Source organism: Pseudomonas sp. CCI3.1 (assembly GCF_034313985.1).
Taxonomy (GTDB): domain Bacteria; phylum Pseudomonadota; class Gammaproteobacteria; order Pseudomonadales; family Pseudomonadaceae; genus Aquipseudomonas; species Aquipseudomonas psychrophila.
Window position 1 is genome coordinate 517711 of the sequence record NZ_JAVIWO010000001.1, and the last position, 461373, is coordinate 979083.

The following is a 461373-nucleotide window of genomic DNA, read 5'->3' on the forward strand; positions in this document are numbered from 1 at the left end:
GGTCATGGGCCCAGGACTAAAGGTCATGGTGGCGCAGAAAATGAGAAAATAAGAAAAGGAAACCAGGGTGAGTTGTGTGGCCATTTTGATCGTTACATCCCGCAATCAACGCTCGAACCTATGCGAGCGACACCGCAGTCTAAGCAGTACCCCAGACAATAGGCAGATGAACCACCCACAAACTTTACCGATCTTTACTGGTAACATCACCGGCAAAGTATGAGGCCTCCATGCATCTACCTATCGTTTCGTTCCAGCCTGGTCTATCCAAGGTCCAGCAGATCGTCGATGCCCTGAGCACGGCTATCGACAGCGGCTTGCTCAGCCCCGGCAGCAAGCTGCCTTCTGCACGGGTGATGACCGGACACTGGGGCGTGAGCAAATTCACCCTGATTGAAGCCCTTGATCGCCTGCGCGGGCAAGGCCGTATTACGTCCAGTCAGGGGCTGGGTTACTTTGTTGCGACCAAAGCGGTGCAGCCACGGGTGCCCGGACTTGATCTATTGCCCCAGGATTTGACCAGTCTGTTACGCCGCTCACTGATCAACGCCAGCAGCGCATTGCGCCCGGGTGGCGGTCACTTGCCCGAAAGCTGGCTGGAGACCAGTACCATGGGCGCCTGCGTGCGCAAGATCAGCCGCTCGCCCGCCCTGCAACTGGCCAGTTATGGCGATCCCGCGGGCTATATGCCGTTGCGCCTGGCCTTGCAGCAAAAGCTCTCGGGGCAAGGCATCGAGGTGCCGGTCGAACAGATCATCACCACTGCCAATACCGTACAGGGCCTGGACATGCTGCTGCGCTTGCGTATTAGGCCTGGCGACACGGTGCTGCTCGATGCTCCCTGCTACTTCAACTTTCACGCAAACCTGAGCCTGCACGGTGCCCGCATTGTCACCATAGACCGCAGCGCACAGGGGCTGGACCTGCAAGCGCTGGAACAGATTTTGATCGAGCAGCGCCCTAGCCTGTATGTAACCACCAGCCTGCTGCACAACCCCACCGGCCACTCCTTTTCCCCAGCGCAGGCTTATGGCTTGCTGGAACTGGCCAAGCGCTATAACTGCCATATCATCGAAGACGATCTCTACGGCGATTTGCACCCCAGCCCGCCGCCTCGACTGGTTGCTTTGGCCGGGGTGCAACACGTGACGTACCTCAGTGGTTTCTCGAAAACCCTGAGCGCAAATTTGCGCGTCAGTTTTGTGGTCGCCGCCCCGCAGGTGGCAGCCAACCTCACACAAATGAAGCTGATGTGTGGGGGCATCACCGCTCAAATGCTTGAGCAGGTGGTGGCTGCGATGCTCAACGATGGCAGTTACCACAAACACCGCAAGCGCACGGTCCAGGGCCTGCAGGCCTGCGGCGCTAAGGTTGGCGAGTGGTTGCAGCACCTCGGCTTTAGCCTGAACACCCCTTATGAAGGCGGCTTGTTTATGTGGGCGACCTTGCCACCGGGTTTTGATGCACAAACCCTCGCCCGGCAAGGATTGGCCCGGGGCGTGGTACTGGCTCCGGGCAGCCTGTTCGGTCACGATCCGGCATTGCACCGGTTACTACGCTTTAACGTTGCCCACTCCTATCGGCCCGAAGTCATGGCCGCCGTTGAGGCCTTGCTGGCTAACGCAACTTGAGCGGATCGACCAGCCCGGCCGCAATGGCCATGCCCACCAGATCCGGCAAGTGCCGGGCCTGCATGCGCTTCATCACCCGGGAGCGATACAGGTCGATGGTCTTGACGCTTACCGCCAGTTGCTCGGCAATTTCACGGGTGGTGTAGCCCTTGACCAAGGGCAGGAACACATCCCGCTCACGGGGCGTCAGGCTGCTCAGTCGCGCCTCCAGCTGTGCCTGCTCCCGGGTTGCCGTTTGCAGTGCATTGCCGCCGCTGAGCGCCTGCTGCACGCTGTCCAGCAGCAACTGCTGGTTATAGGGTTTTTCGATAAAGTCATGAGCGCCCGCCTTGAAGGCACGTACCACGATCGGCACATCGGCATGACCGCTGACGAATATCACCGGCATCTTGATGCCGCGCTCCTGCAACGCCTGTTGCACGTTAAGACCGCCCATTGCCGGCATACGGACATCCAGCACCACGCAGGCACTGAGCGCAGGATCGCACGCCTGCAGAAAGGCCTGCCCACTGGTAAAGGCCAGCGCATGCAGGCCAACGGATTCCAGCAGCCAGACGGTCGAGTCGAGCATGCCCTGATCATCATCCACCACGTACACCACAGACCGGGTTTGGGTTGTCATGTTGACTCTCTTGTTGGTTTGACTGAGGCCATCAACGGCAAATTGCAGCACATCAATAATCCTTCGGGTTGTGGTCGGGCATCGAGCTCACCGCCGAAGCCTTCAATGATGCTGCGACTCATCGACAAACCCAGCCCCAACCCATCGACTTTGCTGGTGTAGAACGGTGTAAACAGTTGCTCAAGCTGACCGGCACTGACACCCGGCCCCTGATCCTGCACGCGGATTTGCAGTACTCCACCCGCCAACGTTTGCGCCAGCAGGGTAATGCGCGAAGCCTGCCCCGGATGTTGCTCGCTGTTGGCGTCAATGGCATTGCGCAACAGGTTGAGCAGCACCTGCTCCAGAAGCACCCGATCAACGTATACCCGCCCGAGGTTATCCGGTAATTGCTGCTCGATAACCACATGGCGCTCCCGGGCTTCCCAGGCACACAAACTTACCGCCTGCCGCGCCACCTCGCTGACATCCAGCGCCTGCAGGTTGCGTCGCCCCTTGCGTAAAAAACCGCGCAGTCGTTTGATCACTTCAGAAGCGTGGTTGGCATGCAGGTTGATCCTCTCCAGCCCCTGGGCCACACGTTCTACGGCCTCTGGATTGCTGCCCAGGGTCTGCAGGTAACGCTGGCTGGCGTTAGCGTAATTGACCACGGCCGCCAGCGGCTGATTGATTTCATGGGCGATCCCGGATGCCAGCTCACCAAGGGTGATCAGCCGTGTGGTGTGCGCCATTTCATCCTGATGATGACGCTGCTGGGCTTCACGCAATTCGCGCTCGCGCATGTCCCGGGCAACCAGCGAGAAAAACCGCTCGCCGGCAGTTGAACGATGGGCCAGCAGCAGCAATGACACAGGCACCGAAGGCTCGCCACTCAATGGCTGCAGACGGGTTTCAGTACTCCACAAGCCGTGCTGCTCGGCACCGCTCCAGCCACTGGACTCCAGCATCGCCAGAGTGTGGGCGGCCAAAAACGCAGACAATGGAGGCATGCCCTGTGCCGGCAGAATGCCGAGGATGCGCCGCGCCGCCGGATTGAGATAAGACACGCCGCCAGCCGGGTCGATAAACAGCACAGGATCAGGATTGGCCTCGACCACCTCCGCCAGCCGCCGCTTGTTTTCTTCGGCCTGGATGCGCGCGGTGATGTCCCGCGACACACTCACCACTTCAACCACAGCGCCGGTGTAGGTTTCACGTATTGCCCGGCTCGCGGTTTCAAACCACAGGTAATGCCCCTCGTGGTGGCGAATGCGGTACGTCATGGTGTGATAGCCATCGGCTTGCAGTGCATCCCGTGCCTGACGCAGCGCCAGCTTTAGGTCGTGAGCATGAAACAAGCGCTGAGCCCGGGTGCCACGCAGTGTCTCGGGCCAGTACCCGAGCAAGGTCCAGGACGCCGGGGATGCATCCAGGAAACGCCCGTCCGGGGTATGACGCGAGATCAGATCAGTGGTGTTTTCGGTAATCAGCCGGTAAAGGCGCCGCGCCTTGGCCGCCTCACGCTCCGCCAGCAGCTCCGTACTCGCTTCGCGACCCCGAGCCACCACACAGTGGTTGTCGGGGTCGGGTATCAACGTCCAGAGCCACACGTGTTGATCGCATTGCGCCTCCACCTGCTCGATGGCTCTGACCTGTTGCAGGCAAGCGCGGACCAGCTCCGGCAAATTGCCAGGCAACAAGGTACTCACGTGACTCAGCATCTTTCCCTTCAAAAGACCGGTCAAAGCCCGGTTCGCCGTCAGCGGCAAGCCGTGTGCATCAAGCACCACAGTGGGCTGAGGATCATGGAGCAGCAGGGAAACGGGCATTCGGCATCCTGACGTCTGGGCAGATTTTATCGATATAGTACAACTACTATAGTGCTTAGGTATTACTTCCATATCAAACCCAGAGTGGGCTATAAGTCAGACCGGACATAAAACTGACCCGCTGGCCATTGGCACGGCGGGCAGCCATAGAGCTAACAATCAGCCACCGGAATGACCCTCATGTCGATTTTTGAGCACGGCCTTGAGCCGACTGCCGTAAACCATATGGCACTCACCCCTCTGAGCTTCATCGAACGCACCGCCAACGTCTACCCTGACTACCCTGCCGTGATTCACGGCTCCATTCGCCGCACCTGGGCGCAGACCTACAGCCGCTGCCGACGACTGGCCTGTGCGCTTGCAGGACGCGGGGTTGGCCAGGGCGATACGGTGGCGGTGATGCTGCCCAACATCCCGGCCATGCTTGAAGCGCATTTTGCGGTGCCCATGATCGGCGCAGTGCTCAATGCCCTGAACGTACGCCTGGACGCTGAAGCCATTGCCTTCATGCTGGCCCACGGTGAGGCCAAGGTGTTAATTGCCGACCGCGAATTCCATGACGTGGTCCATGCCGCCGTCGCTATGCTGGACCATCCGCCACTGATCATCGATGTCGATGATCCCGAGTACGGCGAAGGCCAGCCTGTCAGCGCACTGGACTATGAAGCGCTACTGGCTGAAGGCGACCCCGAGTACGAGTGGCAATGGCCCGCGGATGAGTGGCAGGCCATAGCGCTCAACTACACCTCTGGCACCACCGGCAACCCGAAGGGCGTGGTGTATCACCATCGCGGCGCTTACCTCAACTCCCTGGGCAATCAGATGGTCTGGTCCATCGGCAACCATCCGGTGTATCTGTGGACCTTGCCGATGTTCCACTGCAACGGCTGGTGCTACCCGTGGATCATTACGGCATTGGCCGGTGTGCATGTGTTCTTGCGCCGGGTCGATCCGCAAAAAATCCTCAATTTGATTCGTGAGCATCAGGTCACTCATCTGTGCGGTGCGCCGATCGTGCTCAATGCGCTGGTCAATATGCCCGAGTCAGCCAAGGCCGCAATTGACCATCCGGTGCATGCAATGGTTGCAGGCGCGGCCCCACCGGCCAAAGTGATTGGTGCCGTAGAAGAGATGGGCATCAAGGTGACCCACGTTTACGGCCTGACCGAAGTGTATGGTCCCGTGACGATCTGTGCCTGGCATGACAAGTGGGATGAGCAGCCCTTGGCCGAGCGTGCGCAGATCAAATCCCGTCAAGGCGTGCGTTACCCCACGCTGGAAGGCGTGATGGTGGCCGACCCTAAAACCCTCATTCCAACCCCCCGTGACGGCGAAACCATGGGCGAGATATTCATGCGTGGCAACACCGTGATGAAGGGGTACTTGAAGAACCCCAGCGCTACAGCCGAAGCCTTCGAAGGTGGTTGGTTTCATACCGGCGACCTGGCGGTATGCCATCCGGACGGTTATGTCGAAATTCGTGACCGTCTCAAGGACATCATCATTTCCGGGGGCGAGAATATTTCCACGATCGAAGTCGAAGGCGTGCTGTACCGCCATCCCGCCGTGATGGAAGCCGCGGTGGTTGCGCGCCCGGATGAAAAGTGGGGCGAAACCCCCTGCGCCTTCATCACCCTGAAGGCTGATCACCCACGGGTGCGCGAGGCAGAGATCATCGCCTTTTGTCGCGATCACCTGGCCGGCTTCAAGGTGCCACGTACGGTGGTGTTTACCCTGTTGCCCAAGACCTCGACAGGGAAAATCCAGAAGTACGTACTGCGCGACATGGCCAAAGCGCTGTAATCCCCCCACGGGATATCCACTGCCAACACAAGAGAGTCTCAATGCCTGAATTCAATGCTCCGCTTCGCGACATGCGTTTTGTCTTGCACGAAGTCTTCGAGGCCCCTGCGCTCTGGGCCAGACTTCCCGCCCTGGCCGATCATGTGGATGCCGACACCTGCGACGCGATTCTCGAAGAAGCCGCCAAAGTCACCGCTCAGTTGATTGCTCCACTCAACCGCAGTGGCGACGAGGAAGGCGCCCAGTGGCATTCGGGCCAAGTAACGACCCCCAGGGGGTTCAAGTCCGCTTATAACACCTATATCGAAGGCGGCTGGGTCGGGTTGTCGGGCAACCCTGAGTTCGGTGGGCTTGGCATGCCGAAAATGCTCGCGGTGCAATTCGAAGAAATGCTCTACGGCGCCAACTCAAGTTTTGCCCTGTACTCCGCGCTGACCAGTGGCGCCTGCCTGGCCATTGATGCCCATGCCAGCGAAGAACTCAAAAGCCTTTACTTGCCCCCGATGTATGAAGGTCGCTGGGCCGGTTCAATGTGTTTGACCGAAGCCCACAGCGGCACAGACCTGGGCATCATCCGTACCCGCGCCGAGCCACAGCCGGACGGCAGTTTCAGCATCAGCGGCAGCAAGATGTTCATCACCGGGGGCGACCAGGACCTGACCGAGAACATCATTCACCTGGTGCTGGCCAAACTGCCGGACGCGCCACCCGGCCCCCGGGGCATTTCGTTGTTCCTGGTGCCCAAGGTACTGATCAAGGACGATGGCTCCCTGGGTCAAGGGAATGCCGTTAGCTGTGGCTCCATCGAACACAAAATGGGGATCAAGGCCTCGGCCACCTGCGTGATCAATTTTGACGGTGCACAGGGCTGGCTGATTGGCGAAGCCAACAAGGGACTGGCAGCCATGTTCACCATGATGAACTACGAACGCTTGTCCATCGGCATTCAAGGCATTGGGTGCGCCGAAGCCTCCTATCAGAGTGCCCGTGCCTATGCCTGCGAGCGCCTGCAAGGCCGTGCACCGACTGGAGCCGTCGCCCCTGACAAAATGGCCGACCCGATCATTGTTCATCCCGATGTGCGCCGCATGTTGCTGAGCATGAAGGCCATGACCGAAGGCGGCCGGGCGTTCGCCAGCTACGTGGGTCAACAACTGGACCTCGCCAAGTTCTCGACCGAGCCACGGGAGCAAGAGGACGCCAGCGCGCTGGTGGCCTTGCTCACGCCAGTCGCCAAAGCCTTTTTCACCGATAACGGGTTCGACAGCTGCGTGCTGGGTCAGCAAGTATTGGGTGGCCACGGTTACGTCCGTGAATGGGGCCAGGAGCAGTTGGTCCGTGACGTACGTATCGCGCAGATCTATGAAGGGACCAACGGGATTCAGGCACTGGATTTACTGGGCCGTAAAGTGATCGCCAACGGCGGTGCAAGCCTGCGCATGTTTACTGCTCAGGTCCGCGATTTTGCCTCCAGCCCCGGCAAACCTTACGCCAGCGAGTTGCTCGACGCGGTGCGGCGTCTTGAAGACGTCAGTGACTGGTTGCAGGCACGGGCCAAGGTCAACCCCAACGAAACCGGCGCCGCATGCGTCGAGTATCTGCACCTGTTCGGCTATGTGGCGTACGCCTGGCTATGGGCACGCATGGCCGATGTGGCACAGCGCTCGATGGAGGCCGAGCCGGCGTTTTACAGCGCCAAGCTTGCCACCGCGAAGTTTTACTTCAGCCGATTGCTGCCGCGCACGTTGAGCCTTGAGCACACCATCCGGGCAGGCAGCGAATCGCTGTACGAACTGGATGCGGCGAGCTTTTAAACCCGCCAAATAAAACGGCGGCCCCGTCAAGGACCGCCGCAGGGTGTTGCTCTATTGAACTGGGCCTTAGATGCTCAGCTCGTCCAGCAGCAACACTTCACGGTGGGCCAGCAAATCACCCACCGCGTGGGTCATCGCCTGATAGTGCGGGGTGGTTTTGTGGTGCTCGATAGCCTCCATGTCCGCCCAGCCTTCAACAAATACAAAGCACTCCGGATCGGTACGATCCACGTGCAAGTCATAGAAATGACAGCCCGGCTCGGCTCGTGAGCCTTCGACACAGGCACGCAGTGCCTGCTCGACCGTTCTGCCATGCCCTGGCTTGGCTCGCAATGTAGCTACAATTTTGATGATTTGAGACATGTCTACTTCCCGCAACTTACGGTGACTTAAGCGCTCAAGATTTGCGCGATTTTATCCTTGATCAGGAGCCGTTGCTCCTTGAGCTTGCGCAACACATCGTCGGCAACCCCTATTGCATCGTTGGCTTCAGCTTCAACGACTTCGGCATCTTTTTCGCCGTACTGCACAAACAACTGATTCAGATGAGGGTTTTCGCTGCGGAACTTGCTGATGGCTTCCTTGGTGAGCCCCAAGTCCTGTAACAAGTCGTGCTTGACTGGCATAGATACACCTCATGGACATTTCAGTGACGGGGTCAGGCTCTGAGGGAGAGCCTGATCGAAAGTATTCGGTTCGCCATGAACCCACCTAAGCAATAGCACGCAATAGGCCTATCAGAAAGCCAGGTAGCCACTTTAGTCCCCCTCATTTGCAGCCGTCTCAGGCACTTTACACCCCCATACGCACCAGGCATTCCCTGCAGGCCTTGCATATCAAGCCCTAAGGTCGTGGTGCCAATTTAATGACTATCATCACACAAGCGGTATTTTTTTGACTTATTTCCACTGTAAATCATGGGCTTGATAATTTTACGGTGATAAGCTGCTCACTTTCCGACACAAAATGAGCGGTAGTACTACGCTTGTGAAGAACGATACAGACAGCACGAACATAAAAATAAACGGCCAGAAACACTTGGTTGCATGTTGACAGTCATTCTATTGGCGCCATAAAAGGTTAGCCCAACAGGCGATAGTGATTGTTCTGCATGGCTGACAGTGCCAGACGCCTCAATAAATGCTTTTCCCTGGGGGGACTTTACGCTTGGTTCATATCAGTTTGGCCATCAGCGGATTGCTGGATCAACAGATTGTTTTGCGTGCAGGCGGCTTGTATTGGGTCACGGTCGATCACTCGACTGACGCAAAACTGCTGGTAAGGCAATTTCTTGAAGCTTTACCCGAAAGCGTGCCAGCCACGCTGATTGCTGGCGCCGGTTCGGTGCAAGACATCATCAGCGATCTGGCGCCCGACCGAGGTCCGGACAAACTCAAACTCTTCGAAATTGCCCAGCGCGTGATTGAACCCGGACTGGCCACGCTGACCCGCGATCTCGGTCGTGCCGGCATTCTCCCTTCAAGCCAGATCCTGTTGGTGCTGCCTTCAAACAGCTGGACCGAATCGACTACGGCTACTCAGTTGCAACGCTGGCTCGAACGCGTACGTGGGTGGCTTCTTGAGCGCAACGCAACGCTGCTGGTGATCACCCACGGCGAAGCCGCGTTGTTACATGCACAATTGCTGCAACTCAATCAGACTCTGTCCGGTCTGAGCCGTCTTTATCATTTCAACGGCGACCTGCGCTACCAATTGCACTTCTGGCACAACGATCTGGGCGTCACCGCAGGCCAGGAGTTCAAACTCTCCGATAAAAACAATGCCCTGACGCTTATCCCGCAAACGGCTGTCGATACTCAGCCACGGGTGGCTGACGATCAGCACGTATACCTCGCCGAGCGCTCCGTTCTTGAAGGCGCGCCGTCAATGTCAAAACACTGGTATCTGTTCGAAAGCCGTGAGGCATTGCTTGAGGCCGCCGATACTGCCCGTGCGGCCACCGTCATCGTGGGCATCGACAATAGCTATCAGTTACTCGACCTGGCTCAACAGCTGCACGATTTACGGGAACATTGCGGTCCTGAATTGAAGATCGTCGTGCGTGAAATGGAGCCTTCGGTGCGCTATCGCGATGAACGCCTGCTGCTGGCGTGCGGCGCCAACCTGATTGTGCCTGACGGCACACTGCTTTCACGGTTTCTGAGCATGATCGAAAGTATCCAGGGCCAACGCTGGCAATACACCCAGAGTATCGACTTCAACACATTGCTTGAGCGTCAGCGCCCTCCGCAGATACGCGGACTGGTGAGCCCCCGTGAATTTTATGAGGCCGTGTCGCAGATCTATAGGGACAGCTCCGGCGAAGTGACCCATCAGTTGATGAAGTTCGAGCCGGTACCGGGTCTGGGCGAAGAGTTGTTTTTGAACCAGATGTGCCTTCGCCGCTTTGGCGACTTTGCCTGCTTACTGGACGGTGAGCTGTACCTGTTTCTGTTTGCCTGCCGCGCTGACGGGCTGGAGCCAGCACTGGGCAACATCTGTCGCCTGCCCTGGCGTGACCTGTTTACCCAGCGCCGCATGCTGAGCGGGCTTTCCGATCTGAACGCTCAGACCTTTACAAAAGCACCGGCGGTACCGACGCATCTGCATATTCCCATCGAGGCTCCAGCCATTATGCCGACACCGGGCGTCAGTGAACGCACGCCGTTAAATCCTCAAAGATTCACGCTTCCTATCAGTGAGCCGCAGTCATGACGTTCCTTGAGCTGATCGATGTCATTGCCCTGACCTGTGTGGTCACCGTACTGCTGACGCTGTTTTGGCAGCGCATTCGAAGGTTCTTGAAAAATCATTTCGAGCAGTACCTGTCACCTCGTTATATGAAATCGTGCGGTGTTCGACGTCGCACGCCTGCCAGCCCTGCTCAGAGAACGCCTGATGAGTCTGTATAAGTCTGACGCTGCGGCGCAAAAAATTGCCGGCCCCTGGCGCGGCCTGGGAGCCTGGAACCTCTATTTCCTGGCCAAGTTCCTGTTGGCCTGGACAGGGCATCTGAATATCCAGATTTTGCCCAACCTGATCTTTGCAGCGGTGCTGCTGATTCCGATCGCCAACCCTGTGTTGCGCCGTGTGCGCACCCTGATTGCCATCCCGGTGGCCGTAGCGCTGTTGTATCAGGACACCTGGTTCCCGCCATTCACCCGTTTGCTGGCGCAGCCCGGCGTACTGGATTTCTCCTTTGACTACGTTGTCGAGCTGCTGGGACGCTTTATCGACTGGCAAGTGTGCGCCATGTTGCTGCTGCTGGTCGTTGGCTACCTGTTCCTCAATCAGTGGTTGCGCCTGACAACCTTCACCCTGTTGGGTTTTGCCTGGCTGGGCATGGGCAACCTGCAGTGGCTGCTGCCGCCTTCGGTGGCGCCACAAATGGCCGGTACCCAAACCGTCACAGGCGGACAAACCAGCAGCGTGGGCGAACCGGACGACGCGACGCTCAATGGTTATCTGGACAAGTTTTACCTCAACGAGTCGACCCGCAAGGTCGACTTCAAGGAGCCTGCAGTCAAGCCGCCACCGTTTGACCTGCTGGTCATCAATATTTGCTCCATGGCCTGGGACGATCTGGAAGCGGTGGGCTTGCGTGATAACACGCTGTTCAGCCAGATGGACGTGATTTTCGATAACTTCAACTCGGCCACTGCCTACAGTGGCCCGGCAGCCATTCGTTTGATGCGCGCCAGTTGCGGCCAGACCTCCCATGCGCAGCTCTACAAGCAACCGGCGGATCAGTGCCTGTTGTTCGATGACTTGCGCAAGCTGGGTTTCTCCGACGAGCTGATGCTCAATCACACCGGCGCATTCGACGGATTCCTCCAGGAAGTTCGCGAACAGGGCCAACTGCCGCCTCCGGCACTGGGCGTTGTTCCTGCAGGGCTGCCACGGACCTACGTCGGTTTTGACGGTTCGCCCATCTGGCGTGACCGCGATGTATTGAGCAAATGGTGGCAGCACCGTATGGCTGAAGACACGCCTAATATGGCGCTGTTTTACAACACCACCAGCCTGCATGACGGCAACCGGCAAGTGCAGGCGGATGGCGGCACCCAGCCAGCTGACTACAGCAGCCGGGCACAGGTGCTGCTCGACGACCTCAATGCCTTCCTCAAGGAACTGCAAAAAAGTGGACGTCGTGTCGTTGTCGCCATCGTGCCCGAGCACGGTGCGGCGTTGCACGGTGACCGCATGCAGATTGCCGGGATGCGCGAAATCCCGAGCGACTCCATCACTCACGTACCGGTTGGCATCAAACTGATAAACATGGGCGACAACGGTCAATCCTCGCCTGTCCATATCAGCGAGCCCAGCAGCTACCTGGCGGTCGCTGAAATCATTGCCCGCCTGTATGCCGACCCGGCACTGAGCAATGGCCAGACCGTGGACTGGTCCAGGCTGCTGACTGATCTTCCAAGAACCCCGAAAGTATCTGAAAACTCAGGGACCGTTGTGCTCGATTACAACGGCAAGCCCTATGTGCGAATCAAGGAGAACGGCGGATGGCTGCCTTACCCACAGCGGTTCAAATAAGCGCCGATGTCCTTTCGCGCAAAGAGCGTGCTGATGATATTGCACGGCTCAAGTCGATGATGGAGTTGCACGCCCTGGAATATATCGACGTGTCAGCGCACATGGAGCTATTGCAGGCATTCGAGCGCTGGCCGTTGCTGGCCTATCTGGAGGCACACCACAACACGCCCCTTGATCTGCAAAAAGACGCGGAGCAGACCCCATGATCGCCATGAGTTTGCGTGGCGTGCGGGGTGGCGTGGGCACCAGCTCGATCCTGGCTGCAGTGGGTCATGCGTTGCATGAGCTGGGCCAGAAAGTGCTGTTGGTGGACATGTGCCCGGAAAACTCACTTGGCTTGCACTTCAACATGGACCTGGCACCTCGCGAAGGTTGGGCCCGGGCGACGCTGGACCAGCAACCCTGGCATGAGCATGCCTGGAGTGTTGAACCCGGCCTCTGCGTGTTGCCTTACGGGCAACTGCAGCCGGACGAATTCATCCGGCTCGATGGCCTGCTACTTGAGCAGCCCCAACTCTGGAGTCAACGCCAGGCCGCGCTGGCTGACGCTTTTGACTGGATACTGTTCGATCTGCCACAGCGCTTGCCTGGCCACATGGCCAACCCGCAGTGCAGTATTTCAATCATGGTGCTCAATGCCGACGCTGCTTGCCACGTACTGTTGCAGCCGCAATTGGCGCAAACGCCGCTGTTTCTGGTCAATCGGTTCGATGCCGCCAGCCAGTTGCAACGTGACCTGCTGCTGATCTGGCAACACCGCTATACCCAATCACTGGTGCCTGTGAACTTGCACGCCGACGAAGCCATGGGTGAAGCCCTGGCCAGAAGCGAGCCCGCTGGGCGTTATGCGCCCACCAGCCTGATTGCCCTTGATGTGATCAGCTTGGCCAGTTGGTGCCTCTTACGCGGCAGGAGGGCTGAATGATTGCCCATTGGTTTCCCTATACACGCTTGCGGCGTGAGCAGAACTGCACCCGGTTCACAGCTTTTAGCCTGGCGCTGATACAAGGCCTGGGCTGGATCTTTCTGCGCCTGGAATCGCCCAGTTGGAAAGCCTTGCGTGAGCAGCACAGGCGCCTGTATCCACACCTGGCCGAGAAGCGGTCTTCCATTGGCGACCCGCTGCGTTACGTCGTGCAAACCTTGTGGCTGTTGCTGATACGCACGCCTAACCTGGATCAGATCGGGCGTCAGCGTTTCCGCCAGCGTCTGGGCGGCTACCTGTCGGCCGTACTGATGATCGTGCAGCGGCCATGGAACCTGCTGTCCAACACCTTTGCCGATCTGCCTTCGACCATCAGGCCGCAAGTGAGCAAAGGCTCGCATTGGTGGGACAGCATGCGCTGGCCAATGCGCAAGGTGCTGTATATCGCTATCGGCATACTGGCACTGGCGTTGATTGTGCTGTGTATCACCGAGCCCTTCGGTTATCTGGCGCAGTTGGTGTTTGTTATTTTGCTGTGGGTACTGGCCATGCTGGTACGCCGTATGCCGGGGCGCTTTCCGACGTTGTTGCTGATCGTGCTGTCCATTATCGTCTCGTGCCGCTACCTGTGGTGGCGCTATACCTCGACGTTGAACTGGAACGACAATCTGGACCTGATCTGCGGTTTGATTTTGCTGATCGCCGAGACCTACTCCTGGCTGATCCTGTTGCTGGGCTATGTGCAGACCTCCTGGCCGCTCAATCGCCAACCGGCGCAATTGCCTGCGGACATCAACGAATGGCCTGTGGTTGACTTGTTGATTCCGACATACAACGAAGAGCTGTCCGTCACCCGTGGCACGGTGTACGCGGCACTGGGCATCGACTGGCCGAAAGATAAGCTGCGCATTCACCTGCTCGATGACGGCAACCGCCCCAGCTTCAAGACATTCGCCGATGAGGTGGGCATCAACTACATCGCCCGCACTGACAACCGACACGCCAAGGCCGGCAACCTCAATCACGCACTGACTTTACTCGACGGCGAACTGGTGGCGATCTTTGACTGCGACCACATGCCCGCCCGCTCCTTCCTGCAACTGACGGTAGGCTGGTTTCTGCGCGACCCGACGCTGGCGCTGGTACAAACCCCGCACCACTTCCTGTCACCTGATCCGTTCGAACGTAACCTGGGCACCTTCCGTAACCGTCCCAACGAAGGCGAGTTGTTCTACGGTTTGATCCAGGACGGCAACGACATGTGGAACGCCGCGTTTTTCTGTGGCTCCTGCGCCATCGTGCGGCGTACGGCAATTGACTCCATTGGCGGGTTCGCGGTCGAAACCGTGACCGAAGATGCCCACACCGCCCTGCGCTTGCACCGCAACGGTTGGACCTCGGCTTATCTGCGTATCCCGCAGGCAGCCGGCCTGGCGACCGAGAGCCTGTCAGCCCATATCGGTCAGCGCATCCGCTGGGCACGGGGCATGGTGCAGATCTTTCGCACCGACAACCCGTTGCTGGGCAAGGGCCTGACGATCTTCCAGCGCATCTGCTACACCAACGCCATGATGCACTTCCTGGTGGGTTTGCCCCGGCTGGTATTCCTGACTGCGCCCCTGGCCTTTCTTTTGTTTCACGCCTACATCATCTATGCCCCGGCCGTGATGATCCTGCTCTACGTGTTGCCGCACATGATCCACGCCAGCCTGACCAACTCACGGATGCAAGGCGCTTATCGCCAGACATTCTGGGGCGAGGTGTACGAAACCGTACTTGCCTGGTACATCGCACGACCTACCACCGTGGCCTTGTTCAGCCCGTCGCGGGGCAAGTTCAACGTGACCGCCAAGGGCGGCATGATGGAAGAAAACCAGTTCGACTGGCAAACCGCCAAACCGTACCTGGTGCTGTCGGTGCTCAATGTGGTCGGTCTGGGGTTTGCGGTCTGGCGCCTGTTTACCGGGCCAAAGGATGAGATCTTCACTGTCCTCGTCAGTGTGCTGTGGGTGGTTTACAACCTGCTGATCATCGGTGCCGCCGTAGCCGTTGCCGCCGAGGTGCGCCAGGTGCGTACCACGCACCGCGTACTTGCCCGGTTGCCCGGTGCCATTAAATTGGCCGACGGTCACAGCTACCCTTGTGAGCTGGTGGACTACTCGGACGGTGGTGTCGGCGTGCAAGTGAGCCAGGCCCTGCAACTGCCTGTCGGTACGCAGGTATCGCTGATTCTCCAGCGGGGTAATCGTGAATTTGTGTTCACCGGTACCCTGACCCGTTCCAGCGAGCGATTCATCGGTTTGAGCTTTGCCCAGTTGCCGCCCGAACAAAAGATTGAGTTTGTGCAGTGCACCTTTGGTCGCGCTGATGCCTGGCTTGACCATAACAGTGGGTTTGAAGCCGACAAACCGATCCAGAGCCTCAAGGAAATTCTGGCCCTGGGCGTCAAAGGCTATTACCGCCTCTATGAATACCTGCCGACGTGGATACGCGTCTTGGCAAAACCGTTTTTGCGCATTTTTCAGTGGCTGGGCAGCTTTTTGCCGCGCATGCCCAAAGCAGCTACTCCCCTTATCTCCCGGCCAGTGAGCAGATCATGAGTCGTCTATCTAAAAAAGCTATTTTCGCCAGCCTCGCGCTGATGACCTTCGCCTCACAGCTGATGTCGGCTCCCTTGCCTTTACCTGGCAATTCACCTGTGCCCGCCCCTCTGCCCAAGCCTGCGTTTGCGCAGACGGATCAGGTGCTGCCAAGTTGGCCGGTGACCTACTCGTTTGAGCAATTGGGCCGTGCCACTGACACCTTGCTGCTGGGTATCAACAGCTCCGACGTGGTGGAATTCAGCCTGCGCCGCGACCGGATTGCCAGTGATGCCAGCCTGCAGCTTGAGTACACGCCCTCGCCTGCATTGATCCCGACGCTTTCACACATACGGGTGTACCTCAACGATGTGCTGATGGGCGTGCTGCCAATCGAGAAAGACCATCTGGGGCGTAAAACCACGCAAAAGATGGCCCTCGATCCGCGACTGGTTTCGGACTTCAACCGCGTACGGCTGGAGTTTGTCGGCCATTACACCGACATCTGCGAAGATCCGGCCAACAATACCTTGTGGGTCAATATCAGCCGCGGTAGCGGTATCACCCTGCAAGAGCAGGCCCTGAGCCTGCAGAACGATCTGGCATTTTTCCCGCTGCCATTCTTTGATCCACGCAACAACAGCAAACTCGAACTGCCATTTGTGTTCGCCGCCAACCCTACCCTGGGCGAGCAGAAAGCGGCCGCGATCCTGGCCTCCTACTTCGGCAGTCAGTCCAACTGGCGCGGAGCCAGCTTCCCGGTGTCGTTCGATTCCCTGCCAGGGGTACAGAACAAAGATGCGGTCCAGCCAACCGTGGTGTTTGCCACCAATGATCACCGCCCTGCTTTCATGAGCGATCTGGAGAAATTCCCGGCCGTGACCGCGCCTGTGGTTGAAATGATCAATCATCCGGATGCGCCTTACAGCAAGATCCTGCTGGTCATGGGCCGTAACGAAGAAGACCTGACCACTGCTGCCAAGGCACTGGCCCTGGGCGGTAATCTGCTGCGCGGTTCGCGCGTCACCATCGACAAGGTTCAGGAACTGCAGCCGCGCAAACCTTACGATGCACCGGCCTGGATGCGTACCGACCGGCCAGTGCGTTTTGCCGAGCTGATTACCTACCCGCAACAATTGCAGGTCAGCGGGTTGCAGCCGCGCCCCATCACCCTGGATGTGAATCTGCCACCCGATCTTTTCGTGTGGCGTAACCAGGGTATCCCGCTGCGAACGCAATACCGCTACACCGCGCCATCGGCCAATGATGACTCACGTCTGAATATCAGCCTCAACGACCAGTTCATCACCAGCCTGCCGTTGTTGCGCAAGGACACCAGCAACCTTGAAGAGCTGCGTCTGGCTGTCTTGTCCAACGACACGGCCAACGTCAATGACAAGTTGATCGTGCCGTCGCTGAAAATCGGCGACCGCAACCGCCTGCGTTTTGACTTCAACTTCGCCAGCACCGTTGGCAGCTCCCAGCGTGATCGCTGCCAGACCATCCTGCCGGCCAATACCCAGGCAATCATCGATGAAGATTCCACCATCGACATGTCCGGTTATCACCACTACATCAGCATGCCGGACCTCAAGGCATTCGTGCGCAGTGGCTTCCCGTTCAGCCGCATGGCCGACATGTCGGAATCCATCGTGGTCGTGCCTAGCAACCCTACTCCGACACAAATCAGCACACTGCTAGAAGCTGTCTCGGGTATTTCTGCCCGCTCCGGTTACCCGGCCTTCGGTGTGCGCCTGAGCAATGACTGGGCGGCAGCCTCCAAGGAAGACGTCGACCTGCTGTTACTGGGAGAAATGGCCCCCGAGTTGCGCGACAATCCAGACCTGAGCGTACTGTTGCAACGTCAGCATGACATGTTGGTGCAGCCCTATGGCACCACTGGCATTGACGCCAACAACCGCCGCGGCCCCTCAACTGACGGGCGCAATATACCGGCCAACAGAACCGAAGTGACCGCCCAGGCACCTATTGCAGCCATGCTGGGCATGCAGTCCCCCACCCACAATCAGCGCAGCATCGTCGCGCTGCTGGGCAATGAAGATGCGGACTACAACCTGCTGCGTGAAGCCATGGGCGACAGTGGCAAGCTGGACGCAGTTGCAGGCTCCGTTGCACTGGTTCGCAGCAGCGGCGTATACAGCCAACTGGTCGGTGATCAGTACTTTGTCGGTAACCTGCCGTGGTACCTGCTGTTGTGGTACCAGCTGTCCGAGCACCCGGTACTGCTGGCCGTACTGGCCGTGGTCAGTGTTCTGCTCAGCGCCTTCCTGCTGTGGCGTGCCCTGAGCTGGGCGGCCAACCGTCGTCTGCACAAGGATGACTAAGGCCATGAAACGATTTGCCGCACTCGCCCTGACGTCCACCTTGGGTTATCTGCCTCTGGTGGCGAGTGCGGCGTCCTGTGACTGGCCCGCCTGGGACAGTTACAAGAAAACCATGATGAGCAGCGACGGGCGCATCATTGATGGCTCGTCGGCACAATTGATCACGACCTCGGAAGGGCAAAGTTACGGGCTGTTTTTTGCCTTGCTCGGCAACGACAAGAAAAGCTTCGCGACTATTCTCGAATGGACCCGCAACAACCTTGCAGATGGCAGCCTGGAGAAGAATCTGCCCGCCTGGCAATGGGGCCGCGACAAAAGCGGCCAGTGGCACATCCTGGACAGTAACAATGCCAGCGATGCAGATCTGTGGATCGCCTACAGCCTGCTTGAAGCCGGACGACTGTGGCAATGGCCCGAGTACGTGGCGCTGGGGCAAAACATGCTCTGGCGCAGTGCGGCCCAAAGCCTGCGCAAGATGCCCGGGCTGGGCCTGATGTTGTTGCCCGGTGATGTGGGTTTTGACAGCCCCAAAGGCTGGCGCCTGAACCCCAGTTACTTGCCACCGCAACTGTTGGCACGCTTTGCCCGTATCTCACCGATCTGGGCTGAACTGGCGAACAATCAGCAACGCATGCTGATCGAGGGCTCTCCCAAGGGCTTTGCCCCTGACTGGCTGCTGTGGAAAGCCGGGGGTGGCTGGGCACCCGACACCAAGGACGGTTCGCAGGGCGACTACGATGCAATTCGCGTCTACCTGTGGGTCGGGATGCTGGCTCAGGACGCGCCCGAGCGGCAGACCCTGCAACAGCACTTTGCACCCATGGCCAACCTCACTCAAACCCTGGGCCATCCACCAGAAAGCGTGAATGCAGTGACCGGCAAGTACACCGGAACGGGGCCGGTGGGGTTTTCCGCCGCCATGCTGCCATTACTGGCAAGCCTGGATTCCCCCGCGCTGGGCGTACAACAGGCACGAATACAGCAACAGCCGCCTGCGGCCGATGCCTATTACAACCAGTCGTTGCTGCTGTTCGGCCAGGGCTGGGATGAAGAACGCTATCGCTTTGACAAGGATGGGCAGCTTTTACCTGGGTGGATCAACACATGCCAAAAATAACAACATGGGCGTTCCTGCTCGGTGGACTGTCCACTGCAGCCGTTGCACAGCCGACTACCGTGCAGGAACAACAGCAGTGGCTACTGGAGCAGGTACGTATCGGTGAAGCCATGTACCGCGAAGATCTGGTACGCGACTCATTGGCACGTCTGCAATTGATCTCCCCCAATAACCCGCAGGCGCTGGTCGCTTCGATTCGCCAGGCATTGCTGGACAAAAATCCGGAATTGGCCCGCCAGCGACTGGCGCAGTTGCAAAATGTAGCCCCTGACTCTTCGGCACTGCGTCAGGCCCAGAGCCTGATGAAACTGCAAGACCCGCAAAGCCAGAAAGACCTGCAGCAGGCGCGCCTGTTTGCTGCCGCCGGCAGGCCAGAAGAAGCCGTTGCCATCTTTGAGCGACTCTTTGGCAATGCCCCGCCCGATTTCGCCACGGCACTGGAATACCTGCGCATTCGCAGTAATATCCCGGGCCAGCATCCTCAGGTTATCGATCAGCTGCGCGCACTGGACAAACAGTACCCGGGCAACGCAGGCCTGCGCCAAACCCTGGCCGACTTGTTGTTCCGGGAAAAACGCGCGCCAGAAGCCCTGGCCGTGTTGCAACAACTGTCCAGCGATCCGATTGCCAGTAACGCTGCGGCCGAGCGTGAATACACCTACCTCGGCACACTGCCCATCGACCGTACATCGGCCCAGGCCTGGCAGGGGTTTATCGCCCGCTACCCCAATTCCCCACTGATCGGTGAGGCCAACAAGAACCTGCAACAACAGCAGCGTTTGCTGGGCGACCCGGCGTGGAACGCGGGCACCCAAGGCAAGCAGATGATTGATCAGTCGCGCAATCCGGTGGCCGCTGAAGGGCAATTGCGCCGCGCCCTCAAGCAATACCCGGACGATCCGACCCTCTACGGTGCCCTGGGCATGGCGCTGTTTCGTCAGGGCCGCTATGCCGAAGCCAACACCAGCTTTTCCACAGCGCGAACCAAGGAGCAAGATACCTCCAACATCAGCAAGTGGCAGGACCTGATGGACGCCAGTCGGTACCGCATGTTGCTCAGCCAGGGCGACAAGGCTCTTGAGCAGAAGAACCTGCCAGCGGCACGTAACGCATTTTCACAGGCCCGCAAGGCCAAGCCCGCCGACGCCGACCCACTCATTGGCCTGGCCAGCGTTGCCCAAGCCGAGCATGACGATATTCAGGCTGAAGCCCTGCTGTTACAGGCCCGTCGCCTGGAGCCAGGTAATGGCAGCGCCGTACGTGGCCTGGTTCGCCTGTACAGTGCCCAGGACCCGCAAAAGGCCAAGGTGTTCCTCAATGGCCTGCCCGCCTCCAGCCAGAAGGAATTCTCCGGGTTGCGCCAGAGCATGGAGCTGGACGAACTGAATCAGCAAGCCGATGCAGCTACTGAGCGCAAGGACTGGCCGCAAGTGGCGGGGTTGCTGAGCAAGATACGTAACGTGAACCCCGATGAACCCTGGGTGACTTACCGCCTGGCCAACGCCCAGCGCGAAATCAAACAGCCTGGTGCAGCCGACGACAGCTTCAAACAGTTGATGACCCGTCAGGGCCGTAACCCTGAAGCCGTGTACGCGTACGCGCTCTATCTTTCAAACACCGACCGCGACGCCAGTGCCTTGAGCGCCCTGGAGACATTGCCCAAGGCGCAGTGGAACGACTCCATGCGTGAACTGGACTCCCGTCTGCAGCGCAACGTACTGGTTGCTCGTGCCGAAAGCCTGCGCGCAGCTGGCCAAGAGCCACAAGCCATTGCGCTGTTGATGCAAACGGGCGACAGCGACGACCTGATGACTGTCGCAGGCTGGGCCCAGGAACGCGGCGACTACGTGCAAGCACAAAGCCTTTATCTCCAGGTGCTCAAGACGGACCCTGGCAATACCGGGGCACGACTGGGGCAAATCGAAACCCTGATTGCCGGCCAGCAACTGCCTGCAGCTCGCCAGCAGCTAGCACAGTTCAATCCAGCCCCGGGCACTGTGCTGACGCCTTCCGAGCAACGTCGAGTGGCCAGTGCATGGGTCGCTGTGGGTGAGCCCGACAAAGCACAGGCCATCTATGCGCAGTTGCTGAAATCGCCTCAGCCCGATCCATTGGTTTATCGCGATGCGGCACGGCTGATGTCGGCCAAGGAACCGCAACAGGCGCTGGATTACTACGCCAGCAGCATGGCGGCGGCGGGCCTGATTACTCCTGAGCAGGCCAACCCCCGGGACAACCGCGCCATGACCATGGCCAGTCGCGAGAAAGACGATGACCAGTGGCTGGCAAGCAGCTTGCGCAGCGACGTGGACGAGCTGTACCAACGGCAAAACCCTACGGTCCACCTGTACACCGATTACGGATGGCGCTCGGATGATGCCTCCAAAGGCACTTCCGATACCGTCACTCAGTCCACCATCCTGCAACTGGATTTACCCGTCTATGACGGAAAAGGCTTTGTAAGAGCTGAGCAATTGAGCCTGAATGCCGGCGATTTTGACGTTAACGATGAGGGCCGAGTTACCGAGGCATATGGCACGTGCCAGGTGGGACAAACTCGCTCAGGCAATGAGGGGTGTGAGGACAGTTCACAATCGGCCAGGGGGACGATGATGGCGGTGGGCTGGAAAAATCCGAACTGGGAAGTCGATTTTGGTCGTACCCCGGACACCTTCAAAGTACCCAACTGGCTGGGCGGCATTGCGTACAGCAACAAGATCGGCTCCGTAGGCTGGACACTGACCGGTTCCCGTCGGCCCATGAGCAACTCCATCCTGTCTTATGCCGGTGCAAAGGATCCGCTTACGGGCATCACGTGGGGCGGCGTGACGACCAACGGGCTGACCTTGGGCCTGAGCCACGACGAAGGCGGCAAGGATGGGGTCTGGGCCAGTTTTGGACAGCATTGGCTACGCGGTAAAAACGTCGAGGACAATCACAAGAGCACGGCCATGGCCGGGTATTACTACCGTTTGGTCGAGCGGGCTGACGAGCGTCTGCGCACCGGTCTTACCGTCATGTACTGGGGATATGACAAGGATCTGAGCGAGTACACCCTCGGCCAGGGCGGCTATTACAGCCCGCAGAAGTATTACTCGATCGGTGTTCCGCTCAACTATGCCTGGCGTAATGCCAACTGGTCGGTATCCCTGGAAAGCTCGGTGAGCTGGTCCAAATCCAAAACCAGCAGCAGCGACCTCTACCCGTTGGACAACTCGGTGAGCCAACTGACTGACGTGTTGAATCAGGGGGGCTATGACATCGTCAGCGACCCCTCATTGACCAAGAGCGGCAGTAGCAGCAGTGGCATTGGCTATCGCTTGCAAGCCCTGGCGGAACGCAGGCTGTCAGACAACCTGGTGCTGGGTGGCGGCGTGCTTTATCAGCACAGTGATGACTATGCACCCAGCCGGGCGATGCTCTATCTGCGTTATACCTTCGACGTCTGGCAGGGGAACTTGCCATTGCCGGTACAGCCGTTGGTGCCGTATGCCGACTTCAGGTAACAGCGCAAACCGGTGAAGGTCTCGTGGGAGCGAGCCTGCTCGCGAAATGTTCTTCGCGAGCAGGCTCGCTCCCACGGCTGAACTTACTCTGACAGCGTTACAGAGCTATACGGTTCAGCGCTTGACCGGCGTACGCATGGTCACAAACTCTTCGGCGGCCGTCGGGTGTACCCCGATGGTTTCGTCGAAGTGCTGCTTGGTCGCCCCCGCCTTCAAGGCAATCGCCAGGCCCTGCACGATCTCCCCCGCCTCCGGGCCGACCATATGGCAACCCAGCACCTTGTCGGTGTCGGCGTCGACCACCAGTTTCATCAGCGTACGTTCCTGGCACTCGGTCAGTGTCAGTTTCATCGGCCGGAAGCTGCTCTCGAAAATCTGCACCTTGTGCCCGGCTTCAATGGCCTGCTCTTCGCTCAGGCCCACTGTGCCGATGTTGGGCAGGCTGAACACTGCTGTCGGGATCATTTGGTAATCGACCGGGCGATATTGCTCAGGCTTGAACAGGCGGCGTGCTACGGCCATGCCTTCAGCCAGCGCCACCGGAGTCAACTGCACGCGACCGATTACATCGCCGATGGCCAGAATCGACGGCTCGGCACTTTGGTACAGATCGTCCACTTCCACAAAGCCGCGCTCGTCGAGTTTGACCCCGGTGTGCTCCAGGCCCAGGTTATCGAGCATCGGGCGTCGACCCGTGGCATAGAACACGCAATCGGCAATCAGCTCACGACCGTCTTTAAGCGTGGCTTTCAGGCTGCCGTCAGGCTGTTTGTCGATGCGCTCGATATCGGCGTTGAACTGAACATCCATGCCGCGCTTGGTCAGCTCTTCGTGCAAATGCTTACGCACCGCACCGTCAAAACCGCGCAGGAACATTTCACCGCGGTACAGCAAGGAGGTTTGTGCACCAAGGCCATGGAAAATCCCGGCAAACTCAACGGCGATGTAACCACCGCCCACCACCAGTACACGCTTGGGCAAAGTGTTGAGGAAGAACGCTTCGTTGGAGCTGATCGCGTGCTCATGGCCCGGGATCTCGGGGATCTGTGGCCAGCCACCGGTGGCGATCAGAATGTGCTTGGCGGTGTGGCGCTGACCGTTGACCTCAACTTCATGAGGCCCGGTCAGTTTGGCGTGACCTTCCATTAAGGTAACGCCGCTGTTCACCAGCAGATTGCGATAAATGCCGTTCAGGCGATGGATTTCGCGATCCTTGTTGGCGATCAGAGTCGCCCAGTCAAAGTTCGCCTCTCCAAGACTCCAGCCAAAACCTGAAGCCTGTTCAAAGTCTTCGGCGAAATGCGCGCCGTACACCAGCAGCTTTTTAGGGACACAACCCACGTTGACGCATGTCCCCCCCAAGTAGCGGCTTTCGGCTACGGCCACTTTTGCGCCGAAACCTGCAGCAAAACGGGCAGCACGCACACCGCCAGAACCCGCACCAATTACAAACAGATCAAATTCGTAGGCCATTTCTATCTCCTAGGCAGGCCATCAGCATAATCACTTCGGCGCGATTGGCCAGCGCCGCAGGTTAGCGAAGGCAAAAAAACGAAAAAGCCACCCGAGGGTGGCTTTCTTTTGAAGCTCTCTACAACTCGGCGCTATTAGTAAGCCTTGCCGGTTTTGTAGAAGTTTTCGAAGCAGAAGTTGGTTGCTTCGATGTAGCCTTCAGCGCCGCCGCAGTCAAAGCGTTGGCCTTTGAATTTGTACGCGATCACGCAACCGTTTTGTGCCTGTTTCATCAGGGCGTCGGTGATCTGGATCTCACCGCCTTTGCCAGGCTCGGTCTGTTTGATCAGATCGAAGATGTCCGGGGTCAGGATGTAGCGACCGATGATGGCCAGGTTCGACGGAGCATCTTCAGGTGCCGGTTTTTCAACCATGTTACGCACGCGGTACAGGTCATCACCGATCATTTCGCCAGCGATCACGCCGTACTTGTTGGTTTCGGCAGGATCAACTTCCTGGATCGCGATGATAGTGCAGCGGTACTGGTTGTACAGCTTGACCATCTGCGTCAGGACGCCGTCGCCATCCAGGTTGACGCACAAGTCGTCCGCCAGCACTACGGCAAAAGGTTCGTCGCCGATCAGTGGGCGGCCGGTCAGGATTGCGTGACCCAAGCCTTTCATTTCGGTTTGACGGGTGTAAGAGAACGAACATTCGCTCAGCAGGCGACGGATACCCACCAGGTACTTTTCTTTGTCAGTACCCTTGATCTGGTTTTCCAGCTCGTAGCTGATGTCAAAGTGGTCTTCCAGAGCGCGCTTGCCACGGCCCGTTACGATGGAAATTTCAGTCAAGCCAGCGTCCAGTGCTTCTTCAACCCCGTACTGGATCAGTGGCTTGTTCACCACCGGCAGCATTTCTTTAGGCATGGCCTTTGTCGCTGGCAAAAAGCGAGTGCCGTAACCGGCTGCTGGGAACAAGCATTTCTTGATCATATGAGTCCTTTAAAGGGCTGTACGTTCCAATTTTGGCGCAGTCTAATCAGGCGGCATCGACGTTACAATGCCTCTCGATAGCAAACTGATGCCAACCTAGATAAATATTTTGAGCGTTAGTTCCTTTACGATTGATTTTGATTGTTGGCCCATCGTGTTTAGCAACACCCCTGTTGCTCTTGCGCTATCATCAGGCCATTAATCCAGCCAATCAGGCAGCTCTTCGATGTCCGCAACAATCAGCGTCAACGGTTATGAAATCAAACCCAATGAAAAGGGCGAGTGGTGCGTGTTTGATGCGTCCGGTGAAAACGTTGCAGGTCCTTTCGATTCGCAACAGGTTGCCGCAGAGGTTGCCTCGGTTTTCCAGGACCAGCCTGCCCCTCCCGCTCGTCGACGCAGCAAATAAAATTAAACCTACCTACGTGATAACACTACCTCGATGAAAAACATTCTGACATTACTCGTACTGGCCACACTGGGCGGTTGTGCAACCGCGTCCAGTACCTATCTGGCCGACGGCAAGCAAGGCTTGAGCATAGACTGCTCTGGCGAAGCCATGTCGTGGGCCAAGTGCTACGAAAAAGCTGAAGCCTCCTGTGCCGGTACGGGCTACACCATCATGGGCACTGATGGCTCGCCTGCGGTCAAAGAACGCGACAAGACACTGGGCGTAGACGTAGGCAATTTCAACAGCCGAAACATCGTGGTGGCTTGCAAATAGCTTGCCCACGGGCGTCAGCGGATGCCGCTAAAGTGCAAGGCTTTAGCGGCACCCGGGCTTACTTGACGCCTTGCCCGATCAACACGCCATCAATGGTTTGACCATAAGCATTGACTCCGTCATTGGCGTGAAACTTGACCCGGGTTTTTTCCACTGATCCTTCGACCAAACGCGGGTCCTGCGGCCGTTCGTGGGTGTTTACATAGGCCGCCACGTCCCAGGCTTGCTCGTCACTCAAACTGTTGGCCTTGCCCAGGGGCATGTTGTGCTTGATGAACGAGGCAGCGGTATTGATCCGATGCATCCCGGCACCCCAGTTGTAAGAGTCCTTGCCCCATAACGGCGGCATTACGTAGTCCTCTCCAACTTTTTGCCCCTGCCCGTTGTCACCATGGCAAATGGCACACTGAGCCTGGTACACCGCTGCACCGCGCGCCAGGTTGTAACCCCCTGAGGGCTCGGGAACGTCCGGGTATCCGCGACCAGGCAACTCAACCCCCGTAGGCGCCTTGGTCGATAGCCAGTAGGCGTAGGTCGACAACGCAGTAATCTCTCGACTGTCGGCCGCAGGAGGTGTGCCGCCATTCATGCTGAATTGAAAACAACCCTGCAAGCGCTCGGCAAACGTATTGACCTTGTCGTTTTTCTTACGGTAGGCCGGGTACATGGGGTACGCGCCCCACAGAGGTGCCGAATTGGCCATCCGGCCCTGATCCAGGTGGCAATTGGTGCAGTTAAGTCCGTTACCCACAAATTTCGGAGCCTGGCGTTTGGTATCGACAAACAGGGCATAGCCGTCCAGCACCATTTTGCCGTAAGCGTTGTCCGGCAATTCGCTCTGCAGTGGCGGCTGAAAGTAAACCGTGCCGTGATCGACTGCTGCAGGTGTTTTGATCTGGGACTGATCCTCCATCGCAATGGTCGCGGCATAAGCCCCGGAGCTCAGGAGGATTGAAACTGCACAGACTGGCGTCAGCATGTTCATGGGGTGACCTCCTTGTGACCCACGTTGGCGAAATACTCGGCAACCGCCTTGATTTCATCCTCGGTCATGGCCTTGGCGATATGGCCCATCAAGTCATTGGGATCATTGTGTCGAGACCCGTCTCGCCACGCATTCAACTGCGCCGTCAGGTACATCGCAGGTTGATTGGCCAGTGGCGGAAAAGCGCTCCCCACCCCTACACCGCCGGGCCCATGACAACTGACGCACTCGGGGATCTGTCGATCCCAGGCGCCGCGCAGGGCCAGTTTTTCGCCCAGGCTTGCGGGCATGCTGCTGCGATTGATGGCAGGCACTTCAGGTGCTGGCATCGCGGCGATGGCGGTGGTGACAGCGGTTATTTCCTGGTCGGTCAGCGACTTGGCCAATGGCTGCATTACTGGACTGACCCGTTTTCCGCTTTGGAAATCGTGCAACTGCTTACTCAGGTAATCGGCAGAAATACCGGCTAATCGCGGAAAACCGGCTGGTGCCAATCCCATGCCATCTGCACCGTGGCAAGCCACACAGGCGGTAGCACCCGGCTGGGCTCCACCCTGCAGATAGAGGTTGGGGGACGGCTGGGCCTGAACGTTGGTGAAGGCGAGTAACATCACGCTGCTCAGTAGCGTTGGTTTAAGTGGAATCATGGCCACTCCATTATTGTTATATGCTTAGGCCTACAAAATATAAGCATATAGATCCTAGGAGATTTCCCAGGGGCTCACAACATTGGAGTGGGCCTGAACCAGGCCCGAGGCGAAAAAAAACCTGACACCGCGCAAGGCAGTTGTCAGGTTCGGGGGCTGCAGAGCGTTAACCGAAGCGGCAGCTCAGTCGCCAGAAATACAGTGTGTTGCGGCTTTGCGGATGTCGCCCGGACGAACCGGCACATTGGACATGCTTTCGAAGACCTTGATGCTGCTGCCACCGGAGCGTTCTTCGATATCAATCACCGCTGTAGGATTGGACGTCAACTTTTGAGGGACGATGATCCGAAATCCTTCTTTGTGCGGCTCAATCTGTGGCGCCTTGCGCGTCATGGACAGTTGCTGCACCACACACTGAGCGTAGGCATTCGGCTTCTTGCCTGAAATCACATTCATGGTGGGCAGAGTCTGCTCAATATCCGTGACGGATGCACAACCACCCAAAGCCAGCACCGCCGCTAGTACGCCCCACTTCATAAACTTTCTCCGTTAAAGACCCTACGACAGCAGAAATTCAGGATTTCTCCATGGGCATAGTGAATAAATACTCAATAGTGGCGGATTATCCACGTTTTACGTCAAACTCACCTGCATCACGGCATAATACTCGCCTTTAGCCACCTGACTGGTCTAAAGCACATGCTATCGTGCTGATTTTTAAGCAGATTCCCATTCTGGAGCGCAAATGAAATTTATTCACCAACGTGAGCACCTCAACGAGGATGACATTGTTGTCATCGAGTGCTCCCAACCTTGCAACATCCGCCTGATGAGCGATGCGCACTTTCGCAGCTTCAAAAACGGTGGGCGTCACTCCTATCACGGCGGCGCATTCAAAGATTTCCCGGCGAGAATCACCGCGCCGAGCACCGGTTTCTGGAACATCACCATTGACACCGTCACCAGCCGGGCGATCAGCGTAACCCGCAAGCCGAGCTTCCAGCCGACCATTAAAATCGTGCGCCGCTCCAGCTCTAAACTTCGCTAAACCAAGGCAGGAATTACCGTGCAAACCACCAAGTACGTCATCAAGTACAAGCTCAACGGCGAACGCCGCTTTGAGTTCGCCCAGCTTCAGACTGGCTCGCAAACGGAAGCCCGCGAAGCACTTGAGAAGATCCACAGCGATGCTGACGATGTGATCACCGATATCAAGGCAAGCAAGGCACTTTAAGCATCATGTCTCTGGACCTGTTTGCCGAGCAGGACCTGCAACAGCCCGCCCGTGTCGAGCGCATCAGCGACCAGGCGTTTGTGCTGCGCGGGTTTGCCCTGCCCCGGATCAAAGAGCTGCTGGCGGCCCTCGATACTGTTTTGCTCCAGTCTCCCTTACGACAGATGCAGACGCCTGGCGGCTTCACCATGTCCGCCCGTTTGAGCAGTTGCGGCGATTGGGGTTGGACAACTGACCTCGACGGGTATCGTTACAGCCCTGTCGACCCGTTGAACGCACGTCCCTGGCCAGCGATGCCGGATGTCTTCCTGACACTGGCCGAGGCTGCAGCCAGCGTAGCAGGGTTCGAGAATTTCGTGCCCGATGCCTGCCTTATCAACTCATATGCCCCGGGCGCCAAAATGTCGCTCCATCAGGACAAAAACGAGCGTTCATTTATTGCCCCCATCGTGTCGGTATCTTTGGGACTCCCTGCGGTTTTTCAGTTCGGTGGGTTCGAACGCAGCGATCCGAGTCAGCGTATTTCACTGTTCCATGGCGACATCGTGGTCTGGGGTGGCGTTGATCGCTTGCGGTTTCACGGCGTGATGCCCATCAAACCCGGACACCACTCACTGTTGGGCCAACAGCGGATCAATATCACCCTGCGCCAGGCCGACTGAGCTCCATTTAATACCCCGCCTCCCTCCCATTTCAGTACGGCTGTACAAAGCGCTGTATAAATTTTTATATAGCGGATATCGTTCCAGCGCCCAATACAATTTGATAACCATGGGCTGCCCTCGCCTCTCAATGGAGTTTTGCCATGAATGTTCGTGCCCGCCCCTATATCCCTGAAGCGTTAGCCGCATTGCTCGGGTGTCTTGCATTCACCTCGGCCCAGGCAGATGAGGTGCAGGTTGCAGTGGCAGCCAACTTCACGGCACCGATCCAGGCCATTGCCAGCGACTTTGAAAAAGACACCGGGCACAGGTTGAATGCAGCGTATGGCGCCACGGGACAGTTCTATACCCAGATCAAAAATGGAGCGCCATTTGAGGTGTTTCTGGCCGCCGACGACACCACGCCCCAGAAGCTGGAAAAGGAAGGCGATATCGTCCCCGGATCGCGCTTTACCTATGCGATTGGCACCCTGGCGCTGTGGTCCGCCAAAGACAGCTACATTGATGGCACTGACAAGGCGCTGATCGACAATCAGTTCAAGCACTTGTCCATCGCCAACCCAAAGGCTGCACCCTACGGGCTGGCGGCCACTCAAGTACTGGCCAAACTGGGACTGACTGACAAGGTCAAAAACAAGATCGTTGAGGGCCAGAACATCACCCAAGCCTATCAATTTGTTTCCACGGGCAATGCTGAGCTGGGCTTTGTAGCCTTGTCGCAGATCTACAAAGACGGCAAGGTCAGCAATGGCTCTGCCTGGATTGTCCCTGAGGTGATGCATGATCCGATCAGACAAGATGCTGTCATCCTCAAAAAAGGCGAGAGCAACCCTGCCGCCAAGGCGCTTGCCGACTACCTGAAAGGTCCAAAGGCCACAGCCATTATCAAATCCTATGGTTACCATCTTTAAATGCCGCTAACGAGTGCTGACTTTGCTGCGATCTGGCTGACCCTGCAACTGGCGTCATTGACCACTGTCATCTTGCTGATTGTCGGCACTCCAATCGCCCTGTGGCTGGCGCATACCCGGTCACGGTTGCGTGGCCCCATCGGGGCGATCGTGGCATTGCCTCTGGTGTTGCCGCCCACCGTCATTGGCTTTTATCTGCTGCTGGCGATGGGACCACACGGCTATGTCGGGCAGTTCACCCAGTTTCTGGGACTGGGCACCCTGACCTTCAGCTTTGCCGGGCTGGTGATCGGATCGGTGATTTACTCCATGCCTTTTGTCGTACAGCCTTTGCAGAACGCATTCACGGCCATTGGCCCCAGGCCGCTTGAAGTGGCTGCCACCCTGCGGGCAAACCGGTGGGATACCTTTTTCACCGTTATCTTGCCCCTGGCAAGGCCCGGCTTTATCACCGCCGCGATTTTGAGCTTTGCCCATACCGTCGGTGAATTTGGTGTGGTGCTGATGATTGGCGGCAACATCCCGGAAAAAACCCGGGTGGTCTCGGTGCAGATCTACGACCACGTCGAGGCACTGGAATACGCACAGGCACACTGGCTGGCAGGAGCAATGGTGGTGTTTTCCTTCCTGGTGCTACTGGCGCTGTATTCAAGCCGCAAATCTCAAACCGGCTGGAGCTGAGCATGTCCTCGATCAACCTTCGGCTGCAGCACGGCTATCCCGGCTTTGCCCTGGACCTGGACCTGCAACTGCCGGGCAAGGGTGTGACCGCGCTCTATGGTCACTCAGGTTCTGGTAAAACCACCTGCCTGCGTTGTATCGCAGGACTAGAGCGTGCCAGCAAAGCCTATGTGCAGATCAACGATGAGGTTTGGCAAGACAGCCATAACGATCTCTTTGTCCCGGTGCACAAGCGAGCGCTTGGATACATCTTTCAAGAGGCCAGCCTGTTCCCCCACCTCTCGGTGCGAGCCAACCTGGAGTTCGGATTGCGCCGGATTGCGCTCAAGGAGCGGCGGGTTGATATGGCTCACGCCACGCAGTTGCTAGGTATCAGCCACCTGCTGGAGCGCGCACCGAAAAACTTGTCGGGGGGCGAACGCCAGCGGGTGGGCATCGCCCGAGCGCTGCTGACAAGCCCAAGGCTGCTGCTGATGGACGAACCATTGGCCGCGCTGGACAGCCAGCGCAAGCGTGAAATCATGCCGTACCTGGAGCGCCTGCACGCCGAACTGGACATCCCGGTGCTGTACGTCAGTCACTCCCAGGATGAAGTTGCGCGCCTGGCCGACCATATCGTGCTGCTCAGCGAAGGCAAGGTACTTGCCAGCGGCCCCATTGGCGAAACCCTGGCCAGGCTGGACCTGCCACTGGCACGGGGTGATGACGCCGGGGTCGTGGTTGAAGGCCAGGTCACGGATTACAACCTCCACTATCAGCTACTGACTCTGCAATTGCCCGGCAGCAGCCAGCATCTGAGAGTCGCCCACGCCTCAATGGCCGTCGGCCAGACGTTACGCGTCAAGGTCCAGGCGCGGGACATCAGCCTGAGCCTCAGCCCTGGCGAGCACAGCAGCATTCTAAATAGCCTGCATGTGACGGTGGTGGGCGAGACCGCAGCCGACAACCAGGCCCATGTCCTGGTGCGTCTGGATGCCGGCGGCACCGCCTTGCTGGCGCGGATCACGCGTTATTCACGTGACCAGTTGGGGCTGTACGTCGGGCAGTCGCTCTGGGCACAGATCAAATCTGTAGCAGTATTAGCCTAGGGTCTGTTCGCGGCGGATCTTCATGAAGCTGCGAAACGTCGCAATCATCAGGCCCAACATCAGGCCCATTAACACGCCAAGCGAGACTATGAGTGCTTTTTTGGGCTTGATCGGATCAGACGGCGTCTGGGCCATGCGGTCAACGCTGACCAAACCCAGATTGCTCATGTCAGTTTGTAAATTCCCCAAACGGTAGACCTCGGCCCGTAAAGGCTCGATATCCTTGAGAAACAAGTCTTCATTTGAGCGCTTACCGAGCATCTCGACCTGGCGATTGACATCAAGCAGTTGCATATCTTTGCGGATCTGCGAAATGCGCATATCCGTAAAGTCGTCCGTTGTGCGCTTGAGCAACACTGCCCGTTCAGCCTCAAGGGCGTCGTAGCCCATAAAGTACTGCGGTATGTCTTGGGACGTGATTTCAGTGCGCACCAGCCTGGAAGAAGAACCTTGCGCCGCATCAGCCATCGCTGATGGCGTGGTCGGATGTTTAATACCCAGTGACTTGGCGATGGATATGGCTTCATTCAGCTGATTGATGCGCGCATCTCGCTCTATTTTGAGTTGCATGCGCAAGGCACTCAATTCATCCCCTAACGTTGCACGCTTCAAAATGTCTGATTCGACTAAAGCGGCAATTTTCCCTTCTTTTTCAGTACGATAGCTTGAGCGGGCAGAATTTATTTTTGTTTCCAACTCTCTAAGCCGGTTATTAATAATGACCTTCAGATCCGCACTGATTTGTTCTCGCTGGCTATTGATTGCGTATTCAACAAAACCATTGAGGATTTCAACACCATTGAGATTTTCCGGATAAGTAAGCTCCAGCTTTATAAAAGAGCTCAATGCATTGGCCTTGTTTGGGTCGGGCCGGGTCAACGTAATTGCATCACGGTTGAATGTTTCAAAACTTTGCTCAAGGGTCTTTCCCTGTTTTTCCAGCGGCTTGAACAAGTCTTGGTGAGACTTGAAATAATTCAGCCGGTTTTCATACGACTCAAGCGCCGCACCCACTTTAAGCAACGCGTCTGCAGCCGGCAGTGTGTAGACCTCAGAGCGATTCAGGGCATCAAGCTCATTGATGGCTGCGGGGCGCAATAAACTACTGGTCTGGTAGACCTCTTGCGCAAATAAAACATAGCCAAGGGCCATCACCCCGGCTATTGCTGTAGTAGCACCGATTAACTTTTTTTGCTGCCAAAAAGAATGAAGCAAGTCAAAAAAGTCTATTTCACCGTGAATCTTTTTGATGGGCTGATCCTGACGAACGTTCAAATATCTGCACCTTGTAATTGTAGCTCTGTCAAGCTGGTTGCTGGGTGCGTACCTACAACGGAATATGGCCCGTGTCTAACAGGTTATTCCAAGGAAAAAACCGCGTTCTTGTAAATGACGGTCATGGAACGATAAAAATCGCTCGCTACAAAACAATATCCGACAACTTTATTAAAGTTAAATGGATTCCTACTCATTTATCAGAGTTTGCTTACAAAAGATAAAGAAAACAGCTGCATAGACTGACGATGTCTTCGACAAATACCTATTTCACGAAGGCATACGTCCGTAGTCTGTGTAATTATTGCCGCCACGAAAAAACACGCTTACGTGTGGGGTAATAATCAGGATGGATATTTTTCAGGCAATGCGAGTGTTCGTGCGCGTCGTCGAAACGGGCAGCTTTACCGCTGCGGCGCAAGCGTTGGGATATTCCACGGCGCAAACCTCGCGCTTGCTGTCTGAGCTGGAGTCTTCACTGCAAGCCCGACTGTTGCAACGCAGCACGCGACGCCTGGCGCTGACGGAGGTCGGGGCGCGCTATCTGGAACGCTGCCGAATGATCCTGGGAGAAATCGAAGACGCCAATGCCGAGGCGGCAGGAGCGCACTTGATCCCACGCGGGCATCTAAGGGTTCAGTCCACTACCGGTTTGGGCATCCAGTTGCTGGCACCGCTGGTGGCTCGTTACACAGAGCTTTACCCGCAGGTCAACGTTGATTTGACCCTGTCTCAACGCCAACCGGACTTGCTGGAAGAAGGCCATGATGTGGTCATTACGCTATCTGCCAATCTGCCGGATTCAGAACTGATCGGCCAACCGCTGGGCAGTATCTTCAGCGTGATCAGTGCCGCGCCTTCCTACCTGAAAGGACGGGAAGTTCCGAAAAACCCGGACGATCTGCATGAACACCGCTGTCTGCACCTGGTTGACCCGCTGTTTACCGACAGCTGGACCTTTCGCGACGCTCAAGGCGAGCAAGTGATCCGCCCCGGCAACGTATTCCAGGTGAACGTGGCTGAAGCGATGGCGCAAGCAGCCGAGGCAGGCCTTGGAGTGTGCCTGCTGCCCGACTATGTGGCCGTTGGCTCTTATCAGCGTGGCTCTTTGGTACGCCTGCTGCCCCGGTATCGACTGCATGAAAAAAATATCTACGCCCTCTACCCGTCCCGGCGTTTTCTGGATGCCAAGGTCAAAACCTGGGTCGAGTTTCTCAAGCAGGAAATACCGAAAGTGCTTGAAGGGCACCAGGCCATCGTCGATGACCCGGAGCATTGGGCTTAAACAGCGTTAAGCGCTGTACGCAGCTGCTCACGCAAGCTAACGGCAGTGCGATCAAACTCCAGTGGCGTGACTGAAATCCCGCCCTGGGTGACTACCTGGGTTTCAGTGTCGACCGCTTCCGGGTGTTGATGGCGAGTGATACTGAGCCAGTAATACTTGGCCTCACGAAAATCGGTGCGCTCGATTGCCTCCACACCGTCCATGCGACCGGCGCCCTGGCGAGTGATTTGTATCGGCCCGGCTTCATCCGCCGGAACGTCCGGAAAATTGATATTCAGGCACGCCGATTGCTCCCAGCCCTTGCCCAGCAACTGACGGATCACACCGGGGGCCAGAGCGCGAGCCGTATCCCAGCGCACAAAGCTGCGACGGGTAAAGTACTGGCTCAAGGCTATGGACGGCACCCCCATCAGCAAACCGGTCATGGCAGCCCCTACGGTGCCGGAAAACAGCGTTTCAACTCCCAGGTTGGCGCCTTTGTTGATACCGGAGAGCAGCAACTGTGGTGGTTTGTCCATCAACTGCTGCAAGGCCATTGCGACACAGTCTGCAGGTGTGCCGGACACTGAAAACCGCCGTTCACCGCGCTTGGTTACGCGCAATGGGTGATGAATGCTGATAGCCGTGGAAATGCCGCTTTGGTCATGATCCGGTGCTACCACCCAGACTTCGTCCGCCAACTCGTGGGCCACTGCCTCCAGCACTGCAAGGCCCGGAGCGTCGATGCCGTCGTCGTTGGTGATCAGGATGCGTTCGAGTCGAGCGTCTGGCATGGGTAAATTCCTTTTGTGGGGTTAGTCCAGAGCAAAAGCGTTCACTCTGGACTTGCCGCATGCAGCTTAGATCCCCTGCAAGGCCAGATCCATTGCAAAGTAGGTCAAGATCATGTCGGCACCGGCGCGCTTGATCGAACCCAGGCTTTCACGCACCACACGTGCTTCGTCGATGGCACCAGCCTGGGCGCCAAACTTGATCATTGCGTACTCACCGCTGACTTGATAAGCCGCCAAAGGCAGGTGCGAGGCCTGGCGGATATCGCGAATGATGTCCAGGTAAGCACCGGCGGGCTTGACCATCAGCACGTCCGCGCCCTCTTGCTCGTCCAGCAAGGACTCACGAATGGCTTCACGACGGTTCATGGGGTTCATCTGATACGACTTGCGATCACCTTTGAGGGCGCTGCCACCGGCCTCACGGAAGGGACCGTAGAGTGCCGACGCGAATTTGGTGGAGTACGCCATGATCGAGGTGTCGATAAACCCGGCACCGTCCAGCGCACTGCGAATGGCCTGCACCTGACCGTCCATAGCGGCGGATGGCGAGATAAAGTCCGCACCTGCAGCGGCAGCCGCTACAGCCTGTTTACCAAGGTTGATCAGGGTCGCGTCATTATCGACACCATGGTCGTGCATCACGCCGCAATGCCCGTGGGAGGTGTACTCGCAGAAGCAGGTGTCGCTCATGACGACCATATCGGGGGCAGCATCCTTGCTGATGCGCACCATACGCGACACCAGCCCGTCTTCACGCATGGCATCGCTGCCGGTTGCGTCCAGATGGTGGGAAACACCGAACAGCATCACCGACTTGATACCCGCACGGGCATAACGCTCGATTTCACCGGCCAGTTTCGACTCAGGTATCCGCATCACGCCCGGCATGCTGGTGATGGGCACGAAGTCGTCGATCTCTTCTTCGACGAAAATCGGCAGCACCAGATCGTTCAGGCTGAATTCGGTTTCCTGGAACATGTCTCGAAGGGTCTGGGAGCGGCGCAGGCGGCGCGGACGTACGGCGGGGAACTGGTTAGGCATCATGGTTCCTGATGGGCAGATTCAAAAAACAGACGAGCCTGGGCTCAATGGCGCAACAAATACAGGATTGATCCCGCAATTGCAAAACATCCGCCCTACGTGCGGCCGGTTGTCGCGGGGCGTGTTTACAGGGGAACGGGGCCTAATTACCACGGTGTTTCAGGTAAACCCCATTGCCTGAATCGCGAGCAAACCCGCTCCCACAGTTCACCTGTCAGGTTGAGCATTAGTGAACAACACGGCGCTGTGGGAGCCGGGCTTGCCCGCGATGGCATAACGCCGGTTGAACATTTCGGAAAAAAGCGTAATATCGCCCCCCATGATTCTTGAACAGCTCAAAGCCCTGGGTAATGACACTCGCATGCAAATGATGGAGTGGCTCAAAGACCCGCTCAGTAATTTTCCGCCTCAGGATCACGGTGATCCTGCAATTGGCGTGTGCGTTACCCATTTGCAACACAAGGCCGGGCTGTCCCCTTCTACAGCTTCAGCACACCTGGCCATTTTGCAACGCGCCGGTTTTGTCCTGACCACACGCATCGGTAAGTGGACCTACTATCGGCGCAATGAACAGGCGATCGATGACTTTGCAGCTAGGCTAAAAATCGAGTTGTAATTTTTACCCTTACATTTCGTTATTTCGCGCAATGTAAAAACATGAGGAAGCCCCATGAGCACTAAAACTATCTTCGTCCAACCTGGCGGCGGTTATCACAATGTAGTCGTTGGCAGCAGCGAAGTCAGTGCGCCGGCCCGTGGTGAAATCACTGTAGGTTTACGCGCTAATTCATTGAATTATCATGATTACGCAGTTGTAAGCGGTATGTGGGGACCCAGCGAAAAGCGTATCCCCATGGCCGATGGCGCAGGTGAAGTGATTGCCGTAGGCGCAGATGTCAGCGAGTTCAAAGTTGGCGATTCGGTGGTCAGCACCTTCTTCCCGGAATGGATCGACGGCACGCCGCTGGTTGAAGGTTTCGTCACCGTACCCGGCGATGGCATCGACGGTTATGCCCGCGAGCAAGTGACCGCCAAAGCCACATCGTTCACGCTGGCACCCACCGGCTGGAGCCACGCAGAGGCGGCGACCCTGACCACGGCAGGCCTGACAGCGTGGCGCGCGCTGATGGCCGATGACTCCCTCAAGCCAGGTGACACGGTACTGATACAAGGCACAGGTGGCGTTTCGATTTTTGCCCTGCAATTCGCCAAAATGGCCGGTGCCACGGTGATCGCGACCTCCTCCAGCGACGAGAAACTGGAACGCCTCAAGGCCATGGGCGCAGACCATGTCATCAACTACCGCAAAGACCCGCTCTGGGGCGAAACGGCCCTGGGTCTCACCGACGGCCGTGGTGTTGATCACATCATTGAAGTCGGCGGCCCGGCGACCCTGGAACAGTCAATGATTGCCATTCGGGTCGGCGGGCATATCTCGATCATTGGCATCCTCAGCGGTGTCAGCGGCGCGATGAACTTTGTGCCGATGCTGATCAAGCAAGTACGCCTGCAAGGTGTATTGGTAGGCAGTCGCAGCCAGCAGCAGGATATGGTTCGCGCAATCAATGCCAACGGTATGCGCCCGGTTATTGATCGTCATTTCCCCCTGACCGACATGGTTGAGGCGTTCAAATACCAGGAAACCAACCAGCATTTCGGCAAGATCATTCTGGATATTTAACCGTTTCATCACCGGTGGCGCATTGACAGTGCGTCATCGGCTTCTCTAGATTCAGGCTTTTGCCTAAAGAGCCGAGCCTGATGAGCCTTGAATCCGTACGCGCATTTTTTCACGCCAACGCCCCCGACCTGCACATCATCGAATTGGCCACGAGCACGGCCACCGTCGCACTGGCCGCCGAGGCCCACGGTGTTGAGCCCGGTCAAATTGCCAAAACACTGGCCTTTCGGGTCGGCGAACGCAATGTATTGCTGGTGGCCAGGGGCGATGCCCGCATCGACAATAAAAAAATAAAGGACGCATTGGGCAGCAAAGCCAAAATGCTGGATGCCGAAACGGTCGTGGCACTCACCAGTCACCCCGTGGGTGGCGTCTGCCCTTTTGGTCTGGCCACTGAGCTACCTGTTTACTGTGACATTTCCCTGCAAAGTTTTACCGAAGTCATGCCCGCAGCAGGGGCCACTCACACCGCCGTCAAAATCTGCCCAACGCGCATGGCTGAACTGGTCAACGCGCAATGGGTCGATGTCTGCCAGCCCCTTCCCGCCGCCTGAAACGCAGGTGCGATGCTCTAGCGCGGGCCTTTCAGCGCGGCTAATTGTTCGACAATGTAGAAAATACAGTTGCGATCGATTATCATCCGCCGTTCGCGCAGCACCCTCCAACTCCATATCAAGATAAATAAAACGTCGCAGGGTGCTGTTTTTAAGGGAATAACCTGAGGCGCTCATGCACCGCTTTACTTTCAGCAAATCATTGATTTGCGCAACATTGGGGATCATCAGCCTGCCGTCTTTTGCGGCATTGCAACCAGAGTCAGAGGCAGCCTTGGCGGGTGAAACGCAGAGAACCTGCCATTTCAACAAAGACACCAGCACCGATTGCACCACGACCTACCGTTACACCATCCTCACCAACAACGGTAGGGAGATGCTGTCTCGCATCGACTTCAGCTTCCCAGAAACGGATCAACTGGAGATCATCGACGCTCAATCGACACAACCCGGCGCCAAGCCGGTGGCACTGGCCCAATCGCAAATTGACACGCGCATGGCGCCTAACCCGGATAAAGGTTTCTTGCGGGCCAGTCAGACCTCGATTGCATTCCCGAACCTGCGCATCGGCACCCGGCTCACTTACACCGTACGCGAGCATACGATGGCAAAACCCCTGATGGAGCACTTCCATTACCTCATGACGTTCGGCCCGTCCCCTGCCCGCTCGGACGCTTTCAAAACGACGTTTACCGCTGAGCAGCCGATTGTGTGGCGCAGCGAACTGATGGAAAACTTCACATTCACCCCGTCAGCCGACAACAAGACCCTGGTGATCGAGCAGAAAAAGCCGCTCTTCGTGAACTACATCAATGAAGCCGGAAACGCCTACATCCGCCAGATACCACGGGTTGAAATCGGCAGTTCCAGCCAGGTGCAGGATCACTTTGGCAGCCTCGCCAAACGCTACAACGACATTGTGTCAGCCAGGCTGCCGGCGAGCGCCGCCAAAACCGTGTCAGGGCTCAAGAATTTGCCGCCTGCCCAGCAAGTATCCGGGTTGATGCAGTACATTCATGATCAGTACCGCTACATGGGCGACTGGCGGGCCACTGATCGCGGTTATGTGCCGTTCACCCTGAGTGAAATCGAAGACCGCGGCTACGGCGACTGCAAGGACCTGTCTGTTCTGCTGACGGCCATGTTGAAGGCCAGCGGCATCAATGCCCACACCTCCTGGGTCAGCCGGGGCACCAACCCGATGGGCCTGTTATTGCCGGGTACCAGCGCTGCAAATCACGCAATCGTTCGGGCCGAAGTCGATGGTCAGGTCTGGTGGCTTGATCCGACCAACCCTGTGTTCTTGCCGGGCCGCAGCATGCCAGACATCCAGAATCGCTGGGCGTTGGTCATCGGGGCCGATGGCAAGGTGAGTGAGGATCACATCCCTGAAGAGCAACCGAGCCTGAGCATGGAGGTGAAGAAGTACGAACACTTCAATCGTGAGGGCCAGGCACGCACAACCGCTGAAATCGCAATGGGCCAGATGACGCTGATGCAACTCAGTTACGCCGACACTGATTCGGGGGTTTCCGCCACCGATTTGAACCTGTGCAATCACTTCGGCAAGGAAATCAGCGACTGCAAGATCACCCGTGAGAACACCGGCTTTGTGGTACCTGAGCGTTACAGGGTCCACGCCACGCTGACGAACCTGCGCTCACTGGAAAACCTGTCCGGGCAGCACATCTACAAGCCAGCCTTCATGAGCGATCGCTGGGATACCCTGATGAACTATCGCCGCACCGGGCAACTGGCTGATTTGTATATGGCGGATCCGGAGAAAATGACCTACGACATCACGTTGTCGGGCGCCAGGGTCGGCAAGGACATCAAAACCTGCAAGGTAAACTCACCGTGGTTTGACATGGAGCTGAGTGGAAAACGCAGCAAGAATGAATACCGCTACCTGTACTCCGTCACGCAAAAACACAGCTGGTTGAGTCATGACGAGATCATGAGCGCGCCGTTCGAAGCCATGCTCCAGCAGGCCCGTGACTGCAACGAAAACATGCAACAAGTGGTGCAACTCAACGCGAAGGCCTGATAGCTGTCAGCGCTCCATAAATCAGCCTGACCCCATTGCGGGGTCAGGCTTTTTTTGGCGGGTGTTACGCGATGGCGGTGTCTACCAGCACTTGAGCTTCCTCAACCAGACGGCTCAGATGCTCGTCGCCGATAAAGCTTTCGGCGTAGATTTTGTAGATGTCTTCAGTGCCCGAGGGGCGAGCAGCGAACCAGCCGTTTTCGGTCATTACCTTCAGTCCGCCGATTGCCTGATTGTTGCCCGGGGCATGGCTGAGAATTTGAGTAATGGCTTCGCCGGCCAGGCTTGTCGACTTGACTTGCTCGGGGGACAACTTGCCCAGCAGCGCTTTTTGCTGAGGGGTTGCCTTGGCATCGACACGGGTCGAGAACGGAAGGCCGAGGTCTTCGGTCATTTTCTGGTACAGCTGGGACGGATCGCGACCCGTTCGAGCGGTCATTTCTGCGGCCAGTAGCGATGGGATCAGACCGTCCTTGTCAGTCGACCAGACGCTGCCGTCCAGTCGCAGGAACGAGGCACCGGCACTTTCTTCGCCGCCAAAACCCAGCGACCCTTCGAACAGGCCATCGGCAAACCACTTGAAGCCCACCGGGACTTCGTACAAACGACGATCCAGGCGTGCAGCCACGCGGTCAATCAGGCCACTGCTGACCACGGTCTTGCCAACCGCGGCATCAGAACGCCATTGCGGGCGGTTCTGGAACAGATAGTCGATGGACACCGCAAGGTAGTTGTTGGGCGCCAACAGGCCGCCTGATGGCGTAACAATTCCGTGGCGGTCGTGATCCGGGTCACAGGCGAAAGCCACATCGAAACGCTCTTTAAGCCCGATCAGCCCCTGCATGGCATAGCTGGAAGACGGGTCCATGCGGATCCGGCCATCCCAGTCGACGCACATGAAGCGGAAGGTCGGATCGACTGTGGTGTTCACTACTTCCAGGTTCAGGCCGTAGTGTTCGCCGATCGCGGACCAGTAATGGACACCGGCGCCACCCAATGGGTCAACGCCCAGGCGCAAGTTGGCGCCGCGCAGGATGTCCATGTCGATCACATTTTTCAGATCGGCCACATAGGTGTTCAGGTAATCATGACGGTGGGTGGTGCTGGCGTTGAGGGCCTGCTCGTAGCTGACGCGCTTGACCCCGGCCAACTTGGCCGCGAGCAGTTCGTTGGCCTTGGCTTCGATCCATTTGGTGACATCGGTATCGGCCGGGCCACCGTTAGGCGGGTTGTACTTGAAACCACCGCTTTCAGGCGGGTTGTGCGAAGGCGTAATCACCACACCATCTGCCAGCCCGGTGGAGCGGCCGCGGTTGTAACAGATAATGGCGTGAGAGATGGCCGGCGTCGGCGTGTACTCATCGTCAGCGGCGATCATGGTTTCGACGCCATTGGCGGCAAACACTTCGAGGGCACTGGCGCCTGCGGGGGTCGACAGCGCGTGAGTGTCGATGCCGACAAACAACGGACCATTAATGCCCTTCATCTGACGGTAGAGGCAAATGGCCTGGCTGATGGCCAATACATGCCACTCATTGAAGCTCAGCTCGAACGAGCTGCCGCGGTGACCGGATGTACCAAAGGCGACACGCTGGGTGGCGATCGCTGCATCGGGTTGACCGGTGTAATAAGCGGTCACCAGTCGCGGAATATCGACCAGCAACTGAGCCGGAGCCGGTTTGCCCGCAAGAGGACTGAGTGTCATGCAAAACCTCGGGAAATTAATGATTCGGAGGAAAAAAGGCAGTTTACTGGCAGTTCGACATTGGCGCGAAGTAATCTATCCACGCCAAGTGGTCTGTTTTGCACTTTAATGCACTATTCGTTGTCTGAGCTTGATCCAGACACGTTGTTTAACTCTACTGGATGTACATATTCAGCTTTGAATTAAGGAAAGCACCATGAAACCACTGGTGATCAGCGCAGCCGTTTTAATCTCCCTGAGTACGCTGTGCAGCGTGGCCAACGCCGCCAAACTGGAAGACGTCGCCCCCTACCCTAAAGCCGAAGCGGGTTTTACCCGCCAGGTCATTAATCTGCCAAAGCAGAAAAATGAAGACGATTACAAAGTACAAATCATTGCTGGCAAGACATTGCAGGTCGACTGCAACCAGCAACGTCTGGGCGGCAAGCTGGAGGAAAAAACCCTCAAGGGTTGGGGCTACCCGATGTATCGCCTGAACAAGGTGACCGGCCCCATGAGCACAATGATGGCCTGCCCTGAAGGCAAGGCGCATCCCGAGTTTGTCCCGGTGGTCGGTGATGGCTTTATGCTGCGCTACAACAGCAAACTGCCTATCGTGGTCTACGTCCCCATGGATATCGAAGTGCGTTACCGGATCTGGTCAGCATCCAAGCAAATCAAGCAGGCGGTTGCCGAGTAAAACAGAGGTTTTTTGGCGAGGGAGCAGGCTTGCCCGCTCCCACACAATAACAGCCTGGGATTATTGCAACCCAACCCGATACAGCACGCCATCGTCCTCATCGGTCAACACATACAGGTAACCATCCGGACCTTGGCGAACGTCGCGGATTCGGGCCTTGAGATCGCCAAGCAGGCGTTCCTCATGCACCACCTTGCCGTCACTGAGTTGCAGTCGAATCAGGTCTTTATCAGCAAGCGCGCCAATAAACAGGTTGTGCTGCCAGGGCTTGAAACGATCCGAGTCGTAGAAAGCCATGCCACTGATGCCGGGGGATTTCTCCCAGACATGATGCGGCACCACCGTGCCTTCGAGGGTTTTACCCTGAGCTTCGGAGATAGGTTTTGACGAGTAGTCAATGCCGTGGGTTGCCAGCGGCCAGCCGTAGTTCTTGCCACGCTCAATCAGGTTGATCTCGTCACCTCCTTTGGGGCCGTGTTCATGGGTCCACAACGTGCCCGTCCAGGGGTTCAGCGTTGCGCCTTGTTGATTGCGATGGCCGTATGACCAGATTTCCGGTCTCACATTCTTCTGCCCCACAAAAGGGTTATCGCTGGGAATACGCCCGTCAGGGTAAATCCGCGCAATTTTGCCCTGTAGCTTGTCCAGATCCTGTGACGTCGGACGCTGGTTGTTTTCCCCAAGGGCAATAAACAGATAGCCGTCGCGGTCGAATACCAGACGCGAACCAAAGTGATTGCCGGTTGAGAGTTTGGGTTCCTGGCGAAAGATCACTTCAAAGTTGCTCAATCGGGTCAAATCATCCGACAAGCGTCCACGGCCGACGGCGGTTCCCGCTTTGCCGTCTTCACCGCCTTCTGCATAAGACAAATACACCAAACGGTCTTCGGCAAAGCTGGGCGACAACACCACATCTAACAAGCCGCCCTGCCCTTTGGCCCACACCTGCGGCACTCCCGAAATCGGCGCGGACAACTTGCCATCAGGGCTCACGACACGAAGATTGCCAGGCCGTTCGGTGATGAGCATGCCCTGTCTATCAGGCAAAAAAGCCAACGCCCAAGGATGATCAAGCCCCTCTACGACAGGGGTTGCGGTGACTGTTCCAGACTCGGAGGTAAACGTCTTCTGCGCATCGGCATGGGCCATGAACGCAATATTGAGTAGCGAAGTGGCACACAGCGTGGCCAGCAAGGTTTTTCTCAACATTAGCTAATCCTTGTTCTATTAAGGTTTGTCTCTGGGCTGTAATGACGGTGCTGTGGGTTTGACTGTTTTGGGAGGTGTCTGGCTACGTGGATAGCCATTCCCTATTTTGCCGTTATCTATTGAAGGGGTTCGCAGCACGGGTGTTGTCGAGGGGCCAGTTGCGCCAGGCACAGAAGGTCCCGTGCCCTGGCGGCTGTTGGGGTTAATGCGACGGATGGGATTGTTGGCGGGCGGCGTATTGGCGGGCGTGGTGTTTTGAGCCATCAACTCAGCATGGGCCGGGAGCGTTGAGCGGTCCGCTGTGCTCGAAAGCGTTTGAGCCTGCGCCTGAAAGGCAAGCACGCCCCCCATCAATAGAAATAACAGACTGGATCTGACACCTTTCATCACGTCCTCCGCTTTTGCGCGACCTGAAGCTTTGATGGCCATACGCGTAACAGGTTCGGTTTCAAAGTTAACAAAACGTGTCAGGCATCGATTTCAGGGCCAATCTCGATCACCGTGGACTCCCTCGCTTGTGCCAGAAGTGCTTCGCGGCAAACTTGGTAGCAATCCTCGATATGGCCATTACCGACCAGCTTCATCACACCAAAACTGATGGTTGCAGCCACGGCCTGCCCGACAAACGGGACAAAGCGAATCACTGATTTGGTGGCCACTTTTGCACCCATCTTGCGCACCAGTGACATGACCAGGGTTCGACTGATGAATTTACCGATGACTTCACTGCCAATACCGGTGACCGCTACGACGATCAAGCGCTTGGACCGTGAGTCCATCTGCTCGATCTGGTGTGGAGTCAGGCCGAATTTGCTGTTGATCGCCGGCAGCATTTCAACCAGCAGGGCGACATCGGTACCGATATCGAGTCCGGGTATCGGGATTGCAGCCACACCTGCAGAAACTGCCGAGCGCTTGGTGACCATGGACCTGCATTCATCACGAATACGATCAAGCTCGGCTAATGACTTGATTAACATAGGGTTCCCCACAGATATAGATAAACCAGCGTAGTCTACTACGCCCTTCCGACCAGCAAGGCAGGCCTGTCTTTATGTAGAGGGTTTACGGCGCAGGAAATTCACAAAGGCGGGGATGTTTTTGGCCACATTAGTGCCCGACATGCAGAAAAGTAGCCTGTACTCTTGTGAAGTACAGGCCGGGCGCGGGTTACACGTCTTTTTTGACTTTGTCCCACTCAGACTTGAGTTTGGAGACGAAGGAGTCTTTCGGGGTTTCCTTGCAGGCGGTCACGACCAGAGGCGTGATTTTTGCGATACCGTCCACGTCCAGTACCGCATCTTCAACTTTGCCCTTCTTGTTGATGGCTTCACCCAGACCAACCGCGGTCGGCTGGAAGCTTTCATCCACGGCCAGGAAATCCGCGCACGTCCATTGTGCGACGGGCTGTTTGGTTTCGGCCTGTGCCAAGGTTGACAGTGCAGCCAGACCCAAAGCGCCCACTAACAGAATGTGCTTCTTCATATGCAAATATCCCTATTGTCAAAGATTCAATAACATGTGTTGTGCCGCAGAAAACATAGTAGTGGATGTTATGCCTGTCAAAAAAACAGCAGACTGATCGACATGAAAACATCATTTAATACACCGCGCTTTATGGCCCGGGTAAAACACCAGGCGTAGTAATGCCCGCGTCATTTAATCTATAAATCCGCTACTGATGTGAAGCCTCTCGTAACCGCTTCGATTACATCGAAGCGATTACGGTGCCAGCCTATTGAGAAAGAATGACCTTCATGGCCTTCTCTTTTGCCGCGTTCCCGAAAACCTCATAAGCCTGGAGAATGTCGGACAGCGCAAAACGGTGAGTAATCAACTGTCCGGCATCGATTTTTCCGGATTGAACGGTTTTCATCAGCATGGGGGTGGTATTGGTATTGACCAGCCCGGTCGAGATTGTAACGTTCTGGATCCATAGTTTTTCGAGATGCAGTTCAACGCTTTTGCCATGAACCCCCACGTTTGCGATGCTGCCGCCAGGGGCGATAACCGATTGGCACGTATCGAAAGAGGCCGGAATACCCACTGCTTCGATTGCGACATCTACCCCTACACCATGGGTCAGCTCGAAAATGCGCTCCACCGCGTTTTGGGTTGTGATATCGATCACATCCGTCGCGCCAAAGCGCTGTGCAACCTCAAGTCGGTTGGTATCACCATCCACCATGATCAACTGGGCCGGAGAGTAAAACTGCGCCGTCAGCAGTGCCGCCATACCTACCGGCCCCGCACCGACAATCACAACGCTGTCACCCGGTTTGACCTTGCCAGCGAGCACGCCAATTTCGAACCCGGTTGGCAAAATATCGCTGAGCATCACCAGCGCTTCTTCGTCCGCCCCCTTAGGCACCGGATAAAGGCTGTTGTCAGCATGGGGGATGCGCACATATTCAGCCTGGGTTCCGTCAATCGTGTGACCCAGAATCCAGCCTCCATCGGCGCAATGGGAATACATCTGACGACGACAATTTGCACAACTGCCACATGAGGTGATGCAGGAAATCAGGACATGATCACCCGGCTTGAAATTGCGTATGGCGGGACCTACCGCTTCAACTACACCCACTCCTTCATGACCCAGAACAGTGCCATGGGTCACTTCAGGCACATCGCCCTTGAGGATGTGCAAGTCAGTTCCGCAGATGGTGGTGTGAAGTATTCGCACAATGGCGTCGGTCGGTTTATCGATGACCGGTTGAGGAATGTCAGCCCAGGCTTTTTTGCCAGGCCCCAGATAAGTGAGCGCTTTCATGATGGCCTTCCTTTACCTGATCAAAAATCATCAGCAACGGCCACTCAGGTGCACCCTGCGTGGCCGCCCCTAAAACACTGAACCAGTTAAGCAGCCTTTTTCCATCGCGCCCTTGCCGCAGGTCACATAAAGCTTTTTTGGACTAACGGTGCGGGTGAACCGTGAGCGACACCAACCTCATGACAATCGGCCGCACCACGAGAATGCACAGGAAAGCGACAGGCATTGCCAGTTGATAAGCATGCAGCACATTGCTTAGGTAATCGCTCTCAATACCCGAATTCGCAGCGGTAATCACCAACGACATCAGGAAGGCCATGATCGTCGACATGTAAAAAGCGAAAACGTAAGGCGTAGCGCGAGCAGTGAGCTTTAAGCGTTTAAAAATCGGGGGATTAGCAGAGACTTTTGATGTCATAAGGAACCTTGTCCGGCTTCATTTTCAGGAGTCATGCACCTTAACAAGTTCAAAAACAGGCAACTAGACGCCAGTCCACAGTTACTTTATAAATAAAAACTTACGAATAGCTTGAGTGGGATTACCCTACGTGAATCTGTTAGCCGCAATTACCAGTTTTATCAAAGTGGTGGAAACAGGCTCCATCGTGGGTGCAGCCAAACATCTGGGACTCAGTGCAGCCGCTGTTAGCCAGACCATCAATCGCCTTGAAGAACATCTGGGCGCACGCCTGCTGCAACGCACCACGCGCAGCATGGCGCTCACCGAGCACGGCACGATTTATTACGAAAGAGTTCGACATATCGCGTCTGACCTTGAGTCGGCACACATGGCCATCAGCACTGGAGAAACTGAACTTCAAGGGCGGCTTTGCATTGCGTCGACCTCCGCGTTCGGGCGGCATGTGCTGGCCCCGCTAATCGCAGGTTTTGCCAACCGTTACCCGCGTTTGACCCTTGAACTGTGCACCACCGACGGCAAGATCAATCATATCCAGGACGGTATCGACCTGAGCCTGCGGATCAAGCCGCAACTGGAGGAAGGCATCGTCGCGCGCAAGATCGCTTCAATCCCTTTTATTATCTGCGCCTCCCCCGCCTATCTGGCCCGAGCCGGTTCCCCGCGCACCCCGGAAGAGCTCCAGAAGCATGCCTGTCTGGCCTTTCGCTACCCGCTGGACGGACGTTTTCTACGCTGGGGGTTTATCCGGGAGGGCCAACACTATTACGCGGCGTTGAACTTCACCGCGATCAGCGATGATATCGATGCACTCACCCAAATGGCGATCCACGGCGCCGGGATCGCGCGCCTTGCCGAGTTCGTAGCGGCTCCCTTTATTGAGTCAGGCCGACTGATGACGCTGCTGGAAAGCAGCCACGAATCGACGGAGTCCTACGCTGAACCACTGGATATCTATGCGTGTGTCCAGAATCGCGCAGCCATGACACCAAAAGTCAAAGCGTTTATTGGCTATTTGACAGAGCATTTGGAACAACGCTGGATTAAAGACAATATGATGACAGAGCCACTCACCGGCTCTTTAACGCACTAAATAAGTGCAACGCTAATTTGGACTATGTTTATATCTTAATCCCCTAAAAACAAACCACAAAAGTTGCACTTTGGTTATCTGTCGGCTACGCATTTAAAAAATTCGCACAGCATCGTTATATTTTTTATTGTACTGTTACACTCCGTTTCAAATGCCATTCAAGGAAGATGCATATGAGCGCCACAACTAAACGTGGATGGAAATGGGCCTACCGCAAGCTGCGCGATCTGCACTGCGAGCGCCCTTCTGCTTTTTACAGGGCAACCCTGTATTTTCTCCGAGGCGACACCGGCACTTTTGTCTGTGATGTCACACACAAGAAAATCCGTATTAGCCGCTGACGCTGTCCAGCACCACTATTTGGCCCAAGCGTGCCTGTCAGCATTTAAAAGTGCTGGCGCCCAATCCGCTGCAGAGCCCGTCACGCCGTCAAGCAGTTTGAGAGACTGTGGTCGCCTTATCAGAAAGTGCGTGAATGTTATCTATCCTCTTCAACCCATGAGTTCATCAAGGTTCAGCCGTAGATTGCACTCAAGTCCTGTGACCACGCGAGCAAGCCAGTACAATTGCCTGCATCCATTTGAACCCCTGGCCTGACAACGGGGGATGAAATCACCTAGTGGCTGTTGGATCGATGAGCCATGCCAGGCGGCGAGGCTCATCGATCAGGCACCGAAGAAGTCTTGAGAATGCCAAAGAAGAAACAACCCGCCGAGAACCCGGCTGTCACGGCAGCAGACATAGAACGGTCAATTCAGGCCCTGAACAAAATGGCTGAGCGCCTTTGGGGGGAGGATCGAGTGGCGGAAGCAAAAGCCCTGATCGATGCCCTGGATGCTCTAAACCGTGCACTGGACAGGATCAGGATTGGCGAAAGTCGCCGGGCGGTCACTCTCCACTGAATGTGTGCTCGCTCCCACCCTGTACTCCTTAGACCTTTCAGAGGGAGCAGGCACCCGCACCATGCTTTTCCAGGTACCGCTGCTGGTCTTCATCCGCCCGTTGAAACTCACCCAGTGGAAGAATGACCGTGGCCACCGATTTCCCCAAGCGGCCGCTGGCTTCCAGTTGCTGGATACCGGCCAGGGCTAGCCGGCCTTGTTGATCGGAGTTGATAAACAAGGCCGAACGGTACTTCACCCCGACATCCGCCCCCTGGCGATCGATTGATGTCGGATCATGCAGCGTCCAGAAATGCTCGATCAGGCGACTGTAGGAAATCACCCGCGCATCAAAGTCGACTTGCACCACTTCAATCAGCGCCGACTCATCTTTCGACGACCGGGCAAAACCGACGCGACTGTCGAGCACACCCGGCAACACTCTGAACCCGGCTTCAGCCCCCCAAAAACAGCCCGCGCCGAAAGTAGCCTGCTCAACATTCACGTCTTCTCGAAAATCAGTCATGGGCTGACCACCTCTTTTTGTGGCAGCAGATGCGTGTGCAACTGCGCGATATGTTCAGGTCCGATGCCACAGCACCCTCCAACAATACTGGCACCTGCCGCTACCCAGGACCTTGACCAGTGCAGGTATGACTCAGGCCCCAGATCGCTGCGAATCTCCAGCAACGTGCTGTTTGCTTTTGCCTGGGTGTTTACGGGAGGGAATGCGTTGGCGTACACCCCAAGCTCAATGGTTTGATCAACGCTACGAATTACGTCTCGTGCGCTGCTGAGTGCCGCAGCCATGACTTCGGGCTGGCTGCAATTGAAGAGCACCGCTCTCGCCCCCAGCTCGATCGCTACGCGCACAGCATCGACCACCGTCTCTGAAGAGCGCAGTCGTGGCGGCTCATCAGCTTCATCAAGCAGGGTAAACGACACCCAGAGTGGCTTGGGCTCAACGCCGAGCGCCTCCACCACCGCCCGTACCTCCGCGATAGAGCTCTGGGTTTCCGCCAACCAGACATCGACATGAGCCCGCAGTCCGGCGATCAACTCGCGATGAATAGCGACCGAGCGTTGATGATCAAACAGATCCGGTCGATAAGACCCCAGTGCTGGCGGTAGAGAGCCGGCCACCGTGACCGGCTCGATGCTGCCGGATGCCGCCTGGCGAGCCAGGTTTGCGGCCCGTTCGGCCAGCGCTCGCCCATCCCTGGCAAAGCGCTCATCACCAATATGAAAGGGCACCACCGCGTAGCTGTTGGTGGTGATGATTCGTGCACCAGCCTCAATGAACGCTTGATGGGCCTGGAGCACAAACTCTGGGGCCTCGATCAGCGCAAGCGCTGACCATTCAGGCTGGCGAAACGGCGCTCCGATCCGCTGCAGCTCTCGACCCATGCCGCCGTCGAGCAAACGCAAGGACGCCTGGCTCATTGGATTGCACTCACTTTCGGCGCCGCTGCAGCGAGCCATTGATCAACGATGGCACTGTTCGCCTGGACCCACTCCTTGGCCGCGACATCAGCTGGCAGCTTTTCCTTTTCGATCTTCAGGATCAGATCATTGAGTTGCGCAGGCTCGATAGCGACATTGCGCAGGAACTCGGCAATTTTCGGTGCGCGCTTTTGCAAGGCAGTGGACGCCAGGACATGCACCTTGGCATCCGGGAAGGCGCAGGTGATCTGACTCTTGTTCAACCAGTCCGGATCAACGGTGGGGCTGATGAATTTCCAGCAGCCATCGGCCTTGTACAGCGGGTCTTCTTTTTTGTTGTCCTGGGCATAGCCGTCAAAGGCGGGCTCTTCCAGGCGACGCAGGTCAAACGCCGAGAAGATCCAGTCCGGCGTGTAGGCATAAAACACCACGCCACGCTGCCCCTTGTAAGCTGAAGCCAGTTTGGCGTAGGTCACCGACGCCTCTGTCGATACCGACTCGAACTTATCGGCAAACCCGTAATCCTTGGCCTTGATCTGGCCAATATACGTCGACTCCCATCCGGCAGGTCCCACCAGCAGTTCAGCCTTGCCGCCGCCCAGTGGCTCGAAGAGCTTGGCCACTTCCGGTTTTTTCAAGTCATAGATGGATTTGACCCCGTACTTGTCTTGCACATAACCGGGGATATAAAAGCCCTGTTCCCCGGCATACGGATGAGTGTTCGCCACCAATGAACGGGTACCTCCCGTGACGTATTTCGCCCAGGCTGCCGACTGGTTCGGCAGCCAGATATCCGTCAGTACGTCCACTGAGCCATCGCCTTTCGCCGCGGCACTGAACAGCACCGGTACATCCCCCGCAAGATACGAAACATCCCCATCAAGACGGGTTTTGATCACTTCCCCGAGGATGTGCTGAATAGCGATGGCTCCCGTCCAGTTTTGCTCGCCAATCACTATTTTGTCCTTCGCCAGGACGGTTGCCGGAAGAATCAGGGCGCTCAGCAGTGCAGCAGCGCCCATAGTGCGCAATACGTGTGTCTTCACAATAAGTCTCACCGTTTAGTTGTGCAGATGATCTTGCTTGCGCAAGCTCGATTGAATGATTCGATCAGGGATCAGCGCACACAGAACGATCGCCACCCCAGCCAGCACGCCCTCGCCGCCCTTGATATTGCGCAACGCCGTCATGACGTCATAACCCAGGCCGCCAGCACCAATCAGTGCCGCCACCACGACCATCGACAAACTCATGACGATGGTTTGATTGATGCCCAGCAGCAGCGATCGTCGAGCCAGAGGCAGTTGCACTTTGATCAAGGTTTGCCACGGGCTGGCACCATGTGCGACCGCCGCTTCGACGGCATCCTTGGGAACCTGCTGAATACCCAGCGATGTCAGGCGAATCATCGGCGCCAGGGCGAATATCACCGTTGCGATCACGGCGGGGGTCTTGCCGACAGAAAAGAACGCGACGGCAGGGATCAGGTACACAAACGTTGGCAGGGTTTGCATGACATCCAGCAAAGGCGTGATCACCTTCCTTACGAGCGGCCGCCTGGCAAGCAGGATGCCGGCAGGCACGCCAATGACCAGGGCAATCAATACTGACGAGCCGACCAGCGCCAGCGTGGCGATGGTTCGCTCCCAAAAGCCGAACAGACCGATGTACAACAACGCCGCGCCACTGGTCAGCGCCAACGCCAGGCCCGCCGAACGCCACGCCAACAGCACCAGTGCCAGGGCCGAAACGGGCCACGGCAACCAGCCCAACACGCTTTCGATGCCTTCGATGACGCTCCTGACAGCAACGATCACACCCACGAATGCTGTCTCGAACGTCACTTGGGACCAACTGATAAAATCATCAATGCTCTGCGCCGTCAGTAACAGCGCCTGGCGATTGCTGGGGAACTGCAGCAACACATTGGTCGTGTCAGGGGTGAGGACCCGCCAGATCACCAATGCCTGACTGACCAGTAACACGGCCAAAGGCAGCGCCCAACCCGATGCGTTGCTGCGCACAGGATGGCGACTCAAGGATAAGGCGGTATAACGACTGGCCGCTAACACCGCTACGGCCACCAGAATCGCCAGCCAAGAGGCACTGGCTATGCCTTGCCCGACTAGAGCCAAGGCGCCGAGCTCTGCAACGAACGTGAGCCAGAAAGCACCGCCCTTGCCCTGCGCGGCCAAGGCGGCGGGGCCCAGCAACAGTGCTTGCCAGCCGCTTAAGCCAGCGCTGGATGCTTGTTCACGACGCGTGTTTTCAGGGGCGCTGTCGATGCTCTGCAGCACTGACGGGGTTGGGGTGCAGTCCCGAAAAAAATCCGCGACTTCAGCGTCCACCGGATGCTCCAGCAACTCTTCGGGTGTACCCAGTTGCACCAGCCGCCCACGGCGCAGCACTGCAATGCGGTCAGAAAGACGTATGGCTTCGGCTGGGTCGTGGGTGACCAGCAATGTACTGATACCGCGTTCACGCACCAGCGCGAGAAAGTGACGTTGCAGATCCCGTCGGATGGTTGGATCAAGTGCGCTGAATGGCTCGTCCATCAGCAAGATGTCGGGCTCGGTCACCAATGCCCGTGCCAGGCCAACACGTTGCTGCATGCCTCCGGAAAGCTCATGGGGATAATGATCGCCCCACCCTTCCAGGCCGACCGCCTGCAACTGCAGGCTTGCCGCCGCATGACGAATCGGCTCGGGCTCCCCGCGCAACTCGAGGGGCAGTGCAACGTTGTCCAGCACCGTGCGATGAGGCAGCAGGCCAAAATGTTGAAACACCATGCCGATGCGCCGGGATCTTAAATCGCGCAAGGCCCCAGGGCTCAAGCCACTGATGGCCCGGCCTTCGATCAGGACTTCGCCACTGGTGGGCTCGATCAAGCGATTGATGTGGCGCAGCAGCGTGGACTTTCCGCTGCCGGATGTTCCCATCAGGCACAGCACCTCTCCACGACGAACCTTCAAGCTGACTTCGCTGACGGCAGGCAACGCAGAAGCGTTTTTGCGCTGATACGTTTTGGTGACGTTTCGTAACTCAAGCACTACGTCATCCTCCCTTGCGCGATTGCTGGAGGGATGCGCGAGCAATTGAGATGGCTCGATCCGGGCTGCTGAAAAAGAGGTTTGAGTAAGTGTCACAGTAGCTCCGAGCAAGCGCCCCCTGGAGGCGGACTTGCCGCTCGCTCCAGAGTAGGAAATTTGGCTGCGCCTCAGGCCATGCGCCGAATACGGTACGCCTGATGCAAAAAAAAGCGCCGCGGTTGAGGGCGGCGCCTTGCAGAGGCATAAAGCTAAACGATCTTAAAAACTACAAATAAATACTGTTTTGGAATTAGCTTAGGTCTATATCAGCCCTTCCGACGGCTTGGGTTCAGGCGTAGGTAAACCAGCGGAGCGGGCGGCGCAGCCATATGCCAAGCGGTTGCGGTTATAAACGCACCCTGATCAGGTCAAACCGCCAGGTATCGCGACTGAATAATGGGCCAGCAGCCCCTCGCCCATCATCACTCTGCAAAGTGTCTAGAAACTCTCAAGGCTGACTTTGATCCCGGCACGCCCCGCCAACTCAATAATCACGGGTACCCGATCAGCATCAACAATGAAACCGTCGTAATTATCCCCTCCTGAATCCAGGTGAAGATAACGCTTACCTAACCGGGCCAACCACTGATCAAGGTTGCCGAGAACCTCGGGCATGGATGAGGTGCCTTCATGGACATAGACGTAGGGTTCGTTCAAACCACTGGCGTTCACCAAATAGGGCGCCTGATACTCGAAAACGTCATACCCCCTCCAGTCCACGCTAAGCAGAACGAGGGTTTCAAGTTTTTGTCCCTTGGGGTCATTCAAGAACCCCTCTGTGAGAGCGCTGGGTGCGTCATCTCCCATCGCGTATCGACGCATCACACGCCGCACAAGCCTGGCACCTTCCTTTTGTGGAATGAGGGCTACCAGCTCATTAGCAAAAGCCTCAAGTGCTTTTTTCTGGGCGGGATCGTGCCCCTCGGGTCGCAGTTCTTTCATGATTTTTGAAGCGCTGAGGTTGGTTTCCTCGGGTGGAGGCATGGTGAAGCGTCCACCAAACAGCCGATCTAAAAAGCCCATGTCACTCCCTGTTTCACATTGAGGATAACCATCACGTCCACGTCTGGGTGCCGTACCGCGTATGAGCTTACGGGCGCAAGGTGATAATTGTCGATCAACTGCCTTGCTGATAGCTTCCCGACCATTTCAGGCCAAGGTCCAATGGCCAGTTGACATCTGCGCGGCAAACTTCTAAAAAAGGGGTCATTGATTGAAGGCGAACCCCCTGATGTTGCTAATCACCGACCTTTTGCTGCGCAATATCGGCTTAAATGCTGATGCGTCGGGTCGTGCCTGCTTCGCCTCCAAATCCAAGAAACAGTCGCTCATTTGACCGGGGCGCGCTGTCCCGTCAGATGGGCTGACAGGACATGAGCGCTACGGACTTCCTCCCTTGCTTTGTTCCCTTCTGCACTTCTGGCGGTGACTAAATCGGTCAACCCTCAGGAGAAAGTACATGTCATCGTTTCAAGGGATCTGGATTCCACTCGTTACACCTTTCCATAACGGCGCGATCGACTTTGTCGCACTTCGGCGGCTGGTCAGTCATCTGCTGGAAAGTGGAATCGACGGTATTGTGGTCTGTGGTACCACGGGCGAAGCAGCTGCGCTGAGCAAACGTGAGCAGTTGGATGTGCTTGATGCGGTGCTCGAACAGGTACCAGCAGCGCAGGTGGTCATGGGGCTGGCCGGCAATAACCTGGCCGAATTGCTGTGTTTTCAGAGTGAAATCCTCAAGCGCTCCGTGGCAGGTTTACTGGTTCCGCCGCCGTACTACATCCGCCCGTCCCAAGCGGGGCTTGAAGGTTTTTTCAATACCGTCGCCGATGCCTCAAGCGTTCCGATCATTCTCTATGACATCCCCTATCGCACCGGCGTGACCTTCGAACAAACGACCTTGCTCAACATTGTCGAGCATGAGCAGATTGTCGCTATCAAGGATTGCGGCGGCAATCAGGCCAACACACTGGCGCTTCTGGCCAGTAAAAAAGTGGATGTGTTATGCGGCGAAGACAACCAGATATTCAGTGCATTGTGCCTCGGGGCATCTGGCGCAATTGCCGCCTCTGCACACGTCCATCCAGAGCTGTTCGTGGCCCTGTATCAGCAAATTCGCGATAACCAGCTGGCCGAGGGCCGTGCGACGTTTTTTCGATTAGTACCGTTGATTCACAGCCTGTTCATCGAACCCAATCCTGCTCCGGTGAAATCCGCCCTGGCGCTTGCTGGCCTGATCAATGACGAGTTGCGAGCGCCGATGCAACGTAGCAGTGAAGCCATGAAGCTGCGTTTGCAGGGCATAGTGAACGTCCTGAAAAACAGCGACTGTTAGATTGCCAAGGACCCAGGCACAGTCATGGCCGCCCGGCACATGGGCGGTCTTCAGGCCGTTGGAGTGTTATCAGGAAGATCGAAAGCCCCAGACGATTTCGACAACACGCATCGAGATCACCACGTAAATCAGGATGAGGGATGCCTGGAGGAGCAAGTGGTAGCGAAGAGTGGCGAGCCGGCGAATGCCGTCACTCACATTCAGTACCAGAAGGATTGTCGATAATGCAACAAGGCCCCACCCTGCCATGCTGGATGCCAGGAGCCCCATGAACAGATCATGTGTGCCTCTCAGGGCATCGGTCCCCGCTGCAAAAAGAAGTGCGCACACGACCAGGTTTTTAACGTTGTCGAAGATCTGCGTACTGAGATCGTTCTCCAGCAACTGCTGATAGCGCTTCCAAAGTCTTTGCATGGACGAACACCTCAACAATGAAGCCTCGATAACTGACGTGAGCTGTATCTCGGTTGAATTCATATACTGGTTATTCGTGCAGGGCATCCCACGCCTGTTCGCCGACAGCCCCTGCATTCCTCAACCCCATTCTGTTAGCACGCTTCACAATCGAGGGTTGAGTGTCAGAGACTTATTTGAGCCGTCAGGCACTGCAGATCATTAGCGTAGCAGTTGAACGTACGCCTATAGCGGGCCCGTACACTTTGCGTGAAGGGCTAGCCTCGCAACGACGAACAAAGCGCTGTGTGCAGCGCCTCAACTGGCATTGGAGAGCTGAACACAGATACAAAAGCTTCCTAGGACCAGCCAAAAAACCATAAATAACCAGGGCGTTCTCATGGAGAACATCAGAGACTTTCTATACCCCTTGTGACTGGACTCAGTCTCGTTGAACAAAGGGGAATCATCGTAGGCATTTCCCATCACAGGATCACTTTTGAGCAAATGGCTTTGCTTGAAATGCCAATGATCAATAATGACATTCGACGCTTTAAATCCTGGCCAGGCATTCAGTGAACTCACAACGCCCAGAACCGCCATCAAGGTGGGCACTATCAGAGTGAACAACTCACCCCACGCAGGATTCAGGTTGGCCATTGAGGAAGCGAACGCGATGACCAGAAACGACTGAGCCGTCAAATAGGCGTTCGTACGATTGGACAGCAAGGTGGTTTCGTACTGGATCTCTCGTCGATAGAAATCCAGACGGTCTTTCGGAGTACCAAATAGAAATACGTCCTCGGCAGACTCCCTTGGAACGTGAACATCCTCGGTAATGATCTTGGACACAGTAAATTTCCGTGGGATTGAATTTACTTAGAGTCCAATTCCCTCAGGGGTTCATTTGATTTATCCCGCGAGCGTTCCACAAACACCTGAAGTGGCGCTGTTGTCAGGTGTCCTGCCCTTTTACCTGGCAGATCCCATTAGCCCTGGCCTTACCTGTATATGAAACACTTGCAGAGCCGTCTGGATTGATCATCAACGAAATCGTAATACCGCTGCCCTTGGCCTCGAAATAGGTTTCACTGAACTTCTTCAGCGTGGCCTCTTTGCCATTGATATAAATGGGACCACCCTGATCGGCGTGGACCTCAGTGCCTCCTGGACAGGTTGCGTTAACTAACGGAACCCCGGCATGTACAAGGCCAGCACTCGAAGCCAGCAGAACACCTAACAGTAACTGTTTCATATAAAAACCTCCTGAATAGGTCGATAGCCTAAAGCACTGCTTTAGCTCACTTCAACACATCACGCTTCGGTGCGAGGTGTCTGCCATGGGGTTGCAAGCGTATTTTCACTGAGCAATAACAGGCGTCACACACAACAATTACGCGATTAAACGACTGCAATGACGGCCTGAATCTGAGCCGATTTTTTTGCGTTCAACCCCGTGAAATATCCCAGCAGTACAGCTGCGATTTGTCTTCTACACTCTTTTTGGCCAGTTTTGGGTCATGCCTATGAAGGCGCACTATAAGAGGGAGTATTGAAGATGGTTCGCAAAATTTTGGCGGTTGCGGCATTGGTGCTGTTGTCAGGTTGCGCCACTAACAGGGCAGAAGTGAATGTGGATGTTTTGCCACCAGGCAATACTGAGACACCGGCCCCCAGCAATGGCAAAAAGGTTTACATCAGTACCGTTGATAGTCGTGTCTTTGAGATCAAGCCTTCCAGATTCGATATACCGTCACTGAAGTACGACGACATCGACGACACGTCGATAACCGAGCGGGCGATTGCGCGCAAACGCAATAACTTCAATATGGCCATCGGCGACGTGCTGTTGCCACAGGGCCGTACAGTTTCAGGGTTGGTAGGCGATGCCGTTGCCACCGCTTACCGCCAGGCAGGCTATGAGGTGGTCAGCGCTCCCGGAGCCCTTGATGTCAGACAAGTGAACGTAAACATCGTTGAATTCTGGTCATGGTACACGGCTGAAGGCGTGCTCGATAAGGTGCTACGCAACAAGTCCTTTTTGCAGATAAAAACCCCAGGCAAGCCTGAGCACTTCGTGAAAACGCTGGTCAGCGAGAACTTGAAAGTGCCGACAGATACCGACTGGAAGAAAATCACCGAAGCCGGTCTTGAAGCCATTACCCAGGAAACCCTGAAACAGCTTTAAGCGACTTGCGGGACACAACAGGTCAGTGACCGTCTATTTCAAGTACCAGCTCACGGCTGTTCATGGATGTATTCGGTCACTGCCCGGATGGATAACGAGTGCAAAACGGGGCGCAAAGCCCCATTAAATGCGTGACGCGACCCTCTGACGGGCTCAAACCCTGGAAGCCGACCATCAGCGCCTTGAAGATACGGTACAGACCACCGTACAACTGCCGGCACACCTATGAGACAATACGCAATATGTCTGGCATGAACCCCCGCATTTATTTCCCAGCAGCTCGGCCATAACGTGCAGATGCTGCTGTCGACTTATGCGCGATGGATCAACTCAAGCTCAGATCGGAGTGAGCTTGAAGAGCTCCCAAAGGGGTCAAAAATTGGTCCCGGTCCAAATTCGCGCTTTCTAAGCTATTGATAGGTAAAGTAATTGATCTCCACAGCAAATATCACGATGCAGTTCGGCGCAAAGCCGCTATTCGAGAACGTTTCAGTAAAATTTGGTGCAGGTAACCGTTACGGTTTGATCGGCGCCAACGGTTGCGGCAAGTCCACCTTCATGAAAATCCTCGGTGATGATCTTGAGCCATCTGGCGGCCAGGTCATGCTGGAGCCGAACGTGCGTCTGGGTAAATTGCGCCAGGACCAGTTCGCTTACGAAGAATTCACCGTAATCGACACCGTGATCATGGGTCACGAAGAGCTGTGGAAGGTCAAGGCCGAGCGCGATCGCATCTATTCGCTGCCTGAAATGACTGAAGATGACGGCATGGCCGTTGCCGAGCTCGAAACCGAGTTCGCAGAAATGGACGGTTATACCGCTGAATCCCGTGCCGGCGAATTGCTCCTGGGCCTGGGTATCGGCATCGAACAGCACAACGGCCCGATGAGCGAAGTATCGCCGGGCTGGAAGCTGCGTGTTCTTCTTGCCCAGGCACTGTTTTCGGATCCTGAAGTACTGCTGCTCGACGAACCAACCAACCACCTGGATATCAACACCATCCGCTGGCTGGAAAACATTCTGACCCAGCGCAACAGCCTGATGATCATCATCTCTCACGATAGGCACTTCCTGAACAGTGTCTGCACCCACATGGCTGACCTGGACTACGGCGAATTGCGTCTGTTCCCGGGCAACTATGACGAGTACATGACCGTCGCGACCCAGTCGCGCGAGCAACTGCTCTCCGAAAACGCCAAGAAGAAAGCGCAGATCAACGAACTGCAAGCGTTCGTCAGCCGCTTCTCGGCCAACGCCTCGAAATCCAAGCAGGCCAGCTCCCGCGCCAAGGCGATCGACAAGATCACCCTGGCCGAGGTCAAGCCTTCGAGCCGTGTCAGCCCGTTCATTCGCTTTGAACAGAACAAAAAGCTGCACCGCCAGGCCGTTATGGTCGAGCAAATGGCTAAAGGCTTTGATGGCAAGATTCTGTTCAAGGACTTCAGCTTCACCGTTGAAGCCGGCGAGCGCGTTGCAATCATTGGCCCGAACGGTATCGGTAAAACCACCCTGCTGCGCACCCTGGTCAACGAACTGACCCCGGATGCCGGTACTGTGAAGTGGACAGATGCCGCTGAACTGGGCTACTACGCCCAGGACCATGCCCACGACTTCGAAGACGACATGACCCTGTTCGACTGGATGGGCCAGTGGACTCAAGGCGAGCAAATGGTACGCGGCACTTTAGGCCGCATGCTGTTCTCCAACGATGACATCCTCAAGTCGGTCAAGGTTATTTCCGGTGGTGAGCAAGGTCGCATGCTGTTCGGCAAGCTGATCCTGCAAAAAGCCAACGTACTGATCATGGACGAACCGACCAACCACTTGGACATGGAATCCATCGAGGCGCTGAACCTGGCACTCGAGAACTACCCGGGTACTCTGGTATTCGTCAGCCATGACCGTGAGTTCGTATCGTCGCTGGCCACTCGTATTATCGAGCTGAGCCCAAGTGGCGTGATCGACTTCAGCGGCACATACGATGACTACCTGCGTAGCCAGGGCGTTGTGTTCTGATTAAAGACACCCCGCGTCGTCGCGCAATACCCCATGCTGGCCAGAGCATGTGAAAACATAGCCTGATCAGGATCGAAAACAAATGCCCCGACGTGTCGGGGCATTTGTTTTTCTGGAATCTAAAACTCAAGGGGCTATGAACACATCCCCCTGCTTCCATTGGGCTATCGCTCCTTTGACCACCCTTTTCGTCCAGCTAATCCAGAGTGAATGGGCATAGAGGACAAGCGCATTAACCTCAAGTGCAAATACAAATCCAGCGCATCTGATAACAATTGCTATTTACAGATGAGAATAAGTCTTTAGTATCGACGCAATAGCGTAGTCCGTTGTCAGACAACGAGCTTCAGTCACTGCGATTTGTCTGAAAAGCCGATACGAATCTTTTCTTCTGCAGGATCTGTGTGATGCCCCTTCCCTTTACCTCTTCGTTGACCGGTGCCCTGGCGCTGGGTTTTTCTGCTGCAACCCTGGCTGCCACCACCAGTCCAGGTCCGCTGAACCTCGGTGAGGTGAACATCAATGCCCAAAGCGTGATAACCGATAACGCCACCACCGAAGGCAGCGGCTCCTACACCACCGGTGCCATGAGCACGGCTGTCGGCCTGCCGTTATCGATCCGGGAAACACCGCAATCGGTCAGCGTCATTACCCGTCAGCGCATGGATGATCAGGGCATGAATGACCTCAACGACGTGGTCAAATACGCACCGGGCATCACCCTTCGCAAGTTCGGTGGGGATCGCCAACAGTTCCTCGCACGCGGTTTTATCATTGACAACTTGATGTACGACGGCCTGCCCACCAGTCTCAGTACGTTCACCCTGGACACCATCGCCGGGGCGGATCTGGCCATGTATGACCGCGTAGAGGTCGTACGCGGCGCCACGGGCCTGATGAGCGGTGCCGGCAGCCCGTCAGCCACCCTGAATCTGGTGCGCAAGCGCCCTACCGCTACGCCGCAGGTCAGTATCACCACCAGCGCCGGGAGCTGGGATCGTTACCGCACTGAGGTGGACGCGTCGAACAAGCTCAATGAAGCGGGAACCCTGCGCGGCCGCGTGGTGGCGGCCTATGAAGATGACAAGAGCTACATCGACGAACGCGATAAACAGCGTCAGACGTTCTACGGCGTGATTGAAGCAGACTTGAGCGATGCCACCACCTGGACCCTCGGCGCCTCCAAGCAACGCGACGACGCCACCTCGGACTGGGGCAGCCTGCCAGCAGGTCCAAATGGCGAAGACCTGCACTTGTCGCGTTCAACATTCTTGAGCAACGACTGGGCCTATTGGGATCGGGACAACGTCAGCCTGTTCACCGACCTCACCACCCGCTTCGACAACGGCTGGACCTCCAGGCTGGCCTTCGCCAAGATCTGGGCCGAGTCCAACACGTTCTCCAGCTATTTGAGCGCAGCCAAGGGCGGCGGGTTTACCCAGTCCTCCGGCCAGTATGACACCACCGATGTACAGACCAACCTCGATGGCTCGCTCTCGGGCCCATTCCGCTTGTTTGGCCGCGAACATGAGCTGACGGTGGGTGCAAGCCGTCGTCAGGAAAAATTCGACCAGAAAGGCGGCTTCTGGGCCAAGGCCACGCCGATCGATATCTACAATTTCGACCCGGGCGTGATTCCCAAGCCGGACATTGCTGACCGTACCCCGTACCAGAGCCAAAACACCGCGACAGAAGAAGGCGTCTATGCCGCCGCTCGCTTCAACCCGTTCGACCCGCTGCACGTGATCATCGGCTCCCGGTTGAGCTGGTACGAATACGACAACCGCTCGGGCACCGGCGATTACAAGGTCACTCAGCAAGTCACGCCGTATGCGGGCGTGGTCTACGACATCAACGACACTTACTCGGTCTATGCCAGTTACACCGAAATTTTCAAGCCGCAAACCCAACAGGATGTCGCAGGTTCGGTGCTCAAACCGATGACCGGTGAAAGCTATGAAGTCGGGATCAAGGGCGAGTACTTCAACGGTGAACTGAACGTATCCTTGGCTCTGTTCGACATGACCCAGGAAAACCGTGCTTATGCGCTCGATACTCAGCCCTCCAGTTGCCTTGCCACCAACCGCACTTGCTATGAAGCCGCAGGTGAAGTCCGCAGCCGTGGCCTGGACGCGGAAATCAGCGGTGCCATCACCCCTGACTGGCAGGCTTCCGCCGCCTATACCCTGGTGCTGAGCCAGTTCGTCAAGGACAAGGCTTTTGACAAAGGCAACCTGTTCGCACCCAACCAGCCCAAGCATCTGTTCAAAGCTGCAACCACCTATCACTTGCAAGGCGATCTGCAAAAAGTCCGAATTGGCGCTGACGTGCTGGCGCAAAGCGCAACCTATGGCCGGGTCGGCAACGGTCATGCCGAGCAAGACCCTTATGCCGTGGTTGGCTTGATGGCTGGCTATCGCCTGGATGAGCACTGGGATGCACGGGTTAACTTGAACAACGTGCTGGATCAAAAATACTGGCAGGGCATCCCTACCGCCAGCGGTTCAGGGACTTACGGCGATCCGCGCAACCTGATGTTTTCGCTGAAGTGGACGCTGTAACACCTGACAGCTGATGCGCTGCACCGGCTCAAGGGTGGCAGGCGGTACCGATACGCCGCACGCCACCCTAATTCGCTCAAAGGTTGATAAACAACTTGCCAGCCAAGGCGGCGTTGATCTTGCCCCGGTAAACCTCAATCACATCGGTGCTGTTTCTCGCTTTCATGTACAGCGCTCGCTCACTCATCGTACGTTGCTCCAGGGTTTTCAAATGCGCTGCGGTGTAGGACTGCGGTGCGGCATCCTGGGTGTCGTAATGAAAGTGTGCATACCAGAGCACAGCGCCCGACTTGTCCTTGATTTCATATTCCTGGAGATAGTCCCTGCGCACCCCTTTGGACAGCGATCGTCTGGGCCCAAGCTTCGATGTTCCGATTTCGCCCTGGGTCATCAGGTAGTCCACCCGCTCCTCAGTGGGATACTGCTCCTTGATCATCTCGATCCGGATCTGCCGGCCTTCCTGCTTCAACCGCTCGGCGTTCAATTCCAGTTCGGCAATCGTCCCCCTGACAGCGCTGGCCCTGACGTCAGAAATGTGACCCTCGGCCACATCTGCGCCCGTCAATATGTCCTGCATACTCCGTGCGGTATCCGCTAACGCCTGGGACTTGCGAACCAGGATATCTTCGATTTCCAGCGGGATTTTCGCGGTTTTGGCTTGGGACTTGACCAGCTGGACAGTGCTTTCCACTTGCTCCAACTGCTCGCTCGCCTGGGATTCCAGCCGGGACAAAGCCCGCCTCTGGTTAGCGCGCCTGGGCGCAATCGGAGTTGGCTTCTCAACTTCAATCCAGCTCTCTCCTCCCGTATTCCTGTAGCTGCTGACCTTCATATTGCTCATCGAATCGATGACATCAACCACCTCTGCTGTCTCTCCGGCAACGGGGTCGCGCACCACCCCGACCAACACTTGCTGCTTGTCGGTCTTGAATACCTTCTTGGGTCTGGTCGAAGAATGCGGTCTGCTCTCGGCTCTGGCGGCCTGCTGGCTTGAAGAGGGAGCGGGTTCCTCCACTTCAACGTTTTCGATGGCCTTGATAGCGTTGCTGAAAATGACCTCTGCAAAATGGCTTAGCCGCTCAAGCATCCGATCCAGTGAGATGACGTATTCATTTCGAAAAGCATTGGATTGCAGGGCCAAAAGGCCACGGCATTGCAACCTTGCCACCTCGTACGCATGCAGCGCGCTATCAAAGAACGTTATACGTTCAGCCGTTGAAATCCTGCCATCCAGCACAATACTGGCTTGGGACATGGCCACGGTTGCCAACCTCGAATTATCAAAGTAATTGATGCAGTCCAGCTCAAGGGGTGTCAACTCACTGACTTCATGCTTTACCAACAATTCAAGCAACGTCTTTACATACACAACATTCCAGTAACGCCAGGCCGGGTCCAGATCCGCAATCTCGGTAATACGCTTCAAGTTGCTGTCATTGCCTGCATCCACGTTGCCGATTTCCTGCAAAGCATCGAAGGCTAATTCGGAAGTCCTCACCAGCCTTTTTTCCCATGACTCGGTGACTTTCAGGTCGGCAATCATTTTCTCATAGGGCCCACTTTCCCCACCTGCCAGGGATTCCAGGGCCTGAAACTTCACGTTGGAAAATCCGACTGACTGGGAGCTACCTTTTAGCTGGCGATATTCGCCTTCAATTAATACTTGCACATCAAACGCAAACTTCAGCACTGCCGCCAAACCATAGAGCTGTTCAGTTTCATAATTGGCAATGCGGCTGAAGGTATTCATTTGATGAAGCAATTTAAGTAACTCGGCCTGTTTTTTGTACCAACGCTCAAACTCAAGCTCCAGCCGCCCGATTAATTCGACACGCCTTGAAGTGGCCGATTTTAATAGCGTCAATGTCAGTTCCATCACACCTTGTATTGTTTGTTTTTGGGCGATCAGGGCGACCCGTTGAGTGTTGAATTCACTGATTTGTTTTTCTTTCGCTGCGCGCCGGGCTTGCACGGTTTTTTTGGGTCCGCCACCGCGCAGGCGAAGGCGCAAATCAAAGTCCCAACTCCCCTGTCCATCGGTCATCAGCCAGGGCCCCAGGCGCAGGATATTTCTGTCGTCCTGGATCACCAGACCGTCCTGCTCCCGGCTGACCCGATACACAGCATCCTTGATCTTGACCCAGTACTTGCCTTGATAGGTGTAAGTCCCTTTGAAGGGCCCGACCTCTATTTTCGTGGCCTTGCTCAGGTCTACAGCAACCTTGAAGGTTGCAATAGCCACGCTCTGGTTGGCCGTCATTTGAGGGCTGGCACCAAACCATGAGAAATCCAGCGGCGAGTAATCCTCTCGGGCATGGGCTGGCACCGTGCCGGGAGTTCTGGGCTGAAGCCTTACCGGTGCGGTACGGGGTTTTATCGGCTCAGGGACGCTGAACAACGGCTCGTCCACCGCCTTTTTGAGTCGCGCCTTTTGAGTCCGTTCAGATTGAAACGTGAGCCCGCGGTGCAACAGGGTCAGGCTGATGATAAACAACAGATCAAGCACCGATTGCGAAGCCGCAGCTTTGTCGCGTTCGATGCGCGCCTGCAGCCCCGTATCGATACTGAGCAGTACCTGAAAAAGCCAGGCGGCTTTGGCGAGGGGGCCACTGACGAAAAACGTGAGGCCGTTGAATAACGTCCAGGCGCATTGCTTGAAGAAGATCCAGCGCCTTTCCGAAACGCTGACTGACTGTCGATCAGCCAGCGCAATCAATGCGCCCGTGTTGGCATCGAACAGAAACTCAAAATGATCACCTTCCAACACCCGCTCACTTAACGTTGCCGGGCGGCGTGGCAACACTGCGAGCTCACCTTCCAACAGCACACTCTCAAGGTGGGGCCTGTCAAAACCGCCCTCCACATAGTACCCACGGCTTTTTTGCGGCATCCATTCCAGGACCTGGTCGTTCAAGGGTCCTGCTTGCTTGATCGCCGTCAACAGCGCTTGCCAACTGATGAATTCGCGCAGTACCTCGCTATTGAAAGGGCTGTACAGCACGAAAGGCCCTACTGATTTTTGCCTTGGGCCAAAGATGAACATATTGAGCACGGTATCCACCTTAGCCCCTTCATAGGGTGACAACTCAAGCGGCCTGATCACCACACTGTCATGGGCTGTGAGCCGGTCCTGGTGCATCAATTGCTGAATGATTTCGACACCGCGCGAGGTGATCGCTGACTCGCCTTTGATCTTCTTTTCCAGCGCGAGCATGGGCAGTTGATTCCTCAATTGAGCCTTGAACAATCCACGCCGGGTTCTGGCCACCTGTTCATCTTCAATCAGAAGACGCCTGAGCAGGGCAATGTAAGAACTGCCCACGTCCAGTTCCTGCACCAGTTGCTTGACGTAGCCTGCATTCATCCACTGCGGCAGGGTCACGCCATTACGCCCCCTGACAGACAGGAACCCGGGCGGTTTGCCACCGATGTAAGTCAGCGACAGGTCGACCAGAGACATGACGTCATCGGTCATCCAGGCCATTTGCAAGTTCTCGATACTTAAATCATGCACTTCAATATCGTCCACATTCACTGAGGTGGCGTGCGGGTGATCCTGAAGAATGCGTGAGCGCAGTTGATGGCTGGCGTAATCGGGCAACGGGGCCACATCGTCCAGAAAGGAATGGCCTCGCGCTTCACTTTGTCGGGTGATCTCAGCAGCCAGCAAGGCACTGTAGGCCAACTGATCATCGGCACTCCCCTCCTCAAGCCAGGCCGGGAATTGATCGGCCACCTGTTCAAACTGACTGCGTTCTCGGGCACTGAACACATCAGGCATTTGGGTGAGGTTGAGCAGCCCGTGCTCCAGTCGTTCGGCACTCCATCGCTGCACCCGGGCAGTCGCAAACATGGCATCAATGTCCTCAAGCTGCTTATCCAGCAGGGTATGTGCAAGGGCGACAAAAAACTCGTCTTCCGGCTCGTCCAGACTCCAGCTGGCATGCTCGGACAGAGGCGGCTCCAGCCCGCTGGCGAGGGTCTCACCGAAGGCCTGCAGCGAGTCAAACGCTTCGATCCCCCCCGCAAGCGACCAGGCCAGAAGAGTGGTTTGCTGGTCTTCAGAACGCTCAAGAACAGCCACCCCGGGCAGTCGAAAATAACGGGGTTCTCCCAGGCGGGTGGTATCTATATTGACGACATAGGCGCGATTGCCCCCCTCGCCCGGTGATCGCAAACGGTGCTGCTTGTGACTCGCCAGCGTGACCTCGGTCGCCAGGCTGACCTGCTCTTGAGTCAAGGCAGGTGCGCGCTGGGTATTCAAGGCAGCACTGTAAAGGCCGGCCTTCAAGGTACGGGCCAGCCAGCTCAAGGGGCTGTGGCCTGCACCGGATACTTGCCCCCAGAAGCACGCGAGTGCCTGTTTGAACAGTGTCGGGATCTGGGGGCTCCACTCACTGGCAATCACTTCAATATCACGCATGTTCACAGTCAGCAGGCTAAGCGCCTCAATATTGTCTTCGGTACTCAACCAGTGAACACCTTGCCTCAGGGTTCTCTCGGACAGCCCGGTAAAGCGTTCGATCATCAGTTGTGCCGGGGTCATAAAGTGAAAGCGCCGGGCCGGATCAACGGGCAATTGCGCAATGCGCAACGGCACTGCAACCTTGAGGGTCGCGCCCGGATGAATGCCCAGACTTGGGCGCTGCTCATTGAGCACTTCTACAAAGGTCCGCGAAACCACTGCTTCAAGGGTCGGTAAAGCAGAAAACTCAGTGTGCTTGAAGCTGCTGAGCACATCGAATCGGCTGAGATAATCAGGGGGCAATCGGGTCGAATTCATGGGGCAGATCCGTCTTCGTCAAAGGAGGCATGCCTGAAAAACCTGTGCATGCACAAAGACGGGATTTGAAACAATTTAATGCCGCTCCATGCCCTATATAAATAGGCTGGGTGATGGCTGCATGCCGCATCTGTTCACTGAATTATCTGAGCTTTGAGCCTTGCGGTACGGGTGCCGCCGATCAAACTTGGCGTTCTGCTCTTTCGATCTGCGGTCAGTGAAGGCACAATGCGCATCCTTTTTTGGCTGGCCATGCCGCAGGCGCCTCGAAATGATCAAAACCCCGTACTACCTGATTGATAAACAAAAGCTGCTGGCGAACATGCAGAAGATCGCCTATGTACGCGAGCAGTCCGGGGCCAAGGCCCTGCTGGCACTCAAGTGCTTCGCCACCTGGTCGGTGTTCGACCTGATGCAGCAATACATGGACGGCACCACGTCGTCGTCGCTGTATGAACTCAAACTCGGTCGACAAAAGTTCGCCGGCGAGACTCACGCCTACAGCGTGGCCTGGGCCGACGACGAGATCGAGGAGATGCTCGAGAACAGCGACAAGATCATCTTCAACTCCATCGGTCAGTTGCAGCGTTATGCCCAGGCTTCTGCCGGCAAAGTGCGCGGTCTGCGGGTCAACCCGCAGGTGAGCAGCTCCGACTACCTGCTGGCCGACCCCGCACGTCCGTTTAGCCGTCTGGGCGAATGGGACCCGGTGAAGATCGAACAGGTCATCGACCAGATCTCCGGTTTCATGTTCCACAACAACTGCGAGAACGGTGACTTCAGCCTGTTCGACCAGATGTTGTGCACCATTGAAGAACGCTTCGGCGAACTGCTGCACAAGGTTGAATGGGTCAGCCTGGGCGGCGGTATCCACTTCACTGGTGAAGACTATGCACTGGATGCTTTCTGCGCACGCCTGAAGGCCTTCTCGCAAAAATACGCGGTGCAGGTTTATCTGGAACCAGGCGAAGCTGCCATCACCCAGAGCGCCTCGCTGGAAGTGACCGTGCTCGACACGCTCTACAACGGCAAGCACCTGGCGGTCGTAGACAGCTCCATCGAAGCCCACATGCTCGATCTGCTGATCTACCGCCTGAATGCCAAACTGGCCCCGAGCGAAGGCGAACACACCTACATGGTGTGCGGCAAGTCGTGCCTGGCCGGGGACATTTTCGGCGAGTATCAATTTGATCGTCCGCTGGCCATCGGCGATCGGCTGTCGTTTATCGACGCAGCGGGTTACACCATGGTCAAGAAAAACTGGTTCAACGGTCTGAAAATGCCGTCCATCGTAGTGAAACAACTCGACGGTACAGTCGAAGTGGTTCGCGAGTTTGATTTCAACGACTACCTGTCCAGCCTCTCGTAATCTGGCAGAAGGGAGATTTAAACAAATTGAAGAAAAACGTTCTTATCATTGGTGCAGGAGGTGTCGCCAAGGTGGTGGCCCACAAGTGCGCGCAGCACAACGATGAACTTGGTCGTATCGCTATCGCGTCGCGCAACATCTCCAAATGCCAGGCCATCATCGACAGCGTCATCGCCAAGGGCAGCCTCAAGCAGCCCGCCGACATCAAAGCCTTCTCGCTGAACGCTCTGGATGTCGAAGCGACCAAGGCGCTGATTCTTGAAACCGAATCGCAGATCGTCATCAACGTCGGCTCTGCCTTCCTCAACATGTCGGTGCTGCGTGCCTGCATCGATACCGGCGTGGCTTACCTTGACACCGCCATTCACGAAGAGCCGGGCAAGGTTTGCGAAACGCCGCCCTGGTATGGCAACTACGAGTGGAACCACATCGAGGAGTGCAAAGAGAAAAACATCACCGCCATTCAGGGAAGGATTTGAAGGAAGAGCACAGGGTGGTTAGTGGGTATAGATGATTGCAAGATTCATTGATATTTTGATACATGCTATTTTATAGTATTTTGTACACCACCATAAAATCATCTTCAAAGAGCTGAAGGTTTGAGGAAGAAGTCAGTAGAAATTATGCAGATAAAAAAAGTCTTAGGAAGTTGAAGTGCAGCTTCTTTCCAGGAATGTGCAGCATGTTTGTAGGAAAGGTATATATACCCAAATTATCAATTTGAAGAATGAGTCAGTTAGTATCCTTGATGCCTATGGCAGCTGGAGAGCTGGGAAAATGGCATTTACAGCCAGCGTCTGCAGAATCACTGCTTTCTGATGGTTGTTTTTCACTATGCCTGAAATGAGTAAGAACAGGTTAGCTGTGGTGGCTCACTTGAATCCCAGCTCAGGTCTTAAGGCATGGCATATCAGGATTTGAGTTCAGTGCACAGGATGAAGAAAGCAGAGATGGTTATCAGACACAATGTCACAGATCACTTGAGATGCCTGGAAGAGAGCCTAGGAAGCAAATAGCTTGAGAATGCAAAGTACAGTTTGGGGAGTTGCTGTTAATGCCACAGCAGACAGATGAACAGGAGGACCAGGCAGAATGCAGTGGAGGCTGCCCTCTTGGGCAGGCGGGATAAGGTGAGCAGGAGCTGGCCTGGTTCTGCTCAAGGAGGAGAACAAGACGTCCCCACCAAGCTGATGATAGCACAGAGTTGCTGCAGCCAGCTGCCTGACAGGGTCTCAGCTAGTCTTTGCCTTTGACAAACAGAATAGTTTGGGTCAATTGGTGCCAGGCACAAAGTCAGCAGTGTTCAGCATTGTCAGTTGGATTATTTAGTTGTGCTTAGCAGAATCTTCTTGTGAGCTCCTTGTTGTTACTTTTAAATTTTTTGAGGACAAGTGAGATTTAGCTGTAGTGATTTGGATGAAGCAGATAGAAGAAGAAGGGAACAAAGACGATGTCAAGCTTTAAAGGGGAATGAAGAATAAGGCTCGTGGCAGGCTTCCCACAGAATTCTGCTGAGTGCCTCAGCTGGCATTTAGAGAGCTGACAAGCTGCCAGGCCGTGCCGGGATTCCATCGCCAGCAGCGGCCGTAGCCTATATGCAGCAATGCAGACTGCGCTGTCATGATTTTAGCATTTGATTGTAAGATTTTCCCCCTGCAATGCTCTAGCTGAGATCAGCTGAGACCAACAAGCCAGATCATGCCTCTGGGTCAGGCCCCCAGCCACACTGCTCCCATGAGAAGAATTGATTAGGTCTGGCAGGTGCCGATATCGCTGGCGCCGCCAGGTAGAAGGATCGATCGGGGCCGAGCTGCCCGCGCCGAAATGGCCGGGCACGGGCGAGAGCCCGGTGCCATGTCATTCGCCCAACTCGAGATCATGGCACCGTCTCTTGGTCCGCAAGCACGATCATGGCTCCTTGGCACTAAAATGACCTCTGCCTCCCAGGTTCAAGCGGTAATGCCATTCCAGTCTCCCGAATTACCCCAGGTGGGACTGAGGCCGCCCATGGCTGCGCCGGCTGGCCTGTTACCGAAGAAGTGACCCAGCGCCTGATTTTGCCCACAGACCGCTGCTGGCGAAGGCGGCGGTGATTGCCCTACACCGAAACCCGGCCCAACGCCAGGCGAATTCTCCAGGCGACCGGAAGTCGTTCGACCGGCTTGTCGGCCACCAGGTCACCACGTTGGTGGAGGAAATGAAGAAGAAGGCCTGGCCGGGCGAGCTGGCGCCGGCGGGGGCCACGACCGGGCGCTACGCCACCGGTCGATCAAGCGCAACAGCGCGAGTCGACGGCGGGTTACCTGCACCAGCGCCGGGTGAAGAACGGCCAAGAAGGCGGCGACCATGCTCGGCATCCCGCCAGCACCGCAGGACTACAGCAGTTCCAGGAGGCCAGCCGAGGCCTGCGCGGCCTGCTGGAAAACCAGGCCCGCTTGCAACGGATCGAGGACCTCGCAACGCCTCCCTGCGTCCGCATGCCGTGAAGAACATCGCCCTTCGTGGCCAGCGCCGCGAACACAGCGAATTCGAACGGCCTGACCAGGTCAACCGCAGCGAGCGCCAAGAAGGTGTTCGGCATCAGTTGCAGAACAACGTCTTCGTCGCCGACAGCACAGGAGACGAAGAGCAGCGCGACGACCTGCTGGAGCGAGCGACGAAGACCAGGTCCACAGAGTTTGCTCTGTTTGTGTTTAAATGCAGATCCATGACAGTATGTTTGTCAGATTGGCACAGTTCTGTTTAGCTTTTGGGAAGACAATTCGATACGAAAGCCTGAAAGCGAAATATCCACTTGGAAAAGATTCTGGAGATTCTACAACATGCTGTTTCAAACACAGTCGATTGAATTCAACACTGTTAAAGGCACAGATGATTTCTCAGAAGTTAGCAGTGCTTCTGCTTCTGTGTATAGGTTTACTGGCGTTTCCTAGCATAGGCCTCAAACCCAGCACATCCAGATGCTGTTTCAAAATGCCATCAGAAAGCTCTGTCAAGAAAGTTATCTGTGAATGGGAACGAAAGCAGAGGAAAATTACTGCGTCATTCTGTCTAGATTTTATACGAAGCGCTTGATTCCAACGAAGGCCATACGAAGTCCAAATATCAATTATAAAGACTTTACAAGAAGGATTCTCAGACATGCTCTATGAAACAGAGAAACGATGCTCCACTGTGAGTTGAAAGCACACACAACAACACAGCAGTAGTTTCTGAGAATGCTTCTGTGTCTAGTTCTAGATGTGAAGATATTTCCTTTTCCAAAGGCCTGACTTGAAATCCTAGATGAAATATCACCAATTCAAGTTTACAAGAGTGCCACAATCAAACAGAGTCACAGAACTGAGATGCAGTTTAGCTTAGAAGAATTCAGATGTCACAGAATGCTGCTTTTAGTTTATCCCGCACATGTACCCGTGATTGCTTCTGCTTCTGTCTACCCTCATACGAAGAAAAACACAAGAAATAAACCCGCTTGATTATCAAAGGCCACAAAGGAGTTCACATCACTTGCAGACTTTACAGAGTGTTTCAAGCTAGGATTTGTTCAACACTGAGTTGAATGCACACACAGCCTCAGAAAATCAGTTACTGGGAACGAAAGGCCTCACGAAAGGTCAAAAAAAGGCCTGACTAGCCCTGAGCTAGCCGACAAAGGAAGCAAACATACAAATACACAGCCAAGAAGGTCAGAAATCGTTTGCAGGTCACATGAGCTGGTGAAACTACCAGTTCTGTAGCTGTGTTGCTGGAGTTATTGAAGGAACACTGCTATAACATCACGGAGAGCTGATTTCAAACTGCTGAGATCAGGTGCCTGCGTTTTGTTTGTTGCCAGTAATTAATTAATGTACAAGATGCTGTCCCAGAGTGTTGCCCAACGATAGTGCTGTCGAGCAGTGATCCTGCTGAGTAACTACCAAAGGACTATAGAGGAGAGCCACCGCGCCAGGCCTGATTAAATGTTGTTTGCCGTGGAGAAACAGTCCATCCAGGCAGGAGCTCAAGCGAGTGATCTGAAGGCCTCCCGAGTACTGGGATCAGGCGTGAGCCCTGTGCCGAGCCTGTTAGTGGAGGTTTGAGGTTGCAGTGGCACGATGGCTCACAGCCTTGAGGGCCCAGGCCTGATATCAAGCGATTTTTGGCCTACGATTACCCGGCATGGTCTGTTTTTCATTATTTTTTCACCATATGTTTGCCCTCCAGGCTGGAATGCAGTTCACCGCTGTGTTCGGCTCTCGCAACCAGCTGTCATTTTTGTATTGTTTTTTTTTTTACCGCAGTGGCTCAGCTCATAGCCTCTGCTGCTGGGTACGTGATTGAGATGCGGTGTCATCACCCACGAACTAGTGCTAGTAGCGCAGGATCTTGCTGCAGCTCAGTGGCTGAGCTACTGCGAGCTATCTGTCGACCTCCCAGCATAGCTGGGACTAAAGCGCGAGCCCCGCGCCGACTAATTTTTGTAGTAGTACTTTTAGTACAGCAGTGGTGGAGGATGAGGGTGAGGATGGAAGAGAGCAATTCTTCACGTTGTGTAAGAACATCAGATGCATTCACTTGAATTGATCGCTTCCTGTGTCATTTCCAGTTCTTTCACGTACGTTACTGTACTGTAAGTGTTTGACGTTCTGTTCTATGTCACGTCTAATTTTTACATTGTTGTGTGAATGGGCAGCCGTTGCAGCATGCCGTGTGGGTTATTATCGTCAGTTTGTCCTTGCAGAGTGCATAAATCACATCTCACTGATTTGCATGGAGCCGTGCTGCAGCAGTGTCTGTTCACCACTTGATACCTGATGATTTAATCATAATTAAAGAATCATAGCCAATAGTACCTGGCGGGTTTTCTTGGTATCTCCAGTCGGTCAGCCTTCAGTGAGCACCAGTGTCGCTTCCCTAAAGGCTTTCAGGTAGTTTTACCATCTGTTGTATTTTGTTTTAAAGGATTATTCATTCTGTTTCAATCTATTCAATTTTAAAGCAACTTGATAGTAATTCAATACTTTGTGTCTCGTATCTGAATGGTTTTTTTAATACAGAGTTTTTAATAAACTTGTTTCATATCTATAGCTGAGTTTATCTTCATAGCAGAGTCACACATTTATTTATGTGCATTTAATTTTTTGAGGGTTTATGTAGCTATGAAGTCTAGCTGTTAGTCATGATGGGTGTAGCATGAATCATATGCTTTATATGGCCTGTGTAAATGAGACATGCTGACTGATGGGTAGTGTTTTTGTTGAGGCTGGAGTGGTGAATCTGTGATTTGTTCTTCAGTTGATTTTTCTGGTTTGACTTCGAACTGTATTCTTCTTCAATGGTTGATCACTTTAATAGGCCCTTAGCACGTAGTTGAATGAATGGTCTTTAGACTTTGTTTTGTTCTGAAACTGTAAATTTCAACAGATTGCAGTTTTTTAGATTATTGAGTTTTGAAAATGTTAATTTATATAAATTTTTTATTTCCAGATTTTAGCAATGCCATAGAGCACAATGAAAACGAAGTACTGTTGCCACCGTTATTCCCGCTTCAGAGTGTTGGACTGCTCATTATCGAAGCTGTGAGAGACATCCGCTTCACCAATAGGGAAACGGACATTATCGGAGCTACCGGAAGGAAAGCAAAAGTGATACCACTCCAATTTATGATATTGCTCACGAAATTGCCTGCGCTGCTCTGGAGTTATCTTGACACCTTGCACAATTCCGATAGCAGAAACAAAATTCGGGTACCCAAGTGCCTTGCAGGTAAAAAAAATAAAATCCAAACTCCGCGAACCAATTTCTCTTACTTTCGGATTCCCCCTTAGACGCAAACCGTTAACTTTAACCTCCAGCCCTCTAATGAAAAGCTCAAATATTGAATCAGTCAAATCAATACAGGACATTTGGTTTACATATAAAAACCTAACCAAATGACTCAAATGAAAAGCATATTGTCGCAACGTCCCGCCGTTATTTTTCAGGGATAGGTTTTTCTTGATACATAACCATTGGAGATAAGCGGTTACCTGAAAGCAAAATTTTCCATCTGGGTAGTAAAAGCATGGCAGGCCACCTACTGATCTAAAAATCAGTTCGCCGTCCATCTGCAATAAAACTGGTAGCACAGCAAAATGATCTAGCGGACGGTGCAATTGTAATTTATTCATGGGACATCCGCCCATGATAATACAATACGGCATGAATGAATTTTATTTCCTTTTCATAATAAGTGATGCGATTTGGTAAGTCAGCAACGGCTAACTTCCAAGCCAGATCCATGAGACGTTGAATAACAAGTACTTGCTCATGAAGTGCTATATCCTGCAATTTTAGAAGCCTACTCAACTCCTGTTTATCGGTGGTAAGACACCGCCTGCTTTCCTTATGTGCGCGGATGGGCGCTTTCTTGGCAAGGAGAATCTTTAATTCACTGCGTAATCCGTCAACACCTTTGAATCCGCCTGCCAAAGTATTCGAATGCTTTATAAATGTATTTAGAGACATACCCAAAATCCCGCGACTCGTATCAGCATATGATGCGAGTGTACCTTGGCTGGAAATTGAGGCGACAAACTTTGAATCTCCAATCCAATGTTCTGGATTGGCTATAGCCTGTATAAGAAGTTTTTGTACATTCAAGACAGACCCACGCAGTTTGTCCTTCATACTAAGTCACCTCGTAAACTTTAACACTAGATGCATACTGACTTGATCATTTCCCTCTGTAGTAGTAGAGGTCAATACTTCTGGAGCAAGGTCAATTACTTTATCTTTAAGAAGACCTAGCACCTGATCGAATAGAACGGGGCTGCATGCAGACGAAAAACAACTCACATTTACCGAAATCAGTCCTCTTTCAACCTGGTAACTGTAATTTTCATAAACATCAGACGCGGTATCAATAAAAATATCTGCCACTCCTAGCCTTGTCATCAACACATCTTTTAGAGCATCAAGATTCTCGATATCAGTAAAACCATTGAGGAGTGACGTGCAGATTTTCTCAGCTTTGACGACCCGCAACATTGAACCCGGAGTAACTTTAGTTATGTATCTCACCAAATGCTTAAAGTTAGCGTGTCCCAAAACTGCACGCAACGAGTCAAGTCCGTAAAAACCCGCACTCCAGAAAAAGGCGGTAGCAAAAAAACCTCGTAACTGATGCTGCCGGATATAAAATCGCAGCGATACTCCATCAGACCCAGCGATAGTTGGAGTTTCGATAAGATCACATGCCCTATCTAGATAACTATTATACATATATGGCGACAACTCGTAAACTTTACTCCCCCAAGGCGAAACGGCTAAAAATAACGAACAGCTTGAGCCTATCAGACCTAATAATTGACACTTAAGATGAAAGCTTCGCAACTTCCATATAATTTTCGCGATCATCTTTGGCACTGGAACTCTCAACTCATGTTTACCGTTGGGATTTCCTGTTTTGCCAGCACTGAAGTCTATTGAGTACATTTCGCTATCACCAACATCACTATAAGGATCAATTAGCGGGTATAAACACTCTGTTGATAAATTTAATAACTCTTCTTGACGTCTAGCCGCGAAGAGCCCAATCAAAATTAGGCAACACCCCATCAGGCCGCAGTAAGTCTGATATAGAGCTTTGCATTTTCGCATTTCTTTAAATAACAATCCGGTAGTGACACTACGCACGCCACTAGGTGCCAATGTCCACAGTTCAAATCCATTAAAGCCTGGGTTGTCATTCGCAAAATACCCGCTAATATTACAGCTCTGCTGAAAGCCAACACTGTGTTCCATAGCGAATACAATTAGCACTTCTTCAACGGCTTCAAGTACACGTGCAGTATGACACTCTTGAAATTCATAGCTTTTTTTTATGGCATAAAAAACAATCTCATAAGGCAGCAAGCGATATCTATCGTTACTTTTTTCTTGTATGTGGGGTCGTACAGCCCCCGCAGAAAGTCCAGCAATCTCTTCCGAGTCAATACCAGTTTTTATATATGAATCCACGATGGTTAAATATTTAATAACGCGGATATGATCACGGATCACTTGACTAGTAAGACCTGGACGGGACGGATTTCTTACCGGAATCATCGCATACTCCCTACTTCTTACACACCCCCATGTAAGTTCACTCGGTATTTTAAAATTCATGGTAATGCCCAACAAAGTGTTCCTGTATTCTTCAGATATAAAGATTTTTGAATTAAATCTAACGCCTCCATTATGTGACACATACATGTTTGTCTTAAGTATGAACACCCTCGCCTTGACAATCTCCGCGTCAGTCAAATCGAGTTCTCGCTCCTCCGGATCTGGTAACTCCGATAGCCCAGGCCATTTTAACTCTGCGGTCGATATATCTTCCGCAGTAACCGTCAGGATTTTTGGTTTAAGCCAGTCAGAAAGATGTTTTGAAAGACGGTAAAGATTTTCCGTAACCGGAGGCGAGGTACACTTAACCAAATAAAGATTTATGCTATCTGCACTCAGCAAAGCAAACCCATTATTTACCACATCAAAAACATTATCATGTATTAACACCCAGTCCACGAACAAAAGAGCCTTAGCAATGTAATCACTTTGAGTAATACCACCCACATCTAATCTTTTCAGAAACTTTGGGTGCACCTGCAAAATTATAAAAAGCTTTATCACCCACAATAAATGATCGTTTTTTGCATCTGTAAGCAAACTCCCATCGGAAAGAAAGATATTAAAATTTATCACTCTACCAAAACACGATCTAGCCTTTGAAAACTTACAGAGCCACACAGTGCGCCTCGCGGTCGTATCACCACCCATCCACTTCGGCTTATCGATTTCAATCTCCCCCGTCCAGCCCTCTTTGCTTTTCTGGACAAGAAAAAGGCGCTTCTCAAAGCAATTCATTTTGTACAAATTACGCCACAGCTCCGCATCCTCACTTGACAGTATTCCAGGGTTGCCGTGCGTGGGGGTTGGCTGGTTTCGTCTTGTTCCCGGTTGGCACAACCCCCACACAAACAGCTAACAAACAGAATCACTTCGACTCTGCACAACCAATTGTCGCAACTTCGTTGCGAGCTCGGGTAGGTGCTTAGCTGCTCGTAAATGTAGACAACAACGTCATTAGAACATATGGCGATCTGACCAGAGTCATGCAAGTTCACCACTGCCCTCATCAAACTTGCAGCATGGAACCAGTGTAGCGCGGCATCTTTAATAGTCTCTCCACGAGCCTGACACTCTTCAAACACGTCAGCTAGAGTTATAAGCGTGGTGCAAAGTGCCGGCGAGACCGGAATTACGGCCCGTGACGAATTTGCCGGCGCACTTTCAGAATAGTATTCCTGTATAAATGCGCGCAAACTTACACTGTCCGGCATCGGCTTCAAACGATAGTGTTTCAAAAACGCATCAAGCTCCTCAAGTGTATTAAAGTCCAAGGCATTAACTAGATATACACTGTCTTGCATGGACTCAAAAATCAACGCATTATCAAAAAAACGAGTCCGCCGACTTGAAAAATATTGCCTAATTTCCAAAGGCAAATACTCTTTCAAATCATCTTCACCCGCCCCTGTATGTCCAAGATCCTCAGCCATGGCGTAGGCATCTCCACTTTCAAAAAAACGCATAACTGCTACATTTACTCTAAAAGGGCGCAATCCAATTCGACTGAGCACCACTCTTGTATCGCTTTCACAAAACTTCTTTAATGCGATCGTCAATGGGCAGGTGACATGCATATTTTCGCTGAACTTATCAAGTTTGTTAATTCGACCAGGGTAAGAGAACCCTCTATGTCTACCAAGTAATAGGTAACGCCAGCTATCATCACCTATCGATTTAAGGTATGCTCTTGCCTGCTTAGTCAACTCTTGAATATCTCTAAATAGTGATTTGCTTTTCGGGTTTAGGTTAATGACTTGTTGGGCGTTTAAAAATCCCATTCGAGATTTTTCGCTCACGACAAATGATCCATCGTCTCGAACGCCGTATTCTTGACCGTTACTACCCGTCATCTCAAACTTTATTAGCCAACTTGGTGTAATTTGGGGATGCTGGTATACAAGTAAATACAGCAGTGGAATCAAAGTCGTTCCTGTCAGAAGGCCCAGCTTCGACGCCAAATCTGATTCCTGCTCATAGAGCGTATATTTATTGCGCTTGCCTAACCTAGAATAATTGTATATTTCCCAGTTGTAACAGTATCGCGCGAACCTTTCATCATCTTTACTCTCGAAACCTGTTTTCAAATTATCCCGATATGAATTTGCGGCTTTTTTCCTGCTATTAACTAACGCAAGGGTTTGCTGCCTCACCTGCTCGCAGACATTAGCGATATTTAATGTATCTTCTGTTATATCGCGACAGACTTGAGCAGCAACTTTATCGCTGCTGATGTGTAAAGGCATTAGTGTAATCATCGCCACAAGTTGCTGCTTAGTTGGCTGCGCAAGCTCTGGCCCGCTCACAAAAATAACTTTAGACAAATCATATGCTGGAGCGGCAAACACTTTGTACGTAACAAAAAACTCATAAACAACCAGCACGATTTGCGCCCATCTTTTTTTAAATGCGGGAAGATTGTTTCCTAGACTCCTTACGCGAAGCTCCTCGACTTCCTTAATGTGATCAAAGAAAGCGTTCACCTCTCCACTATCAAGAAGAAGATCAAGAGCCTCTTGAGCAGGAAGAAAATGAAACATATAATCAGAAATAAACTTTATATTTGACAGCTTGTACAAGGCTGTGCTTTTTTTGAATTTTCTTAGATACCTAAATATCTTATTTGAAAAATCATCAGCATACTTTGCTCCATACTGTTTCCTAGCCAATTCTAAATCTATAAGCATCTCATGGCCGTCGCTAGAAACCGCCGTCCATCCTTCATAATAGTCCAGCGCCTGCTGGCTTCTCCTACCGGCCAAATATACTCTTATGCTTTCATCAGCAGAACCAATTAAACTCACCTCAATCACCGTAGCCTCATCGAATCCTATACCTTTAAGCCACGGCTTTGCGACTCTAAATATGACCTCTGTATAGTTTACATTCGCATCGGTTTCGACAAGTAAAAACCCTCTAAACTGCATGAGTGTTGTTTTCGATAGTCTTATCACCTGTGCAGATTTTGAAACCTCATCAGTCACGCTTAAAAAGGCATCAAATAAATGAGCACACAACTCTAACGTTGTGAACATTTTTATCTGATGCGGCTGATCGCGAATTTGATCTAGCAATTCGCTTCCAAGATTTGGCATACCGAAAAATTTTATTGATCTCAGTTTTATCATTCCCTATTACCCCTAGGAATCGGTGGCGTACTTTCTAGCAAATCATCACCCAAAGATTTGACAAAATATATCACGCAGATATTATGGCGCTCTGTTCAGCACTTGCCTGCAAATCATAAATTGAAACTAGAAAACTTATGTTGTACGAAACCCAGGACTCAATAAGTTCGACACAGATTGTACGCACCTTGCCGAAGGGATATTCAGCTGTTCGCGGCGGAACCCGTAATGTAAGGGCGCCACACAGAGCATAACGACAAGCCACCGTCATCACTTCATTAGCCACCATTAGTCGGAAATTCAAATTATCTGATCCTTAGATCATTAGATCTCGTTCATCCCTAGATACCGATCTATACGGACACCTAAATAAACCTCATTCACGCTCACAAAAGTGACTGCTAATCGCTAATTGCGATCCTCACTTATGAGCTAGTTTAAAAGGTTTTCGGCAGGCAGGGACACCACTGCTGGCTAAGTTTCTCTCCAATAAAAAATAGGGTGTGACTTTGTGAGCGGTAATCAGCTTAATTGGGGACATCTCTTCCTCAATGAGTCCTCGCTCCAAGTTTTTCATGATGAAGCTGTTCTCTAGAGTTTGAGTACACCTTACGGCGAAGCGCTGCTTGGTTCCCTGTGACATCGCCTTAAGGTTTGGACTTTTCAAACGCAAGCAGCAAATTACTACCCGATAGATAGCACCTTCAATTTCTACGAGATCACATTCTTGATTCAGCAAATGTGAAAAGATCATATCGGCTTCTCTCTTGAGTGGTATCAGTAATGAATACAACAGGAGGGGTTTAGTCAAGGTGAGATGACTAGTGGTAGGCAATTTTCCGACGGAATATCAGTATGTTAAAAGTATACTCATTGACTGTAACCGGCTAACGAAAAGGAGATTTTTCCGATAGCTCAGTACGAAACGGAGCATTGGGAAGACTTGCTGATTGACTCGCCTGACGGCTTGAGACGCGCCTACCTGCCCGAATAGAAAGTTTCTAAATCTAGGTTAATGCATCTAGTTATCATCCAATTGATCTGTGGACGCCGCCCAGATCAATACCTACAAAACCTCCATCGTTTCTCTGGTATCAGTTGCCGGTCATATCACCTGCGGCAGAAGGCGTGCCGGTGAGATAATCAAATCCTGTCGCAGCGAATGCCGCCTAAGTCATCCAACGTTGCTCAGGCGGACGCTTGCAATCTCTGTTGGAAATTTTGGGTCTTGGGGTCGATCATCATCTGCGTCACACGTATCAGTCGACCAATCGCTTCAGGGAGGCTGCGAGTCAGTAGAGGCACGAAGATCTGCTGGGGCATTAGGGTTGTCAAACATTGCCCCTTAACGGCAATAACTCGCTTCGGAAAGCCGGCCAGAGTTAATGAGTATACTGTTAACATACTGATTCTTCGTCGGAAAATTGCCTACTACTAGTCACCTCACCTTGACCAAACCTCTCCTGTTGTCTTCATTGACTGTTACCACTCAGGAGAGAAGCCCATATGTCCTTTTCAGACATTTTTCACCCTGAAAGCGATCCTGTAGAGCCACATGACGCGCCCAATCATGTGGTGTTTAGCTGCTTGCAGTGGAAAACCCCAAACCTTGAAATCATGCCACGGGCAGCCAAGCAGAGCTTTGCAGTTATGTATGGTGACACGTTAAATCCGTATGTAACCGCAGCCTTGGAGCGCGCCTACATCCTAGGCGCGATGTCGGCTGTGAAGCTGATCGCCGTACACGAAGACCAGCTCTATCTCTTTCTGGACAGTGAGGTGTCGAGCACCACCTTCCGAGAGATTGAGACTCTGTGGACAAACGTCATCGGCATGGGTCGTATCCTGCTGGCAGTAGATTTTGCGAGCGTTAGCGAGGTCTACTCAGGACGCTCCGTCTACCTCTTTTGGCAAGATGCGAAAAAGGTTCTGGAATCCTATACCTTGGATATTGAGCAATATGAACTTCTGGCTCTCGATGATTTCTCGGATGATGGATTCATCGATGAAGATATGTGGTTTCGCTTTTCACCAGAGCACAGTGGTCAGCCCCAGGGTATTCCTCACTGTCCGGTCGAAATACCAAATTTCGCAGACATGATGGGGCATTCCAAATGTCCTACCTCGCCTTATTACATCCCCCTACATTATCGGAAGCCTGACGTTTGATATGTTAGCCCGAAGTGTCATGCCCCATGACAGCGCTGGCCCTACTCCACATCGGCTGTCATAACCGTAGCTTGGCCAAGGATGCGTATCATGATCTATTCCCGACTGCTTTATACCGAGGATGAGCATTCTCACAATGATGATCGTGAGGGCGCGTACATGATTTTTTCTACACAGCAGTTGTTCGGTGCTGACTGCATGCCACTTGATGCTGTGTGCATTCAGAAATTCGCTGTGCTGTGGGAACGTCAACCCGACACCAGGGTGATCGAGCAGTCGATTGTCTTGGCCATTCTCTCTCTAGTGAAGCTGTTGCATGCCTCCAAAGGGATGCTTGTCGTCGTGTATGACTCCACATTTATCGGCGAGAATTATGAGTTGTTTCACCTCGCTTGGGCGAAAATCGCTACCAGTGCGATGTATGACGAATGGATTGTACTGCTTATCAAAGATACCGATGCAGGGCGCGGCTTTGACGGCCCTTTAGCATCCTTTCAGAACTACAAAATAAAGGTGTCCTACGAAGTTCGACTTACTGGCACCACGGGCCCCATGTCGGTGGGTTTTCAATGATATCAATTGATGTGCTGAGCTCATCCTGCATGCGCTCAAAGACTCTGTTGAGAGCCCGGTGGGCATTTGACTCTCTCAGTGTGCTCACAAGCTGCAGCAGATCCCGGCCTTGAGCCAAGGGCATTTGAACGTTGCAATAGACTGTGTCGTCATCGTCTGTCTTACCCATCTGTCTCTCCACGTAAATTGTGGTTGTTTCGTGCCCTTCGGGAGCGGCTGTTGTGAACCGAGTCTACGTCTCGGCCCTGCGGGCTTCCATCCTCACGCCTGCGCGCTCCGCTTGCCGCTTGAGTCAGAAACCACATCGCCGCCTGAATTCCTTGAAGAGCTCGTAAGGCTGGACTTAGACGGCTTCGACGTTGGAAAATAGCCTTAAGCCATTACTCTCGCAAACAGAGCAATGCTTAACCCAAACCACCACTTCAAGGACTTCGCAGTGATCAGAGCAATGATTTCCCTGGACATCAAAAATGCTTCGACGACCCAAAGGAACGACTTCGACGCCAGCCTCGAGGAAGGAGGGTGGCTCAAACTTTCACAGGTCGACACCGTTTGGTGCAAGCGATTCACAGGGATTGAAGATACCGAGGAAGGAGCCAACGACGTTCGAAATCGCATCATTCGAAGGGTTAAAAAAGCAGCTGAAAGCGGCGCGATTGAGCGAGTCACGTACGTAGCCCAAATTTCAAACCGTGACGCGATCGGACGGATCGTTTGGTTAAAATCTGGCGAATACGTTCATCGCCATTACGACCCCTACCCCACCGAAGTCGAGTAGTCAGTGAAACCAGCCCATGAGAGTGGAAGAGATGGCTTCGCATGTGACCGAGGATCCTACCCGTCACCACTTCGACCAATTATTTCCCAGAGGCGGCATGAAAGCTTTTGAGAAGTATGCTGAGCGTATCAAGCTCGATGATCTGGAATCTGTGAAGCGTCGGCGGATGTGGCCAGCGATGGTGAAGCGGATTCAGGCTGTGTTCGACGAGATTGAGCACTCACCGCTAGCTGGCCATTTTGGATCTTCCTACCTTCATCCCGTCGTTCCAGACGCTTACCGGCATCTGCCAGAGGGCCAATACCTTGCCCAGTTGCAGTTGACATGTGGTCTCCGGATGCCTGGCCTCGATAACTTGGAAAAAAGCGAAAAACACCCTCAAGGCGTCGCCAAAACCCTCTTCGAAAAAGATGCTGCACTGTGGCTCAACCAATCTCCTTCGGGGGCTGTCACAGTATTTATGTCGCCGTACAGCTCTGCAGTGCTGAAGATGACCGAAGATAACATCATCCTGGGAATGTACTCGAGCCCAGAAAAATTGACTGACAAGGTGATCAGGCAACTGTTCTCCACGTTCTTCAAGTACCTCTCGATAACGAGCGCCCACCACCAGCAAAGTGTGAGGGATTACGCCTGGCGGTTGTGGCTGATGTACAAGGATGCCAGGACGAAAAAACACGAAGGCTTCATCAAAATGGTGGAGAGGCTGCTTCTTGCTGCTGGTGCCGTAGCCTGCATCTGGGTGATTATCCCTTCCGCTGCGAGCCCTGGGGCTAATGCACAAGCACTGCAGCAACCGGTAAACGCGGGTCTTCAAGGCGCTCAAGCATCAACTCAGCTTGAACGCCTCTGCGCGAATAAATGGTTGGCACTTGCGCGGCCTCGGCAGGAGGATGCCTCTCGCTGCCCCCCCTCTACGCCCGCTCAGATTCCCTACCGATGAACTCATCTCGATAGGGCCCGACCTGACTGTCAGTTGGGACTTTTATAGCCCGGCGCAAGCTTGGCGCTTTTAACACCATAGAGAGCCAAGGGGTCGCTCAACCAGAGCCGATAGGCCTCGTCGGCAATGCTGTGATCGGTCGAGCAGTCCACGTGGTACTGCTGCAGCACATACCCAGCCATCGCGGCGCGCACCCGCAGCCTAAGCACGCCGTCAGGCATCTCGTAGTCCCGCATCATGATTTGAGCGCAGTTTTTATCTGGGTGCGGGACTAGGGGTAGATCCAGCATCCGATTCCACTGGTCATCATTCTTTAGAGTCTCTTTCTCCAAGGGCTTCTGCCCCTGCTGAATCTGAGCAGCGCCGACTCGGGCTAGAACAAAGTCCACGAAATCTTCGCGCTTTCTATCGTAAGCCCGGACATGCCAGCGAAGGCCATCACAGCTAATGGCAAAGGGCACAATTTCACGCTCAGATTCACCCGAGGCCGACGTATAGCTGACTTTCACCACCTGGTTCAGGCTAATCGCGCGCGAGATCGGCGCAAGGATCTCCACCTTAGGCTGGCTGAGCAGCGAAACGGATTCGTTGAGAATGAGCGGCTTCTCAGCATCCAGGCTGTACCCGTATCCCTGAGTTAGAGCAGTTAGCACTCGCTCAGGCGGATGCGCTACCAGCGGAGAAAATGTTTCCCTGATCACGTAAAGCTTGCTGACGGTGTCGAGTTCAGTGTTGCCTGGAGCAATTTCACGATACTGAGCAAAATCTCGAGTAGCAGCCGCAGCGCCCAAACCGAATCGATCCATCAGATCATTACGCGAGACCACACCCGTGAAATACAGGCGAAAATCGATATAAACCAGGCGCTCACGCTGGGCCTGGCTGTATTCGCTCAATTTACTCATATCCACTCCGTCTTGCCTTTTCACCGTCTTACCTGTCTCGCTGTCCGACCAAAAGCATGGCCGGTCATTTTATGAGGTCGCATCGTAGCACACGATCGCTTGACCTAATCAAATTGATGATGATAGGCTTTGCACATGGATTCGGTAGACCCTTATCTACAGCACCTGACGTGAATCGGAAGGGGCATGGATGGAGGCAATCAGCCAGAAACGAAAAAGCCGATCAAGTTCGCACCTTGACCGGCTTTAGGAAAAAGATATCTGAACTGGTTCCAGATATCTCTCGCGCTTTTGTTCAGAAAGCTCTGCGATGGTAGCCCTTGTGGGCTGCTGACGCAAGGGTAGCGAGTTCTGTGTTCGAGCCGCCTCGATAGGAGACAAGCCATGTCTCAGCTCGAAATGTTCGACAAGCCCGAAGTCGAAGGCGAGGTCATCTACCGCATGACCATCCGCACTCGCAACGGCAAGGTGATACGTCGCGCCAACGGCCAGCCGTTTCGCATCGTAATTCGCCCTAAAGCGGCCAATTAATTTTGATCGCTTAACAGAGCTCAGGGCACATCGGTGCCCTGTCCTCCTCTCGGATGGAGAGTTTTCATGTCATTGAATTTCTACGATCGAGCCGGTGCCCCCATCGCGTATACCGATGATGGTGAGCACATATTCACAATCCGCGGTCGCCCCGTAGCCTACCTATATGATGGCTCCGTTTACTCCTACCAGGGACATCACCTAGGCCTCATGGCTGACGGAGTCATACGCGACAACAGTGGCCATGTCGCCTTTTTCACCGATGGTGCAAGACTTGGGGTAACGAGGCCGATGCTTCGACTGATGCCACTTAAGGGGTTGAAGCAACTGAAGCCTCTTAAGCAGTTGCGACAACTCAGGCCGTTGAAATCGTTGAATCGGAGCACCTGGTCTCAGCTCTCCGGTCAGCAATTTTTCTTCTAATCACCAATCAGATAACTCCCTCACACATGGACGTGTTTGGGTGAGTAACCTTTCAATACCCTTGCTTGGTCATTGAGCGCAATTCCGGGATTCCACCAGTTGGTGGCTTATTTAGAGGTACGTAATGGAAGACCTGGCCACAGAAATAATCCCGCTGGTTCAGACGCTGATCCCGGGCTTTCTTACCGCCATGATTTTCTACTGGCTGGCAGATGTGAAAAAACCTGGCCAGTTCGAACGCACCGTTCAAGCACTGATCGGCACCGGCCTGATCACCATGATGGTCGCAGGCATCAAGGCAGGCCTGAGCTGGGTTGGTGAGCACTACTTCACGTTGGGTGAATGGACGATCCAAGTAGAGGGTGTCTGGGGTATCGGCCTGGCGGTGGTGCTGGGCTTGCTTTTAGCCTTCGCGTCGAATCATGACTACCTATATAGGTTCGCCAGATGGCTGACCCTCACCTCCCGCTCCTCGTACCCAGAGTGGATATATGCATTTCGTAAACGGGAAGGTATGACCGTCGTGCTGACCTTGCTCGATGGTCGCCGGCTGTTCGGGTATCCCGCCGTATGGCCGACCGATCCCAAGGAAGGTCATTTCCTGATCACCCAGCCGTGCTGGATGGACGAAAACAATCAGTGGATAGAGACGCCTGGGATCGAGAGCTATCTCATCGCCAACTGCGACGTCTACCTGATCGAATTCTTAGAGGAGGTAACCTAAAGTGAGCAACGAGAACCAGCCTAGGCAGCATGTACTAGAGCAGCGGACTGCCAACGATGGCATGAACGTCAGCCCTCCGGCACCAACCAATATCCGCCCTAAAGCACCACCACCAGCGCCGCCAAAGGCTCCAAAAAAATAAGAGGTTGATCATGTACGAAGAAAGAGGCATATCGCCCCAACCACGCCGGCCCAGCGTTGGACAATCAAGTCCGTCTAAGCCATTTTCCCAGCGTCCAGCTACGCCTCCCAAGGCGCCACCACCTCCAAGCAAAAGGTGATCAGCATGACCAATCAAACTGGTGGCAAGATTCACGTTAATGACGGCATAAGCAAGCAAACAACAAGTCAGCGCCCGGCTGCTCCACCAGCTGCTCCGCCACCAGCTCCTCCAAAGCGGTAAGACTGTAAAGAGAGGGTGCGGACGTGTTTGGAATTGGCGGCATGCGGCTAAGGATTGGCTAGCTTTCATGATGCTAACATCAGGTCTTGGAATCACACCGATGCTACGAAGATGCGCCTCCTTCTGAACTCAGAAGTGCCCTCCCCCTGCGCTCGGAGCTAGCTTGAAAAACCTGGACGCGCAGCAAATCCTTCCGTTAGTAATCTCTACAGTTGAACAAGCCGGGCGGTTCCTAGCTCAGGAGTACGTTCGGCCTGCTGGTCGGCGGGGATACGGGGATAAAGCGGGTATCGATCTCGAGATTGAAGAAGTGCTCCGAGCTGAGCTCTTGAAGCTTTTGCCCTGTGATTGGTGGGGTGAGGAGACGGGGCATGTGCTGACGGGGAACAGCCTGTGCTGGGTGGTTGATCCGAACGATGGCACTAGCGACTTCTTGCGTGGATTTGCGGGCTCGGCGGTGTCCGTAGGTTTGCTTCAGGGAAACATGCCGGTACTAGGCGTTGTGCACGCGCCGTTCACTGCAAGGGTGAGTCCGATTGAATTGCTTGGGCTGTCGGCATAGATCACCTGTTACGCAATGACCCCCCGATTCGAGTCGATCTCTCGCAACAAGATCTCGATGAAGGCAGCCTTGTAATGGTCAGCACTGCAGCGTCCGATATCCCGCAAAGGTAGAAGAATTCGCCCAGCCCTAGAGTATTGAAATAATCGCACATGATCTCAGAAATGATTGCCCAGCATCCGCGTGGAAAACCCTGGATGTGCTAGGGAACATTGCCGGTCTGTACGACTATCTCGGCTGCCGACTGAAGCTCGTTGCCAACTCAAGCGCTGCTGAACGAAGCATTTCCTATCCCCCATTAAGAAGGGCCCCGCAGGGCCCTCCATTTGTACTCAACAGATTTTACTGGGCCAGCCAGCTCTCGACTGTGTCGGAACCGTGCTCGGCTTATCGATCATCGCTACGTACGGCATGATCGCTGTCGATAATGCCCCTGGTGATGAAGGTGAGTACGTGAAAAACCAATACGTTATCAAGGGCGACATTGTCAGAGAAGTCCCGACATGATCCATGGCCGCGCTTAGCGGGTAAGCCATTCAAAACACTGCAACACAGAAGCCGCCGAATGGTTTCGTTGCTCTGAGGCAAGCAGCAGATGTTTTGGGTACTGGGTCTTGGCAAGCCGAAGCTTTCGGAGCTGCATAGGCTACAAATAGTGAAAGCTTGGCTAAGCTCTCAACAGGTTGTGACGTCCTGTTGGTCAGGAAGACAGCCGTTGTAATAAGTGCTGATCGAGAGCAATGGATATGCGCAAAAAATCCCAGTCATGGCTTGTCCCACTTCTCATTCTTTTTGCCGTCCTATGGGCAGTGGGGAAGAAAGACACGCCTCCAGCCCCGGCACAACCGGGCGCTCTGATCACGCCAAGTACGTTAGCGTCGATCTCTCCGGCCTCATCGTCAGCACCGGCCCCTGCCTCCACAACTGACCAGTTCGTGAGCGCTGATAACCTGAATGTTCGGGATCAACCAGGCGGTAAGGTCATCTCAAAGCTGAAGCGAGGTGAAAAGGTTCAGGTCTTCGAGACCCGGAATGAATGGGCACGCATCAGCATTTATGGTCAATCTTCGAAATGGCTTTCGTCCAAAAGTCTATGCAGTGGGTCTGGCTGCTACGTTGTTTCAAAGCCCAAACCAGTGACTCAGCCGGCACAGCCTGTTCGTCAACAGATTCCTGCGTACGGCTCGTCCTGTCCTTGCTCCTCGGGCAACGTGTGCATCGGGCCTCGCGGCGGTAGGTACTGCATTACCTCAGGCGGAAACAAGCGCTACGGCGTTTGAGCGATCATCTGATGACGTCTCGACGGGGATTACAATTTCGCAGGCGCTTTAGAGACATAAAAACCGGTAGACGAGTCCATCTCGTATCGATAGGTTTCGTTGCAGATAGCCAAGTGTTAGCTATGAATCCGTAACCAACCTGACTCTATAACTCAGGTGGTTCTCCCTCATTTTTGAATTTTTCAGCTCAGGGATAGACATGCACACCATAAGGAAAGTGGTAATTCAGAATTTTAAAAAATTCAAATCTCTCAAGCTCGATTTCGAGTCTGGGAAGAATGTGTTGATTGGAAACAATGAGGCAGGAAAAAGCAGCATTTTGCTCGCTCTAGACCTCGCGCTCGGCGGGAGTCGCACCCGCATTGAGGCTCTTGGTGCAGAAGCACTGCTCAACAAGGATTCGGTCAACACCTTCCTTGCGGGGGAGAAGAGCCTGGAGAAACTACCTGAGCTGATAGTCGACGTTTTCCTAGAGGAAGGTGATGATGAAAGCCTCTATGGAACCAACAATGCCCACCAGCGCCAGACTGACGGTCTGCGCATGATCCTTGCGGTTATGACCGAGTATGGCGAAGCGGTGCAGACCATCTTGGCTGACGCTCAACCGAACTTCCCATTCGAATATTACGCTGTGCGGTTTGAAACGTTCGCCGGCAGGCCCTACGCAGCATTCAACCGGCCCATCAAGCACATGATGCTAGACGGTTCACGTATCGATGGCGACTACGCATCTCGTGAATACACCCGGGCCGTGTACGCTTTCAACGCCCCCGTGGAAGACCGCTATAAGCTTGAAAACCTGTATCGCAAGGGTAAGCATGCGTTTACAGGAGAGCATCTGGCAGCGCTCAACGCTGACCTTCCCGCGTACCAGTTTGACGTACGTACCAGCGTCCGGTCGAATCTGGAAACCGACCTAATCATTACTGAAGACAATATTCCGCTTGAGAACCACGGGAAAGGAAGGCAGTGCTTCATCAAGACCGAATTTGCCCTGAGCAAGCACAAGCAAGGAGGCTTAGATGTAATGCTATTGGAGGAGCCTGAAAACCATCTCAGCCATTCATCCATGAAAGCACTCGTCGCCAAGCTAGCGGAGAACGAGAGTACACAGCTTTTCATCGCAACCCACAGCAGCCATATTTGCTCAAGGCTTGATCTTCGACATGCCCTTTTGATCGGCCCGAATGCAGCAGCTGGCTCGCTTAAAGCTTTATCAACTGAGACCGCAGAATTCTTCATGAAGGCCCCGGACAACAATGTTTTGGAGTTCGCGCTTTCGAAGAAAGTGATCTTGGTTGAAGGTGATGCCGAATTCATCCTGGTGGAGGAGTTCTATAAGCAATGTACAAATGGGCGTCTGCCGCATGTCGATAACGTTCACATAATCTCTATTGGCGGCACCAGCTTCAAAAGGTACATGGAGCTCGCTAACCTGCTTGGAATTCGAGTCGCAGCCATACGGGACAACGACAAGAATTATCAGGAAAACTGCGTAGACAACTACGTCGACTTCGTTTCGGACAATGCCAAAGTCTTCGCCGACAGAGACGATGACCGTTCAACCTTCGAAATTGGGTTGCACAACGACAACGTTGAAATCTGCAAGACCGTCTTCGGGCCAGGACGAAAAACCCTTTCACCCTTGGAATACATGCTAGCCAACAAAGCAGAAGCGGCATTTGAGTTGCTCAAGGGCAAGCCCGGTGAACTCACCGTTCCAGCCTACATTGTGGAGGCAATCCAATGGATAAACGAGTAATGTTCGCTGTGGCAGGATCAGGCAAGACTACCCTGCTGGTGAACCGCCTGACCTTGGAGAAGCGCGCACTGATTGTCACCTACACGGACAACAACTATCGCCACTTGCGCGATAGCATCATTAAACGGTTCGGTCATGTCCCCAAGAACATTAACCTCCTAAGTTATTTCACATTCCTCCACAGCTTCTGCTATCGCCCGTTGCTGCAGGTGCACTTGGAGACTCGAGGGATCAGTTTCCGTACCCCACATCCCCGGACATTAAAACTCAAGCGCGACGATATGGCTTTCTACGCTAGTAAAAGCGGAAACCTATATCACAACCGCCTAGCAAAGCTTGTTGAGACCGCAGGGGCGATTCCTGACGTGATGGCGCGAATGGAGCGCTTTTACGATGAATTTTATGTCGACGAGGTTCAAGACCTAGCAGGCCATGACTTCAATCTGCTGATGGCATTGGCGAAAGCCAAGGTTGAAATGCTGCTTGTAGGCGACTTCTACCAGCATACCTTCGACACCAGCCGTGATGGGAACGTGAACAGCTCTCTTCACGCTGACATCGGCAAGTACGAAAAGCTTTTTCAAAAGGCGGGTGTCACCGTCGACAAGGAGACATTGAGCCGAAGCTGGAGATGTGGTGTAACCGTATGCGATTTTATTCGTGCACATCTGCAGATTGATATGCAGTCACAGCATACCTATGAAACCGACATCATACCGCTGGCCAATCAAGCGGATGCGAACGCCGTGCACGCGGACGCCAGCGTCGTAAAGCTGTTCTACCAGGAGCATTACAAATACGGATGCGTGTCTAACAACTGGGGTGCCAGTAAGGGACTAGATCACTATAACGATGTGTGCGTTGTGCTAGGTGCTACTCACTGGAAGAGCTACGAAAAATCCTCGCTTGATGCACTACCCCCACAGACCAAAAACAAACTCTATGTTGCCTTCTCACGGACGCGCGGGAGGTTGTACCTAGCACCCGAAAAGCTTTTCAAACCTTTCAAAGCTATTTAATCCGGAATCTGGATTGGCAGCGTCAAGTGTAAGGTTTGCTAAACGAGCATGCTTTTGTTGATGGCATGCCGTTCGAAGAGCTTACGCTGGGCAAAACCTGGCCGGACGGTTACAAGCATCCTCGGGCATGCCTCTACTGCAGTAAATGCGGGGACAGATTAAGCGGTTGCAGCTAAGGCTTGGTTGCCCCATCGTTCACCATCAAATGGGCCCGTTGCTGGCTGCGAATTAGGAGTAAAAAATTGCTTACCCGTCCCGATAAAGACGCCCTCAGTGCGATGCTGGAATCGCAAGTCCAAGAAAGGCTGCAGCACGACCCTGACGCGTTAACGACTTATGCAGCCAAGGCTGAACCAGAGCGCTAACAGTACACCAGCAAACCCACGGTTCAGGACAACGCATTTCACAAGGAGCTCGAGCAGACGCGTGCAGACGCCGAAGCTGGAGTGATACATACGCCTAAGCGCGAGCCGCAGGACGGAGGCGCTCTTAGCCTTAAGCTTGTTGATTATCCGGATGGATCTGTAAAACGTGCCACGGAGAATCCACTGGCGAGTACTGCTTGCCGGCTGATAGCAACGGAGACCAAACATGAGGAGGTAAAGTGGAGCCGGGCTAAAGCCCGAAAGAGCGATAGCCAAAGTAGCTTTAGCTCCGCATGCACGCCGGAAGTTCTTCGACTTGCACGCGACCAACAAGAGCCAGATCGCCGAAAAAGCGCTGCACTACGTCGCGGCCTTGTACGAAGTTGAACGAGAAGTACGTGAGCTGGAACTGGGTGATCGACAGCGAATACGGCAGGAAAAAGCAGCGCCGATCATCGACGCACTTCAAACCTGGATGATCGCCCAAAGACAGCTTGTGCCTGAGGGATCGGCCATCGCGAAAGCGTGGATTACAGCCTAAAACGCTGGATAGCGCTGACGGGCTGTGCCCATAGATAATAACTGGTGCGAGAATCAAATCCGGCCATGGGCTCTTGGGCGCTCAAACTGGCTGTTCGCTGGCTCGTTACGCAGCGGTAAATGTGCGGCGGCGATTATGAGTTTGATCCAGTCGGCGCGGCTCAACGGACATGATCCGTACGCTTACTTGAAGGATGTTCTTACTCGCCTAGCTCCCACGAAGCGCAGTCATGAGCATCTGCGCCAATCATATTGAGGATGTGAAAAACACCAGCGCACTAAGCCTCTGAGCTACTGGCCCCTTTGGTAAATGCACGGAATACGGGTGCAATGCCCACGCCTGGAAGTCGATGCTCAATGAATACGCGATGCATATGCTAGGCATCGACTAGCCGGGTGGGCCTCGCTCACGGGTCAGGCAGAGTGAATGCCCTGCGCAGAACGCTGCTCCCATGGCGGGCATGGTGACCAGGCCTCCACGAGCTTATCGATGAAGAGTCGAATTTTTGGAGATAGGTGCCGCTTGCTAGGGTAGATTACCCGAATAGGCTCTGCGGTCTCTGCATACCCTGCGAGCAATTGAACGAGTTTGCCGCTCCTCAAATCGTCATTTACCACATAGGAAGGAAGAGTCGCGATGCCCAAGCCAGCGACAGCTGACTGGTGCAATGACTCAGCACTGTCCATCTGTAGCCTTCCACCATGAGTAACGGGCACGGAGCTACCATTCACGCGAAAATTCCAAGGAAGCAATCTCCCACCGCTCACGAAATGCAGGCACTGGTGCTTGGATAAATCCTCAGGCGTTTTAGGCTCGTCATGCTCAGCCAGATACTTGGGTGAAGCGCAGGTAATCATTTGTTGATAGGCCACTGTGCGCGTGAGCAACCGAGAGTCTTCCTTGGGTGGCCCGATGCGCATGGCCAAATCAAATCCCTCATCGATCAGATCGACCAGCCTGTCGGAAAATGTGATATCGACGCTCAAGGAGGGCCAATCCTTAAGACAGCACTCAATGTGCTGAAGGACATGAAGTCTACCTAATGCTACCGGCAGGCTCATCCGTAGTCGTCCACTGGGTGTCGAACGACGAAACGCAAGGGCATCCTCTACGTCGTCCAGATCCTGCAGAATGCCCACACAGCGCTCATAAAGAACCTGGCCGTCATCCGTCATGCTCAAGCTACGCGTAGTGCGATTCAGTAAACGTACCTGTAAACGAGCCTCGAGCCTGACTATCGACTTCCCCACCGCAGAGCGCGTAAGGCCAAGTTGCTTGGCCGCCGCAGTGAAGCTTCCAGCGTTTACCGAGCTTACAAACGCTGCGATATCGTTCAGGTTATGGAGTTCCATGGGGCCTCAGGGGTCTCAACGTTCGGGCGGCTTAGCACCTGTTATGGGGAACCCTATTCCCCAATACTAAGCATAGTATCTCAATTAGCTAATCCACTCCCAACGATCAATTGAGGTCATTATGAACACTAAAGTCCAAGCAGCCGTCCAAACCTGGGCCAACAGCCTTGGCGATCTGGTACCCGTTCTGAAGGGAATCGATACCACCACAAAAATGAGCGACATCCGCGACACTTACGCAAAAATGCTCGCGCAAAATCCAGCGCCAGCTGGCGTTAAATTCGAAGCAGTCGACATGGGTGGCGTACCCGGCACACTGGTTACCCCGGACGAGATCAAAACTGACGCAGTAGTGATGTACATCCACGGCGGCGCTTACATTGTAGGTCGTCCAGACGGCTACCACGGCATCGGCGGCAATTACGCGAAAATGCTCGGTGCTCGTGTGTACATGCCGGACTATCGCCTTGCTCCTGAGCACAAGTTCCCAGCCTCTATTGACGACACACTACGCGCCTTTGAGTGGCTGCTTGAGCAGAAAATCCCAGCTAACAAAATTGCGTTCTCTGGCGAGTCGGCTGGCGGCGCGATGGTTGTCAGCGTCATGGTTGCGGCAAAATCGAAAGGGCTTCCATTGCCTGCGGTTGGCTCCTCCATATCACCATGGGCAAACCTTGAACACACCGGTGCTTCCATGAGCAACCGTGAGGGTCTGGATCCTCTGAACTCCAAGCCTGTCCTGGACATCCTCGCTAGAGCATTCCTAGGCGACACATTGGCCAATCACCCTCTGGCCTCACCTGTGTTCGCGGACGTCACCGGTCTTCCACCAATCCTAGTGCAGATCGGCGAGAACGAGCTGATGTTGAGTGATGCAATGCGCCTTGCAACTCACCTGGCTGATAACCGCGTTCGCGTAAACCTGGAAGTATGGCCTGCGATGTTCCACGCCTGGCACTTCTACGCCACCATGCTGCCAGAAGGTCAGCAGGCCATGGAGAGTTCGGTGCGCTTCATTGAGGCAGGCTTGGCCGAGGCTAATCCTTAACGCGTAGATCAGCCGCGACAACTATCCCGGCTGTCGCAGTTAACACATTGACATTAAAGCAAAGGTGCTAACCCAGGATGGGTATGAGCCTGCGCTGACGACGAGGCCCAAAGCTAGAGTTTTTCCGGCGCTCATGTTGAGTCGCCCCTGCTTTAGTTGACGGTCGATGACCGCTATTGGCCGGAAGCTGACCTTCGTGAGCGACTGCTATCGGCCAAAAGCGATCAGTTAGCGTTGAAGGGGCAGCGTATTGACCTGTAGCTTAAGGAGACTCGTGCAGAGAGGCTATACACGGCCTCTCAAGTCGCCCTCTTCGTTCGCTGGAACCGGAGCAGCCGAATCTTTAGCTTAATCATTAGGCCCTATTCGATCGCAGGCAACCAAACATGACTGAACACTCGCTGCACTCTTCATACCGTGAAAAGCTAATCGAGCATTTGCTTATTGGTGAGTTGTTGAAATTTTCATGGAAAACCAAAGACTTCAGTCTTGAAATATCTAAACCCGAGGTCGACAGATCTGGCTACGATATCATTGCCGAAGCAAATGGCATTATTAGACACATTCAACTCAAAGCCTCATTTATTGGGTCGAAGACGGCAACACATAAAATCCATATTTCGCTTGCAAAGAAACCATCTGGTTGCGTAGTTTTAGTTTATTTCAATAATGAAACACTTGAACTTGGGCCGTATTATTATTTTGGCGCTAGCCCTGGCCAACCACTAGCCAGTTTAGAGAATCTAAAAACCGCAAAACACACAAAAGGTGATGCAGCCGGTTTAAAATCAGAAAGGCCGAATATTCGTATATTGAACAAGGGCAGCTTCGTTGAATTGAAAACAATACATGAGTTATACAGCCAACTATTTGGAAACACCTAATAATGGTTAAAGCCTTTCGCTTCGTTCCCTAAGGAGGGAGAAGCCGCCCCCTTAGTTTAACGCTCGTCATCGACTGCAATGGGTCGATAGCAGTCACTCGTAAACGTCAGCTATCTACCCGCTGTAGCTAACACTTGCTACATTTAATTAAGCTTTTGAACGATCAAATCAAAACGATGCCAGTTGAGTGGGCCTGAGGGCGTTTGAGTCATTATTTGCGTCTCGCGAAGAAGATTTACTTCCAGCCCCTCGCACATCCGACGGATGTCTAGCTCGGAGTGGAAGGTCAAGTGAGTAAACGTCGACCAGCCATGCTGGGGACCAAAAAAATGCCCGACAAAAACTCCCCCTGGTTCCAACGCATGCAGAACCTGATCCCAGAGTTGCTTAAAACTTTTCGGCCGACAAAAAGGCAAGGCCAATCCGGCATGGATCAGGTTTGATCTAGGTAGTGCAGGCAAACATTCAAAATCCGAGAGGCAGGTAGTCAGCATTCCTGCATGCCCCCCTGAGCAGTTTGCTATCGTACGAGTAATTGCCTCTGGCTCATTGTCGACAGCCAAGACGTCCCAGCCCGACTGCATAAGCTGCTGCGCTTCCTTTCCTGCGCCGCACCCCAAATCTACTGCCTGGCGAGCAACTGAAAAATTACCAGCAAGGTTTATCGCTCGGGCTAACAGAAGGGATGGGCCTCGACGCTCGGCCTCATCATAAAAAGCGTCCCAGCTCGTCACGGATAAAACATCATCATTTCTTGAAATTGTTGCCAATCAGTTTTCATTCGAACTCCTTTTCATTGTTTTCTTTCAGCAGCATACGTTAAGCGTTTTTCTGTGGACAGGTGAAAGGCGGCTTATGGCTGATAGCTGCCTTTGGCCTGCGACAGCTCTGGGTCGAGACTGAATGTCAGTGGGCAGCAGCTAGACTGATGTGAGTACTGAGAGGGTGGGGTGCTGATGAAGAGGACAATTCTGGGAATGACCCAGGCTGGTGAGCCGTTGATCTTAGAGGCCTTAGAAGCTCTGCGTCTTTATCGTGAGGCTAAAACTTCAGGACGCCCACAAGAAGAAATTGATCGCTTGAAAATATTGGCTGAGTCGCTAGTCCAGGCAGTAACCGATTATCAGCTTTTAGCGGTTGGTGATGACTCCATCAAGCTTCACTAGAGCTATTTTCTAGTGATTTACTCTAGGTAAATGCTTCTCTGCATCAGTTACGTTTTTTCATTCAGGTGGCATGAGCGTTTTTAGTGAAACGTTGATGAACTCTTCATTCTGGGTAATTACGTCTAGCGCTCCACGAACATTTCCTCCTACCTCAGATGAGCCTTGTAGCTCAATCCATAGTGTCAGCTCCATGATGGCAGCCTCAAGGGCAAGCTGATTTTCATTGAGTTTGTAAAGGAGGGCGGGAATCAGGTCTGAGTTCATGATATGTAATCCTCTGTGAGGAAAAGCATAGACGGTGATGGTGCTGAGTGAGTGTTTTGCGATGGGTAGGATGCCGTGCGAGGGGGTGCTAAATCAGTTCCGCACCTCAAAACCAAACCCTTCATATACTTGGCGTTCAGCTGCCAAAATATGAAGCGCTTGCGGAATCGAATTATCCGTAAGCTTTTGATTTTTAAAGATAAAGTAGTGGGTTGCAAATCCGCCAACGCCGGTTCGATTCCGGCTTCGGCCTCCACATTCGAAAGCCCCGTAGATCAAGGTCTAAGGGGTTTTTTTATGCCTGCAATTTGATAGTCACTGAATCGCCCATAGTTTTGTAAACTTTTTCAAAGGACTGCTCATGGTCGATAGCTGCTCGTCACGAAGGGCTGCTTCCGGCCATAAGCAGCCTCTCGAAAGTTTCTACGAAACCAGGGGCTATTCAATTCAAGGTTCGGCAGTACCCACCCGCATGAGCTACACCTTGGGTATTGCTCTGTGCATATGTAGGTGCAGGGTGGCGACGCATAGCCGAGCATTGCCACAATGCGATTGCCAGATAGCTCCTCAGCTACCAAATAATCAATGCCCAAGGACAGTCTCATGTCATCTAGAAAAGCAGTGTTGAGCTATGTAGCGAAAGAGTTCGATATCCAGCCTGATTACCCTTGGAGTAAATTCCCAAAATACGCCGTCCTAAGGCACGCGGGATCTGAGAAATGGTTTGGAATAGTCATGAACGTACCCAAGGAAAAGCTAGGTCTTGCAGGCGAGGGAGAGGTTGATATTTTGGATGTGAAATGCCATCCGGACAAAGCGGGTTCACTTCGTCAAATGGAGGGTATTCTTCCGGGCTACCACATGAACAAAGAGCACTGGATCAGTGTGGTTTTGGACGGCTCGGTAGCAACCGAACACATACACGAACTCATTCAAGATAGTTACGAGTTAACTAAGTAGAGGGTCGAACTGACGAATCATAGTTATTCTGTTCCACAGATTTTATCTGCGCCCCCCATCGGGTGGTGTTTGGCTATTTTGACCGATTGCAACCTTGCACGAACGTCGGTTTCTGGCCCAGAGTGTGTAAAAACGCTTTCGCATCTTGAATGAATCAACTAGGCGCTCACTAGCCATTACGATTGCCGTAATAAGCATTACTGACGTTCCATCGCCTTCAGCAGCTGTACCAATAATGTTCATAACACGCTTCATGCTGTAGGCGAGTACATTCAGACTTACCTCCGCGCTTACTCCCACCAGTTTGCGCGTCAGGAAATGCGTTGAACCCATCCATTTTTTGAGCGTCCCGAAAGGATGCTCAACAGTCCTCTTTCGGATTCGCATCACGTCCGGTGTATGCTTCAAGCGACATTCTTATTCAGCTGCCAACGCGGCGGGCGAGTGAAGTCGATCAGTTGCTGCCACATAGGTGGACGTCGAACTTACCCAGAACGCTCATGAGTGACGGATAAGGATCTTAAACTTCAAATAACCGACGCACCTGCAAGGAATCGGCGCTTCCGCTTTGTTCAAGAGAAAGGAAGTATCGTAGTTGCCATTGTTGTGTCCTAACGGCCTCTTTGGCGACTGGTTTGACCCAAGGTGGATAAACGCGGATGGCGCGCTTACCGCCTTTACCGTTAATCGTCATGATGCCCTTTGATGCCAGTATCTTATGGTCGAAAACAAACTGTCCGCGATGAGTTGCATCGGACACACTCACCACAACAAAGGCTACGCCATCATCGACATCGAGAGGCGCAATGGTGCTGCCTGACCTCGGGCGCTTCCATATTGTGACGAACTGTCCAATCTTCGTCGGCGTTGTTTTAGTCACGCGGAAGACAATGGTGTGTCCGTTTAGGCCAAAGCGGGCGGCACTATACTCGGCACTCTCAGCCTCGCGTGAAGCCAGATCCGTCAATTGCAATCCCGCCGGCTTGTACACATCCTGGATAGCAGCTACCAGCTCGTTCGGAATATGGCCGAGGGCAGGGTCTGCCACGCCTGAATATTTTGTGTCTAGGTCAGTTAAATCGGATTTCAACGGGGACAACTCCTAAGCGACTCATGACCACACTATCCATTCCAGAGCATATGTTACTCCCTTCGACATGCCGAAGCGGACTACAACATCTCGTGAACGCAAGGTGGGATAGCCAGCCGCTTACGCCGAAGCTGGAGTGATACAAACACCTAAGCGCAAACAGGAGGACGAAGGCGCTTCTACCCTTAAGCTTGATGATTAACCGGATTATGAAACGTGCCGAATCTACAGATAGGAATGCCTTGCTGGTTCAAAGCAACGGAGACCACACGTGAGAAAGCCACCGATGAAAGTCATCATCGAAGAATCGGATGGTGACGGCGTAATCCGGATTCTCGATTAGGCGTTGCAGTATCTGGAGCTTGATGTCGGGGACTCGCTATATTTGATAGAGGAATTTGTCGGCAACTCGCGTTGCCTTTTCCTCTCAAAAACGCCCCAATCACGGATCGACTGGACGAGTTGACTGAAGCCTGGGATAGCGGACAGTTTGAAAACGCCCTAAAGACATGAGATAGCGAGCAATGCGCGTGCTCTTGACGCATTCACGGAAGACGTCCTGCAGTCGTTGCGATTGAGCTTTCAACCCTGCCGAGTCAGCGTCCTGACGCAAGGTGTACTACACGGACGATTACGGATGTCCGGACGGATACACCACCCTTTTATCACTGCCCTATGTTGTGCCTTTTGGGGTTGGCCAAAGAGCCAACTCGCATCTAGACTGACATACCTTCTGCTTGTTTAAGGCATGTCAGCCACTTATTCTGTAGGACGTATTTTATGCCTTTACCCGTCACGCCGTCATATGAACACTGCCTGCGCGAGTTACGCATCGTATCTATTAACACAGCACAACTAGCCGAACGAATAGCCGTTAGCTTGAATCCACAAGTAGTGTCCATATCCCCTGTTGCTCTACAGACGCAACTGTTCCATCACATGCATGCAGTGAGCTTGCAGCAAACCCAGAGCGCTATACGACTGGCCGGCTGGCTAAATTCATTAGCTAGACAAGGTGGACTATCACACTGCCAAGCTGCAGTGTTTCTGGACGACGCCGTTGCTGTGAGTGGCCAGCAGGAGTTGCCTTAGAATGAGCGCGCACTCGGACTACTCCATAGATCCTTTCTCCAGCATGGCAATTCCAGCCCAAGTTTTGGCAGCTCTACGCGGCCGGCTGAGCGCAATAGAACAAGCTTCCGATACCCAGCAGGTTTACTTGGCGGCTGAAAAGGCTGAGAGCTTTGTAGAGGCTCTAGAAGCCCTCAATGTTCTGAGTCCAGCAAATATATTTAGCATCTATCAGGTGATAGACGCCGTAGCACAAGCACGAACCATGATGCTGATACTGTGATCAAACGAAGAGAGAAATGCTAGCTGTCTCGGCGTTTACGCCAAGTTGTGCGGGTAGCCCCAGGGCAATTCTAGAACTGCTCAAGGGGAGACATTCAGATAATATTATCACACACTGTAACTTACGACAGATAGCCCGGATAAAACTGTATTGTGTTGACAACTGCTTAAGATAGCTGAGCAATAATCAATCGACACCAAAATCATCCAGCGAAAATGTAACACCCATATCCATGAGGCTCCACCTAGTCGTACTTCGCCTTTCTACTCTTTCAAGGCTTTATGGCTTCCTCTCTTGTCATCCAAGTTTCGCCGAGGTGAGGTTTTTCGTAAGCCTTCACCTGCTGAGACTTGTGAGTACTTGCTTTTGAGCCAGGCCTCTTTGCCCCAAATGAGCGACTTCCAACTTTAGGAAGATGTAGCAACAGTCACCGTAACTAAAGTGATCAAAATACAAAACTATGCCCCAACTCTGCTTCCATCCACTCCAGAAATCGCCTGACTCGAGGAAAACTGGAGTGCGCCTTTGGAAACACCAAATGGTGGGCGGCTACTGGGGAACTCAATGCTTCCGGTTCGACTTCAACCAAGGCGCCGCTGGCTAGATATTTTTGCGCTAGTAGTGCGCTTTCGAGCGCGAATCCCAAGCCGTGACTCGCTGCTTCGAGAGTCATATACGAACGATCAAAACTTAGAGCATACGGGTTTTCCGGGCGGGCTAAACCGTGCTGTGCAAACCATTCCGGCCACCTGAGCAGAGTCGCCTCAGAAAGAATCAGATCCTCCGCCAGAAGATCTGCTGCGCTGTTAATGGGATAACGAACAAGTAGCTTCGGAGAAGCAAGGACGGCAAACCTTTCATTACGCACAGTCCTGACTTCATAGCTAGGCCAGTTAGGCCGTCCATGCCGGATATCGACATCGATCTTATCTCGGCTGAAATGCAGCGACTCGTAGGAGCATGAGAGATTTATCTGAATATCCGGGTTACTCAGCCGAAAGGCCTCAAGCCTAGGCATAAGCCAAAGCAGTCCGAAACTTGGGGAAGAATGAAGTCTCAGGCAATCGAGACTGACGTCACTGGCTGCACGCTCTGTCGCAACCTCCAAGCTTTGCAATATTCCCGAGATATCTTTCAAATACTGCTCGCCAACCGGTGTCAACGTTACCCCGCGCGCCGCTCGTACGAATAGCTGTCGACCAATCATAACCTCCAATTTAGCCAGTTGGTGGCTGATTGCTGAAGGCGTGAGATCCAGCACTTCTGCCGCCCGGGCGAGGTTGCCAAAACGGGCCGTCTGCTCGAAGGCTTGAATTGCTCTCAGCGGTGGTAGGTTCGATGGCGTGTGGTCGTCGTGGCGCATTAGTGCTCCGCCTTTTATTTTTGTGGTCGTTACGGGACAGCACTATTCAACCATTAGTGTTTGGGAATGACGAGAGGTGAATTTTATTCATCTAACAGTGACGTTTGCGTTATTGCTCAGCATGCCTGCCAAGGCCACTCTGAATCATCGATCACCGAATCGAACCATAAAAACAATCAGAGGTATCCCCTATGCTTCTTCAAGGTAAAGTTGCAATCATCACCGGCGCAGCATCGGAACGAGGAATCGGCCGCGCAACTGCCATCACCTTCGCCAAACACGGTGCTCATGTAGTGATTCTGGATCTCGACGAATCCGCTGCCCGCGACGCAGCTGCCACTCTCGGCGAGGGCCATCTGGGTCTTGCCGCCAACGTCGCGGACGAAACCCAAGTCAAAGAAGCTGTCGCGAAAGTCATCGAGCGATTTGGCCGCATTGACATACTGATCAACAACGCCGGCATCACACAGCCCATCAAGACGCTGGATATCCGCCCTTCCGATTACGATAAGGTTCTGGATGTCAGCCTGCGCGGCACATTGTTGATGTCACAAGCCGTCATTCCCTCCATGCGTACGCAGTCATCCGGCAGCATCGTTTGCATGTCGTCTGTCTCAGCCCAGCGCGGTGGCGGCATTTTCGGCGGGCCACACTACAGCGCTGCGAAAGCGGGAGTCCTCGGACTAGGCAAAGCAATGGCTCGAGAATTCGGTTCTGACAACATCCGAGTGAACTCCATCACACCTGGCTTGATACACACCGATATCACAGGTGGACTCATGCAGGATGAGCGCCGCCACGCCATCATTGAAAGCATCCCGCTCGGGCGCCTAGGCGCAGCTCAAGATGTCGCCAATGCCGCCCTATTCCTCGCCAGTGACTTGTCCTCCTATCTCACCGGGATCACGTTGGATGTTAACGGCGGTATGTTGATCCACTAAGCATAAATGGCGGGGTCGCCATCGACCCATTAAGTTCTGGATCGAAGGTACGTCGGGCTCATGCCGGGCGTTCTATAAAAACAAGAGATCAGACAATCATGATTAACACCATGACGCTCGACAGCGCCTCCACGGTTCGGTCAAGCGCTTACCGTAAAACTGCCTGGCGCTTGATGCCGTTTTTAATGCTGTGCTACCTCTGCGCCTACCTCGACCGGGTTAACGTAGGTTTCGCCAAGCTCCAGATGATGAGTGATTTATCCCTCAGTGAGGCCGTATATGGGCTCGGAGCTGGGGTGTTTTTTCTCGGTTATTTCCTGTGCGAGGTGCCCAGCAATCTCATCCTCCACAAGGTTGGAGCTCGGCGCTGGATCGCACGCATTATGATTTCGTGGGGCATCATTTCTGCCCTCTTCGCTTTCGTCGAAACAGCTTGGCAGTTCTACACGCTGCGTTTTCTACTTGGCATCGCAGAGGCAGGTCTTGCGCCTGGCTTGCTGCTCTACCTCACTTACTGGTTTCCTTCCTATCGCCGCGCAAAAATGACTGTGCTGTGGTTTATCGCCATCCCGCTTTCCGGAATGATTGGCGGGCCTCTTTCAGGCTGGATCATGACGGAGTTCGCAGGCTTTCAGGGCTGGGCTGGGTGGCAGTGGATGTTCGTGATTGAAGCCATTCCAACTGTCATTGTCGGGCTAATGGTACTTGCTTACTTAAAGGATGGCGTCCACCAAGCAACTTGGCTGACCGATGAAGAAAAGGAACTTGTCAGTAAGGAATTGGCCGAGGACAACAGCCAAAAGGTCACTCACGCTTCGGTCGGAGAGTTCCTACGAGATCGTCGCCTGTGGATTCTCGCCTGCATCTACTTTTGTGTGGTAATGGGCCAATACGCGATCACTTTCTGGTTGCCAACCCTGATCCGCAACGCCGGTGTTTCCGACACCATGCACATCGGTTTGCTCACCAGCCTTCCGTACATGTGCGCCATCGTAGCAATGGTGTTTATGGGTCGCAGCGGGGACAAACACCAAGAGCGTCGCTGGCACCTGGTCGGGCCAATGATTGCGGGTGCGCTGGGCCTAACGCTGGCGGCAGTGTTCGGAGGTAACCTGGTTCTATCGGTATTGAGCCTGTGCCTAGCGGCGGCAGGTGTTCTTTCTGCCTCGTCACTATTTTGGATGTTGCCTACCACTTTGCTCGGCGGAGTCTCCGCTGCTGCGGGTATTGCCGGGATCAATAGCTTTGCCAATCTCGCGGGGTTCTGCTCGCCTTATCTGATTGGATGGATCACCACCACAACCGGTTCAAGTGCCATTGGTATGTATCTGATCACTGGTGTGCTGTGTATAGGCGCCTGCTTGGTACTACGCATTCCTGCCGCCTCGGTCAATCGTTGAGTTAACGGAGAATTCCCCATGACTGCCACCCCAACTCATGCATCGTCCACTACTTTAGTGCAGCGCGCTCACAACATTCGCCGCCACGCTTTGCGCATGGGCCAAGTTCAGGGCCAAGGCTATGTAGGTCAGGCGTTAGGTGCAGCGGACTTGCTAGCCGTGTCGTACTTCCATGCTTTGAACTACAAACCTGAAGACCCGGAGTGGGAAGAGCGCGATCGCTTTTACCTCTCCATCGGTCACTACGCGATCGCGCTCTATGCAGCATTGATTGAAGCTGAAATCGTGCCCTTGGACGAACTCGAAACATACGGTTCAGATGACAGCCGTTTGCCCATGTCTGGCATGGCCACCTACACACCTGGCATGGAGATCACAGGTGGATCGCTTGGCCAAGGACTGGGAATTGCGGTGGGTGCCTGCCTGGGCTTAAAGCGCAAAAAATCTGCGTCATTCGTTTACAACCTGCTGTCGGACGGCGAACTGAATGAAGGCTCCACTTGGGAAGCAGTGATGTCGGCCTCTCACTGGAAACTCGACAACCTCATCGCCATTGTCGACGTCAATAATCAGCAAGCCGATGGACGTTCTAGTGAAGTGTTGGCGTTTGAACCTATCGTTGATCGATGGCAAGCGTTCGGCTGGTTTACCCAACGAGTAGACGGCAACGACCTGGACGCATTGGTAAAGGCGTTCGACGCAGCCCGCAGTCATCCAGGTTCTCAGCCCAGAGTCATTATCTGCGACACCAAAATGGGCAAAGGCGTGCCATTTCTGGAAACCCGTGAGAAGGCGCACTTTATACGCGTGGATGAGCATGAATGGGATCTTGCGCTGAACAACCTCGATGAGGGGAAAACTGTATGAGCACTACAAATACCAATTCGGCTCAAGCGCCCGTGGTTGTAAAGAAGAAACTGACGACCTCAGCGATGATTGCATCTATAGCCTCTGAAGGTCAGGCCACTAAATCCGCCCCATTTGGTCACGCGTTGGCAGCACTCGCGGATCAGCGAGCAGATATCGTCGGCTTGTCTGCTGACTTGTCAAAATACACTGACTTGCACATCTTCGCCAAAGCTCATCCCGACCGCTTCTACCAGATGGGAATGGCCGAGCAATTGTTGATGAGTGCGGCAGCCGGAATGGCGCGTGAAGGCTTCGTACCCTTCGCCACTACCTATGCGGTGTTTGCCTCGCGTCGCGCCTACGACTTCATCTGCATGGCGATCGCTGAAGAAAATCTTAACGTCAAAATAGTTTGCGGCCTGCCAGGCCTGACCACAGGTTACGGCCCAAGCCACCAGGCCACAGACGACTTGGCCATCTTCAGAGCGATGCCAAATCTGATGATTATCGATCCTTGTGACGCTCTTGAGATCGAACAGGCAGTACCCGCTATCGCGGCCCATCAAGGGCCCGTTTACATGCGGCTGTTACGGGGTAATGTACCTCTTGTGCTCGACGAGTACGGGTACAAATTCGAGATTGGTAAAGCTAAGACATTGCGTACCGGTAATGACGTTTTGATCATCTCCACTGGGCTTATGACGATGCGCGCATTAGAAGCTGCTAAAGAACTTCAGGCTGATGGCGTTGATGTCGCAGTACTGCACGTACCCACTATCAAGCCTTTGGATGAGCAGACCATTCTTGCTGAGGCAAGAAAGCCTGGGCGGTTAGTTGTAACCGCAGAAAATCACTCAATCATTGGTGGTTTGGGAGAAGCAGTGGCAACGGTATTGCTGCGCAATGGCGTAACGCCAACGTTTAGGCAAATTGCTCTACCGGACGCTTTTCTTGATGCAGGAGCGCTTCCAACGCTGCACGACCGCTACGGCATTTCGACTCAGGCCGTGTGTGCGCAGATAAAAGGTTGGCTATAAGAACCTGAACCAGCAGGGGGCCTTATAGGGCCTCCTCGCCACCTGCCCTGGCATTAAAACTGAATCCTAGTGTCTAGAAAACTCGGGACAATTCATTGGCCTGGCTCGCCTCCGCCTAATTGGCTTTGATAGATTTAGTAAGGGCTACCCCTCCTCGCTTGGTAAGATCTATGCCGATGACGTTGATGCCTTCAACGCTGAGAAATCTCACAACGCTGGTCTATTCGTATTTTTGCAACACGGTTAAGAGATCAATAAACCCACCCGGAATTTGTTAGGTGAAGGGGGCGGAATGCCGCGTTTCCAGCGATGAAGGACGACCCTATTGAGGGCGCCTGTCCGTTTTCATGCTCTGTAGCAAAAAGAGCCAGTTTTAGTGCGTGTGAAAACTCGGTCGACACTTAGTACGGCTTTGGAAATCGCAAATGATCAGTAGACATACGGAGCTTTAAATCGCTATCGAATCCCTAGATAACACGCTATCTTAATTGATGGCCATTGGCCTTCAAGGAGCAGGCTATGGGATATACGATTTGCTATAGCTTTAAAGGCTGCAGAATAGTGCTAAAGCACCCTTCAAATTCAGTTAGTGCCCACGACGCAGTGTATTACTCCCTACTTCATTCAGGGGTTGATTTTCGAAGGCAAAGTTCAAAATGGTTGGGGGACTTCTCATCCATACTAGAGATAGCAAGCGAATGCGGGATTACCGACGTGATGTGGCATCGCTCGATTTAATGCTTCTTAGAAGCATTACCACTGATGCGGAGCACTTCGACCACAGAGGCGTAAGCACGCTTTTAGAAACATATACGATAGTGCACCCAGGCTTGATCCAAACGAATGCGAATGGTTTCGATGCAGCAGTGTTCGTTGACCTCTAAGACTTCGAACTGGTGCATCAATAATTGGGGAAATCCAAATTTTCACTCTTCAACTACAATGTAACGCTGCGTAACACTACCAGCGACGCTCACTGCTATGCTCCAAAAGCTCAAGGGAGGGCATGCATATGGCTAGTGAGTATTCGTTAACTGACATACTAGAAAGGATGTACCAAAATCAGCTCGCCCTCGAAGCAGCCCTAATGGAGTTAACACTCCAAGTAGAGGCTCAAGGCCTAACAAGTGTAGGAGGTAACATTCGAGGTGCTCTTGAGACAATCGGCGAGAATGCGTCTCACATCAAGCATGGTCTAGCCCGCCTTGGAAAGATGCCGTGCTGGAGCCGCTCTTGGATTTTTATCTCCATGCGTCTAAAACCTGCATTACATAAATGCAAAAGCCACCATTAATTTTCTGCATCCTGGAACGTGCTGCCGGTGGACAGGTGCTTCCTGTCGTAGTTTGATCGAGAATCGGAGGTGCTAAGGTCTCATCTACCATTCTGATACCAACAAGTCTTTCGGTTACTTGGGTCGCGTTGACATCAGAAGTCAGATAACGGTTTTGTTCCTAACAACGTAGCTGCAACCTTAAAAGAGCTTGGCTGGGCAATTGCTGGCCCCTGACTCGTGGCTTAGATCAATAAACGCTTACTCAACTACGCTAAGGGAGTCGATTTTGTCGAGCCGGGTTAGCCAATTTAGGGGTTGCGTACTCACAAGTCCGAATTTGAGCTTGATCTTCTTCGTGAAGCCGTACATTTCAGTAATGCGGGTATGGAGGCAATGAGGAAAAAGGCCTCCATACCAGGCACTTAAGAATCAGACGCCATGACCAATTCGAACAACGTGGCTATTCGCAGAGGCAGCGCGATGATTGATGCTGCCTGCTCCTCCGGCCCGCCACACTGCGCTATGTTCAGAAGACATGGCACCATAATGGATAACACGACCTCTTGAAATAAGGGATCTCTTCAATTGCGACATGTATGGCGCTGCAATTGGGGGTATTAGCGGGTCTTTTCATGCACGGTGGTGACTGACAACCAGTGGGGTGCAGATCAGAATGCTGTTTATGACGGGGATATCTCAGCTATTGATGCAGGCGTTGCGGCATACCTCCCAGGCGTCTCGCTTCAAGCACTTTATGATGTGATCTTTGCAGAACTCAAAAATCCCGACATTTACTGCGGCTATCCACTACATGGTCACTCTTAAGGTATCGGAGGGGAGTCTCCATGGTTCGTACCTGGTAACAGAACGAAAATTGCAGCCGACATGGCGATTGCAATTGAGTGTATGGCTGGGCGTGAAGGAACTGGACACGTCGAATTTGAGCACAACGCACGGTGCACGCTGAGAGGACTGAGCTTATTTAGACTAGCCATACGCGTCTCTAAAGGATTGCATAAACGCTAGAAAGCCCGTGGCTGTGTACTGGATAGGGCATTCCGGCTTGCCTATATTCACTTTTAGGTATTTACTACATCAGGGAGAGCATAGCTTGTAGCCTGCCAACAATAATCCGCACTCTTGCAGCAAGCGAAAACCTTTAACAAGGTTTAGTTTTACAATAATACAGTCTAAATAAAGCTGTGATAGCCAAGGATCATGCCTCCCCCTCAAAAATAGATTCGCCCGTATCGTTGCGCATAGTATGAATATGTGCAAAAACACCTTTAATGACTCTACATTGCATTTCGTAGCTTTATATAGCTGAAAAATGGAGCGATCAAGAGGTGTCAATATAACAATGACAAGAAAACTGATATTAACTTTAGCAGGCTCCGGCTGCATAACAGCAGGGGTTATTTTGTTTTTTTGCGTATCCCAAATTTTGTGGCTAGTAAGTGCGCACAACAGGGCAGAGTCTTATGCTGTATCTATTTTAAATCACAGTGAAAGCATTGCGAAAAACCTCACATCAACCCTTGACAAATTAAACAACTTGCAGGGGGCGATATGTACTCCAGCCGACCTAAACTCTTTAAAGGTCATATCTTATGATTCCCGCTTTGTAAAAGATGCAGGGAGAATAATAGATGGCAATATAATTTGCTCAGCCATGTGGGGTAATTTACCCTCGCCTTTCCACCTTCAAGGTGACGGCCTAGTAACTAAAAATAACGTGAGACTCTGGAACGATGTATCTAGCTATTTCCCGAGTTCTACGACATTGGATATTTCAGCAAAAAACAAATCCTTTGTTGTAACATCTCCCACTGCATTCACTCGTTACGAATCATATCCAGACGAACTAAGCGCACAGATAAAATCGCATGACAGCAGCGTCATGATTCATTCTTTTGGAGGTGCGACAAATAAAAAAAAACCTGCGCAAGCCGTAAATACAACCTGCTCTGATAAATACGATATCTGTGTTCATACAAAAGTTGATGCAAATATTTTCGCTAAAAAATTTATCGACATCCTTATAATTATTGGCTTGCTTGGTGCGTGTTTCGGGCTGCTGTTTTTTTACACCACTTATCAATTTCTTAGGAGCAAAGAATCACTCACTTACAGATTGAAAAATGCCATTAAGAACGAAATACCCTTTACGGCTTATCAACCAATTGTTCATGGCAATACGGGAGATGTCTCCGGATTTGAGGTACTTGCACGATGGCAGGATAAAAAGCTCGGATCAATTTCGCCTGAATTATTTATTAAAAAAGCAGAGGAACTTGGTTTAAGCGAGCAACTTAACAAAATAATCATCAAAAAAGCACTAAAAGAATGCTCAAACGAATTAGTCAGCAATCCAGATCTATACTTAAGTTTCAACATAGGAACCAATGACTTACTGAAAGGTTCACTTGTTAGCTATCTCTCAGAGCAAGCAAAAGTTTATCATATAATGCCCAATCAGATTGCAGTTGAAATACTTGAAGGTGCAACCGCTGAAATTAGCAAAATTGAAGAAAAAATAGCAGTTCTCAGGAGTGCGGGTCATAAGGTATTGATTGATGATTTCGGGTCAGGATATTCAAGTCTTTCGTATTTGGCCAAGCTCAATATAGACATATTAAAAGTCGACAAATCGTTTACGCAAGCGGCCGGAACAAACTCTCCAGCTGCCATTGTATTGCAGAAAGTCTATGAAATAGCAAAGATTTTGAATGCTAAAATCATATTTGAAGGCGTTGAAACTGAGAGTCAAAAGAATGCGATATTGGCATTTTGTCCTGATGCTCTACTTCAAGGATGGTTATTCAGCAAAGCATTGTCTATCACTGAGTTAACAAAAAAAATCCAATCACAAACTACATTGGGACGACCTATCAACTTCGCACATGACTGAGTTCGGAAGAAGTCTACAAGCTACCTAACCACTAACTATGTGCAGTCAGCAAACGAAAACTCTAGACAGTCAACCTTACCAGCCGTATCAATATTGCCTCACTATCCTTGGCAGGAGTACTCCATGACTTATTGCCGCAACACTCCATCCTAAGCTTATCACACGCAGAGTAGTGCTCTAACTCAACATCTCCATACACCTAAAATCTTAGGCTCCGCCGATACAAACGCCGCATTACTTCTATGGATTCCCTTTTCTCAAACAAAATATCTTCATTAGAGTGTCCGCGTTGAACCCTGGCTTGTATAACCATTAGTGGCTAAATCTATCTATAGGGCTCTTAAACAGCGCATTTAATTTCGCATACCTGCGTGACCTCTTCCCTATGTAGACGAAAAGTCCAAAACCAATCCATATTGGATCCTACTTAATGCCCGACTACTTTTTCTGTGCTCGCCAATTTGTTCGCGTGGACTCCGAATATCTAGGCACTGTAGGAGTTTCTTGTGTGCATCCATAGTGTACTAGAATCCAAGGTGGATGATTCGATTTCAAGTTTGTCCGTAATCGAAGAATCAACATACTCGCCTTTGAAATTAGTGGTTTGTAAGGGCGAGATGTAAGTTATTGAATTGCTTATGAAGCTATGCCTTCTTGAATAGCATGATCCTAACCAGCCAATACCTTGACCTTAAATGCATAAACTGGCATTTTTACCCGTAGCCGACGAAATTCCAGTTTCTGAGCAGTTGATTTTTTTTAGCGCACTGAAAACCATTGGGCAGAATCGCAACCATGACCAAGTCAACAGTAGCACCGTCGAAAGCAGCCAAGTCTGTGACTGATTACACAGACCGAATGTACTGGAACGGCATGATCAAAATGAGTCTATCCAAGTTTTTCATACTGGGTGTTTTGCACGACCGGCCCATGCACGGCTACGAAATCGCTCGTGAAGTCGAAGCCACTACCCGCGGGTGCTGCGCCCCGGTACACGGCACGATTTACCCGGTACTTCACGAATTTGAGCAAGGCGGTTACATTACAGTCCAAAGCGAAACCGTAGCTGGTCGAGGCCGTAAGGTTTACACGCTGACAGACAAAGGTCATGAGGCTTACGCTGTAGCTACAAAAGCGTGGATGGCGGTAGCCACTCATATCAAGAAGCGAAATAGACTAAGTGCAACACATCCAAAAGACCTCACCCAGGCCTGAATTTGAGTATTAGCGTCAGTTACATGAGAATATGCACAACATCAAAGTTCCTACCGGAGCCAGGGCTAGCGGTCAGTTTAGATTTCCAGATCAACTTCGAGGTGGGCACCTTTCATGCTGGTCGGGAATTTCCCAAACGGCATGACATTCAGTAACTCGCGATCTTCATTGGCTCACCCAGTCTGTAAAGCAAAACCGCACCTACAATGACATGTCCGACTCTAAAATATTCAATGCTCTTCACCATCATGGGCACCGTCTAAGTACTCAACAAATATAAGGGAGGGTGACCGAGCTGTTGTCCATAATTCATCAACAACTTAATGGAGTCGTGGCGACATCTAAAGGCCTGACGAAACGTGGGTAATTAGCTTATCCTGAAGCGACACCACTCCTTCATTGAAATGAGTACCGTTGACCAGCGTTCACCATAGATAATAATTGACTTTCGAATAGTGTTCGATTTAATCGAGCAACTCATCAAAATCGTTTTTCGGACGATCTCACTTAGCCGAACTGTGCTTGAACACACGAAACGGATGTTCAACCGTAGTTCGAACCTGCGTTTTGGCGTAATTAATTTTGCATCGGATACGACCAAAAAACTCTTTCTAACGTACTTTTTCGCTGCGCGGACACCCTGATCTATCTCAATCAGGAAGCGATGACGACAGATCTGCTAAAGTTTGCTGGGATACTCAAAATCGGAGAAGGTCATCTTCTTCGTTAGGTGTCTCGGCGGTAGGAATCGTACCTTCCGCCAAATTTTGAATTACTAATCACGATTTACTTGAATAATATTGCTATATCTTCATTAAAAAACAAATCACCAATCCTAAAGAATATAAAAGCTACTCAATATAGTCACGATACTGTTGAGGCGTCATACCAAACCAACGCAAAATAGACTTATGAAAACTACTCTTTTCGCAAAAACCCAAAGTCGCACATATATATTTAAAATTATAAGCTGTATCCCGAATAAGATGGCGTGCAAGTTCTTTGCGCGCACCTTCAAAAATAGATGTGAAAGTTTCACCTTCATTACGCAGAGCATACTGAAGCGACCTCGAACTTACATTTAGTAGTTTTGAGGTCGACTTAAGTGATGAAATACAGCCAGCGGACAACTCTTGCAAAATAGTATGCTTCACCTTAATAGAAACAAGACCACTATAAGCTTTATGCAACTCAGCCTTAAGAAGTTCAGTATGCAGACTATTAAGCTTTGATGATGCAGTAACCAGAGGAAAATCATAAATCTCCCTGGCAAATATCAAACAATTAGAATCAGATGAAAACCTGATATTGCAACCGAAAACATCAGTTAATACATCTAGCCTTTCCGGCTTTGAATATACAAACTCTGCACCTAGGAGGTTAATTGAATTATAGGGCACTAAAAACTTGATTAGCGCTAAAAAAATTGATGCCCCGGAATCAATAAATACCCGTGGAGCTTTGTATCCTATTTCGAACCCCTCTAATTTAAGAATACCTTCTTCAAACTCAATCTTCAAAAAAGATGCACTACTAATCAAAGAGTGATAATAAACCAATCTCTCTAGCGCTTCACCTAGGGTTTCACATGACATTACCGCATATCCAAGAGTACCTAACATCGCTGGATGCGTATTATTGGCGGCTTTTAACCCAAGGTCTGGATTTCCTGACTCCACAGTTATTTTTGTCAACCATTCATAAACACATTGAATTTCTATATAGTCACCCGACACTAAATGCGGCTGACCCAACTGATTAGTATTGGAGTACTCATAGCCCAGTGCATTACCAAGCAACTTCACATATGACTTGCTAATGTTGAACATCCACTAATCTTCCATGAGGTAAAATCAAATAATTTGACAAGTATTCTTTCATAACAACTTATCAAATCATCGTCAATATGGCTTGCGCGCATGAACACCAATTAGGTATCCTGGGACACTTAGCCGCTTAACAAAACCGTGCAATAATAGCACTGCTAGTCTTTCACAAAACCTATCCTTAAGTAGTAACAGATCATGAGCACCCCCAAAAAAAAGCACGGATGGTTATGGGCTTTTAGAAAAATAAAGTCATACAACTGTACTACAGCTACTGCATTATTCTTGGCTACTGTTTATATTATTCGAGGTGACACAGGTATATTTAGTGACAAGAACAGCTTCACTAGATTTCGAATAAGGCGCTGAAATCATCCGGCAACACAAGATATCTTACTATCCGGTGTTGTTTGAGTTACCGAACTATGAAATGGACGAGCATCATGGACGATAGAAAAAACCCTCAGGTTATAGTTATTGCTAGCGGCAAAGGAGGCACTGGCAAAAGCACCTTATCGATCAATATCTCAATGGCGCTGGCCGAGCTCGGAAGAAGAGTTGCAATCTTAGATGCAAATTTGGAGCTTCCAAGTATTGCAACGCTCCTAAATATTTCACCACCTTACACAATCACTGATTTATTAGAGGGGCGCAGCTCAATTCGAGAAGTCATATATAACGGCCCTCATGGTATAAATTTAATACTCGGAAGTAGCCTACCGAAATCAATGAGGAACTTATCGCCCGCCCATCACTTTGGGATAGTTAACGCCTTCAATGCTCTTGCCAAAGAACTAGACATACTAATAATTGATACTGCACCAGGAATTAACAATTCCACCCTCAACTTTATCAGAGCCTCACAAGACATATTGCTCGTCACAACCAACGAACCAACAGCAATAGCTAGTACAAACGCACTTATAAACACACTACACAGTGCTTACGGACTACACAACTTCAAATTACTTTTCAACATGACTAACAACATGCACGAGGGCAAAAAAGCCTTTAACACATTACAAAAATTGAACAACAACAATATTGGTATATTTTTAACCTATGCTGGACATGTCCACGAGCACAAATCAGCGCGGATTGCGGCTAGTAAAGGTCGAATCTTATACGAGATGTTTCCTAAGTCAGACTTTACGCAAGATATGAAAAAGCTAGCTCAACATATTGAATCGTGGCCCCTTCGTGAAACACCCTCCGGGAATATCGAGTTTTTTATGGACGAACTCATAAACGGATCATCTAGAAGCATGCAGGGGAATGAGAAGCACCTATTGAATACATACATCACAAAATAATTTAAGTACTTATTATTCCTTGTCGAATCGCGCGGCTATTTCATGGATGGATGCAAAATGGCATGGACATTTAAAGATCGTTACAATCCAACCAGGCAAATAACTATAGATGATGAGATACCACTGCTTTTAAAAAGACTAGGAGAAACCTTTCAAGATTTTCGCTACCACAACAGTCTAAGCACGCTAGAACAAAAAGAACTAATTTTAAAAAAAGGGGCTACTTTTGCCAAAATAATTTACATACACACACAAGTTAGTTACTGCTTAGGCACGCATGATTGTCAAAAGGACTTTCACTATCAGCACTATTGTAAAGTAGTTAAAAAAAATCTAATAAATGTTCATCCTATGTTCGCATTAAAAAAATATGCTGAATATATATCACTAATAAGAAATGACAATGAAATATCCCAAAAAAACCTCTTAAAAACAGACTTTAACAGCCTCAATGACAATGAATAAAAACACACAACCTCAACAAATCAGAACAATTGTGATCTTTTAAAATTTCATGGAACTACATATCTTTATTTCTGGATAGAAAAACCTTAATCAATCTCAATAAGTCATCATTCCTTAACAGCTAAACCACATTCAGCCTACCGCTGAGAACCCATTCTGATTCCAATTCGGATGCCAAGGCTAGTCGATTACAGATTACTACACCTTTCTCACATGACCACATCAGTTGCACTACCCTATTTCTCCTATGCTGCTCTGATGTTCGGTATCGACTACAGAGATAACCAGCGAGTCTCTCTGAAATGGATAGTAGGAACGATCTTAGTGATGCATATCGCTGTAATCGGGACTGGGGATGACCGTCATTAACTCACGATGTGACAGGTGAGCCCACAAAAATTTGAGGGCTGCACAGTCAATAAAAAAGGCCCTTCGAAGGGCCTTTTTGTACTCAAACCAAAATCACTTGTCTAGCCATGACTCGACGGTCGCGGAGCTAAACGAACAGCAATACCGACTTCAGAGGTGATCATCTCTCAGCGCGAGATTTTTGAAATATGAAATGCTCAATCAAAATGGCACTAAGCATCGCGTTGGTCAGCGCCAGATATTTACACTCGTGAGGCTTTGTTAAGACTGGGCAGCAAGGGACTGCTCGTTACCGAGGAAGAGGCATGAACAACGTCTGCCCGAACGACCTCAGGCTTTTGCTCTTCGAACTCACCATTCAGTGCCTTGTGCATTTTAACCGTGTCCAGCGCCCCTACCCATTTGGCAATCGCCATGGTGCCGACACCGTTGCCAATGGTATTGGTGATCGCACGTGCTTCCGACATGAAGCGGTCGACGCCCAGTAGCAACACCATGCCCGCTACCGGAATGGTGCCCAGAGAAGACAACGTGGCGGCTAGAATGATAAACCCCGAACCGGTGACACCCGCCGAACCTTTGGAGGTGAACATCAACACTGCCAGCACGATCAATTGGTCGGTCAGCGTCAGCGGCGTGTTGGTTGCCTGGGCAATGAAGATCGCGGCGATAGTATAGTAAATCGCCTGGCCGTCCGGATTGAAGGTCAAACCGGAGGGGATGATCATCCCGGCGACTGGTTTGGACACGCCGGCCTTCTCCATCTTGGAAATCATCTGCGGCAGTACCGATTCCGAAGAACTGGTGCCCAACACGGTGAACAGTTCTTCCTTGATGAATTTCAAAAACTTCCACAGGCTGAAACCGCTGTAGCGGCAGATCGGCCCCAACACGAAGATCACGAACACAGCGCAGGTGAGGTAGACGCAGGCCATCAGCTTGCCGAGCGAGAACAGCGAGCCGAAGCCGTATTTGCCGATGGTGAAGGCGATGGCGCCGAAGGCACCGATAGGCGCCAGGCGCATGACCATGTTGACAATGCGGAACATACCCTGCATCAGACTATCCAGCGTGTCGACAAACGCTTTCCCGCGCGGCCCGACCTGGGCTAGGGCGATGCCGAGCAGAATGGAGAACAGCAAGATTTGTAACACGTTGCCCTTAGCGAAGGCGTCAACGATGGTGTCGGGAATGATGTTCATGACGAAATCCATGAACGAGGTTTGCTTTACCGCTGAGGTGTAAGTAGCCAAGCTGGAGGTATCCAGCGTCGCGACATCGATGTTCATGCCGGCGCCGGGCTTGAATACATCGACCACCACCAGCCCCACTACGAGCGCCAAGGTCGACACCACTTCAAAATACAGCAGCGCACGAAAGCCGACTCGGCCCAGCTCTTTCATGTTTTCCATGCGGGCGATTCCCGTGACTACAGTCAGAAAAATCACCGGCGCTAGAAGCATTTTGATCAGTTTTATAAACGCGTCACCCAAGGGTTTGAGTGCCGCGCCGGTTTCGGGAACGACCCCCCCAACGATTGCGCCGAGGATGACTGCGATGAGCACTTGTACGTAGAGTTTGCCAAATATTCTTTTCATGACAGGGCCCTGATTTTTTATTGTTGTCAGGAAATGCCAAGGAGTCAGATCCAGTGATCTACTCCTTGGCGTTGTGCCGCAGTACTACTTTGAATCACTGGAAGACATCAGCGGTTGATCAACGCGATGACCGCATCCGTGATCTGGCGTGTGGTGGCTGTACCGCCCAGATCCGGGGTGTGCAAACCGCTTTCGGTCACAGCTTCGATGGCGGACATCAGCTGTTTTGCCGCACCGGCTTCGCCCAGGTGTTCGAGCATCATCGCCGCCGTCCAAAAGGTCGCGATCGGGTTGGCCACCCCTTTGCCAGTGATGTCGAAAGCCGAGCCGTGGATCGGTTCGAACATCGAGGGGAATTTACGCGACGGGTTCAGGTTGGCGGTTGGCGCGATGCCCAAGCTGCCAGACAACGCGGCAGCAAGGTCGGACAGTATGTCAGCGTGTAGGTTGGTAGCGACGATCACGTCCAAGGTCGAGGGTTTGAGCACCATGCGTGTGGTCACGGCGTCGACCAGTTCCTTATCGATTTTAATGTCTGGGAAGTCCTTGGCGACCTCGTAGAAAATCTCGTCCCACAACACCATGCCGTGACGCTGGGCGTTGGACTTGGTGACCATGGTCAGGTGTTTGCGTGGGCGGCTTTGCGCCAGTTCAAACGCGAAACGGTGAATGCGTTCGACCCCAGCACGGGTGAATACCGACACTTCGGTTGCCACTTCCTCTGGCAGACCCCGATGCACTCGCCCGCCATTACCCGAGTACTCGCCCTCGGAGTTTTCCCGTACCACTACCCAGTCGATCTGATCACCGTTGTGCAGAGGGCTCTTCACCCCCGGTAGGACACGAGCCGGGCGCACATTGGCGTACTGGTCGAAGCCCTGACAGATCGGCAGGCGCAGGCCCCACAACGAAATGTGATCAGGTACGTTGAGTGCACCCACGGCGCCGAAGAAAATCGCGTCGAAGGTTTTAAGTTCTTCCAGGCCACCTGTGGGGATGTAGTAGCCGTTTTTCAAGTAGTTATCCGAGTTCCAATCGAAGTGTTTGAAATCCAGTTCGAAGCCGGATTTCTTCGACAAGGCTTGTAGCACCTCGACGCCCGCAGCGATCACTTCAACACCGATACCGTCACCTGGAACCGCAGCAATTTTGTATGCGCTCATGTCAAATCCACTCTCGTTACGTTCTTGTTGTGCCTGTCGAACAGGCTGTTCAATCAGGGTGTGAACGGAGTATATGTAGTGAACAAATAGGTGTGAGTTACTCAGAATCACTACATAAATAACTTTGAGTTACGAATGAACCCAACTTTGGATTTGTCATTTTTTTACCTTCTGGCCAACAAAGGCAGCCTCGCCGCGACGGCGCGAGAGCTGGGCATAACGCCACCGGCGGTGAGCAAGCGTCTCACCGCGCTGGAGGCTCGATTGGGCGTCCGCTTGGTGAATCGCACCACGCGCTCAATGAGCCTGACCTCAGAAGGTGAACTGCTTTTTTCCCATGCCGCCCGGATCCTGACGCAGATCGATGAGGTTGAGCAGTTGATCAACAGCAGTCGGGCAACACCTAAAGGACTGATCCGCGTCAACGCGTCGCTGGGCTTTGGCCGTCGTTACATCGGCCCAGCTCTCTGCGCATTCTTCGCGCAGTACCCGGAGGTGGAAATACAGCTGGAAATAAGCGATCACCCGCTTGACCTGACTACTCACGGGTTTGACCTGGGCATTCGTTTCGGTACGCTGCCGGACGCCGCCTTGCATGCACGCAAGATCGCGTCCAATCGCCGGTTGTTATGCGCCTCACCGTTGTACCTGGAAAAACACGGCGTGCCGCAACGCCTTTCGGATTTACAGCTACACAACTGCATCTTTCTGCGGCAAAACGAAACGCCTTACGGAGTGTGGAGTTTTACTAACGGTGGGCGTACACAAAACATCAAAGTCCGTGGCGCCTTGGGCTGCAATGACGGTGAAGTGGCCCTGAATTGGGCGTTGGAAGGCTACGGGATTCTTTTGCGAGCAGAGTGGGATATCGCCCGCTATGTACGCAGCGGTCGCTTGCGATTAGTGCTAGAAGACCAGACACCAACCCGCGCCGATGTTTTCGCGGTTTACCCGCAACAGTTACACCTGTCGGCACGAGTGCGCAGCCTGATCGACTTTCTGGTTGAGCGCTTCAAGCACATCGATCATCTGGATGAAGCGGAATCTGTGCATGAATGAATAGAGTTTGACGGCATACACTTCAGTTATAGCTATTGAGGGGCAGAGATCTGTTGCCCCTACCGCACGGACTCTTAAACAACTGCAAAGCTGTTTCCATAGTTGGGACAAATTCAATAAAAAAGGCCCTCAAGGGGGCCCTTTGTACTCAAACCAAAATCACTTGCTCAGCCAGGATTCAATGGTCACTGAGCTGACTCCTATTCTTTCAAAGTTTTGTGATACGGCTTTTGGTTCTACTGCATCGAAAGGATGCGAACATTTGCACCTCCCCCTAGACGGCAGTCAACAGATCGTAGCGAGATGGAAATCCGAATAACTCTAGATAGAAAAATCCAGCGCTTGAAAGCTCTACCACCGTGTTGAAACCAATGGCGTCCTAATTCACCGATCTAAATTGAATCAGGTCTGCTACGGATTTTTCGCCGTTGCCTCCCTCACTACCTCCCGGATCTTGTCCATCAACGCAGTCGCCGCTGGCGACTGGAGCGCTCCCGTCCTTGAGATAAAACCAATTGGTCGCGTTGTATGACTCAAGGAGAGCGGTAGCTGAACAAGATCACCGCTTAGCATTTCGTATTCCAACTGGTGTGCTGAAACAGCGGCAAGCATGTCAGAACGCAGCAGCACTCCTCGCAAAATTGCAAGGTCGCCCGTTTCAATCACGGGGCTGGGGGCGGCGATACCAATATGGCCAAAAAATACGTCTAGCAATTGCCGCGCTGGAGAGCCCGCGCGAGGCAAAATCCAGCGGGCGGCACTCAAGTCTTCATAGACTGGTGGCCTTTTCAACCAAGGGTGGTCGTGGCGTACAAGGATCACCATTTCTTCCTGCAGCAATTCCTCGCTAGACAGGTCACTGGCGTAGGCCAACGGGCGAAGAGCGCCCAGCACAAAATCCACATCGCCTGCACGCAGTTCGCCGGCCAACAAGTCAAATGGACTTTCGTTGGTGACGATTCGAACATAAGGGTGTTCCAGGGTCAGGCGCACTATGGCTTCAGGCAGTATCCCGGTGCGCCCAAGAGGCAGGGCCCCTACGTGCACGACGCCTTGAAGGGAACCACCCAGCGCAGCGATGTCCGCATCGATGTGACGCAGCTCATTCAAGGCTCGACGTACCCGCACTAACATTGCTAGGCATAGATGGGTCGGCAGCAGGCCGTGGGGGGTGCGTTCAAACAGGCTGCAGCCGCTACCCTGCTCAAGTATTTTGATAGCGGCGCTGATCGCTGGCTGGGAGACCCCCAGGATGCTGGCGGTCGTTTGCATATGGTGGGTTTCGCAGAGCTTGGCAAACGCTTCCAGGCGCCGGGTCTGTAATAAGTAAAACGGTTCGGCGGCCTGACCCAACGAGTGCCCGAATAAAGGCGGTACGGCGAGCAACTCAGCCATGGCCCGCCGAGCCCGGGGTATTGCGCGCTCTCCATAATCGGTCAGACGCATACCACTGACGTTGCGCTCAAACAACGCCACGCCGAGGCGTTTCTCCAAGGACAGGATGGCGCGAGTCACTACGGGCTGAGCCCGAAAAAGTACGGCGGAGGCCTTGGATACACTGCCGTGTTCAGCGACACGAAGGAATGCTCGAACCTGCATCAGATTGGGCAATTCAGGACTGTGCATATTCACCTGTCGGCTTTTCAGGAACTGGCCGTACAGCATGCAGAAATCATCCCGATAAGTAAAACGCATACCTCTTGCCGCCGAACGCATTATTCATCACTCACCTCAAATGCGAATGTGGGCTCTATCAAACAGCCGCAAGAAGAGCCCTCCCATGATCAATACAACAAAAACTGCACTGGTCGTCAGCGCCCACTCTGCCGATTTCGTCTGGCGCGCAGGTGGTGCCATCGCCCTGCACGCCCAACAAGGTCACGCCGTTCACATCGTGTGCCTTTCCTACGGAGAAAGAGGTGAGTCGGCCAAGCTCTGGCGCAAAGGCGAGATGTCTGAAGACAAGGTCAAAACCGCGCGTCGCAGCGAGGCTGAAGCCGCAGCGGAGATTCTTGGCGCGAGCGTGGAATTCTTCGACATCGGTGATTACCCGATGCGTGCCGACAAAGAGACGCTGTTCCGCCTGGCAGATGTGTTTCGTCGAGTACAGCCGGAGTTCGTCCTCAGCCACTCGATTAAAGACCCGTACAACTACGATCACCCGTTAGCGATGAACCTGACCCAGGAAGCGCGCATCATCGCCCAAGCTGAGGGCTACAAGCCTGGCGAAAAAATTGTGGGTGCCCCTCCCGTTTACAGCTTCGAACCCCATCAGCCTGAGCAATGCGAATGGCGCCCGGATGTACTGTTGGATATCACCGAGGTCTGGGACAAGAAATACGCCGCCATCCAGTGCATGGCAGGCCAAGAACATCTTTGGGAATACTACACACGCGTCGCACTGCAACGCGGCGTTCAGGCAAAGCGCAATGTGGGGATCGCCTCCACCCGCAACATCGTTTACGCCGAGGGCTATCAAAGCATCTTCCCACGGGTGACGGAGAACCTGGCATGAGCACACTGATCGGAAAAACCGGCATTGTCGTGCGCAACATCCCGCGCGCAGATGCGGCGTTGATCGACGAACTGGATCGCTTTGGCGTGGCTACCGTGCATGAAGCCCAAGGGCGTAAAGGTTTGCTGGATTCTGCCATTCGTCCCATTCAGCAAAACCAGAGCATCAGCGGAACGGCGGTGACCGTGCTGGTCGCGCCGGGCGACAACTGGATGTTTCACGTGGCAGTCGAACAATGCCAACCGGACGATATCCTCGTGGTCGCGACATCGTCGCCCTGCACAGATGGCTACTTCGGCGACTTGCTCGCCACCTCGTTGATGGCCCGAGGGGTACGCGCCCTGATTATCGACGCTGGGGTACGCGATACCCGAACGCTGAGGGACATGGGCTTCAAGGTATGGTCGCGGGCGGTTCATGCCCAAGGCACCGTCAAGGAAACCCTAGGTTCAGTCAACGTGCCCATCATCTGCGCCGGCCAGCTGGTCGAGCCCGGGGATGTCGTAGTCGCTGACGATGACGGCGTGGTCATTGTTCGCCGCGAAGAACTACCTGGCGTGTTTGAAACAAGCCGAAAACGCGCTCGCATCGAAGAGGAGAAACGCGTGCGCCTAGCTGCTGGCGAGCTGGGCCTGGATATCTACGAGATGCGTCAAAAGCTTATCGACCGGGGCCTCACTTATTACGACAGCCTCACTGACGTGCAAGGATGACTTTCATGCACCAGACCCGAATTCCGTGTCTTATGATGCGTGGAGGAACATCCAAGGGCGCTTACTTTCTGGCCGACGACCTACCGCCTGAAGGCAAGCTGCGTGATCAAGTATTACTTGCCGTTTTGGGATCACCCGATGCGCGCCAGATAGATGGCATCGGCGGTGCAAACTCGCTGACCAGCAAAGTCGCCATTATCAGTCGCTCAAATCGCCCCGACACTGATGTCGACTATTTGTTTGCTCAGGTTTCTGTCGAACATGCTCAAGTGGATTACGGCCAAAATTGCGGAAACATCCTCGCAGGTGTCGGCCCCTTTTCAATTGAGCGGGAGCTGATCAGCGCAGACGAATCGCTGACGACCGTGCGGATTTTCATGATGAATACTGGACAGATTGCCGTAGCTAACGTCCACACACCAGGTCGCATCGTCGAGTACGCAGGTGATACCCGCATTGATGGCGTTCCGGGCACCAGCGCTCCAGTGATTGTCGAGTTCGAAGACATTGCCGGCTCCAGTTGCGGAGCGCTCTTGCCTACCGGAAATGCCATTGACCGCTTCGATGGAATTGAAGTGACGTGTATCGACAATGGTATGCCTGTAGTGCTGATCAGGGCTACTGATGTGGGGTGCACGGGCGATGAAACCCCTGCGCAACTGGACGCCAACATTGACCTCAAAGCGTTGTTGGAATCGATCCGGCTGCAGGCTGGCCCCTTGATGAATCTTGGGGATGTCCGCGAGCGCACGGTACCGAAAATGTCTCTGATAGCAGCCCCCCGCAATGGAGGCGCAATTTGCAGTCGTACCTTCATTCCTCACCGCTGTCACACATCGATTGGGGTGTTCGGCGCTGTCAGTGTCGCCTCTGCCTGCCAGGTTAAAGGGACAGTAGCGAGCAGTTTGGCCCGAGTGGACACGGGTGAACGAATACGGCTGTCTGTCGAGCATCCAACCGGAGAGTTTACGGTCGAGCTGCGTTTGAGTGACGGTCAGTTATCCGGTTGCGGACTGGTACGCACGACACGTTTATTGTTCGAAGGCAACGTGCTCATTCCTGGGGATGTCTGGCAAAACACGGTGAACCCCTAATGAGCACTACCTTTTCTCTGATCGGATTCGGCGAAGCAGGTGCCATTCTGGGCCAGGATCTTGCCGCGCTGGACGTGAAGATCTTCGCCTATGATCGACTCCTTGAAGACCCCACCAAACGAGCAGCACTGCAGGAGCGCGCTCTTCGGTGTGGCGTTCAGCTATGCGAGAGTGCAGTTCAAGCGATAGCGCTTGGCGAGTGGATCATTTCAGCCGTCACAGCGGATAACGCACTCGAGGTCGCACTGAACGCGGCGCCACTGATGAGGCGTGGTCAACTGTTCATCGATATCAATTCCGTTGCGCCCTCTACTAAGCGCGCGGCAGCTACAGCGATGCAGCAGTATGGCGTTGATTACATCGATGCGGCAGTCATGGCGCCGGTACCACCACAACGCTTGAAAACTCCGATTCTGTTAGGTGGCCAACACGCTAGCCTGGTTGCCGAACGATTAAGCGGGCTCGGAATGAACGTGCGGGTAGTGGCTGAGGTGATTGGCGTAGCGTCGGCGATTAAGATGTGTCGGAGCATCATGATCAAAGGCCTGGAAGCACTAACCACCGAATGCTTGAGCACCGCTCGCCAATACCATGCTGAAGACGAGGTGCTGGCATCATTGCACCAGAGTTTTCCGCAGATGGGTTGGGATGGTGCACTCCCCCACTACTTGATAAGCCGCGTAGCAGAGCACGGTCGGCGTCGTTCAGAGGAAATGAAGGAAGTGGCAAAAACCGCTCGCGATGTTGACGTTGTTCCTAACATGAGCCAAGCCATCGTCAGCGCTCAGCTAGGGCTTGTCGATGCCATGCTTGATGCCGATATTGATTACCCAAACCTTGAGCCATTCGACTGGTTAAACCTGATAGACACATTGTATGGCAGTCCAATTGCTCGGGAAAGCGCTATAGAGGAAAAGCGGTAACATAGCCTTTTCCCAGAGTCGCACTCATGGATCTAAAACAGCTCGAATGTTTCGTCAGGGTGGCCGAGTTCGGAAGCTTCACCAAAGCTGCCGCTGTACTGAACATTTCTCAATCGGTCGTCAGCCGCCAAGTCAGGCAGCTTGAGGTCGAACTGCAGGAGCATCTGCTACTGCGAAATGGCCGGGGGGTCTTGCTGACCACTTCCGGGCAACGCTTGTTCGATCATGGCAAAGGCATCTTGCGACAGGTGCAAGTGGCTCGTGAAGATCTGCGCGAACAACGCGATACATTGTCTGGCAAAGTCGTCATCGGGCTCCCCCCTAGTATTTCCCGACGTCACACCGTGGCCTTGGTCTCTACCTTTCGTGAGCGTTTTCCCAACTGCATATTAGGGATCAAGGAAGGTCTCACACATTCGATGCGTGAGTGGTTGCTGCTGGGTCGCCTGGATTTTGCTTTGCTCTTCAATCCCGGTCACAGCGCACAACTACAATATGAGCACATCCACTCAGAGCCGCTGATGCTCATCGGTAGCCAGCACTCTAATCTCTCCTCCCAGGTAGCCATGAAAGACTTGGGGCACTACCCCTTGATTACTCCTAGCGAACCTCACTCCATACGCCGTCTCATCGAAAGTGAAGCGTCTCGGCATGACGTGCATCTGAACGTTTGTCTGGAAATCGATAGCATCCCGTCCCTACTGGAGCTCATCAATCTAGACATGGGATACGGCGTACTTTTTCGCTCGGCTTTGGCAAATTCCGACGGAAAAATGGAAGGTTTGAAAGCTGCCCAAATCGTTGACCCATCGATTCAGACACACCTATTTATAGCCACATATGAGCAGCGTCCGCTGTCTCGTCTGGCAGAACAGACAATGCTTTTGGTTCGCGAGATCTGCATAGACTGAAGATATGCATGCAAAATGTGCATAACTGCTAGAGCCTGCATCCGGTTGTTGTAGTGCGTAGATACGGCCACCATCGGGGTATCGCTTCCACTAACAATGACTAAAGGACACGAGATGAAAACCTGCCTCGCACCTGACTCTAATCCTACAAAACCCACGCAGATACTTCCTGTGGGTGCTTGGGATGCTCACTGCCATGTATTTGGCCCTGCGGCTGAATTTCCTTATGCCGAAGATCGTAGCTACACACCACCTGACGCTCCCTTTGAAACATTGCGGTCATTGCACGACCACTTGGGGTTCACTCGAGGTGTGATTGTTCAGGCCAGCTGCCACGGCAGTGATAATCGCGCAATGCTGGATGCTATCGCGCGAAGTGAAGGTAGGTATCGAGGCGTAGCAATCGTTGATGGTAGTGAAACCGACGAGCAACTTGCTGAGATGGATGCTGGCGGCGTTCGCGGCGTGCGATTCAACTTCGTTGCACATCTTGGTGGCGCGCCAGATCTGGACGTCTTTGACAGCACTGTGGATCGACTTGCTGATTTGGGATGGCATGTCGTCCTGCACCTTGATGCACAAGACATTCTTACCTATGCGGACAGACTGAGCCGTATACCCGTACCTTTCATCATCGATCATATGGGTAGGGTTAAAGCCCAGGATGGCATTGAGCAGCAGTCCTTCCTTGCGTTACAGCAACTGATGGAAAACCCGCTGGCGTGGGTGAAGGTATGTGGCGCAGAGCGAGTATCAGCGGGCCGCCGACCATTCAATGATGCCGCTCCTTTCGCAGAGAGACTGATTGAGATTGCTCCAGATCGCGTCCTCTGGGGTACTGATTGGCCGCATCCGAACATCAGTAAAGACATGCCCAACGACGGCGAGTTGGTTGATCTGATGTTCGACTTCTGTACCGATCCTCTGCTGCGTCGAAAACTGCTGATCGATAACCCGATGAAGCTTTACGGACGCTAGCCGCTACAACCTTTGCTGCGCCTCCAAAAATAAGACTTTCAGTGAGTGACCGCTATGAACACCAGTCCTGCACCTGCTCAGGTCGAAGTATCCATTCCCATCAAGGTGAAGACCAAGCCACCCTTCTATCGCGCAATGTACTTTCAAGTGCTCCTGGGAATTATCGCAGGCGTCGCCGTCGGCCACTTCTGGCCCACCTTTGCCGCCGATCTCAAACCGCTGGGCGATGCCTTCATCAAGCTGATCAAGATGATCATCGGGCCCGTGGTTTTTTGCACCGTCGTCACTGGCATCGCAGGGATGCGCGATCTGAAAAAGGTGGGGCGAGTCGGTGGGAAAGCGCTGCTCTACTTCGAAGTCATTTCGACCGTTTCTCTGCTGATTGGTCTTATCGGCGGTCACCTGTTCAATCCAGGTGCGGGCTTCAACATTGACGTCAATACGCTGGACGCGTCGGCGGTCACCGGGTTCGCTGAGAAGGCTCAGCACATGCACATGGTCGAATTTCTGATGGGGATCATTCCCTCGACGTTTGTGCAGGCCTTTGCCGAAGGTAACGTGCTTTGCATATTGCTGGTCTCCGTGCTCTTCGGGTGCGCCCTGTCAGCCATGGGAGAAAAAGGCAAACCGGTTTACGACATGATCGAAGGTCTATCCGGCGTGTTCTTTCGCATCGTGCACATCATCGCCAAGCTCTCCGCCATCGGTGCATTCGGCGCCATCGCTTTCACCGTCGGTACTTACGGTGTAGGCGCTCTCCTCCCTCTCATGAAACTGGTAGGCAGCTTTTACATGCTGTGTGCGTTGTTCGTGATTGTGGTGCTGGGTGGAGTCGCGAAAATTTGCGGATTCAGCATCCTGCGCTTTATCTCTTATATCAAAGAGGAGTTGTTGGTCGTACTAGGTACCAGTTCGTCGGAGGTGGTACTGCCTCAGATCATGGAAAAAATGGAACGACTGGGCTGCTCAAAACCCGTCGTCGGGCTGGTAATTCCCACGGGCTATTCCTTCAACCTCGACGGTACCAACATCTATCTGACCATGTCGGTGCTATTCATCGCTCAAGCCCTAAACATCGATCTGTCACTTTCGCAGCAACTCACATTAGTCATCGTGGCCATGCTCACTTCTAAAGGCGCCAGCGGCGTGTCCGGTGCAGCCTTTGTCATGTTGACCAGCACCTTAATGGTGGTGCCGCTTGTACCTGTGGCTGGCATGGTACTGATTCTAGGCATCCACCGCTTCATGGGTACCGGACTTGCCATGACTAACTTAGTGGGCAACGGTGTCGCCGCGCTAGTCGTGTCCGCGTGGGAAAAAGAACTGGATCGCGACAAGCTCGCCCTGGAACTTGGCACCAAGCAGTAACACCCCAGCTCTACCCATCACAATATATCTAAAAAGTCTCTGTTCGGTGATGTACCGAACAGCGGCTTCCTGCGTCAGGAAAATAATAAAAATGAACCGCGCCTCATATATTGCTCTGCTCGCGTTAGTGTTTATGTCCATCGACATGTGCATGGCCGATGGGTTTATAACGGACAGTAAAATTCGTCTGGAAGCCCGAAACTTCTATTACAACGGAGATTTTCGCCAAGGGACAGGCGTATCCAAAAGGGAAGAATGGGCCCAAAGCTTTTTGCTCAACTACGAGTCGGGATACACACCGGGAATCATCGGCTTCGGCGCCGACGCGCTGGTGTTTACAGGTTACAAACTGGATTCGAGCCCAGATCGTTCCGGAAGTGGCCTGCTTCCAAAGCGGGCTTCCGGAGAGGCCGCTGATGAATACTCAAAAGCGGGATATGGCGCCAAACTCAGGATATCTCAGACATCACTGCGCTATGGTATGTCATTGCCAAAGGTTCCAGTGCTTCAGTACAACAACAGCCGACTGCTTCCTCAGACGTTCCAAGGATGGCAGATCAACTCTGCCGACGTGGATCGCCTGACTCTGAACTTGGCTCAATTCGACAAGACGATTACACCGGACTCTACCGACCTTCAGGAGATCTCCCTGGCAGTGAAAGACGGTCGCTACCGTGTAACGGGCGTCGGCGACAACTACCGATATGGCGGTGGGACATACAAGCTAACGTCACAGTTGAGTGCAACGTACTTCTATGGCGAGCTTGATGACGTATACCGTCAGCAGTTCGCTGGATTGATACACAACACGCGTATCGGCAAAGGCATGTTGACCACTGATCTGCGCACCTTCTCAAGTCGTGACGTCGGCGCAGCCAAAGCAGGAGAGGTTGATAACCGTGCCTACGCTGCCGCGCTCGACTACGTCTTGGACAATGGGCATAGCGTCATGGCGACCTACCAAGTCATGGGCGGTGCTACGGGTTTTCCTTACATCAATAACCCCTACCTACCCAACTACGTTCAATACCACGACTTCGGAAGCGCAGGCGAACGTAGCTGGCAGCTGCGTTATGGTTACGACTTCGCAGCCATGGGTATTCCAGGTTTGAGCTTTTTCACTGCGTATATCCGGGGGGATGGTCTGAAGACGGTCGGTGCCGAGAAAGAATGGGAGCGTGATGTGAACGTAAACTACGCCTTCCAGGGATCGTTGAAGGGGTTCTCTGTGCGACTACGGAACGCAATCTATCGAAGTGACGCCGCCAGGAATATTGACGAGACACGCTTGATCGCAAGCTACTTGTTCACGTCCTTCTAAACAGCAATTGAGTGACGTTGCAAGAAGCAATTTTGATGCGTAAGACCCTCACAAACGCTTCTTGGATTAACTCCAGCGATGCGACCAACTTTCGATGACAGATAGACTACCTCCTTGTCATTAGCTGCATTTTGATCGCAGTCCGCAGCTAAGAGATACTCTTTCCTCTAACCAAAAAAGGGCCCTCGAAGGGCCCTCTTGTATTCAAACCAAAATCACTTGGCCAGCCAGGACTCAACGGTCGCCGCGCCGTGCTTTGTTTTCCACTCCTTCAGCGTCTTGTGATTACCGCCCTTGGTTTCGACGGTTTCGCCAGTGTGAGGGTTCTTATAGACCTTCAACTGACGAGGCTTGCGACTGCCAGCTTTCGACTCGACGGTTGGAGCGCTGCGGCCAGCCTGAGGATCCAGCAAGTTGATCACATTGGACAGGCTGTAACCGTACTCAGCCAGCAGACCACGCAGCTTAGTTTCGAATTCTATTTCTTTTTTTAGGCCCGCATCGTCTTTTAGGGCTTCGAGGGCTTGGAGTTGCTCAGCTAGGTGTTTTTCGAGTTGGCGAAACTCTGCGAGTTTGGACATGTTTATTCGCTCCGTAGTTAGTCACCTAACAATACACCAAACTCTGGAGTTGACCGAAAACGTTTAGTTATAAGATTCATGAAAAGCGATCACGAAGGCCCGCACTGGAGAGTCTAGGTTCGCATTTTAATTTAATCGCTTCCTGTAAAAGCGAAGTATTGAGATCAACCTCTTTGAGGCATGGATATGTCTACGGAACCCAGCGCGATTCAGAATTCACGCCCAGGCAGAGAGGCACGTTAGGTGTCGGAAACGAGCTTGAGGGAAAAATGATTGAGTTGATTCACGAGGCCGATACGTTGAGCTCGTTGCTTGCCGAGCAGGAGGCAGTAAAGACTGCCTGAAAGAAGTACAAGTACTTGGACGTGGTACCGGTTAAATTGATGTAGACGACGCAACTGGGCCGATGAGCACTCTATCTCTAACGAGCACCCCACTCTTGGTTCTGCTCTCTATCTGCATCAGCTAGGTGGCATTGTCGACGAACAGCCCGTCACTTGTGGGTAAGTCTTGCAAACCACCATATTTTTATTTTTGGGCTCAAAGCCATGATCAATCATGCAGCGCTGCACTTCTGCAGTGCGCCCGATGTTGGCGACGTCCAGATTCGACCCGAGTGGTTTCGCATAGCCGCAGGAGTACATCACCGGCAGAGCTTCACTATCATTGGCTACCTGTACTGAGAAATGGAGTGATGCTCCCGCTTTACGCCATGAGACCTGCATACGTTCATCCCGGCCGGAATTGGGCTTGATTGGGTGAAATGCTTCATCTTCGACAAACGGTAACGCTTCGAGCTGGGACAAGCTGAGCGGACGGCCCTGCCTTTCTTCTACGCATGCGGGCATATTTTCCATTATTTCACAGTATTCAAAGCCGTCTTTGCGAATAAAGCCAAGACGCTGCATACACTGGAATTGCTGCACTTGATCGTTTATTGGCAAATGCACCATCGAAGTGCCTACCGGGTCGCCACACTCTGTCATTGCGGCTTTGACATCCTCAACTGTGGTCGAAGCGCGTTTCCATCGTGTGAACTCAGCTGACGGCGGGCAGCCGGTGAGTAAAAGTACCGATGAGATAAGAACTGGGATGATAATAATCTGAGATTTGTTGAGCATATTTTGTCCTTAATTTATGTCAGTCCATCCCAATGGTGTCCAAACCTTCGGGGGCATAAACTGAAATCAATAATCCTGCCACATGACTCCTACCAGTATCAGCCGTCACTTGAGCGGTCTCAAGTATGCCGAGTGTAAAACGGGTGGTTGATCTAAGCGCCCCCCGTTCTTAATGAAAGCTGACAAGAACTACTCATGGAAAGGCTGGGCAATGCTCCAGTTGCCCTCCATCAAGATCGACAGCCAACGGGATGTACGACTCAGGTTGATCATTCATCGACGTCTGACGCCCCTGGTAGCAGCTTGACCAACTCTGGGCCCTGTTTACGAACACTACCCACCGCCTTGCTTACCTTGTACCAATGAAAGTCGGTAGCAGGCCGGCAATGTTCCATCTCGATTTCCCGCGCGCGTTGGGGTGAAGCGTCTGATAGATCGCAACATTTTCCTTCCTTGAGGTAGGATTTCAAAATCCGATCATCTGGAAGAACTCGAAATGCTGGTAAAGGATCGAGAGAAATTTGGCTTCGGCCGACGTGTGCGCAGGGAAATATTGTACTCATCCCTAATCGGCTCAGCACCAATGGTCGTGTGTAGCACTGCCTCAGAGTTAAGCGAAATGGTGAAGACGCTCCTGACGGCGCCCGTCCTAATCGGATACTACACGGTCATCCTTGGGATATTTACGTTGGTAAGTATCCTCATCCTCAAAGCGCGGTTCCGCTCACCTAGCTACAACCACATGATGCGGCAGATCCACGTATTCCTTCAGAACATCGGAGGAAGCCTGCTCATGGCGTTTAGGGCAGCCCTTGGGGCGATGATTGGATTTCTCTTGATGTGGGGCTATCAGGATCCAGACACGATGAACCTTTCCGGCGTGTTCACTACGGCCAGCTATGCGATGATGACGCTGAGCGTTTGCATCATGTTGGCTTGGATGGATGAAGCATTGAGAGCACCCCACGCCATGACCCGTTACAGTTGAGGGTCGCTATACAGGCCTTCTAGCGTCGGGGCCGACGATGAACCATAAACCGACTTAGTCCGCCCCATTAAGGCGGACGCCAAATGCTGAAACGGCCTCACTACACCTTTCGCCCGGATTGGCTGATCCTTCCCGGCAGACTTTTGAGACATCAGCCGATGCACAGGTAATTACTAGGTCGGCTTAGTAAAATGAGACTCTCCGTTTGTGATTGCTGTGGTGGTGTCAGTAGCCCCCCCAGGGATCGAATTTTTCTCCATACCTAGCGTGTAAGGCGCGATTGCGCTCGATCCGCCTAATCCACGGATCGTAGTCTATGGGCAGGCTGCGAGCTTAGCGCTGATGATCATTTGCACCGTTTCGTCACGCAGTAACCTGCTGGTCAGTTCACGGTATTCGCCACGCGTAACCACACCATAAACGGCGTAATTGTCTTTTACGTACAGGTCGGTCATTCCCACCCGCAGATGGCCATATTTTTCTACGTCATCGGGGTAGATGTCCTCTAGGCTGAGGTATCCCATATCGAACTCCTTGGTACGCTACACAATGTTCAAAGACGCCACCGATAGCGTGTAACAACATTAAATTCGGCCCTTCGCGTCAGCGCTTACAAAAAAACCAGCCAACAGCAGGCGATATAGTGTGCGCATGATAACTTCAGCACAGACATCACTGTTCTGAGAACCCACCTTGAGCACAGCCACCATACCCAACGATTTCAAAACACTGATCAATGCACCAAAATTTTCGGACGACCCGGTTGGTCGGCGTCAAATGAAGCGGTGGCAGCTCATCGCCGAAGACATCTACAAAAGCACTTCCACAGAAACGCTGCTCGAAGCTAGAGGCAGAGCTGAAGGCTACATCAATGGACTTGTGGACGCTGGGCATCTGTCAACGAGAGATACCAACCGTGACTACCTCATTTTGAGCATTGTCCAACGGAGGCGTGAGTTTTTGCAGAAACTGCTGAACGAATTTGGCTATTAAACCAAGGCGAGCTATGAATCCATCCGATGGAAAAAATGAGTTTCACCGGATAGCGGCAAGTTGAAGCGCTCCGCACGTCTAACTCGGAGCGCTGCTGATCAAAACCGTAATTGCAATTCAGCGCTCATCAACTGCCATACACTCATACCGCCACTATGCCAGAGATCAAGTATTCAACCTTATGACTTGAGACGTTCACATGATCGAAGCAACTCAAGAAAACTACGTCGCCCACCGCCGCGCTTGAAGCTGCCAACGAGGTAATTCCCCTCCCCCGTCTCCAAAAGCCAGAAGCGTCCTTCTTTCCAAGCCTGTTGAATTTTTGTCGTGCAAATTATTCCGCCATTGGCTGTTCTATACGCGTCATCTTCCTGAAGGTGATCGAAGAACACGCCAAGGCACCTATCTTCTATGATCACCGCATCGCTGATAAAAGCCGTGATGACCACGGTGTATTTTCGAAGACTCGCCTGTACAAGACGACTCAACTGAAAGTCACTGAGATACTTACTATGAAATTCGACTTCGATGATTTCTGGCATCCGGCCAAAGCTCCAAAATGACTCAAACTGTATTTGCTGCGGTCATTGCTAACCGGCTTTCATGGAAAAAGCAGCACCCATACTGGCCTCTTTTCTAAGGCCCGATCCCCAAAGGAGGTAGACGGTACTCTTGGTTTCAAACATGCAGCCTTCAGTGAAGGATTTGCCGAAGTTACTGCGTACCCACATGGCAGGCTGGAAACGACCTTTACTGTCTAGGACTATGTCATGAGCGAATAGCGTCATGGGAAGCAGCCCGAGCCCGGTGAGCTTTTCTTTTTCATCTGAGTTAGCCGTAAGGTCGATCAAATTCCATTGCCGTACTACGCAAAATGCTTTCCCCGGGAAGATTTTTGCGGACAACGCAATCAGCTCATCTTCAGTGCCTTGCCAGCCAGGCATCTCCTCGCCTGCGCCGTAAAGCAGCTGCGAGATTTCTTCTAACGTAACCATGAAAACCTCAGATCGATGAATGTTCGCAGACACTGGTATAGGTCTGACCCGTCATGGTCACGAATTCGTAGATCGGTGGTTCTTTGTCAGCACTCTGCAATTTGATTTCAGTAAGGGGCTCCAGCAGATGTTGTCCTTGTCTGTTCATCCACGGGGGAGAAAGTAGATAAATTTTTGTTACCCCGAGAAACCCAAGATCACCTGTATTGCATAGGTCGTTAACTGCTTCTGCATCGCTGACGAGGCGCATGTTTGGCCCAATGCATCCATCAACAAGACCGACCCCTTCTACCAAGAGGGAATACTGGTTATGACTGAGATCAATAGACTTCCACAACAAAAGATTTCCATCGGGCATTTTGAATCTGCCTTTCAGTTGACTCTCGCTTGTTCTAAACACAAAGCACTCCTAGGTAACCGCTTTTTGACGCTCCGTTGATAGTCAAATCGTGAGCACTAAATCAGATATGAATCCGGTGTTTTCAAACGGATGGCCGCGTGGATTTGATACATGCGGAATACCGCTGATGGATTTGTAATAGGCAACATGCGCGTGGCCGTGAATCCACAGGTCTATGTCGAGCTCTCCAAATTCTTTCCAATCATTGACGCAGGCAGCAGCTAGATGCCCCATCTCATATTTAATTCTAGGAGCACGTTCAGGTGATGGTGCATGGTGCGTTACAACAACCGTCTTGCCTTGATACTTTGTAGACAGTTGGGCGAGGAACCACCGTTTCGCAAATTCCGACCTGTTCAGGATTTCGATTGGCTTTACTCGCCGGTACAGAGTTCCAGTCCTGATCTGCCTATAGTCGTTCATGGATCCTTGGGCGCTATGAAGCGCAGCAGTCACGTCGCCGGTTGAACCGAAATCAGTCCAGCCTCTTGTACCCAGAAACCTAACTCCATCGATGACCACTTAATCGTTCACTAGAACGTGGACATGCGTATGCGCATTAGCCCCCATTTTCCCAAGGTTCGGTCGAGGTGGCCTTTGTAGAACTCATGATTTCCCGCGACGTATACCACCGGGCAACGAAAATTTTTGTTTGCCCATTCCACCCCCCTGGCCAATAGATCGATGTCCCCAGCCAACACGACGACATCCACATCATGCTTAGCGGGCGAGAAATCCTGGAACTCAAGGTGGAGGTCAGGCAGTAAGTGAATGTTCAAAATCTCCCTCCTTAATAAGATCATCTACGCTGTCAATTTATGGCTAAAGTTTCAATTCGGTTACTGATCACGCTGGAGTGAAAATGTGCCATTTAAAAATTTCATCCAGAATCTCCACCAGTGATAGCGAATTGATTAACCGACTGCAATCGCACAAGGGAGCAACGTGATCCGTCGTTTTGCGCCATCTGGGGATTTACTTTCTCACACGCATCTATCCGGACTCAGATCCCATATCGGGCATTATATTCCATGGCATGGGACTCATCAATATGGCCTTATCCTCGCTTTTGAGGATTAGCCATGATCAAGAGGGAATCGCTGGCGGCAATACTCCGACTAGTTCGATCTGCTCGCGGCCTTTCGAAGGAAGATCTTCAAGATCAAATTGATCCCAAGCATCTATACAATCTCGAGAACGCCAAGACTGGCACAACCCTCGATATGCTGAATACGATCTCCTCAGCACTGAGCGTCAATCCATTGGCTCTACTTTTGCTCGCATCATGTTTTGACAGAAATCTGTCTCTCGATGAAGCTCTCGAACGTATACGCGCAGAGATAAAAGGTCTCATCGATCTAGGGGTTGTGAAAAGCATGCCCGAGCAATTCGTTGATGGCTCACTTGTGCCCAGCAAGGCTGGACAACGTTCTTCTCTCGAAAAAATAGAGGCTGTGCTTCGTTGCCGGGAACAAGGGATGACGCAGAAAGAAACGTCTGACGCGCTTGGCATTCCGACTTCAACTGTTAACCGAATATGGCAAACGCCGAGATAGACATTCGAATGGCAGTAAAGGAAGCCCGCTCCTTCAGACTTCTCATATTGATAAATCCACTGCAGCTCATTTTCTACCGAAGCGCTGAATGTTAAGACTGATCTGCCAAGGGAATATGGCGGCTTAATTATCGGCCTGTCACGCGCCCGCTCCTCCGACTCATTCGATGTCATCTTCCAAGCCTGAATCCCGCTCCGAATCCCGTGCTTCTAAAAGAGGGAGCGGGTTTCACATGTGGCTTGTGAGCAAAGAATTGAAGGAGCAACCCTTGGGTGAGTCTGAGAATTACAAAAATTCTGGGGTGGTCATTGAGCTAAAAGGCCTCAGGATTGTGCCAGCCCGCAAAGAGACTTGGAGGCTACACCTCGCGGTTGCGGCGGTATTGTCGCGCCTAGGATCCTTGTGTAGCCAACGCATGGATATTCGGCAGTGAACACTGCAAACCATGATATAGAGCTTTCGCTGCTGACGTCATTTATGCGCTTGAGGCCGCTGCCGCATTGATCAGTAAACACCGGGTTTACGTCCGGACTTAGTTACCTCATTGACCCCATGCAATCGTTCATAACGTCAACCCGAAGCGTGCCGACGAACATTCCCGAGCCTTTCTGGACAATTGAAGGAGTAAAATGGCCGGCAGCATTTTCGCGCCCTTAATAGCTTTTTTTTACTGGGTGGATACCTTGGATACGAAGTCGAAATGCGAGCGACTTTAGAGCGTCGCATTTGACAAGTCGTCAAGCCATAAAAAGAGATTAACACATTGAGCATGCGAGTTTTTTTATGCCATTGACAGATGGTACCGCTAGGAATCTTTCCGACCTGTATTACTTCGCCAAGGTGGTCGAAGCCGGTGGCTTTGCCGCGGCGGGTCGGCTGCTGGGGATTCCAAAGTCACGCTTGTCGCGCCGGGTGGCCGAGCTTGAAGAGCGCCTTGGCGCCCGCCTGCTGCAGCGTACGACACGTCAACTCAAGCTTACGGCGGTGGGTGAACGCTACCTGCGCCATTGCCAGGCCATGTTGCTTGAGGCCGAAATGGCCGATGAGGCCGTCGCCAGTATGTCCAGCGAGCCACGGGGACGCTTGCGCGTGACGTGTCCTGTGGGCCTGGCACATGAATTCATGCCCAGCGTAATCAGCTCATTTCTGCAGGCCTACCCTCTTGTGCAACTGGAAGTCAGCCTGCTTAACCGGCGCGTCGATCTGGTCACTGAAGGCATTGACGTCGCCTTGCGTGTTCGCGAAGAAGGCGATGAAGACCCGTTGCTGGTCACGCGACGCCTGCGTCAGGCCCGCACCGTGATGGTGGCTAGCCCCGAGTTTGCCCGTCAGTGGCCTGTCGAGAGCCCCGAAGACTTGAAAAACGTCCCGCTGCTGGGGGCGCTTGAGGCGGATCGCATGGTTCATTTGCGCATGCTCGATGAACAGGGCAAGGCCTGTAACCTGGTTCTCGAAGCGCGTTTGGGTATCGACGATTTTGTCGTGCGCAAAGCCTGTACCCTGTCCGGCCTGGGCTTTACGGTACTGCCCATGATGTATTGCGAAAAGGAACTGCAAGACGGGCAGCTGGTTCAGATCTTGCCCTCATGGACACTTCCAGGTGGCTGGCTGCATGCGGTATACCCCCATCGACGCGGCGTGATGCCTGCCGTCAGGGCCTGGATCGACCACTTGGTCGAGTCATTTGAAAGCTGTGGAGACAAACTGCTATGACCCAGATGACCAAACATGACGTAGCAGAATTCTGCCGCAGCCTGCCGGGCGTCAAGGAAGACGTGAAATGGGGAGGTGTTCAGGTGTTTTATGTTGACGAGAGCAAGATGTTTGCCCTGTTCAACCTGAACCGTGACGGGCTCTCGTTCAAGGTCGAGAAAGAGTTGTTTCTGGGGTATGTCGACCGTCCTGGCATACGCCCGTCGCCGTATCTGGCGCGGGCGTTCTGGATCAACATGCAAGCGCCCTACCCGATGGGCGCTGCAGAACTGCAAGACCTGTTACGCCGCTCCCATCAATTGGTGGTCAGCAAACTGGCCAAAAAACGTCAGATCGGCTTGTTGCTTTAGTCGCTACAGGTTCGCAAAGGTCATTTTCACGAACAGAACGTCAATCCAGATCACCTGGTGCAAAGCCACGATCAGCCAGAAAAATACCTGGTAAGACACCTTGCGGGTTTTGTGGCGAAACACCTGTTGCGCCACCAAGGCTCCCGGCCACCCGCCCAGCAGCTCAACCCCGTGCAGGACGTTTTCCGGGGTGCGCCACTGGCCAGTCCTGGCCTGCTGCTTGTCGTACCAATAAAGGCCAAACGCCACGAGGCTGGCAACTGTGTAAGCCAGCAAGGGCATGCGGCTGCCCCCGGAGAACAGCAGGTTCACCGAACCGCCCAGCGGCAACGCACAGAGCAACGCCAATACCAGCAGCTTGAGCTTCACACCACGAATCGAGGCGCCCTTGGGCTCACGCATGCCGGCTGATTCGCGCCGATCCTTAACCTTGTTTTTCACGCGGAAGCCGCTGACCAGTCGATCCAGCCGAACTGCCACGTGGCCAGAATCAGCAGGCCAAACGCAATGCGATACCAGGCGAACACGGCATAACTGTGGTTCGAAATAAACTTCAGCAATGCCCGTACCGCGATCATGGCGAAGATAAACGAGGTCACAAAACCAATCGCGAACACCGGCAAGTCGTCAGGCTGGAACAGATGACGGTATTTGTAGCCCGAGTACACCGCTGCACCGACCATGGTTGGCATGGCCAGGAAGAATGAAAACTCGGTCGCCGCCTTGCGCGACAAGCCAAACAGCAGGCCGCCAATAATGGTCGAGCCAGAGCGCGAAGTACCGGGAATCATCGCCAGGCATTGCGCAAAGCCGATTTTGACCGCGTCTTTCCAGTTCATGTCGTCCACTGTTTCCACACGAATCACGTGCTGGCGACGTTCAGCCCACAACATGATCACACCACCTACCACCAAGGCCGTGGCAACGGTAATCGGGTTGAACAGGTACTCGTGAATCACATCGGCAAAAATCACCCCCAACACCACCGCAGGCATCACGGCAATGATCAGGTTGGTGGTAAAGCGGCGAGCCTCTGGTTTAGTGGGCAAACCGACGACAACGTCGATGATCTTGCGACGAAATTCCCAGACCACAGCCAAAATGGCGCCCAGCTGGATGATGATGTTGAACGCCATCGCCCGCTCGCCGCCGAAGTTCAGCAAGTCGGCCACAATAATCTGGTGGCCGGTGCTCGAGATCGGCAAAAACTCCGTCAAGCCCTCAACGACGCCAAGTATCAACGCCTGAGCGGCAGTCCAAAGATCCATTATTCCCCCATAAAGCCCTGCCTCATGCAGAGCTGATTAGTCTTGATTTAGTGTTTGCCACCGCTGCCCTGAAGTCGATTTCAGGTGCGGGATGTTCCCCGGAACGGTGTGAAAAAACTGTCAGAAATCAATAAAGATGAAGCTTTGCCAATTTCGGCCGAGATCCTATCAGACACGTTCTACTTTCGCTGCTATGACATGACTTCGGTTTCGTCTGACAGGCAAGTCTGAAAAAAGTTGTTCTACGAAACACCACAAAAAGAAAAACAAGGAGTCACCCTTTATGAATACCCTGCGCGGGTTGTCCATCAGTCGACGTTTATGGCTGATTCTGATCGTTGCAATGGCGATGCTGCTGGCGTTGGGCTTGTTGATGCTAAAGCAGATACATGACGATTTGTATGAAGGCAAAGCCCAGAAGACCCAACATGTGGTGCAGGCCGTCAGTGGCGTGCTCAGTTACTACCAGGGGCTGGAAACGGCCGGCAGTTTGAGCCGTGAAGCCGCCCAACAACAGGCTCTGAGCGTTATCAGCAAACTGCGTTACGACAATGACGACTATTTCTGGATCAACGACCTGCGCCCTTACATGGTCATGCACCCCACCAACCCCAAGCTCGACGGCAAAGACCTGTCGGCCATCAAGGACCCTGACGGCTTCGGGATTTTTAACGAAATGGCAAATCTGGCCAAAACTAGAGGCGCGGGCATGGTCGACTATCGCTGGCCAAAACCCGGCGCCGAGGCACCGGTGCAGAAAACCTCCTATGTGCAGCTGTTCGAGCCTTGGGGTTGGGTCATTGGTTCTGGTGTCTATATAGACGATATGCAGGCCGAGTTTCGCGCTCAGGCCTGGAAAGCCAGTTGGGCGGGTCTTGGCATAGCGCTGATCATGGCGCTGCTGGTCACCCTGATTGCCCGCAGCATAGTACGACCTTTGCAAGAGGCCGTTCAGGCCATGGCCAATATTGCCAGTGGCGAAAGCGACCTGACCCGTAGCCTCGATACCCACGGCCGAGATGAAGTCACCCTCCTGGCTCAGCATTTCAATGCCTTTACCGCCAAACTGCGCAATGTGATCAGCCATCTGCAGTCCACTGCCACTGCACTGGAGCAGTCCTCCACTGAGCTGGGCAATGACGCGACCGACGCCCAGCAGCGCAGCCAGCAGCAGGCCCTGCAAATGGATCAGGTCGCCACGGCCATCAACGAAGTGACGTACGCCGTGCAAGAAGTGGCTAAAAACGCCGAACACGCCGCCAGTGAGATGCGTGGCGCCCAGTCCCAAGCCGAGCTTGGCCAGCAAAACATCGACAGCAGCCTGCAACAGATCGACCAACTGTCCGGCACCATCAATCAGGCAGTGGAAGTGATCCGGACCCTGGCCACGCAAAGCAGCGAGATTGGCAGCGTACTTGAAGTGATCCGTTCGATTGCCGAGCAAACCAACCTGCTGGCGCTCAACGCAGCAATCGAAGCGGCTCGTGCAGGCGAGCAGGGTCGTGGTTTTGCGGTTGTGGCTGATGAAGTTCGACTGCTGGCCCAGCGCACGCAAAAATCCACGGCTGAAATCCAGACCATGATCGAAGGCTTGCAGAAGCATTCCGAAGCCGCGGTCACTGTGATCGGCAGCAGCAGCCGGGCCTCTGCGCTAACCATCGAACAGGCGACCCAGGCGGGACAAAGCCTGACCAGCATTGGCCATGCGCTGAGCAATCTCAACGATCTCAATGCCTCCATAGCCAGTGCCACCTTGCAGCAGGCCCACGTGGTGGAAGACATCAACCAGAACGTGACCCAGGCCGCCGAGCTATCCCAGGGCACCGCCCAGGCGGCAGAGCAGTCGAGCGCCGCCAGTGCCCACCTCAAGGAATTGAGCGTGCAACTCAATGGGTTGCTGCGCCAGTTCAGGGTGTGAAAGCAAGGGCCGGCTGCAAAGGTGCAGCCGGCCCCGCCTCAAGCAATCACAATGTCGTTGCCCGCCAGCGAGGCCAGCCCAACGCCGACTAGCGTCACCGAGTCATTGCCAAAACTCAGGACGGTGTCGTGCCCCGATGCACTGGCATGGGCCCGGTAGTCGGCGTTATAACCGCCATCAACCCCCAGAAACAGCAGGGTGTCGGTCGCCTGATAACCCAGCAGCGTGTCGTTCCCGAAATACCCGCTAAAGACGAAGGTATTGATCCCGCCCCCCGACTCCAGCAAGTCATTGCCCGCGCCACCGATAAACACATCATTGCCCCGCGAACCGATCAGATGATCGTTGCCGCCCTGCCCCAGTAGCCAGTCGCCGTGCTCACCGGCCTTGAGCGTGCTGTCCCCGGCCCCTGCCTTCACCGAGCCGGTGTAGTCACTGCGGCTATTGCCGGCCCACAAGCCGTCATCGGCAACCCGATGGACCACGGTTTTGCTCATCCCCAGCCAGCCCGGCTCTTGCGTGGACAACAGGCTGATATCCCGGGCAATGCTGAGCCCGCCGTGTTCATCACGCACATAGAGGGTGCCGTGCCCGTCATTGACCACTTCCACGCGATTCATGGCCTGTTGCAGGTCCAGGGTATTGATGCCTTTACCGCCCAGAATGATGTTATAGCCACCACTGTCCCTGAAAGTGTCATTGCCCTCACGCCCTTCCAGGAAGTCATTGCCGCGGCCGCCCTGAATCAGGTCGTTGCCGTCGCTGCCAATAATGAACGTACTGCCCTTGTGGGGCTCGGCGTTGCGATTCAGGTCCTGAACCCAGGTGTTTTCCCGTGCAGGGTTCGACAGGTTGGCAACCACGACGGTCGAGTCCTTGCCCGTCAGGTCATAGAACGCCGAGTCGAGAATCCGCTTCATCCCGCTGTCGTAACCACTGGGCAAATGGGTGATCCAGGTCGAAACATTGGCGATCGAAAAGGGCATGAGGTTCCACGCAGTGGAGGCGTAGTGATCGTTGAAGCTCACGATGTTGTTGGTGGCAGACGGCTGATGCGCGTCGTGTACCCCCAAGGACGACAGGTTGAAGTCCGAGCCATCCAGAGCACGGAATACCGGATCGTTCTCATAGCCGATATTTAGCACACTGGACGTGGTTTCACTCTGGGTGGGAGAAGCGAAGGCAATGTAATTCGCATCGCGATAGAACCCCGACCAGTGATCGCCGCTCAGATCGGCCAGACTATTGACCGCCAGTCCGCCCAGGCTATGGCCACTGACCAGCACGTCCTTGCCCGCCAACCCCTGGGCGCCGGCAAAGGCGGCCACTTTTCCCAGTAGCGAGTCGAAGGCATTGGCGCTGTAGTTTTTGGCGTAATCCCCAGGTCCGACAGCGGCCAGCACATCGCTGATGGCATCGCCAATGGAGTCCGTGATCAGCGACTCCCGTGGCCCGCTGGTGCCGCGAAACCCGATGCCAATGGACGTCAGCTGGCCATCGGCACCGTATTTACCCAGGATCTCCACTTGAGCCGTGCCATAGCCGGCTTTTTCACCGAAGAAGGTGCCGCGCTGATCAACCTTGCCTGCGTAACCCAGTTGCTCGGCGCTTATCGGGACCCAGCCGGCTTTTTCCACGGTTTCGCGGGCGAGTTTTTCCGAGTCCGGGTTCCAGGGAATCCCCGGCACCACCCCCTGTGAATCGGTGCCGCCGACCACAGCTTTGACCAGCGTAGCGGGGAGCCCGGTGCCCATGCCGTTTTTCTGGTAGCCCACGGCAAAGCCGTTGTCGAGGTTGTGATAGCTGTAAAGCGTGATAGCCAGTGCATCTTTAACGAGAGCCGTTGAAACGTTTGATCCCACATCCATGTAGTCAAAAATCGCCATGGTTTTACTCTCCTCGTTGATAAAACTAGCGCTCCACAAAAGCCTCGTCGACCCGTGCCAGGTCCTGTTCACGCAAGGTGCCTGCGTAGAAGTGCAATTTGGTCCACGCCAGCAGGTAGTCGTAACGGGTCTGGGCCAGGTCGCGCCGCGTGCTGTAAAGCTGCTGCTCGGCGTTCAACGCATCCAGGTTGACCCGCTCGCCGCCCAGAATGCTTTGCCGGGTCGAAACCACCAGCGCCTCGGCTGAGACCAGGGCTTTCTGATAGGCCCGCAACTTGCTGCCCCCGGACAGACACGCGTTAAATTGACGTCTGAGCTCAATCAGGGTTTCCCGTGTCTTGCCCTCCAGTTCATATTCCGCCTGGGCCAAGTTGCTGCCGGCCTGACGCACCGACGCCGACACCCCGCCCCCCGAGTACAGGGGCAGGCTGACTTCAATGCCGATGGTGTTGGTGTCGTAGCGCTGGTTGTAGGTATTGCCGCTCTCGGACTCCATCTTGCGCACACTCGCATAGGCGTTGAGCTTGGGCAGATGCCCTGCCCGGTTTCGCTCCACTTCGTACCTTGCGACCTCCAGTGCCTCACGCTGCGAGGCGAGCACCGGGTTGTTGGCCAGGGCCATGGCATGCCAGGTCGAAAAGTTCGCAGGTTCCAGCGGCAATGAATTGAAACTGCGGGCCAGCGGCGTCAACTGCTCGATACCCAGTACTGCCACCCCCATCAGGGCGCCCAGCTCACGCAACGCGGCATCTTGCTCATCAAAGGCCTGGATCTCTTCTGCGGTGGCCAACTCGTAACGCGACTCGGCTTCCAGAATGTCGGTGCGCGTCCCTTCCCCTTGGCGAAACAGGTGCTCGTTCTGCTGAAACTGCTGCTCGTAGGCTTTTTTCTTGGCTTGAGCGATGTCGATCTGATCCTGCGCAAACAGGGCCTGGGTGTAGTACGTCAGCACCCGCACGAGCAATTCCTGGCTTTTGCTGCGAAAGACCTCATCTGCAAACAGCGCCTGGGCTACGCCCTTACGGTAATTGGCGTACGCCTCGTAGTCGATCAGCGGCTGTTGCACCATAAAGGTCGAGCCATAACTGTTGTAGTTGCGGTCATCGTGGGTGTTGCCGCGCTCGTTGAGGTAGGTGGCTTTGGAGTTGTTGCGCCCCTTGTTGTAGTTGTAGGACAGCTTGGGCAGCAGCCCGGCGCGGCCAATGACCCGGCTTTCAAGGCCTGCGTCGCGCTCCTGGATTGCACCCAGGAACTGCGGATCATTGCGCAACGCCTCTTCGTACACCTCAAACAGCCCCATTGCCTGTGCACTGGCCGTGACCCCGAGCCACAGCGCAAGCGTGAGGCCCAACCGTGAAGCTCTTTCCATAGGTCGCAGCATCCTAACGCTCAGTCAGCGCAGAACCTGCGCGATCCAGCAGCGGTTTAAACAAGTAGTTGAGCAGCGAGCGCTCACCCGTGCGTACGAACATCTCGGCCGGCATGCCGGGTTTGATCACCAGCCCGTTGAGTTTTTCCAGCGCCTGATCACTGACCGTGCTGCGCAGCACGTAGTACGGCATGCCGGTTTTTTCATCGAGCAACTGGTCTGCCGAGACCAGGCTCACCGCCCCGGACACCCGCGGGGTTCGGCTCTGATTGAACGCCGTAAATAGAATGTCCACGGGCAACTCGCTGCCCACCCGGTCGACCAGGTTCACCGGCAGGCGCCCTTCGACTTCCAGGCGCGCGTCCTGGGGCACGATTTCCAGCAGGGTTTCCCCGGCCCGGACCACCGCCCCCTCGGTGTGTACCCCCAAATTGACCGCAATACCGTCCGCTGGCGCATGGATTTCGCTGTGTTGCAGATCAAAGCTGGCCGAAGCCAGTTGCTGCTCAAGGGTCAGGGTTTTGAGTTGGGCCTCGGCCAGTTGGGTGCGCACTTCCTTCTGATACTCGTCAATGCGCTGTGCCAGTTTGAGCCGAGACTCCAGAATGACCTGCTCGATGCGCCCGCTTTCGCCGACGTTCTGCGCCAGATCCTGTTGTATCTGCGACAGCTGGCGTTCGTACTCCATCAGCCGGTTACGCGGGATATAGCCGTTGTCAGCCAGTGGCCGCAGATTGCTCAGTTGCTGACGCAGGGAATCGGCCTGAGCCAGTTGATCACCCCGGGCCCGGCGCATGCCCGCCAACTGTTGCGTGGCGCCTTCGATGCTGGCCTTCAGCCCGGCCTGCTCACGGGCAAAGGCCTCACGCCGGCTGCTAAACAACTGTTGCTGTCCTTCGAGCACCAAAGCCAGTCGCGGATCAGGGTCGTCACTCAACTGCGGCGCAAAACTCACCCGGCCAAGGTTGTCGCGCTCACTTTGCCAGCGGGCCTGACTGGCCCAGGCCATGCGGTACTGCGCACGCAGCGATTGCACATCGGCCTCGACCTGCGTCGGGTCCAGTCGAAACAGTGGTTCTCCTTGATGCACCGTCTGCCCTTCGCGTACCAGAATCTGGCTCACCACCCCCGGCCCCAACGACTGCACGGCCTTGCGCTTGCCCGACACCACCACGGTGCCCTGAACGGGAATGCCCTCATCCAGCGGCGCGAGGCTGGCCCACACAAAAAAACTTCCGGCGCCGAGAATAGTCAGCACCCAACCTGCCCGGACGTAAAACCCGGCCCCGCGTTGTGGCTGATGGTCATCACTCATGATGGGAGCTTCCTTGCTCATACGTCGGCACTCTGGCGATGGGTACTGGCGGGCGCCGTCTGTGCGCCGGCGTGTTGTTGCTGTGCCCCGGACAACGCCTTGAGCACCTCGGCACTGGGCCCGAAGACCTGGGTACGGCCTTCATTGAGCACCAGCAGTTTGTCGGTCTGGGCCAGGGATGATGAACGATGGGTCACCAGTATCACCGTGCAGCCCTGCCCCTTGAGCTGGGCAATTGCCCGGGTCAGCGCAGCGTCACCCACGGCATCGAGGTTGGAGTTGGGCTCGTCGAGCACCACCAGGCTCGGCCTGCCGTACAAGGCCCGGGCCAGTGCCACGCGCTGCTTTTGCCCGCCCGACAAGCCACTGCCCTCGTCCCCCAGCACCGTGTCGTAACCTTGGGGCAGGCGCAAAATCATCTCGTGCACCCCGGCCTGCTGCGCCGCTGCGACCACCTGCTGCGGGTCGCTGTCACGGAAACGGGCCATATTTTCGGCAATGCTGCCGCTGAACAACTCGATGTCCTGGGGCAGATAGCCGATATGCGGCCCCAGTTGATCGCGATTCCACTGATGGATATCCGCGCCGTCCAGACGCACCGTGCCAGCCAGGGTCGGCCACACGCCCACCAACACCCGCGCCAGGGTCGACTTGCCGCAGCCCGATGCGCCCAGCACGCCCAGCACCTCGCCGGCATTGAGGCTGAAACTGATCTGATGCAACGTGGGCAGGCGCTGGCCCGGCGGCGCGGCGCTGACCTGCTCAAAGCTCACCTGTCCCCGGGGGGCCGGCAACGCCATGTTGTCCTCACTGGCCGGATGCTCGCGCAACAGACTGTCCAGCCGCTGATAGGCCAGCCGGGCCGAACTCCATTGCTTCCACACAGCAATCAGTTGGTCGATGGGGCTCAGCACACGGCCCATCAAAATCGAACCGGCAATCATCATCCCGGCACTCATGTCGCCCTGAATCACCAGCAAGGCCCCCAGGCCCAGCACCAGTGATTGCAGGCACAGACGCAAGGTCTTGCTCACCGAACCGATGACGGCCCCGGTGTCGCTGGCCTTGTTTTGCTCGGCCAGAAATCGCGAATGCAGGTTGAACCAGCGTTTGCGCAACACCCCCAGCATGCCCATGGCCTGAATAGTCTCGGCATTGTGCAGATGGCTGGTGGCCAATTGGCTGGACTGCTGCGAGTACACACTGGCCAGGCCCAGGGATTTACGCGTCATCACCTCGTTGACACAGGCCAGCCCTACCAGCAACAGCGCACCGGCGGTCGCCAACACCCCGAGCCAGGTGTTGAACAAAAAAATCACCAACAGATAGATGGGAAACCACGGTGCATCAAAGAAGGCGAACAGCGCAGGGCCTGTGACAAATTGGCGGATCAGGGTCAAATCCCCCAGCGCCTGGCCGGCATGGGCCTGACCGCTGAACAAATTGCGCTCGAAGGCGGCGCGGTACACCTGCTGGTTAAAGCGGCGCTCCAATTGGCTGCCGATACGGATCACAATAAAACTGCGCACCGTTTCAAGCAGCCCGATAAAGATGAAAAAACCCACCACCATCAATGACAACATGGCCAGCGTTGTCGTGTTTTGCGAGGACAACACCCGGTCATATACCTGAAGCATGTAAATGGACGGCACCAGCATCAATATATTGATCAACGCCGTAAAACACCCCACGCTGATCAAGATGCTTTTATAGTCACCCAGCGCTTGCAACAAGGGGGCGACGGGACTGTTCTTCAGCCGCTTCATGACTCTTCCTTGATAGATAAAAACATTGCGTACCTGCACGCATAAAACCCACAGACACCCGCGCGCTGCACCGGGTGGTTACCCACCAAGCCCTTTACCCCAGAAGTTGCGCCTTGATACCCCTTAGATATTCGCGCGCACCATCACCAATATTTTTTGAGCGCCAAGTTGCACTTCATAGTGCCCCGGTTCAATACGGTTCATATGCACTATATCTGTACCGTCCTTGCCTATCAGGAATAAGCCGTCCGGGGTCGGCGACCAACTTGTCGGTACTTCGTCCAACCAGGTTTGCAAACATTTCACTTCAGGGCTGAAGGCCCTGTTTTCGGCAATCAGCCGTACCGTACAGGCTTGATCGACATCGTCCTGCGGATAAAACGTCCAGTTGCCCGCCAGTTGTGCGGGGCTCAGCAGCAGCAAGGAATTGGCCATGGCGCTCTCTGTAGAAAAGGTCAGCAATGCGGCTATGCACCCCATCACCTTGAAAAATTCGATTAGCCTGCAGTTCATGTCTTCAGGACCCCTGAAAGCAGCGCTTGCGCGCTGCTCCTATGCCGGCAGGCTTACGCGACGATGTCGTACGTTGCCACTTGACCCACGGTGCTCACCAAGAAATCAGCGACCGCATGGCCGCTGAAATCCACCGCAAAGTGGCCCTGATTGCTGGCTTTGTCATAGCTCACAATCGCTTCCCCGGCACGCCCGGTGAAGGCGTCGACAAAGTTCAGCCCGGCCAGTTTGGTGATGGCCGAGACGTCGATTTTGTCGATGCCGGACTGGAAGTCCATGAGGGTATCGGCGGCATTGGGCGCAGAGTCTGACACCGCGCCAAACACAAACACATCAGCACCGGTACCACCCCAGAGAGTATCAGCACCGCCACCGCCGTAGAGCACGTCGTTGCCGGCCCCACCCTTGAGCACGTTGTCTGCACTGTTGCCAATCAGCAGGTCATTGCCCGAGCCGCCAATGGCGTTTTCGACCGTTACGCCCTGTGCAATAGACACGTTGCCGGTCATCCCGCCCACGTCAGAGAACGAACCTGCTGTCAGGTTGATCTTCTGGTTTTGAGTGAAGCCGGAGAAGTCCAGGGTGTCATTACCGCCGCCGTCCCACACTGCAAAAATCAGCTTGGAGCTGGCTGATGTGGCGCTGTAGAAGTCCCGGTCCGCCGTGGCGTTGAAGCCGTAGACGGTGTCGTCGGCACGGGTTTCAAGGTTGGCGCCGTAGAGTTTTTGCACCGCAGCAATGTCATCCAGTAACGGAGCCGATGCATAGGCACCTTCGCCGCTATTGGTGAAATGCTGGCCGGTATTGCTTTCACTCCAGTAGCTCATGACGCTGTACGCACGAGTGTCTTCGCCATAGACCGCGTCGCGGTAAGTCGGGTTGCCATTACCGGCGTTGTAGTCGCCGGGGTGCGACAGCCCGAGGGTGTGGCCGATTTCGTGGGTCAGGGTCTGGCGACCGTAATTGCCTTCGCCCGGGGTTTTGTTGACGTCATAGTCCTTGTTGATCAGGTACCACGACTCGCCTTTGCGCGCACTGTTTGGCAGATAGGCAAACGCCGCACCGCCGTTGCTTGCACTGAAATTGGCGAAGGTCATGTGACCGTCGTCCCCGCGGGCTGCCGGGCCCTCGGTGAAGGTCACTTTGGCCACGTCTGCCCAGGATTCCAGCGACAGCTTGGCCTGTTCCTTCTGCAATGCGGAGAACTGGCTGAAGGTCCCCAGCCCGCGGGTGGCGTACCCAACAGGTGGCGCTGTCAGGAAGGTGTACGTGAGGTTGATCACGCCATCGCCGTTCAGGTCATGCCAACTGGCGCCGGAACGGGTCAGTTGATCGGCCGCCTGGTCGACGGTGAACGAAGGTTTGCCATTGACCAGATGATTGCAACGATCATAGAAATGACTGAAGTTATCAATTTGAGTGAAGACGGAACTGCTGACAGTTGCCGCCTGGGGCTGGCCGACAGACAGTGCCGATTTCTCTTTAAGTTTCGACATTTAAACATTTCCTTGTTTAGCAGCAGAAAGTTTTGACAGACATCGACGACCCCTTGGCGAGATCGTCCTATCACTCGCCGTTATATGGCCGGCAGAAACTGACACATATTAAAACATCCAGTCCAGTACTATTTTGCGAGCAACTAACAACAATTGTGCATATGGCCGTAACCATTGAGCATTACACGGGAAGTATTTTTTTATCCCGGCGACGATCAAATACTGACTGCCCGGTCCGCGACAATTAGTTTAAATAAATCAACGACTCATTCGTTCTGGTCGTAGAGCTTGTTTATAGTTGAATAACAGTCATCATCCAATTAAAAACCCACGCATTACATACCGAAGTCATTATGAAAAGTGTCGCCCACGGATAACTAAGCGTCGCTATCCGCTATTAAACACTTGTTATTACCAGGGCAGTACGGCGGTGTAATCGCCGCCTCGGGCCTCGTCACCGACCACAAGAACCTGAACGTTGGGCTTGACGAGGCCGGGGGATTTGAGGTCTCCTGAAACCGGTTTCAGCTACCTAATGCGAAACCGCCTGCGATAACTCAAATAAAAGGTTTCAGGCCGTGAACAGTTTTTCAGCAGCCCAGCGCACCCGCGTGACCATGCTCGATGTTGCCCAGCGGGCCGGCGTATCCAAGGCCAGCGTGTCGCGCTTTATTGGCGAAGACCGCGCCTTGCTGTCCGAAGCCATTGCCGAGCGTATCGAGCGGGCAATCAACGATTTGGGCTATCGGCCCAATCAAATGGCCCGAGGCCTGAAGCGTGGTCGCACCCGGCTGATCGGGATGCTGGTGGCCGATATTCGCAACCCCTATTCAATTGCGATCATGCACGGCGTCGAAACCGCCTGCCGTTTGCACGGTTACAACTTGGTGGTCTGTAACACCGACCGTAATGACGAGCAGGAGCGCCAACATCTGGCAGCACTGCGCTCCTACAATATCGAGGGCCTGATCCTTAACACCCTTGGCCATGACCCTGACGCGCTAAAAGAACTGCATCAAGAAATGCCCATCGTGCTGATCGATCGCAAAGTCGAGCAACTGCACACGGATCTGGTCGGCCTCGACAACCCCGAAGCAGTGCGCATGGCACTGGAGCATCTTGAGCAGCAGGGTTATCGCGACGTGCTGCTGGTCAGCGAGCCGGTTGATGGCACGAGCTCGAGGACCGAACGTATCAACAGTTTTACCGGGCAACTGGCTGCACGCCCTGCCCTGCGCGGCGCCGTGGTTAAAACCGGCCCGGGCCTGCGCGCCGACCTCCAGACTTTCCTGCAAACACCCGGCCACGGCCCCAAAGCGATTTTTTGCGCCAACGGCCTCGCCGCGCTGGCGTGCACCCAGGTGTTACGCGAGTTGAGCTGCCGCTTGTTCGAAGATGTGGGCCTGATTGCCCTCGATGACCTGGAGTGGTTCCCGTTGGTGGGCAGCGGCATCACCGCCCTGGCCCAGCCCACGCAACAGATTGGCGCAAGTGCTTTTGACTGCCTGCTCAAACGCCTGGGCGGTGATACGTCACCGGCCCGAGCGCTGGATTTTCCAGCGCAACTGATTATTCGCGGCTCAACACAACCCCTGACGGCCTGACACGTTAGCGGCTGGTAACCCTTGAACCGGTCCCCAGCCGTTTAACGCACAATAAAATGAAACCGGTTTCAGAGATTAATAACAATGACTACATTCCCCGTTTCCATCAGCCTGTCGAGCTACGGCGCCGATCTGGTTCGCCAGCGCGGACAAGACAGCTTCATTGAATTGCTGGCCAATGCGGGCGTGTCCCGCATCGAACTGCGCGAAGAACTGCTGACCACAGAGGATCCACTCGCCTTCAGCCGGTCCGTACAGCAACTGGGGCTGGAGTGCGTATTCTCCTCGCCACTGGAACTGTGGGAAGCCGGCCAGTCACGACCCAATACCCAACTGCTGGCCACCCTGAAGCGGGCCCACGCGTTCGGCGCCCAATGGCTGAAAGTGTCGTTGGGCTACTTCACCGAACACTGTGACTTACAAAACCTCGCAGCCTGCCTCAACCAGCAACCGGTGCGTCTGCTGGTGGAAAACGACCAGACCTCTTACGGCGGCCGCATTGAACCCATGCAGCGCTTTTTCGATCAGGTTGAGCAGCAACAAGCGCCCATCAGCATGACGTTCGATATCGGCAACTGGCAGTGGCAGGATCAGTCGGCCAGCACCGCCGCCCGCCTGCTGGGCCGATACGTCACCTACCTGCACTGTAAAGGCGTGGTCCGGCGCCCGGACGGCAAGCTGGTCGCTACGCCGCCGACCGCCATCGACTTGCAACAGTGGCAACACCTGATGACCCACATGCCCCACGGCCTGACACGGGCCATTGAATATCCGCTGCAGGGCGCAGATCTCGAAGGACTGACCCAAGAGCATGTTGCCGTGCTGGCGCGCTTGAGCCAAAAGCAACAGGAGCTGAGCCATGTCTAAGGTGGATGTGTTGTCGTTTGGCGAAACCATGGCCATGCTGGTCGCCGACCACACAGGCGATCTGGCGCAGGTTGAGCAGTTCCACAAGCGTATCGCCGGGGCGGACAGCAACGTAGCCATTGGCCTTGCCCGCCTGGGTTTCAATGTCGCCTGGCTGAGCCGCGTAGGCGCCGACTCCCTGGGGCGCTTTGTACTCAAAACGCTGCAAGCCGAAGGTCTGGATTGTCAGCACGTCGAGATCGATCCGCAGCACCCCACAGGCTTTCAGCTCAAGTCCCGCGTCGATGATGGCAGCGACCCGCAGGTCGAATACTTCCGCCGCGGCTCGGCCGCCAGCCACCTGAGCAGCTCTGCACTCAACCCGCAGTTGCTCAGTGCCAGGCACTTGCACGCCACCGGCATTCCCCCTGCACTCTCGCCGAGCTGCAATGAATTGTCCTTTGAGTTGATGAAGTCGATGCGTGCCGCAGGCAACAGCGTGTCCTTTGACCCCAATCTGAGACCTTCGCTGTGGGCCAGCGAGCAACAGATGATTCGCGATATCAACGCCCTCGCCGCGAGTGCCGACTGGGTGCTGCCGGGCTTGAGCGAAGGCCGGTTACTGACCGGTTACGACGATCCGGCTGATATTGCCGCGTTCTACCTCGACCAAGGTGCTGAAGCGGTAATCATCAAGCTGGGAGCCAAAGGCGCGTTCTATCGCACGGCCCAGGATCAACAGTTTGTCCCGGCTGTGCCCGTCGCCAACGTCATCGACACCGTAGGTGCCGGTGATGGCTTTGCCGTCGGCGTGGTCAGTGCCCTGCTCGAAAACCTCGGATTTGACCAGGCCGTACAACGAGCCAACTGGATCGGCAGTCGTGCCGTGCAGAGCCGTGGCGACATGGAAGGCTTGCCGAACCGTGCCGAACTGAACGAATACAACGCGCTGCCCGCGTCCCTTTAAACACCGTTACTCACTTGACTCGTCACCTGCTGCGAAAAAACAAAAACAAGCTCAGGAGCACCCCACATGCAATCGCTAAAACTCGCCGCCCGTCGCTGGTGGTACATCATGCCGATCGTGTTTATCACCTACAGCCTGGCGTACCTTGACCGTGCCAACTATGGCTTCGCCGCTGCCTCCGGGATGGCCGAAGACCTCAATATCACGCCCGGCCTGTCGTCGCTGCTGGGCGCGCTGTTCTTCCTCGGGTACTTCTTCTTTCAGGTACCCGGGGCGATTTACGCGCAAAGAAACAGCGTCAAAAAACTGATTTTTGTCAGCCTGATCCTCTGGGGCAGCCTCGCCACGTTGACCGGCGTGGTGTCCAGTGCCTACTGGCTGATCGTGATCCGCTTCATGCTCGGAGTGGTTGAAGCCGCCGTGATGCCAGCGATGCTGGTGTACCTGTGTCATTGGTTCACCCGTGCCGAACGCTCCCGTGCCAACACTTTTCTGATCCTGGGCAACCCGGTGACCATGCTCTGGATGTCCGTGGTTTCGGGCTATCTGGTGCAACATTACAGCTGGCGCTGGATGTTTATCGTCGAAGGCCTGCCCGCCGTGTTCTGGGCGTTTATCTGGTGGCGTCTGGCCGATGACCGTCCAAGCGAAGCCAAATGGCTGAGCAACCAGGAAAAGCTGGACCTGCAAAGCGCGCTGGATGCCGAGCAAGTGGGCATGAAGCCGGTAAAAAACTACGCGGCCGCGTTTCGTTCACCTGCCGTTATCCTGCTGGCCATGCAGTTCTTTTGCTGGAGCATCGGGGTGTACGGCTTTGTGCTGTGGCTGCCGTCGATTCTCAAGCAGGGTGCACAGATGGACATGGTCGAGGCCGGTTGGCTTTCGGCCCTTCCCTACCTGGCGGCAGTCATCGCCATGCTGGTGGTGTCATGGGGCTCGGACAAACTGCAAAAGCGCAAACGCTTTGTCTGGCCACCGCTGCTGATCGCTTCCATCGCCTTCTATGGTTCCTACATGCTGGGTGCCGAACACTTCTGGTGGTCCTACGCGTTGCTGGTGATTGCCGGCGGCTGCATGTACGCACCCTATGGCCCGTTTTTCGCCATCATCCCGGAAATACTGCCCTCCAACGTGGCCGGTGGCGCCATGGCCCTGATTAACAGCATGGGCGCGCTGGGCTCATTTGCCGGCTCTTACCTGGTTGGCTATCTGAACAGCTCCACCGGCTCAACGGGCGCTTCCTTCCTGCTGATGAGCGGTGCCCTGATGATTTCGGTGCTGCTGACATTGATGCTCAAACCCGCTGCCAAAGATCCTGCAGCGCCGCAACACAGTACTTCGCAACGCCTGGCCCACTCTTGAATTCAACGTTGGTGATTCCCTTGAAAAAGAATGTCGTGCTCTACAAAGAACTGTCCCCGGCGCTGATGCAGCGCCTTGAAGCCCACGCCAATGTCACCCTGATCGAGCGCCTGGACGCCGACGGCATGAACACACTGCGGGCAGCCCTGCCCCAGGCGCAAGGCATACTGGGAGCAAGCCTGAAACTGGATGCGCAGTTGCTGGATCTGGCGCCAACGCTCGAGGCAGTGGCCAGCGTGTCGGTGGGTGTCGATAACTACGACATCGACTACCTGACCGAGCGCAAGGTCCTGCTCACCAACACCCCGGACGTGCTCACCGAAACCACGGCCGACACCGGCTTTGCCCTGGTGCTGGCCAGCGCCCGCCGCGTGGTGGAACTGGCTAATCTGGTGCGTAATGGCCAATGGCAAAAAAACGTCGGCCCCGAGCATTTCGGCACCGACGTGCATGGCAAAACCCTGGGTATTATCGGCATGGGCCGTATTGGCGAAGCCCTGGCCCAGCGCGGGCACTTTGGCTTCGGGATGCCGGTGATTTACCACAGCAACTCGCCCAAACCCGCTGTCGAGGCACGCTTCAACGCACAGTACCGCAGCCTGGATGAGTTATTGCAGCAAGCCGATTTTATCTGCCTGACCCTGCCCCTGACTGCCCAGACCGAAGGCCTGATCGGTGCTGAGCAATTTGCCTTGATGCGCCCCGAGAGCATCTTTATCAATATCTCTCGCGGCAAGGTGGTGGACGAAGCGGCGCTGATCAACGCCTTGCAGCAAGGCCAGATACGGGGCGCCGGGCTCGACGTGTTCGAACGCGAGCCACTGGAACTGACCTCGCCCTTGCTAAAGCTGGATAACGTGGTGGCCACCCCGCACATCGGTTCGGCCACTCACGAAACTCGCGAAGCCATGGCGCGCTGCGCTGTCGATAACCTCCTGGCGGCATTGGCCGGTGAGCGCCCGGCCAACCTGGTGAACCCGCAAGCACTGCGCTGATTAGCGGCCGGCCTTGATCGTGGTCCACACGCGTGTGCGGGTGCGATCAATGTTCAGCGGCATGGCTTCCAGTGCAAACAGCTTGTCCATCATTGCAGGGGTTGGGTAGACCTTGGTGTCAGCCTTGATTTCAGGGCTGACCAAGGCATCGGCTTGCTCGTTACCATTGGCGTAATGCACATAGTTGGTGATACCGGCCATCACGTCCGGGCGCAGCAGGTAGTTCATAAAGCTGTAAGCGGCTTTTTCGTCCGGAGCATCGGCGGGCATGGCAACCATGTCAAACCAGATGGCAGCCCCTTCCTTGGGGATCGAATAGCCGATCTGCACGCCATTATTGGCCTCTTTGGCCCGGGTTTCGGCCTGCAGAATGTCTCCCGAGAAGCCGACTGCCACGCAAATATTGCCGTTGGCCAAGTCACTGGTGTACTTCGATGAATGGAAATAGCTGATATAAGGGCGGACCTTGAGCAGCAGCTCTTCAGCCTTTTTGTAGTCGGCGGGGTTCTTGCTGTGATGGGGCAAGCCCAGGTAGTTGAGCGCCGCAGGCAGGATTTCCGGGCCATTGTCGAGAATCGCGACACCACAGGATTTGAGCTTTTCCATATTTTCGGGCTTGAAGATCAAGTCCCAGGAATCCACCGGCGCATCGTCACCCAACACGGCCTTGACCTTGGCGATGTTGTAGCCAATCCCGGTACTGCCCCACAGGTAGGGAAACCCGTGCTCGTTGCCCGGATCATTGACCTGCAGCGCCTTGAGTAGCACCGGATTGAGGTTCTTCCAGTTCGGCAACTGGCTCTTGTCGAGTTTCTTCAGGGCCTTGCCCTGGATCTGCCGCGCCATGAAGTGGTTGGATGGGAACACCACGTCATAACCCGATGAGCCCGTCATCAACTTGCCATCCAGCGTCTCGTTGCTGTCGAACACGTCATAGCTGAACGCAATACCGGTATCACGCTGGAAGTTCTTCATCGTGTCGGGAGCAATGTAGTCCGACCAGTTATAGACCTTCACAGTTTCGGCGGCCTGACACAGCGTACCGGCCAGCATCAGGGGCAACAGGGTCATACGGATCATGAGTCGATTCCTTGCATGTTTTGGGCAGCTGTTTTTATGGGCAGGTTTCGGCGATCAAAGGATCAAAACGTAGGTCTTGCGCACGGTTTCCTGGATATCCCAGATTCCGGTGCTGTTGGCAGGCAACATCAGTGCGTCGCCTGCTTCTATGGTCAGGGTTTCACCGTCATCCGGGGTGAACGTGCAGCGGCCCTGGATGAAGTGGCAGAACTCTTGCTCCACGATCTGGCGACGCCAGCGACCCGGGGTGCATTCCCAGATGCCGGTCTCGACGCCGTCGTTGCGCTCAACGCAGGTGACTGACGTCACCGCCACCGGCGTACCGAGCGGCACGGCTACGGGAAAAGACTCCTGCAAAGCCACGTGGAGGGTATTTTTGAACTGAGTGATGCTCATGGGATGCTTCCTGTTAAGCGTGCCAGTGTTGGTTAATGCATGAAACTTTCCATAAATCCGGCCATGCGGCTGGCAAACTGCCGACGCCAGGGCGGGCTGTCAGGATTGGCCAAGGTTTTGTCTTCGTACACAAAGCTGCGAATGATCGCGTTGTAACCGAGCCAGCGGCACGGCTCGGGCTCCCAGGCCTTGAGTGCGCCAAGCCCGCCTTCGGTCAACACCCACGGCTGCCTGACTTCAAGGGTGTCGCGCTGCAAAATCAGGTCAGCCAGGGTGCGCCCGCCCAAATGGCTGGCACCTACGCCCTCTCCGCCGTAACCACCGGCCAACGCAATACCCTGCTGGCGATCACAGAGCATGTGCGGCTGAAACCGTCGCGACATTCCTAGGTTGCCGCCCCAGGCGTGACTGATCTCTACGTTTTTGAGCTGCGGGAACAGCTCCCCAAACAGGTAGCGGCGCAGTTCGACTTCGTCTTTGCTCAGATCAAAGTTCTCGCGCAAGCGTCCGCCAAACTGATAACCACCCCGGGCCCCAAACACCAGGCGGTTGTCTGCAGTGCGCTGGCCATAGGTGACCTGACGGCTGCTTTCACTGAAGGCCTGGCCCTGGGACAGGCCAATGTCGTCCCACGTGGTTTGCGGCAAAGGTTCGGTGGCCACCAGCAGGCTCTGTACCGGTAATTGATAGCGCCCAAGAGGCGCCAAAGTGTTGGCATAGCCTTCCACGGCAGGCACCACCCAACGGCTGCGCACCTGCGCCTTGTGGGTGCGGGCAACCCCTGCGCGCCACTCGGTTACCGGGCTTTGTTCAAAAATCTTCACCCCCATACGCTCAACGGCACGGGCGAGACCGCGTACCAGCTTGGCAGGGTGAATGGTTGCAATATGGGGCGTGAAAATCCCGCCATAGGGTTTGGCGATGCGGATCTGCTGTGCCAGCTCGGCGGGGCTCAACCAGCGGTAGTCGGACTCGTTCAAGCCTTCGGCGTAAAGGCTGGCCAGATACCGGCGCAGGCTGGTTTCCTGCTCCGGATAGCGTGCCGCGCAATATAACCCGCCACCTTTTCGGTAATCGCAGTCGATGCCTTCACGATCAATGACGTTCTTAACTTCGTCGGGAATACCGTGCAGTAAGTCGAAGGATTCACGCCGGTGTTCGATAGACAGGCCTGCGAGCAACCGATCCTCACCCAGCAGGTTGCCCATCAACCATCCTCCGTTGCGCCCGGAAGCGCCGAAGCCCGCTGTTTGGGCTTCAACGATGGCGATACTCAGTTCAGGCGCATGGCGTTTGAGGTAATACGCCGTCCAGAGCCCGGTATAACCGGCACCGATGATGACGACATCGACATCCAGGTCGTGCTCCAGGGACGGCCGAGGTGCGAGTTCCTCCCCAAGCTGGTCCATCCATAAACTGATTGAGCGCCATGCTGGCATTACCGACTCCACACCGATCCAAGAATGGCTCGATCCTAGTCGTTGGCCTCAGGTACGTCTTGCGTGCGTACCCGCAAAGAAATTTGTTTGGCGTAGGCATTAGGCGATTGCCCCGTGTGCTGGCGAAAACAGCTGTAAAACGCAGATATCGAGTTAAACCCAGCCGAAAAAGCCAGCTCATCGACTTTGACAGGTGTTGCGGCCACATCCATCGCGGCCAATACATGGCGCAGCCGCGCCTGATTCACGTAGCGATAAAAACTGAGCCCCAGCACCTGATTGAGCAAATACGACATCTGATTGCGGGTATAGCCGCAGGCTTGGGCCACTTGCTGCAAATCCAGATCGGGATCGAGCCAGGGTTGTTGGCGTTCAAAGTAGGTTTGCAGGTCCTGGGCCATAAAACTCAACTGCCGGGCCGAAAGCCCAAGACGGCTGACCGCAGGCCGCAATGAGCCCTGACGTGCAGAGTTGGCTGGCGTTTCGTGAACCAGAGAGGCGTACTCATTGACCCGCCAGATCAGACCATCACGCACGGTAATGGCTTCGCTGGCCCGGAAAGACACCAGGCCCTGACTGCCGCGCAGAGTCATGCGGTACTGGATAAAGGCGGTATTGCCATCCAGGCGGATGCGATCGCTGTGCTCGAGCGCTTCATCCGGCTCCCTGGGCATGGACGATTGCACATACTCGCGCAGCTCATCGAGGGTCATGACCCGATTCTGGAAAAAGTCGTTGTAGGTCACATCGGGATGGTAAAGCGCCATTACCCCATCAAGGTCCCGGTGCTTCCAGCACAGGTGATAGCGCATCACGGCTTCGCCAGTGGCGCGGGTGTGCTCGGGGCCGTCGTCTGAGGCTGACATAAAATGCTCGAAGGCAAAAAACAGAGAGTGCCGAGTTTGCGCGCTGGCTTCAATGGGCATGCACAGGAGATAAATAGCCTAAGTGCATGATTCACATCAAAACCTGGTCAATCAACTGGCTAGCGGGCAAAAAAAGGCTTATCGCTATCATGCTTGGGTGATAGCTTTGAACACGAAATACTTGCAAACACACGCGGCCAGAACCGTGCCGCACACGCCACTTGAGCTAAAGGAATTGCTCTATGTACTCGCAGGGAAACATCAATAAAGTCACCTTCCCGAACGCCTGCCAACTTATGCGCTGGCATTTTCACCCGATGGGCTTCGAGGCGACCATGGACGCGCCGAGCAGCATGATCGCCCGACTGTTTGACCGCGCCAGTGGCGAAACCGTAATTGCCATTGCCGGCATACCCTGCGCCACGGTCATGAGCCTGGGCCAGTTGGGGCGCATCATTCAGGTCGTGGAGGACGAACTCGAGAGCTTCGTACCGCCCCAGGCCTGGCAAGCGCAGGCCTGATCTGCGCCTGCAGCGGATTCATCAATGAGCCCAAAAGTACCTGCGGGAGCTGGCTTGCCTGCGATGGCATCCCTGCGGTTCGACTGACAGACCGCAGCGCCTGCATCGCGAGCAGGCTCGCTCCCTCAGCGGGTTCAATCCCCCAGTGCAGTGCCTTCTCGGCGAGGGTCGGCCCCGGCGGCCCAGCCATTTTTATCTCGAGCGATAATCTGGGTGCCACTGGTCATGTCGATGACGGACACATCGTGTCCACGATCTTTCAACTGCTGAATCAGTGCAGGGCTCACGAGACCGGCCTCGACTTCAGTGCCCACGTTGCGACTGCCGAAATTGGGAAGGCTGATTGCCTGCTGAGGATCGAGTTTCCAGTCCACCAGCCCAATCACTGCCTTGTTCACGTACTCGATGATCTGTGAACCACCCGGAGAACCAACGGTGGCGACCAGTTCGCCGCTTTTGCGATCAAATACCAGCGTCGGGGCCATTGAGGAACGAGGTCGCTTGCCTGGCTCGATTCGGTTGGCCACCGGTTTACCGTTTTCTTCAGGGACAAATGAGAAGTCGGTGAGCTGGTTGTTCAAGATGAAGCCATTGGTCATCACATGTGAGCCAAACGCAGCCTCAACCGAGGTGGTCATCGATATCGCCCCGCCCTGATCGTCAACGGCGGCAATTTGCGAGGTGGAAATACGCAGAGGTGAGCGATCCGGCGCCAACGCAAGGTTCATCCCCGCTGGAGTCCCCGCCTGGGCACGCCCCATGCTTTGCTCGCTGACAAGTGATGCCCTGGCCTGCAGATACGCTTTATCGGTCAGCCCTTTCACGTTGACCGGCACATAGTCGCTATCTGCCAGATACAACGCCCGGTCAGCGTAAGCCAGGCGCTCTGCCTCCGAGATCAGGTGAACCGCTTTAACCGAGGGTTCCAGGCGTGCTCCCGTGGAGCTTGGCACAGGTGCCAGGGCTGCCAGGTCCAGCGCTGGTGATTTGCTCTGCAGGGCCTCGAGAATCCCCAGGGTCTGCAGCACCGCTACACCACCCGAAGATGGCGGTGGCATGCCGCACACTTGCCATTGTTTGTAGTCACCACACACGGGCTCACGCTCCTTGGCCCGGTAACGGCTGATATCGGTCAGGGACAGAGTGCCGGGATTGGCGTGGGACCTGACCTGATCAACCATCGCCTGTGCGACTGCACCCTGGTAGAAGGCGTCTGCACCTTGTGTAGCGATGGCATCCAGGGTCTGTGCCAATTCAGGATTCTTAAGCAGAGTCCCAACCGGCAGAGGCTGCCCCTGTTCGGTCAAAAAGTACTTGGCCATTTGCGGCGAAGCAGCAATGAATTTGTCAGCAGCGATCTGCGTGTGCAAACGCCTGGAGACTGGAAACCCTTCACGCGCCAGTTCAATGGCAGGCTGGAACAGGTCACGCCAAGGCAGTTTGCCATGTTGCTGATGGGCCATTTCCAGCGCTCTGAGCACACCAGGGACGCCCACTGAACGCCCGCCTATTTGAGCATCCGTAAAAGGGATCGGCTGGCCATCTTTACCCAGGAACATACGGCTGTTGGCACCGGACGGGGCTGTTTCACGACCATCGAAGGCCTGAACCCGCTTGCCGTCCCAGTACACAATGAAAGCACCACCACCGATACCGCTTGCCTGAGGTTCTACCAGTGCGAGCACGGCTTGCATGGCGATCGCGGCATCGATTGCAGATCCCCCTTTGCGCAGCATCTGCTGCCCTGCAGCGGTCGCTAATGGGTTGGCTGCGGCGGCCATGTGCCGCTGCGCATGCACGGGGGCCATGTCCGCACGAAAGCCCGAGGATATCTCGGGTGCGGGCGGCAACTCGGGGGTTTTATCAAGCGCTTGGTGCCCGCTGTTGCAACCCCCGATCAAGAGGGCCAGAGCCGATAAACCGATGACACGGGCGCTGTTGTTTTTGGCAAACAAGGTAGTGATCAAAAGAAGTTCCTTCTACTGGCAAAGCCAAACATTGTTGTTATTCACGCCTGACGCATCAGGCGCCTGTTGCGACTCACGTGACACGCAGATCCTCAAAGAACGGCTTGCCCTGGGGCACGCGATCAGAAGCCTTGGGAACGTTTGGCCCGTGGGCATCCTGATTTTCCAGATACCAGTAGCAGTGCGTCACTGCCCGGGTGATGCCCACATAGGCCAGACGCAGAATTTCGTCTTTCTGCGCGTTATCGTACGGCTCAGGGTCGGCGTCCTTGCCCAGGCCGGCCATGCGATACACCTGATTCTTATAGGGTGAAGACGTCAGGTGCTGGCAGTCACCCAGCAAGAACACTGCATCCGCCTGCAAACCCTTGGAGCTGTGATAGGTCAGTTGCTTGAGCCGGCGATCTTCAGGCGCCAACCTAGAATCAACATTAACTACTGACTGTATATCCTTTTCTATCAATAGCTTATCGCTGCTTTTTCGATACAACATCAAGATGCTGTCGCCTGCGTTGTAATGCTCGATCAAGCGCGCAGCCAAACCCTGATCGTCCCGATGCAGGACATTGACCGGGACGGGTGTCTTGGGCTCTCCGCTGGCCTTGGCCTTTTTACCGGTGATGGACGGCGCGGCGCGCACGATATGTTCGGCCGCATCGATGATGTGCTGATGGCTGCGGAAGTTGTCGCTGAGCATCACCCGCGTGGTCGCGGGGGACGGAAATTCCTTGTTGAACTCCATGAAGTACTTGGGCGAACTGCCCCGCCAGCCGTAGATCGATTGCCAGTCATCCCCGACACACAGCAGCGAGGAGCGCTGGGCCCCACGCCCCACATGCATCGCAGGGCCTCGGCTACGGATTTCGCGCAGGCTGGCACGCAACCAGGACACTATCTGCGGCGAGACGTCCTGAAACTCATCAATCATCAAGTGCGACAGTGGGCGCAGTTGCTCATGGCTTAACAGCTTGAAGTTCTGCGGGGTGTTCTCGCCAAACAGGGAGAACATGCGGTTATAGGTCATGACCGGGGGAGTCTGGGCCAGCAAATGATCCTCCAGCGCCCGCCAGTAGAGGCTCAAGGCCTCAAAAAAGAAACGGTCCGGATCGTCCTTGGCAAAGCGCATGTCGGCCACGGCTGCCGCAACGTCGAGCCCCAGGTTCTCGATAAAGCTGGCCGCCGCCACAAAACTGTCGAGCAACGGCGCTGAACCCAACTCACCCTTGAGCTTGTAATCAAAACCCGGGCCTGCACTGGCATCACCCGCCATCGAGCTGATGACGCGTTTGGCAGACTCATAGCTATCCAACCAGATCAATGGCTTACCGCAGAAAGCTCGAAACAGTGTGCGCTTTACTGCCCACTCGGCACGCACACTGAGCCGGGCACCGGGACGGCAAATCTGAGGGTTTTCCCGCGGATCGAACCCCAGCACGACCCAGGCATCCAGCTCGGCAATGTAACCGTGGCAATGGAACTGCGAGCCATTGATCTCGACGGTTTCGCGATTGGGTTCGATGCCTTTGATCGGCCACGCCCCGGCGGCAAACCACAGGTCCTCCAGGGTGTCGCAGAGTTCTTCATCGCGCTTGGCGGCCAGTTCGGTCACGGCCATGCGCTTTTGCACATCGGGATGGTCGCGCTCCAGTTCCTTGAGTTGCAGGGCGTGCATGCGCAGAGGTGCCAAGGTCTGACGGAAGCGCTCATCGCGGCTGTACAGCCCGTGGAAGCAGGCATTGAGCTGCTGACGCTGAGCATCGTTGATACGCAGGTCAAACGGATTGCTGTCGGTATCGTCGTCGTTGAGCAGGCTACGGGTGTTCAGAGTCTCGAACGCTTGCAACTGGGAGTAGCCGGGCAAACTGCGCACCATGGGCAAAATCCGCGAGTGGAATGTGCGCACCACATCCCGGGCTTCCTTGAGGGACAGGGTGCGGCCCCACAAGGCAAAAATCTCCTGCAGCTTCTTGATGAAGTCCTTGCGCGACTCCCGGGTAAAGGTCACCACGGTCATCGAATCGAGTTCAAAACCCAGGTAGTGGGTCAACAGTAGAATCCGCAACACCAGTGACGTCGACTTCCCTGCCCCGGCCCCCGCAACCACTGAGGTAGACGGCGTATCGCTGAAGATCATCTTCCACTGTGCGGCACTGGGCTGAGCGTGCTCGGGCAGGATCGCGGCCACGTCCGCCTTGATCTGCTTTTTCAGCTCAGGCCCCAGCGGCAGTCGCCAGTCATCGAACAGGTGGTCATCGATCCCGGGCGCCCGCAGCTCTCGCGGGCGCGTGTCGCTGATAAACAGCACCTGACGCCCCTCTTCAAGCCCTTCGGCATGGCCCTCTGAAAAGCCGTAATCGACCCCGGCACTGTGCCCGCTGCGAAAGCCGTCTGCCTGGCCTTGTAGCCATGACGCGGCATGTTGTGCACGCAAACGACTCAAACCACTGCCAAATAATCGCGCCGCCAGGCGCTTGAACAATGGCAATTGGGTAAGGGGCGCGAGTTCATCAGGCAGTTCGGGATTGTGTTGCGGCACGCTGACTCCAGAGTGTGAGGCTGTCCGGGTGGATGGGCTATGGTCGCGCCATTACGCACAGAGATCTAGCTAATTGCTTGAGCATCAGCTGTTTAGGCCATGCAGTGAAGGTAAAGACTATTCGGCGGCAACATCAAACATCTAATTATTAGATCAGATTTACGCACTTTTTAAGCTTTTTATCGATATGTTCCTGACAGAGAATCATCCCATCATCAATCGGGTAGCCGTTCACATCCACGGGCAACCTGAACAGGAGACCTATCATGCTTGAACTCAGACCCTTCACTACCCTGGGCGGCGCAAACCACGGCTGGTTGGATGCCCATCATCACTTTTCGTTCGCCGAGTACTACGATCCGTCCCGTATGAACTGGGGCAACCTGCGGGTGTGGAATGACGATGTCATCGCCCCGGGCACCGGCTTTCCGAAGCACCCGCACCGCGACATGGAAATCATCACCTATGTCCGTGAAGGCGCAATCAGCCACGAGGATAATCTGGGCAACAAGGGCCGAACTGAAGCAGGCGATGTACAGGTAATGAGTGCGGGCACCGGGATTGCGCACAGCGAATACAATTTGGAGTCGACACCGACCAAGATCTTTCAGATCTGGATCATCCCCAACAAAGAAGGTGAGGCACCCGCCTGGGGCGCCAAGCCTTTCCCACAAGGGCAGCGCGAGGGCTTTGTGACGCTGGCCAGCGGCAAAGAGGGAGATAACGAAAGCCTGGGCATTCGCGCCGACGCAAGACTGGTCGCTGCAAACCTCAAGGCCGGAGAAACTGCCGAATACCGCCTGGACAGTGGCCGCCGGGCCTATCTCGTACCCGCCACAGGATTGATCGAGGTCAACGGCCTGCGGGCCAACGCACGGGACGGCATAGCGGTCGTCGACGAGTCGTTACTGCGCGTGACAGCCATTGAAGAAAGCGAAGTCGTGCTGGTGGATGTGGCCTGATCCACCTGCTACGCCACCAAACCTGTAGCCGCTGACGAGCCGTGCGAGGCTGCGATCGAGGAGGCACTCCTCGCAAAACCCGGCAATCGCGTGCTACCTGAAGAATCGCGAACCATGGTTTTACGACTGCTCTGCAGCCGATCGCAGCCTCGTTCCACTCGTCAGCGGCTTGTATGTTGGCGCTAAACCGTTTTTCGTAGGGTTCTGTGACGTCTGCGATGCATTTTGCTTTTGCTGGAGCCACACGAATGTCCAGACGACGCGAATGCCCATCACAGAAGGCCGAACGCAGGTGCTGTTATGGGGGTGGCGCGGCAGGACGCCGCGCCAGCCGCGATGGGCCATGGATGGCCCGTCGCGGCGTGCCCCCATGACAGTGCCGGAGTGAGGGAACCACCGAGCCTGGGCGAGGCGGCCGAATGGTAGGGCAAGCCTTTTTGGTTACTTTTTCGGCGTTTGGAAAAAGTGACCCGCCGTAAGGGCGGAACCCGTAGAGAACCGTGACATATCGAATGGATATGGACTCGGCATCGCTGCGGGCGCATCGCAAAACAACGGGCACACGGGGTACATATCCGGCATTCGCGGTTAACTGAAATGATGGTTTCGCTTTTACAGCGAGGCACTTTTGTTAAACAGCCACAAAAGTACCCAAAAAGGCCTTGCCCCCGCGTACGGCCCTCGCTGCGCTCAGGTGTCCCTCACTCCGGTCCCGCTCCGTGGGCACGCCGTGACGGGCCATCCATGGCCCAACACGGCTCTCCCGGCATCCATGCCGGTCGACCCACTACGCAGAACCTGCGCTCGGCCTCCCGAAGGGCAGGCAGATCAAAAACCAGTGCAAAAACAAGATCAACGGCCCGCCGAGGCGGCCTACAGGCCGACCTGTTTAGCGAAGCACATTTCTCTAAACAGGCCGGCTGGCAACAGAGTATCTACAGGTTTTCGACCTGCCACTACCGTCAGGATGCGGCAAAGGCCTTGGCATTAGCCTTGCGCCGCTGAATCAAGTAACCCAACAACGCCAGGGGTGCAGTGGCCAGCATCACTTCGACGGTGATTTGCAGGGGTTGGCTGATAAAGGCCGACACCAGCAAGCTACCCAGAAAACACAGTCCAAGCTGCAAGGTATTTTGCAGTGCAGCGGCTTTGCCGGAGTTTTCCGAAAACGGCATCAAGGCATTCGCCACCACAATCGGGTAACTCGCACCGTTCACCAGCGCCATCAAACAAAACGGGATCAGTAAGGTGGTCAGCGTTGGCTCGGTTTGTGTGGCGACCAGATACAACCCCACCATGCTGGCGCAGTAAGCCACCAGCAACCAGGGCAACAGCGTACGACCGCTCACTCGCTGCAGTGCGCTGCGGCAGCTGTAACCACCGACCAAAAATGCCAGCGTGGGTAGCGCATAGCTCAAGCCAATATCGCTCGGGCTGTAGCCCATATCGCCGAGGATAAAGGGCGATGCCGTCAACCAGGCGAAAAAGCTGGCCGAGCACGCCGCGAAGATCATCACGTTGCCACTGAATTTGGCCGAACACAGAAGCTGCCAGTAACTCACGCCTGACGCTACGGTCTTGGACGTTGTACGAATTTTTTCTTTGAGCATAAGTGTCGGGATGATCAGCAGCACAGCCAGGCCCAATAACACCGCAAAAATCGCTTGCCAGCCCAGGTGACTCAGGACCACGGCTCCCAGCAAGGGGGCAAGAGCCGGAGAGAGGCCCATGAGCGGCATGATTCCGGCAAATACACGGCTGGCCTGGTCAGCCGGGTAGCGATCAATCACCAGGGCTTGCCAGGTAACGGCCGCCGCACAGATGCCGATGGCCTGGATAAACCGCAAGCTCAAGAGCAACACGCTGCTCTCAACCCAGAACATGCCCGCGCAGCCCAGCGAAAACAGCGACAGACCCGCCAAGAGCACCGGCTTGCGCCCAAGGCGATCCGACAGCGGCCCCCAGAGCAACTGACCCAATGCAAAGCCGGCCAGAAAGATGCTCAGGCTCGCGCCCACCGCACCGGCTGACAGCCCTAATTCACTGCGCAAAGTACCGAATGCTGGCAGGTACATATCCATCGCCAGATAGCCGAGCATGCTGAGCCCGGCGAGATAACAGGTAAAACCAAAAGAGTTCTTCATGTGCACCTAAAAACTTGCCATCAAACAATTTGTTGACTGACGCGCATTATCCAGCTGAGGATTTGCTTGTGAAGCGATAATAATTGCCAACTGGCATCGAATTTTTTGAAGGCAAACTCATGTGGTCCGAATACTCGTTGGATGTAATTGATGCAGTGGCCCGCCACGGCAGTTTCAGTGGTGCGGCCCAGGAACTGCACCGCGTGCCCTCAGCCGTCAGCTACACCGTTCGCCAGCTGGAGCAGTGGCTGGCCGTTCCGTTGTTCGTTCGTCGCCACAGGGATGTAGAGCTGACGCCCGCCGGGCAGTTGTTTGTCAAGGAAGCCCGCGACGTGATGAAAAAAATGCTTGGCACCCGCCGCTTGTGTCAGCAGGTGGCCAATGGTTGGAGCGGCCAATTGCGGGTAGCCGTGGACTCGATCATCAAGCATCCGCGCTGCCAGCAAATGGTGATCGACTTCTATCGGCACTTTCCGGACGTGGAGCTGATTGTTCAGTACGAGGTGTACAACGGTGTGTGGGACGCACTGGTGGACGGGCGCACCGACATTGTCATCGGCGCCACGCGTGCCGTACCGGTGGCGGGCAGCTTTGCCTTTCGCGACATGGGCTTTTTGCACTGGCTGTGCGTGGTCAGCCCACTGCATCCACTGGCTTCGGTTGCAGGATTGCTGGGCGATGATCATTTGCGCCCCTTCCCCTCGCTGTGCATGGATGACACCTCACGCAGCTTGCCCAAACGTGACACCTGGACGCTGGATAACCAGCGCAGAATGATGGTGCCTGACTGGGCCACGGGCCTGGCCTGCCTGAGCGACGGGCTGTGCGTCGGCATGGTACCCGCCCATCTTGCCCAACCCTTGATCGAGCAAGGCAAGCTGGTTGCGCTGCACTTGCAACGCCCCTTCCCCGCCAGCCCTTCGTGCATTGCCTGGTCGCAGAAAAATCATTCCCCCGCCATGAGCTGGCTATTGGAGTATTTGGGCGACACGCCAACCCTGAGCCAGGAGTGGCTCAATGAACATCAAACAGAATTGGATACAGCGACACCACCAACAGAACTGCCATCGTCAGATTGAAAGCCAACAACCATTTAGGTTTGGTCAAAACGTTGCGTAACGCGCTGCCGCACCCGGCCCACACGCACACGCTGGGCAAGTTGATGATGGCAAATACCAGGGCGATGATGAACACATTGGCGATGTAACCCTGTGATGGCGTGTAGGTCGTGATCGCGCCGATGGCCATCACCCACGCCTTGGGATTGACCCACTGGAAAGCCGCCGCGCCCCAGAACCCCAAAGGGGTGCCTTGGGCCGATTCTGAATCAGAAACAGGACCTGATGTGGCTACTTTCCAGGCCAGGTACAGCAAGTAAGCCGCCCCCAGGTAACGCAACACGGTGTAGGCCATGGGTACGGCCTTGAACACGCCGCCCAGCCCCAGCCCGACGGCCAGCACCAAAAACATGAAGCCGAAACTAATACCCAGTGCATGGGGGATGGTGCGCCTGAATCCGAAGTTGACGCCCGATGCCAGCAGCATGGTGTTATTGGGGCCAGGGGTGATGGAGGAGACAAACGCAAACAGTGCGAAGGCAGAAATCAGTTCGAGGGAGAACGGCATAATGTTATCCGGCAGTCAGAGGAGCAATTGACTCACCCTAACGGATTACAGTGCTGGCATTGCGCTACAGCTGAGTTCTATTTTTACCGCACACATTGAGAAAGGCTTTCGTTTTGACGACACGATTTTCACGCCACTTTCACATCATCAGGCCTAAATTGGATCCACTCCTTTAGTGAATCCCATTTGGCCCGCTCCCCCCAGCGGGCCTTTTTTTTGCCTGTTTTTTAATGACCTTCAGTCTTCCAGAGCCTTGACCGGTTTTGCCGGCTTGACCGACTTGCCCGCAGCAGCTCCCTTGACTGGAGCCTCGGCCGCAACCGGTGCCAGGGTTTCCTTTTCAACGGGAGGCAAGGCATCGATGATTTTAAACAGCTCGTTGAGATCAACGTCGCCAACTGTCTCGACCTTCTTTTCGCCATCCTTGCCGATCAGGATCACTTTGGCCTTATCAATGATCATCCCCGGTTTGAGGCCGCGAATCAGCGACATTGTGCTTTGGGGTTCGAGGTCTTTGCCATCGCGTTTGCCGGTAATGCCGACAATCGTGTAGAGCACCATATTGCGCTCGTCAAAAGCCTGTTTGGTGGCCGGGTCTTCAAGTGCCTTATTGAGGGCTACCAGCGCTGGATCGGCCTGTGCACGGGCAACAATAACCAATGGGCGAAGCTTGCCGCGATCCTGTTCAATGGGGCTTGGAACTTCAACAGCTTGCACTGTGCCAGCCACCAGCACACTGGCAAGGATCAATAAACGGATAAACATCCAGATCTCCTTTTATTATCGGACCGGCTTCGCGAGCGTGTAGCAAATGCCTTGAAACCCTTGGCGTTGAGCCTGTCATTCAAAGCTTAGGCCAAGGGCTCAGTCACGCAACCGGGGTTCCCGGACTTTGCCTTTCATGTTTATTTTTTGCAACTGCATCCAAACCGCTCACCCGGGGGTAGTACCTGTAACAGCCCGTACGCTGTTACCCCATCAGGAGATAGGTACATGAACGTAAAACGCTTGATCAGCCATGCCAGCGTTACACTTGCCGCCGTGATGTTTGTCGCTGTACCGGGCGCCTATGCACAGGCGGACTTGCCCGAAAACATTAGGGTTCCCGACGGACACAAGATGGCGATGAAGACAGTTGGCGTAGGTGAAATCACTTACGAATGTAAAGAAAAAGCCAATGCCCCAGGACAAATGGAATGGTTTTTTGTTGGCCCAAAAGCTCAACTAAATGACACAAATGGTAAACAAGTCGGCACCTACTTTGGCCCGCCAGCCACCTGGCAAGCCCTGGACGGTTCCAAGGTTACGGGTACCCAGCTCGCCGTAGCACCCGCCGGCGCGGGCAATCTGCCGTATCAACTGGTCAAGGCCAATCCGGCTGAAGGCAAAGGCGCCATGAGCGGCGTGAGTTATATCCAGCGTGTCGCACTCAAGGGCGGCGTGGCACCCAGCAGCGAATGCTCTGCGGTCAACAAGGGCCAGCGGCAAGTGGTTCCTTATCAGGCAGATTACATTTTCTGGGCCAGCCGTTAAGGTACTTGGCCTGTAGCGAATCTCGTCTACGCTGCTTCGATGGAGCCCGGGGGAATGCCCCGGGGATGTCCCACCTATAACGGCGCAAGACAGTGACGATACCTGAGCCATTGTTTGACTACGAAGCCTGCCTGCTCGCCTGCGCCCGCGGCGAACGGCAGGCGCTGGTTGCCTTGTATGCCCAGGAAAGCGCACGACTGCTCGGTGTTGCCAGGCGTATTGCCCGTGACGACGCTCTGGCCGAGGACATCGTGCATGACGCTTTTATCAAGATCTGGACGCGCGCGGCCAGTTATGACCCTCAGCGCGGGTCAGCACGGGGCTGGGTTTTCAGCGTGACACGGCATTTGGCACTGAACTTCATGCGCGACAATCGCCTGGAGGTTCAAGTCAGTGAAGACAGCGAGCTGGCATTACAGCCCCTGGCCAACCTTGATGGCAGCCTGGCGCTGGATGCACTTGAATGGCGAGCAGGCTCCGAGCGGATCTATGGCTGCCTCGAACAGCTTGACCCTGCCAGGCGCACCTGCATTGTGCATGCCTATGTCGACGGTTATACCCACGCAGAAATTGCCAAAAAACTGGCCACGCCTCTGGGCACCGTCAAAGCCTGGATCAAACGCAGCTTGAGCGCCTTGCGCGAGTGCATGGGATGACTTTCAAACCAGAAGACAACGACTCAGCCGATCTTGATGCATTGGCGGGCGAATACGTGCTGGGGACACTGGACGCGCAACAGCGACACGCCGTTGAGCAGCGCCTGCCCCATGACGCCAACTTGCAAGCAGCGGTAGAACGCTGGGAGGCACGCCTGTTGCCGCTCAACGACCTTGTACCGGCACAGCCCCCCTCAAGGCAGCTGTGGCCTCGTATCGAACGCAGCCTGAACGCACTGAATGTGCCCGCCCCTCAGGCCAAGGCCAGTTGGTGGAACCTTCTGCCATTGTGGCGCGGCCTGTCAGCCGCAGGGCTGGCAGCAACCCTGGTACTGGGCACCGTGTTGTTGACCGCAACCCCTAGCGTTTCACCTCCCACTTACGTAGTGGTACTGGTCGCACCACAAGACCAGGCCCCGGGCTGGGTGATCCAGGCCAGCAACCGCCAGCACATCCAGCTTATTCCACTGGGCATCACGCAAGTGCCCACTGACAAGACACTGCAGTTCTGGACCAAGGGCGATGGTTGGGATGGCCCGGTGTCACTTGGACTGGTCAAGCCTGGGCAAACCTTGTCACTGCCACTGGATCGCCTGCCACCGCTTGAGCCCAATCAACTCTTTGAGCTGACCCTCGAAGGCCCTGACGGCTCTGCAACAGGCAAACCTACTGGCCCGATTCAGTTTATCGGCCGTGCCGTCAAAGTGATTTGACGGCCTTGTTTCTCGCCCGTAAATGACGCGCCAATGCGAAGACCACCATCAGTGCTATCACCCCCAGCGCAATCGGCAAACGATAGGGTTTGAGGTCACCCAGCATCCCCTCCAGAAACTCCCCGGCCCAATACCCGGCACTGGTAAACAGCGTTGCCCACGCCGCAGCGCCCAACGCGTTGAAGCAGGTAAATTTCAACGGCGAGACCTTGCAGGCGCCAATCACCATTGGCCCGACCAGCCGCATGCCATACAAAAAGCGCACTGAAAAAATCGATACTGCAGGATGCTGATTGATCATCTGGGTGACTCGATCGATGACCGCCTGCTGCTTGTGCAGGCGCGGCAACAGGCGAGCGCCGAAATAACGACCGATCCAGAACAGCAACTGATCGCCCAGCATCCCCGCCAGACTGGCGTATCCAATTACCGGCAATAGCTTGAGCACATGCTGGTGCGCAGCCATTCCGCCGAGAAGCAGGATGGTTTCACCTTCCAGCAAACAGCCGATAAAAACGGCCAGATAGCCATACGTTGCCAGCAAGTGATTGAAGTCGATGTGTTCAAACATGCGGGGTCTATAGCTCCATTGAATGTCAGGGTGTTACGGCGTCCTTGGGGCTGAATCTATCACGCAGCCGTTCAGTGCCGGTGTCGATGATGAATATCCGGAAAATGCGGGTGGTTGTGACTGATCGCGTGATGTTGATGCGCATGGCTATGGGGCACGCTCCCGGGGATGTCTTCGTCATGCTCATGCTGATGATGCTCATCGTGAGCATGACGATGGGTGTGCTCCAGCGGCTGATGCAGGTGGACATGCTCATGGCGCTCGGTAAGGTGCAGCCACACCCCAAAAATCATGAACGCAGCGGCCACCCCGAACAGCAGCGACACAGACTCTCCCAGCACCAGGATCGAGATCGCCGCCCCCAGGAAAGGCGCGGTCGAAAAATACGCCCCGGTTCGCGCCGCACCCAGACCGCGCAGCGCCAGTACAAAAAGCACCAGGCTGACGCCGTAGCCCAGGAAGCCGATCAGCAAGGTGGGGCTCAGCACGCCAAGTGGCGCGATCTTGGCGCCCATCATCAACGCAATCGCGCAGTTCACCAGCCCTGCGAGCAACCCTTTGGCCCCCGCAATAAACAGTGCGTCCGAGGCAGATACCTTGCGCGTCAGATTGTTGTCAATTGCCCAACACAAACAGGCAAACGCGACGGCCAACGGCCCAAGCAAGGAGAGCGATACACTGGACTGCGCCCCTGAAGGCCACGACAACACCACACCCCCCGCAATAATTGCCAACATGCCAAGCACAATCCGGCGGTCTGCGTTTTCCTTGAACACCACCCACGCCAACAGTGCGGTCAGCACGGGCTCGAGATTCAACATCAACGACGCGGTTGCGCCACTGGTCAGGGTCAAGCCGAACATCAGGGCCACAGGCCCCAAAATCCCGCCAAACACAATCGCCCCGCCCAGCCAGGGCCACTCACTTGCACTCAAGCCCGATGGTTTCCAGCCCCGATCGCGAATACAACGCACCAACAGCAGTCCCACACCGCTGCCCAAATACAGCAAACCTGCCAGCATCACTGGCGCAACTTCGGTCCCCAGCACCTTGGCCAGAGGAGTACTGGCCCCAAACAACGCTGCCGCTGCCAATGCGTAAACCACACTCGTATTCATCACATCCACTTCTTTAATCGTCGTGCAAGCAGCCTAGACCAGCCCGGTGAAACGAGTCGAAACAGCGCACGACGTGACGCCCACGAAACGGCCGTCATAGCGACAAAAATTCAGGGGTGTTCGATATATCTATGATTTTCCGAAGGTTTTACTCAGGCGCCTGTTAAAAAAATGTACCAAAATGGACGCTATCGAACTTGCCTCATCGGCGCAGGCTCTATATATTCGTCCACCTGTCACGCAGGCTCTTGTGTACTTTGATTGCTGAAGCACCTTCCTTCCTGACCCGCTTTACAGCGCTACCGCCCGAATGGCGAAACTGGTAGACGCATGGGACTTAAAATCCCCCGGGGGTCAACCCCCATCATCCCTTCGCGTTACAAAAAATCAAAAAAACCTCAATTAAATCAGCCTGTTGAAGCGATTTCCTCTCTGTAAAATACTTTCCAAGTCCATACAGCTCAGCGCTTGGGAGCTATTAGGGAGCCGCAGCGCTCAAAAGTCCAATCTCCAGCAAGCTACGCACCGCCCACATAAGCTCCCGCCAGCCACAGAAGCTCCTGATTGATCGCCAGTCTCTATTGGCAAGCGGCAAGCGAGCAGCTCCCAAGCGGCTTCCAAGTGGATCTTTGGTGATGAGGTAGGAGAGGTGATCGCGCAAAAGAAAAGGCGCACCGCCTCAACCAAAGACGGTGCACCTTATTTTCTACCGCGAGTAAAACACCAGGCTGGTGTTAGGCGGCGCTCATGCTTTTTTCGGAAAATCGCTGTACATCAGCTTTTTTGTAAAAGATCTTCCGGCTGATGTGCATAAATGGTGGCAGCATGTCTTTGTACTTGCCGGTGTACCGCCAAAAGCGAAGGGTCTCAGGAGACAGGCCGAGAATTGCGGCAGCTTCTTTAGCCGGGACGTAATCGCTATTTTGTGGCAAGCGCATAAAAATACCCTTTAAAGTCAATAGGTTTCACCTTTCGCACGTCCTGGGGCTGTCTGGTGTCAATACATGCTCATTGTTTTTTGCGGAGAGGTCAACGACCGATCGTCGTATTTATTTGGGCTTTCTATTGACAGATCGTAAATTTAAGGAGTGAGTACAAGAAAGCTATACTGTTAAGGTTCGGCTTAAGCTTGAGGCGGGGGGGATTTTTTAGGGGGTGACAACAAATGGCCTTTTAAAAGCTGGAATTGCTAGGGCGGTTGGCGGACATCACATACCAATCCCTGATGTGGATCACCGAGGTTTTCCTTGGCAATCTCGAGTTTGTCGGCTGCGATATCGAGCAAGACTACTTTTGCGCCCTCCTCCGCAAATCGACTGGCGATGGCCCAGCCAATGCCATTGAGCGATGCCGCACCCGTGACAACCGCTACCTTATCCTTGAGCAACATATCGGTATCTCCCATATAAGCCGTCAATGGCGGCATCAACCTAGTGGATGTGCAGCCCGCCATTGACGTCCAGAACTACGCCTGTCACGTAGCTCGAAAGGTCAGACGAGAGGAACAGGCAGGCGTCGGCAATATCCTTGGGGATGGCCAGACGGCCAAGAGGCGTCGCGTTCAATGCAGCCTGGCGCCCCTCATCAGTGAGCTTTCCAATGAGCAGCTCGGTATCGACCAAGCCGGGGGCGATCGCATTGACTCGGATACCGTCGATGGCCAGTTCCCGCGCCATGGCCTTTGCCAAAGTCTGCGCCCCACCCTTTGCTGCGGCGTAATGCGGCCCACCAAGCACCCCGCCACCGCGCTGAGCAGCTACCGACCCCATGTTGACGATCGCACCGCTGCGCCGGGCCCGAAGATGTGAAACAAGAGCTCGAGACATGTTGAATGCCCCGCGCAGGCTGACATCCATGACCAAGTCGTAGTCTTCAAGCGTGCTGGCCATCAGCTTGAACGGCTGACTTACGCCGGCGTTATTGATCAGGATGTCTACATGGCCGAAGACATCGATAACCGCATCTACGGCTTGCTGGCAGGCGTCCGCGGAACGGACGTCGCACTGCAATCCGATACAACCGTTCCCGAGCTCAGCAGCCGCCGCGTCGGTCGCGCTCTGATCAAGGTCTATAAGTGCAACACGCGCACCGTTTTCGACGAAACACTTGGCAGTTGCCCAGCCGATGCCTCTCAGCGAGGCGCCACCGGTAACGATGGCGGTCTTGCCTTTAAGTAACATGGTGTTCTCCCTTGTTCTTGTTTTGTGGAGAAAGCGTCGCGGTCACACAGTGAGAATCACCGACCCGCTGGTTTTACGAGCCGCCAGGTCTTGGTGCGCAGTAGCCGCTTCTTTCAACGGATAAGCGTTGTCGATGCGAATGCGTAAAGCACCTTTCTTCACCAGGTCGAACAGCTCTCCTGCGCCGTGCTGGAAGTCAGCCGCCTCTGCCACGTAATGCGAGATGGTGGGTCGGGTGATGAACAATGAACCCTTGTTGCGCAGGTAGGCCAGATCTATGGGCGGTACATCACCGGACGCCCAGCCGAAGGAGGCCACCAGACCGAAGCGTTGCACACAATCTAGAGACTTTTCGAAGGTGTCCTTGCCGATGGACTCGTAGACGACGCTGACGCCCTTGCCATCAGTCAATCGTTTGGTTTCTTCGAGGAAATCGAGCTTTTCGATGTTGATGGGATGGGCGTAGCCGTACTCTTTGAGGATGTGGGCCTTCTCGTCACCCACGCAGGTGCCGATCACATTGGCCCCAAGATGAGAGAGCCACTGGGTCAAAATCAGACCTACCCCACCCGCTGCTGCGTGTACCAGCACCCAATCACCGGCCTTGATGTCTTTCAAACGTGTGGCGAGATACCAGGCTGTGAGTCCACGAAACAGTGCGCCGGCGGCGGTTGCAGAGTCGAGGTTTTGGTCGGGTAGTTTGAACACGCGCTCGGCCAGCACATTGCGTCGTTCAGCGTAGCTTACTCCCTGAGTATCTGCATGACATTGATTTCGATCTGTCCATTTCCAACTTCATGATCCGCCCGTCCAATGGGGACGTTGTAATGAGCGATCCTGTTCATGGACTATCCGAGGTCTCGGCAAAATTGCATCGCTACCTCAGAGATGAACCTACCAATTTCGAGAAACGGTAGCCAGGTTGAGTGCGTTATCGCCCTGCCTAGCTAGCAGGGCCCTATGGTGTAAAGGAGGCGCAGGAGTGTTGCTGCCCAAAATTTCACACGCTAAGTAGTCAGTGGCGAGCGTTGATAAACTCGCGCTCGCAGGCCACCAACGCCGACACCATCATTTTGTCCAAGCTCGTCGCCCAGTATTATTGGAATAATAATGCCCTAACCAACAACTCGTACATACCATGCTGGTGTAGACGTCAGGTACCCTACCCCTGATTATTGGTGATACAAAAATTCAACGGATGAATTCATGAACAGGATGATCTGTGTCGCACTATGCTTTTCGATTATTGCTTCATCATTAACGGCGTGTTCCACACCTTCAAAGAAGACGGGAATCATCGGGCCACAGGTCTACGGCTATACCTTGCATAAGCCGCTCTCCGGCGATGAACTCAACGCGCTCACCAAAACTGGTTTCGAGACACTCCAGGGGGCCAGGGTGTTTCAACGCGATGATGGGTACGGCGGTGAAATTAACGTTTATCTGGATAGCCAAAATCGTCCCAGCGTGATCAACAAGGATAGCCACGTATTCACCAGCGAGGACGAATGTGAATCCGACCTCAAGGCGCAGATGAAGAACCTGCAACAAGACATCGACAGCTATAACAGTACAATCGACCAGTCGGTAAGAGAAGGTGACAAAGCGAGAGGACGCTATGTAAACGTGAGTCAACAACCATGCCGCGTTCGCCATGGTGACCAGGCCGAGCATTATCGTTATGTACTGAGTGTTTCCAAGCGTGAAAAGCCTGCTTCCTCGACATCAGAGTTGGGAAAGAAGATCGACGAGGCTTATACGGGAGCCTGGATGACAGTCTTCGTGGTTGTGCTGGCGCCGTTCGCACTTATTGGCGCCGCAGTTAGTAAGGCGATCGATTGAAATCAGCCTAACATTACAGGCAGCTGTGCGTCGAAAGCGGTCACTCGCGAACGTCCGCTTTTGGCCAACTTGAGCCAATCGGCACAGACAGGACAGCCCGTAAAAATGTTGTGCCTAAGCTGGCTCAACCTTAAAGCAGTTCTGGTTTTAATGAAGTAGTAGAGGCTTGCACACGTACCAAACGCCATAACCATACAACAACAAACAGAGCGAATACATTGATCCCGAGAGTTAGCGGCTTGCCAGTCATAACGGATATCTCCGCTTGACTCCCGATCCAGACTTGGAGATCGAACCTGTGTTCTGTTGGCTTCAACAATACTCCCGCAAAAGCTCCGTTGGAGAAGATGTAGCTGGCTAAAGAAGACTGGATGACCGGGATCTGGATTGACCAAAAGGGCATGCTGCTGCGTAGCGCTTCTGGTGAGCCTTTTAAAATTTTTATGCCACACCAAGTTCCCCACAAATAAAGAGTGAGGAAAACGACCGAAACTAACCCGGGGAGCCAAGAAATACTAACGTCCAGGAATGTGATACCTAGAGCAATTCCTGTCACGCCGCCGCCAATTGTAAGGATGCCTAATGTCCAGCGTTGCCAAGAATGCATTTCGAGCCTCTAGCTAAATTCAGGTGACGATCTAGCAAGCTCGAAAGGCGTAAAAGCACCGGGCTCAGGTTCGAGGCGTCATCAAGGGTATATAGTCAAACTGATCGCTAGGATAGCAATATTAGTTGTCGGTTCAATTATTAAGATAAGGTTAATCAGTTAGTATTTAGGACAATCAGATTCGAAAACGGACTGATGAGCATTCGCTCGGACGCTCAAGCACTGGATGGACGCAATACACTTTCTAATGAAGCGTGCTGTAGACACGGCTAGGAACACCTCTTCTATGCCTCCACTTAATTGGGGCAGTCCTTGCAATGATTGTAATTTAGATCGTTAGAGCTAACCGGCCCAAACGTTGATAATTTACGCCAAAAAATTCTTGCCCAGCCTGCGACAGGCTGTCGCAGTATGATGGCCTCGTATAGCAAAAACATTAATGATCATCGGTGTATTCACCTGTCTGACTATGTGATCAGGGAGGAGTACTTGGAACCTTTATTCAAAAATCGTCCGTACAAGCGGTGTTGCAAGCCTACTTGGAGTGGCTTCAGACGGGACGACCAATGAAATGACACCGCTGCAAACGAGCTCTGGAGTACGAAAGATGATAGTCGGCTCCTCAAGATGTTCGATGTACTACGTAACTTTTCAAGCTTAGCCAGGCATCACCCGATGATTGATACTCCCTTCGGACTTGAAGAATCTAAGATGCTCTGAGAGCGATGACTGAAGACTTAGATCAAGCCCCCTTTGGCCCTCTTCCACCTTTACCTGCGGCGAAATAGCGCACTCTCGAAAAATTTACATCATTCGTTAACGCGGGCTAAATAGCGCCCCCCTTTGCGGCCATTTCCTTTATGGGTTCGTTGAAACGCACCAGCCACTGGATTGCCTGCCTGGCCGTCTTGCTAAACATGTTCGCCATGCCGCTAAGTCATGCGATACAGACGCCGGACGTGCGCCTGATGCTTTGGGGGGGGTTCTGTTCAAGTGGACAATCAAATCTCCTGCCTAAAGATCTCAGCAAGGTGATTGATGCCTTGCAGATAGCCCAATCGAAATCTGTCATGCAACACGGCGACTGCTGCTGTGGTCATGCCGGATTAGCAGCATTACCCTCCAATTACTATCGGCATTTCCTACCGCAGTACACATCAAATACCACCCTTGATAATCCTGATTTCCCAACACGACATCCAAGAATTCGCTGGCCCAGCCTAAGCCCACGAGCCTCTCCCCTTACCTGATCACAACACCGCTGACAATGTCCGGTGCGCCCTCTTTAAATCCTTTTAACGTCCAGCTATGGACTTTAAACGCCCTTAAAGTTTCTTGATCATCAGGAAGTTCGTGCTATGCCTGCTCCATTTACTTTGCCTCACGCAAAGTGTTTGTCTGTGTCCCGCTCACTATGGCCATTGCTGTCGCTTGGCCTGTTTGCAATAAGCCCTTTGTCCTATGCATTGGCTGAAGCCAGCAAAACCGAAAACTCAACCCTAACCTTGGGCGCGGTTAACGTGCAGGGCTCGACTGGCGGCCCGTTGAACGCAAGCAACGTTCTCAGCTCGGTTGATATCCTAGGGGGAGATATCCTCGAAAAGATGCCAGTCAACTACAGTTGGGAGCTGTTTAGCCGCGCACCAGGAGTCATGCTGACTGAGTTCAATCAAGGCACCACATCCGGCAAGATTTCCTTTCGCGGCTTCAACGGCGAAGGTGAAGTCAACGCAGTGAAGCTGCTGATCGACGGCATTCCGAGCAACAGCAATGACGGCAACATGCCGTTCTTGGACATGATTTTCCCCATGGAGCTGGACAGCATTGAGGTGGTGCGTGGCACCAGTGATGCTCGTTACGGCCTCTATAACATCGCTGGCAACGTGAATATGTTGACCCGTACAGGCGGCGATTACAGTAAGGCACGCATCCGTTACGACAGTTTTAATACTCGAGAAACCCAACTTGCAAAGGGCATCGAAAATAGTAATTGGACGCAAAACTACTTCTTCGCTTACCAAAAGGCCGATGGGTATCGGGATCATGCCGAAGCCGACCGATATTCGATGTCCGGCAAGTGGTTCTACACGCCCGATGATGACAGTTACCGTATCGGTCTGATTGCCCGTCATTACGAGGCTGAAGCTCAGGAGGCAGGTTATCTGGCTAAAGACGATGCACATCATCATCCAGAAATGACCAATAGCTTTAACGCTACGGACAAGGGCACGCGGCGCATGAATCAAGTCAGTCTGCATTTCGATACAGACCTGACTGATACGCTGGCCTGGTCAGCGAAGACCTACATGAACACCTTCGATGACCGACGCTGGACACAATATTGGAGCACCAGTTCTCAACAAGAGCGTGATACCTACGAAACCCAGTACGGAGCCCTCACCTCGCTGACATGGCGGCCAGAAGTTAGCTGGCTCTATGACTTCGCCGTAGAAAGTGGTGCAGACATACAACAGCAGCAAAATAAGAGTGAGCGGTATCGCACCAAAGACCGTGCACGTCTGGCTACTACTCGCGATCAAAAATTCAACTTCGACACCTATGGCGCTTATGTCCAGGCTGAGATCAAACCTTTCGAGTCACTGAGAATCGTGCCGGCCTACCGGGTTGACAAGATTGAGGGCGACTTCACCAATGAACTGACCCGCACGGACTACGACATAAACAACTACGGGCTGATCAAACAACCGAAGATCAGTATTGTCTACTCCCCATGGGACGTCGCCAGCATCTACGCAAACTGGGGGCGTACCTTTCAAGTGGGCACAGGGGCTGCTGCTTACAAGATCCCGCCTAGGGATGCAAACCTCGCACCCTCGATCAACGAAGGCTGGGAGACAGGTATCAAGTTCACGCCGGCTGACTGGGTTGATGGCCGGGTCGCCTATTGGCAGCAAGAGGCATCAGGTGAGGTCAGTCGCAGACTGAATGACCCGAGTGGCGAATCCGATAACGTGGGTGAGACCCGGCGGTGGGGTTATGACTTGCAGATGAACCTGCATCCGGACGAGCGCACTGAAATATGGATGGCCTACTCTTGGCAGTATTCTAAGATACTCCAGCCGAGTGCCTCTTTGCCTAACAGCAAAGGTCAGGAAATCGATCACATCCCCCATCATCTTTACAACGCCGGGATCAGCTATGAGGCAACACCTGCCTTACAACTCACCGCATGGATGAATGGCCAAACCAACTATTATCTGGAGCGAGAAAACACGACGGGGACTTATGGTGGTTACGTGCTAATGAACCTCGGTGCAATCTACAAGGTGACGCCGTCTGTGAGCGTCGATCTACAGTTAAAAAACCTTACAAACCGATATTATGAATACGTTTGGTACGATCCAGACGGTGCTCAGGCATCACTGCACTCTCCAGGTGATGGCCGCGCGCTTTACGCCGGAGTGACAGTGGATTTTTGATATGGAATATTGCTGAGGCCAATTTGGCCTCAGCAGATTCAGCACCGGATAGTTATAGTGTGGTTTTAGAGATACCTGCAATGTTGAATCCCGTACCGGCCATGACTTCGAATACATAAGCGCACTTAGTCCGAAAACACACTTATTCTTATTCATTATCGCACTCAAATACGATTTTACGGGATCTAGAAACCAACACTCCTACCAGATCTTGCAGTTGGCATGAGGAAAAATGAGCATGCATTGCTTGTCGGTCGTTCCAAAAACACTCAATTATCCAGCTGTTCGACTCGGCAACCCTTCTTAGCTCACACCTAGCGACACCTGAAAAATTTCGCTCCACCTGATTAAGGATATTAGAAATCCTGAATTCAAAATCATCGTCCATATCAACTTCGAATCCCATTGTGCTTTTCATAAGACCCGACATTTCATTAACTCCACGTTAATACTATTAGTAAAAATGCTCATTGCGCGCTTTCAGCAACACCTGTATCCACCAATGTCACACCGAGCGTTCCTGGAGCATTCAACATTAAAACTACAATAAGTTTACATTGACAAAAAAACAGGACAAAACGTTGACAATTTCTGCCAAACTCATCGTCATCCAGGAGGTGCTCTCCTGGGAGGAGTCATTTGAAATGCCAGCCAAGTCCATACAATTCATTACCTACCCTGAAGTTAGCCTGCTCGATTTAGCCGGGCCCTTAGATGTTTTTATGGCGGCTAACCATTTTGCGCACCCCGATCATCCGCCCTACTCTTTCTCTATTCTCGCGCTAAGCCCAACGACTGAAATACTCTCAAATCTTTCATTAAACGCTGAAGTTTTAGCCGCACACACCTCTCCCGCACATACTCTTATCGTCCCTGGTGGGCCGGGAATACATGCATTTTGTGAGCATCCTAAGTTCTTTACTCATTTTGTGAGTCACGCTGAAAAATCCAAGCGTCTCGTTTCCGTGTGCACTGGGATATTTGCACTAGCGACCGCTGGAAAGCTGAAGGGTCGAAGCGTTACCACCCATTGGTCTGCCTATGACAAGCTAGAGCATGACTTTCCCTCCGTCAGTGTAAAGCGCGGGCCTATATTCATTAACGATGGAGACCTATGGACTTCCGCTGGAGTTACCTCCGGAATCGACCTGGCTCTTGCAATGGTTGAAGTCGACTTGGGGCATTCGGCTGCACTTGAAGTTGCACGTCATTTGGTTGTTTTTTTGAAACGTCCCGGCGATCAAAATCAGTTCAGTTCATCCTTGACCCTACAATCCAAAAGCAGTCAATTTTCAGACCTTCACGCTTGGTTGAACAACAATCTCAGTGGCGACTTATCGGTCTCTACGTTAGCCAGTTTTATGAACATGAGTGACAGAACCTTTGCGAGAAAATACAGTGAAAGCACAGGCAGTACGCCGAGCAAAATGGTTGAACAGCTCCGTTTAGAAGCAGTTCGACACTTACTTGCCACGTCAAGCACCCCACTCAAAACAGTGGCTAGCAAGTGTGGCTTTCGTAATGAATCAACTTTAATCCGTAGCTTTATAAAAAACTATTCAGTCACACCCGGTGAGTATCGAGCACGTTTCAAGTCAAGTCCGACGACAAAGAACTAAACAATACATCATGATTCAATTTTTACACCCAACGACAATAAGCTCTCAATTTTCCCTGTAGCATCACGCATTAGGTTAGTTAGCTTCGGCAGGTCGCGCTCATCTCATGCGACGGCGGCACAGGTACCAATGGTCAGTCGTTGACTGATGGCATCGTCGTAGACCTGTGACGGCACATGAACACCATTCTTGAGATCAATGCCGAAGAGCGGTGGGTGCGCGTCCAAAGTGGCGTGATGAAAGATCAATTAAATACGGTGCTCAAACCTTATGGGCTGTTCTTCGCGCCTGAATCATCCACCTCCAACCGAGCAGCGATTGGCAGATGATCAACACTGATGCCAGTGGCCAAGGCAGCGGCACTTACGGCAAAACCCATGACCACGTGCTAGAGATTCCCACAGTGTTGCTGGGTGGTGAGTTACTCCACAGCTCGCCATCGGAAAAAGGCTCTTTGGAGCAAGAAACAGCGCGTCGCGATCGGATCGGTAAGGTATACCGCTGCGCAGTCGGTATTGCAGACAACCAAGCCTATCTTATTGCGCAAATCTTCCCAAACTTAACCGCTGCCTCACCGGCTATGACCTTGCACATCTCCGCGAGCAAGAGGATAGCTTCAACATTAACAGCGTATTGTGTGGTTCTAAGGGCTCGCTGAGCTTCAGTCGAGGCCAAGCTAAACGTCTTGCCTATCACGAAGTATTCGATCCTCGTAAACGTGCGCTATGCAGGTTTTATGGATGCTTTGCGCGACGCAAAAGCGCTGATGCAGCTCAAGCCTTTATAGATTGAGACAGTTGACTCCAAAGTCCTGATGCTTGCGATGAAGGACATCGACTGGCACTGCGTTGCTGAATACTTCCCCGAAATTCCAGAAACACCCACATCGGGCTTCAACCTCATTGGGTTCAGCGGGGACGATGAAGCCACTGTCCCGCAGAGTGTTCATGACTTTGTCTTGCACCTGCAACAAGACACCTCCATATTACGCTTGGGCCATACACTTTCCATACCTATGGATATGAGACTACGAATGCTGAGATGTCTAAAGTGATTTACAAACAACCCTGGGGCCCACTAGTAACAAAAATGAATGTTTCAGGCCGGCTATTAGCTTATGGCTATTCTTGCCGAAGCCAGGTAAGCAAAAAGAGAGTGTAACTGTTCTACATCCGCTGCAGGCGCTACTCGCGGTAGTCAGGAATGCTCCGGCCTGACCAGTAGCACATCGTTGAGCGTCAAACCTTGGTGCGAATAAGCGGTTAGGTCTAATGCTAGCTGCCGCTTGCCTTGCCGCCCGGTATCGTTTCGCGAGAGAACATTCGTCGATACTCTGAAGGTGACGTTCCAAGCTGAGCGCCAAATTGTTGCCTCAAGGACAAGGGGGTTCCAAAACCGGCCTCGCCGGCAACGCATTCAATAGGTAAATCAGTCGTTTCAAGCAGTTCTTGCGCCCTGACGACTCGCTGAGCATTCAACCATTTAGAGACGGTACTGCCAGTGGCCTCCCGAAACCGCCGGGTAAAAGTACGCCTGCTCATTTTCGCCCTGTCTGCCATGACGTCGAGCGATAGATCACTGGCCAGGTTCACTCGAGCCCACGCCAACACATCGGACAAATGAGTCTCGCTAGAGAGTTTCGGCACAGGATGCTCCACGTATTGAGCCTGACCTCCCTGCCTGTGCGGTGGGGTAACCAACATCTTCGCGGTGCGATTCGCCACATCAGCTCCGAGCCGCTGACGCACCAAATGCAGGCAACAATCGATTGCCGCCACCGTTCCAGCCGAGGTCATGATGTTGCCGTCACTGACATAGAGCACATCGGGCCTGAAGCCAACCTCAGGAAAGCGTCGCGAAAACTCGTCTCTGCCTGCCCAGTGAGTGGTCGCCTCTTTACCATCAAGCAGTCCGGCTTCTCCAAGTACGAATGCTCCCAAACATAACCCTACGATGAGCTTGCCTTGTGCATTCGCCTGCTGAAGGGCTCTCAAAAGCGGTGTCGAGGCCGCGACCAATTGTTCGCCCCACGATGGAATGACAATTAAATCAGATGCCTCCATGAGTTCCAGGCCATGAGCAACCGCTAAGTCGATGCCTTGGTCGCAGCTAACCATTCCAGGCGTCTCTGTGCAGTAGCTGACCTCGTATTGAGGTTCGCCAGGTTCGGATTGAGCCGTCCCCAATACCATTCCCGGCACCGAAAGATGGAACAGACTCACGCCGTTAAAAGCTAGAACAGCTACACGTATGGGTTTCATCTGGCAGCCTCGAACATTTGGCCCGATTATATCGAAATATGTCATTTAGGCCGCTATCAGGCTTTAGCGCTTTGGGCAAGAATGGTGTATTCGATGCATTTACTGGATTAACACTATGAATTTTACACCTCTTTCTCTCGCCCTCAGCATTGCTTGCGCTGTGGCCACCACACAGGCATTTGCGGGCTCAAACGCCCCTCAGACGGCTGATGCAACCCATAAAGTGGATCTGCAGCAAGTTCGCAATGCAACGGTGAAGATCACCTACGGTGGCACTACGTTCTTGATCGATCCCATGCTGGCTAAAAAAGGTGCCTACCCCGGGTTTGAAAATACCTACCGAAGCAACCTCCGCAATCCACTGGTTGATCTACCCGAAACCCCAGACAACGTTATCTCCGGTGTGGACGCTGTCATCGTCACGCACACACACCTTGACCACTGGGATGATGCGGCACAAAAAGCGCTGCCTAAAGACATCCCACTGTTCACTCAGCACGAAGACGATGCACAGCTGATTCGTTCCCAGGGGTTCAAGAATGTACGTGTGCTGACTGACGAAGCTGAGTTCGGCGGCGTCAAAATAACCAAGACCGGTGGGCAGCATGGCACTGACGAAATGTATGCCGTACCAGCCCTCGCAAAACCGCTAGGCGAAGCCATGGGTGTAGTGTTTCAAGCGCCAGGCTACAAAACTCTCTATCTCGCCGGTGACACCATCTGGCGTAAAGAGGTCGACCAAGCCATCGAGAAATACCACCCTGAAGTAATCGTGCTCAACGCAGGGAAAGCAAAAATGACGGGATTCGAGGGGGCGATCATCATGGGCGAGGAAGATGTCCTGCGTGCTACACAGACCGCGAAAGACGCAAAAATTGTCGCGGTGCACATGGACGCTGTGAACCATATGTCCCTGACCCGTGAAGAGTTACGCAATTACGTCAATAAGCAAGGTATCGAGGGTCGTGTCGATATACCGGAAGACGGCGCTTCGCTGGAGTACTGATACAAACCCTGCTGGACATGGGCAAAAGGCATCTTGCTTACCCAAATGCCGTCTCAGCCTTCACAACAACATTACATTGAAAAGTTGATTGGAGATCGTTCATGAAACAAGGTCTAGTAGTAATTGATCTGCAAAACGAATACTTGCCCACTGGCAAATTACCTTTGAGTGGCATCGAGGCAGCTGTTGCGAATGCTCGTCGGGTCATCGACCATGCGCGAAATAAAGGTATTCCTGTTTTTCACATACGGCACGAATCCGATGATGCGAATGTCCCGATTTTCGTCAAAGGATCCAGCGGCGCGCAGATTCAGCCAGAGGTAGCTCCTGAGGGTGACGAGCCCGTGATTGTTAAAAAACACATCAACGCCTTCAGAGACACTGACCTCAAGAAGCAACTGGATGCGTTCGATGTTCAGGATATCGTGGTGATAGGTGCTATGAGCCACATGTGCATCGACGCAGTAGTGCGTGCTGCAGCGGATATGGGTTATCCGGTTACTGTGGTGCATGATGCCTGCGCCACCTTAGATCTCTCATTTCACGGGGTGAACGTGCCTGCCGCTCAAGTGCATGCGGCGATGATGGCCGCATTTGAGTTTGGCTACGCCACCGTTAAATCTGTGGACGAATACCTCTCGGCATAAACGTGTAACGGTTAGTTTTTAGGAGCCCGAACGGGCTCCTTCTGGTTTCTGGTTATTCGTGGGTTAAACCTTCGCGGATGTCACCACTGCGCCTCACCTGATTTGGGTGAATGAGGCAGGCCTGGAATGTCCAACCGTGAGTAGTTCTCAGTTGTCTTCCTGCGGCCTTGAGATTCAGTAACGTTTTTTATCGCTTAGGTTCATCTGTGGTGAAAATACAATCAACCGCTAATCGAGACTGTGCCAGGCGATCACGCTGGGTGTTCCAAGTAATCTTGTGCCTGATGGCATTCGCGGCAAATTCAATTTTTTGCCGGCGGGCGCTGATGGAGGGTCAAATCGATCCCGAGTCATTCACCGTGATTCGTTTGTTCAGTGGCGGGTTATTTTTGCTGCTGTTGATCAGATTTCGCAATCCTCAAGCCGCTATCCGTGGAAGCTGGAAGGGAGGCCTTTCACTCTTTCTATACGCCTATCTCTTCTCTATCGCTTACGTTCAGTTAGGCGCAGGAATGGGAGCACTGATTTTATTCGGGGCGGTGCAGATCACAATGTTTATGTTTTCTTGGGCGCAAGGTGAGCGCTTTCAAAAGAAAGTGGTGATAGGCATGTTAGTGACAACAGGTGGTTTACTTACCTTATTGCTACCCAGCGCTAATTCGCCGCCCTTGAGTAGCGCAGTGCTGATGACAATTTCAGGGGTAGCGTGGGGAGTCTATTCGCTGCTCGGAAAAGCAGCTGTGAATCCGCTGACGGAAACCGCAGGCAACTTTGCGAGGTGTCTCCCTTTCTTACTTTTACTGGCTCCAGTAAAGTTTTTTGGAAGCGGCCTTCATATGAGCCCTACTGGGGCGATGTACGCGCTTGCATCAGGCGTGTTGGCATCAGGCTGCGGTTATGCGCTCTGGTACAGCACTGTCAGGCATATCAGTTCCCAGCAAGCCGCCACCCTTCAGTTGAGCGTTCCAATCATTGCTTCGCTCGCAGGCGTACTGATTCTGAACGAGCCTATATCACTGCACCTACTATTAATCTCAGGCATCGTATTGGGCGGTGTCGCGCTAGCAATGTTGCCGGGGAAATCTTCGACTGGCTGCTGACTGTAAGAGTAATGAAGGCTGGATCAATATCCATCTGGTTGATATTGGACGACACGCCCCCACTAAGGTGCGTGCCTTAGATAAAGGCTCTAACCTTTTGCCATCCCAGAAAGTGCTTCTGCCTGCTTCGTGAAGTCCACGGCCATTTGGATCATTGCATTCTTAACGTGCAGGGGAGCGGTCTGCATATAGCTATCTGACACTGCACCAATAGTCTGAGACGATGCTAGCGGGTGTATCATCACCGCGCATCACTAAGTGATTTGGCAATCCAATAGCATCGATGGCTGATCAAGGTTGCTAGGGCCCCGTTGAAGGCCATGACCAGTTGCCTAAAAAAGCAACTTTCCAATCAATCCAGTCACCTGCTTGCCGAATGCAACGCAGGAGAGATCACTATGTCATTGCGCGCGCTTCGTACCTTAATCGCTATCGCTCAGCACGGTTCGTTTGCGCGAGCCGCAGACACCGTTCATCTCACACAATCGGCAGTGAGCCTTCACATAAAGTCACTTGAAGAGGAGTTCAACGCTTCGTTGTTTGACCGCTCGCGTCGATTGCCCGTATTAACAGATGCAGGTCATTTGGCCGTGGAGCGGGCGCGCGAGATCGTTGCACTTTACGACAGCATTGCTTCGGACATTGGTGGTGAAAACGAGCTGCGCGGTCGACTGAAAATTGGAGCCATCCAGACTGCGCTGGCCAGTGCCTTGCCTTTGGCCCTGGCCGGCCTGGCCGCCGAGCACCCTCATCTAAGGATAAACGTAGCCTCGGGCATGTCTGCCGAATTGGCCACGCGCGTAGAGGCTGGAGAGCTGGATGTCGCAATCACCACAGAACCTGTGAAACCGCACCCTTATGGTCTGGTTAGTACAACACTCTACGAGGAAGGCTTTTGGATCATTGCTCCCGGTTCATGCGCAGGCTTAGATTTTCGACAGCTACTTCAACAACTACCGTTTATCCGCTTTGACCGCAGGGCTTGGGCCGGGCGCACCATAGATCGGGAGCTTCGCCGGCTGCGGCTGCATGTGCAAACCAGTATGGAGTTGGACAGCCAGGATGCGATTATTCAGATGGTTGCCAGCGGTTTGGGGGTGTCAGTGGTTCCGCTATCCAGCCAGAACCTTGAACAACTCAAGCACCTAGAAGTCCAGCCATTCGGATCACCGCAAAGAACGCGTCGTGTTGTGCTTCTGGAGCAAGAAGAAAGGCCACTTGCACGGCTAGCAACCGCCCTGGCGGAGGCTGTCAAAAAGCACGCCCCCACGTAACGACCGATGAGTAAAACTTGTTGAACAACCAATTTTAAATCGTTTTTACTTTAGGTATCGACTCCTTATCGTGGTGCCCATCCAAACGCATTCTGAAGGGCACCATGCACAACAACGAAACTCCAACTAGTGCTTTCCAATCGCCCATTCTGCTTATGGCCAAACTTGCTGCCACCATGCGCGCTGAGGGGCGGGATGTAATTGACTTAACGCTCGGCGAACCTGATTTCAATGCCCCTGAGCATGTCCTCGACGCTGCGCATCTAGCGTTAGGCAGCCGTCTGACGTATTCCCCATCGAACGGTATCGAGCCCCTCCGCAGTGCTATCCGTATGCGAGTAAGGGAAGACCGGGGATTAGATTTCGGCGATGATCAAATCGCGGTTGGATGTGGCGCAAAACAGATCATCTTTAACGCCTTCCAAGCGACCCTTAAGCCCGGTGATGACGTTATCGTCCCGGCGCCTTACTGGGCCAGCTATCCCGCCATGATTAAGATGTGCGGTGCCCAACCGATCATTCTGCCGACCACCGCTTCGGAAGGATTCAGATTGACAGCGGAGCACTTGGCAGCAGGTCTGCGCCTGGCAAAATCGCCCAAGTGGGTGATTCTCAATGCACCAGGTAATCCCTCCGGCTCTTTGTACTCAGAAACCGATTTGCAAGCGTTGGCTGAAGTTCTGCGCCAGTATCCGGATGTGATGGTGCTGTCCGACGATATTTACGCGGAAATCCGATTCACTCAAGGCCCTTGTCTGACATTGGCGTCGGTAGCGCCAGACCTGGCAGAACGTATCCTCATCGTCGACGGCGTATCCAAAGCCTACGCCATGACAGGTTGGCGCGTAGGCTGGGGTTGCGGATCGAGGTCGCTGATTTCGGCAATCACTACCGTGCAATCTCAAAACTGTACGCAGACCAGCACCTTGAGCCAGCTCGCTGCGGTCGCTGCGCTTGAAGGGCCACGAGGTTTTCTTGCTGAGCGCAACGCGATCTATCGTCAGCGCCGAGACGCCGCACTTCAAGTCCTCCAAGCGAGCGATAAACTGGAGGTATCATGCCCCGAGGGTGCGTTCTATCTGCTTCCTCAGTTCAAAACGAGCATTGACGATCAATCTCTCGCGTTAGATCTGCTCGAAGTCGGCGTTGCAACGGTTCCCGGAAGTGCTTTTGGACTACCGGGACATCTACGCCTTTCCTTCGCCACCGACGAAGCTACCCTGGTTGAAGGATGCAAGCGGTTGGTTCGTGCGTTAGAGGCATACTCGTGACCGCCGAACTTTTGATTGCGCTTGCGCCCATAGCAGTGCTGATTGTGATGGGCGCCTGGCTCAAGCGCAGCCGGTTTCTGGAAGACAGTTTCTGGGCACAGGCCGAGCGCCTAGGCTACTACGTTCTTCTGCCCGCGCTGTTTTTGCATGGTCTGGCAACCGCCAAGTTGGACAACGTGCCAGTCCAAGGGATGATCATGGCGCTTGTACTCTCGACGGTCATGGTCGCTGTGCTGATGGTCGGCGCCCGTCGGATCATTAAGGGTAACGACGCGGCGTTCACTTCCGTCTTCCAAGGAGGGGTGCGCTTTAATAATTATGTGGGCGTCTCAGTGGTGGCCGGTTTGTTCGGTGCTCAGGGCATCGCTCTGGCTGCCGTAGCCAATGCTGCAATAGTGCCGACCGTAAACATCCTTTGCGTATTGGTGTTCGCACGCTATGGCACAGGTGGCAGGATGTCTTTGGGCAAGGTTGCCAAGCAGTTGGCACTTAACCCTCTAGTACTCGCCTGTTTCGGAGGGATATTGCTTCAGGCATTAGGATTGGGCCTGCCTGCTGGCATTGAGCCGGTGATCAAGGCTTTAGGACAAGCATCCTTACCACTTGGCTTACTGTGTGTAGGGGCAGCACTTGAGCTGGGCTCTGTGCACAGCTGGGTTCGACCCGTCGCGTATTCATCGGTGGTCAAGTTCATGATCATGCCGCTGACCACGCTGTGCGCATGTCATGTGTTTGGATTGGACGGCAAAGCAGCAATCGCGGCATTGCTTTTCCAGGCACTGCCTACAGCTTCGTCGTCCTACATCATGGCGCGACAGCTAGGCGGGGATGCACCACTGATGGCAGGGATAATTGCCAGTCAAACGTTGCTTGCAGCGGTGGCACTTCCCATTGCAGTGGTCGTTTTGATTCCTTGGATCTGATATTCATGGTCTTCACCCTGGAAGGCTGGAGTTGATGCGAAGACTCACCTACACATTTAACAGATCCGGTAAATTTGTAACGCTTGAATCGGAGTAGTCGTGGTGAAGATATAGCCATTCGCTAGTGGCATCGGCACCCTGACATTGAACGGAATAATGCCTACTCAACACAGACCGATACCATCCTCTCGAATGCCAGAAAGCAAAGGGGGGTTCACTGGACGCTAACTAATAATGCCCCGCTCTCCAATGCTCTGATGCCTGGGCAAACGACTGGATAACAACTATGAGCATGAAAACGAATTTGTAGATAAGTAACAGCTATTTTTGCGCTTTTTTATGATGTGAAAGCGATTAATGTCGACCTATCGACTTAAGACGATAGTGAATAAAAATCATGTCCAATGTTCTCATCATCGAAAGCAGCATCCGTCAAGAAGAGTCAGTTTCTCGCCAACTGACCCTGAAATTTATTAGTCAGTGGCGAGTCGCCCATCCTACAGATCAAATAATCATTCGTGACGTGGCTCTCAACCCCATACCCCACATGGATGCAAACTTGCTAGGTAGTTGGATGAAGCCTGCTGGACAGCGCAGTGAAAGTGAACAGGCTTGTTTGGAGCGCTCCAACGAATTGGTTAACGAGCTAGTAAAGGCTGACGTATTGTTCATCGCATCACCCATGTACAACTTCACTCTTCCCAGCACTCTTAAAGCTTGTTTAGACCATGAGATCCGAGCTGGCGTGGCTTTCAAATACACACCCGCGCGCGCCCAAGGTTTGTTAACCGGTAAACGCGCAATCATCCTAACCGTCCAAGGCGGAATTCATGCTGATGACAGCTCGGATTACCAAGAACCTTATCTACGTCAGGTGCTTTTGTTTCTTGGCATACACGGCCTAACCTTTATCCACGCCGAGGGAATTAATGTCAGCAGCATTTTCCGTGAAAAAGCTATTAGGCATGCCACTGCATTACTGGCACGGGTATTTGAGCCGCTACCTCCAGAATCTATCACCGACTGATCTTAGTGTTGAATCTTGCAACTAGCGTCTCCTCTCAAAACACTCGTTGTAAATGAAGGCTCACGGCGCGCCCCAGCAATGGAACGCGCTGTAGGCCTTGGGAGGCTTTAGCTTTTCGTTATGCCAGCAAGCGCTTCTGCCTGTTTGGTGAAGTCCATAGCCATCTGGATCGTTGCGTTCTTCACGTATGGGGGAGCCGTCTTCATGGAGCCTGCGTTGAACGGAGGTTCAGGATCATATTCGCTCATCAGTTGGGTGCACTCGGCATAGGTCTGGTCGCGTAGCTCAGCGACCATACTTAGGCCAAAATCCAGCCCTGCTGTTACACCCGCCCCCGTGATCCGGTTACGGTCGCGCACAACGCGAGCTTCAGTCGGAATTGCACCGAACCCGGCCAAAGCATCCCGGCACGCCCAGTGCGAGGTAGCCTTGTAGCCCTTTAACAATCCCGCAGCACCAAGTATCAGCGAGCCAGAGCAGACACTGGTGACGTATTTGGCACGTGACCCTCGATCAGCCATGAAGGCCAGGGTATCGGCATCAGAGGCTGCTGCTAGGGTGCCGTCCGTACCACCGGGGGTGAAAAGTACAGTCAGGTCGCGAGGACAGGTATCAAAGGTGTCGGTCGGGACAATCGTTAACCCTGCATCGCTCGTGACTGGATCCAGCGATTTGGCGACGATATAAATCTTGGCCCCCATGAGTGAACCAAACATGCAGTGCGGCCCGACGAGATCCATCACCGTCATGCCTGGGTAGATCAACATTGCGATTTGTTCTTCGCCCATCCAAGGCACTTTATCCATGTCGGGGCCCATGTCAGGCATCTTATGCTCATGCATGGATTTGTCAGCAGCCGAAGCCTTGAGGTGAATACTGGCAGCCAATGGAGCCAGGAGCGCACCAATCACCAAGTTACGTCGTTGGTTATCGATCATGATGGTTTCCTTAGAAGCTGGCTGTCAGCGTTAAGTAAGCTGAGCGTGGTTGTGTGGGTAATACCACTGGAGACCCCAGATATTGATAGGTCTCGAAGACTTTACGGCCTGTCAGATTGACCGCAGATACAGAGATCGTGTAACAGTCGAAATCATACGAAGTCTGCGCATCGAGCAATGCGTAGCCCGGCACGGAGACCGTATTAGGCAATGTCAGCTCGCGAGCGCTGAGCGCGGTAATTCCGGCACCAAATCCCAGTCCCTTTACCGCGCCATCCAGTATCCGATAGCGGGCCGCGAGGCGGCCGCTATGCCGAGGTACGCGCGCTAGGACATCACCCATCGGAATCGTATTGTCTTCTGTCACTTGTGCCTGTGTGTAGGCGTAGTTGCCCAGCAATGAAAGAGCCGGGGTTGGTTCCCAGACCAGATCTGCTTCTATTCCGCGAGCGCGTTGTTCACCGCTCTGGACTGAATACCCCAGAATCGCTTTAGCAGGGTCGGGATCTGGGGTGGATACGTTGCGGCGCGTCTGCTCGAACACCGCGAGAGTGCCGGACAGGCCGAGATCTAGGTATGCCAGCTTGACGCCCGCCTCGTAGTTACGAGAAAGCTCAGGCTTGGGTGTTTCCTGGCCGTTATAGTTGAACTCGCCCCTGAAACCGGTGGAATACGCTGCATACAGTGCAAGACTCTCGGTCAGGTCATAAGTGATGCCCAGTCGTGGTGTCACACGATGATAAGAGGTATCAACGCCCTGCTCTTGCTGCTTGAGGTTGAGCTGGGTAAGCCGCAACGACCCCAACAGATGGAACCGGCCATAAGTCGCCTGATCCTGAAGATAAACAGCTTTCGTTTCGTAGCGGTTGGTCTGAGACACAATGGTTTGCGGCGTCGCTCCGTAGGAAATCCCATAACTGGGATTGGCCAGATCAAGCTCGCCAATCAACTCGGCATTAGAGACACCCGAGGTGAAGTCGGTACGGTCGTAGCTCGCGCCCACCATCAGTTCGTGGCTGCCGCCAAGCGATTCGATTCTGGAGCTCAAGTTGGTATCCAGCGTGCTTTCCCGAATGCTTGTTGGCAGGTAAAGCTTGAATATTGGATAAACCGTGGGTGTTGCAGGATCCGCCCCAAGCAGCTCCGGAAATATGAAGCCGCCGTTGTCGCGTATCTTGCCTTCGTAATACTGGGCGGAAACGCTCAACCTCGTATCGTCGTTAACCTCGTGCCTGAGTTCGGCAGTGGTCGTGCGATTCTCGATGGTGGTGTGAGGCTGCCCGCTGCTGGCACCCGGGAAAGCGTTGCGGTCAATCTGCCCACTCAATGCCTGAGCGGCGGGCAGGCCGGAAAATTCGAGCTGGCTGCGATCCTCATACTGGCCACGCAGCAAGAGCTCGGTCTCAGGCGATAGCTGGAACGCAACGCTGGGCTGTATCGACCATTGATGACCGTTTACGTGATCAATCCAGCTGTCGTTTTCCTGGTAGTCGGCGGAAATCCGCGCGGCCACCTTGTCGCCAATGGGTGTATTGATATCCATCGAAGGATTCACCGTGCCGAAGCTACCGGCGCGCATCGACAGGAACGCGCTAGGCTCGGCCTCTGGCCGCTTCGAAATCACGTTGATCAGGCCACCCAGTGGCGCGCCGATACCGCCGCCGTACAGCGCTGACGTAGGGCCTTTAAGCACTTCGATGCGCTCAGTACCGATCAGGCTCGTCGGGTCAATGCTTGCCGCAGTCCCTCCGAAGGCTGGCAGCCCATTCATGTAAATTTCTGCCGGAAAACCGCGCACGATTGGTTGAGCGAACAGCGCTTCCTGAGGCTTGGTTGCTCTTACCCCGGAAACGTTAACCAGCGCATCGGAAAGAAAGCGACTGCCCTGTTCCTTAAGCATCGATTGGGTGACAACTTGCACCGACTGCGGGACTTCGACCAGGGGCGTATCGGTGCGCGTGGCTGACTCAGAAGTGGGTGCAGTATAGCCGTGACCTGCTCCAGAAACGGTTGTAGGTGCCAATGTCCAGGACTGTAAGCTTTTTGCACCCTCCTCAGGCTGCGCGGCTTGGACAATAACGGGTAATGCCAACCCCAGAAACATACAAAAGGCTCGGCGCCAGCGCAGATGCGATGGGGCAGTGTGAAAAAATGGCTCGTTCTTGGTCAAGTACATGGGATCTACCGTTGAAAGACAGGTGCTGGCAAAGCGCACTTGAACAATAAGCATCAGCGGGTGCGTGGCCCCGGCAACGCAGATCCAGCCATGTGCGCCTAGCAGAAAATGAAGAGAACATTCAACGGTCGAGTAGGCGGAGCTCGGCTTCGTGCGCCAGGGAACACCGGTGGTACAGCTTGCCGAGGGATAAAGCGGGCAGATAGACACTTTGACAGTGGAACATGGCGCCGAATGCTCGGCAGGCTTGACTCAGTGAGCGCAGGGTGCTGGAACAGAAGAGAACAATATCCGCACTTTTCCCACACGATCAGATCATGGTGCTTGTCCACAGAGCCATGGTGAGACATCTGGCTCATGCCAGGCATGTCGTGGCACTCCATGACAGCCATGCTCATTGCTTGGCTTTTGTCTTGGGCAAGACTGATCCCCTGACTGATCAGCGGGCCGGCAAAGATCATCAGCATGGCGAACAGACTGAGCCAGGCTGCGATAATTTGACGTCTACGCACTAGCAGGTGCTCTACTTATCACGCACAGGCTTGGATAACTGTGTTTGACCTTCATATCCGGGAATAGGCAACCACCGTCGGAATCCGCTGCCGCCCTTCCCTGTCAAGGGACACCAAGCAAAGTCCCACGGCGCAGGAGGAAACTCTTCATGCTCAGGATCGTTACCTGGAACGCTGCGAGGCTCTACTTTCCAGTCAAACACCCTCATGGGTGAGCCTTGCCAAACGAGTACCATCCCACGCGCTTGGCTATCGTCGGTGTTTACCCATCGGGCTGCCGCTGCAGCCATGAATGAGTCGATGTAATCCTCAGTAATTTGAGATCGATAGTTTGACGTGAGTAACCAGCGGCAGACGCTCAGGTAGTACGTCCAATTCAGCGGTGGGTGATTGCGATATGCCCAGATCATGAAACTACGGAAGATGTTCAAACCGTCTGGAGGATCAAGCTTGAGTAGCCCGGGGCACACATCAAATAGCGTGTGCCAGTAAGGCAACAACCGGGTATCAAGATGAACAAAACAGCGTGCATTGCCGGGGTAATCAGGAAACGGCAACAGGAAATCGCCACGACTGCTTAGGCGCGAAGTTTTAGTGGCTAGCCGTGAAACCCCTGAAGGAATAACTACAGAGCGCATGCCAGCCACCCCACAATCGTTCGTTGCGGATTATCTGATGTAGCAGATGTAAAACTTAAGCTTTCGAATAAGCTGAACTTGCAACCTGAATGATCAATAACGCGAGACATAGGACTACCTCCTCATGACGATTGAACGACGTCCACCTGCGGTCGCGTCAGCGACAATCAGGCGTAAAAATAACGTCGTAATAAAGCAGTGACGGCCGAGTTTGACCGGTCACATGCAAGCGTCAGTTTTGAGGGGGAGCGCGGGGATTAGCCGATGGCCAAGAGTATCGAGGAGGCGCCCTGGAACCCAATTCACGGCTTGGGCGCAGCTTTTGCCCTACCCGCAATAACCAGGTCAGACAAAATAAGAAAGCGATGCTCAACGTCACCGCAGAACAGATCGGACAGGTAAAGCTTCCAACCCAACCGCTAACTGACTGGTCGGTGTAGTCCGTGCTTTGTACCGGACTCTTGTTGCCCGACGCAGAACAGAACTGACCGCCGACGCCATTAAGCTCGAACCCGGTCATCTGCCCATGCCCCAAACCGCAGGCGTACACGTTGAGCAGGACGCAAAAACACAGCATCCAGGCAACGAGTGAGCGGTCTGCAAGGGACAGTTTCATGTGAGCGGCATTACTACTAATTAAGGGCATGAAGAAGTCGGTCAAACCCACAGCCCAGAAATAACTGGACGATGGAGGTACAACTCAATTACACGACTTTCAGAGAGTTCACCCAAGTGAAATTCTAACCGAAGACGTTGCCAGAATTACGCTGTGAGGCAGGTCTTCGCGCTGGTAGCCCGATAGCTTCCGGTACCTTCCCAGTAGAAATGGCCCAAGAGAGCTAGGCGTTCACACTTGGTGGAACAGTGTGGTAAAGGCATACCTACTCCCCTATTACTTCAACAGCCGGTGAAACCACAAATCGCTAATAGATTAAGGCTTTTATGTGTTGTTCGCACGAGCCAGGAAGCCTTTTTCAAGCAGGGTTCCACGAAGCCTCATGCGACAGACTGTCACATGTCTTTTGACGAGCATGTTATAGCGAGCCAAGGCCTATGACTGCGTCGGAGTGTCGCAGCTTATGCGGGCGACTGGCATCGGCAGATTTTTCGCATTTCCTGTGGCCGATCAAAACAAATACTCAATAGGCATTGCTCGGATAAGGCCTAAAACTTTAGTGATCAAATAGTCCCGGACACGACGTTAATTATTTCCCCGGCCTGCAAGCGGGCGTTGGCCAGCAATTGAGTTGATGAGGTAGCATCCACATTTGTAACCGAGCATCAATTATTGACTAATGTCCAGTTGGGCCTGCTGAACCGAAATGTAATGCACCCTGGGAAGACACCTGATCGCGGCCCCAACTTCCTGCAAGGCTGGAAGGGCAAGCTGGTCTGTGATGATTTTGGCGGTTACAAGGCCAGCTTCGAACTCGGCGTGACGGAGATCGGTTGCATGGCCCATGCGCGGCGTAAGTTCTTCGAATTGCATGCCACCAACAAGAGCATGCTCGCCGAGCAAGCCCTGCGCTATATCCAGTTGCTGTACGAAATCGAAAGTGAAGTCCGTGACCTGGATCCGGATTTACTGCGCCGAATACGGCAAGAAAAAGCAGTACCGGTGATGGATAGGCTGCATGCCTGGATGATCGCGCAGCGCGATCTCGTGCCCGAAGGTTCGGCTATCAGCAGAGCATTGGATTACAGTCTGAAACGCTGGGCAGCGCTGTCGCGCTACCTCGATGACGGAACTGTTCCCATTGACAATAATTGGGCAGAGAACCAGATCCGGCCTTGGGCTCTTGGACGCAAGAACTGGCTCTTCGCAGGGTCGCTACGCAGCGGTAAACGGGCGGCGGCGATCATGGGTTTGATCCAATCTGCGCGGCTCAACGGGCATGATCCGTATGCTTATTTGAAGGACGTTCTCACGCGTCTGCCGACGCAGCGTGCGAGTGAAATTGATCAGCTCCTGCCGTATAGGTGGACGTCGGGCTTACCCAGAACGCTCAAGAATGACGGATAAGGATCTTAAACTTCAAATAACCGACGCACCTGCACGGAATCGGCGCTTCCGCTTTGTTCAAGAGGAAGGAAGTATTGTAGTTGCCATTGTTGTGTCCTAACGGCCTCTTTGGCGACTGGTTTGACCCAAGGTGGATAAACGCGGATGGCGCGCTTACCGCCTTTACCGTTAATCGCCATGATGCCCTTTGATGCCAGTATTTTCTGGTCGAAAACAAACTGTCCGCGATGAGTTGCATCGAACACACTCACTACAACAAAGGCTACGCCATCATCGACATCGAGAGGTGCAATGATGCTGCCTGACGTCGGGCGCTTCCATATTGTGACGAACTGTCCAATCTTCGTCGGCGTTGTTTTAGCCACACGGAAGGCAATGGTGTGTCCGTCGAGGCCAAAGCGGGAGGCACCATACTCGACACTCTCAGCCTCGCGTAGAGCCAGATCCGTCAATTGCATTCCCGCCGGCTTGTACACATCCTGGATAGCAGCTATCAGATCGTTCGGAATATGGCCGAGGGCCGGGTCTGCCGCGCCTGCATATTTTGTGTGTAGTTCAGTTAAATCGAATTTCAACGGGAACAACTCCTAAACGACTCATTGACCATACGACCCATTCCAGAACATATGCTACGCCCTTCGACATGCAGAAGCGGGCTGCGTGCGGTTACGTCTTGTAATTGCGCAAGGTGGGATAGCCAGCCGCTTACGCTTTACCCACGCATAAAGGCTGTGAGTCGATACGCCAAAACGTGCTGCCACATAAGCGACAGGCAGCTTTTTTTTCGATCATTTGATTGATCGCTTGGATTTTGAATTCTTCGGCATAACGTGGATTGCTCATGGCACCTCCTGAATGGCCTAATTTTAAGGTATGAAGATGTCTACGAAACTAGGGGCTATTCAAATATCGTGCTCTACTTTGTGCTGTAAAGCCACAGACGCTGACGCTGACGCTGACGCTGACGCTGACGCTGACGACTAGCGTATTGCGACCCCTGATCGAAATGAAGCAGCAGCAGTTCTGAAGCTTCTCTCTTTGATTGTAGGCCATATCAAAAGCATTGATCATCAAGTCTACATCAGGCTTTCCTGACAACACCCTGCCCACTATTCAGCACGCATCTAGATCCATGACCATCTCTATGCTATGCCATTTCCCTTACGGGCTGATGTGAGGGATTTCACCTCTCCACATCCCTAACGCCCTGCCCTTCAGTCCGCTCGATCCATACTCTACTCAAAAACGCTCGCAAAGCGGTCACAAACATTGCAAACCTACCTACTGGATGGTAGTCTTGCTTCGTAATGGCCACCGCATCCTTAGAAAGGCCGTGGCAAAAAATGCTTCTCGGTCAAGTCTCGATCTTTTGCTGAACCAATAGCTGATCTGTGGAAAAATCATGAGCAAACAACAGATAATATTTAAAAATTCTGAATCAGTAAGCTTATCCGGCCTTCTTCAAACGCCAGAAGCACCTAGCGCTTACGCTCTATTCGCCCACTGCTTCACTTGCGGTAAAGACATCAAAGCGGCTGCGAGAATTGCAAAAGCCCTGGTTGACAACAATATTGCTGTTCTCAGATTTGATTTTACAGGCCTTGGCAATAGTGAAGGTGATTTCTCCAACAGCAATTTCTCATCCAATGTTGCTGACTTGGTAGCAGCAGCAGACTATTTGCGAGAAACACATGAAGCTCCAGCTATCCTAATAGGCCATAGTTTAGGAGGGGCTGCAGTCATAGCAGCGGCCAAATATATCCCAGAAGTAAAAGGAGTTGTGACCATAGGTGCTCCTGCTGAGGCGTCCCATGTAATAAAACAGTTCAAAAGCGAGGTAGCTAACATAAGAGATCATGGAGAATTTAAAGTCATGTTAGCAGGTAGAGAGTTCAACATAAAAAAACAGTTCCTTGATGATATTGAGACACATCAACAGGACAAAAATATTGCAAGCCTACGTAGGGCGCTGCTAGTTTTCCACTCCCCAGTAGATACCGTTGTTTCAATAGAACAAGCTCAAAAAATTTACCAGACCGCGAAGCATCCTAAAAGTTTTATTTCACTAGACTCTGCCGACCACTTGTTAACCAATAGCAAGGACGCTGACTATGTTGCCTCATGCATTACCGCATGGAGTTCAAGATATTTGTACACTTCGGAAAAATCACATTCAATATAAATTAATCTAGGGATATTTACATGCGATACTGCTCAATATTAGCTCTTAAGAGAGCGAGGGAACAAGGGCGAAATAGTTCACTTTGTTGCGATAGTGAGTCTGCCAAAAGAGGCGATCAAAGGAAACCAACAAAAAACTCATGGGGCATTGTTTTTTTGTTGATTATATTAGTCACATTTCTATGTGCAGCTGTGATAGGAGCAATTTGACCTAGAGTCCCGCCTGGCAGCTCACTCAATCGCAAAAATTAGCTGCTTTACATTTTGAATAAAGTACATCGCCAGTTGGTTGAGTTTTAGCACAATAAAATTATCATCTATCATTGATGCATTTAAAAAATATAACGATAGCTCTTCGATCATGAAACATCTAAATCTGACCCAATTAAGTGGAAGACTACTTCATGAGTGCCAGCTTTACTCAAAAAATCATGAGCAAGCGATCACGACGCATAATTTTACTAACAACCATCGCAATGGTCGCTTTCGCAGCGAACTCCGTACTTTGTCGGCTGGCACTGCGAGACAGTGCTATCGACCCCATCAGTTTTAGTGTTATACGTTTAGTCAGTGGTGCGTTTGTTTTATGGATAATTCTTAAGCTTAGGCGGTCTACTCCAAATTGCACAGGAACTTGGAGAGGAGGCTTATCACTCTACGTCTATGCATTCGCTTTTTCCTATTCATACCTGAATCTGGACACTGGCATCGGCGCACTTATTTTGTTCGGAGCAGTACAACTCACGATGCTTGGGTTCGGTTTCTTCAAAGGAGAGCGAATGGGGCCTTTAACATTACTGGGCTTAGTTTTCGCTATTTCTGGATTAGTTGTGATTCTTGTTCCAGGTACGAATGCCCCCCCTCTGATAAGCGCAGCAATAATGATCACTTCAGGAGTAGCCTGGGGGATATATTCAATTCTTGGCAAAGCTTCGACTGACCCGTTGGCGACGACAAGTGGCAACTTCATGAGGTCTGTACCGCTCATCATGCTTACGGCCCTACCCTTCATTAAGTCTTTTCATGCGGACGTTATTGGCATAGCGGCAGCATTTGCGTCAGGCACCATTGCATCTGGCATTGGATACGCAATTTGGTACGCGGCAATGCGACAGCTTTCATCGTTCCACGCAGCGACCGTCCAGCTCAGTGTCCCTGTTATTGCATCACTTGCCGGAGTTTTATTACTGGGAGAAATCTATACTGCACGTCTTGGTCTTAGCTCTCTCGCGGTGCTTGGAGGAATTACTCTAATCCTATTATCTAAACAATCATCCATACATAAGTTAAACACTGAAGACTAGCCTTATACGTCTAGCTGGATTTCTGAGCCAATTGTATAGGCCACTAACTATCGACAAGATAGCCTAACTCAAAAACCAAGCCTTAGCTCCTTAATAATCAACAACCCAACTTGACCAGCATTACCATCAATCATACAAGAGTAGATGAGCTATCCACTTCAGGATATAAGTTAATCTCAACAATACACAAGAGCAGGTGAACACCGAAACCCTTGATATCAGGCATCGGTGTCATTAACCATGTAAGAATTAACAGATAACATTTATAATATCTGCTCCAACATAACCCCTATTAAATCTGTAACTATTAATATATTCAACGCCGCACCTCAAATCGAAGTGGTTCGCTGCAATAACCCTATCTCAACTGCGGAAGGTACGTTTTTTGGTAGCAAGAAGCATTACCAATGCCCCTAACAGGGTTAGTGCTGACAAAAAATACCAAGCGGCATCTGTTGAGTGAGTCGTATCTTTGATCCAGCCAACGAAATATGGACTAGCAAAACCCGCAACTTGACCTATCGAATTGATTACTGCAACGCCTCCTACTGCGGCAGCCGTACTAAGGAACGAACTCGACAGTGGCCAAAACATTGGGAGTGCTGTAAAAGCGCCCATAGTTGCAATAGTAAGTCCTAACAGAGCAGTTGTAGATGAGCCCCCTGCACTGGCAGTAACTGCTAGACCTACAGCACTCATAATCATCGGAACTGCCAAGTGCCAACGCCGCTCACCACTGGCATCGGCAGATCTTCCCATGAAAAGCATGAACAAGGCAGCTGCAGCATATGGGATGGCAGTGATTGAACCAACCATAAACATCCCACCCCAATTCCCAGATTTAATTACTGTTGGAAGCCAAAAGCTAATAGCGTAAACGCCACCTTGAAATGAGAAGTAAATAAGACCCAGAATCCAAACCCACTTGTTTTTCAGGACTTGCTTCATGCCCTCCGCCTTGCAGGAAGGCTTTTTGGCTTCGTCAGCGGCCAAGTCAGATATAATTACATTTTTTTCTTCTTGAGTTAACCAACGCGCATCCTGTACTCGATCATCCAAAATAAAATATACACCTGCACCTAACAGAATAGTAGGCACCCCTTCAATAACGAATAACCATTGCCATGCAGCCATACCACCAACGGGGCTGGACGAAAATGCTTCAAGGATCCACCCAGAAAGCGGCCCGCCCAGAACGCCAGAGAGTGGAATAGCAGACATAAACAAAGCCATCACACGTCCACGTATTGAAGCAGGAAACCACTGCGTAAAGTACAAAATCAGACCAGGAAAAAAACCTGCTTCAGCGGCACCTGTGAGAAACCTGAGTACGTAAAATGTTTCCGCTGTTTTTACGAACATTAATGAGGTTGAGAGAATCCCCCACAGCACCATGATAATCGCTACCCAGCGCCTAGCGCCGATCCGTTGCAGCATCAGATTACTTGGCAAGCCAAACACCAAGTATCCAATGAAAAATATACCCGCCCCTAATCCGTACGCGGCCTCGCTCATACCTATATCTTGAAGCATGTGCAGCTTAGCAAAACCAACATTCACGCGATCGAGATAATTAAATAAATAACAAACAAACATGTACGGTATTATTCTTCTAATCACCTTTCCATAAAGAGCTTTTGAGCTTGAGCTCTCATTAGAAAAAGCTGCTATGTTCGTTTCCATTTTATACTCCCAGGGTGTAACAAAGCACTGACCTGAAACAAGACCAGTGCTAAGTTCACAATGCTTTATTATTTTATTGTTGCTACCAAGTACTGATGAACAACTTCATCGTTCAGTTCTTGACCAAGCCCAGGCAACTCAGGAACTGTAAAAAAGCCATTCTTTGGTTGATAGTCATACTTGCAAAGATCGATAATATCTTTTTTCAAAGCAATTGTGTGGTGTTCATGAATAATGAAATTGGGTATTGCAGTCTCAATATGCAGTGCTGCTGCGGTAGAAACCGGCCCACCGCACACATGCACTTGAACAGTAGCATGATATATATTTGCATAATCGCAAATTTTCTTAGCTTCAGTAATCCCTCCCACCAAGCAAGCATCTGGTTGAATTACAGCTACCGCCTGTTTCTCTAAAAGCTCACGATAACCCCAGCGCGTATAATTCCGCTCCCCTGTGGACACGGGCATACTCACGCTATTTGTAACCCTTGCAAATGCGTCAGTATTCATCGGGTTTGTTGGTTCCTCATAGTAGTAAATACCTATGTCTTCAACAGCGCGGGCTAACTGAATAGCGGAGTTTGCCCCGAGCAGAGAGTGAATCTCCAAGATAATATCAACATCTTTACCCACGGCATCCCGCATAGCTTTCAGGCGATCGTATGCTCGATTGATATCTTCGTTACGTAGAAGTCCATAGTAACTTTGCTTAGGGTTGCTCAGCGCATTTTCTTCTTTGGTGGTACCATAAAACTGAATTGGATCGACTTTAATACAATCATAGCCTTCTGCAACCGCCTTTAAGGCTGCATCCGCGTAGTCTTTAGGATCGAAAAGGGCTGTTTGTTCATCTCCCCAACCAAATTGAAGCTGACTGGCATAGGTTCTAAGCTTTTCATTGGTTTTCCCCCCGATCAGCTCGTAAATAGGGGCATTATATTTTTTACCCTTGATGTCCCACAATGCGATATCAATCGCACTCATGCCGGCATAAAATACTGGCCCTCCTCCCATCCCCCAGAAAGTGCCACGGTAAAAGTCTTCCCAGATGGACTCAATCCGCATGGGGTCTTTACCAATGAGGCGCGGAGCAAGATCCTTGATTATGCCAACAGCTGCATTTGAACCTGATCCATATGCAAGTCCAGCCTCTCCTATTCCAGAGACACCTTCATCAGTGTTAATACGGATCAGAATTGGATTAAAATAACTAAGCGCAGGATCTTTCTCACGGACATTGCAATCAAATACTTCGACACTTGTAATTCTCATACCAACCAGCCTCAATTATTATTTTGTCTATCATGAAAAACGTGGACTTTTCATTCACACAACCTAATAAAAGCAGCTTCCCAAATAGCTTTCAACCCCTGCAAAAATCTCAAAAAATTAAACTCGTGAAATTTCACTGCACTACAATTATTTATTTTAAATATTAGTATTCACATGCGCCAACCTAGAGCATCTCCACCTGCCACAGTGAAATATCAGCCGCGCAAAAAAAAACTGTGAAATTTCACAAAAATCTCTAGACCGTTGTGAACAGCGCTCTTACGGCGCTCATCGTGCAGTCATGCTGCTGGCAGCAGTTATGCGTAACGCCTCCTCCAAAACGCGAAAACACTTTAATTATCTAAAAGCATATATAGATCCTTAGCGAGGGAACCGCTCACACTTATCAATAATAAACACCCACAACCAATACATCAGATAGAAATCCTTCTTGGCAAACTTGGCTTCACAAAAAAACATAGCGACCAACTTCGAAGCGCTCAACTACAGAAACTCTCACTCACTCCAAACTTCACAATAGTCAATACGCAAACAAGCAACAACACAGATAAAAAACCATAACCACCTGAGGACGTACGGAGCATGTCCGTCCTCGCAAATGAACAAAAACACTTACTCCTCCCTGGAAAATATATCTTCCAAGCGTTTCAAATGCAAAGATAAGATCTTACATGCTTGATCAATCTCGCCAACAACAACCTTCTCATAAATAGCTTGATGATCACCAAAAGATAGCAGCATATCGCCAACTGTATACTTATCAAGAATACTCAAATACCACAACACCATTACTTTTATGGTAATCGCGCTAGATGCCATAACGAGAAATTCATTCTCTGAATACTTATAGAAAACATCATGGAACTCAGCATCATACTTTAAATACCCTGTTAGATCTCCCTGCCTTACAGACTCCTCCATTTTTGAAATCACCCTAGAAAGCTCCAAACTAAATCGGGTAGAGCTATTTACATGAGCTTGCCGCAGCGCCTCGCTTTCAATGGCGTAACGCGCAAGCGTCATTTTACATATGTCTTCCTTGGTAAAAGTAAATATATACGTTCCTTTCCGTGGCTTTATAATGACCACACCAAGCCTGTTCAAAGCCTGCAGCGCTTGATGTACAGGAGCAGTGCTTATTGATAGTTTCTCTGCAAGTTCAGCCTCAGTGACTCTGGAGCCCAGCTTGAGGTGCCCTGCTATGATCATGTTCACGATCTTAAATTCAGCAATCTCTGCAAGCGACTCGAGTTTTTTTGCCATGCTCTAATACCCTTAAAAATCACAAACCAGATTATCAAAAAAACAATATAAAATACCACTTCACTAAATGCTTTCCAACTAATCTCAAAGAGGTAGCGTTGTACTCCGCTTAACTTCTCGCAACGAAAACCCTGTGTACATCTCTTTGATATTGCCCAACCTACGAATCTTAAACATGGCCAACTTATGAAACTCATCCATGTCCTCTACAACAACCTGCAACAAGTAATCATATTTCCCAGATATGTTATGACACGCCAACACATTAGGCAGCGCATCAACACCTCGCTCAAAATTATCCATCGCCTCTTCTGAGTGGCTATCAAGCGTAATACTAATAAACGCAAAGACATTTAAGCCAAGAGCCTTTCTGTTAAGGGTTGCATAATAACCATCAATAACTTCTTCCTCGAGTCGCTTAAGACGCTTCCAGCTTGCTGGTGGCGAGAGAGATACGCGCGCGGCAATTTCCGCGTTAGTCAATCGGCCATTCATCTGAATAATGCTGAGAATCGTCCGATCTACTTTGTCTAACTCAATCATGATTTTCCCTCATAGGCGAATTTAGGCATCCTCGCACAACTTTTGAAAAACTTCCATAGCATCATTTTCAGCTAATAAAATTAACCAGAATGGCTATAAATGACAAACAATCGAAAGATAGTTTCCTTCACATAAAAATATACTTAAGGTCTCGCCAATAGACTCATCGATGGGAAAATCTATGAAAAATAAAAAGGTAATACACTCTCCCTCAACTGTACTTACGCACACGGGAAGTCACCCCGAAGAACATTATGGCTTCGTAAATCCTCCAATATACCGTGGTTCAACTGTAATATTCCCCAATGTCGACTCTATGCAGCACGGTAGTCAAAGGTATCAATACGGCCGCTGGAACAACCCATCCACCGAGGCTCTCTGCGAAGCGATCACAGCACTTGAAGGAGCAACTGGAACTGTTCTCTGTCCATCAGGACTGTCAGCCTGCGTCACGGCGATACTTTCCGTCGTTGGCTCAGGCGAGCACATTTTGGTACCTGATACCGTTTATGCCCCAACACGTCACTTTTTGGAAACGGCTGGAAAACGGTTCGGGATCGAAACCACTTACTATGACCCACAGATTGGGCATGACATAAAAACCCTCTTTCAATCCAATACGAAGGCAGTGTTTACTGAGTCTCCTGGATCCCACACCTTTGAAATACAGGATATACCTGCGATTGCCGAAGCGGCCCATGACTGCGGTGCCCTAGTGCTGCTGGATAACACTTGGGCTACACCTATGTACTTCAAAGCGATCAAACACGGTGTTGACCTGTCGATCATGGCAGCCACGAAGTATATTGTGGGGCACTCAGATGCATTGATTGGCACCATCGCGGCTTCACCGCTCGCCTGGCCTCAATTAAAGGCCTACCATTTTGAATGCGGCATCTACGTTAGCCCAGATGATACAAACTTGGCTCTCCGAGGACTTCGCACGCTCGACGTTCGTTTGGAGAGACATCAACGGAATGCAACCAAAATTGCACAATGGCTCGAAGATCAAAAGCAGGTTGCACGCGTTATTTATCCTGGGCTTCCATCCCATACAAATCATGCCCTATGGCTAAGGGATTTCACTGGCGCTACTGGCCTACTGTCATTTGTAACCAAACCCGCACCTTTCGAGGCTGTCAAGGCACTACTCGACAATCTCAACTTATTCGGCCTGGGTTACTCTTGGGGTGGGTTTGAAAGTTTGGCTATCACTGTAGACCCTCGCAATATCAGAAGTGCAACACAATGGAGTGATGAGGGCCACTTGGTACGGCTGCACATCGGCTTGGAAAATCCAGATGATCTAATTGCTGACCTAGCACTGGGTTTTGAACGATTTGATCAAATGAAAAACCATATTATGCTCTAGGCATGTTTTAAAATTAATCTTTATAGCCAAATAAAAAAGCCCGATACTTGGTATCGGGCTTAACTTTATTTAGCAAAAAACATAACATTACTAACAGCACCGAGGTTGACAGTTGCCACCCCCGTAGCGAGCCTCTTGTCGCTCTCTGAAAAATCCCTCATATGACATCATCGTCTTATCAGGGTGCTTAGTCTGCATATGCTCAACGTACGTATCGTAATCGGGCATACCAACCATCAGGCGCGCTGCTTGACCTAGATACTTACCGAAACGACTCAGGTCATTGAACACGTTGAAGTCCTCTATTACGCATTGGGAATTGCTACATATAGTGCTGAAATCGCGCAAAAACTACTTCTTGACGATGGTAACTCGAACGAGCCACCCCCACGGGAAAACCAAGTTCTATATAAAATAGCTCAAGGGTTGAACAATAAGGAAATGGCTCGCGAATTGGATATTAGTGTCAGAACCGTTAAGACTCATCGTCCGGCGCAAGCTTAATATCGACAAGCCCACTGCTTTGATAAATTATGGAATAGACCATGGAATAATTCCAAGATGAGGTTATCCCTAAAATCCAACTAAGCTACTGAAAAGCCTAACCTGTTAGGCAAATAAGCTCACTGAGGTGTCTTTGATGCACCTAAACCGGCTTGTGCGTACTGCCACAACACTGGATAGAATTCCTGAAAATCTTCACTCAGCGGCTCATATAGCGCTGACAGCTCCTCGTAGACGCCAAACATGCCTTCTGGTTGGGATAAGCGCTGTGAGATGACTTTGAGTCCATGACCAATCATTGGAAAATCTTTATATGCACCAAGCCAATCTTCTCTGATTATGGACGGAACGATCTGAGCCAGACGTTCCGGTAAGGCAGGCTCGTTTTTTAAAATGACATAGACCTTTTTTGCGAAAGCCTCCAGAGGCTCATCAGCAAAGTGCTCCCAGTCGCGAGCCAAGCAATGATCAAAAAACATGTCTAGTGCAATTCCTGCATAACGACGCCTTGCCACTCGAAATCGTCCTAACGCCCTTTTGACCAATGGATGGGAGTCAGTGAACACATCAATTTGGCGATGCAACCTGATTGCCTCTTCAGTCTGTAAAGGAAAATGGCCTGCAAGCGTTCCCTTTACAAAATCCCCATAGAGACTCCCCAGGAGCTGCTGCGGCTCCTGACCGCCCAAATGCAAGTGCGCTAGGTAATTCATCAATAACCTCGTCTAACTGCATGATTTTAATAACGCTTAACACTCAAAGCCCGTCCTGCTGTCGAGCGTAAAAAACTACCATCTACTAGGATTGTAATAAATACAATCTAAAACCGTATTCGTAGAGGCTCTAGGCATCGATCTGAGCATTGAACCATCAGTGACAACATCTCTAGGGTGCCAAATTCTATCACGCCCCTTGCAAGCCTACCAACTGGATGGTAGATTTGATCCAGTTCCACATTTCCTCGCGCCACTAACCGGGCTGAACGCCCAAGTGAGAATCAAATGCAAGACTGGAAGCAGACCCGTAAAGACATCAACACTCGTTTGGTAGAACTCAACGGCTTGTCCCCGGAGACCATGAAGGGCATGGCTGCACTCGGCGCTGCCGGTAGCAAAACAAACCATCTGGATGCGAAGACTCGCGAGCTAATTTCCTTAGCAGTAGCCGTTACGACTCGATGCGATGGTTGCATTGCTTTCCACGCAGCGGAAGCCAAGAAGCTCGGTATTACAAGCGAGGAAGTTGCTGAGGCACTGAGTGTTGCCATCAACATGAACGCCGGTGCAGCACTGGTGTATAGCACCCACGTACTCGACGCGTTCGACAAGTCATAAATCAAACGCGACCTTGCTCCCTCACACGACGTCGAGAGTAATCATGAATAAGCTGTTCACACCTTACGATCTGGCCGGAACATCTCTGAAGAACCGCGTTGTCATGGCCCCAATGACTCGCACAAGGACGCTGAACAACATTCCAAATGAATCCAACGCGCTGTACTACGCGCAGCGTGCTTCTGCTGGACTGCTGATCACTGAAGGGCTGCCAATTTCCGACGAGGCTCGTGGCTATCTATATACCCCTGGGATTTATGCTAAAGAGCACTTGCCAGGCTGGCGTACAGTCACAGATGCAGTGCATGCCAAAGGGGGGAAGATTTTTGCGCAACTCTGGCACGTTGGCCGCATGTCCCATGTTTCGGTGCACGGCATAATACCAGTCTCCTCGGGTACTATCCCTGCGGTAGATACCACGGTATATGCTTGGATAGAGCCTGAAAAATCTGGCCCGGTTCAACCCTCCGCACCACGCGCATTGACAACTGACGAAGTGAAACGCGTTGTTGCGGATTTCGTGAAATCGGCTCGCATGGCTATTGACGCTGGTTTTGACGGTATCGAAATCATGGCTGCCAATGGCTTCCTGTTCGATCAATTCCTGAGCAGCGCCCTGAATACTCGTACCGACCAGTACGGCGGCTCTATCGCCAATCGCCAGCGTTTCCTGCTTGAAACCATTGACGCAATTGCTGCTGAAATCGGCGGTTCCAAGATAGGTGTACGGTTCTCGCCATTTGGCCGCCTGTATGACTTCGGCGTATACGAGGGCGAAGCAGAAACTTGGATGAGCATGGCTGATGCACTTAATGATCGCGAGCTTGCATTCGTTCACCTGAATTACCAGCCAACCATCCTAGTCGCGCAAACCCCTCCAGGGTTTGGTGCCGCATTCCGCGAAGCTTACAAAGGCACTTTGATGGCAGCCGGCGGCTTCACCAAAGATATTGCTGAGTCTGAACTAGCCAAAGGCGAACTCGACCTGATCGCCTTCGGTACTGCTTACATTGCCAACCCAGATCTGGTGGAGCGTATGCAGAACGGCTGGCCACTATCGGAAGGCGATCGCACAACCTACTACGGTGTCAGTGGTTCGATTGACAAGGGTTATACCGACTATCCGAATTACGGTAACGCGACTCAACCTGCTCCAGCTAAAGCGTAATTGCTTAAAGGCCTAGCCCACATTCATTTCTGCGTGGGCTGTCCTGTCGTAATCCGGAACCTGCCTGTCATGTCTGTTGTATCGACGGGAAAAATCCGTACCCCGAAGGTCGCGAAGATGTGGGCGTCTTCGACACTGACCCTAAGCCCTTGCATAAATGGAGCACACCATGCCGTTAGTCATCATTAAAGGTATCGAAGGCGTTTTCACGGAAGAACAGAAAGCCGAGGCGATTCACAAAGTTACGGAAGCCATGGTTTCAGTCGAAGGTGAAAACATGCGAGCTCTCACTTGGGTTCTTTTCGAAGAAGTAAAAAGCGGTAGTTGGGGAATTGCAGGAGAGCCAATAACCGCAGAAAAGGTGCTCAAGATACAAGCTGGCGAGTAAAGCGCTGCTCTGACAATCAAGCCTTTTCTGGATTTGGTGTATCTCGTTCCTTGGGACTTGGCATCTTCTCCAGGAAGGGCTTTTTCGTTCACAAAAATTAATTGGCCTCAAAGTACTGAATTTAAACCATCCTTTATGAGGGTGGGTTCTATCGCTCATCGACTAACGGACCTCCTGGAGGTCATCTTGATTCTTATCATTTATGCTCATCCCTACCCCGAAAAATCACTTGTTAATCAAGCAATGCTCGAGCGCGTATCAAGCAATCCGGACGTTGTCGTACGCTCCTTGTACGACCTTTATCCGGACTTCAATATCGACGTTGAGGCTGAACAGAGAGCAGTCGATCAAGCTCAACTGCTCGTATTGCAACATCCGATGTATTGGTACAGCTCCCCGCCGCTTTTGAAATTATGGATAGATAAAGTATTCACCCACGGATGGGCATACGGCAAAGGCTCTGTCGGCCTAAAAGATAAGAGTCTGATGTGGGCCGTCACGACGGGTGGCGAGCACGATCATTTCCAAATTGGCGACCATCCAGGTTTTTCGGTGTTGGCTCAACCCCTCCACGCAACAGCAATCTATTGCAACATGCGCTGGCTGAATCCTGTGGTGGTACACGGTGCGTATGCAGATGAACCTGACTTCATACACTCACAAATCGAGCATTATTACTCGCGGTTGGCCTCCTGGAAGGAATATTAAGATGGAGACTCACAGTCTGATTGAGATGCTCATTTACTTGGGCTCTGCTGCATTGATAGTCCCGATAGCCGTTCGATTAGGACTTGGCCCAGTTCTGGGCTATCTATTGGCCGGCTGCCTGATTGGCCCCTGGGGCCTGAAGCTTGTTACGGATGTGGAATCCATTCTGCACTTTGCTGAAATCGGCGTAGTTTTGATGTTGTTTATCATTGGTCTCGAACTTGATCCCAAACGTCTTTGGGCCATGCGCCGAATGGTCTTCGGTGGCGGTGCATTGCAGATGCTGGTCTGCGGCGCTGCAATTGCCGTGTTTTGTGCCGCACTTGGCTTGAACTGGTCAGCAGCACTATTGGTGGGGTTGACGCTAAGTCTATCGTCGACCGCCATCGCCATGCAGGCCATGAACGAGCGAAATATGACACCCACTGCCGTGGGCCGCAGCAGCTTTGCCGTGTTGTTATTCCAGGACATTGCAGCGATTCCGCTGGTCGCGATGATTCCATTGTTAGCGGCAAATGGTGGTACGCCCTCCGGCGCGGAGCTCGCGTTGTCCATTGCAAAAATCGTCGGCGCGATCGGCGCGGTGGTGCTCTTGGGTCAGTACGTCTCACGACCCGTTCTGCGCTTTGTTGCGCGCTCAGGCTTGCGCGAAATCTTCAGTGCCGTGGCGCTCTTCCTAGTGTTTGGATTTGGGTTGTTGCTAGAAGAGGCAGGATTGTCCATGGCTATGGGGGCATTTCTCGCCGGTGTCCTATTAGCAAGCTCAGAGTACCGGCATGCGCTGGAAAGCGACATTGAGCCATTCAAGGGGCTACTGCTTGGTTTATTCTTTATCGGCGTCGGTATGTCGATCGACTTTGGCACGCTGATTGATGCACCACTGAAAGTTTTAACACTGACCTTAGGTTTTATCCTGATCAAGCTGCTGGTGATCAAACTTCTTGGCCGCTTCCTGAACGTTCCTACTCAACAGCGCTCTTGGCAGGCGGTATTTCTCGGTCAGGGCAGTGAGTTCGCCTTTGTGGTATTTGGCGCAGCAACGGTTGCGGGCATCCTGGTCGACCCTTGGGGTAAAAGTCTAACCTTGGCGGTAGCACTTTCCATGTGTGTGACTCCTCTGCTGATTCTAGTGCTCAATCGCTTGGAATCAGCGCGCAAACAGGACAATCAGGAAGCTGACACCATCGACCAACGCAATCCTCGGGTAATCATCGCTGGCTTCGGTAGATTCGGCCAAATTGCAGGCCGTCTATTAATGTCCTGTGGTTTTGAAGTGGTGGTGCTAGATCACGACCCCGATCATATCAAAACGTTACGCAAGTTCGGAGTCAAGGTGTTCTACGGCGACGCGACCCGTCTTGATTTGCTGCACGCCGCTGGTGCAGCTCAAGCAGTGGTTCTGATCAACGCCATCGACAACCAGGAAGACAACTTGGCACTGACACGGCTGGCCCAAGAGCATTTCCCCGCCATGAAACTGGTAGTGCGCGCTCGTGATATGGGACACATCATTACCCTACGCCAAATGGGTATAGAGGAAGCCGAGCGGGAGACTTTTGAAAGCGCTTTGTCCCTTGGACGCAAAGCCTTGGAACAACTTGGTGTTGGGCGCTATGAAGCCCGTGAACGCGCGGATCGCTTCCGCCGATTGAACCAGGAAATGCTTGAAGAAATGGCCCGACAGCCCGAGGAGGACACTGAATTCAAGTACGACGCATACAAGCGGGCAAACGCCCTTCTAACAGAAATATTCAACGAAGACCGAGCTCATACTATCAACAACTGGCCTGATAAAAGTCGCGCCAAGCCGGAAGAGAAAGATAGCTAATCCAAGGCAGAAAAATCTAAAGCCACTTTAAGGTAGCTTTACAAGACGTCCTTTAACTCAGCCAGGATTGCTTTCTTCAACGCGGCAACAGAACGAGAGCCGGCCAAGACTAAGCGCAACCGCCCTTCGTGAAAAATCGCCAAGGATGGCACTGACCGGATCCCATACATTTGGGAAATCGTCGGCGAAACAGCTACATCGATCCTTGCAAAGGATGCGCGAGAATGCATCTTGTCTGCAAGGTCGTGAAAGACCGGCTTCATCTCTTGGCATGGTTTGCACCAAGACGCCGAAAACAGCACGACACTGTTCCCCTTTGCAACGAATCGAGTGAACTGTTCGGCTTTCAAGTCTACGATACGGTTCATTTTCACCTCACCCACGATGCAATTTCAGACACAGAAATTGCAGCACCATCAGGTGCCGCAATCTCTCTAACATCAATTACAACCATCAAGACCGCAGACTTGGCCATTAAACGACTCATCCTCACCCTTTGATTCCAAATACATTTGGTTCAGTGCTTGAAGAAAAGCTTCTTGAGACTGAGCACCCGAAACAGAGAACGAATTATTGAAAACAAAAAAAGGAACGCCTGACCCAAATTGAGCCGCCGCGCGCTCGTCGCTCTGCATCTGAAGGCGCAGATCAGGGGATGACCACGCGAGTCGAATCGACTCATCAGATACCCCAACAGACTTTGCTATCGCCTCTAGACTTGTTCTGTCAAACAGCGATTTACCTTGGGTGGTACTTTGCTCATAGAGCGCTTCCATAAGGTTTTTCTTCACGACTTCATCTTCGACTGCTTTGACTAATACGTGAGCATCCGCTGTATCACCAAACATCATGGTTTCAAAATGGTAATCAAGCCCCGTAGATGCGCCATATTGCTTAACTGTATTCATCATGGTTACAGCAGCGGCTGGACTACCCAACTTACGCTTGAGGGCTCCGACCATAGGTTCAGCAACATGGTTCGGGGCAAGACGGTAAGCTCTGACGTTAACTTGAACGCTGTCCTTGTGAGGAAAGCTTTCAAGCGCTTTCTCAAAACGACGCTTAGCGACCCAGCACCAAGGACAGACATAATCAGACCAAATATCAACTACGAATTTCTTCGGAATACCGCTCATAAATCTCTCTCTAGTGAAGGGAATAAAGGCGTCGCTATTAAGGAAAACTAAAAGCGACTATTAACAACTCGGCTGCTTGCTTTTGGTGTGTCTGATCTGACGAGCAGGCATCACGACTGATTGCTCCAGGGATTCGAGTATGTAGTCGAATCCTGCTAAGGGATCAGCTGATCTACCTAATGTCCAATCAATAAGGCACTCCCCCTCTAACACACTCAAGAGCATGAATGCATAGGATTTAGCTGGCTTGGAAAGTATCCATCCTTTCTGAATGGCTACCTCGCTAATGGTTCTCTGTAGCCAGTCAAGTTGTGTCTCAAAAAAAACTCGAGTCAGCACTTGAAGTGATAAGGGTAGCGCTGCCATTTCTGCCGCCAGTGCACCACACAACGGTAGAAGCCCTTCATTCCCACTATCGACGAATAGACGGGAGAAGGCTCGAAGCCGCAACATAGAGTCTTCATCAGCGTCTTCAATTGACAGAATAGTCGCATCAAAGCGAATGATAGAGTCTTTAATCAACTCTTGACCAAGACACTCTTTGGTCGGAAAGTGGTGATGAATGCTGGCTTTTCTAATGCCAATCGTCGTGGCTAGATCTGCATAGCTAAATGCTGAGTAGCCCTTAGACCTCATCTGATTTTCCGCGACTTTTAACAGCGCTGCTCTTGTCGAACCTGACATTGAAAAACTCCTGCGCCCAGAACTAAGCCGCCCTACACCAAAAGCTGGTAGTTGAAGCCAGCTGGGCCAGTCAGATAGCCGTGAATAATCACTCGAGCCATTACACCTCCCAGCACTCTTGGTGATGGAATGGGAGTCGATTTTGGCAGCTCCCATCAGACAGCGTTAGCTGAAATCAGGCACGAACGGCCATGATTCCCGCATCCACGTCCCAGATAGCACCGGTCACCCAGGATGTCTTATCCGACAACAGGAACACGATAGTGTTGGCCACATCTTCCGGAACGCCAACTCGGCCCAGTGGGTGAAAATCGTTCAGAGACTTCATCGCTTCTGGGATTGCCTCTTTGTCCATGAAGCCCTCATAGATAGATGTGTGAACAATTCCTGGAGAGACGGCGTTTACGCGGATGCCCGAGTGAGCCAATTCAATCGCAAGGTTGCGGGTCAGCGCATGCAGACCTGCTTTAGCCATGGAATAGGCAGAGGACGGCGAACCTGCCAAAGCAGCCTGTGCGCCGATGGAGCCAACGTTGACAATTGACCCTTCCCGCTTGGCGGCGAGCATGTTCTTGACCACCGCTTGGGTGATGAAGAACGTTGCACGATTAATAGACAGGTACATATCGTACTCAGCCTCGTCGTGCTCAGTGAAAGCTTTGGGAATGAAAATACCAGCGGAGTTAACCATCAGGCTGATATCGCTATGATTTGTGTTGATTTCGTTACGAACGAAATTCATACCCTCTTCTGTCATGAGGTTTGCGACTATCACTGAAACCGGGCCAAGCGGGCTCAATTCGCTACGGACGGCGTCTGCCTTGTCTTGCTTGCTACCCGTCAGCACCACGCTGCCACCCGCTTTCAGCACCATACGAGCAGTTTCCAAGCCCATTCCGCTGGTACCACCGACGACAAGCAGTTTCTTACCTTTGAAAAAATCGTTCATTTCATGCTCCCGGTAACTAGATTACGAAAACCGTAGCGCCAGAGAAAACTCCTCAACTGGCGCTTTTAGGGTTCAGCAGGTGTCAAACCCTAAAAATCAGTCTTCTAGAACTTCGAGCGTTGGCACCATACGAATGGCTTTAGAAAAGTTGGCATAGTTGACCGATGTCTTGATCACATTCTTATGCAGCTCTTCCACACGCTCACGGGATGCGTCGGTGTGCAAACGAATTACAACACTTACTTCGTCGTAGCCTGGGTTAACGTTCTCGTCCAAACCCAGAAAACCACGTAGATCGAGGGTACCGTCAGTCTCAATTTCCAGACTGTGGATCTTGATACCCATCATTGCAGCGTTGGCCGCGTAGCCTACTGACATACAGGCATTGAGGGCCGCCATCAGCAGTTCCTGAGGGTTCGGCGCAGTATTCTGGCCAAGCAACTCATTTGGCTCATCGGCGACGATTTCGAAATCACGTGAATAGGTCTCACCGGCGAGGCTGTAGCGGCTGACTTTTGCCACAGAGCGTGTTTGGCCTTTCCACTGAGTCTTGACGTTAAAGCTGGCGTGCCGCTTGGAAGCATCCTCAGCAACGCCTTGGGCAAACTGCTGCAGTGCGGCTACATCAATACCATTCAGATTATTTGTCATTTGGTAAATCCTCTGTGGAGCGCATTGTTTCGTGTGGGTTTGTTTGCGACAAAACAATCCTACCAACTGGTAGGTTGGCTTGCAACAGAGTTTTTGGAAAAATAATCCCTGCGCTAGAGATCTTGATGACACCAATGCCTCCAAAGCCCTATGAAACAAGGCGCGCATCGATACGCTACCTGTCAGAACAGACAGGCAGATACGGAGCTTCACCAGGCTAAAACGCCATGAGCTTTGTATTCGAGCGGGAAGATTCAACCTATGCAGAGAAAATCTACAGAGTATCGGAGACGTTACGAGATGGGGCCCATCTAAAAGATGGGCAAAAACAATGACTTAAGAAGAAATCCGGAAAGGGATCATCAAATCGTATTCTAGATAGAAATTACGAAACGATAATTTTCTGCAAAATAAAATCAAACCCAGATTGGTCGACAACCTTATCGTTGAACGCCCAAGAAACGAAGCTACTACCTTCAAGCAAGCTCAAAATAGCACGTGAAATTTCTTTAGGATTAAGGTCTGCCTTTATAACGCTCTCACCCTGCCCCTTCGCAATATTTTCCTCCAACCATGAGATATGTATTTCGAAAAACTTTCTAGTCAGTTCTTTGAGACTATCAGGCAAAGCAGACAGCTCAGCTGCAAGTGCACCGCACAGAGGTAGCATCCCATTTTTCGAGCTATCAACAAACAGAGATGAAAATGCTTTCAACCGGATGATGGTATCGGAACTCTCCTCGTTAATCAGATCTAAATTTTTAGTAAATCTAAAAAGATAGCTCTCAATAACTGCAATACCCAACCCTTCTTTTGTAGGAAAGTGATGATGGATACTGGCTTTTTTAATACCAATTTCTTGAGCTAAATCAGCATAGCTAAATGCAGAGTAGCCTTTGGTACGTAGCAATAATTCGGCAGCAGTTAAAAGGTCTGAACGCGTGCTCATAAGCTTACCTAAATGTTTGATACAGGCATATTAGCCGTCTTAGCACTATGGTTCAACTCAAAGCGATGAGAGAACGCCGCGAGACGTGCTCTCATCGCTAATAAGCTAGGCCCCTACGTGACTAGGTGTACCCGCTCCTTCTAAGTCCTTTTCTTTTGAGCGAACTGCCCTCGACCAACCAAGCATCAATGCTCCTGCGACTAAAGGTATAGAGAGGACAGTATAAGTACCATTTGGATAGTCGAGCGCCAAGAGAACCAATACTACGAGTAAAAAACCGAGCGTCAGCCATGAAGTAAACGGCGCTCCAGGCATTTTGAATGAGACCATTTCCACCTCGCCCCTCTTCACTGCACGGCGATACATAATTTGAGAAAGAACTATGAAGGCCCACGTAGAAAGTATCCCCAGAGAGACCAAATTCAGTAAAAGCTCAAACAATTGAGAGGGAATGAGGAAATTCAAAATAACACCAAATACGTTAATGCCCATGGTAACCAAAATCCCCATATAGGGCACACCTTGAGTACTCATGCGCTTAAACATTTTGGGTGCAGATCCGCCCATAGCAAGTGATCTCAACACACGACCCGTAGCATACAATCCTGAATTGAGACTAGAAAGTGCTGCCGTCATTACAACAATGTTCATGACGGAACCAATTCCTGGGATACCAAGTGCCTCAAAAAACGTGACAAACGGGCTAACATTTGCACTGTAGGCAGTCCAAGGTAATACCGTAACAAGCAAGAATACGGAACCAACATAAAAAAGGCTAATCCTCCAAATCACACCATTAATTGCTTTTGGAATCACTTTTCTTGGATCTGCCGTTTCTCCAGCTGCTGTTCCGACCAACTCTATGCTTGCATAAGCAAAAATGACACCTTGCACGATGATAATCGCTGGTAATATTCCATGAGGAAAGACCCCACCGTTATCTGTTATCAAATGAAAGCCTGGGATATGACCAGCCACTTCATGACCCGTTGCAAAAAAATACGATCCAACTATCAAAAATATGCTAATTGCAGCTACTTTTATCACAGCAAACCAAAATTCCATTTCACCAAACCATTTGACACCAACCATATTCATTAGCGTCACTACGCCTAAAGCACTCAATGCAAATAGCCACTGAGGTACATCCGAGAACACACTCCAGTATTTCATGTATATAGCAATAGCAGTAATATCAACCACACCAGTTAATGCCCATACAACAAAATACATCCAACCCGCAACGAAGGATGCACGTTCCCCCATAAACTCTCTGGTATAGGACACAAAACTTCCACTACTTGGGCGATGCATAACCAGTTCGCCAAGGGCCCTTAGTATAAAGAACGCAAATATGCCACAAATTAGATACACAACTGCAAGTGCTGGCCCCGCAATTTGCAACCTAGCACCAGCACCTAAGAACAAGCCAGTTCCGATCGCACCTCCCAAGGCCATCATTTGCACATGCCGTTTTTTTAAATGCTTCGAATACCCACTATCTTGAGAATCGAGCCAGTTCGATGCATCATTTTTTTTGTCACTGCACTGAGTTGCTGTTAGGGATTCTATTTTTTGTTTTTTCATACTTCACCCAAGCGATTTATCTGCAGTTTTTATTATCCATAGCAATTCTTAACTTCTAATCCTTTTACCAACGAGATACGGAAATCGGCGTGTACTTGCGTAGCAGCAATAGCACGAAGCCATCCACTCCCAATTCAAAATCCTACACCGAGCGTCGATGCGATACCGACCAGATAGTAGAGTTTTGAGTCGCAAAAAATCTACCATCCACATGGTTGGCGTGTAAACTCTATTTTTTAAAATATCCTAAGACCATGTTCTATATGACATTTATTTATAGGCCAACCTAGTAGTAGACATTTAATAAAAATAGCTTTTTAATCCTAACCCTGCGTCACTTCTGTCCGCACCAAGCCACCAACCGCTGCAGGAATTGGATGCCCGTATGAAAAAATATAAAAACGTTCAAACCTTACTCGCCCACGCGTCTATCGAGCCTGAGCAGCATCATGGATTCGTAAATGTGCCGGTTTACCGAGGCTCAACCGTGGCTTTCCCTTCGAGCGCATCTATGCGCGAGGGGCGCCAAAAATACATCTACGGCCGATGGAACAACCCCTCCACGGAGGCACTTACTCAGGCCCTTAAGCAGTTAGAGCATGCTGAAGGCACAGTGCTTTGCCCATCAGGGCTATCTGCCTGTACGACTGCCATACTGTCGGCAGTTGGAGCAGGGGATCACCTGCTAATCGCCGACAACGTATATGCACCAATTAGAGCCTTTTGTGAACAAGTGGGTAATCGCCTTGGAATAGAGGTATCGTTTTACGATCCTACAATAGGTGCCGGTGTAGTAGATTTTTTTAAGCCAAATACAAAAGCCATCTATACGGAATCCCCAGGCTCATTGACTCTAGAAATACAGGACATACCAGCCATCGCTAAGGTTGCCCATGAGCATAATATTTTGGTCATTGCTGACAACACGTGGGGAACTCCCCTTTACTTTCCATCGCTCGAACTAGGTGTCGATCTTTCCATCATGGCCGCCACCAAATATATCGTCGGCCACTCTGATGCCGTTCTCGGTACTGTATCAGCCTCCAAGCGTGCATGGGAAAGCCTCAAAAAATTCCACTTCAACATGGGATTGTTTGTTAGCCCTGATGATGTAACCTTGGCACTTCGGGGAATGAGAACGTTAGATATTAGGCTTGAACGCCACTATAAAAATGCGACAACAGTAGCCAAATGGTTGGAAACACGCGATGAAGTTGAAGTAGTCTATTATCCAGCATTAGAGTCTCATCCTCAGCATCAATTATGGAAAAGAGACTTTAGAGGAGCCTCGGGCTTGCTGTCCTTCGTGACCAAACCTTCTTCACAAGCTGCGGCAGACGCGTTATTGGATAGCTTATCGTTATTTTCAATTGGCTACTCTTGGGGTGGATTTGAAAGTTTGGCTATGATTGCAGATCCCAAAGCCATCCGAAGTGCGACATCCTGGGAGATTGATGGGCACCTTGTACGACTTCATATCGGCCTTGAAGATCCATTTGACCTGATCGAAGATCTCGAAAAAGGTTTTGAAGAATTTAATTCTCTACGCAACAAACCATAATCCACTAATTGCTAGGTTAACCCTTTACAGGGTTTTCCTAGTTTGCCGGATGCAAAATTTCAGTCTTTGAAATTAGTCTTTGTCGCTGCCTGTCAACCCAAGTGGCGTAAGCCTCCGGCCAACTCACCTTCCTGACCACGACGCCAAAGGCGATGGCGCCCAACTAATTTTAGTGGACACCATTTCTAGTCTTTTAAGCTGGTCTTTCATGCAGCCACAACGCCTTTAGTACTTCAAATCCTTCAAAGCCGGATTCATTCAAGAGAGCTCCGAACCTGGCGCCTCGATTGCCATCGTCGCGCTGGGCCACAATCTCAACGCAAATCTCGTCCATAATTGGATTCGGCTGCAATCGCAAAAACCATTGCCCTGCAGCCTGCCTTGATTCCCCTGAAATTACCGTCGTCGAAGTCACGAACGGATATTACTGGAGCAACCATCTGCTTCGAAATCCCATATCCACGCGGTGCCTTCAAAATTAACTGATCAACCGAAAGCGCGGCGGCCTATGCGACCTTTCTGCGAGACTTGTAGAGATGATCCCCGACGCCATAAGGCTCGCCACCGAGCCTATCAGCAGAGCCTTGGATTACAGCCTGAAGCGCTGGACAACGCTGTAGCCCTACCTCAATGACGGGGCCGTACACATTGACAATAATTGGGCCGAGAACCAGATTCGACCGTGGGCCTTGAGTCGTCAATACTGGCTCTTCGCAGGGTCACTACGCAGCGGCAAACGGGCGGCGGTGATCATATGCCTGATCCAGTCGGAGCGACTCCACGAGCATGATCCGTATGCTTATTTGAAGGACGTCCTCACTCGCCTGCCTACGCAACGGGTCAGTGAGATTATGGAACTGCTACCTCGTCGCTAGGTGCTTGCTCAATGAGTCCGTTTTTTAATGGACTTTTCGAAAACTATCCCAGGAGGGAGCAATGGTAGATAAAGCGCACGAGTACGAAGTCCAGGTAACTTGGGCCGGCAACAACGGGACAGGAACGTCATCTTATCGGGGTTACAGCCGGGCGCACTTAATCGCAGTTAACGGCAAAACTCCAATCGAGGGCTCATCCGATCCCAGTTTTCGAGGAGACCCTACGCGCTGGAATCCCGAGGAATTGCTCTTGGCATCCTTATCTGCGTGCCACAAGCTTTGGTACCTTGGCCTTTGCGCTGAGGCCGGGGTCGTTGTAGTGGCCTACGAGGACAACGCTCAAGGAACAATGGTCGAGGAGAGCAACGGCGCTGGTCAGTTCACCTCAGTTATTTTGAGGCCCAAAGTGATCCTGGCATCGGGGTCTGAGATCGAAAAAGCTCAGATGCTGCACAAAATAGCTCATGAAAAATGCTTCATTGCTCGTTCGGTAAACTTTCCAGTCAGCCACGCTCCCGAAATATCGATAAGGCCAGCCACTTAGTTAACCAGAGATGGTGTCCGCATAGTCGAGCACCATCTCATAGTCTACGTAACTGCTTAGAGGAAATTGCCGGACGCTTACGACTCGGATTCTTAGCTCTACACTGCAAAAAAGGCCCTTAAAGGGCCCTTTTGCACTCAAACCAGAATCACTTGGCTAACCAAGACTCAACGGTGTCCGAGCCGTACTCTGCTTTCCATTCCTTCAACCCTTTGTGATTCCCACCTTTGGTTTCGATGACTTCACCAGTGTGAGGGTTTTTGTAGACCTTAACCTGACGAGGCTTACGAGAGCCGGATTTAGATTCGGCTACTGGAGCGCTACGGCCAGCCTGAGGATCCAGCAAGTTGATTACGTTAGACAAGCTGTAACCGTACTCAGCAAGCAGAGCGCGCAGCTTCGTTTCGAACTCTATTTCCTTTTTGAGGCCTGCATCCCCTTTCAGGGTTTCTAGGGCTTGTAGTTGCTCGGCTAGGTGTTTTTCGAGCTGGCGAAATTCGGCGAGTTTTGACATGCTTAGTCTCTACGTAGTTAGTCCCCTAACAATACACCAAACTCTAGAGTTAACCGTAAATCGTTTAGTTATAAGATTCATGAATGAGCGATCACAAAGACCCGCACTGAGGAGTCTAGGTTCGCAACTTTAATTTATTCGTGTCCTGTCAAAAGCGAAGTATTGAGACCAACCTTTTGAGGCATGGCGGTGTCTACGGAACCTGGCGCGATTCACCGGGTGGCGTGATCTAACTCCGCTAACCAGTCACGAAAATGCGTTCGTGACTGATCGTTCTAGGTAAACATAAGGACTTAGAACATGGGATCTACTGCTCATCTGCAATCACGGATACGCCTAGCTTAAGCACTTTCTTCCTCAGCCTGGAAGACCTCGATAAGTTTTTGATTGTAGTCATCCAGATAACTCTGAAGCCCATCTCGGTCGACCAACCGTACACCGGCTGCGCTTGCCAACTCCTTCGCTGACTTCGTGTAGTAGGAGTTGGTAACTACCATAGCCTCGTCACACCCGTAGAAGGCTTTAGCAGAAATGGCCTGCTGCACAGCCGCATTGCCTACAGAGCCAGAGTAATTCTTAGCTTGAATGACCATGTTTTTACCGAACCTAGTAACGAAAAGGTCTGCGCCCTGATCAGCAGTCTTCTTGGTCTCTTTAACGTCATAGCCAATGGTTTGAAAGATCTCGACCAGGAAGGCTTCGAACTGAAAACCGTCCATCGCATCCACCAGGTACATAGTGATGAACTGGTTCGGATTGAAATGCTCGAGCTGTGATCCCAGCCGCTCAACGAGGATATCGAAATAAATCTCCTCGCACAGGCTCAAGCCATTCCGAAAAGACTGTAGCGGAAGCAGCGGTACGCCAGATGTGGAGGCTGCTTGGGGATTGAATTGGACATTGGGAAATGGAACGTCATTTTCCCAGAGGTGGTAGTAGAACAAGGCCAGGTCAGACCTGAACGTTGTCCCGGCCTCTTCAATCCAGGAACGTAAGGTGTCGGCAAGATCAGCTCGGATGTGGCGGGTCAACTCTCTCGAGAAGCCCAGGTAGGCAGAGTTGAATGCTGTGGTTTGCAGCAGCTTGTCCAAAAGAGATGGAAGCCCTTCAAGCTCGTCAAAACCTTTGCGAATCAAGACCTCCCTGAATAGCTCTCTCTCGCTGTACACACCATCCAAACGTGGGCCGGGCACGCCTGCGTCATCGCTGCTACCTGCGCTTTCGCGAGTCGTGTGAATGAAGTTCGTAAAGTATGGCTGCTTCAGCTCCGCGTATTTTCTCAATACGTTGTTCAGAAGATCGTTCAGTTGGGCTTGCTCTTTCTTCTTACCGAAGAAATCTTGAATCAAGCCTTTGGATCTGTATTGAAAGTCGGGATAAAACGAAGGATCCAGTGGAGTGAGGTGCCGCAACGTGAGCTCTGATGACGGCGAAACTTGGGAGCTCATGCACCACGGGCATGCTGTCTCGAAGGTAGTCCTGTTGCATCCGTTGCATTGGTAAATCATCGTTTCCGTTCCTTCCCAAGTCATCGCGCGCCTTCACGCACATCATGCTAGCGACCATAGCTCAGTGCCATCACTCAGTCCACGAGCTTGTTTCCACTGCACGCAGACGCACCAATGATGGCGAAATACCACCACGGCGATTGGAGTGCCGGGCCGGCTAAGCTAGAGTTCCAGCATCTATCAGCCGGACGCTCCGTTGTTGAGCAGTCATCAGGGAAGAGACTATGCAAATTCAGCATCTGGAAATCGCGAACTTCCGCAAGCTCCTATCCGTACGAGTCGACCTCGCAGCCGAGACCACACTCCTCGTTGGAGCCAACAACAGTGGCAAATCATCTGCGATGCTGGCCTTGCGCAAGTTCCTACTTTCGAAAGCGTCGATTTTCAGATTGCAAGATCTTACTCTGAGCCATCTCGCCACAATCGATGCCATTGGTGAAGCTTGGGAGGCTGCAGATGATAGCTTCCCCATCCCAGTCGCAAATGAATGGGCTGATTGGTTGCCAACGCTAGATATTTGGCTTGAAGCAGCTCAGGGCGAGCTTCATCACATCCGAGATCTCATACCGAACTTCGCCTGGAAAGGCGGCCATGTCGGTATGCGGTTCCGGCTGGAACCAGATGATATGCCAACGCTGTTTGTCGATTACCGCAAAGAGCGGGCACGAGTGAGGGAGCTTCAGCAGGAAATTCAAAAACAGGCAGCGCTAGGTACGCAGCCACCATCGCTTCCGCTCTGGCCGCAGAGCTTGCATGATTACCTGAATCGGCGAATCGGTAAAACCTTCAAGATCCGATGGTACCGACTTGATCCAGGCCAGCTAAAAGCTCCAGATCCTGCAACTCGTAAAGCTAACCCGCAACCGCTTGCGGCCACTGCAACGCCACTCGAGCGCAATCCCCTAACAGACCTGATTCGAGTCCACGAGATCAATGCTCAACGCGGCTTTGGTGACAGCGCTGACGAAGGCGTCCTAGAGGGAGGACATGGATCGGGCAGGAAGCTCTCGGAACAATTGCGAGCGTACTACAGCAGGCATCTCGATCCAGGCGATAGCCCAGATATTTCAGATTTGGAGGCACTCAGAGCAATTGAGGCAGCTCAAACCGCCTTTGACACTCGCTTGAGCACGAGCTTCGCGCCTGCGCTCAAGGAAGTCGCCGGCTTGGGCTATCCGAATAATTCCGACCCATCCATCCGAGTTTCCACCCGCCTCGCCCCTACGGACGGGATGAACCACGAAGCAGCGGTGCTGTTTGAATTGGATTCCGTTGGAGGAGCCCCTGGAGCACCGCCTCTTAGGCTTCCGGAGACGTCCAACGGGCTCGGCTACCAGAACCTCATCTCAATGATATTCCGATTGATGGCATTTCGAGATGAATGGCTGAAGAAGTACAGAAGCCCTGAAGAGCAAAGCGCTACTGGTGTTGAGCCTATACATTTGGTTCTAATCGAAGAACCGGAGGCCCACCTACACGTCCAGGTTCAGCAAGCATTCATAAAACACGCCTACCATGTGCTGTGCAGCGACCCATTGCTAGTGAAGTATCCGAACCTCAGGACACAGCTGATGGTGAGTTCCCATTCCAGCCACGTAGCTCATGAGATTGACTACGAAAACTTGAGATACTTCCGCAGACTTCCGTCCGGCATGGCCGGGATATCAATCCCAGTCTCTACCGTTTCGAACCTAAGTACAGTGTTCGGCGAGTCCAATCAAACGAAGGAATTCGTTACCCGTTACCTTCGGGCCCAACATGCCGACCTGTTCTTTGCGGATGCGGTGATCCTTGTTGAGGGGGCCGCTGAGCGCATGATGCTTCCACATTTTTTGAGGCAGCACTTTCGTTTCCTAGACCAGTGCTACATCACCATTTTGGATATTGGGGGAAGCCACGCGCATCGGCTCCGGCCCCTGATCGATGCGTTGGGTATTGTCACTCTGGTGATAACTGACTTGGACGCGGGTCTCCTACAGATCGGCAAACCTGTCGAGCGGAAGAAAGGCCAAACCACTAACAACCCAACCGTGCGCCATTGGATGCGAGCAGCAGGCCTTGGACATGATGTGGACTCATTACTGGATCTGACCTCCGACAGTAAAGCTCAGCAAATTGACGAGCTGTTTTCGATCAGGATCGCTTATCAGACGCCCATTACTGTCCGCTTACCCAAAACTGGGCTAGAGGTCGAAGCATTACCAAATACCTTTGAAGACAGCCTTGTCTTGAGCAACACAGAGCATTTTGCTAACAAAGCGGGACGCGGGCTGATGCGATCTTTCGCCAAGGCGCTACGTGAAGCAGAAACATCCTTAGAGCTTGGCACAGAGCTGTTCACCAAACTCAAGGATGGTGATAAGGCAGAGTTCGCACTACACGTTCTCGGCGATTCTGATTTCGCCAAGTTGACGGTGCCTACTTACATCCATGAAGGCTTGGCGTGGTTGCAGTCCAAGCTCGAAAGAAAAAGCAAAGAGCTACTGGTCATCCCTTCAGCGATTGTCGAGGTGACACCATGAGCCGGCAGCCGGAAGCTACTATGGATGATGTTCCAGATGCCGATCAGATCATTCAGGACTGTCTGAATCTCGACCATCCGAAGAGTTTTTTCCTATACGCCGGCGCTGGCTCTGGAAAAACCCATTCGTTAGTCGAAGCCGTGAAAATTCTAAAGAATAGGGAACGGCAACGACTGACTTTTGAAGGACGCCAAATCGCGATCATCACCTATACCAAAGCGGCGTCCGAGGAAATTACCCGCCGTCTTGAACACGACCCACTGGTGGTTGTGTCAACCATTCACGCCTTCTCTTGGCGGATGATTCAGGGCTTCAATGATGACATTCGTGAGTGGCTTCGGGTCAAGCTCACCCAAGACATTGGTGAGCTCAATGAGAAGCTTGGAAAGGCTCGAGGGCAAAACAAGACATTTCTAGCAAATCAAGCTTCAAGGGATAGCAAAGCTCGTCGCCTCGATTCCCTGGATGAGATATCCACATTCATTTACAGCCCTACCGGCGACAATCGCGGTAGGCAAGCCCTAAACCATAGTGAAGTCATTCAAATGGCAGCTGCTTTTATCCAGTTGCCTCCATTGCTGAATATTATGGCGGATTTGCACCCTGTACTCTTGATCGATGAGAGCCAGGATACCTATGGGCCTCTCATGGATGCTTTTCTGCGAGCACAATCCCTCATCCCTGACCGTTTCTGTCTCGGGCTTCTCGGCGATACCATGCAACGCATCTACAACGATGGGAAGGTGCGCTTGGAGGAAGCGATCCCTCCAGATTGGGCGGTGCCCGAAAAACGTATGAACCGTCGCTGCCCAACAAGGGTTGTTGATCTTATCAATGTAATCCGTGCGGGCGCAGACAATCATCAGCAGAAGCCAAAGCCGGACGCCATAGAAGGCACGGTTCGAATGTTTTGCACCCAACAGACACCAGGTCAAAGCTTCGGGTTGGAGGAAGACATAGCACAGCGCATGGCAGCCATCACCGGCGATACTCAGTGGGCAGCTGGTAAGGATGGAAGAAAGACCCTCATCCTTGAACACAAGATGGCCGGACGTCGAATGGGGTTCGAGGGTGTGTTCACACCTTTGTATGGGGTTGAGCACCTACGAACCGGGCTGTTGGACGGAACACTGCCAATCTTGAAACTGTTTTTCGAACGGGTGGCCCCTATTCTTCAAGCTACCAAAATGAACGATTTCAGTCTCATGGAAGCTGTGCGGCTTCAGTCGCCGCTTCTCGACCCTAAATCCATGAAAGAGGTGCCTGACCAGTTAGCCTTGCTTGAGAAAGCAGGAGACGCTACTGAAACGCTGTGTGAACTATTCAATGACAACGACCCCCTGATAGGAGACGTCGCTCAAGTCCTACTCCAAACAGGCCTGCTGGATCTCCCAGACCGACTTGTAGCAGCTCTATCGCTGGGCGCTACGACTGATGCCCCTCCAGACACATCGGATCGTGATGCATTAGAAACCCATGCATACCAGACTCTACTAGGGCGTCCCTTCTCGGAAATGGCTGCGTTCGCTGGTTATACCGATGGGCTTTCCCCCTTCGACACGCACCAGGGTGTAAAGGGGCTGGAGTTCCCCAGAGTCATGGTCATCCTCAATGACGAAGAGGCAGGTGGTTTCCTTTTCAGTTACGACAAGCTCTTGGGTGTCAAACCAGCTTCTGACAGCGACGTAAAAAATCAACACGAGGGCAAAGATGATTCCTTGGCTCGCACTCGTCGCCTGCTGTATGTCACGTGCAGCCGGGCCGAAGAAAGTCTCGCGATTGTGGTTTACACCGCTCAGCCTGGGATAGCTAAGCAGCGAGTAATCGAGGCAGGATGGCTCAAGCCCGACGAGGTCGATCTTCTGTGAAACTCACTACCAACGACATGAATTGTTTGACGGATGTACTGAAGAGACAAGTGGCACAGGGCATGGCTTCAGCTAGGTGATTAGGCGACGCAAACCTGCTTTCGGAAAGCTAGGCGCAGTCGAAGCATTCCAATGGATGTTTGACCTGCGCTGATCCAAAATCTGACAGTCTTCACAGCGTAATACGCTTACTACTTTTCAGGATTGAGACAGCGTTGATGCGATTTTTTTTGGATACAAACATCTGGAGTTACATCGCAAATGAGGATGCTGGCAGCGAACTTGCCATGCGCGCCCGGGCAGCAGGAGTTGAAATTGTCGTTTCTTCCGCTGTGGTGGATGAGGTACAGCAACTGCCGGTGCCGGACGCCCGCCGTAAGGTAATCCGGCTTCTTACAGAAAATGATTGGAAGCGCCTGATGCCGGAGGTGTTCAGCGAATGCTCTGAGGTCAAAGCAGAGATAATCAGGCTGCGGCCGGAATGGGTCATAGCCAAGCCGAACATGAGGGAGTTCAACCGAGTCAGATATGACTGGGTAAGGCGTACCGGTGGCTTCTGGGATCGTGCACGCAGGGAGATTGATTCCCCTCCAACGAATGAAAGCGTTCGACGGGAGCAAGAAGAGAACCTGGCTGTCGAGCAGTCATTCGCCATCAGAGAACGGCTGAAGAAAATCAGGCCTGGCAGTGAGACACATCTACAGCATGTCGGACACATCCCAGAAACCGGCACGCCAGGCTGGACGGGAAAGCCTGTGCACTACTGGCGCGTGCCCAGCCTGCATATGTTCAAGTCCGAACTGCAGATTTACGAGAGTGCGATCAGAGAGTGGCTCGACAGCGAGATTGACGTGCCCGCCATGCTTTCATCAACCGAGTCGATGAATCGGCTATGGCTGCATGAACTCGATCCCGCAGCGGTCCCGCGGCAATGGCTACGCGGGTCGTTCGAGTTTCTTCAAGCATGGCACAAGGTCACCACCGGCACGCCGGGCGACTCTCGTCTGGCGACGCACTTGGTTGACGCGGAAGTCATCATATCGGCGGATAAGAATTTCGTCCGGTTTGCAGAACGCTGTAGAGAAGAAGCGCCATTTAAGATTGGCAAGACTCTGCTTGCGAAGGCTAATCGCGCAGGTGTCGATGAGGTACTGCAATGGATTTCCAACGCAAACACACTATGACGTCCTGTCCCGAGCGTCCGGTGTAGATTTCTAGCTCTGCTGCGGGGATTCAGGCCCCGTCATCTTTCTAATCTGCTGTAATGAGGTAACCATTGTGACTGCCCCCCATGAACTGTCTGGCGACGAATATCAGCTTGAGGACTTTCTGCGAAGACAGCGTGCGGACTTCGACGAGCGCAGCTATTGGCTTCAACATTCGCTGGGCGCAGAAAGTCATTGGCTTTTCATCCAGGCGTATGACGCGCTGAAGCATGAGCTCTACCTGCCAGCTTGCACTGGATTTCTCACCGGAATCGAGGGCTCGCTTCGCAATACGATGGCTCAAGTGAAGATCCCTGCACGAATCGACAACGTTGACGATATCTCGCTGCTCAGTAACTCACTGCTGCGCCAAGCTAGGGCCAACGGCATGTCAATCGACGCCTTAGCATTTCCAGGTGAGCAAGATTTCGAAGCCAATCTGCCTACCCGCCAGAATGTTGAACTCGTCAGGGTTCGGCACACCCTGTGCCACGGCAACATTCTTGAGTATGTCCGTGCGCAAGATGATTTGCCGCCATTCTTCACACCTGAGTGCTGCCGTGACCTTGCCAATAAGCTTCACATGATCTCGCGTAACTGGGTGGCGAACCTTGGCGAGTACAGAAAGCAGATTGTCGGCCCGCAATGATTCATCTTCCAGGCCCGGCCTCTTTTGGCCCGAAGGAGCGACCTCTTCATTGACGCCACTCCACACCGCAACTTAGCGTTAGCAAGCAATGACTCAAGCTCAGAATGATTTGAACACAACCTCCCCTCTCACCGCCCGCAAGGTCTGCCAGATACTGACGGACGTCGCACTCGGTAAACGCATCATGACACGAAGATCCGTGCAGTCCTGGAGCGAGATCTATCACGGCCTCATGGCTGTGGAAATTGATGGCTGGCGACTCACACTCTTAAATGACTGTGACACCCTGGACTACTGCGAGTACTGCAGGTCGCCTGATGGTAGAGTCGGAACACTTGAACTCTGGCTGCGCGACGGATTTGATCCTGTCGAGCTAATGAGTTCCAGGGAGCGTGAACGGCTCGAACAGCTGCTCGCCGCGCTCTGAGCCTGCACGCAAAGCACGTTACCATTGCCGACTTTAAGCTATGGAGACCACACGTGAGAAAGCCACCGATAAAAATCATGATCGAAGAATGGGATGGTGACGGTGCAATCCGAATTCCCGATGAGGCGCTACAGGAATTGGAGCTAGACGTCGGCGACGCGGTGTATTTGATAGAGGAGTTTGTCGGCAATACACGCTGCCTTGTCCTATCAAAAACGCCTCAGATTGCAGATCGAATAGACGAGCTCACTGAAGCCTGGGATAGCGGACAGCTTGGTAAGGCCCAGGACAAATGAGACAGCCGTAATGTGCTTTCGAACTTCCAGCCCACGCATTGGAGTCTCGACGGAGAACAGTTGATCCTGGAGCCGATTCCAAAGCTGCGGTTCTCTTCGCTACTTATGGTTCGCGATGCGGCTATTGCCGGTGGTGGCGCCGCCCTCATTCCACAGTCCATTGCCTGGAACCAGCTTGCGCGTGGGGAGTTAGTTCAGTGGGGCACGGTGTTGGGTGTTGAACCAAGGCTTTGGGTCTTGCATACATCCAGGCGCCTTACTGCTCCCAAGGTTCGCGCATTCGTCGATTTCATGTGCGCTAAATATCCAGATATGTCCCTCATTCTAAAGGGATAGCTCTCTTTCACCCTGAGTCATACGCCCGCTTTTGGTCGGATAGGACTTGCTACGGCTATGAAAGAGCCAACCGCAGAATCGCAGGCATCGTAGTCAGTATCAAAATTATGGACATAGAGATGTTGAAGGCTAACGAATAACTGGGGTCGTCGGGGTAGATGTCCTCTAGGCTGAGGTATCCCATATCGAACTCCTAGCTAAGAATTTACTCGTTACATAGTACTGCCTGTACTCTCCACAAAGCTCAAAGACGCCACCGATAGCGTGTAACAACATTAAATTCGGCCCTTCGCGTCAGCGCCTACAAAAAACCAGCCAGCAGCAGGCGATATAGTGTGCGCATGATAACTTCAGCTCAGACATCACTGTTCTGAGAACCCAACTTGAGCACAGCCACCGTACACAACGATTTCAATACACTGATCAACGCCCCAAAATTTTCGGACGACCCGGTTGGTCGGCGTCAAATGAAGCGGTGGCAGATCATCGCGGAAGACATCTACAAAAGCACTTCAGCAGAGGCGTTGCTCGAAGCTAGAGGCAGAGCTGAAGGCTACATCCATGGCCTTGTGGACGCTGGGCACTTATCAACGAGAGACACCGATCGTGACCACCTCATTTTAAGCATTGTCCAACGGAGACGTGAGTTTTTGCAGAAACTGCTGAACGAGTTCGGTTACTGAAGAAGGGCTAACTGTGAATCCGTCCGATGAAAAAATGGGCTTCACTGGATAGCGGCAGTTTGAAGCGCTCCACACGTCTAACTCGGAGCGCTGCTGATCAAAACCGTAATAGCCATCCAGCGCTCATCAGCTGCCATGCAGTCATACCGCCACTACGCCAGAGATTAAGTATTCAATCTTCTGATTTGAGACGATCACCCCATCGAATCAATTCAAGAAAATTACGTCGCCCACCGCCGCGCTTGAAGCTACCAACAAGGTAATTTCCCTCCCCCGTTTCCAAAAGCCAGAAGCGTCCTTCTTTCCATGCCCTATGAATTTTTGTCGTGCAAATGATTCCGCCATTGGCTGTTCGATACACCTCGTCTTCCTGAAGGTGATCGAAGAACACGCCAAGGCACCTGTTGTCTATGATCACCGCATCGCTGATAAAAGCCGTAATGGCCACGGTGTATTTTCGAAGACTTGCCTGTACAAGACGGCTCAGCTGAAAATCACTGAGATACTTACTATGAAATTCAACTTCAATGATTTCAGGCATCCGGCCAAAGCTCCAAAAAGGGTCATTATGTATTTGTGCTGACCGTTGCCTACCCGGCCTTCATGGAAAAAGCAGCGCCAATGCTTGCCTCTTTTTTCAGACCTGAACCTAAAAGAAGGTAGACGGTACTGTTGGTTTCAAACATGCAGCCTTCAGTGAAGGATTTTCCGAAGTTACTGCGTACCCACATACCGGATTGAAAGCGACCTTTACTGTCAAGCACGACTTCGTGAGCGAAAAGCGTCATGGGAAATAGACCGAGGCTCGTAAGCTTTTCCCTTTCAACCGGCGTCACAGTGAGGTCGATCAAGATCCACTGTTTCACCACACAGAATGCTTTGCCTGGGAATGTCTTTGCAGCCAAAGAGATCAAGTCTTCTTGTGAGCCTTCCCAGCCGACAACCTCCTCTCCAGCGCCGTACAAGAGTTGCGAGACCTCTTCCAATGTCACCATCAAAAATCCTCCATCCCGTTGAGCTCGGCCAGCCACGCGAACGTGTCCAATAGCCAATCACTGACAATCAAAGCTTGATCAATAAATCAGGATCAAAGCCCGTATTCTGCCCCGGATAACCGCGTGGATTGGACACCACTCGACACCCTTCCTTTAAGAAGTCCGCCGCAACGTGGGTATGCCCATAAACCCAAAGATCAGGCTTACTAAGTAACTCTGACCAATCGTTCGCATACGCTGCAGCCAGATGTCCAGGGTGATCGTCACCCAGGTGATCCAACACTGGTGCATGGTGTGTGACCACCACTGTTTTGCCGTCGAAAGGTCTATTAAGCTCTTGGGTTAGCCATAGGTGAGCTCTCATTGACTTAGCGACTAGGTCGTCTGGACGCAAGCGCCTGTAATCCAAGTCGGCTCGAATAGTCAAGAAATCGTTCATCGAATCCCAAGCAATTCTCTTTGCCGCAACCACATCACCCGTAGACGAATAATCCGTCCAGGCAGTTGTGACCAAAAAGCGTGTGCCATCGAGAATGAGCATCTCGTTTTCGAGTACATGCACATGGGGCAATGTAGCGTCTTTCATCTTTCGCAGTGTGTGACCTATGTGCCCGCCGTAGTACTCATGATTACCGCATACATAGATCACTGGGCATTGAAAAACCTCGCTTGCCCATTTCACGCCCCGCGATTTGATATCAATGTCGCCGGCGAGAATTACTACGTCCGCGTCGCTTGGGGCGGGATCGAACCGAGCGAACTCGAGGTGCAGGTCTGAATAGATTTGTAGCTTCATGGATTAACCTGCTGCCGTTGTAGTGGCGGAGCGATTCGGGGTTTGATAGTTGGTGCAATGGAAATGCTTCCCGGCGGCAGTCATGGCGTCGTAGATCGTTCGAATATTTCTGAGCAGGCATGCGTCGATCACGCCGGGCGAGCTGCTGTAGATTGCTCCGCTATCGACTTTATGAAGCAGTACGCACTCACCGCTTCTGTCGTAGCCGACGATTGCACTGATCAACTTTTCCATACGCTCTAAAGGACTCCCATTCATGCAAGGGGGAGTCACAATCTGAACCACCTCAATCTTGTGCTCTGGGCTCTGCTGCGAGAGTAGGTGTGTCAGCATCGAAGGGTCTGATGGCATCATTTTTTTGAACCGAGGCTTTGCTCCTTCACAAATGCGAAAGCGCACGTGATACCAGAAATCCTCGGTGTCTCGTTCGATCATCCGCCAAGCCGTGCGGCCAGGCCCAGGGAAGCCCGGTAAGCCGACCATACAAGACTCATCTGAAATAAACATGATGCTGATTTCCTCGTTTGCGGTGCTGCAATTCGAAAGGCGGCGCCCAAGTTCGCAAGCAACCAACCTCAGCGATAATTCCTTTAAATTGACAAATATGGACTAAACCGCTGCTGACGACGGAGCCCAACCATCGGCGCCAGTGCAGTGCGGTGGTAGCTACTCACCTGAAATTCACAATTACGCACTATATTACATGGATATGAATTGTTCAATGTGGCCTTATCCTTCCCTTTACGGGAAGCACCCATGCCTTCGAGATCAACGCTGGCAGCGATCCTACGCTCGATCAGAACTGCTCGAGGTCTGTCTCAAGAGCAACTAGGTGGCGCAGTGGAAGCACGGCATTTGCACAATGTCGAGCACGCGAAGACCAACATCACACTCGACATGCTCGAGCGCATCAGCGCGCGACTGGAAGTCGACCCCATTGCTTTATTGGCGATGGCATCCATTTACGAGCGTCAAGAATCTCTCACTTCGTTCAATGCCCGTCTGCTGGCAGAGATGAACAAGCTTGAAGCGCTAGGGGTTCTCTCTGGTTTACCGAGCCATTTCGAAGGCGGTGGTTTAGTAACAGGCAAAGCCGGCAAGCGACCTATCCCGGCAGATAGAATTCAGGCTGTGCTTGCCTGCAAAGCTGAAGGAATGACGCAGAAGCAGACATCTTTAAAATTAGGGATGGCTGCTTCAACCGTTCATAAAATCTGGCATTCAGATTCTGGATCCGCCGCCAGTCAATGAGTCTAAGTACCTCGCGGTCTAGCTCTAGCGGTGGCTTCCACAGCCGGCCACTCTTAGGCAGCACTGTTGGATTCTACTCGATGAGGTCTCACGCATGCTCACCAAGGGGCAACTGTCGGGATGCGACATCCCATCCCCCAAGCCTCCCGCCGCGCATGCACGGAAAACTAGTAACCCTGTGCCCAAGGGCGGCTGCCACTTTCGCACCTCCGCGTGTGAATCAGAACCGGCTATCGCTCACTGCTTATGCGTCTTGAAGGGCTGCGCTCTTGGACAGGGTATAGACGTAGTCCTGGAAAGTACGGCGGTAAGCCAGCGGTCGCCGCACCCAGTTTGCTGAGGCGCCAGTTCGATGTCAGAGAACCCAACAAAGTTTGGGTCACCGACATCCGTACGTATGAGGGCTGGCTGTATTTGGCTGTGGTGCTGGATCTGTTTTCTCGTCAGGTTGTTAGCTGGTGAATGAAGTCGCAGATGACCGGTGATTTGGCAATTGATGCGTTATTGTTGGCGGTTTGGAGGCGTAAACCGAAACACAAGGTGATGGTTCACTCCATCCAAGGCAGCCAGTACAGCAGCTCGGATTGGCGCAGTTTTTTAAAAGCGAACCATTTGGTTGCCAGCATGAGTCGTCGAGGCAACTGTCATGACAACGCCGTGGCCGAGAGCTTTTTCCAGCTTCTAAAGCGGGAACGGATCAAGCGGAAAATCTACACCACGCGGGAAGATGCACGTAGTGATGTGTTTTATTACATCAAGATTTTCTACAACGCGAAACTTCGTCATGGTTTCAACAATCAGCTGTTGCCGGTAGAGTTTGAAAAGCGTTACGCAATGAGCTTTCAGGGGGTCTAAAGAACCCGGGGCGATTCAAACCGTCAAGATGAGTGCTGATTCAACCCCAGACATAGTCAACCTCATAACTTAATCATGGCGAGTTATCAAAAAACATTCCGGCAGCGCTTACCCGGGGGTTAAGAGTGTTCGCGGCATCCTCTACTCGCCATGCATAAATTGAATACTCACGGGGGGAGCACTATACCGCTGGCTCTCCTTGCCTGAATTATAAATACAGGATTCTTCGTCAAAAACCCTATCATTGCATCATGCCTTAACCCTCATTAAGGACTTCATATCAAATCAATATCATGCGAAACACACCCTGTTACAATTCAATAATCAGCCAATATCACATCCACTGCTCGGTAGATCACTAAAAACCCACAATACTGTCAAATTAGAATTAGAAATATATCATTTTGAGGCCTTGACAACTTTTTTAGCTGTTTTTAAAATACTTAAAAAGCAAACCATTCTTCTCTTTCTGAACGCACTTCAATATAAAACTGCAGAAATTATAGAAATCAACTTTCATCTTCCTTGTGCTTTTCCTAAAACTTGTACATGGGCTGGATTTCAGAGAATCGCTTATTCGGCCGCAGGCCGGCTAGCTTATCTTTTGATCTCAAATGAAAGCGGTAATTTTTTGGGATAATTACGTCTAGATTTTGGGAATCGGCACACCATCAAAATGTCTGGTTTGAGGACAGCCTCACTGGCGAACCTATGTTGAACAGATGTAGCGGTGCCCTCTGCCCCGGGACAATCGATTAGCGTATCAGCTGGTTGCTCCACTCTGCTCTACTGCACGTCAGTTTCAGGTTGAGTTTCAATATCGTTCTCACGGCCATCCAGTCAGCTACTCCAGTACATTCTGCCATCCATTCCAGATTCAGCCGGACACACTTAATGAAGGCCGTAGTTCAGGATTGATTCGCCACCATCGACCGTTTTTTTCGTCACCGCCTCCTCAGCCTCCCCTCATGATCTGCGGCAAAAACTGGCCTAATTAGCGTCAATCAAATACCCAGACTCTGCCAGCCTAACGCTGGGACTAGGAAGGTGACCTGTCTAGACGCTCACGGACAGCGCTGCACCCATAAACATTAGCGCGACCAAAATTGTTGAGGCCGCGGACACTTGGACGATCGAGCTAGATTTTCGTCGGGAGGCTACGTAGCGGAAAGCGGGCGATAGCGATCATGAGGTTGTCCAATAACCGCTTGAATGGGCATGATCCTTGCTTGGCTAGCCTACGCAAAGTGACGATAAAAAGGCTGTATTAAAATAAGCCATGCCAACTCACAGAGCCATGATCAAATCAAGGCAGCTAAAGGTTACCAGATAAAAACCGAAGCCCCGAAACGGGTGAAATGGAGCGTAGGTGGTGTCGAGCAACTCTACTGGCCGGCTCAAAAAGTCGAAAAAATCAGTTTACTGCTGTCGACATCAGCGCGCCAACTAACGGTGCTGGCCGGCTCACCATGATCCAAGACACTTTTTTTGAGAGTTTTTACGCTGCTGGATCTGCGGCTCAATGGAAGAAATCGTCTTTCGAACCAGTCGATGTCACGCGCTACGACATGATCGAAACCCCTGCAATCCTGACACCGCGCATCGTCGTACTTAAAGTCGGCGGTCTGGTGCGTGCTGCCAGCTTTTGTCTTCAACAAAAAGCTCACCTACGTTTTCCTAGATCTTGGATTGGTTGCGTTTGGATGTAGTCATCGCCACTTTGAAGGCTGAAAACGTACCCAGCAACGCGTTGACCGGGTACGCCATCACCAATAACGAACCGAGCATTATGGATGCAGTGAATCAAACTCGTACTCCATTGGCTTTTTGGCGGGTAGAACCAGAGGCTGGCCTGGGATGTACTCGACATAATACTTGGATGGCCTGTTGTTAGCGCCCTTTAAGGTCAGATCGATACCTAGCAGCATTTCCAGGGCTTCTAGGATCGCTTTGACGTCTCTGTCGAGTCTCCAGTTGTTTGATTTGACTTTGATCGGGATTCGTCGCGCGCCGCCTTCGAATAGGAGGTAGAAGTACCGGAGTCGCTCAGATCTTTGATGTTCGTCCTGATCTCTTCGAACAATTTCGACCTGAAGCTCTGAAATGGTTTCGGGGTCATAATGTATTCCTTCCTGTGTAGTTAGTTTGTGCCAAGTCAATCTTGAGCGCTTGAGCTGTCTACCACTGATGTGTTTGCCGTCAAATTCGAACGAGATCCCTTTGGGTTGGCCATCGTCGTTCAGCGTCAGTTTGATGTAGACCTTTTGCTTTCTCAGCGCCCGGACGAAGTCGAACATGTCGCCATCCTGGGCGTTCGTGGCTTCGATAGCTCCAGCGATCTTGGTGATCATCTTGTGCTTCAAAGGCAGGTCGTTGTCGCGAATCGATGCTTGGAGCTCGGCATGGGTGATCGAGACGCCCCAGGTGCCCTTCGGCTTAGGGGCTTTGCTCAGGTTGAAGCGGTCTTCGATACCCGACACTGACTCCAGGCTGATTGAGCGTTCGTTGCTGTCCCTGACCATGGAGAAGTCATCATTGAGCCGGATGCGATTTGCGACGATGTGGACGTGTTGATGATCCTTGTCCTGGTGCATTACAGCGACGTACTGGTTAGTCTCGTCAAAGCTCAGATCAGTCATGTATTTGGTGACCGCCTGACGCCATTGTGGAGTTGTCAGGGACTCTCCGGGGCGCAGGGACAGCATTGCGTGGAAGACCGGTTTGATGGCTTTCTCAGAGTCGATTGAGAAGCGGCGAAGGGTCTCAATCTGGTCGAACTCTTTGATAATCTCCGCGAGGTCTGCTTCGTTACCCTGAAGGACGCCTGGCAGTGGATCTTTGCTCATGGTGTTGAAGCTGATCGTACGGATTCCGCTGATCCCGTGGTCGTGCTTTGTGCAGCCGAAGATGTATCGAATGCGGTTCTTGAAAGAGCCTGCTGACTTCGGAAAAATCTTGCCGATCATTGAACACCCCCGAGGTTTACCTGGGCGATGTACTTCACTTTTTCAAGGAGCTCACTGCCGGGGCGGTCGGCGTTGATCAGCGATGCGAGATTCATGAGCTCCCTGGCGATCTGGACGACATCCTGGGTGACCTTGGGCTTTACATGACCGTTAGCAACGAAGTCACGGATAAAGGCACCTGCGGACTTGTAGCCTGCCTCGTTCATTTTGGAATTCAGGGTATCTAACTCAGACTTGTTAAGTCTAAAAGTTATCCGGGTTTCTTTATTTTGCTTCTCGATGTTCTTCATCTTGGCTTACCTATTATTGTTTTTATTGGTTAGCTTTTATCAACGCAACACCCGAAGGGATGTGAGTAGTCGCTTATTGCCTGCCACAGACACAACTGGCTATCTACTGATACAAGATTATTGTGCCGGTGGAGTTGTAGTAGGTGGAAGTATTTTCGAAAATATAGTGATGTATTTTCGGTTGTATGAATGTTCGCTGTGGGTGAGTGCAAAATCGCAGTATGGGAGTGCGGGTATTGGCTACCTCGCACTATATAAGAGTATTTTCGCAGTAAGTGAGTGCGGATTCACAGAGGGAGAGTGCGGACATGGTTGGATGTCGCAATATATGATTGCGGATTCGCAGTATGGCAGAGTGATTTAGCAACTGAGCGCGCGGAATAATCTAAGGCGTGACTAAGTTAGTCTAGATGGTTTTTTTAGGAGTGTGCTACCAGCTGATCCATTGCTTTTTGATCGAGCGGGGCCAAAGTTTCCAGCAATCCTCGGCAAACAACATCTTTTCCAATTTTAGACATTGTATGAATATCGCTTTCCACAAGTGTAATTGCGTTCCTGATTTCCGAGAGATAATCGGTTTTATACCCATCCGTCACATCCACGGATCGTCCCTTCCCACCATGGTTAGATAGAACCTTAGTATAATACTGACCAATACGAGCTTTTTGAGCTGTCGAGATAAAACTAGCTCGCATAATTTTCCGGGGTAGGCTTGTACCAACCTTTTTCTGAACTCTAATCAGAAAATCCCTGACACTGGATTCACTGATTTTTTCTTGCGAAACTCCGGAGAAGACGTATTCGCTTATTGAGTGCTTCATTGCATAAAGGAGTTGGCAATACGCACTGTCACTTAGTACCAAGTGAAATTCCTCTCCATTTTTCAGGGAGTCAAGTTCGTTGAGTTTTGTCCGCGCCGAAAAGATGATTGATCTAGTCGGGTGGTGTATATCCGTCTTGCGAATTTTTGCAATCTCCCCTGGCCGCACTCCGCTAAAAAGCATAAAGAGGACAGCGGCTGAAACGGTTTTAAAAGATGTTGGCACATCTCGCATCGGCTGCTGATCAGCAATAGCTAGGCACTCTGCAATAAACCCCCCAAGCTCATTAGGATTTATGCGTATCTTTGATCGCTTATTTTCGTGCCAGATTTTTAGCGTAGTCATGATGTCAACTGGATTGTATTCAACCAGCCTTTTTGAGCCGCTATCGTAAAAGGCTATGGCAAACGAAAAGATCGAGCCGAGCAGGGATAGTGTCTTGTTAGCCGTCCTCTCCCGTGGCGGGCCAAGTGTCCCATCCTTTTTTGGCAACGGTTTAGTCACCTTTGCGTGCAGGGCGGTCACATCTTTAGCGGCTATTGTGCGCAAAGGCCTGCCGGACAAATTTGGAGCAATGTGATTTTTAAAAGTCTTGCGATAGTCGTCGATGGTGCACTCAGTGAGCTTCGCTTTTGCGATCAGCATGTCCTCGAATGCGCTCTCGACAGTCACTTCCTCTTGCAAGTCTTTCGTGGTTTTTTCCTCCAGCATCGCTTCCAGGTTCGTGTACACCGACAGGGCTTCGTCGCGAATCATCGGAATTTTTGTAGTGCGTTTGTCGAAAGCACCCAGCTTAATCCTGTGGTCTCGCCCTTTGATTTTGCGCACCACAAAAAAAGTTTTACCGCCTGCTTTGGTGACCCGGATCGCCAGACCTTTGATTTCCGTGTCGTACACTAGGATGTCGGATTTGCCTTGCGGGCACGTCAGGTCGTCCAGCGTGGACTTAGTAAAATTAATTTTCAAGGCCATAACACGTCGTTTCCCTGGTTAAGTGATTGATTTTGACTTTGTTTTGGGGTTAAATCGTCGCCTGCTTTACCGCAACATCAGCCCCGATGGTGAAATTGGTAGACACACCGGACTTAAAATCCGTCGCAGAAATGTGTGCCGGTTCGACTCCGGCTCGGGGCACCATCTAGCTTCATCCCGCTCAATCAAAAAACACCCCTATTTGTCCCCAGCGTCTACCGAGACCTTGGTGTTTTTTGCTGTCTGCGATTTGGTATGCAGCACCTTAAAATTGGTAGCCGGCTTGGGAGCTATTTGGGAGCTGGCGTGGGAGCTCTGCTGGTAGCTTTCGCCATTCCAGGCCTGCCGAGCTCAGCTTTCACCCGCTCTTTAATGCAGCTAAGAATGTCCGTAAGTTACTGTTTTAACAAGTTTTTAAGCCTATAAGTACGGGCAAAAGCCGGCCTCAGCGCTCAACTGCTTTTGTATGCTGGCGACGGGTAAGATGACTTAAAATCCCCCGCTCGTAAGGGCGTCCCGGTTCGATTCCGGGTTCGGGCACCAAACAAATCAAGGGCTTGCATGAGATTCTTCGTGCAGGCCCTTTGTTTTTTGCACCGCAAAAATTCAGACCACTCCGCAATTCTCGATTTTCACCCCTTCCCCTGGCGTCCTGCCAACGTACCAAAGATCAAGACACCTCAAACGCAGCCAAACCCCTGCCCCCCCCATTCAAGCTGAACTTACTCAGCGCCAGAAAATACGGAACTCCAGCAACACGTGTTCGTGTAACGACGCCTAACACTGCTAGACAACGAGTAACGATGTCGCTTGAAACGTCACTCAGCCTTTTTGTTATTTCTCCAGCGTCTTACCGACCAGAAATATCCCCTTTATGTTCCGCTGCTAACATTGACCTGAACTGGGAAATTATCTCTGAAGAGAGCCCGGCACCTTCGAACACTGCGCAGGTGAAGCTAACGGGGGCAGGGCCTGGAGCAGTTATGATACGGTCTGCAACCACAGCGACTCGACTGTTTTGATAGCGCGCGTGCCCTTCATAACTTACGGCGTTTTCTTGTAAGAAGTCAGCGCTGTTCGAGGTATGAGGAATATCATCGAGAAGCCCGGCCCTCGCAAGTGCCAGCGTTCCCCCACAGATACCAGCAATCGTCGCGCCATCTGAACGACTAGCATGAAGAAAGTCTCGAATATCAGGTGCTTCTACACTTTCCCAAACCATTCCCCCAATGACGGCAACAACGTCCGGTTTCCAGTCCAGACATTGTTGCAAGTTACTATCGATAGTTACAGCCAGTCCCCCCTGCGAGTTGATTTGCCCCGTGGTCGGTGCAAAAAATCTGACGTCGATACCGTAAAATGGGGACGCTGTTCCAGCGATGAAAGCATATTCCCAGTCTGCAAAGCCGGGGGTCAGTATCAAACTTATACGTGCCATCAGTCAGAATCCTCCATGAATGCCAATAGCATAGGGTGACCACAAACAGACCTCAAGGGCTGTTCCGGGTCGATAGCGGCCTTTCCTGACCGGCAGAAATCGGCCAAAAGCAGCCGCTCAAAGGCGTCCAGGAAAGTCGGGGCAATTCATCCTGAGCGGATCCATCCGATTAAATGATGAGTAGCGCCCTCATCGCTGAAGGCTTTGTGTTGGCACTCCCGAACCGACTCGACCAGAGACTCAGCCTCTAGCCACAGACGTACCGCCTCTTCTGTGGAGACTTGAGAATTTCGCCCCCCATTTAGTTAGTCAAGGCCGTTTAGGTCGCTTCGCACACAGTACCTGCCGTGGAGATTTTGTCGACAGCCCGGAACAGGGAGTCGCGGAACTTATAGAACTTCATAAGCAGTATCGTCATTTTTAAATTTAGTGCGACAGACAGGAGTCTCCCACGGCGCACGACCTCATCAAAGTGCAAAGCGAAACTTCCTCACTCTCTCAAACAAGAAATAAATTGCAACAAAGGCCTATTGAAATATTCTAAACACCAAAAAACCAATATTTACCGACCAAAAATGAGAAGCCTTGCCTTTTATAGCTGGATGGAAACCCAGTTCAATAAAACCACACCCAATGGTAACGTATGCTTTCGCATTGCTCAGAACAAGAAAAAACATGAGCAAACTTGTTGATTGAATAAAGGATTAACGAATGACTATCGAGCGAGAGATTTTCTCGGCCCTTATCGCGCAGAACGCATTTCAAGGTGAAAAGCCAAGCGTACACAGCTTCGCCCAGCTAGCTGTAGACAAGGGGTTTAGAGCACTTTCGTCAAGGCAGCAAGCGGTGGTAAACCCCTTCCTGAAAAAACAATGCGAAGGGATAAAACAACCAAATGAAAAACATAACAACTGCCAAAATAGTATAGGCGGTCGTGATTTGGTTACAGCGCTTGAGAAATCCGAAAGTTATAAGGGATGGCGCTGCGAGAGCTGCCGAAGCGCAGTTTAAAAACAATAAAGCAACACAAGAGAGTAGCGACCCAGGACTCTACAAAAACAAAAAACACTATTGCCCTTGCTACTCCTGAATATTACTGCAGCAGGCCATCATGGCCTGCTCGCAGGTCTTTATTTTCTTTAAACCCTATCAGCCCACCATCAAAACGCTGCTCACTCGTCACTCATTTGAGCGCTTCGAAAAAATAGTGCACGATGCAGCCAAATTTTTCTGCGCGTCTAATTTTCCAGAGAGAAAATAGTGCCCATATATCAGAAGTCCGTCCCCTCTACCCAGCTTTGCGCAATGCATTGGCAACCAGCGTAAAGGCGGGTGATGGTTGTCGACGGCTGGGGTAATACAAATAGTAGCCAGAGAACGGTGGGCACCAATCTTCCAGCACCCGCTCCAGCCTCCCTTCGCGCAGGTGCGGATCAAACTCCTCTTCTGGCAGGTACGCAATGCCCAGCCCGGCCAAGGCCGCATCCACGATATGGCTCGACGTGTTGAAAATGAGCTGGCCGTCTACACGCACGTTTACCTGCTTGCCTCCCTGCTCAAAGTCCCACACATAGAGCCCGCCAGATGTCTGCATACGCTGGTTGATACAGCTATGGTTCATCAGGTCGCGCGGGTTTTCGGGAATGCCACGGCTGGAAAAGTACCCTGGCACCGCGACAGTAGCCATCCGCAATGGCGGGCCTATCGGGACTGCAATCATGTCTTTGTCGATGGTGTCACCCAGGCGCACGCCTGCATCAAAACGATCCGCCACAATGTCCCTGAATCCGTAACTCACGTCGAACTCAACGTTGATGTCCGGGTATTCGTGGAGCAGCGCAGTGAGCTTGGGTAGCAGCGTGGTGCGCAGAACATGATCGCCGCAGGTGATACGTACGGTGCCCGCAGGCTTGTCGCGCATTTGCGTCAGATTATCCAGCTCTGCCTCGATTTCATCGAAGCGATTACCGATCGCTTGCAGCAGTCGATCGCCCGCGACAGTCGGCGAGACGCTGCGGGTGGTGCGCGTCAGTAACCTGATTTGCAGACGCGCCTCCAGACCACTGATGGCCTGGCTCAGTGCCGACTGGGTAACGCCCAGTACCCCGGCGGCACGGGTGAAGCTGCCTTCGCGCGCCACTGTCACGAATGAAAGCAGATCGTTGAGGTTTCCTCTGACCATGATATGCAGAACCTTTTACAGCCATTAATTAGCTGATCTTATAGCCTCGTTAAGTATTCATTAGCTAGTCGCGTGAGTATTCGTTCGTCACCATCACCGGTATGAATACAATTAACCGCAAGGCCCCGATGGCCACTGTTTCAACCAGCAACGAGGCTCCTGCCTACTGGAGCGGTGTCTTTGCAATGACGCTGTGTGTTTTCGCCCTGATCGCTTCTGAGTTCATGCCTGTCAGCCTGCTGACGCCGATGGCCGTTGATCTTCAGGTTAGCGAAGGGATGGCCGGGCAAGGCATTGCGATTTCCGGGGCATTTGCCGTGCTGACCAGCCTGTCGATCTCGTGGCTTGCCAGAACCCTTGATCGCAAGCTGCTACTTTTGGCACTGGCCGGGTTGATGGCTGTCTCGGGCTTGATCGTCGGGCTGGCCCCCGACTATCAAACTTACATGGTCGGCCGTGCGCTCATCGGTGTGGTCATTGGCGGTTTCTGGGCGATGTCCGCGGCGACAGCCATGCGCTTGGTACCCGCCCCGCAGGTGCCGAAGGCGTTGGCCATCTTCAATGGCGGTAACGCGCTGGCTACCGTAGTTGCCGCACCGCTGGGCAGTTATCTGGGCTCCATTATCGGGTGGCGCGGGGCTTTTTTCTGTGTAGTGCCCGTCGCGGCAATTGCGCTCGTCTGGATGCTCATCAGCCTGCCGCCCATGCCGGTGGAGCCGCGCAAACCAGGCTCCGGGAATGTGTTCAAACTGTTCAAGAATCGATCAGTGGCACTGGGCATGGTCGGTTGTGGGGCCTTCTTCATGGGGCAGTTTGCGCTATTTACCTACCTTCGGCCCTTCCTTGAAACGGTAACGCGCGTCGATATATCCACGTTGTCGTTGATCTTGCTGGTGATCGGTGCGGCAGGCTTTATCGGCACCCTGATCATCGGCCGTGTTCTGAGGAGCGGCCTGTTCCAGACATTGATAGTCATTCCGGTCTTGATGGCCTTGATCGCTCTGGCTCTGATCCCTTTTGGCTACTCGATCATCGTTGTTGCTGCATTGCTGGGCTTATGGGGGCTGTTGGCGACTGCGGCCCCTGTGGGCTGGTGGAGCTGGATAGCACAAGCCATGCCAAATAATGCCGAGGCTGGCGGCGGCCTGATGGTAGCCGTGATTCAACTGTCCATTGCTCTGGGCTCAACCGTGGGTGGAATGCTGTTCGATAGTCACGGCTATCAGAGCACGTTTGTCGCTAGTGCATTAGTGCTGCTGCTGGGTGCAGCGGTGACCGTACTGACGTCACACGCTACTCCCTCTCGAACTGCTTGAACCACGCAACGATCCAGGAGACGGGTTATGACCGGGAGCATTCACCCCGCCGCAAATGCCGAGCAGCGCAAAGGCTGGGGCAAGCGGCCATTTCGTTGGCCTGGCGTGCTGTATTCAGCTCTCGTGCTTGGCAGTTACATCCTAATGAATGATGCCGCGTCGGCGTCCACGATCACGATCACGGAGAAATCTCGCATGTGGATGACAGTCGGCGAACAACGCTTCGCCATCACCTTGGCCGACAACGCAGCCGCTCGTACGTTTGTCACGCTTCTGCCACTAACGCTGGAGATGAGCGATCTCAACAGCAATGAAAAATACGCCAGCCTTCCTGGAGCTCTGCCTACCAATGCGAGCAAACCGGGAACGATACACGCGGGTGATCTGATGCTGTATGGCACGGATACCCTGGTTGTTTTCTATTCAACCTTTGAATCGACATACGCATACACCCGCCTTGGCCGTGTGGACGACAACGCGAGCCTGGAACAGGTTTTAGGTCGTCATGCGGTAAACGTGATGTTTTCCCAAAACTGACTGCTCTGCATCGATAGGAATTCCAATGAAAAAGATCATTGTTTTATTAACGCTTCTTGTCAGTTCACTCTCAGCAATAGGAGCCGATATGTCCAACGGCGCGGATAATTTTTATACCAGCGACAAAGTGACCGTGCAGAAGGTCAATTTCAAAAACCAGTATCAGATGAACGTGTCAGGTAATCTCTTTATCCCCAAAAACCTCGACGCCAACACTAAAAGTGCTGCGATTGTTGTTGGCCACCCGATGGGCGCGGTCAAGGAGCAAAGCGCTAATCTGTATGCCACGAAACTGGCAGAAAAGGGCTTTGTGACACTGTCACTGGATCTTTCATTCTGGGGTGAAAGCGAGGGGCTGCCACGCAATGCAGTTTCGCCGGATATTTATGCCGAAGACTTCAGTGCTGCGGTGGATTTTCTTGGCACCCGGCCTTTTATCGATAAAGAACGGATAGGCGCACTCGGCATCTGCGGGAGCGGCAGCTTTGTTATCAGCGCGGCTAAGATCGACCCACGCATGAAAGCCATCGCAACAGTCAGCATGTATGACATGGGCGCAGCCAATCGTAATGGCTTGAAGCATGGGCAGACGCTTGAGCAACGCAAAGAGACCATCGCGCAAGCCGCACAGCAGCGATATGTAGAGTTCACGGGCGGAGAAACCCTCTACACCAGCGGCACAGTGCACCAACTGGACGAAAACACGCATCCGATCCAGCGAGAATTCTATGACTTCTATCGCACGCCACGGGGTGAATACACGCCAGCCAGTTCGTCCAAAGATCTGACCACGCACCCGACGCTTACGAGCAATATCAAATTCATGAACTTCTACCCTTTCAATGACATTGAGACGATTTCACCTCGTCCAATTCTGTTCATTGCCGGAGCCGACGCGCACTCAAGAGAGTTCAGCGAAGAAGCTTACAAGCTTGCTGGCCAGCCCAAGGAGTTCGTTATCATTCCTGGCGCGGGCCATGTTGACCTTTATGATCGGGTCGACCTCATTCCTTTTGGCAAGCTGGCGAGCTTTTTCCAGAGTAATTTGAAGTGATGATAGTGAGATCGAATTAACCAATTCGGTTTAAACGGTGTTTTTTCAACGTCCGCTTCTGGCCGGAAGCAGCCCTTCGTGACAGGCTGCTTACGGCCAAAAGCGGACAGTCGTGACTGACAGTAGTTGTGTCTTATATGATCCAAGTGGAGGCGACGATAGGCCTAGCCTCATCGTGTAGAAACAGCCACCTCAGGCAACCCTTCTACAATAAATACGCGGTATTCTGCCCCCTTTAACCGGTGCTTCAGAGCCTCTTGGTACAAAGGACTGTCGTAGGCAGCCTTGGCATCCGCCAGGGTAGGAAATTGAAGGATAACGGCACCATCTACTGGAGGGCCTTCAAGTGTTTCTACTGCACCGTAGAAAGCTAGTGGTGTGACAGGATGGCCCGCCGACGCGCCCCCCGCGCTGTTCTCATACTTTTTGAACTCTTCTGGATCAGTGATCCGATCTCTGACGTAAACAACATAAGCGCTCATGGTCAATCCTCGATGGACTTGTGAGCCGCAGGTCGTTTCGACTGCGGCTCACAACGGGTGACGGGTCAGTTACCAGAGCAATTAAGCAGCAGGCAAATCGCCAAGTCGTTCGGCAAAGTTCAGCTCAAACTCACCGACTTTACCCAGCCCGGCGTCGAGCATTTTTGTGAATGCATTCTGAGCTTCAGGCCACAGATCTACACCCTGAAGGATATGGTTCGACATCCACAGATCGCCTTCAGAGGGAACGCCTGCACGAGCGTTTACCATTCTCTTGCCGGTCTCCAGAGCGCGTTTCTCGAAGCCTCCCATACGGTGTGCGAGCGCATCGACGAAAGCATCAAGTTCCGCGTCTGGGAGAGCCCTGTTCACGAAGCCATATCGCTCACCAATGTCAGCGTCGAAATCGTCAGCACTGCAAACGATTTCCAATGTACGTGAGCGTCCGACCAGTGCGGAGAGCCATTCGACACCGCCACCACCGGGGATTGACGAACCGCCAACCTCGATCAATGCGAACTGTGCGTGCTCCTTGGATGCGAAACGCATGTCGCAGGCCAATGCAAACTCAAAGCCCTGCGCACGAGCTCGGCCACGTACCTTTGCAATGCTAATCACGGAAGACTGCGCAAGGCGGGTGACCCACTTCGGCCAGTTACCAAAGAATGGCATTGCGCCTGGTTGATTGGGAACGGTCAGCCGATTTTCGACATCGTGGTGATTCATGAAGAAATCTGGGTCTCCGCTCTCGAACACAACGACTTTGAGGTGCTCGTCCTTCTCGATGTTGTCCATCAGGACGTTCAGTTCAGCAAACATCGTCGGATCAAACAGGTTGAGCGGTGGATTGTTGAAGATGACGCGCCAGTAGGCTTGGGATTCAGCAATTATGGTCAAGCGGTTAGCAGTGTTCATATGCGCTCTCGGCTGTTGCGACCTTGTGCTAGATCGCCGGTTTTCAAGAAAAGCCACCTGTTGAGGCGACGTGAACAAACGGATAAATGTAAAAAAGCCACCACCAATCGGGATGAAGTAGGTCGGTAATAGCCTCAAGCAACGGCGGCTAAATGATTCTTCCGCCATGCTTTGAAACTTTCCTTACTAGCCTTGGGCTGCCACCGAAACTTCACGCCAGTCGTTCCAAGTGGCGAGCCGGCTTTGATAGGCACCCTTTATCTCGTCAATGGCTGCCGCGCCTAATGCGATTCGAAGCGGTGGCTTGGGGCTATCCACGACCTTCAGAATCGCTCTCGCGGTTGCTTCTGGATCGCCAAAGGCATAGCCCTCGAATGCTTGGCTCAGGGCATCACGTACAGGCTGATAGGCTGCGATAGCTTCTGAATACTTGGCAGAGGAAGGGTTGTTAAAGTCTGTTGCATAGCCCGCTGGTTCGATAAGCGTAACGCTGACACCAAAGAAACTGGCTTCCTGGGACAGTGCTTCAAACAGCCCTTCCACCGCGAACTTGGATGCGCTGTAGACCCCAAAGGTGGGGGCTGAGAACACGCCCAAAACGCTCGACACCGCGAGCAAATGGCCAAAGCCCTGAGCACGAAAGATCGGCATTGACGCCTGGGCCAGCCACATTGTTCCAAAAAAGTTGGTATCCATCTGCGCCCTGGCCTCTGCTTCGGATATCTCCTCTACCGCTCCCTGATGCCCGTAGCCAGCATTGCTCAGCACAATGTCCACGCGACCGAAGTGTTCGCTGACCGTTGTCACGGCCTGGGACACACCCTCGCGGTCTGTAACATCAAGGTGCAGAGTCAGTACCGCATCCCCGTACTTTTCTACCAGTGGTTGAAGGGACGACACGTCGCGTGCGCTAACAGCAACTTTATCTCCACGCTCCAGCGCGGCAGAGGCCCAGATACGCCCAAAACCACGGGATGCCCCGGTGATGAACCATACTTTTTCGGCAGACTTTGAAGGATTCATATGATCTCCATTGCGTTACTCCAGCGAGTAACTGCGGGGAGAGACGGCCAAGCCCGAGATGACGTTGTGGTTAGCCACAACTGCGACATCGCTAGAAATGGGTGCTCTTTGAAAGAGAGCAACTGCCTCGTTGTGTTGACTATGGTATGCCGTTGACTGGCCTAGATTAAGGCAGGTAACGTACATAACACTGATGACAAAACAGTCACTAATCTGGAGGTGGTTTTGGAGACGTTGAGTGGCCTGGAGATTTTCGTCGAGACCGCGCAAAGCCAGAGCTTTGTTGCGACGGGCCGGAAAATCGGGATATCGGCGTCTGCCGTCAGTAAGAGCATCTCTAGGCTTGAGGAGCGTGTTGGAGTCAGGCTTTTCCAACGGAGTACCCGGACGGTCAGACTGACGTCTGAGGGTGAAGTGTTTCTGGAAAGGTGCAGGCGCATCCTCGGCGAGATCCAAGCCGCAGAAGATGATCTTTCGGCGATGACAACCTCCCCTCGCGGGCGTTTGCGAGTTGGCTTGGCCTTGGCTGCAGGATTGCCTTTGCCGGTTATCTCCGCATTCATGGAGCGCTATCCGGAGATACAGTTGGATCTGGACTTCACTGACCGCATGGTGGATGTGATCGACGAAGGATTCGATGTTGTTATCCGTGGAAGCGAACTCCAAGATTCGAGACTAATGTCCCGACCACTTGGGCCTTACCGGTCATGCCTTGTAGCGTCCCCTGCTTACCTTCAAAACCGAGGGATTCCCACCAAACCCGCCGATCTCTTAGATCATTGCTGCTTGCATTACCGGTGGCAGAATTCAGGCAAGCTCTATCAGTGGCCCTTCAAGAAACAACAGGCCATTCAAGCAGGCGAGTCTCTCCCGACCACTATGGTCTGTAGCAACGTAGAGGCTCTGATCTACCTTGCGCAGGCTGGGCGGGGGATCGCGTGCGTACCTGATTTCGCTGTCAAAGATCGCTTGGCTGATGGGCGTTTAGAAAAGGTACTCAGCAGTAGCCTGGTAGGAGGTAGTACCTTTCACGTCGTTTGGCCAAGCAGCAGGCAAATGGCACCCAAGGTACGTGCATTTGTGGACTTCGCCGTAGAGAATTTCTCCACCGGACTGGTCAGCTAAGCGCCAGTGCCACTAGGTGATCTGGATCCATAGCCCTCAGGGCCGCTTTTGGCTGACTTATGCCTTTCGCCACCGTTTGCTTTGGATCGAGTTCAGCCAGTCATAGAGCGTATGTGCGCTGGTCAAGTCCGATGCAAGCGATTGGTCAAGTCGAATGCAAATGGGTGGTCAAGTCCACGCAATTACCCACCGACGGACTGGTTAGCTAATTAATAGTGTAATTGGGATGATCTGGTTCCATAGATCCAGCGTCTGCTTTTGGCCGACTTCGGCCATTCATCAATGGCGGCTTTGGGTCGATAGCGGCCTTTCCTGACCGGCAGAAATCGGCCATAAGCGGCCTTTCACCTGTCCACAGAAAAACGCTTAACGTATCCTGCTGCAATAAAACAATGAAAAGGAGTTCGAATGAAAACTGATTGGCAACAATTTCAAGAAATGATGATGTTTTATCCATGACTAGCTGGGACGCTTTTTATGATGAGACCGAGCGTCAAGGCCCATCCCTTCTGCTAGCCCGAGCGATAAACCTTGCTGGTAATTTGTCAGTTGCTCGCCAGGCAGTAGATTTGGGGTGCGGCGCAGGAAAGGAAGCGCAGCAGCTTATGCAGTCGGGCTGGGACGTCTTGGCTGTCGATAATGAACCAGAGGCAATTACTCGTACGATAGCAAACTGCTCAGGGGGTCATGCAGGAATGCTGACTACCTGCCTCTCGGACTTTGAATGTTTGCCTGCACTACCTAGATCAAACCTGATCCATGCCGGATTGGCCTTGCCTTTTTGTCGACCGAAAAGTTTTAAACAACTCTGGAATCAGGTTCTGCATGCGCTGGAACCAGGGGGAGTTTTTGTCGGGCATTTTTTTGGTCCCCAGCATGGCTGGTCGACTTTTACTCATTTGACCTTCCACTCCGAGCTGGACATCCGTCGGATGTGCGAGGAGATGGAAGTAAATCTTCTTCGCGAGACGCAAATAATGACTCAAACACCCTCAGGCCCACTCAACTGGCACCGTTTTGATCTGATCACTCAAAAGCCTTAATAAATAGCAAGTGTTAGCTACGACGGGTAGAAAGCTGACGTTTACGAGTGACAGCTATAGACCCATAGCAGGCATTGGAGATAGCTTTTCTGCGCCCTGCTTGGCTAGGAGCCTAAATCCATGGAAGGAGTACGCACGATGGTTTCAATCCTGATTCCAGTTCACCGCAAAGTCTTAGCAATTAACATGATCAGTTTTGTGTTGTTGTTTTTATTTTTCCTCGTACTGGGCTGGTCAGTCGGAAGTCGCCAACAATTTACCTTAGCCGAATGTATCGCCCTGACCATGTTTGCGGCGTTGGTGGCGATCATAGGCTGGCAACTGAGGTGCAACCTAGCAACTTTTGACGGTGACGAGTTGGTGTTGCGAGCCGGCTTCTACAAACAACATTGGCCAGTAACTGTGCTAGAGGCACCTTGGAAAGAACGTAGGCTGGACGAGTTCGATCGCAAGAACGGTATTGGAGCTTACAAGTATTTTGCTGGACGCTTCTCATTTAGCGGCGTGGACGACTGTTTCATGCTGGCGATCAACTCAGATCTTGTCCGCTGTCTAAACATAAACGGTTATCCAGCTTTGTGCTTAGATGCAAATACTCATTCGCTAATTCTTGCAGCCAAACCTTAGATTACGCTATGTAGGCTTAAGGGAAATCATTTCCATCTACGTTACCGGGCCAAAAGCAATCAATGCTGACTTCAATGCGCGAATTGGCTGAACGTTTGGCCATGACATGGCCATGAAAAAAAAAGGCTCCAGCGGCAGATTTAAGGGTGGCGCAGCAAAGGACTGCAACGACCAATGATCGCATGACTGCTTATGGCCGATAGCAGCCTGTCACGAAGGGCTGCTTCCGGCCAGAAGCGGGCGCCCGCTTCAGATACATAAGTTGAGCGCGGCCTAGGTTGCGTTGTGCAGAACAAACTCAGCGATCTCTTGAGCCTTTGTCATGGTTATCCCATTCTCTTGATCATGGATCAGAGGATGATCATCAGTACCGCCTGAGTGTAACCGCAGTAGGGGGCGACCTCCGTCCGTTTGCAGGTAAACATTGGTGGCTAGATGTCTGGCCTCGGGATACCAAGGAATAGCGTTAGAGACCCATCCGAAGAAACCATCACCCTTTACTGGCGCGTCGAAGGTCTCAACACAGCGCTCATAGCTTTTTTGCGAAGCAGACACCCACACACCCCAAAGAAATGGCTCACTCACACCGTGAATGGGGACTTCAAGGATCACGCGAATGAAAAAATCTGTGTGTTCTTCAATGGTTACTTTGCATAAGTCATCATTGATCCATCCGTGCAGATCCTTCTGCTCATCAGTGAGACACGAATAGGCATCTGGGGCGTTAAAGCCAAACGATGGAGAACCTTCATGAATGTCGCCGCAACGTCTACACCGATAGGCAAAAATCCCTGCCATAACTAGTTCCTCCACTGACGGGGTAAGTGACGCGCAAAGCTTTACCAATTGTTCCTGCCCGCGCTTCGCGCGTATACCTTACCAAGCTCATGAAAAAACTGCATGAGGTTCGGCCAGGCATCTTTAACAGTACCTATCGAAAGTTAGTAATCGCCCCATTGCCTAAGTCGGAGAATATGAAGCGAAGGGTACGGTCGCATTTGGGGGTAGAGCAGACCTCCTGGAGATCTGCTGTAGAGGTCGGCGTGTGAGCCGACTACGAAGTGGATGGATCTCAATTAATCTTGGGCGCTTAATCATGACGATTAGTAGAAATCATAGTAAATAGCCCATGTGCCAGTGGTGTTATTTTTCCAGAACATCAGGCTGCCGCCGTCCACCACATTCAAGTTTATTTTTGGGTCAGACGATATCTGGAACACGAATTCAAAATCATCACCGGGGTCAACGCCAGACTGACAGAATGAGGGGTATCCACCGATCTTGTGTTCGTATGCGTGAGTTATAAGATCGTAATAGCTCTGTATCTCACCTGTCCGCTCAAGCCTGAGTATTTCGGCTTCAATGTCCTCCGGCATTCCGCCTCCATCCCATAGAGGAAAGTCCTCTGCCACCAATTCAGCCTTCAAGGGGAAGTGCTTGATGTACGAGCCGGCTACCGACAGTTCCTTGCGGATAAGCACATCGTCAGCTCCATACTCTCTGATAAGCCAATTGTTACCCATCGGCTCGAACTGCTCTGGAAAGGGATCAGAAACGAACAGTGTAAGTGTACGAACCCCTTTAAGAATCGGGCTGATAAAGGGCAGGCTTGGTAGGTGAAACTGTGCATACGGATGAAGCTCATCTCCGGCTTTGTTTCTTGGTATGACTTCATCAGGCCGGAAAAGGATTACTTTTCCAATCCAGCTTTCCTCAGTCTCTTTGGTAGGTCGAAATCCGCCAGCGACGAATTTTGTGGCCGGCCTGGCCAAGCGTTGTCTGATCTCTTGAATTTCCATATTGACGCGAAGCTCCATTGCTCAAGAGTTGGGTAAAAATGGGGGAAGTGAATGTTGCCTTCTTTTTTCGCGGAGTACACGCACGAATCTTGTTTCACTTTGACCAGGTGTGCGCATGACTGCTTTTGGCCGATAGCAGCCTGACACGAAGGGCAAGTTCCCGGCCAAAAGCAGACATTGCAAACGCAGATGCTAAACGTCCTTTCTCATACGCGCGAACACCTCATCACATGCGTCTCTCCAAGCCTGCATTGCGCCATTCTTTCGAAGCTTCTCTAACCCGGCGGAAGTGAACGTACCAGGTGTAGCAATACGACCGCCCAGAACTTCCATGCTGACGTGAGGTTGGTGCCGTGCACTGGTCAGACAATCCTGCATATTGCCCATCACCAACTCTGCTGCCTGTTCATGAGAGAGACCCTTCCCGGTAAACCACTCCTGAAGATCGCCCAGGAAGAAATAAAACCAGCCGTTCATGCACGCCGCCACGGTGGCGAGCTCAAACGCGTCCTCTTGGTCGACCACGATCAGTGATCCAAGGGCGCCGAGCAGGCTCTCATGAGGCTGGCCGCCTGGGGTCACGACAACTGTTGATTGGTTAATCTGAGCGGCATAGGACAGCATCGCCCGGACATGCCGCGCGTTGGGAAAGCTGTGTTCCAATTCGCCGATACTCATACCCGCTACGAGCGAAACCAGCGTCTGTTCGGGCTTGAGTCGTACCTCATTGGCAAGTTGCTCAACAGCTTCAGGTCGGACGCCCAGAAATAGCAGGTCGCAGTCATCGACCACACTTTGGTTGTTCTGCGCAATCTCACAGGCCCAGAGCCTGCCTAGCTCTCGGGCACGGTCATTGTTGCGCGGTGAAAGCAAAACCCTTCCCGAGAACCCGCTTCGGCGTAAGCCAATCACGATCTTCTCCGTCAGTTCGCCCACACCCAGAACTCCAATGTTCAGCACTCTGCCTTCTCCTGTATTGAGCAAATAGAGAGTGTCTCATGATAACTGGAGGGGCAGCCTGTCCCGAAGGGCCAATCAACCCTAAGCCTCCATCCTTGGCGAATCATGACCCGCTGCCCGGAGCACTTGGACAGTTTTAACCCTCTGCCGCTGAATGCATCAACTGTCCAACAGGGATGGATTCGACATCACCTTCACTGGGCTCCGCCTCGAAAGGAGCGTAACAGGTTGATAGGTAGCCATCGTAGTCAGCCATCACGCTACCTGGCCCGCAGCCTGTGTGTTCAGTCACGAAAGGCTGCTTCAGGCCAAAGCGGGCATTCAATCATTTACCATCGAACGCGAACATTGGGCCTGTTACTTAGCCCTTGCTCAGAGCGCCTAGGCGCCCCTAAAGACACCGTCGCCACCTCCCTTTCTGGAACTGATGAGCAAAATTCATGAACCCTTGCCGGTTTAACCGGCTAGTTCCCACTCGTTAGCTCGCTTACTGTTTTCCCAACGCCAACTGTCGGGAGATCCAAATGCACAAGCGCACACTCGGAAACAGTTCACTCGAAGTGTCAGCCCTGGGCTTGGGTTGCATGGGCTTGAGCCATGGCTACGGCCCGGCGACGGACACACAACAAGCCATTGCGCTGATCCGTTTGGCGGTTGACCGAGGCGTCACGTTCTTCGATACCGCCGAGGTTTACGGCCCTTACCTGAACGAACAAGTGGTAGGCGAAGCCCTGGCACCAGTGCGCGATCAAGTGGTCATCGCCACCAAGTTCGGCTTCACCTTCGGCGACGACAATAAACAGCAGATTCTCAACAGCCGCCCCAAGCACATCCGGGTCGCGGTCGAGGGTTCGTTGCGTCGACTGAAGACCGATTACATCGATCTGCTTTACCAGCACCGCGTCGATCCGGACGTGCCGATCGAGGACGTCGCCGGGGTGGTGAAGGACTTGATTGGCGAAGGCAAGGTTAAGCACTTCGGCCTGTCTGAGGCCGGTTCGCAGACCATTCGCCGTGCGCATGCGGTGCAGCCGGTCACAGCGCTGCAAAGCGAGTACTCGCTGTGGTGGCGCGAGCCTGAGCAGGAAATCTTGCCGACGCTCAAGGAGCTAGGGATCGGTTTCGTGCCGTTCAGTCCACTCGGCAAGGGTTTTCTCACCGGCACCGTGTCGGCAGAGACAACTTACGGTAGCGACGATTTTCGCAGCATCGTGCCGCGCTTCAGCCAGTTGGCACTGCAAGCCAATCAAGGGTTGGTGGTGTTGATCCGTGAGATCGCCGCGCAGAAAGAGGCCACACCCGCGCAGATCGCGCTGGCCTGGTTGCTCGCACAGGCACCGTGGATTGTACCGATTCCCGGGACGACCAAGTTGCATCGCCTAGAAGAAAACCTTGGCGGCGCGGACATCAAGCTCGACGCCGCCGAACTCAAAGCGATCGATACTGCATTGGCGCAGATCAGCATTGAAGGCGATCGCTATCCCGAGGCGCTCAAGGCGCGCGTAGGCCGATGAACAACGATCACGATCCGCTGCGGCGCACGGTGATCGCCGCACTGGCCAGCGCCCCGCTGCTGTCGCTCGCCGGCACGCAAGGCGCCAGTGAGATATCGCGTACAGGTTCGCGGATTCTGGTCGCTTACTTCTCGCGCTCGGGTAATACCCGTGTAGTTGCAGGGCTGATCCAGCGTGGGCTAGGTGCCGATCTCTTCGAGATTCGCCCGACCCACGCCTACCCTGAGGACTATCTGAAAACCGTAGAGCAGGCGCGTCAGGAGCGTGACAGCGGCTTCGAACCCGAGCTGCAAAACAAGGTTCATACCCTCAGCGACTACGACACGATCTATCTCGGTTTTCCGATTTGGGGTGAAACCTCCCCACCGATCGTGCGCGCCTTTCTCAGCGCCCACGACCTGACCGACAAGACCCTGATCCCCTTCAACACCCATGGCGGTTATGGCGTGGGCAACAGCCGCAGCGTGCTGGTCAAGCACGCACCGAAGGCTAAGGTTATGGACGGTTTTGTGATGGAGGGTGAGCAGGAGCGCAAGACCATGGAACGCGTGAACGGCTGGCTGAGCGATCACCCCCTCACGGGTTAATCGAATTCTGTACGGAGTGACATCATGAAAATCCGCACGTTGGGCAATGGCCTGGAGGTGTCTGCACTGGGCCTTGGCTGCATGAGCATGACCTCGGTCTATGGGCCGGCTGCCGACAAAGCCAGCATGATCAAGCTCATTCGTTCAGCCCACGAGCAAGGCATCACCTTGTTCGACACCGCCGAAGCGTATGGTCCGTTCGCCAATGAAGTACTACTGGGCGAGGCCTTGCAGCCGATCCGCGAGCAGGTCGTCATCGCCACCAAGTTCGGCTTCGATATAGACCTGATCACCGGCGCACGCGGCGGCGGAACCAACAGCCGCCCGGAACATATCCGCGCCGTGGCCGAGGCCTCGTTGAAGCGTCTGCGCACCGATTGCATCGATCTGTTTTATCAGCACCGCGTTGATCCCCAGGTGCCCATCGAAGACGTCGCCGGCACCGTCAAGGATCTGATCGCCGAGGGCAAGATCAAGCATTTCGGCCTGTCTGAGGCGGGTGTGGAAACCATTCGCCGGGCGCACGAGGTGCAAACGGTCACGGCGGTGCAGAGCGAATATTCGCTGTTCTGGCGCGGCCCGGAGCTGGAGCTACTGGCAGTGCTGGAAGAACTGGGGATCGGCTTCGTACCGTTTAGCCCGCTCGGCGCCGGTTTCCTCACCGGTCAGATCGACGAGCACACGCAGTTCGACGCCAGTGATTTCCGCAACTTCGTCCCGCGTTTTTCCCCTGAGGCGCGTAAGGCCAATCAGGCATTGGTCGATGTGGTAAAAGCCGTCGCGCAACGCAAACACGCCACCCCGGCGCAAGTGGCGCTGGCCTGGTTGCTCGCACAGAAACCGTGGATTGTACCGATCCCGGGCACGACCAAGCAGCATAGGCTGGAAGAGAACCTGGGCGCCGTCCAGCTGCAATTGACCTGCGACGATTTGCGCGTGATCAACGAGCAGATGGCGCAGATCCAGGTGCACGGTGAACGCCTGCCGGAATCGGTACTAAAGATGACAGGACTCTGAGTCTGCCAATACGACGCTGCTTTCACTGCCTGAACTGAGTTGATCCAATGAACCGATTGATCGCGCCACTCGTAGCGATGTCACTTATGACGGCAGAATCCCTGGCCGCCAGCGAAATCCGCGTTACCCCGAACGGCTCGCAGCCCTCGGTCATGGCGCCACGACCAGCAACGGCATGACCCACATCGCTATCGCTGAACCCAAGGACGGCAAGACCGTCACCTGTGAGGAGCAGGTCTCGGAGGCGCAATACGCCGGCCAATGAAGTTACTGAATGTGTCGAAGCTGTTAGCCCGGCATCTTTGTCACAAACAGTCATCCAACCTCCAGGCCCCGCACCAGCGGGTCGCGCTGGAATTGCAGCGGTTATGGCAATGTCGATTCATGAGTTCTGCTCAGGAGTCCATGCGCAATTTCGGGGTTAATCGCCACAACCATCCTCCGTACGATCCAGCAACACCTCAGTGACACGCAATGGATGGAGCCTTCTACGATGACCACTGTCCCACGCAACAGCACTGCCCTCCCCGCGATCATGGTGCTCTGTCTGGGCATCGGGGCGATGTTCAGCATTACCACTCAAGCAGCCGATGCATCGCAGAACATGACCAGCACGCCAACCCGCGCAACAACGCTGTCGAGCCAACAACAAACGATTCCCCTGATCGCCGCATTCATGGCGACCAGCGACATGCCTAACCTCAACACAGCACTCAACCAGGGACTCGATGCCGGTCTGACAATCAGCGAAACTCGCGAAATTCTGGTCCAGCTCTACGCCTACGTCGGCTTCCCGCGCAGTCTCAACGCCTTGAACGAGCTGATGACGGTGGTGCAGGCGCGTAAACAGAGCGGCATTGAAGATGCACCGGGGCGTGAGCCGAGCCGGGCGACCCCATTCGGAGATGAGCTGCTGGCCGCCGGCACCGCAAATCAAACCAAGATCTCGGGCGCACCGGTTAAAGGCCCGGTGTTCGACTTCGCCCCGGTAATCAACCGGTTCCTGCAAACCCACCTCTTCGGCGACATCTTCGAGCGCGACAACCTCGACTGGCAAAGCCGCGAATTGGCGACCGTCGGGGCGCTGGCGGCCACGCCAGGAGTCGAGCCGCAATTGCGCTCGCACATGGCGGCGAGCCTGCGCGTCGGTCTGAGCACTGCACAGTTGAGCGAGGTCACGGAACTGCTGAAAAAACACGGCGATGCACAGACGGCTGAACGTGCCAACACCGCGTTGACCCAGGCCCTCGCAGCCTCAAGAGAATGATATGAAACCGGCAAAGTACCTGCTGAGCATCTCGCTGTTGAGCCTCTTGGCGGCGTGCGCAAACCATCTCGAAGGCCCGCTGCTGATTCAACAACAAGGCAGCTTCGCCGCCGGCGGAACGATGATCACCGCACCGGGCACCTTCAACCCGCGTCAACCGATGACGCCCAACGGCCAGACCTACCACGGTGATCACGCCTACGCCTTTTACCAAATCCCGGTCGATGCACGGAAACTACCCATCGTCATGTGGCATGGCGCGGGTCAGTTTTCCAAGACCTGGGAAACCACCGCAGATGGTCGCGAAGGCTTTCAGAACATCTTTCTGCGACATCATTACGGCGTCTATCTGATCGATCAGCCACGGCGTGGCGATGCCGGGCGCAGCATGGTCGAGACCACAATCAAGCCTGTGCCTGACGAACAGCTGTGGTTCAACCAATTTCGCATCGGCCTGTGGCCCAACTACTTCAACGGCGTGCAAGTAGCAAAGGATGCCCAGACCCGCGGGCAGTTTTTCCGGGCGATGACGCCGAACACCGGACCGTTCGACGTGGGCGTGGTCTCTGATAGCGTGTCAGCACTGTTCGACAAAATCGGCCCGGGGATTTTGTTCACCCATTCGCAAGGTGGCGGGCCGGGCTGGTTGACGGCGATCAAGAACCACAAGGTCAACGCCATCGTGGCGTTCGAGCCAGGCAGCAGCTTCGTGTTCGCGCAAGGTGAAGTGCCGGCGCCCATTCCCAGCGCGTTCGATACGATGCAAGGCGCGGCGGTGCCGATGGAGCAATTCTTGGCCCTCACGCGCATTCCGATTCTGATCCTATACGGCGACAACATCCCGGAGCAGACGGTCGACCTGCCCGCTCAAGACAGTTGGCGCGCACGCCTGAAAATGGCGCGGCTCTGGCGTGACGCGGTCAATCGTCACGGCGGTGATGTGCGGCTGATCCACCTGCCGGAAATCGGCATTTACGGTAATACCCACTTCCTCATGTCGGATCTGAACAACGTGGAGATCGCTGACCTGGTCGCGAAATTTCTCAAAGAAAAACAGCTCGACTGACCCAAAAACTTTTGCAACTGCCGCCCTTTTGACTGCTCAGGAGCTTCACGTGAAAAACACTCTCAAAGCCACTTTCATGTCGGCACTGGTCGGCCTCTCGGCGGGCGAAGCCTTGGCCGGCGATTACAAAAAGAACCCGTTCACCCTCACCTATGATGACGCGATCAGCAAGAACGAACCTGGCAAGGTCAACATCCATCCGGTCAGCTACAAGCTTAATGGTCTGGACATCGCTGCTAACGTGTACACACCGGCCAACTACGATGCGAAGAAGACCTACCCGACCGTGGTCGTTGCACACCCTAATGGCGGCGTGAAAGAACAAGTCGCCGGTCTTTACGCACAGCGCCTGGCCGAACAGGGCTACATCACCATCACTGCCGATGCGGCCTATCAGGGCGGCAGCGGCGGGCAGCCGCGCAGCATCGATAAACCGGCATATCGCATCGAAGACATTCACGGCATGGCCGACTTCATCAGCCAATTTGCAGGCGTCGATAACAAGCGTCTTGGCCTGCTCGGGATCTGTGGTGGCGGTGGTTATTCGTTGGCTGCAGCGCAAACCGACAAACGCTTCAAATCGCTGGCAACGGTGAGCATGTTCAACTCGGGGCGGGTACGCCGCAACGGCTACAACGACTCGCAAATGGACAGCATCCAGCAACGCCTGCAACAGGCGTCAGCAGCCCGCGCTATAGAAGCTACCGGCGGCGCGGTGCTGTATTCAGGCGATGCCAACCTCACCGACGAACAGATTGCCAAACTGCCCTTCGAGCTGTACCGCCAAGGTTATGAGTACTACTGGAAGACCCACGCGCACCCGAACTCGACCTTCAAATACACCACCAGCAGCCTGATCGACTTGATGCGTTTCGACGCCACTGACCATATCGAGCTGATCAACCAACCGTTGTTGATGATCGCCGGCAGCAAAGCCGACAGCCTGTACATGACGCAGGATGCCTTCCCCAAAGCCACCGGCACCACCGACAAAGAAGTGTTTATCCTCGATGGTGCGACACACATCGAAACCTATTGGGTGCCGCGTTATGTTGATCCCGCGATTGGTAAATTGAATGCGTTTTACGCCCGCACCTTGTAATCAACTCTCTTTCGGGGCGCGCATCCGTGTGCAACCTGCTTTGATGGATTAATCCCGCGCCCCTAATGAGAGGTTCTCATCAATGTCCCGCGCCAATCTTAACGACCTGCAAGCCTTCGTGGTCATCACCCGCGAAGGCAGTTTCACCCGCGCGGCCGCCCAGCTCGGCGTCTCGCAGTCGGCGCTGAGCCACACCATGCGCGCGCTGGAAAGCCGATTGGGCGTGCGCCTGCTGACGCGTACCACGCGCAGCGTTTCACCGACCGAGGCGGGTCAGCGGCTGTATCAGTCGATGGCACCGCGGTTCGATGAGATCGAACTCGAACTGGCAGCGGTCAGCGAGTTTCGTGACACCCCGGCAGGCAATGTGCGGATTCAAGCATCCGAACATGCCGCCAACAATATTCTGTGGCCCAAGCTTTTAAAGGTGCTTCCCGACTATCCGGACATCAATGTCGAAATTACCGTCGACTACGCCCTATCCGACATCGTCGCGCAACGCTATGACGCCGGGGTACGGCTGGGAGATCAGGTGGCTAAGGACATGATCGCCGTTCCTATCGGGCCACCCTTGCGCATCGCAGTCGTGGGCTCACCCGAGTATTTCAAACAGCGGCCAATACCGAAGGTTCCCGGTGATCTGGCGGCGCAAAATTGCATCAATCTGCGCCTCCCTACCCATGGCAGCCTGATGCAGTGGGATTTTGAAAAGGATGGTCACCCATTAAAGGCCCGTGTCGAAGGGCAATGGACGTTCAACAGCAGCGTTCCGATCCTGCGTGCGGCCGTGGCAGGATGTGGCTTGGGTTTCCTGCCTGAGGACATGGTGGCGAAGGAGCTTGCCGGCGGTAGCCTTGTGCGGGTGTTGGAAGATTGGTGCCAACCCTTTGCCGGTTACCATCTCTACTACCCGAATCGACGTGAACATTCATCAGCGTTTGGCGTTGTAGTTGATGCGTTACTTTACAAGTGCTGAATCATCGACCTACACGACGTCTGGACTTTACCGCCCCGCAGCCCCGTTAATGAGCAGATGCTTTTGATCGATTGCGGTTGTACGCGACCGGCTGCAAAGGCTCGATTACAGTCGTTCAAGCAAGGCAGTATTCGGCCAACAGCAGCCCCAGAAGTCTATCTCTATGGTAGGCCCGATTCAGTCTCTCCTATCTGCTGCAGCCCATCCTCCCGAAGGCGGGCTTTAATTGTTCATCATCCAGAGTAAACGCATGGCCGCCCTTCCCGACGAGCCAACACCCGCCCTATTAACCCGATTGACCAAAACACAAACGCTCTGGGCTCTGCTATCGAATTGATTCGTGCAGTGCGTAACGGCTACAGAATTCAGCTACTGGGTTAACGCATAACTATCTTCAATGAGTTCGTGAATTTGCCTGGCGGCTACCGAGCCGTCCAACAGCACGCTGATCCAGTGCTCTTTATTCATATGGTAGCCCGGATAAACACCCTCAAGTTTACGCAGCGAGCCCGTTTTTTCCGGATGGCATTTCACATCCAAAATTTCAACTTCACCCTCGCCGGCCAGACCCAGTTTCTCCTTGGGCACGTTCATTATTATTCCAAACCATTTTTTAGAGCCCGAGTGCCTGAAAACCGCATAGCGGGGGAACTTCTCCCATAGATGTTCTGGCTCGACAGCAAACTCTTTCGCCACATAGTTCACAATGTCTTCTTTCAACGACATGGGTCCCTCCACAAGGTTTGATGAGTGAACAGCTGAATTATTTATCGGGTTTACAGCAGTGTAATCAACTCAAATGATGGTAAAAACCGGCTTCCCGATGGGCTTGTGATCTGCCATGCCTATGTACCCACCACACAGCAGTGGCTTAGCGGTTACCGGTGAGTTGCCGCCGTGTGTGAGACCAGAACGTAATGCCCTGACGTCGGGCGCTACAGGCTCGACTCGAAATCTGAACGCGTCAAAACCAACACCCGCAACACTCTGCTTTTTGCACTGATTAAAACAAAAGCTTCGGGCAGGCTGCATGATTGTGTTTGGCTATCATCCTCGTAAGTTATTAAAAAACATATACATTTAAAACGTTAGTTTCTGGCATAACATTTGCGAAAGCTATCAGGACGATTAACCCGCCCAGACAGAGCGGGAACCCTTCATCCGTGATAGTGAGGAATAATTCTAATGAACGCCATTGAGATTCTGTTAGCTGACCACGAAAAAGTTAAATCAATTCTGGCTCAGCTCAGCGCTTCGACAGACAAAGCGGTAAAAAAGCGCACAGAACTGCTGGATAAACTTGAGATGGAAATCACCATACACACGCAACTTGAAGAGGACATCCTCTATCCCGCTTTCAAGGAGGCTGGCGGCAAGGAACAAGCGCAAATGTACTACGAGGCTAAAGAAGAACACCGCACTGTTGACTCACTCGTCCTTCCCGATCTCAAGAAAACCGACCCGACCACACCCGAGTTCGCCGGGCGTTTCAAAGTCGTCAAAGAGCTACTTGAGCACCATATCGAGGAAGAAGAAACAGACATGTTTCCGCAGGTGAAAAAGCTGCTCGGGAAAGCCAAGCTGGATGAATTGGGTGAGCAAATGCTGGCGATGAAAGCCTCACTCAAGAAGTCCCTCAGTGCTTCGAAACTCGCGGCCTGATGAATGTGGGCGGGTTTGCTCAGCTACCAGAACCTGCTATCCGGTTCCTTGAGCATTACCCGTCCATGTTTTAACGATCAGAACACCATGTGTCATCAAGCGTGCAGCTCACCCGGGGTTAACCCATGTCATTGATGCAGACCACTTTGGGCTGGGTCATGTCTTCATAGGCAAATCGCACACCTTCCCGACCCAGGCTTCCGTATTTGAAGCCACCAAAAGGCATGGCATCGAAACGATAATCTGAAGAGTCATTGATCATCACACCCCCGGCTTCAATTTGGCGGGCCAGTTTCAATGCTTTGGACAAGTCACGTGTGAACAGGCCAGCATGCAGGCTGTATTCCGGGGCGTTGGCCAGTGCAACGGCATCCTCCAACTGATCGAAAGGCTCCAGAATCACCACCGGCGCGAAGACTTCCTGCTGCCAGATCCTGCTGTCATGGCTTACACCCTCCAGAACCGTCGGCGCATAACACCCCATTTGGCGACGATGTCCGCACAAAACAACAGCGCCTTCGGCCACTGCTTCATTCACCGATTGCTCCGTGCGACGAGCCGCCTGCTCCGTGATCATCGGGCCCACATCGGTGATTCGCAGATCCGGATCGCCAACGACCAATGCACGCGTCTTGCTGACAAATCGCTCCCGAAAATCTTCGTAGATCGAACGGTGCACGAAGATGCGCTGTGTTCCGATGCAGTTCTGCCCTGCTGCCCAGAAGGCACCGGACACACAAGACTCAACGGTCGGCTCAAGGTCACAGTCTTCGAGCACGAGGACCGGGGCGTTGCCTCCCAGATCCATGGCCAGTTTCTTCAAGCCTGCACTGCGGGCAATGGATTCGCCGGTTGCAAAGCCACCCGTGAAGGAAATCATCCGCACTTCGCGCAACTGCACCAATGCCTGGCCCAGGTCGACGCCGCCGGTAGCCGTAGTGACCACGGATGGCGGCAAACCTGCTTCCACCAGGCACTCAACCAGCTTAAGCGCAGACAAGGGGGCGAGTTCTGAAGGCTTAAGAATCACAGCATTACCACCGGCGATGGCTGGGCCCAGCTTGTGGGCCACCAGGTTCAGCGGGTCGTTGTAGGGCGTGATTGCGACGATCAGCCCCAGCGGCTCACGGGTAAACCAGCCTTGACGCGATTCGGAGCCTTCATAGGCTTCGAAGGGGATGACCTCTCCGGCGTTACGACGAGCTTCTTCGGCCGACAGCTTCAGCGTATTTACGCAGCGCTTCACTTCTTTCTCTGCTTGTCTCAGTGTCTTTCCCGACTCTGCAACGATGAGTCGGGCAAATGCTTCTGAGGCAAGCTCTACACGCCTCGCCGCATCCTCAAGGATGCGGGCACGCAAGTGTCGAGGCATCGCCGCACTCTCTCGCACGCCAATCCGTGCGCGCTCCAGCAAGCCAGGTACTGCAGTTGCATCGAGACAAGGTAGGCTTCCCACCAAGCGACCATCGAAAGGGCTGAACACATCAATCTGTTTGGCATCAACAAGCTGAATGCTGGCCATGCTGGATACGGTCATGACTTCTCTCCTGTTACTTGCTGTAGCGGTTATGAATGGCAATGATGTCTGACAGCAACGCAAAGGCGGTTTCGATTCGACCTGCGCCAGGGCCGCAGACAGTGACGGCACCCAGCAGTCCCGTGTTGAACGACACCGCGTTCAGGGCACCCGAAATACTTGCCAGGGGGTGTTCATTGGGCAGCAGTCGAGCCTCCACATTCGCCCGAACAGAGCCATCGGCTTCGCGATGTGCAGAACCGATCAGCTTCCAGCTAGCCCCGCTGGCCGTTGCCTGAGCGATGTCTTTCGGGCTGATACTGCTGATGCCAGAGCACGCCACATCACTGACGGTCAATCGAGCATTGAGCAGTTCATTGGCAAGGATCACCACCTTGAGCCGAACGTCATACCCCTCCACATCGGCAGTCGGGTCGGCCTCGGCATAGCCAAGCTGTTGAGCCTGGGCCACTGCGTCGTTAAACGTCAGACCGTCTTTCATGCGAGTCAGCACGTAATTGGACGTGCCGTTCAGGATCCCTTCAAAACCTTGAATATCTGCACCTGCCAGAGCCTGACTTGCCAGACGAATCACAGGCGTACCGCTCATGACCGAACCCTCGTATTCGAAGGCAACACCATTGCGACGTGCCACATCCTTGAGCTCGGCGCCGTGCAGTGCAATCGGCCCTTTATTGGTGGTCACAACATGAATGCCGCTTTCCAGTGCCCAGCGACAAAACGTGGTTGCGGGTTCACCATCAACAGGGTTGGTGAAGGTGGCCTCGGAAATCATGTCGGCACCGGAATGCTTGATGATGGTTTCGTTAAACGCCTCAGCGGTGCCTCCAGGCAACTGAGCGAATGCCCCCTGCTCGCCAGGCAGCGCAACCAGTTGCCTTGCATCCAGCCCCTCCCTGGCAACGATGGAGCCCAGAAACAGGTCTGTCACACCGACAATCTTGAGGCTGAAACCCAAAGTGGCTTTCCACTCGGCGTTACGCTCTGCGATCAGTTGAGCCAGGCCGCGATTGACGCCACCAAAACCTACCAGGGCAATTTTGTACTCAGTCATGAAGCTGTCCTCTTGCACGTTGTTGTTCGATAGCAACATCGTAAGAGTCGGGTTCTGGCAGTTGAATATGGCAGAGTGCTCTATTAATTGGCCGTTTTGCGCCTACCCACTACTGCTCAATGGACAGGGTCCAAATCAACCGTTGTGTGTGGTTTTGGGATGTTGAGGAGGCATGCACTCGGCACTGATGCGAGCACCAGGGCCGAGTCACAAAGAAGGGGTCAGCTAAGGATTGACAGCGAAAGAACCGCTTGTGTTTTCGCTGCTTAAAACACTGCCGAAAGGACAAATGAGGTGACGGTGTTTTCCACCCCGGGCATCGCCGAGATTTCCTTCCAGACAAGGTGGACACGCTCGGGGGACGCTGCATTGACTCGAAGCATCAGATCAAACTCGCCACTCAATACTTCGCACTGAACCACCTCGGGGAGCGAGCGCAGGGCGGCAAGTACTTCTTCTCCACGCATGCGGTCGTAGCGGTAGACAAAGATCACGGCACTGATCAGCGACGAAGGTCGCCGGGAATCACCGAGCAGCACCGTATACCCCTGGATGGCGCCGTCGCGCTCAAGGCGTTCAATGCGCTGGCGCACAGCGTTACGGGACAGATTGACCTTGGCACCCAGTTCGACATGGGCTATTCGGGCATTGGCGGTAAGTTCGGCAAGGATGCGCTCATCCAGCGGATCCAGAATGCGCTTCATGGGTACCTCTGCTGCGCTGACAAGAGCGCCCTTTTAAGACCGTCCAGATCGTCTTTGGCCAGACCTGGTGGCTGGGCACCCACCTCGGGGGTCGCGGGCACCTCTCCCTGCCACACACCCAGTTCGGCCAAGAGTGCCGCCGACTTGCCCGGTGCAATCTGCCCAAGGGTCACCATGGGAGCCCCCAGGCTGCGTCGGTGAATGCGGCCAGCCAGCACGCCCACAGCGGTATGCGGATCGACTGCGGCTCCCGTCTCACGGAACAGTTTGACCACCTCCTCGCGAACCTGTGCCTCGTTCACGGCATAGGAATCGAACAGAACCCGGGCCCGGAGCCATTGCTGGTTGCCGATGCTCAACTCGCCACACGCCTCAAAGTGTTCCATAAGTGCTTTCGTTGAGCGTCCGTCATGCTCATACAGCTCCCAGATGAAACGCTCCAGGTTTGAGTACAGAGAGAAATCCATCGACGGGGACAGCGTACGGTTGCTCACTTGAGTCGTGTAACGATTGCAATGAAAAAATTGGTGCAGCGCATCGTTACTGTTTGTGGAGATGATCACCTGATTGATGGGCAATCCCATTTTCTGCGCGACGTAGCCTGCATAAATCTCGGCAGAGCTGGCCGCGGGAACGCTGAAACCGACGGGTCGTGTCCCGCCCCCCAGTTGCAGGACCGCGTGAAAATAGAAAACGATCTGTGCAAGGACTCCAACCCAGTTAGTGGAGTTGAAACAGATTGGAATCATCCCTTCCAGCGGCCAGTCACGCATGAGCCGGGAGACCAGCGTCTGGCAGTCGTCGAAATTACCGTCAACCGGATACAGCTGAACGCGCTCAGGATCTGCCGCCAGTAGCACAGAAATTTGCTCGGCCGAGACTCCGCTGCGTGGGTAGAGTATTGCCATGCGTGTACACGGGCAGTCAGCAAACGCCTCAAGGGCCGCCAGCCCCGTATCGCCATTGGTTGCACCGATGATCAGCGCCTGACCACCGACCTCATCCAGAAAGTGCTCCACCAGGCGCGACTGCAATTGCGCAGCGAAATCCTTGGAAGAACGGGTCGGGCCATGAAACAGCTGGAGTATCCACTCGTTGTGGCCAACCTGCTCCAAGGGCGTAATGGCGCGGTGGTTGAAGTTTCGATAGCTGTCGCTCAGCAAGGTGCGCAGCGTGCTTTCGTCCATGGCAGCCCCTACAAACGGCGACACTACGCGCCATACGAGCTCGTCGAATGGCAGCCACGACCAACTGGCAATCTGCTTCTCGGTGAACACCGGCAAACTGGCCGGGACATAGAGACCGCCATCTTCGGCGAGCCCCGACAGCACCACACTTCGAAAGTCCGCCCTCACGTCACCGCCGCGTGTGCTTACGTAATGCATGATGACTCCAGATCAGAATGACAAAAGACGGTGGGATTGAGCCACCAGCCAGGTAGAAAATATCGCGGCATCAGGCGAAAGGACCTCGGCCTGCTCGCGCACCAGATAAAAAGACTCGCTGGCCTCGATTCGATGACTGAATGGAGCAACCAGATGCCCGCTTTTGAGCAAGTCTTCGACCACAGAAGACCGTGCCAGGGCAACGCCCTGCCCCAGTTCAGCCATGCGAAGGGTGGAGACCAGTGTGTCGAACTGAAGACCGCGGGAATAATCGACATCGTCAGCGCCCACCCGCTTCAACCAGTACCCCCACCCCTCCTCGTACCCCAGCACATGCAACAAGGAATGGTTCATCAAGTCGCGAGGCTCGCGTATGGGGGTGCGGGCCATGAGTTCAGGTGAGCACACGGGCTGGAGGATGTCCCAGGTCAAACGCTGAGAGTGCAATCCAGCCCACTCGCCGCAGCCCCAGCGAATCTCCAGGTCATCCTCGCCGTCTGGCTCCTTTACCCAGATGTTGCTGATATACCGGATGTCGATCTGGGGATAGTCTCGACAAAAATCCGCCAGCCGAGGGGCCAGCCAGTAGTGAAAAAAGGACAGGCTGCCACGCACCTTCACATGCCTTCGATTACGCTGGCCAAAAATCTCGTTTGTACCTACCGCAAGACGACTGATCGCGTCTTGCACCACTGGCAGGTAGGACTGCCCTTCTTCAGTCAGGCCAAGCCCTCGGGGCAGGCGTTTGAAGAGCGCGACACCCAGGTGACGCTCCAGCTGACGGAGCTGCTGGCTGACTGCACCCTGAGTCAGGTGCAGTTCCTGGGCTGCATGGGTGAAGTTCAGATACCGCGCCGACACTTCGAATGCCCTCAGCCAGTTCAAGGGCGGTAGTGATTTTTGACTCATCGGCGCAACCTCATCAGGACTTATTCTTGCTCAATCATCGCCCGAGCCATTCACGCTGCACCAGTGCAATGTGCAGCCGCTGCCAATGCCAGTCGCTCTTCACGCTTTTTACGGGTAACCCAGTAAACGAAGTAGCACCAGGCGATAAACGGCAGACCGAAGTACAGCGCGATTCGCTGCTCAGGATCAAAGGCAATACCGACGCAGGCCAGCAAGCAACACAGCAGAGCGCCGAGAGGTACCCAAGGGTAGCCGCGCACACGAAAATGCAGGTCCTCGACTCGCCCGCCATTGGCGACGTATTGGCGTCGGAAGGCTATTTGGCTCGCCGCGATGCTCATCCACACGACCACAACTGCAAGACCCGAGATCGACACCAGGGCCAGGTAGACCGTATCAGGGGCAACCACGCTGCTGAGCAGAGAGGCCATTGCGCCCACCATGCTCAAAACGATCGCGTTGACCGGCGTGCCCCGTTTCGAAAGTTTCACGTAGCGTTTAGGCATGTGGCCTTGGTCACTCAATGTCCAAAGCATGCGCGACGCGGCATAGAGCCCCGAGTTGGCAGCGGAGATCAAGGCGGTGAGAATCACAAAGTTCATGATGTCCGCTGAATAAGGGATGCCTATCAACTCGAACACCATGACAAACGGACTTTCAACGACTCCCGCCTGTTCGCGTGGCAACAAGGTCGCCAGGACGAAAATAGTACCTACGAAGAACAGCGCCAGACGCACTACCGTCGTACGGATGGCCTTGGGCACACTTTTCTGAGGATCTTTGGCTTCACCTGCCGCAATCCCGATAAGTTCAGTTCCGGAAAAGGCGAAGGAGACCGCTAGAAGTGTCATTGCAATGGGAAGGAATCCCGTAGGGAAAAGCCCTTCACGGGTAAAGTTCGAAAGCCCGGCACCCTGTAGATTCTGGACCTGGAAGAGACCGCAAATAGCACCGCCACCAATGACGATAAACGTAATCACGGTCAAGACTTTGATGAGCGAGAGCCAGAACTCGGTTTCTGCAAAAAGACGGACAGACACCACGTTGCTCAAGAACACCGCAATGGCAAACAGCGCGCTCCAGATCCACACGGGCGTGTCTGGAAACCAGCGAACCATCAGGATGCCCGCCGCCGTGAACTCCGAACCAATGGCGACTGCCCACGTGAGCCAGTACAGCCAGGCCACCGTATAGCCCGTACCCGGGCCGAGGTAGCGCGTTGCATAGCTACTGAACGATCCGGTTTCTGGCATCTGTACCGCCAGTTCGCCGAGACAGACCATTACCAGATACACCATCACCGCACCGATGATGTAGGCAATCACGGCGCCGAGGGGCCCGGCCTGATTAACCGTGTAGCCGGAGGTGAGGAATAATCCCGTACCAATGACGCCACCCAACGCCAACATGACAATGTGTCGGGTTTCCATTTCTTTCTTGAACTTCAAGCTTGGATCGGATTGATCACTATTTGCCTGGATAGTCATGGTTGTATTCTCATGAAATGCTCGGACAACAATCTCTTGCAACTGCCCCGTCGGCAGCACAATGAGAGTGTCGCTAGTTGTTATTGTTTTCACTATTCATGAAGGACTGTCCGGCCTTAACTCCGGAAGCCTTATCGTTTTCAGACGCCCACGTTAGTGAAACGCTCTCTCTTTCCGGCCGGCAGACTTTCATGGCGCTGTTTGTCGCGAACTGACGCACAGGCTTGTTTAAGATCCGCCACCAAGTCTTCCGTATCTTCAATCCCTACGGAGATCCTGACCAACCCCTCGGAAATCCCGAGCGCCTCGCGCTCTTCCAAGGTGTTTTCTACATGGCTAGTTGTCCGTGCCGGCCCATAGATGGTTTCAACGGCTCCCAAGTTACCCGCCCGATGGGCGTACTTGAGCAGCGGTAACAACTGAATCACTGTGCCCATGCCCCCTGCCAGCACGAAGCTGACAATTGCGCCAAATCCGCGCATCTGTGAGCGTGCAATCGCGTGACCTGGATGCTGAGGCAATCCCGGGTAGTTCACAGACTCCACCAACGGCTCGGAGCACAGGTATTCAGCCAATGCTTGCGCGCTTGCCTGTTGCTGGCGAAGACGCAAAGCCAGAGTCTTGATACCCCGAATAATCAGATACGCCGAGAATGGGTCCAGCGAGGCCCCATTGATTTCACGATAATGGCGAACCTGAGACATCAGCTGTTCGCTGCCGCAGACCACGCCTCCCAGTACATCGCCATGACCGGACAGGAACTTCGTAGCACTGTGCACGACGACATCGACCCCGAGAGCAAGCGGGTTCTGATTCAACGGTGTCGCGAACGTATTATCGGCGATGACCAGCGCCCCGACACTTTTCGCCGCCGCCACAAGACGTCGAATATCCAGAACTTTCAGCGTGGGGTTCGTCGGGGTTTCCAGATAAAGGACATTGCAGCCTTTAGCGATCTGATGCTCGATGGCGTCTATGTCGAGGGTATCGCAGAGCGTGACTTCTACGCCCATGCGCGGAAGAAACTCTTCAAAGATCTTGTTGGTCCCACCGTAACTGTCGCGGGTAGACACCACGCGCTGGCCACAGGCCAGAAAGGTATGCAGCACGCCACTGATTGCAGCCATCCCGGTACTGAAAGCGACAGCCGACTCGGCGCTTTCAAGCTCGCAGAGCTTGTCCTCCAGCACAGAGACCGTTGGGTTGCTCATGCGGCTGTAGATGAAGCCAGGCTGTTTACCCAGCGCCACGTCATACCACTCATCGATGTCATGGTAGCCATAAGCGGCACTGACCACGATGGGAGTCTGAGTAGCGTTGTAAGGATGCTGGACCTGTTCCCCTCCCCACACCACTCGCGTCCCCAAACCAGCGCCCTGGTTCAAGCCGGGCTTTAACTTGTCATCCATAAATCTATCTCGCATCGATGGAACACGGATGTTCCGATTGGGCTTGCGAGGACTATATGGAAGGGTTGAGTGTGTGAAAAATCATGTTATCTGGGGCTAAGGGCCTGTTTTTTTAATGGGTGGCCGCTATGCAGGGCTGCCGTCAATGCCGGACACAGGCATTGCGGGCAAGGTGTCGAGAAAGTCGTCGATCTGACGGGTCGTCCTCAAGTGAATGACAGGAATATGCGGCCCTGCGGTTTTGCGTACTGCTTCGATGCCCGGACGCGAGCCTTGGTCGAAATTCCATACGTACTTGAGGAACACCCAATCGAACTTTTCTCCACAGCCGGCTGGAAGGTCAGGTCGAACGCGGTTAGTTACGCTGCGCATAATCACCCGGGTGAAACACGTGAGGCGCGGCGTATCCAGCCAAATGATCACGTCGGCACGAGGCAGGCGAAGGTCGAAGGTACGCCGGGCATAATTGCCCTCACACACCCAGGCATCCGATGCGACGGCCTGGCTGACCCGCATGCGGAACTGTTCAGCGTCCGGTTCGGTCCAGCCGGGCTCCCAGAACAAAGGGTCCAGGTGCACGACGGGCAGGTTGAGGCGTTTGCCCAAGGCTCGGGCGAGGGTTGATTTACCGCTGCCGCCATTTCCCAGTATTACAATCCGTTGCATGGTGACTTCCTGTTGAAAAAAACAGGAAATCTTACCGATATGGATGGCCAGTTAACAGCGGAAAAGAATGGCTTTGTGCTTATATATTTCGTATGTTAACTATTATATTTCACATGCGAAACAATATCATGACCCCTACCCGGCACACCGTCATTGGCCCTGACGCAAACCCAGTACAACTCACCGTTCACGGGGCGATCGGTACCGCCCTGGCAGTCGTTCAGATCAATCCTGCTACTGCAGTCACCGAACGAATGTATTTTCCGTTTGCACAGTTTCTGGCAGAAAACGGCTTCACCGTGATCACCTACAACTACCGGGGAGTTGGCAGAGACGGCCCACACCCCAAGGATGTCAAATCCGGATTTACAACGTGGGCCGACAACGACGTCGAAGCCGTTACGCAGTGGGCATCCGAGCATTACCCGGGCCTGGCCCATATGGCTGTAGGCCACAGCTTTGGTGGCCATGCCATCGGTTTGTGCGCAAGCAGTCGCACGCTGAGCGCCGCGGTGACAATCTGCTCACAAGCAGGCTGCCTCAGGTTTATAAAGCCAGGCATGGAACGCTTGAAAGTATCAATCCTTCTCAAGCTCATAGGCCCTCTTGCCGCAAAGCTGCTCGGTTACGTTCCGGGGCGCAGGTTGGGCCTGGGAGAAGATCTTCCTGCGAATGTCATGCTCGAATGGTCCCGCTGGACCAGCCTGCGCCATTACTTTTTTGATGACCCGTCCGTCAACGCCGCCGCCAGATTTGCCCGACCCTCGATACCCATTCTGGCGCTGGGTTTCAATGACGATCCCTGGGCACCGGCGCAAGCCATCGACCTGATGATGGGGCACCTGACTGGATGCACTGTTGAGCGCCGCCAGCTAGGCCCTGAAGACAGCGACGGATCTGCTGTCGGTCATCTGGGGTTCTTTCGCAAGCGACACGCGAACGCGTTATGGCCGATAGTGGCCGATTGGCTGAAGACCCAATTGCCGGATATTCAAAAATGAAACATGACCGTCGCTACATTTACCTGCTCAACACCGCGCAAAAAAGCCTGTCCAGGCATATTGAGCGGCACATGACCCATACCGCGGGCATCAGTGCGACTCAAGCCGGCGCCCTGTTTGTGATCCGTGCCCACGATGGCGCTCTCAGTGGAGAAGTGGCATCCGCCCTGGATATTGCGCCCTCAGCCATGACGGGGCTGGCGGATCGAATGGTGAAATCAGGCCTGATTGATCGTCGGGTCGATGACCAGGACAGGCGCAGCTTCCGGCTCTGGCTTACAGACGCCGGGCGACAAGCAGCACTGCAGGCGATGACTGAGTTGGCTCCCTTGAACACACGGCTGACGCAAGGGTTTACCGACAACGAGCTGGAAGTTGTTTCACGCTGGCTAAGCGCTGTGCGGTCTATAGGCGAGCCCGTTTAATGACCATGGCTGCGCACGCTGTGCGTGATAACCCCCCAGATCGACAGGTCGTCTCCTTCCATAACGTACCTGTCCGGGTATTTGGAGTTTTCAGACTTGAGGATCACATCCTTGCCGCGCAAACACAGGCGCTTGCAGATGGGGTCATTGTTCAGCAGCGCCACCACAATATGGCCGTGAACCGGCTCAATTGAGCGGTCAATGACAGCCAGATCACCTGAAAAAATCCCGACCCCTTGCATGCTGTCGCCTTCAATCGATGCCAGATAGACATGCGGCGCACGCACATTGAGCACCTGATCCAGAGAGATCACTTTCTCGATGTGGTCTGCAGCGGGCGACGGGAATCCCGCCGGGATCTTGAACGAGCAAAGCGGCAAACCTGTCCCGCCCTCAGCAAGAGGTCCCAAAAATGTGAAGCTCATGACGCACGCCTTCGTTTAACTGTATGAATATACAGTTAACGATGTAGGACGATTCTGGTCAATATTTCTGTCAGAGATTTCGACGAGAGGAACGCCCTATTGCTCCAAGGCTTCAGTGATACCCGTATCGCTGCCTTCACTCGCCGTGCTTCACACACTGGTTTCGCCCAAGAGCCTTGGCGCTATACAGCGCCTGGTCTGCCGCTTCGATTAAACCCTGCACGTTATCCAGCTGCGCACCTGTGGCAGAACTGATCCCGATACTCACACTGACTCGTCCCAACGGGCTGGCGTTGTGGGGGATGTTCTCTTGCTTCAAGCGGTCGAGGATAAGTTGCGCCACCACTGCTGCACCCTCAATGTCGGTGTTGGGCATGATGACGCTTATCTCTTCACCGCCATAACGGGCCACTAGATCCGACGGTCGCCGAACGCACTCCTCTAAAATCCTGCCAACCGTCTGCAGGCAGGCGTCCCCGGCCACATGCCCAAGGGAATCGTTGTACAGCTTGAAATAGTCGAGATCGATCATCAGCAGTGCCAAGGGCGTCCCTTCCCGCTGCGCACGTCGCGCTTCTATGGCTAATGTCACATCAAAGCAGCGCCGGTTGGCCAAGCCAGTCAGGGCATCTTTCATCGCCAGTAGCTCAAGCTGGCGGTTCGACGAAAGCAATTGCTGCTGAGCCCCCCGTAACTGACCCTCTACCCGGGTTCGACGACGAATATCCAGGATCAAAAACCGACCGATCAGACCGGTGAGCCCCAGCAGAGCAGTCACCACCACGGCCGACAACAACGCCTCGATACGCCACGCCGCGAGGGCTTCGCGCTTTCCCAGTGCGACGGTCGTTATCAGCGGCAACTGATTACTCTTTCGAAAGGCGTAGAGCCGCTCCACGCCGTCAAGACTGGAGGTGAACGATGCGGTACCGACGGATCGATCTACCAGGTATTTTGCATAGATCGGCGACTTCGAAAAGTTGCGGCCCATGTCCTGCTCACGGAAGGGATAGCGAACCAGCAACGTACCGTCGGTATAGGACAACCCGATGGCCCCCTCCTGCCCCACGTCGATCTTGCCAAACAGACGCAGGAAGTTTTCCACCCCAAGGGTTACTGCTACCACCCCGGCAAACGCTCCGTGGGCATCATTGAAGCGCCGGCTGACAGTGACCACCCATTCATGATTGGCACGGCTCTGGATTGGCGGGCCGATAAAGGTCTCACGGGACGGATCGTCGCGATGGTGAATGAAATAGGCACGATCACTGCTGTTGGCCCCGGCCGGTATCGGCCGGTTGGAAGACATCAACCAGCGTCCGTGATTGTCGTAGATCGTGATCCCGCTGAGCTGTGGCATCAGGGGTTGCTGCCGGTCGACCAGCGCACTTAGCCGTTCGATCTGGAGGGAGCCGCTACCTTCAGTCTCCAGACGTTCCACGAGCCCGAGCAAAAGCAGCGAACTTTGCCGGACAATACCTTCGGAGTAAGTAGAAAGCGCCTGGGTGAGGTTCAAACCATGGACGTTCACATCCTCCAGCGCTCGATCTCGAGAGGCCAGTACTTTCCAGACAGTCAGCGAGGCCAGGGAACAGCCGATAACCAACAGCAAAAGAACAACCAGGTGGGTATCGCGCTTCACGTCATTACCTAATGGAAAGTCCACTTTTCCGTTCAAGCTACTGTTGGGGAAAGGCAATAACGGCAGCTGTTTGCCTTCACCTTGAGCAAGGATACAAGCAGTTACACATCGCTGCAGCAACAGATTGTCGCGTCACGGGACAGATGCACTTAGCCCCGTGGAATGAGAAACAATCCACAAAAAAGTTACACCGCCGGCCAGCGCCCAAAGCCATGGATGCCTTGCACTTTCGACCCGTTATTGGGATGGCGATAGAGGGTCACCCTTCTACGCTACGCTCGACCGTTTCTGTAGAAAGGGCTTCGAGCAGTACCTGCTCCAGAATGGCAAAAAAACACTTTATATGGGCCTGCTTCAAGGCCTGAGGTCGGGTCACCAGATAGACCTCCAGATCTGGAAGTTCAATGTCCTCGAACACCTCGATCAAATCCTTCGCCAGAACACGAGGCAGTACGCCAACCCCCAGACCTCGACGCACCGACTCGAGTTGCACGGTGAACGAGTTCACGCTGATTTGCGCACGGTCAAGACCAGCGGCTTTTGCTGCGCGCATTTGCGGCAACATGTCGAGCGGAGGAAGCAGGGCCACATTGACTGCAGTGGCCACCGTGACTCCTGGAAATCGCTTGAGGTACCCGGAATCCGCGAAGACACCGTAGGTGAAGCGACCAATGGGTCGATAAATCAGCGAGGGTTCGCCAAGGTGAAGGGTGCGTATCGCAATGTCTGCAACGCCGCGGACGATCTTGTGAAAATCGGCTGTGATCAGTAACTCCACCGAGCAACGCGGATGCAAAGTGGTGAAGCGACTCACGGCCTCCAGCACCCCAGAAGAAAACCCCTCCCCTGCACTGACCAGCACACTGCCGGACAGCTCTGTGTGCAAACCCGGGGTGTCAGCAACGGCTTGACGCCTCAAGCCTGCTTCAGCAGCCGTGGCCACGTCCACCAGGGATTGGCCACGCGAGGTTAACCGGCATCCTTCAACACCCCGCTCTACAAGGGGCTCGCCCAAGGCAGCTTCCAGATGAGTCAGGCGGCGGGACACGGTAGAGGCCGCAATACCCAGCAACTGGCCCGCCCGAAGAAAGCTGCCACGCCGCGATACCGCAAGCAGCAGTCGAAGATCGTCCCAATTCGCTTGCAACGCCATGCGTCATATCCTCCCTGGTCTGCATATGTGCAAAGCCATTATGCAGTACTCGCTGTTTTTCAGAAGCGCTCTAAACGGTATATCTACAGGCCTTCGAAACCACTGGATTGGATTGTATGCCTACCGGCCAAAAGGACTCTGCACAACACGCGCCGCGCAACGTATTTGTGACCGGCGCAACCGGCTTGCTGGGCAACAACCTGGTGCGAGAACTGCTCGCTCGCGGCTATACCGTCAAAGCGCTGGTCCGCTCAAGGGCCAAAGGCGAACAGCAGTTCAAGGACCTGGCAAATGTGCAGCTTGTCGTTGGAGACATGGCCGAGGTCGAAGCATTCGCCGCTTCACTGCAAGGCTGCGATACGGTGTTTCACACTGCGGCGTATTTTCGCGATAGCTACAAGGGCGGCAGCCACTGGAAGGCTCTCGAACAGATCAATGTCACCGGTACACGAGAACTGCTTCAGCAGGCATACCATGCAGGAGTACGACGATTCATCCATACATCGTCCATTGCTGTACTCAACGGCGCACCGGGCACGTCTATCGATGAGACGTGCCTGCGGGCCGAGACAGATGCCGATGACTACTACCGCAGCAAGATCCTCAGCGACCGGGAGGTGTTGTCGTTCCTGGAAACCCACCCCCAGATGCATGCCTGCATGGTGTTGCCCGGCTGGATGTGGGGGCCTGCCGACATGGGACCGACGTCCTCAGGACAGTTGGTCAACGATGTGGTGAACGGTAAGTTGCCCGGGCTGATCCCCGGCAGTTTCTCCGTTGTCGACGCCCGTGATGTGGCAGTCGCGCTGATTGCTGCTGCCAGACATGGCCGGCGAGGTGAGCGCTATCTGGCAGCAGGCCGTCACATGACGATGCGTCATCTGGTACCTGCTCTGGGACGCATCGCAGGCGTCAAGACACCCGTGCGACAAGTGCCCACGCCCGTTCTGTATGCCCTGGCGGCGGTGCAGGAGATCTATGCCCGCCTGACCGGCAAGCCCGTTCTATTGAGCATGGCCACCCTGCGCCTGTTGATACGAGAGGAGCACCGCACCCACTTCAACCACCATAAAAGTGAACAGGAACTGGGCCTGAGCTTCCGGGCGCCAGAACTGACAATCATGGATACTGTGGCGTGGTACCGTGATCACGGCTGGTTTGAAAGCCACGGGACGCGGGCCTCCAGGAAGAACCGCCCATCCGTCACCGCCGACAACTAACCTCCGGAACCCGACGGCCATCGCCTCCCAAACCGATGGCATGGGGCTTGTTACAAGTGAGCCTCCCCAAGCACAAGGACGTAAACACACTGTGAACAGGACAATAATCCTGATGCGCCATGGCCAGCCACAGCTGGACGAATTCGGCAAACTGTCAGCGCTCGACATGAAAGACTGGATCGAGCACTACAACCAATCCGGAATCACCCGCCAGCCGGCGCCCGATGCCAGCCTCGAACTCGCCGCAACCGCCACGGTGATCGTCTCAAGCAGCGCACCTCGAGCGCTGACCTCCGTCCGGGCGCTCGGCCTGAAACCTTCCTTGGTCGACGCGCTATTTTGTGAGGCCCAATTGCCTTATGGCCGCTGGAAGCTGCCACGCCTATCGCCGTTTACATGGGCATTTGTGCTGCGCCTCTTGTGGTTGTGCGGTTACTCACCCGGCGTTGAATCCGCTGCCACTGCCAAGGGCCGCGCCTGCGCCGGGGCGCAACAACTGCAGTCCATGGCCAGCGAAGGAACGGTCCTGCTGCTCGGCCATGGGTTAATGAATCGCATGATTGCCAGGCAACTGGCAGCAAATGGCTGGACTCGCGAAAAACCCAGTGGAAACCGGTACTGGAGTGCGCAGGTGTATCACTGCGACGGTGGTTGATCGGCCCCCACAGGGCGCAATCAAGAACGACTATTGGTTCACGACTTGTTGCGCGTTGATCAAAATGAGTATGCTGAGCGCCGGCTGATACTGCCTGCCGCTCGCGCCCCCAGGGACTGGTGAAAGTATTTTTGCACTCTCCAAATCCTGTCGATTTTCTTGCAGTCGAGGTTTGGCAACGCGAGCACCCGTCTGCCTCGACTCCAGGAGGAACGATGATTTCAATTGAACACGCCAAGCAAATGGCCAAACGACTGCGTACTGTGCTTGAAGCGCGCGGCCAAGAGGTTACGCATTCGACCGCGCTGGAACTGGTAGCACAGCAACTGGGCTACAAGAACTGGAACACTGCGTCAGCGCTGCTGCCCCAGGAAACCACCCCAAACGCGATAACGTTCGAAAGCCCCATCCCCATAGTCCGAATGTTCGATGAAGCCAAGGCACGCGAGTTTTACCTTGATTTTCTGGGTTTTCATGTCGAGTTCGAACACCGCTTCGAGGCCGGCATGCCTCTTTACCTGGGGATCAGCCGCAACGGGTTGAACATCCACCTTTCAGAACATCATGGCGATGCGAGCCCCGGGACAACGATTTTTGTCCCGACGCACAATATCGAACTGCTTCGCGATGAATTGCTGTCCAGGCAGTACGGGTACGGACGTCCCGACATTGTCCAGCAGGGTTGGGGGACGATACTGGAAGTCCATGACCCGTTCGGGAACCGGATCAGGTTCTGCGAAGACTGATTGAACCGTGCACGCGGGATAATCTGATCCAGGAGTGAACCCGCCCTGACGCGGGCTGGTTTGTTCCGGGATTCGCCACCACGCCGTAACAAAACCGGACCCCGCAGGTGCAGAAAACCTTACTGACCTGAAAGCCGACGTGTATTCATGGAGGAAAAAATGCGGATTTACATCACAGGTGCTTCGTGTGCGGGCGTGACCACTTTGGGTCAAAAGCTCGCAACATTGCTCCGCGTACGACATGTCGATGTCGATGATTTTTTCTGGATGCCCACCAACCCTCCTTTCACGACCAAGCGACCTGCCAGTGAGCGCGTGTCATTAATCCAGCAAAAACTGGGTCACGAAGACTGGGTGTTGACCGGTTCTTGTATGGACTGGGGAGATGCACTGGTGACCCGGGTCGACCTGATTGTATTTATCGTAACAGCAACACCTGTGCGCCTTGAGCGGCTGGCGGCGCGTGAAAAAAAGCTGTTTGGAAATCGGATAGCAGTCGGCGGTGACATGCACCAAATACATGGGGATTTTCGGGAGTGGGCCTCGCAGTACGACAACCCGAATTTCTCAGGGCGCAACCGGGCGAGGCACGAGTTGTGGCTATCAGAACAAATAGCCCCCGTCTTACGGATTGACGGGGCTGACAGTGTTGAAAAGTTGGCAGTGGAAGTCATTCAAGCGTTACCGCCAACCCCTCAATAGCTCGAAATCAGGAGGGTCTATTCACTCATTCCATTGATAAGCCGGATTAAGGCTCCCCCCCCATATCCCTTCTGGATCCGAGGTACCACTTCAAACGCAAGCCAACGACTTGTCTTCAGAGCCAAGTCACAGTAATCAAGTAACGCCCCGACTGCACTGGCTTGCCCGAACCATCCACCAACTCGAATCGTTGATTGTAATAGCGACCGTCTGGACTGCTGACAGCGAGCAATTTGACTTTGACGCTGGAATGCCCGGCAGCACTGACTGAGCGGGTCGATTCTACTGTGCGTACGTTAACCGCTGTACCCAGCATGGGCTGCGGGCATCTTTGAAGTTCAAAGCTCGAACTCATGTTTACGTGGGCAATACAGCTCGACTCCACAACACTGCCATGAAACTGGATAACCCCTTGGCCTAAAGGGACAGCAGCCTGGCTGCCACTGTTCAATGCAAAAAACAGACTTGCACCTATCGCCAATCGATTAATGCTCATGCTGATGCTCCTTTAGGTTGTAAGGAACGCATCGACAAGTCTGGCTGATATCTTGAATTTATTTTGGAAGCCGCTGTATTTTTCCTGAAAGTGAATCGCTAATCATTGTGTGGACTCATATTGAGTTCCACTTTGGCCGGCTGCTACCTCCCTCAATGGACTGCAACCTGACTCAAGCTGTCAGTCGACCTGAGGGCATTGTTTGGAAGGTGTGTACCAGTGGACTGCGGAGTCGGCATAAACGTGTTTTTGCTTTTGAGGCTTGAAGGGCGTGTCGAGCGTACCCAGTGCTATCGAAACCCAGTCGGCAAATTCGCCTTGTGATCGTGACCAGAATAACGTCGAACCACAGTGTGCGCAGAACTCGCGTAACACCGTCTCCGAGGAAGCATACGTTTTGATACTGCTGGCGCCGCCAAGTATCCGTAGCGCGCTGCGGGGAACGCTGGCGTACGAAGCGAATGCAGCCCCGTGGCCTTTACGACACTGGCTGCAATGGCAATGACTCACTGCTGTTGGTGGAGTGAGTAGTTCGTAGCGGACTGCTGCGCACAGGCAGCTTCCTTGATACACCTCTGTCATACGCTCAACCCTGCACGTGAAAAGATGCCAGCATAACCACCTCAACCAAGACCGTCGACCGACTGCTTTTGGCCCTGAGCGCTCAGTCATGACGAGGCATGGGTTCTGAATACCGGCCATGAAGGGGGGGTGAACGTACGGCCACCAACGCCAGATCTACATACTCAGAGGCCGCCATCAAGCCAATGGCGGCCTTGTGTACCGGTGACCCTGGCGCGACAAACGATTAAACTTGCGTGCTATCCAACGCGCTCTCAGGAAGAGGCCAAGCATGTTCGATCATCCAACCCAGCCCGAAATTGCTGAATGGTTCGCCAGGTTCGAAGTCCCCGAGGTGGCATACAGCGTCTGCTCCATCGACCTGAGCAACGAACCGCCCGAGCATTGGTTCTTTAAGCGCAACCGATTGCGGCCTGAAAGCTTGAAGCTCGACCTGTGCATACCCTCCAGCGGGAACTGGTGTGTCGACCTCTCGCGTCATGACAGACAGTTCAACATCCAGTGGCGCCAGAACGATGACTTGCGCATTGAGTCCCAGCAACTGCGCTACCGCAAGCTGATCAAGTGGCCTCGGCTGCACAGCCTCATGGACTTCCCATTGCTGGTCGGACAGCTGGAACAGTGCCTTGGTGTACGCTTTGTGCGCCATGCCAATTTAGGGGCGCGCTTGCTGGAGCCCGAGGCGCTGGCGTGCAATCCAAAAATCCGCCAATGGTTGGCCCCTTGTGCTGACACCTTCGGCTGGAACAGGCAAATGCAAGCAGAGTAGCGCGCAGGCAATCATTTGAGATTTCTGCCGCACTTTATACGTCGCGACCGAAACTGCACGTGTTGGCTGGACACACCTTCAGATAGCTGAACTGCCAAGGGCAGCCCGCCGCGCAAGCCATGACAAAAGCCTCAACCTAACGTTGCACTCTCCCGCGCGAAGGCGAATGGAATATCTTGCTGGCAAGTTAATCTGCTCAACCACACAAGGAAGTCAATGCTGAGCTCACTCGTATCAAATGGTCAGCCATCTGCGTCCGACCGATCAGAACTGGAAGTGCCTTGGTGGAGTTTTACCAAGACCCTCCTGGCCGCTACCGCGCTGTGTTTGGTGCGTGATGGACGGCTCGGACTAGACTCCTCGATTCTTGATCAACCTTTCACGTTACGCCAACTGCTTCGACATGAGGCAGGGCTCGCCGACTATGGTGAACTTGCGGATTATCACGCCGCCGTCGCTAACGATGAGGCCGCATGGTCAGTAGACGAAATGATGCAGCGCCTTGATGGTGCCCGGCTTCGATATAGCCCCGGAACCGGATGGCGTTACTCGAATGTGGGTTACCTGCTCATCGGCAGGCTAATTGAACAGGTGACCGATCTTTCGCTTGAAGAAGCCGTGGATCGATACGCACTGACGCCGTTGGGTCTTTCGAGCGTTCGCTTCGCCAAAACGCGAGCAGACTTACGAAATGCTCACCTTGGAAATAAATCAAATTATGACCCCGGCTGGGTATATCACGGCTTGCTGATAGGCCCCATTTCGCAATCAGCGCTATTCCTCGACCGACTTCTCGCGGGGCACCTCCTGCCTGCGGGTTTGCTCCAGGAAATGCAGGTAGCAAAAGCATTGGGGGGGCCGATTCCTGGACGCCCATGGCTTGCACCTGGGTACGGCCTGGGTTTGATGCAGGGTTCGATTGAAGGGGGTTTTACACTCTGCGGACACACCGGTTGCGGGCCCGGTGGTGTTATTGCCGTTTACCGTATCTGCGACGGCGGTGCATCGGCGTGTTGCGCTGTTTTTGACGCAGGCACCCCTGAAGGCGCCGTCGAAGTCCTCGTTGTCGAGAAACTGCTACAGGCTTTGCGATAAAGAATGGATTCGCCCAGGATCTTTGGACTACAGCCCCATAATCTGCGCACCACTGGTTTATGTCGATTGCAGCCCCTTGTGACAGGAAGCAATCGGCCAGAAGCGACCGAAAACAGAAGGCCGTCATCTGAGCGAGAGGGGCTTGTCGATCAAATGCCCACGCGCGCCCAAGACCTCGCCAAGAAAGACCAGGGCCCGACGAAAAACCGGGTGGCAATCGCCATAAGGCAAATGCTCGAACGAAGCCCAGAAAAACTCGAAAACATGACCATGGTCATCAAGCGTCTGATGTGACCATTGCTCAGGCAGTGGTCCAGTCACCTGACACAGTTGAAACGACCAGATCTGGCCCTGATGACCGGAATCCCAACATCCCAGATCGTCTTCGATTGTAGCGGTGCTTATCCCTGACTCTTCCACCAATTCACGCAGAGCCGCACGACAGGGTGCCTCCCCCTCCTCAACCGTTCCCTTCACCAGTTGCACCCCGGCCTGCGGATGACGGAACAAAAGGATCTTGAGGGGCTGTGCAGAAGACAGAACTACTGGGCAGACTTTCTGGGCAAGCATGGCGATGTCCGTATCGAAAAAACGAAAGCTCACCATCATACGCTTTCAGCGATCACGTAATGGCAGCGGCTGGAGCCTGTCGTTTTGTCCAGCAGTCGCCTCACTGCTGCGGTGCAACCATCCGTAAACGTATATCGATGTTGTCGGAAACAAGGCTGTCAGACCACTCGCCTGCGCCGACGTTGAAGTCACTGCGTTTAAGGACCAACTCTGCGTCGAAGATGCCAATGGTTTGATCTGATTTCAGAAGCACCGGCACTATGACCTCCCGGGTCAGCCCCCTGAGTGTAAGGTTGCCCGTGATCTGGTAGCGGTTGTTGCCCAGGTCTTTGATGAGGGTCGACTCAAAGGTCGCCACCGGATAAGCCGTGGTGTCGAACCAGGCGGGTTTTTGCAGCTCAGTGTTGGCCTCTTCGCTACCGGAGTCGATGCTGTTGAGGTCGATGGCCAGTTTGGCCTGGGCAGCCTCGGGGTGAGCGGTATCGAAGTCGAGGGTCCCGACAAACTTGCCAAATGTGCCATACACCCTTGATCCCATCTGGTTGTAGGTAAAACTGATGGTGCTGGCTGTGGGATTTAAGTGGCTGTATTGGGCCCCGTCAGCGCCAGGAAAAAAGCCGAGGCTGAGCGTGACAGCCAGTGCGGTCGAACGAAGAGATCGAGGGCTCATTGCATTCTCCAGGGCCGGCCCCTTATGGGTCGACGTGTCTAGCAGCAGGTGAACTGAAGCAAAGAATCACCGTTTGTTCCAGCCCGCACGCAGTTCACGACTCATGTTTTACCTGACCGTGTACAAAAGCGACTGATGACAGCTCCCGTCTAAACCCAGACGCTCACCCAGCACTTCTCTCAATCTGCAGCACCGTTGCCCTGCTCTAACAAAACCGCACCCTGGCCTTGCAGGCTTAAATGATCCCCTGGATTACGCAGGGGGCAGTCTTCCATCGACAGGCATCCGCAACCGATACAACCGTCAAGCTGATCACGAAGCCGGGTCAGGCTCAGAATCCGCTCAGTCAGCATGTCTCTCCACCCCGTGGAAAGGTACGCCCAGTCCTTTGAAGTCAAAGGTCTTCCCGTTGGAAGTTCGTCCAGCGCAGCCTTGATCGCGGCGAGCGGAATGCCCGCGCGTTTTGCAATCTTGATGATGGCAATGCGCCGAAGAGTGTCCCTGCCATAACGACGCTGATTACCTGCACTGCGCTGCCCGTGAATCAGCCCTTTGGCTTCATAGAAGTGGACGGTGGCTATCGTAACGCCGCATCGGCGGGCTAACTCTCCGACCGAAATAGGTACGCGCACATCAATCATGGATTCCGTTCCCCTCTTGACCTCATCTATACATGAGGTTTTATAAGGAGTGTCGGTTTGCATTTGCAAGCCTTCATTCGCAGCTGCGGATGATTTCTTGAAGTGGAGCCAACATGGACAAGCGTCACATCCCATCAGATCAATCCTCACAACACGGATCGAACCCATGGCCCTCAGAAGATAGCGCCCCTTCAAGCACAGGCTGGGGAGCCCTGCTCTCCGGCAGGAATGGCATGCGCTCTCTCGCACTTGCAGGCGGAGTCGTCCTTCACGCGGTCAATGTCTATATTTCCACGACGATTCTGCCCTCTGTCGTTAGGGACATCGGCGGTATCGACTATTACGCCTGGAACACCACACTGTTTGTCGCGGCATCGATTCTCGGGTCGGCGTTGTCGGCCAGGTTGCTCCAGAGCGCGGGGCCCCGCGGGGCCTACATGATCGCAACACTGGTGTTTGCGATCGGTACGCTGATTTGTGCGTTCGCGCCCTCAATGCCTTTGATGCTTGCCGGACGCATTATTCAGGGACTGGGTGGCGGGTTTTTGTTCGCGCTCTCCTACGCCATGATCAGGCTTGTTTTCAGTGAAGCCTTGTGGCCACGCGCAATGGCCTTGATCTCCGGAATGTGGGGGGTAGCAACGCTCATTGGCCCTGCGGTTGGCGGCGTGTTCGCAGAGCTCGGCATATGGCGGGCTGCATTTTGGTCGCTGATTCCAGTCGCTACGCTGTTCGCCCTGCTCGCGGTGGTCGTATTACCCAAACGCGGCTCGCAGAGCACTCCAGCCTCCCCGCTTGCTCTCACTCAACTCGTTCTCCTGACATCGGCTGTTCTCGTTATTTCGGCGGTCAGTGTCTCCTCAGTTTTCATCTTGAACATGGTCGGCCTGGGAGTCGCCGTCCTGCTGACGGCCTTGCTGATAACAACGGAAAGCCGCGCCCGGCACCGCTTGCTGCCAGAAGGTGCGTTGCGGATTACATCGGCCCTGGGGGCGCTTTATGCAACCATGTCGCTGCTTGCGATCGCCGTAACCAGTGGCGAAATATTTGTGCCGCTCTTCCTTCAGGTTCTCCACCACCAGTCACCTCTGGCTGCGGGCTACCTTGCAGCGCTTATGGCAGCCGGGTGGACGCTGGGATCAATCACAAGCGCCGGTGCCAATGGCAAAAACATCAGGCGCGCGATCCTCGCCGGCCCGATACTTGGATTGGCGGGTATGGTTGCGCTTGCCGTTTTGATGGGAACTGAAAGCGAAGGCAACTGGCTCGCACTTACCCCTATCTGCCTGGCGCTGGGCGCTATCGGGTTGGGCGTTGGACTGGCCTGGCCGCATCTGCTGACCCGGGTCTTCCAGGTATCCTCGGCAGGTGAACAGGACCTGGCAGCAGCATCGATCACAACCGTACAGCTGTTCGCCACTGCGCTCGGTGCGGCCCTGGCGGGAATGGTGGCCAACATTGCGGGCCTGACCGATCCCGGGGGTATCGTGGGCGCCTCAAGCGCAGCAACCTGGCTTTTTGGAGTGTTCGCACTGGCACCGATGCTAGGTGTTTTGACGGTCTATCGAGTGCTATTCCATCATCCGAGTGCGGGACAACGGGAGCAGGCTGCAGACACTCCATCATTCTGACTCAAGCGTTCGGATGCCTTCCATTGCACGGTTGTCTACAGAGGAAGACAACCGTTTGTGCCGAGCACCGACTCCAGACGCTCAAGGAACACACCAACTCTATGGGGCACGTGCTGTCGGGTGGGCAATATTGCGGTGATGTAGAGCTGTTCAGGGCTGACATCCTGCAACTCGATCAGGCGCAGGGTTCCGGCATCCAGATCATCACGGACATCCCAGTAGGTCAGCATCGCCACCCCTAAACCTTGCCTGCTCGCCGCTCGTACCGCCTCGACGCTGTTAGCCGAAAAAACGCCCTCCGCCCGTATGGCAACCGCGTCACCGTCACGCATGAAGGGCCAGTAAGGCATTCCGTGCAACGCTATGCGACGGTGGCCCGACAGTGCGTCCATCGTGGCCGGTATGCCGTGGTGTTTCAGATAGGCGGGGCTGGCGCACAGCACTCTGGGATTGGGGGCGAGGGGGCGCGCGATCAAAGCCGAATCCCGCAATGTCGCAATGCGGATAGCGACATCGATTCCGAGACCGACAATATCCACAATGCTATCCGAGAGTGTCAGATCAACCCGTAGCGCCGGGTGCTCAGCCAACAGATCGGGAATCAGGGGCATGATCACTGACTGTCCAAAAACGCTGGGAGCAGTGACCTTCAAGACACCACTGGCCGTACCGGCATTGGATTTGAGACTGACTCTAGCCCCTTCACTGGCTTCCAGCAGCGTGGTTGCAAAGGGTACAAATGTTTCGCCTTCGGCCGTTAGCGACACGGAGCGCGTTGTTCGATGAAACAACCGAACACCCAGTTCGCCTTCAAGAGTGGCCAGCCTGCGGGACACTGTCATGGGCGACAGGCCAAGCCGTCTGGCGGCTGCCGAGAGACTGCCACTTTCGGCAATGGCGCTGAAAACTTCCACATCTGAAATCTGCATCATTGCATCCGTTTCTGATAAAGCGGCTTATCGTTTTCGCTGGCTTCTAAACGTTCCCATCCAAGCTTACTGTCCTCTGCATCAATTTCTACCGGCATTTTTGTCAAAAGAGGACTGGACACATGAATGACTATAACCAGCAGATATTATCTCACTATGATATTGGCGACCTGAGATTGAGAAATCGTCTTGCCGTAGCCCCCATGACGCGAGTGAGTGCCACCGAAGCGGGGCTAGCGACCCCTGAGATGGCGCGTTACTACGAGCGATTTGCCAAAGGGGACTTTGGCCTGATCATTACCGAAGGGCTTTACACCGATCAGAAGTATGCCCAGGGCTACCCCTTCCAACCAGGGATTAGCGATGTTGAGCAGGCTCTGGCGTGGCGTGTTGTGACAGATCTCATTCATGCCCACAAAGGCGCTGCATTCGCACAACTCATGCACGCTGGAGCACTGAGCCAGGGCAACCGTTTTGAAACTGCAACCGCTGCGCCCTCCTCTGTGCGACCGAAAGGTACGCAAATGAAGTTCTATTACGGTGAGGGGCAATATCCGATTCCCCAAGCGATGACGGATGAAGACATCGCTGATGCCATCACCGGATTCGCACAAGCGGCGACTTTGGCAACCCGTGATGCGGGATTCGATGGTGTCGAAATTCATGGGGCGAACGGCTACCTGCTGGATCAATTCCTGAGCGACTACACCAATCAACGACAAGATCGCTGGGGCGGCAATGTCCGCGCGCGGATTGGACTGACACTGGAAGTCTTTAAGGCGGTCAGGGCTGCAGTCGGTGCGGGTGCGCCCGTCGGCGTGAGGATTTCCCAGAGCAAGGTGAACGACCATGCACACAAATGGGAGGGAGGCGAAGCCGCCGCCGAAGTGATTTTTGGTTCGCTCAAGGACGCTGGCGTGGACTTCATCCATGTGACGGAGTTTGAGGCATGGCAACCGGCATTCGCCGAAGGAAACTCAAGCCTGGTGGAGCTGGCTCGGCGATATGCTCCTAAGGTGGCAATCATTGCCAATGGCGGCCTGGATAAGTCGCAACGTGCTGGGCAAGTAGTGCGACACGGCGCCGATATGATCGCGCTGGGCAAGGCGGCTCTGGCCAATCCCGACCTTCCCCGCCGTCTGGCAACCCACACCGACCTCGCCCGGTTCGACACTTCGATTCTGGGGCCGATTGCCGATATCAAGGACAGTGAGTTGAATGTGGCGTGACCCCACTCACAGATTTTGCGCGCAGACCCTAGATAACCGTTTGTGCCTGTACAGCTGAAAGAACATGCTCGAAGGTCGCAAGCACGCCCGCCTGTTTGCGACCACGTGGGTGAGCGACCGCTTCACGGCCTCAATCTGCGCAGGCTTGCCTTGCCGGTCTTTGGCTTGATATCCCCTGCCCCGGCAGCTTTCAGCATTTTTTGAAACGTTGAGCATTCAATATGAAGAGCAGCCGGGCACGACGCCGCACGAAGAAGCTCATCGCGTACGGCACTGAGGCGCTCAATGGTGCGGTCCAGTTCATCAGCCTTTTGCGAAAGCCGCTGACGATCAATGGCTGGCTGACCGTCAACGTCCAGCATGGCGGCTATTTCGTCCAGTGAGAACGCCGCAGATTGCCCGAGCGCAATCAATGACAACTGCTGGAGCACGTCGGCCCGAAATACGCGGCTAAGGCCACGACGTCCTATCGAGCGGATAAGACCCTTTTCTTCGTAATACCGAAGGGTTGAAGACGGCAGGCCAGAATGTGCAGCCACTTCACCGATAGTCATCTCTTTCATGCTTGACCTCAAGTGGACTTGAACTTGCAGACTGCCCGGATAAAACCACCAAAGCGGGCTAAAGACAAAGGGAAATATGATGGAAACAAGTGAGACGATAATGCGCATTCTGTTTGTTGGAATGGCCGCCACGCTGATCATGGACGTATCGGCTTTGATTCAAGCACGGGTTCTGGGCGTTGCGTCAGCTGACTATGGACTGGTCGGTCGCTGGCTGGGCCACATGGTAGACGGGCAGTTTCGTCATGCCTCGATCAAGGCTGCGCCCAAGGTCAGGAATGAGCGCTTGGTTGGCTGGGTGTTTCATTACATTACGGGCTGCGTCTTCGCGATGGCGCTTGTCGGTGTCCAGGGCGTTGCCTGGCTCTGCAACCCCTCCTTGGTGCCTGCGCTGATGGCTGGTTTGATCAGTGTGACTGCACCCTTTTTAATCATGCAGCCCGCGTTTGGTTTCGGTATCGCTGCGTCCAAAACCCCGGCACCTAAGGTAGCAAGACGCAGGAGCGTGATTGCCCATCTGACGTTCGGGGTCGGGCTCTTTGGGGCCGGCTGGATGTTGGTGCTGCTCTTTCCTGCGCCGCAGTGCCTGGGGTGAACACCTGCGGGAGCATCGGCGCCAACTGAGCCTCCCGCTCCCGGCGGTATTCTGGCCGAAAGCGCAGGCTCAGTCCTCAACACTGAGGCATGTGAGCATGCACAATGGTTCGAGGGGTGCAGTGCTTAATCTACCCATGAATCATGCAAGCAACCAGCGTTCGACCTGATCTGCCCCGTGCTCCATTTTCCAGGCTTTAAGCGTCTTGTGATTACCGCCCTTTGTCTCGACGACTTCGTTGGTGAACGGGTTCAGATAACGCTTGAGAGTCCGGGCAGCCCGCTGAACCTTGCGCCCCTCCACCGTCCCGTCCATGGCACTGGCAAGATCCGGCTCAAGCAGAGCGACGATCTGATGCAGGTTGACACCGTACGCCTCCATCAGTTTATGCAGTTTGTTTTCAAATTCGGTTTCTGCCTGGAAGGACTTGTCGTTCTTTAGCGCTTCCAGAACCATCTGGTGTTCGATGATCTGGCGTTCGAGGTCCCGGTATTTAGCAACTTTAGACATGTGCTGATGCTCTCCAAGTAACGGCTGTGAAAAATAGACAGGTCATTGATAAGGATGACCAAAGGCCTGTCTGGATGCGGCAGGCGCTGATCGCTTTATAATGATCCGGTTTTGAGTGCCCCCCTAGTTGAGTCGTGAGGACCCAAGGGAGAAAAGTGCACCCTGAAACAAATAAAAACAGGTGACTACTTCAAAAAACACGCCCACCCACCTCACCTTCTCGAGTGACTGACAAGTCCCTCGATAAAAAACTCTATATGCCCTCGAGGACTGTTTGAAATTGGCCACGCATCGATCTTTTGAGCAATAGCCCTGAAAGCCTTTGCACTTTTGGAACGAGGGAAGCTTCGGTAAACAGCTCGTTGCATAAGCGCAGCCTTGCGCACATCCTGGTCGTACGGAATTGCCCCTACGTATTGCAAGGTGACACTTAAAAAACTATCCGTAATCTTGATTAACTTTGCGAACAGTCTTTGACCGTCCAGTGGCGTGTGCTGCATATTGGCCAACACCCGAAAACGGCTTATACCGTAGTCACGATTAAGCAACTTTATAAGTGCATACGCATTGGTAATTGAAGTGGGTTCATCACACACCACCAATAAAATATCCCGGGCGGCCCGAACAAAACTCACGACCGATTCACCAATACCGGAAGCGGTATCAATTACCAGGACATCAAGGGTGTCCGCTATATCGCTGAATACCTGAATCAAACCTGCGTACTGTGCCGCCGACAAATGCGCCATGTTCCGATCACCTGACGCTGCATGGGCTATGAGCACTCCGCCAGGTCCTCGCATCAGCACATCGGACAATTCGCAACGGCCTTCAATCAGATCGGCAAGCGTGTACTTCGGGTTTAAGCCCAGTAGAACACCAATATTCGACAACCCCAGGTCAGCCTCCAGCAACACGACCCGCTTACCGAGCTCAGCCAGCGCCAATGAGAGGTTAACCGCGACAACGGTCTTGCCTACGCCTCCCTTACCGCTTGTCACAGCGATAACTTGTACAAAATGTTCGCACTCCATACTCTCAACTCCTTCCCTGTGTGACGCGTGAACATTCTCGTAAAGCGAGGGATAACTAAATAAGCTTAACCACTACCCCTGATTAATCGGGCTCATGTTTAGTCGCTGATACGTTAAGTTCGACTGACGGTATGACACCGTCAAACCAACGATCCACCCACCTGTCCCAGACAGTCTGACGGACTAAATTGAACGCCGGCAGCATCGAACAGCCTGCCGTACAAGAGGGCCAGGTATTTAGCCACAAAAGTGGGTGAGCACTGAGGTTTTATTGTTAATGAACAGCCCGGAGCGCCCCAAAAGCAGCTCAATGACTCCTTAATTGACCCGCCAGGGAGGTTAAATCAGACGCCACACCGCTAATTTATAAAAAAATAAAACAAAAGAAAAGCCACACGGAATAAAACCCAACCTTGAATTAATAAATAAGCCAACCAAATGACGCCAATAACTCGTCAACTTCACACACTGAGATCATCATGGGTGCCTCCCTTATAAAGAAGAGGTCCCCCTTCAAGCCAGCACCCAGCCATTCAAATGGCGCCAGCAACCCGTCAACTTTATTGTTAAACTCAAAAAATAAACAGGGTGGCGGGTGACAGAAAAACAGCGTTGGCACTATGATCAACTCACTCCACACTTCAGCCCACACCCACAACTTAGACATCACTGTATAGCCTCCTACCCCTTCAACTTGACGAGTCAAAACAGCGCTCATGAAAAGCACATGATCCGTCATTAATTAACTTACCCTGCACGACCTCACCTGCAACAATAACTTTTTAATGATCTGACAGCACCAATGCACTTAAAGGCCTGCGCAGATGATTGCCATCAGCAAGAGCCGTCGCACAAACAACTCATCAATCTACAATCAAGGCAGGCCTATGACAAACGTATCTGGACGAGGTTGGATGTGGGCTTATCGCAAGATGCGCAGCCTGTTATGCCCCAGACTGTCATCTGCCTACCGAGCAACCCTGTATGTACTTAGAGGCGATACTGGCGTTTTTTATAACACCCTCACTCATCAAAAAATCCGCATCCGCAAATAACCGGTCCGCCTTCAATTTTCTGAATGCTGGATGACGACATTGCCGTCGCAACAGTTCGAGTCAACACGGTGCGTCCTTTCGTCCTCGCCGACATGCAAGCGGCCCGTGCCAGCTATTGACTGATTTAAGGCAAGCCCCCCTGTGACCCTTATCGCGCCCCGGGTTACTTCATGGCCGGGCCTTCAATAGCGACGCGACTGGTGCTCTTGACCTCACGCAACGCCAGGCTCGACTGGATGGAAGCTATACCCAACTGGCGCCTCAACACGCTTTCGACAAAATCACTGTAACTATCAAGATCCCGGGCCAACACTTGTAAAAGGTAGTCAGCATCACCCGTGATCTTGTGGCACGACAAAACCTCTGGGAGTTGCTTGATGACCGCCTCGAAGGCTTCCGGGGTCTGATCGGTGTGCGTGGCAAAACGGATGTGCACGAATGCCATGATGTCCAGCCCCAACATCCGCCGATCCAGGTTCGCCTGGTAGCCCTTGATCACGCCCTCCTCTTCCATTCTTTTACGCCGTCTCCAGCAGGGCGTAAGACTCAAGGAAAGTCGTTCGCTCAACTCAGCGTTGGAAATGCTGGCGTCCTCCTGCAGCAAGGCCAGGATGGCCAGGTCAGTGTCATCAAGCGCCACACGTTTGGTATTTTTTTTCATATTATTTCTTTTTAAAGGAAAATATTACCCAAGATACTAATCCCACCAACAATAAAAGCAAAGAAATCGCATCTAACCCCGAACAAAATAGATACCTGAACAAAAACAATGGATGCGAATAAATGTTTACAGTTTTTAGCGACTCTCATCGATTGCACCACGGCACCGAACTGAAGGACGGCGTGCTCAAGCCCTCTTTCGAGCAGCCAAGCCGTGCAGATACCGTGCGTGACAGGGTCAGGCATGTCGGGCTCGGCGAGATCATCGCTCCGCGAACATTCGACCGGGCGTGCTACGTCAACGCGCACACTGAGCGCTATGTTTCCTTTTTGGAAACGGCCTGGTCCGAATGGACGGCAACCGGCCGCACCCACGACGCCCTTCCCCTCGTATGGCCAGTGCGAGACTTGTCCAATGAACACGTCCCAGGTTTCATTGATGGCAAGCTGGGCTTCTTTGCAATGGATGCCGGTTCACCGATCACCAGCACCACGTGGGAAGCGGTCAAAACCAGTGCGGATATTGCACTCACCGGCCTGTCATTGATCAACGAAGGGCAAAACAGCGCCTTTGCCCTGTGCCGTCCGCCCGGCCACCATGCCGCACGTGAGTACATGGGAGGCTATTGCTACCTGAACAACGCTGCCATTGCCGCCCAGCAAGCAATTACTCAGGGGGCAAAACGTGTGGCGGTACTGGATGTTGACTTCCACCATGGCAACGGAACACAAAACATCTTCTATGACCGTCATGATGTGATGTTTGTCTCTTTGCATGGCGAACCCTCGGTTTCCTATCCGTACTACTCGGGCTTCAGTTCCGAATGCGGTGCCGGTGCCGGCGAAGGTTTTAACCTCAACTACCCGTTGCCAAAAAATACGACCTGGCAGCGTTATGAAAATGCCCTGATTCACGCCTGCAGAAAACTTAAGGACTTCGCACCTGAACTGTTGGTTATTTCGTTAGGCGTCGACACATTCAAAGATGACCCCATCAGCCACTTCCTTCTGGAAAGCCATGATTTTTTCGGCATGGGTGAAATCATCGCCACTGTTGGCGCCCCTACGCTCTTTGTCATGGAAGGCGGTTATATGGTCGATGAAATCGGGATCAATGCGGTCAACGTACTTCACGGGTATGAAAGTAAACAGCACTGAGCCTCCGTACCCGATATAACTTTTACGACTCGCCACTTCGAGATAACTGAAAATGACTCTGTTCATAAACGTTGATAACGCCGCCTCGCTGTTTGGAAAAATGGGTATTGGTAATGCCATCCAACAAATGGCTCTTTATATCAAGGCTGATTACTGCCGCTGGGCAGACTTTGATAAATCACCGCGTACAGCCAATCACTCCGAGTCCGGGGTCATCGAGTTGATGCCGACCGATGATGGCAAACAGTACTCATTCAAATACGTGAACGGCCATCCTGCCAATGCCATCAGAAACCTGCCGACAGTTATGGCATTTGGCGTCTTGGCCGATGTCCAGAGCGGATACCCCACCTTCCTCAGCGAACTGACCCTGACCACAGCGGTGCGAACCGCGGCAACGTCAGCACTGGTGGCGCAGTCCCTGGCACGCAAGAACTCAACATGCATGGCCCTTATCGGCAATGGCGCCCAGAGCGAATTCCAGGCCATTGCCTTTCATGAAATGCTGGGGATCAACGAGGTGCGGATCTTTGATATCGATCATGCTGCCTCGTTGAAGCTCAAGCGCAACCTGGAAGCTTACACAGGCATCACGGTCACCGTGGCCACCTCGGTGCATGAAGCGGTCAAAGGTGCCGATATCATCACCACTGTCACGGCGGACAAGGCATACGCGACCATTCTGACCCCCGACATGATCGAGCCTGGCATGCACATCAACGCGGTCGGCGGTGACTGTCCGGGGAAAACCGAACTTCATGCCGATATCCTGCGTAACGCCCGGATCATCGTCGAGTTCGAGCCCCAGACACGCATCGAAGGCGACATTCAGCAACTGGCCCCAGACTTTCCGGTCATCGAATTCTTCCGCATCGTCCGGGACAACGAACCCGGCCGCGAAAGTGACACTCAAGTCACAGTGTTCGATTCTGTTGGCTTTGCCCTCGAAGACTTTTCTTCGCTTCGTTACTTACATGACCTGGCTTGCAAGTATGGCCTGGGCGAAAAGATCCATTTGGTGCCCTCCCCGAAAAACATCAAGAACCTGTATCAGTTGATTGAAGGAACTTCTGGTCATTCACCTGTCTTGCGCAGTCAGAAGTCACAACTCACCTCAAGCTGAACGTGTTCACCCTTGGCGTTTCAGTCAGGTGCCAATCCACCTGACACTTCATTAATCAGGCGCACGCCCATCAGCCTCAACGTGCAAGACATGACCACACACTTTATAAAAATAAACCTGCACTCTTTTTCTGCCAAAACTCAAAAACATAAAATCAAGAGGTTTTGTGATGAAAACTGACACCCATGATTTAACTGAACGGCCCGCATTACAGCGCACGCTCAGCAATCGTCACATTCAACTAATGGCCATGGGGGGTGCTATTGGCACCGGCCTGTTTATGGGTTCCGGAAAGATAATCGCCCTGTCCGGAACCTCGATCATTCTTATCTACATGATCATTGGGCTCTTTGTTTACTTCGTCATGCGAGCCATGGGAGAGCTGCTTTTATCCAACCTCAACTTCAAGAGTTTCGCGGATTTTGCCGGTGCCTACCTAGGCCCTCGAGCAGCCTTCTTTCTGGGATGGTCGTACTGGCTGAGCTGGAGCGTTGCGGTGGTAGGGGACGCCGTGGTTGTCGGGGGGTTCTTTCAATACTGGTTCCCTGATGTACCAGCATGGATACCCGCTATCGGTATGATGTTTACCCTCTTTGCCCTGAATGTACTAACCGTCAGGCTGTTTGGTGAAGTTGAATTCTGGTTCGCAATCATCAAGATCATCGCCGTCGTTACGCTTATCGGCGTGAGTGCCGTGCTGATTGGCAGCTCCTTCGTATCCCCGACGGGGGTTACGGCTTCACTGACGCACTTGCTGGACAAACAAGCGGCCTTTCCTAACGGGCTATTCGGCTTTTTTGCCGGTTTTCAGATGGCGATCTTTTCCTTCGCGGGCACCGAATTGATCGGTACTGCGGCCGCTGAAACCAAGTCGCCAGAAAAGACGTTGCCCAAGGCTATCAACTCCATACCGCTCAGAATCATCCTTTTCTATGTGCTGGCACTGGCCTGCATCATCGCCGTAACCTCATGGCAACAAGTGTCCGCCAACAAAAGTCCTTTCGTTGAACTGTTCCTGATCGCGGGGTTTCCGGCGGCCGCCGGCATTGTAAACTTTGTCGTTCTGACCTCTGCAGCCTCCTCAGCCAACAGCGGTGTTTTTTCGTCCAGCCGGATGCTGTTCGGCCTTGCCGACCTGGGTAATGCACCCCGTATCTTTAAACGGCTTTCGAAAAACAGTGTTCCACTCACCAGCCTGGCGTTCACCACGTTCCTCATGCTGTTGGGGGTGCTGCTGCTGTTCATCATCCCTGAAGTCATGACGGCCTTTACGATCGTATCGACAGTCTCGGCCATCCTGGTGATTTTTACCTGGTCGACCATCCTGGCGTCCTACATCGCTTACCGCAAAACACGGCCCGACCTGCATGCGCAATCCAGGTACAAGATGCCAGGAGGGCTGCCCGTGGCATGGTTGTCCCTCGCTTTCCTGGCATTTGTGCTGTGTCTGCTTGCCCTTCGACCTGACACCCGCCTCGCCCTGTGCGTGATGCCTGCCTGGTTCATATGGCTGGCCATTGCCTATCAAGTAACGCAGTTCAGGAACAGGCCGTCAGCCAGTCACGTAGTCAGGCAACCCGGCTAAAGCTTCTGATGATTTATGGCCATGGATTGGCCATAAATTGAACATCGAAGAGGATCAGGCCTTGTAGCGCAATGCTTCCACCAGTAAGGCAAACGCAGGTGAAGCCTGGCGTCGACTCGGGTAGTAGAGGTGAAACCCGGCAAACCGTGGCGACCAGTCTTCCAGCACATGAATCAGGCGCCCTGCATTGAGGTGGGGCACGACCAGATCGTGGGGAATGTAACTCAGCCCAAAACCATCCAGCGCAGCTTGCAGCAGTTGATAAACACCGTTGTAGGTCACCTGGCCCGTCACCCGGACATTGAGGCTTTCACCCTCCTTGGCAAACTCCCAGGCATACAGACCGCCGTTCGTGGGCAACCGCAGGTTATTGCACAAATGCTCCGTAAGCGCCCGAGGTGTCGTGGGTAATGTTCGATGGGCAAAGTAGGCAGGCGAACCCACTACCGACATGCGCATGTCCGGCCCGATGCGGGTGGCAATCATGCCCTGCGCCACATCCTCGCCCAACCTGACACCGGCATCAAAGCCTTGAGCGGCAATATCGACAAAGCTGTAATCGCAGCAGACTTCCACCGAGATATCCGGATACCTGGGGAGAAAGTCCTTGAGCACCGGCCGAATGATCTGATCCAGCACATGGTCCATGGCATTGATACGGATTGTGCCCGCAGGGGTGTCGCGCAAATCACTCAGGCCGGCCAGTTCGATTTCGATTTCTTCGAAATGAGGCCCCACCCGCTTCATCAACCGCTCGCCCGCCTCGGTAGGCGAAACGCTGCGCGTGGTACGGGTCAACAGGCGCAGTCCCAATCGAGCTTCCAAACCACGAATCGTGTGACTGAGCGCTGATTGCGAGACCCCGAGTCTGGCAGCTGCCTTGGTAAAACTTCGCTCCCTCGCAACAGCGAGGAAGGCAAGCAGATCGCTGGCGTTTTCCCTAAGCATTAATGAGGCACTCACATAAGTGTTTTCGAATTCTAGCGGCTAATCATGATAATTCGCAGCTGATAGAGTGAACAACTTGCTCCAAATGAGCGCACCTCAGCCTAGGCAGAGCGTACTGGGCTTCTCAATTTTTCACGCCGCTCTCTATTAGTCGTCACCGGCGGCCATTGCCTTAAGGGAATCGTCATGAACAGCCTCGCAGCCACGGCGTTATCGCTGTCATTGCTCGCCCTTGAAGTACCCGCAGAGGAGAAATCAATGCTCATCATCCATCCCAACGGTTCTCAGCCATCGGCCAAGGGCCCAAGTGATTACTTCACCGGTACCGTTCGCGTCGATGCGCCTTTCAAGGGAACCCAGGACGCCCGTGTCAGCGGCGCTACAGTGACCTTCGAGCCTGGAGCCCGCACTGCCTGGCACACCCACCCGCTGGGCCAGACCTTGATCGTGACCGCCGGGTCCGGCCTGGTACAGGAACTGGGGCAGCCCGCCCGTTCAATCAAACCGGGGGACACCGTGTGGATCCCGCCTGATGTCAAACACTGGCATGGAGCGACTGCCACCACGGCGATGACTCATATCGCCATTGCCGAAGTGCTGGACGAAAAAGTGGTGGACTGGATGGAGCAGGTCAGCGACGAACAGTATGCCCAAGGCCTTTGATTCCTGTGCGTTCAACGCTCTCGCCAGTTGCGGCTACGATAACTGCGGCAAGTCACACTTAGTCGCTGCAAGCAGCACTCACTCGAGGTATTCATGAAGAACACCCGTAACGTCACCGTCGTCATAGGCGCAGGCTCCATTGGCCAGGCAATTGCCCGCCGTGTCAGCGCGGGCAAACACGTGGTACTGGCCGACCTGCGGCAGGAGAGCGCCGATACGGCGGCCAAGGTGTTGCTCGACGCAGGCTTCGAGGTCACCACGGCTGTCGTCGACGTTTCCTCCCGCGAGTCGGTCCAGGCCCTGGTTAAATTGGCAACCACCATTGGCGAGGTCACCGCGGTGATCCACGCTGCTGGTGTTTCTCCGTCCCAGGCGCCGGTATCGACCATCCTGCGCGTGGATCTGTATGGCACGGCACTGGTGCTGGAAGTGTTCGGCAACGTGATCGCCGAAGGTGGATCAGCAGTGGTCATCGCCTCGCAATCAGGCCATCGCCTGCCCGCCCTCACACCGGAGCAAAACAAGGCACTGGCCACCACCCCTGTCGAAGAGTTACTGGCACTGCCGATGCTTCAGGCAGACCAGGTGAGCGATCCATTGCACGCTTATCAGATTTCCAAACGCGGCAATTCGTTGCGCGTCATGGCCGAGGCGGTGCGTTGGGGCAAGCGCGGGGCACGGGTCAATACCATCAGCCCGGGCATCATCTTTACCCCATTGGCCAGAGATGAACTCAGCGGTCCACGCGGCGAAGGCTACCAGCGCATGATCGACCTCAGCGCCGCCGGCCGTGGCGGCACACCCGATGAAGTCGGTTCGGTCGCAGCACTGTTGATGGGGCCTGAAGGGACATTCATCACCGGCAGCGACTTCCTGATGGATGGCGGTGTCACCGCAGCCTACTGGTACGGCGACCTGGCGCCTAAGGAGTAGATGCCCCGCCTGCCGGGCGGAACAAAAACTCGGGTCCACCGCTGGTCACAAAAGACGAACCCCGCCTGAGCGTAAAGGTCAGACACGTTATGGCAAACAGCGCGGCATGCGCTGCGAAGCGTCGGCCATCTACAGCGGAGGTTCAGTGATGAGTGCCCTGACAATTGAAGGTTGGTGTAAAAACAGTCCCGACGACAGTCCTACCCCGGTAGGTGAGATCCATTTTTATGTCGACGGCCCCCTCCATCGACGTATGGAACAAGCTGAGGAACGGCTGCAGAAAACCCAGGAACCTGAAGTCATGGTCGACGTCGACATGACCACACTGGATCTGACCCTGCCCGAGGGGTATGGCCCATTGTCAGACTGCCAGATGCGGGTCTATTTACATCTGGATCGTGGGCAGTTTCATTTGGTCGGACATCAATCGAGCGACTCAAGCTTGATCTACACCAATGCGGTCCTGATTGACCAACTGCTTTAGGCGCAGCGGCGCAACGCCTCTAAAACGGACTCCGCACGTTTGGCCATGCACTGGATCAAGCAAGGCGAGCACTGCGCCTGGCATGATCCAGTCTGTCGAACCGATGACTCGGCATACCTACTGACCCACTGAATTCTGACGGCACGCTGTCAGAATTTCACGCCTTGCCTCTTAGAAGTCCACGGTGGCGGAAAGCTCAAAAGTTCGCGGTGCGCCCAAGCCAAGACTGGATAACAACGGCGTGCCCCAATAGGCTTTGTTGGTCACGTTGGTCACGCTGCCGCGCAATGTTACCGGGCGACTGGCGAACTGGGTTGTGTAGCGCGTGCCCAGATCGTAGATGGTGTGGCCAGGCAGCGACTGCGAGTTGTCGGAATTGATGTACTGCTTTGACACCGACGTCGCATTGGCAGTCAGCGTCAAGCGTTCCACGATCGAGGTGTCCCATTCCACACCCAGCTTGCCTTGCAGCTTGGGCAGTCCGGTAGCCGTCTTGCCTTCGTTGACACCGCCTGCGGCCTTGGTGATCTTGGGATCGACATGGGCAACACCACCCATCAGACGTACGTCATGCAGCGGCGAGCCGAAAAAGCCCCACTCGATGCCACGGTTACGTTGCTCGCCGCCAAAGGAAAAGATATTGGTGTCAGGGTCCGTATAGCTATTGGGACGCTCGATCTGATACAGGCTGATGGTGTGGGTAAAATCACCTAGATCCACCTTCACACCGACTTCCTTTTGCTTGGATTTGTAGGGTGCGAACACATCCCCGGCATTCGCCGCTGTCATCGGTGCTGTGGCCCCCTTGCTCAGGCCCTCAATATAGTTCGCGTATACGGAAACATTCTCGCTGAGCTTTACCAGCAACGCGGCAGCAGGTGTGGTTGCACTCTCGTCATAACGGTTGGTACGTGCCCCGGTGGTGGTGCTGAAGGTGTCGGTGAGCACTTGCTGGCGGCGTACACCTAGAGTCAATTGCACCCGGTCCTCCAGGATCGACAACGTGTCCGCCACACCGTAGCTGGTAAGGCGGGTTTGCGAGTGTGCAATGTACGGAAAATTCTTGGCTGCAGCCAAGCCCCATACCGGGTTGTAGATATTGGTAATCCAGTCCGCGCCGGGCACCTGACGGCGCCCATAGTCTTTTTGGGTATCGCCGTAGTGCGTGGCATTCACGGTCCAGCGATGCCCGATCGAGGCTGTATTGAAGCTACCCGTCAGGCCAGCCTCCCCCGAAGTTTTCTCAAGGTCCATTTTCAACTGCCCCATGGATGTCTTGAAGTCGCCCGCGTCATTGAACACCTCGGCCAGCATGGTGCCGCTGTATTCGTAATGGGTCCTGCTCACTCCGTAGGCGGCATAAGCCATCAGGGTGTCGGTCAGGTCGAACTCACCGCGAATGATCCCCCCCCTGTCCTTGGTCTGCACATAAGCCCAGTCTGGGTTTAACAGGGTATCTGCCTTGGGGGGCTTGGGCACTGCAAGGCCGGAGGCCAGGTTGATCCCGCGATTCTGCCCGCGTACCCGGTCTTCACTTTCATACAGATCGGCAGAGAGCCTGACGCGCTCACCACGCCAGTCCAGGCCAAGCGACGTCAACTCGGCTTTCTGCTCCTGATGATTAATCGCGCCGTCACCATCACGGTACACACCGTTGAAGCGCACGCCAAACTGCTGGTCTTCACCGAAACGCCGGCCCACATCGAGATGCCCGCCGAACTGAGCATCAGACATGTAGGTGCCCGTCAGACGAGTCAGCGGTTCGGCGCTCGCACGCTTTGGCACCAAGTTGACGGCACCGCCCACCGAGCCACCCGGTGGCATTCCATTGAGCAGTGCAGACGGGCCTTTGAGCACCTCGATGCGCTCGTACATTTCTGGCGAAATTCGATAGTAGGGGGCCACGCCATACAGGCCACCAATAGTCACATCGCTAATATTGCTGGCGAAGCCACGTATGGAGTAGTTCTCGCTGAAAGTACCGGTCAAGCCATTGCTGAACACTGACGGGTCAGTCGCGGCAATGACCTGAGTGATGTTCTGGGCCTGGCGGTCGGCGATGTATTTTTCCGTGTAGCTGATGGTACTGAAAGGCGTCTCCATGAAGTCCTTGTTACCCAGTAAACCAACCCGACTGCCATAAGCGACCTGATCGCCGGCATAGCTGGCTGGCAACTCGGCTGGCGATGCCATTTCGCCCTCAACCATCGTGGCAGGGAGCGTTGATACGCTCTTTTTTTCCTCATTGGCCGAACTCTCGGCGTAAGCCGGCAGCCCCGTCATGGACAACGCCATGCCAAACAACACGGTCTGCACGGCTACACAGGTACGATTCAAGGCAAAAACTGCTCGTGTTGACGCAATACGGTTTTGAAAATGGTGTTTGCTCACGCGATGGCTCCGTCAATTGAGAAGGCTTCCTCTGAATCTAAATACAAGGAATGTTTTTAATGAGAATTGTTAATTATGAAATATGCGGCTGGCACAGCCCCGCGAGGGTTCAGCCTTGATAGCCCTTTATGACGTCCTCGATTACGCGCTTCAGGGAGGCTGGACTGGCGCCGGTTACATACCAGGCCTGGGCATCGACGAAGATCACCCGGCCGTTTCTCCAGGCATTGGTCTGGCGCAGCAACGGATTGCCCATGCTCTGCACATCCATCACCGCCCGGCGCTCCATCACGGCCGTGCGGTCAACCACGTAGATGATGTCGGGATTGGCTTGCTGGATGAATTCACTTGAAACAGGTTGGCCATGCAGCCCCGCTTCGGCCATCGGACTAGCAGATTTAACGCCCAAGGCATTGAAGATGAATCCATAGCGAGACTGCACACCGAAGGAACTGAAAGCACCGTTGTTATGCAGCACTACCAGTGCTTTTTCCGGCCGCCCTTCAGTGATACGCCTTGCTTCCTCAACTTTCGCGTCGAGTTCCAGGGCTTTCTGTCCTGCAAGGTTTTCCTTGCCGAAGATCCGCCCCAGGGTCAGCAAGTGATCCCTGATGACCTCGATATGGCGCGTCTCGCTATCTCGATAGTCGACATCGAAATGAATCGTCGGAGCCATTTCGCTCAGTTCCCGATAGTGGTTGGCCTGCAGCGACGTGATCAATATCAGGTCAGGCCTCGCCCGATGAACCCGCTCAAGGTTGGGCTGGACAATAGCGCCCAGATCCTCGACCCCCGGCGCGTCCTTGTAGCTGGACAGAAAGTGCGGGATGAAATCCTTGGGCATACCGGCCACAGGAACACCCAACTGATCGAGAAAATCGACCTCATTCATGTCCAAAGCAACCACGCGCTGTGGAGCACGATCGATCACGGTTGTACCCAACTGATGCTGCACCGTGACCGGCGCAAACGCCTCCTGCCCTGATTGCGCCCTGGCGGTTTCCCGGGGCGATTCAAGCGGCTTCTCATTGCACCCTTGCACCGCGACAAACGCGCCGATAAGCAGGGCCAGCAGCCACAATCGAAATGTGAGATCAGTGCTCATTTAGCTTCTCTTTCTGGATTGAAGTAATTGCACAGGCGTCCACGTGGGCTGTGGGTGATCTCGAAGTCCAGCCCGTAAAGCTCACCAAGCCGCGATTCAGTGATCACCTCATCAACGCTGCCGGCGCAATACACTGCGCCCTCCTTCATCGCGACAATGTGATCGCAATAACTGGCGGCAAAATTGATGTCATGCACGACTAGGATCACGGTGCGTGCGTGTTCGTCGCAGAGTCGGCGCAATGCCCGCATGATCTGCACGGCGTGTTTGATATCAAGATTGTTCAGCGGCTCATCCAGCAGCAGGTAATCCGTCTGCTGGGCGATGGTCATGGCCAGAAATGCCATTTGTCGCTGCCCACCACTGAGTTCGTCGAGATAGGCATGGCGCAGCGCTTGGAGCGAGAGAAAATCAATGGCCTCGTCGATCACTCGCTGGTCTTCACGGGTCAACACTCCACGGCTGTAGGGAAAGCGCCCGAAGGCGACCACCTCCTCTACTGTCAGACGCAAATTGAAATCCGGCGCCTGACGCAAGGTGGCCACGCGTTTGGCGTATTCGCCGACACGAATGCCTGCAACTGCACGGCCCTCGATGCGGACTTCTCCGGATGTTGGCTCCATCAACCGTGCGATCATCATCAGCAAGGTGGTCTTGCCCGCGCCATTGGGGCCGATCAGCGAAGTCAGCTGCCGAGAGGGAAAATGGGCGTCAACACCGCGCAAGACCGTCTTGGCGCCATAGACCTTATGGATATCGTGGACGGTGATCATGAGGCTCCCCGGGTGCGCACCATCAGCAAAAGGAAATACCCGCCACACACCAGATTGACGAGAATTCCAACGGTGGTTTTGTAGTTGAAGACATGCTCGACCAGAAGTTGGGCGGCGATGAAAAGCCCAATGGCAATCACGCAGCCCAACGGCAAAGTAACTCGGTGCCTGAAGGTTCGGGCAAGCGCATAGGTCATGTTTGCCACGAAGATGCCCATAAACGCGGTGGGCCCGAGCAGGCTGGTTGAAATCGCGACCAGAGCGGCAATTAGCGCCAGATGCAGGCGCACGTTACGCCGGTAATCAACACCCAGGGAAATAGCCTGGTCACGCCCCAGAGAAAGCACATCGAGGGTCGGCAAGGTTCTGATGCCTACCAGGCAAACACCGGCAACCAGCAGTCCGGCATACAGCAACTGCTGCGGCTGTGCCCGATTGAACGAGGCCAGGCTAAAGCTCTGCAGAATCGAGAACTCGCCAGGGCTGACCTTGAGCTGGACAAACTGAGTAAATGTGCCGATGACCATCGTCAGTACCAGCCCGATCAGCAGCAGGAAATAAACGTTGCTCTTGCCATTACGCAGCAGCCAGCGATGGATAAGCCACGAGTAACCAAGCAACAGCAGTACAGACAGCAGGAAGTTGCCGTTACTGCCCAGCAACATCACGCTGCCGGCTCCCAGAAATAGCACCAGCAAGGCCTGCCACAACAAATAGACGGCTTCGTAGCCCATGATCGCCGGTGTCAGTATCCGGTTGCCCGTAATGGTCTGGAACGTGATCGACGACCAGCCGATACAGATCCCGCCAATCACCATTGCCGTCAGGCGGGCAATCCGCCTGGGAATGATGTAGTCGAAATCCAGCCCCGAACGCAGGAACACGAACCCCAGTGCCAACAGGAGCACTACGCCCCATATCCCATGCCTGGAAACGAGGCGCATCATCGGTGCCTCCAAATGATCAGCGCCAGGAACAGCACACCACCCATGCTGCCTGCTGTAAGACCAATCGGCACTTCAAACGGGTAGATAATCAGCCGTCCAAGAATGTCGCAGACCAACAGCAATGAGGCGCCACCCAGCGCAACCATAGGCAGCGTACGGGCCAGATTATCGCCATAACGCAGCGCCACCAGATTGGGAATGACCAGCCCTACAAAAGGAATGGCGCCGACCGTAATGACCGTGGCTGCCACCGTGATTGCCACCAATAACAAACCCAGCGCCACGGTTGCCGAATAGTTCAGGCCCAGGCTCATGGCCATACCCTCACCCATACCGACCACGGTAAAACGGTGCGCATACACATAAGTCAGGACTACGATCGGCAGAATCAGGTAAATGATTTCGTAGCTGCCCTGTACGACCCTGGAAAAGTCACCCAGCAACCAGCCCTGCATGCTTTGCATGATGTTGTTGTGATAGGCATAGAACTCGGCGATGGCGCTCAGCAAGCCGCCATACATCAGACCTATGACCGGAACCAGTACCGTGCTTTTGAACCTGATGCGGCGGATGATCGCCAAGAAGATCAAACCGGCGGCGAAACAGAACACCAACGCAAACAGCATGCGCCAGATAGTACCGGCCCCCGGTGCCAGTACGATCGACGCCAGAATGCCGAGCCTGGCCGCATCCAGCCCGCCCGAAGTGCCCGGTTCAACGAATTTGTTGCGCACAATGTGCTGCAAGATGACGCCGCACACGGCCAGGCCAACCCCCGTCAGTATCAACGCCGCCAAACGCGGCAGCCGGCTGGCCGTCAATGTCAGCCAGGCATCGCCTGACAGCGACAACAGCTGCGTCCACTCCATCTGCCGTGCGCCCACCGACAGCGACGCGCCGCAAAGCAGGGCAAACAACACACATACACGCACCCGCATCAGACCCGCTCACTGTTCAGCGGTGTGCCGACCCGCCAGCCTTTGGCGGTCCGGCGCTGATCCAGAAAATGTGCGTAATGGCCTGCGTTGGCAAGCAAAGCGCCAGGTTCGCCCTGTTCGACAATCCGGCCCTTATCCAGCACCACGATCTGGTCCGCCATCGACACGGTCGACAGCTGATGCGCAATCACCACCACGGTGCGACGCCCGCGAAGTCCGGCCAGTACCTCGGCAATCACAAGCTGATTCTCGGCATCCAGGGCAGCGGTGGCTTCGTCCACCAATAGAATGGGAGCGTCCTTGATTAACGCACGGGCAATTGCGATACGCTGACGCTCACCGCCCGACAGGCGTGTACCGCCCTCACCCACAGGCGTGTCAAGGCCTTGCGGTAAACGCTCGACAAGCTCACTTATCCCGGCTTGCTGCGCAGCGTCCAGGACTTCGGCTGCGCTGGCATCGGGCCTGCCGATACGAATGTTGTCGGCAATGCTGCCCAGGAACAGATAACTGTCCTGAAAAATCTGGCCGACATGGTCCGCCAGCTGGCGACTGGACATCTGACGTACATCCACGCCCCCCACCAGCACGCAACCCTCGTTTGCATCGAAGAACCGCGCAATCAGCCTGACCAGCGTGGTCTTGCCTGAGCCCGAAGCACCGATCAAGGCTGTCATGCTGCCTGGTGCAATACGCAGGTTGACGTTATGTAGTACATCTGGCTGATCAGGGGCATAGCGCATGCTCACCCTGCGCAATTCCACACTGCCATCACGTGGCGGCTGCGGTTGGTCCGGCTCCAACAAAGGCTTTACCGCGAAGATGCCCTGCACAGCTTCAAGCTGACCGCACGCACTGCGCAGGATCTCGGCATAGCTGGCCACGTCCAGCAACGGGTCGATATAGCGACTGGTCAAGAGCAGCGCGACCATCACCGCAACCACCGAATCTGTATCCAGCGTGCCGCCCAATTGGGCGTTGAGCCACAGAGCAGCCGTAATCATCAAGGCTGCAAAAATGGCCTGCACGACCCAGGCATTGAGTACAACCGAGAGCGAAGACTGATAAATCAACCGCAAGCCAGACTGGCGTTGCCGCTCGATGGCCTGTTCGAGTAACTGTGAACTCCCGCCCTCACTATTGAATGCGCGCAGCACTGACTGGGCCTGTGCAAACTCGACCATACGCTGGCTGGCATCGGCGAAATGACGATGGTAAGCCTGATCGGTACGCCGCCCCAGGCGCGCGGTCAACCACAAAGCGACGGCCAGAATCGGCAGCCCTAGAAGCGCGATAAGCCCCATTGGCCAATGCAAAGCCAACAACGCAACGACGATCGCCAAAGGCGTCACCGCCCCAGTGATTACCGGTGTAAATACGTGCGCTGGCAATTGGGCCACCGTCATCATCCCCTGGGTAATCACATGACCCAGATGGCTGGTGTTGTGGGCCGTGAACCAGCCCAAGGGCAAACGCGCAACATGATCGCCGATACGTTGGCGTGAACCCTGCAGGATAACCACACCCACTGCCACACCAGCCCTCTCCACCCTACGGCGCCAAGCCCAGCATACGGTCATTCCGGCAAGCGTCAGAATCAGCCACAGCGCCGCACCGCGCACATCTTCTGCCAGCAGATACCCCAGCACCGGTACCAGCGTGGTGAGGGTCAAGCCGCTGAGCAATCCATAAGACACCGTCATCAATACATAACGATGGAAAACAGGCGCATCGTCGCCCAGCAGCTCTATAAAGGCTTTCAGCATGACGACACCGCCGGTTCTTCGCAGTTATGGTAGTCACCCAACGCCCACAAATGGGCATATAGCCCCTGACGTGCCAGCAACTCGGCGTGGTTGCCTTGTTCATGGAGCGTGCCGTTATCGAGCACAATGATCTGGTCGGCATGCATCACGGTGTCGAGTCGGTGGGCGATGACCAGAAGTGTGCGGCCCTCGGCGAAGCGCGACAGGGCATCCTGGATTGCAACTTCACTTTCGGCATCCGCCGCCGCCGTGGCTTCGTCGAGCACCAGCACGGGCGGATCGAGCAAGACGGCGCGAGCAATACTCACTCGTTGCAACTCGCCGCCGGAAAACTGCGCATCCTCACCCACCACCGAGTCATAGCCGCGAGGCAACGCGAGAATGCGCTCATGGATATTGGCCATTCGCGCCGCCTCCTCTACCTGCTGCCGGGAGGCCGACGGCCTGCCCAGGGCAATGTTGTCGCACACACTGGCATGAATCAGCCGCACCTCCTGCAAGACGAAGCCGATATGCCGGTACAGCGTAGAAGTCTCAATGTGGCGCAGGTCCACGCCACCGAGGGTGATACGACCTTGGGTGGGGTCAAAAAAACGCAGCAGCAGGCGCGCCAGGGTTGATTTCCCGGCGCCGGAACGACCGACTATGGCCGTCGTTGTACCGGGCTGGAGTGCAAAGCTGATATCCAACACTCCCCTGCGCCCGGCGTCATAGGTGTAGCCGACGTGCTCCAGGCAGATTTCACTGCCCATAGGCAACAACTGCATGCCGGGCGCGGGTTGTTCAAGCACCGGGGTATCGAGCAGTGCCTGCACGCGGCCGGCAGCACCCGTGGCGTGGTTAAGGTCGTGAGTGACGTAGTGCAGCAATAGCAAGGGACCACATAAACCTGGAGTCACCAGGGCGAATGGCAGTACATCCAGCGGCACGATCCAGCCCAACGCAACGAAAGAAGTTCCAAATGCCAGCACCGTACCCAGTACAGCGACCGGAGATATCATCGCATTGGCGTTGGCCATTGAGCCCACCAGAGGGCGGGTGAAACCGATAAAAGCATGGGCGAAAGCGTCGATGGCCTCGCGGTAACTGTTATGCGCCTTGCCAATTGCCCCGAACGACTTGACGACCGGGATGCCATTGACGAACTCGACCACGGCATTGTCTATGCGCCCCATCCCCTCGACGAACGCCTGCATGTTGCGCTCGCTGGCCTTCATGGCGCGGGTGAAAAAGAGGAAGAATCCGGGAAACGGCAAGATCGACACGATCGCCATGCGCCAGTCCATCGCAAACAGGTAGACAAGCGAGATAACAATAGCGCCTACCGCGCGCCCCACCGTCGTATAGAAATGCGCGGTCAGGCTGTGCAGCGTATTGATGTCGTCCTGTATTGCCTGCTTGACCTCACCGGATGCACGACGTGTGAACCACCCCAGGGGCACGCGGCTCAGTCGCTGGATAATCGCCATACGCAGGTGATAAGTGATGCGATTATCAGCCAGGTGGGCGAGAAGTTCTGCGGCGGATATCAGCAGCATTCCCAGACACAGGCTGGCGATACCGGCGATCACCACCCACCACACTTCGTGGGAAACGATGCCCGAATCGCCGAGGGCCAGACTCGCTATATGCGCAATGCCTGCCAGCGGCACCAGCGTCAACATTGAACCGCAACCCGCGAGCGCGGCGGCAACAATCAGCCGCCCACGAATGGGGCTCAGGATCTGGCTGATGGGGCCACGCCCCTTGGGTTTGGCCGAGACCGTGTCAGGAGTGTCCATGTCAATCAAGCGTCCATAAATTCAGGAGGATGGAATGGCTTTCGCACTCCAGCGCAGGGCAAACAGAAGGGAGTCGGATCACATGGGATTGGCCCGGAAATCAGAATCTTAATTAGTTGCATGACTATAAACTAATTTGCGCAATGCTGACAAGACAGCTACAAGACACTCCTCACCGCTCAAGGAACAGCCATGAAAGCGTCACAACCACCCGCCTCCCGCGGGCGTCCGCGCACCATTACGCGGGAGCGCATCGTCGAAGCCGGTATTGAAATCGGCTTACCAAGCATTACTTTTGTCGGCGTAGCCGCTGCATTGGGGGTCAGCCACATGGCGCTTTACAAGCATGTTGCAAACCTTGAGGCGCTCAAGAATCTGGTAGCCGAAGAGATCTTCACTCGCTGGCAAATACCCCGGGCCGACGTAGAGCAACGCAGTGCGTTGAGGGAGTACCTGACGCTGTTCGCCACATCGGTACGGGTGTTTGTCAAAGCGCACCCCGGACTGACGCCCTACGTCATCCGCAGGCTGGCAGCGACACAACCCATGCTCGCCAAGATCGACGAGCATCAAGGCCATATCGCACAGGTCTATGGCCTCTCAAAGGAAAACGCACGCTGGCTGCTGGCGACAGTGGCATTCCACGGTATCGCCGTGGCCGATACGGTGTATTCGGTAACAAGCCGAGCGCCTGTTATCGAAGCAGATCGCTTGGCGGAAGAAACCGAAATGGAGGTGGAGCTGGACCAGGGCATGCGCGCGCTTATCGTCGGGGCACTGGTCCTGCTTGAGGAACAGGCTCAGAAGGATAGTCAGAAGTTCAGTACCAAGTCGTAGTACACAGGGCAAGTTCGGCAGCCCCAATGATCACTGCCGTTCAATCGCAGCTTCGCGAATCAACCTGTCAACGGCCTCTATGACGTTCATCATTGAGGCCGTTTTTTGCAGCGTTTTTTGAAACGACCCCTTAATCATGTCTTGCGCCACCTCTTGCGAACAAACGCAGCCCTGAATGACACGCCTGCAACACATACGCCGTCTATAGAAAGGGAACTACTGAGCCAGAGCCGGTCCAAACAGGTTCAAGTCATTTAAGTTGTAGAAATCAGGGGTCAGGTGATGAACAAGCAGGAAGAAGGATGAGCGCCAAGACGAGCCACGGCTGGATCTGGGCATACACCAAGATTCGCGGCCTGCAATGCTCCCGGCTGACTTCGGCCTACAGGGCCTCCCTCTACGTGATGCGCGGTGATACGGGAACGTTTCACAGCGATCTGAGCTGGCAAAAAAATCGCATCCGCCGCTGAACCGGCAACCAGCACCCTCTCCCTTCAAACCTGCACGTTGCCGTGCGACGGGTTTACTTGCGCCATCGAAACCTTTACATAATTGGTTCGACCCGCCAAACAATACATAGACAGGAACACGCCCGGGTCCAATGATGGACCGCTGCATCCGGATACAGACCTCTAATAAAAACAATCGAGTGTCGTGAGCCGCCATGAACATCCTTTACGATGAACGCGTCGATGGCATCCTGCCCGACGTGGATCTAGCCCTGCTTCTGCACACCTTGCAGGCACGTTTGCCGGGCCTTGAAGTCCTGCATCAGCGTGAAGAGTTGAAGCCGTACGAATGCGACGGCCTTAGCGCCTACCACACCACGCCCCTGCTGGTGGTGCTGCCACGTCACCTCGACGAGGTGCAGGGCGTGCTGCAGATTTGCCATGAGCTGCGCGTCCCGGTCGTCCCTCGCGGGGCTGGTACCGGTTTGTCCGGTGGTGCATTGCCGTTGGAAAAAGGCGTACTGCTGGTCATGGCCCGCTTCAACAATATCCTCCACATCGACGCCGCTGCCCGAACTGCACGGGTTCAGCCGGGGGTGCGCAATCTGGCGATTTCCCAGGCGGCGGCACCGTTCGGCCTTTATTACGCCCCCGATCCGTCCTCACAAATCGCCTGTTCGATCGGCGGCAACGTCGCGGAAAACGCCGGTGGCGTGCATTGCCTAAAGTACGGTCTGACCGTGCACAACCTGCTCAAGGTCGAGGTTCTTACCGTAGAAGGCGAGCACCTGACATTGGGCTCGGACGCACTCGACTCCCCTGGTTTTGATCTGTTGGCGCTGTTTACCGGCTCCGAAGGCATGCTCGGGGTGATCACCGAGGTCACGGTCAAACTGCTGCCCAAGCCTCAGACAGCCAAAGTGCTGCTGGCGGCATTCGATTGCGTTGAGAAAGCGGGTCGAGCCGTGGGCGACATCATTGCCGCAGGCATCATCCCCGGCGGCCTGGAGATGATGGACAACCTGGCCATCCGCGCTGCGGAAGACTTCATCCACGCAGGCTACCCCGTCGACGCCGAAGCCATTTTGCTGTGCGAACTCGACGGTGTTGAAGCCGATGTCCATGACGACTGCAACCGGGTACGTCAGGTCCTGGAGCAGGCCGGTGCCACCGAAGTGCGCCAGGCTAAAGACGAGGCTGAGCGGGTGCGCTTCTGGGCCGGGCGCAAGAACGCCTTCCCGGCTGTAGGTCGCCTCTCGCCTGATTACTACTGCATGGACGGCACCATCCCGCGCCGTGAGCTGCCGGGGGTTCTGCAAGCCATCGCCGCGTTGTCGACCGAGTACAAGCTGCGAGTAGCCAACGTGTTCCACGCCGGTGACGGCAATATGCACCCGTTGATTCTGTTCGATGCCAATCAGCCGGGCGAACTCGATCGCGCCGAAGCCTTGGGCGGCAAGATCCTTGAGTTGTGTGTAAAGGTCGGCGGCAGCATTACCGGCGAGCACGGCGTGGGTCGCGAAAAAATCAATCAGATGTGCGCGCAGTTCAACAGTGATGAACTAACCCTGTTCCACGCTGTAAAGGCTGCCTTCGATCCCGGTGGCCTGCTCAACCCCGGCAAAAACATTCCCACCCTGCATCGCTGTGCCGAGTTTGGCGCCATGCACGTTCACATGGGTCGATTGCCCTTCCCTGAACTGGAGCGTTTCTGATGCACAAAGAATCCGATCTGGATGACAGCGACCGCCTGCTGGAACAGGTCCGGCAGGCCCTTCAGTACGCTACCCCGCTACGTATTCAGGGTGCCAACAGCAAGATGTTCCTTGGCCGCCCCGTGGCGGGTGAAGTGCTCGACACCCGCTCCCACCGGGGCATCGTCAGCTATGACCCAACCGAACTGGTGATCACGGCCCGCTGCGGCACCCCCCTGTCGGAGTTGGCGCACGCTCTGGATCAAGCCCAACAAATACTGCCCTGCGAACCGCCCTCGTTCGCAGATGCCACGGTAGGGGGCATGATTGCCAGCGGGTTATCGGGACCTCGCAGGCCCTGGTCAGGCTCGGTCAGGGACTATGTCCTTGGAACACGGGTCATCACGGGGCACGGTAAACATTTGCGCTTTGGCGGCGAAGTCATGAAAAACGTCGCCGGCTACGATCTGTCCCGCTTGATGGCTGGCAGTTATGGCGTGCTTGGGGTGGTGACCGAAGTGTCCCTCAAGGTACTGCCCAAGCCTCGGCAATGCCTGAGTATCAGCCTGGAACTGGACCCCGAACGCGCCCTGCTGCGCCTTGCAGAGTGGGGCCAGCAACCGCTGCCGATCAGCGCTGCATGCCACGATGGCCAGCGCCTGCACATAAGACTTGAAGGCGGCGATGGCTCGGTGGCAGCGGCCCATGAACGGCTCGGTGGCGAGCTGCTGGATTCTTCTTACTGGACCGATCTCAACGAACATCAGCTGAGCTTCTTCGACGAGACCCAGCCCCTTTGGCGGCTGTCCTTGCCCAACAACACTCGCTGCCTGGCTTTGCCCGGTACTCAACTGATCGATTGGGGCGGTGCGCAGCGCTGGCTCAAGTCAGATGCCGATGAGGCGTTCATTCGCAACGTCATGGCAGAAGTCGGCGGGCATGCGACCTGCTATCGGCACGGCCTGGTCGACAGTCCGTTTCAGCCCCTGCCCGATGTGCTGATGCGCTACCACCGCAATCTGAAACAGCAACTCGATCCACGGGGCATCTTCAACCCCGGTCGCCTGTACGCGGAGTGTTGAGCCATGCAGACCACCCTGAGCGACAAAGCACGCCAGTTGCCCCGCGCCCTGGAAGCCGAAAGCATCCTGCGCAGTTGTGTGCACTGTGGTTTCTGCAACGCCACGTGCCCGACCTATCAGTTGCTTGGCGATGAACTGGATGGACCGAGAGGCCGTATTTACCTGATCAAGCAAGTGCTCGAAGGCAACGAGGCCACACAAAAGACCCAGCAACATCTGGACCGTTGCCTGTCGTGCCGCAATTGCGAAACCACCTGCCCTTCCGGCGTCGATTACCACAACTTGCTGGATATCGGCCGGGCCGTGGTCGACGCTCAAGTGCCCCGCTCGCTAGGGCAGCGCTTGTTGCGCGAAGGCTTGCGCAGTGTTGTCCCGAGTACCGGTCTGTTCAAAGGGCTGGTCAGCAGCGGTCAGGTTCTACGCCCATGGCTGCCGGGTCCCCTGCAAGCAAAATTGCCCCGCACGGTGCCTGCGGCAAAACCTCGACCGACCACTCACCATGCCCGACAGGTGCTGATGCTCGAAGGCTGCGTGCAACCGAGTCTGTCACCTAATACCAACGCGGCGGCCGCCAGAGTTCTGGACCGGCTGGGGATCAGTGTGAAGCCTGCCCGTGAAGCCGGTTGCTGCGGCGCCGTGGATTATCATCTCGACGCCCAGGCGACGGGACTTGATCGCGCCCGCCGTAACATCGATGCATGGTGGCCCGGCATTGAAGACGGAGCCGAGGCCATTGTGCAAACTGCCAGCGGTTGTGGCGCCTTCATCAAGGATTATGGCCACCTGCTCAGCAGCGATCCGGCTTATGCCCGCAAGGCAGCAAGGGTCAGCGCGCTGGCCAGGGACCTGGTTGAAGTACTGCACGATGAGCCCCTGGAAACGCTTGGCATACACAGCGATCAGCGCCTGGCGTTCCACTGCCCTTGCACCTTGCAACACGCCCAAAAGCTCACTGGGGCGGTTGAAGCCCTGCTGGCCCGAGTCGGGTTCAACCTGACAGCGGTTCCCGACAGCCACCTGTGCTGCGGTTCGGCGGGGACTTATTCGCTGACCCAGCCCGAGCTGTCCCGACAACTGCGCGACCAAAAACTCACTGCACTGGAGAGCGGCCACCCCGAGGTCATTGTGACGGCCAATATCGGTTGTCAGTCCCATCTCGACAGTGCAGGCAGAACCCCGGTCCGCCACTGGATCGAACTGTTCGAAGCCGCACTGCCCCAACCCGGAGAGCCACCATGCAAACCAAAGCCGTACTGAGTCAGAAAGAAGTCAGCCAAATCCTTGCCGTGGCCCGCAGCGAAGCACAGAACAACCAATGGGCCGTCACCATCGCCATTGTCGACGACGGCGGCCATCCGCTGGCCCTTGAACGCCTTGACGGTTGCCCGCCGATCAGCGCCTATATCGCCACTGAAAAGGCGCGCACCTCGGCGTTGGGTCGACGCGACTCCAAAGGCTATGAAGAGATGGTCAATGGCGGACGCTACGCCTTTTTGTCTGCCCCCCTGCTGACTTCCCTGGAAGGTGGCGTGCCGATCATCGTCGGTGGCCATGTGATCGGTGCCGTCGGTGTCTCCGGAGTCAAGGCCGAACATGATGCACAAGTGGCCAGGGCCGGCGCGCAATGCTTGAAATAAACAGGCCACGATGCACCCAAGCAAGCAGTTCCTCTGTGGGAGCGAGCCTGCTCCCACAATAAACCCTGCAAGGCTCGAGTTCTGTGGGTGCCGAAGTCCCAGTGGGAGCGAGCCTGCTCGCGAAGGCATTACTTCGGATTAACGGGCAAACCGCAGCGCACGCCTAAAGGCACTCACCACTGGCGTTTGTCCGGGCGCTCCAGGCCCAGTTTTTCTATCCGGTAGCGCAACATGTCCCGGCTCAACCCCAGCAGGCGGGCCGATTTGGTGACGTTCCAGTCGGTCTTGTCGAGCATCTTGCGCACCATGTCGCGCTCCACTTCCGGCAGGTTCATCGACTCCATACCGTTGTAAACCGCACGTGGCTCATGAAGCTGCGCCTCCAGTTGCATCTGGGGCTCATCCACCAGGCTCAGGCACACGTTCAATTGATTCGCAGCAATGGTGTCGCTTTGGGCCAGCAGCACGGTTTGCTCAAGCATGTTGCGCAGCTCACGCACATTGCCCGGCCAGCTGTAATTGAGCAGCAGTTCTTCAGCCTGATTGCTGAAATGCAGATGCTGCTTGCCATAGCGTTTGCCATGACTGGCGAGGAAGTGTCGCGCCAGCAACAGAATGTCCTGACCCCGGCTGTGCAGTCTCGGCACCTTGATCGAGATGATGCGCAGACGAAAAAACAGGTCGCGACGGAATTTACCCTGTTGAACCATCTGTTCCAGGTTGCAGTTGGTGGCGCTGATAACCCGCAGATCCACCTTGCGCTCCTTGACCGAACCGACACGGCGAATCGTCCGGTCTTCCAGCAACTTGAGCAGCTTGGCTTGCAGCAACAGGTCCATCTCTCCGACTTCGTCGAGAAACAGCGTGCCACCATCGGCGGCTTCCACCAGGCCCACACGCCGATCCTTTGCGTCAGTGAAGGCCCCTTTCTCGTGACCGAAGAGCTCAGATTCCACCAGATTGGACGGTATCGACGCGCAGTTGAATTCAATGAACGGGCCTTTGCTGCGTGGGCCGTCAAAGTGCAGCGCCCGCGCCACCAGCTCCTTACCAGTGCCGGTCTCGCCTTCCACCAGAACAGGCGGCAAGTCGGTGTTGGCCATCCGGCGCTCCGCGTCGAGCAACTGGGCAATGGTGCCCTTGAGGTATTGCATGGGCGCCGAATCGCCGATCAAGGCCTGAACCCCTGATTTCTGAGCCTCACGCTCCTGATAAAACGACAGGGTGCGCTCCATGCGATCAGTCGCCATGGCCTTGTCCAACAACAGCTTGAGCTCAGCCAGGGCTACCGGTTTGGTGACGTAGTGGAAGGCGCCCTCCTTCATCGCAATCACCGCATCTTCTACGTTGCCGTACCCGGTCATCATGATCACTTTCAAATCCGGCGCGCTGTCGCGCAGCTTCTGGATCAGGTCATGGCCACTCATGCCCGGCAGTGAGTTATCAGTCAACACCACGTCAGGGGTGAAGGCCGTCATTTTTTCAAGCGCCTCTTCAGCCGAATGGCAGATCGTCACCTCGAAGTTTTTACGCTCCAGATAAGTCTGAATATTCTCGGCTAAAAGCTCGTCATCCTCGACCAGCAGAATGCTGTGTTCCATATTCTTCTCCCGTTGCCACTTTAAAGTTGAGTCGCACGCGGGTTCCTTCCTGCTCTCGGCTGGTCAGTTCGACCGAACCTTCGAAGCGCTCCATGATTCTTTTAACCAACGCCAGGCCGACACCCAGGCCGCCTTGCTTGGTGGTGAAAAACGGTTTGAACACCATCTGTTGCTGCTGCGGGCTCATGCCTTTACCCGTATCGCTCAAGGTCATGCTCAATTGCCCCGGCTGCGAGGATTCGATGTCGATCATCAGCACGCCGCCCTTGGGCATGGCCTCCAGGGCATTGGCAAACAGGCTGTTGAGGATTTGCGTGAGCAGCACTTGCTGACTGACTACCGGCTCAAACGCCGGTGAATTGAATCGTACTTCCACGTTCGAACTGCGGATCAGGGGTTCGAAAGCGCTCAAGGTATCTTCAAGCGCCAGCACCAAATCCACGGCTTCGGACTCTTCAGTGGCCGGGCGCAAGGAAACAAGCAGCTCGCGGACCCAACGCGACATGCGGTCGACCTGATTGATAATGTCACCGATATTTTTCTGTGCACCTAGGCTGGCGAGGCCCTGGGACAGTTCGGCACTTGACCGTATGTTTGCCAGAGGGTTGCGCAAGCTGTGGGCAACGGCTGACGACATAGCTCCAAGGGCGACAAAGGTTTCGTTGGCAATCAGCTGCTTTTGCTGGCTTTCGAGCAGTCGGGCGGCGCGGCGCACGATCCAGAACAACGCCAGGTAAATCACCAGTCCGCCCAGTATCGTCGCCAGCCAGATGCTCTTGAAGCCGCGCTGTATGCGCGCTACCAGGTCCGCGGGCTCCTTGTAGATCTCCACCATGGCAATAACGTGACTTTTGTCGGCGTTAAACATCGGTATGTAGTTTTCAACAAACAGGTAATCGGGCTCACGCAGCAGTCGCTGTTCAGGGCGTTCATCGTTAATTTCGTGATAACTGGTGGAGACCGCTTCCTTCATTTCAAAGGACTGATCCAGTTCATCGTCATTTTCAATACGCACCCCGATCAGTTCAGGATTGGTTGACCAGACCACCGTGCGGTCAAGGGCATACACGGTAGCCAGAAGAAGGTCCGGCAGGTGCTCCACATGGTCCAGAAACTCAATGCGCGCCGTTGTCCGCGTCTCGGGTGCAACGTCTGGATAAGCCTTGTCCTGACGCGGATCGAGCATCTCACCCATGGTACGGTCGGGCGTGATAGCGGCATGCCGGATCTCTGCCGCACCAATGGCCTGGATAAATTGCGCGGTCAGGATCGAGTCCCGCTCAATGCTCTCTTCGACCAAAAAGCGCGTGGATATGTAGCCCAGCCCCAGGGCTACCGCGGCAATGATCAGAAAGCTGCCCAGAGAAAACCAGCGCAGCAGGTTGAACTGCCTGCGTTTGAGCAGTTGCGCATGGGGATCGGCTTCTGTTTTATCGGGTAACGGCATGGGTGTTCCCCGGTAGCTGATCTGAGTCCTTTCAGTCGAGTTCAGAGTCAGTGTAGGCGTCCGTTAACAAGACGGACGATACAATGATGCTATTTAGCCTCTACTGCACGTGCGCTGACAGAGACTGCTGGCGATCCGTTTCTTCCTGCAAGAAGTCCATGATTGCCTGCGCGGCGTTTTCATCCAGCCGCAGGTTGGGCATTGGAATCTTGCCGTATTGTTCGAACAGTGCCATCGCAACCGGATCCTTCTGCACCAGCATGCGATCCGGCTCACGTATCCAGCGGCTCAGCCAGACCGGATCGCGCTGCCGGGTCACCCCGATCAGATCGGGGCCGATACTGCGCATACCGATGCCTTGCCCGTCCTCCAGGCCCAGGCTGTGGCACGAGGCGCAACGCGTACGAAAAAGCTCTTCACCGTTGCTTGGTGGACGAATTTCAGGGGCATCTGCATAGCTTTGTTCGAGACTGGGCTGCTTCCAGTTTTGCAAGGTATTGGCCAGTTGATCAGCCAGAATCCAAGGATTTTCAAAGGGCGAAGCTTTCATCCAGCGACCGGTTTGCTGATTGCCTACGATCAGGCTGAGGTTGTGATCCTTGGTCCGGCCGTTGTCGACACCCTCAATGAACAACCCGAGTTTGTGCCGCAGTTCGGTGACGGCGTCGAACTCACCGGTGAGAAACTGCCAGCCGGGCCCTGCCTTGAAGCGTTGCGCGTAGGCCTTTAGCACCTGGGGTGTATCGCTCAATGGATCGATGCTGATGGAGTAAAAGAAAATATCTTTGCCGACCCGCTCCCCCAGCAGCTTTTGCACCTGGCGCAGACGCGCCGTTTCGAGGGGACACGAGTCACTGCACGAGGTGAAGATGAAATTGATCACCACCACCTTGCCCTTGATCATGTCATCGAAAAAACGCATCTGCCGACCGTCCTGATTGGTCAGCAGGGTGTTGGGAAAGTAGTCACCGCCCCAGGGCGATCCGGGTTCATTGACCGGGACCGGCTCGGCTTCATGGGCGACACACACCTGAGTCCCCAGCAGGCAGGTGACCAACAACACCAAATGCATGCGCAGCGCACGGCAAAGGGCCAATTGAGCACCCATGAGGTTCATTGGCTCACCTTCACTTGTGGGCCCAGGCCATCGCCCTTGCGGAAAGTAGGCAATGCGGCCGAATTTACATAGCGCACACCGTCCCAGCTGGGCAGCGGAGTCGGCATCAACTGGAATTGCCCCGGTTTCTCTATGTCCCAACGCAGCAGCATGGAGTTGTCTTCATGCTGGGTGTTGTGACAGTGCTCCATGTAGGTGCCAGCAAATTCGCGGAAGTTGATCGCCATTTCGACGCTGTCCAGCCCATCTTTTTCCGAGCCGATACGGTACACATCTTTGCGAGCCCACTTTTCCCATTCCGGAGGAGCCTTGCCACCCCGACTGAGAATGATCCCTTCCTCGAAGTGCACGTGCACCGGGTGACTCCAGCCCTTGCCGCCGGCCTTGATGTTCCACACCTCAAGCGTGCCGAACCCGGCAGTCCCTGCATCGGTTGGACCGCTGGCCAGCTGGGTGGCCGCATTCAGCCGTCTGGGGTCCATGTGGAAGCCAAAACCGCCATCGGTCTTGACCGTCCAGGGTGCTTCGTCAGTGCCGTCAGAGCGGCCGAAGATGAATGTACGGTGGCGAGCCTTGGCCAGCAGAGCCTTGTCTGCCGCATTGTCACGATGCAGCTTGAGCGGGATCATGACCAACCCTTCTGCCTTGCCCGGCTTCGCGGGTTCATAGGCAGCGGGGTCCATGGCCAGATCCTGCCCGGTGTAAGCCTTGACGTTGAACTGCAACACCATGCCGACTGCCGGGTCGCCCTTGTCCCATTGCGGACCTTTGCTCGACTGCTTGATCACTGCCAGGTATTTCTTCGACAGCACATCGCCCAACGCTACGGGTTCTTTAGGGCCCTTGCCGTCGTCATGCACCAGCAGGTTAACCATGAACAGCTTGTCCCCTGGCTTGATTCCGTTTTTCGCGAAATTAACGATGATGTCAAAGCGTTCGGCGATGCCCTGGGTCGGCAGGATTGCGTTGTGGTTTTGCTTGTCGCCGTCTGCATCCAGGTCCATGGAGCCGTCAAAAGGAACGCTGTGTTCCATGATGTTGCCGTCGTTGGCGATCATATGGAACGGCACCCGGGCATAGGAAACGCCAGAACCTTTTGGTCCCTGGAACTCGCCGCCAGTGCCTTTGATTTCACGCACCATGGCCAGTTTGAAGTAGCGCGATACCGAGCCATTGAGGATACGGAACCGATAGCTGCGAGCACGTACGTCCAGGGTCGGCTTCCATTGCCAGTTCACCAGCATCTGGTCACCGATAAAACCGTCGGTGTTGAACGGGTTGAACCACAGCTGACCATTTGCATCCCAGGCCTTGTCGGCGAGTACCAGATTGACGTCGTAGTCGCGATTGCCCCACGCCAGCGCGCTGCCACTGGGCAAGCGCAGGTTGACGCCGTCGTTCACTGATTCGTTGCCACGGTCCAGGGCGCTGTAGTAGTTCATCATGGCCGCGTTGCCCTTGTAGACATTCTGCGCGGTGAAATCGAGCATGTGATCGTGAAACCAGTGTGTGCTCATGGTTTCGCGCCAGTCGCCACGGATGTTGATCGTGCCGTTTTCGCAGGTCTTGCGGCTCGGCCTGAGATCGTTGGTCCACAGGGTTTCACCGGGCGCACACGGGAACGCTGCACGGGGGTCATGGGCGTCGGTGTTGATGCTGTCGTAGCCGGCCAGCTGGATCGGCCAGCGATAGTCGTAATACTGCCCAGGGAAGAAGAACGCGTTGGCATAGCCGTCGCTTTCAGCTGGCGCGTGGCCGTTGTGTTCGTGGGTGCTGATGGTGTGCAGGCCAAAGCCCATGTTGGCCGCCGGATCGATCGGCAAGCCGTTGTAATGCCGCATCAGTACCGGCTGACCGTAGCGCACCATCAACAGCTTCGGTGGCAAGGTGCCATCGAAGGTCCAGACCGAATTGTGGTTTTGCACCGGCATGTTGGGGTGAAAGCGCGCATCCACGCCCTTGGCTGTGCCATCGGTTGCCGCTACGCCCGCCACGTTGTGGTACAGGCCACCGGGGCCGAACTCGCCCAGCGCATAACCGTGCATCTGCCGACTGTCCCGCAGGCCGCCATTGGTCCGCGCCCCGGTCTGCACCGTCTTGTAGGCCAATTGCGGGTAAAATTCGTTCCAGCGCTGATGGGACCAACCCTTGCCTGGCGGACGCCCTTCGGCAGACGAGCCAATGCGGCGATTGAGAAAAAACTCGATTTGCGCCTGCCACGGGTTGCGATCCACCACATTCGAAAACTGGCTGGGAAACGGTGTCAGCCCCGGTTGACGCAAGAAAGCGTCGAGGGCCGCTCCCGGTGGCGCACTGCGGGCGACACTGGTGGGGTCCTGCTGCGGCAGCGGGCCAATCGCCGCTGCTGGAAACCCCAAGGGCGCTGCAGGTGTGGTCGGGTCAAGTTTTTCCGGGCCGAACTCTTCGAACAGTACCAACTGCTGGGTAAACGGTTGAGCGCCAAACAGCGGGCTGGGTTTACCGTTGGTGGGGTAGTTGAAGCTGGTCTGCACCGCCGGCGGCAAGATGTTCTCTTGACGCATGGTTGCACGGGTGCCTTTGACCCCATTGGGCAGGTCGAAGGAATCCAGGTTGGCTTCCGGCAAGGTCAGGATGGCGTTCAAGGCTGCCGGTTTGTCAGCCGGCTCATCATAAAAAGCGGACGGGTCTGAAGGTTCAGGCTGTCGTTCGTCATCGATGGGGCTGGCACGCAGAGGCGTGATGCCCAGGATCATTGTCAGCAGAACACTCAGCGGAGCTAGCACACCGAGCCATTTGGAAGGGAACCGCGCTTTTATGTCCATCACCAGCCGCCTCGAAATCATGAAGGGGGTAATGGAACAGGTGCAAGGAGCCCGCCACTTTTAAACAATTACTTACAAATAAAACAATCTGATAAAAAACAATTACCTGCATGCAACTATCTTCTGAAGCCTGCAATGTCTACCCGCAAGGCACCCGCTAGTGGGGAAAGCTCACACCCGCTTTCTGGGGTATTAACTTGAATGACAGTTGGACGCACGTCCCCTCTCCCTTGGAGCTTTGCAGGCTTGCCGAACCGCCGTAACGCTCCATGGTCCGCTTGACCAGTACCAGCCCCACCCCAAGCCCGCCTTGCTTTGTAGTAAAAAACGGGCGGAACGCCATGCTGCGTTGCTCCTCGTTCATGCCTTTGCCGTTATCGCTCAATACGACGCTGACACTGCACCCATCGTTTGCAACCAGCTTAATCGTCAGGGTTCCGCCCTTGTCCATGGCGTCCAGGGCATTGGACAACACACTGCTCAGAATATGGTTCAACTGCAGCTGCTGGCTAAGCACCATCGGTGTGGATTTCGGCTCGAACTCAACCCGGATCGCAGCCTTGGCAATCTGCTGCTCAAAAGCTGCCAGGCTGTCATGTAGCGCCGCCACCAGATTCACCGGCTCGGCATCGCCGCTGAGCGGGCGCAGTGATTGCAGCAGTTCGCGAACCCACTTCGACATCCGGTCAACCTGTAACACGATGTCGTTGATGTTCTTGTGGGCCGCGCCACTGTCGAACTCCAGCGCCAGTTCGGCACTGGAGCGAATGGTCGCCAACGGGTTGCGCAAACTGTGGGCGACCGCCGAGGACATCTCACCCAGCGCAACAAACGTTTCGTTGGTCACCAGTTGTCTTTGCTGGGCCTCAAGCAGCATGGCGGCCCTTCGTACGATCCAGTACAGCCCCAGGTAAATCAGCCCTCCACCCACAGCAGTGGCCAGCCAGATCAGCAGCAAACCACGAACCATACGATGGATCAGGTCGCTGGGTTCCTTGTAGATCTCGACCATCGCCGTAACCTTGTCGCCATCGGCATCGAATAACGGGATGTAGTTCTCGATGAAGATATATTTGGGCGGGACTAAAAATTTTTGCTCCATGCGCTCTTCATCGACACTGTGATATCGGGCCGACACGGGTGTTTTGGAGTTGAAGGCACGGTCCAGGTCTTCGTCAGCATGGATGGTGGTACCGATCAGCGCAGGGTTGGTCGACCAGATTATCGTGCGGTCAGGTGCATAGATGTTGGCAAGGATCACATCGGGCAAGTGCTCGATGTGATCCAGAAACTCGCCTCGCGCACTGGCGCGAGCCTTGGGGTCGACGTCGGGGAAGTCCTTGTCCTGACGCGGGTCGAGCAATTCACCCATGGTCCTGACGTTGGGTATCGAGACATGGCGAACCTCGGCCGAGGCAATCGCCTGGATAAACTGGGACGTCAGCAACGCATCGCGGTGCACGCTCTCGGCAATCACGAACTGGGTCGAGACCGCCCCCAGTGCTGCTGCCACTGTACCGATCACGGCGAAGCTGATCAGCGAGTACCAGCGCAACATATTGAACGCTGGCTTGCGTGAGCCCATGCGTTCATTGGCCTGGTCGACCCGAAGTGTTCTAGTCGGCACACTCATTGACGTTGCTTCCAACAATGCCCCTCTAGGGTTATAGCCCACTTACGGGCGTTTGCCCGATTCCGGGTGTCCCTCACCCTTCATTCCCCGCTACCCCCAACTGACCCCAGGTGTGGGGACTGATGCCCGTCCGGCACTGTCGGCTGGCAACCTGCCGAATGCCCCAAGGCTCTTGTAGCCGGGGCTTGCAGAGCTATCGCCAGCAGTTGGTATGGAACTTGCCAAAACCGTCCTAACTGGCCCACCTCCGAGGGGCAGGTCTCCATTAGAGGGAATACACATGCACCCTTTACTGTCCAAAACGGCGGCCGTCCTGGTCGTCAGCGCACTGGCCCAAGGAATCTCCCAGGCGGCGCTGTTTGCAGTCGACACCGGGCCATACATACCTGCCAACGGGGGCTTTGCCGCCTGGTACCAAGACAGCCATGGCCGGACCCTCGACTTGTGCCTGTCCAAAGCAGTGAGTTCCCGGGTACCCGGCACACCGGGTGCACCTACCTACATGTGCAACCTGCTGCCAACCCCCGGTGTGTTTGATGATGCGCAGCCCGTGGTGTTTCCCACCAACTTTCCTGACGAAGCTTTCTGGTTTACCGCAGACGCAGCCATCGTCGATGCAGCCCGTGGCATCGACCTGTCCTACGGCTCGGCCATCGAGGCGGCCTTCGCCGCAGAAGAACCCGTCGAGGGTGATCAGGTCAGTTTTGCCCGCGTGCGGATTCGCGTCGATGTGCCGGTTGCCGGTACGTACGTGATTACCCATCCCTACGGCATCGAAGTGTTCAATATCGATACCCCGGGGCGGCGGGCAATCAACATGACCCGGGACATCGGCATCGGGTCACCCAAAACCTATGATGGCGCCCTCAAGGGTGATGTCGGGCCATTCCTGCGCAGCGTCAACGGGCCCTACACCGAGACCAATCCAGTGAGCGGTGGCGCCGAGCAGTTCATCGGTGACCCCAATCTCAACGAAGCCGTAACCGGCAGCCCGTTCAACACCAATTACATTCGCATCGAAGGCCCTGGCGGGCTGGATTTACGCAGTACGGTGTTTGCCATCTCGGGCAAATTGTCGGCCGTGGTTCGCCCCACCCCCCTGATCACCCAGCGCAGCACCTACTCACGCAGACAGGGTGCCAGTGCCCCCATTGCACAGCAGGACGTATTTGTCCTGGCGCCACCGCCTCCGGCCACTGTCTCCCTCAGCAGCAGCACCCCGGCGCTAAAACTGACCGAGGCCGATACCACCGGAAACTGGTACGTCCAGAGCTCGATCAACCCGACCTTGCCAACCACCTTGCAAGTCACCGCCGACAACCATCTGGCGATCGCCAGCAGCACACCCACCACCCTGCCCATGGCCCTGACCGATCTGGTGGTAATCCAGCGTGCCGAGTACAGCCTGAGCTCCGGGCAACTGACGCTCGTGGCCTCGACCAGCGATGAAACGTCGCCGCCGGCCCTTACCGCAACGTCCGGCACCGGTGCTGCCATCGGCGCATTGAGTGGTAGCGCAGCGGTGAAAACGCTGACCACGGGCATCTCACCGATCCCGCCAGCCAAAGTCCGCGTGACGTCATCCAATGGCGGCAGCGATACCGAAGAAGTGGTCATTGTGCAATGAACGCTCACATGCCCAGACCCTCATCAGGAGGCATCATGAACAATTGGCCACGCCTGGCGCTCAACGCCCTGGGACTGACTCTATCGCTGTCCGGCAGCGCATTCGCTCAACTCGCTGCCGTCGACCCTGGCCCCTACACCTTCGCCACGGGTAAATTCCCCATGTGGTATCAGGACAACAATCTGCTGTCGATGGAGCTGTGTCAGTCCCGGGCGGCAAGCTCGCGGGTAGCGGTCAGCGTGCCGCCGGCGTACATGTGCACGTTGCTGCCGGAGCCGGGAGTTTACGACGACACACAACCGATGATTTTCCCGGATAACTGGCCTCCGGAAGCCTTCTGGTTCCTGGCCGAGGCCACCATTCCTGCGGTGGGTAACAGCGGCTTTGAACTGGATGCCTACGTGGCCGGGATCGAAGCCGCCTTCGCCTCGGAAAACCCGGTGGATGGCGACCAGCAAAGCTTCGCCCGAATTCGCATCCGGGTCTCGGTCCCCGTGGCGGGGGTCTACACCATCACCCACCCCTACGGCGTGGAAACCGTTAACGTGACGGCTCCGGGGCGCCGGGCTATCAACATTACCCGTGACGTCGGCATCGGTGCGCCAGGCAACTTCAGCGGTGCGGTAAACGGCGCCATTGGACCATTCCTGCGCAGCGTCAACGGGCCGTATACCGAAGTGAACCCGGACACCGGCGCGGTCGAAACCTTTGTCGGCGATCCCAATCTCACCGAGCTCGTCACCGGCAGCCCCAACAACACTAACTTCGTCCGCATTACCGGGCCGACGGGCAGTATCCAGACCAGTCTTTTCACTGTCGCGGGCAAGGTGCTCGATAACCGGGCGCAAACCCCGGTAGAGATTGCACGTGCGACCTACCGGCGGACCGCTGCCGGAGCCAGCAGTAACACTCGGGTCGAAGTGTTCGCCAAAGGCCTGAACAGCTCATCCGTGTGCTTTCGCGAATCCATTGCCCTGGTCGCCGGTCCACCCCTGTCGCCTTGCCAGACCAACCTGATTGGCGACAACAATGGCCTTTTCTTCGGGCAGCGCTTGCTCACCGGAGCCGTGCCGCCGGTCGTGGTGGTGACCGCCACCAACCCCACCGGCACGACACGCCCCACCTCAGTGTCGAGCAAACTGACTGACCTGGTGAAAATCCAGACCGCGCGCTACAGCTGGGACAACAAAAGCCTGCTGATCGAGGCGACTTCAACCGATGAAGTGGTGATTCCCGACATGGTTGCCCAAGGCTACGGGCGCCTGTCCAAAACCGGAACCTTGCAGAGAATTACCGTCGCTGGCCTGGTTCAGCCTCCCGCCAGTGTCACGGTCAAATCTGCAGCGGGTGGCAGTGATACCGAAGCCGTCGTGGTCGTCGGTACAGCCCCCGACATAGGCTCGAACCAGCCGCCGGTGGCCATTGCCGATACGGCCAGCACCAGCTTTGGCGTGCCGATTACCCTCAACGTGCTGGCTAACGACACTGACCCGGATGGCAATACACCGCTCAGTATCACCGCATTGACCCAACCACCTGCAGGACAAGGCACGGTGGCCCTGAGTGGCAGTACTGCGGTGATCTACACCCCACCGGCAGTGGTCAATGCACCGTTGACCGCCACCTTCACCTACAAGGCACAAGACATTAAAGGCCTCGCCTCGACCACCGCTGCCACCGTCAGCATTACCGTAGCGCCGAACCGGCCTCCGGTAGCGGTCAACGATGCCGTCGCGACCCTGGGTGTCGCCATCCCGATCAGTGTGCTGACCAACGACACCGACCCGGAAGGCAACCTGCCGCTGGCAGTCGCCAGCTTTACCCAACCGGCAGCGGGTCGCGGCACGGTCACCAGTAATGGCACCGTCCTCACTTATACCCCGCCAGCCACGGTGACAGCAGCCTTCACCGCTACCTTCACCTACCTCCCGCGGGACAGCCTGGGATCGGTCGCCACGGCACCCGCCACGGTTACCGTGCAAGTCTCGCCAAGACCTGCGGCGGAAACCTTTACCGTCACCACGGCAACCGTCTCGGCGCGTTCCAACAACCGCTTCACCTGGGACTTTGCCGGTACATCATCGGTGATCACCGGCAACACCATCACCGTCCAGGTCACTACCCCCACCGGGCTGGTCACCCTGGGCACTACCACGGTACCGGTGACCGGGCGCTGGCGGCTGACGGTGAGCAACATCACCACCGTGGTGCCTTCGGCGAACCCGACCGCGACCATAACCTCGTCCCAGGGCACCGTACGCACTGTGTCGGTTACCGCGAACTGAGCCTGCGCCCTATCAGCCTTGCGCTGATGGGGCGCATCTCCTGCCAGAGGACACCCCCCATGAACACTTCAACCGTCGCCCTGCTCTGCATGCTTGCGCTCAGTTGCAGCGTGGGTGCGCAGGCCGATGACTTGATGGAAAACGACGACCTCGGCGCCGCATCCGACCTGGGCGAGTTGCCCGCGCCGGTTGGCCAGCAGGCATTGATCCAGCAGTACGGACAGGCCAATACCGCCAACGTGCAACAGAACGGCCAGTCATTGCTGGGCACCATTGTGCAGTCCGGCAGCAATCAGGAAGCCTTCATCCTGCAACAGGGCAACGACCTGATGGCAATGATCACCCAGCAAGGCAGTGGCAATAGCGCTGACATCAGCCAGAGCGGCAGTCACAACCGTGCGCAGATATCCCAGAACGGCAACAACAACGACGCCACCATCAATCAGGCGGGAACGGGGCAACAAAGCGCCGTCAACCAGGCCGGGAATGGCATGAGCGTTTCAGTCAAACAATATCGTTAAAGCACTGCGCTACCTGGAGGTTTCATCATGTTTAAACTGACGCCCCTCACTGCCGCCATCCTGGTCATCGTCAGTGCCCAGGCCATGGCTGACGACAGCCTGTCCACCCAAAACCAGTACGGTACGGCCAATATCGCCGACGTGAAGCAAAGCCAGGCTCCCTTCAGCACCGCGAACCAGCAGCAGTCCGGCCAGGGCAACGACGCTGCCGCTGTGCAAGACCATGCAACCAGCCCCATAGAGCAGCATCAGGACGGTGATTACAACGCGGCTTACGCCGAGCAACTGTACGAAAACTCCAGCACCATCACTCAGCAACAGCTTGGATCCTTCAACGTCAGCCATGCCAGCCAGTCCATCGGCGAAGGAGGCAGCGTGGTGCTGCAACAGCAGCAAGGCGTCGGCAACTTTTCGTTTGTCTACCAGGACAGTCAGGACGGTACCACCGGCCAGACGCTGCAGTTCGGCGACGGCAACGAGGCCTATATCGAACAGATTTCTCCGGGCGTGGCCAACAACGCCCTGGTCATCCAGTACGGCAACACCAACTACGGCACGGCTGAGCAAGTGTTCCATACAGCGGGCCAGATCGACATCAACCAGGCAGGTGATGGCAACTACGCCTACGCCGATCAGCGTAACGGCCTGGGTGGTAACGTGACGGTCAACCAGTACGGTGATTACAACGGTACCGAAGTCTGGCAAGAGACCCAGGCCAGCAGCCAGACCACCATCAATCAATACGGTATGAGCAACGAAGCGATCGTCGACCAGAGCTTTGGCGAGAACAACTTCGCCCAGATCCTGCAGGTGGGTGACTTGAACGCCATTTACGCCGACCAGTTCGAATCAGTCAGCTCGACCCTGGCGCTGTACCAGGAGGGTACGGGTAACGTGCACTTCACCTATCAGGCCGGTGAAAACCAGGTACTCACGGCCACCTCGCTGGGTAACGACAACAAGGTCTACGCCAGCAACTGGAAAGGGCCGCAAGCGGGTGGCCAGTTTGGCAAGGACCAACGCGCCACGGTTAACCAGGTGGGCAGCGCCAACGTCGCCAGCTTCACTCAGGACGGCGTCGGCCACATCATGACGACCCATCAATCCGGCACTGGCAACGCAACCACCATCAGCCAGGCCGATAACTACAACGAGCTGTACTTCGATCAGAACGGCAGCGACAACATCCTGATCGCTGACCAGCGCGGCACCACCAACCTGGCTCAGGGTTTCTCCAGCGGCAACGGTAACAGCACCACGTTCGAACAGTCCGGCAGTGGCAACCAGGCGTTCACCGCACAGGTGTATGGCAGTGATAACCAGATCACTGTCAAACAGGCAGACACCCTGAACGTGGCGTATGTAACCCAGGGCGGGACTGGCAACATCGCCCGTGTCGACCAGAGTGGCGTGACGCAACTGGCGACCGTGCAGCAATCCGGCTCGGCCAACCAGGCCACCGTGTTTCAGCAATAAACCCGAGGCAAAAAAACCGCGGCCCCTTCATACAGGGCCGCGGTTTTTTTATGGCTGCGCAGACTGCGTGCCTGCCAGTCATCGCGAGCAGGCTCGCTCCCACGGGTGTGGTTTAAGGTGTTGCGAGCACTGCTGAACTTGTGGGAGCAGGCTGGCTCCCACACACATTGAGTACTGCAAAGCCTGTGGGAGCGAGCCTGCTCGCGATGACTGGCACACGTAGCAATTCGGTTATTCAGCGTCGGGGTCTATTTTGTTTTGGGACAAGTAACGGCCCAGTGTTTCATTCTGCACCGGGGTTGAGCTGTCTCCCGCCACTTGCCACATCTTGCGCTCAATACCCTGGGCCACCAGGTGCCCGACCGCTGATTCAATTGCCGATAACACACACAGCTGCGCAGGCTCGTTGGTGGTGTAGCCCACTTCGGCTTCAAGCAGTTTCTTGAACTCGATGAACTTGAATACCCCGGCACTGCGGCCCACCGAATAGATGGTCTTGCTGGTCATGACATTCGCCAGCACCTGGCCGCTGCGCACATCCACCGCCCGCAAATTTACCGACACCTGATCGACCCGATATTCCCGCGAAATGTCGATGCCCAGATACCGTGCGCCCTCCCCGCCGCTGCGCACGTTGGTGTCGTAGGCAATGATGCCGCCTTCGAGCATCAGGTTCGCCGCCTGGAGCGGAGGTAACTCGCCCTGGATATTGACCGGTGTGTCGGCCTTTTTCTGCGAGGCGCGAATGATCTTGCGCTCGGTCAACAAGTTCTGCAGGCCTTCACGTTCAAGCACCACGAACCAGCCGCTGGATTGCATGGCATCCATCAACATGCTTGCCGCACCCTGGGTGACGCTCGTGGAAAACGAGCTGGCCGGGGTCGGTTTGTATTGACCGGTCTGATCGCGAAAGTTGTACACCACGGCCATCAGGCGGCCTTTGGGCCGGGGCATTTTCAGCAAGTCGTAATAGGTCGACGCCCGAGGTGTCAGGGTCGGTGCCTCGGTGTCCTGTTCGGCCGACATCGTGTCGCGCAGGCTGCAACCCTGCAAGGCGGCACACAATAGCCCCAGCATCAGTATTGTCTTCATGTCCATCACTCCCCATCGCCCCAAAGCCCCGTCAGGGAGCGAGGCCATTAACCTGGATTTCAGAGATTTCACCGGTCGCCCGGTCGGTCACGACAATGGTCAGTGCCCCGGAATCATCGGTAACGTTCACGATAAAAGCGTCAGTGGACAGGCTCCCCGTGTTGCCGGTAGAGATGTTGTCCAGCAACTGGCCCAGCAACCGCGACTGCAATTGGCTGGTAAAACGTTCAAGGGCCGAGGTGCCGACAGGGGTAATGCGTGCCTTGATGTCGGGATCGTCAAAGTCATTCTGTGACTGGGCATTGTTCAGCAACCATGTGCCGTTCAACGGGTTGCCGCCAAACGAGGGGTTGATGGGCGTGTACACCAGTTCGGTGGCCTGTGCCAGGCCACAACCCCCCAGGCAAAACAGCCAGAGGCAGGCACGCTGCGCACGTTTTTTTGTTTTCATAGTTCGTCCCTCTCAAGGTCCGTGGTGTCTTGCAACAAGGTTTCCAGCTTGCGCTGGACAATCTGCCCGCGGACCAGGTCGGCAGCCTCGTAGGCTTCGTCCTTGAGTTCCACGGAGTTAGGGGCCAGGAAGCGCCGGTACACCAGGCGTTGCTGATATTCCACCGTGACCAGGCTGCCCCAGCGCGCAGAAGGTCGCTCACGGACCACCAGGTTGAAATCCATCGGGCTGGTGGCACGCAGGCGCTCACTGAACGCGTAGTAAAAGTCATGGCCAATGTGTGAAATCGTGTCATCGACGATAAAACCCAGCATTTCTTCGTCCCCCCTGGCCGCACCAAGCGGCATCAGCAGAACCATGGCCACCGCGGCCAACGTGCGACATTTCATGGTTGCACCCCCTGCAGGGCACCGGACTGCCCTTTGTTCCGCCCGGAAGTACCGTCGAGAAAGGCTTTCTCGGCAACAAACTGCCAGTCCTTGTAGCTGTCCATTGCGCTGAAGTCCGACCACTGACTGGGAAAGTCCGCCTGTTTGAGCGGCTTGTCGGTGGAGGGGCTGCTGACGCCCGTTATGCGACCGTCGAAACCGCGCTGCAGGGTCCACTCACCGCCCCCGATCGGGTCCGGGTAGAGCTGACGGATATGATGCTTGGCATCGGGAAAACGCTCGTCCTGCAACAGGTCTTCCAGGGCTTTGGGGTACTGGGCCAGGCCCGGAGAGACGCGGTAGTAGCTCCGCAATGCCTGGGCATATTGAGTGCCGACCCACAGCAATTGGCGTTCGCGATCGCGGCGCGCAGCGGTCGACCACAACTGGCCTGCACTGGCCAGCCCCATGCCCATGAGCATGATCAGGAACAGCACGCCCAAGTAAGTGAACCCTGCCTCACCGGACGGCCTACCACTCGGAATAAAGACTGCCATCACGCGCCCTCCCGGTAGCACCGCTCTTGATGTCTGCCACTCCACCCGCTACGCCTTCAGGAGGGGGGACCAGGACCCAGGTGTCCTTGCGTTCGGCAATCGGGTCCATGGGCGAATTGCGCAAGTAGCGTTGCTCCACCAATTGTTCAAGGGACTCGGGGTAGTGCCCTGTGTCGCCGTAGTAATGATCCAGCGCTTCGCGCATCGCCGACAGGCTCTGGCGCAAGGTGGTTTCCCTGGAGGCTTCCAGGCTGTTGAAGTAGCGCGGCAAGGCGATGGTCATCAACGTGGCAATGATTGCCATGACCACCATCAGCTCCAGCAGGGTAAAGCCTTGTTCCCGGCGCATAAGCTCACCACTCCCGGTACGCAATGCCGTTGAGCCCTTTGCCCCGGGCCTTGGAGTACACATCAAACACGTCTTCACCTTCACGCGGGCTTTGCGCCGAGCTGTCGTAGGAACGCAACCCCCATCCACCCTCGTCGTCCCGTTTAACTGACATCAACGGGTCGTGGGGCACTCGCCGCAAAAAGTAGAATTTGGCCCCCTTGGCGCTGCGCACATCCCGTACACCGTCCACCAGCACTTGCAGATTGGGCGGATAGCCGCTGCTGTTCAGGGACTTCTCGATGTAACCGGCGTCGAATGCGCGCTTGTAGGCGTCGATGGCATCGCGAATCTGGTAGAGGGAGGTGCGCAGATCCTGCTCCTTGCCCCGACGCACCACCGTCTCGGTCAGCGGCGCAGCCATACCGGCCAGCAGGCCGATCAGGGCCATCGTCACCACGACTTCGATCAAGGTAAAACCACGTTGCGAGGCGTTCATGATCAAGGCTTCTCTACGAAAACTTGGGTGGTGGCAGCCATCGGGGTGTTAATGATTTCGGTGCGGGTCGCCGGCTCCATCCCGCGATCAGGGGCCTGTATGTGCATGCTGGTTTCGGTGCCGGTCGGGAACTCCATGTCCGAGGGGCTCTGGTACGGCAGGTTGCGCACAATGCGCGGGGTGATCGACAGCACCAGCTCCGACTGGCCAACGGTGTCTTTGTTGCTCCCGAACAGCCGGCCCAGCCACGGGATGTCCCCCAGCCCCGGGATCTTGTTGCCGGTGGCGCCATGGTCGTTGCGCACCAGCCCGGCGAGAATCTGGGTTTCGCCGTCGTGCAGGCGCAGAGTGGTCTGGGCGTTGCGGGTGTCGACCTGGACCGGAATCGTGCCTTGGCGGGTGGGTTGCAGTGGCGTGGCGTTACTCACTTCCAGGGCGATCTTGATAGCCACTTCATTGTTCAGGTGCACGGTGGGCTGGACTTCGAGCTTGAGGCCGACATCAAGGTAGGTAACGCTTTCGGTGATCACCGGACCCTGAGTCGAGGGCACTGCAGTGGCGCTGATGATGGGTACGCGCTGACCGATATGGATGCGCGCCTGTTCGCGGTTGCTGACCCGAATCACCGGGCTGGCCAGGGTGTTGATGTCATTGTCCTGGGCGTTGATCTTGGCCTGGGGCGATGGCGAGATGCTGATCCTGCTGGAGGTGATGCCTTTGAGTTGATCCAGCACCGTCACGTCTCCGCCTGCACTGTTCAATACCCCGAAAGTGTTCGGCCATTGCAGGCCAAGGTCGAGAATGCGCTGGCGGGCGACTTCCATGACTTCCACTTCCAGCACCACTTCAGGGTTGGACTGGTCCTGGGATTGCAACAGTTTTTCCGCCATGCGCACGGCATCTTCGCTGTCGCGCATGGTCAGGGTGTTCAGGCGTTCGTCGACGAACACATCACGGGTTTTGAGCATGGTCTTGATCATGTTCAGCGCGGTATTGGCGTCGATGCTGGTCAAGTAGAAGGTGCGCATCACCAGCTCTTGATAGTCCTTGAGCTTCTGCGGCGAATCGGGGTAGATCAGCAGGGTGTTTTCGTTCACCACTTTCTGGTGCAACTGGTTCTGCTGCAGCAGCAAGGCCACAGCATCTTCGATGCGCACGTCACGCACGAAGATGGTGGCTTTCATGTCCGGGCGCAGGTCCTTGTCGAAGATGAAATTCAAACCGGCGACCTGGGACAGCACTTCGAAGATCGTCTTGAGGTTGGCATCGCGAAATTCCAGCGTCACCGGGCGATCAAGACGGGTGCGCAGTTGCGGGTACTGCACGACGTTGCGACTCTGAACCAGACGAATGCTGCCTTGCAGTTCGAGGGCACCGTCATTTTTCGGGTCCAGTTCCAGTATCTGCTTGACCTGGCGATCAGCACCGTAGATGTCACCGCGACGCAGGTCGCCACGGGCCAGCTCCAGCTTCTCATCCATGCTGCGCAGGTAGTCCAGCTGACGCAGGGAGTCCTGGGCACGCCGGTTGTTCGGCTCGATGGTCAACACCCGGCCGTATCCCATGCGGGCGGCGGCAAAACTGCGCTTGGCGCGGTCCTGATCGGCCTCGGTCATCAGTGCCGTAATCGAACGGGCGCGACCATGACTCAGGGCCAGGTGCAACTCGGTATCGCGGGGGTTCTCGCGCAGTCCGTCCTCGATCCGTGCCAGGCCGGCTTCATACTGGCCCGCCTCGATCAACTCTTTCGCTTCCTTTTGCGCGACCTTGGCGGTGCTGCACGCGACGAGCACGGCGCATAAGCCAAGGCTGATCATCAAACGGGATCGGTTCATTGCGAGCTCCCCACAGACAGTGTCTGAGACAAATGCAGCGGCAGGTAGACGAAGCTCAACTCCACATCGGAAATGCCCTCGATCCGCCACGTTTTGTCGATGACGTCGCCTTTGCGCACGACGTATATTTTTTCTCCGTCCTGCAAAAACACTTGCAGGTCGCGACGGTCATCAAGCCTGCCGACAAATTGGAAAGGCATGGGGGGTGCGGTCGGGGCTTGTTCGACCGGGGCCGCGCTGACGGGTTGCTCGATGACCGTGGCAAGGACCGCTGCAGCCTTCCAGCTGCGAGCGGAAAACAGATCGCCGACCGGGCTCAGGTCACGGATCGGACCGGCCTTGGCCGTGGTCGATACAGGAGGCAAGGCTCCCCGCAGGACGGATGCTTTTTTGCCCGCAGGGGCGACGACGGCAAGCGGGTCGTCGCTCTCCTCTACCGGTTGCAGGTATCCGGCGCCCCAGGTCAAAGCCGCAGCCACGCCAAAGAACGCGACCCAGCTCACCACGCGTTTGTTGTTCATCATGACCTCGACAGATAAAGGGTCATGCGGATCCGGCCGGTCAGGTCGGTGTCGGCGATCTTTTTACGTTGAAACTCCACGTCCTCCACCACCACCGCTGGCAACTGCCCCAGCAACGCGTGTAGAAAACGACGCAGTTGCGGATAACTGCCGCGTACCGGCAGCAAGATCTGATAGCGCGCCAGGTGGGTCTTAGGGTCGATACCCAGGGAGTATTCGCCACGAGCCAGGGTGATGTGTTCCAGGGCGGCCAGGGCATAGATCTTGTCGATAGCCACGGTGGCCTGGGGCTGGGACGGCAGCTTGCTGCGGAAATCGTCGAGCTGGCGTTGCGGGCCGGCCGGAGCCGCCACGCTGCCGTCTTCGACACGGGCCAGGTACTCGCTGGCTTCACGGGTCTGTTGATTGAGCTGCTGCAACGCTTGCCACTCGGGCATCAGCACGACCGGGCCATACACCAGCGCAATCAGCACCAGCGCCGCTCCGGCCAGACCGGGAACACCCAGTCCCTGGAGGTATTCGTGGACGATCAGTCTAGGGATTTGCATCGCCAATCTCCCACGTCGCCGACAGATTGAATTGCACCGGGTGTTCCGGCACGTTGGCAACGATTTCGTGACTGAGCAGGGACACATCGGACAGCTCGTCACTGGCCTCAAGGCGCCGGTGAAAATCGAGCATGGCCTCCAGATCGCGCGCTTCGGCACTGATGCGGACCTGACCCTTGCGTGCATCCGGGGTCAGGCTGAGCAAGGCGATGTTGTCCAGCGGCAGGCTTTCCAGGGTGGCAAACAGGCGCTCCCACGGGCGGCGCAATTGCTGAGAGACCTTGCGCATCTCCGCCAGGTTCTGTGCCTGCTCACGAGTTTGCGCCGCGGTCAGGCCGCCCTTGGCGCCGCTGTTGCCGGTCAGCACACGTTGGGTGGTTTGCAAGTCACCTTGCTGCTGCTGGGCCTGGGCGCTGAAATGCTGTTGCCCAACCAGGCAACCCGTTGCCAGCAGCACACCGGCCACCAGCAGGCTCCAGCCCAATGGGCTCGAACGGCGAGGCGGTTGAAAATCGAGCATGAGGGCGCGCATGTCAGGCCACCGCCCGGGACATGGCATACAGGCTGTCGCGTACGCCCGTGCGGTCCTCGTCCAGCGTACACAGCAGCACACCCGGCACCTGGGGCGGTGAGTCCAGGCGTGCCGGAGCGTGCAGGTAAATGCTCAAGGGTTGCTCGCTGCTATCCCCTTGCAGCTGGAGCTCGCGACTGATTAATGCCCTTAGAGCCGTATCGCTGTCGCTGCTGCCCACCGAGCGCACTGCAACCCAGCGCCCTTGCCGAGCCAGCAGCAAAACGCTGCGCACAGGCTCAGCCACGACGAAGAGAAAGTCGTCGCTATCCAGGTGTTTGTCGAAATGGTTGAACGCAGCCATCAAGTAAGGCTGGACCGAATTCAGGTGCAGGCCGCGCCCCTTGGCCAGGCTGCGCAAGCGCTCCAGCAGTGCCTGGGGGAGCGCGGCCGCGATCCGGTCGTAGCCTGACGGCTCGGCCGACAACACCAGGCTCCAGGCTTGGCTCGGGGCGCCGTAAAGGTCCTCGAAACACAATTTGGCGAACCCCTGCAGCTCATCGGGACGGTTGATCTGCTCGCTCCAGGGCACGAGGCAAAAGCGGCTGAAGTGCCCGGAAATCACTACCCGCAATTGGGCTCCAGTCGCTGTGTGCTCACCCAAAAGACGGTCCAGGGTTTCCAGGGCAACCGCCCACGCATGGAAGCCTTCGTCGATAAATCCGACGCTGCTCAGCCAGCGGGTTTCGCCGCCGTGGCACTGGCCAAGGCCCACACCACTGGCGCCGAGCACGGCCACATACTGATCACGAGATAAAAGTGACACGGTTGATCTCCTCGAGCGTGGTCCGCCCTTCCAGCACCAGTTCCAGGGCTGACTCGCGCAGCAGGCGCAAGCCACGGCTACAGGCCAGGGCCTTGATCTTTGCTACGGGCTGACGCTCGACAATCATCTGGCGCAGTTCATCGTCCAGGTGCAGCAACTCAGCAATGGCCGTGCGCCCGCGATAACCGGTGCCCCGGCAATGGCCGCAACCCTTGCCATGGACGAAGTGGTAGCCAGAGACCTTGTCTGGATCGAGACCTGAGAGGTGCAGCTCATCGACACTGGGCTGATACGGCGTGCTGCAGGTTGCACAGACCAGCCGGATCAACCGCTGGGCAAGCACTGCGTTCAGGGCCGAGACCAGGCTATAGGGGTCGATTTCCATTTGGGTAAACCGGCCAATCACGTCGAACACGTTGTTGGCGTGAATGGTGGTGAATACCAGGTGTCCGGTGAGGGCTGATTGCACGGCAATCTGCGCGGTGTCGGGGTCGCGAATTTCGCCGACCATGATCTTGTCCGGGTCATGACGCAAAATCGAACGCAGGCCCCGGGCGAAGGTCAGGCCTTTTTTCTCGTTGACCGGAATCTGCAAGACTCCCGGCAACTGGTATTCCACCGGGTCTTCAATGGTGATGATCTTGTCCACGCCGTGGTTGATCTCGGTGATCATCGCGTAGAGGGTGGTGGTCTTGCCGCTGCCGGTGGGGCCGGTGACCAGCACCATGCCGTAGGGTTCGGCTGCCAGGCGCCGCAGTTGGCGCAGGGTTTCATCGGCGAAGCCCAGGGCCTGCAACTGTACGCCGCTGACCTTGTCGGCCAGGTCCTGCTTGTCCAGTACCCGCAGCACGGCGTCTTCGCCAAATATGCTCGGCATGATCGACACCCGAAAGTCGATCTGACGACCGCTGATACCAATTTTGAAACGGCCATCCTGAGGCACGCGCTTCTCGCCGATATCCAGTTCGGCCATGACCTTGACCCGGGAGATCACCTGCTCGGCGAACTCGCTGCCCTGGATCTTGCTGATGTTGTTCAGCACACCGTCGATGCGGTACTTGATCACCAGGCCGCCACCGGTAGTGCCCAGGTGGATATCGCTGGCATGCATTTTCAGTGCGTCGTAGAGGGTTGAGTTGACCAGTTTGACGACGACGCTGGCATCTTCACTGATGCTGGTCAGGGACAAGCTTTGCAGGTTATCCCGCTCAACATGGGTATCGGCCTGGGCATTGAGCGATTCCACGGCATGAAAGCTCTCTTCATGACGGGCCAGGTAGGCCTTGAGGTCATCGGCATGCACCAGGTACAGCGGCGCACCATGCAGGCAGTCATCGATCCAGGCCAACCGCGCGGTATCAAAGGGATCGGCAAACACACCAATGACCATGTCGTCATGGCGCAGCAGCATGAATTCGCGTTTGAGGCATTGGGCCAGAGTGACCCGGTCGAATACCGGGGTGGCCTTGAACAGGGTATCGGTGTCCAGAACGGGGTAGTGCAGCGTGCGACCGAGGCATTCGATGAAAGGCATGGGGGCCAGTTCACAGAGTACCCCTAGTGCTTGAAGTACCCGTTCGCCTGAAGTGACAGCCAGTGCGCGGGCCTGGGCCAGTTGTTCACTGGAGAAAGGAGACGGTACGCAGTCCGGGAGCGCCGGTTCTACGGCAAGGGATAGACGGTCCATGGCTTGCTCTCCAACGCCGGGGGCTTGATGCCCTGTCGACGCGGCGAGCTATTGCGGCCTGAGCCGGAACGTCTTGTCGCGTCACTACTTCCCGGTGAGCAAGTGTTCGTCGTCAGGGGCATTGGATGCCGTTGTTCGTCGGCGATCCGCCAGCACCCAACTGCCGTCGTACAACTGCAGCGGGAAACTCTCGTTCCTGTTCTTGCGTCGTTCGACGAATCCTTCAGCGCGGTTGGGGCTTGTGCCCGATTCGCGGTTCACCCCTAAAAGGTCAAAAATTGCTCGTGCCAGTTCGGCCAATGGAAACGGCTTGAACAGGATATGACTGACCCCTCGCTTGCGGGCCCGATCACACACTTCTGTGGTGGGGTGCCCGGTAATCAGTACAAAGTGACACGTCCTGTTCTGGCGAACGGTATCGAGAACTTCAAAACCTTCCATATCGGGCAAGCGGTAATCGAACACCACCACATCGGGAGCAAAACCCTCGGCTACACCAATGGCTCTGGCACCTTCGTGCGCTATCTGGACTTCCAGCCCTTGCGCCTGCAGATAATCCTGCAGGTTTTGTGCAAGCAGCTGCTCGTCATCAACAACCAGTACTTTGTTCACCAAGGTGGACTCCTTGTAACCGCAGGTCCGAGTATCAAGCCTGACGGAGTGCTCACCTTACTTAGGCTTGAGCACACTTCATGCCAGGCAACGCAGCGGTCTTACTGCCGCTGCATCTCCTTGATACTCATGATAAAAAATTATCCCTGTTACTCCATCCCCCAAAGGCGGGGACGCGCACGGGTGTGGCTTGAAGCTTTTCCCCACTATTGGGGCCGGCTTCACTCAGTGTTAGTCCGTTCGATCCGGTTGCGCGACCTTAGCTGTTCCAGGACCTGAAGGCGCGCCTGAGACTGTTGCTGTTGGACGAGATAAGTGCGAACCATTGCAAATCCCTGTTCTTCTGTGACATCAACTTCATCCAAGTGGTTCTCCACATAAATCAGATGCCATCCCACCGCAGTGCGCACCGGCTGGCTGATTTCGCCCGGAGCCATGCTAAAGGCCACTTCATCAAACTCAGGCAACATGCGCCCCTTGGAAAAGTAGCCAAGATCCCCGCCGGCGCTGGCTGATGAACCTTCAGAACGGCTTTTGGCCACGCGGGAAAAATCGGCGGCCCCGATAATTTCCCGACGTACCTCTACCAAGCGTAGTCGCGCGGCTTCGATTGTGGCGGCACTCGCCCCCTGAGGGACCTTGATCAGGATATGCCGGGCCTGCACCTGCGCCGGACGGTTCATTTCACTGCGGTGTTCCTCGTAAAAGTCGCGCACCTGCTGCTCATCCGGCGGGGCGACCGCTGTCATTTCGGCAAACACCTTTTGCGCCGCCAGTTCGCGGCGGGTGTACTCGGTATAACTGGCCTCGTCGAAGCCGGCATCGTTGAGCTTGCGTGCAAACACATCGGCGCCACCCACTGCCTGGCGCGTTTTCTCGACTTGCTCAGTTACCACCGCATCGCTGATCACTACGTCTCGCTTGACGGCTTCTTGCCAGAGCAATTCCTTGTCAATCAAGGCATCCAGCGCCTTCAGCCGTAATTGCTGATAAGCCTTGGGATTGCGAATGTTGCCCACTGCCCGTCCCTGATCTTCCAGGTACTCGGCGAAATAGCGTTCCAGGCGAAAGGCGGGGATTTCGACGCCATTGACCCGTGCCACGACGGGCTCATTGCTGCACAACGCCACGGGACCCCAGAGGGTCAGCAGGATCAACCAATTATTGAGTTTCATAAGGGGTCTCCGGTCAGGGCATCGCAGCAACGGGTTTGTAGGGGGCTACCAGGTAAAAGCGCTGATCCGGCAGTTCCAGTGTGACGACATGGGCTCCATTGAGCCCCAGCCGACGACCGGGACCGAAGCTGATCTGCGGTGTCAGCCCGGTGGCAAAGTCATGCAGGCCTTCCAGGGCACTGACCAGTTTTTCACGACTGGCATCCCTTCCGGCCTGCTTCATGCCTTCGGCGAACAACAGCATCGAACTGAAGGCACCTACTTGCACAAAGGCGTACTGCCCGCCCAGGCCCGCGGACTCGCGAACCCGGGTCAGCGCCAGACGCCCGGCCGGTGTCCAGTCACTGGGTATAAAGGGGTAGGCAATAAACACTCGGCGGGAAAACTCAACGGGGACTTGAAACAGATCCCCTGCCACCTGCTGCGCCGTGGCAAACAGATACGGCGCCTGACCTGCCGCCTGCAAGCGGATGGCGAGACGACTGAAACCGCCGCTGCTACCCAGGTAAAATACCGAGCGGGAAGCAGGCGGGAGTAGCTCCTGCACCGGGTCGTAGGTCTGCACCTGGACGTTTTGCCAGGCATGAGCCTGTAAATAGAGGCCAAGTTCATCCGCGACCTTTTGCTGTCCGGGTGCGCCGGCGTACAGGATCAACGTGGGCCCCTGCAGCGCTTCAAGCTGCTGGCTGGCGAAGTCGGCCAACGCAATGAGTTGCTCGCGCAGCCCGGGCAAGGGTTCGAATATCAGTCTGCTGGACTGGCTCGTGCCGAGCAGTGACAACGCACCGATCAACGGAACGCCCGCCTGTTCCAGATGCTGTGCAAGCGATGTGTCCAGTGCAGGGGCCAGTGGCGCGATCATGGCGAATACCTGCTCCTGTTCGATCAGCCGGTCCAGTGCCTGCTCGGCGCTGGCGCGATCCGGGCCGGGATCGAGGATGGTCAGGCGCAGCTGCCGACCATGAATGCCTCCGGCCTGGTTGATTTGCGCCACGCTGCCATTGAGCACCGCAGCCAGGGTGGCGCCCTCTTCGGCCAGCGGTCCTTCGGCAGGCAACAAGGTGCCCAAGTGCAGGGTTTTGGCATCAAGGCCGGGATCACGATCATCGGTCACGCGCTTGAGATAAGCCGTGAGGTTGCGCTGGTCATTGATCGACAGCACGAACCGCGGCATGGCCGGGTCGAGCCGATTGCCGCCGGGATCACGGCCCTCCTGAACGGCCCGGGCCAACGCGCCGTCCGAGTACGCCGGGTAATTGCGGCCATTGACCTGCTGCTGGCCATGACGGCTGCTGAGCCGTGACCAGCTCAGGTCTGGCGGTCGTACCCCGCCCTCAGGGCGTCCGAGCCCATCGGTGCCGTGGCAGTTGGCACATGGCAGGCTGGTGGCGGGCAACAACATGCCGGCGACGCCGACCCTGGCCATGATGGGCTCACCGCTCGCCGACATACCCTCACGGTACAGGCGCTTGCCGGCACTTTCGTCGGGGGTCAGTGGCAATGCCTGGGCGCAGGCTATGACGCCTGAGAGCAGTAGCATTGCAGAGGCGAGTGAGGCGTTCATGGGACGCGCTCAACGCCCGACCACTGGCATTGTCAGCAGCTGCAAACGCTGGGCAATGGCAGCAGCCGGGGCATCGGGGCGTATCTTGCTCCAGCGTTTGTTGGCCACGTCGCCCACAATCAGCTGCGTGGAGTGTTGCTCGGGCGTTGGTACGATCTGGCCAATGCGCCCCAGCACCAGTTCCATCTGCGCCTTGTTGCCGGTCAAAAAAAGCCAGTGGGGATCATCGACCCCTTGTTTCAAGGTGTAAGCCTTGAGCACCGCCGGCGTGTCACGCAGCGGATCACTGGTAAGGGAAATAAAGGTAATGCCGTCGGCCTTGTCCCCCAGTACTTCACGCACTTCCTTGAGCTTGCGGGTGATCAACGGGCAGGCATCGGTGCAGCTGGTAAATATCACGTTCAGCAACACCACACGGTTTTGCAAGGCATCGCTGTAGAAGCGCAGTGTCTGACCATTCTGATCCAACAGCGGGGTGTCGGTGAACCAGGTTTTTGCGTCGCGGGTGCCGGTGGCCGGCGCTGCCACAGTCGCGGTGGTCGCAGGTTCTTCTGGTACCGACGGGTTATGCCCTTCGTGGGCGAGCGCCGCTGTGCTGAACAGGCAAAAACACACACTCAGAGCAATACGGTCCAGGGTTTTCATGGATGCTGCTCCATTGCAACGGCGGTGTGTTTGGCATGGGCCCCGCGCTGGCCGCTGAGTTTTTCCACTTCATGAATCAGCACCGCAGGGTCGGTGAAACCGTAATAACGGGTCCAGTTCCGACTGTTGCCATCCCCCACCAGAATCAGCGGAGCATGATTTTTCAAGTCGGCACTGAACGTCCCCAAGCCCTTGAGCGTGTCATTGACCGATTGGGTCGACCCCGTCAGCCAGCTCCAGCCCGGTCCGCTCTGAAAGCCACGGGCGTATTCATTCAGCCGACCGCTATCGTCACGCTGCGGGTCAATGCTGATGGAGACCAGTTGCACTTCGCTGCCGACCCGTGCACCCAGTTGTTTCTGCACCTTGCCCATGATGGAGGACACCACCGGGCAGACCGTGGTGCAGCTGGTGTAGATGAAGCTCATGACCACGATCTTGTTAGCCACCAGGTCAGGCTCCAGATGCACCGATTTGCCGTTCTGGTCGACCAGCGCGACGTTGGCAAAACTGACCGGGGCGCCCTGGGCGCTAGCGGGGGTTGCCGTCATGTCGTGGCCGGCATGTTCATCCGCCGAATGAGCCTGGGCCTGGCCAATACCGTAAGCCAACAGCCAGAAAGTCGTGAAAGCACACTGCGCAAATCGGTTCATGTCGATTTCCTCTTCAATGAGCAGCGCCGGGGGCAACCCGCACGCTGGCAAAAGTCTTGTCGTCGAAGCCCGCACCCAGGGACGCGGCACGTACATGCAAGTACCAGGCACCGGGCTGGTTGAGCGTCAGCGGAACTTCATAAACACCCTCACCCACCTCCAGCGCCGCCACCGATTGCGCTCGTGAGGACGGTGCGAGGAAGTAACGCACCTGGACATCCTTGACCCCGCTGCGTTGAGTGTTTTGCTTGCCCTGAACAATGCGAAAGCGCACCACATAGGGACTGCCAAGGGTCGCTGTGACGGTATCGAGCATGAACTCGACCTTGGGCACGCCCGCGACCCGGGTACTCTGTATGGCCGGCTCTACATCCGCCGTGAAGCAGTGAATGATGTTGGGTTGATTCAACAGGAAGGCCACATCGAAACGCCCGGCGGGAGGCAGCTTGATCCGCGCGCTGTAGAGCCCGGGCGAGACTTCCCGCAGGCTGCGGTCAATCACCATTGCTGCCCGCGCCACTTGGCCGCGGTTGGGGTAACCCGACATCGGGGCATTCATGCCCTCTGCATAGAAGTAAGTGGTGTTGTCCACCGGGTTGACCACGAACACCGCATTGTCGTCCCGCGACACCGCCAGACTTGAGGCCAGAGGCAAATCACCGGCAAGGCGCGGCGCCTGGGGACCGGCTTCGAAACCCTGACTGATCGGGGTGCGCCCTTCTCCCAGCGAGGCGAGGTTGATCATCGTGACCTTGGCCGACGCCAGGCCGCGTATGTAGGCATAAGCCTTGGTGAACACCACTTGATAAGGTTCGGCGGACACCGCCACGTCATGGATCAACGAGTCGTTGCTGGCGTCGATGACCGAAGCCTGATTTTCAAGGGTATTGAGCACGATGCCAAAGCGCCCGTCGGCACTGAAACCCATCGGCCCCAGGCCCTGCTTGAGCTTGATAACCCTGCGTACCGACAGGCTCACGGCGTCAACGACTGTTACCGTACCGTCCTGACCATCAGCAACGTACACGGCCTGGGACAGCGCAGAGAAGGCAATCGACAACGGGTGCGAACCGGTCTTGAGCTGCTTGCTCAGGGTCAGGCTGGCGATGTCGATGATGCTCACCGTGCCGTCATCGCGGTTGCTGACAAACGCCTGTCGGCTGTCCTTGCTGAAGGCGATTTCATGATGACCGGCACCGGTTGCCACATGTTTGAGTGGCTTGAGGCTCTGCGCATCGATCACCGTCACCCCGGACTGCTCGGGTGCCCTGGCATTGTTGCCCACCCACAACAGGCGCTCGTCCGGCTGCAAAGCCACCCGCACCGGATTGCTGCCCGCCGCGACCGAGTCAACCAGCTTGAATTGCTCGCTGTCGATGACCGCCACCGCATCGGCATTGGGCATGGAAACAAACACCCGTTTGTTGTCTGCGGGTGTGACCCAGTCCATGGGCGGCTGTTTCAGTTCGATGCGCGATAACGTACTGGTGATCCCCCCTACAGACACTTGCGGGTCTACCACTGAAACGCTCGCATCACGGTTCATGACCATCAGGTAGTAGCTGTTGAGATCAAGCAATGGACGCGCGCCGATGCTCGACTTCAGAAACACCCCGACCCGCGACTTGCAGCTGTGTTCACGCCCCTGAGCCAGGTCAGCGGCAACGGCCTGCGGGTCGAGCCAGGCACCTGGCGCAACCCCGGCCAGCGGCTGGCCGGAGGTTGTGTCCGTGACCCGGAAGCGAACATCGGCAAACTCACCTTCACGCAAGACGCCGTCTTTGGCCAAGGACTGTACCTGCAGGGCGACGGTTACACCGTCACGCACCAGTTTTTGTTCGCCCTCGGCCCGGGTTTCGGCCGCCCGGCACGCGCCTCCCGGGGCACTCAATGCTGTGGCGAGCAGCCACACACAAACACCGGTTCCAATGGCCTTGCTCATGGTATTTCTCCCCCTCAAATTCCCGCTTGCCGCTCCCCCCGTACGGCAGGAGCAGGCGTGCTCACTCCTGCCGATACCTGCGGCCCATCAAGGCGCGGGGGCCGGTTCGGGCTCATTGGAGACTCGCAACAGCCCCCACAACCCGGCGGTGTTGCCATAGGCCGCGTAATCCCGGAAGAGGTAGTCCCCCGGTATTGCATTGGTGCCCCCGGCGCTCGGGTGCATGAAACTGAAGTGAGCAGCCGGCAGGACGCTCTCGTGGGCGCCGATATACATCGACATCGGGTTGTAGCCGAACCGCACCGAGCCCACCCCGGGAGTCCACATCGGATAGCCACCGGGATCGCTTTTTTCCGACTGGAACGGGTTGACTGACCACACGTGTCCGTCCAGCTGGAACGTGCTGCCACGACTGCCGCCGGTAGGCATCAGGATGTGGGTACGGAACGGTTGCCCCGGTTTCACATAGAGCACCGGCGTTTGCGGATCGCCTCCCACCAGCGCGTTGCTGTAAGCCATGTGCGCATTGGGCACGTCAGCGTAGCCCGCACCGTCGGCATGGCCGAACGGTGCATCTGGCGCCAGCCCGAAGCGATACCACAGCGGTTCGGCCTTGTAATTGATCGCCATGCTGGAGTTGTCCTGCGGATCCGTCGGTACCCCCAGGCCTTCAGCCGCAATGCCTTCCACTGGCCGACCGCCGGCCCAGCGGATGTTCAGGGCTTTTTGCCAGACCATCGCAAAGTCGCGGTAAACCGCCTGCCCCGGCGCCGTAACGCTGGCATTGACCTTGCGGATATCGTCAACCCAGGTAGCCCCCACCGGCAGGATGCTCATGGCACCTCCCAGGCCTTTTTGCGGCTGCTTGATCACATCCGCCGGGGTGAAGTTCAGCCCGCCGAACTCCACGGCCGTAGCGTTGATGTTGTCGACGCTGCGACCCAGCTGAGTGATCGGTTTGCCTTCACGCTCAAGGTGACCGGCGTAGTACTGATAAGTACGGCTAGGGTACGCGCCGCTGTTGCCAAGCCGGGGAGCAACGGTCTGGACCGGGTTGGCACCGACGTTGGCACCATCAGACTTGGTGATGTCATACGCCAGCAGTTGCGCATGCAGGCCTACATGGCTGGAGGGCCGCATCAGGTTGTTGCTGAAGGTGCTCGAGCCGTCACTGCCATTTCGATCACGCTTGACTACACCTTGCATCACGGCGGTCTGGGCCAGGTCGGGCATGACGCTCGGCAGCCGATTTTCCAGTGTGATGTTGATGCAGTCCCCGGCCGTTGCACGCAACACCAGCGGCTCTACCGGCACGCCGGGTTTGAGCTTGCCACTGATCGGGTCCAGATCGGCCTTGCGTACATAGAGGATGGCCGTCGGATCGTGCAGCGGGCCGCTTTGCCCGCCGAGGGTCATGGTTACCCCGTCTTCAGGATCGGTCACGGTTACTTGGGCGATACTCACCGGCCGCGAGTTGTACACCAGGGTCCCGCCAGCGGGTTTCAACAGCCCGCCCACATGCTGGCCAATGCCTGCCGGATCGCCGAGGGTCAGCCCCAACGGATTGCCGAGGATGTCGTTGGCCAGTGCTGCGACCACTTCATAGTTGCGCTGCACAGTGGGACGGGTTCCGATGCCATTGGGGTTGGCGCTGATTCTTGGGCATGAGCCTTCGAAGGCCACGGTGTTGCGCATACCGGCCGGTTTCGGGTTATTGGGCAACGCAAACAGGTCGGCTCGTTGTGCGGTGTAGTTGCGCATCACACCCCAGATCCCGCTCCAGTAACCTTCAATCGAAGCGTCCATCGAATACAGATAATCGCCAGTGGTGGCAGCTGAACTGGACAGCATCGAGATAGGCGCGATAAAGCCCATCTGTTCCGAAATCCCGATCATCTGCGAGGCGCGCCAGCCGGAGTTGGAGCTGTTGCCGAAGCCAGAGCCGCTTTGCAACCACTTCACGCCGTGCAGGGTCACGTTGTGCTCTTCTTCATGGCCGCCGGCATGCACCCGCAGCCGCACATTATCACCCGTGTAGGTACGCAACATCGGCGTGAACGGATCGCCCGGTTCGGCGCCGCCACGGTTGATGTGCGGTGGAAACAGCGTGGTCCCGCCCGTTGGCCCGGTGGCGGCCGTGATCAGGTTAGGTGCCAGGTTCATGGCCGCAATAGCCCGGTCGGTGCGGCTTTGCAACGCATAGGCAAGGTCTCCACCAAGGCCGTCTGCCTGCATGCCACGTTTGCCGTCGGGGCCGACTTTGTTCGGGTCGTATACCCGCAGCGCCAGTGGTTCATTGCGGTAATTGATCACGAACATGCCAGGGTCATCGACAGAGATGGCCTGTGGGCATGGACGACTTGGGCAACCTGCAACCCGTCCGCCCTGCACTTCGACGATGCCTTCGAGCAAGTTACTGGCGTTGTTGCGCACCGGCGGGTTAATGGCGTAGCGAAAGCTGTCCGCCGTGGCCGGAAAGGCCTGGGGATTGGGCACTCCGTTGGGGCCCGCACCCACATAGACACCCGCTTCATAGGCGTGCTGAAAATCGCTGTATTCGAGGAAAAACTCACGGAAGCTGTCGTTCTTGCCATCGCCGTCCAGATCACCGGTGGACACCACGGCTTGCCACGAGGTCGGCCCGCCATCCTGGCGCGCGCCGCTGTACAGGGGCTCACCCGTTTCGGCGTGGAACCAGGTGGAACCGGCCGGTTCAGCCAGCACGGTGGCGTACAGGCCAATCTGCTGATGGGTCGACGGGCCCAGATGGTCGTGGGTAAAGATCGTCCCCAGCCCACGGTCTATGCCTTTGCTGTTAACCACAGGGTCGACAAACCAGCGCTGCATCGCGGTGCGTGCGCCCACCCAGTCAGCCCGGCCAAACTGGCCGAAGTACGGGTGATTCTTGGCTTTGGGACAGGCCGGAGTTCCATCGCGCACATCTGCCCCCGTGCACTGGTTGAAGGTGCGGATGGCATGGATGCGTTCCTGCACGGCGCCGGGCGATAGCACACCGTCTTCATAGTTCCAGCCGTTGGCCGAACCGTCTGCGGCAGTCAGGTCCCATTTAGGCAGGTGAATATGTTGGCCAATAACATCGGTTGGGGTGCGTACCTGATAATCGTCCATCTCATAGGTGGCCGGCACCAGGTTGGTCTGCTGGTACTGCACGCAGTCAAAGGTGTTCATGCGCATCACCAGTGGTTCAGGCGGCCGCTGCTTGGTGATCACCGGCCAGGCGTCTTCCCACAAGGCAAGAATGCGCGCCTGGGGAAAATGGTAGCCAACCTTGTTGTACACCGCGTCGAACTGGATATTGGCCGCTTTATAGATGCGTGGGCGATCCGCGGTAAAGGTCGAGGATCCTGTGAACGACATGCCATCCATCCGTTCGCCGCTGTTGAACTCGCCGGTTCCGGCGCCACTGGTCAGGCGTTTTTGCCGATCATCCATGCACGGCTCGTAATACGGCGCACCGGCGATTGGCAACGCGCCGTTGGTGCGGAAGTTGCGCGCGACAATCTGCTTGCCGGGTAACAGGGCATAGCTGGGGTGGTCTTTTTTGGCGTGGAAGGCCATGGCGGCCTGTTCGACCTCAGTGCCCTCTTCAGGCATGTAGATCGGCTTGGCCAGCGTCACCTCCTTGGAAAAATCCAGCGAGGTGGTAATGGTGTGAGCCTTGCCTCCGGAAGAAAATCCGGCCAGGGAGTGTCGTCCAAGGCCCCCATCCCAGCCGCCGGACTGAGCCGGGTCGAGGTTGGCCCACAGAGCCTTGCCGCTGGCTTTGAGTGCTTGAGCCTTGGTCGCGTCGAGCATATCCAGCGGCGGAGTGGGTGGACGTTGTCCGACCGAGCTTTCCATGCCGCCGATCCAGAACGGATAACCGGGGTTTTTCAGGCTGCCGTCAGCATTGCGGTTGGCTTCACTGCGATCCACCAGAGCCAGCGAACCAATGGCCCGGGCGCCACCACCTTGATGCTCGCCGTCGTCATCATCGTCCCCTGCTGCAATCAGGGTTTCACTCACTCTGGGCACCACAGCCACCTTGCCTGGCATCGGCGCCATGGCCTTGCCGGGCAGCGGTACGACTGCAGGAATCGGGGTGCCTGCGACGATTTCACCGTCGGGCAATGCCCGGGCGCCAGCGGCCGGTTTACCACTGCGCAAGGCAAAAGGCTCAGTGTGATAACCGTCGCTGCCCTGTTGTGACACCTCTAGCCGGGTGCCTTCTTCAAACACATCATGCACCCGCCACATGGCCCACATGCCTTGGGCAAAGTGCGGGTAGAAGTGGCAGTGATAGATTGCATCACCGGCTACACGGTTGCGGTTACCCGAACCGCCGTTGGCAATTTCGTAGGTGTACCCGGCCCCCGGACCAATCCCCTGGGCGTCCACATAATCGGAGTTGTCATCGTTGGGATTGAACAGCCATTGATGGCCATGCAAATGGAAGATGTGTTGCTCATGCCCGTTATGGGTATTGCGAAACTTGACGAAGTCACCGATGTAGCTGTGGTTGACGTTGGACGGCTCGGCCGGGTACAGCGCCATGCTTGCCTTGACCCCTGTTTGCTCGGCACGGGGCAGCTCGCCGGGGCGGATGCTCTCCAGCCCGACATTGGCCGGTACGTCCACCAGCATCGCTACGTCGCCAACCGTGTGCGAGCTCAGAAAAAACTCTTCATAGGCGCACGACAGGCAGTCATGCATTGGGCCAACCCCTAGGCGGTTGGCGACCACTTCGGCCCCCATGCCGCCTGAGCCATAGTTGATCATGAACGAATCGCGGGTCGGCTCAAGGACGTGAGCCATGACCGGGTCTGCCCAATACGCCGGAAAGGCCTGAGTGACAGCGGTTTCATCCTGGAACTGCGAGGCAAAATCACGGAAGGGTTCAAGACGATTGGGCAACGCCGGGTTGCGTTTGCCGATGGACTCCAGCGGATAAGTCGCAGGCGGGAAACTGCCGTCGGCGTTACTGCCCATCACAATCGCATCGCTTTCACTGGAGATGATTTCATTGCCGTCGACCATGTTGATGATCGGCGTACCGGCCTTGCCTTCCCGGATCCAGGGTTGACGCTGCGGGTAGCGGGCCTGGTAATCGACAATCGGCTGGCCTGTGGGTGTCCGGCCGCTGGAAGCCAGGCGCATCTCTTCTTCGGTCACTGTATTGCGATAGTGGCGACCGCCCTTGGGCATCACCACCACTTCACCGAACAGACCGTTGGCAACGTTGCCTGCATCCCCTTCTCCGCCGAATGTGGCACCACGGCTGCTGGCGGCGAATGCGCCTTCGCGCTCGGCATAGAGGGTATAGGAACGGGTCGCACCGGGGGCTACCAGAGTATTGGCGTTGCGCCCGGTGTACGAAGAAATATCGTCGATGCTGTTGACCGCTTGCAGACCGTTGACCTGAAACCCGACATGGCGGTCACTGACCTGCTCATCGACCTTGAAGTTGTTGTTATCGACCTGGACTTCGCCTTCTATCTCGCCCTCTTCCCCGTTTTCCTGGCTACCGGGGTTGGCCTGGTAGGCCAGCAGGTTCTGCAGGTTGATGGTCAGGCAGTCACCGGCAGCCACCCGCAACACCAGCGGCCGCGGGCGCTTGTCAGGCCGAAGCGTGACCTTGCCCGGCACCGCCGCACCCCCTGCGGACAATGGCTGGTCGTGGTCATCCACCACATCACGGCGCAAGGCGAACATCATGCCGTTGACGTTCTGCGCCCCCAGGCGGTTGAACATCAGCGGCTGGTCCAGGGCGACGATGTTCGCCACCAGATTGCGTTCGCAACGTGCGGCAGCCTGGGCCGTTTCAATACCGATCAGTGGCGTGACCATTAACAGCAGGTTTAACAAATGATGAGCGTGGGGGATGCCGTTCATGATCGCTGATCTCACTGTAGGTGCTCAGGGAGTGATTCTCGCTAAACCCAATACTGCATAGGCCATGCCATAAATATTTTTGCTTAAATTCAAATGCTTACACTTTGAATTCGTTAATACGGGGGATATTCCCCACCCTTTCCCCACTTTCTGAACTGCCTGCCATACCCAAAGATCGGCTAATCAGCCCCAGCACCGCGTTCACAGCGGCGCGTCTGCTGCCAGCCCCTGCAAACGCCGGTATTGGCGCAGGACGCTGGGTACATAACGCTGGGTTTCGGCGAACGGCGGGATCACGCCACCACGACTGAGCACCGCTTGCGGCCCGGCGTTATAGGCCGCCACGGCCAGGGCAATGTCGTTGTCGAACAGGGTCATCATGCGTTTGAGGTATTTGGCTCCGCCCTGAATGTTGGACTGGGGGTCGTAGACGTCCGTAACCCCCATTTCCCGAGCCGTGTCTGGCATCAATTGCATCAGCCCTCCCGCCCCCTTGGGTGATTTCGCTTTGGGGTCAAAGTTGGATTCGTGCTGAATCACCGCAGACAACAGCGCAGCCGGTAACTGATTGGCCGCCGCTGCCGCCAGAACCATCTCGGCATAGGGCTGTGCGGTGATCATCTGTGGCTGTTGATCGAGGCTGGCCTGCGCCTCTGCAGGCTCGCGAATCACACGTTCATAGTGTCGGCCGGGACGGTGCACATTGGACAATACGTAGCTGCCGCTGGCGTCCCGGGATACAAACACGTCGGCGTTTACGACAGCGCTCATCAGCAGTGCGCCAAACAGTGCCGTGGTCAGTGTCTTGGTCATTTTTGCCTCCCCCGACCTGCCCCTGAAAATGGGGGTAATGCCCCAGTGGACGGTCGCGGGTTAGCCCTATGCAAGCACCGAGCCGTATCGTATGAGGGCTGAATTACGGGGGTTCAGGCACGTCGAGGGGTCTTAGCATGGCAATTGCATAAGCCCTGCTGGCGACTGTGCTGCCCACTGTGTGAGGTCATCATGAATCAGCGTTTGCGTTGTGCACCGCGAATCCAAAACGGGTTCACCCTGCTCGAATTGTTGGTGGTACTGGTGGTCCTCGGGTTATTGGCCGGGATCGTCGCGCCCAAGTATTTCGCCCAGTTGGGCCGCTCCGAGGTCAAGGTGGCCAAGGCGCAAATCGAAGGGTTGGGCAAGGCGCTGGACTTGTACCGGCTGGAAGTCGGCCACTACCCCTCAACCGAACAAGGCTTGCAGGCATTGGTCACCGCGCCCAGCGACGAAACCCGCTGGACAGGCCCTTACCTTCAGAAAAAACTGCCCCAGGACCCCTGGGGGCGTAACTACACCTATCGCTATCCCGGCGAAAACGGTGAGTACGATCTGCTGTCCATGGGCAAGGACGGACAGCCCGGTGGCGATGGCGAAAACGCTGAAATCACCAGTTGGCAATGACGGGAGTCGCAACGATGCGCTTTCATCTCAAGGCAGTCGGCAAAACGGGCGTGGTCACCATGACCGTCGAGGCTCAGGGCGATGGCGAGGCCCGGCGCATGGTCGAAGATCAGGGCATGCGCGTGGTCAGTCTGCACGCCGAGCGCCGCTGGCGGGCATGGCATCTGCATCAGCGCGAGACCTTCAACCTGGTGTTGTTCAGCCAGGAACTGACAACCCTGCTCAACGCCGGCCTGCCATTGATCGATGCACTGGAAAGCCTGGCCGAAAAGGAAACCGCACCCCAGGCCCGAAAAACCTTGAGTGAACTGGTTCGCCTGCTGTACGAGGGCAAATCCTTCTCACAGGCTTTGGCCCAGTTGTCAGCCGTGTTCCCCCCGCTCTACGTTGCACTTGTGCAGTCCAGCGAGAAAACCGGGGCAGTGGGTGAGGCTCTGGGACGTTATGTCAGCTACCGGCAACGCATGGACGAGGTCCGGCAGAAAATCGTCAGCGCATCGATATACCCGCTGTTGTTGCTGGTGGTGGGCAGTGGCGTGGTGTTGTTCTTGATGGGTTACGTGGTGCCCCGCTTCAGCCTGGTGTTCGAAGGCCTGGGCGAGAATTTGCCTTGGCTGTCGCAGATGCTCATGCGCGGCGGGATGTTCCTTCACGCCCATCAGGGCGAGTTTTTTGGTGCTGTAGTGGCGAGCATCGTCGCCATCATCGTGCTGCAGCGCCGGCCGGCCTTTCGCCGGGCGGTTGGCCGGCTGATCGAAAAACTTCCGGCGGTCCATAAACGTATCGTCATGTATGAACTGGCGCGGTTTTACCGTTCCCTGGGCATTTTGCTGCAAGGCGGTATCCCGCTGGTCACTGCCATGGGAATGGTCCGTGGCCTGCTGACGGTGGCGTCCAGCCTGCGCCTCGATCAGGCCTGCGAACGGGTGCGCGAAGGCCAGTCACTGTCGACCGCGCTGGAGCTCAATCACTTGGTGACGCCGGTATCCCTGCGCCTGCTGAGGGCTGGCGAGCAGTCGGGTAATCTTGGGCAAATGATGGAGCGCAGTGCCGACTTCTATGACGAAGAGATTGGTCGCTGGATCGAATGGTTCGTGCGCCTGTTTGAACCCCTGCTGATGACTTTCATCGGCCTGCTGATCGGGGTCATCGTGATCCTGATGTACATCCCGATTTTCGAACTGGCTTCCAGTATTCATTGATCACTAGCAGACGCGTTGTATCTGTGGAATCTGACTACCCGGCTTAGCGCACGGACTGCGGTGAGGCCTTCGCGAGCAGGCTCGCTCCCACAGTGGGGTAGTGTCTAGCCCCAGATGTGGGGACACATTAATTGCTGTGGGAGGTTGCTGATAAGTTAAACCATTCACCCGTTCTTTCGTACTTGAACGCTAGAATATCAACAGTCATCTGACAACCTTAGCTAACAGCACTGTCGCGCAAGAGTTGCATGGGTGAAATAGAATGCTTATCGGTTACGCAGGTTGCTCATCGGATGATGTAACAACTCCCTTGCCCTAATAACAAAGCAGCGCTATTCCTTATGTCTGCCAACATATAAAAACAGGAATACCGTGATGCCTAGGTTCGTTGTTGTCCCTGCCGTTCCCAAGGAGACCGGATCAATGCGCATTGGATCGCGCTTCTACTGCACTACCGCCCCTATAGACTTCAATATCTATGACAGTGAGGCCCAGTGCAGGCTGCCAGACACCTTTCCCGACAGGGGGGACGCAGATAAAGCCTGTAAACAGCTCAATACTGCAAGCCTGCAACGCATGATCAATGAAAGTGTCTACGCCAGTTCACCCTGATACTCGGTTGCACTTGGGTATAACGTGCAAAAACAAAACCGTCTGCGCCCCTTAATCGAAAGTATCGATTCAAACGAATAGCCCAACTAACTTATAACATCCAACCAGGTGAAGAAAGTGCGGTTAGTTACGTACCGCACACCGCATTGTTTGTACTTTTATATGGGGATGACTTGCCAAAGGTTCCCATTCATCCATAAAGACAAAGCCTTGTTTCAGATAGAAGCTGGAGGCTCTTGCGTTGTCCGGGGATACGTCCAGATAAACGCATTCATGCCCATCTTGCAGGGCCTGGTGTTTAACAGCCCTCACCAGTTGAGCGGCAGCGCCAGAACCACGGAAATCAGGTGCGATCCACATGCCGATCAAGTTGTAGCGATGGGTTTGACTCAACGCGGCACCAATCATGCCGACCGGCTTGCCATCCTTGATCGCCAGCCAGAATTTCGTTCCGATTGCTGACGATGCACGCTCCTGCCACTGGGCATCGGTGTAGTTGGCCGCCGTTTCATGGCTCACACCAAACGCCGCAGGTGAGTCCAAAAGTGCTGCAAGACGGACGTGCTTCAACAGCATCCAGTCCTGTGTTTGCGTCAAACGAATGTCCATGTTCTTCTCTGCTCCAATGACTGAAATTACTCGTTCAGTGACTTTTCAAAACGCACATCACCCTCAGGCAACTGTTCCACCACTTGCCAGCCCAGGCTTCGATAGAAGCCGCTGGCACGACTGGTTTCAGCGGTTTCAAGCCAGATGGTGCGGTGGTGTTGAAACAGAAATTCCTCGGCCCTGGCCATCAGACGGCGGCCCACTCCGCGCCCTTCGAACTCTGGCCGAACAAAAGCGGCAAACACACAGCCATCTTCAGCGTCAGCCATTGAAAACCCGACCGGCACTCCCTCAACCTCTGCCACCCAAACGCATGGCGAAGCCGACATAGCTTGGCGTATGGCGTCGGGCGTAATGCCCATTTCGTTCAACTGATCATGGGAGAGGTGGTTCTCCGTGACACTGGTTCGAATATCAAAGATGGCGCTGATGTCTGCCTGATTGGCGATTCTGACTGTCGTTTCCATGAACGGCTCCTTGTCTATCATCCGCCAGAGGGTATCTGCCCGGGCGGGTACAGCACAACAAACGGCAAATCAGCCATACCCAAAAGAGATGGCTCCATCTGAAATCAGCACTACAAGTGTGTACCAATCGCTGCCTAAGATGAGTCATGACTCCTTACAAATGCCGCCAGCGTCACGCGGCGCACAAAAACCGGAGATTGCTCGATGACCCTTCCTGCCGCCTGCGAACACCCGCCCCTTCCCGACCTAGTGCGCGATGAACTGAGCGATTTGCTCGGCACACGATTTTCTACCTCGGCCAGCGTGCGCGAGCACCATGGCAGCGATATTTCCGCTCTCGATCCAATGCCACCGGATGCTGTGGCCTATGCCAACAGCCTCGAAGACATCGTCAACATTAGCGCCGCGTGCTATCGCCACAATGTGCCGATGATCGCCTATGGCAGCGGCACCTCTCTGGAGGGCTGGTTGCAGGCGTCCCACGGCGGCGTAAGCATTGATGTTTCAGGCATGAACCGGATTATCGATATTCGTGTCGATGACATGGATGCCACCGTACAGCCGGGAGTGACCCGCAAGCAGTTGAATGCCGCGCTGCATGGCACCGGTCTGTTCTTTCCCATCGATCCGGGTGCCGACGCGTCCTTGGGCGGCATGGCAGCCACCCGCGCGTCCGGAACCAACGCCGTGCGCTACGGCACCATGCGCGAAAACGTCCTGGCCATGACCGCCGTACTGGCCGATGGTCGCGTGATCAACACCGGTGGGCGTGCGCGCAAGTCTTCATCCGGATACGACTTGACCCATTTGTTGGTGGGTTCGGGCGGTACGCTGGCGACCATCGCCGAGCTGACCGTCAAGCTGCACCCGATTCCCGAAGCCATTTCGGCTGCCGTGTGCCGCTTTCCGAGTGTCGATCTGGCCGTACGCGCCGTCATTCAGACCATCCAGCTGGGCGTTCCAATTGCCCGTATCGAATTGCTAGACGCCTTGACCATGAGAGCCCTCAACGCCTACAGCAGCACCCAACTGCGCGAGGCACCCTCCTTGTTCTTTGAACTGCATGGCTCTGAAGCGGGAGTAAAGGAACAGATCGAGACGGTGCGCATGGTCGCCGACGAGCACCAGGGGCTGGACTTTGAATGGGCGGTCCATCCCGAAGATCGCAGCCGCTTGTGGCAAGCACGCCACGACGCTTATTTTGCCTCCCTGGCCCTGCGTCCCGGTTGCCGCTCCCTGACCACCGATGCCGTGGTGCCGATCTCACGACTGGCCGAGTGCATTGAGGCCACCGCTGCGGACCTTACTGAACATGGCTTGCTCGCCCCGATTTTCGGTCACGTGGGGGATGGCAACTTCCATGCCCTGATTCTGGTCGACCCCCATAACCCGGACGAAGTCGAACGTGCTGAAGCGGTGGCCCATCGACTGGCAGAGCGGGCAATTGCCATGCAAGGCAGTTGCACCGGCGAGCACGGCATAGGGCTGACCAAACAACACTTTATGGCGGTAGAACACGGAGCCAACGCGGTGAGCGTCATGCAGGCAATCAAGGCAGCGCTGGACCCCAAGCAACTGATGAACCCCGGGAAGATTTTCCCTCGCGGACACTCCACAGGCTGAGGCGCTGTACCATTATCGGCCCCCTTACATTCGAGTCCTGCAGGAAGCGCCTCAATGGAAATCCGCCAGATCAAATACTTTGTTGCAGTCATCGATTGCGGCAGTTTGTCCAGGGCCGCACGCCAGGTGCATGTGGCGCAATCGGCATTGAGCAAGCAGATGTCGGCGCTGGAGGAGGATCTGGGGGTGCAACTGTTCCATCGCAGCCACAACGGCGTGGTTGCCAGCGAAGCGGGCAAGGTTTTTTACGAATATGCCCAAGGCATGCTCAAACATTTGAGCGATGCCCGCGCTGCCGTCAACAGCAGCCAGGAGGAAGTCAGCGGGTCGATTACGGTGGCGTTGCCACAAAGTGTCGCAACCATTCTGGCCATGCCTCTCATGCGCGCAGTGGCTGCCCGTTACCCAAAGGTGGCGTTTCATCTCAACGAAGAGTTGACCGGAAACGTCATGGATCAACTGCTCCATGGCCGAGTTGATCTTGCTCTGTTCACCTCACTTGATTTGCCCCCGCAGGTGATGTTCAGCGCATTGATCGAAGAAGATTTTTATCTGATTCACCGGGCCCATGCACCCGACGCACCGCCCGCCGGCGAGGTTTCCCTGGAGCAGGCGCTGGCCAGGCCTTTGGTGTTCCCCAGCCAGGCCCATGGTCATTGCACCCGTACCGTCGTTGAGCACGCAGTAAAACAGCGTGGTTTGGCAACGGGCGAAATCGCCATGGAAGTCAACTCCGTACACATCCTCAAAAGTGCGGTCGAAGCAGGTATTGGTCACACCATCATGCCGCTCAACCTTGCCATGCGAGAAATCGAGGACGGGCGCTTGGTCGCCCATCGGATCGCAGCTGAGGGCGTGTCACGAATCCTGGGCATTTGCAGTTGCGCCTCAATGCCCGCCAGCCACCTTAAAACCCTGATCAGTGAACTGATCCGCGAGATCGTGGGGGGGATGTGTCAGAGCGGTGACTGGCCTGGAGGTCGCGCCCTCGATCCGTAAGCCCTGCCATTTCACAATCGCCCCTACAACAACAAGAAAGAGGCTCGAGATGAACACCTTATCGTCGCTCCCCGGTGACATGCCGGACCACGCACTGCATTCGGCCTATCGCAAAACCGCATGGCGGGTCATTCCGCTGCTGATGGTCTGTTATCTGGTCGCTTATCTGGACCGGGTCAATGTCGGCTTCGCCAAGCTGCAGATGCTCGATGACTTGAAATTCAGTGAAGCGGTCTACGGGTTGGGGGCCGGCGTGTTCTTTGTCGGTTACCTGATGTTCGAGATCCCCAGCAATATCGCGCTGCACAAGTTTGGAGCCCGACGCTGGATTGCCCGAATCATGATGACCTGGGGCCTGCTGTCGGCAGCCATGATGTTTGTCGAAACGCCCATGAGTTTCTACCTGCTGCGCTTTCTGATTGGCATCGCCGAAGCCGGCTTCTTCCCCGGGATCATCTTCTACCTCACCACCTGGTTCCCGAGCCATCGCCGCGGGGTGATGATTTCATTGTTCATCGCGGCCTTGCCGATCTCAAGCATGCTCGGCTCGCTGATTTCCGGCCTGATCATGCAAACACTCGATGGCGTGGCAGGTTACGCCGGCTGGCAGTGGTTGTTCGTGATCGAAGGATTACCGGCCGTGGCACTGGGTGGCGCGGTGTTCTTCCTGTTGCGCGATCGCATTGCAGATGCCCACTGGCTCAGTCACGATGAAAAACGCGGCATGCAGGCCGCACTGGACCGCGAAGCCAAGGCAAAATCTCACCATTCAGTGCGCGATGGTTTGCTGAACCCGAAAATCTGGTTGCTGGGCGCAGTCTACTTTTGCCTGGTGCTGGGCCAATACGTCATCAGCTTCTGGATGCCGACTATCATCCGCAACAACGGTGTTGCCGAACCCTGGGCGATCGGCGTACTGAGTGCTATTCCCTACTCCGTTGCGGCCGTGAGCATGGTGATGGTCGGGCGCAGCAGCGACCGTTTTCGTGAGTATCGCTGGCACCTCGCGATCTGCGCTTTCATCGGTGCCGGCGGCGTGGTGTTCGGCACCCTGTTCGGCGCCAGCCTGTGGTTGTCGATGATTGGCCTGACTGTCGGTACCGCGGCGATGATCAGCAGTTTGCCGGTGTTCTGGGGCATGCCCACTGCCGTGGTGGGTGGCGCAGCGGCGGCGGCCGGGATCGCGCTGATCAACTCGCTGGGTAACGTGGCCGGTTTTTTCAGCACGATCGTGGTCGGCTGGTTGACCCAACTGACCGGCAACACCCAGGCCGCCATGTATTTTATGGCCGGCGCTCTGGTGATAGGCGGGCTGCTGGGGTTGAGCGTGTCGCGCACGCGTGATGAGCCGATTGTGGCGATGAAAACAGCGCCCTGAGCAGGTACTGAGACGGGGCTGAACACCACACGTCCTGTGGGAGCGGGCATGCCTGCGATGCCATCGCGAGCAAGCCCGTTCCCACTTCAGCACGGCTCAGTTACCCCGCCCGCCCCCGAATGACCAGTCCTCGGCCTCTGTGGTGGTCACAACCACCATCACATCTTCAGGATCGAGGCCTGTGGCACGGTTCAGTTTCTTGACCAGGTCTTGATAAAAAACCTGCTTGGTCTGCGTAGAACGCGACCGCCCTGCCGTTATGGCAATCAACACAAAGTCATGGCTGCGCGGCCCGCCAAGGTAGTCACGATCGAAAATCAGCTCACCCGCCTCATGCTGGTCAATGACCTGAAAACGATCCGCCAGCGGCACCTCGAAACTTTCCACCAACGCATCGTGAACCCCCTGTGAAAGCGCCTGCAAATATTCGACAGACTTGCCCCGGTGCAGCGAAATTCGTGCAAACGGCATGGCGCATTGCTCCTTTGAAGTGGTGATCGTAAAAATCTATCAAGTCGCAACCCTTGCGAATATCAGATTAAATGACGCCCATCGTTCCAAAATTGTGGATGATCAAATGAGACGGCCTGCCTTCGACCTCGATGTACTGCGCACGTTTGTGACCGGCGTGGAGCTCAACAGTTTTGCCAGGGCGGCAGATCGCCTGGGCCGCTCGACGTCTGCCGTGAGTGCACAACTCAAGAAGCTTGAGCAACAGATTGGCACACCGGTATTGGCCAAATCCGGTCGGGGTCTGGCACTGACGCCAATGGGCGAATCCTTGCTGAGCCATGCCCGCCGACTGCTGGAACTCAACGACAGCATTTTCCAGACGTTGCATGAAAACCAGACGGCAGCAACCGTACGCCTGGGACTTCAGGAAGACTTCGGCGAGCACTTTCTCAGCGATATTTTGCGCAGATTCGTCACGACCTATCCGATGGTCAGCCTGGAAGTCAGGATCGCGCGCAACGCCGAACTGCTGACCCTGATGGACAACGGCGGGCTTGACCTGGCGCTTGCCTGGGACACCGGGCTGGCGTCCACCTGCGTAAAGCGTCTGGGTGAAACTCAACTGCACTGGATCGGGTCGCGAGACAGACCAACTGGTAACAGGCCTGCCGAGGCGCCACTGCCCCTGATCATGTTCGACGCCCCTTGCGTCATGCGCAGCGCGGCGATCAAGGCGCTGGATGAAGCACACATTGCCTGGCGAATTGCGCTGACCAGCCCAGGTGTGGGGGGAATTTGGGCAGCCGTAGCAGCCGGATTGGGGGTGACCCTGCGCACCCGCATCGGGCTGCCGAGTCATCTCTTCATTATTCGCGACTTACCTGCGCTGCCCACGTTGGCTTATGTGCTGCATCGCGTAAACGAGCACCTAACCCCTGCCGCCAGGCTGCTGGCCGAGCTGATAGAAACAAGCCTGCAAGAGCAGTCGATGACCAATGGGTTGGGCCCTGGCTGACCTCCCCTATTGGCTCTCTGACTTTGTTGCCCCCTGCATGAGCTTGCGTTTCACTTGCCTGAGGTAGCTATTGACGATGAGCTTGTGCGCCGGGCCCACCGGCACCATGTAGAGGCGACCGTAGGCGTTGTGGGTGACCACGGAGGATGTGACCACCAGCACATGATCGGTGGTTATCGAAAGGCAAATCATCACATCCAGATGCCGGTCACGCTCGGTCAGCACCAGCATCTGGGGAGCACTGTGCTCCACCAGGAAAAAATCCAGATAATCCCCCGCTTCCACGGTTTCTCGTCGGGTGCCGGAAAACCCACCAATGCGTTTCACGCCAAACAGGGAGGAGATTGCATCACGCGTCCGAAACGCCAGGCGCATGGGCATTCCCTGTTCGGCCGTCATGAGGTTCCAGGCTTCAAGCGCCGTGATTTGCGCTGGAAGCTGGACCGATCTGCTGTCGTGGTAATCGAGTTCAGACACTTTACGAAGCGTGCGAACTGGTGATGTGAAAGCCAAAGCCTACCTCCTGGATATTGACGAAAATTCCATTTTTTCAATCGCCCCGGGCAGATCCAAACAGCCTCAGCGCCCCGGCTGCCATTGCGGGTGCATCGCAAGGTGCTCATGGTTGAGCCATGGAGCATCATGCTCAACCCAAATGTGAAACTGCGCACGCACACCCGGGTCTTCGTCCAGAGTTGCGACGCGAACAATCACTGCCGGTGCTGCGGTTCGCTCTACCACAAGGTGAGAGCCGCACAGCGAGCAAAAGCGACGCAATTTCCCTGGGGAAGACTCGTAACTGCTCAGGTGTTCATGCCCCTTCGTCCAGCGAAAGTGCTCACGCAAAACACCCGCCGTGGTCACGAATGCTGCCGCATGGGTTTTGCGGCACGAGTGACAATGGCAGTGGCTCATCGGCATGTCGACACTGTCAATTTCATACCCGATTGTTCCACAGGCGCAGCTTCCTTTCATTGGATATTTCCTTGTTGATGAGGGGGATACGGTGACCATCAATAACCTAAAGCAGACGTGTATCGGTCACAACCTCAACGCGCCAGACCGGCTGAAGGCGTCAGCGGTCTCTTCTCGCTTTGCGCGTCTTCGATTAGGCTCGTGCGCTTAACCGAATTGCCATTTTGGAAACGGAGTCTGACGTGAACACAGGGATTGTGACATTTGCCACGTGTGGCTATGCCGTTATCAACGGGCTGATCGGGGAGCAGGAACTGGCCTGGGCGAGAAAGATGACTGACGCGCTGGTGGAACGCTATCGTTCAGGGGAACCGTCAGCACGGGCCGCCGGGGTGAGCATTGGGGACGCCAGTCGACAACATCCGCAGCGCAATCCCGATGTTGAACCGGGTCAATACAGTCACGAACCGTTTATCATCGGCGATCTTGTCCCGCTGGAACCCGGCTTTGCGCGGTTCCTTTGTCAGCAGTCGATCTGGACGTGCGCCGCCCGGCTGCTGGACTGCGCGCCAGCTGAGGTGCTGTTTCATTTCAGCAATATCACACGTAAACCCGGTGAGATCGGCCCTGCCGTGGGCTGGCATCGTGACGCTGACAATCGATACTTTGCCAGCGATGACGGGCGCACCCTGCGATTATTGATACCGCTTCAGCACATGAGCGCGGGCAATGGCGGCACAGCCGTGGTGCCAGGTTCACACCTGCATGCCGAGACCGCCATCGACACCGCGCTATCCCCCGACGTTCCGGCTGCGGGATGCCTGGCGTTGCACTCAGGCACACTGCACGGTGGTTTACCCAATCGCAGCCGGCAGAACCGGGATGTCATAGTCATCCAGTTCGGGGTGCGCTCATCACACCTCAGAGCCCACGCGAGCGAAGCAATGGCGCTATCGTCTCGCGAGGACTTCCTGAAGGTGGTCAATGCCTAGTTTTTCTTGCCCAGGTTGCCCAGGCCGCCGAGCAGGCCGCCAAGACCGCCCAAGCCACCCGTGGCAGTACTTCCACCCGTCGTGCCGGTGTTTACCTGACCGCCAGTTGAGGCCGTTGCCCCACCAAGACCGCCAAGCCCCCCAAGCAAGCCACCGTTGCCACCGTTGCCACCGTTGCCACCATTACCCCCCAGCCCCAGCAAACCGCCCAGTCCACCCAGCCCGCCGGTATTTGTACCGGTGCCTGCACCTGCTGGCGGATTGAGATAGCCACCGGATTTATCCAGCACACCGCCTACGCCGCCAAGCACTCCGCCCACCAGGTTAGTGACCGGGTTATTGCCTGTGTCTGCCACTTTGTCACCTAGCCCCCCTACCGCACCGCCAACCTGTTTGAGCAAACCGTCCACTGGTTTGCCCAAACCGGTTGTTGTACCCACCTTGCCCGTTACGTTCTCAACCAGTGAAATCACCGGCACCACAACTTTGTCATTCACGCCGCCAGTCGCCTTGCCCAGTTGACCACTGGTTACGTTGGTAGTCAGCGTATTGCCGAGCATGGTGACTGTGGTTCCGACCTTGTTCACCAGACCACCCGTGGTGTCGGTGACTTTGCCCACAACGCCCCCGACGAGAGGAATCTGGCTGATCGGCGTGTTATCGACCAACCCGCTGACGCCCGTTCCGAGTGACGAAACCCCTTTGCCGACGTCGCTGACCCCAGTGGTGACACCGGCCACGGTGATACCCAGCGAGTTTTTATCAGTGCCCAGGGACCCCAGACCGTTGGTCACGCCATCAGTAATGGAGGACACCGCGTTGCCGGTATTGACCACCAGCCCGCCTGCTGCGCCGACCACAGGAACTTTGGTCAGGGTCGTACCCACATCGCTGACCAGATCACCCACACCGCCCAGACCCTTGCCCAGTTCATTGGTGACCTGGCCTGTCACCAAAGGCGTCTGGGTAGTGGTTGTGACAGGAGGCGTCGTTGTGTTGCTGGTGCTGATGGTGGTCTTGGAGCCACCGCCGCCGCTGCTGCATCCCGCCAAAGCGGCGGTCATGACCAAACATAAAGCGGTGCTCTTTTTCAACCCTAGTTGAGTGCTCATAATCAACTCCCTTGAACGTGCCATGCCTAAGTTCGAAAGCCCCCTGTTCTGAGTTCAAGGGACATTCCATCCGTGAGTACATAACAACTCCATAGGCTTCAACACACAATTCACAACTTGGTATTAACACTCTATATAGCGCGGCCGCGACTCAACTAAAGGACTAATACGCTCGGATTAATAACCGCCAATAACGTCATCACCATCAACCCCAACGCGGGTTTCATCAGTGCCCTGCACGTGGGCCACTCCTTAAGTTATAAGCACAATTAACAGCCCCCCTGTTTTCTAAATAGACGTTCAGAACCGGCCACCGGCCTGAAATCAACAAGGGGTATTGCCCGCAAGGGATTCAATACCTGCCTCAACCGCTCAAATCTCCTTGAATTGATAGCGGGGAACCCCCGCAACGGGCACACGGATACTGTAGATATTTCCGGCTGCCGGGCAGTCAGCCAGCTCGGCTGGTGACATGCCGAACCTGGCACTGGTGATAAACAGTGTGCTCATGTCGGGGCCGCCGAAACAGCAACTGGTGGGGCGCGGGACCGGCACGTCGAGTACACGGGTCAGCTCACCGTGGCGGTCGTACCTGAGCAGACAGCCACCATTGAACTGGCATACCCAGATGCCCCCTTCACTGTCCATTGCCAACCCGTCAGGGCGTCCAAGGTCTGGCGGTGTAAGGGCAAACACTGACACGTCGTTCAGGCAGTTGCTGTGCGCTTGGTAACGAGCCCGAAAAAGGGTGCGGGCCACTGAATCGACAAAGAACACCTCACTGCCATCAGTCGACCACACCAGCCCGTTGGGCAATCCGAGACTGTCCAGGATCACCGAGGCATTCAGGCCTGGGTCGTAGCGATACAGCTTTCCTGAGTGTTGGCTGTGAGCTTCGTCCATCAACCCCGTGACAAACCGGCCCTGAGGGTCGCAAGCACCGTCATTGAAACGGTATGAAGAGTGCGTGCTGGCCGGTTGCGACTGGCGGGTAACCCGCAGGGTGTCACGGTCAAGGATGGCGATGCCGGCATCACGGGCAAATATCAGGTTACCGGCATTGGTCAGTGCCAACGCGCCGATCCGGGAGGGTGATTGGTAAAGCCGGGTAAGGTTGGCCTGGGTATCCAGGGCATTTATCTGCCCTCGGGAAATGTCCACGAACAACAGGCGATGACTGATTGCATCCCAGACCGGGCTTTCGCCAAGATCCGCCTGGCACGCAGAAAAAAGGCACAACGACTCCTGAACAGGCATCTCAACATTCCTTGATCTGGTCCCACAAGCGGGCAACCTGCTCGGCGCTGGAGGCCTTGACCCGAGCCAGATCGAGGGGATAGTCGACCCCCGGGTTCTCGACAAATCGCGTCGCGGTGAACTGGCCATTGCTGGCCCGTAGTATGTAGCCGGTGTCCTGGCACAACTCAGAAGCCAGAAAAATCACGCCGGGTGTAACCCATTGAGGTTTCAAATTGTCCGGCTCGCCACTCACGCCCCACATGCGGGTCTTGGCCACCGGCGATACGGCGTTGACCAGAATGCCATCGGCGGCGCCTTCCATGCTCAGTGCATTCATGATCCCAAGCTGGGCCATCTTGCCTGCGGCATAGGCCGTCAACCCCGGCTGCGCATAGTGCTGATACATGGCGCGGTCCGAAGATGTCAGCACCACCCGTGCAGCTTCTGAGCGCCGCAGGTATTTCCAGGCATGCTTGCAGAGCCAGATCGGGCTGTAGATGTTGATATCCAGCGCACGTTCAATAAACGTCGATTGCGCCTCTTCAATCGACTGATAACCGACCCAGCCCGCGTTGTTGATCACAATGTCCAGTTGTCCGAACGCGTCGATGGCCGTCTCGATCAATTGCTGACACACCTGCTCGCCAGCCAGATCACCATGATGGCCGATCACGTTGTATCCCTGGGCTTCAAGGGTGTGTGCCGCATCCAGAACAACGGAGTCGTCAGTGCCATCACCCATCTTGTCCGCGCCACTATCACTGATCACGACATTGGCACCCAACTTTGCCAATTCGCGTGCATAACTCAAACCCAGCCCACGGCCAGCACCCGTTACAACGGCGGTTTTTCCGGAAAAGTTCATGGATAGTTCCTCGTATTTATCACGTCACCTTAACAATCGGACGGGAAGTTGTTTAATACTAAACAGGAACTCAGTTGATACGCTGCGCCTATCACGCGGCCTATTTAAAGCCGTTGAGGAATCAAGCCTTCTCTATAATTAATTGTTACCCTGCTCCGGCAACAGTGATCTATTCAAATCAAGGAACACTGGAAATGATCGAAACCCGACTGCTCAGGCAGTTCATCGCGGTGGCTGAAGAGCTGCACTTTCATAAAGCTGCAATTCGCCTGCATATGGCCCAACCGCCCCTGAGCCAGGCCATTAATCGCCTGGAAGGTAAACTGGGTTTCAGCCTGTTCACCCGCAGCAAGCGCGAGGTAAAACTGACACCCGCAGGCACTGTCTTTTTGCAGGCCGCCTATCAAACACTCAACGCACTGGAACGGGGGATTGAACACGCTCGCCAGGTGTCCGAAGGCAGTGCGGGGACCCTCACGGTGACTGCCGTCTCCATCGCGTACTACGAGCCATTGCTCAGCACCCTCAGGCGGTTTCGCCAAACCTTTCCCAAGGTTCAACTGGTCATCAAGGAAATGCCATCCTCCAGCCAGGCCAAGGCGATTCTGGCCGCAGAAGCCGATATCGCCTTTATGCGCAAACTGCCCTTTTCGGCGCAAAACATCGAATCGCGCCTGTTGCTCGACGAAGCCATTGTCATGGCGCTGCCCCTGGACCATCCCAAGGCGCAGCCAGGTCCGGTCGAGCTTCGGGATTTCGCCGACGAGGACTTCGTGTTCACCCCCAAGGCCCTGGGCAGCGGCTATCACAGCCAATTGATTGCCTTGTGCGAAGCCGCCGGTTTTTACCCAAAAGTGGTACAGGAAGCCGCGCAGATCCATACCCTGATCGGCCTGGTGAGTTGCGGTTTTGGCGTGGCCCTTGTGCCTGAGTCCATTGCCAGCTCGAACATGCGCGACAAGGTTGTGTTTCGCCCGATACGCCCGGTGGCAGAGTCTGCCAACCCTGCCATCGGGCTCTACATGAGCTGGCATACCCACAACCCGTCACCGCTGATCAACCCTTTTATCTCCATGTTCGACAGCGCCAGCCAACAGCACGACTAGAACCTGGTCTGCAAGCCCACACGCAGGGTGCGCCCCGGAGCGGGCATGAAACTCTGGGCCAGCGGGTCGAGGTAATAACGGTCAGTCAGGTTCTGCAGCGAAACATTCAGCTGGGTGTGGTCCTTCCACTTGTAGTTGAGGAACAGATCAAACAGCGCCACTTGTTCATAGACCAGTTGCGGCGTGGTGGCGCCGGTTTGCCATTCATTGTCGGCCTTGACGGTCGGGCCGGAGGTATAAGTTCCACGGCCGCCGACGGTAAGCGTCTGGTCAAAAAAGCGCAGGCCCGTGGTCAGGTTTGCTGCAAAGCGTGGCGGGTTCTGGGTATTGGAATAAGAACCCATGAAGCTGCCCGGCGTGCAGTTGGGCGTTTTGCTCAAGTCCTGATAGGGATTGGAGCTCGCGCGCAAACGTGCTGCGAAAGTCGAGTCGCAGGTTTCGGTTTTCAGGTAGTAAGTGGACGATAAATCTGCAAACACCCGGCCCGCGTCGTAATGCGACTGCAACTCCAGGCCGCTGGTTTTGAAGCTGTCGGTATTGCTGAACTGCATCAGGCCCATCAGCCCCGGGCTTGGGTCGTAGTAGCGGGTGATGTAGTTCTTGATGTTGGTGTTGAAGTAGGCAACCTTGATGGCCGCCGAATCGTTGTCCACCAGCAGGCTTTTATGCAGGGTGCTGGCACCGATCTCCCAGTTGCTTGAGCGCTCGGGTTTCAGGCCCTTTCCGGGCATGGTCTGCAAGACGCCCTGACTGGTTTCGAACAGCGAGGGCATGCGCAGGCCCTGGGTGTAAGACGCATAAAAGAACGTGTCCGGCGCCAGCTCGACGTTGAAACCAATGGCAGGCGCAAAGGCACCGCCGCTGTCGCTTTGTTTACCGGAGTACGCGTAACCGCTGACCACCTCGCCAACCTGGGATGGATACACCGTAGATTCAGTTGCGCCGAAGTCGTTGTAGCGCGTGCCCTCGAAAGGGAAGTTGGTGTTGTTGAACACGATACCGTTGTTCAACCGCGGGTCCGTAGCGTCGGTGTACTGCCCGTTCTGATCCGGGAACCACATCATGTTGCCGTAGCTTTGCGGGCTAAAGACCCTCAGGTACCTCAACTCACGCTCCTCTCGCAGGGCCGTCGAGTGGGCAACGTGATCCTTGGTGCGGTAATAGGTGTAGCGACCACCACCCCACAGCGTCAGCCTGTCGACCGGCTGGTATTCCAGTTTGCTGTGCAGGCTGAACTCCTGCCGGGAACCGTCGCGCAGGCTGCGGTTGGCATTGATGTCGTCCTGATGGGTGACCACACCTTTTTGCGGGCGCAGTTCCTCGACCTGGAACGAGCCGCCCACATCCAGCTTAAGGTCGCCGAAGTTCGTATCAAACTGCGAGGTATTGGCCAGGTCGCCGCCAATGCGCCGGTCGGCCTGGCGGGTCCAGTTGCGATCCGAGCGATAACGTTGGGAAGCCGGCGCCAGCACCGAGGTCAGGTTGCTGGTTTGCGCATCCGTCATCCACAGGCTGGCTGTCAGGTCCACCAACGGGTTGGCGCTCGGGAGGTAGTTGTATCGGGCGGTATAGGTGTCGATTTTGGTGTGGCCCAGCGGGTACTGGTAGATGCCCCCGGTGCCGAAACGAAAAATGTCCGAGGGCATGATCTCGCCAATATGGCCGTCGTACCGTCTAAAGCCCAGCTCCAGCGTATGGTCATCGGCCGGGCGAATGGTGGTTTTGATCAGGTAGGAGTCGGTCTCTGACGATGAGTTGAGGACCTCTTCGCCGGGGTTATAAGTTGTGGCAACCGTCATGTCTTCGCGACCATAACGGTCAAAAGTGCGGTAACGGTCCTGGCCCTTTTTACCGGCGAAATAGTTGCCCTGATTTCGATGCGCGTAGGCGGCCACCACATCGAAATAGTCATGGGTGTAGGCAAACGCGGCACTGCCGGACTGCGCCTCTGAGCCGAACAGCCCGCCACGGTTGCGGTGCGGCTCGGAGTAAAGGGTCTCAGTGGCCGAATGGCCGTCACGGGAGGCGGGAGCAACGCCGTTGTTCCACACATCGCCCTTCAAGCGCAGGCCAACGGTGTGACCGTCACGCAAAATGTCGTCTACGCCGATGGTGCGCATCTTTACCGTGCCGCCAATGGCACTCGATGTCAGGCTCGGGCCCTTGTCGATGGTGATATCGCTGATCAGGTCAGGGTCAATGTAGCTGCGCTGCTGGGTACCGGCATAACCGCGATACACATCCAGCGCCTGTTGCGAGCCATCGACCGTGACGGCTACCCGGCTTTGCCCCTGGATGCCACGAATGTTCACATCCAGGCCACCGCCATTACGGCTGTCCCCCACCTGCACACCCGGCTGCCCCTTGAGCACATCACCCACCGAGATCACGCCAAATCGTTGCATGTCTTCGCTGGAGATATACACCGACGATCGCGGCGCCAGATAGACCTCTTCAATGGCCGGATCTTCCCCGGTGACCTTCTGCGAGGGCAGCACAACAGCCCCTCCCCCCTGAAACAACTCGACGCTCCCATCCAACCGGCGCTGATAACTCAGGCCGGTGCCTGACAACAGTCGCGTCAGGCCCGCCTCAGTACTGAAGTCGCCCTGCAGTCCCTTGCTGCTCTTGCCTGCCGTCAGCGTCGAACTCCCCGCCATGCTGATGCGCGCCTGCACGCCGAAACGCGAGAGCACCTGATCCAGCGGACCTGCATCGATGTTGAAGTGTTGACGCTCGTCAGCAGCGAAAACGGCTGCGCTGTAAAGCGGTTGCAGGCCCAGAATAAGCAGGCCGAAGGTACGGGCGCACAAAACACTTGCGGGGGATATCATGCAGGGCTCCTGAAGGTGAAGACCCACCTGTTTCGGTGGGTTATTCCTGAAGGCCCCGCCAGATTCAAAAAACTATCGCGCTGCACAAAAAATAATTTCAGACCGGTACCACGGTGACCCAATAGCGGGTCCGGCGCTCGATGCGTACCGGTAACGCATGGGCCACCAACGCCAGCGCCGCATCGGTGTCGTCGAGCTGAAAACTGCCAGTCACGCGCAAACCCGCAACCTGTTCGCTGCAGCGCAAAATTCCGGGCCTGTAGCGTGACAGTTCGGCCAGCAGAACATCCAGACGCATGCGCTCAGCCGGTAAAATGCCACGCAGCCACGCCTGGGCCATGAACACATCAGTGAGGCTTGCCGGGTGGAGACCCTGAGCATCCACCCGCGTTCGCCAACCGGCCTCAAGCAGTAAGGGTGTCCGGTTGTGACGCGAGTTCACCTGTACCAGGCCACGCAACACCGTGACCTGAGTGCCCAGGCGATCATGGCGCACCAGCAGATTAGCCCCACGGCCAAACAGCACGGCATCGGGGGTGACCAGTTGCACCGAACCTGACTTGGCCTCCACATTCAGAGCCAGTTCGCCTTCGATCAACTGCACATGGCGACGGTCTGCCTGCCAATCCACGTTGGCCGCACTGGCGGTGTTCAACCATAACGACGTGCCGTCGGCCAGCCGCCACTGACGACGCTCGCCGGTGGAGGTGCGGTAAGTGGCCAGAGCAGTTCGCATAACGGTGGACTGAGCGCCTTGCCAGGAAACCCCGCCAAACAGCCCCAGTGCCAACAAGCACTTGAGTACCTGCCTGCGGCGCCGAGGGTCTGTGCCGGCAGATTCAAGCGCCCTGCGCGCCGTTGCATCGGATAAAAGAGCGGCCCCGGGCTGCATCAACAGCGGCAGGCTACTGACACGTTGCCAGGCATGTTCATGCTCGGCGCTCGCCTGGCGCCATTGCTGCAACGCCAACTGATCAGTTGCACTCATGAGCCCGGACTGCATGCGGACGATCCAGTCGATGGCCGTATCACGGACACGGGGATTAACAGAAACACCGCTCATTCGAAACGGCTCGCGTAGCAGACACTGAACGCCTTGCCCATGGCCCTCTGCACTTGGGCCACGCTCAAGCTCAACTGCGCGGCGATCTGCGGATAGGTCAAGCCATCGAGTTGGGACAAAAAGAAAATCTGCCGGACCCGGGCAGTTAATCCGATCAGCAGCGAATCGAGTTGCAACAGGGTTTCGATCGTCAGGTAGCGGTCTTCGGGAGAAGGCTCCTCGCCTGCTGGCCGGGCAGCCAGGGCCTCAAGGTAAGCCCGCTCGATTGCCTGACGCCGCCAGCGGTTGATCAGCAGGCCATTGGCAATCGTTGCAAGAAACGCCATGGGTTGGCGCAGTGCCTGAGCATCGTGCTTTGAACGCAGTACACGGATAAACGTGTCGTGAGCCAGGTCCTCGGCATCGGCACTGTGCCTCAATCGCCGATGCAGCCAGCCCCGCAGCCAACCATGATGATTCGCATACAACTGCTCGACGGGCGAGACGATCCTGTCGTGAGACATGTGAGATTCGCTTGATCTAAATGATAATTCTTCTCATCTTATTATTTGTCACCGACTTTTGTACAGCTCCTGCGAAGATTCCTGGGATTCAGGCAGGTGAAAATAACCGTTTCAGGGAAAGACATTTCACCTGATCAGCGCACAACCGCGAGCAAGACTCCAAATCCCACCAGCAGCCCCCCGAAAGCGCGGTCGATCCAGTGACGCAGGGCGAGCAACCGCCCCTGTACCGACCCAGTAGAGAAACACAGTGCAACCAAAGCGAACCAAGCCACGTGCGCCACTGATATAAAAGCGCCATAGCCCATCTGCACCGCCAGCGATGTATCGGGCTGCACCACCTGCATAAACAAACTGACAGTAAACAGTGTGGTTTTCGGGTTGAGTGCATTGGTGAGAAAGCCCGTGCGCAGCGCCGCCAGATCCGACAGCGGTGCCGCCGGGCTTTCGGCTTGCCCGCCACGGGGCTTGGTCCGCAGCATCTTCACACCGAGATAAATCAAGTAAATCGCGCCCACCAGCTTGAGCGTGCTGAACAGCCAGGGCGACTTCTGGATCAGCAGGCCCACGCCCAGCAGGGTGTAGGTCACATGCACCAGCACCCCCAGACCTATGCCCAGTGCAGTCAGCACCCCGGCACGGCGCGACAGCAGCAAACTGTTACGTGTGACCATTGCAAAGTCCGGCCCCGGACTGATGATCGCAAGCAGGGTAATTGTGATTACAGCTATCAATTCGGTCATGACGTATCCTGTCGATAGTTAACGAACAGACGCCATGCTATTGGCACCGACTGCAGATTAATAACGATGATATCTGACAACAATAGTGAGCCTGACTCACCATTCACGCATGGGCGACTGCCATCCCTGCTGGCCTTGCGTTGTTTTGAGGCCGCAGCGCGTCAGGAGAATTTCAGCCGTGCCGCCAGCGAGCTACACCTGACCCCCGGCGCAGTCAGCCGCGCCGTACGCTTGCTCGAAGACGAGCTGGGTGTGGAGCTGTTCGAACGTCGCAGCCGCCGGGTGTTTCTCACGGATGCGGGCCGCTTGCTGGCGAAGGCTGTAGGCGATGGTCTGGGGCTGATGGCACAGGCCATCGACACGTTGCGCGCCAACGCGCGCCAGAAACGGGCCTGGGTGCTGTCCTGCGAGCCTACGCTGCTGATGCGCTGGCTGATTCCGCGCTGGCCTGACTTCCAGGCCCGGCATCCGGGCATCGACGTGCATCTGGTCGCTGGCGGAGGACCGTTCAGCTTCGCCAATGACATCGATCTGGCCATCCGCCGTGACGATTTCCCCTGGGCCGACGGATACCACGTAGAGCCATTGTTTGCGGAAAAAATCGGCCCCGTGTGCCGCCCGGACAAAGCAGCCCACTGGTTTTCTACGCAGAACGGTAGCCCGGAGCAGCGGGGCGAAGCCCCCCGGCTGCACACCCGCACACGGCCGGGCGCCTGGCAGGAATGGGCCACGGCTACAGGCCTGACCTTGCCTGAGGCACCGGGGCAGACTTTCGAACACTTCTATTTCAGCTTGCAGGCGGCCGTGGCTGGCCTGGGCGTGGCCATCGGCCCTTGGCATCTGGTGCGCGACGATCTGGACAGCGGTGTACTGACTGCGCCAGCGGGCTTCGTCGAGGACGGCTCACGTTACTGTCTGCTGTCGCCCCGGCCGTTGATTGCCGACAGCCCTCAAGCACAGTTGCTGGCATGGCTGCGAACGATGGTTTGAGCTCGACTGGCCGAGGCTATGCCAGCAACCGGGTAATCCAGCGGGCCTGCTGGTCGATTTCCTGCATCTTGTCTTCGGGTACGGCCTGCCGCGCCCGGGCAAAGCTGGCCAGCACCTTTTGCTTTTCGAGCAGCATGCGTTGCCACTTGCCCAGAAATACAGGACTGCGCGCCTGCATTTGCAAAGGTCCGAAGTACAGTTCTTCGGCGGTGTAAAGCACCGGCCCGGCGCGCTCGGCAACGATGATTTCGTAGTAGAAGCCGTTTTCCCGCAGCAGTTCTTCGCACAGGATGCGGTAGTTGTTTTCCATCAGCCACTGGCGCAAGGGTTGCTCGCCGCCATTAGGTTGCAGGATCAACCGCTCCCGGCCACTCAGGCGTGCCTTGCCACTCTCCAGGATGTCGCGAATGGTCTCGCCGCCCATGCCGCAAATACTGATCGCGGTGATTTCGTCTGCCGCCTCGATCGCCGCCAGACCGTTGGCCTGACGCACGGTGATCTGCTGCTCCAGACCGTTATCGCGCACCGTGCGTATTGCGGCGTGGAATGGGGTCTGCGCCACTTCCCCTGCCACTGCCGCCGCGATGGCTCGACGGCGCAACAACGCCACCGGCAGATACCCATGATCAGAGCCAATATCAGCCAGGCGTGCACCTGCCGGCATATGAGCCGCCACGCGCTCCAGGCGCATGGACAAAGTGTGTTCGTTCAACGTCAGTTCCTTTTAACCACAAATACCCGGCACCGTGGACATGGATGCTGGCGTCACATGATGCGTGGTGAGGCCGCCGGGGTAAAGCGCCTGCACCACCTCGGCAGGAGCAAAAGGTCGCACAATCGTTAATGACCCTCGCGAGCAGGCTCGCTCCAACAGTTAAGGTCACGCTTGCCATCACATATGGCTATCCGTATATTCGGATAACCATATGTATAGAGCCATCCCCCATGCTCAATCCCGCCGCACTGTTCAAATGCCTGTCCGATGAAACACGGGTACGGGCCACCTTGCTGATCGCCCGCGAGGGAGAGTTATGCGTCTGTGAACTGGTCTGCGCGCTGGATGACAGTCAGCCAAAAATCTCCCGCCATCTGGCTCAGCTGCGCGGTTGCGGGCTGCTGCTCGACCGTCGCCAGGGTCAGTGGGTGTATTACCGGCTCAACCCTGAACTGCCGGACTGGGTGCGCAGCGTTATTGATACAACCCTGACCGCCAACGCCCACTGGCTTGAACAAAACAGCGTTCGTCTTCATGCCATGGGCGACCGCCCGCTCAATACCACTGCTTGCTGCTGACCCGGCACCTGTCGAGATATCCCATGCTCATAGCATTCGCGATTTTTTTACTGACTCTGGTCCTGGTGATCTGGCAACCCAAAGGGCTGGGTGTCGGCTGGAGTGCATCCTTGGGCGCTGGACTGGCGCTGATTGCAGGGGCTGTAACGTTCCAGGACATTGCGCTGGTATGGGCCATTGTCTGGAATGCCACCGCTACGTTTATCGCAGTGATCATCATCAGCCTGCTGCTCGACGAGGCAGGTTTCTTTCAGTGGGCAGCACTGCATGTGGCGCGCTGGGCCAAAGGCGACGGTCGTCGCCTGTTCGTGTTTACCGTGCTGCTGGGCGCCGTGGTATCCGCCCTGTTTGCCAATGACGGGGCCGCCCTGATCCTGACCCCCATCGTCATTTCCATACTGCTCGCCTTACGCTTCTCTGCTGCCTCTACCCTGGCCTTTGTCATGGCTGCCGGGTTCATTGCCGATACGGCGAGCCTGCCGCTGGTGGTGTCGAACCTGGTCAACATCGTTTCGGCAGACTATTTCGGCCTTGGCTTCAGTGAATACGCATCGGTCATGGTGCCGGTCAACGTCGTCTCCGTGGCCTGCACGCTGTTGGTGCTGTACGGTTTTTTCCGGCGTGACATTCCTCGGCACTACGCCCTGGATGACCTGCCAGAGCCACGCGAGGCCATACGCGATCCGCTGACTTTTTATGTCGGCTGGGCCGTATTGGTCCTGCTGCTCACAGGCCTGTTTGCACTGGAGCCAATGGGCATTCCGGTCAGTGTAATTGCGGCCGTGTGCGCTGCCCTGCTGTTCGCTGTTGCTGCCCGGGGCCACATCATTTCCACCCGGCGCGTGCTGCGCGAAGCCCCTTGGCAGGTGGTGACGTTCTCCCTGGGTATGTACCTGGTGGTGTACGGGATGAAAAATGCAGGCCTCACTACTTACCTCACCATGGCCCTGAACCACATGGCCGAATTCGGCCTCTGGGGCGCGACTTTGGGTACCGGGCTGCTCGCGGCGTTATTGTCTTCGGTCATGAACAACATGCCTGCGGTATTGCTGGGTGCGCTCTCGATCCAAGACACGCAAGCCAGCGGCGTAATACGCGAGGCCATGATCTACGCCAACGTCATCGGCTCCGACCTGGGCCCTAAAATCACCCCCATTGGCAGCCTCGCCACGCTGCTCTGGCTGCATGTCCTGGCACGCAAGGGCATCCGCATTACCTGGGGTTATTACTTCAAGACCGGGGTGATCCTGACCCTGCCAATCCTGCTGGTCACCTTGTGTGCCCTGGCCTTGCGCCTGAGCGTTTAGTGCCGTTGAAAAGAGGGAATACCGTGCGCGTTCTGTTTATGTGTACCGCCAACAGCTGTCGCAGCATCTTGTCCGAAGCCATGTTCAACCATCTGGCACCGCAAGGCTTCCAGGCCGTCAGTGCAGGCAGCTTTCCCAAGGGCCAGGTTTTGCCCCGCAGCCTGACCACCTTGCTCGAAGCCGGAATCGCTATCGACGGTTTGAGTAGCAAAGGCAATGACGCCTTCCAGAACAACCCGCCGGACATTGTCATAACCGTCTGCGACAAGGCCGCCGGTGAGGCCTGCCCTGTGTACTTCGGGCCGGCCCTCAAAGCTCATTGGGGACTGGAAGACCCCTCCGAGGTCAAGGGCGACGACGCGGCCGTGACTGCTGCGTTTCACGCCACCCTGGCGCGTATCGAAACACGCTGCCGGGTATTCCTCGCCCTGCCCTTTGCCCAACTTGATGCCGCGACCCTGAAATACGAACTCGACCGCATCAGCACCCTGTAACCGGAGCCACCATGATCGACTCGCTGCCCAATCTCGACACCTCGTTGGTTGATGCCAAACCCAGTGACCACGACGGCCGGCATAAACCGCGCATCCTGCTGCTGTACGGTTCGACGCGCGAACGCTCATTCAGCCGCCTGCTTGTCGAAGAAGCCGCCAGGTTGCTCGAACATTTCGGCGCCCAGACACGGATCTTCAACCCCTCGGGCCTGCCACTGCCGGATGACGCGCCGAACGACCATCCAAAAGTCCAGGAACTGCTGGAGCTGATGCAGTGGTCTGAAGGACAGGTGTGGTGCTCGCCCGAGCGACATGGTGCGATGTCCGCCGTGTTCAAGGCGCAAATCGACTGGGTGCCGCTGGCCTTGGGGGCTGTTCGCCCGACCCAGGGCAAAACCCTCGCGGTGATGCAAGTCTGCGGGGGGTCGCAGTCGTTTAACGTGGTCAACCAACTGCGCGTGCTGGGACGCTGGATGCGGATGTTCACCATCCCCAATCAGTCTTCAGTGCCCAAGGCATATCTGGAGTTTGACGAACGCAACCGGATGAAACCGTCGGCGTTATATGACCGCGTCGTCGATGTCATGGAAGAGCTGGTGAAATTCACAGCGTTGCTGCGCGATCGCCCGGATCTGGTTGACCGCTACTCGGAGCGCAAAGAGTCGGCGCACGAACTTACCGAGCGCGTGAACCAGCGCTCAATTTAAAAGCGCCAGGATGAGGGCCGGGTGTTCTGAAAAGTCGACCCAACCCTCGGGTCGACTTTTTCATCCGGCCTTCAGAGATGCCTGAACACTGCCGCTGCTACAACGCCCGCCGCAATTGCGGGCAGTGGTTTCTTGAGCACCAGCATCACCACTCCAGTGGTGAGCAAGGCAAGTCGTGCGCCGTTGTCACCGTTAAGTGCCAGCGGCGCCAGCAGCGCGACCAACACTGAGCCCGACATGGCGCTGATAAACTGCTGCACACGGTAGTTGATGGGGACGAAGGACATCACGAAAACGCCCCCCAGGCGCGTGACCAAAGTGACCACGGCCATGATCAAAATGATGATGAATGTGCCGTAACCTGCGCTATCAATGCTCACTTTTTCTTCTCCATCCACACAGCGCCAAGAACGCCACCCGCCAGAGCCCCGACCACCACATGGCTATTTTCAGGCAAGTACCTGTGCGCCAGCAGTGACGAGGCGGCTGCCACACTCCAGATGACCAGCATGCGCAGGTTCTTTTGCCCTCCGACCACCATGGCCAGCAGAAAGCAGCCCATCACCATGTCCAGACCCAGACTGACCGGGTCCTTGATATCACTGCCAAAGTACACGCCCAGCCAACTGCCCAGCACCCATGCCGCCCACAGGGCAATACCGCCGCCCAGAATCAGGCCTATGCCTGACTTGCCGCTGTTGAATGCCTGCATCGACATCGCCCAGTTGGCGTCCGAGATCACCAGCATCACGCCGTAACGCTTGGCGGTGGGAAGCTCGCGCAGCCAGGGATACAAGGTCGCCCCCATCAAAAGGTGCCGCGCATTGATCGCAAACACCGTCACGATCAATGGCACAACGGGCACCTGCGCACCCCACAGGTCCAGTGCCGCGAACTGCGAGGCACCGGCAAACACGAGGGCGCTCATGAGCAGGCTCGCGCTGTCGTCCAGCCCTGTCTGCGCGGCAGCAAGACCAAACGCAACGCCAAAGACCACCACAAACAGAGAAATGGGCAATAGCTGTTTGAAGCCTCCCCAGACTTCATTCCAATTCAGCTCGACCGAGCTTTTATCACCACTCAACAAAACGTCACCTCATCTGTTCCACTGCATGCTTTTGTTATGCCAGCATTCTGCGGGTTTAAATTTAATCCAGACAAGGCTTAAGTGTTAAAAGCTACATTCGTTTCTCAATGGCCGGGCGAAACCCGTTAACCACGATGTACAGCAGTGGCCCCACGGACACGAAAACGGCCGTCACCACCATGTAAGGCAGCACAGCCCCCAACGATCGCCCTTTGGCGCGTGCATCCCGGTACATCCAGACACAGGCCAGGGCCGCGAGCACATAAAGATCAATCACCACCTGAGCCGTGTCAGGGCTAGACATCAGCCCCAGACCGAACTCGACAAGGGACTGATCCGCCTGCCACATCGTGTAGGCCGTGTAGGCAGAGAAGCCCAGTAAAGTGGCGAGTGCCAAATAAGGTCTGTTCATGTGGTTTTCCGGGATAACAGTGGGCGATAAGGTGTGCAGCCACGTTAGTGATACTTTTGCCTCACCCGCAATGACCTCGCAGGTCATGGACTCAGACCTTTACCAGTGCCAGAGTTGACGCATGAACAGCCAATCCTTTCCTCGCACCACTGCCCCGACAACCGCCGGCCCGCAGTTACGTTTGCTTCGTCGTCAAGCCAGGTTGAGCCAGCTGGAGCTGGCCTTGATCACGGGCATTTCCCAGCGCCATTTGAGTTGCATTGAAACCGGACGGGCCCGCCCCGGCCCCGGCACTCTGCACAACTTGCTGATGGCCCTGGAGGTCCCGCTGGAGCAGTGCAACAGCCTGTTCCTGGCGTCCGGTTACGCACCTCGCTACGAAACCACCCCGCTGTCCTCCCCGGCAATGGACGCCGTGCGCGACGCCATCACCCATGTGCTGCACGCCAATAATCCTGCTCCGGCGATTGTGCTGGGCAGCCACTGGGAAGTGCTGGCAGCCAATGCCAGCACCCAAGTGCTGTTCGATCTGCTGGGGCTGCCTACCGACGCTACGCAGGGCTTGAATCTGCTGACCACCCTGCTGCAACCCGGCGGCCTCGGCGACCACTTGATCAACCCCGAGCAAATCCGCAGCATTGCCTGGCAACGGGCAATCCGCGAGGCGCTGGACAACCCGCTCCTGGCCGAACTGCTGCAAAACCTCGATGCCCCGCCGTCCTGCTCAGCCGTGAGCAATGAGCTGCCACCGCTGGTGTTGACCCGTATCCGCTCCCCCCACGGCGAGCTGAATTTCATGTCAACGTTCACCACATTCGGCATGCCGCTCGACATCACGGTGACGTCTTTGCGCATCGAGCATCTGATTCCTGCCGATCCAAAAACCTGGCAGACCATGACGGCCGCATACGCCCGCTCACTGCTTGAGCAGCCTCCTGGCTAGAGGCTCAGCCCATCAACCCGACCACCCGGTGCCGCGACACATTGGCCTGGCATTGCACCAGTTGCGCCACTTTCAGGTAGTCACTGCCCTGCCCCCCTTCGCGCTCGAACACACGACCGGCAAAGTCGTGGGCCCAGCGCTTTTCGTCCTTGCTTTCGTGGCGACCGATCTGCTCCCTGACATGCCCCTGGCGCTGGTTGAGTTGCTCAATCACCCCGTTGACCCGCACCAGCCCTTTGTCCACCGTGGCCATCAACTGTCGCAGCTCGGCCCGGCCCGTACCTTTGGGCGCAATCAAGGGTGCGCCCAGCAGGTTTTCCTCCTTGCTGTGCACCGGGGTAAAACTGGCCCGGGCGAAGAGTTTGTCTTCACCCTGGATCGACATCTGGCCCTTGAGCTTGCCCCATTGCGACTCGGTGGCCGAGAAACGCAATTTCGCTTCGTCGTTGACCTCGGCATGCAGCCCGGCCTGGGCCAGGCTGGTGTTGAAGCGGCGCAGGATCTGGCGCTCGTTCATGTCATCGTCCAGCACCACGGCAATCGGACCCGGCATGTGCCGTCCGGCACTGAACAGCAGGGTTTCACTGCCCGAGGCCTGCACGGCGTTCAGCGATTCCAGCCGCTGAATGCTGAAACGGCTGCGCAGCGGCTGGTCCAGGTTAAGGCCCAACTGGGCATCGACACTGGAGGCCGATAACCGGCTGCGGTTCTCCAGCAGGTCGTTGAGGCGCTTGACTGAACGGGACAGGGTTTCGCCATCCAGTCCGCTCTTGGCCGGGCCATTAAGGCTGCGGCCAAGATCGCGCTTGAAACTGCTCAGGTGTTCGGTCACCTGGGTCAGGTACAGATGCGCGGTCTGAATCGAAGAAGACTGCTGGTTCAACTGCAGGCTCAGCCCGGCCATTTTCCCCGGCTGGCGCTGCACGCTGGCCAATTCGGGCGGCTTGGCATTGCGCACACGTTGCTGGGGCACGCTATCGCGCTGCTGGGCCTGAGTGCGCATGCCCAAGTCATAAGAGGCAATGGCCGTGCGTTCGTTTACAACTTTCATGTCGGGTGTTCCGGTTCTGGGTTACATCAGGTCAAACAAGGAAATGGCGGCCACGCGGGTGTAGACCTTCTGGCTGGCCTGCATTGAAAGCTCGTAGCCACTGACCTGCAGGAATGCAGCGCCCAGGTCCAGCTGCGACAGATCGCCCTGGACTTTCTGGTTGGCCAGCGACACATCGGCGTTGCCGTTGCCCAGCAGGGTCAGGGTGTTCTGGCGCCCGCCCAGTTCGGTCAGCCCGCCGAGCACGCGGCCGTGGGTCTGGTCCAGGGTGTCCAGCGTGTCCTTGAGTTGTTGGCGGGTGGCCGGGTCGTTGGGCGCGGTCTTGAGGCTGTCGACCAGGCTGTGCAGAGTGTTCAGCAGGTCGGCATTGGGGCCCAGTATTTCCCTGGCCGTCACGTTGTCATCGATCATCACGCCATTGCCCACGACCGCCTGACGGTGCTGGTCGTTGCCAGTGACGCTATAGATGCCGCTGGCCGGGTCAAAGGTCACCGCCTGGGTGTCGCTGAGCGTGCCGGAAAACATGTAGTTGCCCGCTTCATCCTTGGCGTTGAAGTAACTCATGATGCTGTGTTCCAGGCTCGACATTTCATCGGCGATAGCCGAGAGATCCTCGCCGCTGTTGCTGTCGTTACCCGCCCACAGCAGCAGATCGCGCACGCTGAGCATGGCGTCGGAGCCGGACTTCAAATAGGTCTCCTGCACCATCAGGTTGTCCGATACCCGGCCGATATTGAGGTTGTATTGCCCCAGGCTGGCCTGCTCGCGTTCGATGCGCATCAGTCGGGCGTTGGCAATCGGGTCGTCCGAGGGCCTCTGGATGCGCAGGCCGCTGCCGATTTGCGCCTGCAACTTGCCAATCGCCTCGGCGTTGCGGTTCATGTTGGCGTGCATCAGGGCAGAGGTTTGTACGTTGGTCACTCGCATGGTCGTGGGCCTTTACTCAAGTCGGGGTGCCGGGCTTCAAACAGCCGCCAGAATGGTGTCGAAAATACTGTTGGCGGTCTGAATGACCTTCATATTGGCCTGCAGGGCCTTGTTGTAATCCATCACTGCCTGGGCTTCCTCGGTATCACTCACCGCACTCACGCTGTCGCGCTGGCTCTGGGCCTGCTCGGTGACGGTGATAGCGGACTTGAGGTCGGCCTGGTTCTGTCGGCTGGCACTGGCCACATCCCCCAGCATGCCGCTGTAGGCTTCGCTCAAGGTCACCGAGTTGCCGCCCACTGTGACCTTGGTGTTTTTCAGTTCGATCAGGTCCAGCAGCACCTGGTTGTTGCCGCTCTCGCCCGCAACGCCAGACAGCGCCAGTTCCTCGGGCTTGACGTTATTCATTTGCAGCAGGCCGTTGCTGCTGTTGGGGTCGAACGTCAGCAGCGGGTTGCCCGGGTTGCCATTGAGGTCAAAACCGGTCGCAAGGGTGTCATTGACCAGGGTAGCCAGCGCCCCGGCCATTTCCTTGAGGCTTTCACGGGCCGGCAGCAAGTTGTTGTACTCGGCGTTGTAGAGCCCGCCGAACGCGCCGCCCAGGGTGTCCTGACGCAACGGGAAACGGGTACCAGAAAAATTCAGCGCCACTTCCTGTTCACCCGCAGCGTTGAGGGTGATCGACAACTGGCCCGCGGTTTTGCCGCTGACCAGCGGCTGGCCGTTGGCGAAGGAGACGGTCAGGGAGCCGTCGCTGCTTTCGCTGACACGCACATCTGCGTACTTGCTCAGCTCGCCCACCAGGGATTCGCGGTGATCACGCAGTGCAGAACTGTCGGCGCCGGTGGATTCGGCCTGCACGATTTTCTGGTTGAGCAGCGCCAGGTTATTGCTCAGGCCGTTGATTTCGGTGCCCATCGCCGAGCGTTGCTCATGCAGGGCCTTGAGCTGATTGTCGATAGTGCTGTTGAGCCCGTTGAAGCGCTGGGTGAGATTTTTCATCTCGGACAGGATCTGCTGGCGCAACGGGATATCGCCGGGGCTGCTGCTAGCGGCGCTCAGGGCGGCATAAAAGTTGTTGAGCCCGGTACTCAGGTTGGAGCCCTCGCCCGACATCACGCCTTCAAGCGAGCTGAAGTAGTCCTGACCGGCCTGGTAGTAGTTCATGTCGGTGGTGGCACGCCACAGCTGCTGAGTCTTGAAGTTGTCGCTTATGCGCTTGACGCCGATCACGTTGACCCCGCCACCCACCTCCTGGCCCTGCCCGCCGACCGAACCCGTCTGGACGGTCAAGCGGCTGTAGCCCGGGGTGCGGATGTTGGCAATGTTCTGCGCTGCCGCGTTCAGGGCGACTTGCGCCGCCGATACTCCGGAATATCCGATCTGGCCCATGAGGCTCATGTTTCAATCTCCTTGCGCGCAACCCGCATGTTCTGGGCAAAGGCCGGTGAACGAAGTTCGGCTGCACGGCTGACGGTGGAAGTGAGGTCCTGTGTGCTTGAGGCGACCGGAACGGCGCCCGGCTTAAATACCAGGTCATCAATAGGCCCGCTGCGCGAAGTAGCAGACGGCGCCCTCGGCGACACACCGGTCTGGCCAAGGTCGGCCAGAATCGAACGGGTGTAGTTGCGGGTTTCTTTGAATGGAATACGCTCGACCCACTGACTGACACTGATCGTGCCCTTGCGCGGGTCGCCATTGCTCTTGAGCCACTCATCCACACGCCCGGGCCCGGCGTTGTACGCCGCCACCGCCAGCGCCGTAGCGCCGTCATAGCGCTTGAGCAGTTTGTCCAGATACGCCGTACCCAATTGCTTGTTGTACTCGCCATCACGGGTCAGGCGCTGCTCGCTGTAGTGCAGGTTCAACTCCTGGGCCATTTCCCGGGCCGTTCCCGGCATCAGTTGCATCAAGCCACGGGCGCCCTTGGGCGAGACCACCGCAACCCGCCCGCCCGACTCGTGCTGAATGACTTTTTCCACCAGCGCCACCAACCCGGCAGCCCCCTTGCCAAGGCTGTCGATACCGCGCTGCCAGGTGTTGACGATGGGTGCCAGCAAGCTGTCGACCATCTGTGGTTTCGGGGCAGCAGACGGCAAATCATGGTGGGCTGCCCGCACATGGGTCAGCGCCTTGTTGGCTGCCATCAGGCCAGCCGGTGCCACAGGCGCGCCACATTGCCCGCTCTGGGCCGGGGCCGCGGGGGATGTGGACGGCATGCCCGGAGACAGCTGCTTGACCAGCATGTCGGCAATCCCGGTTTTGCGATGGCCGGCCAGCTTTTCGGCCAGCGCTTCGTCGTGGAACTCACGCAAGGTGTCGCCCTGGCGGCTGCGCAATGGGCTGCCCTCGGACAACACATCGCCCGCCTTGCGCATTTGCTTGAGGATCAGCTGCAAGAACATGGCCTCGAACTGCTCCGCCACATTTTCAAGACGTGCCTGGCGTGGGACGGCCACATCGGCAGAAGACTCCTGCCCCGATTTTCGGTGTTGCGAAATTTGGGTAATGCTCATGGTGAAAAGGGCCTTAAATCACGATCAATTCAGCGTTCAGGGCACCGGCCTGTTCCAGTGCCTGCAATATGCTCATCACATCATCCGGCGTCGCCCCGAGGCTGTTCACCGTCTTGATGATGCTGTCCAGGTCGGCACCGTCGGGCCAGGCGAACATGGGGTTGCGCTGCTGGCTGACATCAATGTCGGAGCGCGGGACAACGGCGGTCTGCCCGCCCGAAAACGCGCCCGGCTGGCTGACTTGCGGGGTTTCGCTGATGGTCACGGTCAAGGTGCCGTGAGCCACCGCCGCCGCCTTGACCCGCACCCCTTGCCCCACCACCACGGTGCCGGTGCGGCTGTTGAACACCACCTTGGGCCGGGTTCTGCCTTCCTGCACGTCCAGGGATTCAAGGATGGCCATGTAGCTGACGCGCTGGCTGGTAGCAATCGGCGCCGTGACCGACACCTTGGTGCCATTCAGGGCCGTGGCGCTGCCGGCGCCAAAACGTGCGTTGACCGCTTCGGCAACCCGGCTGGCCGTCTGGAAGCTGGGTTTGCGCAGGTTGAGCATCACATCGCTGCGTTCGTTGAAATCGCTGGGGATCATCCGCTCGACCGTCGCCCCGTTAGGGATCAGGCCCGAGTTGGAGCTGTTGACCGACACACTGGAGCCACTGCGCCCCGAAGCCTTGACCCCGCCCACCACCACGGCGCCCTGGGCCAGTGCATAGACTTCGCCGTCCACCCCCATCAGCGGGGTCAGCAACAGTTGACCGCCGCGCAGGCTTTTCGCATCGCCCAGGGACGAGACCGTCACGTCCAGGGACTGCCCGGGACTGTACGATGCCGGAATGCTCGCGGTGACGGTCACTGCGGCCACGTTTTTGAGCTTGGGATCGACATTGGGCGGCAGGTTGATGCCGAACTGCTTGATCAGGTTGGCCACTGACTGGTTGGTGAACTTGACCTGATTCTTGTCGCCGCTGCCGTCCAGCCCCACCACCAGGCCATAGCCAATCACCTGGTTGGAGCGGATCCCTTCAATATCCACCAGATCCATCAAGGGCGCCGTGTGTGCTGGCATGCCCAGCAACAGGGCCAGCGCCGCCAGCCCACTGTATAAAATGCTTCGCATAAAAAACTGTCCACTCACATCGGAAACAAGGGGCTGGCAAAGAAGCGCGTCAGCCAGCCTGCCGAGTTGCTGTCGTTCAGCACGCCTCGCCCGGCATAGGAGATACGGGCGTTGGCCACACTTTGGGACGACACCTGGTTGTAGCGGTTGATATCGTCCATGCGCACCAGTCCGGCCAGACGGATGAATTCGTCGCCCTGATTGAGGCGCAGCGCCTTCTCGCCCTTGACCAGCAAGGTGCCGTTGGGCAGCACCTTGTGCACCGTTACCGCAATCGAGCCTCGCAGGGTGTTCTGCTGCGAACTGTTGGAGGAACCGGAAAAGTCACGCCCCGCACCCAGCTTGGTTTCCAGGTTGGGATAGGCCTTGCCCAGAATGGTCGGCACATCAATGCCCACGCCGGATTTTTTGCCAAAGCTGGTGCCGGCACTTTTGCTCGACTGGGTCGACTCATCGAGCACGATGGTCAGAATATCCCCCACCCGTACCGCACGTTTGTCCTGGTACAGCGAGCCGCCGAAACCCGAACGGTACAGCCCGCCACTGCTGGTCGGTGGAACGCTGTAATCCAGCGGCGGCGGTTCAAAAGCACTGGAATCCTCGTCAGGCAGGATTTCGTTGAAGCTCTGGCAACCGCCGAGCACCAACAGCAGAGAGAACAGGATGAAAATACGCATAATCCTGCTCAGACGGTCTGGTTGAGGAACTGCAACATACCGGACGAGGCGTCCAGTACCTTGGCATTGGCTTCATAGGCACGCTGGATGGCCATCATCGAGACCATGGCTTCCACCACTTCGACGTTGGACCCTTCCAGTTGGCCCTGCTTGAGCACACCCAGGCCGTCCTGACCGGCAACATCTTCAACCGGCACACCGCTGGCGACGGTTTCCTGATACAGATTGCCGCCCAGGGCCTGCAAGCCTGACGGGTTGGCAAAGTTGACCAGGGTGATCTGCCCCAGCTGCACCGGCTCGGTGCCGCCCGGCAATACCGCTGTGACAATACCGTCGGTGCCCACCATAAAGTTCTTGTGCCCTACGGGCAGTTGGATCGCCGGGGTCAGCGGCAAGCCCTGGGTGTTGACCAGCATGCCTTCGGCATTGAGCTGCAATTGCCCGCTTTCGGTGTAGTACGTCTCACCGTTGGGGCCTTCTATCTGGAAGAAGCCCGGCCCACTGATGGCAAGGTCCATCGGCTGGCCGGTGGTCTGGATATTGCCTTCGGTAAAGACTTTTTGCGTGCCCACCACCCGCACGCCGCTGCCCAGTTGAATGCCAGAAGGCACGGTATTGACTTCATCGGCCTGGGCACCAGGCGGGACTTCGATGCTGTAGAACAAATCCTCGAACACCACGCGGTCGCTTTTGAAACCCACGGTGTTGACGTTGGCCAGGTTGTTGGCCACGGTGGCCATCGCCTTGTCTTGCGCGGCGAGGCCGGTCTTGCTGATCCAGAGTGCGGAGCTCATGTGTTAATTCCTGTCGGCCATCAATTGGCGCGAATCAAGCTGTTACCCGCCGTGGACAAATCCTCGGCGGCTTTCATCATCTTTACCTGGGTCTCGAACAACCGGCTCAGGCTCATGGTGCCCACCAGTTCATCAATGGCCGAGACGTTGCTGGCTTCCAGAAAACCCGAAGCCAGTTGCACGTTCTCGTCGGTGGCTGCAGGCATGCCATCGCGGGTTACCAGCAGCCCGGCGTTGTCCTTGCTCAGTTGGGCCGCGGGCACATCCACCAGCTTGATCTGGTCGACTTCGACCATCTGCGGCTCACCCCGGGGCAACACGGAAATACGTCCGTCGTTGGCAATACGGATGGAGTCGAACTGGGGCAGCACGATCGGCCCGCCCTCGCCCAGTACCGCACGGCCATTGATGGTCAGTTGCATGTCGGCGTCCACCTGCAAGCTGCCGTGACGGGTATAGGCTTCGCCGTCCTGCCCCTGTACCGCGATCAGGCCCGGGCCCTTGATCGCAAAATCCATGTCCCGGCCGGTGGCCATGAGCGCGCCAGCTGCCAGGTTCACGCCATTGCTCTGGGCCATTGCCAGATGGCGGCTGTCGTAGCCATAACCTTGCACCGGCACACTGACGGACTGTTCCAGATCACTGCGAAAGCCCGGGGTGTTGACGTTGGCCAGGTTATTGGAGCGCACGGCCAGGGCAGTCATCGTGCGGCTGGCGGCGGTCATTGCCGTGTATCCCAAACGATCCATGGGTCAGCCTCAAATGGAGTTGAAGAGCACTTGGGTCAGCTCTTTGTTGGTCGACAACACCTTGCTGTTGGCCTGGTAGTTACGCTGGCCTTCCATCAGGCCGACCAGTTGCTGGGTCATATCGACGTTGGAGTTCTCCAGCGCCCCCGCCGTCAGGTCGCCAAACAGGCCGGTGCCCGGGGTGCCTATCAACGGGTTGCCCGACTCGCCCGTAGCGCTCCAGCGCGTGGCGTTTTCGTTTTTCAGGCCGTTGGGGTTGATGAAGTTGGCCAACACCACCTGGCCTTGCAGCATCCGCTCACCGTTGCTGTAGGTGGCATAGACCTTGCCATCCTTCTCTACGGTGACACCGGTGTTTTCACCTGCGGGATAACCGTTCGGATTGTTGGTGGCCACCACGAAATCCGAGGCACTCTGGGTGCTGCGGGTGTAGTCGATATTGATGTTCATGGCATCCACGCCCGGCAGCGCGAAGTTGATATTGACCGGCCCCACCGGGGTGCTCAGTTGGCCCCTGGTATCGAAGGTCATCGGCTCGGGGCCGCCCACCTCAGTGTTGCCAACGTAGTAATGGACCTCCCAGGTGTTGTCCCCGGTCTTGACGAAATACTGCGTCAGCGAATGCTGTTTGCCCTGGGAGTCGTACACCGGCGTGGTTTGAGTGCTGGTGTAGCTGTTGAGGTTGGTCGGGTCGAACGGCGTGACTGTGACCACGTCCTTGTTGGCGTCCAGATTGACGGCAAAATCGATTTTGTCCGTGGCCTTGGCCCCCAGATTGCCGTTTTGCAGGCGCAGATCGCCCACCACACCGACCTGCAGATTGCCCGCAGCATCGACTGGGTAACCTTGCAAAAATTGCCCGCTGGCATCCACCAGATAGTTGTCGCGGTCTTTGCCAAAGGCACCGGCGCGGGTGTAGTTGATATCACCGCTTGAGCTGCGGGTTACGAAAAAACCGCTTTCGGAGATCGCCAGGTTCAAGTTGTTGCCTGTCGCAAAGTGCGAGCCGCCCAGGCCCATGCTTTGGGTCTGGCCCAGTACCCCGACGCCCATCGCCTGGGTGCCGGAGTACAGGCTGCCAAACTCGGTACGCGATGACTTGAAGCCCACGGTGCCGGAGTTGGCAATGTTGTTACTGATGCTGTTGAGTTGCTGGGACACGGCATTGAGGCCGGTCAGGGCAATGTTGAAACTCATGAACGTTGGCCTTGTGCAAATTGACTGAGAGAGCGCTGGAACGGGTTGGAACCACTGCGTGGCAGGAAGCTGGTTAACGGCGTGGGTTCACTGAACTCGGTGATCTTGTAGAACGGCACATCCCCCACGCCCTCAATGGCGAGCACCGGCCCGTCACCCCCAAGGCGCACGCTGCTGACCTTGCCCTTGACTTCAACCCTCAGGCTTTCACCGCTGCTGGATTTGACCTCGATATCGTATTTGCCCGGTTTGAGCCCCAGCGCCTGCGGGTCGATTTCGAAACCGACACGGCCAGGCTCACTGGGTGGCAGTGGAATTTCGGTCTTCACGCCGTTGGCATCGGTGAGCACTACCACCAGATCCGAAGCGCTGTGCTCCAGTTCCACCTCACCCTGGATCGGTTTGTCGGTGATGTTCAGTTCATCAACCGCCACCTTGACCACCTGCCCCACCAGCGTGGAGGCGCTCAGGTACTGCAGGTTTTCCAGTAGCACCATGTTGTTTTCAGTCAGTGCCGACATTTTTTCCAGGCTTTGTACCTGGGACATGGTGGCGAACTGGCTAAGGAACTCGCTGCTGTCCACCGGTTTGGTGGGGTCCTGGTTCTTGATTTGCGCAACCATCAACTGAATGAAGGTGTTCTGCATTTCGGCACCGTTGGATTTGGGGCCTTGCTGACCGCCCCCCCCCGGGGTGACGTTGTCATTGTTGACTGTACTCATCAGGCTTCTCCCAATTTCAGCAGGCCTTGCTGCATGCTCTTGATACGGTTGAGCACTTCCACCCCGGTTTCAAAACTGCGGGTGGCGGACATCATGTCGGTCATTTCTTCGATTTCGCTGATGTCCGGGTAGTACACATTGCCGGCGCGATCAGCCAAGGGATGGTCGGGTTCGTGACGCGTTTTCGCTTCGCGCCCCGCCGTCACCACATCCATGACCTGCACGTGGGCGCCGCCCATGCCGACGCCTCGGCTCAACTGGTTGTTTTCGTAAACTGCGGCGAATACCGGCTTGCGAGCCTGATAAACATCCTTGGCGGCGCCTGCAGCGGAATCCACGTTGGCCAGGTTGCTGGCCACGGTGTTCAGGCGCACGGTCTGGGCATTCATCGCAGAGCCGGCAATCTGGTAAATGGAGTCAAAAGCCATAGTGTTCAGCGTCCTTCGATGGCCTGTTTGAGGCCTCGAAATTTCATGTTGAGAAAGGTCAGGCTGGTCTGGTAGTCCGACGTGCTTTTGGCGAAGGCGGCCTGCTCCACACTCAACTCCACGGTGTTGCCGTCTTGTGCTGACTGCGCCGGTACGCGGTATTGCAGGCGGGCCTGCGTGCTCAGACCGGAAGATGACGCGTTGCGGCCCATTTCTGCGGCGAAGTCCAGATCCCGGGCCTTGAACCCCGGGGTGTCTTCGTTGGCCAGGTTGGCGGCCAGAATTTCGGTGCGTTTCATATGCAGCCCGAGCGCACGCGTATGCACACCGAGCGCGTCATCTATCCTTATACTCATTGCCTGTACCATTGATTGAAGTTGAGGTCATGCCTCTTGCCCGCAGGTAATTGCAGGAAGCGTGCCCACTTCAAAAAACAGGTTTAACTTGCTGATTTAAAAGAAATTAAATGAATACACGAAGAGTGTTAGCGGCCGCTTTGCTTCCGCTTCAGGCATCGAAGGGAGCACCAGGAGGAAGGCGCATTTCCTCTTGCGCGCCCATCGGCGCCCTACTGTTGCTGGCCTGCTCCGCGGCGGTGGCCGACGAGGCCCTTGACCGGCAAATCGATCAAGCCGTGGGGCAGTACTTCACCCTGCAGCTGATAGACAAAACCGCAGACCAGGGCTGGCAAGCGCCGCGCTTGACCCACAAGGTCTTTGCCCTGCCTGAAGGGGCGCCCACCGCCCCCTGCGAGCAGCCACTACAGATAGACAGCAGCGGGCATGACTGGCGGGGCTATGGCCGCGTGCGCCTGACCCTCACGTGCGCTGCACCTCAGTGGTCAGTTGACGTCACCAGCCAGGCCACGGTGTTTATCCGGGCGGTGGCCGCCGCGCAGATCATTGAGCGCGGGCAACTCATCACCCTGGCCATGCTCGGGTACCAGGAAGTACCGGTGACCCGCCAGAGCACCGGGCTCTTCAACAAGGTGGATGAGGTGGTCGGCCTGAGCGCCAAGCGACGCACCCGCAGCCAGCAAGTGCTGACCCGGGACATGCTGGTTGCGCCCTGGCTGGTCCGCCGTGGCGAACGCGTGACGGTGCTTGCCAACCACGGTGACATTCATGCCAGCACCCAGGGCGAGGCCCAGCAGGACGGACGCCTGGGCATGGTGATCAGGGTCAAGAACACCGCCAGCGGTAAAATCATCGAGGCCAAGGTGATCGGCAGCGGCAAGGTCAGCAGCACCTTTGAGCCGCCTGGAAAATAATTTGCCTAGGGATTTAAGTGTGTCGAATCATCGGTCGCCTTTTGAGTGTCAGCGGGCAGAACAAGCTGCACCGCGACAATTTCAACACTCAATGCTCACCAGGAATTTCGATCATGGCCCTGACTATCCACACCAACTACTCCTCGCTGCTGACCCAGACCAACCTGAACAAGACCAACAACGCCCTGGCCGTCAACCAGCAGCGCCTGGGCACTGGCCTGCGCATCAACTCTGCCGCTGACGACGCCGCTGGCCTGCAGATCGCTACCCGCATGAACGCTCAGTCCAAAGGCATGGCGGTGGCCCTGCGTAACGTCAGCGACGCGTCTTCGCTGCTGCAGACCGCTGATGGCTCGCTCAACGAATTGACCGACATCATGCAGCGCATGAAAGACCTCGCCACACAGTCTGCCAACGGAACGAACAGCGACGCCGACCGCACCTCGATGCAGGCCGAGTACGACGAGTTGGGCAAAGAAATGCACAACATCATGGAGAACACGGCTTACGCTGGCGAAAAACTGTTCGGCAGTGACGGCACCACCGGCAAATTCGGTTCGGCCGTGGCGTTCCAGATCGGCGCCAGCGCCGCAGAGACCCTCGACCTTGACCTGTCGGCACAAACCTCCGGCCTGGGCACTGAACTGGGCGGCTTGTCTAAGAGCTACGGCGCAGCCCCGGTATCCGGCACTGAAATCTCCACCAGCACCGCCGCCAACGCCCAGATCACCGCATTGAGCGCTGCGCTGGACAGCGTGGGCGAACTGCGCGGCCAGTTTGGTGCCAATATCAACCGCCTCAACCACACCGCCAACAACCTGTCCAACGTCAAGGACAACACCGAAATGGCCCGTGGGCGCATCATGGATGCCGACTTCGCCAGCGAAAGCGCGATGATGAGCAAGAACTCCATGCTGATGCAGTCGGGCATCTCCATGCTCAAGCAAACCGGGCAAATGCCGAGCATGGTTATGTCCTTGTTGGGCTAAAACCCAAGGCAGGACGCTTGAACAAAAACGCCCCCGAAGTGATTCGGGGGCGTTTTTTTATCCTGACGCACTGTGGTGTGAGAGGACGGAGGGGATGAAAACGCCTCCTGCTCCACCCATGCTTTTCTCGTCCCAATAAAAATGGCCCGCTGAGCGGGCCATGTTCACAGGTCTGTCAATCAGGCCTTGCGCCATTGCTCCATGCCGACCTCGTCGAGCATCCAGTCCCGGCTGGGTTGAATGGGGCAGCCCCAGACAGTCGTGCAGGGTGATCGCGGTGGCCGGTATCGGGTAATCAGGTGATTCCAAACCAGGGCATAGGCCGTGGCCGCAAAGGTATACGGCGTGGAGATCAACTCGCCTTAGATTTGCGGGGCCTGCAGGGCGGGCATCAAGGGGCGGGTCACATCTATGGGTTTGTCCATTGAAAATATCTTTGCAGAGGGCGGCGATCCGCAAGCAACACAGGGTCAAGCCCGCCACCCTTGTCGGCCAGACTCTGCATGCCTGCGGTCTTGGGTGGGCCATTGCATCACGATTATTACAAACAGTTCTCAGCCTCATTGCAGGGACCATGTCACCTCTTAGATATTTTCTATCTTGTTGTTTTATATGCACTTATTATAAATTTACGAGGCCCTCCAAAGCGTGTTTTTCCTCCTCTGTACCCTGGCTCTTCCGCCAGAGGGAAGCAGGCTTTCCGCTGTTTGGCATGATTCGTACAGGCATTACGCGAGTGTGAGCCATTTACTCAAGCGTCACGTTCGGACAGGCCCGACAGAGTGCTTTTGGATACCGGAAAGTAGAGCTGCACCTCGACAGGTTAACCCTCTGAAAGAACACTCTTTTTGTGAATATTAAGAGCGGGGACAGCCCGTCAAGGGCTTTGCTTTAGCCGGCTTCATTCAGGCTCAGTGCTGAGGGGGGGATTACGATTCGCCCTTAATTAAAATCAGAAATACCCTACATGAGTCGCCGAAGACTGAAGCGTAAGATTGCGCTCCCTAGCATGGTGACTCCTCTGAATGAACACTTTTGATGCGAATATGAAGACCGGTCACAGCCAGCAACATGCTTTATTCTGCCCGGTGCTATACACGCTGACATTGTTCAAGGATGAAGAAAAACGCACTGTCGAATTGGGGTTTTCCGGCGGTCGCCTGCTTGAACGTCTGTTGCAAGAGCCCGGGCAGGTGATCGACCGCGACACCCTCGTGGCCTATGCCTGGTCAGACCGTGTGGTCGGCCCCGGCAGTCTCAACCAGCAGGTCTATACCCTGCGCAAGATCCTGGGTGACGAGAAAAACCTGCAGATCATCCAGACCGTGCCGCGTCGCGGCTACCGCCTGAATCCAACCTACATCATTGAACAAAGCAGGCTGGCAAGCGCCACACCGCTGCCCCCTCTGGCAGCCGGGCAGGCAACCGCGCAGCCTTATGCAGCCCCTGCACGGGCGCCCTCCGGCATGGGCCGTCGGTTCATGGCCATCACCGCGATTACCGTGGCGGTTGCCGGCTACTTTTTCGCCCTGCCGTCTCCTGAGCTCTATGCAAGCATGCAGAGAGTAGGGACCAATACCGTGATGTATGTCGATCAGCAGGAACCCCAGGTCAAGGAGCTGATCAAAACGACCCGTACGCTCAGCGAGCGCATGATCCAGCTGAGTGATCAACCGATCGAGCTGGCGATCGTTGGCAGCGCCGATGGCGAGTACCAGATCTATTGCTCCCTGCACTCGGGCCAGCACCATGTGCTCAAGCTGCACCGTGACGACATTCAGAGCGTCAGTGATGCACGCCTGCGCGACTGCGTAAACTGAGCGCCCGCCAATAGAATCTGCGCGGCTACCTGCCGCGCAATACATTACCCTTCTAGTTAACCCCACGAGCCGCTGCTGGCTGGATGTAATCAACATCGCCCGGCGCATAACGCGCATGGCCGTCAGCAAACAGTTGGCGGTACAGCGCCTCCGCCTGACGCGTCAGCAACAGCAGTTCGATACGCCGGTTAACACCGCTTTGCGGCTCCTCAGGGCGCAGGGGCATGCCATCTGCCTGGGCCGAAACCTGCAACACGCCCTTGACCGGCAAGCCCGCGGCGACCATCACCCCCCTGGCCTGCAAGGCACGCTCGCCGGACAGGTTCCAGTTGTCATAGTCGCGCTTGCCGCGATAAGGCGTGGCATCGGTATGGCCGCTGATGATCAGCTTGTTGTCGATCTTGGCCAGTTCTTGCGCCAAAGCCCCCAGCAGGGTACGAAAGTGCGGATTGATGCGGGCGCTGCCCCGCTCGAACATAAAGCGCGTGGCATCATCCTTGATCAGAATTCGCAGCCCCTGAGGCACGACTTGCACCTCGATATTGGCCAGTGCATCCGTACGCTCGGCGAGCAGGCTCATCAGCCTGGCCAGTTCCTGCATATCAGCCTCGGATTCGTAGCGCTCGGCCTGCAGCGGTGCTGTGTCTGGCGCCAGTGGCTGTGCCAGGGATGCCACAGAATCGGCCTTTACGATCTCCTGGGCCACGGCGCTTTCAAGCGGCACGGCACTGACACCGTCGAAAATACCGGCACCCCCATCGAACACGGTGTCATAACCCTCCCCCCTGAGTGCCATACGCTCTGCATCGGCCTGGGGCTGAATGATCCACAGCACCATGAACAACGCCATCATGGCCAGAGTGAAGTCCGCAAACGCGACCTTCCAGGCGCCGCTGTGCAGCACTTCATGTCCGCGTTTGCTGCGGCGCTTGATAATGATTTGCTCGCCTGACTCGCTAGCTCGTCTCATTGACCCGGTCCTCGTAAGCCGTCACCCAGTCTTCAAGGCGCTTGAAGGTCGGTTTGACGTCCTGCTCAATCAGTTTGCGCCCGGCGTCTACGGCCAGCAGCGTCGGCTTGCCCGCCAGATGCGCCACCAGTGTGGTGCGCACGCACTCAAGGGCCGACATCTCGGTGCGGATACGCTGAGCCATCGCATTACTCAGGGGCTCCATCAGGCAGTAGCAGAAGAAGATCCCCAGGAAAGTGCCTACCAGCGCAGCCGCAACATGGGCACCAATTTCGGCGACCGAGCCGCCGATGCTGTCCATGGTGATAATGATGCCGAGGATGGCGGCCAGAATCCCGAAACCGGGCATGGCTTCACCCACCTTGAACAGCGAACGGGACGGCAGCAGCAGGGCTTCATGCATGGCGTCCAGTTCTTGCTCCAGAAAGCCTTCCATCTCATGGGCGCTGATCTTGCCCATCGCCATCAGGCGAAAGTTGTCGGCAATAAACGCCATCAGGTTTTTTTCCTGAAGGATCAACGGGTACTTGCTGAAAAGATCGCTTTGCTCAGGCTCCTCGATATGCGCATCCAGCGCCTTGAGCCCCCCTATTTCAACGGTTTCCATCAACTCGTAGAGCAACATCAACAGCTCGCGCTGGAACTGTTCGCCACGGCGGCGGAACGAAAAAACCCCCTTGGTCTGATGCCACATTTCAATCAGGACTTCCTTGGGGTTACCGATGATCAGGCTACCCAGCGCTGCGCCCACGACGATCAACAATTCGGAGGGCTGCCACAACACGTTCAGTGAGCCACCCGCCCAAGCGAACCCCCCCAGCACGCAGCTGAGGATGATGATTGCACCTAAAATTTTCTGCACGTCACATTACTCTTGGTTAAAAAATGATGAGCCTTCTCGATCGCCTGCTTGCTGATCTGGCAGACCCTGGCATCGCTGATGTCGAGTACCAGGCCGATTTCCTTGAGGCTCAACTCATGCTGGTAGTAAAGCGTCAGCACCAGGCGCTCGCGCTCGTTGAGCGGGTCCAGTGCCTGAGCCAACAGGCGCTCGTTGAGCACACGTTCCTCAACACCGCGACCTGAATGTTGAAAGTCCTGACTGCCATCACACAGCAAGGTATCGAGGCTTTCGATGGCTTCGGCCGCTTCTGCCTGCAAGTAGCCTTGATACTGTGTTTCGCTCAGCCCCGTGGCCTTGAGCACTTCTTCATCACGGGGTGCTCGACCCAATTGCCGGGTCAGGCTGCGCAGGGCGTCGCGCACTTTGTGCGCCTGCTGGCGCACTTGCCGGGGGCGCCAGTCCAGGCGACGCAGTTCATCCAGAATCGCCCCGCGAACACGCAGGGCGGCAAAGCGCCCAAACTGCTCATCCGGGGTGCCGTAGCGGCGCAACCCCTGCAGCAGGCCCATCAGGCCAATCTGCTCCATGTCCTCACGGTCCAGCACCTGGCTGGCCTGTAGCGACAGCTGATTGACAATGCGCTTGACCAGCGGCAAGTAGCTCAAGATCCAGTGCTGCTCAACATCCGGAGTCAGTGTTTGCGGGCAGTGATCTGCGCCACTCGAGCCGTGATCGACCAAACGATGATTGTTCATGGCGTTGTTACTGCACCAGCAACTTGCTGACCAGCGCACCGCTGAACGGTGCTGTCAGACCCTTGCTGGCAAAGTCCTGTCGCAACCGGGTCTCGATCCGGCCTTGCACCTGATCAATACCCAGTTGGCGCAACTCATCAAACGAAAGCTGAGACAACGAACTGATCACCGAATGGCGTACCAGCGGTTCGATCTGTTTGAGGGTGTCAGCTTTTAGACTGGTGTCCGCCTGCAGGGCCAGATCAAGCACCACATAGCGCTCACGCCCTTGCCCCGGCAGATTGACGATAATTTTTTCGATCGGGTAAAACGCCAGGTCACTACTCGGCTGTACCACCCCTGCGGTCGCACCCTTGATCATCGGGCGCAAATACAGATAACCACCCACCGCTGCACCCACGGTGATCACCGTGTTGAGCCCCACTATTAATAAAATGACGCGTGACATCGACATGTAAAAGTTCAATCCACTTGGAGTTCAGTTTCGGTTTGGCCGTACAACGGCGCCAGGGAGGTCAAACGGTCACCAGCACGCCGTTGTCGCGCTGCGTGGGTAAATCTGCGGGCGCCTGCCCATCCTGTACGGCATCGGCATCGGCAATGGCCGATTCACGGGCTGACCGGCCCTGATCACGGGAGGAATGCCCTCGCGAATCGCTGGACACCTGCACGTTCACTTGCAGGCTGTTCTGCTCCACCAGTTCCTGGCGCAAGCGTTCGCTGGTGGCCGCCAGCAAACGCGCAACATCGGTCTGGGCAGCGGAGATATGCACGCTCAGGCGGCCGGATTCATGACTGATGAAAATTTCCAGGCTGCCCAGTTCAGGCGGGTCCAGGCGAATCGTGGCTTGCTGAAAACGTTGCTGGACCTGCACCTCGACGGTTTCACGCAGGGCATGGAGCATTTGCTCCCCCCAGCGGGCCTGCGGTTCTGCCAACTTGAGCCCGCGTTCCAGCACCGGACCTGAAGTCTGGGGGGCCGGCGTCAATGGCGCAGGCGCAGCAGCCCCCTCTGTGCCCGACAGCGCCTCGAGCGTGGCGGCCACTGCCAGCGGCACGCCTTCACTGGCGGCACTCATAACGGGCATGACCATTCGCACTGCCGGTGCATCGCGCTTGTCCAGCATCATTGCCAACCCGTCGACGGGCAGCTCGCTGGGGGTTCGGGCCTGCCCGGATACCGGCGCCATTCGGTTTGAATCACGGGCGGCAACCGGCTCCTGGGCGGTGTGTGACGCCATGCGGGCCAGCAGCCGTTCACCGGACACGGCTTGCACCGCCGGTGCAGCAACTTCACGGGCCTGAACCTGGGCGTTTTGCTGGCTCAGCATCATGTTCAACCACTGCTGCGGGTCCACGACAGGATCCTGTTGCAGCTCGGCTGCCGGCCCGGACTGCGCCTCGGCTTCAGCCTCGGGCAGTGGCTCGGTGGCGGTCAGCTCCACAGGCAATTCAGCCAACGGCAAGGGCGGATCGAGTTCGGGCTGCGGCGCCACGTACAACAGCGGCGCCAGATCGCCCATCACCAGGGCATCCTCGACAGGCAGGTTACGGGGATCAAAAGCGGCACCGATTCCGCCGAGCAGCGACAAAGACATGTCCATGACTAGACCTCCCCCTGCACACTATCGAGCAGGGAGTAGGCGCGACGCCCTTCCACATGTTCGGTGTGACGGCCCAACAGGCCGCCAACACGCTGGCATTCTCGCGTGCAGCCCTGCAACGCCCGGGCATGCAGGGCTTTGAGAGGCTCCAGGCGCGCCTGCAGCTCTGCGCCCAGCTCACCGGTGATTCTCAAACGCTGCAGGCCCTGGCGGATCAGCGCGTCGATTTCGCCAATGCGCGCCCAGTCCTCTGCGGCCAGCGCGGCACTGAGCAATTGCCCCAGATGATCCAGGCGGCGCAAATCAATGGTGTGAGGCATTGACACCTTCCCAGCCGTCACGAATCTGCCCCAACAGATGCACAACTTCATCAATACCGGTAACCGACAGGGACACACTGACGTCCACCAGACGGTGCAGGCAGTAGTCGTAAAGCCGTGACAGGTCCTGCACCAGCTCACCGCCCTCTTCATAATCGAGTGTGCTGTTGAGTGCGGTGAGAATATTCATGCACTTTTCCAGCGATTGGCCCTTGAGTTCGTAATGGCTGGCCTCGATGTGCCCGCGTGCCCTGCTCAGTTCATCGAGCAGACCATCGAACATCACCAGCACCAGTTCATACGGCGAAGCGGCACACACACGGACTTCAAGGTCGACTGCGCGGTACCCGTCATAGCTATCATTCATTTTTCAAAATCATCCAAACATGCTGAAGGTTTGCTCCATCGACGCCATGACCTGCGCCAATTGGGTGTATTGCTTGAGGTAACGCTGGTAGTGGTTCTGGTACTTGTTCTCCAGTTCGTCGAACTTGACTTCGACTTTCTGCAGCATGCTGTTGAGGTTGTCCTTGCGGGCCTTCATCGCTCCGGTGCTGGAGCTGGTGTAAACCGCCAGGCTCTTGTCCATGCTGTCGATCATGTTTCCCTTGCCGGAAAAGAGCTGTTCAAAAGCATCCGGGTTGGCGTCGAGCATCTTTTCAAACGCCTTGGTATCGACTTTCAACTTGCCGCTGGAATCCGCCAAAATGCCGAATTCCATCAGGGTGATGCCGTTGAACTGGGTACGCAGCACGTTGTTGACCATCGACTCGACCGCACGGATGCCCGAGTCGCCAGCCAGAGGCCCGCGTCCGCCCTTTTCTCCCCCCGCCGAAGTCAGCGTGTCGAAGGTGGCGAACAACGTATTGATCGCCGAGATAAATTCATTGAGCTTGCTGTTGGTGGCGCTCTGGTCACGGCTGATGTTCACGGTCAGCGGCTCGTCACCGGCCTGATGCACCTTGCTGAAAGTCAGACTGACGCCGTCGATCATGTCCTTGAATGTGTTGGAGCCCTGTTGCAACTTCATGCCGCTGGCGTCAGCACCCAGGTACACAATCGCGTCCTGGCCCTTGGACAGTTCCTGCCGGTTGCCCAGGCTGGCTTCCAGGGCACTGCCAGTGGCATCGGTGCGTAATTCAATGCGGTTGGCTTCGCCGGTTTCCTCGGCGCTCAGTACCATCGTCACTTCGCCGCCGCTGCGTACCAGCGTGGCCTTTACGCCCTTGTTGTCAGGGTGGGCATTGATAGCCGCCGCCAGCTCTTCCTGGGACAGGCTGCCGTCGCCATTGCTGTCGCCCGCGCTCAGGTCCACGGCAAATTCCTCGCCGTTCTGCTTGATGTAGAACGTGCCGCTGGATGCCGCATCGGTACCCAGGCCTCCGAGTGCAACCTGATGACGGCTGGCCAGTTGCTCGACAAAAAACTGGTAGCTGCCTTCCTTGGCGCTGGGGCCGAGGGTGGCACTGGCCATGCCTTCCTTGCTGAACACCGCCTGGTTGATCAGCATGCTCTTGTCGGTGCCCTTGAGCCCCTTGACCGCTGAACCGAGCGCCTTGAGCGCAGTATCCAGAGTCGTCACGGCCGCCAGCTGTGCCTTGTATTTGGTCTCGTTGCGCTGGGCCTGGGCCAGTTCACGCTGAACTTCATATTCAGCAAGAATCTTGGCCTGGGTCTGGATGTAGTTGGTATCAATTGCCATGTCTAATCTCTCCTATCCAAGGTAGTTAGCAAAGCCTATGCCAACATTTAACCTATTGATTTATAATGGTTTTTATAAAATTACCGAGAAACTCACCTTCCCCATCGCGGGTTTTCTCAGCCCCGGGTGGAAGGTGCGTTTCCGCCCTGTCGCCCACACTTAATCGTCAGGGCCTGTTTGTTGAAGGCGACCTGAACGGACAGTTGATTAATCCCTTGAGGGCAACGTGGCGGTAAACGATTGGGGGGCAGGCACCCGGTGTTGGCTGTGCACGCACCGGGTCAAAGCGAAGGGGAATACACCTGGGCACTGTCGTGACGGGCCAACTGCTGAAAAATCTCGCTGTGCATGGCCAGCAACTTGCCGTTGCGCTCATTGAGGTCTCGGCAACGCTCGACACTGACGATCAGGGTTTTCCAGGCGCGCACCAGGGTCGCGCGCCGATCGGGGGGGTACAGGTCGATCAGGCTTTGCATCGCATGGGTGTCGGTGCCCAGGTGAAACACCTCAAGCACCCGGCTGCGGCGCCGGGCACGGGCACCGGCGGCATCCATCAACGCCGAGATCTGCTCATTGGCCGTGGTGATGGCGTCACACTCGCGGGCCATCAAGGCCACTTGCAGATGGCTCATGCACCCGTGCAGCCGTGTAAACCCAGTCAGATCATCGTGCACATCCTGCTCGATAACCTTGAGCAACTGCTCGCGCTGGCTCACCGCTCGCCCCGGTGATAGGTCAGCATGGCCCCGGCCAGCGTGGCGCTGTCGCTGCTCAGCTCACCGGCGGCCAGGGCGGCCTTGAGTTGCGCGACTTTGTCCAGGTCCACTTGCGGCAATTGCCCCAGCGCCGACTGGATGCGTTCCAGGCCCGGCTTGACCGGCGCCGGTGCGCTGATCGGGGCCACAGGACCGCCCGTGCTGCGCTCGCTGCTGCCGGACGCGGCGAGCTCGGATGGCTGGCTGATGCTGATAACAGGCTGTCGAGTGATTTCCATGATGGGTTCCAGAACGGGTAATACGGTGTAAAGGCGACCCTTTGGCGAACCGCTTAAGGACAAAAGGCAAAAAATCAGCCAAACACTTCCTGCGCCTTGTTGCGCCACCAGGTCTGGCTCGCCAGACCGTCCTGGATTTTCTGCTCCTGTTGCGCCAGGGTCGCCTGCCACTGGCGCATCTTGTCCTCGATAACCTGGACCAGCACCTGCTCCTGGCGCACCACGTGCTGCAACTCGTCCTGGATGCGTTTGAGGGTCTGCTCGGCCAGTTTCAGCTCGCGCACCTGCAAATTGATCATGGCATGCAACGTCGCCTTGTACTGTTGCTGGTTGTGGCGCTGCAAGGGTGTGGTCGTGGCGCTGGTAAAGCCGCACAGTCGGGTCAACCCGGCAATGTTGTTGCGATAGCGGTCGCACAGGTTCTGCTGGTATCCGACCCGGCCCATGACCTGGCGCGCCTGGACTCCGCGCAATTGGGCCAGGCGGTTGAGCATGTTGATGCGGTTTTTCATGGCTGCATGCCCCGTTCACTCAAGCGATTTTTGCTTCTGTGGGAGCGGGCTTGCTCGCGATGATCGTCAACGATGACGCGTACTGGCTGAGTCAATGCGGCGCCCTGAAGACCATCGCGAGCAAGCCCGCTCCCACACACAAGCAGCGTTGTTTCACGACCGGTCATTTGACGATGCTCTGCAACGTGTCGATGCACAGGTTCAACGGTGCGCCGACCCCGACATCCTGACGCAGGAACCGCTCGATATTGGGTGCCAGCTTGACTGCACGATCCGTCACCGGGTCCATACCCGGGGTGTAGCCACCCAGCGGGATCAGGTCCTTGATACCCTCATAGGTGCTGCTGTACTCCTTGAACGTACGGGCCGCCCCCAGGTGTTGGCGCCCGGCCACCTGACTCATGCAGCGACTCACCGAGGCCGCCACGTCGATCGCCGGGTAGTGCCCCACATCCGCAAGCTTGCGCGACAACACGATATGGCCGTCGAGAATGGCCCGGGCACAGTCCACGATCGGATCCTGTTGGTCATCGCCTTCGGCCAGCACGGTGTAGATCGCACTCAGGCTGCCACTGCTGCTTTCCCCGTTGCCCGCACTCTCGACCAGCTCCGGCAGCATGCCGAAGACCGAAGGCGGATAGCCCTTGGTGGCAGGGGGTTCGCCCAGAGCCAGGGCGATTTCACGCTGGGCCATGGCATAGCGGGTCAGGGAGTCGATCAACAGCAGCACATGCTTGCCCTGGTCGCGGTAATACGCCGCAATGCTGTGGCACAACTCGGCGGCCTTGAGTCGCATCAACGGCGATTCGTTGGCCGGGGCCACCACCACCACGGCCTTGCGCAGGCCTTCAGGACCCAGGGAGTGCTGGATAAACTCCTGCACCTCGCGGCCCCGCTCGCCAATCAGGCCAACCACTACCACCTGTGCCTCGGTCTGGCGCGTGATCATGCCCAGCAACACACTCTTGCCCACCCCGCTGCCGGCAAACAGCCCTACGCGCTGGCCCTTACCCAGGGTCAGCAGGCCATTGATCGCCCGTACGCCCACATCCAGCGGCTCGCTCACCGGTTGGCGCTTGAGCGGGTTGACCCTGGGCAACTCGACTTGCAGGGTGTCGCGCCCGCTGAGCTTGCCCAGATCGTCCATCGGTTCGCCCAGACCATTGATCACTCGCCCTAACCACGACTCGTCGATGTGCAAGGCCTCTTCCTGCCTGGCGGCAAACACCCGCGACCCCGAACTCAGCCCCACCGGTTTTTTGAACGGCATCAAGTAGGTGATATCCCGATTGAAGCCCACCACCTGGGCATCGAGCATCTCCCCGTCAGCCTGCTCCACATAACACCGCTGCCCGGTCACCCGATGGCAACCCAGGCTTTCGAGCAAAATGCCGGACATGCGCACCAGCCGCCCGCTGACCTTGGCCAGTTGCACGGTATCCAGTGAACGCAGCGCCTCATCCAGTACAAAAGGTTTGTACACGCCTTACTCCTCGCTCAGGTTCATATGCTCGGACAGGGTCGCGACGCAGGCATCCAGACGCTGCTGGCAGCCCACGTCCACTTCGGCCTGGGGCGTCACGATGCGGCACTCCCCCAGCGCCAGCGTTTCGTTCGCCACCAGCCGCCAGCTTGCGGCGCGCTCGGGCACCAGATCCTTGATCCGTGCAAACTCCTGGGGATGCAGGTTGATGTGCACATTCACCGCCTCCAGCGGCATGGTCGACAGAGCCTCTTCCGCCAGGGTCAGCAATTGGGTGGGGTTCAGGGTCAGTTCGCAGCGAATCACTTGCTCCGAGACCTTTTTGACCAAGGCCAGCAGCTCCTGGCGACGGCTGTTTTCAAAGCTCGCCAAAAAGCTTTGCAGTTGCCGGTTGACGGCTTCCAGCGGCGCACTGGCCAGGTCAAAAGACGCTCGCCCCTGCTGGCGGCCCTGCTCCTGGCCTTCCTCTAAGCCCTGCTCACGGCCAGCGTCATAACCTTGCTGGCGGCCATGCTCCTCGCCCTGGACAAGGCCTTCCAGATAGCCCTTTTCATTGCCTTCCTGAAAGCCGTCCGCGATGGCGCGTTGCAGGGCAATCGGATCGTTTTTCCACTCCGGCGCCAAAGCCTCCGGTAACGGTGGAAAACGGTAGGGGCGCCAGTCTCGGGTCTTGCCCTTCAGTACGTTGATCGACACAGCGCACTCCTCACTCTACGGTCTGTTCACGGAACAGCTGTACCGCAAGGCCGCCTTCGGTTGCCAACTCCCGCACCACCGCCATGATTTCTTTGCGTACCTGCTCGACCCGGCTCATGGGCACCGGGCCCTGTCGACGGTTCAATGCTTCCATCTGCTGCATCTGGCGACGGGGCATGGCGCCCTGGATCGCCTTGACCAGGGCAGGTTCCGCGCCCTTGAGCGCTACCACCCACTCACTCAGGGGGATGGCCTCCAACAATGCCTGCAACACTTCCTCACTCTGGCGCGAGAGGATAAAGAAGTCATACATCTCATCTTCAATGCGCTCCACCAGGGAGGTGTCCTGGGCACGCAACAGCTCGAACATCTGGTCGCGGTTGCCCTTGTAACGATTGAGGATGTCGGCCGCCTGCTTGACCCCGCGCACTTGCGAACCCTGGGTCGAGAGCACTGACAGGCTGCGGTCGATCAGTTGCTCCAGCTCCTTGATCACATCACCGTTGATCTCACTGAGGTTGGCAATGCGGTACAGCAACTCGTCCTGACGCCAGGTCGGCATGCTCTCCAGCACTTCACCGGCCATGCCCGGAGGCAGGAAGGCCAGGAACACCGCTTGCATCTGCGCATGCTCCTTGGCAATCAGCGTGGCGAACTGCTTGGGGTCGACCCATTCGAGCTTGACCATCTTGGCGCGGATTTCCTCGCCGTAGATGCTGTCCAGCAGGCTACGGGTAATGTCACTGCCCAAGGCCTTGCCCAGCATGCCCGACAGGTAGCTGCGTGAAGCGCCCTTGATGCTGCTTTGCTCTTTGTAATCGTCGAAAAAGCGGCTTATCACCTCGGAAACCATCGGCTGCTTGACGTTGCTCAGGCGCGCCATTGCCTGGCTGATCAGCACGATTTCCTCACGTGAAAAGTGACGCAGCACCCCTGCCGAAACACTGTCACCCATACTCAGCATCAGGATCGAGGCTTGCTCAAGGGAGTTCATGGTGCGGCTCTGCGCCGTACGGGCATTAACTCCCTGCAGGGCATCAGAGGGAGGTGTTGAGATGGTTTTCATTGCGGCCTATCCACTGTTTGATCACTTCCGACACGCGTTCGGGGTCGTTTTTAGCCAACATCTGCAAATGCTCGATTTGCAGTTCCAGTCCCGAGCCCGGTGCCGGGAGACAAATTTCAGACAGCGGATTCAATCCGCCCAGTACCGACACCCGGCCTGAGTCCTCATTGCTCTCGGCGATCTTCGTCAAGGCATGCTCATTGCCCAGTGCCAGCTCGGCATCGGCCATCGGCACCAGCCCCTGCTCCTTGCGACCCATAAGGCGAGACAGTGCCGGGCGCACCACCATCAGCAGCAACAACAGGCTGATCAGGCCAAACAGGCCTATTTTGACCAGCTCATGCAGCTTGTCGTCCTGCCACCACAGCGGTTGCTCGATTGACATGTCGGCTGCGGCAAACGGGAACACACTCAGGGTCAGCACGTCGCCGCGACTGCTGTTAAAGCCCACCGCGCTCTTGAGCATGGTTTCCAGGTCGGCGCGGGCTTGCGGCGACCAGCCGCCATCTGCCTCGGCGGTGCCGTTCAACACCACGGCAATGCTCTGGCTGCGCAGACTGAACGGCGAGTATTTGACGTGGGTGACGCTCTGGTCGTAATCGAGCTTGCGATTGGATTCCTTGCGGATCGACGTCGCCCCCTTGTCGGTGCTCGTGTTGGCGGTGTTGGCCGTAGTGCCCGGCGCCGGTTTGGCGGGTGGTGCCAGCGGGCGATTGCTCAGCGAACCCGGAACCCCCAGGGCCAACTGGTCCAGAACGCTTTCATCCTGCAACACCTCATTGCGCAGGCGCGGGGTGTCGCCAAAAGCTTGAACGGTTTCTTCTTTCTGACTGAAGTCGATATCAGCCGTGACGCTGATTCGGTAGTTGCCGTGGCCCAGGATGGGGGCAAGCACCTGTTCAACATTGCCCGAGGTTTTTTGCTGGTACTCCTCGACCAACTGCCAACTCTGCGCCGGGGCGCCACTGGTGTTGAGCCCGCGGGACAACAGCGCGCCGTACTGGTCGACAACGCTCACATCCTTGCCTTGCAGCTTGGGCACACTGTTGGCCACCAGGTTGACGATGGCGCCCACCTGCTCCGGCGTCAGTTTGGCTCCCGGGCTCATCTGCAACATCACCGAAGCCTTGGCCGGCTCACGGTTGCTCACCACAAACGAGCTGCTTTCCTGCAGGGCCAGGTGTACCCGGGCATTGTCGATACCCTTGAGGGCCATGATGGTACGGGCCAGTTCGCCTTCCAGGCTGCGCTTGAGGCGCACGTCCTGGACAAACTGGCTGGTGCCCAGCGGCTCGTCCTTGTCGAACAGGTCGTACCCGGCGGGCACGGCGACCTGCACGCCCTTGGCACTGAGCAGCATGCGCGCGCGGCCCAGGTCGGCTTCGCGTACCAGAATCTGCCCGCTCTGGGGGTGCAGCTGATAGGCGATCTTGTCGGCATCGAGCACCTGCATCACGTCGGCGGCGGGGTACGCTTCCCCGGCACCGTACAGCGAGCGCATGGCGCCTTGATCGCGCCACAGGTAAAACACCACGGCGAGGGCCAGCAGGCCTGCCAGCCCGGCCATAAGCCCCAGCCCCAGACGCGGGTCAAGCTTGACCCCGCCCAGCAGCGGCTTGAGTTTATCGTTGATTGTTTGCAGCACGTTCAGCACTCACTGGTCGGTTACAGCGGCATTCTCATCACGTCATCAAATGCCGTGGTCAATTTGTTGCGCACTTGCAGCAAGGCACTGAATGCCACACTGGCTTTCTGACTTTCGATCATCGCCCCGGCCAGATCATCGCTCTGGCCACTGTCGACGGCGGCCATCGCCTTGCCCGCCACATGTTGCTGGGCGTCTACCGAGCGCATGGCCTGTTCGAACGCCGTACCGATACCGCCGCTGGCCGTTTGCTCGAACAGGACTGCGGGCTGGATCATCGGGTTTTGCACCAGGCCTTTGGCCTGCTCCATCTGGCCCAGCATGTTTTGCTGGACACTCAAAATCGAACTCATGGGTATTGCTCCACTGGGGGTTGGAATATCGGGTGAAGGTGAACGGACAGACTCAGAAAGCCGGCATCGATATTCCTTGTTCGCGCATGGCACTCAGTCGATAGCGCAAGGCGCGGGGGGTCATGCCCAGGCTGTGCGCCGCCTTACTTTTATGGCCGTCGAATTTGCGGATGGTGTCCAGCACATGCTGGTACTCGGCCCACTTGCCGGTGGCCCGCAACGCGGCCTTGCCGTCACTGGGCTCGACTTCGAGCAGCGGCAGCGGGCTGGCGCAGGCAGCCGTGGCGGCCAGCCCCAGGTCCTGCGGCTGGATGAACAGCCCTTTGCGCAGGATCAGCGCCCGTTGCAGGGTGTTTTCCAGTTCGCGCACATTGCCCGGCCAGTCATGCTGCAAGAGCGCCTGGCAGGCCTGTTCGGTAAGCAGGCAATCGGCATCTTCCTGGGGGGCGTAGCGCCTGATAAACCGCCGGGCAAGGGCCAGCACATCGTCCTGGCGCTCGCGCAACGGGCTGATGTGCAAAGGCAGCACGTCCAGACGAAACATCAGGTCGGCGCGAAAGCGCCCCTGGGCCACCTCTTCGCTCAGGTCACGGTTGGTCGCGGCAATAATGCGTACGTCCAGGGCGATTTCCTTGTGCCCGCCCAGACGCTCCACCTTTTGTTCCTGCAACACGCGCAACAGTTTGGCCTGCAGTCCCAGGGGCAGCTCGCCGATTTCGTCCAGCAGCAAGGTGCCGCCATTGGCCATTTCAAACTTGCCGCACTGGGCCGTCACTGCGCCGGTAAAGGCGCCGCGTTCATGACCGAACAACAGGGATTCGAGCATCTGCTCGGGGATGGCAGCACAATTGACCGCCACAAACGGGGCATTGTCGCCGGAGGCAAAACGGTGAATGTAGCGCGCCATCATTTCTTTGCCGGTGCCGGTTTCACCGGTAATCAGGATCGGCGCGCGGGTCACGGCCACCCGCTGGGCCATCGCCAGCAGACGGCGCCCCGCAGCCGAACACGACACAAAGCTTTCCTGGGCAGTGGCAGCCGCCGCATGGCGTTGCAGCAACGCCTTGATCTGGGTGGCACTGAACGGCGCCAGCAGGTAGTCCACGCACCCTCTTTCAAGCAGCGCGGTTGCACGTTCCTGCTCGGCGTACTCCACGACCGGAACCACACTTATATGGCGCGCATGACGAATGAAGTTTTCAGTCTCGGCATTTAGCAGTTGAACTGAAAAACCGCTGACACATACAAACACCAGGGTGGCTTGATTGAACACATGCGCTTGCAACTGGGTATAACTTTCAACACAGATTACAGGGCAGCGCTGTTCAGACAAACTGTCCACTAATATTGAATACCCTTTATTGTCCGGATGACCCACCACAATAACCGGGGGCTGTTCGGTGCGGGTTTCAAACAAAGCAGAAGTTGTATGACTGTACGAATTAATAACCGGTCTCACCGTGTATACCTGCGGTTTGGATCGCGAGTGTCTGTCGACATGAACCCTGGCACCCGGCGTGGGGAAGTGTTCATGACGGTGCGATACCTGTGCGTGTTCGTTTCGGGTGCTGGCTGCACTCAAGCGGCCTGTAAAGACTCACGTTCCTGTGACCGGTCGAACTGTAGGCAAGGCCGCGACAAAACTGAAATCATTAACCATCAAATCGCCATGATCCCTGTCAAACGCCGATTTGACAGTTTTTGATTTAGGAATTTTAAGGCGGATTCCTATACTCGCCACCAGCCAGGCGCTCCCCGACCCCAGCAGGCAGTGGAGGTCTGCTTCTCGATTCCAGGAAACGAATCACCTGCCCCCCGGCAGGCACGAGATACAAAAGGATGCGCGCTACAACTTCCAGGAACGATCTTTTCACTATGACTGGTTATAGAAAAGTCCAACATCAGGTGCCTGCAGACGACCTGTTGTTTTTAAAGCCCGAGAAACTGGGCCGGTACTATCACAAAGTACCTATTTATATAAAAGAGCTGGCCGGTAAATACCCGAAGGCACTGAGCGATTATTTTTTAAGTACCTATCGAATCAACAGTGACCTGTGCGAAGTGATTGTCCATGAAACACAACAACCGGACCCGCAATGCAGGTTCATGACCGCTATCGGCAAAATCGGTTTCAGTATCGACCGCCCGTTATTAAGCGAGTTGCTGGAAAGTTACTACGGTGGATCCACGCCCCCCGCACAGGATGAGCCGCCGGTCAGCTCGTCGGAACACCGCATGCGGACGCGGCTGGGTGTCGATGTGTCGACCATTTGCGCACGCATTCTGATGGGGGATGTCCCGCTGGGCACGATCAACAGTTCGGTGAGCACCTATGAAGAGATTCACTGGGCCTACTGCATCGAGTTCGTGTTTTGCAGCACCGCCACCCAGTGGGTGTCGTCGGTGTTCCTGTCTCTGGATGCCCAGGCCGTCGATGAGCTGACCCGCCGCCTGAGCGACGATCAACCCTTGCCCCAGGCCGAGGGCGCCGGGTACCGCATCGTCGAACTGCCGGTACACCTGGACTGCGTGCTGGCCCGGACACAATTGCCACTGAGCAATGTGCTTGCGTTGCAAGTGGACGACATCCTGATGGTGCGTTTGCTGGACCGCTGTGAAGTTCATATCAAGCAGCAAAAACTGTTTCACGGGGCCATTTCCGAAGATGACGGCGCCTTGTTTTTAACCTCTCTGGACAGTGTTAACAGCCAATGAACAACTCCATTTCCGATTCCGACTTCGACCACCTTCTCAATGACACGCTGCCCGCCTTTGACGACGACCTTGCGCCAGAGGCCAGCCCCCCCGAAGCCGCTCCCCTGCCACAACAGGACTTGAAGTTTTTCGGCAAGATCCCGGTCACCGTCACCCTGGAAGTGGCTTCAACCGAAATTTCCCTGCGCGAGCTGATGGACGTTAATGCCAGCAGTGTGATTGCCTTGGACAAACTGGCTGGCGCGCCGCTGGACGTCAAGGTCAACGGCGCCCTGTTTGCCAAAGCCGAAGTGGTTGTGGTGCATGGCAACTACGGCCTGCGCATTGTGGAACTCAGCGGTTCCAGCCTGAGTGACCTGGCGTTATGAAACTGATCAAGCCAGCCGTTTTCTGCATGCTGGTCGCGCTCGTGGCGTGTGTGCCGCAATGGGCCTTGGCGGCCAACGGCGAGATCTCGCTGTTTAGCCTCAATGACGGTGAAAACGGCCAGGAACTGAGCATCAAGCTGCAAATCCTGGTGATGATGACGATGCTGGGTTTCTTGCCGGCCATGTTGATGATGATGACCAGCTTTACGCGCTTCATCATCGTGCTGGCCATCTTGCGCCAGGCCCTGGGCCTGCAGCAGAGCCCGCCCAACCAGATACTGATCGGCATCGCGCTGTGCCTGACCATGCTGGTTATGCGCCCGGTGTGGCAAGAGGTCTACCAGGATGCCTACCAGCCTTTCCAGAACGATCAGATCACCATGGATCAGGGCCTGGACGTGGCCAAAAAGAGCATCAGCGGTTTTATGCTCGCACAAACCAACAAGGCCTCGCTGGAGACCATGGTGGCGCTGGCCAACGAAACATTGCCCGAGAACCTTGAAGATCTCGACTTCTCCCTGCTGCTGCCGTCTTTTGTGCTCAGTGAGGTGAAAGCCGCGTTCCAGCTGGGGTTCATGATCTTTCTGCCCTTTCTGGTGATTGACCTGGTGGTCGCCAGTGTCTTGATGGCAATGGGCATGATGATGCTGTCACCCATGATGATCTCACTGCCCTTCAAGCTCATGGTGTTTGTGTTGGTGGACGGCTGGGCCTTGTTGATGGGCACCCTGGCCAGCAGCATCCAGCCCTTTGGAGGTTCGTGATGATGACTCCCGAAGTCGCCGTGGGCCTGGTGGGCCACGCCGTATTGGTCACGGGCCTGATTGTCTGCGTACTGGTGGTGCCCAGCCTGCTCGGTGGCCTGCTGGTGAGCGTGTTTCAGGCCGCGACCCAGATCAACGAACAGATGCTCAGCTTTCTGCCGCGCCTGCTCATCACCCTGGGCATGTTGATGTTTGCCGGCCACTGGATCTTGCGCAAACTCAGTGACCTGTTTATCGAAACCTTCAAAATCGCCGGGTCCCTGGTGGGCTGAACCGATGAACGCGACCGAACCCCTGATGAACGCCACCCAGTACTTGCACACACTGCAAGGCTACTGGTGGCCGTTTTGCCGGCTGCTGGCAGTGTTCAGCATGGCCCCGCTGTTCAACCACAAGGCCATGTCGAAGAAGGTCCGGGTACTGCTGGCCCTGGTGGTCACCGCAGCCATTGGCGGCGCCCTGCCCCCGGTACCGGATATCAACCCGCTGTCGGCCCAGGGTGCGCTGCTGGCCCTTGAACAGATCGCCTTCGGCCTGATCCTGGGGCTGTGCCTGCAACTGGTGTTCACCGTGTTCAGCGTGGTCGGCGAAGTCGTGTCGGCGCAGATGGGCATGACGATGGCGCGCTACAACGATCCGGTCAACGGGGTGTCGTCGTCATCGATCGTTTACCAGCTGTATTTCGTGTTGCTGGCGTTCTTGTTTTTGTCCATCGACGGGCACCTGGTGACCCTTAGCGTACTGTTCAAAAGCTTCAGCCACTGGCCGGTTGGCAGCGGGCTCAACTACCAGAGCTACACCGTGTTCATCCAGGCCGTCGCCTGGGTATTCAGCGCCGCCGTGCTGCTGACCCTGCCCATGGTGTTCTGCGTAGTGCTGGTGCAGTTCTGCTTTGGCCTGCTCAACCGTATTTCACCTTCGATGAACCTGTTTTCCCTGGGGTTCCCGATCACCATTCTGGTGGGCCTGCTGTGCATCTACATGACCTTGCCCAACCTGCCGGAAAACTACCTGCACCTGACCCGCGACCTGCTGGACAACATCGGTGCCATGCTCGAAGGAGGGCCGGATGTCTAACAACAGCGCCCAGGAAAAAACCGAAGACGCCACGCCCCAGAAGCTGCGCAAAAGTCGCGAAGACGGTGAGGTCACCCGTTCCAAGGACCTGTCCACCACCGTGTCGCTGATTGCCACCCTGTTGATCCTCAAAATGGTGTTTTCCAGCTATTACCACGGCCTTGAGGAAAGCTTCCGGATCTCGTTCCTGGACTTTCATTCCAGCGAAATCACCCAGGAGGACCTGGGCCTGATTCTGAGCCACAACATGGCCCTGTTCGTGAAGATACTCGCCCCCCTGCTGCTCACCAGCATTCTGGTGGTGGTGTTTTCACTGATCCCGGGGGGCTGGGTGTTTGTGGCCAAGAACTTCTACCCCAAATTCAGCAAGCTCAACCCGATCACGGGCCTGGGGCGCATCGTTTCGAAACAGAACTGGGTCGAACTGTTCAAGTCGATGGCCAAAATTGCCGTACTGATCGGTGTGGCCTGGATGTTGATCAGCGACGCTGTCCCTCAACTGATCGCCTTGCAGCGCACCAGCCTGCCCACGGCCATCGGTACGGCGTTCACCATGACGTTCAACATCCTGATCGCGCTGATGGGCATATTTGTGGTGTTTGCAGCCATCGACATTCCGATCCAGCGCTACTTCTTCCTGAAAAAACTGCGCATGACCAAACAGGAACGCAAGGAAGAGCATAAAAACCAGGAAGGACGCCCCGAGGTCAAGGCCCGGATCAAGCAGATCCAGCGCCAGATTTCCCAGCGCCAGATCAGCAAGGTGATCCAGGACGCCGATGCTGTGATCGTCAACCCGCAGCACTACGCCGTGGCCATCAAGTACGACACCAACAAGGCCCAGGCGCCCTTCGTGATCGCCAAGGGCGTCGATGACATGGCCCTGTATATCCGCAAAATGGCCATCGCCCACAAGCTCGAAGTGCTTGAGATACCGCCCCTGGCCCGGGCCATTTACTTCACCACCCAGGTCAACCAGCAGATCCCGGCGCCGCTGTATGCAGCCGTCGCCCATGTGCTGACCTACATCCTGCAACTCAAGGCATACAAGAGCGGTATGCGGGTCAAGCCGCAGTTTCCGGACAACCTACCGATACCCGAAAGCATGGCGAACAAGGCATAAACATGAACGTATTGCACAACCTCCTCCCGACGCTGCGCAGTGGCCGGATCGGGATCCCGCTGGTGATTCTGTCGATCCTGGCGATGATCATCCTGCCCTTGCCGCCGTTGCTGCTGGATATTCTGTTCACCTTCAACATCGCCATGGCCGTGCTGGTGCTGATGGTCAGCGTGTCGTCAAAAAGCCCGCTGGACTTTTCCCTGTTCCCCACGGTGATCCTGATCACCACCCTGCTGCGCCTGACCCTGAACGTGGCCTCGACCCGGATCGTACTGCTCGAAGGTCATAACGGCACGGGGGCCGCGGGCAAGGTCATCGAGTCGTTCGGTGAAGTGGTGATCGGCGGCAACTTTATCGTCGGGATGATCGTGTTCGTGATCCTGATGATCATCAACTTCATGGTAGTCACCAAGGGCGGCGAGCGGATTTCCGAGGTCACGGCGCGCTTCACCCTGGATGCCCTGCCCGGCAAACAGATGGCCATCGATGCCGACCTCAATGCCGGCCTGATCACCCAGGATCAGGCCAAGCAGAGGCGCCAGACCATCTCCAAGGAAGCCGACTTTTACGGCGCCATGGACGGTGCGTCGAAGTTTGTGCGCGGCGATGCGATTGCCGGGATCCTGATCCTGATCATCAACCTGTTCGGTGGTTTCGCCATCGGCCTGTTTGTGTACGACTTGCCGGCCGGGCTGGCCTTTAAGCAATACGCCCTGCTAACTATCGGTGACGGTCTGGTGGCCCAGATCCCTGCGCTGTTGCTGTCCACCGCCGCGGCTTTGATCGTGACGCGGATCAACGAATCCGCCGAAATCACCACCCAGGTGCGCCGCCAGTTGCTGGCATCGCCGAGCCTGCTCTACACCGTGGCCGGGATCCTGCTGGTACTGGGCCTGGTGCCCGGCATGCCGCATATCGCATTCCTGGGTTTTGCCGCGGTTGTCGGTGGCGTGGCCTGGAGCGTCTCGCGCTTTCAGCCACCGGCCGAGGCCGTTGAACTTGAAGCGGTCAGCGCACTCAGCGCGGCCATGCAAAACGAGCGCAGCCAAAGCCTGGCGTGGGATGACATCCCCCACGTGGAACGGCTTTCGGTGTCACTGGGCTACAAACTGGTGGGGCTGGTCAATGAAGCGGCGGGCGCGCCCCTGACACAACGCGTGCGCGGTTTACGCCAGACCCTATCGGAAAACCTGGGTTTCCTGCTGCCCGAAATCCAGATCCGCGACAGCCTGCGGCTCAAGGCGGCGCACTACTCCATCCATATCAACGGCGAGCAGATCGAAGGCGCCGAAATCCATGCCGATCACCTGATGGCCATCCCTTCGGCCGACCTGTATGGCGAAGTGGACGGGATCCTGGGCATCGACCCGGCCTACAAAATGCCGGTGGTATGGATCAAGCCGGTCGACAAGAGCCGGGCCCTGAACCTGGGTTATCAAGTGGTTGACTGTGCCGGAGTGATTGCCACGCACCTGAACAAGGTGATCCGCGACAACCTGGCGGACATCTTCAAGCACGATGACGTCGACAACCTGATGCAACGCCTGACCGAACTGGCGCCCAAACTGACCGAGAACCTCAAGGGCCAACTGTCCTATACCCAGCAGCACCGGGTGTACCGCCAGTTGCTGGTGGAGAACATCTCGTTGCGCGACATCGTCACCGTGGCCACGGCACTGGTGGAAAGCAGCGAAAGCACCAAAGACCCGGTCCTGCTGGCTTCCGATGTACGCTATGCCTTGCGCCGCAACATCGTCTCGAGCATTACCGGGCGACGCGATGAAGTCAGTGTGTTCGTGCTCGACAATGCCCTGGAAAACACCCTGCTGGGGGCCTTGAGCATTGCTCAGCAAGCGGGCCCGGTGAGTCTGGACAACATTCCCGTGGAGCCCAACCTGCTCAACCAACTGCAAAACGCCATGCCGGTGGTCAAGGAAAAACTGCGCAAGGACGGTCATCCTCCGGTGCTGACGGTCATGCCGCAACTGCGTCCGTTGCTGGCGCGCTATGCGCGGGTATTCAGCCCGGGGTTGCATGTGCTGTCGCAGAACGAAATCCCGGAGAACGTCAGCGTCAATATTGTCGGGACGCTGGGGTAAACACCCGGCCATGCGGGCTTGCTGTTTGCGGATGGAGGTCAAATCCGATGCACCACAACAACAAAAAACGACTCACGGAGACGCTATGACCGAGACACCGGAAATACCTCAGGTTTACACCCGCCGCCTCTTGCTCAGACCCTTCACGGAGCAAGACTTCACGGCTTTTCTGGGCTACCACTCACTGCCTGAAACCTACCGCTACCTGTTTAAAGTGCAACCTGACCTACAGGCCATCCGGGAGCGCTTCGAGCGCGCCTTGAACCCCCAGGCTGAACATGACGGAGATGAAATCCGTTGGGCCGTAATCAAACATCCGGAAGGAATCCTGACCGGTGAAGTGATGATTCGACTGACCTGCAAGGCGTCCCGACAGGCAGAGATCGGTTGCATTTTCGCCCCGTCGTTTCACCGGCAAGGCATCGCATCGGAAGCGCTGACGGCGCTGATTGGTGTGGCTTTCAAACGCTACGATTTGCATCGCTTGTTTGCGTCCATCGATATCCGCAATACCGGCTCATACACCCTGTTCAGCAAACTGGGATGGAAACAGGAGGGTTGTCTTATTGAAAGCATGTGGGTCAACGGCGAATGGACCAGCCGGTATATCTACGCCATGTTGGCTCGCAACTGGCAGACCTAACGGGTTTAGTGCTTTTGAAGAACTCATACCGCTCCGTAGCAGTTGACGAGTAGAACGAGGCTACGTTCGATCGCGAAGCGGTCGCAAATCCGCAACACGCGGGGGGTGGGCGTGGCGCCGATAAGCCTGACACGACACTTTCAGACAGATCCGCGGCCCAGGGAGTGACATTTCCTACAGGCCGATTCTAGTATGGCCGCGCATCACTCCCCGCCCCATAAAAAAAACGTATGGAAACTCTGAAAATGCCCTTCACCCGTACCCTTCTTGCCCTCTCTTTGGGCATGGCTTTACTGCAAAACCCGGCCTTCGCTGCACCGCCACTGTCGATGGCCGACGGCGTCGCCCGCGTCAGTACACAGGACAGCAATGCCTGGGTCGAGATCAACAAGGCCGCGTTCGAAAACAACATCCGCGTGCTGCAAACCACCCTCGCCGGCAAGTCGAAAATCTGCGCAGTGCTCAAGGCTGATGCCTACGGCCACGGGATTGGCCTGCTGATGCCGTCGATCATCGCCATGGGTGTGCCTTGCGTCGGTGTTGCAAGTAATGAAGAAGCACGTGTAGTGCGTGAAAGCGGCTTCAAGGGCCAACTGATCCGCGTGCGCACGGCGGCACTGAGCGAGCTGGAAGCAGCATTGCCGTACAACATGGAAGAATTGGTGGGTAACCTCGATTTCGCCGTCAAAGCCAGCCTAATCGCCGAACAACACGGTCGTCCGCTGGTGGTTCACCTGGGTCTGAACTCAAGTGGCATGAGCCGTAACGGTGTTGAAATGACCACGGCTGAAGGCCGTCGCGATGCAGTGGCTATCACCAAGGTACCGAACCTTGAAGTGCGGGCGATCATGACCCACTTCGCAGTCGAGGATGCCGATGACGTGCGCGCCGGTCTCAAGGCGTTCAACCAGCAAGCCCAATGGTTGATCGACACGGCTCAACTGGATCGCAGCAAAATCACCCTGCACGCGGCCAACTCGTTCGCCACCCTTGAAGTGCCAGAGTCGCACCTGGACATGGTGCGCCCTGGCGGCGCGCTGTTCGGTGATACCGTGCCGTCCCACACCGACTACAAGCGCGTGATGCAATTCAAATCCCACGTGGCCTCGGTCAACCGCTACCCCAAGGGCAACACCGTCGGTTACGACCGTACCTACACCCTGGGCCGCGACTCGAAACTGGCCAACATCACCGTTGGTTATTCCGACGGCTACCGTCGCGCCTTCACCAACAAAGGCATCGTGCTGATCAACGGGCACCGTGTGCCAGTGGTGGGCAAGGTCTCGATGAACACCCTGATGGTCGACGTCACCGACGCGCCGGATGTGAAGAGTGGCGATGAAGTGGTGCTGTTCGGGCATCAAGGCAAAGCCGAAATCACCCAGGCAGAAGTTGAAGACATCAACGGCGCACTGCTGGCCGACCTGTATACGGTGTGGGGCAATTCCAACCCCAAGATCCTGACCGACAAATAAGCCGATCTGTAGCCCCTGTAACCCTGACAAGCTGGGCGAGGCTGCGGTTACAGGGGTTCAGCCCGTCATTGGAAACACCAGGCAACATTCCTGAGCATGCGTTAATGAGAAGCGCTATCATTGCGATCCTTGTCAGTGTCTGCTCTGGAATTGCAATCGATGCTCACGTCCTCTTCTTCCACACGCTGTGCCTTGGGTGAACTCTACGTTCAACACCATGGCTGGGTGGTGCAGTTGCTGCGCCGCAAACTGGGCAATCATGAGCAGGCGCTGGATCTGGCCCAGGACACCTTTTTGCGGATGCTGCGCACTGACACGCAACCGGTGTTACGAGAACCGCGAGCCTATCTGACGACCATTGCCAGCCGCCTGTGCGGCCAGTATTTCCGCCGTCAGGCACTGGAGCGGGCGTACATGGAGTCGCTGGCGACCCTTGAGCCAGAGCATATGCCTTCCCCGGAGGCGCGCCTGCTGGTGCTTGAAGCACTGGACGCTGTCGGCCAGGTTCTCGATGGCCTGGGCGCCAAAGTGCGGGAAATCTTCCTGCTGTCGCAACTGGACGGACTGACCTACCCGCAAATTGCCGCGCGCATGGGCCTGACAGTCAACGTCGTACAAAAAGCCATGCTCAAGGCTTATCGTCACTGCTATAGCGCGGTCTACACCGGGTGAGCCTGTTCGAGCCCGGCAACGCTCAGCGCCTGGACCAGGACGTGGTCGAGCAGGCCCTGCAGTGGATGGTCATTGTGCAATCGGGGGTCAGTACCGAAGCCGAACGTCAGGCCTGCCAGCATTGGCGCACGCAATCCCCGCAGCATGAAATGGCCTGGCTGCGGTTAACCGGGCTAAACGCCGATTTTCGCGACAGCACCCGCATGCTCCCCGCCGCAGGAGCGCGCACCTTGTTGCGCTCACGCAACGTCACTTCGCGACGCACCCTGCTCAAGGGCTTTGCCGGTCTAGGAGTAGCGCTGGCCACGGGCTACAGCGTTCGTGAGCGGATACTGCTGCCAGAGCTGTTCAGTGACTACCGCACCGCGACCGGTGAACGCAGGCAGGTGTCGCTGGCCCAGAATACCGATCTGACACTGGACACCCATACCGCCCTCGATGCCCGGACCACGGGCTCGGCTACCGACCTGACGCTGAGCCTGGGCCGTGTACTGATCACCGGGGCCAACATCAGCCTGAGCACCGCCTACGGCCGGGTGCAGCCCACGGGCTACTCACGATTAGTGATCAGTCAGAACCTGCCCGGAGTCGATGGCACACGAGTGCAAGTTTTGACCGGCAGCGCGTCGATCGAGCTGGCATGGGGCGACAGCTTCAGCCTTGGTGCCGGTCAACAGGTGACGTTTGACAGCAGCGCTGCCGGACCTCGTGGCCAGGTCATGACCGGAGCCGATGCCTGGGTCAACGGCCTGCTGATCGCCGAACGCATGCCGCTGTCCCAGGTCATTGCCCAGCTCAACCGCTATCGTCCAGGCGTGGTGCGCTGCGACCCGGCAGTGGCCGCATTGCAGGTATCGGGCTCGTTCTCCATCGACCGTCCGGATGCCAGCCTTGACCTGCTTGCCCGCGTGCTGCCGATTCGTGTGCAGCGTGTATTCGGCTACTGGGCCAACGTGGTCGCCGCCTGAAGAACATTTATTTTCAGTACAGGCGGCAGTTTTTTTCATCTGGTGCATCAAGTTCAGGGAAGACGCTGATTAACAGCGCAATGCCGACCCTTTTCACACATGGACAGTCTTTATGCACAGCCCACTTACCCCCCTTGCCGGTGCATTGCGCACCGTTGTACTCGGTTTATCCATCGCCACGGCCAGCCACCCAGCATTCGCAGCAACGGGCGACGAGCACGCCTACCACATCGCTGCGGGCAATCTGGACTCGGTATTGGGCAGCTTTGGCCAGCAATCGGGCGTGATGATCGCCGTTGATTCGACGCTGACCACCGGCATCCACAGCAGCGGTTTAAGCGGCAACTTTGCCGTCAGCGAAGGCCTGCAGCGACTCCTTGAGCCGCTGGGCCTGCAAGCGGTGAGCGAAGGCGACGGTTTCAGGGTTATTGCACGACCGACCCAGAACAACGGGCAACTGGAGTTGCAGGCCACTCAGGTCATGTCCAACCAGCTCGGCACCATCACCGAAGGCAGCGGCTCATACACCCCCGGCACCATCGCCACGGCCACCCGCATGGTGCTCTCGCCACGTGAAACACCGCAGTCGATCACGGTGATTACCCGTCAGCACATGGATGATTTTGGCCTCAATTCCATCGACGAAGTGATGCGCCACACCCCGGGGATCACCGTGTCGACTTTTGACAGCGAACGCACCAATTACTACGCCCGCGGTTTCTCAGTCGAGAACTTCCAGTACGACGGCATTCCCACCCTGCGCAACTCGGCGTACTCGTCGGGGCAAACCCTGAGCGACATGGCCATCTATGACCGGGTGGAAATCCTCAAGGGAGCAACCGGCCTGCTGACCGGTGCCGGCGCGCCCGGTGCGACGATCAACCTGATCCGCAAAAAACCGACCCGCGACTTCAAGGCCAGCGTCGAGGTAGGGGCTGGCAGCTGGGACAATTACCGCACCCAAGTCGACGTCAGCGGCCCGCTCACCGACAGCGGCAACGTGCGCGGCCGCGCCGTGGCGGCCTATCAGGACAAAAACTCGTTCATGGAACGTTACGAGCGCAAGACCGGTGTCTATTTCGGTACCCTGGAAGCCGATCTAAGCGATGACACCCTGCTGACCGTGGGCTTCGACTATCAGAACAACGACCCTCATGCCTCGGGCTGGTCAGGCAGTCGCCCATTATTCGACCGCACGGGCGAACCTATCGATGTAAAGCGCTCGTATAACAATGGTGCCAACTGGAGCCGCTGGGAGCAGACCACCCAGAGCGTATTCGCCACTCTGGAGCACAGCTTCGCCAACGCCTGGGTCGGCAAGGCGCAGCTCACCCATCAGGTCAACAGCTACGATGCACCCCTGGGCTCGGTCATGAGCGGCCCCTCTCCCGCCACCGGCCTGTCATCGATCTATGCCAACAAATTTACCGGCAACACCCGCACCGATGCTGCCGACGCCTACTTCAGCGGCCCCTTCAGCCTGGCCGGCCGCGAACATGAACTGGTCATCGGTGCCTCAGCGTCCAGCGCCCACTGGCGAGGCAAGGACTACGGCAACCCGACCTTTTTAAGTGCCAACGTGGTTGATTTCTGGAACTTCGATGGCAAGACCACTGAGCCGAACTGGGGCGCACCGACCCAATACAATGACACCACCACGCGACAAACCGCAGGCTACCTCAGCGCCCGCTTCAACCTGACCGATGAGCTGAACCTGTTGCTCGGTACACGGGTCGCCAACTACTGGCTGACTGGCGATTACGACACCACCGAAACTGGCCGTCTGGTGCCATATGTGGGGGCCACCTACGACCTGAACGACAACTTCACGGCGTATGCCAGCTACACCGACATCTTCATGCCGCAGACCTACAACCGTGATCGCAACAACAAAGTGCTTGAGCCGGATGAAGGCAAAAACTACGAAGTGGGGATCAAGGGCGAGTTCTATGGTGGCAGGCTGAACACCAGCCTGGCCTACTTCGAGGTGCATGAAACCAACCGTGCCGAACCGGATGCCGAATACAACGCGGACCCGACCAACCCGTCGATTCTTTATGCGTCGATCGGCACCAAAGCCAAGGCCAAGGGCTTCGAAGCCGAAATGTCCGGTGAACTGGCACCGGGCTGGCAAGCGCAGGCTGGTTTTACCCACAAAATCATTCGCGACAGCGAAGATAAAAAAATCTCCACCTGGGAGCCTGAGGACCAATTGAGCGTTTACACCACCTACAAATTCAAGGGGCCGCTGGACCGTTTGACCATCGGCGGCGGTGCGCGGTGGCAGAGCCGCAGCTGGCAGAACATCTACAACCGCGCCAGGGACCAGTACCAGGACTTTAGCCAGGATGCCTACTGGCTGGTCGATGCGATGGCCCGCTATCAAGTCAACGAGCACCTGTCCACCACACTCAACGTCAACAACCTGTTCGACAAGCTGTACTACACCAACATCGGCTTCTATAACACCGCCTATTACGGCGACCCGCGCAACGTGATGCTCAATACCCGCTGGGATTTCTAGGGCGTACGTCAGCAGCCAAAGAGTCCTGCCACAGCCCCTTGTAGTCGCTGACGAGGAACGAAGGCTGCGTTCGGCGGCAAAGCCGTCGTAAACCCGGATGTTGCGGTGAATCAGGAAAAACCGGGGGGCAGTTTTTGCGGTCGCTACGTCGCAGTGGCGCACCAAACCGGACGCAGCCTTCGTTCCTCGTCAGCGACTACAGACTCCATGTAATTACAGAATCTGCCCGTAGCCATTCTGCAACCGAAAACGGTAAGCCGTGCGGGCTCGCGAATGCGAATAGTAAAGATTGGTAAATAGAATTGATTATCATTGGTGTAGATGTAAAACTTTGTAACCAATTCTCGTTTACGCAGTTCCAGTCCGGAGTATTCGCAGATCATGCGCCCACTGTTCACCCTCCCCACGTCAGCACTCACGCTGGTTGCCCTGGGTATTTTCAATCACGCCCTGGCCGATGAAAACACCCTGAATCTACCGTCCACAAGCATCACCTCCACGGCCGACAGCGATGAAGCGCCACAGGGTTATCAGGCCAAGCCGAATGCAACGACTACACGGTTGAACCTCACGGCAGGTCAAACGCCACAGGGCATTACCAGCATCAAGCGTGAACAACTGGATGACTTCAAACTCAACAGCATTCGCGATGTGCTGGAGAGTACTCCGGGGGTGAACGTGCAAAAGGTCGAGACCGACCGCACCTACTTCACTGCTCGCGGTTTTGATATCACCAATTTCCAGTACGACGGCATGGGCATGGGGCTGACTGGCGGTGTACTGGTGGGCGATATCGACACGGCCCCCTATGAGCAAGTCGATATTCTGCACGGTGCCAACGGCCTGATGACGGGCACCGGCAACCCTTCGGCCACGGTTAATTTCATCCGCAAACGGCCCACGTATGAACCTGAAGCCAAGGTCAGCGTCAGCGCCGGGTCCTGGGACAAGCGCCGCGTCGACCTGGATGTGTCCGGGCCGCTGACGGACTCAGGCAATGTGCGCGGGCGAGTGATCTATGCCAACGAAGTGGGCAATTCCTATCTGGATCGTTACTCCCGGGAAAAGAACATTTTCAGTGGCATGCTGGCCTTCGACCTGACTGACGACGACACCCTGACCGTGGGTTACGAAGACCAGAAGAGCGACGCCAACGGTGCCAGTTGGGGGGCATTGCCATTGACCGACAGCAACGGCAATGCGTTGCACTACAGCAGCACCCGCTCCAACATTGCCCAGCCCTGGGTGTACTGGGACGTACGCACCACCCGCGCCTTTGCCGAGTGGCAGCACAGTTTCGCCAATGACTGGAAGTCGACGCTGACCCTGACCGCCATGGAGCACCGCGAAGACACCGACATGTTCTACATTTATGGCGATAAAGCCTCGGCTACCGGTTACACGGGCCTGGCCTCCAACTACAAGGGCAAAACCCGCGAGCTGGATGGCGACCTTTCGTTCAGCGGCCCTTTCAGCCTGGGCGGTCGCGAACACCAACTGACGTTCGGCGCCAATGTGGCGCGCTCACGCACCCATGAAACGTCGCTGTACGGCACCTCGTCGTATTACACCCCGGTGTCGCTGGAAGACGCCCTCAATGGTTCCATCCCCAAGCCCACTTACAGCAATACTGCCCTTGCAGACGCGACATCGAACTATACCGACCGCCAGAAAAGCCTCTATGCCGGCGCCCGTTTCAGCCTGACCGACGACCTGCACCTGATCACCGGTGCGCGCATGCTCAGTGCCGACAGCGACGGTGACAACTACGGCTCGCGCCGCGACGTAAGGGTTCATGGCAAGATCACGCCGTACGCAGGCGTGGTTTACGACCTCACGCCGAAATACTCGCTGTATGCCAGCTACACCAAAATCTTCAATCCGCAGTACTACCTCAACACTCAGGGCCAGGTACTGGAACCCCTGGAAGGCAAAAGCTACGAGGCCGGCATTAAGGGGCACCTGCTGGACAAGCGACTGGACGTTTCGGCTGCGGTGTTCCACACCAAGCAAGACAACGTCGCCACTTATGTTGGCTTTGACTCTGCCCTGGGCGGTTACCTGTATGACGGCATGTCGTATAAAAGCAGCGGCCTGGAACTCGAAGCCTCGGGGGAACTGGCACCAGGTCTGCAAATCAGCGGCGGCTACACCTATGTCTACATAACCGATGCCGACAACAACCGCGGGCGCAAATTTATCCCGCGCAATGCACTGACCTCATCCATGACCTACAGATTGCCGATGGCGCCTAAGGTCAAAGTGGGTGGCAGCCTCAAATGGCAGAGCAAAATCGAGAACGACGACGCTCCGGCCGCGAACCAGGCCGCTTATGCGCTGGTGGGCCTGATGACCAGCTATGACATTGATCCGCACTGGAGCACCCAGCTCAACCTAGACAACCTGACCAACGAGAAGTACCTGCAAAGCGTTCGATACGGCCAGAGCAACTACGGTGCACCGCGCAACGTGACGGCGTCGGTCAGCTGGAAGTTCTAAACCTGGAACGTGACCAGTTGCAGCCTGCTCGCGAACGACCTTCGCGAGCAGGCTCGCTCCCACCATAGTCCCTGCAAGGCTCAAAATCTGTAGGCGCCGGGGTTCCTGCGGGAGCGAGCCCGCTCGCGAAGGCAGCACAGTGATTGTTCGGACCCACCGTGTGGCGCATGAATCGCGAGCAGGCTCGCTCCCACACTTGAATGACCTGCCACACTGGTGTAACAGGACCCCTACGCCACGCAGGTATGCCATGAACTATCCTCGCATTACATGGGTTGCGCTCAGTCTGAGCCTTGCATTCACCGCACAGGCCAGCGATACACCTGTCCACAAGGCTCTGCTGATAGGCGTGGACGGCATGCAATACCAGAAGCTGCAAAAAGCCATTCAACAGAATATGGCCCCCACTATCGCCAGCCTGAAACTGCATAAAAGCTACACCGGCGGCGTGCTAGGTACCTCCACGGAGCAACTCACGGTCAGTGGCCCCGGCTGGACAACCATTCTGACCGGCAGCTGGGTTGACCGGCATCAGGTCAGTGCCAATGACGAGGCGTTGCGCAATCAGGCGCCCAGCCTGTTCAAACAGTTCAAGCTGGCATTCCCTGACCGCAAGACTGCCAGTATCGTCAGCTGGAATGTGATCAACGCACACTTCGCCGAGGATATTACCCAGGGTTACATTGACCTGGCCGTCAAGTGCTCGGGGGTCGATCCGTGCGTCGTCGACAACGTCAGTCATGAACTGGAAACCGGCCAGACCGATCTGTTGTTTGCCCACTTCGATGAACCCGATATCACCGGCCACCGACTCGGCTTTACCCCCGAGTATCAACAGGCGATTCAGACCGTAGATGCCCAGCTCGGGCAGATACTCCTGGCGCTGCAACGCCGTGAAAAAGCCCATCCCGAAGAAGACTGGCTGGTGATCGTATTGCCCGATCACGGCAGGCACTTGCCTGAAGGCAAGGACCACGGCCAGCAAACCCTGAGCGAAAAAACCACTTTTATTGCCATGAACAAGACGGGCAACGCACACTTGCGCGCCCCCATCGTTAATCCGTCAAATCCCGACTTCAAAGGCCTGTATGGTTTTGCCAGCCAGGCAGACATTAGTCCGACCGTGCTGGCCTGGCTTGGGGTAAAACCGGATCTGACCCGTTACACGATGGATGGCCTGCCCCTGATTGGGCCCGTGGGTGTCAGACAGCTCACTGCGCAGCAACTACCAGATCGCGCCCAGGTCAACCTGTCCTGGCGTACAGAGACCCCGACGGGCAAGCCCGTACAGATTTACCGAGACGGCCAGCCCATCGCCCGGCTCACCGACCATGAACATTCCTATGTCGATAACGATATCCAAGCGTTGAAGGGGCCCATCAACTACACGCTGGTGTTTAACGGGGTACCTGTATCGCGTCTGGTAACCCTGCATGAGCAAACGTCGACGCCATAAAAAAGGCGCTACCCGATCACTCGGGCAGCGCCTTTTTCAAGACCACTGTTGTTCACTTAAGCGATTTGCGCCTCTGTGGGAGCGGGCTTGCTCGCGATGGACTCCAGAACACCGTATTTACTCAGCCAATACGCGTCTTCGTTAACGACCATCGCGAGCAAGCCCGCTCCCACATTTGAAAGTGAACAGGTTTACACCAGGCTTTTGCTTACCACTTCAAACACGTCGCTGGACAGATCGCCCGAATTGCGGATGCGTTCCAGTTCAGCCTTCATCAACGCCTGACGGGCAGCATCGTATTTGCGCCAGCGGGTCAACGGCGCCAGCTGCCGCGAAGCAATCTGCGGGTTAAAGCCGTTGAGCTGGATCACCAGGTCCGCCAGGAAACGATAGCCGGAGCCATCCGCTGCATGGAAGTTGATCAGGTTTTGTCCGGCAAACGCACCGACCAGAGCCCGAACCTTGTTCGGATTCTTGAGGTTGAATGCCGGGTGTTCCATCAACTGACGCACACGCTGCAGACCACCGGGCAGTGTGCTGCCTGCCTGCACGCTGAACCACTGATCCATGACCAGCGGATTGTCCTTGAAGTGCTCAGCAAAACTGGCCAGCGCCGCGGCTTTTTCAGCCTCGTATGGCGAATTGACCAGCACCGCCAGCGCAGTCAGGCGCTCGGTCATGTTGTCGCTGTGTTCGAACTGCTCCAGAGCCGCCGCCAGCACTTGCGGCTTACCGGCAAGCATCAAATAAGACAGCGCGATATTTTGCAGTGCACGACGGGCGAAGTGTTCGGCTTCGGCCACGTATGGAGTGACTTTCGACACTTCCCGGTTAGCCTGGTAGCGTGCCCATAAACCATCAAACAGGCTGTCTGCCAACTGCTTGCGGGCACATTCGCGGGCGATGTGAATGGCCTCGACATCGGCCACGTCACTGATTTCAGTCAGGTAGGCTTCGCCTGGCAACGACAGCATTTCGGCCACCATGGCCTGATCCAGCGCCTGATTGCCCAGCACACTGCGCAAGGCTTCAATCAAACGCGGGTCCATGACCAGTGCTTCACCGCGCTGATGCTGCCCTATCAGCTCCTGCAGCACCTGCACCGACAGTTGCTGGCCTGCATCCCAGCGGTTAAAGCCGTCGGTATCGTGTTGCATCAAAAACATCAGTTGGTCGCGGCTGTAGGCAAAGCTCAGTTTCACCGGTGCCGAGAAACCGCGCAGCAGCGAAGGCAACGGCTTTTCGTTGACGCCCACGAAGGTGAAGGTCTGTTGGGCTTCGGTTACAGACAAGACACGGCTGGTGCCCTGGGCCACGGACTCACCCGCCAGTTGCAGGGCGATTTCAGTCCCTTGGGCGCTCAACAGGCCCAGCTCCACCGGAATCACGAACGGCAGTTTTTCGACCTTGTCCGGGGTTTCCGGGCAGCTTTGGGCAAAGGTCAGGCTGTAGGTTTTCTGTGCGGCATCATAGTGCTCGCTGACGGCCAGACGCGGCGTGCCTGCCTGGCTGTACCAGCGCTTGAACTGGGTCAGATCGGCACCATTGGCGTCTTCCATGGCCTTGATGAAGTCATCGCAGGTCACTGCCTGACCATCATGACGCTCGAAGTACAGATCGCTGCCTTTACGGAAGCCCTCGGGCCCCAGCAAGGTGTGGATCATGCGCACCACTTCCGAACCCTTTTCGTAAACGGTCAGGGTGTAGAAGTTGGAGATTTCGATAAAGCTGTCTGGACGCACCGCGTGGGCCATGGGGCCCGCGTCTTCAGCGAACTGGTGGGTACGCAGATAGGCCACGTCCTGAATGCGCTTGACGGTGCGCGAGTTCATGTCTGCCGAGAACTGAGAGTCACGGAACACCGTGAAGCCTTCCTTGAGCGACAGCTGGAACCAGTCACGGCAGGTCACGCGGTTGCCCGTCCAGTTGTGGAAGTATTCGTGGGCAACGATGGCCTCGACCCGCTGGTGAGCGGCATCGGTCGCGGTTTCGGCACGGGCCAGCACGGCGCTGGAGTTGAAGATGTTGAGGCCCTTGTTCTCCATCGCGCCCATGTTGAAGTCGTTTACGGCCACGATCATGAAGATATCCAGATCGTATTCACGACCGTAGGTCTCTTCATCCCAGCGCATGGACTTTTTCAGGCTGACCATGGCGTGCTGGCATTTATCGATGTTTTCGGGCTCGACATAAATGCGCAGCGCCACGTCACGATTGCTCATGGTGGTGAAGCTGTCTTCGACGCACCACAGATCACCGGCCACCAGCGCAAACAGGTAGGCCGGCTTCATGAACGGATCTTCCCAGGTTGCCCAGTGTCGACCGTCTTCGTCGGGACCACTGGCAATCGGGTTGCCGTTGGACAACAGGATCGGGTAGCTGTGTTGCTCGGCCACCACGGTGGTGGTGAATTTGCTCATCACATCCGGGCGGTCGAGGTAATAGGTGATCTTGCGAAAGCCTTCGGCCTCGCACTGGGTGCAGAACATCCCGCCGGACTTGTACAGCCCTTCCAGCGCGGTATTGGATTCGGGGTGGATCCTGACGCTGGTATCGACCACAAATTGCTCGGCGGTCGGGTGCAGGATCAGATGGCTGTCGCCGAGTTGATAGTCGTCAGCCGCGAGTTCGATGTCGTCCATGCTGACCGACAGCAACTCAAGCTGCTGGCCGTCCAGCACCAACGCCGGCAACCCAGCGCCACGGGCCGGGTTGCGACGCATCACCAGTTGCGCATGGACCAGCGTGTGGTCTTCGAACAACTCAAAGGTCAGGTGCGTTTCGTCGATCAGGTACTCGGGCGCCTGGTAGTCCTTCAGGTAGATCATTTGCGGTTGTTCGGTGCGCATGCTGGAGTCCTTTTACTGATGCACGGCCAGTTGATAGGCCGTGTATTTGCGAATGTTGATTACGCCGGTGTCAAAGATCAGGTACTGGCCCTTGATCCCCATCAGCGTGCCTTCTACGATCGGGTCCTTGTCCAGATTGAAGCTGACGATTTTGCTCGGGTACTGCTCGACCGGGTAGCGAATCTCGATGGGCTCAACGTTTGACAAAGGTTGGACCGCTTGCAGGCCAAAACGCTCCTGCAGGGTTTTCATACCTTCGGCGCAGCTCTCGAACAGTTGTTCACGCACCGCGGCAAGGTCAACAGGTTCGGCATCGCCCTTGAGCAGTGCACGCCAGTTGGTGCGGTCGCCCACTTGCGAGCGGAACAGGTCTTCGACAAAGCCCGATTGCTGACGGGTTGCCACCCGCACAATCGGCAGTGCCTGGCTGGCGCCCTGGTCGAGCCAGCGTGTCGGCAACTGGGTGGCACGGGTGATGCCCACCTTGATCCCGGAGGAGTTGGCCAGATACACCACGTGGTCGGTCATGCAAAACTGCTCGCCCCACGACGGATCACGGCAGGTGCCTGCCTCGTAGTGGCAACGCTCCGGGCTCATGATGCATACATCGCATTGCGCCAGCTTGGTCATGCACGGGTAGCAGTAGCCCTGACTGAAGCTCTTTTTGGTCTTGCGTCCGCAGTGAGTGCAGTTGATCTCACCCAGGTATTCCAGACGCAGTTTGGTGCCGATCAATGGATTGACCGGCACCTCGATATCGCCCAAACGAAACGCATACTGAACAGTCGGCGTTTCAAGGCTTGCCGACATCTTGCTGATTGCACCGCGACCAATCTCAATCAATGGATAGCATCCGACTTGAACAGGATGTTAGGCACTGGCGCCGATTTGGAGCTGCACTCTTGCGGCCCCATGTAACCGGTGCGCTGATCTTCAGGCAGGTTGTGTACTTCCCAGGCAATCATCGCCTGCAACGACAGCTCGCGCTGTTCAGGGGTGAGTTTGTTGCCGTCTGCCCATTTGCCGATTTCAACGGCCAGTTTCAGGCTCTGATAGATCTCGGGGGTGATGTTTTGAATCATTTCGTTGAAAGAGGACATGGTTCTGTTTCCGCTCTAAAAAGTAAACCTGTAGTCGCTGCCGCAGGCTGCGATAAGGTCCAAAGGACCTTCAAAAAAATAGGGCCGCTGCGCAGCCCATCGCAGCCTGCGGCAGCGACTACAGAGTTAAGCCATCTGTTTGCGCCGCGCCCACAGACCGCCCAGCAAACCGGTCAGGCACCCAATCACCAAACCGCCCACATGGGCCGCGTTGGCGATCTGGCCAAAGCCGATCATCGACACCAGCCCGGACATGCATAGCGCCAGCCACACCAGCATCATCACCAGGACCCCGCGAGGCAGGTGATACAGGGGGTTTGGCGCCATCATCTGGTAAATCCAGATATGCCCCAGCAGCCCGTACAACACTCCCGACAACCCGCCAAACAGGCTCGGGCCACCAAACAGGTACTGGGCGAAGTTGGATACCAGGCTGAACAACAGGCTCAAGCCAATCAGGTTGATGCTGCCCTGACGCACTTCAATGCGTCGCCCCAGCTCCCAGAACCACATGCCGTTCATGGCAATGTGCAGAAAGCCGAAGTGGATCAACATCGGGGTGAACAATCGCCACCACTGCCCCGACGCCAGGCTGTCGGACAACGGGACAAACTGGATGTACTGGCCTCGAATGCTGAAATCGAGAAACGTCAGCCCGCTCAGGGCCGACAAGTTGTCCCCCAGTTGGGTCACTGCAGCGACGATTACACACAGCAGCAAGATGATCCCGGTGGCCGGGCTGGCACGCAGTTGCTGGGCGAAACCGGGCCGGGGCATGGCTGCCGGGCGCTCAACGATGGGCAATTCGTGCTCGGGGTCACCCACAGGAAAACGCTGGTACAAACTGCGCACATCGTCGGCGATGTTCTCTGGCGCCCACAACACTTGCTCGCCCGCCTCTTCGCTGACCCGATGCGGTACTTGCATGCGCCTGAGCAACGCGACAAAACCGCTCAGGTCGACGGACAGCGGCAAACGTAAAACAGCTACAGCACTCATTGAATGGCCTCTGGGCGATCTACATTCACCCATACAAATTTGTTCGGATCGAGCCGGGTTTCCTGATCCAGGCGGTAAGCCACCAGCTTGCCGTACAACACCGCGCTGTAATCCAGGCACGCTAGGTTCGGCCGGATTGGCGCAGGCCGACCGCTGCGCCAGTAGTGGCCGACAAACAACAGCGGCTCATCAATGCCGTAGCGCAACAAGGCACTTTTCTCAGTGGAGGACAGCGGTTGTTGCGCCACCCGATCGGGCAATGCGTCAGGCTGGAACACGATATCGCCGTAGGTCTTGGGGTCGTCTTCCCAGAATTTGGTGCGAAAGAACGCCCTCGTCAGACCGTCACCACCTGTCAGGGTCATGCCGCCCGGCAAACGCATGTCAGTGCCGCGCAACAATCGATTGAAGCTCAGGTCGGCAAAGCTGCCCGACACCCCGGCCGCCGTCAAAAAAGCCTCATCAATGCAGCCTTCGGGGTATTGCTCGCGCAGGGTCGCAATCACTTCGGCGTCCCAGCATGCGTGCACGACCCGGAAGCGCCCGGCGTCGACAAACAGCGGCATGTCGTAAAACCACTGCACGAACTCGCGCCATTCGCCGGGATACTTGTCGAACTGCTCCAGTGTTTCGTGAATCAGTCGGGCATGGCGCGGGGTGTGCTCACGCACAAACTGCTTGCCACTGCCGGCAGGCGCGGGTGTGCACCAGCCCAATGCGTTGAATTCATGGTTGCCCATCAGGCACAGGGCCTGACCGGCCTTGACCATGTCGTAAACAATATGCAGCGACTCGCGAATACGCGGGCCGCGGTCAATGATGTCACCCAGGAACACCGCCATCCGTTGCGGGTGTCGCCAAATACCGGCGAGTTTTCGATAGCCAAGACGCTCCAGCAGGTGCTCAAGGGTATGAGCACAGCCATGCACGTCACCGATCAGATCGTAACTGCGCGCTGGATCGAGCATCAGTCAGCCCTACCGCCCAGTCGGCTACCCCAGCCAAGTTTGGTCCGACACACCTCATAGTAGTTGTGGTCCAAGGGGTGAATCAGGCGCAGCTTTTGCGCTTTTTTGCTGACGGTGATGGTGTCGCCCGGAGCACAGGTGAAATGGTTCTGACCGTCGCACGAGACTTGCGGGTAGATCTGCATGTCCTTGGCCACCACGATTTTCAGCTCACTGTTGCCATCGACCACAATCGGGCGACTGCTGAGGGTATGTGGGTACATGGGCACGATCACAATGGCGTCGAGTTTGGGGTGCATGATCGGGCCGCCCGCAGACATCGCGTAGGCCGTAGAGCCGGTTGGCGTGGCCACGATCAGGCCGTCGGCCTTTTGGCTGCACACAAACTGGCCGTCGATATGCAGTTCGAACTCGATCATGCGCGTGGACTTGCCGGGGTGCAGCACCACGTCATTCAGGGCGTCGCCCTGACCAATGGCTTCGCCATGACGTCGAACCTCGGCTTGCAGCAGAAAGCGGTTTTCAACCAGATAGTGACCGTCGAGCACTTCAGCCACTTTGACTTCCAGCTCATCGGGACGGATATCCGTCAAGAAGCCCAGGCTGCCACGGTTGATGCCCAGCACCGGGACGTTGTGTCGGGCCAACGCGCGGGCGGCGCCCAACAAACTGCCATCGCCGCCGACCACAATCACCATGTCGCAGACTTCGCCGAGCATTTTGCGCGACGAGGTTTGCAAGCCATGACCGGGCAACACCTCGGCGATGGTGTCTTCGAGGATCACGTGCATGTGCCGCTCAAGCAGGAATTTTTTCAGTCGGCGAACCGTGTCGAGCACTTGCGAGCTGCCCAGACGACCTATGATGCCGATATTACGAAATTGCTCCATGGGGCTCCTGCGGGATTCAATGCGTGCGAAAACAACGATTATGGGCGAAAGACGACGATAGACAAAACCCTTTCAGCCCCCGGCGTCTGGCAAACAGCTATGCTCGCACAATGACACTCTTCCCCGACTTGCTTGACCTGCCCCATCAATTGCGCCACCCCGAGGTGCGCGATCTGGCGTGGGTGATTCTCGCCCCGCCAATGCTGAGTCGCACTCCCTGGCCACAGCGTCATCCACTGGCAGGCAGCGACTGGGTAAACGCTCCGCAGCAACTTGAACACTGGCTGCGTGAACTGGACCAGTGCAGCGAGCCGCTGCAGCACTGGCTGGCACTGGCAACCACCCGGCGCCTGGGGCGCTACTACGAACGTCTATGGCAATTTGCGGTGCAGCACGCCCCGGGTGTTGAGTTGATTGCTGCCAACCTGCCAATCCGTCTGGGCGGGCACACCTTGGGGGAACTGGACCTGTTGCTGCGGGACCGCGACGGCGTGCATCACCTGGAACTGGCAATCAAGCTCTACCTCGGCCCCCAGGACGGAGACGGCACAGACCACGGCCAATGGCTCGGCCCCGGCAGCAATGACCGGCTGGACCGCAAGCTCAAGCACTTCAGCCAGCATCAGCTACCCATGTCCAGCCGCCCCGAAAGCCGCGAAGTCCTCGCCAGCCTCGATATCCAGACGTTTAGCGCACACCTGTGGCTCGGTGGCTATCTGCTTTACCCGTGGCCGGGGCAGTCACAGCCTCCGGCTGGCGCCAACCCGCAGCACCTGCGCGGAAGCTGGCTGCATCAGCGCGACTGGCCGGCGTTTGTGCGCCAGAGTCCTGCCGGGTGCTGGCAACCCTTGCCCCGGCATGCCTGGCTTGCCCCGGCACACTATGGCCCTGAAGGTATCTGGACGGCGCAGCAGCTGGACGTGTGGCTTGCCGAACTGCATCCCCAGGCACCGGCCCAGCTGTTGGTCCGTCTAGTGCCAAACAATGACGGCGACTGGGAAGAAGCCGAACGTTTATTTTTAGTGTCCGACCTTTGGCCAAATGTGCCGGGCAACCCTGAAAGCTGACGTATCTCAGTGCGAAATTACCCAACTCGCTTAAAGTAAAGGTACTCCGTCGCACAAGAACGGAGGCTTCAGACCTGAACTGTGAGGAAACACCATGTCCTGGAAAAGCACCGCCCACCACTACAGTCGAATGTCCATCGCCCTGCACTGGCTTATGGTGCTGTTGTTTGTACTGATTTACGCCGCCATTGAGTTTCGCGGGATCTTTCCCAAGGACAGCGATGGCCGCAACCTGATGAAAGACGCGCATTTCATGCTCGGCCTGACGGTGTTCGCGCTGGTCTGGCTGCGCCTGCTGGCCCGAACGCTGGGCGTTGCACCGAAAATCACCCCCACCCCGCCCGCCTGGCAAACCGCGTTGGCCACACTGATGCACTGGGCGCTGTACCTGTTCATGATCGCCATGCCGGTACTGGGCTATCTGGTGTTGAGTTACAACGACAAACCGGTGTTTTTCTACGGCTTCGACATCCTGCCACTGACCGCCAAGGACCCGGACTTCGCCAAGCAGATCAAGAGCTGGCACGAACTGGGCGGCACCATCGGTTATTGGCTGATCGGTTTACACGCAGTTGCAGGGCTGGCGCACCACTACCTGATCAAGGACAACACCCTGCTGCGCATGCTGCCTGGACGCGGTTAAACCTGCAGGAGCGGGCTTGCGCGGCTAAACGCAGCGCGAGCAAGCCCGCTCCCACATTGATCCTGCATTCCGGGTGATTACGCAAACCCCCGGCGGCCTTGCAAGCCGCCGGTGTGGACAAACACCAGACGCATCCCCCGCGCAACGACCCCTTCCTTGACTGCCTGCTTCAGGGCCATCAACGCCTTGGCTGTATACAATGGCTCCAGCGGCAACCTACTGGCCGCTTCGCTGTCATGAATAAACCCCAGCAAATCGTCATCGACCCTGGCAAAACCACCGCGACTGGCCTCTATCAACTGAAAATTGCGCTCCGTTGCCCCGCCCGCCTGTAAAATTGCCTCCACCTGCGGCGCGACACCGTGATCCAGTGGCACCGCCAACGCGCCATACACACACCGCACGCCCTCCTCGCCCAGCACCAGCCCGGCCAGAGTCGTACCCGTGCCAGCCGCCAACCACCAGCCGTCGTAATCATCCCAGCCCACATCCGCCAGTTGACGGCGCACCATGTCCACCAGGGGCCGGCATCCCGAGGCTCCCGCCAGCCCGCCACCGCCCTCCGGCACCTGATGCAACTTCGGGTACATGACCTGCCAGGGCTGCCAGAAGCCGGGCTCGTGCCGGGCCCGATAACCGGCAAAACCCAGCCAGTGCAACTGCATGCCATAACGCTCAAGGTCCATCGTGGTGGGGGTTTGCTGAGGATGACCGCGCAACAGCCCCACGGTGGCAAAGCCAAAACGCTTACCGGCTGCCGCCAGGGCATGCAAATGATTGGAATGGGCGCCCCCCAGGCTGATCAACCCCTCAGCCCCTGCTGCATGGGCCGCCAGCAAGTGCTCGGTGAGCTTGAACCACTTGTTGCCGCTGATCAGCGGATCGATCAGGTCCAGACGCAGCACCGCCACCTCCACCCCTGCCTGTTCCAGCCAGTCAAGGTGCAGGCGCTGCAAGGGCGCATGGGGGTGCCAGTTGATCAAGGGCAGCATTAATGGGGGCTCCGTTTGAAAAAGTGCAGTTTACAGCCACAACAGCCCGTCGGCTTTCATATACAAGCCACCCAATAAACTGACTCGACATCAGGCTTCTTGGTAAGGTGTGCGCCGAATTTTGTAGCCTGGCTGGCTGCTGCTATCTGTTGACTTAAGCGAGACACCCCACTCATGCCCGAACCGATCCCTCTTAAAGATCACGAAAGCGAAAAACGCCTGGTCAATAAAAGACTGATCGCCTGCGCGGGGCTAGTAATGGCTATCAGCTGCGCGCTGATCGGCCGTATGTATTTTTTGCAGGTCACCGAGTTTGACTACAACTCGACGGTCTCCGAGAACAACCGGGTACACGTGCTGCCCATCCCCCCTGAACGCGGTTTTATCTACGACCGCAATGGCGTGCTGCTGGCCGATAACCAACCCAGCTTCAATATGACCATCACCCGCGAACGGGCCGGCGATACCGCCAAAGTGCTGGACTCAGTGATCAGCATCCTGCATTTGCCTGAAGAAGACCGTGCGGTATTTGCCAAGGCCATGAAGCAGGCGCGCCACCCGTTTGATCCCTCCACCCTGCTGTACGAGCTGAGTGAAGACCAAATCGCCCTGCTGGCCGTGAATCAATTCCGCCTGCCGGGTATCGATGTCGAGGCACAGTTCGTGCGCCATTACCCCCAGGGCGATCACTTTGCCCATTCGGTCGGGTATGTGGGGCGAATCAACGAAAAAGAAGCCAAGCAACTGGATGCCACCCAGTACCGGGGCACGCAGTCCATTGGCAAGACCGGCATCGAACGCTTTTATGAAAATGAACTGCACGGCAAGGTCGGCTTTGAAGAAGTCGAAACCAACGCCCAGGGCCGGGTCATGCGCGTACTGCGCCACACCGATGCCGTGGCCGGTAAAAACATCGTACTGAGCCTGGACATCAAGCTGCAGGAAGCTGCCGAAGAAGCCCTGGGCGATCGTCGTGGCTCGATCATTGCCCTGGACCCGAAAACGGGCGAAGTGCTGGCCATGGTCAGCAAACCCAGCTTCGACCCCAACCTCTTTGTGACCGGCATCAGCTCCAGGGACTATTCGAGCCTGCGTGATTCCATCGACAAGCCGCTGTTTAACCGGGCCTTGCGTGGCCTGTATGCACCCGGCTCGACGATCAAGCCCGAAGTGGCGATTGCGGGTCTGGATAGCGGCGTAATTTCCGCCTCCACGCGGGTGTTTGACCCCGGCTATTTCCAGTTGCCCAATGTCGATCACAAATACCGCAACTGGAACCACAGCGGCGATGGCTGGGTGGACTTGAACGCGGCGATCATGCGCTCCAACGACACCTACTTTTATGACCTGGCCTCCAAACTGGGCATCGACCGCATGCATGACTACATGGCGGAGTTCGGGCTTGGGCAGAAGGTGTCCCTGGACATGTTTGAAGAGTCGTCCGGCCTGATGCCGTCCCGTGAGTGGAAGCGCAGCACCCGTCGCCAGGCCTGGTTCCCCGGTGAGACTGTCATTCTGGGGATCGGCCAGGGCTACATGCAGGTCACCCCCCTGCAACTGGCCCAGGCCACCGCACTGATTGCCAACAAAGGGGTATGGAATCGTCCGCACTTGGCCAAAACCGTTGACGGCACGCCGCCAGTGGATGAGCACCCGATCCCCAATCTGGTGCTGCGTGATCCCCGGGATTGGGATCAGGTTAACCACGCCATGCAACTGGTGATGCACGACCCGCGCGGCATCGCCCGGGCAGCGGCCCAGGGTGTGCAATACCGGATTGCCGGCAAAAGTGGTACTGCGCAGGTGGTGGCGATCAAACAAGGCGAGCGTTACAACCGCCTGAAAACCGCCGAGCGCAATCGCGACAACGCCTTGTTTGTGGGCTTTGCGCCGGCGGAAGATCCCCAGATTGTGATTTCAGTGATGATCGAAAACGGCGAAGCCGGTGGCCGGGTGGCGGGTCCCGTGGTGCGCAAGGTGATGGACGCCTGGCTGCTGGACAACCAGGGCGTGCTAAAACCGCAATACGCCAGCCCCCAGGTCAAGGCGCACACCACACCGCATGTTTGAACAGCGGCCCTCACCACGCCTCTCCTTCCGGGAGAGGCGTGGTGAGAGGCTTTTGCTATTGCTCTAGCTCTTAATACCGTGCATCTACCGGTTTTCCGCCTTTGGGCCAATCCTTGGCCTTGTCGACAAAGTCAGGCCGTGGCTGATGGGAGAAGTACTCAGCCACATCCACCGCTTCCTGATCCGATAACCCGCCCTGCCCCAACGGGAATTTTTCGTGGAAACCGATCGGCATGTTGCGTTTGACGAACGCCGCCGCCGTGTACGTGCGTGCCATACCCGCGCCGATATTGAACGACTCGTCCCCCCACAACGGCGGGTACACAAAGCTGCCGTCGGCATGCTTCAGGCCCTGACCGTTGTCACCGTGGCACACCGCACATTGCTGCGCATAAATCACCTTGCCGTTTTCAGGATCGGGCTTGATGTTGGGATCAACCTTACCCACGCCCCGACCTGCCACCTTGTCGCCCGCGACGGTGTTCATTTTCATCCAGTCAAAATACGCCACCATCGCCTGCATATCAGGTGAGGCCACCGGCAACGGCTTGCCATCCATCGAACGGCGAAAACACCCATTGATCCGTTCTTCCAGCGTGACCTCCTTGCCCGCACGCGGCGCATAGCTTGGGAAAAAAGCCGAAACGCCCACAAACGGCGAACCATCAGCCACGGTGCCCGCGTTCAAGTGGCAACTGGTGCAATTAAGCGCATTGCCGACGTTGTCCGGCAGCAGCGCTTTGGTTTGCAAGTGCAAGCGCATGCCGCGCACCACCTGATCGGCATTGGCGGCGCTGAGCAAGTTGGCCAGTCGCGGCGTCACAAATGCGCTCTCGTCAGTGGTTTGGGGGTTGAGCTGCTTGCGCATCCTGGCCACTTGCGCGGGTTTGATCGCCGGGGCGTCATTACCCCAACTGCTGCGCACAAAACTCAAAATTTCAGCCATTTCATCATCCGCCAGCCGCGCGAACCCTGGCATGGTGTAAACCCGTGGGTGCGTCGCGGTTTGCGGGGTTTTCCAGCCGGTCAGGGTAATGTGCAGCAGCGTAGTGGGGTTGGCCGCCACGATCCCCGGATTGCCGTTCAACGGCGGGAACATGCCTTTGACACCGCCTCCATCCGGGCGATGGCAATCGGCGCAGAACTGCGTGTAGCCCAAGCCGCCACGGCTGGTAAATAGCGTGTCCGGCGCCTTGACCGATTCGATCGCCACAGCGGGCATCGGCAAATCATCCTTGCCCGGTGGCAGCGACTTCAAGTAACTGGCGATGGCGGTCAAATCCGCGTCGGTGAAGTGCTGGGTACTGTGATGAATGACGTCGGCCATGTTGCCCGAGACCGTGGCAAACCGGTTTTGCCCGGTTTTGAGCAACTGCACCGTGTCCTCTACCGTCCACAGGTTGCGCAGACTCAAGGCGCGCCACTCTTCCACGGTTTCACCCGCCAGGTAGTGCTTGCCACGACTGCCCTCATCGTCCATAGCCTTTTCCTGGAAGGCGATACCCCGAGGCGTGTGGCAGGAACCGCAATGCCCCAGCCCCTGCACCAGATAAGCACCCCGGTTCAGCTCGGCACTTTTACCGGGGTCGGCAACGAACGGCTGATGATCGACAAACGCCCAGTTCCACAGCGCCAGGCCCCAGCGCTGATTGAACGGAAAGCCCATGTCCGCTTCAATATTCGCCATTTTTACTGGCGTTACGTCCTGCATCAAATAGGCGTAAAGCGCGCGCATATCCTCTTCGCTCATCTTGGCGTAGGACGGATACGGCATGGCCGGGTAGAGGTTCTGCCCCGCAGGTGTCACGCCTTCGCGCATGGTCCGGTCAAATTGCTCAAAGCTGTACTGACCGATACCGGTCTCGGGGTCTGGCGTGATGTTGCTCGAATAGATCTTGCCCATCGGCGTTTTCAGCTCCAGCCCACCTGCCATCACAGCCCCTCCCTGGGCGGTGTGACAGGCTATGCAGTCGCCAAGCCTGGCCACGTACTGGCCCCGCTCGATCAGGGATTTTTCGGGGACAGGGGCCGTTGTCGGCTCACCGGCCTGCACCTGAACAGTGCAAAACAACGTCAGGCCGACCAGCGCCAGACGTGGGAAAGTAGAAGCATCGCGTTATTCCTTTAAGGCGTCGATCTGGGGTGATCCCCTCGAAACGGGCCGTGCTGGTATTGTTATTGACTCCTCACACAGGGGTTGTACTGGCTTTTAAAGGCGGGGCGTTTGACCAGGGTCATGGCCGTGGCAACAAGGTCGCGCGAGCGCTGGTGGCACGTATCACAAGCGCCGCCAGAGCGACTGGCCCGCAGGCCTTGATCGCCACTGGGCCTGTATCGGCAATAAATTTTTGCCGTAATAACAAGCTGTTATCTGCTGGCACAACAAATGCTTTCTTACCCCCAAAGCACAGAACCTTGTATCGCCAGCCCCGGCCTGGAGATGCAACAACCTGCGTGAACCCCGACGCTAAACGCGTCCGGGGTCATCTAGAGGAGCGTAAGGATGGCAACGCCTGTTACAGCGTCACCGATCAACATGCCCACGGTAAAAACCGTGGGCTTTCTGGTGATACCAAACTTCACCACCATCGGTTTTGCCTCAGCCATCGAAACCCTGCGAATGGCCAACATGGCCGCTCGCTGTGAAATGTTTCGCACCGTGATCATCGCCCCTACCCTGGACCCGGTCACTGCCAGCAATGGCATGCGCATCCTGCCCGACCATGTGGTGGGTGAGACGCCAAAACTGGACATTTTGCTGGTGGTGGGCTCAAACCCCATCGTGTCCCATCTCAGTAGCCGGCCGGTGCTCAACTGGTTGCGCAAGCTGGCCCACGAAGGAGTTGCGCTGGGCGGAATTTGCACCGGAAGCTACTGGCTTGCCCGCGCGGGTTTGCTCAAGGGGTATCGCTGCACCATTCACTGGGAAGACATCGAAACCCTCAAGGACCATTTCCCGGGGATCATTATTTCCAATCAGCTATTTGAACTGGATCGCGACCGCTACACCTGCTCGGGCGGCGTGGCGTCGATGGACATGACCCTGCAACTGATCGCTCGCGAGCCGGGTGGCCGGGAAATCGCGGCCCATGCTGCCGAACTGCTGCTGTGTGACCGGGCGCGGGGAGCGCAGGAGCAGCAACGGGTGCCGCTGCGCCAGAAGCTGGGGACCTCCCAACCCAAGCTCAGCCAGGTGGTAGCCATCATGGAAGCCAACCTTGAAGAGCCGGTCAGCCTTGAAGACCTGGCGCGCTTGAACGAGGTGTCGGTGCGTCAACTGGAGCGTCTGTTTCACAAACACTTGCAGCGCACACCGAGCCAGTATTACCTGGAACTGCGCCTGGCCAGAGCGCGAAGCCTGTTGCTGCGCAGCGAGTCGCAAGTACGCGATATCGCCCTCGCCTGCGGCTTTGTCTCGGCGGCACATTTTTCGAAATGTTATAGCCGGTTGTTTGGGGTTTCGCCGATTGGCGAGCGCAAGCAAGTGGCGTTGCACTGAGCCCTGCCCACAGGCCAAAAACCTGTGGGAGCGGGCTTGCTCGCGATGGCTTTGACGCGGTCTGACAATCAGTACGCATCGATGCAATCGCGAGCAAAACCGCTCCCACAGGCGTATTTCAGCGGTGTATTTTAGTCTTGCAACGCGGTGTGCGCTGTTTCGCGACTGGCCAGCATCGCAACCAGCGCCACCGCAGCCGCTGCCAGCAAATACCAGGCCGGGGCCATTTTGTTGCCGGTCATATGAATCAGCCAGGTGGCAATAAACGGGGCAGTCCCGCCGAACACCGCGTTGGCCACGTTAAAACTGAAGGCAAATCCGCTGAAACGGACCCGGGTCGGGAAAATCTCAGCCAGGAAACACGGCAAGGTGCCGTCGTTCATGGCCAACATCGCGCCGAAGGCAATCTGAATCATCAGAATCACCAGCAGCGACGGGTTGCCAAGCATCCCGAACAGCGGAAATGTCAGCAGCAAAAACAGCACCGACGCGGTGACCAGCATGGTCTTTCGGCCATAACGGTCAGACAGCGTGCCCATCAGGAAAATCAGGCCGATATAGGTCGCCAGCGACACTGTCGAGGCGATAAACGAATCACTCTCGCTCATGCCCATTTCAGTCGACAGATAGGTCGGCATGTAGCTGAGCAACAGGTAGAACGCCACGGCGTTCAGGCAGGTCACGCCAATCCCGATCATCACTGCCCGACGATGCACGGTCAGCAATTCACGGACCGGTGCATGGGTCGCACACTCCTTGGCTTCAAGCCGCTGCTCCATTTCCAGGAACTTGGGTGAGTCCTGCAGGTGCACCCTGATATAGCGCCCTACCAGACCAAAGGGGGCCGCCAGTAAAAACGGCAAACGCCAGCCCCAGTCATGAAGGTTTTCGGCAGTCATCAAAGCGTGCATTCCGGCAACAAACATCGCGCCAAACAGCAATCCTGCTGCAGTGCTCGCGGGCACAATGCTGGTGTAAAAACCACGCTTGCCCTCGGGCGCGTATTCGGCCAGGAACGCCGAGGCCCCCGCATACTCCCCCGACGCTGAAAACCCCTGCATCAGGCGAATCAACAGCAGCAACGCCGGGGCCCACAATCCGATTTGGTTGTAGGTAGGCAGAATGCCGATGCAAAAGGTCGAGAGGGTCATGATCAGAATCGACCAGGACAAGGCACTGCGCCGTCCGTACTTGTCGCCAAAATGACCCCAGACCAGACCACCGATGGGGCGCACGATAAACGACAGGGCAAACACCGCGAACGTCGCCAGCAGTCCTGTTGTGGTATCGGTTTGGGGAAAGAAGGTCAGCGCAATGACAGTAGCCAGGTAGCCATAGGCTGCGTAGTCAAACCACTCGACAAAGTTGCCCATGAAGCTGGCCGTCGCAGCACGTCGCAAGGCCTTGCGCTCGCTGAGGCGCTCCGTTTTCTGCTCGAGGGTCAGAGGTAAAGAAAGGCTTGGACTTGGGATACTCATTGAGCACCTCCGGAGAAAGAGATGCTGGGTTGGAAAACGGCAAGCGACGTCGGGACGCGGGACATGACAGATACCCTCATTGTGTTCTTTTTGGCAGGGGTAAACAGGTCAGAAAACGCTGCGTAATCTGCGTACGCATGCGCTGGTATCGGGCTTGGCAATTTTGTGGGAGCGGGCTGGCCCACTCCCACAGGGGCAACGCAACTCTACTTCTTGATGATGTTGTGCTGCGGGCCGTACGGGAAATGAGTAATGTTCTCCCCGCCCTGTTCGTTGACGATCAGGATGTCATGCTCGCGATACCCGCCCGCACCCGGACGACCTTCGGGAATCATGATCATCGGCTCGATGGACACCACCATGCCCGGCTCCAGCACCGTGTCGATGTCTTCACGCAGCTCCAGCCCGGCTTCGCGGCCATAGTAATGGCTGAGAGTGCCAAACGAGTGGCCATAGCCAAAAGTGCGGTATTGCAGCAGGTCATGCTCCAGGAAGATTTCATTGAGTTGCAAGGCGATGTCCGAGCAACGCATGCCGGGCTTGATCAGTTTCAGACCGGCCTCATGCACCTGGACGTTAACTTCCCACAGCCGTAAATGTTCGTCCGAGCAATGATCGAGAAACAGGGTGCGCTCCAGCGCCGTGTAGTAACCGGCAATCATCGGAAAGCAGTTGAGACTCAGAATGTCGCCCTTGTTCACTTTGCGGCTGGTCACCGGGTTGTGCGCACCATCGGTATTGATCCCCGACTGGAACCAGGTCCAGGTGTCCATTAGCTCGGAATCGGGAAAGGTACGGGCAATTTCCCGCACCATGGCCTGGGTCGCGTGCAGCGCCACTTCATATTCGGGCACCTGATCACGCAGCGCTTCCACGATGGCCGCGCCGCCAATATCGGCGATCCGTGCACCGTGGCGAATAATGGCGTGTTCTTCGGCTGACTTGATCATGCGCATGCGCATGCACGGCGCGCCAATATCCACCAGCTCGGCCTGGGGGTAACGGCTGGCGAGCTTGTCGCGATTGAGCAGGTTCATGTGATCGAACTCGATCCCGATGCGACCGGCCTTGGGCAGCGCCTGCTGGATCGCGACAAAGTAGTTATCGCGCTGCCAGTCGGTATACACAATGTTGTCGGTGCCCATGGTCCGTCGCCACGGCTGGCCGCCATCAATATTGGCGCTGATGGTCACCGCACTGTCCTGAGTCACCACCAGCGCATAGTTGCGGCCAAACGAGCAGTACAGGAAATCGCTGTAATAGTTGAGGTTGTGATAGGACGTGAAGACCGCAGCGTCGATATTGTTCTGCGCCATATAGACTCGCAGCTTCGCCTGACGGTTGGCGTACTCCTGGGCCGAGAACGTGGGAGAGACCTTTTCACCGTTTTTGATCTGAATGGTTTTCGGCATTTGCATGTCTTGGGTCCTTGTCTGTGATCGAGCATCAGAAGCCGCCAGAGGGCGAGTCGTTGAGGATCATTCGAACAGATACAAGAACGATTTTTTTGTGCGAATCCGACCTGTAGTTGATCAGATCCGCTCTGAGGCAAGGACAGGCATGAAGATCAAATCCAAACAACTGCCTCCTCCTTTGCCGGATGACCTTGCGAGCAATATCAAATAGCCATACCCTAGAAAAGCGTTACCGTGAATACACGGAAAACCTCCAGGGATATTTGAACAAGGATGATTGCTTTGCCTTCAGCTAAGGCCCGCAGCACCCTGAGTCGCCAATGGGAGCTGCTGCAACAACTGCCCAAGAGCGCACCCGGAATAACGGTCAGCGAACTGCTGATACGCCTCAACAATGCGGGCTACAGTATTGGTCGGCGCAGTGTCGAGCGTGACCTGAACGACCTTTCGCTTACATTTCCGCTGCAGTGCAATAGCGCGGGAACCCCTCAGGGCTGGTACTGGAAACCCGGTGTCAGCGTTGAACTGCAAGGAGTGAGTCTGACCGAAGCGATCAGCCTCGCACTGGTCGAAGACGCTGTTCGACCTCTTTTGCCTGCCAGCATGTTGAGTGTTCTGCAGCCTCGCTTTGCCCATGCACGCAGTAAACTCAAGGAGCTGAGTGACGATAACCCGGCTGCGCGCTGGCTGGATAAAATAGCCAGCATCCCCCCGGCCCTGAACCTTCAGGCGCCACACATCTGTCCCCGGATCCTCGAAACACTGCAGAGCGCCTTGCTTGGCGAACAGCAATTGCAGTGCAGTTACTACGCAGTGCATGCCGACAAGACCAGTGATTTGACGTTAAACCCTCTGGCGATGGTTCAACGTGGCCAAGTGACCTACCTGATTGCCACAGCGCCGCCCTACACGGATATCCGGCAGTACGCGGCACATCGTTTTCTGGGCGCCACCACGCTCGAAACTTCGACTCAGGGGGCACAAGCGTTCGACTTGAAAGCGTATCTGGACAGCGATGCACTGCAATTTGGCTCACCGCAAAAAATCAATTTCAAGGCATGGCTCAGTCAGCAACAAGGCCGCCTGATTCGCGAAACACCTCTGGCCCCCGACATGCGCATGATCGAAGTCGATGACGGCTACGAGGTGTTCGCCACCTTGAACAATACATGGCAATTGCACTGGTGGATCTTGTCCCTGGGCGAGCAACTGGTCGTGCATGAGCCTGCATCACTGCGCCAACACATAGGCAACATGTTACGCCGTGCCGCAGCGGCCTATGAGGAAACGCCAATCTATCGCTGATCACTCGCGACCCATTCTGTCGCCCCCCTGTGGGAAAGTCGCCAAAAGGATCAACGGATAAACGTTGCCAGCAGTATTTACGGATTAGCACGCGTTTGTGCGGGCATCAGGGATTACCCAGTGAAGACATCGAAAAACGCCAGACGCATGCGCAAAACCCCGAGTCATACCCCTAAGCCCTCGAAACACAGCACCTTTGATGTACTGGTACTGGCGACCATGAGTGCAGGCAAGAGCTCATTTATCAATGCCCTGATCGGCCAGGAACTGCTGCATGCGGCCAATGAAGCTACCACCGCATGCATCACCAGTGTCAGCCACAATCCAGATGCAGAGCACTTCAGCGGTGCCTGTTTTTCCTATACCAACCGTGAGTTGTTTCGCCATGAACATGCCAGCGCGCAATTGTTGCGCGACTGGAATGCCAACCAGAACGTCAAGCGCATTAACTTGAACGGCAACTTCAGCATTGTACCGCCCCCGCCCAAAGGGCTGGTCCTGCACGATACCCCTGGCCCCAATAACAGCCAGGACGATCAACATGCACAACTGATGCTTGAAGCGGTTCGCACCATTGATTTCAATGCGCTGTGCTATGTGCTCAATGCCAGTCAATTGGCCACCCAGGACGATCGCGCCTTTTTGCAGCAACTGCAAAAAGAGTTGCAGGGCAAATCGCAACCGATTTATTTCATCCTGAATAAAGTCGACCTGCTCGATCCTGATCGCGGCGAAAGCGTTGAGCGCTATGTCGACAGTGCTCATCGATACCTGAGCAGCCTGGGTTTTGCGGCGCCCATGATCATACCAACCACAGCCATTACAGCTCTGTATGCGCGCAAGTCACTGCGCCAGGAGCCCCTGAGTTTCAAGCAGCGACTATGGCTTGAACAAGCCCTGGATGAACTCGAAGAAAACAAGCGCGCCCTGCTCCATGCCGCGGCCGTGCCGCAGACCGTCAAGCGCCATGGGTTGCAGGCCTTGAGCACGCTCGAAGCCATGCACTCGAATACGGCACTTGATCAGTGCGCACGGGAGCGCAACGCCTTACTGCAACTGGTGGCCGCCAGCGGCCTCAACACAGTTGAAACCCTACTAAAACGCCAATCCGGTGGCCACGCTATGAATACGATTCTCATCAAGCACAACCCCTTCACCGTCGATACCAGCTTCCTGATCAACGATCAACCACCGGCCGAAGGCTGCAAGCTGTCGAGCTACAAAGAATCTCGCCTGCAAGTATGGGTTGAAACCCTGTTCGATGAACTGGACTACCTGTTCAACGGTGACAACCGTTACACCATTACCTTCCACGGAGTGGAGTCGGATTACCTCGACATTGTCGAAGCCGCAGGCATTGCCCGCGACAAAGGCATGCAGATCGAACTGACCTGGGCTCCAACCCAGGAGACCGAAAATCGCCTGTTGCAAATACGCCAACTGATGGACGAAGCCCGTCAGCACCCGCAGTTCGAACGCTTTATCAACAGTAATGATGAGATCAGCAGATCTTTTGAAGAGGCCTTCAACCGCGATTTCGACGTGTACGTCGTGGCCACCATGTCTTCCGGCAAGTCGACCCTGATCAACGCCATGCTCGGCCGCGACCTGTTGCCGGCTGCAAACGAAGCCACCACCGCGACCATTGCCCGGATCACGGATAACACCACAACGGGCTCGAGCTTTACGGCGCGTCGCTTGACCGACAAGGAAATCATTGTCGACAGCGACGATGATGTGTCACTCGATACGCTCAAAGCCTGGAACGCGCAACCCGATACCTTTCGCATCGATCTTGAGGGCAATATCCAGGCCTTTGAGTCGCGAGACAGTGTTCGCCTGGTATTGACCGATACCCCCGGCCCCAATAACAGCCAGGACGCAGAACATCAGCGCACCACCATGGGTTTTATTCAGGACTCCACGCGCAACCCGCTGATCCTGTACGTGCTCAATGCGGGCCAACTGGCGACCTGTGATGACAGGAACCTGCTGGGCCTGGTTGCCGAAAGCATGTGCAAAGGCGGCAAGCAAAGTAAGGATCGCTTTATTTTCGTGATCAACAAGGTTGACGACTACGATCCGGAAAAAGAAGACCTGCCAGGCATGCTCAACCGGGTAAGCACTTACCTGAGCAAAAATGGTATTAAAAACCCGCTGGTGTACCCGATCTCGGCCGAACTGGCACGCCTGATCCGAAAACCCCAGGACACCCATACCGCAAAAGAGCGCAGCCGCTACAAGGGCATGGCCGACTTCTTCACCGAAGAGGCCAGCATGAACCTGCTGCAATACATGCCGGTTACATCCCGGGTCAAACAGGCGCTGCACGCCAAAAGACTGTCACCGTTACTGCAAAGCAGTGGCTTGCCGGCGGTGGAGACCATGATTGATGAGTACATCGACAAGTACAACTTCCCTCACCGCTTAAAGCGCGCCTACGACGCCATGTCCAAGGCGATTGAAGTGGGCCTCAATGAAGCCGAACTGATCGAGCAATTGCAGGTGGACGAGCGTGCGCTACGCCATACCAATGAAGAAATAGAAGCGCTCACCCAGCGTCAACAGAAGGGTTTTGACACCGCAGCTTACAAGGACAAGGTGACCCGCGAAGGCAAAGCGCTGCCAGAAGCCACCGAAGTTGAACTCAAAGAGCTTGAACGCTCCATCGACCAATTCCTGAAAAAACAGGCGTTAGCTTTCGGCCACGGTCAGACCACAGTGAGCGCCGCCAAGGGAAAAATTGAAGATTTGGAAAAGGAGCTTCACTTCCAGCACAACAAACTGATCAATGCCTATGAGAACGTGTTTGTCTCCAGTCAGAACGCTATTCGCCAGGACCTTGAGCAGGAATACAAGCGCTATATCCTCGACCTGTTCAACGGCACGGAACATATGCATCTGCCTATTCTGGAAGGCATCAAGAAAACCGTGGGCGATATTTCGTTCAACCTCGGCGTCAAAGGCAACGAAATCAAACAGCGCGACATCGTCATCGGCTCTTATGAAGTCAGCGACAGCACATGGTACAACCCCTTCTCCTGGGGCTCGACCCGCACCGTGAAACAGTACGCCACTGAAGACTATGTGAACCTGGGGGAACTGTGGAAAGAACGCGCCACGATTGTCGAAACCCAATTGTCCAGGCTGGTGGACAGTGCCCGCGATCATATAGAAACCGGGAAAAACCGCCTTATCGACCAATTCCTCGCCTTTATGAACCAGGAGTTCGATACCCGGTTCAATGAACTAATGACTTCGCTGCAAGAAAAAATGCAGGACAAGCACGCCCGCGAACTCGCCATCGAACAAGCCAAGCACCTGCATGCCTGGATCAGTGCATTCAAAGCCAAACTCGACAACACCTTGGCGGTGTAACTGGAGCGCTTATGACACCTGTATCAAAAAGGCTGGAAGACGTGCGCCTGGCGTTGCTGAGTGCTCTCAATGACCCCCGGACCAACGTTCGCCTGCTGCGCGAGCTGCTGGCCCAGGCGCATTCGCAAACCCCGGAGTTGTTCGTCCCCCATCAAGTAGACACCATCTTCCCAGGAATTGAGAGCAACCAGCACAAATGGGGCGCGGACTATTTGAGCCGCCACTCCACCATCGCACCGTTCAACTTTTCCAGAGAGCGACTGGAACACATCATTGAAGTGTTCGATTACTGCCAGAAAAATGGCCACAAAGACTTTGCGGCGCCTGCGGGCACCCCTCAAATCAGCGATATGCGCACTGCGCAGAAGGTACCCATGAACGGCTCTTTTACCCCCTCATCAAACCTTGAAAAATTTGTCGCTGAAGGTGACCTCCTGACGATCCGTACCGCGTTACGGCTGGAGTTGAACGACAACCGTCTGAGCGGGCAAACGCTCAAGGCAGCCCTGACCTGGACCCAGGCCAAAACCCCGAATCTGTGTGAACCTCTGGCTGAAAAAGCCTTTGCCCGCGGTATCAACCCCGACCCTGGGCAGTGGGACGTCGACTACTATGGCGATCAGGTGGTGTACCTCAAAACCAACTTTGCCAAGGAACGCTTCGAGCATCTGATCGAAGTTCGCGAGCACCTGCGCGAGCGCCGCGTCGATGGCTTTGAGCCGATCAGTACAGCCGCCGCGCAAGAGCCGCCCCGAGCTTCAGCCCCGCCATCATCTCCACAACCTGCCAGCACCCACACCCATCGCGCCCAGCCTGCTCCCCCAAGCCAGGAACTGAGCCCGGCATTTAAAAAGGCATTGTTGATCGGCGGTGCGCTTGCAGCGTTCGTGATCCTGCTTGTCACCCTGGTGAAATGAGCCATGACCAAGACCACCCTGAACCCTTCAGCCGTACGCGAAATCCGTGAAAAAGCCGCCATTACCCTAGAGGCCGGGCGCGCGCTGATCAATCGCAGCTACTTGTCAGATATGGGACGCTATCCGGTCCATGCCTTTGCCCAACAAGGCGCGGTGTTTAACCCGGCCAGTGATATGCGGATTTTTCGCATTGAACGCATCGTTCAGGAAAACAAGCAGTCGGTGCTCGAAAGCACAACTGCGGCCTATACCGCCCTGGGAGCCGCCGGTTACTCCGTGTTCCTGTACCTGCGCTGCGATGGCATCGAAACCCATCTGTACATCGGCACGCGGGGCGAACCTGGCAAAATGCTCGGCCACAACTCCGGCGAACTGTTGCGCGAAACCTTCAAGGGGCATTTTTCGGGCAGCGCTCTGTGCCCGCTCAAAGCACAAGACGTCGACGCGCTGCTCAATGGTCTCAAGGCAGAAAAAGCCAACCCATCCGCCAGTATCACTGCGGTTACCGGCGTTCCGGCATTATCCACCGACAACCGCGAACACTTTATGCAGGGCCTCGAGCGCTTTATAGACGCGGCCGAGAGCCGTAAATACCAGGCCTTGATTCTGGCCGAGCCCGTGTCGGCGCAAAATCTGGACCTGATACGCGCAGGCTACGAACAAGTGGCGACGCAACTCTGGCCATTGCTCAAGCAGCAACTCGCGTTTGGCGAACAAGAAAGCGACAGCGTCGGCCTCAGTTTCAGCCAGGGCCTGAGTGAATCCCTGGGGCAAAGCCTGGGCCTGACCGAAACCAAAGGCACCTCGCACACTACGGGGACCTCTACAACCGAGACCCAGGGGACTTCGGAGTCCGAAGTGGCACAAAGCACCACTGCAAAAATGGCAGGGCTATTTGACAAGTCTCTGGGCGCGCTACTCAGCGAACAACGCACCACTGGCACCAGCCAGTCCACCTCCCAGGGCACCAGTGACAGCCACGCCACCTCCTGGAGCGAGTCCTCGGCCCGTACGACCTCAAGTACTAACGGCACCAGCACCACCGATACCCAGTCGCTGAACAGAACCCTGGGCGCCAACCGGCAAATATCCATTGAAACGGTCGACAAGACCATCGAACAACTGCTTGGCAAGATCGACCATCACCTGGAGCGCATCGACGAAGCCAAAACCTACGGGGGCTGGAACTCGGCGGCCTACTTTATCGGCGACAGTTCTGCATCCTCGGTGTCGTTGGCAAGCATTTTTCTGGGACTGACCCGTGGCAGCAAGTCGAGCCATGAAGACTTCGCCCTCACCACCTGGAACTCCAGTCCCAAGTCGGCGGTGCTGGACTGGCTCACCACCTTCACCCATCCCCGGTTGAAGCCGGACTTCTCCAGCAGCGTACCGATCAGCTACCTGACTCCCGCCACCTTGATCTCCGGCAAGGAGATGGCGATCCAGTTGAGCCTGCCGCGGCGCTCGACGTCCACGGTGGCGGTGGTTGAAACCCAGGCCTTTGGCCGCAAGGTGCAACGTCTGGATGGCACTTCCCATGCTCAAGGCGAAGCCAGAACCCTGACCCTGGGCCACATTCGCCATTTGTGGGAAAATCTGCCGCAAAGCATTTCCCTGAGCCTGGACCAACTGTCGAGCCACGTGTTTGTTAGCGGTTCAACTGGTGCCGGCAAAAGCAATACCTTGTATGAAATGCTCAACCAGATCAGCGCGGCGAAGATTCCGTTTTTGGTCATAGAACCCGCAAAAGGTGAATACAAACACGTATTCGGTCAGCGCAGCGATGTCCATGTACTGGGCACCCATGCGGGCCACAGCGAGCTACTGAGGATCAACCCGTTCTGCTTTCCTGATGCGATCCATGTTCTGGAGCACGTTGACCGCCTGGTAGAAATTTTCAACGTTTGCTGGCCCATGTATGCAGCGATGCCGGCCGTGCTCAAAGACGCCATTTTGCAGGCCTATGAGACCTGCGGCTGGGATCTGGACACCTCAACCAATAACATCAACGACCAACTGTTCCCGACCTTCACCGATGTGCTCGCTACTCTTGAAACCGTCATCGAGGCCTCAGCTTACTCCCAGGAGCTCAAGGGCAATTACATCGGCTCATTGGCGACGCGCATCAAATCACTGACTAACGGGATCAACGGGCAGATTTTCAGCGCCAATGAAATCGACAGTCGTGTGTTGTTCGACAGCAATGTGATCGTGGACCTGAGTCGAGTCGGCTCTGCCGAGACCAAATCGCTGATTATGGGCATCCTGATCATGCGCCTGAGTGAGTACCGCCTGGCCACTGGCGGCATGAACCAGCCCTTGCGCCATGTGACCGTCCTCGAAGAGGCCCATAACATCCTCAAGCGCAGTACCGGCGAAGGTTCGGCGCAAGGCTCGAGTGTCGGCGCCAAGTCCGTTGAAATGCTGACCAATGCCATTGCAGAAATGCGCACCTATGGCGAAGGTTTTATCATCGTCGACCAATCGCCACATGCGGTCGACATTGCGGCAATACGCAATACCAACACCAAAATCATCATGCGCCTGCCCGATGAAATGGACCGCCGTCTGATCGGCAAATCGGTGGCCCTGCGTGATGACCAACTGGACGAGATCGCCAAACTGCCCAAAGGGGTGGCCATCGTTTATCAAAACGACTGGCTGGAGCCGGTCTTGTGCCAGATCAAAAAGTTTTCCGGCAGCGAACAACCCTACGTCTTTCAGCCCAAGGCACAGAGTCGTTCAGACACCAAGAGGTTCAACCTGAACGTGCTCAAACTGCTGTTGGCACGTCGTATTCGCCAGCGCGTAGAGGTGGATCTGGCGCTGTTGGAAAACACACTGCTACATTCCCCATTGTTGGCTCGGAGCAAGATCGCCCTGTTTTCGGCCATCAAACAACAGCGTAATGGGCAACCCCTTACCCTCGACAAACCCGAGGCCTTCGCGTCTTGCGCACAGATTATCGTTGACGTTCTCGGCTGCCGGCGCGCCGTTCAACAAATCATTGAGCACGCCAGCGATTATCAGGACCTGAGTGATCAACTCAACAGCCTGCTGATGGCCTGTACCACGGACCTCTGTGCTGAATTGGCCCTGGCGGCTCAACAGTGCCTGATGAAAGATTACAGCCTGCAACACCCCAGCCATCTGCAGATTTACGCCGCCTGGCATAAACACCTTGAAACCGGATGTGTGGCATGAAACTGGAAAACTTTGCGAGCACCCCTGTAGAAGTACCTTCGGCCCTGGCCTTGCTCGCCCGCGAAATGCCCGACAAGTGCATCATCATTGCTGAACTTGATCTTCCGATTGTCCTCACACAGGACAACCGCCTCGAGTTACCGCCTATCAGTGCAGAAAACCGGGAACGGCTCAAGGACATGGGCATCCCGACAAGCGTTCTGGATGCCATGGGCAGCGAAGCGGAAGCCAGGATCTATGAAGATGCCAACCTTGAACCAGCGGTGGTTAACGGTAGGGATGTACTGATACGTACCGATATTGACTACGAACAAGAGGATTTCGACGGCAACACCAATCTGGAACGCATGAAAATGGGCAAGGCACCGCTCGACGCAACCAACAGACCCATAGAATTGCATCATATCGGCCAGCAGCAGGATTCACCCCTGGCGGAGTTAACGTGCAAAGAACACAGTGCCAACGGCAATGACAATGTGCTGCACAACAAGCAAAAAGAATCTGAAATAAACCGCGAAGACTTCTCCAAAGAACGAAAAGAACATTGGAAGGCACGAGCCGAGCAAGTAGAAACCCAGCGTCAGGAGGCCCCACAGCCATGAAAAAGTTAGCGCAACTGGTTGCACAACACCACGCCACTATCCGCCCGGCTGACGAGGCCAGTATCGAAGCTCTACAGAAAAACCTGGGATTTGATCTTTCCAACGAGTACATCACCTACCTGAAGACGTTCGGCAGCATTGACCATGATGGGGATGAAACCTATGGCCTGGGGGTTCCTGAAGACTATTACTTGAATGTCTTGAACATTTACCAGGAGCTTGAGCCCGAGCTCAACTACCCCAAACAAGCCCTACCGCTGCTCGAAATCGGTGACGGTCACTACTATCTGTACGACAACCAATCGCACAAGGTTCTGGTTTGGGCAAAGCCCAATGGCGGTGTAGTCAGGGTCTGTGATGAGAGTCTTGAAGACTTTTTGTCGAAAAAGTTATTCGGCCAATAATCTGATGGCGACGTCGACTGCAACCGCTTCGATGGAATGAGCCAGAGCCAAACCCCGGCTGCATCGCTGCACCGGGTGTTGCAATGACAAAACCCAGCACCTGTAACCGAAGGCTGCAACAAGGGCCGCCTGACCACACTTTTGCGCGAGCAACTGTCCTCGCTCCCACAACACAAGGCCGGCGCCCATCACTCGTGGAAGTTCGCGTGTTTGAATTAACCAGCTATTTCGTCCTGTTCCTGGTGGCATTCGATGCTGTTAATTCTTCCCCACACACCACATTCTCTTCAGAATAAAAAAAGGACTGTCGAGTTAAGTTACCTGTCAAGGTTGTAGGATCGACTATCAAAAACGAGGACGTTAGAGTTGGCCAGCCTTAGTTACATGAGCATTACAGGCAAACGTCAAAGATTTATTTAAGCGGTCGGTTGTTACCTTGGTACCAGACATTTTATTGATGGTTGCCTCCTACGGTATTCAAGCTATACAAGCCGTTGATGAGGGAATGGGCTACAAGAGATCGGGACCGAGCGCGCAGAGCTGGAGTCCAAGGCAAAATTCCATGCTCAAAACAGTATTGGGGTCTTAGCAGGCTGGATGAAAATTGAAGCGGAAATAGTGTTACAGAAGCGACTGGCGGAACACTGAGCTCACTTGCTGACGTTGTACTTGGCGCGAGAGAAAACTAAGCAACACGATTTAATTTTGGTATGTAAACACGCAAGCCAACCAAGACCAACACACTATAGGTTGACGCGTAGGCAATGTATAAGGCTCGTCCTTCGAGGGGGAAAACTTCGGTTATTCCCCAGACAACTATTCCCATGATGGGTATTGAGCAGCCTAATACCAGGCAGCACACTGATAGACAATAACGAATTTTTTGAATATTCATCTGCTCATGCCTGCGCGGCGGAAATTTAGAGACTAATGTATTGGCGGGTTTCTGACTTGGCTTTTTAGTGCGAATCCGACCTCTAGTTGATCAGATCCTCTGGGGGAACCGGCCCCCCTCACAGCACCACCTGCAGGCATCACAAAACTTGTAGTCGCTGCAAAAGGCTGCGATAAGGGCCGCCTGACCACGCCTTTGCGCGAGCAACTGTCCTCGATTCCTGTGGGAGCGGGCTTGCTCGCGATAGCATCGGCCCGGTTTGCCAGAAAGACCACAGCGCCTGCATCGCGAGCAAGCCCGCTCCCACAACACAAGGCCGGCGCCCATCACTCGTGGAAGTTCGCGTGTTTGAATTAACCAGCTATTTCGGCCTGTTCCTGGCGGCATTCGGGGCCGCGTCACTCCTGCCCATGCAATCGGAAGCCGTGCTGGTCGGCATGCTCCTGTCCGGCAAGTACGTCGCCCTGACACTGCTGGTCGTGGCCACCCTCGGCAATGTCCTAGGTTCAGTGTTGAATTGGGTATTGGGCCGCTCGGTCGAGCGCTTTCGGCACAGGCGCTGGTTCCCGGTCAGCGAGCAAAAACTCGACAAGGCCCGCGCGTTCTATCTGCGCTATGGCCGATGGTCGCTGCTGCTGAGCTGGGTGCCGATAATCGGCGACCCGCTCACCATGATTGCCGGCATCATGCGCGAACCGCTATGGAGTTTCGTTCTGATCGTCACCCTGGCCAAGGGCGCCAGGTATCTGCTGTTGACGGCAGTCACGCTGGGCTGGACGTAAGCGACCAGCCCGCACTCACTCAAACCGGGCTTGCAGTGATGCGTTGCTCCATCACAGGCGGGTATTCAGGCAGCCAGGATAGCGGCATCAGTTGATTGTATTTTTGATAGAACGAGGACTGAATCCGGCCGCGAATCTGCTCCAGCTGTTCAATCAGATCCACTAGCGCTTGCTGCTGCGAGGCCAGACGAATTTCATCCTCAGCCACATCGCTGTCGGGCAATGTAATTGCCTGCAGCGCAATACGTTCACTGAAGTAAGCAGGCACTCGTCGACCATTGCGATGCAATTGGTTTTCGGCGCGATAGCATTGAACCAGCCCGGCCAAAATCATTTCGGCCTTGTTCAAACCGCTGGCCATCCGCGGCTTTACATTGCGCTTTTCGTCCAGGGCCGACTGGTAGCTGACCAGTTGCTCATTGCACGCCAGAACATCCGACTCAAGCTTTTCAAGAAACTGCTGCTTGAGCGCCATCAGTTCATTGCGCACGTCGGCAATCTCGTCCTGATAGATCCCCAACGCTTGATTGCGGCGCTTTTGATGTTTTTCGAATCCCGAGTGATGCTCTGCCTTGTAGGCACACAATTCAGCCTCGCGCTCGCGCACGCTGTACTCCAGGCGCTGCAGCCGTATCGCGTAATCGCTCACCAGGCTGTCTATGGCACGTTCGAAATCCTGGTCAACCTGTATACAACGGCTCACCGTAGCGCCGATATCCAGTGCATCCAGCCGGTTTTGAACCGCAGTGAGCCGCGATTCGGCCCATGCCAGAACCTTTTCTCGCTCCAACTCAAGGGTCACACGGATGGTCTCTTCAGTCGCCGTCAGCCGGGTTGCTTCCTCAGGGGGATAGCCCTGCTCACCGTGGCACCGGGCTTGCTCAACGATGTTGAGATCCCGTTTCAGGTGTTCAAACTCAGGCGGGACAAATAAAGGATTGCCAGTACGCTCGCGACTGCGATCAGCCTGCTCCAGAATGTTCATCAGTTTTTTGAATAACTGCATGGCGTTCGCTCCGAAAAAGAGGTCGTGAAGCCAAATCACCGATTTGAACGTAACGGCCGAGCTTGAAACTCGCCGCAATCGTCAGTGCCATCAAGCGATTCCGGGAAAATTCAGGAGATACATCAAGGAAGCAGCGAGGTGAGGATGATGCCTGCATCAAGCAGAGCGTGATCCGTGATCCCGACAGCAAACACTTAGGGAATAACCTTAGTGTCAAAATCATGCCAACGCCTGCCATGAATGACAAGCAATAAGTAGCACATAGCCATCAATCACGGGCATACGCTTGAAAAACGGGGATTTTTTGCGTTTAAACGACAACGTTTTTGCCGCAAGAACGGGCCAGAAAGTACAAAGGCCTGAAGAATCAGGCCGGCGGTAAATAATCCCGGAGCGCCTTCAAGCGCTCCGGGTTTTGCACATCAGCGCTGCATGCCCCAGCGCTTGACCGTGACCCGCTCAAGGGTAGCGAACACCAGGTTCTCCACCAGCAAGCCGATCAGAATCACCACCGCCAGCCCGGCAAACACCTTGTCGGTGTACAGCTCGTTGCGGTTCTGGAAGATATACCAGCCCAGGCCGCCCTTGCCGCTGGTGGCGCCGAACACCAGCTCGGCAGCAATCAGCGTGCGCCAGGCAAATGCCCAACCGATTTTCAGACCGGCGAGGATCGATGGCAGCGCTGCAGGAATCAGGATAAACAGCACGAAGCGAATGCCTTTCAACCCATAGTTGCGCCCGGCCATGCGCAGGGTTTCCGAGACGCCGAGAAAACCCGCATACGTGTTCAGGGCCAACGCCCAGAGCACCGAATGTACCAGCACGAAAATCAGGCTGTTCTGCCCCAGCCCGAACCACAGCAATGCCAG

Annotated in this window: 425 protein-coding genes, 1 tRNA gene and 13 pseudogenes (2 of these 439 cut by a window edge); 212 read left to right on the forward strand and 227 right to left on the reverse strand. The window is 55.4% G+C overall.

All coding sequences use genetic code 11. From position 1 onward, the window contains the following. Positions 1-84, reverse strand: the start of a protein-coding gene (locus RGV06_RS02130) for a LysE family translocator (protein ID WP_322149227.1). The gene continues 552 nt to the left of window position 1, outside the view; only the first 84 of its 636 coding nucleotides appear in the window; the start codon lies at positions 82-84; its stop codon lies off the left edge, out of view. A gap of 146 nt (positions 85-230) precedes the next feature. Here RGV06_RS02130 and RGV06_RS02135 point away from each other — a divergent pair, with 146 nt between their 5' ends. Further along, a complete protein-coding gene (locus tag RGV06_RS02135) occupies positions 231-1631 on the forward strand; it encodes a PLP-dependent aminotransferase family protein (RefSeq protein ID WP_322149229.1) in 1401 nt (466 codons plus the stop codon). On the opposite strand, the gene RGV06_RS02140 is transcribed toward RGV06_RS02135, so the two are convergent. Further along, positions 1618-2253 carry a response regulator transcription factor gene (locus RGV06_RS02140; RefSeq protein ID WP_046809374.1) on the reverse strand — a complete coding sequence of 212 codons (636 nt, stop codon included), beginning with the start codon at positions 2251-2253 and terminating at the stop codon, positions 1618-1620. The two genes, RGV06_RS02135 and RGV06_RS02140, sit on opposite strands and share 14 nt — an antisense overlap. After that, the gene (locus tag RGV06_RS02145; protein ID WP_322149231.1) at positions 2250-4061 is read right to left on the reverse strand and encodes a PAS domain-containing sensor histidine kinase; all 1812 of its coding nucleotides are present in this window, start codon (positions 4059-4061) and stop codon (positions 2250-2252) included. The genes RGV06_RS02140 and RGV06_RS02145 overlap by 4 nt, the downstream gene beginning before the upstream one ends. Positions 4062-4241: 180 nt before the next feature. Here RGV06_RS02145 and RGV06_RS02150 point away from each other — a divergent pair, with 180 nt between their 5' ends. Next, a complete protein-coding gene (locus tag RGV06_RS02150; protein WP_322149232.1) occupies positions 4242-5864 on the forward strand; it encodes an acyl-CoA synthetase in 1623 nt (540 codons plus the stop codon). A 41-nt stretch (positions 5865-5905) separates the two neighbouring features. Continuing rightward, positions 5906-7678, forward strand: a complete 1773-nt coding sequence (locus RGV06_RS02155) for an acyl-CoA dehydrogenase C-terminal domain-containing protein (RefSeq protein WP_322149233.1) — start codon at positions 5906-5908, stop codon at positions 7676-7678. Between the two features lie 66 nt (positions 7679-7744). Here RGV06_RS02155 and RGV06_RS02160 read toward each other — a convergent pair whose 3' ends face one another. Together RGV06_RS02160 and RGV06_RS02165 are read right to left on the reverse strand one after the other, a co-directional pair. Continuing rightward, complete coding sequence (locus tag RGV06_RS02160; protein WP_019822743.1) at positions 7745-8041, reverse strand: putative quinol monooxygenase; 297 nt, start codon at positions 8039-8041, stop codon at positions 7745-7747. 26 nt (positions 8042-8067) lie between these two features. Further along, positions 8068-8304: a YdcH family protein gene (locus RGV06_RS02165; protein ID WP_019822745.1), complete on the reverse strand. Its 237-nt coding sequence runs from the start codon at positions 8302-8304 to the stop codon at positions 8068-8070. A 541-nt stretch (positions 8305-8845) separates the two neighbouring features. On the opposite strand from RGV06_RS02165, the gene bcsE reads away from it, so the two are divergent. The 9 genes from bcsE to bcsC are packed head-to-tail and all read left to right on the forward strand — an operon-like array spanning position 8846 to position 22695. Beyond that, positions 8846-10393: a cellulose biosynthesis protein BcsE gene (gene bcsE / locus RGV06_RS02170; protein ID WP_046809370.1), complete on the forward strand. Its 1548-nt coding sequence runs from the start codon at positions 8846-8848 to the stop codon at positions 10391-10393. Next, complete coding sequence (gene bcsF / locus RGV06_RS02175; RefSeq protein WP_082113398.1) at positions 10390-10590, forward strand: cellulose biosynthesis protein BcsF; 201 nt, start codon at positions 10390-10392, stop codon at positions 10588-10590. The genes bcsE and bcsF overlap by 4 nt, the downstream gene beginning before the upstream one ends. Further along, complete coding sequence (gene bcsG / locus RGV06_RS02180) at positions 10577-12223, forward strand: cellulose biosynthesis protein BcsG (protein WP_322149234.1); 1647 nt, start codon at positions 10577-10579, stop codon at positions 12221-12223. The genes bcsF and bcsG overlap by 14 nt, the downstream gene beginning before the upstream one ends. After that, positions 12193-12429: a cellulose biosynthesis protein BcsR gene (bcsR, locus tag RGV06_RS02185; protein ID WP_019822749.1), complete on the forward strand. Its 237-nt coding sequence runs from the start codon at positions 12193-12195 to the stop codon at positions 12427-12429. The genes bcsG and bcsR overlap by 31 nt, the downstream gene beginning before the upstream one ends. After that, positions 12426-13148 (forward strand): cellulose biosynthesis protein BcsQ, encoded by a 723-nt coding sequence (bcsQ, locus tag RGV06_RS02190; protein ID WP_019822751.1) that lies wholly within the window; start codon positions 12426-12428, stop codon positions 13146-13148. The genes bcsR and bcsQ overlap by 4 nt, the downstream gene beginning before the upstream one ends. Then, positions 13145-15748: a UDP-forming cellulose synthase catalytic subunit gene (gene bcsA, locus RGV06_RS02195; protein WP_019822752.1), complete on the forward strand. Its 2604-nt coding sequence runs from the start codon at positions 13145-13147 to the stop codon at positions 15746-15748. The genes bcsQ and bcsA overlap by 4 nt, the downstream gene beginning before the upstream one ends. Then, the gene (gene bcsB, locus RGV06_RS02200) at positions 15745-18072 is read left to right on the forward strand and encodes a cellulose biosynthesis cyclic di-GMP-binding regulatory protein BcsB (protein WP_019822753.1); all 2328 of its coding nucleotides are present in this window, start codon (positions 15745-15747) and stop codon (positions 18070-18072) included. Before bcsA ends, bcsB begins: the two co-directional genes overlap by 4 nt. 4 nt (positions 18073-18076) lie before the next feature. Further along, a complete protein-coding gene (gene bcsZ, locus RGV06_RS02205; protein WP_322149235.1) occupies positions 18077-19189 on the forward strand; it encodes a cellulose synthase complex periplasmic endoglucanase BcsZ in 1113 nt (370 codons plus the stop codon). Continuing rightward, entirely contained in the window at positions 19177-22695 is a 3519-nt protein-coding gene (gene bcsC / locus RGV06_RS02210) for a cellulose synthase complex outer membrane protein BcsC (RefSeq protein ID WP_019822758.1), read from the forward strand. Before bcsZ ends, bcsC begins: the two co-directional genes overlap by 13 nt. Positions 22696-22809: 114 nt before the next feature. Here the strand turns inward: bcsC and gorA are convergent, their stop codons facing one another. Both gorA and galU read right to left on the reverse strand, forming a co-directional pair. Continuing rightward, positions 22810-24168, reverse strand: a complete 1359-nt coding sequence (gene gorA, locus RGV06_RS02215; RefSeq protein WP_019822760.1) for a glutathione-disulfide reductase — start codon at positions 24166-24168, stop codon at positions 22810-22812. Between the two features lie 134 nt (positions 24169-24302). Further along, positions 24303-25142: a UTP--glucose-1-phosphate uridylyltransferase GalU gene (galU, locus tag RGV06_RS02220; RefSeq protein ID WP_019822762.1), complete on the reverse strand. Its 840-nt coding sequence runs from the start codon at positions 25140-25142 to the stop codon at positions 24303-24305. Between the two features lie 226 nt (positions 25143-25368). Here galU and RGV06_RS02225 point away from each other — a divergent pair, with 226 nt between their 5' ends. Next, positions 25369-25551: a hypothetical protein gene (locus tag RGV06_RS02225; RefSeq protein WP_019822764.1), complete on the forward strand. Its 183-nt coding sequence runs from the start codon at positions 25369-25371 to the stop codon at positions 25549-25551. A 33-nt stretch (positions 25552-25584) separates the two neighbouring features. Next, positions 25585-25866 carry a hypothetical protein gene (locus tag RGV06_RS02230; RefSeq protein WP_019822766.1) on the forward strand — a complete coding sequence of 94 codons (282 nt, stop codon included), beginning with the start codon at positions 25585-25587 and terminating at the stop codon, positions 25864-25866. Between the two features lie 58 nt (positions 25867-25924). Here RGV06_RS02230 and RGV06_RS02235 read toward each other — a convergent pair whose 3' ends face one another. The 3 genes from RGV06_RS02235 to RGV06_RS02245 all read right to left on the reverse strand — a co-directional run bounded on the left by RGV06_RS02235 (position 25925) and on the right by RGV06_RS02245 (position 28035). After that, a complete protein-coding gene (locus RGV06_RS02235; RefSeq protein ID WP_019822768.1) occupies positions 25925-26851 on the reverse strand; it encodes a c-type cytochrome in 927 nt (308 codons plus the stop codon). After that, positions 26848-27498 (reverse strand): c-type cytochrome, encoded by a 651-nt coding sequence (locus RGV06_RS02240; RefSeq protein ID WP_019822769.1) that lies wholly within the window; start codon positions 27496-27498, stop codon positions 26848-26850. The genes RGV06_RS02235 and RGV06_RS02240 overlap by 4 nt, the downstream gene beginning before the upstream one ends. A 183-nt stretch (positions 27499-27681) precedes the next feature. After that, positions 27682-28035, reverse strand: coding sequence for a hypothetical protein (locus RGV06_RS02245; protein WP_322149237.1), 354 nt, complete (start codon positions 28033-28035; stop codon positions 27682-27684). A 208-nt stretch (positions 28036-28243) separates the two neighbouring features. Between RGV06_RS02245 and RGV06_RS02250 the strand changes: the two genes are divergently transcribed. The 6 genes from RGV06_RS02250 to modC all read left to right on the forward strand — a co-directional run bounded on the left by RGV06_RS02250 (position 28244) and on the right by modC (position 32074). Then, positions 28244-28546 (forward strand): DUF1883 domain-containing protein, encoded by a 303-nt coding sequence (locus RGV06_RS02250; protein WP_003445729.1) that lies wholly within the window; start codon positions 28244-28246, stop codon positions 28544-28546. An 18-nt stretch (positions 28547-28564) separates the two neighbouring features. Next, on the forward strand, positions 28565-28732 hold the full coding sequence (locus tag RGV06_RS02255; RefSeq protein ID WP_019822775.1) for a hypothetical protein: 168 nt from the start codon (positions 28565-28567) through the stop codon (positions 28730-28732). A gap of 5 nt (positions 28733-28737) precedes the next feature. Continuing rightward, on the forward strand, positions 28738-29394 hold the full coding sequence (alkB, locus tag RGV06_RS02260) for a DNA oxidative demethylase AlkB (protein ID WP_322149240.1): 657 nt from the start codon (positions 28738-28740) through the stop codon (positions 29392-29394). A 143-nt stretch (positions 29395-29537) separates the two neighbouring features. After that, positions 29538-30305 carry a molybdate ABC transporter substrate-binding protein gene (modA, locus tag RGV06_RS02265; protein WP_322149241.1) on the forward strand — a complete coding sequence of 256 codons (768 nt, stop codon included), beginning with the start codon at positions 29538-29540 and terminating at the stop codon, positions 30303-30305. Further along, on the forward strand, positions 30306-30986 hold the full coding sequence (gene modB, locus RGV06_RS02270) for a molybdate ABC transporter permease subunit (RefSeq protein ID WP_322149242.1): 681 nt from the start codon (positions 30306-30308) through the stop codon (positions 30984-30986). A gap of 2 nt (positions 30987-30988) precedes the next feature. After that, on the forward strand, positions 30989-32074 hold the full coding sequence (gene modC, locus RGV06_RS02275; RefSeq protein ID WP_019822783.1) for a molybdenum ABC transporter ATP-binding protein: 1086 nt from the start codon (positions 30989-30991) through the stop codon (positions 32072-32074). Here modC and RGV06_RS02280 read toward each other — a convergent pair. Further along, a complete protein-coding gene (locus tag RGV06_RS02280) occupies positions 32066-33349 on the reverse strand; it encodes a Wzz/FepE/Etk N-terminal domain-containing protein (protein ID WP_322149244.1) in 1284 nt (427 codons plus the stop codon). The genes modC and RGV06_RS02280 overlap by 9 nt on opposite strands. Positions 33350-33698: 349 nt before the next feature. Between RGV06_RS02280 and RGV06_RS02285 the strand changes: the two genes are divergently transcribed. Beyond that, the gene (locus RGV06_RS02285) at positions 33699-34634 is read left to right on the forward strand and encodes a LysR family transcriptional regulator (RefSeq protein ID WP_019822785.1); all 936 of its coding nucleotides are present in this window, start codon (positions 33699-33701) and stop codon (positions 34632-34634) included. Here RGV06_RS02285 and surE read toward each other — a convergent pair. Both surE and hemB read right to left on the reverse strand, forming a co-directional pair. Further along, positions 34631-35407, reverse strand: a complete 777-nt coding sequence (gene surE / locus RGV06_RS02290; RefSeq protein WP_019822787.1) for a 5'/3'-nucleotidase SurE — start codon at positions 35405-35407, stop codon at positions 34631-34633. The two genes, RGV06_RS02285 and surE, sit on opposite strands and share 4 nt — an antisense overlap. Positions 35408-35473: 66 nt before the next feature. Continuing rightward, the gene (hemB, locus tag RGV06_RS02295) at positions 35474-36448 is read right to left on the reverse strand and encodes a porphobilinogen synthase (protein ID WP_019822789.1); all 975 of its coding nucleotides are present in this window, start codon (positions 36446-36448) and stop codon (positions 35474-35476) included. 319 nt (positions 36449-36767) lie between these two features. Between hemB and RGV06_RS02300 the strand changes: the two genes are divergently transcribed. From RGV06_RS02300 to RGV06_RS02315, 4 genes are all read left to right on the forward strand, one after another. After that, entirely contained in the window at positions 36768-37064 is a 297-nt protein-coding gene (locus tag RGV06_RS02300; protein ID WP_019822791.1) for an ArsR/SmtB family transcription factor, read from the forward strand. A gap of 54 nt (positions 37065-37118) precedes the next feature. Then, positions 37119-38129, forward strand: coding sequence for a zinc-dependent alcohol dehydrogenase family protein (locus RGV06_RS02305; RefSeq protein WP_046809363.1), 1011 nt, complete (start codon positions 37119-37121; stop codon positions 38127-38129). Positions 38130-38209: 80 nt separating this feature from the next. Next, positions 38210-38683: a YbaK/EbsC family protein gene (locus RGV06_RS02310; protein WP_019822796.1), complete on the forward strand. Its 474-nt coding sequence runs from the start codon at positions 38210-38212 to the stop codon at positions 38681-38683. 175 nt (positions 38684-38858) lie between these two features. Then, positions 38859-40730, forward strand: a complete 1872-nt coding sequence (locus RGV06_RS02315; RefSeq protein WP_019822798.1) for a DUF3857 domain-containing transglutaminase family protein — start codon at positions 38859-38861, stop codon at positions 40728-40730. Between the two features lie 64 nt (positions 40731-40794). On the opposite strand, the gene pgm is transcribed toward RGV06_RS02315, so the two are convergent. Continuing rightward, positions 40795-42435, reverse strand: coding sequence for a phosphoglucomutase (alpha-D-glucose-1,6-bisphosphate-dependent) (gene pgm / locus RGV06_RS02320; protein ID WP_019822800.1), 1641 nt, complete (start codon positions 42433-42435; stop codon positions 40795-40797). Between the two features lie 196 nt (positions 42436-42631). On the opposite strand from pgm, the gene eco reads away from it, so the two are divergent. Further along, a complete protein-coding gene (eco, locus tag RGV06_RS02325) occupies positions 42632-43114 on the forward strand; it encodes a serine protease inhibitor ecotin (protein ID WP_322149246.1) in 483 nt (160 codons plus the stop codon). A gap of 60 nt (positions 43115-43174) precedes the next feature. Here eco and RGV06_RS02330 read toward each other — a convergent pair whose 3' ends face one another. The 5 genes from RGV06_RS02330 to RGV06_RS02350 form a co-directional block, all read right to left on the reverse strand. Beyond that, positions 43175-44263, reverse strand: coding sequence for a PQQ-dependent sugar dehydrogenase (locus tag RGV06_RS02330; RefSeq protein ID WP_231984402.1), 1089 nt, complete (start codon positions 44261-44263; stop codon positions 43175-43177). 527 nt (positions 44264-44790) lie between these two features. Beyond that, complete coding sequence (locus RGV06_RS02335; protein ID WP_019822805.1) at positions 44791-45249, reverse strand: hypothetical protein; 459 nt, start codon at positions 45247-45249, stop codon at positions 44791-44793. Positions 45250-45493: 244 nt separating this feature from the next. Further along, positions 45494-45808 carry an acid-activated periplasmic chaperone HdeA gene (hdeA, locus tag RGV06_RS02340; RefSeq protein ID WP_019822807.1) on the reverse strand — a complete coding sequence of 105 codons (315 nt, stop codon included), beginning with the start codon at positions 45806-45808 and terminating at the stop codon, positions 45494-45496. Positions 45809-46058: 250 nt separating this feature from the next. Then, a complete protein-coding gene (locus RGV06_RS02345) occupies positions 46059-47096 on the reverse strand; it encodes a zinc-dependent alcohol dehydrogenase family protein (RefSeq protein ID WP_019822808.1) in 1038 nt (345 codons plus the stop codon). Positions 47097-47238: 142 nt separating this feature from the next. Continuing rightward, on the reverse strand, positions 47239-47514 hold the full coding sequence (locus RGV06_RS02350) for a DUF2798 domain-containing protein (protein WP_019822809.1): 276 nt from the start codon (positions 47512-47514) through the stop codon (positions 47239-47241). A 130-nt stretch (positions 47515-47644) separates the two neighbouring features. On the opposite strand from RGV06_RS02350, the gene RGV06_RS02355 reads away from it, so the two are divergent. The 3 genes from RGV06_RS02355 (at position 47645) to RGV06_RS02365 (ending at position 49509) form a co-directional block, all read left to right on the forward strand. Then, entirely contained in the window at positions 47645-48607 is a 963-nt protein-coding gene (locus tag RGV06_RS02355) for a LysR family transcriptional regulator (RefSeq protein WP_322149247.1), read from the forward strand. 173 nt (positions 48608-48780) lie between these two features. Then, positions 48781-48948, forward strand: a complete 168-nt coding sequence (locus tag RGV06_RS02360) for a hypothetical protein (RefSeq protein ID WP_162837096.1) — start codon at positions 48781-48783, stop codon at positions 48946-48948. 348 nt (positions 48949-49296) lie between these two features. Beyond that, on the forward strand, positions 49297-49509 hold the full coding sequence (locus RGV06_RS02365) for a hypothetical protein (RefSeq protein ID WP_019822811.1): 213 nt from the start codon (positions 49297-49299) through the stop codon (positions 49507-49509). 37 nt (positions 49510-49546) lie between these two features. On the opposite strand, the gene msrA is transcribed toward RGV06_RS02365, so the two are convergent. The 5 genes from msrA to RGV06_RS02390 all read right to left on the reverse strand — a co-directional run bounded on the left by msrA (position 49547) and on the right by RGV06_RS02390 (position 55043). Continuing rightward, positions 49547-50014 (reverse strand): peptide-methionine (S)-S-oxide reductase MsrA, encoded by a 468-nt coding sequence (gene msrA, locus RGV06_RS02370; protein WP_322149253.1) that lies wholly within the window; start codon positions 50012-50014, stop codon positions 49547-49549. Next, on the reverse strand, positions 50011-50931 hold the full coding sequence (locus tag RGV06_RS02375; protein WP_322149255.1) for a homocysteine S-methyltransferase family protein: 921 nt from the start codon (positions 50929-50931) through the stop codon (positions 50011-50013). Before RGV06_RS02375 ends, msrA begins: the two co-directional genes overlap by 4 nt. After that, complete coding sequence (locus RGV06_RS02380) at positions 50928-51953, reverse strand: glycine betaine ABC transporter substrate-binding protein (RefSeq protein WP_198822687.1); 1026 nt, start codon at positions 51951-51953, stop codon at positions 50928-50930. Before RGV06_RS02380 ends, RGV06_RS02375 begins: the two co-directional genes overlap by 4 nt. A gap of 39 nt (positions 51954-51992) precedes the next feature. Beyond that, complete coding sequence (locus RGV06_RS02385) at positions 51993-53981, reverse strand: ATP-binding cassette domain-containing protein (protein ID WP_322149257.1); 1989 nt, start codon at positions 53979-53981, stop codon at positions 51993-51995. Positions 53982-54458: 477 nt separating this feature from the next. Further along, complete coding sequence (locus RGV06_RS02390) at positions 54459-55043, reverse strand: hypothetical protein (protein ID WP_019822816.1); 585 nt, start codon at positions 55041-55043, stop codon at positions 54459-54461. A 436-nt stretch (positions 55044-55479) separates the two neighbouring features. On the opposite strand from RGV06_RS02390, the gene dapA reads away from it, so the two are divergent. Continuing rightward, complete coding sequence (dapA, locus tag RGV06_RS02395; RefSeq protein ID WP_322149259.1) at positions 55480-56355, forward strand: 4-hydroxy-tetrahydrodipicolinate synthase; 876 nt, start codon at positions 55480-55482, stop codon at positions 56353-56355. Between the two features lie 69 nt (positions 56356-56424). Here the strand turns inward: dapA and RGV06_RS02400 are convergent, their stop codons facing one another. The 3 genes from RGV06_RS02400 to RGV06_RS02410 all read right to left on the reverse strand — a co-directional run bounded on the left by RGV06_RS02400 (position 56425) and on the right by RGV06_RS02410 (position 58003). After that, complete coding sequence (locus RGV06_RS02400) at positions 56425-56769, reverse strand: hypothetical protein (protein WP_037031803.1); 345 nt, start codon at positions 56767-56769, stop codon at positions 56425-56427. A 297-nt stretch (positions 56770-57066) separates the two neighbouring features. Continuing rightward, positions 57067-57591, reverse strand: a complete 525-nt coding sequence (locus RGV06_RS02405; RefSeq protein ID WP_416194574.1) for a hypothetical protein — start codon at positions 57589-57591, stop codon at positions 57067-57069. Positions 57592-57703: 112 nt separating this feature from the next. Then, the gene (locus RGV06_RS02410) at positions 57704-58003 is read right to left on the reverse strand and encodes a hypothetical protein (protein WP_019822822.1); all 300 of its coding nucleotides are present in this window, start codon (positions 58001-58003) and stop codon (positions 57704-57706) included. Positions 58004-58306: 303 nt separating this feature from the next. Here RGV06_RS02410 and RGV06_RS02415 point away from each other — a divergent pair, with 303 nt between their 5' ends. The 3 genes from RGV06_RS02415 (at position 58307) to RGV06_RS02430 (ending at position 63513) form a co-directional block, all read left to right on the forward strand. Then, positions 58307-58936, forward strand: coding sequence for a flagellar biosynthesis protein (locus tag RGV06_RS02415; protein WP_322149263.1), 630 nt, complete (start codon positions 58307-58309; stop codon positions 58934-58936). Positions 58937-59365: 429 nt separating this feature from the next. Continuing rightward, complete coding sequence (locus RGV06_RS02425; protein WP_082113439.1) at positions 59366-60952, forward strand: ABC-F family ATPase; 1587 nt, start codon at positions 59366-59368, stop codon at positions 60950-60952. A 407-nt stretch (positions 60953-61359) separates the two neighbouring features. Next, positions 61360-63513: a TonB-dependent siderophore receptor gene (locus RGV06_RS02430; RefSeq protein ID WP_322149264.1), complete on the forward strand. Its 2154-nt coding sequence runs from the start codon at positions 61360-61362 to the stop codon at positions 63511-63513. A 76-nt stretch (positions 63514-63589) separates the two neighbouring features. On the opposite strand, the gene RGV06_RS02435 is transcribed toward RGV06_RS02430, so the two are convergent. Beyond that, positions 63590-68296 (reverse strand): dermonecrotic toxin domain-containing protein, encoded by a 4707-nt coding sequence (locus tag RGV06_RS02435; RefSeq protein ID WP_322149266.1) that lies wholly within the window; start codon positions 68294-68296, stop codon positions 63590-63592. 271 nt (positions 68297-68567) lie between these two features. On the opposite strand from RGV06_RS02435, the gene RGV06_RS02440 reads away from it, so the two are divergent. The 3 genes and pseudogenes from RGV06_RS02440 to RGV06_RS02450 all read left to right on the forward strand — a co-directional run bounded on the left by RGV06_RS02440 (position 68568) and on the right by RGV06_RS02450 (position 72411). Next, complete coding sequence (locus RGV06_RS02440) at positions 68568-69665, forward strand: carboxynorspermidine decarboxylase (protein WP_019822832.1); 1098 nt, start codon at positions 68568-68570, stop codon at positions 69663-69665. A gap of 26 nt (positions 69666-69691) precedes the next feature. Continuing rightward, positions 69692-70135, forward strand: a pseudogene (locus tag RGV06_RS02445) (saccharopine dehydrogenase NADP-binding domain-containing protein); the annotation flags it as partial. A gap of 2012 nt (positions 70136-72147) precedes the next feature. Further along, positions 72148-72411, forward strand: coding sequence for a hypothetical protein (locus RGV06_RS02450; protein WP_322149268.1), 264 nt, complete (start codon positions 72148-72150; stop codon positions 72409-72411). A gap of 2773 nt (positions 72412-75184) precedes the next feature. Here RGV06_RS02450 and RGV06_RS02455 read toward each other — a convergent pair. From RGV06_RS02455 to RGV06_RS02470, 4 genes are read right to left on the reverse strand one after another with little or no spacing between them, the layout of a single operon-like run. Further along, complete coding sequence (locus RGV06_RS02455; protein WP_322149269.1) at positions 75185-75817, reverse strand: hypothetical protein; 633 nt, start codon at positions 75815-75817, stop codon at positions 75185-75187. Beyond that, positions 75810-76316: a hypothetical protein gene (locus RGV06_RS02460; protein ID WP_322149270.1), complete on the reverse strand. Its 507-nt coding sequence runs from the start codon at positions 76314-76316 to the stop codon at positions 75810-75812. Before RGV06_RS02460 ends, RGV06_RS02455 begins: the two co-directional genes overlap by 8 nt. A gap of 6 nt (positions 76317-76322) precedes the next feature. Beyond that, on the reverse strand, positions 76323-78542 hold the full coding sequence (locus RGV06_RS02465; protein ID WP_322149271.1) for a hypothetical protein: 2220 nt from the start codon (positions 78540-78542) through the stop codon (positions 76323-76325). Continuing rightward, entirely contained in the window at positions 78530-80923 is a 2394-nt protein-coding gene (locus RGV06_RS02470; protein ID WP_322149272.1) for a hypothetical protein, read from the reverse strand. The genes RGV06_RS02465 and RGV06_RS02470 overlap by 13 nt, the downstream gene beginning before the upstream one ends. Before the next feature lie 1506 nt (positions 80924-82429). On the opposite strand from RGV06_RS02470, the gene RGV06_RS02475 reads away from it, so the two are divergent. Together RGV06_RS02475 and RGV06_RS02480 are read left to right on the forward strand one after the other, a co-directional pair. After that, on the forward strand, positions 82430-83092 hold the full coding sequence (locus RGV06_RS02475; protein WP_322149273.1) for a hypothetical protein: 663 nt from the start codon (positions 82430-82432) through the stop codon (positions 83090-83092). A gap of 90 nt (positions 83093-83182) precedes the next feature. After that, positions 83183-83665, forward strand: coding sequence for a hypothetical protein (locus RGV06_RS02480; protein WP_322149274.1), 483 nt, complete (start codon positions 83183-83185; stop codon positions 83663-83665). Here RGV06_RS02480 and RGV06_RS02485 read toward each other — a convergent pair. Continuing rightward, entirely contained in the window at positions 83625-83834 is a 210-nt protein-coding gene (locus RGV06_RS02485; RefSeq protein WP_322149275.1) for a hypothetical protein, read from the reverse strand. The two genes, RGV06_RS02480 and RGV06_RS02485, sit on opposite strands and share 41 nt — an antisense overlap. A 279-nt stretch (positions 83835-84113) precedes the next feature. Here RGV06_RS02485 and RGV06_RS02490 point away from each other — a divergent pair, with 279 nt between their 5' ends. Both RGV06_RS02490 and RGV06_RS02495 read left to right on the forward strand, forming a co-directional pair. Further along, on the forward strand, positions 84114-84443 hold the full coding sequence (locus RGV06_RS02490; protein ID WP_322149276.1) for a hypothetical protein: 330 nt from the start codon (positions 84114-84116) through the stop codon (positions 84441-84443). 16 nt (positions 84444-84459) lie between these two features. Then, complete coding sequence (locus RGV06_RS02495) at positions 84460-85386, forward strand: hypothetical protein (protein ID WP_322149277.1); 927 nt, start codon at positions 84460-84462, stop codon at positions 85384-85386. A gap of 29 nt (positions 85387-85415) precedes the next feature. On the opposite strand, the gene RGV06_RS02500 is transcribed toward RGV06_RS02495, so the two are convergent. Continuing rightward, positions 85416-86291: a helix-turn-helix transcriptional regulator gene (locus RGV06_RS02500; RefSeq protein WP_322149278.1), complete on the reverse strand. Its 876-nt coding sequence runs from the start codon at positions 86289-86291 to the stop codon at positions 85416-85418. Between the two features lie 384 nt (positions 86292-86675). Here RGV06_RS02500 and RGV06_RS02505 point away from each other — a divergent pair, with 384 nt between their 5' ends. The 8 genes and pseudogenes from RGV06_RS02505 to RGV06_RS02535 all read left to right on the forward strand — a co-directional run. Continuing rightward, positions 86676-86822, forward strand: a complete 147-nt coding sequence (locus RGV06_RS02505; RefSeq protein ID WP_322149279.1) for a hypothetical protein — start codon at positions 86676-86678, stop codon at positions 86820-86822. Between the two features lie 66 nt (positions 86823-86888). Then, positions 86889-87245 carry a 4-fold beta flower protein gene (locus RGV06_RS25720; RefSeq protein WP_416194543.1) on the forward strand — a complete coding sequence of 119 codons (357 nt, stop codon included), beginning with the start codon at positions 86889-86891 and terminating at the stop codon, positions 87243-87245. 124 nt (positions 87246-87369) lie between these two features. Then, a complete protein-coding gene (locus tag RGV06_RS02510) occupies positions 87370-87969 on the forward strand; it encodes a DUF6338 family protein (RefSeq protein WP_322149280.1) in 600 nt (199 codons plus the stop codon). Positions 87970-88535: 566 nt separating this feature from the next. Then, the gene (locus RGV06_RS25725) at positions 88536-88934 is read left to right on the forward strand and encodes an inositol monophosphatase family protein (RefSeq protein WP_323566597.1); all 399 of its coding nucleotides are present in this window, start codon (positions 88536-88538) and stop codon (positions 88932-88934) included. Between the two features lie 746 nt (positions 88935-89680). Next, a complete protein-coding gene (locus tag RGV06_RS02520) occupies positions 89681-90214 on the forward strand; it encodes an SH3 domain-containing protein (protein WP_322151814.1) in 534 nt (177 codons plus the stop codon). Positions 90215-90413: 199 nt separating this feature from the next. Beyond that, a complete protein-coding gene (locus RGV06_RS02525) occupies positions 90414-91976 on the forward strand; it encodes an ATP-dependent nuclease (RefSeq protein ID WP_322149281.1) in 1563 nt (520 codons plus the stop codon). Then, a complete protein-coding gene (locus tag RGV06_RS02530) occupies positions 91961-92995 on the forward strand; it encodes an AAA family ATPase (RefSeq protein WP_322149282.1) in 1035 nt (344 codons plus the stop codon). The genes RGV06_RS02525 and RGV06_RS02530 overlap by 16 nt, the downstream gene beginning before the upstream one ends. A gap of 654 nt (positions 92996-93649) precedes the next feature. Further along, positions 93650-94156 (forward strand): annotated as a pseudogene (locus tag RGV06_RS02535) (IS66 family transposase); the annotation flags it as partial. 158 nt (positions 94157-94314) lie between these two features. Here RGV06_RS02535 and RGV06_RS02540 read toward each other — a convergent pair. Further along, positions 94315-95253 (reverse strand): LysR family transcriptional regulator, encoded by a 939-nt coding sequence (locus RGV06_RS02540; RefSeq protein ID WP_322149284.1) that lies wholly within the window; start codon positions 95251-95253, stop codon positions 94315-94317. 121 nt (positions 95254-95374) lie between these two features. Here RGV06_RS02540 and RGV06_RS02545 point away from each other — a divergent pair, with 121 nt between their 5' ends. Together RGV06_RS02545 and RGV06_RS02550 are read left to right on the forward strand one after the other, a co-directional pair. Continuing rightward, positions 95375-96301 carry an alpha/beta hydrolase gene (locus RGV06_RS02545; protein ID WP_322149285.1) on the forward strand — a complete coding sequence of 309 codons (927 nt, stop codon included), beginning with the start codon at positions 95375-95377 and terminating at the stop codon, positions 96299-96301. 386 nt (positions 96302-96687) lie between these two features. After that, on the forward strand, positions 96688-97185 hold the full coding sequence (locus RGV06_RS02550) for a hypothetical protein (RefSeq protein WP_322149286.1): 498 nt from the start codon (positions 96688-96690) through the stop codon (positions 97183-97185). Between the two features lie 143 nt (positions 97186-97328). On the opposite strand, the gene RGV06_RS02555 is transcribed toward RGV06_RS02550, so the two are convergent. Next, a complete protein-coding gene (locus RGV06_RS02555) occupies positions 97329-97955 on the reverse strand; it encodes a class I SAM-dependent methyltransferase (protein ID WP_322149287.1) in 627 nt (208 codons plus the stop codon). Positions 97956-98141: 186 nt separating this feature from the next. Between RGV06_RS02555 and RGV06_RS02560 the strand changes: the two genes are divergently transcribed. After that, on the forward strand, positions 98142-98351 hold the full coding sequence (locus RGV06_RS02560; RefSeq protein ID WP_322149288.1) for a hypothetical protein: 210 nt from the start codon (positions 98142-98144) through the stop codon (positions 98349-98351). Positions 98352-98408: 57 nt separating this feature from the next. On the opposite strand, the gene RGV06_RS02565 is transcribed toward RGV06_RS02560, so the two are convergent. After that, a complete protein-coding gene (locus tag RGV06_RS02565) occupies positions 98409-98618 on the reverse strand; it encodes a hypothetical protein (protein ID WP_198822575.1) in 210 nt (69 codons plus the stop codon). 600 nt (positions 98619-99218) lie between these two features. On the opposite strand from RGV06_RS02565, the gene RGV06_RS02570 reads away from it, so the two are divergent. Then, a complete protein-coding gene (locus RGV06_RS02570; protein WP_322149290.1) occupies positions 99219-99575 on the forward strand; it encodes an MmcQ/YjbR family DNA-binding protein in 357 nt (118 codons plus the stop codon). A gap of 225 nt (positions 99576-99800) precedes the next feature. Here RGV06_RS02570 and RGV06_RS02575 read toward each other — a convergent pair. Continuing rightward, positions 99801-99986 (reverse strand): annotated as a pseudogene (locus tag RGV06_RS02575) (IS5/IS1182 family transposase); the annotation flags it as partial. A 109-nt stretch (positions 99987-100095) separates the two neighbouring features. Next, positions 100096-100665: a MepB family protein gene (locus tag RGV06_RS02580; RefSeq protein ID WP_322149291.1), complete on the reverse strand. Its 570-nt coding sequence runs from the start codon at positions 100663-100665 to the stop codon at positions 100096-100098. Between the two features lie 271 nt (positions 100666-100936). Between RGV06_RS02580 and RGV06_RS02585 the strand changes: the two are divergent. Further along, positions 100937-101178: pseudogene (locus RGV06_RS02585) on the forward strand (AbrB/MazE/SpoVT family DNA-binding domain-containing protein). A gap of 580 nt (positions 101179-101758) precedes the next feature. Continuing rightward, entirely contained in the window at positions 101759-102019 is a 261-nt protein-coding gene (locus RGV06_RS02590) for a hypothetical protein (RefSeq protein WP_322149292.1), read from the forward strand. A gap of 445 nt (positions 102020-102464) precedes the next feature. Here RGV06_RS02590 and RGV06_RS02595 read toward each other — a convergent pair whose 3' ends face one another. Next, a complete protein-coding gene (locus RGV06_RS02595; protein ID WP_322149293.1) occupies positions 102465-103382 on the reverse strand; it encodes a LysR substrate-binding domain-containing protein in 918 nt (305 codons plus the stop codon). 191 nt (positions 103383-103573) lie between these two features. On the opposite strand from RGV06_RS02595, the gene RGV06_RS02600 reads away from it, so the two are divergent. The 7 genes and pseudogenes from RGV06_RS02600 to RGV06_RS02630 all read left to right on the forward strand — a co-directional run bounded on the left by RGV06_RS02600 (position 103574) and on the right by RGV06_RS02630 (position 113011). Beyond that, on the forward strand, positions 103574-104323 hold the full coding sequence (locus RGV06_RS02600) for an SDR family NAD(P)-dependent oxidoreductase (RefSeq protein WP_322149294.1): 750 nt from the start codon (positions 103574-103576) through the stop codon (positions 104321-104323). Between the two features lie 98 nt (positions 104324-104421). Continuing rightward, positions 104422-105723: an MFS transporter gene (locus RGV06_RS02605; RefSeq protein ID WP_322149295.1), complete on the forward strand. Its 1302-nt coding sequence runs from the start codon at positions 104422-104424 to the stop codon at positions 105721-105723. An 18-nt stretch (positions 105724-105741) separates the two neighbouring features. Beyond that, complete coding sequence (locus tag RGV06_RS02610; protein ID WP_301462090.1) at positions 105742-106590, forward strand: transketolase; 849 nt, start codon at positions 105742-105744, stop codon at positions 106588-106590. After that, a complete protein-coding gene (locus RGV06_RS02615; RefSeq protein WP_322149296.1) occupies positions 106587-107609 on the forward strand; it encodes a transketolase family protein in 1023 nt (340 codons plus the stop codon). The genes RGV06_RS02610 and RGV06_RS02615 overlap by 4 nt, the downstream gene beginning before the upstream one ends. Before the next feature lie 1012 nt (positions 107610-108621). Continuing rightward, a pseudogene (locus RGV06_RS02620) lies at positions 108622-108828 on the forward strand (hypothetical protein); the annotation flags it as partial. Between the two features lie 1417 nt (positions 108829-110245). Beyond that, positions 110246-111796 (forward strand): EAL domain-containing protein, encoded by a 1551-nt coding sequence (locus RGV06_RS02625; protein WP_322149297.1) that lies wholly within the window; start codon positions 110246-110248, stop codon positions 111794-111796. A 795-nt stretch (positions 111797-112591) separates the two neighbouring features. Further along, on the forward strand, positions 112592-113011 hold the full coding sequence (locus RGV06_RS02630) for a PadR family transcriptional regulator (protein ID WP_322149298.1): 420 nt from the start codon (positions 112592-112594) through the stop codon (positions 113009-113011). An 851-nt stretch (positions 113012-113862) separates the two neighbouring features. Here RGV06_RS02630 and RGV06_RS02635 read toward each other — a convergent pair. Then, the gene (locus RGV06_RS02635; RefSeq protein WP_322149299.1) at positions 113863-114840 is read right to left on the reverse strand and encodes an AraC family transcriptional regulator; all 978 of its coding nucleotides are present in this window, start codon (positions 114838-114840) and stop codon (positions 113863-113865) included. A gap of 440 nt (positions 114841-115280) precedes the next feature. Here RGV06_RS02635 and RGV06_RS02640 point away from each other — a divergent pair, with 440 nt between their 5' ends. Next, a complete protein-coding gene (locus RGV06_RS02640) occupies positions 115281-116150 on the forward strand; it encodes a MinD/ParA family ATP-binding protein (protein WP_322149300.1) in 870 nt (289 codons plus the stop codon). A gap of 57 nt (positions 116151-116207) precedes the next feature. Next, positions 116208-116615, forward strand: coding sequence for a hypothetical protein (locus tag RGV06_RS02645; RefSeq protein ID WP_322149302.1), 408 nt, complete (start codon positions 116208-116210; stop codon positions 116613-116615). A 611-nt stretch (positions 116616-117226) separates the two neighbouring features. Here the strand turns inward: RGV06_RS02645 and RGV06_RS02650 are convergent. Next, positions 117227-118582: a dicarboxylate/amino acid:cation symporter gene (locus tag RGV06_RS02650; RefSeq protein WP_322149304.1), complete on the reverse strand. Its 1356-nt coding sequence runs from the start codon at positions 118580-118582 to the stop codon at positions 117227-117229. 107 nt (positions 118583-118689) lie between these two features. Continuing rightward, positions 118690-119745: a tartrate dehydrogenase gene (locus tag RGV06_RS02655; protein ID WP_322149305.1), complete on the reverse strand. Its 1056-nt coding sequence runs from the start codon at positions 119743-119745 to the stop codon at positions 118690-118692. A 135-nt stretch (positions 119746-119880) separates the two neighbouring features. Here RGV06_RS02655 and RGV06_RS02660 point away from each other — a divergent pair, with 135 nt between their 5' ends. Next, positions 119881-120804, forward strand: a complete 924-nt coding sequence (locus RGV06_RS02660; protein ID WP_322149306.1) for a LysR family transcriptional regulator — start codon at positions 119881-119883, stop codon at positions 120802-120804. Between the two features lie 411 nt (positions 120805-121215). Here the strand turns inward: RGV06_RS02660 and RGV06_RS02665 are convergent, their stop codons facing one another. Then, on the reverse strand, positions 121216-122430 hold the full coding sequence (locus tag RGV06_RS02665) for a LysR family transcriptional regulator (protein WP_322151816.1): 1215 nt from the start codon (positions 122428-122430) through the stop codon (positions 121216-121218). Between the two features lie 154 nt (positions 122431-122584). Between RGV06_RS02665 and galB the strand changes: the two genes are divergently transcribed. From galB to RGV06_RS02705, 8 genes are all read left to right on the forward strand, one after another. Continuing rightward, entirely contained in the window at positions 122585-123319 is a 735-nt protein-coding gene (galB, locus tag RGV06_RS02670) for a 4-oxalmesaconate hydratase (protein WP_322149307.1), read from the forward strand. Beyond that, on the forward strand, positions 123316-124032 hold the full coding sequence (locus RGV06_RS02675) for a 4-carboxy-4-hydroxy-2-oxoadipate aldolase/oxaloacetate decarboxylase (protein ID WP_201181831.1): 717 nt from the start codon (positions 123316-123318) through the stop codon (positions 124030-124032). Before galB ends, RGV06_RS02675 begins: the two co-directional genes overlap by 4 nt. A gap of 5 nt (positions 124033-124037) precedes the next feature. Next, the gene (locus RGV06_RS02680; protein ID WP_322149308.1) at positions 124038-125126 is read left to right on the forward strand and encodes a 4-oxalomesaconate tautomerase; all 1089 of its coding nucleotides are present in this window, start codon (positions 124038-124040) and stop codon (positions 125124-125126) included. Further along, a complete protein-coding gene (locus RGV06_RS02685) occupies positions 125126-126049 on the forward strand; it encodes an NAD(P)-dependent oxidoreductase (protein WP_322149309.1) in 924 nt (307 codons plus the stop codon). Before RGV06_RS02680 ends, RGV06_RS02685 begins: the two co-directional genes overlap by 1 nt. A gap of 26 nt (positions 126050-126075) precedes the next feature. After that, positions 126076-126960 (forward strand): LysR family transcriptional regulator, encoded by an 885-nt coding sequence (locus RGV06_RS02690; RefSeq protein ID WP_322149310.1) that lies wholly within the window; start codon positions 126076-126078, stop codon positions 126958-126960. 114 nt (positions 126961-127074) lie between these two features. Next, positions 127075-127938 carry an amidohydrolase family protein gene (locus tag RGV06_RS02695; RefSeq protein ID WP_322149311.1) on the forward strand — a complete coding sequence of 288 codons (864 nt, stop codon included), beginning with the start codon at positions 127075-127077 and terminating at the stop codon, positions 127936-127938. 54 nt (positions 127939-127992) lie between these two features. Continuing rightward, entirely contained in the window at positions 127993-129306 is a 1314-nt protein-coding gene (locus RGV06_RS02700; RefSeq protein WP_122722110.1) for a dicarboxylate/amino acid:cation symporter, read from the forward strand. 91 nt (positions 129307-129397) lie between these two features. Further along, positions 129398-130627 (forward strand): OprD family porin, encoded by a 1230-nt coding sequence (locus RGV06_RS02705; RefSeq protein WP_322149312.1) that lies wholly within the window; start codon positions 129398-129400, stop codon positions 130625-130627. Between the two features lie 215 nt (positions 130628-130842). Here RGV06_RS02705 and RGV06_RS02710 read toward each other — a convergent pair whose 3' ends face one another. Next, positions 130843-131208 (reverse strand): histone-like nucleoid-structuring protein, MvaT/MvaU family, encoded by a 366-nt coding sequence (locus RGV06_RS02710; protein ID WP_322149313.1) that lies wholly within the window; start codon positions 131206-131208, stop codon positions 130843-130845. 461 nt (positions 131209-131669) lie between these two features. After that, positions 131670-132329, reverse strand: coding sequence for a hypothetical protein (locus RGV06_RS02715; RefSeq protein ID WP_322149314.1), 660 nt, complete (start codon positions 132327-132329; stop codon positions 131670-131672). Positions 132330-132825: 496 nt separating this feature from the next. Between RGV06_RS02715 and RGV06_RS02720 the strand changes: the two genes are divergently transcribed. Then, positions 132826-133317 (forward strand): hypothetical protein, encoded by a 492-nt coding sequence (locus RGV06_RS02720; protein WP_322149315.1) that lies wholly within the window; start codon positions 132826-132828, stop codon positions 133315-133317. Positions 133318-133631: 314 nt separating this feature from the next. Here RGV06_RS02720 and RGV06_RS02725 read toward each other — a convergent pair whose 3' ends face one another. Next, positions 133632-133841 (reverse strand): hypothetical protein, encoded by a 210-nt coding sequence (locus RGV06_RS02725; protein ID WP_322149317.1) that lies wholly within the window; start codon positions 133839-133841, stop codon positions 133632-133634. 169 nt (positions 133842-134010) lie between these two features. Between RGV06_RS02725 and RGV06_RS02730 the strand changes: the two genes are divergently transcribed. Next, positions 134011-134310, forward strand: coding sequence for a hypothetical protein (locus RGV06_RS02730; RefSeq protein WP_322149319.1), 300 nt, complete (start codon positions 134011-134013; stop codon positions 134308-134310). 179 nt (positions 134311-134489) lie between these two features. Here RGV06_RS02730 and RGV06_RS02735 read toward each other — a convergent pair whose 3' ends face one another. Genes RGV06_RS02735 through RGV06_RS02755 form a run of 5 tightly spaced genes read right to left on the reverse strand, consistent with a single transcriptional unit; the run spans position 134490 to position 136508 of the window. Next, positions 134490-134852: a hypothetical protein gene (locus RGV06_RS02735; RefSeq protein ID WP_322149321.1), complete on the reverse strand. Its 363-nt coding sequence runs from the start codon at positions 134850-134852 to the stop codon at positions 134490-134492. Positions 134853-134900: 48 nt separating this feature from the next. Continuing rightward, positions 134901-135305, reverse strand: coding sequence for a DUF6957 family protein (locus tag RGV06_RS02740; RefSeq protein ID WP_322149322.1), 405 nt, complete (start codon positions 135303-135305; stop codon positions 134901-134903). Positions 135306-135312: 7 nt separating this feature from the next. Further along, positions 135313-135705, reverse strand: a complete 393-nt coding sequence (locus tag RGV06_RS02745) for a hypothetical protein (protein ID WP_322149323.1) — start codon at positions 135703-135705, stop codon at positions 135313-135315. 42 nt (positions 135706-135747) lie between these two features. Continuing rightward, entirely contained in the window at positions 135748-136227 is a 480-nt protein-coding gene (locus RGV06_RS02750) for a hypothetical protein (RefSeq protein ID WP_322149324.1), read from the reverse strand. Positions 136228-136238: 11 nt separating this feature from the next. Continuing rightward, positions 136239-136508 (reverse strand): metallophosphoesterase, encoded by a 270-nt coding sequence (locus RGV06_RS02755; protein ID WP_322149325.1) that lies wholly within the window; start codon positions 136506-136508, stop codon positions 136239-136241. A 279-nt stretch (positions 136509-136787) separates the two neighbouring features. Here RGV06_RS02755 and RGV06_RS02760 point away from each other — a divergent pair, with 279 nt between their 5' ends. From RGV06_RS02760 to RGV06_RS02770, 3 genes are all read left to right on the forward strand, one after another. Continuing rightward, positions 136788-137261, forward strand: coding sequence for a helix-turn-helix domain-containing protein (locus RGV06_RS02760; RefSeq protein ID WP_322149326.1), 474 nt, complete (start codon positions 136788-136790; stop codon positions 137259-137261). Positions 137262-138044: 783 nt separating this feature from the next. Further along, a complete protein-coding gene (locus RGV06_RS02765; protein ID WP_322149327.1) occupies positions 138045-138974 on the forward strand; it encodes a LysR substrate-binding domain-containing protein in 930 nt (309 codons plus the stop codon). Positions 138975-138979: 5 nt separating this feature from the next. Further along, positions 138980-139324, forward strand: a complete 345-nt coding sequence (locus RGV06_RS02770) for an MmcQ/YjbR family DNA-binding protein (protein WP_046810097.1) — start codon at positions 138980-138982, stop codon at positions 139322-139324. 3 nt (positions 139325-139327) lie between these two features. On the opposite strand, the gene RGV06_RS02775 is transcribed toward RGV06_RS02770, so the two are convergent. Beyond that, positions 139328-139726: a DUF1294 domain-containing protein gene (locus tag RGV06_RS02775; RefSeq protein ID WP_048352163.1), complete on the reverse strand. Its 399-nt coding sequence runs from the start codon at positions 139724-139726 to the stop codon at positions 139328-139330. A 35-nt stretch (positions 139727-139761) separates the two neighbouring features. After that, positions 139762-140592, reverse strand: coding sequence for an undecaprenyl-diphosphate phosphatase (locus tag RGV06_RS02780; RefSeq protein ID WP_019822847.1), 831 nt, complete (start codon positions 140590-140592; stop codon positions 139762-139764). Between the two features lie 283 nt (positions 140593-140875). Between RGV06_RS02780 and RGV06_RS02785 the strand changes: the two genes are divergently transcribed. After that, the gene (locus RGV06_RS02785) at positions 140876-142510 is read left to right on the forward strand and encodes a methyl-accepting chemotaxis protein (RefSeq protein WP_048352098.1); all 1635 of its coding nucleotides are present in this window, start codon (positions 140876-140878) and stop codon (positions 142508-142510) included. A gap of 38 nt (positions 142511-142548) precedes the next feature. Here the strand turns inward: RGV06_RS02785 and RGV06_RS02790 are convergent, their stop codons facing one another. The 6 genes from RGV06_RS02790 to RGV06_RS02815 form a co-directional block, all read right to left on the reverse strand. Continuing rightward, entirely contained in the window at positions 142549-144396 is a 1848-nt protein-coding gene (locus RGV06_RS02790; protein WP_322149329.1) for a polyurethanase, read from the reverse strand. Between the two features lie 25 nt (positions 144397-144421). After that, the gene (locus tag RGV06_RS02795; RefSeq protein ID WP_416194545.1) at positions 144422-145765 is read right to left on the reverse strand and encodes a TolC family outer membrane protein; all 1344 of its coding nucleotides are present in this window, start codon (positions 145763-145765) and stop codon (positions 144422-144424) included. 13 nt (positions 145766-145778) lie between these two features. Then, positions 145779-147080: an HlyD family type I secretion periplasmic adaptor subunit gene (locus RGV06_RS02800; RefSeq protein ID WP_416194546.1), complete on the reverse strand. Its 1302-nt coding sequence runs from the start codon at positions 147078-147080 to the stop codon at positions 145779-145781. Between the two features lie 17 nt (positions 147081-147097). Continuing rightward, positions 147098-148846 carry a type I secretion system permease/ATPase gene (locus tag RGV06_RS02805; protein WP_416194547.1) on the reverse strand — a complete coding sequence of 583 codons (1749 nt, stop codon included), beginning with the start codon at positions 148844-148846 and terminating at the stop codon, positions 147098-147100. 123 nt (positions 148847-148969) lie between these two features. Then, entirely contained in the window at positions 148970-149281 is a 312-nt protein-coding gene (locus RGV06_RS02810; protein WP_322149332.1) for an AprI/Inh family metalloprotease inhibitor, read from the reverse strand. Between the two features lie 131 nt (positions 149282-149412). Beyond that, positions 149413-150855 (reverse strand): serralysin family metalloprotease, encoded by a 1443-nt coding sequence (locus RGV06_RS02815; protein WP_322149333.1) that lies wholly within the window; start codon positions 150853-150855, stop codon positions 149413-149415. 578 nt (positions 150856-151433) lie between these two features. On the opposite strand from RGV06_RS02815, the gene RGV06_RS02820 reads away from it, so the two are divergent. From RGV06_RS02820 to RGV06_RS02840, 5 genes are all read left to right on the forward strand, one after another. After that, positions 151434-152459: a LacI family DNA-binding transcriptional regulator gene (locus RGV06_RS02820; RefSeq protein WP_322149334.1), complete on the forward strand. Its 1026-nt coding sequence runs from the start codon at positions 151434-151436 to the stop codon at positions 152457-152459. An 84-nt stretch (positions 152460-152543) separates the two neighbouring features. Continuing rightward, a complete protein-coding gene (locus RGV06_RS02825) occupies positions 152544-153326 on the forward strand; it encodes a sugar phosphate isomerase/epimerase family protein (RefSeq protein WP_046810081.1) in 783 nt (260 codons plus the stop codon). Continuing rightward, on the forward strand, positions 153319-154272 hold the full coding sequence (locus tag RGV06_RS02830) for a sugar kinase (RefSeq protein WP_322149335.1): 954 nt from the start codon (positions 153319-153321) through the stop codon (positions 154270-154272). Before RGV06_RS02825 ends, RGV06_RS02830 begins: the two co-directional genes overlap by 8 nt. Positions 154273-154338: 66 nt before the next feature. Next, a complete protein-coding gene (locus RGV06_RS02835; protein WP_019822857.1) occupies positions 154339-155634 on the forward strand; it encodes an MFS transporter in 1296 nt (431 codons plus the stop codon). Between the two features lie 20 nt (positions 155635-155654). Beyond that, positions 155655-156629, forward strand: a complete 975-nt coding sequence (locus RGV06_RS02840) for an NAD(P)-dependent oxidoreductase (RefSeq protein WP_037031806.1) — start codon at positions 155655-155657, stop codon at positions 156627-156629. On the opposite strand, the gene RGV06_RS02845 is transcribed toward RGV06_RS02840, so the two are convergent. From RGV06_RS02845 to RGV06_RS02860, 4 genes are read right to left on the reverse strand one after another with little or no spacing between them, the layout of a single operon-like run. Beyond that, the gene (locus tag RGV06_RS02845) at positions 156630-157709 is read right to left on the reverse strand and encodes a polyamine ABC transporter substrate-binding protein (RefSeq protein WP_048361711.1); all 1080 of its coding nucleotides are present in this window, start codon (positions 157707-157709) and stop codon (positions 156630-156632) included. A gap of 54 nt (positions 157710-157763) precedes the next feature. After that, positions 157764-158105, reverse strand: a complete 342-nt coding sequence (locus RGV06_RS02850) for a cupin domain-containing protein (RefSeq protein ID WP_019822863.1) — start codon at positions 158103-158105, stop codon at positions 157764-157766. A gap of 32 nt (positions 158106-158137) precedes the next feature. Then, positions 158138-159544 carry an NAD(P)/FAD-dependent oxidoreductase gene (locus RGV06_RS02855; protein WP_048352095.1) on the reverse strand — a complete coding sequence of 469 codons (1407 nt, stop codon included), beginning with the start codon at positions 159542-159544 and terminating at the stop codon, positions 158138-158140. 35 nt (positions 159545-159579) lie between these two features. Beyond that, positions 159580-160410 carry a helix-turn-helix domain-containing protein gene (locus RGV06_RS02860; RefSeq protein WP_322149336.1) on the reverse strand — a complete coding sequence of 277 codons (831 nt, stop codon included), beginning with the start codon at positions 160408-160410 and terminating at the stop codon, positions 159580-159582. A gap of 242 nt (positions 160411-160652) precedes the next feature. On the opposite strand from RGV06_RS02860, the gene RGV06_RS02865 reads away from it, so the two are divergent. Then, the gene (locus RGV06_RS02865; RefSeq protein WP_019822869.1) at positions 160653-160931 is read left to right on the forward strand and encodes a DUF1652 domain-containing protein; all 279 of its coding nucleotides are present in this window, start codon (positions 160653-160655) and stop codon (positions 160929-160931) included. Positions 160932-161065: 134 nt separating this feature from the next. Here RGV06_RS02865 and ggt read toward each other — a convergent pair whose 3' ends face one another. Next, positions 161066-162898 (reverse strand): gamma-glutamyltransferase, encoded by a 1833-nt coding sequence (gene ggt, locus RGV06_RS02870; protein WP_416194548.1) that lies wholly within the window; start codon positions 162896-162898, stop codon positions 161066-161068. A 73-nt stretch (positions 162899-162971) separates the two neighbouring features. Beyond that, positions 162972-165434: a UvrD-helicase domain-containing protein gene (locus RGV06_RS02875; protein WP_322149337.1), complete on the reverse strand. Its 2463-nt coding sequence runs from the start codon at positions 165432-165434 to the stop codon at positions 162972-162974. Positions 165435-165700: 266 nt separating this feature from the next. On the opposite strand from RGV06_RS02875, the gene RGV06_RS02880 reads away from it, so the two are divergent. Further along, the gene (locus tag RGV06_RS02880) at positions 165701-166396 is read left to right on the forward strand and encodes a pirin family protein (RefSeq protein WP_322149338.1); all 696 of its coding nucleotides are present in this window, start codon (positions 165701-165703) and stop codon (positions 166394-166396) included. A 962-nt stretch (positions 166397-167358) separates the two neighbouring features. On the opposite strand, the gene punC is transcribed toward RGV06_RS02880, so the two are convergent. Further along, positions 167359-168540 carry a purine nucleoside transporter PunC gene (gene punC, locus RGV06_RS02885; RefSeq protein WP_037032332.1) on the reverse strand — a complete coding sequence of 394 codons (1182 nt, stop codon included), beginning with the start codon at positions 168538-168540 and terminating at the stop codon, positions 167359-167361. A gap of 119 nt (positions 168541-168659) precedes the next feature. Between punC and punR the strand changes: the two genes are divergently transcribed. Further along, entirely contained in the window at positions 168660-169619 is a 960-nt protein-coding gene (punR, locus tag RGV06_RS02890; protein WP_322149339.1) for a DNA-binding transcriptional activator PunR, read from the forward strand. On the opposite strand, the gene RGV06_RS02895 is transcribed toward punR, so the two are convergent. Continuing rightward, the gene (locus RGV06_RS02895; protein ID WP_019825740.1) at positions 169555-170166 is read right to left on the reverse strand and encodes a LysE family translocator; all 612 of its coding nucleotides are present in this window, start codon (positions 170164-170166) and stop codon (positions 169555-169557) included. The two genes, punR and RGV06_RS02895, sit on opposite strands and share 65 nt — an antisense overlap. A gap of 237 nt (positions 170167-170403) precedes the next feature. After that, positions 170404-170931: a DUF4174 domain-containing protein gene (locus RGV06_RS02900; RefSeq protein WP_322149341.1), complete on the reverse strand. Its 528-nt coding sequence runs from the start codon at positions 170929-170931 to the stop codon at positions 170404-170406. A 228-nt stretch (positions 170932-171159) separates the two neighbouring features. Here RGV06_RS02900 and RGV06_RS02905 point away from each other — a divergent pair, with 228 nt between their 5' ends. From RGV06_RS02905 to RGV06_RS02915, 3 genes are all read left to right on the forward strand, one after another. Next, positions 171160-171699, forward strand: a complete 540-nt coding sequence (locus RGV06_RS02905; RefSeq protein ID WP_019825736.1) for a DUF3455 domain-containing protein — start codon at positions 171160-171162, stop codon at positions 171697-171699. A 92-nt stretch (positions 171700-171791) separates the two neighbouring features. Then, the gene (locus RGV06_RS02910; protein WP_322149343.1) at positions 171792-172355 is read left to right on the forward strand and encodes a sigma-70 family RNA polymerase sigma factor; all 564 of its coding nucleotides are present in this window, start codon (positions 171792-171794) and stop codon (positions 172353-172355) included. Continuing rightward, complete coding sequence (locus RGV06_RS02915) at positions 172352-173068, forward strand: anti-sigma factor domain-containing protein (RefSeq protein ID WP_048351388.1); 717 nt, start codon at positions 172352-172354, stop codon at positions 173066-173068. Before RGV06_RS02910 ends, RGV06_RS02915 begins: the two co-directional genes overlap by 4 nt. Here the strand turns inward: RGV06_RS02915 and RGV06_RS02920 are convergent. From RGV06_RS02920 to RGV06_RS02945, 6 genes are all read right to left on the reverse strand, one after another. After that, positions 173055-173639: a DedA family protein gene (locus RGV06_RS02920; protein WP_322149344.1), complete on the reverse strand. Its 585-nt coding sequence runs from the start codon at positions 173637-173639 to the stop codon at positions 173055-173057. The genes RGV06_RS02915 and RGV06_RS02920 overlap by 14 nt on opposite strands. A 71-nt stretch (positions 173640-173710) precedes the next feature. After that, positions 173711-174757, reverse strand: a complete 1047-nt coding sequence (locus RGV06_RS02925) for a DMT family transporter (RefSeq protein ID WP_322149345.1) — start codon at positions 174755-174757, stop codon at positions 173711-173713. Between the two features lie 734 nt (positions 174758-175491). Then, positions 175492-175695: a helix-turn-helix domain-containing protein gene (locus RGV06_RS02930; protein WP_169917299.1), complete on the reverse strand. Its 204-nt coding sequence runs from the start codon at positions 175693-175695 to the stop codon at positions 175492-175494. A gap of 251 nt (positions 175696-175946) precedes the next feature. Next, complete coding sequence (locus RGV06_RS02935) at positions 175947-176147, reverse strand: SDR family oxidoreductase (protein ID WP_169917301.1); 201 nt, start codon at positions 176145-176147, stop codon at positions 175947-175949. 40 nt (positions 176148-176187) lie between these two features. Further along, the gene (locus tag RGV06_RS02940) at positions 176188-176937 is read right to left on the reverse strand and encodes an SDR family NAD(P)-dependent oxidoreductase (RefSeq protein WP_315246419.1); all 750 of its coding nucleotides are present in this window, start codon (positions 176935-176937) and stop codon (positions 176188-176190) included. A gap of 42 nt (positions 176938-176979) precedes the next feature. Next, positions 176980-177660 (reverse strand): quinone oxidoreductase family protein, encoded by a 681-nt coding sequence (locus tag RGV06_RS02945; RefSeq protein WP_169917303.1) that lies wholly within the window; start codon positions 177658-177660, stop codon positions 176980-176982. A 483-nt stretch (positions 177661-178143) separates the two neighbouring features. Here RGV06_RS02945 and RGV06_RS02950 point away from each other — a divergent pair, with 483 nt between their 5' ends. Then, positions 178144-178779: a hypothetical protein gene (locus RGV06_RS02950; RefSeq protein ID WP_169917304.1), complete on the forward strand. Its 636-nt coding sequence runs from the start codon at positions 178144-178146 to the stop codon at positions 178777-178779. Between the two features lie 130 nt (positions 178780-178909). Here RGV06_RS02950 and RGV06_RS02955 read toward each other — a convergent pair whose 3' ends face one another. After that, the gene (locus RGV06_RS02955) at positions 178910-179386 is read right to left on the reverse strand and encodes a hypothetical protein (protein ID WP_169917305.1); all 477 of its coding nucleotides are present in this window, start codon (positions 179384-179386) and stop codon (positions 178910-178912) included. A gap of 860 nt (positions 179387-180246) precedes the next feature. Here RGV06_RS02955 and RGV06_RS02960 point away from each other — a divergent pair. From RGV06_RS02960 to RGV06_RS02975, 4 genes and pseudogenes are all read left to right on the forward strand, one after another. After that, on the forward strand, positions 180247-180636 hold the full coding sequence (locus RGV06_RS02960; RefSeq protein WP_169917306.1) for a DUF2946 domain-containing protein: 390 nt from the start codon (positions 180247-180249) through the stop codon (positions 180634-180636). A gap of 108 nt (positions 180637-180744) precedes the next feature. Beyond that, positions 180745-182826: a TonB-dependent receptor gene (locus tag RGV06_RS02965; protein ID WP_169917307.1), complete on the forward strand. Its 2082-nt coding sequence runs from the start codon at positions 180745-180747 to the stop codon at positions 182824-182826. A gap of 581 nt (positions 182827-183407) precedes the next feature. Next, on the forward strand, positions 183408-184445 hold the full coding sequence (locus tag RGV06_RS02970; RefSeq protein WP_262372769.1) for a GlxA family transcriptional regulator: 1038 nt from the start codon (positions 183408-183410) through the stop codon (positions 184443-184445). Positions 184446-184531: 86 nt separating this feature from the next. Continuing rightward, positions 184532-185454, forward strand: a pseudogene (locus RGV06_RS02975) (FAD-binding oxidoreductase); the annotation flags it as partial. A gap of 265 nt (positions 185455-185719) precedes the next feature. On the opposite strand, the gene RGV06_RS02980 reads toward RGV06_RS02975, so the two are convergent. Continuing rightward, positions 185720-186706: a GlxA family transcriptional regulator gene (locus RGV06_RS02980; protein ID WP_169917308.1), complete on the reverse strand. Its 987-nt coding sequence runs from the start codon at positions 186704-186706 to the stop codon at positions 185720-185722. A 115-nt stretch (positions 186707-186821) separates the two neighbouring features. Here RGV06_RS02980 and RGV06_RS02985 point away from each other — a divergent pair, with 115 nt between their 5' ends. The 7 genes from RGV06_RS02985 to RGV06_RS03015 all read left to right on the forward strand — a co-directional run bounded on the left by RGV06_RS02985 (position 186822) and on the right by RGV06_RS03015 (position 193954). Further along, positions 186822-187712: an MBL fold metallo-hydrolase gene (locus RGV06_RS02985; protein ID WP_169917309.1), complete on the forward strand. Its 891-nt coding sequence runs from the start codon at positions 186822-186824 to the stop codon at positions 187710-187712. A 101-nt stretch (positions 187713-187813) separates the two neighbouring features. Continuing rightward, the gene (locus tag RGV06_RS02990) at positions 187814-188359 is read left to right on the forward strand and encodes a cysteine hydrolase family protein (protein ID WP_169917310.1); all 546 of its coding nucleotides are present in this window, start codon (positions 187814-187816) and stop codon (positions 188357-188359) included. Positions 188360-188619: 260 nt separating this feature from the next. Then, positions 188620-189459, forward strand: coding sequence for a DMT family transporter (locus RGV06_RS02995; RefSeq protein WP_315246439.1), 840 nt, complete (start codon positions 188620-188622; stop codon positions 189457-189459). Between the two features lie 398 nt (positions 189460-189857). Continuing rightward, positions 189858-190733 carry a LysR family transcriptional regulator gene (locus tag RGV06_RS03000; protein WP_169916641.1) on the forward strand — a complete coding sequence of 292 codons (876 nt, stop codon included), beginning with the start codon at positions 189858-189860 and terminating at the stop codon, positions 190731-190733. A gap of 104 nt (positions 190734-190837) precedes the next feature. Next, on the forward strand, positions 190838-192004 hold the full coding sequence (locus RGV06_RS03005) for a pyridoxal phosphate-dependent aminotransferase (protein WP_169916625.1): 1167 nt from the start codon (positions 190838-190840) through the stop codon (positions 192002-192004). After that, positions 191965-192927, forward strand: coding sequence for an AEC family transporter (locus RGV06_RS03010; RefSeq protein WP_186348285.1), 963 nt, complete (start codon positions 191965-191967; stop codon positions 192925-192927). Before RGV06_RS03005 ends, RGV06_RS03010 begins: the two co-directional genes overlap by 40 nt. Before the next feature lie 397 nt (positions 192928-193324). Beyond that, a complete protein-coding gene (locus RGV06_RS03015; RefSeq protein WP_169916623.1) occupies positions 193325-193954 on the forward strand; it encodes an FMN-dependent NADH-azoreductase in 630 nt (209 codons plus the stop codon). Between the two features lie 107 nt (positions 193955-194061). Here RGV06_RS03015 and RGV06_RS03020 read toward each other — a convergent pair whose 3' ends face one another. From RGV06_RS03020 to RGV06_RS03040, 5 genes are all read right to left on the reverse strand, one after another. Continuing rightward, positions 194062-194892 carry a DJ-1/PfpI family protein gene (locus RGV06_RS03020; protein ID WP_169916622.1) on the reverse strand — a complete coding sequence of 277 codons (831 nt, stop codon included), beginning with the start codon at positions 194890-194892 and terminating at the stop codon, positions 194062-194064. 10 nt (positions 194893-194902) lie between these two features. Beyond that, entirely contained in the window at positions 194903-197122 is a 2220-nt protein-coding gene (locus tag RGV06_RS03025; RefSeq protein WP_315246453.1) for a TonB-dependent siderophore receptor, read from the reverse strand. A 44-nt stretch (positions 197123-197166) separates the two neighbouring features. Then, positions 197167-197580 (reverse strand): DUF2946 domain-containing protein, encoded by a 414-nt coding sequence (locus RGV06_RS03030; protein ID WP_169916621.1) that lies wholly within the window; start codon positions 197578-197580, stop codon positions 197167-197169. A gap of 11 nt (positions 197581-197591) precedes the next feature. Then, positions 197592-198218, reverse strand: a complete 627-nt coding sequence (locus RGV06_RS03035; protein WP_169916620.1) for a putative natural product biosynthesis protein — start codon at positions 198216-198218, stop codon at positions 197592-197594. A 232-nt stretch (positions 198219-198450) separates the two neighbouring features. Beyond that, the gene (locus tag RGV06_RS03040) at positions 198451-198834 is read right to left on the reverse strand and encodes a DUF2946 domain-containing protein (RefSeq protein WP_169916640.1); all 384 of its coding nucleotides are present in this window, start codon (positions 198832-198834) and stop codon (positions 198451-198453) included. Positions 198835-199578: 744 nt separating this feature from the next. Between RGV06_RS03040 and tnpC the strand changes: the two are divergent. After that, a pseudogene (tnpC, locus tag RGV06_RS03045) lies at positions 199579-200241 on the forward strand (IS66 family transposase); the annotation flags it as partial. Positions 200242-200246: 5 nt separating this feature from the next. On the opposite strand, the gene RGV06_RS03050 reads toward tnpC, so the two are convergent. Both RGV06_RS03050 and RGV06_RS03055 read right to left on the reverse strand, forming a co-directional pair. After that, a complete protein-coding gene (locus RGV06_RS03050) occupies positions 200247-200816 on the reverse strand; it encodes a MepB family protein (RefSeq protein WP_169916619.1) in 570 nt (189 codons plus the stop codon). Between the two features lie 132 nt (positions 200817-200948). Then, a pseudogene (locus RGV06_RS03055) lies at positions 200949-201084 on the reverse strand (transposase); the annotation flags it as partial. 559 nt (positions 201085-201643) lie between these two features. Here RGV06_RS03055 and RGV06_RS03060 point away from each other — a divergent pair. Together RGV06_RS03060 and RGV06_RS03065 are read left to right on the forward strand one after the other, a co-directional pair. Continuing rightward, positions 201644-202423 carry an alpha/beta hydrolase family protein gene (locus RGV06_RS03060; protein WP_169916618.1) on the forward strand — a complete coding sequence of 260 codons (780 nt, stop codon included), beginning with the start codon at positions 201644-201646 and terminating at the stop codon, positions 202421-202423. 403 nt (positions 202424-202826) lie between these two features. Next, complete coding sequence (locus tag RGV06_RS03065; RefSeq protein WP_262372322.1) at positions 202827-203726, forward strand: DMT family transporter; 900 nt, start codon at positions 202827-202829, stop codon at positions 203724-203726. Positions 203727-204089: 363 nt separating this feature from the next. Here the strand turns inward: RGV06_RS03065 and RGV06_RS03070 are convergent, their stop codons facing one another. From RGV06_RS03070 to RGV06_RS03085, 4 genes are all read right to left on the reverse strand, one after another. Further along, a complete protein-coding gene (locus RGV06_RS03070) occupies positions 204090-205409 on the reverse strand; it encodes an MFS transporter (protein ID WP_322149347.1) in 1320 nt (439 codons plus the stop codon). A 68-nt stretch (positions 205410-205477) separates the two neighbouring features. Beyond that, entirely contained in the window at positions 205478-206683 is a 1206-nt protein-coding gene (locus tag RGV06_RS03075; RefSeq protein ID WP_169916616.1) for a mandelate racemase/muconate lactonizing enzyme family protein, read from the reverse strand. Positions 206684-207316: 633 nt separating this feature from the next. Further along, a complete protein-coding gene (locus RGV06_RS03080) occupies positions 207317-207967 on the reverse strand; it encodes a GntR family transcriptional regulator (protein ID WP_169916615.1) in 651 nt (216 codons plus the stop codon). A gap of 84 nt (positions 207968-208051) precedes the next feature. Beyond that, entirely contained in the window at positions 208052-208510 is a 459-nt protein-coding gene (locus RGV06_RS03085; RefSeq protein ID WP_169916614.1) for an Lrp/AsnC family transcriptional regulator, read from the reverse strand. A gap of 181 nt (positions 208511-208691) precedes the next feature. Between RGV06_RS03085 and metC (RGV06_RS03090) the strand changes: the two genes are divergently transcribed. Beyond that, positions 208692-209882, forward strand: a complete 1191-nt coding sequence (gene metC, locus RGV06_RS03090) for a cystathionine beta-lyase (RefSeq protein WP_169916613.1) — start codon at positions 208692-208694, stop codon at positions 209880-209882. 90 nt (positions 209883-209972) lie between these two features. On the opposite strand, the gene RGV06_RS03095 is transcribed toward metC (RGV06_RS03090), so the two are convergent. Then, on the reverse strand, positions 209973-210173 hold the full coding sequence (locus RGV06_RS03095; protein WP_169916612.1) for a YbdD/YjiX family protein: 201 nt from the start codon (positions 210171-210173) through the stop codon (positions 209973-209975). A gap of 30 nt (positions 210174-210203) precedes the next feature. Between RGV06_RS03095 and RGV06_RS03100 the strand changes: the two are divergent. Continuing rightward, positions 210204-210447: pseudogene (locus tag RGV06_RS03100) on the forward strand (response regulator transcription factor); the annotation flags it as partial. Between the two features lie 58 nt (positions 210448-210505). Here the strand turns inward: RGV06_RS03100 and RGV06_RS03105 are convergent. Beyond that, positions 210506-211099, reverse strand: a complete 594-nt coding sequence (locus RGV06_RS03105; protein WP_169916611.1) for an ACP phosphodiesterase — start codon at positions 211097-211099, stop codon at positions 210506-210508. Between the two features lie 288 nt (positions 211100-211387). Between RGV06_RS03105 and RGV06_RS03110 the strand changes: the two genes are divergently transcribed. The 5 genes from RGV06_RS03110 to kefC all read left to right on the forward strand — a co-directional run bounded on the left by RGV06_RS03110 (position 211388) and on the right by kefC (position 215812). Further along, on the forward strand, positions 211388-211720 hold the full coding sequence (locus RGV06_RS03110) for a carboxymuconolactone decarboxylase family protein (RefSeq protein ID WP_169916610.1): 333 nt from the start codon (positions 211388-211390) through the stop codon (positions 211718-211720). Between the two features lie 43 nt (positions 211721-211763). Then, on the forward strand, positions 211764-212888 hold the full coding sequence (locus RGV06_RS03115; RefSeq protein WP_169916609.1) for an alkene reductase: 1125 nt from the start codon (positions 211764-211766) through the stop codon (positions 212886-212888). A gap of 169 nt (positions 212889-213057) precedes the next feature. Beyond that, positions 213058-213276 (forward strand): tautomerase family protein, encoded by a 219-nt coding sequence (locus tag RGV06_RS03120; protein ID WP_169916608.1) that lies wholly within the window; start codon positions 213058-213060, stop codon positions 213274-213276. A gap of 186 nt (positions 213277-213462) precedes the next feature. Next, positions 213463-213984, forward strand: coding sequence for a glutathione-regulated potassium-efflux system oxidoreductase KefF (kefF, locus tag RGV06_RS03125; protein ID WP_169916607.1), 522 nt, complete (start codon positions 213463-213465; stop codon positions 213982-213984). Between the two features lies 1 nt (position 213985). Further along, on the forward strand, positions 213986-215812 hold the full coding sequence (kefC, locus tag RGV06_RS03130; protein ID WP_322149348.1) for a glutathione-regulated potassium-efflux system protein KefC: 1827 nt from the start codon (positions 213986-213988) through the stop codon (positions 215810-215812). Between the two features lie 38 nt (positions 215813-215850). Here the strand turns inward: kefC and RGV06_RS03135 are convergent, their stop codons facing one another. From RGV06_RS03135 to RGV06_RS03165, 7 genes are all read right to left on the reverse strand, one after another. Further along, entirely contained in the window at positions 215851-216180 is a 330-nt protein-coding gene (locus tag RGV06_RS03135) for a thioredoxin family protein (protein ID WP_169916605.1), read from the reverse strand. A 72-nt stretch (positions 216181-216252) separates the two neighbouring features. Next, the gene (locus tag RGV06_RS03140) at positions 216253-216948 is read right to left on the reverse strand and encodes a DsbA family oxidoreductase (protein ID WP_169916604.1); all 696 of its coding nucleotides are present in this window, start codon (positions 216946-216948) and stop codon (positions 216253-216255) included. A gap of 60 nt (positions 216949-217008) precedes the next feature. Beyond that, on the reverse strand, positions 217009-217632 hold the full coding sequence (locus RGV06_RS03145; protein ID WP_169916603.1) for a TetR/AcrR family transcriptional regulator: 624 nt from the start codon (positions 217630-217632) through the stop codon (positions 217009-217011). Positions 217633-217807: 175 nt separating this feature from the next. Further along, complete coding sequence (locus RGV06_RS03150) at positions 217808-218581, reverse strand: SDR family NAD(P)-dependent oxidoreductase (RefSeq protein ID WP_169916602.1); 774 nt, start codon at positions 218579-218581, stop codon at positions 217808-217810. Positions 218582-218677: 96 nt separating this feature from the next. Beyond that, on the reverse strand, positions 218678-219232 hold the full coding sequence (locus tag RGV06_RS03155) for an OsmC family protein (RefSeq protein ID WP_169916601.1): 555 nt from the start codon (positions 219230-219232) through the stop codon (positions 218678-218680). A gap of 385 nt (positions 219233-219617) precedes the next feature. Next, positions 219618-220181 (reverse strand): TetR/AcrR family transcriptional regulator, encoded by a 564-nt coding sequence (locus RGV06_RS03160; protein WP_169916600.1) that lies wholly within the window; start codon positions 220179-220181, stop codon positions 219618-219620. A 105-nt stretch (positions 220182-220286) separates the two neighbouring features. Next, a complete protein-coding gene (locus RGV06_RS03165; RefSeq protein WP_169916599.1) occupies positions 220287-221768 on the reverse strand; it encodes an amino acid permease in 1482 nt (493 codons plus the stop codon). A gap of 385 nt (positions 221769-222153) precedes the next feature. Between RGV06_RS03165 and metC (RGV06_RS03170) the strand changes: the two genes are divergently transcribed. From metC (RGV06_RS03170) to RGV06_RS03180, 4 genes and pseudogenes are all read left to right on the forward strand, one after another. Beyond that, positions 222154-223329: a cystathionine beta-lyase gene (gene metC, locus RGV06_RS03170; protein ID WP_169916598.1), complete on the forward strand. Its 1176-nt coding sequence runs from the start codon at positions 222154-222156 to the stop codon at positions 223327-223329. Between the two features lie 286 nt (positions 223330-223615). Next, positions 223616-223714, forward strand: coding sequence for a hypothetical protein (locus tag RGV06_RS25730; protein WP_369782749.1), 99 nt, complete (start codon positions 223616-223618; stop codon positions 223712-223714). A 190-nt stretch (positions 223715-223904) separates the two neighbouring features. Continuing rightward, positions 223905-224204 (forward strand): annotated as a pseudogene (locus RGV06_RS03175) (IS66 family transposase); the annotation flags it as partial. A 61-nt stretch (positions 224205-224265) separates the two neighbouring features. Then, positions 224266-224748 (forward strand): OsmC family protein, encoded by a 483-nt coding sequence (locus tag RGV06_RS03180; protein ID WP_169916597.1) that lies wholly within the window; start codon positions 224266-224268, stop codon positions 224746-224748. A 148-nt stretch (positions 224749-224896) separates the two neighbouring features. Here the strand turns inward: RGV06_RS03180 and RGV06_RS03185 are convergent, their stop codons facing one another. Next, on the reverse strand, positions 224897-225262 hold the full coding sequence (locus RGV06_RS03185) for a histone-like nucleoid-structuring protein, MvaT/MvaU family (protein WP_169916596.1): 366 nt from the start codon (positions 225260-225262) through the stop codon (positions 224897-224899). Between the two features lie 341 nt (positions 225263-225603). After that, the gene (locus RGV06_RS03190) at positions 225604-226770 is read right to left on the reverse strand and encodes a restriction endonuclease (RefSeq protein ID WP_235573534.1); all 1167 of its coding nucleotides are present in this window, start codon (positions 226768-226770) and stop codon (positions 225604-225606) included. Positions 226771-226994: 224 nt separating this feature from the next. Between RGV06_RS03190 and RGV06_RS03195 the strand changes: the two genes are divergently transcribed. The 7 genes and pseudogenes from RGV06_RS03195 to RGV06_RS03225 all read left to right on the forward strand — a co-directional run bounded on the left by RGV06_RS03195 (position 226995) and on the right by RGV06_RS03225 (position 234756). Beyond that, the gene (locus RGV06_RS03195; RefSeq protein WP_169916595.1) at positions 226995-229292 is read left to right on the forward strand and encodes an AAA family ATPase; all 2298 of its coding nucleotides are present in this window, start codon (positions 226995-226997) and stop codon (positions 229290-229292) included. Next, positions 229289-231160, forward strand: coding sequence for a UvrD-helicase domain-containing protein (locus tag RGV06_RS03200; RefSeq protein ID WP_322149349.1), 1872 nt, complete (start codon positions 229289-229291; stop codon positions 231158-231160). Before RGV06_RS03195 ends, RGV06_RS03200 begins: the two co-directional genes overlap by 4 nt. Before the next feature lie 218 nt (positions 231161-231378). Further along, a complete protein-coding gene (locus RGV06_RS03205) occupies positions 231379-232344 on the forward strand; it encodes a PIN domain-containing protein (RefSeq protein ID WP_169916593.1) in 966 nt (321 codons plus the stop codon). 94 nt (positions 232345-232438) lie between these two features. Continuing rightward, positions 232439-233014 (forward strand): hypothetical protein, encoded by a 576-nt coding sequence (locus tag RGV06_RS03210; protein ID WP_169916592.1) that lies wholly within the window; start codon positions 232439-232441, stop codon positions 233012-233014. Positions 233015-233494: 480 nt separating this feature from the next. Beyond that, on the forward strand, positions 233495-233737 hold the full coding sequence (locus RGV06_RS03215; protein ID WP_169916591.1) for an AbrB/MazE/SpoVT family DNA-binding domain-containing protein: 243 nt from the start codon (positions 233495-233497) through the stop codon (positions 233735-233737). Positions 233738-233749: 12 nt separating this feature from the next. Beyond that, a pseudogene (locus tag RGV06_RS03220) lies at positions 233750-234073 on the forward strand (LysR substrate-binding domain-containing protein); the annotation flags it as partial. Between the two features lie 383 nt (positions 234074-234456). After that, a complete protein-coding gene (locus RGV06_RS03225) occupies positions 234457-234756 on the forward strand; it encodes a hypothetical protein (protein ID WP_169916590.1) in 300 nt (99 codons plus the stop codon). Between the two features lie 172 nt (positions 234757-234928). Here the strand turns inward: RGV06_RS03225 and RGV06_RS03230 are convergent, their stop codons facing one another. The 4 genes from RGV06_RS03230 to RGV06_RS03245 form a co-directional block, all read right to left on the reverse strand. Beyond that, positions 234929-235297: a hypothetical protein gene (locus tag RGV06_RS03230; protein ID WP_169916589.1), complete on the reverse strand. Its 369-nt coding sequence runs from the start codon at positions 235295-235297 to the stop codon at positions 234929-234931. Positions 235298-235346: 49 nt separating this feature from the next. After that, positions 235347-235751, reverse strand: coding sequence for a DUF6957 family protein (locus RGV06_RS03235; RefSeq protein ID WP_169916588.1), 405 nt, complete (start codon positions 235749-235751; stop codon positions 235347-235349). Between the two features lie 67 nt (positions 235752-235818). Then, complete coding sequence (locus RGV06_RS03240; protein ID WP_169916587.1) at positions 235819-236547, reverse strand: metallophosphoesterase family protein; 729 nt, start codon at positions 236545-236547, stop codon at positions 235819-235821. A gap of 3 nt (positions 236548-236550) precedes the next feature. Next, on the reverse strand, positions 236551-237054 hold the full coding sequence (locus RGV06_RS03245; RefSeq protein WP_169916586.1) for a hypothetical protein: 504 nt from the start codon (positions 237052-237054) through the stop codon (positions 236551-236553). A 249-nt stretch (positions 237055-237303) separates the two neighbouring features. On the opposite strand from RGV06_RS03245, the gene RGV06_RS03250 reads away from it, so the two are divergent. From RGV06_RS03250 to RGV06_RS03260, 3 genes and pseudogenes are all read left to right on the forward strand, one after another. After that, positions 237304-237798: a helix-turn-helix domain-containing protein gene (locus RGV06_RS03250; protein WP_262372321.1), complete on the forward strand. Its 495-nt coding sequence runs from the start codon at positions 237304-237306 to the stop codon at positions 237796-237798. A gap of 243 nt (positions 237799-238041) precedes the next feature. Next, a pseudogene (locus tag RGV06_RS03255) lies at positions 238042-238653 on the forward strand (IS3 family transposase); the annotation flags it as partial. Positions 238654-240122: 1469 nt separating this feature from the next. Beyond that, positions 240123-240362 (forward strand): hypothetical protein, encoded by a 240-nt coding sequence (locus tag RGV06_RS03260; protein ID WP_169916585.1) that lies wholly within the window; start codon positions 240123-240125, stop codon positions 240360-240362. Positions 240363-240440: 78 nt separating this feature from the next. Here the strand turns inward: RGV06_RS03260 and RGV06_RS03265 are convergent, their stop codons facing one another. The 3 genes from RGV06_RS03265 to RGV06_RS03275 form a co-directional block, all read right to left on the reverse strand. Further along, positions 240441-241619, reverse strand: coding sequence for a relaxase/mobilization nuclease domain-containing protein (locus RGV06_RS03265; RefSeq protein WP_169916584.1), 1179 nt, complete (start codon positions 241617-241619; stop codon positions 240441-240443). After that, the gene (locus RGV06_RS03270) at positions 241616-241909 is read right to left on the reverse strand and encodes a plasmid mobilization protein (RefSeq protein WP_169916583.1); all 294 of its coding nucleotides are present in this window, start codon (positions 241907-241909) and stop codon (positions 241616-241618) included. The genes RGV06_RS03265 and RGV06_RS03270 overlap by 4 nt, the downstream gene beginning before the upstream one ends. Positions 241910-242328: 419 nt before the next feature. Beyond that, positions 242329-243702 (reverse strand): tyrosine-type recombinase/integrase, encoded by a 1374-nt coding sequence (locus RGV06_RS03275; protein ID WP_169916582.1) that lies wholly within the window; start codon positions 243700-243702, stop codon positions 242329-242331. An 80-nt stretch (positions 243703-243782) separates the two neighbouring features. On the opposite strand from RGV06_RS03275, the gene RGV06_RS03280 reads away from it, so the two are divergent. Next, positions 243783-243867, forward strand: a tRNA-Leu gene (locus RGV06_RS03280). A gap of 685 nt (positions 243868-244552) precedes the next feature. On the opposite strand, the gene RGV06_RS03285 is transcribed toward RGV06_RS03280, so the two are convergent. Continuing rightward, positions 244553-245140: a DJ-1/PfpI family protein gene (locus tag RGV06_RS03285; protein WP_322149350.1), complete on the reverse strand. Its 588-nt coding sequence runs from the start codon at positions 245138-245140 to the stop codon at positions 244553-244555. Positions 245141-245851: 711 nt separating this feature from the next. Here RGV06_RS03285 and RGV06_RS03290 point away from each other — a divergent pair. Continuing rightward, on the forward strand, positions 245852-246151 hold the full coding sequence (locus tag RGV06_RS03290) for a hypothetical protein (RefSeq protein WP_322149351.1): 300 nt from the start codon (positions 245852-245854) through the stop codon (positions 246149-246151). Between the two features lie 277 nt (positions 246152-246428). Here RGV06_RS03290 and RGV06_RS03295 read toward each other — a convergent pair whose 3' ends face one another. Next, on the reverse strand, positions 246429-247322 hold the full coding sequence (locus tag RGV06_RS03295; protein ID WP_322149352.1) for a LysR family transcriptional regulator: 894 nt from the start codon (positions 247320-247322) through the stop codon (positions 246429-246431). 128 nt (positions 247323-247450) lie between these two features. Here RGV06_RS03295 and RGV06_RS03300 point away from each other — a divergent pair, with 128 nt between their 5' ends. Genes RGV06_RS03300 through RGV06_RS03310 form a run of 3 tightly spaced genes read left to right on the forward strand, consistent with a single transcriptional unit; the run spans position 247451 to position 250229 of the window. Beyond that, positions 247451-248638, forward strand: a complete 1188-nt coding sequence (locus RGV06_RS03300) for an MFS transporter (protein WP_322151821.1) — start codon at positions 247451-247453, stop codon at positions 248636-248638. Positions 248639-248665: 27 nt separating this feature from the next. Further along, positions 248666-249175 carry a cyclophilin-like fold protein gene (locus tag RGV06_RS03305; RefSeq protein WP_322149353.1) on the forward strand — a complete coding sequence of 170 codons (510 nt, stop codon included), beginning with the start codon at positions 248666-248668 and terminating at the stop codon, positions 249173-249175. A gap of 25 nt (positions 249176-249200) precedes the next feature. After that, a complete protein-coding gene (locus tag RGV06_RS03310) occupies positions 249201-250229 on the forward strand; it encodes an alpha/beta hydrolase (RefSeq protein WP_322149354.1) in 1029 nt (342 codons plus the stop codon). Positions 250230-250399: 170 nt separating this feature from the next. Here RGV06_RS03310 and RGV06_RS03315 read toward each other — a convergent pair whose 3' ends face one another. The 3 genes from RGV06_RS03315 to RGV06_RS03325 form a co-directional block, all read right to left on the reverse strand. Then, positions 250400-250711 carry a DUF1330 domain-containing protein gene (locus RGV06_RS03315; RefSeq protein WP_048351392.1) on the reverse strand — a complete coding sequence of 104 codons (312 nt, stop codon included), beginning with the start codon at positions 250709-250711 and terminating at the stop codon, positions 250400-250402. Positions 250712-250792: 81 nt separating this feature from the next. Next, complete coding sequence (locus tag RGV06_RS03320; RefSeq protein ID WP_322149355.1) at positions 250793-251794, reverse strand: enoyl-CoA hydratase/isomerase family protein; 1002 nt, start codon at positions 251792-251794, stop codon at positions 250793-250795. Positions 251795-251812: 18 nt separating this feature from the next. Further along, entirely contained in the window at positions 251813-252649 is an 837-nt protein-coding gene (locus tag RGV06_RS03325) for an SDR family NAD(P)-dependent oxidoreductase (RefSeq protein WP_048351394.1), read from the reverse strand. A 225-nt stretch (positions 252650-252874) separates the two neighbouring features. On the opposite strand from RGV06_RS03325, the gene RGV06_RS03330 reads away from it, so the two are divergent. The 3 genes from RGV06_RS03330 to RGV06_RS03340 all read left to right on the forward strand — a co-directional run bounded on the left by RGV06_RS03330 (position 252875) and on the right by RGV06_RS03340 (position 255444). Beyond that, positions 252875-253774 (forward strand): LysR family transcriptional regulator, encoded by a 900-nt coding sequence (locus tag RGV06_RS03330; RefSeq protein WP_322149356.1) that lies wholly within the window; start codon positions 252875-252877, stop codon positions 253772-253774. A gap of 419 nt (positions 253775-254193) precedes the next feature. Further along, positions 254194-254817 carry a class I SAM-dependent methyltransferase gene (locus RGV06_RS03335; protein WP_322149357.1) on the forward strand — a complete coding sequence of 208 codons (624 nt, stop codon included), beginning with the start codon at positions 254194-254196 and terminating at the stop codon, positions 254815-254817. 120 nt (positions 254818-254937) lie between these two features. Continuing rightward, the gene (locus tag RGV06_RS03340) at positions 254938-255444 is read left to right on the forward strand and encodes a hypothetical protein (RefSeq protein WP_322149359.1); all 507 of its coding nucleotides are present in this window, start codon (positions 254938-254940) and stop codon (positions 255442-255444) included. A 273-nt stretch (positions 255445-255717) separates the two neighbouring features. Here the strand turns inward: RGV06_RS03340 and RGV06_RS03345 are convergent, their stop codons facing one another. The 3 genes from RGV06_RS03345 to RGV06_RS03355 all read right to left on the reverse strand — a co-directional run bounded on the left by RGV06_RS03345 (position 255718) and on the right by RGV06_RS03355 (position 258203). Continuing rightward, entirely contained in the window at positions 255718-256242 is a 525-nt protein-coding gene (locus RGV06_RS03345; RefSeq protein WP_322149361.1) for a DUF2199 domain-containing protein, read from the reverse strand. 305 nt (positions 256243-256547) lie between these two features. Continuing rightward, positions 256548-257243, reverse strand: coding sequence for a DUF1963 domain-containing protein (locus RGV06_RS03350; protein WP_019822621.1), 696 nt, complete (start codon positions 257241-257243; stop codon positions 256548-256550). A 192-nt stretch (positions 257244-257435) separates the two neighbouring features. Continuing rightward, positions 257436-258203: an NAD(P)-binding domain-containing protein gene (locus tag RGV06_RS03355; protein ID WP_322149362.1), complete on the reverse strand. Its 768-nt coding sequence runs from the start codon at positions 258201-258203 to the stop codon at positions 257436-257438. Between the two features lie 524 nt (positions 258204-258727). Here RGV06_RS03355 and RGV06_RS03365 point away from each other — a divergent pair. The 8 genes and pseudogenes from RGV06_RS03365 to RGV06_RS03400 all read left to right on the forward strand — a co-directional run bounded on the left by RGV06_RS03365 (position 258728) and on the right by RGV06_RS03400 (position 265732). Beyond that, positions 258728-259717 carry an aldo/keto reductase gene (locus RGV06_RS03365; protein WP_322149363.1) on the forward strand — a complete coding sequence of 330 codons (990 nt, stop codon included), beginning with the start codon at positions 258728-258730 and terminating at the stop codon, positions 259715-259717. After that, complete coding sequence (locus RGV06_RS03370) at positions 259714-260304, forward strand: flavodoxin (protein WP_046810132.1); 591 nt, start codon at positions 259714-259716, stop codon at positions 260302-260304. Before RGV06_RS03365 ends, RGV06_RS03370 begins: the two co-directional genes overlap by 4 nt. Positions 260305-260328: 24 nt before the next feature. Continuing rightward, positions 260329-261321 carry an aldo/keto reductase gene (locus RGV06_RS03375; protein ID WP_322149364.1) on the forward strand — a complete coding sequence of 331 codons (993 nt, stop codon included), beginning with the start codon at positions 260329-260331 and terminating at the stop codon, positions 261319-261321. 47 nt (positions 261322-261368) lie between these two features. Further along, positions 261369-261586: pseudogene (locus RGV06_RS03380) on the forward strand (hypothetical protein). Between the two features lie 228 nt (positions 261587-261814). Further along, on the forward strand, positions 261815-262588 hold the full coding sequence (locus RGV06_RS03385) for a carboxymuconolactone decarboxylase family protein (RefSeq protein WP_322149366.1): 774 nt from the start codon (positions 261815-261817) through the stop codon (positions 262586-262588). Positions 262589-262709: 121 nt separating this feature from the next. Further along, positions 262710-263654, forward strand: coding sequence for an alpha/beta hydrolase (locus RGV06_RS03390; RefSeq protein ID WP_322151822.1), 945 nt, complete (start codon positions 262710-262712; stop codon positions 263652-263654). 49 nt (positions 263655-263703) lie between these two features. After that, positions 263704-264756 (forward strand): alpha/beta hydrolase, encoded by a 1053-nt coding sequence (locus tag RGV06_RS03395; protein WP_198822976.1) that lies wholly within the window; start codon positions 263704-263706, stop codon positions 264754-264756. 82 nt (positions 264757-264838) lie between these two features. Continuing rightward, positions 264839-265732 carry a LysR family transcriptional regulator gene (locus RGV06_RS03400; RefSeq protein WP_019825697.1) on the forward strand — a complete coding sequence of 298 codons (894 nt, stop codon included), beginning with the start codon at positions 264839-264841 and terminating at the stop codon, positions 265730-265732. Between the two features lie 369 nt (positions 265733-266101). Here the strand turns inward: RGV06_RS03400 and RGV06_RS03405 are convergent, their stop codons facing one another. Further along, the gene (locus RGV06_RS03405) at positions 266102-266458 is read right to left on the reverse strand and encodes an MmcQ/YjbR family DNA-binding protein (protein WP_322149368.1); all 357 of its coding nucleotides are present in this window, start codon (positions 266456-266458) and stop codon (positions 266102-266104) included. A 459-nt stretch (positions 266459-266917) separates the two neighbouring features. Between RGV06_RS03405 and RGV06_RS03410 the strand changes: the two genes are divergently transcribed. Beyond that, on the forward strand, positions 266918-267394 hold the full coding sequence (locus RGV06_RS03410) for a hemerythrin domain-containing protein (protein WP_322149370.1): 477 nt from the start codon (positions 266918-266920) through the stop codon (positions 267392-267394). A gap of 118 nt (positions 267395-267512) precedes the next feature. On the opposite strand, the gene RGV06_RS03415 is transcribed toward RGV06_RS03410, so the two are convergent. The 8 genes from RGV06_RS03415 to RGV06_RS03450 form a co-directional block, all read right to left on the reverse strand. Beyond that, complete coding sequence (locus RGV06_RS03415; RefSeq protein ID WP_019825692.1) at positions 267513-268931, reverse strand: aldehyde dehydrogenase family protein; 1419 nt, start codon at positions 268929-268931, stop codon at positions 267513-267515. 13 nt (positions 268932-268944) lie between these two features. Further along, on the reverse strand, positions 268945-269985 hold the full coding sequence (locus RGV06_RS03420) for a homoserine dehydrogenase (protein WP_198822978.1): 1041 nt from the start codon (positions 269983-269985) through the stop codon (positions 268945-268947). Between the two features lie 266 nt (positions 269986-270251). Then, positions 270252-270689 (reverse strand): Lrp/AsnC family transcriptional regulator, encoded by a 438-nt coding sequence (locus RGV06_RS03425; RefSeq protein WP_019825687.1) that lies wholly within the window; start codon positions 270687-270689, stop codon positions 270252-270254. Then, positions 270686-272074 carry a threonine synthase gene (gene thrC, locus RGV06_RS03430; RefSeq protein ID WP_046810721.1) on the reverse strand — a complete coding sequence of 463 codons (1389 nt, stop codon included), beginning with the start codon at positions 272072-272074 and terminating at the stop codon, positions 270686-270688. Before thrC ends, RGV06_RS03425 begins: the two co-directional genes overlap by 4 nt. Positions 272075-272086: 12 nt before the next feature. Beyond that, positions 272087-272983 carry a LysR substrate-binding domain-containing protein gene (locus RGV06_RS03435; protein ID WP_019825684.1) on the reverse strand — a complete coding sequence of 299 codons (897 nt, stop codon included), beginning with the start codon at positions 272981-272983 and terminating at the stop codon, positions 272087-272089. Positions 272984-273033: 50 nt separating this feature from the next. Beyond that, positions 273034-274470 carry an amino acid permease gene (locus RGV06_RS03440; protein WP_019825682.1) on the reverse strand — a complete coding sequence of 479 codons (1437 nt, stop codon included), beginning with the start codon at positions 274468-274470 and terminating at the stop codon, positions 273034-273036. Positions 274471-274610: 140 nt separating this feature from the next. Beyond that, positions 274611-275879: a cystathionine gamma-synthase family protein gene (locus RGV06_RS03445; RefSeq protein ID WP_019825680.1), complete on the reverse strand. Its 1269-nt coding sequence runs from the start codon at positions 275877-275879 to the stop codon at positions 274611-274613. Between the two features lie 126 nt (positions 275880-276005). Further along, the gene (locus RGV06_RS03450) at positions 276006-276545 is read right to left on the reverse strand and encodes an AAA family ATPase (RefSeq protein WP_322149373.1); all 540 of its coding nucleotides are present in this window, start codon (positions 276543-276545) and stop codon (positions 276006-276008) included. A gap of 128 nt (positions 276546-276673) precedes the next feature. Between RGV06_RS03450 and RGV06_RS03455 the strand changes: the two genes are divergently transcribed. Together RGV06_RS03455 and RGV06_RS03460 are read left to right on the forward strand one after the other, a co-directional pair. Beyond that, entirely contained in the window at positions 276674-277546 is an 873-nt protein-coding gene (locus RGV06_RS03455) for an alpha/beta fold hydrolase (RefSeq protein ID WP_019825678.1), read from the forward strand. Then, on the forward strand, positions 277543-277971 hold the full coding sequence (locus RGV06_RS03460; RefSeq protein WP_019825677.1) for a MarR family winged helix-turn-helix transcriptional regulator: 429 nt from the start codon (positions 277543-277545) through the stop codon (positions 277969-277971). Before RGV06_RS03455 ends, RGV06_RS03460 begins: the two co-directional genes overlap by 4 nt. Here the strand turns inward: RGV06_RS03460 and RGV06_RS03465 are convergent. The 3 genes from RGV06_RS03465 to RGV06_RS03475 all read right to left on the reverse strand — a co-directional run bounded on the left by RGV06_RS03465 (position 277968) and on the right by RGV06_RS03475 (position 281191). Next, positions 277968-278396: a LexA family protein gene (locus RGV06_RS03465; RefSeq protein ID WP_019825676.1), complete on the reverse strand. Its 429-nt coding sequence runs from the start codon at positions 278394-278396 to the stop codon at positions 277968-277970. The genes RGV06_RS03460 and RGV06_RS03465 overlap by 4 nt on opposite strands. 136 nt (positions 278397-278532) lie before the next feature. Then, on the reverse strand, positions 278533-280038 hold the full coding sequence (locus tag RGV06_RS03470) for a diguanylate cyclase (protein ID WP_019825675.1): 1506 nt from the start codon (positions 280036-280038) through the stop codon (positions 278533-278535). A 259-nt stretch (positions 280039-280297) separates the two neighbouring features. Next, positions 280298-281191: a LysR family transcriptional regulator gene (locus RGV06_RS03475; RefSeq protein WP_322149376.1), complete on the reverse strand. Its 894-nt coding sequence runs from the start codon at positions 281189-281191 to the stop codon at positions 280298-280300. 116 nt (positions 281192-281307) lie between these two features. Here RGV06_RS03475 and RGV06_RS03480 point away from each other — a divergent pair, with 116 nt between their 5' ends. The 4 genes from RGV06_RS03480 (at position 281308) to RGV06_RS03495 (ending at position 284514) form a co-directional block, all read left to right on the forward strand. Next, a complete protein-coding gene (locus RGV06_RS03480; protein WP_019825673.1) occupies positions 281308-282411 on the forward strand; it encodes an SDR family oxidoreductase in 1104 nt (367 codons plus the stop codon). A gap of 112 nt (positions 282412-282523) precedes the next feature. Beyond that, the gene (locus tag RGV06_RS03485; RefSeq protein ID WP_046809460.1) at positions 282524-283066 is read left to right on the forward strand and encodes a phosphoglycerate mutase; all 543 of its coding nucleotides are present in this window, start codon (positions 282524-282526) and stop codon (positions 283064-283066) included. 215 nt (positions 283067-283281) lie between these two features. Then, the gene (locus RGV06_RS03490) at positions 283282-283812 is read left to right on the forward strand and encodes a glyoxalase superfamily protein (protein WP_322149378.1); all 531 of its coding nucleotides are present in this window, start codon (positions 283282-283284) and stop codon (positions 283810-283812) included. Between the two features lie 159 nt (positions 283813-283971). Beyond that, positions 283972-284514, forward strand: a complete 543-nt coding sequence (locus tag RGV06_RS03495) for an adenylate kinase (protein ID WP_322149380.1) — start codon at positions 283972-283974, stop codon at positions 284512-284514. A 115-nt stretch (positions 284515-284629) separates the two neighbouring features. Here RGV06_RS03495 and RGV06_RS03500 read toward each other — a convergent pair whose 3' ends face one another. Then, positions 284630-285010, reverse strand: a complete 381-nt coding sequence (locus RGV06_RS03500) for a hypothetical protein (protein WP_019825665.1) — start codon at positions 285008-285010, stop codon at positions 284630-284632. 180 nt (positions 285011-285190) lie between these two features. Then, the gene (locus RGV06_RS03505) at positions 285191-285592 is read right to left on the reverse strand and encodes a GFA family protein (RefSeq protein ID WP_019825663.1); all 402 of its coding nucleotides are present in this window, start codon (positions 285590-285592) and stop codon (positions 285191-285193) included. Positions 285593-285863: 271 nt separating this feature from the next. On the opposite strand from RGV06_RS03505, the gene RGV06_RS03510 reads away from it, so the two are divergent. After that, on the forward strand, positions 285864-286361 hold the full coding sequence (locus RGV06_RS03510; protein ID WP_019825662.1) for a hypothetical protein: 498 nt from the start codon (positions 285864-285866) through the stop codon (positions 286359-286361). A gap of 216 nt (positions 286362-286577) precedes the next feature. Beyond that, complete coding sequence (locus RGV06_RS03515; protein ID WP_322149381.1) at positions 286578-287456, forward strand: serine hydrolase domain-containing protein; 879 nt, start codon at positions 286578-286580, stop codon at positions 287454-287456. A gap of 123 nt (positions 287457-287579) precedes the next feature. On the opposite strand, the gene RGV06_RS03520 is transcribed toward RGV06_RS03515, so the two are convergent. The 3 genes from RGV06_RS03520 to soxR all read right to left on the reverse strand — a co-directional run bounded on the left by RGV06_RS03520 (position 287580) and on the right by soxR (position 289337). Then, the gene (locus tag RGV06_RS03520; protein WP_322151824.1) at positions 287580-288026 is read right to left on the reverse strand and encodes an NUDIX hydrolase; all 447 of its coding nucleotides are present in this window, start codon (positions 288024-288026) and stop codon (positions 287580-287582) included. 100 nt (positions 288027-288126) lie between these two features. Continuing rightward, on the reverse strand, positions 288127-288696 hold the full coding sequence (locus RGV06_RS03525; RefSeq protein ID WP_322149382.1) for a YceI family protein: 570 nt from the start codon (positions 288694-288696) through the stop codon (positions 288127-288129). A 179-nt stretch (positions 288697-288875) separates the two neighbouring features. Beyond that, entirely contained in the window at positions 288876-289337 is a 462-nt protein-coding gene (soxR, locus tag RGV06_RS03530; protein WP_046809454.1) for a redox-sensitive transcriptional activator SoxR, read from the reverse strand. Between the two features lie 233 nt (positions 289338-289570). On the opposite strand from soxR, the gene RGV06_RS03535 reads away from it, so the two are divergent. Beyond that, positions 289571-290968 carry an MFS transporter gene (locus RGV06_RS03535; protein ID WP_416194549.1) on the forward strand — a complete coding sequence of 466 codons (1398 nt, stop codon included), beginning with the start codon at positions 289571-289573 and terminating at the stop codon, positions 290966-290968. A 35-nt stretch (positions 290969-291003) separates the two neighbouring features. Here RGV06_RS03535 and RGV06_RS03540 read toward each other — a convergent pair whose 3' ends face one another. Continuing rightward, entirely contained in the window at positions 291004-291897 is an 894-nt protein-coding gene (locus tag RGV06_RS03540) for a LysR family transcriptional regulator (protein ID WP_322149384.1), read from the reverse strand. A 122-nt stretch (positions 291898-292019) separates the two neighbouring features. Here RGV06_RS03540 and RGV06_RS03545 point away from each other — a divergent pair, with 122 nt between their 5' ends. After that, entirely contained in the window at positions 292020-293126 is a 1107-nt protein-coding gene (locus RGV06_RS03545; protein ID WP_037032308.1) for an NADH:flavin oxidoreductase, read from the forward strand. Between the two features lie 122 nt (positions 293127-293248). Here the strand turns inward: RGV06_RS03545 and RGV06_RS03550 are convergent, their stop codons facing one another. Then, complete coding sequence (locus tag RGV06_RS03550) at positions 293249-293689, reverse strand: helix-turn-helix domain-containing protein (RefSeq protein WP_322149386.1); 441 nt, start codon at positions 293687-293689, stop codon at positions 293249-293251. 100 nt (positions 293690-293789) lie between these two features. On the opposite strand from RGV06_RS03550, the gene RGV06_RS03555 reads away from it, so the two are divergent. Further along, complete coding sequence (locus RGV06_RS03555; protein WP_019825646.1) at positions 293790-294284, forward strand: DUF2938 domain-containing protein; 495 nt, start codon at positions 293790-293792, stop codon at positions 294282-294284. 141 nt (positions 294285-294425) lie between these two features. Here the strand turns inward: RGV06_RS03555 and RGV06_RS03560 are convergent, their stop codons facing one another. From RGV06_RS03560 to RGV06_RS03575, 4 genes are all read right to left on the reverse strand, one after another. Further along, positions 294426-294794, reverse strand: a complete 369-nt coding sequence (locus RGV06_RS03560) for a histone-like nucleoid-structuring protein, MvaT/MvaU family (protein WP_019825644.1) — start codon at positions 294792-294794, stop codon at positions 294426-294428. A 212-nt stretch (positions 294795-295006) separates the two neighbouring features. Beyond that, positions 295007-295828, reverse strand: coding sequence for a MinD/ParA family protein (locus RGV06_RS03565; protein ID WP_019825642.1), 822 nt, complete (start codon positions 295826-295828; stop codon positions 295007-295009). A 418-nt stretch (positions 295829-296246) separates the two neighbouring features. After that, entirely contained in the window at positions 296247-296546 is a 300-nt protein-coding gene (locus RGV06_RS03570) for a hypothetical protein (protein ID WP_322149389.1), read from the reverse strand. A gap of 500 nt (positions 296547-297046) precedes the next feature. Then, positions 297047-297544 (reverse strand): Lrp/AsnC family transcriptional regulator, encoded by a 498-nt coding sequence (locus tag RGV06_RS03575; protein ID WP_019825640.1) that lies wholly within the window; start codon positions 297542-297544, stop codon positions 297047-297049. Between the two features lie 122 nt (positions 297545-297666). Between RGV06_RS03575 and RGV06_RS03580 the strand changes: the two genes are divergently transcribed. The 3 genes from RGV06_RS03580 (at position 297667) to RGV06_RS03590 (ending at position 301409) form a co-directional block, all read left to right on the forward strand. Further along, positions 297667-298701, forward strand: coding sequence for a histone deacetylase family protein (locus RGV06_RS03580; protein WP_322149392.1), 1035 nt, complete (start codon positions 297667-297669; stop codon positions 298699-298701). A gap of 52 nt (positions 298702-298753) precedes the next feature. Next, complete coding sequence (locus tag RGV06_RS03585; protein WP_019825637.1) at positions 298754-299824, forward strand: ornithine cyclodeaminase; 1071 nt, start codon at positions 298754-298756, stop codon at positions 299822-299824. Positions 299825-299993: 169 nt separating this feature from the next. Continuing rightward, entirely contained in the window at positions 299994-301409 is a 1416-nt protein-coding gene (locus RGV06_RS03590) for an amino acid permease (protein ID WP_019825636.1), read from the forward strand. Positions 301410-301463: 54 nt separating this feature from the next. Here the strand turns inward: RGV06_RS03590 and RGV06_RS03595 are convergent, their stop codons facing one another. Beyond that, positions 301464-302357 carry a LysR family transcriptional regulator gene (locus RGV06_RS03595; RefSeq protein ID WP_037032303.1) on the reverse strand — a complete coding sequence of 298 codons (894 nt, stop codon included), beginning with the start codon at positions 302355-302357 and terminating at the stop codon, positions 301464-301466. Between the two features lie 186 nt (positions 302358-302543). On the opposite strand from RGV06_RS03595, the gene RGV06_RS03600 reads away from it, so the two are divergent. The 3 genes from RGV06_RS03600 to RGV06_RS03610 all read left to right on the forward strand — a co-directional run bounded on the left by RGV06_RS03600 (position 302544) and on the right by RGV06_RS03610 (position 304437). Next, on the forward strand, positions 302544-303020 hold the full coding sequence (locus tag RGV06_RS03600) for a cupin domain-containing protein (protein WP_082113405.1): 477 nt from the start codon (positions 302544-302546) through the stop codon (positions 303018-303020). 93 nt (positions 303021-303113) lie between these two features. Next, complete coding sequence (locus RGV06_RS03605; RefSeq protein WP_046809447.1) at positions 303114-303953, forward strand: SDR family oxidoreductase; 840 nt, start codon at positions 303114-303116, stop codon at positions 303951-303953. 148 nt (positions 303954-304101) lie between these two features. After that, positions 304102-304437, forward strand: coding sequence for a hypothetical protein (locus tag RGV06_RS03610; RefSeq protein WP_048351512.1), 336 nt, complete (start codon positions 304102-304104; stop codon positions 304435-304437). Between the two features lie 171 nt (positions 304438-304608). Here the strand turns inward: RGV06_RS03610 and RGV06_RS03615 are convergent, their stop codons facing one another. The 7 genes from RGV06_RS03615 to RGV06_RS03645 form a co-directional block, all read right to left on the reverse strand. After that, a complete protein-coding gene (locus tag RGV06_RS03615) occupies positions 304609-306828 on the reverse strand; it encodes a TonB-dependent receptor (protein ID WP_048351419.1) in 2220 nt (739 codons plus the stop codon). 109 nt (positions 306829-306937) lie between these two features. Beyond that, positions 306938-307933, reverse strand: coding sequence for a siderophore ABC transporter substrate-binding protein (locus tag RGV06_RS03620; protein ID WP_322149395.1), 996 nt, complete (start codon positions 307931-307933; stop codon positions 306938-306940). Continuing rightward, complete coding sequence (locus RGV06_RS03625) at positions 307930-308706, reverse strand: ABC transporter ATP-binding protein (RefSeq protein WP_019825625.1); 777 nt, start codon at positions 308704-308706, stop codon at positions 307930-307932. The genes RGV06_RS03620 and RGV06_RS03625 overlap by 4 nt, the downstream gene beginning before the upstream one ends. Next, the gene (locus RGV06_RS03630; RefSeq protein WP_019825623.1) at positions 308703-309653 is read right to left on the reverse strand and encodes an iron chelate uptake ABC transporter family permease subunit; all 951 of its coding nucleotides are present in this window, start codon (positions 309651-309653) and stop codon (positions 308703-308705) included. Before RGV06_RS03630 ends, RGV06_RS03625 begins: the two co-directional genes overlap by 4 nt. Then, positions 309650-310591 (reverse strand): ABC transporter permease, encoded by a 942-nt coding sequence (locus RGV06_RS03635; protein ID WP_019825621.1) that lies wholly within the window; start codon positions 310589-310591, stop codon positions 309650-309652. Before RGV06_RS03635 ends, RGV06_RS03630 begins: the two co-directional genes overlap by 4 nt. Further along, on the reverse strand, positions 310591-312357 hold the full coding sequence (locus RGV06_RS03640) for an ABC transporter ATP-binding protein (protein ID WP_322149396.1): 1767 nt from the start codon (positions 312355-312357) through the stop codon (positions 310591-310593). Before RGV06_RS03640 ends, RGV06_RS03635 begins: the two co-directional genes overlap by 1 nt. Beyond that, positions 312351-314138 carry an ABC transporter ATP-binding protein gene (locus tag RGV06_RS03645; protein ID WP_019825618.1) on the reverse strand — a complete coding sequence of 596 codons (1788 nt, stop codon included), beginning with the start codon at positions 314136-314138 and terminating at the stop codon, positions 312351-312353. Before RGV06_RS03645 ends, RGV06_RS03640 begins: the two co-directional genes overlap by 7 nt. Before the next feature lie 192 nt (positions 314139-314330). Here RGV06_RS03645 and RGV06_RS03650 point away from each other — a divergent pair, with 192 nt between their 5' ends. The 6 genes from RGV06_RS03650 (at position 314331) to RGV06_RS03675 (ending at position 319837) form a co-directional block, all read left to right on the forward strand. Continuing rightward, positions 314331-314975, forward strand: coding sequence for a TetR/AcrR family transcriptional regulator (locus RGV06_RS03650; RefSeq protein ID WP_322149398.1), 645 nt, complete (start codon positions 314331-314333; stop codon positions 314973-314975). 302 nt (positions 314976-315277) lie between these two features. Then, complete coding sequence (locus tag RGV06_RS03655; RefSeq protein WP_019825614.1) at positions 315278-315445, forward strand: hypothetical protein; 168 nt, start codon at positions 315278-315280, stop codon at positions 315443-315445. Positions 315446-315639: 194 nt separating this feature from the next. Next, on the forward strand, positions 315640-317139 hold the full coding sequence (glcD, locus tag RGV06_RS03660) for a glycolate oxidase subunit GlcD (RefSeq protein ID WP_322149400.1): 1500 nt from the start codon (positions 315640-315642) through the stop codon (positions 317137-317139). Beyond that, a complete protein-coding gene (glcE, locus tag RGV06_RS03665) occupies positions 317139-318200 on the forward strand; it encodes a glycolate oxidase subunit GlcE (RefSeq protein WP_322149401.1) in 1062 nt (353 codons plus the stop codon). Before glcD ends, glcE begins: the two co-directional genes overlap by 1 nt. A 3-nt stretch (positions 318201-318203) precedes the next feature. Continuing rightward, positions 318204-319457 (forward strand): glycolate oxidase subunit GlcF, encoded by a 1254-nt coding sequence (gene glcF, locus RGV06_RS03670; RefSeq protein WP_322149402.1) that lies wholly within the window; start codon positions 318204-318206, stop codon positions 319455-319457. Next, positions 319436-319837: a heme-binding protein gene (locus RGV06_RS03675; protein WP_019825608.1), complete on the forward strand. Its 402-nt coding sequence runs from the start codon at positions 319436-319438 to the stop codon at positions 319835-319837. Before glcF ends, RGV06_RS03675 begins: the two co-directional genes overlap by 22 nt. A gap of 173 nt (positions 319838-320010) precedes the next feature. Here the strand turns inward: RGV06_RS03675 and RGV06_RS03680 are convergent, their stop codons facing one another. From RGV06_RS03680 to RGV06_RS03700, 5 genes are all read right to left on the reverse strand, one after another. Next, entirely contained in the window at positions 320011-321438 is a 1428-nt protein-coding gene (locus tag RGV06_RS03680; RefSeq protein WP_019825607.1) for a sigma-54-dependent transcriptional regulator, read from the reverse strand. Beyond that, positions 321407-322885 (reverse strand): sensor histidine kinase, encoded by a 1479-nt coding sequence (locus RGV06_RS03685; RefSeq protein WP_046810822.1) that lies wholly within the window; start codon positions 322883-322885, stop codon positions 321407-321409. Before RGV06_RS03685 ends, RGV06_RS03680 begins: the two co-directional genes overlap by 32 nt. A 100-nt stretch (positions 322886-322985) precedes the next feature. Beyond that, positions 322986-324002, reverse strand: coding sequence for an SCO family protein (locus tag RGV06_RS03690; RefSeq protein ID WP_322149404.1), 1017 nt, complete (start codon positions 324000-324002; stop codon positions 322986-322988). Continuing rightward, positions 323999-326806, reverse strand: a complete 2808-nt coding sequence (locus tag RGV06_RS03695) for a multicopper oxidase domain-containing protein (RefSeq protein WP_322149406.1) — start codon at positions 326804-326806, stop codon at positions 323999-324001. Before RGV06_RS03695 ends, RGV06_RS03690 begins: the two co-directional genes overlap by 4 nt. 157 nt (positions 326807-326963) lie before the next feature. After that, complete coding sequence (locus RGV06_RS03700; RefSeq protein WP_037032302.1) at positions 326964-328439, reverse strand: sensor histidine kinase; 1476 nt, start codon at positions 328437-328439, stop codon at positions 326964-326966. A gap of 280 nt (positions 328440-328719) precedes the next feature. Here RGV06_RS03700 and RGV06_RS03705 point away from each other — a divergent pair, with 280 nt between their 5' ends. Genes RGV06_RS03705 through RGV06_RS03720 form a run of 4 tightly spaced genes read left to right on the forward strand, consistent with a single transcriptional unit; the run spans position 328720 to position 334348 of the window. After that, positions 328720-330066, forward strand: a complete 1347-nt coding sequence (locus RGV06_RS03705; protein WP_046810818.1) for a hypothetical protein — start codon at positions 328720-328722, stop codon at positions 330064-330066. A 35-nt stretch (positions 330067-330101) separates the two neighbouring features. Next, a complete protein-coding gene (locus RGV06_RS03710; protein ID WP_322149408.1) occupies positions 330102-332351 on the forward strand; it encodes an Ig-like domain-containing protein in 2250 nt (749 codons plus the stop codon). A gap of 59 nt (positions 332352-332410) precedes the next feature. Continuing rightward, entirely contained in the window at positions 332411-332872 is a 462-nt protein-coding gene (locus RGV06_RS03715) for a curlin associated protein (protein WP_019825600.1), read from the forward strand. Between the two features lie 27 nt (positions 332873-332899). Beyond that, a complete protein-coding gene (locus RGV06_RS03720; protein WP_046809685.1) occupies positions 332900-334348 on the forward strand; it encodes a curlin in 1449 nt (482 codons plus the stop codon). 231 nt (positions 334349-334579) lie between these two features. On the opposite strand, the gene RGV06_RS03725 is transcribed toward RGV06_RS03720, so the two are convergent. The 20 genes from RGV06_RS03725 to RGV06_RS03820 form a co-directional block, all read right to left on the reverse strand. After that, positions 334580-335440 (reverse strand): CsgG/HfaB family protein, encoded by an 861-nt coding sequence (locus tag RGV06_RS03725; protein ID WP_019825596.1) that lies wholly within the window; start codon positions 335438-335440, stop codon positions 334580-334582. 31 nt (positions 335441-335471) lie between these two features. Further along, complete coding sequence (locus RGV06_RS03730; protein WP_019825595.1) at positions 335472-335891, reverse strand: curli assembly protein CsgF; 420 nt, start codon at positions 335889-335891, stop codon at positions 335472-335474. Next, a complete protein-coding gene (gene csgE / locus RGV06_RS03735; RefSeq protein WP_322151826.1) occupies positions 335888-336250 on the reverse strand; it encodes a curli production assembly/transport protein CsgE in 363 nt (120 codons plus the stop codon). Before csgE ends, RGV06_RS03730 begins: the two co-directional genes overlap by 4 nt. Before the next feature lie 26 nt (positions 336251-336276). Next, the gene (locus tag RGV06_RS03740) at positions 336277-336816 is read right to left on the reverse strand and encodes a type II secretion system protein (protein WP_019825591.1); all 540 of its coding nucleotides are present in this window, start codon (positions 336814-336816) and stop codon (positions 336277-336279) included. Beyond that, positions 336791-337165, reverse strand: coding sequence for a type II secretion system protein (locus tag RGV06_RS03745; RefSeq protein ID WP_019825589.1), 375 nt, complete (start codon positions 337163-337165; stop codon positions 336791-336793). Before RGV06_RS03745 ends, RGV06_RS03740 begins: the two co-directional genes overlap by 26 nt. 4 nt (positions 337166-337169) lie before the next feature. Beyond that, on the reverse strand, positions 337170-337643 hold the full coding sequence (locus tag RGV06_RS03750) for a type II secretion system protein (RefSeq protein WP_019825587.1): 474 nt from the start codon (positions 337641-337643) through the stop codon (positions 337170-337172). Positions 337644-337645: 2 nt separating this feature from the next. Then, positions 337646-339478: a secretin N-terminal domain-containing protein gene (locus RGV06_RS03755; protein ID WP_019825586.1), complete on the reverse strand. Its 1833-nt coding sequence runs from the start codon at positions 339476-339478 to the stop codon at positions 337646-337648. Then, positions 339475-339999, reverse strand: coding sequence for a hypothetical protein (locus RGV06_RS03760; RefSeq protein ID WP_322149412.1), 525 nt, complete (start codon positions 339997-339999; stop codon positions 339475-339477). Before RGV06_RS03760 ends, RGV06_RS03755 begins: the two co-directional genes overlap by 4 nt. Then, positions 339999-340547, reverse strand: coding sequence for a GspMb/PilO family protein (locus tag RGV06_RS03765; protein WP_019825583.1), 549 nt, complete (start codon positions 340545-340547; stop codon positions 339999-340001). The genes RGV06_RS03760 and RGV06_RS03765 overlap by 1 nt, the downstream gene beginning before the upstream one ends. Beyond that, positions 340534-341079, reverse strand: coding sequence for a PilN domain-containing protein (locus tag RGV06_RS03770; protein WP_019825581.1), 546 nt, complete (start codon positions 341077-341079; stop codon positions 340534-340536). Before RGV06_RS03770 ends, RGV06_RS03765 begins: the two co-directional genes overlap by 14 nt. Position 341080: 1 nt before the next feature. Continuing rightward, positions 341081-341884 (reverse strand): hypothetical protein, encoded by an 804-nt coding sequence (locus tag RGV06_RS03775; protein WP_048351429.1) that lies wholly within the window; start codon positions 341882-341884, stop codon positions 341081-341083. Next, complete coding sequence (locus RGV06_RS03780) at positions 341865-343571, reverse strand: GspE/PulE family protein (protein ID WP_019825578.1); 1707 nt, start codon at positions 343569-343571, stop codon at positions 341865-341867. Before RGV06_RS03780 ends, RGV06_RS03775 begins: the two co-directional genes overlap by 20 nt. 84 nt (positions 343572-343655) lie before the next feature. After that, on the reverse strand, positions 343656-344186 hold the full coding sequence (locus tag RGV06_RS03785; protein WP_037032292.1) for a response regulator: 531 nt from the start codon (positions 344184-344186) through the stop codon (positions 343656-343658). A 218-nt stretch (positions 344187-344404) separates the two neighbouring features. Then, complete coding sequence (locus RGV06_RS03790; protein ID WP_048351431.1) at positions 344405-345358, reverse strand: peptidylprolyl isomerase; 954 nt, start codon at positions 345356-345358, stop codon at positions 344405-344407. A 13-nt stretch (positions 345359-345371) separates the two neighbouring features. Next, positions 345372-346922 carry an ABC transporter substrate-binding protein gene (locus tag RGV06_RS03795; RefSeq protein ID WP_019825572.1) on the reverse strand — a complete coding sequence of 517 codons (1551 nt, stop codon included), beginning with the start codon at positions 346920-346922 and terminating at the stop codon, positions 345372-345374. A gap of 9 nt (positions 346923-346931) precedes the next feature. Continuing rightward, entirely contained in the window at positions 346932-347567 is a 636-nt protein-coding gene (locus RGV06_RS03800; RefSeq protein WP_019825570.1) for an SCO family protein, read from the reverse strand. Further along, entirely contained in the window at positions 347564-348220 is a 657-nt protein-coding gene (locus tag RGV06_RS03805) for an SCO family protein (protein WP_046809063.1), read from the reverse strand. The genes RGV06_RS03800 and RGV06_RS03805 overlap by 4 nt, the downstream gene beginning before the upstream one ends. Positions 348221-348233: 13 nt before the next feature. Beyond that, a complete protein-coding gene (locus RGV06_RS03810) occupies positions 348234-350162 on the reverse strand; it encodes a YncE family protein (RefSeq protein ID WP_322149415.1) in 1929 nt (642 codons plus the stop codon). 87 nt (positions 350163-350249) lie between these two features. Beyond that, a complete protein-coding gene (mnxG, locus tag RGV06_RS03815; protein ID WP_322149416.1) occupies positions 350250-356054 on the reverse strand; it encodes a manganese-oxidizing multicopper oxidase MnxG in 5805 nt (1934 codons plus the stop codon). A gap of 201 nt (positions 356055-356255) precedes the next feature. Beyond that, on the reverse strand, positions 356256-356867 hold the full coding sequence (locus RGV06_RS03820; RefSeq protein WP_322149418.1) for a lytic transglycosylase domain-containing protein: 612 nt from the start codon (positions 356865-356867) through the stop codon (positions 356256-356258). A 192-nt stretch (positions 356868-357059) separates the two neighbouring features. Between RGV06_RS03820 and gspG the strand changes: the two genes are divergently transcribed. From gspG to RGV06_RS03835, 3 genes are all read left to right on the forward strand, one after another. Further along, positions 357060-357494 (forward strand): type II secretion system major pseudopilin GspG, encoded by a 435-nt coding sequence (gspG, locus tag RGV06_RS03825; RefSeq protein WP_019825562.1) that lies wholly within the window; start codon positions 357060-357062, stop codon positions 357492-357494. A 14-nt stretch (positions 357495-357508) separates the two neighbouring features. Continuing rightward, entirely contained in the window at positions 357509-358696 is a 1188-nt protein-coding gene (locus tag RGV06_RS03830) for a type II secretion system F family protein (RefSeq protein WP_019825560.1), read from the forward strand. 423 nt (positions 358697-359119) lie between these two features. Continuing rightward, complete coding sequence (locus RGV06_RS03835) at positions 359120-359308, forward strand: hypothetical protein (protein ID WP_231984103.1); 189 nt, start codon at positions 359120-359122, stop codon at positions 359306-359308. A 123-nt stretch (positions 359309-359431) separates the two neighbouring features. Here RGV06_RS03835 and RGV06_RS03840 read toward each other — a convergent pair whose 3' ends face one another. Together RGV06_RS03840 and RGV06_RS03845 are read right to left on the reverse strand one after the other, a co-directional pair. Next, entirely contained in the window at positions 359432-359917 is a 486-nt protein-coding gene (locus RGV06_RS03840) for a GNAT family N-acetyltransferase (protein ID WP_019825556.1), read from the reverse strand. A gap of 26 nt (positions 359918-359943) precedes the next feature. Next, complete coding sequence (locus RGV06_RS03845) at positions 359944-360384, reverse strand: GNAT family N-acetyltransferase (protein WP_046809059.1); 441 nt, start codon at positions 360382-360384, stop codon at positions 359944-359946. A 204-nt stretch (positions 360385-360588) separates the two neighbouring features. Here RGV06_RS03845 and RGV06_RS03850 point away from each other — a divergent pair, with 204 nt between their 5' ends. Genes RGV06_RS03850 through RGV06_RS03860 form a run of 3 tightly spaced genes read left to right on the forward strand, consistent with a single transcriptional unit; the run spans position 360589 to position 364384 of the window. Further along, positions 360589-362007 (forward strand): FAD-binding oxidoreductase, encoded by a 1419-nt coding sequence (locus tag RGV06_RS03850; protein WP_019825552.1) that lies wholly within the window; start codon positions 360589-360591, stop codon positions 362005-362007. 54 nt (positions 362008-362061) lie between these two features. Continuing rightward, a complete protein-coding gene (locus tag RGV06_RS03855; protein WP_046809058.1) occupies positions 362062-363006 on the forward strand; it encodes a LysR family transcriptional regulator in 945 nt (314 codons plus the stop codon). A gap of 49 nt (positions 363007-363055) precedes the next feature. After that, complete coding sequence (locus RGV06_RS03860; RefSeq protein WP_322149420.1) at positions 363056-364384, forward strand: MFS transporter; 1329 nt, start codon at positions 363056-363058, stop codon at positions 364382-364384. A 96-nt stretch (positions 364385-364480) separates the two neighbouring features. Here RGV06_RS03860 and RGV06_RS03865 read toward each other — a convergent pair whose 3' ends face one another. Then, the gene (locus tag RGV06_RS03865; RefSeq protein ID WP_046809057.1) at positions 364481-364855 is read right to left on the reverse strand and encodes a tautomerase family protein; all 375 of its coding nucleotides are present in this window, start codon (positions 364853-364855) and stop codon (positions 364481-364483) included. A 106-nt stretch (positions 364856-364961) separates the two neighbouring features. Here RGV06_RS03865 and RGV06_RS03870 point away from each other — a divergent pair, with 106 nt between their 5' ends. After that, on the forward strand, positions 364962-365852 hold the full coding sequence (locus RGV06_RS03870; RefSeq protein WP_322149421.1) for a LysR substrate-binding domain-containing protein: 891 nt from the start codon (positions 364962-364964) through the stop codon (positions 365850-365852). A gap of 6 nt (positions 365853-365858) precedes the next feature. Here RGV06_RS03870 and RGV06_RS03875 read toward each other — a convergent pair whose 3' ends face one another. Both RGV06_RS03875 and RGV06_RS03880 read right to left on the reverse strand, forming a co-directional pair. Then, positions 365859-366365, reverse strand: coding sequence for a DUF2867 domain-containing protein (locus tag RGV06_RS03875; RefSeq protein WP_046809056.1), 507 nt, complete (start codon positions 366363-366365; stop codon positions 365859-365861). 66 nt (positions 366366-366431) lie between these two features. Then, complete coding sequence (locus RGV06_RS03880) at positions 366432-366827, reverse strand: GFA family protein (RefSeq protein WP_322149422.1); 396 nt, start codon at positions 366825-366827, stop codon at positions 366432-366434. 182 nt (positions 366828-367009) lie between these two features. Between RGV06_RS03880 and RGV06_RS03885 the strand changes: the two genes are divergently transcribed. Beyond that, positions 367010-367759 carry a phytanoyl-CoA dioxygenase family protein gene (locus RGV06_RS03885; RefSeq protein ID WP_322149423.1) on the forward strand — a complete coding sequence of 250 codons (750 nt, stop codon included), beginning with the start codon at positions 367010-367012 and terminating at the stop codon, positions 367757-367759. Here the strand turns inward: RGV06_RS03885 and RGV06_RS03890 are convergent. The 3 genes from RGV06_RS03890 to RGV06_RS03900 all read right to left on the reverse strand — a co-directional run bounded on the left by RGV06_RS03890 (position 367756) and on the right by RGV06_RS03900 (position 370975). Further along, positions 367756-368871 carry a collagen-like triple helix repeat-containing protein gene (locus tag RGV06_RS03890; RefSeq protein WP_084682724.1) on the reverse strand — a complete coding sequence of 372 codons (1116 nt, stop codon included), beginning with the start codon at positions 368869-368871 and terminating at the stop codon, positions 367756-367758. The two genes, RGV06_RS03885 and RGV06_RS03890, sit on opposite strands and share 4 nt — an antisense overlap. Positions 368872-369243: 372 nt before the next feature. After that, positions 369244-370128 (reverse strand): SMP-30/gluconolactonase/LRE family protein, encoded by an 885-nt coding sequence (locus RGV06_RS03895; RefSeq protein WP_019825539.1) that lies wholly within the window; start codon positions 370126-370128, stop codon positions 369244-369246. A gap of 1 nt (position 370129) precedes the next feature. Beyond that, positions 370130-370975, reverse strand: coding sequence for an SDR family NAD(P)-dependent oxidoreductase (locus tag RGV06_RS03900; protein ID WP_322149426.1), 846 nt, complete (start codon positions 370973-370975; stop codon positions 370130-370132). Positions 370976-371169: 194 nt separating this feature from the next. Between RGV06_RS03900 and RGV06_RS03905 the strand changes: the two genes are divergently transcribed. After that, on the forward strand, positions 371170-372081 hold the full coding sequence (locus RGV06_RS03905; RefSeq protein ID WP_322149427.1) for a LysR family transcriptional regulator: 912 nt from the start codon (positions 371170-371172) through the stop codon (positions 372079-372081). Here the strand turns inward: RGV06_RS03905 and RGV06_RS03910 are convergent. From RGV06_RS03910 to RGV06_RS03925, 4 genes are all read right to left on the reverse strand, one after another. After that, entirely contained in the window at positions 372078-374915 is a 2838-nt protein-coding gene (locus tag RGV06_RS03910) for a TonB-dependent receptor (protein ID WP_322149429.1), read from the reverse strand. The two genes, RGV06_RS03905 and RGV06_RS03910, sit on opposite strands and share 4 nt — an antisense overlap. Before the next feature lie 97 nt (positions 374916-375012). After that, positions 375013-375978, reverse strand: a complete 966-nt coding sequence (locus RGV06_RS03915) for a FecR domain-containing protein (protein ID WP_322149431.1) — start codon at positions 375976-375978, stop codon at positions 375013-375015. Next, positions 375975-376481 carry a sigma-70 family RNA polymerase sigma factor gene (locus tag RGV06_RS03920; RefSeq protein ID WP_019825530.1) on the reverse strand — a complete coding sequence of 169 codons (507 nt, stop codon included), beginning with the start codon at positions 376479-376481 and terminating at the stop codon, positions 375975-375977. Before RGV06_RS03920 ends, RGV06_RS03915 begins: the two co-directional genes overlap by 4 nt. Positions 376482-376615: 134 nt before the next feature. Then, the gene (locus tag RGV06_RS03925; RefSeq protein ID WP_322149433.1) at positions 376616-377224 is read right to left on the reverse strand and encodes a LysE family translocator; all 609 of its coding nucleotides are present in this window, start codon (positions 377222-377224) and stop codon (positions 376616-376618) included. Between the two features lie 66 nt (positions 377225-377290). Between RGV06_RS03925 and RGV06_RS03930 the strand changes: the two genes are divergently transcribed. After that, positions 377291-378214: a LysR family transcriptional regulator gene (locus RGV06_RS03930; RefSeq protein WP_322149434.1), complete on the forward strand. Its 924-nt coding sequence runs from the start codon at positions 377291-377293 to the stop codon at positions 378212-378214. 16 nt (positions 378215-378230) lie between these two features. Here RGV06_RS03930 and RGV06_RS03935 read toward each other — a convergent pair whose 3' ends face one another. Then, complete coding sequence (locus RGV06_RS03935; protein WP_322149435.1) at positions 378231-378926, reverse strand: tRNA (adenine(22)-N(1))-methyltransferase; 696 nt, start codon at positions 378924-378926, stop codon at positions 378231-378233. 233 nt (positions 378927-379159) lie between these two features. Here RGV06_RS03935 and RGV06_RS03940 point away from each other — a divergent pair, with 233 nt between their 5' ends. The 4 genes from RGV06_RS03940 to arsH are packed head-to-tail and all read left to right on the forward strand — an operon-like array spanning position 379160 to position 382015. Next, positions 379160-379507: a metalloregulator ArsR/SmtB family transcription factor gene (locus tag RGV06_RS03940; RefSeq protein WP_019825523.1), complete on the forward strand. Its 348-nt coding sequence runs from the start codon at positions 379160-379162 to the stop codon at positions 379505-379507. Positions 379508-379530: 23 nt separating this feature from the next. Beyond that, positions 379531-380814 (forward strand): arsenic transporter, encoded by a 1284-nt coding sequence (locus tag RGV06_RS03945; RefSeq protein WP_046809048.1) that lies wholly within the window; start codon positions 379531-379533, stop codon positions 380812-380814. Positions 380815-380837: 23 nt separating this feature from the next. Continuing rightward, complete coding sequence (locus tag RGV06_RS03950) at positions 380838-381308, forward strand: arsenate reductase ArsC (protein ID WP_322149436.1); 471 nt, start codon at positions 380838-380840, stop codon at positions 381306-381308. Positions 381309-381319: 11 nt separating this feature from the next. Further along, a complete protein-coding gene (gene arsH, locus RGV06_RS03955; RefSeq protein WP_019825517.1) occupies positions 381320-382015 on the forward strand; it encodes an arsenical resistance protein ArsH in 696 nt (231 codons plus the stop codon). A 71-nt stretch (positions 382016-382086) separates the two neighbouring features. Here arsH and RGV06_RS03960 read toward each other — a convergent pair whose 3' ends face one another. The 3 genes from RGV06_RS03960 to RGV06_RS03970 form a co-directional block, all read right to left on the reverse strand. Beyond that, positions 382087-382395 carry an AzlD family protein gene (locus RGV06_RS03960; protein WP_019825515.1) on the reverse strand — a complete coding sequence of 103 codons (309 nt, stop codon included), beginning with the start codon at positions 382393-382395 and terminating at the stop codon, positions 382087-382089. After that, positions 382392-383102, reverse strand: a complete 711-nt coding sequence (locus RGV06_RS03965) for an AzlC family ABC transporter permease (protein ID WP_019825513.1) — start codon at positions 383100-383102, stop codon at positions 382392-382394. The genes RGV06_RS03960 and RGV06_RS03965 overlap by 4 nt, the downstream gene beginning before the upstream one ends. Positions 383103-383193: 91 nt before the next feature. Then, positions 383194-383514: a hypothetical protein gene (locus RGV06_RS03970; protein ID WP_037032280.1), complete on the reverse strand. Its 321-nt coding sequence runs from the start codon at positions 383512-383514 to the stop codon at positions 383194-383196. A gap of 121 nt (positions 383515-383635) precedes the next feature. Here RGV06_RS03970 and RGV06_RS03975 point away from each other — a divergent pair, with 121 nt between their 5' ends. After that, positions 383636-384457 carry a helix-turn-helix domain-containing protein gene (locus tag RGV06_RS03975; protein WP_322149437.1) on the forward strand — a complete coding sequence of 274 codons (822 nt, stop codon included), beginning with the start codon at positions 383636-383638 and terminating at the stop codon, positions 384455-384457. 4 nt (positions 384458-384461) lie between these two features. On the opposite strand, the gene RGV06_RS03980 is transcribed toward RGV06_RS03975, so the two are convergent. From RGV06_RS03980 to RGV06_RS04035, 12 genes are read right to left on the reverse strand one after another with little or no spacing between them, the layout of a single operon-like run. Further along, positions 384462-385508, reverse strand: coding sequence for a hypothetical protein (locus RGV06_RS03980; RefSeq protein ID WP_322149438.1), 1047 nt, complete (start codon positions 385506-385508; stop codon positions 384462-384464). A 21-nt stretch (positions 385509-385529) separates the two neighbouring features. Further along, positions 385530-386435 carry a flagellar hook-associated protein FlgL gene (flgL, locus tag RGV06_RS03985; RefSeq protein WP_019825507.1) on the reverse strand — a complete coding sequence of 302 codons (906 nt, stop codon included), beginning with the start codon at positions 386433-386435 and terminating at the stop codon, positions 385530-385532. A gap of 36 nt (positions 386436-386471) precedes the next feature. Next, on the reverse strand, positions 386472-387836 hold the full coding sequence (gene flgK, locus RGV06_RS03990; RefSeq protein ID WP_048351450.1) for a flagellar hook-associated protein FlgK: 1365 nt from the start codon (positions 387834-387836) through the stop codon (positions 386472-386474). Then, the gene (locus RGV06_RS03995; protein ID WP_322149439.1) at positions 387833-388951 is read right to left on the reverse strand and encodes a lytic transglycosylase domain-containing protein; all 1119 of its coding nucleotides are present in this window, start codon (positions 388949-388951) and stop codon (positions 387833-387835) included. Before RGV06_RS03995 ends, flgK begins: the two co-directional genes overlap by 4 nt. Before the next feature lie 13 nt (positions 388952-388964). Next, on the reverse strand, positions 388965-390068 hold the full coding sequence (locus RGV06_RS04000; RefSeq protein WP_019825504.1) for a flagellar basal body P-ring protein FlgI: 1104 nt from the start codon (positions 390066-390068) through the stop codon (positions 388965-388967). 14 nt (positions 390069-390082) lie between these two features. Continuing rightward, on the reverse strand, positions 390083-390745 hold the full coding sequence (gene flgH, locus RGV06_RS04005) for a flagellar basal body L-ring protein FlgH (RefSeq protein ID WP_019825503.1): 663 nt from the start codon (positions 390743-390745) through the stop codon (positions 390083-390085). Positions 390746-390753: 8 nt separating this feature from the next. Then, positions 390754-391539, reverse strand: coding sequence for a flagellar basal-body rod protein FlgG (flgG, locus tag RGV06_RS04010; protein ID WP_322149440.1), 786 nt, complete (start codon positions 391537-391539; stop codon positions 390754-390756). 20 nt (positions 391540-391559) lie between these two features. After that, positions 391560-392288, reverse strand: coding sequence for a flagellar basal body rod protein FlgF (locus RGV06_RS04015; RefSeq protein ID WP_037032268.1), 729 nt, complete (start codon positions 392286-392288; stop codon positions 391560-391562). 9 nt (positions 392289-392297) lie between these two features. Then, positions 392298-393485 carry a flagellar hook protein FlgE gene (flgE, locus tag RGV06_RS04020; RefSeq protein ID WP_322149442.1) on the reverse strand — a complete coding sequence of 396 codons (1188 nt, stop codon included), beginning with the start codon at positions 393483-393485 and terminating at the stop codon, positions 392298-392300. Next, entirely contained in the window at positions 393482-394207 is a 726-nt protein-coding gene (locus RGV06_RS04025; protein ID WP_048351452.1) for a flagellar hook capping FlgD N-terminal domain-containing protein, read from the reverse strand. The genes flgE and RGV06_RS04025 overlap by 4 nt, the downstream gene beginning before the upstream one ends. Further along, entirely contained in the window at positions 394207-394635 is a 429-nt protein-coding gene (flgC, locus tag RGV06_RS04030) for a flagellar basal body rod protein FlgC (protein ID WP_019825491.1), read from the reverse strand. Before flgC ends, RGV06_RS04025 begins: the two co-directional genes overlap by 1 nt. 5 nt (positions 394636-394640) lie before the next feature. Further along, the gene (locus RGV06_RS04035) at positions 394641-394991 is read right to left on the reverse strand and encodes a flagellar basal body protein (RefSeq protein ID WP_019825490.1); all 351 of its coding nucleotides are present in this window, start codon (positions 394989-394991) and stop codon (positions 394641-394643) included. A gap of 218 nt (positions 394992-395209) precedes the next feature. On the opposite strand from RGV06_RS04035, the gene flgA reads away from it, so the two are divergent. The 3 genes from flgA (at position 395210) to RGV06_RS04050 (ending at position 398714) form a co-directional block, all read left to right on the forward strand. Next, positions 395210-395905, forward strand: coding sequence for a flagellar basal body P-ring formation chaperone FlgA (gene flgA / locus RGV06_RS04040; RefSeq protein WP_322149443.1), 696 nt, complete (start codon positions 395210-395212; stop codon positions 395903-395905). A 113-nt stretch (positions 395906-396018) separates the two neighbouring features. After that, a complete protein-coding gene (gene lafA, locus RGV06_RS04045) occupies positions 396019-396894 on the forward strand; it encodes a lateral flagellin LafA (RefSeq protein WP_019825486.1) in 876 nt (291 codons plus the stop codon). Positions 396895-397919: 1025 nt separating this feature from the next. Beyond that, on the forward strand, positions 397920-398714 hold the full coding sequence (locus RGV06_RS04050; protein ID WP_322149444.1) for a winged helix-turn-helix domain-containing protein: 795 nt from the start codon (positions 397920-397922) through the stop codon (positions 398712-398714). A gap of 52 nt (positions 398715-398766) precedes the next feature. Here RGV06_RS04050 and RGV06_RS04055 read toward each other — a convergent pair whose 3' ends face one another. The 17 genes from RGV06_RS04055 to RGV06_RS04135 form a co-directional block, all read right to left on the reverse strand. Further along, entirely contained in the window at positions 398767-399684 is a 918-nt protein-coding gene (locus tag RGV06_RS04055) for an OmpA family protein (RefSeq protein ID WP_322149445.1), read from the reverse strand. Then, positions 399671-400546, reverse strand: coding sequence for a flagellar motor stator protein MotA (gene motA, locus RGV06_RS04060; protein ID WP_019825479.1), 876 nt, complete (start codon positions 400544-400546; stop codon positions 399671-399673). Before motA ends, RGV06_RS04055 begins: the two co-directional genes overlap by 14 nt. Beyond that, entirely contained in the window at positions 400531-401283 is a 753-nt protein-coding gene (locus RGV06_RS04065; protein WP_019825477.1) for a FliA/WhiG family RNA polymerase sigma factor, read from the reverse strand. The genes motA and RGV06_RS04065 overlap by 16 nt, the downstream gene beginning before the upstream one ends. 7 nt (positions 401284-401290) lie before the next feature. Then, the gene (locus tag RGV06_RS04070) at positions 401291-401737 is read right to left on the reverse strand and encodes a flagellar basal body-associated FliL family protein (RefSeq protein ID WP_048351456.1); all 447 of its coding nucleotides are present in this window, start codon (positions 401735-401737) and stop codon (positions 401291-401293) included. A 61-nt stretch (positions 401738-401798) separates the two neighbouring features. Beyond that, positions 401799-402887 (reverse strand): flagellar hook-length control protein FliK, encoded by a 1089-nt coding sequence (locus RGV06_RS04075; RefSeq protein WP_322149446.1) that lies wholly within the window; start codon positions 402885-402887, stop codon positions 401799-401801. A gap of 2 nt (positions 402888-402889) precedes the next feature. Next, entirely contained in the window at positions 402890-403207 is a 318-nt protein-coding gene (locus RGV06_RS04080) for a hypothetical protein (RefSeq protein ID WP_322149447.1), read from the reverse strand. Then, positions 403191-403574 (reverse strand): flagellar export chaperone FliS, encoded by a 384-nt coding sequence (fliS, locus tag RGV06_RS04085; RefSeq protein ID WP_019825470.1) that lies wholly within the window; start codon positions 403572-403574, stop codon positions 403191-403193. Before fliS ends, RGV06_RS04080 begins: the two co-directional genes overlap by 17 nt. A 9-nt stretch (positions 403575-403583) precedes the next feature. Then, the gene (fliD, locus tag RGV06_RS04090; RefSeq protein ID WP_048351457.1) at positions 403584-404909 is read right to left on the reverse strand and encodes a flagellar filament capping protein FliD; all 1326 of its coding nucleotides are present in this window, start codon (positions 404907-404909) and stop codon (positions 403584-403586) included. Between the two features lie 281 nt (positions 404910-405190). Continuing rightward, on the reverse strand, positions 405191-405625 hold the full coding sequence (gene flgN / locus RGV06_RS04095) for a flagellar export chaperone FlgN (RefSeq protein WP_019825467.1): 435 nt from the start codon (positions 405623-405625) through the stop codon (positions 405191-405193). Beyond that, entirely contained in the window at positions 405622-405903 is a 282-nt protein-coding gene (gene flgM, locus RGV06_RS04100; RefSeq protein WP_019825466.1) for a flagellar biosynthesis anti-sigma factor FlgM, read from the reverse strand. The genes flgN and flgM overlap by 4 nt, the downstream gene beginning before the upstream one ends. Positions 405904-405977: 74 nt before the next feature. Then, positions 405978-406415, reverse strand: a complete 438-nt coding sequence (locus RGV06_RS04105) for a flagellar FliJ family protein (protein ID WP_048351460.1) — start codon at positions 406413-406415, stop codon at positions 405978-405980. A 163-nt stretch (positions 406416-406578) separates the two neighbouring features. Then, positions 406579-407898: a flagellar protein export ATPase FliI gene (fliI, locus tag RGV06_RS04110; protein WP_019825464.1), complete on the reverse strand. Its 1320-nt coding sequence runs from the start codon at positions 407896-407898 to the stop codon at positions 406579-406581. Between the two features lie 3 nt (positions 407899-407901). Beyond that, a complete protein-coding gene (gene fliH, locus RGV06_RS04115) occupies positions 407902-408594 on the reverse strand; it encodes a flagellar assembly protein FliH (protein ID WP_019825463.1) in 693 nt (230 codons plus the stop codon). A gap of 10 nt (positions 408595-408604) precedes the next feature. Further along, on the reverse strand, positions 408605-409660 hold the full coding sequence (locus tag RGV06_RS04120) for a FliG C-terminal domain-containing protein (protein WP_019825462.1): 1056 nt from the start codon (positions 409658-409660) through the stop codon (positions 408605-408607). Continuing rightward, the gene (gene fliF, locus RGV06_RS04125) at positions 409632-411305 is read right to left on the reverse strand and encodes a flagellar basal-body MS-ring/collar protein FliF (protein ID WP_198822456.1); all 1674 of its coding nucleotides are present in this window, start codon (positions 411303-411305) and stop codon (positions 409632-409634) included. Before fliF ends, RGV06_RS04120 begins: the two co-directional genes overlap by 29 nt. A 20-nt stretch (positions 411306-411325) precedes the next feature. Beyond that, complete coding sequence (locus RGV06_RS04130; protein WP_322149450.1) at positions 411326-411658, reverse strand: flagellar hook-basal body complex protein FliE; 333 nt, start codon at positions 411656-411658, stop codon at positions 411326-411328. Positions 411659-411710: 52 nt separating this feature from the next. Continuing rightward, positions 411711-413117 carry a sigma 54-interacting transcriptional regulator gene (locus RGV06_RS04135; RefSeq protein WP_416194550.1) on the reverse strand — a complete coding sequence of 469 codons (1407 nt, stop codon included), beginning with the start codon at positions 413115-413117 and terminating at the stop codon, positions 411711-411713. A 416-nt stretch (positions 413118-413533) separates the two neighbouring features. On the opposite strand from RGV06_RS04135, the gene RGV06_RS04140 reads away from it, so the two are divergent. From RGV06_RS04140 to RGV06_RS04205, 14 genes are all read left to right on the forward strand, one after another. Then, positions 413534-414373 carry a FliM/FliN family flagellar motor switch protein gene (locus RGV06_RS04140; RefSeq protein WP_322149452.1) on the forward strand — a complete coding sequence of 280 codons (840 nt, stop codon included), beginning with the start codon at positions 413534-413536 and terminating at the stop codon, positions 414371-414373. Continuing rightward, positions 414370-414741, forward strand: a complete 372-nt coding sequence (locus RGV06_RS04145) for a flagellar motor switch protein FliN (protein ID WP_019825457.1) — start codon at positions 414370-414372, stop codon at positions 414739-414741. The genes RGV06_RS04140 and RGV06_RS04145 overlap by 4 nt, the downstream gene beginning before the upstream one ends. Before the next feature lie 26 nt (positions 414742-414767). Next, positions 414768-415505 carry a flagellar type III secretion system pore protein FliP gene (gene fliP, locus RGV06_RS04150; RefSeq protein ID WP_231984428.1) on the forward strand — a complete coding sequence of 246 codons (738 nt, stop codon included), beginning with the start codon at positions 414768-414770 and terminating at the stop codon, positions 415503-415505. After that, positions 415505-415777, forward strand: coding sequence for a flagellar biosynthetic protein FliQ (locus RGV06_RS04155; protein ID WP_019825455.1), 273 nt, complete (start codon positions 415505-415507; stop codon positions 415775-415777). Before fliP ends, RGV06_RS04155 begins: the two co-directional genes overlap by 1 nt. Before the next feature lie 4 nt (positions 415778-415781). Continuing rightward, positions 415782-416582, forward strand: coding sequence for a flagellar biosynthetic protein FliR (fliR, locus tag RGV06_RS04160; protein WP_322149453.1), 801 nt, complete (start codon positions 415782-415784; stop codon positions 416580-416582). Next, positions 416575-417705 carry a flagellar biosynthesis protein FlhB gene (gene flhB, locus RGV06_RS04165; protein WP_322149454.1) on the forward strand — a complete coding sequence of 377 codons (1131 nt, stop codon included), beginning with the start codon at positions 416575-416577 and terminating at the stop codon, positions 417703-417705. Before fliR ends, flhB begins: the two co-directional genes overlap by 8 nt. A gap of 2 nt (positions 417706-417707) precedes the next feature. After that, the gene (locus RGV06_RS04170; RefSeq protein ID WP_019825452.1) at positions 417708-419804 is read left to right on the forward strand and encodes a flagellar biosynthesis protein FlhA; all 2097 of its coding nucleotides are present in this window, start codon (positions 417708-417710) and stop codon (positions 419802-419804) included. Positions 419805-419889: 85 nt separating this feature from the next. Further along, a complete protein-coding gene (locus RGV06_RS04175; protein WP_322149455.1) occupies positions 419890-420447 on the forward strand; it encodes a GNAT family N-acetyltransferase in 558 nt (185 codons plus the stop codon). A 245-nt stretch (positions 420448-420692) separates the two neighbouring features. Next, entirely contained in the window at positions 420693-421922 is a 1230-nt protein-coding gene (gene alr, locus RGV06_RS04180) for an alanine racemase (protein ID WP_019825448.1), read from the forward strand. Between the two features lie 159 nt (positions 421923-422081). Then, positions 422082-422594 (forward strand): sigma-70 family RNA polymerase sigma factor, encoded by a 513-nt coding sequence (locus tag RGV06_RS04185; protein ID WP_046809038.1) that lies wholly within the window; start codon positions 422082-422084, stop codon positions 422592-422594. Continuing rightward, the gene (locus tag RGV06_RS04190) at positions 422591-423562 is read left to right on the forward strand and encodes a DUF4880 domain-containing protein (RefSeq protein WP_322149456.1); all 972 of its coding nucleotides are present in this window, start codon (positions 422591-422593) and stop codon (positions 423560-423562) included. The genes RGV06_RS04185 and RGV06_RS04190 overlap by 4 nt, the downstream gene beginning before the upstream one ends. A gap of 112 nt (positions 423563-423674) precedes the next feature. Continuing rightward, the gene (locus RGV06_RS04195) at positions 423675-426086 is read left to right on the forward strand and encodes a TonB-dependent siderophore receptor (protein ID WP_019825443.1); all 2412 of its coding nucleotides are present in this window, start codon (positions 423675-423677) and stop codon (positions 426084-426086) included. A gap of 381 nt (positions 426087-426467) precedes the next feature. Then, complete coding sequence (locus tag RGV06_RS04200) at positions 426468-428585, forward strand: TonB-dependent siderophore receptor (RefSeq protein WP_019825441.1); 2118 nt, start codon at positions 426468-426470, stop codon at positions 428583-428585. 250 nt (positions 428586-428835) lie between these two features. After that, positions 428836-430041 carry an alkaline phosphatase family protein gene (locus tag RGV06_RS04205; protein ID WP_322149457.1) on the forward strand — a complete coding sequence of 402 codons (1206 nt, stop codon included), beginning with the start codon at positions 428836-428838 and terminating at the stop codon, positions 430039-430041. 191 nt (positions 430042-430232) lie between these two features. Here RGV06_RS04205 and pepN read toward each other — a convergent pair whose 3' ends face one another. The 6 genes from pepN to RGV06_RS04235 all read right to left on the reverse strand — a co-directional run bounded on the left by pepN (position 430233) and on the right by RGV06_RS04235 (position 436847). After that, the gene (gene pepN, locus RGV06_RS04210; protein ID WP_019822463.1) at positions 430233-432890 is read right to left on the reverse strand and encodes an aminopeptidase N; all 2658 of its coding nucleotides are present in this window, start codon (positions 432888-432890) and stop codon (positions 430233-430235) included. A 12-nt stretch (positions 432891-432902) separates the two neighbouring features. After that, positions 432903-433733 (reverse strand): DUF2797 domain-containing protein, encoded by an 831-nt coding sequence (locus tag RGV06_RS04215; RefSeq protein ID WP_322149458.1) that lies wholly within the window; start codon positions 433731-433733, stop codon positions 432903-432905. Beyond that, complete coding sequence (locus tag RGV06_RS04220) at positions 433730-433990, reverse strand: YeaC family protein (RefSeq protein ID WP_019822461.1); 261 nt, start codon at positions 433988-433990, stop codon at positions 433730-433732. Before RGV06_RS04220 ends, RGV06_RS04215 begins: the two co-directional genes overlap by 4 nt. A gap of 126 nt (positions 433991-434116) precedes the next feature. Continuing rightward, positions 434117-434989 carry a rhomboid family intramembrane serine protease gene (locus tag RGV06_RS04225; RefSeq protein ID WP_019822459.1) on the reverse strand — a complete coding sequence of 291 codons (873 nt, stop codon included), beginning with the start codon at positions 434987-434989 and terminating at the stop codon, positions 434117-434119. Next, a complete protein-coding gene (locus RGV06_RS04230) occupies positions 434986-435957 on the reverse strand; it encodes a metallophosphoesterase (protein ID WP_019822457.1) in 972 nt (323 codons plus the stop codon). Before RGV06_RS04230 ends, RGV06_RS04225 begins: the two co-directional genes overlap by 4 nt. Then, positions 435957-436847, reverse strand: coding sequence for an NAD(+) kinase (locus RGV06_RS04235; protein WP_016780735.1), 891 nt, complete (start codon positions 436845-436847; stop codon positions 435957-435959). Before RGV06_RS04235 ends, RGV06_RS04230 begins: the two co-directional genes overlap by 1 nt. A gap of 110 nt (positions 436848-436957) precedes the next feature. On the opposite strand from RGV06_RS04235, the gene RGV06_RS04240 reads away from it, so the two are divergent. Beyond that, positions 436958-437914, forward strand: coding sequence for a DUF1853 family protein (locus tag RGV06_RS04240; RefSeq protein ID WP_046808840.1), 957 nt, complete (start codon positions 436958-436960; stop codon positions 437912-437914). A 94-nt stretch (positions 437915-438008) separates the two neighbouring features. Beyond that, a complete protein-coding gene (locus RGV06_RS04245) occupies positions 438009-438557 on the forward strand; it encodes a cytochrome b (RefSeq protein ID WP_019822450.1) in 549 nt (182 codons plus the stop codon). A gap of 77 nt (positions 438558-438634) precedes the next feature. On the opposite strand, the gene RGV06_RS04250 is transcribed toward RGV06_RS04245, so the two are convergent. Beyond that, positions 438635-439549 (reverse strand): 1-aminocyclopropane-1-carboxylate deaminase/D-cysteine desulfhydrase, encoded by a 915-nt coding sequence (locus RGV06_RS04250; RefSeq protein WP_322149459.1) that lies wholly within the window; start codon positions 439547-439549, stop codon positions 438635-438637. Between the two features lie 174 nt (positions 439550-439723). Between RGV06_RS04250 and mrdA the strand changes: the two genes are divergently transcribed. Next, the gene (gene mrdA / locus RGV06_RS04255) at positions 439724-441619 is read left to right on the forward strand and encodes a penicillin-binding protein 2 (RefSeq protein WP_322149461.1); all 1896 of its coding nucleotides are present in this window, start codon (positions 439724-439726) and stop codon (positions 441617-441619) included. A 70-nt stretch (positions 441620-441689) separates the two neighbouring features. On the opposite strand, the gene RGV06_RS04260 is transcribed toward mrdA, so the two are convergent. Further along, complete coding sequence (locus RGV06_RS04260; protein ID WP_416194575.1) at positions 441690-443711, reverse strand: c-type cytochrome; 2022 nt, start codon at positions 443709-443711, stop codon at positions 441690-441692. A 411-nt stretch (positions 443712-444122) separates the two neighbouring features. Here RGV06_RS04260 and RGV06_RS04265 point away from each other — a divergent pair, with 411 nt between their 5' ends. Next, a complete protein-coding gene (locus RGV06_RS04265; RefSeq protein ID WP_019822443.1) occupies positions 444123-445118 on the forward strand; it encodes a GlxA family transcriptional regulator in 996 nt (331 codons plus the stop codon). Positions 445119-445249: 131 nt separating this feature from the next. On the opposite strand, the gene RGV06_RS04270 is transcribed toward RGV06_RS04265, so the two are convergent. Together RGV06_RS04270 and RGV06_RS04275 are read right to left on the reverse strand one after the other, a co-directional pair. Continuing rightward, entirely contained in the window at positions 445250-446491 is a 1242-nt protein-coding gene (locus RGV06_RS04270) for an MFS transporter (RefSeq protein WP_401013849.1), read from the reverse strand. Positions 446492-446802: 311 nt separating this feature from the next. Beyond that, on the reverse strand, positions 446803-448014 hold the full coding sequence (locus tag RGV06_RS04275; protein ID WP_046808835.1) for a M24 family metallopeptidase: 1212 nt from the start codon (positions 448012-448014) through the stop codon (positions 446803-446805). 279 nt (positions 448015-448293) lie between these two features. Between RGV06_RS04275 and RGV06_RS04280 the strand changes: the two genes are divergently transcribed. The 7 genes from RGV06_RS04280 (at position 448294) to RGV06_RS04310 (ending at position 459498) form a co-directional block, all read left to right on the forward strand. Then, entirely contained in the window at positions 448294-449316 is a 1023-nt protein-coding gene (locus RGV06_RS04280) for a helix-turn-helix transcriptional regulator (RefSeq protein WP_322149462.1), read from the forward strand. Between the two features lie 120 nt (positions 449317-449436). Next, entirely contained in the window at positions 449437-452694 is a 3258-nt protein-coding gene (locus tag RGV06_RS04285; protein ID WP_322149463.1) for a dynamin family protein, read from the forward strand. An 11-nt stretch (positions 452695-452705) separates the two neighbouring features. Then, positions 452706-453611, forward strand: coding sequence for a hypothetical protein (locus RGV06_RS04290; RefSeq protein ID WP_198822440.1), 906 nt, complete (start codon positions 452706-452708; stop codon positions 453609-453611). A gap of 3 nt (positions 453612-453614) precedes the next feature. Further along, positions 453615-456815, forward strand: coding sequence for an ATP-binding protein (locus tag RGV06_RS04295; protein WP_198822439.1), 3201 nt, complete (start codon positions 453615-453617; stop codon positions 456813-456815). Next, positions 456812-457417 carry an HNH/ENDO VII family nuclease gene (locus RGV06_RS04300; protein WP_198822438.1) on the forward strand — a complete coding sequence of 202 codons (606 nt, stop codon included), beginning with the start codon at positions 456812-456814 and terminating at the stop codon, positions 457415-457417. The genes RGV06_RS04295 and RGV06_RS04300 overlap by 4 nt, the downstream gene beginning before the upstream one ends. Further along, positions 457414-457821 (forward strand): SMI1/KNR4 family protein, encoded by a 408-nt coding sequence (locus tag RGV06_RS04305; RefSeq protein WP_198822437.1) that lies wholly within the window; start codon positions 457414-457416, stop codon positions 457819-457821. Before RGV06_RS04300 ends, RGV06_RS04305 begins: the two co-directional genes overlap by 4 nt. Positions 457822-459060: 1239 nt before the next feature. Then, the gene (locus tag RGV06_RS04310; protein ID WP_019822435.1) at positions 459061-459498 is read left to right on the forward strand and encodes a YqaA family protein; all 438 of its coding nucleotides are present in this window, start codon (positions 459061-459063) and stop codon (positions 459496-459498) included. A 19-nt stretch (positions 459499-459517) separates the two neighbouring features. Here the strand turns inward: RGV06_RS04310 and RGV06_RS04315 are convergent, their stop codons facing one another. Further along, a complete protein-coding gene (locus tag RGV06_RS04315; protein ID WP_322149464.1) occupies positions 459518-460504 on the reverse strand; it encodes a hypothetical protein in 987 nt (328 codons plus the stop codon). Between the two features lie 422 nt (positions 460505-460926). Continuing rightward, positions 460927-461373, reverse strand: partial view of an ABC transporter permease gene (locus RGV06_RS04320; protein ID WP_019822432.1) — the 3' portion only. It continues 420 nt past the right edge of the window; only the last 447 of its 867 coding nucleotides appear in the window; its start codon lies beyond the right edge, outside the window — the gene reads right to left on this strand; its stop codon occupies positions 460927-460929.

What these genes read in the sequence shown, in the direction of transcription:
- RGV06_RS03930 (WP_322149434.1), top strand. Translation starts at nt 377,291, where the DNA reads ATGATATCTGACAACAATAGTGAGCCTGACTCACCATTCACGCATGGG.
- RGV06_RS02680 (WP_322149308.1), top strand. Translation starts at nt 124,038, where the DNA reads ATGCACCAGACCCGAATTCCGTGTCTTATGATGCGTGGAGGAACATCC.
- RGV06_RS03910 (WP_322149429.1), bottom strand. Translation starts at nt 374,915, where the DNA reads ATGATATCCCCCGCAAGTGTTTTGTGCGCCCGTACCTTCGGCCTGCTT.
- RGV06_RS03480 (WP_019825673.1), top strand. Translation starts at nt 281,308, where the DNA reads ATGCCTACCGGCCAAAAGGACTCTGCACAACACGCGCCGCGCAACGTA.
- RGV06_RS02520 (WP_322151814.1), top strand. Translation starts at nt 89,681, where the DNA reads ATGCGCAAAAAATCCCAGTCATGGCTTGTCCCACTTCTCATTCTTTTT.
- RGV06_RS04230 (WP_019822457.1), bottom strand. Translation starts at nt 435,957, where the DNA reads ATGCTCGATCCAGCGCGCAGTTACGATCTGATCGGTGACGTGCATGGC.
- RGV06_RS03295 (WP_322149352.1), bottom strand. Translation starts at nt 247,322, where the DNA reads ATGGTCAGAGGAAACCTCAACGATCTGCTTTCATTCGTGACAGTGGCG.
- RGV06_RS03590 (WP_019825636.1), top strand. Translation starts at nt 299,994, where the DNA reads ATGAAAACTGACACCCATGATTTAACTGAACGGCCCGCATTACAGCGC.
- gorA (WP_019822760.1), bottom strand. Translation starts at nt 24,168, where the DNA reads ATGGCCTACGAATTTGATCTGTTTGTAATTGGTGCGGGTTCTGGCGGT.
- RGV06_RS03370 (WP_046810132.1), top strand. Translation starts at nt 259,714, where the DNA reads ATGAACAACGATCACGATCCGCTGCGGCGCACGGTGATCGCCGCACTG.
- RGV06_RS03475 (WP_322149376.1), bottom strand. Translation starts at nt 281,191, where the DNA reads ATGGCGTTGCAAGCGAATTGGGACGATCTTCGACTGCTGCTTGCGGTA.
- RGV06_RS02925 (WP_322149345.1), bottom strand. Translation starts at nt 174,757, where the DNA reads ATGAATACGAGTGTGGTTTACGCATTGGCAGCGGCAGCGTTGTTTGGG.
- RGV06_RS03810 (WP_322149415.1), bottom strand. Translation starts at nt 350,162, where the DNA reads ATGAGCAAGGCCATTGGAACCGGTGTTTGTGTGTGGCTGCTCGCCACA.
- RGV06_RS04235 (WP_016780735.1), bottom strand. Translation starts at nt 436,847, where the DNA reads ATGGAGCAATTTCGTAATATCGGCATCATAGGTCGTCTGGGCAGCTCG.
- RGV06_RS03545 (WP_037032308.1), top strand. Translation starts at nt 292,020, where the DNA reads ATGAATGACTATAACCAGCAGATATTATCTCACTATGATATTGGCGAC.
- RGV06_RS03305 (WP_322149353.1), top strand. Translation starts at nt 248,666, where the DNA reads ATGACCGGGAGCATTCACCCCGCCGCAAATGCCGAGCAGCGCAAAGGC.
- RGV06_RS04195 (WP_019825443.1), top strand. Translation starts at nt 423,675, where the DNA reads ATGCACAGCCCACTTACCCCCCTTGCCGGTGCATTGCGCACCGTTGTA.
- RGV06_RS04105 (WP_048351460.1), bottom strand. Translation starts at nt 406,415, where the DNA reads ATGAAAAACCGCATCAACATGCTCAACCGCCTGGCCCAATTGCGCGGA.
- RGV06_RS02495 (WP_322149277.1), top strand. Translation starts at nt 84,460, where the DNA reads ATGAGAGTGGAAGAGATGGCTTCGCATGTGACCGAGGATCCTACCCGT.
- RGV06_RS03310 (WP_322149354.1), top strand. Translation starts at nt 249,201, where the DNA reads ATGAAAAAGATCATTGTTTTATTAACGCTTCTTGTCAGTTCACTCTCA.
- RGV06_RS03515 (WP_322149381.1), top strand. Translation starts at nt 286,578, where the DNA reads ATGCTGAGCTCACTCGTATCAAATGGTCAGCCATCTGCGTCCGACCGA.
- RGV06_RS04155 (WP_019825455.1), top strand. Translation starts at nt 415,505, where the DNA reads ATGATGACTCCCGAAGTCGCCGTGGGCCTGGTGGGCCACGCCGTATTG.
- RGV06_RS02570 (WP_322149290.1), top strand. Translation starts at nt 99,219, where the DNA reads ATGTCATCTAGAAAAGCAGTGTTGAGCTATGTAGCGAAAGAGTTCGAT.
- RGV06_RS02310 (WP_019822796.1), top strand. Translation starts at nt 38,210, where the DNA reads ATGAGCCTTGAATCCGTACGCGCATTTTTTCACGCCAACGCCCCCGAC.
- RGV06_RS03060 (WP_169916618.1), top strand. Translation starts at nt 201,644, where the DNA reads ATGAGCAAACAACAGATAATATTTAAAAATTCTGAATCAGTAAGCTTA.
- RGV06_RS03540 (WP_322149384.1), bottom strand. Translation starts at nt 291,897, where the DNA reads ATGCAGATTTCAGATGTGGAAGTTTTCAGCGCCATTGCCGAAAGTGGC.
- RGV06_RS02230 (WP_019822766.1), top strand. Translation starts at nt 25,585, where the DNA reads ATGAAAAACATTCTGACATTACTCGTACTGGCCACACTGGGCGGTTGT.
- RGV06_RS02530 (WP_322149282.1), top strand. Translation starts at nt 91,961, where the DNA reads ATGGATAAACGAGTAATGTTCGCTGTGGCAGGATCAGGCAAGACTACC.
- RGV06_RS04185 (WP_046809038.1), top strand. Translation starts at nt 422,082, where the DNA reads ATGCTCACGTCCTCTTCTTCCACACGCTGTGCCTTGGGTGAACTCTAC.
- RGV06_RS02475 (WP_322149273.1), top strand. Translation starts at nt 82,430, where the DNA reads ATGTCCTTTTCAGACATTTTTCACCCTGAAAGCGATCCTGTAGAGCCA.
- RGV06_RS02250 (WP_003445729.1), top strand. Translation starts at nt 28,244, where the DNA reads ATGAAATTTATTCACCAACGTGAGCACCTCAACGAGGATGACATTGTT.
- RGV06_RS02790 (WP_322149329.1), bottom strand. Translation starts at nt 144,396, where the DNA reads ATGGCGATTTTTGACTACATGGATGTGGGATCAAACGTTTCAACGGCT.
- RGV06_RS02145 (WP_322149231.1), bottom strand. Translation starts at nt 4,061, where the DNA reads ATGCCCGTTTCCCTGCTGCTCCATGATCCTCAGCCCACTGTGGTGCTT.
- RGV06_RS03800 (WP_019825570.1), bottom strand. Translation starts at nt 347,567, where the DNA reads ATGAAAACCCTGGACCGTATTGCTCTGAGTGTGTGTTTTTGCCTGTTC.
- bcsC (WP_019822758.1), top strand. Translation starts at nt 19,177, where the DNA reads ATGCCAAAAATAACAACATGGGCGTTCCTGCTCGGTGGACTGTCCACT.
- RGV06_RS03450 (WP_322149373.1), bottom strand. Translation starts at nt 276,545, where the DNA reads ATGCAACGGATTGTAATACTGGGAAATGGCGGCAGCGGTAAATCAACC.
- RGV06_RS02485 (WP_322149275.1), bottom strand. Translation starts at nt 83,834, where the DNA reads ATGGGTAAGACAGACGATGACGACACAGTCTATTGCAACGTTCAAATG.
- RGV06_RS02705 (WP_322149312.1), top strand. Translation starts at nt 129,398, where the DNA reads ATGAACCGCGCCTCATATATTGCTCTGCTCGCGTTAGTGTTTATGTCC.
- RGV06_RS02540 (WP_322149284.1), bottom strand. Translation starts at nt 95,253, where the DNA reads ATGGAACTCCATAACCTGAACGATATCGCAGCGTTTGTAAGCTCGGTA.
- RGV06_RS02935 (WP_169917301.1), bottom strand. Translation starts at nt 176,147, where the DNA reads ATGTTGCTCAAGGATAAGGTAGCGGTTGTCACGGGTGCGGCATCGCTC.
- RGV06_RS03245 (WP_169916586.1), bottom strand. Translation starts at nt 237,054, where the DNA reads ATGTTTATTTCAGATGAGTCTTGTATGGTCGGCTTACCGGGCTTCCCT.
- RGV06_RS03555 (WP_019825646.1), top strand. Translation starts at nt 293,790, where the DNA reads ATGCGCATTCTGTTTGTTGGAATGGCCGCCACGCTGATCATGGACGTA.
- bcsQ (WP_019822751.1), top strand. Translation starts at nt 12,426, where the DNA reads ATGATCGCCATGAGTTTGCGTGGCGTGCGGGGTGGCGTGGGCACCAGC.
- bcsB (WP_019822753.1), top strand. Translation starts at nt 15,745, where the DNA reads ATGAGTCGTCTATCTAAAAAAGCTATTTTCGCCAGCCTCGCGCTGATG.
- metC (WP_169916598.1), top strand. Translation starts at nt 222,154, where the DNA reads ATGAAAAAATATAAAAACGTTCAAACCTTACTCGCCCACGCGTCTATC.
- RGV06_RS02560 (WP_322149288.1), top strand. Translation starts at nt 98,142, where the DNA reads ATGAAGAGGACAATTCTGGGAATGACCCAGGCTGGTGAGCCGTTGATC.
- punR (WP_322149339.1), top strand. Translation starts at nt 168,660, where the DNA reads ATGTGGTCCGAATACTCGTTGGATGTAATTGATGCAGTGGCCCGCCAC.
- RGV06_RS03940 (WP_019825523.1), top strand. Translation starts at nt 379,160, where the DNA reads ATGCTCAATCCCGCCGCACTGTTCAAATGCCTGTCCGATGAAACACGG.
- soxR (WP_046809454.1), bottom strand. Translation starts at nt 289,337, where the DNA reads ATGATTGATGTGCGCGTACCTATTTCGGTCGGAGAGTTAGCCCGCCGA.
- RGV06_RS03070 (WP_322149347.1), bottom strand. Translation starts at nt 205,409, where the DNA reads ATGGAAACGAACATAGCAGCTTTTTCTAATGAGAGCTCAAGCTCAAAA.
- RGV06_RS02150 (WP_322149232.1), top strand. Translation starts at nt 4,242, where the DNA reads ATGTCGATTTTTGAGCACGGCCTTGAGCCGACTGCCGTAAACCATATG.
- RGV06_RS04220 (WP_019822461.1), bottom strand. Translation starts at nt 433,990, where the DNA reads ATGTCCTCTTTCAACGAAATGATTCAAAACATCACCCCCGAGATCTAT.
- RGV06_RS03150 (WP_169916602.1), bottom strand. Translation starts at nt 218,581, where the DNA reads ATGAACGATTTTTTCAAAGGTAAGAAACTGCTTGTCGTCGGTGGTACC.
- RGV06_RS03640 (WP_322149396.1), bottom strand. Translation starts at nt 312,357, where the DNA reads ATGCTGAAAGCCTTTATAGAGCTGCTGGGCGACGATGCGCCTGTTTTC.
- RGV06_RS02245 (WP_322149237.1), bottom strand. Translation starts at nt 28,035, where the DNA reads ATGAAGTGGGGCGTACTAGCGGCGGTGCTGGCTTTGGGTGGTTGTGCA.
- RGV06_RS03920 (WP_019825530.1), bottom strand. Translation starts at nt 376,481, where the DNA reads ATGTCTCACGACAGGATCGTCTCGCCCGTCGAGCAGTTGTATGCGAAT.
- csgE (WP_322151826.1), bottom strand. Translation starts at nt 336,250, where the DNA reads ATGGTTCTGCTGATGCCGCTTGGTGCGGCCAGGGGGGACGAAGAAATG.
- RGV06_RS02685 (WP_322149309.1), top strand. Translation starts at nt 125,126, where the DNA reads ATGAGCACTACCTTTTCTCTGATCGGATTCGGCGAAGCAGGTGCCATT.
- RGV06_RS03020 (WP_169916622.1), bottom strand. Translation starts at nt 194,892, where the DNA reads ATGATCGATAACCAACGACGTAACTTGGTGATTGGTGCGCTCCTGGCT.
- RGV06_RS03945 (WP_046809048.1), top strand. Translation starts at nt 379,531, where the DNA reads ATGCTCATAGCATTCGCGATTTTTTTACTGACTCTGGTCCTGGTGATC.
- RGV06_RS02460 (WP_322149270.1), bottom strand. Translation starts at nt 76,316, where the DNA reads ATGAAGGACAAACTGCGTGGGTCTGTCTTGAATGTACAAAAACTTCTT.
- RGV06_RS03465 (WP_019825676.1), bottom strand. Translation starts at nt 278,396, where the DNA reads ATGAGCTTCACATTTTTGGGACCTCTTGCTGAGGGCGGGACAGGTTTG.
- RGV06_RS02315 (WP_019822798.1), top strand. Translation starts at nt 38,859, where the DNA reads ATGCACCGCTTTACTTTCAGCAAATCATTGATTTGCGCAACATTGGGG.
- RGV06_RS02140 (WP_046809374.1), bottom strand. Translation starts at nt 2,253, where the DNA reads ATGACAACCCAAACCCGGTCTGTGGTGTACGTGGTGGATGATGATCAG.
- RGV06_RS03240 (WP_169916587.1), bottom strand. Translation starts at nt 236,547, where the DNA reads ATGAAGCTACAAATCTATTCAGACCTGCACCTCGAGTTCGCTCGGTTC.
- RGV06_RS03925 (WP_322149433.1), bottom strand. Translation starts at nt 377,224, where the DNA reads ATGACCGAATTGATAGCTGTAATCACAATTACCCTGCTTGCGATCATC.
- RGV06_RS03970 (WP_037032280.1), bottom strand. Translation starts at nt 383,514, where the DNA reads ATGAACAGACCTTATTTGGCACTCGCCACTTTACTGGGCTTCTCTGCC.
- RGV06_RS02725 (WP_322149317.1), bottom strand. Translation starts at nt 133,841, where the DNA reads ATGGGATACCTCAGCCTAGAGGACATCTACCCCGATGACGTAGAAAAA.
- RGV06_RS02830 (WP_322149335.1), top strand. Translation starts at nt 153,319, where the DNA reads ATGTCTAAGGTGGATGTGTTGTCGTTTGGCGAAACCATGGCCATGCTG.
- RGV06_RS03715 (WP_019825600.1), top strand. Translation starts at nt 332,411, where the DNA reads ATGAACACTTCAACCGTCGCCCTGCTCTGCATGCTTGCGCTCAGTTGC.
- RGV06_RS25720 (WP_416194543.1), top strand. Translation starts at nt 86,889, where the DNA reads ATGTCATTGAATTTCTACGATCGAGCCGGTGCCCCCATCGCGTATACC.
- RGV06_RS02430 (WP_322149264.1), top strand. Translation starts at nt 61,360, where the DNA reads ATGCCCCTTCCCTTTACCTCTTCGTTGACCGGTGCCCTGGCGCTGGGT.
- RGV06_RS02930 (WP_169917299.1), bottom strand. Translation starts at nt 175,695, where the DNA reads ATGCGCTTGCCACAAAATAGCGATTACGTCCCGGCTAAAGAAGCTGCC.
- RGV06_RS02845 (WP_048361711.1), bottom strand. Translation starts at nt 157,709, where the DNA reads ATGATCCGTATGACCCTGTTGCCCCTGATGCTGGCCGGTACGCTGTGT.
- RGV06_RS03505 (WP_019825663.1), bottom strand. Translation starts at nt 285,592, where the DNA reads ATGACAGAGGTGTATCAAGGAAGCTGCCTGTGCGCAGCAGTCCGCTAC.
- RGV06_RS03560 (WP_019825644.1), bottom strand. Translation starts at nt 294,794, where the DNA reads ATGTCTAAAGTTGCTAAATACCGGGACCTCGAACGCCAGATCATCGAA.
- RGV06_RS02300 (WP_019822791.1), top strand. Translation starts at nt 36,768, where the DNA reads ATGATTCTTGAACAGCTCAAAGCCCTGGGTAATGACACTCGCATGCAA.
- RGV06_RS04050 (WP_322149444.1), top strand. Translation starts at nt 397,920, where the DNA reads ATGAACACTTTTGATGCGAATATGAAGACCGGTCACAGCCAGCAACAT.
- RGV06_RS03535 (WP_416194549.1), top strand. Translation starts at nt 289,571, where the DNA reads ATGCGCTCTCTCGCACTTGCAGGCGGAGTCGTCCTTCACGCGGTCAAT.
- RGV06_RS04070 (WP_048351456.1), bottom strand. Translation starts at nt 401,737, where the DNA reads ATGTCGATGTCACGCGTCATTTTATTAATAGTGGGGCTCAACACGGTG.
- RGV06_RS02490 (WP_322149276.1), top strand. Translation starts at nt 84,114, where the DNA reads ATGATTTCCCTGGACATCAAAAATGCTTCGACGACCCAAAGGAACGAC.
- fliS (WP_019825470.1), bottom strand. Translation starts at nt 403,574, where the DNA reads ATGAATGATAGCTATGACGGGTACCGCGCAGTCGACCTTGAAGTCCGT.
- RGV06_RS03290 (WP_322149351.1), top strand. Translation starts at nt 245,852, where the DNA reads ATGACTATCGAGCGAGAGATTTTCTCGGCCCTTATCGCGCAGAACGCA.
- modA (WP_322149241.1), top strand. Translation starts at nt 29,538, where the DNA reads ATGAATGTTCGTGCCCGCCCCTATATCCCTGAAGCGTTAGCCGCATTG.
- bcsG (WP_322149234.1), top strand. Translation starts at nt 10,577, where the DNA reads ATGAGTCTGTATAAGTCTGACGCTGCGGCGCAAAAAATTGCCGGCCCC.
- thrC (WP_046810721.1), bottom strand. Translation starts at nt 272,074, where the DNA reads ATGCATTACGTAAGCACACGCGGCGGTGACGTGAGGGCGGACTTTCGA.
- RGV06_RS02765 (WP_322149327.1), top strand. Translation starts at nt 138,045, where the DNA reads ATGCCATTGACAGATGGTACCGCTAGGAATCTTTCCGACCTGTATTAC.
- RGV06_RS02660 (WP_322149306.1), top strand. Translation starts at nt 119,881, where the DNA reads ATGAACCCAACTTTGGATTTGTCATTTTTTTACCTTCTGGCCAACAAA.
- RGV06_RS03415 (WP_019825692.1), bottom strand. Translation starts at nt 268,931, where the DNA reads ATGACCGTATCCAGCATGGCCAGCATTCAGCTTGTTGATGCCAAACAG.
- RGV06_RS02825 (WP_046810081.1), top strand. Translation starts at nt 152,544, where the DNA reads ATGACTACATTCCCCGTTTCCATCAGCCTGTCGAGCTACGGCGCCGAT.
- RGV06_RS02900 (WP_322149341.1), bottom strand. Translation starts at nt 170,931, where the DNA reads ATGTTTATCCGTTTATTGATCCTTGCCAGTGTGCTGGTGGCTGGCACA.
- RGV06_RS03400 (WP_019825697.1), top strand. Translation starts at nt 264,839, where the DNA reads ATGTCCCGCGCCAATCTTAACGACCTGCAAGCCTTCGTGGTCATCACC.
- RGV06_RS04140 (WP_322149452.1), top strand. Translation starts at nt 413,534, where the DNA reads ATGACTGGTTATAGAAAAGTCCAACATCAGGTGCCTGCAGACGACCTG.
- RGV06_RS04290 (WP_198822440.1), top strand. Translation starts at nt 452,706, where the DNA reads ATGACACCTGTATCAAAAAGGCTGGAAGACGTGCGCCTGGCGTTGCTG.
- RGV06_RS02895 (WP_019825740.1), bottom strand. Translation starts at nt 170,166, where the DNA reads ATGCCGTTCTCCCTCGAACTGATTTCTGCCTTCGCACTGTTTGCGTTT.
- RGV06_RS03345 (WP_322149361.1), bottom strand. Translation starts at nt 256,242, where the DNA reads ATGGCAGGGATTTTTGCCTATCGGTGTAGACGTTGCGGCGACATTCAT.
- RGV06_RS02985 (WP_169917309.1), top strand. Translation starts at nt 186,822, where the DNA reads ATGAATTTTACACCTCTTTCTCTCGCCCTCAGCATTGCTTGCGCTGTG.
- RGV06_RS04265 (WP_019822443.1), top strand. Translation starts at nt 444,123, where the DNA reads ATGGCAACGCCTGTTACAGCGTCACCGATCAACATGCCCACGGTAAAA.
- RGV06_RS03185 (WP_169916596.1), bottom strand. Translation starts at nt 225,262, where the DNA reads ATGTCAAAACTCGCCGAATTTCGCCAGCTCGAAAAACACCTAGCCGAG.
- RGV06_RS02645 (WP_322149302.1), top strand. Translation starts at nt 116,208, where the DNA reads ATGGCATGGACATTTAAAGATCGTTACAATCCAACCAGGCAAATAACT.
- RGV06_RS02850 (WP_019822863.1), bottom strand. Translation starts at nt 158,105, where the DNA reads ATGAGCATCACTCAGTTCAAAAATACCCTCCACGTGGCTTTGCAGGAG.
- RGV06_RS02630 (WP_322149298.1), top strand. Translation starts at nt 112,592, where the DNA reads ATGACCAAGTCAACAGTAGCACCGTCGAAAGCAGCCAAGTCTGTGACT.
- RGV06_RS02710 (WP_322149313.1), bottom strand. Translation starts at nt 131,208, where the DNA reads ATGTCCAAACTCGCAGAGTTTCGCCAACTCGAAAAACACCTAGCTGAG.
- RGV06_RS03120 (WP_169916608.1), top strand. Translation starts at nt 213,058, where the DNA reads ATGCCGTTAGTCATCATTAAAGGTATCGAAGGCGTTTTCACGGAAGAA.
- RGV06_RS02665 (WP_322151816.1), bottom strand. Translation starts at nt 122,430, where the DNA reads ATGCACAGTCCTGAATTGCCCAATCTGATGCAGGTTCGAGCATTCCTT.
- RGV06_RS03455 (WP_019825678.1), top strand. Translation starts at nt 276,674, where the DNA reads ATGACCCCTACCCGGCACACCGTCATTGGCCCTGACGCAAACCCAGTA.
- RGV06_RS02775 (WP_048352163.1), bottom strand. Translation starts at nt 139,726, where the DNA reads ATGCGTGAGCCCAAGGGCGCCTCGATTCGTGGTGTGAAGCTCAAGCTG.
- hdeA (WP_019822807.1), bottom strand. Translation starts at nt 45,808, where the DNA reads ATGAAGAAGCACATTCTGTTAGTGGGCGCTTTGGGTCTGGCTGCACTG.
- RGV06_RS03005 (WP_169916625.1), top strand. Translation starts at nt 190,838, where the DNA reads ATGCACAACAACGAAACTCCAACTAGTGCTTTCCAATCGCCCATTCTG.
- RGV06_RS02440 (WP_019822832.1), top strand. Translation starts at nt 68,568, where the DNA reads ATGATCAAAACCCCGTACTACCTGATTGATAAACAAAAGCTGCTGGCG.
- RGV06_RS03190 (WP_235573534.1), bottom strand. Translation starts at nt 226,770, where the DNA reads ATGATTTACCAATGCAACGGATGCAACAGGACTACCTTCGAGACAGCA.
- RGV06_RS02860 (WP_322149336.1), bottom strand. Translation starts at nt 160,410, where the DNA reads ATGTCAGCCTCAGACGACGGCCCCGAGCACACCCGCGCCACTGGCGAA.
- RGV06_RS02980 (WP_169917308.1), bottom strand. Translation starts at nt 186,706, where the DNA reads ATGAAACCCATACGTGTAGCTGTTCTAGCTTTTAACGGCGTGAGTCTG.
- RGV06_RS04200 (WP_019825441.1), top strand. Translation starts at nt 426,468, where the DNA reads ATGCGCCCACTGTTCACCCTCCCCACGTCAGCACTCACGCTGGTTGCC.
- gspG (WP_019825562.1), top strand. Translation starts at nt 357,060, where the DNA reads ATGAATCAGCGTTTGCGTTGTGCACCGCGAATCCAAAACGGGTTCACC.
- RGV06_RS02770 (WP_046810097.1), top strand. Translation starts at nt 138,980, where the DNA reads ATGACCAAACATGACGTAGCAGAATTCTGCCGCAGCCTGCCGGGCGTC.
- alr (WP_019825448.1), top strand. Translation starts at nt 420,693, where the DNA reads ATGCCCTTCACCCGTACCCTTCTTGCCCTCTCTTTGGGCATGGCTTTA.
- pgm (WP_019822800.1), bottom strand. Translation starts at nt 42,435, where the DNA reads ATGACACTCAGTCCTCTTGCGGGCAAACCGGCTCCGGCTCAGTTGCTG.
- RGV06_RS02650 (WP_322149304.1), bottom strand. Translation starts at nt 118,582, where the DNA reads ATGAAAAGAATATTTGGCAAACTCTACGTACAAGTGCTCATCGCAGTC.
- RGV06_RS03700 (WP_037032302.1), bottom strand. Translation starts at nt 328,439, where the DNA reads ATGAGTGTGCCGACTAGAACACTTCGGGTCGACCAGGCCAATGAACGC.
- RGV06_RS03390 (WP_322151822.1), top strand. Translation starts at nt 262,710, where the DNA reads ATGATCACCGCACCGGGCACCTTCAACCCGCGTCAACCGATGACGCCC.
- fliP (WP_231984428.1), top strand. Translation starts at nt 414,768, where the DNA reads ATGCTGGTCGCGCTCGTGGCGTGTGTGCCGCAATGGGCCTTGGCGGCC.
- RGV06_RS02435 (WP_322149266.1), bottom strand. Translation starts at nt 68,296, where the DNA reads ATGAATTCGACCCGATTGCCCCCTGATTATCTCAGCCGATTCGATGTG.
- RGV06_RS02655 (WP_322149305.1), bottom strand. Translation starts at nt 119,745, where the DNA reads ATGAGCGCATACAAAATTGCTGCGGTTCCAGGTGACGGTATCGGTGTT.
- RGV06_RS03570 (WP_322149389.1), bottom strand. Translation starts at nt 296,546, where the DNA reads ATGAGCGCTGTTTTGACTCGTCAAGTTGAAGGGGTAGGAGGCTATACA.
- flgH (WP_019825503.1), bottom strand. Translation starts at nt 390,745, where the DNA reads ATGCGTATTTTCATCCTGTTCTCTCTGCTGTTGGTGCTCGGCGGTTGC.
- RGV06_RS03595 (WP_037032303.1), bottom strand. Translation starts at nt 302,357, where the DNA reads ATGCTTAGGGAAAACGCCAGCGATCTGCTTGCCTTCCTCGCTGTTGCG.
- RGV06_RS03265 (WP_169916584.1), bottom strand. Translation starts at nt 241,619, where the DNA reads ATGATCGGCAAGATTTTTCCGAAGTCAGCAGGCTCTTTCAAGAACCGC.
- RGV06_RS04300 (WP_198822438.1), top strand. Translation starts at nt 456,812, where the DNA reads ATGAAACTGGAAAACTTTGCGAGCACCCCTGTAGAAGTACCTTCGGCC.
- RGV06_RS03575 (WP_019825640.1), bottom strand. Translation starts at nt 297,544, where the DNA reads ATGAAAAAAAATACCAAACGTGTGGCGCTTGATGACACTGACCTGGCC.
- hemB (WP_019822789.1), bottom strand. Translation starts at nt 36,448, where the DNA reads ATGCCTAACCAGTTCCCCGCCGTACGTCCGCGCCGCCTGCGCCGCTCC.
- RGV06_RS03680 (WP_019825607.1), bottom strand. Translation starts at nt 321,438, where the DNA reads ATGGAACACAGCATTCTGCTGGTCGAGGATGACGAGCTTTTAGCCGAG.
- RGV06_RS03155 (WP_169916601.1), bottom strand. Translation starts at nt 219,232, where the DNA reads ATGACAAATAATCTGAATGGTATTGATGTAGCCGCACTGCAGCAGTTT.
- RGV06_RS03610 (WP_048351512.1), top strand. Translation starts at nt 304,102, where the DNA reads ATGAGTGCCCTGACAATTGAAGGTTGGTGTAAAAACAGTCCCGACGAC.
- RGV06_RS03980 (WP_322149438.1), bottom strand. Translation starts at nt 385,508, where the DNA reads ATGAAAGTTGTAAACGAACGCACGGCCATTGCCTCTTATGACTTGGGC.
- RGV06_RS03630 (WP_019825623.1), bottom strand. Translation starts at nt 309,653, where the DNA reads ATGATGCGCCTCGTTTCCAGGCATGGGATATGGGGCGTAGTGCTCCTG.
- RGV06_RS03620 (WP_322149395.1), bottom strand. Translation starts at nt 307,933, where the DNA reads ATGAGCACTGATCTCACATTTCGATTGTGGCTGCTGGCCCTGCTTATC.
- RGV06_RS03315 (WP_048351392.1), bottom strand. Translation starts at nt 250,711, where the DNA reads ATGAGCGCTTATGTTGTTTACGTCAGAGATCGGATCACTGATCCAGAA.
- RGV06_RS02285 (WP_019822785.1), top strand. Translation starts at nt 33,699, where the DNA reads ATGGATATTTTTCAGGCAATGCGAGTGTTCGTGCGCGTCGTCGAAACG.
- RGV06_RS02735 (WP_322149321.1), bottom strand. Translation starts at nt 134,852, where the DNA reads ATGCCAGAAATCATCGAAGTCGAATTTCATAGTAAGTATCTCAGTGAC.
- RGV06_RS03435 (WP_019825684.1), bottom strand. Translation starts at nt 272,983, where the DNA reads ATGAGTCAAAAATCACTACCGCCCTTGAACTGGCTGAGGGCATTCGAA.
- RGV06_RS02155 (WP_322149233.1), top strand. Translation starts at nt 5,906, where the DNA reads ATGCCTGAATTCAATGCTCCGCTTCGCGACATGCGTTTTGTCTTGCAC.
- RGV06_RS02805 (WP_416194547.1), bottom strand. Translation starts at nt 148,846, where the DNA reads ATGAAGCGGCTGAAGAACAGTCCCGTCGCCCCCTTGTTGCAAGCGCTG.
- RGV06_RS03795 (WP_019825572.1), bottom strand. Translation starts at nt 346,922, where the DNA reads ATGAACGCCTCACTCGCCTCTGCAATGCTACTGCTCTCAGGCGTCATA.
- metC (WP_169916613.1), top strand. Translation starts at nt 208,692, where the DNA reads ATGAAAAATAAAAAGGTAATACACTCTCCCTCAACTGTACTTACGCAC.
- galU (WP_019822762.1), bottom strand. Translation starts at nt 25,142, where the DNA reads ATGATCAAGAAATGCTTGTTCCCAGCAGCCGGTTACGGCACTCGCTTT.
- RGV06_RS04065 (WP_019825477.1), bottom strand. Translation starts at nt 401,283, where the DNA reads ATGAACAATCATCGTTTGGTCGATCACGGCTCGAGTGGCGCAGATCAC.
- RGV06_RS03695 (WP_322149406.1), bottom strand. Translation starts at nt 326,806, where the DNA reads ATGGACATAAAAGCGCGGTTCCCTTCCAAATGGCTCGGTGTGCTAGCT.
- RGV06_RS03140 (WP_169916604.1), bottom strand. Translation starts at nt 216,948, where the DNA reads ATGAGCGGTATTCCGAAGAAATTCGTAGTTGATATTTGGTCTGATTAT.
- RGV06_RS02740 (WP_322149322.1), bottom strand. Translation starts at nt 135,305, where the DNA reads ATGGTTACGTTAGAAGAAATCTCGCAGCTGCTTTACGGCGCAGGCGAG.
- RGV06_RS03365 (WP_322149363.1), top strand. Translation starts at nt 258,728, where the DNA reads ATGCACAAGCGCACACTCGGAAACAGTTCACTCGAAGTGTCAGCCCTG.
- RGV06_RS03865 (WP_046809057.1), bottom strand. Translation starts at nt 364,855, where the DNA reads ATGCCGTTTGCACGAATTTCGCTGCACCGGGGCAAGTCTGTCGAATAT.
- glcF (WP_322149402.1), top strand. Translation starts at nt 318,204, where the DNA reads ATGCAGACCACCCTGAGCGACAAAGCACGCCAGTTGCCCCGCGCCCTG.
- RGV06_RS03685 (WP_046810822.1), bottom strand. Translation starts at nt 322,885, where the DNA reads ATGCCGTTACCCGATAAAACAGAAGCCGATCCCCATGCGCAACTGCTC.
- RGV06_RS03790 (WP_048351431.1), bottom strand. Translation starts at nt 345,358, where the DNA reads ATGAAACTCAATAATTGGTTGATCCTGCTGACCCTCTGGGGTCCCGTG.
- RGV06_RS02365 (WP_019822811.1), top strand. Translation starts at nt 49,297, where the DNA reads ATGCCAAAGAAGAAACAACCCGCCGAGAACCCGGCTGTCACGGCAGCA.
- RGV06_RS03850 (WP_019825552.1), top strand. Translation starts at nt 360,589, where the DNA reads ATGACCCTTCCTGCCGCCTGCGAACACCCGCCCCTTCCCGACCTAGTG.
- fliR (WP_322149453.1), top strand. Translation starts at nt 415,782, where the DNA reads ATGAACGCGACCGAACCCCTGATGAACGCCACCCAGTACTTGCACACA.
- RGV06_RS02695 (WP_322149311.1), top strand. Translation starts at nt 127,075, where the DNA reads ATGAAAACCTGCCTCGCACCTGACTCTAATCCTACAAAACCCACGCAG.
- RGV06_RS03110 (WP_169916610.1), top strand. Translation starts at nt 211,388, where the DNA reads ATGCAAGACTGGAAGCAGACCCGTAAAGACATCAACACTCGTTTGGTA.
- RGV06_RS02345 (WP_019822808.1), bottom strand. Translation starts at nt 47,096, where the DNA reads ATGAAAGCGCTCACTTATCTGGGGCCTGGCAAAAAAGCCTGGGCTGAC.
- RGV06_RS03520 (WP_322151824.1), bottom strand. Translation starts at nt 288,026, where the DNA reads ATGCTTGCCCAGAAAGTCTGCCCAGTAGTTCTGTCTTCTGCACAGCCC.
- RGV06_RS03880 (WP_322149422.1), bottom strand. Translation starts at nt 366,827, where the DNA reads ATGAAAGGAAGCTGCGCCTGTGGAACAATCGGGTATGAAATTGACAGT.
- RGV06_RS03915 (WP_322149431.1), bottom strand. Translation starts at nt 375,978, where the DNA reads ATGAGCGGTGTTTCTGTTAATCCCCGTGTCCGTGATACGGCCATCGAC.
- RGV06_RS03440 (WP_019825682.1), bottom strand. Translation starts at nt 274,470, where the DNA reads ATGACTATCCAGGCAAATAGTGATCAATCCGATCCAAGCTTGAAGTTC.
- RGV06_RS03995 (WP_322149439.1), bottom strand. Translation starts at nt 388,951, where the DNA reads ATGAGCATTACCCAAATTTCGCAACACCGAAAATCGGGGCAGGAGTCT.
- bcsZ (WP_322149235.1), top strand. Translation starts at nt 18,077, where the DNA reads ATGAAACGATTTGCCGCACTCGCCCTGACGTCCACCTTGGGTTATCTG.
- RGV06_RS02510 (WP_322149280.1), top strand. Translation starts at nt 87,370, where the DNA reads ATGGAAGACCTGGCCACAGAAATAATCCCGCTGGTTCAGACGCTGATC.
- RGV06_RS02675 (WP_201181831.1), top strand. Translation starts at nt 123,316, where the DNA reads ATGAGCACACTGATCGGAAAAACCGGCATTGTCGTGCGCAACATCCCG.
- RGV06_RS03410 (WP_322149370.1), top strand. Translation starts at nt 266,918, where the DNA reads ATGAACGCCATTGAGATTCTGTTAGCTGACCACGAAAAAGTTAAATCA.
- RGV06_RS02635 (WP_322149299.1), bottom strand. Translation starts at nt 114,840, where the DNA reads ATGTTCAACATTAGCAAGTCATATGTGAAGTTGCTTGGTAATGCACTG.
- surE (WP_019822787.1), bottom strand. Translation starts at nt 35,407, where the DNA reads ATGCCAGACGCTCGACTCGAACGCATCCTGATCACCAACGACGACGGC.
- RGV06_RS02715 (WP_322149314.1), bottom strand. Translation starts at nt 132,329, where the DNA reads ATGCTCAACAAATCTCAGATTATTATCATCCCAGTTCTTATCTCATCG.
- RGV06_RS03585 (WP_019825637.1), top strand. Translation starts at nt 298,754, where the DNA reads ATGACTCTGTTCATAAACGTTGATAACGCCGCCTCGCTGTTTGGAAAA.
- RGV06_RS03350 (WP_019822621.1), bottom strand. Translation starts at nt 257,243, where the DNA reads ATGGAAATTCAAGAGATCAGACAACGCTTGGCCAGGCCGGCCACAAAA.
- RGV06_RS03195 (WP_169916595.1), top strand. Translation starts at nt 226,995, where the DNA reads ATGCAAATTCAGCATCTGGAAATCGCGAACTTCCGCAAGCTCCTATCC.
- flgC (WP_019825491.1), bottom strand. Translation starts at nt 394,635, where the DNA reads ATGGCTTTTGACTCCATTTACCAGATTGCCGGCTCTGCGATGAATGCC.
- RGV06_RS03755 (WP_019825586.1), bottom strand. Translation starts at nt 339,478, where the DNA reads ATGAACCGATCCCGTTTGATGATCAGCCTTGGCTTATGCGCCGTGCTC.
- RGV06_RS02225 (WP_019822764.1), top strand. Translation starts at nt 25,369, where the DNA reads ATGTCCGCAACAATCAGCGTCAACGGTTATGAAATCAAACCCAATGAA.
- pepN (WP_019822463.1), bottom strand. Translation starts at nt 432,890, where the DNA reads ATGCGCACCGAACAACCGCAAATGATCTACCTGAAGGACTACCAGGCG.
- RGV06_RS03200 (WP_322149349.1), top strand. Translation starts at nt 229,289, where the DNA reads ATGAGCCGGCAGCCGGAAGCTACTATGGATGATGTTCCAGATGCCGAT.
- RGV06_RS04295 (WP_198822439.1), top strand. Translation starts at nt 453,615, where the DNA reads ATGACCAAGACCACCCTGAACCCTTCAGCCGTACGCGAAATCCGTGAA.
- RGV06_RS02590 (WP_322149292.1), top strand. Translation starts at nt 101,759, where the DNA reads ATGAGCGCGCACTCGGACTACTCCATAGATCCTTTCTCCAGCATGGCA.
- RGV06_RS03275 (WP_169916582.1), bottom strand. Translation starts at nt 243,702, where the DNA reads ATGGCCTTGAAAATTAATTTTACTAAGTCCACGCTGGACGACCTGACG.
- RGV06_RS03285 (WP_322149350.1), bottom strand. Translation starts at nt 245,140, where the DNA reads ATGGCACGTATAAGTTTGATACTGACCCCCGGCTTTGCAGACTGGGAA.
- RGV06_RS02305 (WP_046809363.1), top strand. Translation starts at nt 37,119, where the DNA reads ATGAGCACTAAAACTATCTTCGTCCAACCTGGCGGCGGTTATCACAAT.
- RGV06_RS04080 (WP_322149447.1), bottom strand. Translation starts at nt 403,207, where the DNA reads ATGCCTCACACCATTGATTTGCGCCGCCTGGATCATCTGGGGCAATTG.
- RGV06_RS04250 (WP_322149459.1), bottom strand. Translation starts at nt 439,549, where the DNA reads ATGCTGCCCTTGATCAACTGGCACCCCCATGCGCCCTTGCAGCGCCTG.
- RGV06_RS03490 (WP_322149378.1), top strand. Translation starts at nt 283,282, where the DNA reads ATGATTTCAATTGAACACGCCAAGCAAATGGCCAAACGACTGCGTACT.
- mnxG (WP_322149416.1), bottom strand. Translation starts at nt 356,054, where the DNA reads ATGAACGGCATCCCCCACGCTCATCATTTGTTAAACCTGCTGTTAATG.
- RGV06_RS03805 (WP_046809063.1), bottom strand. Translation starts at nt 348,220, where the DNA reads ATGAACCGATTTGCGCAGTGTGCTTTCACGACTTTCTGGCTGTTGGCT.
- RGV06_RS02610 (WP_301462090.1), top strand. Translation starts at nt 105,742, where the DNA reads ATGACTGCCACCCCAACTCATGCATCGTCCACTACTTTAGTGCAGCGC.
- RGV06_RS02595 (WP_322149293.1), bottom strand. Translation starts at nt 103,382, where the DNA reads ATGCGCCACGACGACCACACGCCATCGAACCTACCACCGCTGAGAGCA.
- RGV06_RS03250 (WP_262372321.1), top strand. Translation starts at nt 237,304, where the DNA reads ATGCCTTCGAGATCAACGCTGGCAGCGATCCTACGCTCGATCAGAACT.
- RGV06_RS03900 (WP_322149426.1), bottom strand. Translation starts at nt 370,975, where the DNA reads ATGAACTTTTCCGGAAAAACCGCCGTTGTAACGGGTGCTGGCCGTGGG.
- fliD (WP_048351457.1), bottom strand. Translation starts at nt 404,909, where the DNA reads ATGGCAATTGATACCAACTACATCCAGACCCAGGCCAAGATTCTTGCT.
- RGV06_RS03065 (WP_262372322.1), top strand. Translation starts at nt 202,827, where the DNA reads ATGAGTGCCAGCTTTACTCAAAAAATCATGAGCAAGCGATCACGACGC.
- RGV06_RS03720 (WP_046809685.1), top strand. Translation starts at nt 332,900, where the DNA reads ATGTTTAAACTGACGCCCCTCACTGCCGCCATCCTGGTCATCGTCAGT.
- RGV06_RS02165 (WP_019822745.1), bottom strand. Translation starts at nt 8,304, where the DNA reads ATGCCAGTCAAGCACGACTTGTTACAGGACTTGGGGCTCACCAAGGAA.
- RGV06_RS03460 (WP_019825677.1), top strand. Translation starts at nt 277,543, where the DNA reads ATGAAACATGACCGTCGCTACATTTACCTGCTCAACACCGCGCAAAAA.
- flgG (WP_322149440.1), bottom strand. Translation starts at nt 391,539, where the DNA reads ATGAGCTCCGCACTCTGGATCAGCAAGACCGGCCTCGCCGCGCAAGAC.
- RGV06_RS03485 (WP_046809460.1), top strand. Translation starts at nt 282,524, where the DNA reads ATGCGCCATGGCCAGCCACAGCTGGACGAATTCGGCAAACTGTCAGCG.
- RGV06_RS03180 (WP_169916597.1), top strand. Translation starts at nt 224,266, where the DNA reads ATGGTAGATAAAGCGCACGAGTACGAAGTCCAGGTAACTTGGGCCGGC.
- flhB (WP_322149454.1), top strand. Translation starts at nt 416,575, where the DNA reads ATGTCTAACAACAGCGCCCAGGAAAAAACCGAAGACGCCACGCCCCAG.
- punC (WP_037032332.1), bottom strand. Translation starts at nt 168,540, where the DNA reads ATGAAGAACTCTTTTGGTTTTACCTGTTATCTCGCCGGGCTCAGCATG.
- modC (WP_019822783.1), top strand. Translation starts at nt 30,989, where the DNA reads ATGTCCTCGATCAACCTTCGGCTGCAGCACGGCTATCCCGGCTTTGCC.
- RGV06_RS03405 (WP_322149368.1), bottom strand. Translation starts at nt 266,458, where the DNA reads ATGTCGTTGAAAGAAGACATTGTGAACTATGTGGCGAAAGAGTTTGCT.
- bcsR (WP_019822749.1), top strand. Translation starts at nt 12,193, where the DNA reads ATGGCTGCCTTACCCACAGCGGTTCAAATAAGCGCCGATGTCCTTTCG.
- RGV06_RS04015 (WP_037032268.1), bottom strand. Translation starts at nt 392,288, where the DNA reads ATGGATCGTTTGGGATACACGGCAATGACCGCCGCCAGCCGCACGATG.
- RGV06_RS02330 (WP_231984402.1), bottom strand. Translation starts at nt 44,263, where the DNA reads ATGGCCCATGCCGATGCGCAGAAGACGTTTACCTCCGAGTCTGGAACA.
- RGV06_RS02525 (WP_322149281.1), top strand. Translation starts at nt 90,414, where the DNA reads ATGCACACCATAAGGAAAGTGGTAATTCAGAATTTTAAAAAATTCAAA.
- galB (WP_322149307.1), top strand. Translation starts at nt 122,585, where the DNA reads ATGATCAATACAACAAAAACTGCACTGGTCGTCAGCGCCCACTCTGCC.
- RGV06_RS03205 (WP_169916593.1), top strand. Translation starts at nt 231,379, where the DNA reads ATGCGATTTTTTTTGGATACAAACATCTGGAGTTACATCGCAAATGAG.
- dapA (WP_322149259.1), top strand. Translation starts at nt 55,480, where the DNA reads ATGTCATCGTTTCAAGGGATCTGGATTCCACTCGTTACACCTTTCCAT.
- RGV06_RS03500 (WP_019825665.1), bottom strand. Translation starts at nt 285,010, where the DNA reads ATGAGCATTAATCGATTGGCGATAGGTGCAAGTCTGTTTTTTGCATTG.
- RGV06_RS02455 (WP_322149269.1), bottom strand. Translation starts at nt 75,817, where the DNA reads ATGAATAAATTACAATTGCACCGTCCGCTAGATCATTTTGCTGTGCTA.
- RGV06_RS02720 (WP_322149315.1), top strand. Translation starts at nt 132,826, where the DNA reads ATGCTGGTAAAGGATCGAGAGAAATTTGGCTTCGGCCGACGTGTGCGC.
- RGV06_RS02780 (WP_019822847.1), bottom strand. Translation starts at nt 140,592, where the DNA reads ATGGATCTTTGGACTGCCGCTCAGGCGTTGATACTTGGCGTCGTTGAG.
- RGV06_RS03565 (WP_019825642.1), bottom strand. Translation starts at nt 295,828, where the DNA reads ATGGAGTGCGAACATTTTGTACAAGTTATCGCTGTGACAAGCGGTAAG.
- RGV06_RS02700 (WP_122722110.1), top strand. Translation starts at nt 127,993, where the DNA reads ATGAACACCAGTCCTGCACCTGCTCAGGTCGAAGTATCCATTCCCATC.
- RGV06_RS04275 (WP_046808835.1), bottom strand. Translation starts at nt 448,014, where the DNA reads ATGCAAATGCCGAAAACCATTCAGATCAAAAACGGTGAAAAGGTCTCT.
- RGV06_RS02960 (WP_169917306.1), top strand. Translation starts at nt 180,247, where the DNA reads ATGGGTTCGTTGAAACGCACCAGCCACTGGATTGCCTGCCTGGCCGTC.
- RGV06_RS02880 (WP_322149338.1), top strand. Translation starts at nt 165,701, where the DNA reads ATGCTTGAACTCAGACCCTTCACTACCCTGGGCGGCGCAAACCACGGC.
- RGV06_RS02400 (WP_037031803.1), bottom strand. Translation starts at nt 56,769, where the DNA reads ATGCAAAGACTTTGGAAGCGCTATCAGCAGTTGCTGGAGAACGATCTC.
- RGV06_RS03235 (WP_169916588.1), bottom strand. Translation starts at nt 235,751, where the DNA reads ATGGTGACATTGGAAGAGGTCTCGCAACTCTTGTACGGCGCTGGAGAG.
- RGV06_RS03635 (WP_019825621.1), bottom strand. Translation starts at nt 310,591, where the DNA reads ATGCGGGTGCGTGTATGTGTGTTGTTTGCCCTGCTTTGCGGCGCGTCG.
- msrA (WP_322149253.1), bottom strand. Translation starts at nt 50,014, where the DNA reads ATGACTGATTTTCGAGAAGACGTGAATGTTGAGCAGGCTACTTTCGGC.
- RGV06_RS03115 (WP_169916609.1), top strand. Translation starts at nt 211,764, where the DNA reads ATGAATAAGCTGTTCACACCTTACGATCTGGCCGGAACATCTCTGAAG.
- RGV06_RS02160 (WP_019822743.1), bottom strand. Translation starts at nt 8,041, where the DNA reads ATGTCTCAAATCATCAAAATTGTAGCTACATTGCGAGCCAAGCCAGGG.
- RGV06_RS03625 (WP_019825625.1), bottom strand. Translation starts at nt 308,706, where the DNA reads ATGATCACCGTCCACGATATCCATAAGGTCTATGGCGCCAAGACGGTC.
- RGV06_RS03085 (WP_169916614.1), bottom strand. Translation starts at nt 208,510, where the DNA reads ATGATTGAGTTAGACAAAGTAGATCGGACGATTCTCAGCATTATTCAG.
- RGV06_RS02800 (WP_416194546.1), bottom strand. Translation starts at nt 147,080, where the DNA reads ATGAGTGATGACCATCAGCCACAACGCGGGGCCGGGTTTTACGTCCGG.
- RGV06_RS03165 (WP_169916599.1), bottom strand. Translation starts at nt 221,768, where the DNA reads ATGAAAAAACAAAAAATAGAATCCCTAACAGCAACTCAGTGCAGTGAC.
- alkB (WP_322149240.1), top strand. Translation starts at nt 28,738, where the DNA reads ATGTCTCTGGACCTGTTTGCCGAGCAGGACCTGCAACAGCCCGCCCGT.
- RGV06_RS03525 (WP_322149382.1), bottom strand. Translation starts at nt 288,696, where the DNA reads ATGAGCCCTCGATCTCTTCGTTCGACCGCACTGGCTGTCACGCTCAGC.
- RGV06_RS03750 (WP_019825587.1), bottom strand. Translation starts at nt 337,643, where the DNA reads ATGAACGCCTCGCAACGTGGTTTTACCTTGATCGAAGTCGTGGTGACG.
- RGV06_RS02550 (WP_322149286.1), top strand. Translation starts at nt 96,688, where the DNA reads ATGACTGAACACTCGCTGCACTCTTCATACCGTGAAAAGCTAATCGAG.
- RGV06_RS02350 (WP_019822809.1), bottom strand. Translation starts at nt 47,514, where the DNA reads ATGACATCAAAAGTCTCTGCTAATCCCCCGATTTTTAAACGCTTAAAG.
- flgM (WP_019825466.1), bottom strand. Translation starts at nt 405,903, where the DNA reads ATGGAAATCACTCGACAGCCTGTTATCAGCATCAGCCAGCCATCCGAG.
- flgL (WP_019825507.1), bottom strand. Translation starts at nt 386,435, where the DNA reads ATGCGAGTGACCAACGTACAAACCTCTGCCCTGATGCACGCCAACATG.
- RGV06_RS03510 (WP_019825662.1), top strand. Translation starts at nt 285,864, where the DNA reads ATGTTCGATCATCCAACCCAGCCCGAAATTGCTGAATGGTTCGCCAGG.
- RGV06_RS03445 (WP_019825680.1), bottom strand. Translation starts at nt 275,879, where the DNA reads ATGGATGACAAGTTAAAGCCCGGCTTGAACCAGGGCGCTGGTTTGGGG.
- RGV06_RS03675 (WP_019825608.1), top strand. Translation starts at nt 319,436, where the DNA reads ATGCAAACCAAAGCCGTACTGAGTCAGAAAGAAGTCAGCCAAATCCTT.
- RGV06_RS02505 (WP_322149279.1), top strand. Translation starts at nt 86,676, where the DNA reads ATGTCTCAGCTCGAAATGTTCGACAAGCCCGAAGTCGAAGGCGAGGTC.
- RGV06_RS02810 (WP_322149332.1), bottom strand. Translation starts at nt 149,281, where the DNA reads ATGGCCAATTCCTTGCTGCTGCTGAGCCCCGCACAACTGGCGGGCAAC.
- RGV06_RS02920 (WP_322149344.1), bottom strand. Translation starts at nt 173,639, where the DNA reads ATGTTTGAACACATCGACTTCAATCACTTGCTGGCAACGTATGGCTAT.
- RGV06_RS03745 (WP_019825589.1), bottom strand. Translation starts at nt 337,165, where the DNA reads ATGCGCCGGGAACAAGGCTTTACCCTGCTGGAGCTGATGGTGGTCATG.
- RGV06_RS03770 (WP_019825581.1), bottom strand. Translation starts at nt 341,079, where the DNA reads ATGCGCGCCCTCATGCTCGATTTTCAACCGCCTCGCCGTTCGAGCCCA.
- RGV06_RS04225 (WP_019822459.1), bottom strand. Translation starts at nt 434,989, where the DNA reads ATGAGTGCTGTAGCTGTTTTACGTTTGCCGCTGTCCGTCGACCTGAGC.
- RGV06_RS03550 (WP_322149386.1), bottom strand. Translation starts at nt 293,689, where the DNA reads ATGAAAGAGATGACTATCGGTGAAGTGGCTGCACATTCTGGCCTGCCG.
- RGV06_RS03760 (WP_322149412.1), bottom strand. Translation starts at nt 339,999, where the DNA reads ATGAACAACAAACGCGTGGTGAGCTGGGTCGCGTTCTTTGGCGTGGCT.
- RGV06_RS03820 (WP_322149418.1), bottom strand. Translation starts at nt 356,867, where the DNA reads ATGACCAAGACACTGACCACGGCACTGTTTGGCGCACTGCTGATGAGC.
- RGV06_RS02865 (WP_019822869.1), top strand. Translation starts at nt 160,653, where the DNA reads ATGTACTCGCAGGGAAACATCAATAAAGTCACCTTCCCGAACGCCTGC.
- RGV06_RS03000 (WP_169916641.1), top strand. Translation starts at nt 189,858, where the DNA reads ATGTCATTGCGCGCGCTTCGTACCTTAATCGCTATCGCTCAGCACGGT.
- RGV06_RS03975 (WP_322149437.1), top strand. Translation starts at nt 383,636, where the DNA reads ATGAACAGCCAATCCTTTCCTCGCACCACTGCCCCGACAACCGCCGGC.
- RGV06_RS03160 (WP_169916600.1), bottom strand. Translation starts at nt 220,181, where the DNA reads ATGAGCACGCGTTCAGACCTTTTAACTGCTGCCGAATTATTGCTACGT.
- RGV06_RS04120 (WP_019825462.1), bottom strand. Translation starts at nt 409,660, where the DNA reads ATGAAAACCATCTCAACACCTCCCTCTGATGCCCTGCAGGGAGTTAAT.
- RGV06_RS04175 (WP_322149455.1), top strand. Translation starts at nt 419,890, where the DNA reads ATGACCGAGACACCGGAAATACCTCAGGTTTACACCCGCCGCCTCTTG.
- RGV06_RS03905 (WP_322149427.1), top strand. Translation starts at nt 371,170, where the DNA reads ATGATCGAAACCCGACTGCTCAGGCAGTTCATCGCGGTGGCTGAAGAG.
- RGV06_RS02955 (WP_169917305.1), bottom strand. Translation starts at nt 179,386, where the DNA reads ATGCATTCTTGGCAACGCTGGACATTAGGCATCCTTACAATTGGCGGC.
- RGV06_RS03035 (WP_169916620.1), bottom strand. Translation starts at nt 198,218, where the DNA reads ATGCGCTCTGTAGTTATTCCTTCAGGGGTTTCACGGCTAGCCACTAAA.
- RGV06_RS03145 (WP_169916603.1), bottom strand. Translation starts at nt 217,632, where the DNA reads ATGTCAGGTTCGACAAGAGCAGCGCTGTTAAAAGTCGCGGAAAATCAG.
- RGV06_RS02500 (WP_322149278.1), bottom strand. Translation starts at nt 86,291, where the DNA reads ATGAGTAAATTGAGCGAATACAGCCAGGCCCAGCGTGAGCGCCTGGTT.
- RGV06_RS03855 (WP_046809058.1), top strand. Translation starts at nt 362,062, where the DNA reads ATGGAAATCCGCCAGATCAAATACTTTGTTGCAGTCATCGATTGCGGC.
- glcD (WP_322149400.1), top strand. Translation starts at nt 315,640, where the DNA reads ATGAACATCCTTTACGATGAACGCGTCGATGGCATCCTGCCCGACGTG.
- RGV06_RS04055 (WP_322149445.1), bottom strand. Translation starts at nt 399,684, where the DNA reads ATGAGACGAGCTAGCGAGTCAGGCGAGCAAATCATTATCAAGCGCCGC.
- RGV06_RS03650 (WP_322149398.1), top strand. Translation starts at nt 314,331, where the DNA reads ATGAAAGCGTCACAACCACCCGCCTCCCGCGGGCGTCCGCGCACCATT.
- RGV06_RS02235 (WP_019822768.1), bottom strand. Translation starts at nt 26,851, where the DNA reads ATGAACATGCTGACGCCAGTCTGTGCAGTTTCAATCCTCCTGAGCTCC.
- RGV06_RS03420 (WP_198822978.1), bottom strand. Translation starts at nt 269,985, where the DNA reads ATGACTGAGTACAAAATTGCCCTGGTAGGTTTTGGTGGCGTCAATCGC.
- arsH (WP_019825517.1), top strand. Translation starts at nt 381,320, where the DNA reads ATGATCGACTCGCTGCCCAATCTCGACACCTCGTTGGTTGATGCCAAA.
- RGV06_RS02760 (WP_322149326.1), top strand. Translation starts at nt 136,788, where the DNA reads ATGATCAAGAGGGAATCGCTGGCGGCAATACTCCGACTAGTTCGATCT.
- RGV06_RS02855 (WP_048352095.1), bottom strand. Translation starts at nt 159,544, where the DNA reads ATGCCAGCATGGCGCTCAATCAGTTTATGGATGGACCAGCTTGGGGAG.
- RGV06_RS03025 (WP_315246453.1), bottom strand. Translation starts at nt 197,122, where the DNA reads ATGCTTATTGTTCAAGTGCGCTTTGCCAGCACCTGTCTTTCAACGGTA.
- RGV06_RS03015 (WP_169916623.1), top strand. Translation starts at nt 193,325, where the DNA reads ATGTCCAATGTTCTCATCATCGAAAGCAGCATCCGTCAAGAAGAGTCA.
- RGV06_RS02135 (WP_322149229.1), top strand. Translation starts at nt 231, where the DNA reads ATGCATCTACCTATCGTTTCGTTCCAGCCTGGTCTATCCAAGGTCCAG.
- RGV06_RS03830 (WP_019825560.1), top strand. Translation starts at nt 357,509, where the DNA reads ATGCGCTTTCATCTCAAGGCAGTCGGCAAAACGGGCGTGGTCACCATG.
- flgE (WP_322149442.1), bottom strand. Translation starts at nt 393,485, where the DNA reads ATGAGTTTCAACATTGCCCTGACCGGCCTCAATGCCGTGTCCCAGCAA.
- RGV06_RS03655 (WP_019825614.1), top strand. Translation starts at nt 315,278, where the DNA reads ATGAGCGCCAAGACGAGCCACGGCTGGATCTGGGCATACACCAAGATT.
- RGV06_RS04035 (WP_019825490.1), bottom strand. Translation starts at nt 394,991, where the DNA reads ATGAGTATAAGGATAGATGACGCGCTCGGTGTGCATACGCGTGCGCTC.
- RGV06_RS02940 (WP_315246419.1), bottom strand. Translation starts at nt 176,937, where the DNA reads ATGTTACTTAAAGGCAAGACCGCCATCGTTACCGGTGGCGCCTCGCTG.
- RGV06_RS03765 (WP_019825583.1), bottom strand. Translation starts at nt 340,547, where the DNA reads ATGCAAATCCCTAGACTGATCGTCCACGAATACCTCCAGGGACTGGGT.
- RGV06_RS02950 (WP_169917304.1), top strand. Translation starts at nt 178,144, where the DNA reads ATGAACAGGATGATCTGTGTCGCACTATGCTTTTCGATTATTGCTTCA.
- RGV06_RS03860 (WP_322149420.1), top strand. Translation starts at nt 363,056, where the DNA reads ATGAACACCTTATCGTCGCTCCCCGGTGACATGCCGGACCACGCACTG.
- RGV06_RS03075 (WP_169916616.1), bottom strand. Translation starts at nt 206,683, where the DNA reads ATGAGAATTACAAGTGTCGAAGTATTTGATTGCAATGTCCGTGAGAAA.
- RGV06_RS03870 (WP_322149421.1), top strand. Translation starts at nt 364,962, where the DNA reads ATGAGACGGCCTGCCTTCGACCTCGATGTACTGCGCACGTTTGTGACC.
- RGV06_RS03780 (WP_019825578.1), bottom strand. Translation starts at nt 343,571, where the DNA reads ATGGACCGTCTATCCCTTGCCGTAGAACCGGCGCTCCCGGACTGCGTA.
- RGV06_RS02785 (WP_048352098.1), top strand. Translation starts at nt 140,876, where the DNA reads ATGAATACCCTGCGCGGGTTGTCCATCAGTCGACGTTTATGGCTGATT.
- RGV06_RS02375 (WP_322149255.1), bottom strand. Translation starts at nt 50,931, where the DNA reads ATGAGCCAGGCGTCCTTGCGTTTGCTCGACGGCGGCATGGGTCGAGAG.
- RGV06_RS03730 (WP_019825595.1), bottom strand. Translation starts at nt 335,891, where the DNA reads ATGAAAACAAAAAAACGTGCGCAGCGTGCCTGCCTCTGGCTGTTTTGC.
- RGV06_RS04305 (WP_198822437.1), top strand. Translation starts at nt 457,414, where the DNA reads ATGAAAAAGTTAGCGCAACTGGTTGCACAACACCACGCCACTATCCGC.
- RGV06_RS03425 (WP_019825687.1), bottom strand. Translation starts at nt 270,689, where the DNA reads ATGAAGCGCATTCTGGATCCGCTGGATGAGCGCATCCTTGCCGAACTT.
- RGV06_RS04270 (WP_401013849.1), bottom strand. Translation starts at nt 446,491, where the DNA reads ATGGGCAACTTTGTCGAGTGGTTTGACTACGCAGCCTATGGCTACCTG.
- RGV06_RS02415 (WP_322149263.1), top strand. Translation starts at nt 58,307, where the DNA reads ATGGTTCGCAAAATTTTGGCGGTTGCGGCATTGGTGCTGTTGTCAGGT.
- RGV06_RS03010 (WP_186348285.1), top strand. Translation starts at nt 191,965, where the DNA reads ATGCAAGCGGTTGGTTCGTGCGTTAGAGGCATACTCGTGACCGCCGAA.
- RGV06_RS02240 (WP_019822769.1), bottom strand. Translation starts at nt 27,498, where the DNA reads ATGATTCCACTTAAACCAACGCTACTGAGCAGCGTGATGTTACTCGCC.
- RGV06_RS02615 (WP_322149296.1), top strand. Translation starts at nt 106,587, where the DNA reads ATGAGCACTACAAATACCAATTCGGCTCAAGCGCCCGTGGTTGTAAAG.
- modB (WP_322149242.1), top strand. Translation starts at nt 30,306, where the DNA reads ATGCCGCTAACGAGTGCTGACTTTGCTGCGATCTGGCTGACCCTGCAA.
- RGV06_RS02360 (WP_162837096.1), top strand. Translation starts at nt 48,781, where the DNA reads ATGAGCGCCACAACTAAACGTGGATGGAAATGGGCCTACCGCAAGCTG.
- RGV06_RS04025 (WP_048351452.1), bottom strand. Translation starts at nt 394,207, where the DNA reads ATGAGTACAGTCAACAATGACAACGTCACCCCGGGGGGGGGCGGTCAG.
- RGV06_RS03300 (WP_322151821.1), top strand. Translation starts at nt 247,451, where the DNA reads ATGGCCACTGTTTCAACCAGCAACGAGGCTCCTGCCTACTGGAGCGGT.
- RGV06_RS03690 (WP_322149404.1), bottom strand. Translation starts at nt 324,002, where the DNA reads ATGAACCTCATGGGTGCTCAATTGGCCCTTTGCCGTGCGCTGCGCATG.
- RGV06_RS03320 (WP_322149355.1), bottom strand. Translation starts at nt 251,794, where the DNA reads ATGGCGGAAGAATCATTTAGCCGCCGTTGCTTGAGGCTATTACCGACC.
- RGV06_RS02755 (WP_322149325.1), bottom strand. Translation starts at nt 136,508, where the DNA reads ATGATCTTATTAAGGAGGGAGATTTTGAACATTCACTTACTGCCTGAC.
- RGV06_RS03230 (WP_169916589.1), bottom strand. Translation starts at nt 235,297, where the DNA reads ATGCCTGAAATCATTGAAGTTGAATTTCATAGTAAGTATCTCAGTGAT.
- flgK (WP_048351450.1), bottom strand. Translation starts at nt 387,836, where the DNA reads ATGAGCCTCATGGGCCAGATCGGATATTCCGGAGTATCGGCGGCGCAA.
- RGV06_RS02915 (WP_048351388.1), top strand. Translation starts at nt 172,352, where the DNA reads ATGACTTTCAAACCAGAAGACAACGACTCAGCCGATCTTGATGCATTG.
- RGV06_RS04245 (WP_019822450.1), top strand. Translation starts at nt 438,009, where the DNA reads ATGTCCTGGAAAAGCACCGCCCACCACTACAGTCGAATGTCCATCGCC.
- RGV06_RS04315 (WP_322149464.1), bottom strand. Translation starts at nt 460,504, where the DNA reads ATGCAGTTATTCAAAAAACTGATGAACATTCTGGAGCAGGCTGATCGC.
- RGV06_RS02390 (WP_019822816.1), bottom strand. Translation starts at nt 55,043, where the DNA reads ATGGGCTTTTTAGATCGGCTGTTTGGTGGACGCTTCACCATGCCTCCA.
- RGV06_RS03495 (WP_322149380.1), top strand. Translation starts at nt 283,972, where the DNA reads ATGCGGATTTACATCACAGGTGCTTCGTGTGCGGGCGTGACCACTTTG.
- RGV06_RS03845 (WP_046809059.1), bottom strand. Translation starts at nt 360,384, where the DNA reads ATGGAAACGACAGTCAGAATCGCCAATCAGGCAGACATCAGCGCCATC.
- RGV06_RS03260 (WP_169916585.1), top strand. Translation starts at nt 240,123, where the DNA reads ATGATCCAAGACACTTTTTTTGAGAGTTTTTACGCTGCTGGATCTGCG.
- RGV06_RS03080 (WP_169916615.1), bottom strand. Translation starts at nt 207,967, where the DNA reads ATGGCAAAAAAACTCGAGTCGCTTGCAGAGATTGCTGAATTTAAGATC.
- RGV06_RS04170 (WP_019825452.1), top strand. Translation starts at nt 417,708, where the DNA reads ATGAACGTATTGCACAACCTCCTCCCGACGCTGCGCAGTGGCCGGATC.
- RGV06_RS02990 (WP_169917310.1), top strand. Translation starts at nt 187,814, where the DNA reads ATGAAACAAGGTCTAGTAGTAATTGATCTGCAAAACGAATACTTGCCC.
- RGV06_RS02795 (WP_416194545.1), bottom strand. Translation starts at nt 145,765, where the DNA reads ATGGAAAGAGCTTCACGGTTGGGCCTCACGCTTGCGCTGTGGCTCGGG.
- bcsF (WP_082113398.1), top strand. Translation starts at nt 10,390, where the DNA reads ATGACGTTCCTTGAGCTGATCGATGTCATTGCCCTGACCTGTGTGGTC.
- RGV06_RS03740 (WP_019825591.1), bottom strand. Translation starts at nt 336,816, where the DNA reads ATGGCAGTCTTTATTCCGAGTGGTAGGCCGTCCGGTGAGGCAGGGTTC.
- glcE (WP_322149401.1), top strand. Translation starts at nt 317,139, where the DNA reads ATGCACAAAGAATCCGATCTGGATGACAGCGACCGCCTGCTGGAACAG.
- RGV06_RS04145 (WP_019825457.1), top strand. Translation starts at nt 414,370, where the DNA reads ATGAACAACTCCATTTCCGATTCCGACTTCGACCACCTTCTCAATGAC.
- RGV06_RS02380 (WP_198822687.1), bottom strand. Translation starts at nt 51,953, where the DNA reads ATGGGCGCTGCTGCACTGCTGAGCGCCCTGATTCTTCCGGCAACCGTC.
- RGV06_RS02335 (WP_019822805.1), bottom strand. Translation starts at nt 45,249, where the DNA reads ATGGTCACCAAGCGCTCGGCAGTTTCTGCAGGTGTGGCTGCAATCCCG.
- RGV06_RS03710 (WP_322149408.1), top strand. Translation starts at nt 330,102, where the DNA reads ATGAACAATTGGCCACGCCTGGCGCTCAACGCCCTGGGACTGACTCTA.
- RGV06_RS03705 (WP_046810818.1), top strand. Translation starts at nt 328,720, where the DNA reads ATGCACCCTTTACTGTCCAAAACGGCGGCCGTCCTGGTCGTCAGCGCA.
- RGV06_RS03580 (WP_322149392.1), top strand. Translation starts at nt 297,667, where the DNA reads ATGTTTACAGTTTTTAGCGACTCTCATCGATTGCACCACGGCACCGAA.
- RGV06_RS02640 (WP_322149300.1), top strand. Translation starts at nt 115,281, where the DNA reads ATGGACGATAGAAAAAACCCTCAGGTTATAGTTATTGCTAGCGGCAAA.
- RGV06_RS02470 (WP_322149272.1), bottom strand. Translation starts at nt 80,923, where the DNA reads ATGATAAAACTGAGATCAATAAAATTTTTCGGTATGCCAAATCTTGGA.
- RGV06_RS03605 (WP_046809447.1), top strand. Translation starts at nt 303,114, where the DNA reads ATGAAGAACACCCGTAACGTCACCGTCGTCATAGGCGCAGGCTCCATT.
- kefC (WP_322149348.1), top strand. Translation starts at nt 213,986, where the DNA reads ATGGAGACTCACAGTCTGATTGAGATGCTCATTTACTTGGGCTCTGCT.
- RGV06_RS03340 (WP_322149359.1), top strand. Translation starts at nt 254,938, where the DNA reads ATGGAAGGAGTACGCACGATGGTTTCAATCCTGATTCCAGTTCACCGC.
- RGV06_RS02410 (WP_019822822.1), bottom strand. Translation starts at nt 58,003, where the DNA reads ATGAAACAGTTACTGTTAGGTGTTCTGCTGGCTTCGAGTGCTGGCCTT.
- RGV06_RS03270 (WP_169916583.1), bottom strand. Translation starts at nt 241,909, where the DNA reads ATGAAGAACATCGAGAAGCAAAATAAAGAAACCCGGATAACTTTTAGA.
- RGV06_RS03325 (WP_048351394.1), bottom strand. Translation starts at nt 252,649, where the DNA reads ATGAATCCTTCAAAGTCTGCCGAAAAAGTATGGTTCATCACCGGGGCA.
- RGV06_RS03840 (WP_019825556.1), bottom strand. Translation starts at nt 359,917, where the DNA reads ATGGACATTCGTTTGACGCAAACACAGGACTGGATGCTGTTGAAGCAC.
- RGV06_RS03040 (WP_169916640.1), bottom strand. Translation starts at nt 198,834, where the DNA reads ATGAAACTGTCCCTTGCAGACCGCTCACTCGTTGCCTGGATGCTGTGT.
- RGV06_RS03385 (WP_322149366.1), top strand. Translation starts at nt 261,815, where the DNA reads ATGACCACTGTCCCACGCAACAGCACTGCCCTCCCCGCGATCATGGTG.
- RGV06_RS04075 (WP_322149446.1), bottom strand. Translation starts at nt 402,887, where the DNA reads ATGGACATGTCTTTGTCGCTGCTCGGCGGAATCGGTGCCGCTTTTGAT.
- RGV06_RS02625 (WP_322149297.1), top strand. Translation starts at nt 110,246, where the DNA reads ATGACAAGAAAACTGATATTAACTTTAGCAGGCTCCGGCTGCATAACA.
- RGV06_RS02600 (WP_322149294.1), top strand. Translation starts at nt 103,574, where the DNA reads ATGCTTCTTCAAGGTAAAGTTGCAATCATCACCGGCGCAGCATCGGAA.
- eco (WP_322149246.1), top strand. Translation starts at nt 42,632, where the DNA reads ATGAAACCACTGGTGATCAGCGCAGCCGTTTTAATCTCCCTGAGTACG.
- RGV06_RS03135 (WP_169916605.1), bottom strand. Translation starts at nt 216,180, where the DNA reads ATGAACCGTATCGTAGACTTGAAAGCCGAACAGTTCACTCGATTCGTT.
- RGV06_RS03890 (WP_084682724.1), bottom strand. Translation starts at nt 368,871, where the DNA reads ATGAGCACTCAACTAGGGTTGAAAAAGAGCACCGCTTTATGTTTGGTC.
- RGV06_RS02815 (WP_322149333.1), bottom strand. Translation starts at nt 150,855, where the DNA reads ATGTCGAAACTTAAAGAGAAATCGGCACTGTCTGTCGGCCAGCCCCAG.
- RGV06_RS02605 (WP_322149295.1), top strand. Translation starts at nt 104,422, where the DNA reads ATGATTAACACCATGACGCTCGACAGCGCCTCCACGGTTCGGTCAAGC.
- RGV06_RS03105 (WP_169916611.1), bottom strand. Translation starts at nt 211,099, where the DNA reads ATGAATTACCTAGCGCACTTGCATTTGGGCGGTCAGGAGCCGCAGCAG.
- RGV06_RS02480 (WP_322149274.1), top strand. Translation starts at nt 83,183, where the DNA reads ATGATCTATTCCCGACTGCTTTATACCGAGGATGAGCATTCTCACAAT.
- RGV06_RS03725 (WP_019825596.1), bottom strand. Translation starts at nt 335,440, where the DNA reads ATGAAGACAATACTGATGCTGGGGCTATTGTGTGCCGCCTTGCAGGGT.
- RGV06_RS02545 (WP_322149285.1), top strand. Translation starts at nt 95,375, where the DNA reads ATGAACACTAAAGTCCAAGCAGCCGTCCAAACCTGGGCCAACAGCCTT.
- RGV06_RS03375 (WP_322149364.1), top strand. Translation starts at nt 260,329, where the DNA reads ATGAAAATCCGCACGTTGGGCAATGGCCTGGAGGTGTCTGCACTGGGC.
- RGV06_RS02965 (WP_169917307.1), top strand. Translation starts at nt 180,745, where the DNA reads ATGCCTGCTCCATTTACTTTGCCTCACGCAAAGTGTTTGTCTGTGTCC.
- RGV06_RS02905 (WP_019825736.1), top strand. Translation starts at nt 171,160, where the DNA reads ATGAACGTAAAACGCTTGATCAGCCATGCCAGCGTTACACTTGCCGCC.
- mrdA (WP_322149461.1), top strand. Translation starts at nt 439,724, where the DNA reads ATGCCCGAACCGATCCCTCTTAAAGATCACGAAAGCGAAAAACGCCTG.
- RGV06_RS04130 (WP_322149450.1), bottom strand. Translation starts at nt 411,658, where the DNA reads ATGAGTTCGATTTTGAGTGTCCAGCAAAACATGCTGGGCCAGATGGAG.
- RGV06_RS03895 (WP_019825539.1), bottom strand. Translation starts at nt 370,128, where the DNA reads ATGCCTGTTCAGGAGTCGTTGTGCCTTTTTTCTGCGTGCCAGGCGGAT.
- RGV06_RS04205 (WP_322149457.1), top strand. Translation starts at nt 428,836, where the DNA reads ATGAACTATCCTCGCATTACATGGGTTGCGCTCAGTCTGAGCCTTGCA.
- RGV06_RS03645 (WP_019825618.1), bottom strand. Translation starts at nt 314,138, where the DNA reads ATGGACACTCCTGACACGGTCTCGGCCAAACCCAAGGGGCGTGGCCCC.
- RGV06_RS04000 (WP_019825504.1), bottom strand. Translation starts at nt 390,068, where the DNA reads ATGCGAAGCATTTTATACAGTGGGCTGGCGGCGCTGGCCCTGTTGCTG.
- RGV06_RS02690 (WP_322149310.1), top strand. Translation starts at nt 126,076, where the DNA reads ATGGATCTAAAACAGCTCGAATGTTTCGTCAGGGTGGCCGAGTTCGGA.
- RGV06_RS02835 (WP_019822857.1), top strand. Translation starts at nt 154,339, where the DNA reads ATGCAATCGCTAAAACTCGCCGCCCGTCGCTGGTGGTACATCATGCCG.
- lafA (WP_019825486.1), top strand. Translation starts at nt 396,019, where the DNA reads ATGGCCCTGACTATCCACACCAACTACTCCTCGCTGCTGACCCAGACC.
- RGV06_RS03600 (WP_082113405.1), top strand. Translation starts at nt 302,544, where the DNA reads ATGAACAGCCTCGCAGCCACGGCGTTATCGCTGTCATTGCTCGCCCTT.
- bcsA (WP_019822752.1), top strand. Translation starts at nt 13,145, where the DNA reads ATGATTGCCCATTGGTTTCCCTATACACGCTTGCGGCGTGAGCAGAAC.
- RGV06_RS03835 (WP_231984103.1), top strand. Translation starts at nt 359,120, where the DNA reads ATGCGCATTGGATCGCGCTTCTACTGCACTACCGCCCCTATAGACTTC.
- RGV06_RS04240 (WP_046808840.1), top strand. Translation starts at nt 436,958, where the DNA reads ATGACACTCTTCCCCGACTTGCTTGACCTGCCCCATCAATTGCGCCAC.